Source organism: Kutzneria viridogrisea DSM 43870, assembly GCF_000525635.1.
Lineage (GTDB): Bacteria > Actinomycetota > Actinomycetes > Mycobacteriales > Pseudonocardiaceae > Kutzneria > Kutzneria viridogrisea.
In genome coordinates this window covers 8,016,994-8,478,366 of the sequence record NZ_CP007155.1, presented here as the reverse complement: position 1 = coordinate 8,478,366, position 461,373 = coordinate 8,016,994, and the positions used below count along the sequence as shown (strand labels likewise).

General features: G+C 71.0%; 428 protein-coding genes, 2 tRNA genes, 4 pseudogenes and 3 riboswitches (2 of these 437 cut by a window edge). Of the genes and pseudogenes, 299 read left to right on the top strand and 135 right to left on the bottom strand.

Annotated features, from left to right (window positions below; all coding sequences use genetic code 11):
* Both glgP and KALB_RS36860 read left to right on the top strand, forming a co-directional pair.
* A protein-coding gene (glgP, locus tag KALB_RS36865) for an alpha-glucan family phosphorylase (RefSeq protein WP_025360695.1) crosses the window boundary here: on the top strand, nt 1-316 show its 3' portion. It extends 2,234 nt beyond the left edge of the window; the window shows 316 of its 2,550 coding nt (coding positions 2,235-2,550); its start codon lies off the left edge, out of view; it ends in the stop codon at nt 314-316.
* 194 nt (nt 317-510) lie between these two features.
* The gene (locus KALB_RS36860; protein WP_025360694.1) at nt 511-1,056 is read left to right on the top strand and encodes a hypothetical protein; all 546 of its coding nucleotides are present in this window, start codon (nt 511-513) and stop codon (nt 1,054-1,056) included.
* 260 nt (nt 1,057-1,316) lie between these two features.
* On the opposite strand, the gene KALB_RS36855 is transcribed toward KALB_RS36860, so the two are convergent.
* Nucleotides 1,317-2,441, bottom strand: coding sequence for a hypothetical protein (locus KALB_RS36855; RefSeq protein ID WP_148309797.1), 1,125 nt, complete (start codon nt 2,439-2,441; stop codon nt 1,317-1,319).
* A gap of 329 nt (nt 2,442-2,770) precedes the next feature.
* Here KALB_RS36855 and KALB_RS47950 point away from each other — a divergent pair, with 329 nt between their 5' ends.
* The gene (locus tag KALB_RS47950; RefSeq protein WP_158510878.1) at nt 2,771-2,908 is read left to right on the top strand and encodes a hypothetical protein; all 138 of its coding nucleotides are present in this window, start codon (nt 2,771-2,773) and stop codon (nt 2,906-2,908) included.
* Between the two features lie 29 nt (nt 2,909-2,937).
* Here the strand turns inward: KALB_RS47950 and KALB_RS36850 are convergent, their stop codons facing one another.
* The 4 genes from KALB_RS36850 to KALB_RS36840 form a co-directional block, all read right to left on the bottom strand.
* Nucleotides 2,938-3,333, bottom strand: a complete 396-nt coding sequence (locus KALB_RS36850) for a rhodanese-like domain-containing protein (RefSeq protein ID WP_025360692.1) — start codon at nt 3,331-3,333, stop codon at nt 2,938-2,940.
* 73 nt (nt 3,334-3,406) lie between these two features.
* Nucleotides 3,407-3,907 (bottom strand): cysteine dioxygenase, encoded by a 501-nt coding sequence (locus KALB_RS36845; RefSeq protein WP_025360691.1) that lies wholly within the window; start codon nt 3,905-3,907, stop codon nt 3,407-3,409.
* A 90-nt stretch (nt 3,908-3,997) separates the two neighbouring features.
* The gene (locus tag KALB_RS47945) at nt 3,998-4,147 is read right to left on the bottom strand and encodes a hypothetical protein (RefSeq protein WP_158510877.1); all 150 of its coding nucleotides are present in this window, start codon (nt 4,145-4,147) and stop codon (nt 3,998-4,000) included.
* Nucleotides 4,148-4,184: 37 nt separating this feature from the next.
* Nucleotides 4,185-5,849, bottom strand: a complete 1,665-nt coding sequence (locus KALB_RS36840; protein WP_025360690.1) for a hypothetical protein — start codon at nt 5,847-5,849, stop codon at nt 4,185-4,187.
* 158 nt (nt 5,850-6,007) lie between these two features.
* On the opposite strand from KALB_RS36840, the gene KALB_RS36835 reads away from it, so the two are divergent.
* Nucleotides 6,008-6,535 (top strand): RNA polymerase sigma factor, encoded by a 528-nt coding sequence (locus KALB_RS36835; RefSeq protein WP_025360689.1) that lies wholly within the window; start codon nt 6,008-6,010, stop codon nt 6,533-6,535.
* Entirely contained in the window at nt 6,532-7,332 is an 801-nt protein-coding gene (locus tag KALB_RS36830) for a VOC family protein (RefSeq protein WP_025360688.1), read from the top strand. The genes KALB_RS36835 and KALB_RS36830 overlap by 4 nt, the downstream gene beginning before the upstream one ends.
* A gap of 195 nt (nt 7,333-7,527) precedes the next feature.
* On the opposite strand, the gene glgX is transcribed toward KALB_RS36830, so the two are convergent.
* Nucleotides 7,528-9,627, bottom strand: coding sequence for a glycogen debranching protein GlgX (glgX, locus tag KALB_RS36825; RefSeq protein ID WP_148310006.1), 2,100 nt, complete (start codon nt 9,625-9,627; stop codon nt 7,528-7,530).
* Nucleotides 9,628-9,715: 88 nt separating this feature from the next.
* Here glgX and KALB_RS36820 point away from each other — a divergent pair, with 88 nt between their 5' ends.
* Genes KALB_RS36820 through KALB_RS36795 form a run of 6 tightly spaced genes read left to right on the top strand, consistent with a single transcriptional unit; the run spans nt 9,716 to nt 14,954 of the window.
* Nucleotides 9,716-10,555, top strand: a complete 840-nt coding sequence (locus KALB_RS36820) for an ABC transporter ATP-binding protein (protein ID WP_025360686.1) — start codon at nt 9,716-9,718, stop codon at nt 10,553-10,555.
* A 34-nt stretch (nt 10,556-10,589) separates the two neighbouring features.
* A complete protein-coding gene (locus KALB_RS36815) occupies nt 10,590-11,369 on the top strand; it encodes an enoyl-CoA hydratase/isomerase family protein (RefSeq protein WP_025360685.1) in 780 nt (259 codons plus the stop codon).
* On the top strand, nt 11,359-12,318 hold the full coding sequence (locus KALB_RS36810) for a class I SAM-dependent methyltransferase (protein WP_025360684.1): 960 nt from the start codon (nt 11,359-11,361) through the stop codon (nt 12,316-12,318). The genes KALB_RS36815 and KALB_RS36810 overlap by 11 nt, the downstream gene beginning before the upstream one ends.
* Nucleotides 12,318-13,517, top strand: a complete 1,200-nt coding sequence (locus tag KALB_RS36805) for a THUMP-like domain-containing protein (protein ID WP_025360683.1) — start codon at nt 12,318-12,320, stop codon at nt 13,515-13,517. Before KALB_RS36810 ends, KALB_RS36805 begins: the two co-directional genes overlap by 1 nt.
* A 28-nt stretch (nt 13,518-13,545) precedes the next feature.
* Nucleotides 13,546-14,163 (top strand): DUF4232 domain-containing protein, encoded by a 618-nt coding sequence (locus KALB_RS36800; RefSeq protein ID WP_025360682.1) that lies wholly within the window; start codon nt 13,546-13,548, stop codon nt 14,161-14,163.
* Nucleotides 14,164-14,180: 17 nt separating this feature from the next.
* On the top strand, nt 14,181-14,954 hold the full coding sequence (locus KALB_RS36795) for an HAD family acid phosphatase (RefSeq protein WP_025360681.1): 774 nt from the start codon (nt 14,181-14,183) through the stop codon (nt 14,952-14,954).
* Nucleotides 14,955-15,122: 168 nt separating this feature from the next.
* On the opposite strand, the gene KALB_RS36790 is transcribed toward KALB_RS36795, so the two are convergent.
* Nucleotides 15,123-16,061: a nucleoside hydrolase gene (locus KALB_RS36790; RefSeq protein ID WP_025360680.1), complete on the bottom strand. Its 939-nt coding sequence runs from the start codon at nt 16,059-16,061 to the stop codon at nt 15,123-15,125.
* 11 nt (nt 16,062-16,072) lie between these two features.
* Between KALB_RS36790 and KALB_RS36785 the strand changes: the two genes are divergently transcribed.
* Complete coding sequence (locus KALB_RS36785; RefSeq protein ID WP_025360679.1) at nt 16,073-16,819, top strand: acyltransferase; 747 nt, start codon at nt 16,073-16,075, stop codon at nt 16,817-16,819.
* Between the two features lie 166 nt (nt 16,820-16,985).
* Here KALB_RS36785 and KALB_RS36780 read toward each other — a convergent pair whose 3' ends face one another.
* The 6 genes from KALB_RS36780 to KALB_RS36750 form a co-directional block, all read right to left on the bottom strand.
* Entirely contained in the window at nt 16,986-18,236 is a 1,251-nt protein-coding gene (locus KALB_RS36780) for a glycosyltransferase family 4 protein (protein ID WP_025360678.1), read from the bottom strand.
* Nucleotides 18,237-18,380: 144 nt separating this feature from the next.
* Nucleotides 18,381-19,889: a 1,4-alpha-glucan branching protein domain-containing protein gene (locus KALB_RS36775; protein WP_025360677.1), complete on the bottom strand. Its 1,509-nt coding sequence runs from the start codon at nt 19,887-19,889 to the stop codon at nt 18,381-18,383.
* Nucleotides 19,886-20,647 (bottom strand): class I SAM-dependent methyltransferase, encoded by a 762-nt coding sequence (locus KALB_RS36770; RefSeq protein ID WP_030111912.1) that lies wholly within the window; start codon nt 20,645-20,647, stop codon nt 19,886-19,888. The genes KALB_RS36775 and KALB_RS36770 overlap by 4 nt, the downstream gene beginning before the upstream one ends.
* Nucleotides 20,648-21,268: 621 nt before the next feature.
* The gene (locus KALB_RS36760; RefSeq protein ID WP_025360674.1) at nt 21,269-21,802 is read right to left on the bottom strand and encodes a hypothetical protein; all 534 of its coding nucleotides are present in this window, start codon (nt 21,800-21,802) and stop codon (nt 21,269-21,271) included.
* A 174-nt stretch (nt 21,803-21,976) separates the two neighbouring features.
* Entirely contained in the window at nt 21,977-22,870 is an 894-nt protein-coding gene (locus tag KALB_RS36755; RefSeq protein ID WP_025360673.1) for a helix-turn-helix domain-containing protein, read from the bottom strand.
* A 44-nt stretch (nt 22,871-22,914) separates the two neighbouring features.
* Nucleotides 22,915-23,511, bottom strand: a complete 597-nt coding sequence (locus tag KALB_RS36750) for a PASTA domain-containing protein (protein WP_025360672.1) — start codon at nt 23,509-23,511, stop codon at nt 22,915-22,917.
* Nucleotides 23,512-23,661: 150 nt separating this feature from the next.
* Between KALB_RS36750 and KALB_RS36745 the strand changes: the two genes are divergently transcribed.
* Nucleotides 23,662-24,615 carry a hypothetical protein gene (locus KALB_RS36745; RefSeq protein ID WP_148309796.1) on the top strand — a complete coding sequence of 318 codons (954 nt, stop codon included), beginning with the start codon at nt 23,662-23,664 and terminating at the stop codon, nt 24,613-24,615.
* A 5-nt stretch (nt 24,616-24,620) separates the two neighbouring features.
* Here the strand turns inward: KALB_RS36745 and KALB_RS44595 are convergent, their stop codons facing one another.
* Nucleotides 24,621-25,964 (bottom strand): AAA family ATPase, encoded by a 1,344-nt coding sequence (locus tag KALB_RS44595; RefSeq protein WP_025360670.1) that lies wholly within the window; start codon nt 25,962-25,964, stop codon nt 24,621-24,623.
* Between the two features lie 179 nt (nt 25,965-26,143).
* On the opposite strand from KALB_RS44595, the gene KALB_RS36735 reads away from it, so the two are divergent.
* Nucleotides 26,144-26,575 carry a thioredoxin family protein gene (locus tag KALB_RS36735; protein WP_025360669.1) on the top strand — a complete coding sequence of 144 codons (432 nt, stop codon included), beginning with the start codon at nt 26,144-26,146 and terminating at the stop codon, nt 26,573-26,575.
* Nucleotides 26,576-26,649: 74 nt separating this feature from the next.
* Nucleotides 26,650-27,816 (top strand): S8 family peptidase, encoded by a 1,167-nt coding sequence (locus KALB_RS36730; RefSeq protein WP_030108355.1) that lies wholly within the window; start codon nt 26,650-26,652, stop codon nt 27,814-27,816.
* Nucleotides 27,817-27,880: 64 nt separating this feature from the next.
* Here KALB_RS36730 and KALB_RS36725 read toward each other — a convergent pair whose 3' ends face one another.
* On the bottom strand, nt 27,881-28,228 hold the full coding sequence (locus KALB_RS36725; RefSeq protein ID WP_030108356.1) for a rhodanese-like domain-containing protein: 348 nt from the start codon (nt 28,226-28,228) through the stop codon (nt 27,881-27,883).
* Complete coding sequence (locus KALB_RS36720) at nt 28,203-29,477, bottom strand: purine-cytosine permease family protein (protein ID WP_025360667.1); 1,275 nt, start codon at nt 29,475-29,477, stop codon at nt 28,203-28,205. Before KALB_RS36720 ends, KALB_RS36725 begins: the two co-directional genes overlap by 26 nt.
* 135 nt (nt 29,478-29,612) lie before the next feature.
* Here KALB_RS36720 and KALB_RS36715 point away from each other — a divergent pair, with 135 nt between their 5' ends.
* Complete coding sequence (locus KALB_RS36715; RefSeq protein WP_025360666.1) at nt 29,613-30,305, top strand: tRNA-dependent cyclodipeptide synthase; 693 nt, start codon at nt 29,613-29,615, stop codon at nt 30,303-30,305.
* A gap of 52 nt (nt 30,306-30,357) precedes the next feature.
* On the opposite strand, the gene KALB_RS36710 is transcribed toward KALB_RS36715, so the two are convergent.
* Nucleotides 30,358-31,200 (bottom strand): DegV family protein, encoded by an 843-nt coding sequence (locus KALB_RS36710; RefSeq protein WP_025360665.1) that lies wholly within the window; start codon nt 31,198-31,200, stop codon nt 30,358-30,360.
* A gap of 251 nt (nt 31,201-31,451) precedes the next feature.
* On the opposite strand from KALB_RS36710, the gene KALB_RS36705 reads away from it, so the two are divergent.
* The 7 genes from KALB_RS36705 to mnmA all read left to right on the top strand — a co-directional run bounded on the left by KALB_RS36705 (nt 31,452) and on the right by mnmA (nt 38,775).
* Nucleotides 31,452-32,234, top strand: a complete 783-nt coding sequence (locus tag KALB_RS36705; RefSeq protein ID WP_025360664.1) for an electron transfer flavoprotein subunit beta/FixA family protein — start codon at nt 31,452-31,454, stop codon at nt 32,232-32,234.
* 28 nt (nt 32,235-32,262) lie between these two features.
* On the top strand, nt 32,263-33,222 hold the full coding sequence (locus tag KALB_RS36700) for an electron transfer flavoprotein subunit alpha/FixB family protein (protein WP_025360663.1): 960 nt from the start codon (nt 32,263-32,265) through the stop codon (nt 33,220-33,222).
* 177 nt (nt 33,223-33,399) lie between these two features.
* Nucleotides 33,400-34,161 carry a GNAT family N-acetyltransferase gene (locus KALB_RS36695; protein ID WP_025360662.1) on the top strand — a complete coding sequence of 254 codons (762 nt, stop codon included), beginning with the start codon at nt 33,400-33,402 and terminating at the stop codon, nt 34,159-34,161.
* The gene (locus tag KALB_RS36690) at nt 34,158-35,012 is read left to right on the top strand and encodes a lysophospholipid acyltransferase family protein (protein WP_236650099.1); all 855 of its coding nucleotides are present in this window, start codon (nt 34,158-34,160) and stop codon (nt 35,010-35,012) included. The genes KALB_RS36695 and KALB_RS36690 overlap by 4 nt, the downstream gene beginning before the upstream one ends.
* An 18-nt stretch (nt 35,013-35,030) precedes the next feature.
* Nucleotides 35,031-36,485, top strand: a complete 1,455-nt coding sequence (locus KALB_RS36685; protein ID WP_025360660.1) for an MFS transporter — start codon at nt 35,031-35,033, stop codon at nt 36,483-36,485.
* A 33-nt stretch (nt 36,486-36,518) separates the two neighbouring features.
* The gene (locus KALB_RS36680; protein WP_025360659.1) at nt 36,519-37,691 is read left to right on the top strand and encodes a cysteine desulfurase family protein; all 1,173 of its coding nucleotides are present in this window, start codon (nt 36,519-36,521) and stop codon (nt 37,689-37,691) included.
* A 1-nt stretch (nt 37,692) separates the two neighbouring features.
* The gene (mnmA, locus tag KALB_RS36675) at nt 37,693-38,775 is read left to right on the top strand and encodes a tRNA 2-thiouridine(34) synthase MnmA (protein ID WP_025360658.1); all 1,083 of its coding nucleotides are present in this window, start codon (nt 37,693-37,695) and stop codon (nt 38,773-38,775) included.
* Nucleotides 38,776-38,964: 189 nt separating this feature from the next.
* Here mnmA and KALB_RS44590 read toward each other — a convergent pair whose 3' ends face one another.
* Nucleotides 38,965-41,199 (bottom strand): GAF domain-containing sensor histidine kinase, encoded by a 2,235-nt coding sequence (locus tag KALB_RS44590; RefSeq protein ID WP_148309795.1) that lies wholly within the window; start codon nt 41,197-41,199, stop codon nt 38,965-38,967.
* A gap of 48 nt (nt 41,200-41,247) precedes the next feature.
* Nucleotides 41,248-42,276, bottom strand: a complete 1,029-nt coding sequence (locus KALB_RS36665; protein ID WP_025360656.1) for a hypothetical protein — start codon at nt 42,274-42,276, stop codon at nt 41,248-41,250.
* A 259-nt stretch (nt 42,277-42,535) separates the two neighbouring features.
* Between KALB_RS36665 and ngcE the strand changes: the two genes are divergently transcribed.
* From ngcE to KALB_RS36650, 3 genes are read left to right on the top strand one after another with little or no spacing between them, the layout of a single operon-like run.
* Nucleotides 42,536-43,957, top strand: a complete 1,422-nt coding sequence (gene ngcE, locus KALB_RS36660) for an N-acetylglucosamine/diacetylchitobiose ABC transporter substrate-binding protein (RefSeq protein WP_025360655.1) — start codon at nt 42,536-42,538, stop codon at nt 43,955-43,957.
* Nucleotides 43,958-43,965: 8 nt separating this feature from the next.
* Nucleotides 43,966-44,895 (top strand): carbohydrate ABC transporter permease, encoded by a 930-nt coding sequence (locus tag KALB_RS36655; protein ID WP_025360654.1) that lies wholly within the window; start codon nt 43,966-43,968, stop codon nt 44,893-44,895.
* Nucleotides 44,896-44,906: 11 nt separating this feature from the next.
* Nucleotides 44,907-45,803, top strand: coding sequence for a carbohydrate ABC transporter permease (locus tag KALB_RS36650; protein ID WP_025360653.1), 897 nt, complete (start codon nt 44,907-44,909; stop codon nt 45,801-45,803).
* 55 nt (nt 45,804-45,858) lie between these two features.
* Here KALB_RS36650 and KALB_RS36645 read toward each other — a convergent pair whose 3' ends face one another.
* Together KALB_RS36645 and KALB_RS36640 are read right to left on the bottom strand one after the other, a co-directional pair.
* A complete protein-coding gene (locus KALB_RS36645; protein WP_025360652.1) occupies nt 45,859-46,146 on the bottom strand; it encodes a hypothetical protein in 288 nt (95 codons plus the stop codon).
* Complete coding sequence (locus KALB_RS36640; protein WP_030111976.1) at nt 46,146-46,934, bottom strand: hypothetical protein; 789 nt, start codon at nt 46,932-46,934, stop codon at nt 46,146-46,148. The genes KALB_RS36645 and KALB_RS36640 overlap by 1 nt, the downstream gene beginning before the upstream one ends.
* A gap of 302 nt (nt 46,935-47,236) precedes the next feature.
* Here KALB_RS36640 and KALB_RS36635 point away from each other — a divergent pair, with 302 nt between their 5' ends.
* Nucleotides 47,237-48,463, top strand: a complete 1,227-nt coding sequence (locus tag KALB_RS36635; protein ID WP_025360650.1) for an SGNH/GDSL hydrolase family protein — start codon at nt 47,237-47,239, stop codon at nt 48,461-48,463.
* 1 nt (nt 48,464) lies between these two features.
* On the opposite strand, the gene KALB_RS36630 is transcribed toward KALB_RS36635, so the two are convergent.
* Nucleotides 48,465-48,644 carry a hypothetical protein gene (locus tag KALB_RS36630; RefSeq protein ID WP_025360649.1) on the bottom strand — a complete coding sequence of 60 codons (180 nt, stop codon included), beginning with the start codon at nt 48,642-48,644 and terminating at the stop codon, nt 48,465-48,467.
* 91 nt (nt 48,645-48,735) lie between these two features.
* On the opposite strand from KALB_RS36630, the gene KALB_RS36625 reads away from it, so the two are divergent.
* Nucleotides 48,736-49,923 (top strand): cytochrome P450 family protein, encoded by a 1,188-nt coding sequence (locus KALB_RS36625; protein ID WP_025360648.1) that lies wholly within the window; start codon nt 48,736-48,738, stop codon nt 49,921-49,923.
* Nucleotides 49,924-50,188: 265 nt separating this feature from the next.
* Here KALB_RS36625 and KALB_RS36620 read toward each other — a convergent pair whose 3' ends face one another.
* Nucleotides 50,189-51,091, bottom strand: coding sequence for a serine/threonine dehydratase (locus tag KALB_RS36620; RefSeq protein ID WP_042221189.1), 903 nt, complete (start codon nt 51,089-51,091; stop codon nt 50,189-50,191).
* Between the two features lie 69 nt (nt 51,092-51,160).
* Here KALB_RS36620 and KALB_RS36615 point away from each other — a divergent pair, with 69 nt between their 5' ends.
* Nucleotides 51,161-52,090: a LysR family transcriptional regulator gene (locus KALB_RS36615; protein WP_025360646.1), complete on the top strand. Its 930-nt coding sequence runs from the start codon at nt 51,161-51,163 to the stop codon at nt 52,088-52,090.
* 299 nt (nt 52,091-52,389) lie between these two features.
* Here KALB_RS36615 and KALB_RS36610 read toward each other — a convergent pair whose 3' ends face one another.
* On the bottom strand, nt 52,390-53,649 hold the full coding sequence (locus KALB_RS36610; protein ID WP_042221187.1) for a GGDEF domain-containing protein: 1,260 nt from the start codon (nt 53,647-53,649) through the stop codon (nt 52,390-52,392).
* Between the two features lie 146 nt (nt 53,650-53,795).
* A complete protein-coding gene (locus KALB_RS36605; protein WP_025360644.1) occupies nt 53,796-54,146 on the bottom strand; it encodes a DUF1304 domain-containing protein in 351 nt (116 codons plus the stop codon).
* A gap of 187 nt (nt 54,147-54,333) precedes the next feature.
* Here KALB_RS36605 and KALB_RS36600 point away from each other — a divergent pair, with 187 nt between their 5' ends.
* From KALB_RS36600 to KALB_RS36590, 3 genes are read left to right on the top strand one after another with little or no spacing between them, the layout of a single operon-like run.
* On the top strand, nt 54,334-55,125 hold the full coding sequence (locus tag KALB_RS36600) for a heavy metal-binding domain-containing protein (protein ID WP_025360643.1): 792 nt from the start codon (nt 54,334-54,336) through the stop codon (nt 55,123-55,125).
* Nucleotides 55,122-55,928 (top strand): heavy metal-binding domain-containing protein, encoded by an 807-nt coding sequence (locus KALB_RS36595; RefSeq protein ID WP_025360642.1) that lies wholly within the window; start codon nt 55,122-55,124, stop codon nt 55,926-55,928. The genes KALB_RS36600 and KALB_RS36595 overlap by 4 nt, the downstream gene beginning before the upstream one ends.
* A gap of 11 nt (nt 55,929-55,939) precedes the next feature.
* Nucleotides 55,940-56,320 (top strand): hypothetical protein, encoded by a 381-nt coding sequence (locus KALB_RS36590; RefSeq protein WP_025360641.1) that lies wholly within the window; start codon nt 55,940-55,942, stop codon nt 56,318-56,320.
* On the opposite strand, the gene KALB_RS36585 is transcribed toward KALB_RS36590, so the two are convergent.
* Nucleotides 56,310-57,644: a glycoside hydrolase family 18 protein gene (locus KALB_RS36585; protein ID WP_025360640.1), complete on the bottom strand. Its 1,335-nt coding sequence runs from the start codon at nt 57,642-57,644 to the stop codon at nt 56,310-56,312. The genes KALB_RS36590 and KALB_RS36585 overlap by 11 nt on opposite strands.
* Before the next feature lie 12 nt (nt 57,645-57,656).
* Nucleotides 57,657-58,400: a 3D domain-containing protein gene (locus KALB_RS36580; RefSeq protein WP_025360639.1), complete on the bottom strand. Its 744-nt coding sequence runs from the start codon at nt 58,398-58,400 to the stop codon at nt 57,657-57,659.
* Between the two features lie 239 nt (nt 58,401-58,639).
* On the opposite strand from KALB_RS36580, the gene KALB_RS36575 reads away from it, so the two are divergent.
* The 3 genes from KALB_RS36575 (at nt 58,640) to KALB_RS36565 (ending at nt 62,664) form a co-directional block, all read left to right on the top strand.
* Nucleotides 58,640-59,677 (top strand): methionine synthase, encoded by a 1,038-nt coding sequence (locus KALB_RS36575; RefSeq protein ID WP_025360638.1) that lies wholly within the window; start codon nt 58,640-58,642, stop codon nt 59,675-59,677.
* An 84-nt stretch (nt 59,678-59,761) separates the two neighbouring features.
* Nucleotides 59,762-61,615, top strand: a complete 1,854-nt coding sequence (locus KALB_RS36570) for a glycoside hydrolase family 9 protein (RefSeq protein WP_025360637.1) — start codon at nt 59,762-59,764, stop codon at nt 61,613-61,615.
* 155 nt (nt 61,616-61,770) lie between these two features.
* A complete protein-coding gene (locus KALB_RS36565) occupies nt 61,771-62,664 on the top strand; it encodes a serine hydrolase (protein WP_158510876.1) in 894 nt (297 codons plus the stop codon).
* 264 nt (nt 62,665-62,928) lie between these two features.
* Here the strand turns inward: KALB_RS36565 and KALB_RS36560 are convergent, their stop codons facing one another.
* Complete coding sequence (locus KALB_RS36560; protein WP_268872231.1) at nt 62,929-63,798, bottom strand: YeiH family protein; 870 nt, start codon at nt 63,796-63,798, stop codon at nt 62,929-62,931.
* A gap of 70 nt (nt 63,799-63,868) precedes the next feature.
* On the opposite strand from KALB_RS36560, the gene KALB_RS36555 reads away from it, so the two are divergent.
* The 3 genes from KALB_RS36555 to ligA all read left to right on the top strand — a co-directional run bounded on the left by KALB_RS36555 (nt 63,869) and on the right by ligA (nt 67,744).
* Nucleotides 63,869-64,762 carry a LysR family transcriptional regulator gene (locus tag KALB_RS36555; RefSeq protein ID WP_025360634.1) on the top strand — a complete coding sequence of 298 codons (894 nt, stop codon included), beginning with the start codon at nt 63,869-63,871 and terminating at the stop codon, nt 64,760-64,762.
* An 87-nt stretch (nt 64,763-64,849) separates the two neighbouring features.
* A complete protein-coding gene (locus KALB_RS36550) occupies nt 64,850-65,590 on the top strand; it encodes a hypothetical protein (RefSeq protein WP_025360633.1) in 741 nt (246 codons plus the stop codon).
* Between the two features lie 30 nt (nt 65,591-65,620).
* Nucleotides 65,621-67,744 (top strand): NAD-dependent DNA ligase LigA, encoded by a 2,124-nt coding sequence (ligA, locus tag KALB_RS36545; RefSeq protein ID WP_025360632.1) that lies wholly within the window; start codon nt 65,621-65,623, stop codon nt 67,742-67,744.
* Nucleotides 67,745-68,335: 591 nt separating this feature from the next.
* Here ligA and KALB_RS47940 read toward each other — a convergent pair.
* On the bottom strand, nt 68,336-68,773 hold the full coding sequence (locus KALB_RS47940; RefSeq protein WP_025360631.1) for a hypothetical protein: 438 nt from the start codon (nt 68,771-68,773) through the stop codon (nt 68,336-68,338).
* 229 nt (nt 68,774-69,002) lie between these two features.
* Here KALB_RS47940 and KALB_RS36535 point away from each other — a divergent pair, with 229 nt between their 5' ends.
* A complete protein-coding gene (locus KALB_RS36535; RefSeq protein ID WP_025360630.1) occupies nt 69,003-69,713 on the top strand; it encodes a 3-keto-5-aminohexanoate cleavage protein in 711 nt (236 codons plus the stop codon).
* 306 nt (nt 69,714-70,019) lie between these two features.
* Here KALB_RS36535 and KALB_RS36530 read toward each other — a convergent pair whose 3' ends face one another.
* Entirely contained in the window at nt 70,020-70,673 is a 654-nt protein-coding gene (locus tag KALB_RS36530; RefSeq protein WP_025360629.1) for an ACT domain-containing protein, read from the bottom strand.
* Nucleotides 70,674-70,906: 233 nt separating this feature from the next.
* Here KALB_RS36530 and gatC point away from each other — a divergent pair, with 233 nt between their 5' ends.
* From gatC to gatB, 4 genes are read left to right on the top strand one after another with little or no spacing between them, the layout of a single operon-like run.
* On the top strand, nt 70,907-71,206 hold the full coding sequence (gene gatC, locus KALB_RS36525) for an Asp-tRNA(Asn)/Glu-tRNA(Gln) amidotransferase subunit GatC (protein ID WP_025360628.1): 300 nt from the start codon (nt 70,907-70,909) through the stop codon (nt 71,204-71,206).
* Nucleotides 71,203-72,723, top strand: a complete 1,521-nt coding sequence (gatA, locus tag KALB_RS36520) for an Asp-tRNA(Asn)/Glu-tRNA(Gln) amidotransferase subunit GatA (protein WP_025360627.1) — start codon at nt 71,203-71,205, stop codon at nt 72,721-72,723. The genes gatC and gatA overlap by 4 nt, the downstream gene beginning before the upstream one ends.
* Complete coding sequence (locus tag KALB_RS36515; protein WP_025360626.1) at nt 72,720-72,923, top strand: hypothetical protein; 204 nt, start codon at nt 72,720-72,722, stop codon at nt 72,921-72,923. The genes gatA and KALB_RS36515 overlap by 4 nt, the downstream gene beginning before the upstream one ends.
* Nucleotides 72,920-74,425 (top strand): Asp-tRNA(Asn)/Glu-tRNA(Gln) amidotransferase subunit GatB, encoded by a 1,506-nt coding sequence (gatB, locus tag KALB_RS36510; protein WP_025360625.1) that lies wholly within the window; start codon nt 72,920-72,922, stop codon nt 74,423-74,425. The genes KALB_RS36515 and gatB overlap by 4 nt, the downstream gene beginning before the upstream one ends.
* 153 nt (nt 74,426-74,578) lie before the next feature.
* On the opposite strand, the gene KALB_RS36505 is transcribed toward gatB, so the two are convergent.
* Both KALB_RS36505 and KALB_RS36500 read right to left on the bottom strand, forming a co-directional pair.
* On the bottom strand, nt 74,579-75,751 hold the full coding sequence (locus KALB_RS36505) for a PQQ-dependent sugar dehydrogenase (RefSeq protein ID WP_025360624.1): 1,173 nt from the start codon (nt 75,749-75,751) through the stop codon (nt 74,579-74,581).
* Between the two features lie 11 nt (nt 75,752-75,762).
* Nucleotides 75,763-76,674, bottom strand: a complete 912-nt coding sequence (locus KALB_RS36500) for an alpha/beta fold hydrolase (protein ID WP_025360623.1) — start codon at nt 76,672-76,674, stop codon at nt 75,763-75,765.
* An 18-nt stretch (nt 76,675-76,692) separates the two neighbouring features.
* On the opposite strand from KALB_RS36500, the gene KALB_RS36495 reads away from it, so the two are divergent.
* Nucleotides 76,693-77,619, top strand: coding sequence for a 2-hydroxyacid dehydrogenase (locus tag KALB_RS36495; protein WP_042221179.1), 927 nt, complete (start codon nt 76,693-76,695; stop codon nt 77,617-77,619).
* Between the two features lie 54 nt (nt 77,620-77,673).
* Nucleotides 77,674-78,255, top strand: a complete 582-nt coding sequence (locus KALB_RS36490) for a DoxX family membrane protein (RefSeq protein ID WP_025360621.1) — start codon at nt 77,674-77,676, stop codon at nt 78,253-78,255.
* Here the strand turns inward: KALB_RS36490 and KALB_RS36485 are convergent.
* Nucleotides 78,218-78,853, bottom strand: coding sequence for an ABC transporter ATP-binding protein (locus tag KALB_RS36485; RefSeq protein ID WP_025360620.1), 636 nt, complete (start codon nt 78,851-78,853; stop codon nt 78,218-78,220). The genes KALB_RS36490 and KALB_RS36485 overlap by 38 nt on opposite strands.
* Before the next feature lie 38 nt (nt 78,854-78,891).
* Nucleotides 78,892-79,890 carry an ABC transporter permease gene (locus KALB_RS36480; RefSeq protein WP_025360619.1) on the bottom strand — a complete coding sequence of 333 codons (999 nt, stop codon included), beginning with the start codon at nt 79,888-79,890 and terminating at the stop codon, nt 78,892-78,894.
* Nucleotides 79,891-79,977: 87 nt separating this feature from the next.
* Here KALB_RS36480 and KALB_RS36475 point away from each other — a divergent pair, with 87 nt between their 5' ends.
* Both KALB_RS36475 and KALB_RS36470 read left to right on the top strand, forming a co-directional pair.
* Complete coding sequence (locus KALB_RS36475) at nt 79,978-81,027, top strand: sensor histidine kinase (protein WP_025360618.1); 1,050 nt, start codon at nt 79,978-79,980, stop codon at nt 81,025-81,027.
* Nucleotides 81,024-81,638 carry a response regulator gene (locus KALB_RS36470; protein ID WP_025360617.1) on the top strand — a complete coding sequence of 205 codons (615 nt, stop codon included), beginning with the start codon at nt 81,024-81,026 and terminating at the stop codon, nt 81,636-81,638. The genes KALB_RS36475 and KALB_RS36470 overlap by 4 nt, the downstream gene beginning before the upstream one ends.
* Here KALB_RS36470 and KALB_RS36465 read toward each other — a convergent pair.
* Nucleotides 81,628-82,038 (bottom strand): RidA family protein, encoded by a 411-nt coding sequence (locus tag KALB_RS36465; protein WP_025360616.1) that lies wholly within the window; start codon nt 82,036-82,038, stop codon nt 81,628-81,630. The genes KALB_RS36470 and KALB_RS36465 overlap by 11 nt on opposite strands.
* A 28-nt stretch (nt 82,039-82,066) precedes the next feature.
* Here KALB_RS36465 and KALB_RS36460 point away from each other — a divergent pair, with 28 nt between their 5' ends.
* Nucleotides 82,067-82,624 carry a GNAT family N-acetyltransferase gene (locus KALB_RS36460; protein ID WP_025360615.1) on the top strand — a complete coding sequence of 186 codons (558 nt, stop codon included), beginning with the start codon at nt 82,067-82,069 and terminating at the stop codon, nt 82,622-82,624.
* Between the two features lie 354 nt (nt 82,625-82,978).
* Here the strand turns inward: KALB_RS36460 and ilvD are convergent, their stop codons facing one another.
* Both ilvD and KALB_RS47935 read right to left on the bottom strand, forming a co-directional pair.
* Nucleotides 82,979-84,823 carry a dihydroxy-acid dehydratase gene (ilvD, locus tag KALB_RS36455; protein ID WP_025360614.1) on the bottom strand — a complete coding sequence of 615 codons (1,845 nt, stop codon included), beginning with the start codon at nt 84,821-84,823 and terminating at the stop codon, nt 82,979-82,981.
* Between the two features lie 87 nt (nt 84,824-84,910).
* Complete coding sequence (locus KALB_RS47935; RefSeq protein WP_025360613.1) at nt 84,911-85,288, bottom strand: PH domain-containing protein; 378 nt, start codon at nt 85,286-85,288, stop codon at nt 84,911-84,913.
* A 384-nt stretch (nt 85,289-85,672) separates the two neighbouring features.
* Here KALB_RS47935 and KALB_RS36445 point away from each other — a divergent pair, with 384 nt between their 5' ends.
* From KALB_RS36445 to KALB_RS36420, 6 genes are all read left to right on the top strand, one after another.
* Nucleotides 85,673-87,415, top strand: a complete 1,743-nt coding sequence (locus KALB_RS36445; RefSeq protein WP_025360612.1) for an acetolactate synthase large subunit — start codon at nt 85,673-85,675, stop codon at nt 87,413-87,415.
* 4 nt (nt 87,416-87,419) lie between these two features.
* On the top strand, nt 87,420-87,926 hold the full coding sequence (ilvN, locus tag KALB_RS36440) for an acetolactate synthase small subunit (protein WP_025360611.1): 507 nt from the start codon (nt 87,420-87,422) through the stop codon (nt 87,924-87,926).
* Nucleotides 87,927-87,957: 31 nt separating this feature from the next.
* Nucleotides 87,958-88,971, top strand: a complete 1,014-nt coding sequence (ilvC, locus tag KALB_RS36435) for a ketol-acid reductoisomerase (protein ID WP_025360610.1) — start codon at nt 87,958-87,960, stop codon at nt 88,969-88,971.
* Nucleotides 88,972-89,047: 76 nt separating this feature from the next.
* Nucleotides 89,048-89,317: a DUF397 domain-containing protein gene (locus KALB_RS36430; protein ID WP_025360609.1), complete on the top strand. Its 270-nt coding sequence runs from the start codon at nt 89,048-89,050 to the stop codon at nt 89,315-89,317.
* A gap of 160 nt (nt 89,318-89,477) precedes the next feature.
* Nucleotides 89,478-91,076, top strand: a complete 1,599-nt coding sequence (serA, locus tag KALB_RS36425; RefSeq protein ID WP_025360608.1) for a phosphoglycerate dehydrogenase — start codon at nt 89,478-89,480, stop codon at nt 91,074-91,076.
* A 205-nt stretch (nt 91,077-91,281) separates the two neighbouring features.
* Nucleotides 91,282-92,322 (top strand): 3-isopropylmalate dehydrogenase, encoded by a 1,041-nt coding sequence (locus KALB_RS36420; protein ID WP_025360607.1) that lies wholly within the window; start codon nt 91,282-91,284, stop codon nt 92,320-92,322.
* Nucleotides 92,323-92,390: 68 nt separating this feature from the next.
* On the opposite strand, the gene KALB_RS47930 is transcribed toward KALB_RS36420, so the two are convergent.
* A complete protein-coding gene (locus tag KALB_RS47930) occupies nt 92,391-92,849 on the bottom strand; it encodes an alpha/beta fold hydrolase (protein WP_158510875.1) in 459 nt (152 codons plus the stop codon).
* Between KALB_RS47930 and KALB_RS47925 the strand changes: the two genes are divergently transcribed.
* Nucleotides 92,761-93,345 carry a TetR/AcrR family transcriptional regulator gene (locus KALB_RS47925; protein WP_051913304.1) on the top strand — a complete coding sequence of 195 codons (585 nt, stop codon included), beginning with the start codon at nt 92,761-92,763 and terminating at the stop codon, nt 93,343-93,345. The two genes, KALB_RS47930 and KALB_RS47925, sit on opposite strands and share 89 nt — an antisense overlap.
* On the opposite strand, the gene KALB_RS36405 is transcribed toward KALB_RS47925, so the two are convergent.
* The gene (locus tag KALB_RS36405; RefSeq protein WP_025360604.1) at nt 93,272-94,147 is read right to left on the bottom strand and encodes a phosphoenolpyruvate hydrolase family protein; all 876 of its coding nucleotides are present in this window, start codon (nt 94,145-94,147) and stop codon (nt 93,272-93,274) included. The two genes, KALB_RS47925 and KALB_RS36405, sit on opposite strands and share 74 nt — an antisense overlap.
* Nucleotides 94,144-95,361 (bottom strand): Tm-1-like ATP-binding domain-containing protein, encoded by a 1,218-nt coding sequence (locus tag KALB_RS36400; RefSeq protein WP_025360603.1) that lies wholly within the window; start codon nt 95,359-95,361, stop codon nt 94,144-94,146. Before KALB_RS36400 ends, KALB_RS36405 begins: the two co-directional genes overlap by 4 nt.
* Before the next feature lie 321 nt (nt 95,362-95,682).
* On the opposite strand from KALB_RS36400, the gene cimA reads away from it, so the two are divergent.
* From cimA to KALB_RS36385, 3 genes are all read left to right on the top strand, one after another.
* Nucleotides 95,683-97,305: a citramalate synthase gene (gene cimA, locus KALB_RS36395; protein ID WP_025360602.1), complete on the top strand. Its 1,623-nt coding sequence runs from the start codon at nt 95,683-95,685 to the stop codon at nt 97,303-97,305.
* A gap of 9 nt (nt 97,306-97,314) precedes the next feature.
* Nucleotides 97,315-98,088 carry a fumarylacetoacetate hydrolase family protein gene (locus KALB_RS36390; RefSeq protein WP_025360601.1) on the top strand — a complete coding sequence of 258 codons (774 nt, stop codon included), beginning with the start codon at nt 97,315-97,317 and terminating at the stop codon, nt 98,086-98,088.
* A gap of 171 nt (nt 98,089-98,259) precedes the next feature.
* Nucleotides 98,260-98,907 carry a LuxR C-terminal-related transcriptional regulator gene (locus KALB_RS36385; protein ID WP_025360600.1) on the top strand — a complete coding sequence of 216 codons (648 nt, stop codon included), beginning with the start codon at nt 98,260-98,262 and terminating at the stop codon, nt 98,905-98,907.
* 189 nt (nt 98,908-99,096) lie between these two features.
* Here KALB_RS36385 and KALB_RS36380 read toward each other — a convergent pair whose 3' ends face one another.
* Nucleotides 99,097-100,323 (bottom strand): FAD-dependent oxidoreductase, encoded by a 1,227-nt coding sequence (locus KALB_RS36380; protein ID WP_025360599.1) that lies wholly within the window; start codon nt 100,321-100,323, stop codon nt 99,097-99,099.
* A gap of 205 nt (nt 100,324-100,528) precedes the next feature.
* Between KALB_RS36380 and KALB_RS36375 the strand changes: the two are divergent.
* The 4 genes and pseudogenes from KALB_RS36375 to KALB_RS36360 form a co-directional block, all read left to right on the top strand.
* Nucleotides 100,529-100,825 (top strand): annotated as a pseudogene (locus tag KALB_RS36375) (glutamate--tRNA ligase); the annotation flags it as partial.
* 70 nt (nt 100,826-100,895) lie between these two features.
* Nucleotides 100,896-101,630: an HAD family hydrolase gene (locus tag KALB_RS36370; protein ID WP_025360597.1), complete on the top strand. Its 735-nt coding sequence runs from the start codon at nt 100,896-100,898 to the stop codon at nt 101,628-101,630.
* 137 nt (nt 101,631-101,767) lie between these two features.
* Nucleotides 101,768-101,839, top strand: a tRNA-Gln gene (locus KALB_RS36365).
* Between the two features lie 69 nt (nt 101,840-101,908).
* Nucleotides 101,909-101,981 (top strand) — tRNA-Glu (locus KALB_RS36360).
* Nucleotides 101,982-102,649: 668 nt separating this feature from the next.
* Here KALB_RS36360 and KALB_RS36355 read toward each other — a convergent pair.
* The gene (locus KALB_RS36355) at nt 102,650-103,351 is read right to left on the bottom strand and encodes an IclR family transcriptional regulator (protein ID WP_081789697.1); all 702 of its coding nucleotides are present in this window, start codon (nt 103,349-103,351) and stop codon (nt 102,650-102,652) included.
* 71 nt (nt 103,352-103,422) lie between these two features.
* Between KALB_RS36355 and leuC the strand changes: the two genes are divergently transcribed.
* The 3 genes from leuC to KALB_RS36340 all read left to right on the top strand — a co-directional run bounded on the left by leuC (nt 103,423) and on the right by KALB_RS36340 (nt 106,281).
* Nucleotides 103,423-104,826 carry a 3-isopropylmalate dehydratase large subunit gene (gene leuC, locus KALB_RS36350; protein ID WP_025360595.1) on the top strand — a complete coding sequence of 468 codons (1,404 nt, stop codon included), beginning with the start codon at nt 103,423-103,425 and terminating at the stop codon, nt 104,824-104,826.
* A gap of 17 nt (nt 104,827-104,843) precedes the next feature.
* Nucleotides 104,844-105,446: a 3-isopropylmalate dehydratase small subunit gene (gene leuD / locus KALB_RS36345; protein ID WP_025360594.1), complete on the top strand. Its 603-nt coding sequence runs from the start codon at nt 104,844-104,846 to the stop codon at nt 105,444-105,446.
* A gap of 220 nt (nt 105,447-105,666) precedes the next feature.
* Nucleotides 105,667-106,281, top strand: a complete 615-nt coding sequence (locus KALB_RS36340) for an HU family DNA-binding protein (protein WP_025360593.1) — start codon at nt 105,667-105,669, stop codon at nt 106,279-106,281.
* Nucleotides 106,282-106,451: 170 nt separating this feature from the next.
* Here the strand turns inward: KALB_RS36340 and KALB_RS36335 are convergent, their stop codons facing one another.
* The 4 genes from KALB_RS36335 to cofC all read right to left on the bottom strand — a co-directional run bounded on the left by KALB_RS36335 (nt 106,452) and on the right by cofC (nt 110,744).
* Entirely contained in the window at nt 106,452-107,375 is a 924-nt protein-coding gene (locus tag KALB_RS36335) for an NUDIX hydrolase (RefSeq protein WP_030109319.1), read from the bottom strand.
* A gap of 2 nt (nt 107,376-107,377) precedes the next feature.
* Nucleotides 107,378-109,843, bottom strand: coding sequence for an RNA degradosome polyphosphate kinase (locus KALB_RS36330; RefSeq protein WP_025360591.1), 2,466 nt, complete (start codon nt 109,841-109,843; stop codon nt 107,378-107,380).
* 68 nt (nt 109,844-109,911) lie between these two features.
* A complete protein-coding gene (locus KALB_RS47210; RefSeq protein WP_148309792.1) occupies nt 109,912-110,100 on the bottom strand; it encodes a cold-shock protein in 189 nt (62 codons plus the stop codon).
* A 17-nt stretch (nt 110,101-110,117) separates the two neighbouring features.
* On the bottom strand, nt 110,118-110,744 hold the full coding sequence (gene cofC, locus KALB_RS36325; protein WP_236650098.1) for a 2-phospho-L-lactate guanylyltransferase: 627 nt from the start codon (nt 110,742-110,744) through the stop codon (nt 110,118-110,120).
* A gap of 94 nt (nt 110,745-110,838) precedes the next feature.
* Here cofC and KALB_RS36320 point away from each other — a divergent pair, with 94 nt between their 5' ends.
* The 5 genes from KALB_RS36320 (at nt 110,839) to KALB_RS36305 (ending at nt 114,320) form a co-directional block, all read left to right on the top strand.
* Nucleotides 110,839-111,558: a lysophospholipid acyltransferase family protein gene (locus tag KALB_RS36320; protein WP_025360589.1), complete on the top strand. Its 720-nt coding sequence runs from the start codon at nt 110,839-110,841 to the stop codon at nt 111,556-111,558.
* 9 nt (nt 111,559-111,567) lie between these two features.
* Nucleotides 111,568-112,572, top strand: a complete 1,005-nt coding sequence (locus KALB_RS36315) for an NAD(P)H-dependent glycerol-3-phosphate dehydrogenase (protein WP_025360588.1) — start codon at nt 111,568-111,570, stop codon at nt 112,570-112,572.
* The gene (locus KALB_RS36310; protein ID WP_025360587.1) at nt 112,569-113,681 is read left to right on the top strand and encodes a cystathionine gamma-lyase; all 1,113 of its coding nucleotides are present in this window, start codon (nt 112,569-112,571) and stop codon (nt 113,679-113,681) included. The genes KALB_RS36315 and KALB_RS36310 overlap by 4 nt, the downstream gene beginning before the upstream one ends.
* Before the next feature lie 39 nt (nt 113,682-113,720).
* Nucleotides 113,721-113,786 (top strand): putative leader peptide, encoded by a 66-nt coding sequence (locus tag KALB_RS50350; RefSeq protein ID WP_420811842.1) that lies wholly within the window; start codon nt 113,721-113,723, stop codon nt 113,784-113,786.
* 63 nt (nt 113,787-113,849) lie between these two features.
* Nucleotides 113,850-114,320: a cysteine dioxygenase gene (locus KALB_RS36305; RefSeq protein WP_025360586.1), complete on the top strand. Its 471-nt coding sequence runs from the start codon at nt 113,850-113,852 to the stop codon at nt 114,318-114,320.
* Nucleotides 114,321-114,564: 244 nt separating this feature from the next.
* On the opposite strand, the gene KALB_RS36300 is transcribed toward KALB_RS36305, so the two are convergent.
* Nucleotides 114,565-115,200 (bottom strand): pyridoxamine 5'-phosphate oxidase family protein, encoded by a 636-nt coding sequence (locus tag KALB_RS36300; protein WP_030109071.1) that lies wholly within the window; start codon nt 115,198-115,200, stop codon nt 114,565-114,567.
* 67 nt (nt 115,201-115,267) lie between these two features.
* Here KALB_RS36300 and pdxR point away from each other — a divergent pair, with 67 nt between their 5' ends.
* The gene (pdxR, locus tag KALB_RS36295; protein WP_025360584.1) at nt 115,268-116,656 is read left to right on the top strand and encodes a MocR-like pyridoxine biosynthesis transcription factor PdxR; all 1,389 of its coding nucleotides are present in this window, start codon (nt 115,268-115,270) and stop codon (nt 116,654-116,656) included.
* 29 nt (nt 116,657-116,685) lie between these two features.
* Here pdxR and KALB_RS36290 read toward each other — a convergent pair whose 3' ends face one another.
* Nucleotides 116,686-117,336, bottom strand: a complete 651-nt coding sequence (locus tag KALB_RS36290) for a hypothetical protein (RefSeq protein ID WP_025360583.1) — start codon at nt 117,334-117,336, stop codon at nt 116,686-116,688.
* 106 nt (nt 117,337-117,442) lie between these two features.
* Between KALB_RS36290 and KALB_RS36285 the strand changes: the two genes are divergently transcribed.
* Nucleotides 117,443-118,531: a D-alanine--D-alanine ligase family protein gene (locus KALB_RS36285; protein WP_025360582.1), complete on the top strand. Its 1,089-nt coding sequence runs from the start codon at nt 117,443-117,445 to the stop codon at nt 118,529-118,531.
* A 17-nt stretch (nt 118,532-118,548) separates the two neighbouring features.
* Here KALB_RS36285 and KALB_RS36280 read toward each other — a convergent pair whose 3' ends face one another.
* Nucleotides 118,549-119,121 (bottom strand): DUF3515 domain-containing protein, encoded by a 573-nt coding sequence (locus KALB_RS36280; RefSeq protein ID WP_025360581.1) that lies wholly within the window; start codon nt 119,119-119,121, stop codon nt 118,549-118,551.
* 12 nt (nt 119,122-119,133) lie between these two features.
* Nucleotides 119,134-119,367, bottom strand: coding sequence for an Lrp/AsnC family transcriptional regulator (locus KALB_RS36275; RefSeq protein ID WP_025360580.1), 234 nt, complete (start codon nt 119,365-119,367; stop codon nt 119,134-119,136).
* 97 nt (nt 119,368-119,464) lie between these two features.
* On the opposite strand from KALB_RS36275, the gene KALB_RS36270 reads away from it, so the two are divergent.
* The 8 genes from KALB_RS36270 (at nt 119,465) to KALB_RS36235 (ending at nt 126,437) form a co-directional block, all read left to right on the top strand.
* A complete protein-coding gene (locus tag KALB_RS36270) occupies nt 119,465-120,430 on the top strand; it encodes a thiamine-phosphate kinase (protein ID WP_025360579.1) in 966 nt (321 codons plus the stop codon).
* The gene (locus KALB_RS36265; RefSeq protein ID WP_025360578.1) at nt 120,427-120,876 is read left to right on the top strand and encodes a GNAT family N-acetyltransferase; all 450 of its coding nucleotides are present in this window, start codon (nt 120,427-120,429) and stop codon (nt 120,874-120,876) included. The genes KALB_RS36270 and KALB_RS36265 overlap by 4 nt, the downstream gene beginning before the upstream one ends.
* Before the next feature lie 10 nt (nt 120,877-120,886).
* The gene (locus KALB_RS36260; protein ID WP_025360577.1) at nt 120,887-121,408 is read left to right on the top strand and encodes a gamma carbonic anhydrase family protein; all 522 of its coding nucleotides are present in this window, start codon (nt 120,887-120,889) and stop codon (nt 121,406-121,408) included.
* 32 nt (nt 121,409-121,440) lie between these two features.
* A complete protein-coding gene (locus KALB_RS36255) occupies nt 121,441-122,361 on the top strand; it encodes a hypothetical protein (RefSeq protein ID WP_148309791.1) in 921 nt (306 codons plus the stop codon).
* Between the two features lie 459 nt (nt 122,362-122,820).
* Nucleotides 122,821-123,687: an isocitrate lyase/PEP mutase family protein gene (locus KALB_RS36250; protein ID WP_025360575.1), complete on the top strand. Its 867-nt coding sequence runs from the start codon at nt 122,821-122,823 to the stop codon at nt 123,685-123,687.
* A gap of 62 nt (nt 123,688-123,749) precedes the next feature.
* Nucleotides 123,750-124,754, top strand: coding sequence for a bile acid:sodium symporter family protein (locus KALB_RS36245; RefSeq protein ID WP_025360574.1), 1,005 nt, complete (start codon nt 123,750-123,752; stop codon nt 124,752-124,754).
* A 62-nt stretch (nt 124,755-124,816) separates the two neighbouring features.
* Nucleotides 124,817-125,494 (top strand): uracil-DNA glycosylase, encoded by a 678-nt coding sequence (locus KALB_RS36240; protein WP_025360573.1) that lies wholly within the window; start codon nt 124,817-124,819, stop codon nt 125,492-125,494.
* A 100-nt stretch (nt 125,495-125,594) separates the two neighbouring features.
* A complete protein-coding gene (locus KALB_RS36235; protein ID WP_035968448.1) occupies nt 125,595-126,437 on the top strand; it encodes an alpha/beta fold hydrolase in 843 nt (280 codons plus the stop codon).
* Here the strand turns inward: KALB_RS36235 and KALB_RS36230 are convergent.
* A complete protein-coding gene (locus KALB_RS36230; RefSeq protein ID WP_025360571.1) occupies nt 126,432-127,301 on the bottom strand; it encodes a LysR family transcriptional regulator in 870 nt (289 codons plus the stop codon). The genes KALB_RS36235 and KALB_RS36230 overlap by 6 nt on opposite strands.
* Nucleotides 127,302-127,384: 83 nt before the next feature.
* Between KALB_RS36230 and KALB_RS36225 the strand changes: the two genes are divergently transcribed.
* A complete protein-coding gene (locus KALB_RS36225; RefSeq protein WP_025360570.1) occupies nt 127,385-128,356 on the top strand; it encodes a bile acid:sodium symporter family protein in 972 nt (323 codons plus the stop codon).
* Between the two features lie 74 nt (nt 128,357-128,430).
* Here KALB_RS36225 and rpmB read toward each other — a convergent pair whose 3' ends face one another.
* Nucleotides 128,431-128,622 (bottom strand): 50S ribosomal protein L28, encoded by a 192-nt coding sequence (gene rpmB / locus KALB_RS36220; protein WP_025360569.1) that lies wholly within the window; start codon nt 128,620-128,622, stop codon nt 128,431-128,433.
* Between the two features lie 172 nt (nt 128,623-128,794).
* On the opposite strand from rpmB, the pseudogene KALB_RS36215 reads away from it, so the two are divergent.
* The 5 genes and pseudogenes from KALB_RS36215 (at nt 128,795) to KALB_RS36195 (ending at nt 137,470) form a co-directional block, all read left to right on the top strand.
* Nucleotides 128,795-130,368 (top strand): annotated as a pseudogene (locus KALB_RS36215) (DAK2 domain-containing protein).
* A gap of 169 nt (nt 130,369-130,537) precedes the next feature.
* Nucleotides 130,538-133,840, top strand: coding sequence for a M28 family peptidase (locus tag KALB_RS49645; protein WP_148309790.1), 3,303 nt, complete (start codon nt 130,538-130,540; stop codon nt 133,838-133,840).
* 127 nt (nt 133,841-133,967) lie between these two features.
* Nucleotides 133,968-134,765 carry a DUF4097 family beta strand repeat-containing protein gene (locus KALB_RS36205; protein WP_158510873.1) on the top strand — a complete coding sequence of 266 codons (798 nt, stop codon included), beginning with the start codon at nt 133,968-133,970 and terminating at the stop codon, nt 134,763-134,765.
* A 39-nt stretch (nt 134,766-134,804) separates the two neighbouring features.
* Nucleotides 134,805-136,997: an ATP-dependent DNA helicase RecG gene (gene recG, locus KALB_RS36200; RefSeq protein WP_025360566.1), complete on the top strand. Its 2,193-nt coding sequence runs from the start codon at nt 134,805-134,807 to the stop codon at nt 136,995-136,997.
* A 2-nt stretch (nt 136,998-136,999) separates the two neighbouring features.
* Complete coding sequence (locus tag KALB_RS36195) at nt 137,000-137,470, top strand: protein-tyrosine phosphatase family protein (protein WP_025360565.1); 471 nt, start codon at nt 137,000-137,002, stop codon at nt 137,468-137,470.
* Here KALB_RS36195 and KALB_RS36190 read toward each other — a convergent pair.
* A complete protein-coding gene (locus tag KALB_RS36190; RefSeq protein WP_025360564.1) occupies nt 137,440-138,012 on the bottom strand; it encodes a class I SAM-dependent methyltransferase in 573 nt (190 codons plus the stop codon). The two genes, KALB_RS36195 and KALB_RS36190, sit on opposite strands and share 31 nt — an antisense overlap.
* A gap of 35 nt (nt 138,013-138,047) precedes the next feature.
* On the opposite strand from KALB_RS36190, the gene sthA reads away from it, so the two are divergent.
* From sthA to KALB_RS36105, 17 genes are all read left to right on the top strand, one after another.
* Nucleotides 138,048-139,451 (top strand): Si-specific NAD(P)(+) transhydrogenase, encoded by a 1,404-nt coding sequence (gene sthA / locus KALB_RS36185; protein ID WP_025360563.1) that lies wholly within the window; start codon nt 138,048-138,050, stop codon nt 139,449-139,451.
* A 283-nt stretch (nt 139,452-139,734) separates the two neighbouring features.
* Nucleotides 139,735-143,112: a pyruvate carboxylase gene (locus tag KALB_RS36180; RefSeq protein ID WP_025360562.1), complete on the top strand. Its 3,378-nt coding sequence runs from the start codon at nt 139,735-139,737 to the stop codon at nt 143,110-143,112.
* A 177-nt stretch (nt 143,113-143,289) separates the two neighbouring features.
* Nucleotides 143,290-144,180 (top strand): arginase family protein, encoded by an 891-nt coding sequence (locus KALB_RS36175; protein WP_063750765.1) that lies wholly within the window; start codon nt 143,290-143,292, stop codon nt 144,178-144,180.
* A 47-nt stretch (nt 144,181-144,227) separates the two neighbouring features.
* Nucleotides 144,228-145,172, top strand: coding sequence for a hypothetical protein (locus KALB_RS36170; RefSeq protein WP_025360560.1), 945 nt, complete (start codon nt 144,228-144,230; stop codon nt 145,170-145,172).
* Complete coding sequence (locus KALB_RS36165; RefSeq protein ID WP_025360559.1) at nt 145,169-146,845, top strand: M16 family metallopeptidase; 1,677 nt, start codon at nt 145,169-145,171, stop codon at nt 146,843-146,845. Before KALB_RS36170 ends, KALB_RS36165 begins: the two co-directional genes overlap by 4 nt.
* 30 nt (nt 146,846-146,875) lie before the next feature.
* The gene (locus KALB_RS50015; protein ID WP_025360558.1) at nt 146,876-147,442 is read left to right on the top strand and encodes a TetR/AcrR family transcriptional regulator; all 567 of its coding nucleotides are present in this window, start codon (nt 146,876-146,878) and stop codon (nt 147,440-147,442) included.
* Nucleotides 147,443-147,605: 163 nt separating this feature from the next.
* Entirely contained in the window at nt 147,606-148,148 is a 543-nt protein-coding gene (locus KALB_RS36155) for an NAD(P)H-dependent oxidoreductase (protein ID WP_025360557.1), read from the top strand.
* On the top strand, nt 148,145-148,696 hold the full coding sequence (rsmD, locus tag KALB_RS36150) for a 16S rRNA (guanine(966)-N(2))-methyltransferase RsmD (RefSeq protein ID WP_025360556.1): 552 nt from the start codon (nt 148,145-148,147) through the stop codon (nt 148,694-148,696). Before KALB_RS36155 ends, rsmD begins: the two co-directional genes overlap by 4 nt.
* Nucleotides 148,697-148,747: 51 nt before the next feature.
* The gene (gene coaD / locus KALB_RS36145) at nt 148,748-149,230 is read left to right on the top strand and encodes a pantetheine-phosphate adenylyltransferase (protein ID WP_025360555.1); all 483 of its coding nucleotides are present in this window, start codon (nt 148,748-148,750) and stop codon (nt 149,228-149,230) included.
* A 74-nt stretch (nt 149,231-149,304) separates the two neighbouring features.
* Complete coding sequence (locus tag KALB_RS36140; protein ID WP_025360554.1) at nt 149,305-149,727, top strand: guanyl-specific ribonuclease; 423 nt, start codon at nt 149,305-149,307, stop codon at nt 149,725-149,727.
* A gap of 19 nt (nt 149,728-149,746) precedes the next feature.
* Nucleotides 149,747-150,187: a guanyl-specific ribonuclease gene (locus tag KALB_RS36135; protein ID WP_025360553.1), complete on the top strand. Its 441-nt coding sequence runs from the start codon at nt 149,747-149,749 to the stop codon at nt 150,185-150,187.
* A 111-nt stretch (nt 150,188-150,298) separates the two neighbouring features.
* On the top strand, nt 150,299-151,015 hold the full coding sequence (locus KALB_RS36130) for an SPFH domain-containing protein (protein ID WP_025360552.1): 717 nt from the start codon (nt 150,299-150,301) through the stop codon (nt 151,013-151,015).
* 600 nt (nt 151,016-151,615) lie between these two features.
* Nucleotides 151,616-152,203: a YceD family protein gene (locus KALB_RS36125; protein WP_035971172.1), complete on the top strand. Its 588-nt coding sequence runs from the start codon at nt 151,616-151,618 to the stop codon at nt 152,201-152,203.
* Between the two features lie 2 nt (nt 152,204-152,205).
* Entirely contained in the window at nt 152,206-152,388 is a 183-nt protein-coding gene (rpmF, locus tag KALB_RS36120; RefSeq protein WP_030109596.1) for a 50S ribosomal protein L32, read from the top strand.
* Between the two features lie 45 nt (nt 152,389-152,433).
* Entirely contained in the window at nt 152,434-153,186 is a 753-nt protein-coding gene (gene rnc / locus KALB_RS36115; RefSeq protein WP_025360550.1) for a ribonuclease III, read from the top strand.
* A 66-nt stretch (nt 153,187-153,252) separates the two neighbouring features.
* Nucleotides 153,253-154,119 (top strand): bifunctional DNA-formamidopyrimidine glycosylase/DNA-(apurinic or apyrimidinic site) lyase, encoded by an 867-nt coding sequence (gene mutM, locus KALB_RS36110; protein WP_025360549.1) that lies wholly within the window; start codon nt 153,253-153,255, stop codon nt 154,117-154,119.
* Between the two features lie 53 nt (nt 154,120-154,172).
* On the top strand, nt 154,173-154,946 hold the full coding sequence (locus tag KALB_RS36105) for a hypothetical protein (RefSeq protein WP_025360548.1): 774 nt from the start codon (nt 154,173-154,175) through the stop codon (nt 154,944-154,946).
* Here KALB_RS36105 and KALB_RS36100 read toward each other — a convergent pair.
* Both KALB_RS36100 and asnB read right to left on the bottom strand, forming a co-directional pair.
* Nucleotides 154,943-155,374, bottom strand: a complete 432-nt coding sequence (locus KALB_RS36100) for a MarR family winged helix-turn-helix transcriptional regulator (protein ID WP_025360547.1) — start codon at nt 155,372-155,374, stop codon at nt 154,943-154,945. The genes KALB_RS36105 and KALB_RS36100 overlap by 4 nt on opposite strands.
* 82 nt (nt 155,375-155,456) lie before the next feature.
* Nucleotides 155,457-157,298, bottom strand: coding sequence for an asparagine synthase (glutamine-hydrolyzing) (gene asnB / locus KALB_RS36095; RefSeq protein WP_025360546.1), 1,842 nt, complete (start codon nt 157,296-157,298; stop codon nt 155,457-155,459).
* Between the two features lie 285 nt (nt 157,299-157,583).
* Here asnB and KALB_RS50010 point away from each other — a divergent pair, with 285 nt between their 5' ends.
* From KALB_RS50010 to KALB_RS36055, 9 genes are all read left to right on the top strand, one after another.
* The gene (locus KALB_RS50010; protein ID WP_268872230.1) at nt 157,584-157,718 is read left to right on the top strand and encodes a hypothetical protein; all 135 of its coding nucleotides are present in this window, start codon (nt 157,584-157,586) and stop codon (nt 157,716-157,718) included.
* Nucleotides 157,715-157,816, top strand: a complete 102-nt coding sequence (kdpF, locus tag KALB_RS36090; protein WP_025360545.1) for a K(+)-transporting ATPase subunit F — start codon at nt 157,715-157,717, stop codon at nt 157,814-157,816. The genes KALB_RS50010 and kdpF overlap by 4 nt, the downstream gene beginning before the upstream one ends.
* On the top strand, nt 157,816-159,477 hold the full coding sequence (gene kdpA / locus KALB_RS36085) for a potassium-transporting ATPase subunit KdpA (protein WP_025360544.1): 1,662 nt from the start codon (nt 157,816-157,818) through the stop codon (nt 159,475-159,477). The genes kdpF and kdpA overlap by 1 nt, the downstream gene beginning before the upstream one ends.
* A complete protein-coding gene (gene kdpB / locus KALB_RS36080; RefSeq protein WP_025360543.1) occupies nt 159,474-161,579 on the top strand; it encodes a potassium-transporting ATPase subunit KdpB in 2,106 nt (701 codons plus the stop codon). The genes kdpA and kdpB overlap by 4 nt, the downstream gene beginning before the upstream one ends.
* Before the next feature lie 5 nt (nt 161,580-161,584).
* A complete protein-coding gene (gene kdpC / locus KALB_RS36075; protein WP_025360542.1) occupies nt 161,585-162,217 on the top strand; it encodes a potassium-transporting ATPase subunit KdpC in 633 nt (210 codons plus the stop codon).
* Between the two features lie 80 nt (nt 162,218-162,297).
* Nucleotides 162,298-164,883 carry a sensor histidine kinase gene (locus KALB_RS36070; protein ID WP_042221169.1) on the top strand — a complete coding sequence of 862 codons (2,586 nt, stop codon included), beginning with the start codon at nt 162,298-162,300 and terminating at the stop codon, nt 164,881-164,883.
* On the top strand, nt 164,880-165,563 hold the full coding sequence (locus KALB_RS36065) for a response regulator (protein WP_025360540.1): 684 nt from the start codon (nt 164,880-164,882) through the stop codon (nt 165,561-165,563). Before KALB_RS36070 ends, KALB_RS36065 begins: the two co-directional genes overlap by 4 nt.
* 471 nt (nt 165,564-166,034) lie before the next feature.
* On the top strand, nt 166,035-166,280 hold the full coding sequence (locus KALB_RS36060; RefSeq protein WP_148309789.1) for a hypothetical protein: 246 nt from the start codon (nt 166,035-166,037) through the stop codon (nt 166,278-166,280).
* Nucleotides 166,281-166,428: 148 nt separating this feature from the next.
* Nucleotides 166,429-167,067: a phosphate signaling complex PhoU family protein gene (locus tag KALB_RS36055; RefSeq protein WP_025360538.1), complete on the top strand. Its 639-nt coding sequence runs from the start codon at nt 166,429-166,431 to the stop codon at nt 167,065-167,067.
* 1 nt (nt 167,068) lies between these two features.
* On the opposite strand, the gene KALB_RS47205 is transcribed toward KALB_RS36055, so the two are convergent.
* Complete coding sequence (locus KALB_RS47205; protein WP_148309788.1) at nt 167,069-167,581, bottom strand: hypothetical protein; 513 nt, start codon at nt 167,579-167,581, stop codon at nt 167,069-167,071.
* A gap of 120 nt (nt 167,582-167,701) precedes the next feature.
* Between KALB_RS47205 and KALB_RS36045 the strand changes: the two genes are divergently transcribed.
* The gene (locus KALB_RS36045) at nt 167,702-168,178 is read left to right on the top strand and encodes a hypothetical protein (RefSeq protein WP_025360536.1); all 477 of its coding nucleotides are present in this window, start codon (nt 167,702-167,704) and stop codon (nt 168,176-168,178) included.
* 34 nt (nt 168,179-168,212) lie between these two features.
* On the opposite strand, the gene KALB_RS44935 is transcribed toward KALB_RS36045, so the two are convergent.
* Nucleotides 168,213-168,914: a CAP domain-containing protein gene (locus KALB_RS44935; protein ID WP_025360535.1), complete on the bottom strand. Its 702-nt coding sequence runs from the start codon at nt 168,912-168,914 to the stop codon at nt 168,213-168,215.
* Between the two features lie 121 nt (nt 168,915-169,035).
* Between KALB_RS44935 and KALB_RS36035 the strand changes: the two genes are divergently transcribed.
* From KALB_RS36035 to KALB_RS44580, 3 genes are read left to right on the top strand one after another with little or no spacing between them, the layout of a single operon-like run.
* On the top strand, nt 169,036-169,320 hold the full coding sequence (locus KALB_RS36035; protein WP_030109813.1) for an acylphosphatase: 285 nt from the start codon (nt 169,036-169,038) through the stop codon (nt 169,318-169,320).
* A gap of 33 nt (nt 169,321-169,353) precedes the next feature.
* The gene (locus KALB_RS36030; protein WP_081789695.1) at nt 169,354-169,872 is read left to right on the top strand and encodes a sigma-70 family RNA polymerase sigma factor; all 519 of its coding nucleotides are present in this window, start codon (nt 169,354-169,356) and stop codon (nt 169,870-169,872) included.
* Nucleotides 169,869-170,639 carry a zf-HC2 domain-containing protein gene (locus KALB_RS44580; protein WP_236650097.1) on the top strand — a complete coding sequence of 257 codons (771 nt, stop codon included), beginning with the start codon at nt 169,869-169,871 and terminating at the stop codon, nt 170,637-170,639. The genes KALB_RS36030 and KALB_RS44580 overlap by 4 nt, the downstream gene beginning before the upstream one ends.
* Before the next feature lie 55 nt (nt 170,640-170,694).
* Here the strand turns inward: KALB_RS44580 and KALB_RS36020 are convergent, their stop codons facing one another.
* Nucleotides 170,695-172,617 (bottom strand): N-acetylmuramoyl-L-alanine amidase, encoded by a 1,923-nt coding sequence (locus tag KALB_RS36020; protein WP_081789694.1) that lies wholly within the window; start codon nt 172,615-172,617, stop codon nt 170,695-170,697.
* Between the two features lie 188 nt (nt 172,618-172,805).
* Between KALB_RS36020 and smc the strand changes: the two genes are divergently transcribed.
* Entirely contained in the window at nt 172,806-176,702 is a 3,897-nt protein-coding gene (smc, locus tag KALB_RS36015) for a chromosome segregation protein SMC (RefSeq protein ID WP_025360530.1), read from the top strand.
* A gap of 275 nt (nt 176,703-176,977) precedes the next feature.
* Here smc and KALB_RS36010 read toward each other — a convergent pair whose 3' ends face one another.
* Entirely contained in the window at nt 176,978-177,697 is a 720-nt protein-coding gene (locus tag KALB_RS36010) for a hypothetical protein (RefSeq protein ID WP_148309787.1), read from the bottom strand.
* A gap of 298 nt (nt 177,698-177,995) precedes the next feature.
* On the opposite strand from KALB_RS36010, the gene KALB_RS36005 reads away from it, so the two are divergent.
* From KALB_RS36005 to KALB_RS35995, 3 genes are all read left to right on the top strand, one after another.
* Nucleotides 177,996-179,150, top strand: coding sequence for a GGDEF domain-containing protein (locus KALB_RS36005; RefSeq protein ID WP_236650096.1), 1,155 nt, complete (start codon nt 177,996-177,998; stop codon nt 179,148-179,150).
* A gap of 253 nt (nt 179,151-179,403) precedes the next feature.
* Nucleotides 179,404-180,510 (top strand): GGDEF domain-containing protein, encoded by a 1,107-nt coding sequence (locus KALB_RS36000; RefSeq protein WP_025360527.1) that lies wholly within the window; start codon nt 179,404-179,406, stop codon nt 180,508-180,510.
* A gap of 10 nt (nt 180,511-180,520) precedes the next feature.
* Nucleotides 180,521-181,675: an MFS transporter gene (locus KALB_RS35995; RefSeq protein ID WP_025360526.1), complete on the top strand. Its 1,155-nt coding sequence runs from the start codon at nt 180,521-180,523 to the stop codon at nt 181,673-181,675.
* A 13-nt stretch (nt 181,676-181,688) separates the two neighbouring features.
* On the opposite strand, the gene KALB_RS35990 is transcribed toward KALB_RS35995, so the two are convergent.
* Together KALB_RS35990 and KALB_RS35985 are read right to left on the bottom strand one after the other, a co-directional pair.
* Nucleotides 181,689-183,188, bottom strand: coding sequence for a sodium:solute symporter (locus tag KALB_RS35990; RefSeq protein ID WP_025360525.1), 1,500 nt, complete (start codon nt 183,186-183,188; stop codon nt 181,689-181,691).
* A gap of 2 nt (nt 183,189-183,190) precedes the next feature.
* Nucleotides 183,191-184,366 carry an anhydro-N-acetylmuramic acid kinase gene (locus tag KALB_RS35985; RefSeq protein WP_025360524.1) on the bottom strand — a complete coding sequence of 392 codons (1,176 nt, stop codon included), beginning with the start codon at nt 184,364-184,366 and terminating at the stop codon, nt 183,191-183,193.
* A 133-nt stretch (nt 184,367-184,499) separates the two neighbouring features.
* On the opposite strand from KALB_RS35985, the gene ftsY reads away from it, so the two are divergent.
* From ftsY to KALB_RS35860, 25 genes are all read left to right on the top strand, one after another.
* Nucleotides 184,500-185,879 carry a signal recognition particle-docking protein FtsY gene (gene ftsY / locus KALB_RS35980; protein ID WP_025360523.1) on the top strand — a complete coding sequence of 460 codons (1,380 nt, stop codon included), beginning with the start codon at nt 184,500-184,502 and terminating at the stop codon, nt 185,877-185,879.
* Between the two features lie 141 nt (nt 185,880-186,020).
* Nucleotides 186,021-186,218: a DUF3311 domain-containing protein gene (locus KALB_RS35975; RefSeq protein ID WP_025360522.1), complete on the top strand. Its 198-nt coding sequence runs from the start codon at nt 186,021-186,023 to the stop codon at nt 186,216-186,218.
* Nucleotides 186,215-187,696 carry a sodium:solute symporter family protein gene (locus KALB_RS35970; protein WP_025360521.1) on the top strand — a complete coding sequence of 494 codons (1,482 nt, stop codon included), beginning with the start codon at nt 186,215-186,217 and terminating at the stop codon, nt 187,694-187,696. Before KALB_RS35975 ends, KALB_RS35970 begins: the two co-directional genes overlap by 4 nt.
* 335 nt (nt 187,697-188,031) lie before the next feature.
* Nucleotides 188,032-189,324, top strand: coding sequence for an ammonium transporter (locus tag KALB_RS35965; RefSeq protein ID WP_042223010.1), 1,293 nt, complete (start codon nt 188,032-188,034; stop codon nt 189,322-189,324).
* Nucleotides 189,321-189,659: a P-II family nitrogen regulator gene (locus KALB_RS35960; protein WP_025360519.1), complete on the top strand. Its 339-nt coding sequence runs from the start codon at nt 189,321-189,323 to the stop codon at nt 189,657-189,659. Before KALB_RS35965 ends, KALB_RS35960 begins: the two co-directional genes overlap by 4 nt.
* A 10-nt stretch (nt 189,660-189,669) precedes the next feature.
* On the top strand, nt 189,670-192,036 hold the full coding sequence (locus KALB_RS35955; protein WP_025360518.1) for a [protein-PII] uridylyltransferase: 2,367 nt from the start codon (nt 189,670-189,672) through the stop codon (nt 192,034-192,036).
* Nucleotides 192,037-192,086: 50 nt separating this feature from the next.
* On the top strand, nt 192,087-192,671 hold the full coding sequence (locus tag KALB_RS35950; protein ID WP_025360517.1) for an AAA family ATPase: 585 nt from the start codon (nt 192,087-192,089) through the stop codon (nt 192,669-192,671).
* 24 nt (nt 192,672-192,695) lie between these two features.
* On the top strand, nt 192,696-194,276 hold the full coding sequence (gene ffh, locus KALB_RS35945; RefSeq protein ID WP_025360516.1) for a signal recognition particle protein: 1,581 nt from the start codon (nt 192,696-192,698) through the stop codon (nt 194,274-194,276).
* Nucleotides 194,273-195,346 (top strand): amidohydrolase family protein, encoded by a 1,074-nt coding sequence (locus KALB_RS35940; RefSeq protein ID WP_025360515.1) that lies wholly within the window; start codon nt 194,273-194,275, stop codon nt 195,344-195,346. The genes ffh and KALB_RS35940 overlap by 4 nt, the downstream gene beginning before the upstream one ends.
* 20 nt (nt 195,347-195,366) lie before the next feature.
* Nucleotides 195,367-196,047 carry a CPBP family intramembrane glutamic endopeptidase gene (locus KALB_RS35935; protein WP_025360514.1) on the top strand — a complete coding sequence of 227 codons (681 nt, stop codon included), beginning with the start codon at nt 195,367-195,369 and terminating at the stop codon, nt 196,045-196,047.
* 46 nt (nt 196,048-196,093) lie between these two features.
* Nucleotides 196,094-196,864 carry a CPBP family intramembrane glutamic endopeptidase gene (locus KALB_RS35930; RefSeq protein WP_025360513.1) on the top strand — a complete coding sequence of 257 codons (771 nt, stop codon included), beginning with the start codon at nt 196,094-196,096 and terminating at the stop codon, nt 196,862-196,864.
* Nucleotides 196,865-197,418: 554 nt separating this feature from the next.
* Nucleotides 197,419-197,886 (top strand): 30S ribosomal protein S16, encoded by a 468-nt coding sequence (rpsP, locus tag KALB_RS35925; protein ID WP_025360512.1) that lies wholly within the window; start codon nt 197,419-197,421, stop codon nt 197,884-197,886.
* Nucleotides 197,883-198,122 (top strand): RNA-binding protein, encoded by a 240-nt coding sequence (locus tag KALB_RS35920; protein WP_025360511.1) that lies wholly within the window; start codon nt 197,883-197,885, stop codon nt 198,120-198,122. Before rpsP ends, KALB_RS35920 begins: the two co-directional genes overlap by 4 nt.
* Nucleotides 198,119-198,661, top strand: a complete 543-nt coding sequence (gene rimM, locus KALB_RS35915; protein ID WP_030109242.1) for a ribosome maturation factor RimM — start codon at nt 198,119-198,121, stop codon at nt 198,659-198,661. Before KALB_RS35920 ends, rimM begins: the two co-directional genes overlap by 4 nt.
* Nucleotides 198,651-199,412 carry a tRNA (guanosine(37)-N1)-methyltransferase TrmD gene (gene trmD, locus KALB_RS35910; RefSeq protein ID WP_025360509.1) on the top strand — a complete coding sequence of 254 codons (762 nt, stop codon included), beginning with the start codon at nt 198,651-198,653 and terminating at the stop codon, nt 199,410-199,412. The genes rimM and trmD overlap by 11 nt, the downstream gene beginning before the upstream one ends.
* A 206-nt stretch (nt 199,413-199,618) precedes the next feature.
* Entirely contained in the window at nt 199,619-199,978 is a 360-nt protein-coding gene (rplS, locus tag KALB_RS35905) for a 50S ribosomal protein L19 (protein WP_025360508.1), read from the top strand.
* 30 nt (nt 199,979-200,008) lie between these two features.
* A complete protein-coding gene (gene lepB / locus KALB_RS35900; protein WP_025360507.1) occupies nt 200,009-200,911 on the top strand; it encodes a signal peptidase I in 903 nt (300 codons plus the stop codon).
* A 68-nt stretch (nt 200,912-200,979) separates the two neighbouring features.
* Complete coding sequence (gene lepB / locus KALB_RS35895) at nt 200,980-201,945, top strand: signal peptidase I (RefSeq protein ID WP_042221161.1); 966 nt, start codon at nt 200,980-200,982, stop codon at nt 201,943-201,945.
* Between the two features lie 17 nt (nt 201,946-201,962).
* The gene (locus KALB_RS35890) at nt 201,963-202,751 is read left to right on the top strand and encodes a ribonuclease HII (protein WP_236650095.1); all 789 of its coding nucleotides are present in this window, start codon (nt 201,963-201,965) and stop codon (nt 202,749-202,751) included.
* On the top strand, nt 202,748-203,089 hold the full coding sequence (locus tag KALB_RS35885; RefSeq protein WP_025360504.1) for a DUF2469 domain-containing protein: 342 nt from the start codon (nt 202,748-202,750) through the stop codon (nt 203,087-203,089). Before KALB_RS35890 ends, KALB_RS35885 begins: the two co-directional genes overlap by 4 nt.
* A 250-nt stretch (nt 203,090-203,339) precedes the next feature.
* A complete protein-coding gene (locus KALB_RS35880) occupies nt 203,340-203,702 on the top strand; it encodes a YraN family protein (protein ID WP_025360503.1) in 363 nt (120 codons plus the stop codon).
* Nucleotides 203,699-205,213: a YifB family Mg chelatase-like AAA ATPase gene (locus KALB_RS35875; RefSeq protein WP_025360502.1), complete on the top strand. Its 1,515-nt coding sequence runs from the start codon at nt 203,699-203,701 to the stop codon at nt 205,211-205,213. The genes KALB_RS35880 and KALB_RS35875 overlap by 4 nt, the downstream gene beginning before the upstream one ends.
* Nucleotides 205,210-206,370, top strand: coding sequence for a DNA-processing protein DprA (dprA, locus tag KALB_RS35870; RefSeq protein ID WP_025360501.1), 1,161 nt, complete (start codon nt 205,210-205,212; stop codon nt 206,368-206,370). Before KALB_RS35875 ends, dprA begins: the two co-directional genes overlap by 4 nt.
* 33 nt (nt 206,371-206,403) lie before the next feature.
* Entirely contained in the window at nt 206,404-207,393 is a 990-nt protein-coding gene (locus KALB_RS35865) for a tyrosine recombinase XerC (RefSeq protein WP_025360500.1), read from the top strand.
* Nucleotides 207,368-208,354, top strand: a complete 987-nt coding sequence (locus KALB_RS35860) for a FliA/WhiG family RNA polymerase sigma factor (RefSeq protein ID WP_025360499.1) — start codon at nt 207,368-207,370, stop codon at nt 208,352-208,354. Before KALB_RS35865 ends, KALB_RS35860 begins: the two co-directional genes overlap by 26 nt.
* 54 nt (nt 208,355-208,408) lie before the next feature.
* Here the strand turns inward: KALB_RS35860 and KALB_RS35855 are convergent, their stop codons facing one another.
* A complete protein-coding gene (locus tag KALB_RS35855) occupies nt 208,409-208,906 on the bottom strand; it encodes a M23 family metallopeptidase (protein WP_025360498.1) in 498 nt (165 codons plus the stop codon).
* A 355-nt stretch (nt 208,907-209,261) separates the two neighbouring features.
* Between KALB_RS35855 and rpsB the strand changes: the two genes are divergently transcribed.
* The 5 genes from rpsB (at nt 209,262) to KALB_RS35830 (ending at nt 213,496) form a co-directional block, all read left to right on the top strand.
* Entirely contained in the window at nt 209,262-210,095 is an 834-nt protein-coding gene (gene rpsB / locus KALB_RS35850) for a 30S ribosomal protein S2 (RefSeq protein ID WP_025360497.1), read from the top strand.
* A 133-nt stretch (nt 210,096-210,228) separates the two neighbouring features.
* Nucleotides 210,229-211,038: a translation elongation factor Ts gene (gene tsf, locus KALB_RS35845; protein WP_025360496.1), complete on the top strand. Its 810-nt coding sequence runs from the start codon at nt 210,229-210,231 to the stop codon at nt 211,036-211,038.
* A 102-nt stretch (nt 211,039-211,140) separates the two neighbouring features.
* Nucleotides 211,141-211,896, top strand: coding sequence for a UMP kinase (gene pyrH / locus KALB_RS35840; RefSeq protein ID WP_030107757.1), 756 nt, complete (start codon nt 211,141-211,143; stop codon nt 211,894-211,896).
* Between the two features lie 115 nt (nt 211,897-212,011).
* Nucleotides 212,012-212,569 (top strand): ribosome recycling factor, encoded by a 558-nt coding sequence (frr, locus tag KALB_RS35835; protein ID WP_025360494.1) that lies wholly within the window; start codon nt 212,012-212,014, stop codon nt 212,567-212,569.
* A 30-nt stretch (nt 212,570-212,599) separates the two neighbouring features.
* Entirely contained in the window at nt 212,600-213,496 is an 897-nt protein-coding gene (locus KALB_RS35830; RefSeq protein ID WP_025360493.1) for a phosphatidate cytidylyltransferase, read from the top strand.
* On the opposite strand, the gene KALB_RS35825 is transcribed toward KALB_RS35830, so the two are convergent.
* On the bottom strand, nt 213,497-214,288 hold the full coding sequence (locus tag KALB_RS35825) for a VOC family protein (RefSeq protein ID WP_025360492.1): 792 nt from the start codon (nt 214,286-214,288) through the stop codon (nt 213,497-213,499). It lies immediately after the preceding gene.
* 103 nt (nt 214,289-214,391) lie between these two features.
* On the opposite strand from KALB_RS35825, the gene KALB_RS35820 reads away from it, so the two are divergent.
* Nucleotides 214,392-215,147: a class I SAM-dependent methyltransferase gene (locus KALB_RS35820; protein WP_042221154.1), complete on the top strand. Its 756-nt coding sequence runs from the start codon at nt 214,392-214,394 to the stop codon at nt 215,145-215,147.
* 39 nt (nt 215,148-215,186) lie between these two features.
* On the opposite strand, the gene KALB_RS35815 is transcribed toward KALB_RS35820, so the two are convergent.
* Nucleotides 215,187-215,870 (bottom strand): PadR family transcriptional regulator, encoded by a 684-nt coding sequence (locus tag KALB_RS35815; RefSeq protein WP_081789692.1) that lies wholly within the window; start codon nt 215,868-215,870, stop codon nt 215,187-215,189.
* 125 nt (nt 215,871-215,995) lie between these two features.
* Between KALB_RS35815 and rlmN the strand changes: the two genes are divergently transcribed.
* The 3 genes from rlmN to KALB_RS35800 all read left to right on the top strand — a co-directional run bounded on the left by rlmN (nt 215,996) and on the right by KALB_RS35800 (nt 220,726).
* Complete coding sequence (gene rlmN / locus KALB_RS35810) at nt 215,996-217,102, top strand: dual-specificity RNA methyltransferase RlmN (RefSeq protein WP_025360489.1); 1,107 nt, start codon at nt 215,996-215,998, stop codon at nt 217,100-217,102.
* A gap of 4 nt (nt 217,103-217,106) precedes the next feature.
* On the top strand, nt 217,107-217,463 hold the full coding sequence (locus KALB_RS35805; RefSeq protein WP_025360488.1) for an ArsC/Spx/MgsR family protein: 357 nt from the start codon (nt 217,107-217,109) through the stop codon (nt 217,461-217,463).
* A 134-nt stretch (nt 217,464-217,597) separates the two neighbouring features.
* Complete coding sequence (locus tag KALB_RS35800) at nt 217,598-220,726, top strand: TIM-barrel domain-containing protein (protein WP_025360487.1); 3,129 nt, start codon at nt 217,598-217,600, stop codon at nt 220,724-220,726.
* Between the two features lie 58 nt (nt 220,727-220,784).
* Here KALB_RS35800 and KALB_RS35795 read toward each other — a convergent pair whose 3' ends face one another.
* Nucleotides 220,785-221,273 carry a beta-class carbonic anhydrase gene (locus KALB_RS35795; protein WP_025360486.1) on the bottom strand — a complete coding sequence of 163 codons (489 nt, stop codon included), beginning with the start codon at nt 221,271-221,273 and terminating at the stop codon, nt 220,785-220,787.
* 237 nt (nt 221,274-221,510) lie between these two features.
* Nucleotides 221,511-221,774: a DUF2631 domain-containing protein gene (locus KALB_RS35790; protein ID WP_025360485.1), complete on the bottom strand. Its 264-nt coding sequence runs from the start codon at nt 221,772-221,774 to the stop codon at nt 221,511-221,513.
* Nucleotides 221,775-221,983: 209 nt separating this feature from the next.
* Here KALB_RS35790 and KALB_RS35785 point away from each other — a divergent pair, with 209 nt between their 5' ends.
* From KALB_RS35785 to KALB_RS35765, 5 genes are all read left to right on the top strand, one after another.
* Nucleotides 221,984-223,147: an ABC transporter ATP-binding protein gene (locus KALB_RS35785; RefSeq protein ID WP_025360484.1), complete on the top strand. Its 1,164-nt coding sequence runs from the start codon at nt 221,984-221,986 to the stop codon at nt 223,145-223,147.
* Between the two features lies 1 nt (nt 223,148).
* Nucleotides 223,149-224,300, top strand: coding sequence for a polyamine ABC transporter substrate-binding protein (locus tag KALB_RS35780; RefSeq protein WP_025360483.1), 1,152 nt, complete (start codon nt 223,149-223,151; stop codon nt 224,298-224,300).
* Nucleotides 224,297-225,154: an ABC transporter permease gene (locus KALB_RS35775; protein WP_025360482.1), complete on the top strand. Its 858-nt coding sequence runs from the start codon at nt 224,297-224,299 to the stop codon at nt 225,152-225,154. The genes KALB_RS35780 and KALB_RS35775 overlap by 4 nt, the downstream gene beginning before the upstream one ends.
* On the top strand, nt 225,151-225,957 hold the full coding sequence (locus KALB_RS35770; RefSeq protein WP_025360481.1) for an ABC transporter permease: 807 nt from the start codon (nt 225,151-225,153) through the stop codon (nt 225,955-225,957). The genes KALB_RS35775 and KALB_RS35770 overlap by 4 nt, the downstream gene beginning before the upstream one ends.
* A 99-nt stretch (nt 225,958-226,056) precedes the next feature.
* Nucleotides 226,057-228,432 (top strand): immune inhibitor A domain-containing protein, encoded by a 2,376-nt coding sequence (locus KALB_RS35765; protein ID WP_030107749.1) that lies wholly within the window; start codon nt 226,057-226,059, stop codon nt 228,430-228,432.
* 62 nt (nt 228,433-228,494) lie between these two features.
* Here the strand turns inward: KALB_RS35765 and KALB_RS35760 are convergent, their stop codons facing one another.
* Nucleotides 228,495-228,761, bottom strand: coding sequence for a GlsB/YeaQ/YmgE family stress response membrane protein (locus KALB_RS35760; RefSeq protein WP_025360479.1), 267 nt, complete (start codon nt 228,759-228,761; stop codon nt 228,495-228,497).
* A 138-nt stretch (nt 228,762-228,899) separates the two neighbouring features.
* On the opposite strand from KALB_RS35760, the gene dxr reads away from it, so the two are divergent.
* From dxr to map, 6 genes are all read left to right on the top strand, one after another.
* Complete coding sequence (dxr, locus tag KALB_RS35755) at nt 228,900-230,141, top strand: 1-deoxy-D-xylulose-5-phosphate reductoisomerase (protein WP_025360478.1); 1,242 nt, start codon at nt 228,900-228,902, stop codon at nt 230,139-230,141.
* A 3-nt stretch (nt 230,142-230,144) separates the two neighbouring features.
* Nucleotides 230,145-231,368: a M50 family metallopeptidase gene (locus KALB_RS35750; protein WP_025360477.1), complete on the top strand. Its 1,224-nt coding sequence runs from the start codon at nt 230,145-230,147 to the stop codon at nt 231,366-231,368.
* Nucleotides 231,369-231,405: 37 nt separating this feature from the next.
* Nucleotides 231,406-232,557 (top strand): flavodoxin-dependent (E)-4-hydroxy-3-methylbut-2-enyl-diphosphate synthase, encoded by a 1,152-nt coding sequence (gene ispG, locus KALB_RS35745; RefSeq protein WP_025360476.1) that lies wholly within the window; start codon nt 231,406-231,408, stop codon nt 232,555-232,557.
* Between the two features lie 80 nt (nt 232,558-232,637).
* Nucleotides 232,638-233,492, top strand: coding sequence for a GNAT family N-acetyltransferase (locus tag KALB_RS35740; protein WP_025360475.1), 855 nt, complete (start codon nt 232,638-232,640; stop codon nt 233,490-233,492).
* Between the two features lie 70 nt (nt 233,493-233,562).
* Complete coding sequence (locus tag KALB_RS35735) at nt 233,563-235,386, top strand: penicillin-binding transpeptidase domain-containing protein (RefSeq protein WP_025360474.1); 1,824 nt, start codon at nt 233,563-233,565, stop codon at nt 235,384-235,386.
* A gap of 59 nt (nt 235,387-235,445) precedes the next feature.
* Nucleotides 235,446-236,303 carry a type I methionyl aminopeptidase gene (map, locus tag KALB_RS35730; RefSeq protein ID WP_025360473.1) on the top strand — a complete coding sequence of 286 codons (858 nt, stop codon included), beginning with the start codon at nt 235,446-235,448 and terminating at the stop codon, nt 236,301-236,303.
* On the opposite strand, the gene KALB_RS35725 is transcribed toward map, so the two are convergent.
* On the bottom strand, nt 236,290-236,994 hold the full coding sequence (locus tag KALB_RS35725; protein WP_025360472.1) for an alpha/beta fold hydrolase: 705 nt from the start codon (nt 236,992-236,994) through the stop codon (nt 236,290-236,292). The genes map and KALB_RS35725 overlap by 14 nt on opposite strands.
* Nucleotides 236,995-237,004: 10 nt before the next feature.
* Between KALB_RS35725 and KALB_RS35720 the strand changes: the two genes are divergently transcribed.
* Entirely contained in the window at nt 237,005-238,576 is a 1,572-nt protein-coding gene (locus KALB_RS35720; protein ID WP_148309786.1) for a cobyric acid synthase, read from the top strand.
* 56 nt (nt 238,577-238,632) lie between these two features.
* Here KALB_RS35720 and KALB_RS44575 read toward each other — a convergent pair whose 3' ends face one another.
* Nucleotides 238,633-239,088, bottom strand: coding sequence for a chorismate mutase (locus KALB_RS44575; protein ID WP_025360470.1), 456 nt, complete (start codon nt 239,086-239,088; stop codon nt 238,633-238,635).
* Between the two features lie 76 nt (nt 239,089-239,164).
* Nucleotides 239,165-239,848 carry a FadR/GntR family transcriptional regulator gene (locus KALB_RS35710; protein WP_025360469.1) on the bottom strand — a complete coding sequence of 228 codons (684 nt, stop codon included), beginning with the start codon at nt 239,846-239,848 and terminating at the stop codon, nt 239,165-239,167.
* Between the two features lie 48 nt (nt 239,849-239,896).
* On the opposite strand from KALB_RS35710, the gene KALB_RS35705 reads away from it, so the two are divergent.
* Nucleotides 239,897-241,243, top strand: a complete 1,347-nt coding sequence (locus KALB_RS35705) for an MFS transporter (RefSeq protein ID WP_236650094.1) — start codon at nt 239,897-239,899, stop codon at nt 241,241-241,243.
* A 5-nt stretch (nt 241,244-241,248) separates the two neighbouring features.
* On the opposite strand, the gene KALB_RS35700 is transcribed toward KALB_RS35705, so the two are convergent.
* The 3 genes from KALB_RS35700 to KALB_RS35690 all read right to left on the bottom strand — a co-directional run bounded on the left by KALB_RS35700 (nt 241,249) and on the right by KALB_RS35690 (nt 244,353).
* A complete protein-coding gene (locus tag KALB_RS35700) occupies nt 241,249-242,622 on the bottom strand; it encodes a mycothione reductase (RefSeq protein ID WP_025360467.1) in 1,374 nt (457 codons plus the stop codon).
* Nucleotides 242,623-242,689: 67 nt separating this feature from the next.
* Entirely contained in the window at nt 242,690-243,232 is a 543-nt protein-coding gene (locus KALB_RS35695) for a YbhB/YbcL family Raf kinase inhibitor-like protein (protein ID WP_025360466.1), read from the bottom strand.
* Nucleotides 243,229-244,353, bottom strand: a complete 1,125-nt coding sequence (locus KALB_RS35690; RefSeq protein WP_025360465.1) for a VanZ family protein — start codon at nt 244,351-244,353, stop codon at nt 243,229-243,231. The genes KALB_RS35695 and KALB_RS35690 overlap by 4 nt, the downstream gene beginning before the upstream one ends.
* Nucleotides 244,354-244,524: 171 nt before the next feature.
* Between KALB_RS35690 and KALB_RS35685 the strand changes: the two genes are divergently transcribed.
* On the top strand, nt 244,525-245,286 hold the full coding sequence (locus KALB_RS35685; protein ID WP_030107804.1) for a polysaccharide deacetylase family protein: 762 nt from the start codon (nt 244,525-244,527) through the stop codon (nt 245,284-245,286).
* Here the strand turns inward: KALB_RS35685 and KALB_RS35680 are convergent.
* Complete coding sequence (locus KALB_RS35680; protein ID WP_025360463.1) at nt 245,283-245,864, bottom strand: TetR family transcriptional regulator; 582 nt, start codon at nt 245,862-245,864, stop codon at nt 245,283-245,285. The genes KALB_RS35685 and KALB_RS35680 overlap by 4 nt on opposite strands.
* 92 nt (nt 245,865-245,956) lie before the next feature.
* Here KALB_RS35680 and KALB_RS35675 point away from each other — a divergent pair, with 92 nt between their 5' ends.
* The gene (locus tag KALB_RS35675) at nt 245,957-246,904 is read left to right on the top strand and encodes an oxidoreductase (protein WP_025360462.1); all 948 of its coding nucleotides are present in this window, start codon (nt 245,957-245,959) and stop codon (nt 246,902-246,904) included.
* Here the strand turns inward: KALB_RS35675 and KALB_RS35670 are convergent.
* Nucleotides 246,854-248,410 carry an FAD-dependent oxidoreductase gene (locus KALB_RS35670; RefSeq protein WP_025360461.1) on the bottom strand — a complete coding sequence of 519 codons (1,557 nt, stop codon included), beginning with the start codon at nt 248,408-248,410 and terminating at the stop codon, nt 246,854-246,856. The genes KALB_RS35675 and KALB_RS35670 overlap by 51 nt on opposite strands.
* 70 nt (nt 248,411-248,480) lie before the next feature.
* Here KALB_RS35670 and KALB_RS35665 point away from each other — a divergent pair, with 70 nt between their 5' ends.
* Complete coding sequence (locus KALB_RS35665) at nt 248,481-249,197, top strand: TetR/AcrR family transcriptional regulator C-terminal domain-containing protein (protein WP_030107807.1); 717 nt, start codon at nt 248,481-248,483, stop codon at nt 249,195-249,197.
* Nucleotides 249,198-249,240: 43 nt separating this feature from the next.
* On the opposite strand, the gene lon is transcribed toward KALB_RS35665, so the two are convergent.
* Nucleotides 249,241-251,604, bottom strand: a complete 2,364-nt coding sequence (gene lon / locus KALB_RS35660; protein ID WP_025360459.1) for an endopeptidase La — start codon at nt 251,602-251,604, stop codon at nt 249,241-249,243.
* A 188-nt stretch (nt 251,605-251,792) separates the two neighbouring features.
* On the opposite strand from lon, the gene KALB_RS35655 reads away from it, so the two are divergent.
* The 4 genes from KALB_RS35655 to KALB_RS35640 all read left to right on the top strand — a co-directional run bounded on the left by KALB_RS35655 (nt 251,793) and on the right by KALB_RS35640 (nt 258,536).
* Nucleotides 251,793-252,605: an SAM-dependent methyltransferase gene (locus tag KALB_RS35655; protein ID WP_025360458.1), complete on the top strand. Its 813-nt coding sequence runs from the start codon at nt 251,793-251,795 to the stop codon at nt 252,603-252,605.
* A gap of 127 nt (nt 252,606-252,732) precedes the next feature.
* A complete protein-coding gene (locus KALB_RS35650) occupies nt 252,733-254,238 on the top strand; it encodes an amino acid permease (RefSeq protein ID WP_025360457.1) in 1,506 nt (501 codons plus the stop codon).
* Between the two features lie 32 nt (nt 254,239-254,270).
* Nucleotides 254,271-254,342, top strand: a riboswitch (cobalamin riboswitch).
* Nucleotides 254,343-254,399: 57 nt separating this feature from the next.
* Nucleotides 254,400-258,065, top strand: coding sequence for a cobaltochelatase subunit CobN (gene cobN, locus KALB_RS35645; protein WP_025360456.1), 3,666 nt, complete (start codon nt 254,400-254,402; stop codon nt 258,063-258,065).
* A gap of 183 nt (nt 258,066-258,248) precedes the next feature.
* Nucleotides 258,249-258,536 (top strand): hypothetical protein, encoded by a 288-nt coding sequence (locus tag KALB_RS35640; protein WP_025360455.1) that lies wholly within the window; start codon nt 258,249-258,251, stop codon nt 258,534-258,536.
* Here KALB_RS35640 and KALB_RS35635 read toward each other — a convergent pair.
* Nucleotides 258,533-259,624, bottom strand: coding sequence for an IS630 family transposase (locus tag KALB_RS35635; protein ID WP_025353938.1), 1,092 nt, complete (start codon nt 259,622-259,624; stop codon nt 258,533-258,535). The two genes, KALB_RS35640 and KALB_RS35635, sit on opposite strands and share 4 nt — an antisense overlap.
* A 234-nt stretch (nt 259,625-259,858) precedes the next feature.
* Here KALB_RS35635 and KALB_RS50345 point away from each other — a divergent pair, with 234 nt between their 5' ends.
* The 3 genes and pseudogenes from KALB_RS50345 (at nt 259,859) to KALB_RS35625 (ending at nt 261,735) form a co-directional block, all read left to right on the top strand.
* Nucleotides 259,859-260,212 (top strand): helix-turn-helix domain-containing protein, encoded by a 354-nt coding sequence (locus KALB_RS50345; protein ID WP_420811814.1) that lies wholly within the window; start codon nt 259,859-259,861, stop codon nt 260,210-260,212.
* Nucleotides 260,191-260,658, top strand: a pseudogene (locus KALB_RS50340) (transposase); the annotation flags it as partial. The gene KALB_RS50345 and the pseudogene KALB_RS50340, both read left to right, overlap by 22 nt.
* A 252-nt stretch (nt 260,659-260,910) precedes the next feature.
* Entirely contained in the window at nt 260,911-261,735 is an 825-nt protein-coding gene (locus KALB_RS35625) for a DUF222 domain-containing protein (protein ID WP_081789690.1), read from the top strand.
* 80 nt (nt 261,736-261,815) lie between these two features.
* On the opposite strand, the gene KALB_RS35620 is transcribed toward KALB_RS35625, so the two are convergent.
* The 6 genes from KALB_RS35620 to KALB_RS35595 form a co-directional block, all read right to left on the bottom strand.
* The gene (locus KALB_RS35620) at nt 261,816-262,895 is read right to left on the bottom strand and encodes a glycoside hydrolase family 76 protein (protein WP_158510872.1); all 1,080 of its coding nucleotides are present in this window, start codon (nt 262,893-262,895) and stop codon (nt 261,816-261,818) included.
* A gap of 18 nt (nt 262,896-262,913) precedes the next feature.
* The gene (hisC, locus tag KALB_RS35615; protein WP_025360452.1) at nt 262,914-264,023 is read right to left on the bottom strand and encodes a histidinol-phosphate transaminase; all 1,110 of its coding nucleotides are present in this window, start codon (nt 264,021-264,023) and stop codon (nt 262,914-262,916) included.
* A 117-nt stretch (nt 264,024-264,140) separates the two neighbouring features.
* Nucleotides 264,141-264,974, bottom strand: coding sequence for a trypsin-like serine peptidase (locus KALB_RS35610; RefSeq protein ID WP_025360451.1), 834 nt, complete (start codon nt 264,972-264,974; stop codon nt 264,141-264,143).
* Between the two features lie 72 nt (nt 264,975-265,046).
* Complete coding sequence (locus tag KALB_RS35605; protein ID WP_148309784.1) at nt 265,047-266,009, bottom strand: alpha/beta hydrolase; 963 nt, start codon at nt 266,007-266,009, stop codon at nt 265,047-265,049.
* Between the two features lie 92 nt (nt 266,010-266,101).
* A complete protein-coding gene (locus KALB_RS35600; RefSeq protein WP_025360449.1) occupies nt 266,102-267,295 on the bottom strand; it encodes a cytochrome P450 in 1,194 nt (397 codons plus the stop codon).
* Nucleotides 267,296-267,301: 6 nt separating this feature from the next.
* The gene (locus KALB_RS35595) at nt 267,302-268,012 is read right to left on the bottom strand and encodes a TetR/AcrR family transcriptional regulator (RefSeq protein WP_025360448.1); all 711 of its coding nucleotides are present in this window, start codon (nt 268,010-268,012) and stop codon (nt 267,302-267,304) included.
* A 200-nt stretch (nt 268,013-268,212) separates the two neighbouring features.
* Here KALB_RS35595 and KALB_RS35590 point away from each other — a divergent pair, with 200 nt between their 5' ends.
* Nucleotides 268,213-268,938, top strand: coding sequence for a S1 family peptidase (locus KALB_RS35590; protein WP_236650093.1), 726 nt, complete (start codon nt 268,213-268,215; stop codon nt 268,936-268,938).
* 109 nt (nt 268,939-269,047) lie between these two features.
* Entirely contained in the window at nt 269,048-269,854 is an 807-nt protein-coding gene (locus tag KALB_RS35585) for a S1 family peptidase (protein WP_025360446.1), read from the top strand.
* A gap of 52 nt (nt 269,855-269,906) precedes the next feature.
* Here KALB_RS35585 and KALB_RS35580 read toward each other — a convergent pair whose 3' ends face one another.
* A complete protein-coding gene (locus KALB_RS35580; RefSeq protein ID WP_025360445.1) occupies nt 269,907-270,530 on the bottom strand; it encodes a LysE family translocator in 624 nt (207 codons plus the stop codon).
* A 206-nt stretch (nt 270,531-270,736) separates the two neighbouring features.
* Here KALB_RS35580 and KALB_RS35575 point away from each other — a divergent pair, with 206 nt between their 5' ends.
* Nucleotides 270,737-271,579 (top strand): S1 family peptidase, encoded by an 843-nt coding sequence (locus tag KALB_RS35575; protein WP_236650092.1) that lies wholly within the window; start codon nt 270,737-270,739, stop codon nt 271,577-271,579.
* Between the two features lie 12 nt (nt 271,580-271,591).
* Nucleotides 271,592-272,047 carry a GNAT family N-acetyltransferase gene (locus tag KALB_RS35570; protein WP_025360443.1) on the top strand — a complete coding sequence of 152 codons (456 nt, stop codon included), beginning with the start codon at nt 271,592-271,594 and terminating at the stop codon, nt 272,045-272,047.
* Here KALB_RS35570 and KALB_RS35565 read toward each other — a convergent pair.
* Nucleotides 272,037-272,678 carry a GntR family transcriptional regulator gene (locus tag KALB_RS35565; protein ID WP_201771860.1) on the bottom strand — a complete coding sequence of 214 codons (642 nt, stop codon included), beginning with the start codon at nt 272,676-272,678 and terminating at the stop codon, nt 272,037-272,039. The genes KALB_RS35570 and KALB_RS35565 overlap by 11 nt on opposite strands.
* Nucleotides 272,679-272,704: 26 nt before the next feature.
* Between KALB_RS35565 and KALB_RS35560 the strand changes: the two genes are divergently transcribed.
* Entirely contained in the window at nt 272,705-273,643 is a 939-nt protein-coding gene (locus KALB_RS35560; RefSeq protein ID WP_030107847.1) for a threonine ammonia-lyase, read from the top strand.
* Here the strand turns inward: KALB_RS35560 and KALB_RS35555 are convergent.
* Complete coding sequence (locus KALB_RS35555) at nt 273,640-274,827, bottom strand: 8-amino-7-oxononanoate synthase (protein ID WP_042221143.1); 1,188 nt, start codon at nt 274,825-274,827, stop codon at nt 273,640-273,642. The genes KALB_RS35560 and KALB_RS35555 overlap by 4 nt on opposite strands.
* 36 nt (nt 274,828-274,863) lie before the next feature.
* Here KALB_RS35555 and KALB_RS49635 point away from each other — a divergent pair, with 36 nt between their 5' ends.
* The 16 genes from KALB_RS49635 to cobA all read left to right on the top strand — a co-directional run bounded on the left by KALB_RS49635 (nt 274,864) and on the right by cobA (nt 290,462).
* Nucleotides 274,864-276,099: a cytochrome P450 gene (locus tag KALB_RS49635; RefSeq protein WP_025360441.1), complete on the top strand. Its 1,236-nt coding sequence runs from the start codon at nt 274,864-274,866 to the stop codon at nt 276,097-276,099.
* A 103-nt stretch (nt 276,100-276,202) separates the two neighbouring features.
* On the top strand, nt 276,203-277,216 hold the full coding sequence (locus KALB_RS35545) for an SGNH/GDSL hydrolase family protein (RefSeq protein WP_081789687.1): 1,014 nt from the start codon (nt 276,203-276,205) through the stop codon (nt 277,214-277,216).
* Nucleotides 277,217-277,340: 124 nt separating this feature from the next.
* A riboswitch (cobalamin riboswitch) is annotated at nt 277,341-277,411 on the top strand.
* 92 nt (nt 277,412-277,503) lie between these two features.
* Entirely contained in the window at nt 277,504-279,471 is a 1,968-nt protein-coding gene (locus tag KALB_RS35540; RefSeq protein ID WP_025360439.1) for a putative cobaltochelatase, read from the top strand.
* A 1-nt stretch (nt 279,472) separates the two neighbouring features.
* A complete protein-coding gene (gene cobO / locus KALB_RS35535; protein WP_025360438.1) occupies nt 279,473-280,087 on the top strand; it encodes a cob(I)yrinic acid a,c-diamide adenosyltransferase in 615 nt (204 codons plus the stop codon).
* Nucleotides 280,084-281,427, top strand: coding sequence for a cobyrinic acid a,c-diamide synthase CobB (locus tag KALB_RS35530; protein ID WP_420811813.1), 1,344 nt, complete (start codon nt 280,084-280,086; stop codon nt 281,425-281,427). The genes cobO and KALB_RS35530 overlap by 4 nt, the downstream gene beginning before the upstream one ends.
* The gene (gene cobI, locus KALB_RS35525; RefSeq protein ID WP_025360436.1) at nt 281,424-282,164 is read left to right on the top strand and encodes a precorrin-2 C(20)-methyltransferase; all 741 of its coding nucleotides are present in this window, start codon (nt 281,424-281,426) and stop codon (nt 282,162-282,164) included. Before KALB_RS35530 ends, cobI begins: the two co-directional genes overlap by 4 nt.
* Complete coding sequence (locus tag KALB_RS35520; RefSeq protein WP_236650091.1) at nt 282,161-283,438, top strand: cobalt-precorrin-4/precorrin-4 C(11)-methyltransferase; 1,278 nt, start codon at nt 282,161-282,163, stop codon at nt 283,436-283,438. The genes cobI and KALB_RS35520 overlap by 4 nt, the downstream gene beginning before the upstream one ends.
* Before the next feature lie 4 nt (nt 283,439-283,442).
* A complete protein-coding gene (gene cbiE / locus KALB_RS35515) occupies nt 283,443-284,639 on the top strand; it encodes a precorrin-6y C5,15-methyltransferase (decarboxylating) subunit CbiE (protein ID WP_025360434.1) in 1,197 nt (398 codons plus the stop codon).
* On the top strand, nt 284,636-285,646 hold the full coding sequence (locus tag KALB_RS35510) for a cobalamin biosynthesis protein (RefSeq protein WP_025360433.1): 1,011 nt from the start codon (nt 284,636-284,638) through the stop codon (nt 285,644-285,646). The genes cbiE and KALB_RS35510 overlap by 4 nt, the downstream gene beginning before the upstream one ends.
* Before the next feature lie 71 nt (nt 285,647-285,717).
* The gene (locus tag KALB_RS35505) at nt 285,718-286,659 is read left to right on the top strand and encodes a cation diffusion facilitator family transporter (RefSeq protein ID WP_025360432.1); all 942 of its coding nucleotides are present in this window, start codon (nt 285,718-285,720) and stop codon (nt 286,657-286,659) included.
* 57 nt (nt 286,660-286,716) lie between these two features.
* Nucleotides 286,717-287,364 carry a hypothetical protein gene (locus tag KALB_RS35500; RefSeq protein WP_148309782.1) on the top strand — a complete coding sequence of 216 codons (648 nt, stop codon included), beginning with the start codon at nt 286,717-286,719 and terminating at the stop codon, nt 287,362-287,364.
* Entirely contained in the window at nt 287,361-287,588 is a 228-nt protein-coding gene (locus KALB_RS35495) for a hypothetical protein (protein WP_025360430.1), read from the top strand. The genes KALB_RS35500 and KALB_RS35495 overlap by 4 nt, the downstream gene beginning before the upstream one ends.
* Nucleotides 287,589-287,596: 8 nt before the next feature.
* The gene (locus KALB_RS35490; RefSeq protein WP_025360429.1) at nt 287,597-287,878 is read left to right on the top strand and encodes a hypothetical protein; all 282 of its coding nucleotides are present in this window, start codon (nt 287,597-287,599) and stop codon (nt 287,876-287,878) included.
* 5 nt (nt 287,879-287,883) lie between these two features.
* Complete coding sequence (locus KALB_RS35485) at nt 287,884-288,597, top strand: PIG-L deacetylase family protein (RefSeq protein ID WP_025360428.1); 714 nt, start codon at nt 287,884-287,886, stop codon at nt 288,595-288,597.
* Between the two features lie 34 nt (nt 288,598-288,631).
* A complete protein-coding gene (locus tag KALB_RS35480) occupies nt 288,632-289,249 on the top strand; it encodes a precorrin-8X methylmutase (protein WP_025360427.1) in 618 nt (205 codons plus the stop codon).
* Entirely contained in the window at nt 289,239-290,462 is a 1,224-nt protein-coding gene (gene cobA / locus KALB_RS35475; RefSeq protein WP_025360426.1) for a uroporphyrinogen-III C-methyltransferase, read from the top strand. Before KALB_RS35480 ends, cobA begins: the two co-directional genes overlap by 11 nt.
* 91 nt (nt 290,463-290,553) lie before the next feature.
* On the opposite strand, the gene KALB_RS35470 is transcribed toward cobA, so the two are convergent.
* From KALB_RS35470 to KALB_RS35430, 9 genes are all read right to left on the bottom strand, one after another.
* Nucleotides 290,554-292,047 carry a DEAD/DEAH box helicase gene (locus KALB_RS35470; protein ID WP_030108714.1) on the bottom strand — a complete coding sequence of 498 codons (1,494 nt, stop codon included), beginning with the start codon at nt 292,045-292,047 and terminating at the stop codon, nt 290,554-290,556.
* A 381-nt stretch (nt 292,048-292,428) separates the two neighbouring features.
* On the bottom strand, nt 292,429-293,388 hold the full coding sequence (locus KALB_RS35465) for a serine protein kinase RIO (RefSeq protein WP_025360424.1): 960 nt from the start codon (nt 293,386-293,388) through the stop codon (nt 292,429-292,431).
* Nucleotides 293,389-293,592: 204 nt separating this feature from the next.
* Entirely contained in the window at nt 293,593-294,414 is an 822-nt protein-coding gene (locus KALB_RS35460) for an SAM-dependent methyltransferase (RefSeq protein ID WP_025360423.1), read from the bottom strand.
* A gap of 53 nt (nt 294,415-294,467) precedes the next feature.
* The gene (locus tag KALB_RS35455) at nt 294,468-296,633 is read right to left on the bottom strand and encodes a putative bifunctional diguanylate cyclase/phosphodiesterase (protein WP_025360422.1); all 2,166 of its coding nucleotides are present in this window, start codon (nt 296,631-296,633) and stop codon (nt 294,468-294,470) included.
* 47 nt (nt 296,634-296,680) lie between these two features.
* Nucleotides 296,681-297,424 (bottom strand): peroxide stress protein YaaA, encoded by a 744-nt coding sequence (yaaA, locus tag KALB_RS35450; RefSeq protein ID WP_025360421.1) that lies wholly within the window; start codon nt 297,422-297,424, stop codon nt 296,681-296,683.
* Nucleotides 297,425-297,610: 186 nt separating this feature from the next.
* Nucleotides 297,611-298,888: a condensation domain-containing protein gene (locus KALB_RS35445; RefSeq protein ID WP_025360420.1), complete on the bottom strand. Its 1,278-nt coding sequence runs from the start codon at nt 298,886-298,888 to the stop codon at nt 297,611-297,613.
* A 30-nt stretch (nt 298,889-298,918) separates the two neighbouring features.
* Complete coding sequence (locus tag KALB_RS35440) at nt 298,919-301,240, bottom strand: FAD-dependent oxidoreductase (protein WP_025360419.1); 2,322 nt, start codon at nt 301,238-301,240, stop codon at nt 298,919-298,921.
* A 4-nt stretch (nt 301,241-301,244) separates the two neighbouring features.
* Nucleotides 301,245-302,339 (bottom strand): alpha/beta fold hydrolase, encoded by a 1,095-nt coding sequence (locus tag KALB_RS35435; protein ID WP_025360418.1) that lies wholly within the window; start codon nt 302,337-302,339, stop codon nt 301,245-301,247.
* 86 nt (nt 302,340-302,425) lie between these two features.
* Nucleotides 302,426-305,350 carry an ATP-binding protein gene (locus KALB_RS35430; RefSeq protein ID WP_025360417.1) on the bottom strand — a complete coding sequence of 975 codons (2,925 nt, stop codon included), beginning with the start codon at nt 305,348-305,350 and terminating at the stop codon, nt 302,426-302,428.
* A 217-nt stretch (nt 305,351-305,567) separates the two neighbouring features.
* Between KALB_RS35430 and KALB_RS35425 the strand changes: the two genes are divergently transcribed.
* Nucleotides 305,568-306,437: an SAM-dependent methyltransferase gene (locus KALB_RS35425; protein WP_025360416.1), complete on the top strand. Its 870-nt coding sequence runs from the start codon at nt 305,568-305,570 to the stop codon at nt 306,435-306,437.
* On the opposite strand, the gene KALB_RS35420 is transcribed toward KALB_RS35425, so the two are convergent.
* Nucleotides 306,427-306,837, bottom strand: coding sequence for a YjbQ family protein (locus KALB_RS35420; protein ID WP_025360415.1), 411 nt, complete (start codon nt 306,835-306,837; stop codon nt 306,427-306,429). The genes KALB_RS35425 and KALB_RS35420 overlap by 11 nt on opposite strands.
* A 109-nt stretch (nt 306,838-306,946) precedes the next feature.
* Here KALB_RS35420 and KALB_RS35415 point away from each other — a divergent pair, with 109 nt between their 5' ends.
* Genes KALB_RS35415 through KALB_RS35405 form a run of 3 tightly spaced genes read left to right on the top strand, consistent with a single transcriptional unit; the run spans nt 306,947 to nt 309,330 of the window.
* Entirely contained in the window at nt 306,947-307,333 is a 387-nt protein-coding gene (locus tag KALB_RS35415; protein WP_025360414.1) for an SDR family oxidoreductase, read from the top strand.
* Nucleotides 307,334-307,354: 21 nt separating this feature from the next.
* Nucleotides 307,355-308,386, top strand: a complete 1,032-nt coding sequence (locus tag KALB_RS35410; protein WP_025360413.1) for an aminotransferase class V-fold PLP-dependent enzyme — start codon at nt 307,355-307,357, stop codon at nt 308,384-308,386.
* 59 nt (nt 308,387-308,445) lie between these two features.
* Nucleotides 308,446-309,330 (top strand): YML083C domain-containing protein, encoded by an 885-nt coding sequence (locus KALB_RS35405; RefSeq protein ID WP_148309781.1) that lies wholly within the window; start codon nt 308,446-308,448, stop codon nt 309,328-309,330.
* 39 nt (nt 309,331-309,369) lie between these two features.
* On the opposite strand, the gene KALB_RS49630 is transcribed toward KALB_RS35405, so the two are convergent.
* Together KALB_RS49630 and KALB_RS49625 are read right to left on the bottom strand one after the other, a co-directional pair.
* Nucleotides 309,370-309,834: a ferritin-like domain-containing protein gene (locus KALB_RS49630; protein WP_025360411.1), complete on the bottom strand. Its 465-nt coding sequence runs from the start codon at nt 309,832-309,834 to the stop codon at nt 309,370-309,372.
* A complete protein-coding gene (locus KALB_RS49625; RefSeq protein ID WP_042221139.1) occupies nt 309,831-310,319 on the bottom strand; it encodes a hypothetical protein in 489 nt (162 codons plus the stop codon). Before KALB_RS49625 ends, KALB_RS49630 begins: the two co-directional genes overlap by 4 nt.
* A gap of 168 nt (nt 310,320-310,487) precedes the next feature.
* Here KALB_RS49625 and rimP point away from each other — a divergent pair, with 168 nt between their 5' ends.
* From rimP to KALB_RS35295, 20 genes are all read left to right on the top strand, one after another.
* Nucleotides 310,488-311,009, top strand: a complete 522-nt coding sequence (rimP, locus tag KALB_RS35390) for a ribosome maturation factor RimP (protein WP_025360409.1) — start codon at nt 310,488-310,490, stop codon at nt 311,007-311,009.
* Nucleotides 311,006-312,031 (top strand): transcription termination factor NusA, encoded by a 1,026-nt coding sequence (nusA, locus tag KALB_RS35385; protein WP_025360408.1) that lies wholly within the window; start codon nt 311,006-311,008, stop codon nt 312,029-312,031. Before rimP ends, nusA begins: the two co-directional genes overlap by 4 nt.
* Entirely contained in the window at nt 312,006-312,416 is a 411-nt protein-coding gene (locus KALB_RS50145; protein ID WP_318296249.1) for a YlxR family protein, read from the top strand. The genes nusA and KALB_RS50145 overlap by 26 nt, the downstream gene beginning before the upstream one ends.
* 119 nt (nt 312,417-312,535) lie before the next feature.
* Nucleotides 312,536-315,658 (top strand): translation initiation factor IF-2, encoded by a 3,123-nt coding sequence (gene infB / locus KALB_RS35375; protein ID WP_042221135.1) that lies wholly within the window; start codon nt 312,536-312,538, stop codon nt 315,656-315,658.
* A gap of 83 nt (nt 315,659-315,741) precedes the next feature.
* Complete coding sequence (locus tag KALB_RS35370; RefSeq protein ID WP_025360406.1) at nt 315,742-316,038, top strand: DUF503 domain-containing protein; 297 nt, start codon at nt 315,742-315,744, stop codon at nt 316,036-316,038.
* Nucleotides 316,039-316,071: 33 nt separating this feature from the next.
* Complete coding sequence (rbfA, locus tag KALB_RS35365) at nt 316,072-316,530, top strand: 30S ribosome-binding factor RbfA (RefSeq protein WP_025360405.1); 459 nt, start codon at nt 316,072-316,074, stop codon at nt 316,528-316,530.
* 9 nt (nt 316,531-316,539) lie between these two features.
* Entirely contained in the window at nt 316,540-317,538 is a 999-nt protein-coding gene (locus KALB_RS35360) for a DHH family phosphoesterase (RefSeq protein WP_042222974.1), read from the top strand.
* Between the two features lie 102 nt (nt 317,539-317,640).
* Nucleotides 317,641-318,057 carry a YciI family protein gene (locus KALB_RS35355; RefSeq protein WP_236650089.1) on the top strand — a complete coding sequence of 139 codons (417 nt, stop codon included), beginning with the start codon at nt 317,641-317,643 and terminating at the stop codon, nt 318,055-318,057.
* 90 nt (nt 318,058-318,147) lie between these two features.
* Nucleotides 318,148-319,464, top strand: a complete 1,317-nt coding sequence (locus tag KALB_RS35350; protein ID WP_042221133.1) for an MATE family efflux transporter — start codon at nt 318,148-318,150, stop codon at nt 319,462-319,464.
* A gap of 113 nt (nt 319,465-319,577) precedes the next feature.
* Entirely contained in the window at nt 319,578-320,909 is a 1,332-nt protein-coding gene (locus tag KALB_RS35345) for an MFS transporter (RefSeq protein WP_025360401.1), read from the top strand.
* Between the two features lie 114 nt (nt 320,910-321,023).
* On the top strand, nt 321,024-321,884 hold the full coding sequence (truB, locus tag KALB_RS35340; protein ID WP_030109187.1) for a tRNA pseudouridine(55) synthase TruB: 861 nt from the start codon (nt 321,024-321,026) through the stop codon (nt 321,882-321,884).
* A 32-nt stretch (nt 321,885-321,916) separates the two neighbouring features.
* Complete coding sequence (locus tag KALB_RS35335; RefSeq protein ID WP_081789684.1) at nt 321,917-322,852, top strand: bifunctional riboflavin kinase/FAD synthetase; 936 nt, start codon at nt 321,917-321,919, stop codon at nt 322,850-322,852.
* Between the two features lie 146 nt (nt 322,853-322,998).
* Nucleotides 322,999-323,493, top strand: coding sequence for a helix-turn-helix domain-containing protein (locus KALB_RS35330; protein ID WP_025360398.1), 495 nt, complete (start codon nt 322,999-323,001; stop codon nt 323,491-323,493).
* Complete coding sequence (locus KALB_RS35325; RefSeq protein ID WP_025360397.1) at nt 323,490-323,996, top strand: 2'-5' RNA ligase family protein; 507 nt, start codon at nt 323,490-323,492, stop codon at nt 323,994-323,996. Before KALB_RS35330 ends, KALB_RS35325 begins: the two co-directional genes overlap by 4 nt.
* 142 nt (nt 323,997-324,138) lie before the next feature.
* Entirely contained in the window at nt 324,139-324,408 is a 270-nt protein-coding gene (rpsO, locus tag KALB_RS35320) for a 30S ribosomal protein S15 (protein WP_025360396.1), read from the top strand.
* A 209-nt stretch (nt 324,409-324,617) separates the two neighbouring features.
* Entirely contained in the window at nt 324,618-326,855 is a 2,238-nt protein-coding gene (locus tag KALB_RS35315) for a polyribonucleotide nucleotidyltransferase (protein WP_025360395.1), read from the top strand.
* Nucleotides 326,856-326,878: 23 nt separating this feature from the next.
* Nucleotides 326,879-328,237, top strand: coding sequence for a M16 family metallopeptidase (locus KALB_RS35310; RefSeq protein WP_042221129.1), 1,359 nt, complete (start codon nt 326,879-326,881; stop codon nt 328,235-328,237).
* Entirely contained in the window at nt 328,234-329,031 is a 798-nt protein-coding gene (gene dapB / locus KALB_RS35305; protein ID WP_025360393.1) for a 4-hydroxy-tetrahydrodipicolinate reductase, read from the top strand. The genes KALB_RS35310 and dapB overlap by 4 nt, the downstream gene beginning before the upstream one ends.
* Nucleotides 329,028-329,465: a tetratricopeptide repeat protein gene (locus tag KALB_RS35300; protein WP_025360392.1), complete on the top strand. Its 438-nt coding sequence runs from the start codon at nt 329,028-329,030 to the stop codon at nt 329,463-329,465. Before dapB ends, KALB_RS35300 begins: the two co-directional genes overlap by 4 nt.
* 29 nt (nt 329,466-329,494) lie before the next feature.
* Nucleotides 329,495-330,370 carry an SAM-dependent methyltransferase gene (locus KALB_RS35295; protein ID WP_338033825.1) on the top strand — a complete coding sequence of 292 codons (876 nt, stop codon included), beginning with the start codon at nt 329,495-329,497 and terminating at the stop codon, nt 330,368-330,370.
* Here KALB_RS35295 and KALB_RS35290 read toward each other — a convergent pair.
* The 3 genes from KALB_RS35290 to KALB_RS35280 form a co-directional block, all read right to left on the bottom strand.
* Nucleotides 330,329-330,853, bottom strand: coding sequence for a YqaA family protein (locus tag KALB_RS35290; protein ID WP_025360390.1), 525 nt, complete (start codon nt 330,851-330,853; stop codon nt 330,329-330,331). The genes KALB_RS35295 and KALB_RS35290 overlap by 42 nt on opposite strands.
* Nucleotides 330,854-330,965: 112 nt before the next feature.
* Nucleotides 330,966-332,639 (bottom strand): transglycosylase domain-containing protein, encoded by a 1,674-nt coding sequence (locus KALB_RS35285; RefSeq protein WP_025360389.1) that lies wholly within the window; start codon nt 332,637-332,639, stop codon nt 330,966-330,968.
* A 66-nt stretch (nt 332,640-332,705) separates the two neighbouring features.
* Nucleotides 332,706-333,266 (bottom strand): GNAT family N-acetyltransferase, encoded by a 561-nt coding sequence (locus KALB_RS35280; protein WP_025360388.1) that lies wholly within the window; start codon nt 333,264-333,266, stop codon nt 332,706-332,708.
* A 228-nt stretch (nt 333,267-333,494) separates the two neighbouring features.
* Between KALB_RS35280 and KALB_RS35275 the strand changes: the two genes are divergently transcribed.
* Together KALB_RS35275 and KALB_RS35270 are read left to right on the top strand one after the other, a co-directional pair.
* Nucleotides 333,495-334,463, top strand: a complete 969-nt coding sequence (locus KALB_RS35275; protein ID WP_025360387.1) for an ABC transporter substrate-binding protein — start codon at nt 333,495-333,497, stop codon at nt 334,461-334,463.
* Between the two features lie 83 nt (nt 334,464-334,546).
* A complete protein-coding gene (locus KALB_RS35270; protein WP_182837889.1) occupies nt 334,547-335,755 on the top strand; it encodes a winged helix-turn-helix domain-containing protein in 1,209 nt (402 codons plus the stop codon).
* A gap of 61 nt (nt 335,756-335,816) precedes the next feature.
* Here the strand turns inward: KALB_RS35270 and KALB_RS35265 are convergent, their stop codons facing one another.
* Both KALB_RS35265 and KALB_RS35260 read right to left on the bottom strand, forming a co-directional pair.
* Nucleotides 335,817-336,728, bottom strand: coding sequence for a DUF4097 family beta strand repeat-containing protein (locus tag KALB_RS35265; protein ID WP_025360385.1), 912 nt, complete (start codon nt 336,726-336,728; stop codon nt 335,817-335,819).
* Between the two features lie 33 nt (nt 336,729-336,761).
* Nucleotides 336,762-337,406 (bottom strand): toxin-antitoxin system HicB family antitoxin, encoded by a 645-nt coding sequence (locus KALB_RS35260; protein WP_025360384.1) that lies wholly within the window; start codon nt 337,404-337,406, stop codon nt 336,762-336,764.
* A gap of 130 nt (nt 337,407-337,536) precedes the next feature.
* On the opposite strand from KALB_RS35260, the gene thyX reads away from it, so the two are divergent.
* From thyX to KALB_RS35230, 7 genes are all read left to right on the top strand, one after another.
* Nucleotides 337,537-338,289, top strand: coding sequence for an FAD-dependent thymidylate synthase (gene thyX / locus KALB_RS35255; RefSeq protein ID WP_025360383.1), 753 nt, complete (start codon nt 337,537-337,539; stop codon nt 338,287-338,289).
* A gap of 131 nt (nt 338,290-338,420) precedes the next feature.
* Complete coding sequence (locus KALB_RS35250) at nt 338,421-339,047, top strand: TIGR03085 family metal-binding protein (protein WP_025360382.1); 627 nt, start codon at nt 338,421-338,423, stop codon at nt 339,045-339,047.
* Between the two features lie 30 nt (nt 339,048-339,077).
* Entirely contained in the window at nt 339,078-339,992 is a 915-nt protein-coding gene (dapA, locus tag KALB_RS35245; RefSeq protein ID WP_025360381.1) for a 4-hydroxy-tetrahydrodipicolinate synthase, read from the top strand.
* Nucleotides 339,989-341,686 (top strand): ribonuclease J, encoded by a 1,698-nt coding sequence (locus tag KALB_RS35240; protein WP_025360380.1) that lies wholly within the window; start codon nt 339,989-339,991, stop codon nt 341,684-341,686. Before dapA ends, KALB_RS35240 begins: the two co-directional genes overlap by 4 nt.
* Nucleotides 341,687-341,806: 120 nt before the next feature.
* Entirely contained in the window at nt 341,807-341,965 is a 159-nt protein-coding gene (locus KALB_RS48350) for a hypothetical protein (protein WP_169743545.1), read from the top strand.
* Between the two features lie 67 nt (nt 341,966-342,032).
* Nucleotides 342,033-344,993 (top strand): lantibiotic dehydratase, encoded by a 2,961-nt coding sequence (locus tag KALB_RS35235; RefSeq protein ID WP_030107859.1) that lies wholly within the window; start codon nt 342,033-342,035, stop codon nt 344,991-344,993.
* A complete protein-coding gene (locus KALB_RS35230) occupies nt 344,990-346,261 on the top strand; it encodes a lanthionine synthetase C family protein (protein WP_025360378.1) in 1,272 nt (423 codons plus the stop codon). Before KALB_RS35235 ends, KALB_RS35230 begins: the two co-directional genes overlap by 4 nt.
* Here the strand turns inward: KALB_RS35230 and KALB_RS35225 are convergent.
* Entirely contained in the window at nt 346,258-347,196 is a 939-nt protein-coding gene (locus KALB_RS35225; protein WP_025360377.1) for an EamA family transporter, read from the bottom strand. The genes KALB_RS35230 and KALB_RS35225 overlap by 4 nt on opposite strands.
* A gap of 104 nt (nt 347,197-347,300) precedes the next feature.
* Here KALB_RS35225 and KALB_RS35220 point away from each other — a divergent pair, with 104 nt between their 5' ends.
* Complete coding sequence (locus KALB_RS35220; protein WP_042221127.1) at nt 347,301-349,724, top strand: FtsK/SpoIIIE family DNA translocase; 2,424 nt, start codon at nt 347,301-347,303, stop codon at nt 349,722-349,724.
* Nucleotides 349,725-349,918: 194 nt separating this feature from the next.
* Nucleotides 349,919-350,566: a hypothetical protein gene (locus tag KALB_RS47200; protein WP_148309779.1), complete on the top strand. Its 648-nt coding sequence runs from the start codon at nt 349,919-349,921 to the stop codon at nt 350,564-350,566.
* On the opposite strand, the gene KALB_RS35210 is transcribed toward KALB_RS47200, so the two are convergent.
* Nucleotides 350,563-351,000, bottom strand: coding sequence for a phospholipase (locus KALB_RS35210; RefSeq protein ID WP_030107857.1), 438 nt, complete (start codon nt 350,998-351,000; stop codon nt 350,563-350,565). The two genes, KALB_RS47200 and KALB_RS35210, sit on opposite strands and share 4 nt — an antisense overlap.
* Nucleotides 351,001-351,166: 166 nt before the next feature.
* Here KALB_RS35210 and KALB_RS35205 point away from each other — a divergent pair, with 166 nt between their 5' ends.
* Complete coding sequence (locus KALB_RS35205) at nt 351,167-351,832, top strand: alpha/beta fold hydrolase (RefSeq protein ID WP_025360373.1); 666 nt, start codon at nt 351,167-351,169, stop codon at nt 351,830-351,832.
* A gap of 105 nt (nt 351,833-351,937) precedes the next feature.
* Nucleotides 351,938-353,284 carry a M1 family metallopeptidase gene (locus tag KALB_RS35200; RefSeq protein WP_025360372.1) on the top strand — a complete coding sequence of 449 codons (1,347 nt, stop codon included), beginning with the start codon at nt 351,938-351,940 and terminating at the stop codon, nt 353,282-353,284.
* On the opposite strand, the gene KALB_RS35195 is transcribed toward KALB_RS35200, so the two are convergent.
* The 6 genes from KALB_RS35195 to KALB_RS47190 form a co-directional block, all read right to left on the bottom strand.
* The gene (locus tag KALB_RS35195; RefSeq protein ID WP_025360371.1) at nt 353,247-353,987 is read right to left on the bottom strand and encodes a nitroreductase family protein; all 741 of its coding nucleotides are present in this window, start codon (nt 353,985-353,987) and stop codon (nt 353,247-353,249) included. The two genes, KALB_RS35200 and KALB_RS35195, sit on opposite strands and share 38 nt — an antisense overlap.
* Before the next feature lie 3 nt (nt 353,988-353,990).
* Nucleotides 353,991-355,112: a YcaO-like family protein gene (locus KALB_RS35190; protein ID WP_025360370.1), complete on the bottom strand. Its 1,122-nt coding sequence runs from the start codon at nt 355,110-355,112 to the stop codon at nt 353,991-353,993.
* Nucleotides 355,109-355,609 (bottom strand): hypothetical protein, encoded by a 501-nt coding sequence (locus KALB_RS47195; protein WP_025360369.1) that lies wholly within the window; start codon nt 355,607-355,609, stop codon nt 355,109-355,111. Before KALB_RS47195 ends, KALB_RS35190 begins: the two co-directional genes overlap by 4 nt.
* The gene (locus KALB_RS35180; RefSeq protein WP_025360368.1) at nt 355,606-356,367 is read right to left on the bottom strand and encodes a TOMM precursor leader peptide-binding protein; all 762 of its coding nucleotides are present in this window, start codon (nt 356,365-356,367) and stop codon (nt 355,606-355,608) included. The genes KALB_RS47195 and KALB_RS35180 overlap by 4 nt, the downstream gene beginning before the upstream one ends.
* Entirely contained in the window at nt 356,364-357,188 is an 825-nt protein-coding gene (locus KALB_RS35175) for a MerR family transcriptional regulator (RefSeq protein ID WP_025360367.1), read from the bottom strand. Before KALB_RS35175 ends, KALB_RS35180 begins: the two co-directional genes overlap by 4 nt.
* Nucleotides 357,189-357,249: 61 nt before the next feature.
* Complete coding sequence (locus KALB_RS47190) at nt 357,250-357,756, bottom strand: amino-acid N-acetyltransferase (RefSeq protein ID WP_236650088.1); 507 nt, start codon at nt 357,754-357,756, stop codon at nt 357,250-357,252.
* An 85-nt stretch (nt 357,757-357,841) separates the two neighbouring features.
* Here KALB_RS47190 and KALB_RS44570 point away from each other — a divergent pair, with 85 nt between their 5' ends.
* Both KALB_RS44570 and KALB_RS35160 read left to right on the top strand, forming a co-directional pair.
* Nucleotides 357,842-363,130 carry an AAA family ATPase gene (locus KALB_RS44570; protein ID WP_025360365.1) on the top strand — a complete coding sequence of 1,763 codons (5,289 nt, stop codon included), beginning with the start codon at nt 357,842-357,844 and terminating at the stop codon, nt 363,128-363,130.
* A 229-nt stretch (nt 363,131-363,359) separates the two neighbouring features.
* Complete coding sequence (locus tag KALB_RS35160; protein ID WP_025360364.1) at nt 363,360-366,548, top strand: S8 family serine peptidase; 3,189 nt, start codon at nt 363,360-363,362, stop codon at nt 366,546-366,548.
* Between the two features lie 231 nt (nt 366,549-366,779).
* Here KALB_RS35160 and KALB_RS35155 read toward each other — a convergent pair whose 3' ends face one another.
* Nucleotides 366,780-367,220, bottom strand: coding sequence for a hypothetical protein (locus KALB_RS35155; protein ID WP_025360363.1), 441 nt, complete (start codon nt 367,218-367,220; stop codon nt 366,780-366,782).
* A gap of 140 nt (nt 367,221-367,360) precedes the next feature.
* Between KALB_RS35155 and KALB_RS35150 the strand changes: the two genes are divergently transcribed.
* The 10 genes from KALB_RS35150 (at nt 367,361) to KALB_RS35105 (ending at nt 377,993) form a co-directional block, all read left to right on the top strand.
* Nucleotides 367,361-368,719 carry an AAA family ATPase gene (locus KALB_RS35150; protein ID WP_051913436.1) on the top strand — a complete coding sequence of 453 codons (1,359 nt, stop codon included), beginning with the start codon at nt 367,361-367,363 and terminating at the stop codon, nt 368,717-368,719.
* 46 nt (nt 368,720-368,765) lie between these two features.
* Entirely contained in the window at nt 368,766-369,257 is a 492-nt protein-coding gene (locus KALB_RS35145) for an RloB family protein (RefSeq protein ID WP_420811841.1), read from the top strand.
* A gap of 31 nt (nt 369,258-369,288) precedes the next feature.
* Nucleotides 369,289-370,722, top strand: coding sequence for a 30S ribosomal protein S12 methylthiotransferase RimO (gene rimO / locus KALB_RS35140; RefSeq protein ID WP_025360360.1), 1,434 nt, complete (start codon nt 369,289-369,291; stop codon nt 370,720-370,722).
* 73 nt (nt 370,723-370,795) lie between these two features.
* Nucleotides 370,796-371,452, top strand: coding sequence for a CDP-diacylglycerol--glycerol-3-phosphate 3-phosphatidyltransferase (gene pgsA / locus KALB_RS35135; protein ID WP_025360359.1), 657 nt, complete (start codon nt 370,796-370,798; stop codon nt 371,450-371,452).
* Entirely contained in the window at nt 371,449-371,943 is a 495-nt protein-coding gene (locus KALB_RS35130; RefSeq protein ID WP_025360358.1) for a CinA family protein, read from the top strand. Before pgsA ends, KALB_RS35130 begins: the two co-directional genes overlap by 4 nt.
* Nucleotides 371,944-372,109: 166 nt before the next feature.
* Nucleotides 372,110-372,523, top strand: a complete 414-nt coding sequence (locus KALB_RS35125) for a helix-turn-helix domain-containing protein (RefSeq protein ID WP_025360357.1) — start codon at nt 372,110-372,112, stop codon at nt 372,521-372,523.
* Nucleotides 372,524-372,756: 233 nt separating this feature from the next.
* Nucleotides 372,757-373,590: a PspA/IM30 family protein gene (locus KALB_RS35120; protein ID WP_025360356.1), complete on the top strand. Its 834-nt coding sequence runs from the start codon at nt 372,757-372,759 to the stop codon at nt 373,588-373,590.
* Nucleotides 373,591-373,619: 29 nt separating this feature from the next.
* The gene (gene pspM, locus KALB_RS35115; RefSeq protein WP_025360355.1) at nt 373,620-374,411 is read left to right on the top strand and encodes a phage shock envelope stress response protein PspM; all 792 of its coding nucleotides are present in this window, start codon (nt 373,620-373,622) and stop codon (nt 374,409-374,411) included.
* Between the two features lie 164 nt (nt 374,412-374,575).
* Nucleotides 374,576-375,832, top strand: coding sequence for a uracil-xanthine permease family protein (locus tag KALB_RS35110; RefSeq protein WP_025360354.1), 1,257 nt, complete (start codon nt 374,576-374,578; stop codon nt 375,830-375,832).
* Between the two features lie 172 nt (nt 375,833-376,004).
* The gene (locus KALB_RS35105; RefSeq protein ID WP_025360353.1) at nt 376,005-377,993 is read left to right on the top strand and encodes a S53 family peptidase; all 1,989 of its coding nucleotides are present in this window, start codon (nt 376,005-376,007) and stop codon (nt 377,991-377,993) included.
* Between the two features lie 135 nt (nt 377,994-378,128).
* Here KALB_RS35105 and KALB_RS35100 read toward each other — a convergent pair whose 3' ends face one another.
* A complete protein-coding gene (locus KALB_RS35100) occupies nt 378,129-379,157 on the bottom strand; it encodes a quinone-dependent dihydroorotate dehydrogenase (RefSeq protein WP_025360352.1) in 1,029 nt (342 codons plus the stop codon).
* Between the two features lie 175 nt (nt 379,158-379,332).
* Here KALB_RS35100 and KALB_RS35095 point away from each other — a divergent pair, with 175 nt between their 5' ends.
* Nucleotides 379,333-380,529: a tetratricopeptide repeat protein gene (locus KALB_RS35095; RefSeq protein ID WP_025360351.1), complete on the top strand. Its 1,197-nt coding sequence runs from the start codon at nt 379,333-379,335 to the stop codon at nt 380,527-380,529.
* Between the two features lie 20 nt (nt 380,530-380,549).
* Here the strand turns inward: KALB_RS35095 and KALB_RS35090 are convergent, their stop codons facing one another.
* From KALB_RS35090 to KALB_RS35080, 3 genes are all read right to left on the bottom strand, one after another.
* Nucleotides 380,550-380,930 carry a hypothetical protein gene (locus KALB_RS35090; protein WP_025360350.1) on the bottom strand — a complete coding sequence of 127 codons (381 nt, stop codon included), beginning with the start codon at nt 380,928-380,930 and terminating at the stop codon, nt 380,550-380,552.
* A gap of 12 nt (nt 380,931-380,942) precedes the next feature.
* Nucleotides 380,943-381,749 carry an Fpg/Nei family DNA glycosylase gene (locus KALB_RS35085; protein ID WP_025360349.1) on the bottom strand — a complete coding sequence of 269 codons (807 nt, stop codon included), beginning with the start codon at nt 381,747-381,749 and terminating at the stop codon, nt 380,943-380,945.
* 82 nt (nt 381,750-381,831) lie between these two features.
* Nucleotides 381,832-382,725, bottom strand: a complete 894-nt coding sequence (locus KALB_RS35080; protein WP_025360348.1) for a ParA family protein — start codon at nt 382,723-382,725, stop codon at nt 381,832-381,834.
* A 68-nt stretch (nt 382,726-382,793) separates the two neighbouring features.
* Between KALB_RS35080 and KALB_RS35075 the strand changes: the two genes are divergently transcribed.
* From KALB_RS35075 to KALB_RS35055, 5 genes are all read left to right on the top strand, one after another.
* Nucleotides 382,794-383,516: a class I SAM-dependent methyltransferase gene (locus KALB_RS35075; protein ID WP_025360347.1), complete on the top strand. Its 723-nt coding sequence runs from the start codon at nt 382,794-382,796 to the stop codon at nt 383,514-383,516.
* A 232-nt stretch (nt 383,517-383,748) separates the two neighbouring features.
* Nucleotides 383,749-385,035 carry a DNA polymerase IV gene (locus tag KALB_RS35070; RefSeq protein WP_025360346.1) on the top strand — a complete coding sequence of 429 codons (1,287 nt, stop codon included), beginning with the start codon at nt 383,749-383,751 and terminating at the stop codon, nt 385,033-385,035.
* Between the two features lie 442 nt (nt 385,036-385,477).
* Entirely contained in the window at nt 385,478-388,150 is a 2,673-nt protein-coding gene (locus tag KALB_RS50065; protein ID WP_275451574.1) for an ATP-binding protein, read from the top strand.
* Between the two features lie 44 nt (nt 388,151-388,194).
* On the top strand, nt 388,195-388,761 hold the full coding sequence (locus tag KALB_RS35060; protein ID WP_025360344.1) for a TetR/AcrR family transcriptional regulator: 567 nt from the start codon (nt 388,195-388,197) through the stop codon (nt 388,759-388,761).
* 15 nt (nt 388,762-388,776) lie between these two features.
* The gene (locus KALB_RS35055; protein ID WP_025360343.1) at nt 388,777-389,607 is read left to right on the top strand and encodes an MBL fold metallo-hydrolase; all 831 of its coding nucleotides are present in this window, start codon (nt 388,777-388,779) and stop codon (nt 389,605-389,607) included.
* Here KALB_RS35055 and KALB_RS35050 read toward each other — a convergent pair whose 3' ends face one another.
* Nucleotides 389,608-390,144, bottom strand: a complete 537-nt coding sequence (locus KALB_RS35050; RefSeq protein ID WP_025360342.1) for a DUF6328 family protein — start codon at nt 390,142-390,144, stop codon at nt 389,608-389,610.
* Between the two features lie 119 nt (nt 390,145-390,263).
* Here KALB_RS35050 and KALB_RS35045 point away from each other — a divergent pair, with 119 nt between their 5' ends.
* Entirely contained in the window at nt 390,264-391,019 is a 756-nt protein-coding gene (locus tag KALB_RS35045) for an enoyl-CoA hydratase/isomerase family protein (protein ID WP_025360341.1), read from the top strand.
* 54 nt (nt 391,020-391,073) lie between these two features.
* On the opposite strand, the gene KALB_RS35040 is transcribed toward KALB_RS35045, so the two are convergent.
* The gene (locus KALB_RS35040; RefSeq protein ID WP_025360340.1) at nt 391,074-391,826 is read right to left on the bottom strand and encodes a class I SAM-dependent methyltransferase; all 753 of its coding nucleotides are present in this window, start codon (nt 391,824-391,826) and stop codon (nt 391,074-391,076) included.
* A 21-nt stretch (nt 391,827-391,847) separates the two neighbouring features.
* Nucleotides 391,848-392,816: a helix-turn-helix domain-containing protein gene (locus tag KALB_RS35035; protein WP_025360339.1), complete on the bottom strand. Its 969-nt coding sequence runs from the start codon at nt 392,814-392,816 to the stop codon at nt 391,848-391,850.
* Nucleotides 392,817-393,116: 300 nt separating this feature from the next.
* On the opposite strand from KALB_RS35035, the gene KALB_RS35030 reads away from it, so the two are divergent.
* From KALB_RS35030 to KALB_RS35020, 3 genes are all read left to right on the top strand, one after another.
* Nucleotides 393,117-393,668, top strand: a complete 552-nt coding sequence (locus KALB_RS35030) for a papain-like cysteine protease family protein (protein ID WP_042222962.1) — start codon at nt 393,117-393,119, stop codon at nt 393,666-393,668.
* 5 nt (nt 393,669-393,673) lie between these two features.
* Entirely contained in the window at nt 393,674-394,441 is a 768-nt protein-coding gene (locus KALB_RS35025; protein ID WP_025360337.1) for a hypothetical protein, read from the top strand.
* Between the two features lie 209 nt (nt 394,442-394,650).
* Nucleotides 394,651-395,040 (top strand): SCO2097 family morphological protein, encoded by a 390-nt coding sequence (locus KALB_RS35020; protein WP_025360336.1) that lies wholly within the window; start codon nt 394,651-394,653, stop codon nt 395,038-395,040.
* A gap of 253 nt (nt 395,041-395,293) precedes the next feature.
* Here the strand turns inward: KALB_RS35020 and KALB_RS35015 are convergent, their stop codons facing one another.
* The 3 genes from KALB_RS35015 to KALB_RS35005 are packed head-to-tail and all read right to left on the bottom strand — an operon-like array spanning nt 395,294 to nt 400,166.
* Complete coding sequence (locus tag KALB_RS35015) at nt 395,294-397,846, bottom strand: transglutaminase TgpA family protein (RefSeq protein WP_025360335.1); 2,553 nt, start codon at nt 397,844-397,846, stop codon at nt 395,294-395,296.
* Nucleotides 397,846-399,066, bottom strand: a complete 1,221-nt coding sequence (locus KALB_RS35010) for a DUF58 domain-containing protein (protein ID WP_042222957.1) — start codon at nt 399,064-399,066, stop codon at nt 397,846-397,848. The genes KALB_RS35015 and KALB_RS35010 overlap by 1 nt, the downstream gene beginning before the upstream one ends.
* 44 nt (nt 399,067-399,110) lie before the next feature.
* Nucleotides 399,111-400,166: an AAA family ATPase gene (locus KALB_RS35005; protein ID WP_042222955.1), complete on the bottom strand. Its 1,056-nt coding sequence runs from the start codon at nt 400,164-400,166 to the stop codon at nt 399,111-399,113.
* Between the two features lie 470 nt (nt 400,167-400,636).
* Here KALB_RS35005 and mraZ point away from each other — a divergent pair, with 470 nt between their 5' ends.
* The 16 genes from mraZ to KALB_RS34925 all read left to right on the top strand — a co-directional run bounded on the left by mraZ (nt 400,637) and on the right by KALB_RS34925 (nt 421,464).
* The gene (gene mraZ, locus KALB_RS35000; RefSeq protein ID WP_025360332.1) at nt 400,637-401,068 is read left to right on the top strand and encodes a division/cell wall cluster transcriptional repressor MraZ; all 432 of its coding nucleotides are present in this window, start codon (nt 400,637-400,639) and stop codon (nt 401,066-401,068) included.
* Between the two features lie 200 nt (nt 401,069-401,268).
* A complete protein-coding gene (gene rsmH / locus KALB_RS34995; protein ID WP_025360331.1) occupies nt 401,269-402,243 on the top strand; it encodes a 16S rRNA (cytosine(1402)-N(4))-methyltransferase RsmH in 975 nt (324 codons plus the stop codon).
* Nucleotides 402,240-402,827: a cell division protein FtsL gene (ftsL, locus tag KALB_RS47920; protein ID WP_025360330.1), complete on the top strand. Its 588-nt coding sequence runs from the start codon at nt 402,240-402,242 to the stop codon at nt 402,825-402,827. Before rsmH ends, ftsL begins: the two co-directional genes overlap by 4 nt.
* Nucleotides 402,827-404,731, top strand: a complete 1,905-nt coding sequence (locus KALB_RS34985) for a peptidoglycan D,D-transpeptidase FtsI family protein (protein ID WP_025360329.1) — start codon at nt 402,827-402,829, stop codon at nt 404,729-404,731. The genes ftsL and KALB_RS34985 overlap by 1 nt, the downstream gene beginning before the upstream one ends.
* 188 nt (nt 404,732-404,919) lie before the next feature.
* Complete coding sequence (locus KALB_RS34980; protein WP_025360328.1) at nt 404,920-406,143, top strand: MFS transporter; 1,224 nt, start codon at nt 404,920-404,922, stop codon at nt 406,141-406,143.
* A 677-nt stretch (nt 406,144-406,820) separates the two neighbouring features.
* Nucleotides 406,821-408,017, top strand: a complete 1,197-nt coding sequence (locus KALB_RS34975) for an MFS transporter (protein WP_042221117.1) — start codon at nt 406,821-406,823, stop codon at nt 408,015-408,017.
* 236 nt (nt 408,018-408,253) lie between these two features.
* Nucleotides 408,254-409,555 (top strand): GGDEF domain-containing protein, encoded by a 1,302-nt coding sequence (locus KALB_RS34970; protein ID WP_052360512.1) that lies wholly within the window; start codon nt 408,254-408,256, stop codon nt 409,553-409,555.
* 165 nt (nt 409,556-409,720) lie between these two features.
* Nucleotides 409,721-411,025, top strand: coding sequence for an alpha/beta hydrolase (locus KALB_RS34965; RefSeq protein ID WP_148309773.1), 1,305 nt, complete (start codon nt 409,721-409,723; stop codon nt 411,023-411,025).
* Nucleotides 411,026-411,266: 241 nt separating this feature from the next.
* Nucleotides 411,267-412,814, top strand: a complete 1,548-nt coding sequence (locus tag KALB_RS34960) for a UDP-N-acetylmuramoyl-L-alanyl-D-glutamate--2,6-diaminopimelate ligase (RefSeq protein WP_411931054.1) — start codon at nt 411,267-411,269, stop codon at nt 412,812-412,814.
* A complete protein-coding gene (locus KALB_RS34955; RefSeq protein ID WP_025360325.1) occupies nt 412,811-414,259 on the top strand; it encodes a UDP-N-acetylmuramoyl-tripeptide--D-alanyl-D-alanine ligase in 1,449 nt (482 codons plus the stop codon). Before KALB_RS34960 ends, KALB_RS34955 begins: the two co-directional genes overlap by 4 nt.
* Nucleotides 414,259-415,356 (top strand): phospho-N-acetylmuramoyl-pentapeptide-transferase, encoded by a 1,098-nt coding sequence (mraY, locus tag KALB_RS34950; RefSeq protein WP_025360324.1) that lies wholly within the window; start codon nt 414,259-414,261, stop codon nt 415,354-415,356. The genes KALB_RS34955 and mraY overlap by 1 nt, the downstream gene beginning before the upstream one ends.
* Nucleotides 415,353-416,705, top strand: a complete 1,353-nt coding sequence (gene murD / locus KALB_RS34945) for a UDP-N-acetylmuramoyl-L-alanine--D-glutamate ligase (protein WP_025360323.1) — start codon at nt 415,353-415,355, stop codon at nt 416,703-416,705. The genes mraY and murD overlap by 4 nt, the downstream gene beginning before the upstream one ends.
* Nucleotides 416,702-418,189, top strand: a complete 1,488-nt coding sequence (gene ftsW / locus KALB_RS34940) for a putative lipid II flippase FtsW (protein WP_025360322.1) — start codon at nt 416,702-416,704, stop codon at nt 418,187-418,189. Before murD ends, ftsW begins: the two co-directional genes overlap by 4 nt.
* Nucleotides 418,186-419,286 (top strand): undecaprenyldiphospho-muramoylpentapeptide beta-N-acetylglucosaminyltransferase, encoded by a 1,101-nt coding sequence (murG, locus tag KALB_RS34935; RefSeq protein ID WP_030109907.1) that lies wholly within the window; start codon nt 418,186-418,188, stop codon nt 419,284-419,286. Before ftsW ends, murG begins: the two co-directional genes overlap by 4 nt.
* Nucleotides 419,283-420,659, top strand: a complete 1,377-nt coding sequence (gene murC / locus KALB_RS34930; RefSeq protein WP_042221114.1) for a UDP-N-acetylmuramate--L-alanine ligase — start codon at nt 419,283-419,285, stop codon at nt 420,657-420,659. Before murG ends, murC begins: the two co-directional genes overlap by 4 nt.
* A 19-nt stretch (nt 420,660-420,678) precedes the next feature.
* A complete protein-coding gene (locus KALB_RS34925; protein WP_025360320.1) occupies nt 420,679-421,464 on the top strand; it encodes a cell division protein FtsQ/DivIB in 786 nt (261 codons plus the stop codon).
* A gap of 301 nt (nt 421,465-421,765) precedes the next feature.
* Here KALB_RS34925 and KALB_RS50000 read toward each other — a convergent pair.
* Both KALB_RS50000 and KALB_RS49995 read right to left on the bottom strand, forming a co-directional pair.
* Nucleotides 421,766-422,203 (bottom strand): annotated as a pseudogene (locus KALB_RS50000) (pyridoxal-phosphate dependent enzyme); the annotation flags it as partial.
* A gap of 13 nt (nt 422,204-422,216) precedes the next feature.
* On the bottom strand, nt 422,217-422,528 hold the full coding sequence (locus tag KALB_RS49995) for a pyridoxal-phosphate dependent enzyme (protein ID WP_051913290.1): 312 nt from the start codon (nt 422,526-422,528) through the stop codon (nt 422,217-422,219).
* Nucleotides 422,529-423,026: 498 nt separating this feature from the next.
* Between KALB_RS49995 and ftsZ the strand changes: the two genes are divergently transcribed.
* From ftsZ to KALB_RS34865, 11 genes are all read left to right on the top strand, one after another.
* On the top strand, nt 423,027-424,382 hold the full coding sequence (gene ftsZ / locus KALB_RS34915) for a cell division protein FtsZ (RefSeq protein WP_025360317.1): 1,356 nt from the start codon (nt 423,027-423,029) through the stop codon (nt 424,380-424,382).
* Between the two features lie 76 nt (nt 424,383-424,458).
* On the top strand, nt 424,459-425,163 hold the full coding sequence (pgeF, locus tag KALB_RS34910; RefSeq protein WP_025360316.1) for a peptidoglycan editing factor PgeF: 705 nt from the start codon (nt 424,459-424,461) through the stop codon (nt 425,161-425,163).
* Nucleotides 425,160-425,888: a YggS family pyridoxal phosphate-dependent enzyme gene (locus KALB_RS34905; RefSeq protein WP_025360315.1), complete on the top strand. Its 729-nt coding sequence runs from the start codon at nt 425,160-425,162 to the stop codon at nt 425,886-425,888. Before pgeF ends, KALB_RS34905 begins: the two co-directional genes overlap by 4 nt.
* A 157-nt stretch (nt 425,889-426,045) precedes the next feature.
* Entirely contained in the window at nt 426,046-426,684 is a 639-nt protein-coding gene (locus KALB_RS34900) for a cell division protein SepF (RefSeq protein ID WP_025360314.1), read from the top strand.
* A gap of 19 nt (nt 426,685-426,703) precedes the next feature.
* The gene (locus KALB_RS34895; protein WP_025360313.1) at nt 426,704-426,988 is read left to right on the top strand and encodes a YggT family protein; all 285 of its coding nucleotides are present in this window, start codon (nt 426,704-426,706) and stop codon (nt 426,986-426,988) included.
* A 45-nt stretch (nt 426,989-427,033) separates the two neighbouring features.
* Complete coding sequence (gene wag31, locus KALB_RS34890; RefSeq protein WP_025360312.1) at nt 427,034-427,840, top strand: DivIVA-like cell division protein Wag31; 807 nt, start codon at nt 427,034-427,036, stop codon at nt 427,838-427,840.
* Nucleotides 427,841-427,888: 48 nt separating this feature from the next.
* Nucleotides 427,889-428,476, top strand: coding sequence for a hypothetical protein (locus tag KALB_RS34885; protein ID WP_236650086.1), 588 nt, complete (start codon nt 427,889-427,891; stop codon nt 428,474-428,476).
* 238 nt (nt 428,477-428,714) lie between these two features.
* A complete protein-coding gene (gene ileS, locus KALB_RS34880) occupies nt 428,715-431,837 on the top strand; it encodes an isoleucine--tRNA ligase (protein WP_025360310.1) in 3,123 nt (1,040 codons plus the stop codon).
* 139 nt (nt 431,838-431,976) lie between these two features.
* Complete coding sequence (locus KALB_RS34875; RefSeq protein WP_030111422.1) at nt 431,977-432,537, top strand: TetR/AcrR family transcriptional regulator; 561 nt, start codon at nt 431,977-431,979, stop codon at nt 432,535-432,537.
* Nucleotides 432,534-432,809 (top strand): DUF167 domain-containing protein, encoded by a 276-nt coding sequence (locus KALB_RS34870; protein ID WP_025360308.1) that lies wholly within the window; start codon nt 432,534-432,536, stop codon nt 432,807-432,809. The genes KALB_RS34875 and KALB_RS34870 overlap by 4 nt, the downstream gene beginning before the upstream one ends.
* Before the next feature lie 108 nt (nt 432,810-432,917).
* Nucleotides 432,918-434,396, top strand: a complete 1,479-nt coding sequence (locus tag KALB_RS34865; protein WP_025360307.1) for a potassium/proton antiporter — start codon at nt 432,918-432,920, stop codon at nt 434,394-434,396.
* A 227-nt stretch (nt 434,397-434,623) separates the two neighbouring features.
* Here the strand turns inward: KALB_RS34865 and KALB_RS34860 are convergent, their stop codons facing one another.
* A complete protein-coding gene (locus KALB_RS34860; RefSeq protein WP_025360306.1) occupies nt 434,624-434,899 on the bottom strand; it encodes a hypothetical protein in 276 nt (91 codons plus the stop codon).
* Between the two features lie 175 nt (nt 434,900-435,074).
* Nucleotides 435,075-435,190: riboswitch (SAM riboswitch) on the top strand.
* A gap of 30 nt (nt 435,191-435,220) precedes the next feature.
* On the opposite strand from KALB_RS34860, the gene KALB_RS34855 reads away from it, so the two are divergent.
* The 3 genes from KALB_RS34855 to KALB_RS34845 all read left to right on the top strand — a co-directional run bounded on the left by KALB_RS34855 (nt 435,221) and on the right by KALB_RS34845 (nt 438,156).
* Nucleotides 435,221-436,564 (top strand): aminotransferase class V-fold PLP-dependent enzyme, encoded by a 1,344-nt coding sequence (locus KALB_RS34855; RefSeq protein ID WP_025360305.1) that lies wholly within the window; start codon nt 435,221-435,223, stop codon nt 436,562-436,564.
* Nucleotides 436,565-436,589: 25 nt separating this feature from the next.
* Complete coding sequence (lspA, locus tag KALB_RS34850) at nt 436,590-437,153, top strand: signal peptidase II (protein WP_025360304.1); 564 nt, start codon at nt 436,590-436,592, stop codon at nt 437,151-437,153.
* A gap of 118 nt (nt 437,154-437,271) precedes the next feature.
* Nucleotides 437,272-438,156, top strand: a complete 885-nt coding sequence (locus tag KALB_RS34845) for an RluA family pseudouridine synthase (protein ID WP_042222948.1) — start codon at nt 437,272-437,274, stop codon at nt 438,154-438,156.
* On the opposite strand, the gene KALB_RS34840 is transcribed toward KALB_RS34845, so the two are convergent.
* From KALB_RS34840 to KALB_RS34815, 6 genes are all read right to left on the bottom strand, one after another.
* Complete coding sequence (locus tag KALB_RS34840; RefSeq protein WP_025360302.1) at nt 438,153-438,656, bottom strand: hypothetical protein; 504 nt, start codon at nt 438,654-438,656, stop codon at nt 438,153-438,155. The two genes, KALB_RS34845 and KALB_RS34840, sit on opposite strands and share 4 nt — an antisense overlap.
* The gene (locus KALB_RS34835; RefSeq protein WP_025360301.1) at nt 438,653-439,420 is read right to left on the bottom strand and encodes a hypothetical protein; all 768 of its coding nucleotides are present in this window, start codon (nt 439,418-439,420) and stop codon (nt 438,653-438,655) included. The genes KALB_RS34840 and KALB_RS34835 overlap by 4 nt, the downstream gene beginning before the upstream one ends.
* Nucleotides 439,420-439,746: a DUF2563 family protein gene (locus tag KALB_RS34830; RefSeq protein ID WP_025360300.1), complete on the bottom strand. Its 327-nt coding sequence runs from the start codon at nt 439,744-439,746 to the stop codon at nt 439,420-439,422. Before KALB_RS34830 ends, KALB_RS34835 begins: the two co-directional genes overlap by 1 nt.
* A gap of 19 nt (nt 439,747-439,765) precedes the next feature.
* The gene (locus tag KALB_RS34825) at nt 439,766-440,437 is read right to left on the bottom strand and encodes a YbaB/EbfC family nucleoid-associated protein (protein ID WP_025360299.1); all 672 of its coding nucleotides are present in this window, start codon (nt 440,435-440,437) and stop codon (nt 439,766-439,768) included.
* 84 nt (nt 440,438-440,521) lie between these two features.
* Complete coding sequence (locus tag KALB_RS34820) at nt 440,522-441,454, bottom strand: Lrp/AsnC family transcriptional regulator (protein WP_025360298.1); 933 nt, start codon at nt 441,452-441,454, stop codon at nt 440,522-440,524.
* Between the two features lie 112 nt (nt 441,455-441,566).
* A complete protein-coding gene (locus tag KALB_RS34815; protein WP_025360297.1) occupies nt 441,567-442,079 on the bottom strand; it encodes a methylated-DNA--[protein]-cysteine S-methyltransferase in 513 nt (170 codons plus the stop codon).
* A gap of 77 nt (nt 442,080-442,156) precedes the next feature.
* On the opposite strand from KALB_RS34815, the gene KALB_RS34810 reads away from it, so the two are divergent.
* Nucleotides 442,157-442,771, top strand: coding sequence for a TetR/AcrR family transcriptional regulator (locus tag KALB_RS34810; RefSeq protein ID WP_025360296.1), 615 nt, complete (start codon nt 442,157-442,159; stop codon nt 442,769-442,771).
* An 85-nt stretch (nt 442,772-442,856) separates the two neighbouring features.
* Nucleotides 442,857-444,530: a purine-cytosine permease family protein gene (locus KALB_RS34805; protein ID WP_025360295.1), complete on the top strand. Its 1,674-nt coding sequence runs from the start codon at nt 442,857-442,859 to the stop codon at nt 444,528-444,530.
* A 71-nt stretch (nt 444,531-444,601) separates the two neighbouring features.
* Here the strand turns inward: KALB_RS34805 and KALB_RS34800 are convergent, their stop codons facing one another.
* Entirely contained in the window at nt 444,602-445,471 is an 870-nt protein-coding gene (locus tag KALB_RS34800; protein ID WP_025360294.1) for a helix-turn-helix domain-containing protein, read from the bottom strand.
* Between the two features lie 266 nt (nt 445,472-445,737).
* On the opposite strand from KALB_RS34800, the gene KALB_RS46010 reads away from it, so the two are divergent.
* Complete coding sequence (locus KALB_RS46010; RefSeq protein ID WP_081790018.1) at nt 445,738-445,992, top strand: DUF397 domain-containing protein; 255 nt, start codon at nt 445,738-445,740, stop codon at nt 445,990-445,992.
* 381 nt (nt 445,993-446,373) lie between these two features.
* On the opposite strand, the gene dnaE is transcribed toward KALB_RS46010, so the two are convergent.
* Nucleotides 446,374-449,928 (bottom strand): DNA polymerase III subunit alpha, encoded by a 3,555-nt coding sequence (dnaE, locus tag KALB_RS34795; protein ID WP_025360293.1) that lies wholly within the window; start codon nt 449,926-449,928, stop codon nt 446,374-446,376.
* 446 nt (nt 449,929-450,374) lie between these two features.
* Between dnaE and KALB_RS34790 the strand changes: the two genes are divergently transcribed.
* A complete protein-coding gene (locus KALB_RS34790) occupies nt 450,375-450,806 on the top strand; it encodes a GNAT family N-acetyltransferase (protein ID WP_025360292.1) in 432 nt (143 codons plus the stop codon).
* Between the two features lie 243 nt (nt 450,807-451,049).
* On the opposite strand, the gene KALB_RS34785 is transcribed toward KALB_RS34790, so the two are convergent.
* A complete protein-coding gene (locus tag KALB_RS34785) occupies nt 451,050-452,264 on the bottom strand; it encodes a glycosyltransferase (RefSeq protein ID WP_025360291.1) in 1,215 nt (404 codons plus the stop codon).
* Between the two features lie 322 nt (nt 452,265-452,586).
* Here KALB_RS34785 and KALB_RS34780 point away from each other — a divergent pair, with 322 nt between their 5' ends.
* From KALB_RS34780 to KALB_RS34745, 8 genes are all read left to right on the top strand, one after another.
* Complete coding sequence (locus KALB_RS34780; RefSeq protein WP_025360290.1) at nt 452,587-453,798, top strand: cytochrome P450 family protein; 1,212 nt, start codon at nt 452,587-452,589, stop codon at nt 453,796-453,798.
* A gap of 79 nt (nt 453,799-453,877) precedes the next feature.
* Nucleotides 453,878-455,434 carry a S53 family peptidase gene (locus KALB_RS34775; protein ID WP_025360289.1) on the top strand — a complete coding sequence of 519 codons (1,557 nt, stop codon included), beginning with the start codon at nt 453,878-453,880 and terminating at the stop codon, nt 455,432-455,434.
* Nucleotides 455,431-456,699 carry an adenosylmethionine--8-amino-7-oxononanoate transaminase gene (locus tag KALB_RS34770; RefSeq protein ID WP_025360288.1) on the top strand — a complete coding sequence of 423 codons (1,269 nt, stop codon included), beginning with the start codon at nt 455,431-455,433 and terminating at the stop codon, nt 456,697-456,699. The genes KALB_RS34775 and KALB_RS34770 overlap by 4 nt, the downstream gene beginning before the upstream one ends.
* Before the next feature lie 56 nt (nt 456,700-456,755).
* Nucleotides 456,756-458,324, top strand: a complete 1,569-nt coding sequence (locus KALB_RS34765; RefSeq protein WP_025360287.1) for an alpha/beta hydrolase — start codon at nt 456,756-456,758, stop codon at nt 458,322-458,324.
* A gap of 182 nt (nt 458,325-458,506) precedes the next feature.
* A complete protein-coding gene (gene bioD, locus KALB_RS34760; protein WP_025360286.1) occupies nt 458,507-459,223 on the top strand; it encodes a dethiobiotin synthase in 717 nt (238 codons plus the stop codon).
* 80 nt (nt 459,224-459,303) lie between these two features.
* Complete coding sequence (bioB, locus tag KALB_RS34755; RefSeq protein WP_025360285.1) at nt 459,304-460,329, top strand: biotin synthase BioB; 1,026 nt, start codon at nt 459,304-459,306, stop codon at nt 460,327-460,329.
* Between the two features lie 2 nt (nt 460,330-460,331).
* Nucleotides 460,332-460,535: a biotin synthase auxiliary protein BsaP gene (bsaP, locus tag KALB_RS34750; RefSeq protein ID WP_025360284.1), complete on the top strand. Its 204-nt coding sequence runs from the start codon at nt 460,332-460,334 to the stop codon at nt 460,533-460,535.
* 88 nt (nt 460,536-460,623) lie between these two features.
* A complete protein-coding gene (locus tag KALB_RS34745; protein WP_081790017.1) occupies nt 460,624-461,163 on the top strand; it encodes a DUF2567 domain-containing protein in 540 nt (179 codons plus the stop codon).
* Nucleotides 461,164-461,368: 205 nt separating this feature from the next.
* On the opposite strand, the gene KALB_RS34740 is transcribed toward KALB_RS34745, so the two are convergent.
* Nucleotides 461,369-461,373, bottom strand: the 3' portion of a protein-coding gene (locus KALB_RS34740) for an LON peptidase substrate-binding domain-containing protein (protein ID WP_025360282.1). It continues 676 nt past the right edge of the window; 5 of the gene's 681 nt are visible here — the last part of the coding sequence; the start codon falls outside the window, past its right edge; the stop codon is at nt 461,369-461,371.

The window sequence follows — 461,373 nt, the reverse complement described above, 5'->3', positions numbered from 1 at the left end:
GGTGGACACCGACATGTCGGTCAACGGGGCACAGGCCCCGGTGGTCGGCCACCCGGTGACCGTGCGGGCGCGGGTGGACCTGAACGGGTTGACCCCGGCCGATGTCGATGTGCAGGCAGTGATCGGTCGTGTCGCTGATTCCGGTGAACTGTCCGAGGTGGTCACCGAATCCATGCGGGTGGACGGTGACGGTTCGTATGTGGCGGAAATGCCGCTGCCGCACGTCGGCTCGGTCGGCTACACGGTTCGCGTGCTGCCCAAGCACGAGCTCCTGGCCACCCCCGCCGAGCTCGGTCGCGTGATCCTGGCCGGATGACCAGGCGCGAGGGGCCCTCGTTCACGAGGGCTCCTCGCGTTCTAACAGGTGAATCGTAGATCTCGTCGCGCGGTGCCGTTCCGTACGTGCTTACCATCCGTCCGGGCCCAGCACAGAAGCGTTCTCGTACAACCCGGCTTCTCACTTCTCCTCACGAGTGTCCTGGTTGTAGCACTGACGAGAGGACACGATTCATGCTCAAGAAACTGCTGGTCTGCGTGCCGATAGTCGCGGTGCTCGCGGCGACCGGGCTGTCCGCCTCGGCCTCGGCGACCCCCGCGCCCGCAGCTGTCGCAGCGACCGCCAAGGCGGACTGCACCAAGGACACGCCCGAGGTCAAGGCCCTGCTCACCTCTTTGGACGGGCTCAAGGCCGCGCTGCTGCCCGAACCGAACGCGGACAAGGTCCGCGACGCGACGGGTGACGTCATCATGAAGGTCATGGCCCTGCAGAAGGCGGGCTGCCTGCCCCCGTTGCCCGGCACGGCGGTCAAGGCCGACCCGAGCGCCTGCCTCAACGCCGTGGTGAACGCCATGTCCAGCCTGTTCGGCGTGCTGGCCGCCGCGATCAAGACCCCGCCGGACCCGGCCGCCATCACCACCGCCATGGCCGCGCTGGGCAAGGCCATCACCGCGATCAACACCGCCAAGTGCCTGCCGTTCGACCTGCCGGTCCCCGGTGGCGGCACCCCGCCGATCCCGGCCCCGCCCGGCGGCCTGCCGCCGATCCCCGGCACCTGATCCCGCCCACTCGACTCGCTGACGCCGCGCGGCCACAGACCGCGCGGCGTCAGCGTGTGTTCGGGGTTTGTTGGGGCGTGTCGGGGCGCTTTGTTGGCTCGTCTCGGGTTAGCGCGCGTTCGTGTTTGCTGGTGCTTGGTTGGCTGCCGGTGTGTGTCCGGGCGTTTCGCTGTCTCGTCTCGGGTCTGCGCGTGTCCGTGTTCGCCGGTGCCTGGCTGCCCGCCGGTGCGTGTCCAGCAGCCTTGCTGTCCCGCCTCAAGTCAGCACACGTCCAGGCGCTCCCGGGTGCCCACGACCCTCGGCCACCACGGCGCCAACCGCTCCGCCTCCGCGAGCACGCTGCGCGCCTTGGCGTTGTCCCCGGCCACCATGTGCGCCCGCGCCAGCGTGGCCAGGTCATCGGCCCGGCCCACCACGTCCTCGCCCAGGTAGGCCGCCTTCGTGGCCAGGGTGATCGCCGACTCGGTGTCCTGCTCCAGCAACGCGAGCAAGGCCTTGGTGCCGTTCAACTTGTGGGCCGGGTACCCCAGCTGTTCCGCGTCGGCCATCGACTGCCGCGTGGTGTGCAGGCCCAGTTCGCGGTCCAGCTGCCCGGCCTCCACCGCTGCCGCCGCCAGCCCCGCCAGCCCCGCCATCATCAACGTGAAGTCGCGCTGCTCCACGCCTTCCGCGCGCATCATGCCCAGCACCAGTTGCATGGCCGGGCCGTACTCCCCGCGCGCCTCCATGATGATCACCCGGGCGAAGACCGCCGACTGCAGAGCCGGGTACCGCTCGCCCAACTCCCGCGCGACCTGTTCGGCCGCCGCCATGTCACCGGCCCGCACCGCCGCGCTGGCCTCGGACACCAGCGGGGCCGCGTCCAGCTCCGCCGCCTCCCTGCCCGCCAGCCGGAGGTAGTTGGCCAGGATCCAGCCCGTCGAGGTCATCGACACGGTCCGCCTGGGCCACAGGGACATGCCCACCGCCGCCGTGGCGCCGAGCGCCGCGCCGTGCCAGAACGGGCCGTCGCCCAGCACCGCCAGCAGCACGCAGGCGGCCAGCCCACACAGTGCCGACACCAGCGAGGTCGCCCACAGCCGGGGTCGCACCGGGGCGCGGCCCGGGCCGACCGTCACCGACAGCATCACCGGCAGGCGGCGCAGCGTGACCGTGCGCGCGCCCAGCTTCCAGTCGCGGACCCGGCCGCCGACCCCGACCACCACGCGCGACACCCGCGCGCCCAGGGCCAGGCCGCCCGCCAGCACACCCAGTTGCAGCACCGCGAAGCCGATCAACGCGCCCGCCACGGCCCCACCGGCCCCGACCAGCGCGCCGACCGGATCGCGCTCGACCAGCACCACGGCGAGCAGCACGGCAAGGGGCAGCAGCACGGAGGGACGCACGATCTGCAGACGCTAGCGGCGCCGCCCCGGTTCCAACCGGGCGAGTGCCCACATTGCGCCGCCCACCCCCGGCGAGTCCCGTTCTGGGGCGCGCGAGTCCCGGTCTGCGGCTTGCAGGTCCCGGCGACAGGCGCGTGAGTCCCGGCCTGCGGCGGGCGAGTCCCGGCGACAGGTTGGCGAGTCCCGTTCTGGGGTGGGTGAGTCCCGGTCACCGGCGTGTGAGCCCCGGTGACTGGCGCGTGAGTCCCGGTCTCGAACGGCCCTAGTCCCGGCCACCGGTCTGCGAGTTCCGGTCGCCCGGAACTCGACCTCGCCCGCCGCGTCGTGTCATGAAGGTGCCGTTCCGGGCGTTGGGCGTCGCGAAGGGCACCTTCATGACGCTGCCGGGCCGTGCTGCGAAAGTGCCGTTCGCTGCGTTGAGCGCAGTGAAAGCCACCTTCGCGGCGGTCGGGGCGGGCTCGCAATGACGCGATGGAGCGGCGCTCCGGACGCGCCGTTACGGCACTGCGGGGCGGCCGCCGGGGTGGACGGGTAGGCCGGCGGCGGCCCAGGCGCGGAAGCCGCCGATCAGGTCGGTGGCCAGCGGCAGGCCCACGCGCTGGAGGTCGCGCGCGGCGAGGCTGGAGGCGTAGCCCTCGTTGCAGACCACCACGACCCGGCTCCGCGCGGTGAACCCGGGCAGCCGGTGCTCGCCGTTCGGATCCAGCCGCCACTCCAGGTGGATCCGCTCCACGGGCACGGAGCCGGGGATCTCGCCCTCGGCGGCGCGGTTGGCGTGCGGCCTGATGTCGATCACGAGTCCACCGGAGCGGCGCAGTTCGTCGGCCTCGTGCGGAGTGACGCGGTTCAGTGAAGTCCTTGCCTCGGCGAGAAATTCCTCGACTCCGCTCATGCCCGCACCTCGCTGGCGCTCGGTGCACGCCTTCGCGCGCACGCCGTGCTCGATGATTCGCTCGCAAGCTCGCTCATCGCACGTCCTCCAGGCCGCGGTACTCGCGGGTGGGCAGCAGCGGCGGCGAGTAGGCGTGCACGGTGGCCGCAGGTGCCTGGTCCAGGTTGCGCACCTGGTGCGCCCGCCCGCCACCGAAGGCCACGCTGTGACCCACCGGCAGGCGGTTGGAGCGGATCGGGCCGCCGGGGTAGCGGTAGTCCTCGCTGACAATCCCGCGCAGCACGGTGAACGAGCCCGCGGCCCCGCCGTGGTCGTGCGGCGGCGTGCCCTGGCCGGGCAGCCAGGACAGCAGCCACAGCTCCACCCCGCCGGTCAGCGCGAGCCGCGCCCACCAGCGTTGGGGCTCGGTGTAGTCGAGCACGCCCAGCAGGGAGGTGGTCAGCTCACTGGCCACGGTCCTGGTGAGGTCACGCAGCTGTCGTGGAGTCCACAGTGGACGTTCGGGGAAGATCAGGTCGCGCAGCAGGGGCTGGTCGAGTTCGGGGTGGACGTCGAGTTGGATGGCCGTGGTCAAGGTATCGCCTCCTGGTGTCCTGTGCCGGAAGTCAGCCGTTTCGGGCGCGACACAGGGCCAGGGACCGGCCACCAGTGGTGCCGGGGGTGCTCAGCCGCCGCGTCGCGACCGGGTACAGGCGCACGAGGACACCAGGGCCAGGTCGATCACCCGGTCCCGCCAGGTGAGCAGCGGTCGGAGCACATCTTGATCGTGCCACAGCGCGGGCCCGCGCAGCAGGATCCGCTCGGGGCCTCTCACAGGGTGAGTTCGCCTCGGTGACCGAGGTTTTCGCGGCTCAGCCCCTCGCCTGCCAGCTGCGGTGCCGCGCCCCGAGCTCGCGCGCCGCCTTGGCCACCACCCGGTCCCGGTGGTGTGAGCTGACCGCCTCCAACACCTCCCCGGTCCTCGGGTGGTCGCTGCGCCACAGGCTCTCCAGGAAGGACAGCTGCTCGGCCCGCGACCGCTTCTGGGTGACGCTGGACAGCACCCCGGCCGGGCCCACCGAGTCCAGCAGGGCCGCCAGCACGTCCACGTACGCGCGGGCCAACCGGTCCCTGGGCACGTCGGAGGTGTCCAGCGCGTTGTGCTTGATCAGCCACAGCACCGCTGGCCCGTCGTGCGGCCCACCCAGCAGCAGCCGTACCGGCGCGACCACCGCGGGCGCGCCCAGCACGCCACCGGCCACGTCCAGGCCCACGATCACCATGCCGGAGGGCCGGGCGGGCTGGCCCAGCCTGCCGACCAGCTCCCTGGCCACCAGCCGCGGCTCGCGGTCGGCGGCCCAGCGGCGCACGTCCTCGCCCCACTCCTCGGGCGTGGCCGACACCAGGCCGTCGATCAACTCGTCGGCGGTGGCCTGCTCCGGGGCGGGCAGCCGCACCACGAACACGCCGGTGGCCTCGGCCAGCTGCACCGCGATCGGCACCCCGCAGTCGCTCAGCCGCAGCAGCGAGCCGTTGGCCACCACCAGCCCGCAGTCGGCCAGCCCACCCGCCAGCTCGGCGTGCGCCCCGCCGCCGTCCGGGAACAGGTCCAGGTCCACCTGCTGGCCGTGCAGGTACGCGGTGACCAGCGTGATCAGCAGCTCGCCCAGCCCGGCGGCGGCCGGCCCGGTCAGCCCCACGTAGGCGTCCAGCGCCCTGCCCACGGCCACCACGGGGTCGCGCGTGGTCCTGGTCCACGCCGCCACCGGCACCAGCCTGCCCTTGAACCGGCGCACGGCCCCCGCGGCCAGCGCCCACTCCACCAGCCAGCGCAGCCCCTCCGGGTCGGTGCCCAGCGGCTCGGCGTCCCCGGCGGGCAGCCAGCCCCGCGTGGTCAGCTCCCGGCCCCCAGCCCCGCAGAACTCGCGCAGCGCGGTGAACCGCCGCAGGGCGAGCGAGCGGCCCGCCGACTCGTGCTGGGCCCGCTCCCCGGGCATCCGGATCGGCCCGATCGTGCGCGCGGTGGCCTCGGCCACGATGCGCCGCACCACCTCGATCGGCAGCAGCCGCACGCGGTCCAGCAGCTCGTCGGGGCCCGCGGTCGAGCCGGGGCCACGCACGTGTGCCAGCAGGGCACGCACCCTCGGGTCGTCACGGGAGGTGGCCAGGGCCTCCTCGGCGATCACGCTCACCCGGTCGGTCAGCTCGGTGACCGTGGCGCTGTCCTCGGCCAGCAGCCGGTGCGCCCCGAGGAAGGCCATCATCGCCCCGGCCACCGCGATGGCGTCGCTGCACAGCAGCAGCGGCAGGGACAGCGCCACCGGCAGCCGGACGCGCAGGTACTCGTCCAGGTCCTCGACCGTCCACAGGAACAGGTTGGTGTCCCTGCGCCGCTTCCACTCCAGCAGCTCGACGGCGTCACCGGCGTGCTTCACCGGCAGGCCCTGCTCGGCGGCCCACGCGGTGAACCGTTCGACGAGCTGGTCGCGCAGGTCGAGGTAGGACCGCTCGTCGTCCGGACCCAGCTGCTGCTGCATGGCGTCAGGGTGTCACAGACCTCCGACAAAGTTCGCCGCGCGTGCTCGCCTGGTCGCTCGCTGTAGCATCTCAGCCTTCTTCGCGGAATTCCCCCATCGCGTGAAGGTTGTGGGGTTGTCAGGCGTCGGAGTACCGGCCCCCGGGACGATGAAGGGACATGGAGCAACGGCCGAGGGTGCGCCCGGACCCGGGTTTCGCGCTGCTCGATCTGTACGAGCAGGCGCTGCCCCAGGTCTACGGCTACCTGCTCGCCCGCTGCCGGGAGCAGGCGCTGGCCGAGGACCTGACCGCTGAGGTCTTCCTCGCGGCGGTGGACGCGTGCCGCCGCGAGCGGCCACCGGAGCTGACCACCGGCTGGCTGGTGACGGTGGCCCGCAACAAGCTGGTGGACCACTGGCGGCGGCTGGAGCGGGAGGCGCGCGGGCTGCGGGTGATCAGCGCGGAGCCCGCCGAGCCGGAGGACCCGTGGGACCGGCGGCTGGACGCGATGCTGGCCCGCGAGGTGCTCGACGAGCTCGGGGCGCACCACCGCGCCGCACTGACCCTGCGCTACCTCGACGGCTTGCCCGTGCCCGAGGTCGCCCACAACCTCGGCCGCACCGTGCACGCCACCGAGGCCCTGCTCGTCCGCGCGCGGACGGCTTTCCGCGCCGCGTACCAGAGCCGAGAGGAGGGCACCCGATGACCGATCCGCTCGACGCGCTGCGCGAACCGCTCGTGCCGGTCGACCCGGACCCGCGCTTCGCCGCGCGCCTGCGTGCCCTGCTCGAACAGGCCCTACTAGGAGGAGCCATGTCCACAACGACCGATTCCGTGCAGGGCGAGGTCGGTTACGCCTCGGTCTGGACCCCCGAGGTCGAACGCGCCGAGGCGTTCTACGGCGCCGTGCTCGGCTGGCGCGTGCAGTCCGGACACCACCAGGTGCTCGGCCTGCGCCAGCACCTCGGCCTCGCCGACGGCCAGAGCTACCACGGCACGTTCCTGAGCCACGGCGTCACCGATCTCGCCGACACCGTGCGCCGGATCCGTGAGGCTGGCGGCACCGCCGAGGAGCCCACCCGCCAGTCGTACGGGCTCAGCGCGCTGTGCGCCGACAGCGAGGGCCTGCCCTTCGCGCTGCACGAGATCGGCCCCAGGCCAGCCGCCGACTCCCAGCCGGGGGAGATCGCGTACCTGACCTACGAGGTGGTCGACTCGGCGCGAGCGCGGGCCTTCTACTCGGCGGTGTTCGGCTGGACGTTCAGCCCGGGGCGGCACGAGGACGGCTGGGGCGTGGACCAGGTGCGGCCGATGACCGGCATGCACGGCGGCCACGACCAGCCCCGCGTGGTGCCGATGTACCACGTGGCCGACATCGCCGAGGCCGTCGCGGCGGTGGACCGGGCGGGCGGGACCGCGGGCGAGGTGTCCCGGCAGCCGTACGGGCTCAGCGCGCTGTGCGCCGACGACCAGGGCACCCCGTTCTACCTCGGCCAGTTCTGAGGCCAGCGCGGGACTCGCGTTCGGCAGCGCGGGACTCGCGCACCTGTGGGCGGGACTCGCGCTCCGGAGAGCGGGACACACCGACGACCCGGCGTGTCCCGTTCGGCGAACCGGCGTGTCCCGTCCAGCCGCGCGCGAGTCCCGCCCAGCCGTGCGCGGAGCGGGGCACGCCGTGCCACCTGGGCAGGTGCCCGGCTAACCGTGGCGGGGGACCCGGAGCAGTAGCGTCGTCCTGCCGGGGACCTGGATGTGCGCGCCGGACGGCAACGGGGATGTGTCGCCGGGCGCGCCATCCGGGGTCCCGGTGTCCAGCACCGGCTCGAACACCGGCCCGTACTCGGCCGAGGGCAGGGTGAAGCCCACCGGGTCGGCGCCCGCGTGCAGCACCAGCAGCCAGGAGTGGTCGGAGACCAGCTCACCGGCCTTGGTGCGGGACAGGCAGTTCGAGCCGTCGATCCACACGCCCAGGGTGCGCCGCGCGTCGTCGAACCAGTCGGTCTCGGCCAGTTCCGTGCCGTCCGGCCGCAGCCACACCAGGTCCGGGTCCCCGCTCTGGGTGATCCGGCCGTCGAAGAACTGCGGCTGGCGCAGCGCGGGCGAGGCGGCGCGGATGCCCACGACCCGCTGGGTGAACGCCCGCAGGTCCCTGGCCGCCTCGGTCAGCGTCCAGTCGACCCAGGACACGGCGTTGTCCTGGCAGTAGGCGTTGTTGTTGCCGCCCTGGGTGCGCCAGGACTCGTCCCCGGCGGTCAGCATGGGCGTACCGGTGGACAGCAGCAGGGTCGCCAGCAGGTTGCGGGCCTGCCGCGCGCGTAAGGCCAGCACGCCCGCGTCCTGGGTCTCGCCCTCGGCCCCGCAGTTCCAGGACCGGTTGTCGTTGGTGCCGTCCCGGTTGTCCTCGCCGTTGTCCTCGTTGTGCTTGTCGTTGTACGACACCAGGTCGCGCAGGGTGAACCCGTCGTGCGCGGTGACGAAGTTGATCGAGGCCCAGGGCCGCCTGCCGTCGTCGGAGTACAGGTCGGAGGAGCCCGACAGCCGGTACGCCAGGTCGCGCACGCCCACCGCCCCGCGCCAGAAGTCCCGGACGGTGTCCCGGTACCGGCCGTTCCACTCCGCCCACTGCACGCCGAACGCGCCGACCCGGTAGCCCTCCCCGGTGGCGTCCCAGGGCTCGGCGATCAGCTTGGCCCGCGACAGCACCGGGTCGCAGGCGATGGCCGTCAGCAGGGCGGCGTTCGGGTCGAACGGGCCCGCGCCCGGCCTGCCCAGCACGCTGGCCAGGTCGAAGCGGAAGCCGTCCACGCCCAGCTCCTGCGACCAGTACCGCAGCGAGTCGGTGACCATCCGCACCACCGTGGGCGAGCCCGCGTCCAGGGTGTTGCCGCAGCCGGTGATGTCCAGGCCGTGCCCGTCCCCGTCCTGCGCGTAGTAGGCGGGCGCGTCCAGCCCGCGGAAGCTCAGCGTGGGCCCCTCGATCCCGGCCTCGCAGGTGTGGTTGAACACCACGTCCACGATCACCTCGATGCCCACCGCGTGCAGCGAGGACACCATGGTCCGGAACTCCTCCACCTCGCGGCCCGGTTCGCTGGCGTAGGCCGCGTGCGGGGCGAAGTAGCCCAGCGGGGAGTAGCCCCAGTAGTTGTGCCTGCCCGCGCGGACCAGCGAGGGCTCGTCCACGAAGGTGTGCACGGGGATCAGCTCCACGGCGGTCACGCCCAGCCGCGCCAGGTGCTCCAGCACGGCGGGGTGGGCCAGCCCCAGGTACGTGCCGCGCTGCCGTTCGGGCACGTCGGGGTGGTTGCGGGTGAAGCCCCGCACGTGCAGCTCGTAGATCACCGACTCCTCGAACGGCACCTCGGGCCGCACCCCGGTGTCGGGACCGCCCGGTGAGGTGACCACCGACAGCGGCACGCTGCCCAGCGAGTCGGTGACCGAGGGCGGGCCGGTCATCGGGTCGCCCTGGTAGCCCAGCGCCGCGTCCAGGTCGGTCAGCCCGCCCGTGATGCGGGTCGCGTACGGGTCCACCAGCAGCTTCGCCGGGTTGTGGCGAAGGCCACGCCCCGGGTCGTACGGGCCGTGCACCCGGTAGCCGTAGCGCTGGCCGGGCAGCACGCCGTGCACCACCCCGTGCCACACGCCGAACGTGCGCTCTGTCAGCTCCACGCGCCGCTCGTCGCCCTCCTGCCCGATCAGGCAGACCTGCACCGCCTCCGCGCCGGAGGAGGCCACCGCGAACCGCACACCTCCTGCCTCCGGGTGCGCTCCCAGCGGGAACGGCCTGCCTGCTAGGACCATGGGATCGGGGACGGGGTTCGTGGACACCCCCGTGATCTTCCAGGAGCCGTGGCCCCGGTGCCAGGCTCACCCAGGCGTGTTGTGAACAATGGGGCGCGTGACCGAGCAGATCAGTGAAGACAGCGATCTTGTCGTGCGGATGGCTGGTGTCACCGTCCGTCGTGGGCGCACCTCGCTGGTGCGGGGCATCGACTGGAGCGTGGAGCTGGACGAACGTTGGGTGGTGCTCGGTCCCAACGGCGCCGGCAAGACCACCCTGCTGCGGCTGGCCGGGGCCGAGCTGCACCCCACCACCGGCACGGTGCACGTGCTGGGGGAGAAGCTGGGGCGCACCGACGTGTTCGAGCTCAGGCCCAGGATCGGCCTGTGCTCCGCGGCGCTGGCCGCCCGCGTGCCGCCGGAGGAGAAGGTCAGCGACGTCGTGGTCAGCGCGGGCTACGGGGTGATCGGCCGCTGGCGCGAGCAGTACGACTCGATGGACATCGGCCGGGCCGAGGAGCTGCTCGCCGCGCTGGGCATCAAGCACCTGGCCGACCGGCTGTTCGGCACGCTCAGTGAGGGCGAGCGCAAGCGAACGCTGATCGCCAGGGCGCTGATGACCGATCCCGAGATGCTGCTGCTGGACGAGCCCGCGGCCGGGCTGGACCTGGGCGGACGCGAGGACCTGGTGGCCCGGCTCTCGGAGTTCGCGCTGGACCCGGACGCCCCGGCGATGGTGCTTGTCACCCACCACGTGGAGGAGATCCCGCCGGGCTTCACCCACGCCCTGCTGCTGCGCGAGGGCGGGGTCGTGGCCCAGGGCCTGATCAGCGACGTGATCACGGCGGAGAACCTGTCCGCCACCTTCGGCCAGGACCTGGAGCTGGACCGGTTCGGTGACCGGTTCTTCGCCAGGCGCCGCACTGGCGCGGTTGCTACTGAGGGGTAACGTTCGTCCTCCCGACCAGTGAAGGGACAGGGCCTTGGGAGAGTTCGTCCGGCTCGAAGTTGAGGGCGGAGTGGGCACCATCCGCTTGGAGCGCCCGCCGATGAACGCGCTGAACATGCAGCTCCAGGAGGAGATCCGGGCCGCGTCGGCGGAGGCGTCCAGCCGGGAGGACGTGCGGGCGGTGATCGTCTACGGCGGCCAGAAGGTGTTCGCGGCAGGCGCGGACATCAAGGAGATGGCCGAGCTGTCCTACACCGAGATCTCGGCGCGGGCCCAGCAGCTGTCCAGCGCGGTGGGCGCCGTGGCCGAGATCCCCAAGCCCACCGTGGCCGCGATCACCGGCTACGCGCTGGGTGGCGGTTTCGAGCTCGCCCTGTGCTGCGACCGGCGGATCGCCGGGGACAACGCCAAGGTGGGGCAGCCGGAGATCCTGCTCGGCATCATCCCCGGCATGGGCGGCACCCAGCGGCTGGCCCGGCTGGTCGGCCCGAGCCGGGCCAAGGACCTGATCTACACCGGCCGGTTCGTGGGCGCCGAGGAGGCGCTGCGCATCGGCATGGTCGACGAGGTGGTCGCCCCCGACGAGGTGTACGCGGCGGCGCGGCGCTGGGCCGAGCAGTTCGTCGGCGCGGCGGGCCGGGCGCTGGCCGCGGCCAAGGCCGCCATCGACGGCGGGCTGGACGGGGACCTGGCCAGCGGCCTCAAGCTGGAGAGCCACCTGTTCTCCGCGCTGTTCGCCACCGAGGACCAGAAGACCGGCATGCGGTCGTTCATCGAGAACGGACCGGGAAAGGCGAACTTCAGTGGCAGGTGACACCCAGGACCCGGCGCCCAACCCGCACGCCACCGCCGAGCAGGTGCAGGCCGCCTGGGACGACCCCAAGCTGGCCAACGTGCTCTACCACGACTGGGAGGCGGGCACCTACGACGAGAAGTGGTCGATCTCCTACGACCAGCGCTGCATCGACTACGCCACCGACCGGTTCCGGCTGGTGGCCGGTGACCGGGACTGGCCCTACGAGCACGCGCTGGAGCTGGGCAGCGGCACGGGCTTCTTCCTGCTGAACCTGATGCAGGGCGGCGTGATCAAGAAGGGCTCGGTCACCGACCTGTCGCCCGGCATGGTGCAGGTGGCCCTGCGCAACGCCGAGAACCTCGGCCTGGACGTGGACGGCCGGGTCGCCGACGCCGAGCGCATCCCGTACGAGGACAACACCTTCGACCTGGTCGTCGGGCACGCGGTGCTGCACCACATCCCCGACGTGGAGGCGGCCATGCGCGAGGTGCTGCGGGTGCTCAAGCCCGGCGGGCGTTTCGTGTTCGCCGGTGAGCCCACCAAGGTCGGCGACTTCTACGCGCGCAAGCTCGGGCAGGTCACGTGGTGGCTGACCACCAACCTGACCAAGGTGCCGCTGCTGAACTCCTGGCGGCGCCCGCAGGAGGAGCTGGACGAGTCCTCGCGTGCCGCGGCCCTGGAGGCCGTGGTGGACCTGCACACCTTCGACCCCGCGGCGCTGGAGGCCACGGCCCGTGCCGCAGGGGCGCAGCAGGTGCGGGCGGTGACCGAGGAGCTGTCGGCGGCCCTGTTCGGCTGGCCGGTGCGCACCTTCGAGGCCGCCGTGCCGAGGGAGAAGCTCGGGTTCGGCTGGGCCATGTTCGCGTACAAGACATGGCAGCGGCTGTCCTGGGTGGACGAGAAGCTGCTGACCGGGGTCATCCCGCGTGAGCTGTTCTACAACGTGCTGGTGACCGGCACCAAGTAGTGGGCTACGAGTTCTCCGCCGCCGACGTCGCGTTCCTGACCTCGGCGGCGGGGCGCGAGGCGCTGGCCGTCGCGGCCGGGTTCGAGCTGAGCCCGGCCTCGCGGCTGGCCGATGTCGCCGCCGCGCGCAAGCTGGTTCCCGAGTATGCCTCGGCTGTGCTGGAAACCGCTGTGCTGCGCCGGAAGTCGCTCGCCAAACTGTCCACTGCGGACGATTGGCTGTTCACCGACGCCGCTTTGCAACAGGCTACGCCCACGCCCGTGGCGCTGCATCGGGCCGAGCGGCTGCGTGACCGCGACGTGCACGACGTGACCTGTTCCATCGGTGCGGACCTGACCGTGCTCGGCCGGGTGGCCCGCCGCTGCATCGGCTCGGACCTGGACCCGATCCGGTTGGCCATGGCGCGGCACAACTGCGCCCGCGCCGGGGTCGACCCGCTGCTGGTCCGCGCCGACGCGCTGCGCCCCGTGTCCACGGCCGGGGTCGTGGTCGCCGACCCGGCCCGCCGGGACGCCTCGGGCAGGCGCAAGTGGCGGGCCGCCGACCTGGTGCCCTCGCTGGACGAGCTGGTCGCGGCGCACCGCGGTCGCGAGCTGGCGGTGAAGTGCGCGCCAGGACTGGACTTCGAGGCCGTGGACTGGGCGCGGGAGATCGAGCTGGTCTCACTGGACGGCCAGGTGCGGGAAGCCTGTCTGTGGACCGGCTCGCTGGCCACCACCCGCAGGCGGGCCACCGTGTTGCGGACCGGATCTCCACAGTGGACGATTACCGAGGAGGAACCCGACGACTGTCCGGTTCGGACGGTCGGTGAGTGGGTGGTGGACCCGGACGGTGCCGTCGTGCGGGCCGGTCTGGTGCGGCACTACGCGGCCAGGCACGGCCTGGGGCAGCTGGACCCGCACATCGCCTACCTCACCGGCGACCGGCCGCCGCCGGGCATCAGGGCATTCCGGGTCGTGGAGCACGGGCACTACACGGAGAAGGCGCTGCGGGCGGTGCTGCGCAGGCACGAGGTCGGGAGGCTGGAGATCCTGGTGCGCGGGCTGGACGTGGACCCGAACACGCTGCGGCCCAGGCTGAAACTGTCCGGTCCCACCGAGGCCACCGTGGTGCTGACCAGGATCGGCCGCACGCCGACCGCGATCCTGTGCCACGCAACCAGGACGGGTGTGGAACGTCCTGAGAACGGGTACTCCTGAGGCAGAGTACGTCTGGAGGCGATGACCAATGACCAGGTCGATCGGTGCTTCGCTGGCGGTGGGTGTGCTGGCGGTGGGTGTGCTGACCACGGCGTGCGGTGCGCGCACGACGAACACCAGCGCGGATTCCGCCGCCACCAGCGGTTCCACGAGTTCGCCGACCACCAGTGGGAGTTCGCCCGCGAGCAGCGCCTCCGGTGGCGGTGACACCAAGTCCAGTGGTCCAGCCAAGTGCACGACCGCCGACCTGAAGGTCACGCTCGGGCAGGGCGATGCCGGGGCCGGGCACGCCTTCACCCCGATCGTGTTCACCAACACCAGCGGCAAGGACTGCACCATCACGGGATATCCCGGCGTGTCCTTCGTGACCGGTGACAACGGCTCGCAGGTCGGCGACCCGGCCACCCGCGTGCAGTCCGGTGGCGCCACCGTGACCCTGGCCCCCGGCAAGCAGACCTCCGCCGACCTGAGCCGCACCAACGTGGGCCTGTACGACCCCGCGCAGTGCGCTCCGACCGAGGTGCGCGGGTTGCGCGTCTACCCGCCGGACAACACCGCTGCCGTTTTTGTCCCGCTGGACGGCCAGGCCTGTTCCAAGACGGTCCCGAACCAGACCCCGTTGACCATCAAGGCAGTGGGCCAGTAGTCGTCTAGGGTCTGGCGATGACCACACGCGCCAGATCCGTGAAGATCACCGCCATCGCCGTCCTCGCCGGCCTGCTCGCCGGCGGGGCCGTGGCGGTCGGGTCCCAGCAGACCCCTGACACCCCGGGCTTCGGGCGCCAGCCCGCGAACCTCGGTCAGGTCAAGAACGACGTCAAGGCCTACTACGGGGACAGCGTGGACGCCTCCGGCCACCACCACGCCGCCGACTCCAGCGAGTGGGCCCGGCAGGCCGCCCGCGCCGTCGCCGAGGGGCAGTCCTACCTGGCCAGGCGGCTGTCCCAGCGGGTGCACAACCCCGCCATCGTGCTCGACGTGGACGACACCTCCGAGCTGACCTACGGGTGGGAGGCCGACCACGACTTCGGCTACAACGCCGCTGCCGCCGAGCAGGCCATCGACAACGGCGAGTTCCCCGCGATCCAGCCCACCCTGAAGCTGGCCAACTGGGCCGCCCAGCACGGGGTGAAGGTCTACTTCCTCACCGGCCGCCCGGAGCACCAGCGCGCCGCCACGCTGAAGGACCTCGCCAACGAGGGCTACCCCGCCCCTGCCGGTGCCTTCCTCAAGCCCGAGGCCGGTGGGGCCGTGCCCGGGTACCTGACCTGCGCGCCGACCTGCACCACCACGCAGTACAAGTCGCTGACCCGGCAGCACATCGAGTCGCTCGGCGACACCGTGGTGCTCAACCTCGGAGACCAGTTCAGCGATCTTGACGGCGGCCACGCCGAGCGCCCGGTCAAGCTGCCCAACCCCATGTACTACCTGCCCTGAAATCTGCCCTTGACAGGTCTTGACCTGCGCAAACGCCTCCCGCCCCGACGAGTTGTCCACAGGCACCCCAGTTGTCCACAGGTGTGCCGTTCCGGGCAGTTCGCGGGGCGGGAGGCGGTAGACTTGAGTTGGGGACGCCCCCCGGAGAGGGTGGGGGGCTGACTGGGGTCAGAAGGCCAGCAACCGCTCCAGGATGAAGGTGCGCAGGGCGTCGAGCTCGGTGTCCACGGCCACGTCCACGGTGGGCGCCTCGGGATCGCGGGAGAGGCGCCGGTCGACCACGGTGGCGCCGCGCGAGGGGCCGAGCGAGCACTCCACGTCCAGCGGGTAGCCCTGGGTGTGCAGGATGCCGGGCCGGATGGCCTCGGCCAGGGCCACGGCGTCGTGCAGCACGAGCCCGTCCCAGCCGAGCGAACGCTGGTAGGACGCGCGATAGCTGGGGGTCAGCACGTTCAGCGCGCGGGCGACGGCCCCGCCGGTGTCGAGCCGGTCCAGCCAGGCCGCGTCCACGGCGCAGCGCCGGGTCAGGTCCACCGGCACGAGCGTGGCGGGCACGTCCTCCTCGACGAGCACGCGGCGGGCGGCCTCGGGGTCGCTCCAGATGTTGAACTCGGCGGCCGAGGTGGTGTTGCCCCCGTCCAGCCCGCCGCCCATGATCACCAGCCGGGCGATGCGGGGCTTGAGCTCGGGGTGGGTGGCCAGCAGCAGGGCGATGTTGGTCAGCGGGCCGATCGGGGCGATGACCACCGGCTCGGCGGCTGCCCGCAGCAGGTCGGCCATCAGCTCGACGGCGCCGAGTTCGTGCACGTCGCGGCTGGGTTCGGGCAGGGTGTGCGCCAGCCCGGACAGGCCGTCCTCGCCGTGCACCCGGAACGCGCTGTACGGCTGGGGGTGCACCAGCGGCCGGTCGGCGCCCGCGGCCACCGGCACCTCGCCGCGCCCGCACAACTCCAGCAGGCGCAGCGCGTTGGCGGTGGTGTGGGCCAGCGGGACGTTGCCGAACACCGTGGTCACCGCGAGCAGGTCGACCTCGGGGCTGGCCGCGGCGAGGGCGATCGCGAAGGCGTCGTCGATACCCGGATCGGTGTCGATGATCAGAGGGGCCATACGGTGACCCTATGACGAGCATGTGGGGCGCTTCGCTGGCTTCCCGTCGGAGGGCGCGGCGCCGGGACCCGCAACAGGTCAGGTTCCTGACACTGGCCTCGCTGCGCTGGGTGCTCCGGCACCGCGCCTACACGCCCTGGTACCTGGTCCGGTACTGGCGGCTGCTGCGCTTCCGGCTGGCCAACCCGCACGTGGTGCTGCGCGGCATGGTCTTCCTGGGGCGCAACGTGGAACTGCACTGCCGTCCCGGCTACGGGCGGCTGGAGGTCGGCCGCTGGGTGCACATCGGGGACGGCAACTCCATCCGCTGCCACGAGGGCTCGCTGCGCATCGGCGACAAGGCGGTGTTCGGCAAGGACAACACCGTCAACTGCTACCTGGACATCGAGCTGGGCGCGGCCACGCTGGTCGCCGACTGGGTCTACATCTGCGACTTCGACCACGTGGTGTCCGACATCACCCTGCCGATCAAGGACCAGGGCATCGTCAAGTCCCCGGTCCGCATCGGGCCGGACTGTTGGCTGGGCGCCAAGACCACGGTGCTGCGCGGTACGCGCATGGGCCGCGGCTGCGTGCTCGGTGCGCACGCGGTGGCCCGCGGCGAGATCCCGGACTACTCGATCGCGGTCGGCACCCCGGCCCGCGTCGTGCGCGACCGCCGCGCCGACTACGAGGCCGACGCCGAGCGCCGCGCCGCGGTCGCCGACATGGCCCGCAAGGCCGAGGAGGCGCTGAAGCAGTCCCTGACCGAGGGCTGAACGGCGCTACGGCGCACCCGGAGCGGAAATACGCCGTACGGGAAGCGCCGACACACCGCTCACGAAGCGCCGACACGCGGGGTTCCTGCGCGTGTCGGCGCTTCCGGTAGCGCGTGTCGGCGCCAGCGGTACGGCGTAATTCGGTTGCGGCAGCGGCGTGTCGCCGCTACTGGAAGGCGTTGCCGGTGGCGATCTTGGGGCGGCCCAGCGGAGCGTGCTCGCGCACCTCGGCGGCGGCGTAGACGGCCGCGGTGCCCTCGGCGATGCGGCCCCAGTCGAAGTCGGTGCCCAGCCTGGCCTTCGCGGCGCGGGCCCGGCGCTGCGCGGCGGCCGGGTCCGCCAGCACCCCGCGCACGGCGGCGGTCAGCCCGTCCACGTCCCCGGGCGCGAACGAGGACCCCGTCCTGCCGTCCACGACGACCTCGCCCAGACCGCCCGCAGTGGAGGCCACCAGTGGGGTGCCCGCGGCGGCGGCCTCCAGCGCGACGATGCCGAACGGCTCGTACCTGCTGGGCAGCACCACGGCGTCGGCGGCGGCCAGCGTGGCGGCCAGCTCGCGGTCGGACAGGTGACCCGCGAACTCCACGGCGCGCAGCACGCGATGCTTGCGGGCCTGGTCGGCCAGCCACTCGGCGTGACTGCCGGTACCGGCCACGACCAGCCGCGCGCCGGGGTGGCTGCGCCGGATCCTGGGCAGTGCGCCGATCAGGTCCTGGACGCCCTTCTCCCACTCCAGGCGCCCGAAGAACAGCAGCAGCGGCGCGTCGGGGCTGCCGTGCCGCTCACGGGCCTGCGCGACCTCGGCGGGGCGCACCCGCCAGCGCCGCGGCTCGATCCCGTTGTGCAGCACGGTGACGGTGTCCGGGTCCACGTCGAACAGGTGGGCCACCTCGGCGCGCATCGCCGCGGAGCAGGTGATCAGGTGGTCGGCGCGGTTGGCCAGCCACCACTCCACCGAGTGCACCTGCTGGTTGAGCGGCTGGGACAGCCAGCCGCTGTGCCTGCCCGCCTCGGTGGCGTGCACGGTGGCCACCAGCGGCACGCCCGCCGCCTCGGCCAGCGCCACGGCTGGATGGGTGACCAGCCAGTCGTGGGCGTGCACGACCTCGGGCCGCCAGTCCGCCACCAGTTCGCGCCCGGCGCGGATCATGGCGTGCCCCATGGCCAGGGTCCAGGCCACCAGGTCGCGCTCGAACACCAGGTGCGGCGGGTCCTCGGCGACGCGGATCACCCGCACCCCCTCCGACAGCACGTCGGTGGTGGGGTGCGTACTCGCGTCGCTGCCGGTGGGCTGGCGGCACAGCACGGCGACCTCGTGGCCCTGCTCCGCGAGCTTGCGGGCGAGCGCGTGCACGTGTCGGCCAAGCCCGCCGACCACGACCGGTGGGTACTCCCACGAGAGCATCAGGATGCGCATGACCGGACGATCCTCGCACGCCCGGCCGCGCGCCTACTCACCGGTAGCCTCCTCGGCCGGGCGGCCGGACCAGTGCAGGGGAGCGCCCACGCCGGTGGCCCAGGTCGTGCCGGATCGTCCGCGGCGAGGACGCGAGCGGCCAGCTCACCCGGTCAGCGGCACCCGTCGAGCGTCCAGAGCTCCGAACGGGCCGTCCTCCGACCGCAGGTCGCGGGCGATGTCGGCGGCCTTGGCCCGATCACCCGAATTGATCAGGTCGACCAGGTGGGAGAAGCGCGCGGTGTGCGTCGACGCCCGGTGCCTGGCGTAGTCGGCGGCCGAGTCCTTGGTGACCATGAACGCCCAGTCGCTGGACAGTGCCAGCAGCGCCTCGCGCACCAACTGGTCGGCCACCGGGTCGCGCACCTCGCTGGGCCGCAGCGTGGCCAGCAGGGTGCGCTGCAACTCGGTGTTGGACCGCACCAGGTCGGCGACCTGCTCCCCGTCCCAGACCCGCCAGTCCTTGCCGGAACCCCAGGAGGAGGCGGGCAGGTCGACCGGCTCGCCCACGTGACCGGCCTCCAGCGCGCCACGCAGCGTGGTGACCCGCACCCCGGCCTCGGGCAAGGCGGTCAGCACGGCGTCCAGCCACGCGGGGCCCTCGTGCCACCAGTGCCCGAACAACTCGGTGTCGTAGGCCGCGACGACCAGACCCGGCTTGCCGTCCCGCTCGCGCAGCGACCTCAGCCTCCGCACCACCGTGTCCACGAAGTCGGCGGCGTGGCGTCGCACCGCCTCGGCAGCCAACTCCGGTTCGTACGGCCGTTTCTGCTCCGGCGGCACGCTGCGTCCGGTCACCGCGGAGGGCTTGAGCCCGGACGGGTGGTCGAACGTGTGGAAGTCGCGGTACACGGCGTCACCGGGGTACCCGGCCTTCGGCGACCAGACCCGGTACGTCACTTCGAGATCGCGGCCGAAGCACAGCACCTCGCTGTCGCCGACCGGGCGGGCCGCCGCCGTGTCCCCGTGCAGCGCGGGACCGTCCACGAGGAAGCGCTGCACGCCCGCGGCCGCGTAATCCCGTTCCATGCCAGGGGAATAGCCGCACTCCGGGGCCCAGATGCCCGCGGGCCGCCGACCGATCCGCGAGGCCGTGTCCGCCAGGCCGGTGTCCAGGGCGAAGGCGCGGACCCGCTGGTCCAGCAGCGGCTGGAACGGGTGCGTCGCCGGGCCGCCGAGCAGTTCGATCACGCCCGAGTCCACCAGCGGGCGCAGTACCGGGGAGAAGCCGTGCCGCCAACGGGTTTCGAACTCGTGCAGTGCCCACGCCGACTGGCGGTGCTCGGCGGCGGCCAACTCGCGCAGCCGTGGATCCGAGCGCTGCCAACGGGTTGCCGCGTAGTGGGCGCGCAGCTGCCAGTTGCCGATCCAGTCGTGCACCCCGCGCAGGCAGTACGGGTCGTCCAGTTGCGCCGCGAGCACCGGGGTGACGCCCAGGGTCAGCACGTCCTCACGACCCTGTTCGGCGTAGCGGCGCAGCAGGTCGACCACCGGCAGGTAGGAGTGCGCCCACGCCTGGTACAGCCATTCCTCGCCGACCGGCCAGGAACCGTGGTGCGCCAGCCAGGGCAGGTGGCTGTGCACCACCAGGCAGAACGTGCCCTCCCGGGTCACGGCTTCACCGCCACGGCCACCAGGTCCAGGCTCGCGTCCACGTCCTGCTCGCTGATCTCGAAGTCCTCGCTGGTCACCGAGCTCACCGCCGCCAGCAGTTCGGCGCTCCACGGCGCGCCGGACACCGCCACCTCCACCTGGGCGTCGATGATCGAACCGCCCAGCCGCGCATCCAGTTCGCGCAGCGCCGGGCCGTGTCCGAGTCCGGCGAGCAGCTGCACGGTGAATCCCGCGTCCCGCAGCAGACCGTCCAATTCGGACCCGGACAACTCCCTGGTGTGGAACGGGTTCAGCGGGGTGTCCCGGCCGGGAGAGAAGGTGATCCGGTTCGGCGTGGTCACGATCAGCCTGCCGCCGGGGCGCAGCACGCGCAGGCACTCCAGCAGGAAGCCCTCCTGGTCCCATAGGTGCTCGATCACCTGGAGGTTGGCCACCACGTCCACCGAGGAGTCGGCCAGCGGCAGGCACGCCAGGTTGCCGCGCAGCACGTCCAGCCGCGGGTAGGCGCGGCCCACGTGCGCCGCCGTCAGCTCGTCGTAGTCCAGCGCGATGACCCGCGCCGCCACCCCCGCCAGCAGGTCCGCGCCGTACCCCTCGCCACAGCCCGCCTCCAGCACCACCGCGCCCGCGCAGTGCTCGGCCAGCGCTAGATATGCCGCCTCGTGTCGCCTGAACCAGTAGTTCTCGACCTCGATACCGGGCACCGTGCGCTCCCCGGTGAGCGGCAGCCCTGCCGTCTGACCTGCGTCAACCTGCAAGATGGTCCACTCCCTGCTGCTGCCGACACCACGACGCCCGCCACGCTACCGGTGCGTATTACGAGTCGAAACGGTATCGGAAGGGGGTGGGAGTCCCCAGCCCAGCGTCCCCGCGCGGTTGCCACCCGTCATGAAGGTGCCCTTCGCGGCATTGGGTGTCGCGAAGGGCACTTTCGGGGCATGGCCGGGGTGGGGTGGGGCGTCGGTGGGTGCTCGCCCGCCGCGAAGGTGCCTTTCGCGGCGTTGGGTGTCGCGAAGGGCACCTTCAGGGCATCGAGGCGAGGCAGGGTGGCGCCGTGGACCTCGCTGGCAACGCCACGAAGGTGCCCTTTGGGACGTTGAACGTCCTCAACGGCACCTTCATGACATGGCTGGGGTGGGGCGTCGGCGGGTGCTCGTCCGCCGTGAAGGTGGCCTTGGGGGCGTTCAACGCAGCGAACGGCACCTTCATGGCACCTGGTGCTGAGCCGCCACCCCACCTCAGCACGCCCCAAAGGTGCCCTTCACGACGGTGAACGTCCTAGAAGGCACCTTCGGGGCACTGCCGAGACCCGCTGCGAAAGGACCATTCGCTGCGTTGGGTGCAGTGAAAGGCACCTTCATGGCACCCCGGGCACGGCCTCACCGGGGCCGGTACGGGTCGTACGGATCGGATTCGCCGGAGATCGCGGCGTCGACCAGTCCTTCGACGAAGCCGGCGAGATCGTCGGCCACGGCGCGGAATCCCCGAGCCGGTGCCGTGTCGGCGAGGTAGACGCCGTTGTCGATCCGCGCCGAGGGCAGCACCAGGACCGGCGCCCCGCTGGGCAGCGGCACCACGTAGAGCACGCCACCCCCGTTGCACGCCACGGCCATCACCTCGAAGGTCTCCCCGCGCGAGCGCACGTAGCGCGGGTCGCCGACCCGGTGCACGTCGGCGATCCAGCTGGCCGGCCCGAGGAAGTAGCCGTTCCACAGGTCGGTCAGCACCACCTCGTGCACGGCGGCGAAGAAGTCGGCCACGTCGGCGGGCAGGTCCGCGCCGAACTGCGCCCGCAGTTCGCGGATACCCTCCCGGGCGCCCTCCAGCACCACGGAGTTCTCGCCGCCGCGATTCCGGGTGATTCCGCGCGGTATGGCCGAGCGCAGCAGGTCGATGCTCTCGTCCACGGTCACGCCAATTTCGTGGCCGCCGCTACCAGCTGGTACCCGCCCATCCTCGACACGAAGCGGTTCATCGCTGTTCTCCTCGGTCCGGGGAATCCTGGTGTTGTGACGATAACAACACGGGAAGTCGGGAAGAACAGTCGGAACTTAAGGCTGAACGGGACCTCATAACACTTAAGGGCGCTATTCCCATTCCCAGTGGATGCGGAAGACCCCGGCGGGCACGTCGGTGAGCACGGCGCGGGCCACCCCGTCCGGGCTGATCGCCACCGGCCGCGAGCTCAGCCGCACGCCCTCGATCGTCTCCGACACGGCCGCGCAGCGCGCGGGCAGCGCCTCCGGGTGGAACTCGACCTCCACCAGGTAGCTGCGCAGCAGCGAGGGGAAGCGCCGCTCGACCATCCGGGCGGGGGCGCCACCGGGCTGGTAGTGCAGCTCGTACTCGAAGATCGTGCGCTCGCCCTTGTCCAGCACGCTGTCCAGCCACAGCTCGACGACCATCACGCGGGTCGCCTCGTCCTGGCGCACCCGGCCCAGCCGCGCCCCGCTCACCGGGATCAGCTCGGGCAGCGCCGCGGTGCCGCTGTCGTCCCGGTAGACCAGCAGCGTGCGCTCCACGTTGTCGGTGATCGCCTCCACCGCGGTGATCACCCGGCAGTGCTGCTCGGCACCGGTGGCGTCCAGCCGGAACCGCTCGTGGAAGGCGAGCGTCCTTCGCCGGGTCGAGGGCTGCCCGACCTGCGCGATCACGTGGTCCACGTCCTCGCCGACATCGCCCCACAGCGCGTTGAACGGCACGTCCCGCTCCGGCTTGCCCCGGCCCTTGCGCACCCGCTCCACCAGCTGGGCGCGCAGCGAGTCCGGCGGCACCTCCAGGATCTGCTCCAGCGCCGTGAGCGCGGCGAGCGACTCGGGCCGCTCGGGCCTGCTGCGGCCGCGCGACCAGTAGCTCAGCGTGGCCGTGCTCAGCGTGAACCCGCGCTCGCCCAGCCGGTGCGCGAGGCGGTCCAGGGTGAGTCCCCTGGCGAGGATCGCCGCGTGCAGCGCGGCGGCGAAGTCGGCGTCCTGGGCTGTCATCAGCCGGGATTATCGCCCGAACGGCGCCGCCGCGCTGCTCCGCGTCACGGGTGCTTGGTGACCTTCAGCACCACCGCGTCGTTCACCGCGACCGAGCTGCCCGCGGCCGGTTCCATGCCCACCACGGTCCAGTTCGCCGGGGCCAGCACCACCTTGGCGCTGGGGTCCACCGACCCGAAGCTCACGTTCTTCAGCCCGAGCTTGTGCAGCTTGTCCATGCTGACCTCGGCGTTCTGCCGGTTCACATCCGGCAGCGTCACCTTGGCCGGTGCCTGCCCGGGGGTGGTCACGGCCCCGCTCTTGGTCACCTTCAGCACCACGGCGTCCTCCGTCGAGATGGAGCTGCCCACCGCGGGCTCCACCCCGGCCACGGTCCAGTTGACCGGGGCGATCACGACCTTGGCGTTGGGGTCCACCGACTCCAGCTTGACGTTCTTCAGCCCGAGGTTGCGCAGGGTGGTCTGGGCGATGTCGGCGTTCTTGCCCTTGACGTCCGGCACCGCGACCTTCGCGGCCGGTTGTGCCGATGTGCCTCCGGGCTGCCCCCCGGGCTGCTGCGTGTCCAGTGGCTTGCAGGCCGCCCCCAGGGCCAGCGGAAGTGCGATGACCAGGGCTGCGGCGATGAATCGGCTGCGGCTCATAAACCCAGTGTGACAGCTTCATCACGCTACGGGGTAGGAATTGCGGGGCACTACCTAGTGATACCCGGATTGTTTAGTACTCCCGGTCACCGCAGAGTCGCCCACAGCGAACCTCCGCCGAGGGTCGCACCATCGCCGAATGGGGGCGCGATGAGCTCCGCCTTTGTGCTGTCGCTACCGGTCAGCGACCGCGACAGGGTCTTCCTGGACCAGCGGCTCGCCGAGCGGGAGGAGCTCGCGGTCGCACTGGCCTACGGGCCGTTCCACCGCGCACTGGACCTGTCCGTGCGCGCCTCCGGACTGACCCTGGAGCGGCTGCACGCCAAGCTCTCCGACCAGGGCGTCGCGGTCAGCATCGCCACGCTGAGCTACTGGCGGCGCGGGCTGAGCAGGCCGCAGCGCTGGGTGTCCATGCGGGCCGTGCAGGCCCTGGAACGGGTGCTCGACCTGGAGCCGAACGCGCTGATCGGGCTGCTGCGCAGCGGTGCGGCGCCCGCACAGCAGGTGAGCGCGCTGGCCGGGGCCGGTGACCGCGCCGCACGGCGGCTGATCGGCCCGCTGGAGGGCCAGTTGCAGCCGATCAGCGTGCGCCAGCGGTGCACTGTGGACGCCTCGGGTGTGGTGCGCTCGGTGACCTCGACCACGGTGTGCCAGGCACAGCAGGCCGGGGTGGACCGCACGGCCGTGGTGCTGGCGCGGGGCGACGGGCTGCGCGCGGTGCGCTGGTCGAGCCCGACCCAGCGGATCGGCCGGGTGCTGCGCGACGACGCGACCGGTGCGCTGGCCGTGGAACTGCTGCTGGACCGGCCGCTGAGCCGGGGCCAGACCTGCATGGTCGACTACGAGGTCGGCTTCGACAGCACCGGTCCGACCGAGCCGAGCTGGGGCATCTCGCTGCGGGCGCACTGCCGCGAGTACTGCCTGTCCGTGCGGTTCACCGGTGAGACCCCGCCCGCGGTGGTGCGCAGGACCTGGCTGTCCGCCCCCGGCGGCTCCCCGGTGGACGTCACCGACCTGCCGGTGGACCGGGCCTCGGGCATCGCCCACTTCATCGACTTCGACCTGGCCCCCGGCGGCTACGGCATCCGCTGGGAGGTGGGCTGAGCCGCTCACCAGGTGGCGGTCAGCTGCTCGAACACCCGGCGGCCCAGCACCTCGCGCTGCGCCCCGCTCAGCCCCTGCACCAGCACCTCGCGCAGCAGCCCGGTGGCCAGCTCCACCCCGGCCGCCGTCTCGCGCGCGACCCGGGCGGCCAGCGCGGGGGTCAGCAGTCGCACGACCGTCTCGTCCCGCAGCCCGCTGACCGCGCTGAGCGGCTCCAGGGCCATCGGCCGGTCGGCCAGCGCCAGCAGCTCCAGCAGGCTGATCGTCCGCTTGGGCAGCTCGGCCAACTGCTGGCGCACGACCGCGCTCAGGCCCCACGGCAGCTCACCGCCCGCGGCGCCGAGCTGCACCAGGTGCAGCGGCACACCACCGGCCATGGCCAGCGCCCGCTCGCGCGCGAACGGCTGGCACTGCTCCAGCAACTGCTCGGCCTCGTGCTCGGCGAGCGGCCGGAGCTGCCTGCGCGCGAGCAGCCCCGCCCGGTGCAGCTCGGCCACGGTCGCCGCCAGCGCAGCGCCGTCGGGCGCCTCGGTGTCCCGGTAGGCCAGCACCACGCGCACGTGCCCCGGCGCCAGGTCGCGCAGCACGGAGTCGATCAGCACCACCCCGTCGGCCCCGGCCCACTGGAGGTCGTCCAGCAGCAGCACCACCCCGCGCGGCCCGGAGATGTTGAGCAGGAACCGGCGGGTCGCGGCGAACATCAGCCGCCTGCGCTGCTCACCCACCTCGCCCCAGCCCGCGGGCGCCAGCCCGACGATCTCCGGCAGCAGTTGGTCCAGCCGCTCGCAGCCGTTGAGCTGGCCCCGCAGCACCTGGGCCGGCGTGCGCCGGACGTAGTCGGCCAGCGCGCCGACCAGTGGCGCGTACGGGTCGCCGCCGAACTTCTGGCAGCCGCCCGCGAGCACCACGACCTCCTCCTCGGCGGCGATCGCCGCAGCCTCGGCCAGCAGCCGGGACTTGCCCAGCCCCACCTCGCCGACCAGTGCCAGCCCCGCTGACTCCGCGCCGAGCACGTGCCTGCGCAGCAGGGCCACTTCCTCCTCGCGGCCGACGAGCAGGTCGCGGCGGGCCACGGCGGTGGTCGGGCCCTCACCGGGGCCGGTGCGGCAGGACCGCCGCGCCGCCGCCGACAGCTCCTCGTAACCGGCGGCGTTGAGCACCAGCCCGGCGGCGAGCCGCTCCATGGTGAGCATTCTCGGGCGACCGGTGCCCCGTTCTAGGTTGCCGATGCCCCGCGCACTCAGGCCGCTGCGCTCGGCGAGTTCCTCCTGGGTCAGCCCGGCTGCCGCGCGCAACCGCGCCAGCACCGACCCGAAGTCCTGATCGTCGCTGTTCCCGACTCGTCCCACAGGGGCTATTGTTTAGTGAAGTCCCCGTTCCTGTCTAATTGCTGATACGTCAAGCGACGATAGTAGGGGTCTTTTTCAGAGTTAAGTTCACTTCCGGTCGTTTTTCCAGCGATCGTGCCTGGAAAACAGTGTTGAAAACCTGTGGACTCCTTTGCACGTTCCCTGCGAGAGGAGACCTCATGTTCGGTCGACGCAAGTTCGCCGCACTGGTTGTCACCGGCGCCGCTGCCGCAGCCCTGCTCGGTGGCTCGGTGGGCACCGCTGCCGCGGCGCCTGCCGACGACACCATCGTGGACGTCACCAGCGCGAACTACCAGCAGATCGTCGAGCTGTCCAAGTCCAAGCCGGTGGTGCTGGACTTCACCGCCTCCTGGTGCCACTGGTGCCAGGTGGAGAAGCCCTACCTGCAGAAGTTCCACGACGCCGACAAGGGCAAGTGGGTCTGGGCCAAGGTCGATGTGGACCAGAACAAGGAGCTGTCCAACAAGTACAACGTGGACGGCATCCCGGACCTGATCGAGCTCAAGGGCGGCCAGGAGGTCGGCAGCCGGTTCCAGGGCTTCGACAAGGACCAGGCGGACAACCTCCGCGACTGGCTCAACGGCCTGTAGTCCACACGTCGAACCGGGGTGCGGTCCCGCGTGGGACCGCACCCCGCCCCTCCGCCCAGAAAGTCGTTCCCACCATGACAAGCAGAAAACTCCTCGCCGCGGTGTGCGGCGCGCTCGCGGTGGCCCTGCTGGCGCCCTCGGCGCAGGCCACCACCGCCGAGGACACCGACGTGTACCTGGTCCGGCTCAGGGACCACACCGCCACCGAGCAGGCCGTCAGCACGGCCGCGAAGGCGCTGGTCGACAAGTACGGCGGCACCCTGCGCAAGCTGTACTACTCGGCGATCCAGGGCTTCTCCGTCTCGCTCACCCCCGCGCAGAAGTCCGCCGTGCTGCGTGACCCGGGCATCTCCTCGATAGCGCTCAACCGGACGTTCAAGGCCGCCGGCACGCAGCGCAACCCACCCTCGTGGGGCCTGGACCGCATCGACCAGCACGCGCAGCCGCTGGACCACAGCTACACGTACCCGAACAAGGCCGAGAACGTGCACGTGTACGTGTTCGACACCGGCATCCGCACCTCGCACAGCGAGTTCGGTGGCCGGGCGCACGCCGCGTTCGACGCCGTGGACGCGACCGACCACAGCGGCACCGACTGCAACGGGCACGGCACCGAGGTCGCCGGGGCCATCGGCGGCAGCGGGGTCGGCGTGGCCAAGGGCGTGCAGCTGGAGTCCGTGCGCGTGCTCGGCTGCGACGGCACCGGCAGCGCCGAGAACGTCATGACCGCCGTGGACTGGTTGGCGCGCAACGCCAAGAAGCCCGCCTTCGCCAACCTCAGCTTCTCCGGCGCCTCGCAGTCCATCATGGACCTGCAGCTGTACAACCTGAACGAGATGGGCATCGGCTACAGCGCCGCCGCGGGCAACGGCGACGACACCGGTGCCGCCCAGGACGCCTGCGATGTCAGCCCCGGTAGGCAGACCCACGCCGTCACCGTGGGCGCCACCGACAAGGCGGACAAGCGCCTCGCCTCGTCCAACGTGGGCAGCTGCGTGCACCTGTTCGCGCCCGGCAAGGACATCGTCACCGCCTCCGCCGGGTGCGACTACGGCAGGACCACGGTCAGCGGCACCTCCATCGCCGCCGCCGAGGCCGCTGGCGCCGCCGCCCTGTACCTGTCGGCCCACCCGCAGGCCACGGCCTTCGACGTGGAGAAGGCGTTGTCCGACGCGGCAACCCCCGACCTGGTCGGCGACCCCGGCACCGACAGCCCGAACAAGCTGTTGTACGTGGGCTAGAACGCCGTGAAGGTGGCTTTCACCGCGCTGGACGCGGTGAAAGCCACCTTCACGCTGTGCGGGGTCAGGCGCGGTCGGTGGGCAGGCCCGCGGCGACCCAGTCCTCGAGGCCCTCGCGGTACTTGCGCACGTTGGTGTAGCCGAGCTCGATCAGCCGGTTGCCGACGAACTCGCTGTTGCGGCACGGCACGTTGGTGCAGTACACGACGATCGCGGCGGACTTGTCGGGCACCACGGTCGGCGCGTGCTCGTCGGTGAACTCGGCGGCCTGCTCGTACGGGAAGCCGGGGATGTTCAGCGCGCCGGGCAGGTGCTCCTTCTCGTAGTAGGACACGGGCATGGTGTCCACGACGGTCAGCGAGCCGTCGGCGACACCGGCCTCCAACTCACTCCGGGAGATCAGTGGCAACACGGGGTTCCTCCAGTTTCTGCGTGCGGACTGCGGTCAGTGCCAGGTAGCCGAGGAAGGACACGAGCAGGGAGTTCAGCGGCGGGATGCCGAAGGGCAGCAGCCACCCGGCCGCCGAGCCCAGCGCCCAGCAGACCAGCGCGGCGGGCACCCACTCGGGTTCGGACTGCTCGGCGGAACGCCTGGGGCGCACCAGGAAGTACTCGGCGATCATGATCCCGGCCACCGGCGGGGTGAGTACCGCCATCGCGGTGAGGAAGGAGGTGAACTTGTCCAGGATGCCCACCGCGGACAGCACCGAACCGAGCACGCCCAGCGGAACGGTGATCCACGCCCGGCTGACCCGCCGCGAGAACAGCACGTCGATGGTGTTCACCAGGCCGAGCGAGGAGGAGTACAGGTTCCAGTCGTTGATCTTGACGATCGCGCTGACCAGCACCAGCGTGCCCAGGAACCCGCTGGAGGAGCTGATCATGCTGACCACGTCGGCGGTCCCCGCCGCGTGCGCCATGAGCACGCCGACCAGCCCGATGCCGTACTCGCCGAGCGTCACCGCGAGCACGGTCTGCTTCACCACGTCGGCGGGCGAGCGGTTGAACCGGGTCATGTCGGGGGTCATCACCGCACCGACGAAGAACGCGCCCGCGACCAGGGTCGTGCCCTCCACCAGGGACATGTGCGGTCCGGCTGGCTGCGCGAACAGCAGTTCCGACCAGCTGTGCGTGGACAGCCCGCCGGCGATGCTGATCGCGGCCAGCACCATGAAGGCGGGCACCATCACGTAGGCGATCCACGCCATGGCGCGGAACCCGTAGACCACCACGGCGGTGACGACCGCGCCGCCGACCAGGGACCACACCCACAGCGGCGGCCCGCCGAGCAGGTTGTGCAGGCCCTCGGCGAAGGCGCCGTTCTGCACCCCGAACCAGCCGACCAGGCTGATCGTGATCAGCAGGCCGACCAGTGCCGAGCCGCGTCTGCCGAACCCGCAGCGGGCGGCCACCCTGGACACCGACAGGCCCTCGCGCACCCCGATCACGCCGAGCAGGATGGTGACGACCTCCAGGATCACCGAGCCGATCGTGATGGCGATCAGCGCGTCGGTGAAGGTCATCGAGAAGCCGAGCGCGGAGCCCAGCAGGAACTGGTGGAAGGAGGAGACCTGACCGAAGCGTTGCAGGGCAACGGAGAACCAGGTTCTTCGCGCGGACGTGGGTACCGGCGTCAAAGCGTAGTCGTCGAGCTCAGCCATTGCGCAGACGGTAGGTGCGGGTCGCCGCGCGGACCCCACCCTTAGGTATCAACAGTTTTCAAGTGAGCTACCCACTGAAAACCAATAGTACCCACGACCGTCCCGAGCCAAAGGCCGTTCTTGGTTCCGTGGGGCGTGTTGACCACGAGCCCATTGGTACCCAGTTGCCCCCTGCCGACAGCCGTAGACCACGTGTGCCTCGGCGTCAGTCCCTTCAACAGCTACTTCACCGCGGAACGACTGCTCGAGCTCGTCACCTGGGCGAACCGATGTTTCCGCGAGTTCCACGTGTTCCTGCCCGACGAGCCCGCCGCGCACACCCTGGAAGCGTTGGGCTACCCGATCGAACGCGCCCGCCACAAGGCCCGGCGCCAGGCCAACTACATGCGCAACAAGATCTGCCGCGCATTGTCCGACGCGGGCGTGGACGATCCGCTCTCCCGCGTGCTGGATTCCGAGGCGCTGCGCGGCAACGAGGCTTACCAGTCCCTGCACGGCACCGCCGAGTTCCTGTTCCACGATGACGACCAGTTCCGCGCGGCCTGCCTGGAGGCCACGAACTGGGTGCTCGACCGCAAGCTGCCCGACGGGGCAAGGCCGACTCCCGATCAGCTGTTGTGCGCGGTCCGGTACTTCCTCGCCGAGTTGCCGCTGTTCGCGGGCACCACGCTGATCGTGGACCGGCCCAGCTCCGCGTTCGTCTACCACCAGCGGGTGTGGTTCCTGGAGCGCTTCTACCGCGGTGAACTGACCATGCGCCCGGAACCGGGCCAGGGCTTCCTGGTGGTCGAGGAGGCCGAGGAGGCCGAATCGCTGGCCGTGCGCTGACCAGTGCCGGCGCGGTGGACCGGGCGGCCTGCGGCCCGGTCCACCGCACCACTCAGTACGGGGAGATCGTGACGCCCAGCGCGCCCGGGCCCACGTGCGCTCCTATTATCGCGCTGACCTCGGTGAGGACCAGCTCGCGCGCCTGCGGGACGCGGGAGCGCAGCCGCTGCACGAGGTCGGTGGCCCGCTCGGGGGCGCCGAAGTGCTCCACGGCCAGGTCCACGGGGCCGCTGCCCGCGCGGCGCACCGCGGTGTCCACCATCTTGCGCAGGGCCCGGTCGGTGCCGAAGGCCTTGTCCAGCGGGGAGACCTGGCCCTGGTCCATGGTCAGCAGCGGCTTGAGCGACAGGGCGGTGCCGACCAGCGCCGCGGCGGCGCCGATCCGCCCGCCCCGCCGCAGGTACTCCAGGGTGTCGACGTAGATCAGCTCGGTGGAGCTGGCGAACCGGTGCTCGGCGGCGGCGATCACCCGGCCCGCGTCGGCGCCCCGGTCGGCGGCCTCGGCGGCGGCCAGCACCGCGTAGCCCAGGCTCATGCCGGTGGTGGCGGTGTCCACCACGTGCACGGGGACCCGCACCTGCGCGGCGGCCTGTCTGGCGATCTCGCAGGTCTGCGACTGGCGGGCGGAGATGTGCAGGGACACCACGGCGTCCACCCCGCGGGCGGCGGCGTCCTGGTAGGTCCAGAAGAAGGCACCCGGATCGGGTGGCGCGGTGGTCACCGACCGACCGCTGCGCATGGCGTCGACGATGTGCTCGGTGGACACCCGGGCTTCCTCGTCGAGCTGGTCTCCCACCTGCAGCTGTAACTGGACGACGGCCACTGACGATGTAGTGGCCAGTTGCGGCGGCAGGCAGGCAGTGGAGTCGGTCACGACGGCTACACGCCTGCTCATGGCAGCCCAGGTTAACGGTTTGTCACACCCACACGCACGGCAACGTGTTCTTGCGGACACCTTGCCGGTGCTGTCGTGCGCCCGCATCAGTGCGAAGATGCCGTGAGGACTGTCACGCCACCTGGCGGCACACGCGCGTTTGCGTCAGTGCTACTCGCCGGTAACATTCGGGTGGCCGACAGGCCAGCGAGCCGCACTCAGCCGATTGCACCACCAGTCGGCGCCACTTCTCAGGAGGTCGAAGAAGACCGATGAACATCGTCGTCCTGGTCAAGCAGGTGCCCGACACCTACTCCGAGCGCAAGCTCGCCGATGCCGACCACACCCTGGACCGCGACTCGGCCGACGCCGTGCTCGACGAGATCAACGAGCGCGCCGTCGAGGAGGCGCTGCAGTTGCAGGCGACCCACGGCGGTGAGGTCACCGTCGTGTGCGTGGGCCCCGACCGGGCCACCGACGCCATCCGCAAGGCGCTGTCCATGGGCGCCGACAAGGCGGTGCACGTCAGCGACGCCGCACTGCACGGTTCCGACGCGATCGCCACCGCCAAGGTGCTGGCCAAGGCCGTGGGCACCGTCGAGGGCGTGGACCTGGTGCTCGCGGGCAACGAGGCGACCGACGGCCGCGTCGGCGCCCTGCCCGCCATGGTCGCCGAGCTGCTGGGCCTGCCCGCGCTGACCCACGCGCGCAAGGTGGAGGTCGACGGCAGCACGGTCAAGGTGGAGCGGGAGACCGACGAGGGCGTGTTCTTCCTCGAGGCGAGCCTGCCCGCCGTGATCAGCGTGAACGAGAAGATCAACGAGCCGCGCTACCCGTCCTTCAAGGGCATCATGGCGGCCAAGAAGAAGCCGGTCAGCACCCTGGCCATCGGCGACCTCGGCGTGGACGCCGGTGAGGTCGGCCTCGGCGGGTCCTGGACCCAGGTCACCGAGGCGGCGCCGAAGCCCCCGCGCGCGGCGGGCCAGCGCGTCGAGGACGAGGGCGACGGCGGCGTGAAGGTCGCCGAGTACCTGGTCGGCCAGAAGCTGATCTGACGGATTCTTCGAGGAGGAGACACAAGTCATGGCAGAGGTCCTGGTCCTCGTCGATCACGTCGACGGCGAGGTCAAGAAGGTCACCTACGAGCTGCTGACCGCCGCGCGCGCCATCGGTGAGCCCTCGGCCGTCGTGGTCGGCGCCCCCGGCACCGCGGCCAAGGTCAACCAGGCGCTGGCCGGGTACGGCGCGGCCAAGGTCTACGTGGCCGAGTCCGAGAACGCGGCCAACCAGCTGGTCACCCCCGAGGTGGACGTGCTCGCCGCGCTGGTGGGCCAGGCGTCCCCGGCGGCCGTGCTGGTCGCCGCGACCCCCAAGGGCAAGGAGGTGGCCGGTCGGCTGGCCATCCGCACCGGCTCCGGCCTGCTGGTGGACGCGGTGGACGTGGCGGCCGACGCCTCGGTCACCCAGTCCATCTTCGGTGGCGCCTTCACCGTCAAGGCCAAGGCGGGCACCGGCGTACCGGTGATCAGCGTGCGCCCCGGCGGCGTGGAGGCCGTGGCGGCCGAGGGCGCGGCGACCGAGCAGGCCCTCGAGGTGCCCGCCACGGACGCGGCCAAGGTCGTCACGATCACCAGCCGTGAGCCACTCAAGGGCGGGGACCGCCCCGAACTGACCGAGGCCAGCATCGTGGTCTCCGGTGGCCGCGGCGTGGGCAGCGCGGAGAGCTTCGAGGTGGTGGAGAAGCTCGCGGACACCCTGGGTGCCGCCGTGGGTGCCTCCCGCGCCGCCGTGGACTCCGGCTACTACCCGCACCAGTTCCAGGTCGGCCAGACCGGCAAGACGGTGTCCCCGCAGCTGTACATCGCGCTGGGCATCTCCGGGGCGATCCAGCACCGGGCCGGTATGCAGACCTCGAAGACGATCATCGCGGTGAACAAGGACACCGAGGCGCCGATCTTCGAGATCGCCGACTTCGGCGTCGTGGGCGACCTGTTCAAGGTGGCCCCGCAGCTCACCGACGAGGTCGCCAAGCGCAAGGGCTGACCACACGATCGGCTGATCAGGGGCGGGTGCCGCGGAGATCCAATTTCCGCGCCACCCGCCCCTGATTCATTGTCAGGACACGTCGGATTCATTTCCGGCGATGATTCACCTGGGCGTCAAGAACGTGTAATCGACAATGCACTGCACTGGTCGTCCGACCGGCGGTACACCATCTTCATGACGAGGTCGCAACTGCTGGTCAGCACCCCGGAGACGAACGCCGGGGCCCCGCGCTACTCGCTGCTGGTCGCCAGGGACAACGCCGAGGTTCGGGCGGCCCAACAACTGCGCTACCAGGTCTTCGCCGAGGAGATGGGGGCCACCCTGCACTCCCCGGTGCCCGGCCTGGACGTGGACGAGTTCGACGAGCTGTGCGACCACCTGGTGGTCCGCGAGGACAACTCCGGGCAGATCGTGGGCACCTACCGCATGCTGCCCCCGGAGAACGCCTCGCGCGGCCTGTACTCGCAGACCGAGTTCGACCTGAGCGCGCTGGAGCCGCTGCGCGGTTCGCTGGTGGAGACCGGCCGCTCCTGCGTGCACCCCGACCACCGCTCCGGCGGCGTGGTCTCCCTGGTGTGGGCGGGCATCGCGCGCTACATGCTGCTGTCCGGGCACAAGTGGCTCGCGGGCTGCGCCTCGGTGCCGCTGGCCGACGGCGGGCAGTACGCCGCCGGGGTGTGGAGCCTGGTCAGCGCCAAGCACATGGCCCCGCCGGAGTACCGGGTCAGCCCGCTCAACCCCTGGGACGTGGACTCGGTGGCCCCGCAGCGCGCGGTGATCCCCCCGCTGCTGCGCGGATACCTCCGATTGGGTGCTTGGGTGTGCGGCCGTCCGGCCCATGATCCAGACTTCGGCGTCGCGGACCTGTTCGTGCTGCTCTCGCTCGACCGGGTCGACCAGCGATACCTCAAGTTCTTCCTCGGGGAGACGGCGTGAGCGGTAGTACCCATGCGTGGATGCCCAAGTCGCCCTGTGGGCCCAGCTGCGTGAGCGGTCCCGTGCCGCGCGTGTCCTGGCTGCGCGGCGCGTGGCGGGCGTGCACCGCGCTGACCGTGCTGCTGTGCGGGATCTCGTTGGTGCTGCTGGCCCCGGTGCTGCGCGGGCGGCTGCGCGGTGCCATCCGGTTCTGGTTCGCCACCTTCCTGCGGGCGATCGGCCTGCGCGTGCGGGTGCACGGGGACCGGCGGATCCAGTCCACCGAGGGCCGCGGGGTGCTGGTGGTGACCAACCACGTGTCCTGGCTGGACGCGCTGGTGGTCGACGCGGTGCAGCCGATGCCCATGGTGGCCAAGCGGGACATCGCCGACTGGCCGGTGCTTGGCCCGCTGGTCTCGGCGGCGGGCTCGGTGTTCCTCGACCGCGAGCGGCTGACCCGCTTGCCGGAGACGATCGCCGCGCTGACCACGGCCCTGCGCGACGGGGTGGCCATCGGCGCCAACCCGGAGGGCACCACCTGGTGCGGCATGGCCTCCGGACACTTCAAGCCCGCGCTGTTCCAGGCGGCGCTGGACGCCGGTGTGCCGGTCCGCCCGGTGGCCCTGCGCTACCGGCTGGCCGACGGCTCGCACACCCCGGCCGCGGCCTTCGTCGGTGACGAGGACCTGGTCACCTCGATCCGCCGCGTGCTGCGGATCCGGCACCTGGTGGTGGAGGTACACGTGCTGCCCGAGATCGCCCCGGGCCGCGCCGAGGACCGGCGGGCGCTGGCCGCGCTGGCCGAGTCCGCGGTGGCCGCCGCGCTGGAAGTGCCCATCCAGCGGGAACTGACTGGACATCTAGTGCACTAGAGGTAGCAGGCTGGGCCGGTGACACTGACCGGGCAGACGACGAAGTCCAGCACCCTGTGGGCGCCTGACCGCAGAGCGGCCACCACCGGCCTGCTGCTGCTGGTGACCTTGGCCGCGTTCGAGAACATGGGCGTCAGCACGGCACTGCCCACGCTGGTCGCCGACCTGAACGGCCACGAGCTCTACTCGTGGCCGTTCACGGCCTTCCTGGCGGCGCAGGTGGTCGGCACGGTGATCGGCGGTCGCGCCTGCGACCTGCGCGGCCCCAAGTCCGCCCTGCTGGTCGGCCCGCTGCTGTTCCTGGTCGGGCTGCTCGTCGCCGGTTCGGCGCACGACATGGGCCTGCTGCTGGCGGGCCGGGTGTTGCAGGGCCTCGGCGGCGGGGTGCAGGTCGTCGCCCTGTACGTGCTGATCGCCCTGGTGTTCCCCGAGTCCGACCGCCCGGTGGCCTTCGCCGCGCTGTCCGCGGCCTGGGTCGTGCCCTCGCTGATCGGCCCCACCATCGCCGGTCTGCTCACCCAGTACCTCAGCTGGCGCTGGGTCTTCCTCGGGCTCGCGCCGCTGGTGCTGCTCGGCTGGCTGCTGCTGTTCCCGGTGCTGCGCAGGCTGCCCGCGCAGCACAGCACCTCGCTGGCGCTCGGTGCGGCGCCGCGCGCTGCGCCTGTGCCTGATGGTTCGCTCGCAGGCTCGCTCACGAAGTCCGCGCACGAGTCGGCGCAGGCGGCCGTGCGGCGCGGGCTGCCGCTGGCCGCGCTGGCCGCCGCCGTGGGCCTGGCGGCGTTGACCTGGGCGGGGGAGCACCCCTCGGGCCTCGCGCTGGGCCTGGGCGTGCTCGGGTTGCTGGTCCTGGCCCCGTCGCTGCGCCTGCTCCTGCCGAAGGGCACCCTGCTGGCCCGCCCCGGCCTGCCCACCGTGATCCTGTCCCGCAGCCTGCTCGCCGGCACGTTCTTCGGCGTCCAGGCGTATCTGCCGCTGACCCTGTCGCAGGTGCACGGCCTCGACCCCGCGCTGGCCGGTCTGCCGCTGACGATCGGCTCGTTGGGCTGGTCCGGGGCCGCCATGTGGCAGGGCCGGCACCGCGAGTTGTCCCGGACCACGTTGGTGCGTCACGGCTTCGTGCTGCTCGCCGCGGGCCTGGCCCTGGTGACCCTGGTCGCACCGAGCTGGGGTTCGCCCTGGCTGGCGCTGCCCGCCTGGGTGTTCGCGGGCATCGGCATGGGCCTGGGCATCTCCAGCGTGGCGGTGCTCGTGCTGGAGCTGTCCGAACCCGGTGACCGGGGCTTCAACTCCGCCGCGCTCCAGCTGTCGGACATGATCGGCCAGTCGGTGTTCATCGGCCTGGGCGGAGTGCTGGTCGCCGCGCTGGGCTCGGCCACCAGCCCGACCGCCGCGGTGATCCCGCTGGACCTGGGCATGGCCGCGCTCGCCCTGCTCGGGGCCCTGCTGGTGCGCAGGTCAGCGCGCAATTCGTGAACTGCTCCCGGTACGGGCTACCCTTGACGGGCGATGGCATATCTCGACCACGCGGCGACCACCCCCATGCTCCCTGTAGCGGTCGCCGCGATGACCGAGGCTTTGTCCACCCTGGGCAACGCCTCGTCCCTGCACACCTCGGGCCGCCGGGCCCGGCGTGCGGTGGAGGAGGCCCGCGAGGACCTGGCCGACGCGCTGGGCGCCCGGCCCTCCGAGGTGATCTTCACCGCGGGCGGTACGGAGAGCGACAACCTCGCGGTCAAGGGCATCTACTGGGCGCGTGAGCGGCCCCGCGTGCTGTCCAGCACCGTGGAGCACCACGCCGTGCTGGACGCCGTGGAGTGGCTGGGCGGCACTGGGGCGCAGGTCGGCTGGCTGGATGCCGACGAGTCCGGGCGGATCACCCCGCAGCGCCTTGCCGAGGCGATCGGGTCCGCGCCCGAGGAGGTGGCGCTGGCCACGGTCATGTGGGCCAACAACGAGGTCGGCACGGTCAACGAGGTGCGCGAGCTGGCCGAGGTAGCCGCCGCGCACGGCGTGCCGCTGCACACCGACGCCGTGCAGGCCGTCGGCTCCGTGCCGGTCAGCTTCGCCGAGTCCGGGGCCGCCGCGCTCACGCTCAGCGCGCACAAGCTCGGTGGCCCGTACGGGGTCGGCGCGCTGCTGCTGCGCCGTGACGTCAAGTGCACCCCGCTGCTGCACGGCGGCGGCCAGGAGCGCGACGTCCGCTCCGGCACGCTCAACGTGCCCGCGGTGATCGGCATGGCCGCCGCGGTGCGGGCCAGCGTGAGCGAGGACAAGGCGCACATCGCCGCGCTGCGCGAGGACCTGGTCGCGGCGGTGCGGCACGCCGTGCCCGACGCGGTCTACAACGGGGACCCGGTGCACCGCCTGCCCGGCAACGCGCACTTCACCTTCCCCGGCTGCGAGGGCGACAGCCTGCTGATGTTGTTGGACGCCAAGGGGATCGAGTGCTCCACCGGCTCGGCGTGCACCGCCGGGGTCGCGCAGCCCAGCCACGTGCTGCTGGCGATGGGCGTGGACGCGGCGACCGCACGCGGCTCGCTGCGGTTCTCGCTGGGGCACAACTCCACGGCCCAGGACGTGGCGGAGCTGGCGGCGGCCATCGGTCCCGCCGTGGAACGCGCGCGCAACGCCGGACTGGCGGGGATGCGCAGGCGCACGAGCAGTTCAGTGAGGGTGTGAGATGCGGGTACTGGCGGCGATGAGCGGCGGTGTCGACTCCGCCGTTGCCGCGGCACGGGCCGTGGCGGCAGGGCACGAGGTGGTCGGTGTGCACCTGGCCCTGTCGGCCAAACCGGGCACCCTGCGCACGGGGGCCCGCGGCTGCTGCACCGTCGAGGACGCGCACGACGCCCGCCGTGCCGCCGACGTGCTCGGAATTCCCTTCTACGTATGGGACTTCGCCGAGCGGTTCACCGAAGAGGTGATCGAGGACTTCGTCGCCGAGTACGCGGCGGGGCGCACGCCCAACCCCTGCCTGCGCTGCAACGAGAAGATCAAGTTCGAGGCCCTGCTGGACAAGGCGGTGGCGCTGGGCTTCGACGCGGTCTGCACCGGCCACTACGCGCAACTGTCCGTTGTGGACGGTCGACCCGAGCTGCGACGGTCGGTGGACGAGGGCAAGGACCAGTCCTACGTGCTGGCCTCGCTCACCTCCGACCAGTTGCGGCACGCCATGTTCCCGCTCGGCGACACCGTCAAGGAGCAGGTGCGGGCCGAGGCCGAGCAGCGCGGCCTGTCCGTGGCCGACAAGCCCGACAGCCACGACATCTGCTTCATCCCCGACGGGGACACGCGAGGTTTCCTCAGCGACCGGCTCGGCGAGCGCGACGGCCTGCTCGTGGACGACGAGACCGGCGCGGTGCTGGGGCGGCACACCGGGGTGCACGGGTTCACCGTGGGCCAGCGCAAGGGGCTGGGCATCGACGCGCCCGCCGGGGACGGCCGTCCCCGCTACGTGCTCGCGCTGGAGCCGGTGTCCGGCACCGTGCGGGTCGGCGCGGCGGAGAAGCTGGCGGTCACCGGCATCACCGCGACGCACCCCGTGGTACCGGTCATGTGGCACGGTCCGGTCGAGTGCGTGGCCCAGGTCCGGGCGCACGGGGGCACGGCGCCCGCGGTGGCCGAGTTGATCGGTGACGAGGTGCTGGTGAGCCTGCGCGAACCCCTGCGCGGCGTGGCCCCCGGCCAGGCCGTGGTCCTGTACCGCCCCGACCAGGCCGGTGACCTGGTCCTCGGCAGCGCCACGATCGCCACCACCCGCTGAGTCCTCACGGGGCAACCGGCGCGTGTCGGCGCTTCCGGTGCCGCGCGTCGTACGTTCCTGTGCGGTGTGTTCGACGTTCCGGTGCGGAATCCCAGGTTGTGAGAAGTCCTACTGGAAGTGCCAACACACCGTCCCGGGAGCGCCGACACGCACCACGGGAAGCGCCGACACGCGCCGAACCCCCGCGGGTCAAGTCGTGAGGGGGAGGCGGGCCAGTACGCGGGTGCCGTGCGGGGTGAGTGGGGCCACGTGGAACTGGCCGCCGAGTTCGGCCGCGCGCTCGCCCATCGAGCTCAGGCCCACGCCGGTGCGCGGCCCGCCCACCAGGCCGGTGCCGTTGTCGGTGACCTCCAGGTGCAGGTCCCGGTCCACCCAGAGCCGCAGCAGGCAGCGGTCCGCGTGGGCGTGCCGGGTGACGTTGGTCAGCGCCTCGCAGGCGATCCGGTAGGCGGCGACCTCCACCGCGGCGGGCAGGGGCGGCAACCGCTCGGGGGTGTCGATCTCGATCGCCACGGTGAGCCGTTCCACCAGTGTGCCGACGTGCTCGTGCAGGGCGCTGACCAGCCCGAGCCGTTCCAGCGCGGTGGGCCGCAGGTCGGCGGCCACGCGGCGGATCTCCCCGATGGCGCCCTGCAACTCGGCGGCCAGCGTGCCCATCAGCGCCTTGGCCGAGTCGGCGTCGGAGTCCACGGCGCTCTCCGCCAGCGACAGGCCGAGCGCGACCGCGGCGAGCGTGGGGCCCACCCCGTCGTGCAGGTCGTGCAGCAGCCTGCGGCGTTCCTCCTCACGCGCGCGGACGAGCCGGTCCCGGCTGCGCTGGAGGTCCTCGGTGACCCGCGCCGAGTACACGGCGGCGCCGGCGTGCCGGGCGATCTCGGTGAGCGCCCTGCGGTCCCTGCGCCGCAGCGGCTCGCGGGGTGTGCGGCTGGCGGCGACCAGGGTGCCGACCAGTGAGCCCTGGTACACCAGCGGGAACCGGGCCAGCTCCCCGGCGGGCGTGCCGTAGCCGGCGGCGGGCTCGTGCTCCCCGCTGTGCTCGATGGCCACGTAGGGCAGGCGCAGCGCGGTGCCCACGGTCTCCACGACGGCGCCGAGCAGGGAGGCGGGCAGGTGGCTGGACTCCAGCGTGGCGGCGAGCGTGGACACCACGCGGTACGGGTCGTCGCGGTCCCCGAACAGCCACTGGTTGATCGCGCTCTGCAGGCGGGTGCGCAGCGGGTTGCCGAGCACGACGACCACCGTGGCGGCGGCGATCTGCCGCCACGGCTCGTCCAGCGGCTGGGCGAAGGCGTTGAGCAGGCCCACCACGCCCAGGTAGATGCCGATCACGCCCACGCTCAGCGCGGTGTAGAGCAGTGAGCGGCCCAGCACGATGTCGATGTCCAGCGCGTTGTAGCGCAGGATCGCCGCGGCCAGCGCGATCGGGATGGGGATGAACACCAGGTGCACCAGCGGCCAGCCCAGCGGGGTGCTGCCGGTCAGCTGGTGCGGCAGGATCCACAGCAGCAGGTACAGGCCCTGCCCGCCGCCCAGGGGCAGCGCCAGCCAGCGCAGCCGGTGGCGGGTCAGCTGGTCGGGGGCGACGCGGTAGGTGCGCACGAGCATGATCAGGATCAGCGGGGTGTAGACGTACTGCACCAGCCACAGCGGCTGGCCGAGCACCTCCAGCCGCTCCAGCGGGGTCCTGGCCAGCGGCAGCCGGGTGCCGACCGACACCAGGTACAGCAGGGTGGGCCCGGCGTAGACCAGCGCGGTCCAGCGCCGCAGCCGCCGGATCGTGTTCGGCTCGGGGAACACCAGCGTCAGGTGCAGCATGCCGCCGAGGATCGGACCGGCGGCAAGCTCCGCCAGCCACCAGCGCCAGAACTGGTCCCCGCCGACCAGGTCGATCGCCTGTAGGTCGACCACCCCGTTGGTGATCCCACTGGCCGCGGCGAACATGCTGGTGATCAGTGCGGCCACGGCCGCGGGGTTGCCCGGGCGCTGGCGGTAGACGAACACCGAGGTGCCGACCAGCATGGCCATCAGCAGCACCAGGCTCCAGTGCTTGAGCAGCGCCCCGCCCAGGTCGAACGGGTGCAGCAGCACGCTGGTGTGCACGGTGTGCCCGCCGCGCAGCACCTCGTAGTCCACCCGCTGGCCCATCGCGACCGGTTCGCCACCGATGCCGTGCGCCAGCCACTGGGCCAGCTCGTGACCGTCCACCGAGACCAGCACGTCCCCGGCGAGCAGCTCCCGGCCGGGCAGGTCCTCGCGGACCACCAGTGCGCCGTTGGACAGCAGCACGTCCGCGTTGTTGATCACCGTGCCGTCCGAGGGGCCGGTGGCCCGCACCCACACGCCCGCCGCCGACAGCACCGCCAGCAGGAGGGCGAGCAGTACCACCAAACGTGTGCTCGCGCCGCCCTCAGCTCTGTCGGACACGATCACAAGGACGTGCCGCCGCCCTCGAGATACAGCGCTGAGCGTGACTCAGCGGTTGGCCGCCCACTTCTGCCACTCGTCCAGCCAGCGCTGGGTCTGCTCGACCGCACCCTGCGGCCAGGTCAGCTCCCAGGCCAGCTGCGCCGCCTGGCTGGGCACCTGCCCGCCCTCGGTGGCGTACCGGATCGTCTCGTCCACGGCGGCCTGCCGCAGCGCCTCGTCCTGGCCGAACCACTCGGCCCGCTCGGCGAGCTTGGTCAGCTGGTTGACCATGGAGGTCACCGTGCGGTTGGCCGCCTCCTTGGTGACCCCCGTGCCGCGCTCCAGCGCCCGCACCGCCCGCTGCCACATCGGGCCGTACAGCCGCCCGTCGCCGACCCGCCGCCTCGGCAGCCGCCCGGCCAGCACCGCCTGCTGGGTGCGCGCCTGGAAGTCGATCAGCTCGGTGACCAGGATCCGGTACACCTCGACGCCCTGTGCGGGCGGCAGTTCCGGCACCGGCCGCCTGCTGTGCGCCTCCACCAGCCGGGCGATCCACTCGGCACGGCGGTCCAGGTACGGCCGCAGGTCCTGTACGGCTGTCAGCCGCAGTTCGCCGGGCTCCACCCCGCGGGCGATCACCGTGACCACCACCCCGGCCACCGCGAACCGGGCCGTCCACACCGGACCCTCGCGGTAGATCGGGCCGGAGAGCACCTCGCCGTCCACCGCGGTGTTGGTGCACGAGAGCACGGCGGGCTCGCCCGCGTCGGGGTCCTCGACCCCGGCGTGGTCCACGATCCGGTTGTGCTCCTCGTCCAGCATCCTGCGCAGCGGGCCGCTGGCGTCGCCCTGGCCGCCGGTGGGCAGCGCGGTGTTGATCGACACGTGCGGGCCGTCCTGGGCCAGCGGGTCGCCGTAGGCCAGCGTCACCTCATCCGAGGTGTCCTCACTGTGGCCGAGCGAGCTGAGCACACCCAGCCCCAGGTCGGGGGCGTCCAGGCCGTACACCGGGAAGGCGGGGCGGGGTGTGATGTCCTCGGCGTCCTCCAGTGCGGTGCGCCTCAGCCGGGCGATCCACTCCTCGTCGGACTCCATGGGCACATCCAACACGCCGTGCCCGGGGCCCGCTGGCGTAATGCCCGTTTTGCCGGAAAACTCAACCGAGTGGACCCACCCGGGCGCGTGCGCACGCGCGAGAGGAGTACTCGCAGCCCTGCGACCGTCACGATGTGTAGGACTTTTTCCGCCGGGTGCTCCACAAACCCGGTGCGGCCGACTACGGTCCCTGGTCTGGACCGGGAGGGGCCGGTTCTGTGACCTGAGCCACTTGCCAGCCGAATGCGGGGGAACAACGATGTCCTCGGAAATCTCACGTCGACACCTGCTGTCCAGGGCGGCGGCCCTCGCGGTGCTGGCCGGACCGGCCGCGGGCCTGCTCAGCGCCTGCGCGGGCGGCGGTGGCGGCCCGGCCACCGGCCCGGTCACCGGGGCCAAGAGCGCCACCAACCCGCTGGGGGTGGCCGCCGACGCCCCGCTGGACGTGGTGATCTTCAACGGCGGCCTCGGCGAGGACTACGCCAAGTACGACGAGTCGCTCTACAGCAAGGCCTTTCCCAACGCCAAGGTCAGCCACACGGCCACGCAGAAGATCTCCGACCTGTTGCAGCCCCGGTTCGCCAACGGCAACCCGCCGGACATGGTCAACGACTCCGGCGACGGCCAGATCAGCCCCGGCACGCTGGTCAACAACAACGCGCTGACCGACCTGGCCCCGCTGCTGGACGCCCCGAGCATCGACGACCCGAACACCAAGGTGCGCGACACCCTGCTGCCCGGCTCGCTGGACATCGGCACCTACAACGGCAAGGTGTTCATCCTCAACTACAACTACACCGTGTACGGGCTCTGGTACAACGCGAAGCTGTTCCGGGACAAGGGCTGGCAGCCGCCCAAGACCTGGGCCGAGTTCAAGGAGCTCGCGCCGAAGATCAAGGCGGCGGGCATCGCCCCGTTCGTGCACGCGGGCAAGTACCCGTACTACATCGGGGTGCCGATCACCGACTGGGTGGCCAAGCTCGGCGGGCAGAAGCTGTCGGTGGACATCGACAACCTGGTGCCCGGCGCCTGGCGCAACGACGCGGTGACCGCCGCCCTGGAGGCCACCCTGGAGCTGGTGCACAACGGCTGGGTGCTGGCCGGGTCCGAGGGCATGTCGCACACCGAGTCCCAGCAGGCGTTCCTGGACGGCAAGGCAGCCTTCATCCCGGTGGGCAGCTGGTTCGAGAACGAGATGCGCAAGACCATCCCGCCGGGCACCGAGCTGACCGTCATCCCGATGCCCTCGCTGACCGACCACGACGCGCTGCCCTACGGTGCCGTGCGCGCCGAGGCCAGCGAGCCCTTCGTCGTGCCATCGAAGGCGCACAACGTCAACGGGGGCCTGGAGTTCCTGCGCATCATGCTGAGCAAGGACGCCGCGAAGAAGTACGCCGAGCTGACCAGCTCGCTGTCCATCGTCAAGGGCTCGGCGGACAGCGTGACCACCTCCACCGCGCTCACCTCGGCCAACAAGATCGCCACCGCGGCCGGGGACAACATCATCCACTTCCGCTCGTTCATCGACTGGTACAAGCCGCTGCGCAGCGAGTGGGAGGCGGCCAACGGCGAGCTGATGGCCGGTCGCTTCACCGCGAAGCAGTGGATCGACAAGGTGCAGGCCGCCTCGGACAAGATCGCGGCCGACAAGTCGGTCGCCAAGTACCACCGCGACAAGTAGGCAGGCGCATGAACCACCGCCGACTGCCGTTCGTGGCCGGCTTCCTGCTGGTCCCGATCGTGCTCTACGCCATGTACGTGGTGTCCCCGTTCGTGCAGACGGTGTTCTACTCGTTCACCGACTGGGGCGGCTTCTCCAGCGAGCAGAACTTCCTCGGGCTGGGCAACTACGCCGCGCTGCTCGGTGACGAGGTGTTCCAGAAGGCCGTGCTGCACAACGCCTTCCTGCTCGTGCTGATGCCGTTGACCACGATCCTGATCGCGCTGTTCCTGGCGTTCCTGCTCAACGTTGGCGGGCGCTCGGACAGCGCGGGCGTGCGCGGGGTGCGCGGTTCGGGCACGTACAAAGTGGTGCTGTTCTTCCCGCAGGTGCTGTCCGTGGCGATCGTCGTGGTGCTGTTCCAGTCGGTGTTCCGCACAGACGGGCTCGGCCTGCTCAACGCCACGCTGATCAAGCTCGGGCTGGTTGACGCGGCGCGCCCCGTGCAGTGGTTCAGCAACCCGGACCTGGTCCTGTGGTGCCTGCTGTTCGTCATGGTGTGGAGCGGGGTCGGCTTCTACATGGTGCTGTTCTCGGCGGCCATGCGCTCGATCCCGCGGGAGATCTACGAGGCCGCGCTGCTGGACGGGGCCGGTCGCGCGCCGACCTTCTTCCGGATCACCCTGCCGCTGCTGCGCGACACCGTGTCGGTGGCCTGGGTGTACCTGGGCTTCATCGCGCTGGACGGTTTCGCGCTGGTCACCGGCCTCACCCCGGAGTCCGGCGGCGGTGGTCCGAACCACGCCAGCGAGCTGATCTCCAACGTGCTGTACCGGACCGCGTTCAGCCAGGGCAAGTTCGGCTACGCCTGCGCCATGGGCGTCGCGCTCGCGGTGTTCTCCCTGCTGCTGGCGGTCGTGCAGCTGCGGGTCACCCGGCGCGAGCGCATCGAGTACTGAGGGGAGCTGCCATGACCGAGACCGCCCGGCCCGCACGGGGCTCCTTCGGCGTTGTCAACCTGTTCTCGCAGGGCTTCCTGCTGCTGTGGGCGGCGATGGTGGTGCTGCCCTTGCTGTGGGCCCTGGTCTCCTCGCTCAAGAGCGACGCGGAGATCCTGTCCAGCCCCTGGGCGCTGCCCACCGAGCTGCACTGGGAGAACTTCGGCCGGGCCTGGACCGGCGGCCACATCGGCGAGTTCTTCGTCAACACGATCATCGTGCTGATCGGCGGGGTCAGCCTGACCATGCTGCTCGGTGCGATGGCCGCCTACGTGCTGGCCCGCTACCCCTTCCCCGGCAACAGGGTCGTCTACTACGCCTTCGTCGCCGGGCTCACCCTGCCGATCTTCCTGGCCCTGGTGCCGCTGTACCGGATCGTCGGCAACCTGGGCAACGTCCCGGTTGTCGGGCCGTACCTGGGGCTGAACTCCTACCTCGGACTGATCCTGGTGTACGTGGCGTACTCGCTGCCGTTCACCGTGTTCTTCCTGCACTCCTTCTTCCGCACCCTGCCCACCGAGGTTGCCGAGGCGGGTCTGCTCGACGGGGCCTCGCACTCGGGGCTGTTCCTGCGGGTGATGCTGCCGATGGCCAAGCCGGGGCTGCTGAGCATCGGCATCTTCAACGTCATCGGCCAGTGGAACCAGTACCTGCTGCCGCTGGTGCTCATGCAGCGCCAGTCCGGCACCGACACCGACCACTCCGTGCTGGCGCAGGGCCTGCTCAACCTGGCCGTCAGCCAGGGCTACAAGTCGGACTGGTCGGGGCTGTTCGCCGGCATGACCATCGCCATGCTGCCGATGCTGGCCGTCTACGTGCTCTTCCAGCGCCAGGTCCAGGCGGGACTGACCGCGGGCACGCTCAAGTAGTGGCGTGAAGGTGGCTTTCACTGCGCCCAGCGCAGTGAAAGCCACCTTCACGGCGTCAGAGCGTGCGCCAGGAGGCGTCCAGCAGCAGGTGGATCGTGCCGGGGACGCCGTGGCTGGGTAGGGGCCCGGTGGACGGTTCGGGGGTGATCCGGTCCTCGCTGAGCACGCCGACCACCTCCACCTCCCGGTCCGCCAGCTCGCCCCACTCGGCCAGCCCGGCGATGTAGACCGGGGGCTCCTGCTCACCGCGCACCAGGACGGCGCCCGCGTGTGCGTTGCGGGCAGTTCCGCGCAGGCTCACCACTCGTTCCGTGCTCATCGATTCGCTCGCGGGCTCGCTCATCAGTCCTTCTTCGCGAATGCCACCGTGAAGACCTGCTCGTCGAAATCCTGCAAAGGGCGCGAGTAGTGCCTCAGCGTGCTCTGGTAGACCACCATGCGCGGCTCCTCGTGATTGGCGTGCCACCAGGTGTTGGTGTCCTGATCGAACCAACCGTAGTCGAAGTTCACATATCCCGGGCGCGCGCGGTACCGGTAGGTGCTCATGTCTACCTGGTCGGTCTCGCGGTCCGGCCGGTAGGTGGTGTGGGCCCGCTCCTCGGACCAGTCGGGGTTCTGCCAGGAGTAGAAGCGCTTGGAGAAGATCGAGGCCTTGAGCTTGGCCGAGTCGATCCAGCTCGGCAGGGCCTTGACGACGTTCTTCAGCCGCTTGAGGATCGGGTCCTTGGCCACGGCCGCCTCGTACTGGGCCGGGCTCGGGTGGGTGTCGACGATCTTGTTCAGCGCGGCCTGCACCGCCTCTGCGGTCCGCAGGCTGCCGAAGGACAGGTTCAGCGGCGGGTTGCTCAGGTCCTCGCGGTTGAGGTTGACCACGGTCACCCCGATGCAGCCGCGCGCCAGGTTCTCCCGCTCGTCCTCGGTCATCTCGCGTCCGTGGTACCTCTCCCACGCTTCCACGTAGTCCTCGACCCGCCAGGTCCGGTAGGACCTGTCCTCTGCCAGCGGCGGGGCCAGCGGAGCCCGGGGCGTGGGGGCGGCAACGGCGGCGGCTTGAGCGGTCGTGGCGATGAGGGTCGGAAGCCCGAACCCGACCGCGGCCACCACAGCCGCGCGCAGAAACCACTTGTGCACAATTTCCTCTTTCGGTCGAAGCGGCGGTTTTGTGAACCGGGAAAAACGTTAGGAATGACCAGAAGGCTCAGCAAGAGGATTTAACGGCGGTGTGACCGCCCTCTCTCTCGCGTCCGGCTGAACGGAGTAACCGGTTGGGATGCGCGTGGTATTCAGTGCTCATTTCTGACAATTGCGGTCCGGTTCGCAGTTTTTCGTTGAAATTTCAATCTGATCGAAGTGTGGCCTGGGTCACGACCGGGAAGGATCGCGAGGGGTCGCGAGGTTCCACCGGAGGTCAACACCGAAGAGGGGGAGTTGTCGTGATCAGTACACGTCTCGGCGCCGCCGTGCTGGCCGCGGTCGCCGCGCTGGCCGCCGTGCCCGCCACCGCCGCACCGCAGCGCGAGCACTGGGTGGACACCTGGGCCGCCGCACCGCAGTCCGGGCACGGCGGGATCCCGTTCATCCCGGACGCCAAGCCGTTCGCGGACCAGACCCTGCGTGAGGTCGTGCACCCGGGGACCGACGGCACCCGTGCCCGCGTGCGGCTGGCCAACACCTTCGGCGAGCACCCGCTGGTGATCGGCGCGGCCCGCCTGGCCAAGCGCACCAGCGGCTCGGCCGTGGACACCGGCTCGGCGCGGGCGCTGACCTTCGGCGGGCGGCAGACCATCACGGTGCCGGTCGGCGCCGAGGTGCTCTCCGACCCGGTCGACCTGCGCGTGAGCGCCGGCGCCGACCTGGCCGTCGACCTGTACCTGCCGCAGGACACCGGCGTGCCCACCCAGCACTTCGACGCGCGCCAGACCTCGTACGTGGCCGCCGGCAACCAGGTCGGGGCGGCGAACCTGACCGCCGCGAGCACCACCACCAGCTGGTTCTTCCTCAGCGACGTGGAGGTGAGCACCCAGCGGCCCACCGAGGCGGTGGTGGCCTTCGGCGACTCGATCACCGACGGCACCGGGTCCACTGTGGACGCCAACCGCCGCTGGCCGAACTACCTGGCCGACCGGCTGGCGGGCAGGGGCCTGTCGGTGCTCGACGAGGGCATCGCGGGCAACCGGCTGCTGCACGACATCGTCGGGCCCAACGGCCTGGCCCGGTTCGACCGGGACGTGCTGACCAAGCCGGGCGCGCGGTACGCGGTGGTCCTGATCGGCATCAACGACATCGGGCTGCCCGGCACGGCGGACCGCCCGCAGGAGGGGATCACCGTCGACCAGTTGGTGCAGGGCTACCAGCAGTTGGTCGCGCGGGGCCACGAACACGGGCTGCGTGTCTACGGGGCCACGCTGACGGCGATCGCGGGCTCGGGCTACGACAAGCCCGCCAACGAGGCCAAGCGGCAGCAGGTCAACGCCTGGCTGCGGTCCACCGCTGGGCACCGTGACGGTTTCGACGGGGTGGTGGACTTCGACGCGGCCACCCGCGACGCCGCCCAGCCGAGCCGGATCAACCCGGCCTTCGACAGCGGAGACCACCTGCACCCCAACGACGCGGGCTATCGCGCGATGGCGCAGGCGATCGACACCCGCTGGTTCCGCTGAGCTACCTGAGCCCGGTCGGGGGCACGAAGGTGCGCTGAGTCAGCAGGGACGCGGCCAGCACCGCCAACCACTGGTTGCGGTGCTGGCCGCTGCACGTGGTGGTGTAGTGCTGGTCGGCGCGGGCCTGGTAGTCGGCTCCACCGGGAACCGGTGTCAAGTCGCCGAACGGCACCGCGTTCACCCCTCACACGGTCGAGTGGCGGAGCGCGAGATCGACGGCCGGTCGACCGTATATTCCGTGGTAGATCGAAAAATCCTCGTGGAAGGCAACCATGGTCGACGCACGTGTGCTGGCGGTGCCCGTGGTGCCAAGGCAGTTGTCCGCCCAGCGCGGGCGGGACCCCTACCCGTACTTCGGCTGGCTGCGCGCGAACGCGCCCGCCCTGCCCGAGTTGCGCGCGGGCGGTTACACGGTCTGGTACGTCTCGCGCTACGAGGACGTGCTGTCCCTGCTCGCCGACCAGCGGCTGAGCAAGAACCCCGACCTGGTCCCCGGCTACGTGTCGGGCCCGCTCGGCGCGAACCGGCACCTCGTGCACGCCGACCCGCCGGAGCACGCCAGGCTGCGCAAGCTGGTGGGCGCGGCCTTCCTGCCCCGGCGCATCGCCGCGCTGGAGCCGCTCATCGCCGGTACCGCGCGGCAACTGCTCGATCGCGCCGACCCGGCTCAGGGCATGGACCTGATCGAGGACTTCGCCCTGCCGCTGACGTTCACGCTGATCTGCACGATCCTCGGCGTGCCCGAGCAGCTGATCACCCCGGCCACCCGCCAACTGCTCGCCGACACCATGGTGCCCAGCCACGCCAGCGACACGCGTGAGCAGTTGCAGGTCTTCCTTCGGCAGTTGGTGGCGTGCAAGCGGTTGGGCGCTGCCACGGAGCTGGACCTGCTCGGTGCGCTGGCGCACGCCCGCGGTGACCGGCTCACCGAGGAGGAACTGGTCAGCACCGCCTACCTGCTGCTGCTCGTCGGGCACGACACGACCGTCAACCTGATCGGCAACGGCATGCTCGCGCTGCTGCGCAACCCCGAGCAGCTGCGGCGGCTGCGCGAGGAGCCCGAGCTGATGCGCACCGGGGTCGAGGAACTGCTGCGCTACGACTCGCCGGTCCGCAACGCCACGTTCCGCGTGGCCGCCGAGCCGATCTCCTTGCACGGCAACACGATCCAGTCCGGCGACATCGTGAGCCTGCTGATCGGCTCCGCCAACCGCGACGAGGCCAGGTTCCCCGAGCCTGACGTGCTCGACCTGGCCCGCGACCCCAACGAGCACCTCGCCTTCGGCCGCGGACCGCACTTCTGCGTCGGCGCCGCCCTGGCTCGGCTCGAAGGCGGCATCGCGTTCCGGCTGCTGCTCGACCGGCTCGGCGACCCGCGCCTTGCCGTGCCCGAGGACGCCCTGCGCTGGCACCCCTGCCGCGTGATGCGCGGACTGGTGAGCCTGCCCGTAACGGCCTGAAAGCGGCTCACACCCGGTCGGCGAGTCCCGCTTTGGTGCGCGTGAGTCCCGTTCACTCGGGCGTGAGTCCCGCTTTGGCGGCGGCGAGTCCCGCTCTGGTGTGGACGAGTCCCGTTCCGGCGCGCGTGAATCCCGCTTACCCGGGCGTGAGTCCCGTCAGCGGCATGGGCGGTGCCGCAGGGCGGGAGGCAGACCCGGAGTGGCGTGAAGGTGGCTTTCACTGCGTCCAGCGCAGTGAAAGCCACCTTCACGCCACCCGGCCCGCTCAGGCAGGCGTCCAGTCCGTGTTCGCCCCGCACAGCACGACACACGGCAGTTCGGCCGACACCCGGCCCGCCAGCCAGGCCGCGAACGGCACGGCTGCCGCAGGCTCGACGGCGAGCCGGAACTCCTCCCACAACCGGTCCCGGGCCGCGAGCAGTTCCGCGTCGCTGACCAGCACAGACCTGGTCCCCGGCGCGTTGAGCACCGCGAACGGCACGGCGCCCACCCGCGTCGCGCCCAGCGCCGAGGAGGCCACCGACTCCACCGCCACGTCCACCGGCTCACCGGCCGCCAGCGCCTGGTGCAGCGCGCTGCACCCCTCCGGCTCCACGGCGACCGTCTGCCGGGGACCGATCGCCAGCGCGGTGCCCGCGGCCAGCCCGCCGCCGCCGACCGCGACCAGTACGGCGTCCACCTCGGGTGCGTCGGCGACGATCTCGGCACCCATCGTGCCCTGGCCCGCCACCACCGCGGGGTCGTCGTAGGCGGGCAGGTACCTGGCGCCGCTCGCCGCCGCCTCGTCCACGGCAGCGGCCGCGGCCTCCGCGTAGTGCCGACCGTGTCGCACCAGCTTGGCGCCCGCGGCCTCGATCCGCCGCGCCTTGCCCGCCGGGGTGCCCTCCGGCACGTAGACCGTGGCCTGCACGCCGAGCAGCCCGGCCGCCGTGGCCACCGCCAGCCCGTGGTTGCCACCGGAGGCCGTCACCACCTGGTCCGGCCGCTCCCCGTGGCGCAGGGCGTTGACCGCGCCGCGCAGCTTGAAGGACCCGCTCAGTTGCAGGTGCTCCAGCTTCAGCACCAGCGGCCTGCCGTCCACTTCGGTGCGCAGCAACGGCGTGCGCCTGGTGTAGGGGCGGATCCGGTCGGTCGCCTCGGCGACATCGGCTGCGGTCGGCTTGTTCATGGCACCACTGTGAGCCGGAGCAGCCATAATCGCCAGTGAAGTCTAATGGCCCGACCTTAGGAGCACTTAATGCTCGACCTGGCCAGGCTGCGCGTGCTGGTCGAAGTCGCGCATGCCGGTTCCATCGCCGCGGCGGCACAGCGCATGTCGTTCACGCCCTCCGCGCTGTCCCAGCAGTTGGCCAAGCTCGAACGCGAGGTCGGCTGCCGACTCGTCGAGCGCGGCCCGACCGGGGTCCGCCTCACGGCCAACGGCCGGGTCCTGCTCGGTTACGGCGAACGCGTGCTCGGCGACCTGCGTGAGGCCGAACTGGCCGTGCGCGGCGCCGAACCGCAGCGCGTGGCCATCGGCACGTTCTCCTCCGCGGGCAAGGTGCTCGTGCCGGAAGCGCTGTCCGCCCTGCGCCGCAGGCACCCCACGGCGCAACTGTCCCTCGTGGACGTCGAGCCGCCCGAGGGCTACGGGCTGGTCACCTCGCGCGACCTGGACCTGCTCATCACCCACCGCTACCCGGGCGGCACCCTGCCCAGCGCCACAGGCCTGCACCGCAAGCGTTTGCTCACCGACCCGCTGCGGCTCGTGCTGCCCGCGGGCCACCCCAGGGCCACCGGCCACATCGGACTCGCCGACCTGGCCGACCAGGACTGGATCTCCGGCGGTCTGGGCATCCCCAACCGGATCTGCCTGGACCACCTGGCCGGCGCCGCGGGAGTGCGCCCGCACGTCGCCTACGAGACCCGTGACTACGAGGTGACGCTCGCGCTCATCGCCGCCGGGCTGGGCATCTCGTTGGTGCCGATCACCGTGCTCAGCCAGATCGACACCAGCAGGCTGGCGGTCCGCGAGCTGCGTGGGATCCGCCCGGCCCGCGAGATCTACGTCGTGCACCGCAAGCGCCCGCCCGCACTCGTCGCCGAACTCGTGGCGCTGCTCGGCGAGGTGCTGGAGCCCTCACCTGCGCGGGACTCGCCCGCGGCTGCCCGGGATTCGCCTGCCTGAGGCCGGGACTCGCGCTCCCCAGAGCGGGACTCGCGTGCCCCAAGGCGGGATTCGGCTGCGGCTGCGCGGGACTCGCGTGCCTGAGGCCGGGACTCGCGTGCCCCAGGGCGGGACTCGCCGTACCGAAAGCGCGGACTCACCGGGTGGGCCCCGCGTGTCGGCGCTTCGCGGACGGTGTGTTCGCACTCAGCGGGCGGTTTCCCAGCCCGTGAGACCGCGTACCGCAAGCGCCGACACGCGGTACCGGAACGTCCGACACGCGCTGCTGGGTCGCTGCGGGGTGGGCCGCTCGCCGAGGGTCAGGCGGATTCGCCGCGGTCGGCCAGGCTGACGACCCGGTTGCGGCCGGTGCGCTTGGCCACGTACAGGGCGTTGTCGGCGGCCATCAGCAGGCGGTCGATCACCAGCCCGTCGTGCGGGTAGACCGCCACGCCGATGGAGGCCGACAGGTCGGTCACGGTCGCTGCCTGGTCGCGGATCACCAGGTCGCCGATGGCGTTGCGCAGGCGCTCGGCCACGCTGATCACGTCGGCGTGCGGCGTCTCGGGCAGTAGCACCACGAACTCCTCACCGCCGAAGCGGCCCACCGAGTCGTAGTCGCGGACGTGCTGCTCCAGCGCCACCGCCACGTGCTTGAGCACCGTGTCGCCGACCAGGTGGCCGTGCGTGTCGTTGACCCGCTTGAAGTGGTCGATGTCGATCATCAGCACGCCGAAGCCGCCGAGCTGCCTGGTGGCGCGGTCCAGCTCCCTGGTGGCCACGTCGTGCCAGGCCACGGCGTTGAGTACCCCGGTCTTCTGGTCGCGGGTGGCCATCTCCTGGAACTGGCGCATCAGCATGCTGCGGTGCAGCATCACGATCGGCAGCAGGATCAGCGGCACCAGGTACGGCCGGGAGGCCAGCACCGCGGCGGTCATCGCGCCAAGGCACAGCGTGGCCAGTTCGAGCACGTTGTTGTCCCAGCCGCCGGTGAGCGTGCTCAGCGGGCTGTCCGGGTGCCGCAGCCGCAGGCCGACGAACACCAGCACGCTGTTGATCAGCGTGTAGGCGAGCATCGCGAGCGCCACGGCCACCAGCCCGCGCGGGCCCATGTCCAGTTCGGTGCCGCCCGCGACGGCGCGCAGGACCGGGCCGACGGCCAGGCAGGCGAGCACCACCGTGCTGGCGCTGAACACGATCCGGTTGGTCGGACGGCTGGACGGCGCGCGCCAGACCCGGCCGATCAGGTGCAGGTAGACGCCCACGGTCAACAGGGCGGCCAGCAGCGAGGGCAGCACCAGCGCGCCCGCGAAGGTCCACACCGAGGCCATGTCGGCGTTGACCGTGCCGACCAGGTAGCGGCGCAGCCGTTCGGTGCGCCGGGACAGCTCGGCCTGGGCCACGCCGAGCCCGAGCAGCACCGCGAAGTGCAGCCAGTCCAGCCCCGTGGGCGCCGGACTGGGCAGGGCGAACACCAGCACCAAGGCAAGCGCTTCCACGCTGAGGTAGAACACGAGCACGCTTCGTGGTGCGTGGCGCAGCGCCCACGTGGCAGGGCGGAGCGGGAACGGTCGGTTCATGACCCTCCCTCCACCCGGCCGCGTGGACGCAGTATCAGCCGAGTCGGGAACCGAGGACTAGCCCCGAAAGAGCTAGGCGTCGGCGGGAGTTCGTCGGAAGTTCACTCGCTGGGGTCGGTCCGGCGCCGATGGTAGCCGGGACGCGCTCAGCCGGAGACCAGAACGGCGATCAGCGCCAGCACGGCCGGCAGCGCCTGCACGTACAGGATGCGCCTGCTCGCGGTGGCCGCGCCGTACACTCCCGCGACGACCACGCAGACCAGGAAGAACACCTGGGCGGGCCAGCTACCGATCAGGCCCCAGATCAGCCCGGCGGCCAGGAAGCCGTTGTAGAGGCCCTGGTTGGCGGCCAGCGCCTTGGTCTGCTCGGCGAACTCCGGCTCCAGGCCGAACGCGGCCCGCCCGCGCGGTGTCGTCCACAGGAACATCTCCAGCACGAGGATGTAGACGTGGATCAGGGCGACCAGCCCGACCAGCACCTGGGCGACGACGTGCATGAGGTTCCTCCTCGTGGCGAACTGCTCCGCGCAGTCTGCACCGCCGCGACCGTCCCAGCAGGACCTGGGGCGTACCGGGTGATCGCCGGGGTCGTCCTGTCTGCCCGATTGCCTCGACACCCCGCGCCGCGCATCACGTTGCTGTCACGGCGAGCAGTGCCACGATGGACGGGGGAGAGGAGGCGCCGTGGCCGAATGGGACGGGCAGGGCCTGCCACCGGTCGCCGCCGAGCGCATCCGCAGGGCGGCCGCCTCGGGGCTGCGCACCTCGCTGCTGTCCACCCCGGCGGCCGCGGGCCTGCGCGGAGTGGACCTCACGCCGGTCGGCGAGGTGATGGGCTGCGTGGTGCAGGGCCAGCAGGTGCGCTACTACGACGCCGCTGGCTACGAGCGCGGCATCCGCCGCGGCTACCGGGTGGCCCTGGACCGGATGCGGGTGGAGGCGCGCGGCATCGGGGCGCACGGGGTGGTCGGCGTGCGGATCCAGACCAAGCCGGTGGGCGGGTTCGCGACCGAGTTCGTGGTGCTGGGCACGGCGGTGCACGCCCCGTGGCCGCCGACCGGGCACCTGTTCACGACCGAGTTGTCCGGTACCGACGTGGCCAAGCTGCTGCACGGCGGCTGGCGCCCGGTGGACGTGGCGGTCGCCGTGGCGGTGGACGCCGTGCAGGTGGACTACACGACCCGCTCGCGGATGACCCCGTTCGCGGGCAACAACGAGATCCCCGTGTTCACCAGGCTGATCACCCGCGTGCGGTCCAGGGCGCGGGCCGAACTGGACGCCGCCGTCCACAGCGGACACGCCGAGGGCGCGATCGTCGGCGCCCTCAGCGTGGACAGCTGGGCCTACCAGGAGGCGGTGGTCTTCGCGATGGCCACCGCGTTCGGCACCACCATCGTCCACGACCCGGGGGCGCGCAGGGCACCGACCGGTGCGCTGACCGTCATGCCGCTGACAGAGAACAGGAACCGCCGATGAGCACCCCACAAGGCATCCCGCAGGACGCGCTGAACCGGTTGTCGCACATGCGCCCCGGCCAGCAGGGCAGCCTGTTCACCTCGGACCTGAGCGTCAACGAGTTCCTGCTCGTGCGCGAGGCGGGGTTCCGGCCGCTGGGCCTGGTGCTCGGGTCGAGCATCTACCACGTGGGCTTCCAACTGGGCCGGTGGAACCGCAACCAGGAGCTGGAGGTGCTCTCCCAGGCGATGTACCACGCCAGGGAGCTGGCCATGACCCGCATGGAGGCCGAGGCCGAGGTGCTCGGCGCCGACGGCATCGTGGGCGTCCGCCTGGAGATCGACTTCAAGCAGTTCGGCAACGACCTGGCCGAGTTCATCGCGGTGGGCACGGCGGTCAAGGCGGACGAACCCGGCCAGTGGCGCAACAACACGGGCAAACCGTTCACCTCGGACCTGAGCGGGCAGGACTTCTGGACGCTGATCCAGTCCGGTTACGCCCCGCTGGGCATGGTGATGGGCACCTGCGTGTACCACGTGGCGCACCAGCGGTTCTGGCAGGCGATCGGCAACATCGGGCAGAACGTGGAGATCCCGCAGTTCACCGAGGCCCTCTACGACGCGCGGGAGCTGGCCATGAGCCGCATGCAGGCCGAGGCCGAGCAGCTGGCCGCCGAGGGCATCGTGGGCGTGCAACTGCTGTCCCTGCCGCACAACTGGGGCGGGCACACCACGGAGTTCTTCGCGATCGGCACGGCGATCCGGCCGCTGCGCGAGGACCACACCATCGCCAAGCCGCAGCTCGTGCTGCCGCTGACGGACTGAGGGGGACGCACATGTGGGACACCCACCTGGTGGTGGCCGCGCTGCGGGCCGACCGGGCCGATGTCGAGTCCTACGCGCGGGTGCTCTCCCACGTGCTCGGTGACGCCCTGCCGCCGGGAATGGTCGAGGTGGAACGCAGGCGCGGCCTGTTCGGCCGGGGCGGTGAGCCGGTGGCGGTGCGCGTGCACGGCCAGGACCGGCTGCTGGAGCTGCGCGCGGGCAAGCGCGGCGGGGTGGAGGCCGAGGCGCACCAGGTGGTCCGCGGGGTGGTGATCAGCCGCAGGGCCGTGACCGTGGAGCAGTGGCTGGAGCTGCTCGCGGCCGAGTTGACCGGGCTCGCCGAGCGCGACGCCGCTGCCAGCGCCGCGCTCGGCCGCCTGCTCAACCAGTGAAGGACTTGAACAGGTTGGTGAACTCGTACAGGCCCTGCTGGATGCCCGAGCAGGTCGGTGAGACGCCACCGCTGCACCCGCCGTTGTCCCGGCCAACCGACCAGAACGCGAGCCGTCCGATGTGGTTGCTCTGCGCGTAGCTGAGCACCTGCTGGGCCACGGCCTGCGTGGTGACCATGCCGCTGTCGTTCACGCCGATCATCGGGGTGAGCCCCAGCATGGACTTCAGATCGGCATCGGACTTGCCGGGCCAGATCGTCTTCAGCTGGCCCAGGGTGGCGTTGGCGGCGCTGATGATCGCGTCGCCCCAGCCCCCGGTGTAGCCGAAGTCCATCACCATCGGGTTGACCAGCACGTTCAGCCCGCGCGATGCCGCGTCCTGCAACACCGACACGGAGAACGGGTCGACCCCGTAGTCCTGGCCCTGCACCCGCAGCGTGTAGCTGATCGTGGTGCCGCGGGCCTTCTGCACGTTGAGCAGCGCCTGGTTGACCGTGGCCGTCGGGATGGAGGCCTCGATGTCCACGTCCAGGCTGTTGCTGCCCACGGCGTCCAGGGACTTCAGGTACGCGTTGGTGAGCGCGTCCACCGAGCCGCACACGTTCTCCAGGTACGGCCCGGCCGCCCCGCCGGTGGACACCGTGACGCTGCCGCCCAGCGCGCGCAGGTCGTTGACCTCGCCGAGGACCCGGCTGTCGGTGAGCGGGATCGTGCCGCCCCAGGACGGGTTGCAGCCGGTGCTGTCGCCCAGCGCGAAGGCCAGGTTGAAGTTCTTCTGGCCGGTGGCCCTGGCCACCTCGGCCAGGGTTGGGCTCGCGTAGGTGATGTCGATGTACGGGGAGAACCGCGCGCCCGTCCCGGTCGGCGGGGACGTTGTTGTCGTTGTCGTGGTCGTGCTGGGCGGGGTCGTCGTGGTGCTGGTCGGCGGGGCGCCGCCGCCGCAGGGCTGGCCGTTGAGCTTGCAGTTGGCGGGCTGGCCGGAACCGTTGACCAGGAAGCCGAACGAGGCGCTCGCCCCGGCCGCGACCCCGCCGTTGTACTCGCGGTTGGTGAACACGTGGTGGTTGCCGCTGGGGGAGTCCTGCGCGTCCCAGTAGGACCCCAGGCTGGTGCCGCTGGGCAGGTCGAACTCCACCTTCCAGCTGCTCAGCGCCGAGGAGCCCGCGCTGACGGTGTACCTGGCCTGGTAGCCGCTGCCCCAGGTGGAGTCGGTGCTGAAGGCGGCCGTCGGCGAGGTGTCCGCACCGGCCATCCCGGACAGGGTGAACAGCGCGGCCACCGGAACTGCGGCGAGACCGGCCACCAGCAAACGCTTGGCGGACATGGTGAAGCTCCTTTACTCGACCACGAGTGTCTGACGCTGGATGCCCCAGCTGTCGGCCTGCGTGCCGGGCAGCCACACGTCGACGATGTCGTCCTTGATCCAGCTGCCGATGTCGGCTGCGTAGCAGTTTCCGTAGCCGGGCACGAAGAACCTGGTGCCCCAGGGGATGTTGCGCACGTCCACCGCACAGAAGCCCGGACCGGCGTGGTAGCCCAGCGCGGTCTGGCCGCTGTCGTTGTACGAGGTGACCCGGTAGGTCAGGGTGCTGCCCTTGGCCAGCGCGTACGGCGCGAGTTGCCCGGAACCGCCCACCCGGTACGCGGTGGAGACCTGGCCGATCGAGGGCTCCGAGCCGCTGGCCTCGCTCATCGCGTACAGCTGGTAGTTGGCGTCCGCACAGGGATTGGCGTCGGTGACGGTCAGCGTGGGCTGGCCCCAGTCGCTGATCCACTGCAGGGCCTGCCCGTTGCGGAAGGCCCGGTAGGCCACCGCCCCGGGCACCCGGTTGAAGGTGAACACCACCGAGGAGCCGCTGACCCCGCCGGACACCCCGCCGGGCGCGGGCAGCCGGGTGTCGACCGAGACCGGGGGCGTGAGGCTGCCCGGTGCCGTGCCCCCGGTGACCGGCCTGTCCGGGATGGGGCCGGGGTAGAAGTGCTGGCAGGCGGGGAAGGTGGCCGCGTGCGCGGGCTGGGCGGTCACGGTCAGTCCGGTGACGGCCAGTGCACAGGCGAGCAGCACGGGTGCAGAACGCATGGGGTCGACCTCTCTGCGGCAGGGGGCACAGAGTTGCGGGGCAGTCTGTGGTGTGGGGGCGAGGGCGCGTCACGCCCCCACACCACGCTGCCGCCCGCATCGAGCGACGCTCCGCTCTACGCGGGGAAGTTCCCGTTGGGTTCACGCGTGCCCCCAAACGGTAAGTGGCCTAGACCACACAGTCAATGGGTCTAGACCTTTTTGGGTGCTGTGCACACCGGCAGGACACACTGTCCGACGTGCAGAACACACCCTGGACGGCCACCGCCGCGACCGGCATCGGCTCGCTGCCCGGCACCGACCCCGGCGAGGCGGCCCGCGTGGTCGTCGGCGAGCTCCCCGAGTTGCCGCACCTGCCCGAACTGCCCGCGCGCGGGGTCGGCGCCGACCTGATCGGGCGCACCGCGGGCCTGCTGGTGGAACTGGCCGTGGAGGTGGTGCCCTCGGGCTACCGGGTGAGCGCGCGGCCCGGCCGCGACCACCGGCGGGCGGTGGACCTGCTCAGGTTCGACCTGGACGCCTTCGAGGAGGCCGTGGAGCGCGCCGGGGTGCGGCCCGAGGTGGTCAAGGTGCAGGCCGCGGGGCCGTGGACCCTGGCCTCCCAGGTCGAGCTCGCCAGGGGCCACCGCGTGCTGACCGACCGTGGAGCCCTGCGCGAGTTCGCGGCCTCGCTGTCCGAGGGCCTGGCCGGGCACGCCGCCGAGGTCGCCAAGCGCACCGGCGCCCGCGTGGTCGTGCAACTGGACGAGCCCGCGCTGCCCGCGGTGCTCAGCGGGTTGCTGCCCACCCCGTCCAAGCTGGGCATGGTGCCCGCCGTGCCCGAGCCGGAGGCCCGCGACCTGCTCGGCTCGGTGATCGAGGCCGCGCGGACCGCCACCGGCCAGCCGGTGCTGGTGCACTGCTGCGCGAACCGCCCGCCGTTCTCGCTGATCCGCGGGGCCGGTGCGGAGGGCATCGCCTTCGACCTGACCGCGCTGCACGGGGCGCCCACCTCGGTGTGGGACGAGATCGGCGAGACCTGGGACTCCGGCGCCACCCTGCTGCTGGGCCTGGTCCCCGGTATCGCCCCGGAGACCCCGCTGGAGCTGCGGGCCGCGGCCCAGCCCGCGCTGGACCTGGTGGACCGGCTCGGGTTCGATCGCGCCCTGCTGGCCGCGCGCGCCGTGCCCACCCCGTCCTGCGGGCTGGCCGGGGCGAGCCACGCGTGGGTGCGCCGGTCCCTGGCCCTGGTGCGCGACCTGGGCAAGGCGTTCGTGGAGCCGCCGGAGGGCTGGTGAGCCGAGTCACAGGCTGCTAGGTTAAGGAAACAAACTTAACTAATTGGGCTCCAACCGCCGCCGGCCCCTGCACCGGAGGAACCCATGCGCCTCACACCCGTGCTCGTCGCCGTGCTGGCGACGACGGCGATCGGCGTGCCCGCCACGGCCGCCACGGCCACGCAGATCCGCGTGGACCAGGTCGGGTACGCCACCGACGAAGCCAAGACCGCTTACCTGATGGGCACCAGCTCCTCGGCCGGTGCCGCGTTCACCGTGGTCGACCAGTCCGGGAAGACGGCGCTGACCGGCAAGCTCGGCGCCAGCACCGGCAAGTGGAGCACCGCCTACTCGGCCGTCTACCCGATCGACCTCAGCGCGCTGCGCACCGCGGGCACGTACCAGGTCAAGGTCGGCGGCACGAGTTCGCCCGCGTTCCGCGTGGACAGCGCCACCGCCCTGTTCGGGCCGGTCGCCGACGCCGTGGTGCGGTTCTTCCAGGCGCAGCGCGACGGATCGGAGGTGATCCCCGGCGCGCTCGGCCGCAAGCCCAGCCACCTCGCCGACAAGAAGGCCGACGTCTACGACACGCCGACCTTCAACTCCGACGACGCGATCACCAGCAAGCTCAAGAAGTCCGGCGGCCCGGTCGACGTCTCCGGCGGCTGGTTCGACGCTGGCGACTACCTCAAGTTCACCGAGACCACCTCCTACGCGGTGACCAACCTGCTGCTGTCCCAGCGCAGCAACCCCAGCGCCGCGCTGGCCGCCGAGTCCCGCTACGGCCTGGACTGGCTCGAGAAGATGTGGGACGGGGACAAGGGCGTGCTCTACGCCCAGGTCGGCGTCGGCAACGGCGGCAGCAAGGGCGATTTCGTCGGGGACCACGACGTGTGGCGGCTGCCCGAGGCCGACGACGCGCTCAACGTCAAGCCGGGGGACAGCCAGTACTACGTGAAGTACCGCCCGGTGTTCCGCGCCAACAACCCCGGCCAGTCGATCAGCCCCAACCTGGCGGGCCGGGTGGCCGCGGCCTTCGCCGTCGCGGCGCAGAACCTGGCCGCCAGCGACCGTGCCACCGCCACGAGGTACCTGGCCACGGCCGCCGCGGTGTACGGCAAGGCCAACACCTCGGGCGGCTCGCTCGTCTCCGCGTACCCGCACAGCTACTACCCCGAGTCCTCCCACCTGGACGACCTGGAGCTGGGCGCCGCGGAGTTGGCGCTGGCCGGTCGCGCGCTCGGTGACAGCCGGGCCGCCGGGTGGACCCAGGACGCGGGCAAGTGGGCCAAGTCCTACCTCGGCGGCGGCGACAAGGGCACGCTCAACGTGTACGACACCAGCGCGCTGGCCCACGCGGACCTGGTCAGGCTCATCCGCGGTTCCGCTCAGGTGAAGATCGACGTCACCGAGGCGCAGCTGCTCGCCGACCTCAAGCGCCAGCTCCAGGACGGGGTCGCCGAGTCCGCGCGCAGCCCGTTCCGCACCGGGGCCTCGGTCACCGACTTCGACGTCGCCAGCCACAGCTTCGGTTACGTGGCAACGGCCCTGCTCTACCGTTCGCTGACCGGTTCGCACGACTACGACGCCTTCGCCACCCAGCAGCGCGACTTCACCCTGGGCTCCAACGCCTGGGGCACCTCGCTGGTCGTCGGCGTGGGCAGCACCTTCCCGCACTGCATGCAGCACCAGGTCGCCAACCTGGCGGGCAGCCTGGACGGCGGCGGCAAGGTGGTCGTCGGCGCCGTGGTCAACGGCCCCAACGGAGCCGGTTCGTTCAAGAAGATCGACGACCTGCCCGAGGGCGGCAAGTCCTGCGGGGTGTCCTCGTTCAAGCAGTACGACTCCAGCAGCTCGCGGTACATGGACGACGTCCGCACCTGGCAGAGTTCGGAGCCCGCGCTGGACTTCACCTCCACGGCCGCGCTGGCGATGAGCCTGACCGCGGGAAAGGCCTGATCACCGCCAACCTGGCAATCCGTACAGGGAAAACTTAGGAATCTCGCACCTCGACCTTCAGCTTCCCCGCAGGTGCGTGACCGAACCTGGTCGTCATGGCCTTGAGAGCTGGCGGAACCTGGACTCGGTCGCGCGTTGTCGGTGTGCTGTGCGCGATGTCGGTCGGCGCCGTGGTGGCAGGGCTCACCATCGGCGCCGGCTACACCGCGCAGGTGCACGGCCAACCGGTCGCCGTGTCCGCCACGCCCAGCGCGGTCAGCCGGGCCACCCGCACCACGACCACCACCGCCACGCCACCGCCCGCCACGTCCAGCGGCGGCCCGGCCAAGTCCCCGGACGACGCGCTCGCCGAGGCGCTGGCCCCCGTGCTGGCCAACCTCACCGGCCAGCTCTCGGTGGGCGTACTGGACGTGAGCACCGGCACCTCCGCCAGCTACAACGGCAAGCAGAGCTTCACCACGGCCAGCATCGTCAAGGCCGACATCCTCGCGGTGCTGCTGTTGCAGACCCAGCAGCAGGGCATCTCGCTGACCTCGGGCCAGCAGCAGGCCGCCCAGCAGATGATCGAGAACAGCGACAACGACTCGGCCACCGCGCTGTGGGACGAGGCGGGCAGCGAGGCGGGCATGCGGGCCGCCAACACCAGGTTCGGGCTCACCGCCACCGATCCCGGCGCCGACGACTACTGGGGGCTGACCACCACCACGGTCGGCGACCAGTTGCAGTTGCTGACCGCGCTGACGACCAGCCGCTCACCGTTGTCGCAGGCGGCCCGTTCCTACGCGATCGGCCTGATGAGCAACATCGAGCCGGACCAGGTGTGGGGCGTGTCCGCGGCGGCTGACCGCGGGACGACGCCGGTGCTGAAGAACGGCTGGCTGCCCGTGGACGCCGACAACGACCTGTGGGCCGTGAACAGCATCGGCCAGGTCGTCAGCGGGGGGCACACGTTCCTGATCGCCGTGCTGTCCGGCTCGCAACCCGACGAGGACACGGGCATAGCCCAGGTCTCCGCCGCCGCCAAAGCCGCCGTCAAGCCCTTCCTGTGACGCCGACGGCGAGTCCCGCTCACCGGCGCGCGAGTCCCGCGTGGTGACGCCTGAACCCCGCGTGTCGGCGCGTCCGGTACCGCGTGTCGGCGCCAGCGGTACGCCGTGTTCGCGCCCGCCGTGCGGCCTCCCACGAACTGGGAAACCGCCCGCGGAGCGCCGACACACCGCCCGCGAAGCGCGAACACACCGTGCAGGAAGCGCCGACACGCCGCCCGCGAAGCGCCGACACGCGCCGCCTGCACCCCACGCCGCACGCTGCGCTCAGCCCAGCACCGCCAGGCTCACCCACCCCGTGCCGACCACCAGCACCGTGGACGCCGCGCCGAGCAGCAGCGCCCGCAGCCCGGTCTTGGCCATCGCCCGCAGGCGGACCGCGCAACCGAGCCCGAACAACGCGCCCGCCAGCAGCCAGGTGCTGCCGTCCTTGGCCAGGTCCAGCGCCCACGCGGGCAGCACGTCCAGGCTGCGCAGCACCACCATGGCCAGGAACCCGAGGACGAACACCGGCACGAGCGGCGGCCGCTCACCGGTGGAGTTGGCGGCCCGCCGCCAGACGCCCATGCCCGCGACGACCGGAGCCAGGAGCACGACCCGGCTGAGCTTGATCGCCACGGCCGTGCCCACGGCGGCGGCCCCTGCCGGTGAGGCGGCGACCACGACCTGTGCGACCTCCTGCACGGTCAGCCCCGACCACCGGCCCAGCGCCAGCCCGTCGGCGAGCAGCGGCAGGGTCAGCATCGTGAGGCTGCCGAACACCGTGACCAGCGCGACCGCCGTGGCGACCTCGTCCTCCTCGGACTCGACCACGCCCTCGGCGGCGGCGATCGCGGACGCGCCGCAGATCGAGAACCCGGTGGCGACCAGCATGGACAGCCCGCGCGACACACCGAACAGGCGGCCCAGTGCGAGCGTGCCGAAGAAGGTCACCGCGACCGTGACGACGACCGCCAGCACGGTGCCCGCCCCCAGCGCGAGCACCTGTGGCACGGCCAGTTGCAGGCCGACGAGCACCACCCCGGCCCGCAGCAGGCGCTTGGTCCACAACGACAGCACAGGCCGTACCGAGGAGGGCAGGACCGGCAGGTTGCCGACCACCACGCCCACGAGCACCGCCACCATCAGGATTCCCACGCCGAGAGCCTGCGCCCGCGGCCCGCGTGGCGGTAGCGGTCAACCGGGCACCGGGTCATACCCTGGGGCTATGACTCCCGACCTGGACTCGTTGCGGCTGCTCGTGCTCGTGGCCGAACTGGGCAGCCTGGGCCGGGCCGCGGAGGAACTGGGCATCGCGCAGCCCTCGGCGAGCAAGCGGCTGGCGACCCTGGAGCGCAGGCTCGGCCTGGCGCTGGTGGACCGCACCCGGCGCGGGTCCACCCTCACCGAGCCGGGGCAGGTCGTCACCGACTGGGCCCGCCGGGTGCTGCACGAGGTGGACGGCCTGCTCACCGGGGCACAGGCCCTGCGCGAGCGCCAGGACGCACAGTTGCGGGTGGCGGCCAGCCTCACCGTGGCCGAGCACCTGGCGCCGGGCTGGCTGGGGGAGTTGCGCCGGTCGCGGCCGGAGCTGCACGTGGGGCTGCGGGTGGCCAACTCGGACGCGGTGCTCGACCTGCTGCGCCGCGGGGAGGTGGACCTGGGCTTCGTGGAGTCGCCGACCGTGCCGCGCGAGCTGGCCAGCCGGGTGGTGGCGGTGGACCGGCTGGTGGTCGTGGTGCTGCCCGAGCACCCGTGGGCACGGCGCCGACGCCCGGTGGACGCCGGGGAACTGGCCGCCACCCCGCTGGTGGTGCGCGAACCCGGCTCGGGCACCCGCGAGACCCTGGATCGCGCGCTGCGCAGGGTCACCGCGCGCGCCGAACCGTTGCTGGAACTGGGCTCCACCACCGCCGTGCGCGGTGCGGTGATCGCCGGGGCCGGACCGGCCGTGCTCAGCGAACTGGCCGTGGCCACCGACCTCGCCGAGGGCCGCCTGGTGCCGGTCGAGGTACCCGGCATCGACCTGCGCAGGCGCCTTCGTGCGGCCTGGCCCGGCGGTCGGCGGCTGGTCGGACCGGCCGCCGAGCTGCTCGCGGTGGCTACCAGACCGCGCCGATAGTCGTGGACAAGCGGCAAACGGCGGTATTAACTGCCCCGAACGCACCCACCCCCTCGCCAATCCCGCGCAGTGGCGGACAATGGAGGGATGAAGTGGTTCCCGTGGCGACGTCGCCGCGTCGAGCACGACAGGGCTGAGGCCGTCGAGCCGGATTCCGAGCAGGTCGCGGAGTGGCTCGAACCGGCATCGGCGGACCCCGTCGCGCTCGTGGAACGGTTCTGGCAGCGCTGGCAGGACCAGCTGCCGCAGATCAACTCGGCCCTGGGCGACAGCGAGCCCAAACGCATCGAGCACCTGCTCTGCGAGGAGGTCGCCGCGATCCACCCGGAGCTGCACTTCTCCGTGGAACGCGGGCAGCGCGCCGTGTACGCGCTGGTGGTCACCGGGCAGGAGCGCTCGGACCTGCGGCCCTACACCGACGCCTGGCGGGCCGCCGCCCCGCCCGAGGACCTGATCTGGGAGTACCACGACTCGGTACCGCCCGTGCCGGACCCGACCGAGGTCACCGTCAACATCGGGGAGCACCGCCTGCGCCTGGCCGACGTGCGCGTGGTCGCCCAGGTCGACGCCGACGCGGGCGTGGTGGACGTGGCCGTGCACCACCCCGGCCTGTCCCAGCTCACCGACGAGGCCCGTACCGCGATGACCTTCCTCCCCCTGGACGCCACCCTCGGCGAACGGCTCGCGGCCGAACGGCTGCGCCGGGTGGAGACCGCCGTCAGCGCGCCGGACGCAGCCATCACCTTGCTGGAGTTGCGCACCCTGGTCCGCGGCCTGGCGGGGCAGGACGCCGACGGCAACCCAATCGAGCACACCGACTCGGCCTGACTTGTCGGTGGTGGGCGTTAATCTGCCCCCGTGACCAGCAACGAAGACGTGCCCAACGAGGTCCGGGAGCGCCATGGGACGCTCGCGGAGGAGATCAGGGGCCACCAGTTCCGCTACTACGTGCTGGACTCGCCGACCATCACCGACGGCGAGTTCGACGTGCTGCTGCGCGAGTTGCAGGAGATGGAGGAGCGCTACCCCGAACTGGTCACGCCCGAGTCGCCCACGCAGCAGGTTGGCGGCACCTTCTCCACCGAGTTCACCGCGCACGACCACCTGGAGCGCCTGCTCAGCCTGGACAACGCCTTCGACCCGGACGAGTTCCGCGCGTGGGCGGAGCGGGTGGACAAGGAGATCGGCGACCAGGGCCACTTCCTGTGCGAGCTGAAGATCGACGGCCTCGCGCTGAACCTGCTCTACACCGACGGCAAGCTCACCAGGGCGCTGACCAGGGGCGACGGCCGCACCGGTGAGGACGTCACACTGAACGTGCGCACCCTGCGGGACATCCCGGAGCGGCTGACGGGCACCGAGGAGTTCCCGGTGCCCGCGCTGGTCGAGGTGCGCGGCGAGGTGTTCTTCCGGGTGGAGGACTTCGCCGAGCTCAACGCCGGGCTGGTCGAGGCGGGCAAGCCGCCCTTCGCCAACCCGCGCAACTCGGCCGCGGGCTCGCTGCGGCAGAAGGACCCCAAGGTGACGGCGAGCCGCCCGCTGCGGTTCATCAGCCACGGCCTGGGCAAGCGGGAGGGCTTCGAGCCGCAGCGGCAGTCCGAGGCGTACCGGGCGCTGGCCGCGTGGGGGCTGCCGGTGTCCGCGCACACCAAGCTGTTGTCCACTGTGGATGAGGTGCTCGCGCACATCGAGTACTGGGGCGAGCACCGGCACGACGCCGAGCACGAGATCGACGGCATCGTGGTCAAGGTGGACGAGGTGCCGTTGCAGCGCCGCCTCGGGTCCACCTCGCGGGCCCCGCGCTGGGCCATCGCGTACAAGTACCCGCCCGAAGAGGCCACGACCACCTTGCTGGACATCCAGGTGGGTGTCGGCCGCACCGGTCGGGTGACCCCCTTCGCGGTGACGGAGCCGGTCAAGGTGGCCGGGTCCACCGTGGCCAGGGCCACCCTGCACAACGCCTTCGAGGTCAAGCGCAAGGGCGTGCTGATCGGGGACCGCATCGTGCTGCGCAAGGCCGGTGACGTCATCCCCGAGGTGCTCGGTCCGGTGGTGGAGGCGCGCACCGGGCAGGAGCGCGAGTTCGTCATGCCGGTGGACTGCCCCGAGTGCGGCACCGAGCTGCGCTACGAGAAGGAGGGCGACGCCGACATCCGCTGCCCGAACACGCAGAGCTGTCCCGCGCAGCTGCGGGAGCGGCTGTTCCACCTGGCCAGCCGCAACGGGCTGGACATCGAGGTGCTCGGTTACGAGGCGGCCACCGCCCTGCTGGAGTCGCACGCCCTGGTGGACGAGGGCGACGTGTTCGACCTGGACGAGGACAAGCTGCTGGGTACCGAGCTGTTCCGCGCCCAGGACAAGAAGTCCGAGCGGGGCTACAAGCTCTCGGCCAACGGGGCCAAGCTGCTGGCGAACCTGGACACCGCCAAGCAGCGCCCGCTGTGGCGCGTGATCGTGGCCCTGTCCATCCGGCACGTCGGGCCGACCGCGGCCCAGGCCCTGGCCCGCGAGTTCGAGTCCTTGGACCGGGTCTTCGAGGCCAGCGAGGAGGAACTCGCCGCGGCCGAGGGGGTCGGCCCCACCATCGCGGCGGCCGTGCGCGAGTGGTTCGAGTGGGAGTGGCGCCGCGAGATCGTGGAGAAGTGGCGGGCCGCCGGGGTGCGGATGGCGGAGGAGCGCGACGATTCCACCCCGCGCACCCTGGAGGGCCTGTCCATCGTGGTGACCGGCACCCTGCCCAGCCTGTCCCGGGACGAGGCCAAGGAAGCGATCATGGTCCGCGGCGGCAAGGCGGTCGGCTCGGTGTCCAAGAAGACCTCGTTCGTGGTGGTCGGTGATGCGCCGGGGTCCAAGTACGACAAGGCCGTGCAGCTCAAGGTGCCCGTGCTCGACGAGGACGGCTTCCGTGTGCTGCTCGAACAGGGACCGGAGGCCGCGGCTGAGGTCGCCACCGTGGGGGAGGAGGCCGCCGCTGACGCGTAGCGGTTCCATCCGCCCTGGCCGGTGCCCTCCTCCTGCTGGTCTCGGCCTGCTGTGCGGTCGGGTTGGCGCCGGTGCAGGTGTTCACCAGCGCGCTCGCCGCGGCTGTGCCCAGCTTTCTGGCTGTGCTGGCGGCTGGGTGATCACCCGCTGCGCGGGTGCTCGCCCTGGCCGCCTGGCAGGCCGTGGGCGCGGTGCAGCTGCTAACCACACGGGTGCGCGCCTGGCGCGGTCCGCCAACGCCGTGGATCTGGTGCGCCACGCTGTTGGCGGTCACCGCGGCCCTGCTCGCCTCGGCCCTGGTCGGGCGCCTGCTCGTCTGCCTGCCGGACGGCTTGCCGCGCTGGCTGTGGCTCGTGCTGGTGCTGCCCGTGTTTCCTGTTGCCCGTCAACGGGGAGTGCTCCGTGTGCGGCACCACGGCCGCCTGCCCGCTGATCGCCCGCGCAGCGCGCCTGCCGCAGACCTCGGACTGGGTCATGCCCCTCGGTGTGTCCGCCGTGCAGTCACTGGGCCTAGCAGGGCAGCGCCCTGTTGTGGACCGTGTGTGTGGTGCCCTACGCGGTGCTCTGCCGTGCCGTCGCCGCAGTGGGCTCTCAGCGACCGGTGTAGGTGTCGAACACGTCACCGGCGAAGCTGGGCCACTGCTGCACGAACTCCGACATCTGCTGCATCTGCCGGGCCAGCGGTGACTTGGTGCCGGTGTTCTGCGGGGGCAGTTCCCTGGGCTGGACGGAGCGCGCGGAGGTGCTCGGCGGCGGGGTGACCTGCTGGGTGACCGTGACCTCCTTGGTGATCACCACGACCGGCGGGGTCGCGGCCTGCGGAGGCACGGTGGTGGTCGGCGGGGCCGTGGTCGTCGTCGACGGCTTGGGCGGTGCCGGGAGCGGGCCCGCGTTGCGGACCTGGGTCGCCTGGTCTGAGGCGTGCTGCACGGCCATCACCGCGACCACCGCGGCGAAGGTGATTCCGGTGATGCCCGCCGAGACGGCCAACGCGGCCTCGGGGTGCACCGACTTGCGGTGGCAGCGCATCCGGGTCTCCTCGTGGTCACCGCCGGGCGTCCCCAGCTGACTACGGAACGTACTGGACGTTCCGGGCGGTGGCCAAGCTCTGCGAACCGTTCCGTCGCAGATCACAGGGCGTTTAACTCGATCGAATGAATCGTTGTTACACGACTGAGCAATCGTGTTGCGCCGCGTGGCCGTGTTGCTCGACCCCCAGTGATCGGGCACGTTCAGTGATGAGGGTTGGAGGCCCACGATGCTGCAGGCTTGTCTGAACGGCGCCCGTGCCGCCGGATCACATCCCGCGCTGCCGATCACCCCGCAGCAACTCGCCGCCGACGCCGCCGCCGTGGCCGAACTCGGCGTGCTCGCGCTGCACATCCACCCGCGCGACGCCGCCGGGCTCCAGGTGCTCGCCGGCCCCGAGGTGGCCACCGCCGTGTCCGTCGTGCGCGCCGCCGTGCCCGGTGCCGAGATCGGCGTGACCACCGCGGCGTGGATCGCGCCCGACCCCATGCGCCGCGCCGAACTCGTCGCGGGCTGGAGCTGCCTCGCCGCCGGGCGGCCCGACATCGCCTCCGTCAACGTGCACGAGGCGGGCTGGTACGAGGTGTGCGAGTCCCTGCACACCGCCGGGATCGCCGTCGAACTCGGTGTGTTCCATTGCGCCGCGGCACAGGAACTCCGCCAGCGTGGACTGCCGCCAGCCGCCGTGCGTGTCCTCGCCGAGGTCCAGCCCGACGCCGCGGCACTCGACGAGGCCCACGCACTGCTCCAGGCCCTCGACTGGGTCGACTTGCCCGTACTGCTGCACGGTGAGGATGCCACCGCGTGGCCCGTGCTCGCCGCCGCCCGTCGGCTCGGCCTCGCCACGCGGATCGGCCTCGAGGACACGCTGCTGCTGCCCGACGGCCGCCCCGCCCCCGGCAACGCCACGCTCGTCGCCACCGCCCAGCGCATGTCCTGAAGGTGCCGTTCACGGCGCGGTGAGCGTGCCACGGCCGCCGCGAAGGTGGCTTTCACTGCGCTGAGCGCAGCGAATGGTCCTTTCGCAGCGCGTCTCGGTGGGGTCGTCATGAAGGTGCCGTTCGCGACGTTGAACGCCCTGAACGGCACCTTCGTGACACGTCACCCGTCTGTCCACACCCGCCGAGTTGTCCACATCCCGATCTTCAGCAAGATCAACTGTCGGGGTGGGGCGGTAGACTGGTACCGGGGTCGCCCCCCTGGGAGTGGCGGGGGATGTTCATGGGTAGGGGCGAGCGCCCCGGGCTCAGTCGGGCAGCACCACGGCCACGATTCCCGCCAGGTGGGCGAGCCGGGCCAGTTCGGCGGCGCGGAACATCGGGCCGCCCGGTCTGCCGACCAGCAGCACCCGCTCGGGCTTGCCCAGAGGGGTCGCGGCCAGTTCGGTGCCCAGCTCGCGCCAGGTCTCGGGTACCCAGCCCTCCTCGCCGTCGAGGATCGTCGCGCGCTGCAGCGGCAGCCACGGCGGGCTGTCCAAGCGGGTCTCCGGCGCGGCGGTGGAGGCGGCCAGCCGGTGCACCCCGTTGGCGTCCTGGGTCACCACGAGGGCCCAGCCGGCGCGGACGATGCGCGGCACGCCCTCGGTGAAGATCTGCAACCCGGCACGTGGCTGGGCGGCGACCTCCTCGACCAGCTCCAGCTCGCGGTGCGTGTTGAGCACCCCGGCATAGGGGCGCACGGCGTCCACCTCGACCCCGTCGATGGACTCGGCGGCGGTGATGAGCACGTCGGGCAGGCGGCCGGAGGGCAGTTCCACGACGAGGTCGTCGATGGCGACCCCCGGGGACCGCTCCACCACGTCCACGCTGAGGATGTCGGCCCCGATCTCGCCGAGCGCCGTTGCCACTGCGCCCAGGGTGCCGGGACGGTCCGGGAGCTGGACCCGGATCAGGAAGGACAAGGTGCGCGCCTCCTGCTTCGTGCGCGGAACCTCGCCGCCCGCGCGGTCGTGCCGGGCGCCGATTCTCGCAGACCCGGGTGACCATTCCGATCCTCCGTCCGCGTTGCGGGACGGTAAAATCACGGCCCCGCGCGCACGGCCCCGCCGATACCCGTTCGGACCTCGGCGTACGCGGGTCCTAGACTCGGTCGGTCCCCGCACATCCCATCCCATGCATGGAGAGACCCTCGCCGATGCCCAGCATCTCCCGAGACGAGGTCGCGCACCTCGCCCGGCTGGCCAGGTTGGCCGTGACCGAGGATGAACTGGACCTGTTCGCCGGCCAGCTCGACGTGATCCTGCAGTCGGTGGCCCGCGTCGGTGAGGTCGCCTCGCAGGACGTGCCGCCGACCTCGCACGCCGTGCCGTTGACCAACGTGTTCCGCGAAGACGTGGTCCGCCCCGGACTGACCCAGCAGCAGGCGCTGTCCGGCGCCCCGGCCGCCGAGGACGGGCGCTTCCGCGTGCCGCGCATCCTGGGGGAGGAACAGTGAGTGACCTGATCAGGCAGACGGCCGCCGAGCTGGCCGCGAAGATCGCCGCGCGGGAGGTGTCCTCGGTCGAGGTGACCCAGGCGCACCTGGACCGCATCACCGCGGTGGACCCGGCCGTGCACGCCTTCCTGCACGTGGACGCCGAGGGCGCGCTGGCCGCCGCCCGCAAGGTGGACGAGGACATCGCGCAGGGCCACGTGGCCTCCCCGCTCGCCGGGGTGCCGCTGGCGCTCAAGGATGTGCTCACCACGCAGGACATGCCCACCACCTGCGGCTCGAAGATGCTCGAGGGCTGGGTGCCGCCCTACGACGCGACCGTCACCCGGCGGCTGCGCGAGGCGGGCGTGATCATCCTGGGCAAGACCAACATGGACGAGTTCGCGATGGGCTCCTCCACCGAGAACTCCGCCTACGGCCCCACCCGCAACCCGTGGGACCTCAACCGGATCCCGGGTGGTTCCGGCGGCGGCTCCTCCGCGGCACTGGCCGCCTTCGAGGCCCCGCTGGCCATCGGCACCGACACCGGCGGCTCGATCCGCCAGCCCGGCGCGGTCACCGGCACGGTGGGCGTCAAGCCCACCTACGGCGGTGTCTCCCGGTACGGCCTGGTGGCGTTCTCCTCCTCGCTGGACCAGGCCGGTCCCTGCGCCCGCACGGTGCTGGACGCGGCCCTGCTGCACGAGGTGATCGCCGGGCACGACCCCCTGGACTCCACCTCCATCGACCAGCCGGTGCCCGCCGTGGTCGCCGCCGCGCGCGCCGGTGCCGCCGGTGACCTCAGCGGTGTGAAGGTCGGCGTGGTGCGCGAGTTCCGCGGCGAGGGCTACCAGCCGGGCGTGGTCGCCGCCTTCGACACCGCGGTGGACCAGCTGCGCAAGCTGGGCGCCGAGGTCGTCGAGGTGTCCTGCCCCAGCTTCACCCTGGCGCTGCCCGCGTACTACCTGATCGCGCCGAGCGAGTGCTCCTCGAACCTGGCCCGGTTCGACGCCATGCGCTACGGCCTGCGGGTCGGCGAGGGCGATGCCGCGCTGTCGGCGGAGCAGGTCATGTCGCTGACCCGCGAGGCGGGCTTCGGCCCCGAGGTCAAGCGGCGCGTCATCCTCGGCACCTACGCCCTGTCGGCGGGCTACTACGACGCCTACTACGGCTCGGCGCAGAAGGTGCGCACGCTGATCTCCCGCGACTTCGCCGCCGCCTACGAGCAGGTGGACGTGCTGGTCGCGCCGACGACCCCGACCACGGCCTTCCCCATCGGCGAGCGGGTCGGCGACCCGATGCAGATGTACCTGGCCGACCTGTGCACCATTCCGTCGAACCTGGCGGGCAACGCGGCCATGAGCGTCCCCTGTGGACTGTCCGAGGAGGACGGTCTTCCGGTCGGCTTCCAGATCATGGCCCCGGCACTGGCCGACGACCGGATGTACCGGGTCGCCGCGGCCTACGAGGTGGCCCGCGACGCGGCCGCCGGTGGCGCACTGATCCACCGCGTGCCCGAACTGGAGGCCAGCGCCCGATGAACAACTCCGCGAAGAACATCCGCACCGCCATCACGCTGATCGGCTCGCTGATCGGGGTGATCGCGGCCGGTGCGCAGGCGCGCAAGGCGTTGGAGAAGAAGGACAAGCTGTCCCTGGTGAACGCGGCGGCCAGCGTGCTGGTGGCGCTGACCGGCGGCGCGCTCGCCATCCGTGGCGCGCGGAAGGACGAGGAGCAGTGACCGCAGTGGCCGAGCTGATGGACTACGACGAGGTCCTGGAGCGGTTCGACCCGGTGCTCGGGCTCGAGGTGCACGTCGAGCTGAACACCAACACGAAGATGTTCTGCGGCTGCGCGAACGTCTTCGGCGGCGAGCCGAACACCAACGTCTGCCCGACTTGCCTGGGCATGCCCGGCGCGCTGCCGGTGGTCAACGGCACCGCGGTCGAGTCGGCGATCCGCATCGGGCTGGCGCTGAACTGCGAGATCGCGCAGTGGTGCCGGTTCGCGCGGAAGAACTACTTCTACCCGGACATGCCCAAGAACTTCCAGACCTCCCAGTACGACGAGCCGATCGCCTTCAACGGCCACCTCGACGTGCTGCTGGACGACGGCGAGGTCTTCCGGGTCGACATCGAGCGCGCGCACATGGAGGAGGACACCGGCAAGTCGCTGCACGTGGGCGGCGCCACCGGCCGCATCCACGGTGCCGAGCACTCGCTGCTGGACTACAACCGCGCTGGCGTGCCGCTGATCGAGATCGTGACCAAGCCGCTGGTCGGCACCGGGGCGCGGGCACCGGAGGTGGCCAGGGCGTACGTCTCCGCGCTGCGCGACCTGCTGCGCGCACTGGGCGTGTCCGACGTGCGCATGGACCAGGGCTCGCTGCGCTGCGACGCCAACGTCTCGCTGATGCCCAAGGGCACCGAGGTGTTCGGTACCCGCACGGAGACCAAGAACGTCAACTCCCTGCGCAGCGTCGAGCGCGCCGTGCGCTACGAGATGACCCGGCACGCCGCGGTGCTCGCGGGCGGCGGCACCATCCGCCAGGAGACCCGGCACTTCGACGAGTCCACCGGCAGCACCTCCTCGGGGCGCGCCAAGGAGACCGCCGAGGACTACCGGTACTTCCCGGAGCCCGACCTGGTGCCGATCGCGCCCGCGCGCGAGTGGGTCGAGCAGTTGGCGGCCACCCTGCCGGAGCTGCCCTGGCAGCGTCGCCAGCGCATCCAGGCCGAGTGGAACCTCACCGACCTGGAGCTGCGGGACCTGGTCAACGCCGACGCGCTGGACATCGTCGCGGCCACGGTCGACGCGGGCGCACCGCCCGCCGAGGCGCGGTCCTGGTGGGTGTCGTACCTGTCGCAGAAGGCCAACGCCACGGGCACCGAGCTCACCGCGTTGCCGATCACCCCGGCCCAGGTGGCCAAGGTGATCGCGCTGGTGGCCGAGGGCAGCCTGACCAACAAGCTGGCCCGCGAGGTCGTGGACGGCGTGCTGGCCGGTGAGGGCGAGCCCGAGCAGGTCGTGGAGCAGCGCGGGCTCAAGGTCGTCTCGGACGACTCGGCCCTGCTGGCGGCGATCGACGAGGCGCTGGCCGCGCAGCCGGACGTGGCGGAGAAGATCCGCGGCGGCAAGGTGGCGGCGGCGGGCGCGATCGTGGGTGCGGTCATGAAGGCCACCAAGGGCCAGGCCGACGCCAAGCGCGTCCGCGAGCTGATCATCTCCCGCTGCGAGAGCTGACCGCGCGCCACCAACCGACCGCGAGTCCCGCTCTGGGGACGACGAGTCCCGCTCAGCAGCAACCGAGTCCCGCCCAGCGGTGGTCCGCAGGGCGGGACTCGTGCGTTGGAGAGCGGGACTCGCGTGCGGGAGAGCGGGACTCGCCGGGGGCGGTCAGTCGGTGGGGCTGCCCTGGGGACGGATGATCAGCACGACCCGGTCGTCGCTGGAGACGGGCTTGCCGCCGTCCTTGTTCACGGTGCCGATCAGCGCGTGCTGCTCGTCCACGATGTCCACCGCGGCGATCTGCCCGTAGCCGTGGCTGTCGTCCAGGGCCTGCACGGGCTTGCCGCTGAACGAGCCGTTCTTGTTCAGCGCGAGGTTCTGCACCCCGGGGCGGTGCGTGGTGGCCACCATGATCATGGAGCTGAACGCGGCGCAGCCCGCCACACCGGGCTTGTCCGGCCAGGTCCACGCGGGCGCGCCCACCGGCTTGCCGGGACTGACCTTGTACAGCTGGTCGCCGGTGCCGGTCTGGTCAGTGACCCAGGTGGTGCCGCCGTCCAGGGTGGTGCACACCCCGCCGGGCGCGCTCAGCCCGGAGGCGATCACCGCCGAGTCCGGGTTCGGGTTGCCCGCGGCGGGCTTGCCCGCACCGTCGATGCGCAGCAGCTTGCCCGCGAGCGAGTTCGGGTCGGCGGCGGCACCCGGGTCACCGGCGTCCCCGGTGGCCACGAGCAGCGCCCCCTTGTGGTCCACGGCCAGCGAGCCGCGGTTGTCGCGGGCGCCCTTGGGGATGCCGGTGAGCACGGGCTTGGGGCTGTCGCCGGGCGCGAACCGCACCACGCGGTTGTCGCTGGCGGTGGTGATGTACGCGTAGACGAGCTGGTCCTCGCGGTAGGTCGGGGACAGCACCAGGCCGGTCAGCCCGCCGTCCCCGCTGGCGTCCACGTCCAGCTTGGCGATCTGCTTGGGATCCACGTCGCGCTGGAGGGTCAGCACCCGGCCCGTGCTGCGCTCGGCGCCCAGCCCGGTCGCGCCGCCGGGCAGCGCGGCCACGGCGGAGACCGGGGACAGGCAGGTGCCGATCACGGCGGTGTCGAAGTCCTTGCAGCCCTGGGGCGGCGGAATGGAGGTGGGCGGGCCGGAGCGGCCGTTGGGGCCGCCGCCACTGCCGCCCGCGTCGGTGCCGCCGGGCAGGTTGGGCTGGGGGCCTGCCTGCTCGGTGAGCCTGGACTGCGGTTGCCAGGTGGGCGCGGGCCCGGACTGCTCGGGGAAACTCGCGCAGGCGGTCAGCACCAGGCCGAGCGCCACCGAGGGCAGGACCACTCGGCTCGCACGTCGCATGATGACCCAGCCTAGGTGCGCTGCCGTGAATCCGGGGTGAGCGGGTGCCAACGGCGCACGGTGGCGACCCGGTCCAGCAGCAGGCTCAGCTCCTCCCGCACCACCTCGGGGGCCTCCAGCGGCAGGAAGTGCGTGGTGGGCAGCACACGCATCCGGGCCTGCGGCAGCGCGGCCAGCGCACTGGCCGAGGTGGCCGCGTCGGCGAGCACGTCGTAGCGGCCGGACAGCAGCGTGACCGGGCAGCGCAGGCCGGACAGGTCCTGCGCGGGCTCGGCGGCCAGGGCGGCGGCCAGCGTGAAGTACCAGCGCCAGTCGTGCGCGCGGAACCGGCGCATCATCGCGACGACCGCCCCCGAGGTGCTGCCCGGCAGCATGAACCCGCTGTGCCGGAGCAGGGTCATGGTCAGCCCGTTGACCGGGAACCGGTGCGTGACCAGGTCCAGCAGCGGCCCGGCCAGCCGCAGGGCCTGGGTGCCGCCCCGGGCCAGTTCGCGGCGCAGCCCGGTGGGCAGGCCGAACGGGCCGCCGACCCCTGCGTAGAAGTCGCCGGGGGTGCCCGCGGCCAGCATCAGGCCGGTGACCCGGTCCGGGTGGCGCAGCGCCAGTTCGGCGCCGACCATCACGCCCACCGACCAGCCCAGCACCACGCAGCGCTCCACCCCGGTGGCGTCCAGCACGGCCAGGGCGTCGGCCACGTGGTCGTCCAGGGTGACGCGGGCGGGATCGGCGGGCCGCGCGGAGCCCATGGTGCCGCGGTGGTACCAGCTGTGCACGCGCACACCGCAGTCCGGCAGCAGCAGACCGGGCCAGCTCTCCGGGACCGTGCCCAGGCCGGGGCACAGCAGCACCGGGGGACCGGCCGACTCGGTGGACCAGGTCCGGATCCTGGTGCCGTCGGTCGACAGGACTTCGTCTTCCCGCATCGGCAGTAGTGTGCCACTGTGCCCGAGGCAACCCCTATCACCGTGCTGGTACCGGACGACCACGCCCTGTCCGCCCTCGCCGCAGTGCCCGGGGTGCGCCCGCTGCGCTACGAGGTGGGGCAGGACCTGCCCGCCGACGCCGCCGAGGCCGAGGTGCTGATCCCGCCGTTCCTGGCCGGACGCAAGGCCGTGCCCCTGGTGGCGCGGCTGCCCAAGCTGCGGCTGGTGCAGCTGCTCAGCGCCGGTGCCGAGGTGTGGCTCGGCCAGTTGCCCGAGGGTGTGGCCCTGTCGACCTGCCGTGGCGCGCACGGTGGCAGCACCGCGGAGTGGGTGCTCGCCGCTCTGTTGTCCTTCTACCGCCACCTCCCCTCGTTCGATCGGGCCCAGCGGGCGGGCCGCTGGGACTTCCAGGTCACCGACACCTTGCAGGACAAGCGGGTGCTCGTCGTCGGGGCCGGTGACCTCGGGCGCGAGCTCAAGCGCCGTCTGGACCCGTTCGACGTGACGGTCACCCTGGTGGGCAGGACCGCGCGCGACGGGGTGCACGGCGAGCACGAACTGCCCGGACTGCTGGCCGCCCAGGACGCGGTTGTCATCGTTGTACCGCAGACCACCGACACTCTTGGCATGGTCGACAGCAAGTTCCTCGCGGCCATGGACGACGGGGCGATCCTGGTCAACGCCGCGCGGGGCCCGGTCGTGGACACCGAGGCGCTGCTGGCGGAGCTGCGCACCGGGCGGCTGCGCGCGGCGCTGGACGTGACCGACCCGGAGCCGCTACCGGAGGGACATCCCTTGTGGGAGATGGACAACGTGCTGATCACCCCGCACGTGGCTGGCAGCACGACAGGCCGGGAGAAGCGCGCCTACCGGATCGCCGCGGCCGAGGTGGCGCGCTTCGTCCAGGGCCTGGAACCGCGCAACCTGGTCCGAGGCGAGTACTAGCGGTGCTCTGTTCGGCGGTCCCGTACGGGCCCGCCTTGCCCTAGTTTGCGCCCGGTGAGCACCTTCGACGCCACTGAGTTCACCGCAGGGGGCACGCACCACTTCGAGGAGGACGAGGAGTACGGCGAGCCGGGGCCACCTGCCAAGGAGCCGCTGCGCTGGCACGCCGGGGCCGACCTCGGCCTGCTCGCGCTGCGCCTGATGCTCGCGGGCATCGTCGGCGTGCACGGGGCGCAGCGCCTGTTCGGCGTGCTCGGCGGCAAGGGCATCGAGGACTTCGCGAAGTCCTTGCAGACGGCCGGGTTCAAGCAGTCCGGCACCCTGGCGTACGCCCTGGCGGGCACCGAACTCGGCGGCGCCGCGCTGCTGGTGCTGGGCCTGCTCACCCCGCTCGCGGCGGCCGCCGTGCTCGCGGTGGTCGGCAACACCGTCGTGCTGGACTGGAACGGCGGCCTGTCCGCCTACGAGTTGGCCGCCATGCTGGGCGCCAGCGCCTTCGCCCTGCTGTTCGCCGGACCGGGCCGCATGGCGCTGGACCGGCCGTTGCCCTGGTTCCGCCGACCCCTCGGTTTCGGCACGGTCTTCCTCCTGCTGGCCGTCAGTGCCGTGGCAGCGCTGCACTTCCTGCTGCGCTGAGCCTGCCGTCCAGCATCGTCACGGTGCGGTCCACCAGGTCCAGGTGAGCCAGGTCGTGGGTGACCACGAGGGTCGCGACCTGGTGCGTGTCGGTGACGCGGCGCAGCAGTTCCACCACGGCCCGGCCGCGTTCGTGGTCCAGGGCCGAGGTCGGCTCGTCCACGAGCAGTACCGAGGGCTCGCCCATGAGCGCCCGCGCCACGCCAACCCGTTGCCGCTGACCGCCGGAGAGCTGGTGCGGTCGGCGGTTCACCTGCTCGGTGAGGCCGACCTCGGCGAGCAGGCGCTGTGCCCGCGCGCGGTCCTGGCGGCCTCCGATGTGGCCGACCAGCAGCAGTTGGTCCAGCGCGGTCAACGCGGGCAGCAGGTTCGCCTGCTGGAAGACGAATCCCACGGTGCCGGTGACCCGCACCGAACCGGCTTCCGGGGCGATCAGCTTGCCCGCCACGGCGAGCAGGCTCGACTTGCCCGAGCCGGACGGCCCGGTGACGGCGACGAACTCGCCCGGGGCCACGTGCAGGCTCACCCGGTCCAGTGCGGTCACCCGGCGGTCGCCGTCGGGGTAGGTCAGCAGGACTTCGTCCAGGTGCAGGCTCATCGCCGGCCCTGTGCTTGATGATTCGTTCGCAAGCTCACTCATCGTGCGGCTCCCAGTGCGGTCAACGGGTCGACGGTGGTCACGCGGCGTACCGCGAAGGTGGCGCCGACGAGCCCGACCAGGACCATCAACGCCATCGGAACGAGCACAGTGGACGGTGCGAGCACGAACGGCACGGCGGTGCTGGCGGCCAGTCCCAGGCCGGTGGCCAGCGCGGTGCCCAGGCCCGCGCCGATCACCAGCACCAGGGCGGCTTGCCCCAGTGCGTCGCGCAGCAGGTAGGAACGGCTGGCGCCGATCGCCCGCACCACGGCGAGGTCGTGGCCGCGCTGCATGGTCCACACGGTGAAGAACGCGCCGACCACCAGCGCCGAGATGCCCAGCAGCAGCCCGGTCATCAGGTTCAGCGAGCCCTGTTCCGAGGAGTAGCTGCCGACGGCCGAGTACGCCTCGGTCCTGCTCAACGTGGTCAGACCTGCCGAGGACAGGTCGGCGCCGGGCTCGGCGTCCACGAGGATCGCCGTGGCGCCGGAGGTGTGCGCGACGCGGCGCCACGTGTCCAGTGAGACGTACACCGCGGGCAGGTGGTTCAACGAGTGCTCCGAGGTGCTGCCGGTGACGACCAGGTCCTGGTCGTTGACCCGCACATGGCTGCCGGTGGCCAGCCCGAGCGAGGGTGGCACGAGCACGCCACCGGCGGTGGGGGAGCTGCCGGGGACTCCGCCGAGTACGGCGACGGCCCCCGTCAACTTGGCGGTAGAGACGCCGATGGGCGTGGCGGAGTGGACGCCCGCCTTGGCGGCGAGCGCGCGCTGGTCCTGCTCGCTGACCGAGCTGGTCGCGAAAGAGACCTTGGGCTCGGCGGAGAAGGCCAGCGCCGTGCCGGGCAGTGCGTCCACAGCGGACACACTGGCCGCGCCGAGACCGGCGGTGAGCCCGGTCAGCAGCACGACCATCAGTGTCATCAGGGCGATGACACCGCAGAACAGGCTGAAGCGGCCGCGGGCGAACCGCAGCTCGCGCAGTGCGAGGAACATGCCACCAGCCTGCTGCGGCACGGCCCGCGGCACATCAATCGAAGGTTGGAGGCGCGCCCGCGCGAAGCGGGTTAGCGTTGCGGTGCCATGAGAACCAGTTCCTTCGCCCTCGTCCTGCTGCGCAGGTCGCTGCACGTGCTGTTCTTCGTGCTGCTCGCGGTCGGTGTGCGCTCGGTGCCGACCGCGGTCTGCGCCGCCGTGTTGCTGGCCTGGTACCTGGTCGGGGTGTTGCTGGCGCGGCGGACGCGGCAGCGGGCCGTGGCCGTGTGGTGGCTGCTCGTGCTCACCGCGGGCTGGGTCGGGCTTGTGCTGCTGTCGGCCGACTTCGTGTGGGTGGCCTTCGCATTGATGCTGCTGCACCTGCAAATGCTGCCGATGCGACTGGCCGTCACGGCGATGGTCGGGCTGACGGCCGTTGCCGCGTTCGTGGGCGGTCAGCGGGGGTTCGCGGGCGTGCTCGGACCGGTGATCGGCGCGGGCATCGCCACCGTGATGACGATCGTCTACAAGGGACTGCGCGACGAGAGCGAGGCCAACGCCGCGCTCACCGCCGAACTCGCCGTGGCCGCCGAGCGCGAGCGCATGGCGCGCGAGATCCACGACACGGTGGCGCAGGGGCTGTCCAGCATCGTGCTGCTCCTGCAGTCGGCCAACGCGGGCGAGCACCTCGACACCGCGCTGGGCACGGCGCGGGACAGCCTGGAGCAGGCACGCCGGGTCGTGCGGGCCATGACTCCGGCCGAACTGGACGGTCGCCCGCTGGCCGACGCGCTGCGCAGGCTCGCCACCGCGCAGCGGGCGGAGTTCCTCGTGGACGGGGATCCCGTGCCGCTGGCGACCCAGGTGGAGGTGACCCTGTTGCGGGTGGCCCAGGGCGGGCTGGCCAACGTGCGGGCACACGCCGCCGCCGACCGGGTGCGGGTCACGCTGACGTACCAGCCCGGGGCGGTGAGCCTGGACGTGGTCGACGACGGACGGGGCTTCGACCCGGCCCGGCCACCGGGCAGCGCCCCGACCTCCGGCACCGGCGTGGGCCTGTCGGCGATGCGTGCCCGGCTCGCGGAGGTCGGTGGGCAGCTGGTGGTGGAGTCGGCGCCGGGTGGCGGCACGGCCCTCGGCGCGAGGATCCCGACGTGATCAGGGTGCTGCTGGTGGACGACCACCCCGTGGTGCGGGCGGGGCTGCGCGCGCTGCTCGCCGAGGCGCCCGACGTCGAGCTGGTCGGTGAGGCGGGCGACGGGCAGCGCGCCGTGGAGTTGGCGGCCCAGGCCGATGTCGTGCTGATGGACCTGCAACTGGGGCAGGGCATCGACGGGGCGGAGGCGACGCGGCGGATCTGCGCTGGCGACAGCGGGGCGCGGGTGCTCGTGCTGACCACGTACGACAGCGACGCCGACATCCTGCGCGCGATCGAGGCCGGTGCGACAGGGTACCTGCTCAAGGACACCCAGCCCGCCGAGCTGCTGCGTGCGATTCGCGGCGCGGCGAGCGGGCAGACCGTGCTGGCGCCGCTGGTGGCCTCCCGGTTGGGCGCCCGCAAACGCATGCCCGGCACGGCTTTGACCGCCCGTGAGACCGAGATCCTGCAACTGGCCGCCGAGGGCGCGAGCAACCGCGCCATCGCACGGCAGTTGTTCATCACCGAGGCGACCGTGAAGTCCCACCTGGTGCAGGTGTTCGGCAAGCTCGGCGTGGACAACCGCACGGCGGCGACCGCGGAGGGCCGCCGCCGGGGCGTCATTCGCTGAGCGCCACCACGGCCTCGACCTCCACCAGGAACTCGGGCCGGAACAGGGAAGCGACCTGCACCAGGGAACTGGCCGGGTTGGGCAGCTCGCCCAGCGAGGGCCTGATCAGTTCGTCGCGCACCGCGCGCAGTGCTGGCAGGTCGCTGACATCGGTCACGAACCAGGTGAGCTTGACGACCTCGGGCCAGTCGGCGCCCAGTTCACGCAGCACGTTGTGCAGGTTGGTCAGTGCCTGCCTGGTCTGCGCCCCGAGGTCGCCCGCGCCGACCAGCGCCCCGTCGGCGTCCACGGCGATCTGCCCGGACACGAAGGCAAGTCGGCCGGAGGCGGTAATCGCGTGTGCGTAGCCGTTACCAGGAGCTACGTTCGGTACCGAGGTGAACCGGTCGTGGATGGGCATGATCGGACCCTACCGAGGAGGTCGCCCGGTGTTGAGCCGTTTTCTGCGTGACGGTGCCGAACTGGTGCCGTTGGAGCCGTGGCAGGCCGAGGAGTTCGCCGACCACATCGAGGGCATCCGCGAGCACCTCGCGCCGTGGGTCGGGCTGGCCTGGGTCGTCATCGACGTGGACAGCGCCCGCGAGTACCTCCAGCGCTACGCCGACTCGCAGGCCGTCGACGGGGCGCGGATCTACGGCATCCGGCAGGACGGGCAACTGGTGGGCGGGGCGGTGTTCCGGGTGTTCGACGTGCGCTCGGGCAACTGCGAACTGGGTGTGTGGCTGGCGCCTTCCGCGCAGGGCCGCGGCCTGGTCACGCTGGCCGCCCAGCACATGATCGACTGGGCCTTCGACGTGCGGGGCATGGCGCGGGTGGAGTGGCGCACCGCGGTGGGCAACGACGCGAGCGCAGCCGTGGCCAAGCGGCTGGGCATGACCCTGGAGGGCGTGCTGCGCAAGGAGTACCCGATCAACGAGGAGCGCCAGGACGGGGAGTTGTGGACCCTGGTCAGCGGGGACCGGCGCCCCTGGCTGTCGGCGGCCTGACCGGGATTCGCGGGCGGCTGGGCGGGACTCGCGTGCGGCCGGGCGGGACTCGCGCGTGGCCGGGCGGGACTCGCCCGCTGGTGACCGGGATTCGCGAGCGGCCGGGCGGGACTCGCGTGCACCAGAGCGGGACTCGCGGGGTGGGGCGGCGCGTGTCGGCGCTTGCGGTACCGCGTGTCGGCGGTTCCGGTACGGCGTGTTGACAGTTCCGGTACGAAATCCCAAGCGCTGGGAGCACGTGCTCGAAGCGCCGACGCACCGTACGTGAGGCGCCGACACGCGGTGCTCGAAGCGCCGACACGCGCGGCTGGCTGGCTGGCGTGTCGGCGCCTCGGGGGGGGGGTGAGTCCCCGGCTACAGGCCTGGGTCGCGGACGGCACCCGTGGCGGCCGAGGTCGTCAGCTTGGCGTAGGCCCGCAGGGCCAGGCTCACCTTGCGCTGGCGGTCACGGGGCTGCCAGGGCCGTTCTCTGGAGTCCATCTTGGCCCGGCGCTCGGCCAGCACCTCGGGCTCCACCAGCAGTTCCAGCTTGCGCTCGTGCACGTCGATCAGCACCTGGTCCCCGTCCTCGACCAGGCCGATCGCCCCGCCGTGCGCCGCCTCGGGGGAGATGTGGCCCACCGAGATGCCCGAGGAGCCGCCGGAGAAGCGTCCGTCGGTGATCAGTGCGCACTTCTTGCCAAGGCCCGCGCCCTTGAGGAACGCCGTGGGGTGCAGCATCTCCTGCATGCCGGGGCCACCCGCCGGGCCCTCGTAGCGCACCACGAGCACCTCCCCGGGCTGGATCTGCTTGTTCAGGATGGCCGAGACGGCCTCCTCCTGGCTCTCCACCACGCGCGCCGGGCCCTGGAAGCGCCACAGCGACTCCTCGATGCCCGCGGTCTTGATCACGGCACCGGCCTCGGACAGGTTGCCGCGCAGCACGGCCAGGCCGCCGTCCTTGGTGTAGGCGTGCGCCACGTCGCGCACACACCCCCCGGCGGCGTCGGTGTCCACACTGGACCACCGGTTGCTGGTGGAGAACGCCTCCGTGGTGCGCACCCCGCCCGGCGCGGCGTGGAACAGCTCCACGGCCTGCGCCGAGGGGTTCTCGGCGCGGATGTCCCAGGTGGACAGCCACTGCTCCATGCTGGGGCTGTGCACGGTGGCCACGCCGGTGTTGAGCAGCCCGCCGCGCCACAGCTCGCCCAGGATGGCGGGGATGCCGCCGGCCCGGTGCACGTCCTCCATGTGGTAGTCGGAGTTCGGCGCCACCTTGGACAGGCAGGGCACCCGGCGGCTGATCGCCTCGATGTCGGCGAGGGTGAAGTCCACCTCACCCTCCTGGGCGGCGGCCAGGATGTGCAGCACGGTGTTGGTGGACCCGCCCATGGCCATGTCCAGCGCCATGGCGTTCTCGAAGGCCTCGCGGTTGGCGATCGAGCGCGGCAGGGCCGACTCGTCGTCCTCGCCGTACCAGCGGCGGCACAGCTCCACCACGGTCGTGCCCGCGCGCTCGAACAGTTCGCGCCGCGCCGAGTGCGTGGCCAGCGTGGACCCGTTGCCGGGCAGGGCCAGGCCGAGGGCCTCGGTGAGGCAGTTCATCGAGTTGGCGGTGAACATGCCCGAGCAGGAGCCGCAGGTCGGGCAGGCCGAGCGCTCCACGATCGACAGGCCGTCCTCGTCCACGGCGGCGTTGGCCGACGCGGAGATCGCGGTGATCAGGTCGGTGGGCGCGTGCGCGACCCCGTCCACCACCACCGCCTTGCCCGCCTCCATGGGCCCGCCGGAGACGAACACCACCGGGATGTTGATCCGCATCGCGGCGTTGAGCATGCCGGGCGTGATCTTGTCGCAGTTGGAGATGCACACCAGCGCGTCGGCCTGGTGCGCGTTGACCATGTACTCCACCGAGTCGGCGATGATCTCGCGGGAGGGCAGCGAGTAGAGCATTCCGCTGTGGCCCATGGCGATGCCGTCGTCCACCGCGATGGTGTGGAACTCCCTGGGCACCCCGCCCGCGGCGCGGATCGCCCCGGCCACGATGTCGCCGAGGTCGCGCAGGTGCACGTGACCGGGCACGAACTGGGTGTAGGAGTTGGCGATGGCCACGATCGGCTTGCCGAAGTCGCTGTCGGTCATGCCGGTCGCCCGCCACAGCGCGCGGGCACCCGCTGCGTTGCGGCCGTGGGTCGTGGTGCGGGAGCGCAGCTGAGGCACTGCCCCTCCAAAGTCCTTCAGGAACGCGAAACTGGCAGGACGCGACGGTGGGCGCGCCCGTGGTCGAACTCGGCGGTGCCCACCAGGTTACTCCGCCGCGGGCCGTTCGGCGGTCGGGTCGTCCAGGCGGCCCCCGCTGAGGGCGGCCAGCATCGGCAGGTGGCGCAGCCGCACCCCGGGCAGCGGCACCTCGCCGCCGTCGGCGCGCACGGCCGTGACCCAGCCTCGCTTGGGCAGCTTCAGCGAGGCGATCTCGGTCCAGGCCAGGGTGGTGGCCCCGAAGAGCCGGCGCGGCACCAGCCGGTTGGCGTCCACCACGGTGCGCGAGCGGATCACCCAGGCGGCCAGCGCGACCGGGATCACGTACAGCACGGCCAGGCCGGGCACGGTGGTCGCCAGTGGCGTGGCGCACAGCGCCAGGAAACCCACCGCGATCAGGCCGCTCGTGGGCACCCGGAAGATCACTCGTTGGATTGAAGGGGCTGCGGGTTCGCTCACGCCTTGATGGTCGCACTGCACTTTTCGCGTCCACCATTCGGGACAACTTTCCCGCAGAGTTGACGCCGTTCGGATCGCCGCAGTACCGTCCACTCCATGCTGCGCAACACCGGCCTCGTACTTCCGAGGCGCACCGACGCCTAGGACTGATCCGAGTCCGCGTCGGTGCGCGACCCTCGTACGACCACAGCTCGTGGTTGGCGGGGGTTTTTTCATGTCTTGACTCCACAAAACCGACCCCCCGAGGCAGCCCCGATGACCAGCGCAACCTCGCGACAGGCCCCGGTCCCAGGAGCACACACCCCGCGCCCTGGCCCACCCCCGAAACCCGCGCCGCCCAGTGGCACGCCCGTGCGCGTCTCCGGCGCCGCCTCCCTCGTCCGCTCCCTCGAGGCGGTCGGCTGCGAGGTCGTGTTCGGCATTCCCGGCGGCACGATCATGCCCGCCTACGACTCGCTGCTGGACTCCACCAAGCTGCGCCACGTGCTGGTCCGCCACGAGCAGGGGGCCGGTCACGCGGCCACCGGCTACGCGCAGGCCACCGGCCGGGTCGGCGTGTGCATGGCCACCTCGGGCCCCGGCGCCACCAACCTGGTCACCCCGCTGGCCGACGCGTACATGGACTCGGTTCCCGTGGTGGCCATCACCGGCCAGCAGACCAGGGCGCTGATCGGCACCGACGCGTTCCAGGAAGCCGACATCTGCGGCATCACCATGCCGATCACCAAGCACAACGTGCTCGTCACCGATCCCGCGGAGATCCCGCGCGCGATCGCCGAGGCGTTCCACATCGCGAGCACCGGCCGACCCGGCCCCGTGCTGGTGGACATCCCCAAGGACGTGCTCCAGGAGACCACCTCCTTCTCCTGGCCGCCCGAGCTGCGGCTGCCCGGCTACCGGCCGACCACCCGCCCGCACGGCAAGCAGGTGCGCGAGGCGGCCAAGCTGATCACCAGCGCGCACCGGCCCGTGCTGTACGTGGGCGGCGGCGTGCTCAAGGCGGGCGCCACCGAGCAGCTGCGCGAGCTGGCCGAGCTGACCGGCATCCCGGTGGTCACCACGCTGATGGCCCGCGGCGCGTTCCCCGACTCGCACCCGCAGCACCTGGGCATGCCCGGCATGCACGGCACGGTGTCCGCGGTCGCCGCCATGCAGAAGTCGGACCTGCTGATCGCGCTGGGCACCCGGTTCGACGACCGGGTCACCGGCCAGCTGTCCTCCTTCGCGCCCGAGGCCCAGGTCGTGCACGCCGACATCGACCCGGCCGAGATCTCCAAGAACCGCCGCGCCGACGTGCCGATCGTGGGTGACTGCAAGGAGATCCTGGTCGAGCTGATCGCCGCGGTGCGGGCCGAGCGGGAGCACGGCGGCACCGCCGACCTGGCCCCCTGGACCGCGCAGACCTCCGGCTGGCGGGAGAGTTTCCCGCTGGGCTACGACTGGCCCGCCGACGGGGCGCTGTCCCCGCAGTACGTCATCGAGCGGATCGGCTCCATCGCGGGCCCCGAGGCGATCTACACCGCGGGGGTCGGCCAGCACCAGATGTGGGCGGCCCAGTTCGTCAAGTACGAACGGCCCGGCACCTGGATCAACTCCGGCGGCCTTGGCACGATGGGCTTCGCGGTGCCCGCCGCGATGGGCGCCAAGTTCGGCCAGCCGGACAAGGTGGTCTGGGCCATCGACGGGGACGGCTGCTTCCAGATGACCAACCAGGAGCTGGCCACCTGCGCGATCGAGGGTGCGCCGATCAAGGTCGCCGTGATCAACAACGGCAACCTGGGCATGGTCCGCCAGTGGCAGAACCTGTTCTACAGCGAGCGCTACTCGCAGACCGACCTCGGCACGCACAAGCACCGCATCCCGGACTTCAAGCTGCTGGCCGAGGCGCTGGGCTGCGTGGGGCTGCGCTGCGAGACCCGCGAGGAGGTCGACGCCACCATCGCCAGGGCCATGGAGATCAACGACCGGCCGGTCGTGGTGGACTTCGTGGTCGGCAAGGACGCCCAGGTGTGGCCGATGGTCGCGGCGGGCACCGGCAACGACCAGATCATGGCCGCGCGTGGCATCCGCCCGCTGTTCGACGAGGACGCGTAAACCCATGAGCAAGCACACGCTGAGCGTTTTGGTGGAGAACAAGCCCGGTGTCCTGGCCAGGGTCGCCGGCCTGTTCTCCCGGCGCGGCTTCAACATCGAGTCCCTCGCCGTCGGCCCGACCGAGCACCCGGACATCTCCCGCATGACGATCGTGGTCAGCGTGGACGAGCTGCCGCTGGAGCAGGTCACCAAGCAGCTCAACAAACTGATCAACGTCATCAAGATCGTTGAGCTGGAGCCGACCGTGGCCGTGCAGCGCGAGCTGCTCCTGGTCAAGGTCCGTGCGGACGCCACGGTGCGCAGCCAGGTGCTCGAGACGGTGCAGCTGTTCCGGGCGAAGGTGGTCGACGTCTCCCCGGAGGCGCTGACCATCGAGGCGACCGGCACCGCCGACAAGCTCGACGCGCTGCTGCGGATGCTGGAGCCCTACGGCCTGCGTGAGATGGTGCAGTCCGGCATGGTCGCCATCGGACGTGGCGCCCGGTCCATCACCGCCACCGCGGCCCGCTAGTTCCCCCTCAGGAAGGAAGAACAGGAAAGACATGAGTGTCGAGACCTTCTACGACGACGACGCGGACCTCAGCATCATCCAGGGCCGCAAGGTGGCCGTCATCGGCTACGGCAGCCAGGGCCACGCGCACGCGCTGAGCCTGCGCGACTCCGGCGTCGACGTGCGTATCGGCCTGCCCGAGGGCTCCAAGTCGCGCCCCAAGGCCGAGGAGGAGGGCCTGCGCGTGCTCACCCCGGCGCAGGCCGCCGCCGAGGCCGACCTGATCATGATCCTGGCTCCGGACACCAAGCAGGCCAAGATCTACGCCGAGGACATCGCCCCGAACCTCAACGACGGGGACGCGATCTTCTTCGGGCACGGCTTCAACATCCGCTACGACCTGATCACCCCGCCGTCCACTGTGGACGTCGCGATGGTCGCGCCGAAGGGGCCGGGCCACCTGGTGCGCCGCCAGTTCGTGGACGGCAAGGGCGTGCCCTGCCTGATCGCGGTGCACCAGGACGCCACCGGCGGGGCCCAGGCGCTGGCCCTCGCCTACGCCAAGGGCATCGGCGGCAGCCGCGCCGGGGTCATCAAGACCACCTTCAAGGAGGAGACCGAGACCGACCTGTTCGGTGAGCAGGCGGTGCTCTGCGGTGGCGCCAGCGCGCTGGTGCAGACCGGTTTCGAGGTGCTCACCGAGGCGGGCTACGCCCCGGAGATCGCCTACTTCGAGGTGCTGCACGAGCTCAAGCTGATCGTGGACCTGATGTACGAGGGCGGCATCGCCAAGATGCGCTACTCCATCTCCGACACCGCCGAGTACGGGGACCTCACCCGCGGCCCGCGCGTCATCACCGCCTCGGTCAAGGAGGAGATGCGCAAGATCCTGGGCGAGATCCAGGACGGCACCTTCGCCCGCGAGTGGGTCGGTGAGGACCAGGCCGGTCGCACCACCTTCACCAAGTTGCAGAACGAGGGCGCCCAGCACCCGATCGAGGAGGTCGGCAAGAAGCTGCGCGGCCTGATGTCCTGGGTGGATCGGCCCATCACCGAAACCGCCTGAGTGACGGGATTAGGCCGTTGCGGGCGGCGAGCACCCGAGGGTGTTCGCCGCCCGTAGTCATCTACTGTCGGGGTTCATGACGGAGGAAACGGCGCCGATCTACGACGACAAGTCGCAGGTCAGGGGTGCACTGGACCTGACAGGTGCGCAGTGGCGGGTCAGCCGGTTCGCGGTGCCGGAGGACGCCAACGTGGAGATCGCCGAGATCGAGCACACCGACGGCGTGACCTACACCGTGATGCGCAACGCCGCGCACCCGGACGGGCCGGTGCTGGTGTTCACCCCGGGGGAGTGGACCGCCTTCATCGGGGGTGCCCGACTCGGTGAGTTCGAGTGGGGACGGTGAGTTACGTCCGCTTTGCGACCGAGTTAACACCGGTGCCCCGCGATGGCCGTGGACCTCGTAAAATGCGTCGTGGTCCCAGCACAGCGCCGTGCGGATGGGCCCCAGCCTGCTGCTACAGCGCTGCCTTGTCGGGCGATGCCAACCACCTTGGAGCTGTGCCGTGACCAATGCCAGTCGTCCAGTCGTCCTGATCGCCGAGAAGCTCGCCCCCTCGGTCATCGAGGTGTTCGGTGACGAGGTCGAGATCCGCCACGTGGACGGGACAGACCGCCCGGCCCTGCTCTCCGCCGTGGCCGAGGCCGACGCGCTGCTGGTGCGCTCGGCGACCAAGGTCGACGCCGAGGTGCTCGGCGCGAGCAACCGGCTCAAGGTCGTCGCCAGGGCCGGTGTTGGCCTGGACAACGTGGAGGTGCCCGCGGCCACCCAGCGCGGGGTCATGGTCGTGAACGCGCCCACCTCCAACATCACCTCGGCCGCCGAGCACGCCGTTGGCCTGCTGCTCGCGGTGGCCCGGCGCATCCCCGAGGCCAGCGCCAGCCTGCGCGCGGGCGAGTGGAAGCGCAGCGCCTACTCGGGCGTGGAGCTCAACGGCAAGACCGTCGGCGTGGTGGGCCTCGGCAAGATCGGCCAGCTGTTCGCGGCCCGGCTCGCCGCCTTCGGCACCAACCTGATCGCCTACGACCCCTACGTGGCACCGGCCCGCGCCGCCCAGCTGGGCATCGAGCTGGTCACCCTGGACGAGCTGCTGGAGCGCGCGGACGCGATCTCCATCCACCTGCCCAAGACCCCGGAGACCAAGGGGCTCATCGGCAAGGAGCAGCTGGCCCGCACCAAGAAGGGCGTCATCATCGTCAACGCCGCGCGCGGTGGCCTGATCGACGAGGCCGCGCTCGCGGAGTCCATTCGGGACGGTCACGTCGGCGGTGCCGGTGTGGACGTGTTCGAGACCGAGCCGACCACCGCCAGCCCGCTGTTCGAGCTGCCCAACGTGGTCGTCACCCCGCACCTGGGCGCCTCCACCGCCGAGGCCCAGGACCGGGCGGGCACCGACGTGGCCCGTTCGGTGCGGCTGGCCCTGCGCGGGGACTTCGTGCCCGACGCGGTGAACGTGCAGAGCGGCGGCGTGGTCGGCGAGGAGGTGCGGCCCTACCTCGGGCTGACCCAGAAGCTGGGCGTGCTGCTCTCGGCGCTGGCGGGCAAGGCGCCCTCCTCGGTGACCGTGCTGGTGCGCGGCGAACTGTCCAACGAGGACGTCACGGTGCTGCCCCTGGCGGCACTGCGCGGTGTCTTCTCGGGCATCGTCGAGGAGCAGGTCACCTTCGTGAACGCCCCCGCGCTGGCGGCGACCCTCGGCGTGGCCGTGGACCTGGTCAAGGAGCCGGAGAGCGCCAACCACCGCAGCCTGGTCACGGTGCGGGCGGGCATGGCCGACGGCACCTCGCTCAGCGTCTCCGGCACGATCAGCGGGTTGCAGGCCGTCGAGAAGCTGGTCGAGGTCAACGGCAGGCACTTCGACCTGCGCGCCGAGGGCAACGTGCTGCTGCTGGAGTACCCGGACCGCCCCGGCGTGATGGGCACCGTGGGCACCCTGCTCGGCGAGGCGGGCGTGAACGTGGAGGCCGCGCAGATCAGCCAGACCAAGGACGGGGCCGACGCCGTCATGCTGCTGCGGGTGGACCGTCCGGTGGACGCGGGCGTGGTCGGCCCGATCGGTGCCGCCGTGGGCGCGCACACCGTGCGCGCGGTCACGTTCGGCTGATCCTGGCCTGCGGGGCCGTGTTCCGGCCGGTCACGGCCCCGCACTCACCTGATCGAGTGGGTCTTACGCCAACCGGGTGTCCCGCACTTCGGGAGAGATCACCCCAGAAGCGTGTCCGAACTCCGATCAGTGGGCGAAGTACGGGTAGCCTTCGCGAATGATGGACAAGGTCCCGGCGTGGGACCTCAGCCTGGGAGGTGTGTGAATGCGGCTCGCGGTGATCCCGGGTGACGGGATCGGGCCCGAGGTGGTCGCCGAGGCACTCAAGGTGCTCGGCGAGGTGGTTCCCACTGCGGAGATCACCCGGTACGACCTCGGGGCGGCGCGGTGGCACGCCACCGGCGAGCTGCTGCCGGAGTCGGTGCTCGGTGAACTGCGCCAGCACGACGCGATCCTGCTCGGCGCGGTCGGCGATCCCTCGGTGCCCAGCGGCATCCTGGAGCGCGGGCTGCTGCTGCGCCTGCGCTTCGAACTCGACCACCACGTGAACCTGAGGCCTGCTCGCCTCTACCCCGGCGTCCGCAGCCCCATCGCGGACCCGCCGGACATCGACATGGTCGTCGTGCGCGAGGGCACCGAGGGCCTGTACGCGGGCAACGGTGGCCTGCTGCGCAAGGACACCCCCAACGAGATCGCCACCGAGGTCAGCATCAACACCTCGTTCGGCGTGGACCGGGTGGTGCGCGACGCGTTCGCCAGGGCGGCCAAGCGGCCCCGCCAGCACCTGACCCTGGTGCACAAGACCAACGTGCTGACCCACGCCGGTTCGCTGTGGTCCCGGGTCGTGGAGGAGGTGTCGCTGCAGTACCCGGACGTGACGGTCTCCTACCAGCACGTGGACTCGGCCACCATCCACATGGTGACCGACCCCGGGCGGTTCGACGTGATCGTCACCGACAACCTGTTCGGCGACATCCTCACCGACCTGGCCGCCGCGGTGACCGGCGGCATCGGGCTGGCCGCCAGCGGCAACCTCGACGTGACCCGGCGCAACCCGAGCATGTTCGAGCCGGTGCACGGCAGCGCCCCGGACATCGCCGGGCAGGGCATCGCCGACCCGACCGCCGCCGTGCTCTCGGTGGCCCTGATGCTCGACCACCTCGGTGAGTCCGAGGCGGCCCGGCGCATCGAGGCCTCGGTGGCCTTCGACCTGGCCACCCGCGACCACGCCTCGCCCGGCGCCACCTACGCGGTGGGCGACCGGCTGGCCGCACTGGTGTCCTCCAACGCCCGCGCGGGCGCCTGAGCTCGTCAATGCCATGAAAGTGCCGTTCGAGACATCTAGTGTCTCGAACGGCACTTTCATGACGACCCTCAGCGGGCCCGGTCGGCCAGTGCCCGGACCTCCGCGACGATCGCGGGCCACAGTGCGCGCGGCAGGTCCCAACCCCGCTCCCGCTTGATCCGGAGCGTGTTCTCCAGGAACTCCTCGTCCGCGGGGAACCCGGGCGAGCGCATCGCCGCCACGGCCGCGCGCATGGACGCCGCCAGGTCCGGCACCATGATCCCCTCGGGCCAGGACCGGTTGCCGATTTCCAGCGAGGAGAAGCTCATCACCGAGGTCGGGGTGCGGACCCGAGCGGGGTGTCGCACCGCGAGGAACTGCGCCACCACCCCGCCCTTCGAGATGCCCAGGACGTGCGCGTCCGCCCAGTCCAGCGCGTCGAGCATCGCCGCCGCGGCCGTGGCCCTGGCCGACGCGGAGGGCCTGGCGGCGGTGAGCATCCGCCGGGTGGCCGCGGAGGTGGGGCTGGCCCCGATGTCGCTGTACAACTACGTGCGGTGCAAGGAGGACCTGCACGAGTTGATGATCGACGCGGTGATGGGCGCCGCGGACTACCAGCGCGAGCCGGGCGGGGACTGGCGCCAGGACCTCTACGAACTGGCGAAGGTCATGCGCGAGTGGCTCTTCCGGCACCCGTGGTGGGCGGACCTTGCCGTCGGGCGGGTGTTCATCACGCCCACCGTGCTGCGGCACGCCGAACACGTGCTGCGCCTCCTGCAACCGGCGGGGTTGCCCGCGCACACCCAGTTCGAGGCCATGGTGCTGTTCGGCCGGGTGATCGTCATGCACGTGCGGGGCGAGCTCAACCCCGCGTGGACGCAGCCCGAGGAGCGCGCGCTCACCGCGATCAAGGAGGCCATGGGCAGCGGGGACTACCCGCTGTTCACCCGTTCACTGTCCTCAATGGACCTCACTGAGGACGCGGAAGACCGGTTCCGTCGGGCGCTGTACCGCCTGTTCGACGGCCTGGTTCCAGTCGCTTGAACTGCCGCACGCGCTCGGTCAGCGCCACCTCCGTGGGCAGTCGCTCCACAGAGGACGCACCGAAGAAGCCGACCACCCCGGTGGTCCGCGACAGCACGTACTCCGCGTGCTCCGGCTCGGCGATCGGGCCGCCGTGGCAGAGCACGAGCACGTCCGGGTTCACCCGTACGGCGGCGTCGCGCATCGCCTGCACCCGGTCCACCGCCTCGTCCAGGCCCAGCGCGGTGCGCGCGCCGATCGTGCCGCTGGTGGTCAGGCCCATGTGCGGAACCAGCACGTCCGCGCCCGCCTCGGCCATGCGCGCCGCCTGCTCCGGGTCGAACACGTACGGGGCGGTGAGCAGGTCCCGTTCCCTGGCGAGGCGGATCAGCTCCACCTCCAGCGCGTAGCCCATCCCGGTCTCCTCCAGGTTGGCCCGGAACGTGCCGTCGATCAGGCCCACCGTGGGGAAGTTCTGCACCCCGCAGTAGCCCATGGCTGCCAACTGGTCCAGGAACACCGGCATCAGCCGGAACGGGTCGGTGCCGCACACCCCGGCCAGCACGGGCGTGTCCCGCACCACCGGCAGCACCTCGGCCGCCATCTCCACCACGATTCCGTTGGCGTCCCCGTAGGGCATCAGCCCGGCCAGCGACCCGCGCCCGGCCATCCGGAACCTGCCCGAGTTGTAGACGATGATCAGATCCACCCCGCCCAGCTCCGCGCACTTCGCGGACAGGCCGGTGCCCGCACCCGCGCCGATCACGGAGCCCCCTCCGTCCACAGTGGAGACAAGTCGGGCGAGTGCGGTGCTGCGGTTCACGGCGACTCCCTGATCAACTCGTGCAGCCGCTCGGCCGCGGCCACGGCGAACTCGGCGTCGTTGACGTGCTGGTCCAGTTCGTGCAGCTCCACCGTGCTGGTGGCCAGCCCGGACCGCAACTGCTCGGCGAACTCGGCGTTGGCCGCCGGGTCGTGGAAGGGCCCGCCCGGCGCGTCGAGCGCGGAGAACCCCCGCTTCGGCAGGAAGAACGCGGTGGGCCCGGTGCTCGCCGAGAGCTTCGCGGCGATCCGCCTGCCCAGCTCGGCCAGCTCCGGCCCGGTGGTGCGGACCAGTGTCACGCTCGGGTTGTGCACGTGCGTGGTGCGGCCGGTGAAGCGCGCGGGCACGCTGTCCAGCGGCCCGAAGTTGACCATGTCCAGCGCGCCCGCGCTGACCACCTGCGGCACCCCGTTGCGGGCGGCCGCGGTGAGCCGCCGCGGCCCCGCGGTGAGCACCCCGCCCACCAGGTCGTCGGCCAGCTCGGTGGTGGTCAGGTCCAGGACCCCGGCCAGGAAGCCGCCGTCGGCCAGCGACTCCAGCGAGCGCCCGCCCGCGCCGGTGGCGTGGAACACCAGCACCTCGTAGCCCAGCTCCTCCAGCCGCCCACGCGCCGCGTCCACCGCCGGGGTGGTCACGCCGAACATGCTCGCCGCGACCAGCGGCCGGTCGTGCCTGCTCGGGTAGCGCTCGGACTCGTGGTAGGCCAGCGCCATGCCCGCTATCGCGGCGGCGGCGTTGCCCAGCACCCGTTCGGACACCTGGTTGATGCCCGCGATGTCCACCACCGAGTACATCATCGTGATGTCGCTGCCGCCCACGTACGGTGAGCAGTCGCCCGCGGCCATCGTGGACACCAGCAGCTTGGGCACGCCGACCGGCAGCGCCCGCATCGCGTGCGCGGCCAGCGCCGACCCGCTGGACCCGCCCACCGCGAGCACCCCGTGCAACTGCCCCTGCCGGTGCAGGTCGACCACCAGCTCCGCGGCGCCCTCGGCCATCGCGGCGATCGCCGCCCCGCGGTCCTTGTCGATGCGCAGACGGCCCAGCTGCTCGCTCACCCGTTCGCGCGGCACGTCGGCCAGCGCCCCCGGTTCGCCGAGCACCCCGGTGTCCACCAGCACCGTCTCGCAGCCCGCCACCCGCACGCGGTCGACCAGCCAGGCGTACTCCGGTCCCTTGGTGTCCAGAGTGCCCAGCAGCACCACCGTGGTCACGAGTCGTTCTCCTCCCGTTCGCAGGCAGCCCTCGTAAGCGTTCTCCGAGTGCGGTCAGAGGACCAGACCAATTCCGCCGAGGTGGACCAGATGGGCGCCGAACGGCGCAGTCATCCCAACGGGTGGGAGTTTTGGCCCGAGGCTTGGTACGGGCGGCGTGTGTGTGCGAGCATGAAAACGTGGCCCTCCACGGCATGATCATTATTCCCCCGCGCACCGGGTAGTGCTGTAGTCCAGCACCCGGTGCGCAGACCTCTTGCCTTCGCAGGGGGTCTTTTTGCTTTTCAGGGCCCGACCCCACCACCGCGAGGAGCGCGACAAGTGACCCGCACCAGTCCCGCCGCAACGCCGCTCGGCGACGGCTTCCACGTCTACGACACGACGCTGCGCGACGGGGCACAGCGCGAGGGCATCACCTACTCGGCCACCGACAAGCTGGCCGTGGCCAGACTGCTCGACGGCCTCGGGGTGGGCTTCATCGAGGGCGGCTGGCCGGGCGCGCTGCCCAAGGACACCGAGTTCTTCGCCAGGGCCGCGGCGGGGGAGCTGGAGCTGCGGCACGCCGTGCTGGTGGCCTTCGGCGCGACCCGCAAGGCGGGCGTGGCCGTGCAGGAGGACCAGCAGGTGCGCGCACTGCTGGACTCCCAGGCCCCGGTGGTCACGCTGGTGGCCAAGTCCGACCGCAGGCACATCGAGCGCGCGCTGCGCACCGACCTCGCCGAGAACTGCGCGATGGTCCGCGACACCGTGCGGTACCTGGTGTCCGAGGGCCGCCGGGTCTTCCTCGACGCCGAGCACTTCTTCGACGGCTACGCCCACGACCCGGACTGCGCGCTGCGCGTGCTGGAGTCCGCTGTGGACGGCGGCGCGGACGTGGTCGTGCTCTGCGACACCAATGGCGGGCAGCTGCCGTTGAAACTGGCGGAAACCGTCACGGAGGTCATGGCGCGTACCGGCTTCCGCGTCGGCATCCACTGTCAGGACGACACTTCCTGCGCGGTGGCCAACACGATCGCCGCGGTGCAGGCGGGCGCCAGCCACGTCCAGTGCACCGCGAACGGGTACGGGGAACGGGCGGGCAACGCCGACCTGTTCGCCGTCATCGGGAACCTCGTGACCAAGCTCGGCATGCCGGTGCTACCCACCGACTCCACCGCCGAGCTGACCCGCGTCTCCCATGCCCTCGCGGAGATCGCGAACCTCGCCCCCGACACCCACCAGGCCTACGTCGGGGCCTCGGCCTTCGCCCACAAGGCGGGGCTGCACGCGAGCGCGATCAAGGTGGATCCGGAGCTGTACAACCACATCGATCCGGTCACCGTCGGCAACGGCATGCGGGTCCTGGTCACCGAGATGGCCGGTCGGGCGAGCCTGGAGCTCAAGGGACGTGAGCTCGGGCTCGACCTGACCGGTCAGGAGGCGGCGGTCGGCTCCGCCGTGCGCAGGGTCAAGGAGCTGGAGGCCAAGGGCTGGTCCTTCGAGGCGGCCGACGCCTCGCTGGAGCTGCTGCTGCGCGCCGAGCTGTCCGAAGTGGACGAACCGCCGTTCACCCTGGAGTCCTACCGGGTGCTGCTGGACCACCGCCCGGACGGGGAGGTCGTGTCCGAGGCCACGGTCAAGGTGCACGTCGGTGGGGAGCGGGTGATCGCCACCGCCGAGGGCAACGGCCCGGTGCACGCCCTGGACGCCGCGCTGCGCAAGGCACTGCTGCCGCACCTGTCCTGGATGGACACCGTGGAGCTGGCCGATTACAAGGTGCGCATACTGACAGACCACGCCGGGACCGACGCGGTGACCAGGGTCCTGGTCGAGTCCACCGACGGGGAACGCGAGTGGGTCACCGTGGGTGTGCACGGCAACATCGTCGAGGCCAGCTGGCTCGCGCTGTGTGACGCTCTCGCGCACAAGGCGCTGCGGGTCCGCCAGGTGGCCGCGGGCGGCTAAGTTGGTCAGGTGCGCTTCGCTCGTATCTCTCACTCGGAAGGGGCGTCCTTCGTCGCCATCGGTGGCGAGCCGGACAGCCTGATCGCTGCCGAACTCGCCACCTCGGTGTTCGAGGACCCCAAGTTCACCGGCCGCACCTGGCCGCTGGCCTCCGTCCAGCTGCTGGCCCCGATCCGCCCGTCCAAGGTGGTGTGCGTTGGCAAGAACTACGCCGACCACGCCAGGGAGATGGGCGGTGAGGCGCCCGCCGACCCGGTCATCTTCATGAAACCGTCCACCTCGGTGATCGGCCCGGACGCCACCATCGTGCTGCCCCGCGAGTCCTCGCGGGTGGACTTCGAGGGCGAGCTGGCCGTGGTCATCGGTGGGCTGCCCTGCAAGGACGTCAAGGCGGAGGACGCCGCCTCGGTGATCCTGGGCTACACCATCGCCAACGACGTCACCGCCCGCGACCAGCAGAAGCAGGACGGGCAGTGGACCAGGGCCAAGGGGCACGACACGTTCTGCCCGCTCGGCCCGTGGATCGAGACCAGCCTCGACCCCTCCGACCTGGAGATCCGCACCGAGCTGGACGGTGAGCTCAAGCAGGACTCGCGGACCTCCGAGCTGCTGCACGGGGTGGGCGAGCTGATCGAGTGGATCACCCGCTCGATGACCCTGCTGCCCGGGGACGTCATCCTCACCGGCACGCCCGCCGGGGTCGGTCCGCTGGCCGAGGGCCAGTCCGTCTCGGTCAGCGTGGAGGGCATCGGCACCCTGACCAACAAGGTCGCGCTGGCCTAACCGGACTGGGCGGCCCGGCGGGTGCCACCGTCGGCCGGTCGGCCCAACTTCGCGGGTACCGGCCCTCCGGCGGCTTCCGGAGGTGAACCGCGGCGTGCTATCCCGCGTTGACGCGGATTGCGAAACCGTCCAGGTCAGCAATCTGCGTCAACGCCGCCGCGGAGGTGATCGATGGAGATCGGCGATCCGGCAAGGGTCCTTCTGGTCGACGCGTCGCAGCTGATCACCGAGGGACTGCGGATCAGCTTGCAGCGCACGCGGCGCTTCCGGGTGGTCGGTGTGGCGCACACCTCCGCCGAGGCGCTGCGCTGCCTGCGCGGGCTGCTCGTCGACCTCGTGATCACCGACCTGTGCGTGCCGGGAGGCGGGCCGCTGCGCACCGTGCGCGACGTGCGCGAACACCGGCCCACGGCGCGCACGGCGGTGGTCAGCGAGATGGACAGCCCCGAATGGGCCAAGGCGGCACTGGAGGAGGGGGCCTCCGCTTACCTGCTCAAGACCACCCCGCTGCGCGAGCTGCTGCCCGCGTTCGCCGAGGTGCTCACCGGCACCGACACCCTGCCCGACCCGAGGCTGGGCGGGTTGGTGAGCCCGCCAGCGGAGCTGCCGCCGCACACGGGGCTTCCCCAGCTGTCCGCCCGTGAGTTCGACGTGCTGGCCGAGATGCTCAAGGGGCTGGACAACACCAGCATCGGCCGCCACCTGTTCATCAGCACCGACACCGTGAAGACCCACGTGAAGGCGATCCTGCGCAAACTCGGCGCACGGGACCGGGCCCAGGTCGTCGCCATGGTCCTCAGCGGCCGCGTCCCGCACTGACTCCCGCTCTGGGGCCCGCGAGTCCCGTCCACCGGCGCGCGAGTCCCGTTCTGCCGCGGGCGAGTCCCGCGCAGGGCACCGCGTGTCGGCGTTTCCCGTGCGGTGTGTCGGCGCAACACGCCGTCCCGGAACGTCCGACACGCGGTACCGGAAGCGCCGACACGCGCTGGGGCCGCACCCGGTGAGTCCTCAGCGGCGGGCGAACCCGGGGGCGTGCTCGGGGCGGACGCCGATCGCCATCAGGTAGGCGGGCAGGATGCCCAGCGCCGGGAACTTCGCCAGCACCCGCAGCGGCAACGGCGCCCGCTGGCCACCAGCGATGTCCATCCGCCCCTGCAAGGCGGGCCTGATGGCCTTGTCGTGCAGCAGGCGCTGCATGCCCTGGGTGATCACGGTGGCCGGCTTGCGACGGCGCTGCACCTTGGCCAGGTCGGCGGTCGTCACCGTGCCCCGGCGCAGCGGTCCGGCCAGCAGTCGTGCCGTGGCAACGGCGTCCTGCACCGCCAGGTTGATGCCGACCCCGCCGACCGGTGACATGGCGTGCGCCGCGTCGCCGATGCACAGCAGGCCCTCGTCGAACCACTTGTCCAGCCGGTCCAGCTTGACGTCCAGCAGCTTGACCTCGTCCAGCGACTCGACGGCGTCCAGCCGGTCGGCCAGCCACGGCGCGATTCCCGCGATGCTGTCCCGCAGCGACCGCACGCCCTCCTCGCGCCAGCGCGCGTCGCTGCCCTTCTCGATCAGGAACGCGATCTGGAAGTAGTCGCCGCGGTCGATGTAGATCAGCATCCGGTTGGCGCCGATGACCCCGCCGAGGCCCCGCCGGTCGGCCTCGGTGCGTGGCAGCCGGAACCACCAGCAGTCCATCGGCACCTGCCACGAGTGGATGCCCAGGCCCTTGGCCGCGCGCAGCAGCGAGCCGCGCCCGTCGCAGGCCACCGTGAGGTCGGCGGCGATCTCGCCGGTCTGGCCGTCCCTGGTGCGGTAGGCGACCCCGGTGACCCGGCCCCCGTCGGTGATCAGGCCGGTGGCCTCGGTGTTCATCCGCAGGTGGAAGCCCGGCTCGGCGTTGGCCGCCTCGGCGAGCATGTCCAGGAAGTCCCACTGCGGCACCATCGCGATGTGCTTGTGCTTGCCTGGCAACCTCGTCAGGTCCACCGGCAGGGTCGTGTCGGTGCCCACCGGCAGTCCCAGTTCCGTCACCTTCTGGTGCGGCACCTTCGCGAACGCCTCACCCAGCCCCAGTTCGTCCAGCAGGTTCAGCGTCGAGGCGTGCACCGTGTCGCCGCGGAAGTCGCGCAGGAAGTCGCCGTGCTTCTCCAGCACCGTCACGTCAACGCCCGCCCGCGCCAGCAGCAGCCCCAGCACCATGCCCGCAGGGCCGCCACCCACCACACAACACGTCGTCCTGTCCATCTCGACCCCTCTTTTCAACACTCGTTGAATAAGCTCAGGATGCTCCTGAGACAGGTCGAGGTCAAGCCGGTTCACCCGGTCCGCGTCGAGGGCGCCGACGCCGCCCGCGGAGCGGACCTGCTCTCCGTCACGCTCGGCAGATCCCGCTGCGCACGGTGCTCTCCGCGGCGCGGTCGATCATTGCTTTTCTGTCACCCGTGAGGAGGAATTCACCCCGAAGGTGGGTTCGGCTGCGAAGGCGCTTGGTGCCGACGCCCGGGCGGTGCTGGCGGCCTCCATCCAGGCGCTGACGGCCCTGCCGGAGGGGACCGCCGCGGGTGTCGAGGGGGTCCTCGTCGACGGCGTGGGGCTCAAGCGGTGCAAGGCATTCGCCCCGGTCAGGGTGGCTGTGGCCGGTCGCACTGTGTCACCGCTGCTCTACGAGTCGATGGTCCTGCTGGGGCGCGAACGTTCGCTGGACCGGCCCAACCGCGTACTGGAATCGAACATCGGCGGAGAGTGACCGCAACTCGGCCGCAGGATCACCTTGTTAGCCGAATCGCCGACCTGCTTCGCACACCTAGCCTCACCTGGTGACATCCGTTCTCCCCGCTGTTCCCGCACAGAAGACCGCCGAAATCCGAGCAGTTTGCCTGGACATCGACGACACGCTGATTGACTACGGCGGTTCGGTGAGATCGGTGTTGAGCGCGATGATCGGCCGCGATGACGCTTGGCTGGCCTGGCAGCGCACGACCGACGAGCACGTGGCGCGGGTCATCTCGGGCGAGTGCGACTACGACACCATGCGCCGCGAGCGCACCAGGGCCTTCTTCGCCGACCTCGGGGAGTGCCTGGACGACGCGGAGGTCGACCGCAGGGAGCAGTACCGGCTGGACGCGATGGAGCAGTCCTGGCGGGTGTTCGAGGACACACTCCCCTGCCTGGACTGGCTGCGCGCCACCGGCATCAAGGTGGCCGCCGTGACCAACGCCTCGGGGCCCCATCAGCGCGCGAAGATCGCCGCGGTGGGGCTTTCCGAGTTCTTCGACGAGGTCGTCATCGCAGGTGAGCTCGGGGTTGCCAAACCCGATCCCGCCATCTTCCGCACCGCCTGTCTCGACCTGGGCGTGGACCTGGCCGAGACCGTGCACGTGGGTGACCGGCTCGATCTGGATGCCATCGGCGCCCGCGACGCGGGAATGCACGGGGTGTGGCTGAACCGGACGGGCGAGTCGGGTCCTGCGCCTTCGGGCGTATCGACCATCAGCAGTCTGGCGGAGCTGCCCGAGCTGATCGTGTGCGAGCTGTCCGGCGGCGTCTGCTGAGCCTCTGACCAGCGCAGTCGGCCCACGTGGGGGGTCGATTTCGTGTTCTGGCCACTCATGGTCTAGTATTCATTCCGGCAGCACGGAGAGGCCACGGGCAAGAGAGCTGGACAGCCCAAAGCTGATCAGAATGCCATTGGGGTATGGTGTAATTGGCAGCACGACTGATTCTGGTTCAGTTAGTCTAGGTTCGAGTCCTGGTACCCCAGCACTGGACAACCCCCGGTGCAAGGTCCTCCCGAGGATCTGCTAAGGTAAGTCCAGTAAGAGAAAGTCCTGGCCCCGTCGTCTAGCGGCCTAGGACGCCGCCCTCTCAAGGCGGTAGCGCGGGTTCGAATCCCGTCGGGGCTACAGAGTGTGAGAGCTCTGGGTGGCATTGCTACCCAGAGCTCTTTCGCTTTTTGGGTCTGTCAGGCCCTTGTCCGGGGCGTGGGGTCATGAAGGTGCCCTTTGGGACGGTCAGTGTCATGAACGGCACTTTCATGACCGTGGTCGACGGCAGAGCGGGACTGGTGCTCCCCTGATCGCTGTTACTTGCCCGCGCCAGGGTGGGGTTCGTTGTCCCCGGAGCCGGGCTTGCGCGCCACTACTGGCGCGTCGCGCATCGTTGACCTGGTATCCGGTCCGAGCCGAGGCTGCGGTGTCTTGAAAGTGCCGTTCAGGGCATCCAGTGTCCTGAACGGCACTTTCAGGACATGGCCCGCGTCGGCGAGCGTGGCTGGGTGGTCGTCGGCGAGACACGGTCAAGGTTCCGCGCCGAGCTACTGGCCGGGACTCGCGCGTGGTAGGGCGGGGTTCGCCGTCACTGGGCCGGGACTCGCCGTCCCTGAAGCGGGACTTGCGCGCTACTAGCCGGGACTCGCCCGCCTCAAGCCGGGACTCGTCGTCCCCAGAGCGGGACTCGCGTGCGGCTGGGCGGGACTCGTGTGCCTCAGGCCGGGACTCGCCCGCCTCAGGCCGGGGCTCGTCGTCGCCGGGCTGGGGCGAGTGCGGCCCCAGCCCGGGGTTTGGCGGTGGGGTCAGAGGCGGTTCTGGAGGGCCTCGGCGGCGGCGAGCAGGTCGGCGGCCCAGCGGCCACCGGGTCGGCGGCCCATGCGGTCCACGGGGCCGGAAACGGAGACGGCGGCGATGACCACACCGCTGGAGTCGCGCACGGGTGCGGACACGCTGGCGACACCGGGCTCGCGCTCGCCGACGCTCTGCGCCCAGCCGCGCCGGCGCACCTCCAACAGGGTGCGCTCGCCGAACAGCGCCTCGGTCAGCAGTGAGCGCTGGGTCGCGGGGTCCGCCCACGCGGCGAGCACCTTGGCCCCGGACCCGGCGGTCATCGGCAACCGCGCGCCGACCGGCACGGTGTCCCGCAGGCCGCTCGGCGGTTCCGCCGCGGCCACGCAGATCCGCTGCATCCCGTCGCGCCGGTAGAGCTGCACGCTCTCCCCGGTGATGTCGCGCAGCCTCGGCAGCACGGCGGAGGCCGCGTCGAGCAACGGATCGGTGGCGCCACCGGCGAGTTCGGCCAGCGCCGCGCCGGGACGCCACCGGCCGTCGGATCCGCGGCGCAGCAAGCGGTGCACCTCAAGGCCGACGGCGAGCCGGTGCGCGGTGGCGCGCGGCAGACCGGTTCGCGTGCAGAGCTCGGCGAGCCCGCACGGATCCTTCGCCACCGCGCTGAGCACGGCCACGGCCTTGTCCAGAACTCCGATCCCGCTATGCTGTCCCACGTCGCGATACTAGCTTCCCGACATGTGGGAAGTCCAGATCCGCGAAATCCTGGGCAGCACTCGGAGGAGCAATGGGCCGCACGCTGGCGGAGAAAGTGTGGGACGCGCACCTGGTGCGCAAGGGCGACGGAGCAGAGCCCGATCTCATCTACATCGACCTGCACCTGGTGCACGAGGTCACCAGCCCACAGGCGTTCGACGGGCTCCGGCTCGCGGGGCGGCCGGTGCGCAGGCCGGACCTGACCATCGCCACCGAGGACCACAACGTGCCCACGGTCGGCATCGACCTGCCGATCGCCGACCCGGTGTCGCGCACCCAGGTGGAGACGCTTCGCCGCAACTGCGCGGAGTTCGGCGTGCGGCTGCACCCGATGGGCGATGTGGAGCAGGGCATCGTGCACGTGGTCGGTCCGCAGCTGGGCCTGACCCAGCCCGGCATGACGGTGGTGTGCGGGGACAGCCACACCTCCACGCACGGCGCGTTCGGCTCGATCGCCTTCGGCATCGGCACCTCCGAGGTGGAGCACGTGCTGGCCACGCAGACCCTGCCGCTGCGCCCCTTCAAGACGATGGCGATCAACGTCGAGGGGGAGCTGCGGCCCGGGGTCACCGCCAAGGACGTGATCCTCGCGGTGATCGCGAAGATCGGCACCGGCGGCGGCCAGGGCTACATCCTGGAGTACCGGGGCAGCGCGATCCGCGCGCTGTCCATGGAGGCCCGGATGACCGTGTGCAACATGTCGATCGAGGCGGGCGCACGGGCCGGCATGATCGCGCCGGACGAGACGACCTTCGAGTACCTCAAGGGCCGCCCGCACGCCCCGCGTGGCGCGGACTGGGACACCGCGGTGGAGTACTGGCGCTCGCTGGGCACCGATGCCGACGCGGAGTTCGACACCGAGGTGCACATCGACGCGGACAGCCTCACCCCGTTCGTCACCTGGGGCACCAACCCGGGGCAGGGCCTGCCGCTGGGCGAGCGGGTGCCCGACCCGGAGCAGTTCGGTGACGACAACGCGAAGGTGGCCGCGGAGAAGGCCCTGGCCTACATGGGCCTGACCCCGGGTACCCCGCTGCGCGAGATCCACGTGGACACGGTCTTCCTGGGCTCCTGCACCAACGGGCGCATCGAGGACCTGCGGGCCGCCGCGGAGGTGTTGCGCGGCAGGCAGGTGGCCCAGCAGGTGCGCATGCTCGTCGTGCCGGGCTCGATGCGCGTGCGCGCACAGGCCGAAGCCGAAGGGCTGCACGAGGTGTTCACGCAGGCCGGGGCCGAGTGGCGGTCGGCGGGCTGCTCGATGTGCCTGGGTATGAACCCCGACCAGCTCGCGCCCGGTGAGCGCAGCGCGTCGACCTCCAACCGCAACTTCGAGGGCAGGCAGGGCAAAGGCGGGCGGACCCATCTGGTCTCCCCGCTGGTGGCCGCGGCGACTGCCGTGCGCGGAACCCTGTCCTCGCCCGAGGACCTGGACTGAAAGGCGCCTGAGCAGACATGGAACCCTTCACCAGCCACACCGGGGTCGGCGTGCCGCTGCGCCGGTCCAACGTGGACACCGACCAGATCATCCCGGCCGTCTACCTCAAGCGGGTCACCCGCACCGGGTTCGAGGACGGGCTGTTCGCCGCCTGGCGCGCCGACGAGCACTTCGTGCTCAACGCCGAGCCCTACCGCGCGGGCAGCGTTCTGGTCGCGGGCCCGGACTTCGGCACCGGCTCCTCGCGGGAGCACGCCGTGTGGGCGCTGATGGACTACGGCTTCCGGGTGGTCATCTCCGCCCGGTTCGCCGACATCTTCCGGGGTAACGCGGGCAAGCAGGGCCTGGTGGCCGCTCAGTGTGAGCAGGCCGACATCGAGTTGTTGTGGAAGCTGCTGGAGAACGAGCCGGGCACCGAGGTCACGGTCGATCTGGCGGCGAAGGTGGTCCGCGCCAAGGACTTCTCCGCGCCCTTCTTCATCGACGACTACACCCGTTGGCGGCTGCTGGAAGGACTGGACGACATCGGCCTGACCTTGCGAAACGTCGCCGAGATCGACGGTTTCGAAGCCGCACGGCCAAGTTGGCTGCCGACAACGAACCCCGTCGTGACCGGCTGATCGAGGGCCGCCGGATTCCTGCTGCGGCAGGCATTCCGGCGGCCTCTCAGACTCTCCCTCGCCGCTGCCGAATCGGGGTTTGTGTCCCCCAGAGGAGCGGATCCGGCGCATCGCCAAGAGAAAAATGGGCGTGGCGCGTGGAAATTCTTGGCGTTAGGGCTTACCGTGTGCCAGAAGTGGCCCAACATCAGGGCCGAAAGTGTCCTGGGAGGGACTGAAGGTGAACAAGGCCCAACTGATTGAGGCTCTTGCGGAGCGTCTCGGCGACAAGAAGGCCGCCAGCACCGCGGTCGACGGTCTGGTCGACATCGTCGTCCGCACCGTCCACAAGGGCGAGAAGGTCAACGTCACGGGCTTCGGCGTCTTCGAGAAGCGGGCGCGTGCCGCCCGCACCGCGCGCAACCCGCGCACTGGCGAGACCGTGAAGGTGAAGAAGACCAACGTTCCCGCCTTCCGCGCTGGTACGACGTTCAAGGACGTCATCAGCGGTGCCAAGAAGCTGCCGAAGGTGTCCGCCGCCAAGCCGGCCGCGCGCACCACGACCGCTGCCGCCAAGCCCGCCGCTGCCGCGAAGCCGGCCGCGACCCGCACCAGGGCCGCCGCCGCCACCGCTGCCAAGCCGGCCACCACGCGTCGGACCACGGCTGCCGCCAAGCCCGCCGCGAAGCCGGCCGCCGCCAAGGCGACCGCCACCAAGGCCGCCCCGAAGCGCGCCGCTGCCGCGAAGCCGGCCGCCGCCGCCAAGGCGACCACCACCGCGAAGGCCGCGCCGAAGAAGGCGACCGCCACCGCGAAGAAGGCCGCGCCGAAGAAGGCCGCTGCCGCCAAGAAGTGAATGCCGTGACCGGAGCAGCCACCCACTGAGCCGGTCGCGCTACGTCCCGACACACGACCCGCGCGTGCCGGGCGAGTACCAGGGCGAGGGACCTGCCGATACGCCAATCGGCAGGTCCCTCGCCCTATTCGCGCTCTCGTTGCCCGGCAACGGCAATTCGCGACGAACTGTCAGTATTTCCCGCTGGGGCGTGGGGCGGGCAGCGGACTGGGGTAGTAGTCCGCGGCGACCAGTCGCGGTGCCGCACCGGATCGGCCGTTGTCCGCGGGGGTCAGCGACAGCACCCAGAGGCTGCCTTTCTTGGCCTGCACGGCAGGCAATTCCACCCCGCCCAGATCGGCCAACCGGGTCACCAGGTCGGGAATGACCCCGCCCTGGCTGGAAACGACCGGGGTGCCACCGGCAGCGGCGATCTCCAACAGACGGGCCACCCCCGCGGAAGGGCTGTCCCAGTAGTGCCGCTCGGACAGCAGCGGTTCCGCAATCGGCTGAGTGTCCAGGTCCTCGGCCACCCCGCGCACCGTGTCCGCACAGCGCACCAGCGGGGCGGAATGCACCCGGTCGGCGCCGAACAACGGCAGCAGGCGGCGTAGTCCCGCCGCCTGGCGCAGTCCTGCCGGGCTCAACGGGCGCAGGTCGTCCTCCCCGGGCCACTCGTCCCGCTTGCCCGCCTTGGCGTGCCGCACGAGCAGCACGGTGGTCAGGTCCACGGGCACCGCGGTCAGCTCGGCCAGCACCGCGCGGTCGTGCCGGTGGGTGACCGCCTTGGCCGCCTTGGCAGGGCTGAGCCAGCGCAGCCGGTCCACTTCCTCGTTGGCAAGGAAGGAGCCCCCGGCCACCCGCGCGGAGAAGTAGTCCACCACCTTGGCCCTGCCCTCGACGCTGTAGTGCGCCGAGGGCAGCCTGCGACCCAGCACGGGCCGGTAACCGGTCTCCTCGACCGTTTCCCGGTACGCCGTCTCCGGGACCGTCTCCCCGTTGTCCGACTTGCCCTTGGGCAGCGACCAGTCGTCGTAGCGCGGCCGGTGCACCACGGCCACCTCGAGCTCACCGGCCGGGGTCCGGCGCCACAGGGCGACACCGGCAGCGTGGATCGTCACACCTGTTCCTTCGCACTGTGCTGGCGCATCAGCTCGGCCTGGTGGTCGCGCACCTGCGAACCGTCCGAGGGCGAGGGGTCCCAGGTGCCGCTGGTGCCCAGCACCCAGCAGCGGGTCGCCGGGTCCAGCGCGGAGTCCAGCACCGAGGACAGCTGCGCGATCAGCTTGGGATCGGTCACCCGCAGCATCACCTCGACGCGGCGGTCCAGGTTGCGGTGCATCATGTCCGCGCTGCCGATCCACAGCTCCTGGCTGCCGTGGAACTGCGCGATCCTGGAGTGCTCCAGGAAGCGGCCCAGGATCGAGCGCACCTGGATGTTCTCGCTCAGACCGGGCACGCCGGGCTTGAGCGCGCAGATGCCGCGCACCACGACCTGGACCCGCACGCCCGCCTGGGAAGCCCGGTACAGCGCGTCGATGACCTGCTCGTCCACCAAGGAGTTCATCTTCAGCCGCACCCCGGACGCACGTCCCGCGCGGGCGTGCTCGATCTCCCGCTCGATGCGCTGCACGATGCCGCGCCGCACCCCGTAGGGCGCGACCAGCAGGCTGCGGTAGGTGTCCTGGCGCGCGTAGCCGGTCAGCACGTTGAACAGGTCGGTCAGGTCGGCGCCGATGGTCGGCTCCGCGGTGAGGATGCCCACGTCCTCGTACAGCCGAGCCGTCTTCGGGTTGTAGTTGCCGGTGCCGATGTGGCAGTAGCGCCGGATGGTGGAGCCCTCCTGGCGGATCACCAGCGAGGTCTTGCAGTGTGTCTTGAGGCCCACCAGCCCGTACACCACGTGCACGCCCGCCCGCTCCAGCGCGCGGGCCCACTTGATGTTGGCCTCCTCGTCGAAGCGCGCCTTGAGCTCCACCAGCGCCACGACCTGCTTGCCCGCCTCGGCCGCGTCCATCAGCGCGTCCACGATCGGCGAGTCACCGGAGGTCCGGTACAGGGTCTGCTTGATGGCCAGCACGTTCTCGTCCGCGGCGGCCTGCTCGATGAAGCGCTGCACGCTGGTGGAGAAGGAGTCGTACGGGTGGTGCACCAGGACGTCGCCCTCGCGCAGGGTGGCGAACACGCTCTTGGGCGTCTCGCGGTCGGCGAAGGCAGGGTGCGTGGCCGGCACGAACGGCGGGTCCTTGAGCTCCTTGCGGTCCACGCCGTAGACCTGCCACAGGCAGGACAGGTCCAGTAAACCGGGCACCTCGACGACCTCGTCGGGCTCCACGTCCATCTCGCGCAGCAGCAGTTCGAGCACGTGCTCGCTCATGTCGTCGCCGACCTCCAGGCGCACCGGCGGGCCGAAGCGCCTACGCGCCAGTTCCCGCTCCAGGGCCTTGAGCAGGTCCTCGTCCTGGTCCTCCTCGACCTCCAGGTCGGCGTTGCGGGTGATGCGGAAGACGTGGCACTCGCTGACGTCCATGCCCGCGAACAGCTCGCCCAGGTGCGCGGCGATCAGTTCCTCCAGCGGCAGGAAGGTCGCGGTGCCGCTGCGCCGGTCGGCCTCGACCCGCACCAGGCGCGGCACGTTGTCGGGCACCTTGACCCTCGCGAACTGCTCGCGCCCGGTCTCCGGGTCGCGCACCGTCACCGCGAGGTTGAGCGAAAGCCCGGAGATGTACGGGAACGGGTGCGCCGGGTCCACCGCGAGCGGGGTCAGCACCGGGAAGACCTGCTCGCTGAAGTAGTTGGACAACCGCAACTGGTCGTGGCTGCCCAGGTCCTGCCAGGACACGATGCGGATGCCGTGCTGCTCCAGGCCGGGCCTGATCTCGTTGAGGAACGCCTTGGCGTGCTGGCCGACCAGTTCCTGGCTGCGCGCGGCCAGCCGGCTCAGCTGCTCGGTCGGGGTCAGCCCGTCGGCGCTGCGCACGGACAGGCCGGTCTCCTCGCGGCGCTTGAGGCCCGCGACGCGCACCATGTAGAACTCGTCCAGGTTGGACGCGAAGATCGCCAGGAACTTGGCCCGCTCCAGCAGCGGCTGGGAGGAGTCCTCGGCCAGCGCCAGCACCCGGGCGTTGAAGTCCAGCCAGGACAGTTCCCGGTTGAAGTAGCGGTCGTCGGGCAGATCGGTCTCGGCGATCGGTGCCGTCACCGCGGGCGGTGCCGAGGGGGATCGGTGCTGCTCGGGCTCGGCCGCTCTGCCCGCGGCCGCTACCGGTTCCGCCTTCGTCAACCCGGTGCTGCGCCGGGGCGTCCGGGTGGCCGCGGGTTTGGCCGCCGCTGCCTTGGGCTGTGCTGCCTGAGGTTGGGCCGCCTTGGGTTGGGTGCTCTTGGCCCGGGTCGTCCTGGCGGGGGCCGCCTTCGGTTCGGCAGCCTTCGGCGCCGGTTCGGCCTTGGCCTTGCGCGCGGTGGTCGTACGAGGCGTGGCGGCGGCTCGCCGGGTGGTCGCCCGAGGCTGCCTGCTCTTGGCGGGCGCGGGCTTGGTCGGCTCTGTCGAGGGCTTTGCCTGCTCGTCGTCGTTGTCCGTACGCACGCGGCCATTGTTGCTCAGACTCGCCGAAAACGCGCTGCCCAGGACGTACGACACGGTGAACGTGCGGTTTATGCGGGGAGATCAACCCGCGTTACGAGACCTGCGGCACGGTGCAGGGCGACCCGTTGTCCCGCACGGGGTGCCCGCCAGCCCCCGGCCCGCACTGCCTCGGCCGACGCGTCGAGGAGCACCCCGTCGTCACGCAGCAGCGTCAGCGAACCGTCGGGGTGCGCGGTGTGCACCGTGGCCTGTTCCACACGGTGACCATAAGCCATTACGCCGAAAGCACGAATTGCGCCGCGGTGCGCGGACCGAAACCGATTCGCGCCGCGACCGCCAAGTCCTCGGCGGTGTCCACGTCACAGCGCAGCGAGGGCCAGTCACCGGTCAGTGGCACCGCGCCGGACTCGGTGTGCGCGGTGGCCGAGCCGACACCGAAGCGCGGGTCCAGCGGCTCGCCGGGGGCGGCCAGCAACAGGGTGGTGCCGGTGCCCTGGCGGTCGGCGCAGAACGCCCGCCTGTCCCCGGCCTCGGCCAGCGCGGCGGACAACTCGGCAGGGCGCAGCGCGGGCAGATCGGCCTGTAGCGCGCCCACCGAGGGGCCCAGTGCGGCGGCGCCGTGGCGCAGCGCGGAGTTGAGCCCCGGCTCGGGCCCGTCGGCCAGCACCTCGACGCCGATCCGGTGCAGTGCGGAGGTCAGCTCCGGGTCGGAGGTGACGACCAGCACCCTGCCCACGCCCTGCGCCGAGGCGGCGGCCGTCACCGTGTCCAGGGCCACGGCCAGCACCAGCGCGGCGTGTGCCGCCGGGTCGCCGACCCCGCGGTCAGCGGCCCCGACCAGGCGCGACTTGGCCCGGTCCAGGGTCTTCACCGGGATGACGAGGTCCACAGTTCTACGCACGTCGTACATCCTGCACGACCCACCCGCGCTGGACCCGGCACAGCCCGCCATGCAGACTCGGGGCCGTTGTGGACGGGCAGCGCGAGGAGCACGGATGGCCAGGGAACGTGGCGGGTTCTGGATCGGGTTGTGCGCGGTGGTGTTCTACCCACTGACCGGACTGCTGGCGCGCAGGCCGACCAGCGGCCCCCGACTGCCCGGTGAGGGCGGTGTGCTGCTGGTGATGAACCACGTCTCGCACCTGGACCCGATCTTCGACGCGGTGATGGTGCACCGCAACTACCGGGTGCCCCGCTTCCTGGCCAAGGCCAGCCTGTGGAAGATCCCGGTGGTGGGCAAGGTGCTGGTCGGTGCGGGCCAGGTGCCGGTGTACCGGGGCACGGCCGACGCCAAGGAGAGCCTGCGCGCGGCCAACGAGGGGCTGGCCCAGGGCAAGCTGCTGCTGATCTACCCCGAGGGCACGATCACCAAGGACCCGGACGGCTGGCCGATGAACTCCCGCACCGGCGTGGCCCGGCTGGCGCTGGCCAACGACGTGCCGGTGATCCCGGCCGCGCGCTGGGGCACGCGCGCGATCTACGACGGCTACAACAAGAAGTTCCGGCCCTTCCCGCGCAAGACCGTCACCACGGTGTTCGGCGAACCGGTCGACCTGTCGGCCTACCGGGAGCAGCCGCTGACCAACCAGGTGCTGCGCGAGGTCACCGACCTGCTGATGAACCGGGTCAAGGAACTGTTGGAGCAGGCCCGAGGGGAGCAGGGGCCGACGGGCTTCTACTCCCCGGCCAGGGCGAGCCAGCAGGGCGAGGACTGAGGCGTGGTGGTGCAGCGGATCGCGGTGCTGGGCGCGGGCTCCTGGGGCACGGCCTACGCCAAGGTCCTGGTCGACGCGGGCCGGGACGTGGTGGTGTGGGCCAGACGGCCGGAGATCGCCGAGACGATCACCGAGCAGCGGCTCAACCCGGACTACCTGCCGGGGATCCGGTTGCCGGAGGGGCTGCGCGCCACCGCCGACGCCGAACTGGCCCTGGACGGGGCGCAGGCCGTGGTGCTCGCGGTGCCCAGCCAGACCCTGCGCGCGAACCTGGCCGTGTGGCGCGGGGTGCTGCCCGAGGGCGTCACGCTGGTGAGCCTGGCCAAGGGCGTGGAACTGGGCACGCTCAAGCGGATGAGCGAGGTCGTCGCCGAGGTGGCGCAGGTGCCCGCGGACCAGGTCGCCGTGGTGTCCGGGCCGAACCTGGCCAAGGAGATCGCGGCCCGCCAGCCCACCGCGACGGTGATCGCCTGCACCGACCACGAGCGGGCGGTGGCCCTCCAGACGGCCAGCGCCAACGAGTACTTCCGGCCGTACACCAACACCGACGTGGTGGGCTGCGAGCTCGGCGGCGCCTGTAAGAACGTGGTCGCGCTCGCCTGTGGCATGGCCGCGGGGCTGGGTTTCGGCGACAACACCATGGCGAGCCTGATCACCCGCGGCCTGGCCGAGACGGCCCGGCTGGGCGCCGCGCTGGGGGCCGACCCGCTGACCTTCGCCGGGCTGGCCGGGCTGGGCGACCTGGTGGCCACCTGTGCGTCCCCGTTGTCCCGCAACCGGTCCTTCGGCGAGCGGCTGGGCCGCGGCGAGACGCTGGCGCAGGCACAGGAGGCCACGCACGGCCAGGTGGCCGAGGGCGTGAAGTCCTGCTCCTCGATCCGTGAGCTGGCGCAGCGCTACGGGGTGGACATGCCGATCACCGATGGCGTGCACCGGGTCTGCCACGACGGGCTCGACCCGCGCAAGATGGCGGCCGAACTGTTGGGCAGGGCGCAGAAGGCGGAGCGCTCGTGAAGAGGGCGGACGGTTACTGGGGGGACGGCACTGCCTGCGTGCACGCGGGGTCCGCGCGACCCGTTGCCGGACAGCCCTTCCTGGCCGGTCCCGTGTTCGCCGCGCCGTACCACCTTGGCGCGGAGGACTTCTACGGCAGGCAGGGCAACCCGACCTGGCGCGCGCTGGAGCAGGCCATCGGCGCGCTGGACCGGGGCCACTGCACGGTGTTCCCCTCCGGCATGGCGGCGATCGGCGCCCTGTGCCGGGTGCTGCTCGGTGCCGGGGACGTGCTCGTGCTGCCCTCGGACGGTTACTTCCTCGCGCGCAGGTTCGTGCGCGAGCAGCTTGCCCCGCTGGGCCTTGAGGTCCGCGAGGTGCCCACGACTGGTCCGTGGACGGCGGAGGTCGTGCGCGGGGCCAGGCTGGTGCTGCTGGAGACCCCGTCCAACCCCGGGCTGGACGTGTGCGACCTGCCCGCGGTGGCGGAGTTGGCGCACGCGGCGGGCGCGCTGGTGGCCGTGGACAACACGACGGCCACCCCGCTGGGGCAGCGGCCGTTGGAGCTGGGCGCCGACATCTCGGTGGCCAGCGACACCAAGGCACTGGCCGGGCACAGCGATGTCGTGTACGGGCACGTGTCCACGGCGGACGAGGACCTGGCGCGGCGGCTGCGCGAGGAGCGCACGCTCAGCGGGGCCATCCCGGGTCCGTTCGAGACGTGGATGGTGCACCGTGGTCTGGGCACGCTGGACCTGAGGCTTGCTCGCCAGGCGGAGAACGCGGCGGCGCTGGTGTCCGCGCTGCGCGGTCACCCCGCGGTGACCAACCTGCGCTGGCCCGGGTCGCCGGAGGACCCCGCGCACGAGGTGGCGGCCAGGCAGATGCGCCGGTTCGGCGGGGTGCTGAGCTTCGAACTGCCCTCGGTGGCCGCGGTGGAACGCTTCCTCGCGGCGAGCGGGCTGGTGCTGCCGGCGACCAGCTTCGGCGGCCTGCACAGCACCCTGGACCGGCGCGCGCAGTTCGGCGACCCGGTACCGGAGGGGCTGGTCCGGTTCTCCGCGGGCTGCGAGGATTCCCACGATCTGGTCACCGACGTGCTCTCCGCTCTGGCCACCTTGACCGGTTGAGCCGGGGCCGCTTCAATTGGTGACGTGTTGTTGCGCGCCATGACCGGTAGGCGGGGTCACATCGACCTCCGCCGGGTCGCCAGCGCGCTGTGTCCTTTGAGCTGATCCTCTCCGACCGCCCGTCGCGGCGGCGATTTGTTCGCGCTCGAAAATCCACTGAGGACACACATGTTCGCCGTTCCCGAGAACACCGTCATCTCCGCTGTGCGCACCGCCCCGCAGCAGCCAACCAAGATCGTCCGCGAGGTCGCGGCGGACCGCTCCCGCTGGGCGCACCTGCTGCGCTACGACCCGGTGGAGCGCTGGGCCGCGCTGGTGGAGCGGACCGCCACCTACGAGGTGTGGCTGATGGGCTGGCTGCCGGGGCAGCACACCGACCTGCACGACCACGGCGGCGCCGAGGGGGCGTTCACCGTGGTGTCCGGCGCGCTCAGCGAGCGGGTCGCCCGCCGAGGGCAGCCCGGTGAGGTGCTGCACGTGGTGCGGACCGGCCAGTCGCGGGTGTTCGGCCCCGACTACGTGCACCAGGTCGCCAACGAGGGCACCGATCCGGCGGTGAGCATCCACGTGTTCGGCCCCACCCGCGCCCCGATGGTCCCGTACCGCCTCGACCCCGTGGACGGCCCAGTCCAGTCCTGACCGCGAGTCCCGCTCTGGAGCACGCGAGTCCCGGCCACAGGAGCGCGAGTCCCGGCACACGGGGCCGGCGAATCGGCGCGTGTCGGCGCTTCGCGTGCGGTGTGTCGGCGCTCGGCGTTCGGTGTGTCTGCACTTGGCGTGCATGTTCCCAGCGCGCGGGACCGCGCACCGGAACGTCCAACACTCCGTACCGGTAGCGCCGACACGCGGCACCGGAACGTCCGACACGCGCTGGGGCTTGGGCCTAGCGGTTCGTGACGTGGGCTGGGATGGGCAGGTCGCTGGCGGGGACCGGGGCGCCCCAGGTCGTGACGATGGGCAGGACCCCGGCCCAGGCGAGGTTGGCGGTCACGTCCTCCTCGTCGTCGCCGGGGGCGCCGGAGCGCATCTTCACCGAGGACTCGGTCAGGTCCAGTGCGAGCACGGCGGTGGCGGCGAGTTCGCGCTTGCTGGGCTGGCGGGCGTGGTCCCAGGACCCCGGCGACAGGTGCTCGGTCAGCACGCGCAGGCCGTGCAGCTTCTCCGCGGGCTCCTCGACCCTGCGGACCTGACCGTGCACCACGGCGCTGCGGTAGTTCATCGAGTGGTTGAACACCGACCGGGCGTAGACCACGCCGTCGACCAGGGTCACCGTGACGCAGACCTGGTCGGCGCCACGCAGGCTGCGCGCGCCGCTGGAACCGTGCAGGTAGAGCGTGTCCCCGTCGCGGCCGTACCCTGTGGGCAGCACCACGGGCGCGCCGTCCAGCACCACGCCGAGGTGGCAGATCAGTCCGCCGTCCAGCACCGCGTCCAGCTCGGACCGGTCGTAGACGGCCCGCTGCTTCTCGCGGTTGAGGGTGCTGCGCGGGGTCGGGGAGAGTGGTGGGCGAGTCACCAGTCCAGCCTGGCGCGGCAAGTGGCATCATAAAAGAGCCACTTTTCAACGAATTCGGAAGGCCAATTCAGTGCCGGACGACAGCTCGGACGCCTTGCTGATCACGCTGGACCGCACCGCGGCCACCCCGCTGGCGGTGCAGCTGGCCGACGCGCTGCGGGCCGCGGCCTCGGCGGGCCAGCTGCGCAGCGGGGACCGGCTGCCCTCCACCCGGACCCTGGCGACCCACCTGCGGGTCAGCCGCACGGTCACGGCGGCGGCCTACGACCAGTTGCACGCCGAGGGCTGGATCGTCGGTAGGCACGGCTCGGGCACGTACGTGACGACCACCCCGCCGGGGGCCATGCCGGTGGACACCGCCCGGCCAAGGCCCGCGCCGCCCGAGCGCGAGGTGATCGATCTGCAACTGGGCATCCCGTGGGTCGGCGGCCTGGACCGTGCCGCGTGGCGCCGGGCCTGGCGCTGCGCCGCCGACTCGGACCCGCTGATCCGCCACCACCTCGCGGGACTGCCCGAGTACCGCGAGGTGGTGGCGGAACACCTGTTGCGCCACCGGGGTCTGACCATCCGCGGCGGGCTGGCCACCGAGGCGGTGCTGGCCACGGCGGGCACCAGCGCGGCCGTGGCGGAGCTGGCCGCCGCCGTGCTGCGCCCCGGTGACGCCGTGGCCGTGGAGGAACCGGGCTACCAGCGGGCGGTCGGCGCCTTCGAGGCGGCCGGGATCCGTGTGCTGCCAGCGCCTCTGGACCGGCACGGCCTGCTCGTGGACGAGGTGCCAACGGGGGTGCGCGCGGTCTACTGCTCGCCCGCGCACCAGTACCCGCTGGGCAGCCGCCTGCCCGCCGCGCGCCGGGTCGCACTGGTGCAGCGGGCCCGCGCCGAGGGCTGGTGGGTCATCGAGGACGACTACGACGGGGAGCTGCGCTACGACGTGGCCCCGCTGCCGTTGCTGGCGGCGCTGGCCCCGGACGTGGTGGTGCACCTGGGCACGACGAGCAAGATCCTCACGCCGACCCTGGGCGCGGGCTGGATGGTGGCGCCCCCGCCGGTGGCCAGCGCCATCACCGCCTACCGGGAGCGCACCGGCACGAAGCCCGCGGCGGCGGGGCAGCGCGTGGTGGTGGAACTGGCCCGCAACGGGGACCTGGGGCGGCACCTGCGCCGACTGCGCCGCGAGCTGTCCGAGCGGCGGGTGCTCGTGGTGGATGCCTTGCGGGCGGCGGGAATCCCGGTGCTCGGCGATGACGCTGGCGCGCACGTGGTGGTGCTGCTGCCCTCCGCGCAGCGCGAGCGCGAGGTGCTGGACGCGGCCGAGCGGCACGGTTTCCGGCTGGACTCGCTCAGCCGCCACCACGCCGGGCACTCCCGCTGGTACGGCGTGGCGATCGGCTACACGGCCTGTTCCCGCGACCAGCTCACCGGGGTGCTGCCCGTGCTGGTGGACCTGCTGGTGAGCTGAGGCGGCTACTCCGCGTGGGCGAGCACGGCTCACGCTCGCAGGGCCGCGGGCACCTTGCGTGGTGAGTCCTTCGCCAGCGAGCGGTGCACCAGGACCGTGGCCAGCACGAGCACCTCGGCTGCGGGCAGCGGGTAGCCCAGCGCGGTGCCCGCGGTCAGGTCCAGCACCGGGGCCGCCACCGCGAGCACGAACACCCAGCGCGGGGCGGTCGGCAGCTTGCCCGCGCCCGCCCACGGGGTCTTCGCCCAGGGTTTGGCCACCGAGACCCAGGCCTGGAACGCGATCGCGGCGGCCATCAGCCCAGCGCCCACCGCCAGCCACACCGAGGGCGCACCGGTGCGCGCGGCCTCCCGCAGGGCGCCTGCCAGCACGAAGATGCCAAGGTAGAGCTGCACCACGGTGATCACGAACTTGACCAGCACCCACCAGTGCCGGAAGAAGCCCCATGCGGTGGCGGCGGCCAGCACGAACCCGGTGAAGGCCGAGACGTTGGCCAGTTCGGCCAGCAGCGCCATGTCCAGGTGCTTGGCCATGGTCAGCGCGCTGCCGCGCACCGCGGCATCGGCCGTGCCCAGGGCGAGGCTGGTCAGGACGAGCAGCGCCAGCGCCTGGGACAGCCAGCCAACCGAACAGACCACGTGCAGCCACAGCGTCAGCTGGCGCCATCGTTTTCCCGACATGGCAACGAGAATCGCCCAGAACTCCGCCCGGCACATCGGTGATGGCCCCTAGGTGGGAGCACTGTGTCACCCGGGCGGTACCGCCGGACGGGTAGGGTCGGGTCCCATGACAGAGCGCAGGATCCGCGTCGCCGTCGTGTTCGGGGGCCGCAGCAGCGAGCACGGCGTGTCGTGCGTCTCAGCGGGCAGTGTGCTCGCCCACCTGGACCCGGAGCGGTTCGAGGCCGTCCCGGTGGGCATCACCCGCGAGGGCACGTGGGTGCTGGGCAGCGGCACGGCCGAGCAGTTGGCGGTGACCGGGCGCGCCATGCCGGAGGTCACCGGCGGGGCCGAGCTGACCCTGGTCGGCAGCGGGCTGGTGCCGCTGGACCGCGCGGCCCAGGGCGAGCTGATCGGCAAGGTCGACGTGGTGTTCCCGGTGCTGCACGGGGCGTACGGCGAGGACGGCACCATCCAGGGCCTGCTGGAACTGGCCGACGTGCCCTACGCGGGGCCCGGGGTGCTGGCCAGCGCGGTGGCCATGGACAAGGAGTACACCAAGAAGCTGCTGGCGGCCGAGGGCCTGCCGGTCGGCGACTACGCGGTGCTGCGCAGGGACCGGGCCACGCTCTCGCAGCAGGAGAAGGACCGCCTCGGGCTGCCGGTGTTCGTCAAGCCCGCACGCGCCGGGTCCTCCACTGGGATCAGCAAGGTCAGTGACTGGGCCGACCTGGACGCGGCCATCGCCTTCGCTCGCGAGATCGACCCGAAGGTGCTCGTGGAGGCCGCGATCGTGGGCCGCGAGGTCGAGTGCGGGGTGCTGGAGTTCCCCGACGGCCGGGTCGAGGCCTCGCTGCCCGCCGAGATCCGCATGGTGAGCAAGACCGTGGACTGGTACGACTTCGACTCGAAGTACCTGGACACCGACGAGGCCTGCGAGTTCGACATCCCGGCCAAGCTGGACGACGAGGTCACCGAGCGGCTGCGCGAGATGGCGGTGCGGGCCTTCACCGCCCTGGACTGCCAGGGCCTGGCCCGGGTGGACTTCTTCGTCACCGAGCAGAACGAGCTGATCATCAACGAGCTCAACACCATGCCGGGCTTCACGCACGTGTCGATGTACCCGAAGATGTGGGGCGTCACCGGCATCGACTACCCGAGCCTGATCAGCACGCTGATCGACACGGCCATCGCGCGCGGCACCGGCCTGCGCTGAGCCCGTTCGGGTCGGCCTCAGCCCGGGTTCGGCGAGACGGGGCGTTCCGGCAGCGCGCCGCGCAGTGCGTCGGAGACGGCCTGCAACGGTCCGCTCCCGGTGCCCTCCGGGGTGGTCAGCGCCACGTACACCGGCCGGTCCACCGCGTACCAGGTGACCGACCCGCTGTCCCCGGTCACCTGGAGCCAGCGCACGCCGGAGGTCTGCACGAGTTGCGAGGTCTGCACGAGTTCTGGTGGCTTGCCCAGCCCACAGCGCAGCACCACCGGTTCGTGCTGGGCGTCGCCCCAAGCCACCGTGGCGGGCGGGGCGGGGTCTTTCAGCGCGCGGCGCGGCACGGTCGCCCCGCCGTTGAGCACCTGCTGGGGCAGGGCCTTGACCAGGGTGGCACAGTCGGCCGAGCCGGACTCGGGTGCGTCGACGGGCACCAGCGGCAGCGGACCGGTACGGTCCGCTGCCGCGGTGGGGGTCGCGGTCTGGGGAGGGGGCGGGGCTCCCTGGACCAGGCCGAGCACGGCCACGCCCACGGCCAGCAGCGCGGGCAGCCCGATCACGGCGGCCAGCGCGGGTTTGGACAGGGTGGTTGGCACGGGCTCAGTTCATCACAGGTGCACGACCGGACAGGTCAGCGTCCTGGTGATGCCCTCCACGTTCTGGATCTTGGCGACCACCAGCTGGCCGAGCTGGTCCACGGTGTCCGCGTCGGCGCGCACGATCACGTCGTAGGGGCCGGTGACGTCCTCGGCGGTGGACACGCCGGGTATGCCGGAGATCTCAGCTGCGACCGCAGCCGCCTTTCCGACCTCGGTTTGGATGAGTATGTAAGCGTGGACCACGGCGTGCCCCTTCGTCTCGATCTGCCCGCACGGGGTAGGAACGTGGCCAGCAACCTACCCCGGTTGGGGTTCCGAATGCTCATGATCGGAGGCAACCTTGCGCCCGGAGCCGCCGCGAGACGCGGACACGGTCGCCGAAGTGGGTGAGTTCGGTCTCATCAGGCGCGTCACCAGCGGACGCCCGCAGCCCGCGACCACCCTGCTCGGCCCCGGGGACGACGCGGCGCTGGTCGCCGCCCCCGACGGGCGTGTGGTCGCCAGCACCGACGTGCTGGTGGAGGGCGTGCACTTCCGGTTGGACTGGTCCACTCCCGAGCAGGTCGGGCGCAAGGCCGCCGCGGCCAACCTGGCCGACGTGGCCGCCATGGGCGCGGTGCCCACGGCCCTGCTGGTCGGCTTCGCCCTGCCCAGGGACACCCCCACCGAACTGGTGGACGGGCTCAGCGGCGGGCTGTGGAAGGAGGCGTCCAGGGCGGGCGCGGGCGTGGTCGGCGGGGACATGGTGAGCTGCCCGACACTGGTGATCTCCGTGACAGCCCTTGGCGACCTGCGCGGACTGGCCCCGGTGACCCGTTCCGGCGCGGCGCCCGGTGACGTGCTCGCGGTCTGCGGGCGGCTGGGCTGGGCCGCGGCGGGCCTGGCCGTGCTCGGCAGGGGCTTCCGCTCGCCGGTGGCCATCGTCGGCGCGCAGCAGGCCCCGGAGCCCCCGTACGCGGCGGGCCCGCAGGCCGCGGAGGCCGGTGCCTCGGCGATGCTGGACGTCTCCGACGGGTTGCTGGCCGACGTGGGCCACATCGCGGAGGCCTCGGGCGTGGCCATCGACGTGCGCACCGACCTGCTGCCGGTGCACCAGCGGCTGATCGACGTGGGCTCCGCGCTGGGCGCCAACCCGAGGCACTGGGTGCTGACCGGCGGCGAGGACCACGCGTTGGCGGCCACCTTCCCGGAACCGGCCGACGTGCCCGAGAACTGGGTGACGATCGGTACCGTGCGGCGGGGCAGCGGGGTCACCGTGGACGGTCGGCCTTACGAGGCGGACGGCGGCTGGGAGCACTGGAGATGACCTTCACCGAGGTGGGCATCGACCACCCGGACGCCGTGGTGCTGACCGAACAGGTGCAGCAGGAGTACGTGCGCCGGTACGGCTCGGCCGACAGCACCCCGATGGACGCGGCTCAGTTCCGCGCGCCGCACGGGGTCTTCCTCGTCGGCTACCTGGACCTGCTGCCGGTGGTCTGCGGCGGCTGGCGGGTGCACGGCGAGCACGAGGCCGAGGTGAAGCGGATGTACGTGGCGCCATCGGCGCGCGGACGCGGCCTGGCCAGGGCGCTGCTCGCCGAGTTGGAGCGCACCGCGCGCGCCGCGGGCAGGCGCAGGCTGGTGCTGGAGACCGGCATCGCCCAGCCCGAGGCGATCGGGCTCTACACCTCCTCCGGCTACACCGCCGTGCCCGGTTTCGGCGTGTACAAGGACTACCCGGAGAGCCGGTACTTCGGCAAAACCCTGTAGGAGGCAAGACGTGCCGATCTACGCACTCGGCGACCGCGAGCCGACCATTCACCCGGACGCGTACGTGCACCCGGACGCGACCCTGATCGGTGCGGTCACGATCGGGGCGCACACCTCCGTGTGGCCGCGGGCGGTGCTGCGCGGGGACTACGGGTCGATCACCGTGGGGGAGCGCACCAGCGTGCAGGACGGCACGGTGCTGCACTGCACCCAGTTCCACCCGACCGTGATCGGCTCGGACTGCGTGCTCGGGCACAACACGCACGTGGAGGGCGCGACGGTGGGGGACCGCTGCCTGATCGCCTCCGGCTCGGTGGTGCTCAACGGGGCGGTGATCGAGTCGGGTGCGGTGGTCGGTGCGGGGGCGGTGGTGTCCTTCAACGGGCACGTGCCCGCGCGGCGCATGGCGCTGGGGGTGCCCGCCAGGGTCCGCGAGGGCCACGAGGTGCCCGAGGACATGGTGTCCGGCATCGTGCGGCTGTACGTGGAGAACGCCAAGGTGTACCGCCAGCAGTTGCGTCGTCTGGACTGAGTACCCTTTCGGTTGACACCGAAGGGGGTTTTGTGGCTGCCGCGGACGACAACGCGTTACCAGATGCGTTGGTACTGCCCGATCGGTTCGACGCGCCCCCACCGATCACACACTCCCGGCTGCCCCGGTGGGCACAGATCGTGGGCGCGGTCGCGCTGGTCCTGGTGTCCGCCTGGCTGCCGCTGTGGCTGGTGCTGATCCTGTCCGCGGTGGCCATCGCCGTGGTCGGCTTCGCGCTGCTGCGCGAGGACAGCGCCCAGCCCCCGCGCCGGGCCGAGCTGGTCCGGCTGGTGGCCACCCGCGAGCCCAGCCGCCCGGTGTACGCCCAGCTGCGCTGGTACAGCCCCGGCGGCCCGGCGCTGCCGGAGATCTCCGTGGCCACCGAGCGGGGCGGCGAGGTGGAGCAGTTGTTCGGCGTGCCCGAGGGCGTGCCGCTGGGCGGTCTCCGGGTGGACGGCGAGCCCGCGCGGGCCACCCTGCTCGGCGACGGCGAGGCCGCGGTGCTGGTGCTCGCGGACAGCGACCAGGTCGTGCCGCTGTCCCTGCCGTACCAACCGAAGGGCCGCAAGTACCTGCGCCCCAGGCAGTTCGGGCACGTGCACGGCGCGCCGGGGGCGAACACCCGCGTGCTGGCGACGCTGCTCAACCGCCGCCGCACGGCCAAGGCCGCCGCCTGGCTGGCGGACGGTCCTGAGTGGACTGACGTGCGGCTGCTGCCGGTGCGCGGGCGGTGGACCAGGGCGGTGGTCGCCGACGAGAACGGGGCGCTGCTGGCCCACGTGAGCCTGCCCTGGCAGGGCCGCAGGCTGGTGACCCGGCCGCTGGCGGGCCTGCTCGCGGTGCGTCCGCAGTGGCAGGTGGACCCCGAGGGGCCGACCCAGGTCGAGGTGTTGATCTACGGCGCGGACTGGCCGGTGGTGCTGGTCACCACGCTCGACGGACACCTACGCTGAGTGATCCACTGACTCACCCGATCGGACTCTGGCCGCGACTCGGCCAGTAGTCCTACGTTTGTTCGGGGAAAGACTTCGCAAAGACTTCGGCAACGCCAGTCTGTCGCGAGGTGCCCGGCCGCAGCTGCCCTGTCGGTCCAGGATGACAGTTCCAGGGCGCGCGATGCCAATTCATTTTACCTCTATTTTACATGCCGATTTCTGGCTACTCGTCAGTAGCCATACTTGGCGGTCGTGACTACTCACGGTAGTTGTGAGGCATGGTCGATTTGCCCGATTGGATGCTGGTTATCCTGGTCATCCGCTCATACCATGTACCGTGAAAGCGTTGGCAAAATTTCCTTGACCTTCTGGGGTGGTCGAGTGTGTGAAAGCGCGTACCGAGGTGCGCGCGTCTGAGTTGTGCGCAATTCACTGTGGGGCAATGGGTCGTTTTCGCTCATTCAAAGGGGTTTACTCATGCAGTACGGCAGCGCTCTCCGCAACGACATCCGGAGCGAGTCCATCACGCCGCTGATCGGTGTGTTCGACATGTTCTCGGCCTCGCTGGCCGCCCAGCACTACGGCGGGATGTTCATCTCCGGGTTCGGCTTCGCGGCCTCCTACTACGGCCTGCCCGACATCGGGTTCATCGCCTGGCCGGACATGGTCAACTTCGTGCAGCGCCTGCGGCTGGCCTTCCCCGAGCAGCACCTGCTCGTGGACATCGACGACGGCTACGTGGACCCCGAGGTGGCCTGCCACGTGGTGGAGCACCTGGAGCGGATCGGCGCCTCCGGCGTGATCCTGGAGGACCAGAAGCGGCCGCGCCGCTGCGGGCACGTGGACGGCAAGCAGATCCTGCCGCTCGAGGAGTACCTGGAGAAGCTGAACCTGGTGCTGGAGACCCGCAAGGACCTGCTGGTCGTGGCCCGCACCGACGCCACGGAGGAGTCGGAGATCCTGCGCCGCGCCGAGGCGCTGGCCGCCACCGACGCCGACGTGCTGCTGGTCGACGGCGTGCGCAGCGTGGACTGGATCCGCAAGGTGCGCGGGGTGATCGGGGACAAGCCCCTGCTGTTCAACCAGATCGCGGGCGGCAAGTCGCCCCGCCTGTCGCTGACCGAGCTGGAGGACCTCGGCGTCAACGTGGCGATCTACAGCACCCCCTGCCTGTTCGCGGCGCAGACCGCCATCGACAACGCGCTGCTGGAGCTGCGCGCCAACGACGGCAGGCTGCCCGAGGTCAAGGAGGGCGACGTGGGCGTGGCGGCCTCGATCGCGCTGATGGAGCGCAACATCAGCCGCCACCACAAGAACAAGAGCCTGGACGCGGTGCGGGTCTGATCTGATACCGGTCGGGGGCCCGACGGGCCCCCGACCGTGCCCGCTGTGAGAGAAGGGGTCTGATGTCCCGCGTTCCGCTGTTGTCCAAGCTGCGGATCGATCCGTACATCCTCGCGCTGCTGGCCACGGTCGGCATCGCCTCGCTGCTGCCCGCGCGGGGTGTGGTCGCCACCGGCTTCGACTACGCGACCACGTTCGCGATCGGCCTGCTGTTCTTCCTGTACGGGGCGAGGTTGTCCACCAGGGAGGCCATCGACGGACTCAAGCACTGGCGGCTGCACGGGGTGGTGTTCGCCAGCACCTTCGTGCTGTTCCCGGTGCTGGGCCTGGCGGCCAAGCTGCTCGTGCCCGGTGTGCTCACCCCGGAGCTGTGGGCCGGGCTGATGTTCCTGTGCTGCCTGCCTTCCACGGTGCAGTCCTCGATCGCGTTCACCTCGATCGCCCGCGGCAACGTGGCCGCGGCCATCTGCAGCGCCTCGTTCTCCAACCTCATCGGCATCGTGCTCACCCCGCTGCTGGTGGCCCTGTTCGTCATCACCGGCAACGGCGGCGGTGGTGTGTCGCTGGAATCGGTGCGCGACATCATGCTCCAGCTGCTGGCGCCCTTCGTCGCGGGCCAGCTGCTGCGGCGCTGGGTGGGCGGGTTCATCACCAAGCACAAGAAGGTCCTCGGATACGTGGACCGCGGCTCCATCCTGCTCGTGGTGTACGTGGCGTTCAGCGAAGGCGTGGTGGCCGGCATCTGGGGACGGCTCACCCCGCTCTCGCTGGTGCTGCTGCTGGTCGTCAACATGGTCCTGCTGGCGATCGTCATGACGGTCACGACGGTGGCCGCCCGCAGGTTGCCGTTCTCCCGCGAGGACGAGATCGCCATCGTGTTCTGCGGCTCCAAGAAGTCACTGGCCAGTGGGGTTCCCATGGCGACCGTGCTGTTCCCGGCGGCCACCGTGGGCATCGCCGTGCTGCCACTGATGCTGTTCCACCAGATCCAGCTCATGGTGTGCGCCTGGCTCGCCCGGCGTTACGCCGCCAAGCAGGTCCAGCCCGAGGCTGAACTCGTGTCCTGACCGGTGGCGTGGCGGCGCCGTTGGCCGCAGGCGCCGCCACGCCACCAGCTAGGGTTTGCCGCATGGTTTCTCGTCCGCTGAAGGAAATCGTCGAGTCCGGCTGGGCCGAGGCGCTGGAGCCGGTAGCCGACCGGATCGCGGCCATGGGGGAGTTCCTGCGCGCCGAGGTCGCCGCCAAACGCACCTACCTGCCCGCGGGCGACAACGTGTTGCGTGCGTTCAAACAGCCCTTCGCGGACGTGCGCGTGCTCATCGTCGGTCAGGACCCGTACCCCACGCCGGGGCACGCCGTCGGGCTGAGCTTCTCCGTGGCACCCGAGGTGCGGCCGATCCCGCGCAGCCTGGCCAACATCTACACCGAACTGGAGTCCGACCTCGGCCTGCCGCGTCCGTCCAACGGGGACCTCTCGCCCTGGGCCGAGCAGGGTGTGCTGCTGCTCAACAGGTCGCTGACCGTGCAGCCCGGACGACCCAACTCGCACAAGGGCAAGGGCTGGGAGCAGGTCACCGAGCAGGCCATCAAGGCGCTGGCCGCGCGGCGCACCCCGCTGGTCGCGATCCTGTGGGGCAGCAACGCCCGCAGCCTTGCCCCGCTGCTCAGCGGCGTGCCCTGCATCGAGTCCGCGCACCCCAGCCCCATGTCGGCCGACCGGGGCTTCTTCGGCTCCAAGCCGTTCAGCCGCGCCAACGACCTGCTCCGCCGCCAGGGCTCCGAGCCGATCAACTGGAAGCTGCCGTAGCCCGAACGTCATGAAGGTGCCGTTCAGGACGTTCAACGTCCTGAACGGCACCTTCATGACGTCGTCAGCACTTGTCAGACCCCGGCGGTAGCGTGGCCGCGTGATCGTGTCGCGGGATGTGCGGTTGGGTGACGGTCGAGTGGTTCGGGCCCACGACAGCGGGCTCGATCGACCCGAGGCGGTCGTGGTGTGGCACCACGGCTCGCCGCAGACCGGTGCGCTGCTGGAGCCGTTACTGCTCGCGGCGGCGGAGCGGGGGATTCGGCTGCTGTCCTACGGGCGCCCCGGGTACGGGGGTTCCAGTCGGTTGGTCGGGCGGGACGTCGTCTCGGCAGCACGGGATGTCGAGCAGGTCGCCGACGCGTTCGGGGTAGGCCGGTTCGCGGTGATGGGGGCGTCCGGGGGTGGGCCGCATGCGCTCGCCTGCGCCGCGGTGCTGCCCGAGCGGGTCAGCGGGGTGGTGTGCCTGGCCGGGATGGCGCCGTTCACCGAGGAGTTCGACTGGTACGCGGGCATGGCGGCGCCGGGTGGGTTGCGGGCGGCGGAGCAGGGGCTCGCGGCCAGGGAGCGGTTCACCGAGGAGTTCGACCCGAGCAGTTTCACCCCGGCCGACTGGGCGGCGCTGTCCGGGCAGTGGACGAGTCTGGGGGCGGACGCCCAGCGGGCCGAGCAGGCCGGGGGCGAAGGACTGGTCGACGACGACCTCGCCTTCGTCAGGCCGTGGGGGTTCGACCTCGCCGAGGTCACGGCACCGGTGCTGTTGGTGCAGGGCGGGCAGGACCGGGTGGCGCCGCCCTCGCATGCGGACTGGCTGCGCGGTCTGCTGCCGCGGGCGGAACTCTGGTCCCGGCCCGAGGACGGGCACATCTCCGTGCTGTACGCGTGCGCGGAGGCGATGGGCTGGCTGCGGGCAGGCCCCATGTCTCGAACGGCACTTTCATGACACCGCGGGTACGGCTTGGAAGCGGTCGCCCGCGGCGAGGATCGTGCTGGCGAGCTCGGCGGCGGGACCCCGCAGGGCGCGGCGTCCACTGGAGAGCACGAACTCCACGTGGCCGAGGTCGGGCAGCCGGTGGCGTTCGGGCACCTGGACCAGGCCGCCGGGGATCAGGCTCTGCGCGTGGGCGACCACGCCGAGACCGGCCAGCGCGGCGGCCCGCAACCCGTTGAGGCTGCCGCTGGTGCAGGTGACCCGCCAGGACCGGTTCGTGCGCTCCAGGGTCTCGATCGCCTGCGCCCTGGTGATGCTGGGCGCGGGGTAGACGATCAGCGGCACCGGTTGCGCGGGGTCGACCACCAGCGAATCCCCGCTGATCCACACGAGTTTGTCGCGCCACACCAGGGTTCCGTGCGCCTCACCGGTGCGCCGCTTGCCGAAGACCAGGTCGAGTTCGCCCGCGTGCAGCGCCTCGTGCAGTACCCCGCTCAGGCCCACGGTCAGCTCCAGGTCCACCAGTGGGTGGCTGCGCCGGAATTCCCGCAGAATACGCGGCAACTGGGTCAGCACGAGGTCCTCGGAGGCGCCGAACCTGAGCCGTCCGCGCACCTGGGACCCGGCGAAATAGCGCATGGCCCGCTCATTGGTGGCCAGAATTCCCCTGGCGAACTCCAGCATCGCCTCACCGTCGGCGGTGAGCGTGACGGTGTGCGTGTCGCGCAGGAACAGCTGCCGTTCGGTGACGGCCTCCAGTTTCCTGATGTGCTGGCTCACCGTGGACTGGCGCAGGCCGAGCCGGTCGGCGGCCTGAGTGAAGCTCAGGGTCTGCGCCACGGCCACGAAGGACCTCAGGTGAGCGGGGTCGAACATCCGGCCAGGCTATCGCATTCCGTGATGGCAGTCATTCTGGTGAGCGTGTTTCGGAATTGACCGGCTTGTCCGAGCATGGGGACATGACCGCCTTGCGCCGACTCGACCCGTACATCATGGCGATCCTGTGCACGGTCGGCATCGCGTCCCTGCTGCCCGCCCGCGGCGGCTGGGCCACCGCCTTCGAGCACCTCACCACGATCGTCATCGCCCTGCTGTTCTTCCTCTACGGCGCGCGGCTGTCCGCCCGCGAGGCGCTGGACGGCCTCAGGCACTGGCGCCTGCACGGGCTGGTGTTCGCGAGCACCTTCGTGCTGTTCCCGCTGCTGGGGCTGGCCGCCCGGCTGCTGGTGCCCACGGTGCTCAGCCCGCAGCTCTACCTCGGCGTGCTGTTCCTGTGCTGCCTGCCGTCCACGGTGCAGTCCTCGATCGCCTTCACCTCGATCGCCCGCGGCAACGTGCCCGCGGCGATCTGCGCGGCCTCGTTCTCCAACCTGGCGGGCATCGTGCTCACCCCGCTGCTGGTCGGCCTGCTGATCACGACCAGGGGCGGCGGCTTCTCCGCGCAGTCCTTCCTGGACATCGTGCTGCAACTGCTGCTGCCGTTCCTGCTCGGGCAGGTCGCGCGGCGGTGGATCGCGGGCTGGCTGGACCGGCACCGCCCCGTGCTGGGGCTGGTCGACCGCGGTTCGGTGCTGCTGGTGGTCTACACCGCGTTCAGCCAGGGTGTGGTCGCGGGCATCTGGGGTCAGCTCTCGGTGGGCTACCTGGTGGCCCTGGTCCTGGTCGACCTGGTGCTGCTCGCTCTGGTGCTGGCCGTGACGGGCCTGCTGCCGCGCCTGCTCGGCTTCGACGGGGCGGACCGGATCACGATCATGTTCTGCGGCTCGAAGAAGAGCCTGGCCAGCGGCCTGCCCATGGCCAGCGTGCTGTTCGCCGGGCAGGGTGTGGGCCTGGTCGTGCTGCCGCTGATGCTGTTCCACCAGGTGCAGTTGATGGTCTGCGCCTGGCTGGCTCAGCGCTACGCCCGCAGGGCCGAACTGGTCACCGCCTAGGGACACGCCCCCGCACAGAGGAAGGGCCGGAGGCGATGCCTCCGGCCCTTCCGGTAAGTCTGCTGCGCCGAAGCTCAGCCGCGCACGACCTTGCCGGCCTTCAGGCAGGAGGTGCACACGTTGATGCGTGCACGCTGACCCGGGGCGACCTTGGCGCGAACGGACTGGATGTTCGGGTTCCACCTGCGCTTGGTGCGCCGGTGGGAGTGGGACACTGCCATGCCGAAGCCCGGCCCCTTGTCGCAGACGTCGCAAACGGCAGCCACGTCGCACACTCCTTCGATGATTGGTCGAGACTCGTTCCGCTCCATCCAGGCACGAACAAGCCACGGACCAGAGCAACCTCCACAGGGTAACCGGTGATCTGCCGGGCATCCAAACCGGCCCCGCTACCCTCGCGCGGACACCGCCCCGACCGCCGAGGAGGCCATCGCCGTGTTGCAGGTCCTGGACGCCGCCGCCCTGCGCCGCTGGGCCACCGCGGGGGTGCGCGCCCTGGACGCCAACCGCGAGGCGATCGACTCGATCAACGTCTACCCGGTCGCCGACGGGGACACCGGCACGAACCTGCTGGTCACGATGCGCAGCGCCGAGCAGGCCCTGCTGGCGGCCGAGGCGGAGCAGGGCGCTGGCCCCGCGGCCTCGGCGCTGGCCAGGGGGGCGCTGGCCGGGGCGCGCGGCAACTCCGGGGTGATCCTGTCCCAGGTGCTGCGCGGGCTCGCCGAGACCTGGGACGGGGCGCTGGCGGTGAGCGGCTCCGCGCTGCGGGCGGCGCTGCGCAGAGCCGACGAGCTGGCCACCGCCGCCGTGTCCGAGCCGGTGGCGGGCACCGTGCTGTCGGTGCTGCACGCCGCCGCGCTGGCGGCCCAGGACTGCGGGTCCGATGCGCTGGACGAGGTGGCCGGGGCCGCGGTGCGGGCGGCTGCGCAAGCGCTTGCGGACACCCCGCGCCAGCTCGCGGTGCTGGCCGAGCGCGGGGTGGTGGACGCGGGTGGGCGCGGGCTCGTGGTGTTGCTGGACGAGCTGGTCGGCGTGGTCACGGGCCGTGTCGCGGATCACGTGGTGCCGGAGCGCGCGGCGGCTGTGCCCGCGGTCAGGGAGACCGGCTCGGACCAGTACGAGTACGAGGTCATGTACCTGCTCGACGGGCTGGCGGACGAGGACGAGCTGCGCGCGCGGCTGACCGGGCTGGGCGACAGCGTGGTGGTGGCCGGGGACGGCGCGGGCCTGTTCAGCGTGCACGTGCACTGCAACGACGTGGGTGCGGCGATCGAGCTGGGCGTCGAGCGGGGCCGTCCGCACCGGATCAGGGTGACCCGGTTCGCCGACCAGCGGGCGGCGCGCTCGGGGCGGGCCGTGGTGGCCGTCGTGGCGGGGAGCAGGCCGCCGAGCTGTTCCGCGCGGAGGGCGCCGTGGTGCTCGCGGGCGAGCCCACCGCGGCCGAGCTGCTCGCGGTGCTGGAGCGCACCGGGGCGGCCCAGGTGGCGGTGCTGCCCAACAGTGCGGAGCTGGCCCAGGTGGCCGCGCGGGCGGCCGAGCAGGCGGAGCGCTCGGGGCAGGACGTGGTCGTGGTGCCGACGGCCTCGCCGGTGCAGGGGCTGGCGGCGCTGGCCGTGCACGACCCGTCCCGCAGGCCGGGGGACGACGTGGTGGCGATGGCCGAGGCGGCGGCGGCCACCCGGCGCGGTGAGGTGCTGGTGGCCCAGCGCGAGGCGATGACCTGGGTGGGGCGCTGCCAGCCGGGGGACGTGCTCGGGCTGGTGGACGGCGAGGTGGTGCTCATCGAGCCGGGGCCGGCCGAGGGGCCCGGGCTGCTCGCGGCGGCCTGCCAGCTGGTGGACCGCATGGTCGGGGTCGGCGGCGAGCTGGTGACGGTCCTGCTGGGCCACGGGGCGGGCGCGGAGCTGGGCGAGGGGCTCGCCGCCCACCTGCGGCACAGCCACCCCGAGGTGGAGATAACTGTTTACGGGGGCGGCCAGCCCGATTCCGCGTTGTTGATCGGTGTTGAATAAGGCCGCAAGAATTAACGAGTGCGCATGTCTTGACTCTTTGGTATCCAAGGCTTTAACTAGCGCTACCTGGGTAAAGACCTTCGTTAAGTGTTAAGTACCACCAAATCCTTCACCCCTGTGCTGTGGCACGCGCGGTACTGGCGCGCGCCCTTCGGAAGGAGCAATCCCCGTGAGACGCAGAACTGTGCGGACCGGCCTCGTGCTGGCCCTCGCGGCGGCGGTGGCCGTGGCCACGCCGTGGGCGGTGGCCGAGACGAGTTCGTCCGCAGCCCCCCAGCAGCAGGACCCGGCCGCCACCGCGCTGGCCGCCGCCAACAAGGCCGTGGCCGCCGGCGCGGACAACCTCCGCAAGGGGCCAGACGACAGCTACGCCGTGCAGGCCAGCGTGCCCGGCGGCAACGGCGTGTACTACACCAGCTACCAGCGCACCTACAAGGGAATCCCCGTGGTGGGCGGGGACGCCGTGGTCGTCACCGACGGCACCGGCCGGGTGCGCGACACCAGTTCGGCCACCACCGCCGCGATCGAGGCGCCCACCCAGGCCAGGGTGCCCGCCGCCGACGCGCTGCGCACGGCGCGGGCCAAGGTGTCCAGTGTGGACGGTGCGACCGAGCCGCGACTGGTCGTGCTGGTGCGGGACAACGCCTCCAGGCTGGCCTGGGAGACCACCGTCACCGGGCACGAGGGCAAGGTGCCCAGCGTGCTCACGGTGTGGGTGGACGCGCTGACCGGTGCCGTGGCCGACACCGCGCAGGCGGTCAAGGCCGACACCGTCAAGGGCGCCTTCAACGGCGACCAGACCATCGACACCAGCGCCTCGGGCAGCTCCCGTTCGCTGACCGACCCGAACCGCCCCGGCCTGCGCTGCGGCAAGTACATCAGCGACAACCAGGCGCCCGCCGCGCTGACAAACCCCAGCACCACCTGGGGCAACGGCTCCTACACCGACACCACCACGAACTGCGCCGAGGCGTACTTCGCGGTGGAGAAGGAGTGGGACATGCTGAAGAACTGGCTCGGCCGCAACGGGATCGACGGCAACGGCAAGGCCTTCCCGGTGGCCGTGGGCCTCAACGACGTCAACGCCTACTGGAACGGCAGCTTCGGCGAGTTCGGGCACAACCAGGCGGGCAACCGCAACCTGGTGAACATCGACGTGGTCGGCCACGAGATGGGCCACGCGATCTTCCAGTACACCGGCTCGGGCAACCCCGGCAGCTCCGAGGCCAACGGCATGAACGAGTCAACCGGGGACATCTTCGGCGCGCTGACCGAGTTCTACGCTGCGGAGTCCGCGCCCTACGACACCCCGGACTACGAGGTCGGCGAGCTGGTCGACCTCGTGGGCAAGGGGCCGATCCGCTACATGTACGAGCCCTCGAAGATCAGCGGCAACCCGAACTGCTACTCCAGCAGCCTGCCCAGCGAGGAGCACGCCGCCGCGGGGCCGCAGAACCACTGGTTCTACCTGCTCGCCGAGGGCTCGAACCCGACCAGCGGCCAGCCCAAGAGCCCGACCTGCAACAACTCCACGGTCACCGGCATCGGCATCGAGAAGGCGGGCAAGGTCTTCATGGGCGGCCTGGCCCGCAAGACCTCCTCCTGGAACCACAAGGCCGCCCGGGTGGCCACCCTGCAGTCGGCCAAGGACGCGTTCCCCAACTCCTGCACCGAGTTCAACGCCGTCAAGTCCGCATGGGACGCGATCAGCGTGCCCGCGCAGTCCGGCGAGCCGACCTGCACCACCAACACCACCAACGACTTCTCGCTGGCGCTGGACCCCTCCTCGGGCAGCGTCGACCCCGGTAAGTCGGTCGCGGTGAAGGTCAGCGCGAAGACCACCGCGGGCAGCGCGCAGACCGTGCAGCTGTCCGCCTCGGGCCAGCCCACCGGCGTCACGGTGAGCTTCGACCCGGCCTCGATCTCCTCCGACGGCACGGCCACGGCCACCGTCTCCGCCTCGTCCAGCGCCGCCGCGGGCAAGTCCACCATCACGATCACCGGCGACGGGGCGGACGCCGACCACACCGCGCAGTACGTGCTGACCGTCAACGGTTCCACCCCGCCGAACCCCGGCGTGCCGGACATCGACGTCAACAACGTCAAGGCACACCTGAGCCAGTTGCAGACCGCCGCCACGAACAACGGCGGCAACCGGCGGGCCGGTTCGGCCGGGCACACCGCCTCCGTGTCCTACATCGAGCAGCAGCTCAAGGACGCCGGCTACACCGTGGCGCACCAGCGCTGCACCTCCGGCTGCGCCTACACCTCGGACAACCTGATCGCCGACTACCCCGGTGGGGACGAGAACCAGGTGATCATGCTGGGGGCACACCTGGACAGCGTCAGCGCCGGTCCGGGCATCAACGACAACGGCTCGGGTTCCGCGGCGATCCTGGAGGTCGCCCTGCAACTGGCCAAGTCCAAGCCGCAGCTGGCCAAGCACGTGCGCTTCGGCTGGTGGACCGACGAGGAGCAGGGCCTCAACGGCTCCAAGTTCTACGTCAACTCCCTGTCCAGCACGGAGAAGTCGAAGATCAAGGGCTACCTGAACTTCGACATGGTGGCCTCCACCAACGCGGGCTACTTCGTCAACAACATCACCACCGAGATCGCCAAGCCGCTCAAGGAGTTCTTCGGCTCGCTGAACCTGGCGCCCGAGGAGAACACCGAGGGCGCGGGCCGCTCCGACGACTACTCCTTCAAGAACGCGGGCATCGCCACCAGCGGCACGGCGGCGGGCGCCAGCGCCAGGAAGACCTCGGCGCAGGCGCAGAAGTGGGGCGGCACGGCCAACCAGGCCTACGACTCCTGCTACCACTCGGCCTGCGACAAGTTCCCCAGCAACATCAACGACACGGTGCTGGACCGCAACGCCGACGCCATCGCCTACGCCGTGTGGCGGCTGGCCGTGGGCGACAACCCCCAGCCGGGTAACCCGAGCGTGACCAACCCGGGCAACCAGTCCACCGCGCTCAACCAGTCGGTCTCGCTCCAGGTCAAGGCCACCGACCCGGGCGGCAAGGCGCTGACCTACAGCGCTTCCGGCCTGCCCACCGGTCTGTCCATCGGCTCCGGCACCGGGCTGATCTCGGGCACCGCCAGCGCCGCGGGCAGCTACAACGTCACCGTCACGGCGACCAACCCGGACGGCAAGTCCGGCACGGCCAGGTTCACCTGGACCGTGACCGACGGCGGTGGCGGCGGCACGGTGACGGTCACCAGGCCGCAGGACCAGTTCAGCTTCACCGGCTGGTCGATCTACCCGGTGCAGGTGCGGGCCACCGACAGCAAGGGCCTGCCGCTGACCTTCACCGCCACCGGCCTGCCGACCGGGCTGTCGATCAGCGCGGCCGGGCTCATCTCGGGCACGCCGACCGAGGGCGGCACCTACTCGGTGACGGTCACCGCGACCGACTCCGGCGGCGGCACGGGCAGCGCCACCTTCGGCTGGACCGTCTACCAGTTCTGACCACCTGAGACGGGGCGGCACCCACCCTGACCGGGATGGGTGCCGCCCCTGGGGGATCACCCGGATGTGCCAGGCCACGCCACCCTCTAGCGTTGACCCGGTCAACCAAGGGGGAGGAACGACGGTCATGGCTGATCGCCGAGTGGTGCTCGTGACGACGGTGGCGCTGGCCGGGCTGGCGCTCGCCGGGTGCGGGAACATGCTCAAGACGCAGACCTCGGCGGACGACGGCACGGTGAAGGACTCGATCACCACCGTGCTCGTCGACGAGGACGCCGGGGACGTGGACATCCGCGTCGGCCAGGTCAGTTCGGCCACCGTGCACCGCGAGGTCCACTACGGCACGCAGAAGCCGGAGGCCGCCACCTTCAGCTCCGACAACGGCACGCTGAGCCTGCGCGGCTGTGGCCAGCGGCCGGTCGACGACCCCTGCTCGGTCAACTACACGGTGGTGCTGCCCACCCCGGCCAAGGTCAGCGGGCGCTCCGGCTCCGGCAAGGCCGTGTTCGACCACATGGGCGCGGTGGACTTCCAGAGCGGTTCGGGCAGCGTCCGGCTCAGCTCGATCGCCGGGGACGTGCGCGTCAAGACCGGTTCCGGCGCGGTGGAGCTGTCCGAGGTGCACGGCTCGGTGGTGGCCGAGTCGGGCAGCGGCCGCATCATCGGCGACAAGCTGGCCGGGGAGTCCACCGCCGCCAAGACCGGTTCCGGCGAGGTGCGGTTGACCACCAGCACCGCCCAGGACGTGCGGGCCGACACCGGCAGCGGGGACGTGGAGCTGATCGTGCCCGGCAGCACCGGCTACCGGCTCGACCTGGGCCGCATGGCCAAGCGGCGGGAGGTGACGGTCCGCGAGGACCCGGCCGCCCAGCACGAGCTGCACGTGTCCACCGGCTCCGGGGACGTGACGGTGCGGGCGGCCTGATCCGCCACTTGTCGGTGGCGCGCGGTTGAATAGGACGCGATGACCACGACGACACTGGAGACGGCGCTCGAACCGCTGCTGGGCCGCAAGAGCGCGAGCGCGCTGGAGTCCGCCTTCGGCCTGCGCACGGCCGGGGACCTGCTGCGCCACTACCCGCGCCGGTACGCCCAGCGCGGTGAGCTGACCAACATCGCCAGCCTGGAACTGGACGAGCACGCCACGGTGCTCGCCGAGATCCAGAAGGTCAGCCAGCGGGGCATGCGCAACCGGCCCGGTCGCAAGATGACCGAGATCGTGGTGACCGACGGCTCGCGCCCGCTGAGCCTGGTGTTCTTCACGGTGGTCCGCGACCTGAACAAGCTGGTGGTTGGCAAGCGCGGGCTGTTCGCGGGCAAGGTCGGCCGGTTCAACAAGACCCTCCAGCTGGCCCACCCCGAGTTCATCCTGATCGACGAGGAGAACGAGGCGGAGCTGACCGCCAGCTTCGCCAGGGCGCTGATCCCGGTCTACCCGGCCGCCAGCGGCCTGCCCACCTGGTCCATCGCGCGCTGCGTCGAGCAGGTGCTGACGATGCTGGACGAGGTCGATGACCCGCTGCCCCAGGGCCTGGTGGACCGCTACCAGCTGGCCGACCTGCGCTCCGCGCTGACCCTGGTGCACCAGCCCACCAACCAGGCCGCCGTGGAGGAGGCGCAGCGCAGGCTGAAATGGGACGAGGCCCTGTCGGTGCAGCTGGTGCTCGCCCAGCGCCGCCAGTCCGCGGCCGCCCGGCCCGCCCCGGCCTGCCCGCGCCGCGAGGGCGGCATCCTGGACGCCTTCGACCAGCGGCTGCCCTTCCAGCTCACGGCCGGTCAGCGCGAGGTCGGCGAGGTCGTTGCCGAGGAGTTGGCGGGCACCCGGCCGATGAACCGCCTGCTGCAGGGCGAGGTCGGCTCCGGCAAGACCATCGTGGCCCTGCGCGGCATGCTCCAGGCCGTGGACGCGGGCAAGCAGGCCGCCCTGCTGGCGCCCACCGAGGTGCTGGCCGCCCAGCACGCCCGCTCCCTGCGCGAGATGCTCGGCGAGCTGGGCACCGCCGGTGAGCTGGGCGCCGCCGAGCAGGCCACCCGCGTGGTGCTGCTGACCGGCTCCATGTCCACCGCACAGCGGCGTCAGGCGCTGCTGGACGTGGTCTCGGGCGAGGCGGGCATCGTGGTCGGCACGCACGCGATCATCCAGGACTCGGTGAGCTTCGCCGAGCTGGGCTTCGTCGTCGTGGACGAGCAGCACCGGTTCGGCGTGGAGCAGCGCGACGCCCTGCGCGGCCGCGCGAGTGAGGGCACCAGCCCGCACGTGCTGGTGATGACCGCGACCCCGATCCCGCGCACGGTGGCCATGACCGTCTACGGGGACCTGGAGGTCTCCGCGCTGCGCGAGCTGCCGCAGGGCCGGTCCCCGATCAAGAGCTCCGTGGTGCCGGTGGCCGAGAAGCCCGCGTGGCTGGACCGGGCCTGGCAGCGCATCCGCGAGGAGGTGGCCGCCGGGCACCAGGCGTACGTGGTGTGCCCGCGCATCGGCGAGGAGGAGAAGGAGGACGGGGAGCCCCCGGAGGAGGACGGCAAGGGCGAGTCGGGGCAGCGGCCCCCGCTGGCCGTGGCCGAGGTGCTGCCCCAGTTGCAGGCGGGCCCGTTGCAGGGGCTGCGCATCGCCGCACTGCACGGCAAGCTGGCCGCCGAGGAGAAGGACGCCGTGATGCGGGCCTTCGCCGCGGGCCAGCTGGACGTGCTGGTGGCCACCACCGTGGTCGAGGTGGGTGTGAACGTGCCCAACGCCACCGTCATGGTGATCATGGACGCGGACCGGTTCGGGGTCAGCCAGCTGCACCAGCTGCGCGGACGGGTCGGCCGGGGCAGCGCGCCGGGGCTGTGCCTGCTGGTGTCCGAGGTGCCAGCGGGCACCGCGACCCGCGCCAGGCTGGAGGCCGTCGCGTCCACTGTGGACGGTTTCGAGCTCGCCCAGATGGACCTGGAACTGCGCAGGGAGGGCGATATCCTCGGAGCGGCCCAGTCCGGCAGCAGGTCGGGGCTGAGGATGCTCTCGCTGCTGCGCGACGTGGACCTGATCGCCGAGGCCCGGGAGGAGGCGCAGCAGGTGGTCGGTACGGACCCCGAGCTGACCGGGCACCACGGCCTGGCCAGCATGGCCGCCGCTGTGATCGACCGGGGCAAGGCGGAGTACCTGGAGAAGAGCTGAGGATGCCGGAGCCCGGACCCGAGAAGCCGTTCAGCCTGATCCGGACCGACCTGTGGATGGGCGGGCACGAGCGCTACGACGAGTCCGGTGAGCTGGTGCCGGTCCGCGTCGAGCGCGAGTTCGACCTGGTGGTCAGCCTGTGGGCGGGCGAGGGCTTCGGCCCTGCGCCCGGGGTGGAGCACTGGGTGTTGCGCATCCCGGACGGTGAGCTGACCGCCGAGGAGGTCACGCGGGTCGGCGAGCTGTCAGCGGCCACCGCCGAGGCGCTGCGCGCGGGGCGGCGCACCTTCGTGCGCTGCCACTTCGGCTACAACCGCTCCGGTCTCGTGGCGGCACAGGCCCTGGTGCTGCTCGGCCACGGCGTCGACGAGGCGATCGACCTGGTCCGCCTCGGCCGGTCCAGGCACGCGCTGAACAACCAGCACTTCCTCGGCTACCTGCGTCACGACCTGGCTCGCCACACCAACAGGTAGCGCCAGAACAGCAGGTGGCGCAGGGTGCTGCCGGGCAGCAGCTCGGCGGACCGCGCGCGGACCTCGTCGTAGGTCATCTCCGGCTGGCGCACCGGGGCCCGCTCGCCGCGCTCGGGCCGCCAGGACAGGGCGAGCCGCACCACCGCGTTGACCGGCACGGCGGCGTGGCTGATCGCCCAGTCCCGCGGGCTGCCCGGCCGGTAGCAGCCGAGGACCGCCAGCACCCCGCCAGGGGCCAGGGCGTCACGCAGCCTCGTCACGGTGTCGAACGGCACGTGGTGCAGGCTCGCCAGGCAGGTGATCGCGTCGTAGTGCGCCCGCGGCAGGTCCATCCTGGTGATGTCGCCCTGCCGGAACCGCACGCCCGGTGTGTCCGGGATGGACTCGAACGCGGGGTCCACGGCCTCCACGATGTAGCCGTGGGCGGCCAGCCTGCGCGCGAACCGGCCGGTGCCACAGCCCACGTCCAGTGCCGTGCCGCTTCGGGCAGGAAGCCGCCGCAGCACGGTGCGGTGGTAGTGGTCATTGTGGTTGAACGCCATGGCCCGACCATGCCAGGTCCGGCAGACTGGCCCGCGTGTACGACTTCGACGTGCTGGTGCTGGGGTCCGGCCCCGGTGGGCAGAAGGCCGCGATAGCCACGGCCAAACTGGGTAAGCGGGCCGCGGTCGTGGAGCGGCGGGACATGATCGGCGGGGTCTGCATCAACACGGGCACGATCCCGTCCAAGACCCTGCGCGAGGCGGTGCTCTACCTGACCGGCCTCAACCAGCGGGAGATGTACGGCGCGAGCTACCAGGTCAAGGAGGACATCACCGTCGCCGACCTGCTCACCCGCACCCAGCACGTCATCGGCCGCGAGGTCGAGGTGATCCGCAGCCAGCTGGCCCGCAACCACGTCACGGTGCTGCCGGGCCTGGGCCGGTTCGTGGACGAGCACACCATCGAGGTGTTCGACGGCACCGGCAGGGAGACCACCGTCAGCGCGGACCGGATCGTGATCGCCACCGGCACCGTGCCCGCGCGACCGTCCACCGTGGAGTTCGACGGCAGGACGATCATCGACTCGGACGGCATCCTCCAGTTGGAGCGCGTGCCGCAGTCGATGATCGTGGTCGGTGCCGGGGTGATCGGCATCGAGTACGCCTCCATGTTCGCCGCGCTGGGCACCAAGGTCACCGTGGTGGAGTCGCGGGAGCGCATGCTGGAGTTCTGCGACGCCGAGGTCGTGGAGGCGCTCAAGTACCACTTGCGCGACCTCGCGGTGACCTTCCGGTTCCGGGAGACCGTGTCCTCGGTGGTGGCGCACCCGCGCGGGGCCATCGCGGTGCTGGAGAGCGGCAAGAAGATCCCGGCCGAGGTGGTCATGTACTCGGCGGGCCGCCAGGGCATGACCGACGGGCTCGGGCTGGAGCGCGCGGGGCTGTCCGCCGACAGGCGTGGGCGCATCGCCGTGGACGAGTACTTCCGCACCGAGGTACCGCACATCTACGCCGTGGGCGACGTGATCGGCTTCCCCGCGCTGGCCGCGACCTCCATGGAACAGGGCAGGCTGGCCGCCTACCACGCCTGCGGGGAGCCCGTGCAGGCCCTGTCCAGCCAGCAGCCGATCGGGATCTACACCATCCCGGAGATCAGCTTCATCGGCCGCACCGAGGACGAGCTCACCGAGCAGCGCATCCCGTTCGAGGTCGGCGTCTCGCGCTACCGGGAGCTGGCCCGCGGCCAGATCATCGGCGACTCCTACGGGGTGCTGAAGCTGCTCGTCTCGCCGGAGGACCACTCGCTGCTGGGGGTGCACGTGTTCGGCACCGGTGCGACCGAGCTGGTGCACATCGGGCAGGCCGTCATGGGCTGCGGCGGCACCGTGGACTACCTGGTGGACGCCGTGTTCAACTACCCGACCCTGGCCGAGTCCTACAAGGTGGCCGCCCTGGACGCCATGAACAAGATCCGGCTCATCGAGCGCCTGTCCGACTGAGGCCGGGACTCGCCCACCCCAGAGCGGGACTCGCCGCTTCCACCGCGAGTCCCGTTCTCAGGACCGCGAGTCCCGGCCAGGGGACCGTGAGTCCCGGGCCGCCAAACGTGATGTGAACTTGTTACTGATCGGTACCTTGCGTCCGAACGGGTCTCACCAGGTCAAATGCGTCACATTGATCGATCAGCATGATGTCCATCACCCGGGATGGTTCTCCCGCCAGCTTGGACAACCCCGGTACCGTGCGGGCACGACCCGCTCTGCTGCAAACGGGAGGAATCGGATGTTCCGAAAGGTCCTCGTCGCCAACCGGGGCGAGATCGCCATCCGCGCTTTCCGCGCTGCCTACGAACTGGGCGCCGGAACAGTCGCGGTCTTCCCGTACGAGGACCGGAACTCGCTGCACCGGCTCAAAGCCGACGAGGCGTACGAGATCGGCGAGGCTGGCCACCCGGTGCGGGCCTACCTGTCCGTGGAGGAGATCGTCGAGGCGGCGCGCAAGGCGGGCGCCGACGCGATCTACCCAGGCTACGGCTTCCTCTCGGAGAACCCGGAGCTGGCCAGCGCCTGCCAGCGCGCGGGCATCACCTTCGTCGGGCCGCCCGCCGAGGTGCTGGAGCTGACCGGCAACAAGGCGCGGGCCATCGCCGCGGCCAAGGCGGCCGGGCTGCCCGTGCTCCAGTCCAGCGAGCCCTCCACCGACGTGGACGCGCTGCTCGCCGCCGCGGGGCAGATCGGGTTCCCGATCTTCGTCAAGGCCGTGGCCGGTGGTGGCGGGCGCGGCATGCGCCGGGTGCTGGACGAGAGCACGCTGCGCGAGTCCATCGAGGCCGCGATGCGCGAGGCCGAGTCGGCCTTCGGCGACGCCACGGTCTTCCTGGAGCAGGCCGTGGTGCAGCCCAGGCACATCGAGGTGCAGATCCTCGCCGACGCCGAGGGCAACGTGATCCACCTGTACGAGCGGGACTGCTCGGTGCAGCGGCGGCACCAGAAGGTCATCGAGCTGGCCCCGGCACCCAACCTGGACCCGCTGGTCCGGGACAAGATCTGCGCCGACGCGGTGGCCTTCGCCAAGCAGATCGGCTACCGCAACGCGGGCACCGTGGAGTTCCTGGTGGACCGCGAGGGCAGGCACGTGTTCATCGAGATGAACCCGCGCATCCAGGTGGAGCACACGGTCACCGAGGAGGTCACCGACGTCGACCTGGTGCAGTCCCAGCTGCGCATCGCCAGCGGGCAGACCCTGTCCGACCTGGGGCTGAGCCAGGACGCGGTGTACCTGCGCGGTGCGGCGTTGCAGTGCCGGATCACCACCGAGGACCCGGTCAACGGCTTCCGCCCGGACACCGGCGTGATCAGCGCGTACCGCTCGCCGGGCGGTTCGGGCATCCGCCTGGACGGCGGCGCGATCGGTGCGGGCAGCGCGGTGGGCGCCCACTTCGACTCGATGCTGGTCAAGCTGACCTGCCGCGGCCGCAACTTCGAGACGGCCGTGGCCAGGGCCCGCCGTGCCGTGGCGGAGTTCCGCATCCGCGGCGTGTCCACGAACATCCCGTTCCTGCAGGCCGTGCTGGACGACGCGGACTTCCGCGGCGGCCGGGTCACCACGGCGTTCATCGAGGAGCGCCCGCACCTGCTGACCGCGCGGCAGTCCGCCGACCGCGGCACCAGGCTGCTGACCTACCTCGCCGACGTCACGGTGAACAAGCCCAACGGCCCGCGCCCGACCTCGGTGGACCCGAGGGAGAAGCTGCCCGCCGTCGACCTGTCCGCCGAGGCCCCCGCTGGCTCCAAGCAGAAGCTGACCGAGCTGGGCCCGGAGGGCTTCGCGAGCTGGATGCGCGACAGCGCGGGCGTGCTCGTCACCGACACGACCTTCCGCGACGCGCACCAGTCGCTGCTGGCCACCCGCGTGCGGACCAAGGACCTGGTGCAGGTCGCCCCGCACGTGGCGCGGCTGACCCCGCAGCTGCTGTCCCTGGAGTGCTGGGGCGGCGCGACCTACGACGTGGCCCTGCGCTTCCTGGCCGAGGACCCGTGGGAGCGGCTCGCGGCGCTGCGCGAGGCGGCGCCCAACCTGTGCCTGCAGATGCTGCTGCGCGGGCGCAACACCGTGGGCTACACCCCGTACCCGGAGTCGGTGACCAGGGCCTTCGTTGAGGAGGCCACGGAGACCGGCATCGACATCTTCCGCATCTTCGACGCCCTCAACGACATCGAGCAGATGCGCCCGGCGATCGAGGCCGTGCGGGAGACCGGCAAGGCCGTGGCCGAGGTGTCGCTCTGCTACACCGCCGACCTGTCCGACCCGGCCGAGCAGCTCTACACCCTGGACTACTACCTCAAGCTGGCCGAGCAGATCGTCGGCGCGGGCGCCCACGTGCTGGCCATCAAGGACATGGCCGGGCTGCTGCGCCCGCCCGCCGCCAGCAGGCTGGTCACCGCGCTGCGCAAGGAGTTCGACCTGCCGGTGCACCTGCACACCCACGACACCGCGGGCGGGCAGTTGGCCACCTACCTGGCCGCCATCCAGGCGGGCGTGGACGCCATCGACGGGGCCACCGCCTCGATCGCGGGCACCACCTCGCAGCCCTCGCTGTCGGCGATCGTGGCCGCCACCGACCACTCCGCCCGCACCACCGGGCTGGACCTGCAGGCGGTGTGCGACCTGGAGCCGTACTGGGAGGCCGTGCGCAAGGTGTACGCCCCCTTCGAGTCGGGGCTGCCCGCGCCGACCGGCCGCGTGTACCACCACGAGATCCCCGGCGGGCAGCTGTCCAACCTGCGCCAGCAGGCCATCGCACTGGGCCTTGGCGACCGGTTCGAGGCCATCGAGGCGATGTACGCCGCCGCGGACCGCATGCTGGGCCGCCTGGTCAAGGTCACGCCCTCCTCCAAGGTCGTCGGCGACCTGGCCCTGCACCTGGTCGGCGCCGGGGTGGCGCCCGCCGACTTCGAGGCCGACCCGGGCCGGTTCGACATCCCGGACTCGGTGGTCGGCTTCCTGCACGGCGAGCTGGGCGACCCGCCCGGTGGCTGGCCCGAGCCCTTCCGCAGCAAGGCGCTGCGCGGGCGGTCCGCGCCGAAGAAGGTCACCGAGCTGTCCGAGGAGGACAACCGCGGGCTGGAGACCGACCGGCGCGGCACGCTGAACCGGCTGATGTTCCCGGCGCCCACCAAGGAGTTCCGCACCCACCGGGACGCCTACGGGGACACCAGCGTGCTGCGTAGCAAGGACTTCTTCTACGGGCTGCGGCCCGGCGAGGAGTACCAGGTCGACCTGGAGCGCGGCGTGCGGCTGCTGATCACGCTGGAGGCCATCGGCGAGGCCGACGAGCGCGGCATGCGCACCGTCATGGCGGTGCTGAACGGGCAGCTGCGGCCGATCCAGGTGCGCGACCGCTCGGTGGCGGCCGACGTGCCGGTGGCCGAGAAGGCCGACCGCGGGAACAGCAACCACGTGGCGGCCCCGTTCGCGGGCGTCGTGACCATGGCGGTGGCCGAGGGCGACACCGTGGAGGCCGGGCAGACCGTGGCGACCATCGAGGCGATGAAGATGGAAGCGGGCATCACCGCGCCGAAGGCGGGCACGGTGCAGCGGCTGGCCATCGGCTCGCAGCAGCAGGTGGAGGGCGGCGACCTGCTCGTCGTGCTGGCGTAGCCAACGGGGCGGACTCGCGACGCAATCGCCCGCGAGTCCCGCCCTCCGGCACGCGAGTCCCGCCCACTCGGGGCAGATCCTGTTCACACGGGGGACATGCATCACTCGGTAGGGTGATGTCATGTTCCCCGTGTTGCCGTCTGGCGGCGGGTGTCCCGTCGCTGACAGGGTTGTGTAGTGCTGGAGTTGCAGGCTGTCGCCCAGCGTCAGGGCGCCGTGGTCGGGAAGTCCCCGTGGCTGCCCACCGCCTGTCATGCCCTTGCCGACCTGGCTGGCGTGGTGCTCGGCCTCGACGTGCGCAGAGTGCCTGTGCGGGCGGGGATCTCGCCCGCGGTGAGCGGCATCGCCAACCGCGAGGTGCTGGTCGCGAACCGGAAGTCGCAGACCGCCGCGCTGGCGCAGGCGCGGGGTCCCGTGCTCACCATCGGCGGGGACTGCGGGGTGGAAACCGTGCCGCTCGCCTTGGCACGCAAGCGGTTCGGCCCCGGGCTCGGCGCGCTGTGGTTCGACGCGCACGGCGACCTGAACACCCCGGCGACCTCCCCGTCCGGGGCCTACCACGGCATGGCGCTGCGGCACGCCTTCGGCGAGGGCGACCGCGACTTCGTGGCCGAGGTGCCGGTCTCCGCGCGACGAGTCGTGCTGGTGGGCGCGCGCAACCTGGACCCCGGCGAGCAGGCGCTGATCGACCGCGGGCTGGTCCGGCACGTGCCCGTGGAACAGGGCTGGCAGACCTCCTGGGTCACCGACGCCGTGGTCGCCTCCCGCTCGCCGCAGTTCTACCTGCACATCGACCTGGACGTGCTGGATCCCAGCGAGTTCGGCGAGGTGACCTGCCCCGAGCCGGGCGGGTTGACCATCGCGGAACTGGTGGCCGCGATCCGCGCGGTGGCCGCGCTGCGCCCGATCGTCGGGGCGGGCATCACCGAGTGCGCCACCGACAACCCCGAGCGACTGCGCGTGCTCGTGCCGGTGCTGCGCGCGGTGGGCGCCGCACTGCACGCGCACTCCACGGTGCTGCCCGCGCAGGCCGACCTGAGCAACCGGCCGGTGCGCCACCCGCTCTGATGTGAAAACGCCTCGCATGTGGCGGTGCTTGACCTAGCATTCGGGCGGTGAGCAGCAGACCGGCCCCGGGGCCGCCCAATTTCGACCGCTTGGCCGCGTTCCCGGAACTGGCAGCGCTCAGGGACGCCGTGTCCGCGCGGGACTGGACCTCCGTCGAACTGTTCTTCGCCGGGCTGCCCGACGCCGCCGCGGTCGGCTACGTGGTGGGCTACGCCAGCGACCTGCCCGGCTCCGAACAGTTCTACGACCGCGCCCCGGACTCCTCGTTGAGCAGCCTGCTGCGCGCGGCCCGCTACGTCGCCCTGGCCTGGGAGGTGCGTTCCGGTGCGCGGGCCGAGTACGTCAGCGAGGACCAGTTCCGTGGCATGCACGACTGGCTGCGCAGGGCCGAGCCGATCCTGATCGACCTGACCGCCCGCGAGCCGGACAACGCGCCCGCGTGGAGCGTGCGGCTGACCACCGCCCTCGGCCTGCAACTGGGACAGCACGAGGCGAAGCGCCGCTACGACCGGCTCGCCAGGCACGCGCCGCACCACTTCCAGGCACAGTCCAGGCTGTTGCAGCAGTTCTGCCCGAAGTGGGGCGGCACCTGGGACAAGGCCTTCGGCTTCGCGCGGGAGTGCGCCGCGAACGCGCCCGCGGGTTCGACCTCGCCCACGCTGATCCCCGAGGTCCACCTGGAGCAGTACATCGACCTCGACACGGCCCGGGAGCGCGCCGACTACCTGCGGCGGCCCGAGGTGCGTGCGGAGGTGCTGGACGCGGCCCGGCGATCCGTCCTGCACCCGGACTTCGGCAGGGGCTACGGCTGGGTCGGCGCCGCCAGCACCTTCGCGCTGGTGCTGGGCATCACGGGGAGCGAGGAGGCCGCGGCGCGCTGCTTCGACATGCTCGGCGACCTCGCGAACGAGCACCCGTGGCACTACTTCGAGGACGCGGCGGCCAAGTACCGCAAGGTGCGTGCGTCGGTGCAGGGGAGACCGCAGTCATGATCAAGCAGACCGAGGTCGACGGGGTGCCCACCCTGGTCGCGCCGATGTCCGGGCCGCTGAGAGCCGGGCTGGTGTTCCGGGTCGGTGTCGCCGACGAGCCGCTGTCCCGCGCGGGCATCACACACCTGCTGGAGCACCTCGCCCTGTTCCGGCACGGACTGGCCGACCACGAGGCCAACGCCGCGACCGGCCTGATCACCACGCAGTTCTTCACCCAGGGCGCCGAGTCCGAGGTGATCACCTACCTGCGCAGCGTCTGCCAGTCCCTCGGCGACCTGCCGCTGGACCGGCTGGAGACCGAGAAGTCGATCCTGCGCACCGAGCGGGCCGGTCGCGGTGACCGCCTGGTGGACGCGATGGGCCTGTGGCGCTACGGCTCGCGCGGGCACGGCATCGCGGGCTACCCCGAGTTGGGCCTGCCCCGGCTCACCGCCGAGGACCTGGGCTCCTGGGCCGCCACCTGGTTCACCAGGGACAACGCGGTGCTGTGGATCGCGGGCGAGGGCGTGCCCGCCGGGCTGTCCCTGCCGCTGCCACAGGGGGAGCGGCGGCCGCTGCCGCCGATCACCTCCGCGCTGCCCGCCACGCCCGCGTACTTCGCCAGCGAGGACGGCCAGGTCATGTTCGACGCCGTGGTGCGGCGCAGCACCGCCGCCTCGCTGTACGGGGCGGTGCTGGAGCGCGAACTGTTCCGCGCACTGCGCCAGGAGGACGGCAACTCCTACCGGGCCGGTGCCTCGTACCACCCGCGCGGTGACCAGTTCGCGACGCTGGTGGCGGTGGCCGACTCCTTGCCGGAGAAGCAGGACGCCGTGCTCGGCGGCTTCGTGGACGTGCTGGCCAAGCTGAAGGTGGGCCGGATCGAACAGTCCGATGTGGACAGTGCGCGGGACAAGGCGCTCACCGCGCTGACCGACCCCGACGTGGACGCCATGCGCCTGCCCGGCATGGCGGTGAACCTGCTCACCGGCTACCCGAGCCAGAGCACCGAGCAACTCCGCGCCGAGCTGCGTGCCGTGTCGGCTCAGGACGTGCACGCCGTCGCGGTGGAGGCGATGTCCACCGGCCTGCTGCTCGTTCCCGCCGGGCACACCGCCGACTGGGCGGGCTTCGTCCCCGCCCCGACCAGGTCCGACACGGCCGTCGGCGGCACCGTGCACCCCGGCCTGCGCGAGGACGGCACCGGCATCGCCGTCACCGCGGAGGGCATCACGATGACCACGCCCTCCGGCCCGCTCACCGTGCTGTTCGCGGCGTGCTCCGTGATGCTGACCTGGCCGGACGGCGCGCGCAGGCTGATCGGCCACGACGCCATCACCGTGCACGTGGAACCGACCCTGCACACCGTGCCGCCACAGGAGCTCGCGCTGATCGACGCCGGGGTGGACCCCGAGGTCGTGGTGCCGATGCCCGCGCGCGACCCGGAGGACATCCCGGCGTTCGTGCCGCGCGCCCCGCGGCCCGCCTCGTCCGGGACCTCGCGCTGGTCGGCGATGACCGTGATCTACGCGCTGATCGCCACCGCCTCGCTGGTGTTCGGCCTGGTGCTGCTGGTCAAACTCATCGGCCAGGCCGCGTCCAGCGTCTCGGAGTGGCGCGCGGTGGTCGTGCTCTGGATCGCGGGCGCCTACTGCGCCGTGCAGTTCGTCAAGCGCTACCGCAGGTCCGGGTGATCAGACAGATCGGTCTGTACACTTTCGGTCATGGGTAGGCCATCGGCGGCCCGCGAGCGGATCCTGGAGACCGCCGCGCAGCTGTTCTACGAGCACGGCTTCCGCGCGGTCGGCGTGGACCGGATCATCGCCGAGTCCGGCGTGGCCAAGGCGACCCTGTACGCGCACTTCCCGTCCAAGGACGACCTGGTGCTCAGCTACGTGCAGCGCGCCGACGTGCGGTGGACCGCCCACCTGCGCCGCGCCGCCGAGGCCGCCGGGCCCGACCCGCGCGCGCAGATGATCGGTGCCTTCGACGCGCTGCGCGAGATCGCCGAGGCCGCCACCTTCCGGGGCTGCGCCTTCATCAACACCGCCAGCGAGGCCATCCCCGGCACCCCCGTGCACGAGGCCACCGTCAGGCACAAGCAGGCCGTCCGCGCCTGGCTGCGCGAGCTGGCCGCTGCCGCGGGTGCCGCCGACCCCGACCTGCTCGCGCTGCAACTCACCCTGCTCATCGACGGCGGGCTCGCCGCCGGGGCCGTGGAACCCTCGCCCGAGGTCGGCCTCGCCGCCCAGCAGGCCGCCCGCGTGGTGATCGCCGCCAGCTGCGGCTGAGCCCGCCCCGCCTCCATGTCACGAAGGTGCCGTTCAAGACACCGGGTGTCTCGAACGGCACCTTCATGACATAGGCGCCCGCCCCTTGTAACCAGACAGACCTGTCTGTTAGCGTGAGCTCGAAATCAGACAGACCTGTCTGTTCAGTTCTGAGGGGATGATCATGGCGCACACACTGGTGGTGCTGGCCCACCCGCAGCTGGGCGAGTCGCGGATCAACGCGGCGCTGGCGGCGGAGATCCGCGGGGTTGAGGGCGTCACGGTGCACGACCTGTACGCGGCCTACCCGGACCACGTGATCGACGTGCGGCGCGAGCAGCGGCTGCTCACCGAGCACGACCGGGTCGTCCTGCAGTTCCCGTTCTTCTGGTACTCGGTGCCCGGCCTGCTCAAGCAGTGGATCGACGAGGTGTTCCTGCGCGGCTGGGCCTACGCCACCGGCGGCACGGCCCTGCACGGCAAGACCCTGCAGGTGGTCACGTCCACCGGCGGCAGCGACGAGGACTACACGCCTGAGGGGCGGCACGGGGTCACGATGGACGCGCTGTGGCAGCCCTTGCGTGCCACGGCGAAGCTCACCGGTCTGCACTTCGCCGAGCCGCTGGTGCTGCACGCGGTGCGCACGGTGGACGACGAGCAGCTCGCGCTGCACGCGAAGACCTACCGCGCACTGCTCGAACGGCCGTACGCCACGATGGTGGCGTGACCAGGATCGTGGCCGGAACGGCCGGCGGACGCCGCATCGACGTGCCGCCCAAGGGCACCCGGCCCACCTCGGACCGGGTGCGGGAGGCGTTGTTCAGCGCGCTGGAGTCGGCGATGGAGCTGGACGGGGCGCGGGTGCTGGACCTGTACGCGGGCTCCGGCGCGCTGGGCTTCGAGGCGCTGTCCAGGGGGGCCGCGCTGGCGACCTTCGTCGAGTCCGAGCACCGGGCGGTGGAGGTGTTGCGCCGCAACGCCAAGGCGCTCGGCCTGTCCGGGGTGGACGTCCGGCACGGCACCGCGCGCTCGGTGCTGGCCGGTGCGCCCGCCGGGGCGTACGACCTGGTGCTGGCGGACCCGCCCTACGCGGTCACCAACGAGGAGCTGGCGCTGGTGCTCGCCGGGGTCGTGACCTGGACCGCGCCGGGCGGCCTGGTGCTGGTGGAGCGGGCCGCCCGCAGCGGGGAGCCGAGTTGGCCGGAGGGCCTGGAACCCTTCCGCAGCAAGAAGTACGGGGACACCGCGGTGCACTGGGCCGAACGCCCTGAGTGATCGCCACCACGCGAACAGGTGCGGTGGCCCCATGTTTGTTACGGTCCGGCCATGAGGCGTGCGGTCTACCCCGGCTCCTACGACCCGGTCACCAACGGCCACCTGGACATCATCGGCCGGACCGCCCTGGTGGCCGACGAGCTGGTCGTCGCCGTGATGATCAACAAGAACAAGAAGACCCTGTTCTCCGTGGAGGAGCGGGTCGAGATGCTCCGGGACGTCACCAGCCACCTGCCCAACGTGCGGGTGGACACCTGGCACGGCCTGCTCGTGGACTACTGCAAGGCCAACGACATCAAGGTGATCGTCAAGGGCCTGCGCGCGGTCAGCGACTTCGACTACGAGTTGCAGATGGCGCAGATGAACCACCAGCTCACCTCGGTGGAGACCCTGTTCATGCCCACCAACCCGCTCTACAGCTTCCTGTCCAGCTCGCTGGTCAAAGAGGTCGCCACCTACCACGGAGATGTGGCGCACCTGCTGCCGGAGACGATTCACGCGCGGTTGACCGAGCGGCTGGCCGAACGGGCCTGAAATTCGCGCCCTGCCATGGCAGGTTAATGCAGAGGTCTTTTGGTGATCACCTTGAGGCGTTAGCGTCAGGGCCTATGAGCTACCTCACGTCACGAGCCGTGAAGGCCCTGCTTGCTCTGCTGCTCGCGTTCGCGGGCACCGCCGGTCTGGCCGTCACGGCCAGCGCCGCGCCGGTCGGGGTGCTGCAGGCCAGCTGCGGCGACACCTCGGAGTTCCAGCAGGTCGCGCTGTCCAGCCTGCCCGCACAGGCCACCGACACCGTGGACCTGATCAAGCAGGGTGGCCCCTTCCCGTACCCGAAGAACGACGGTGTCGTTTTCGGCAACCGGGAGGGCATTCTGCCCGCCTGCGCCTCGGGTTATTACCACGAGTACACGGTGATCACGCCGGGTTCGTCCAACCGTGGGACGCGGCGAATCATCACCGGTAGCGCCGGTGAGTACTTCTACACGGCTGACCACTACGAGAGCTTTGTCCTGGTCGACATCAACAGCTGAATTCGGGGGCTTGTGAAGAATGGTCACCACGTCTAACAGGATCACCAAATTCCTGCTCGTCGCCGCCTTCACCGTGCTCGGCGCGATCGGGCTGGCCGGACCCTCGGTCGCCGCACCGCAGGCAGTCGGGCACGCCACCGTCGCGCAGGCCGGCTGCGGGGACACCTCCGGCTACCGCAAGGTCGCGCTGTCCAGCCTGCCCAAGCAGGCAACCGACACCGTGAAGCTGATCAAGCAGGGCGGCCCGTTCCCGTACCCGGGCAAGGACGGCTCGGTGTTCACCAACGTGGAGAAGGTGCTGCCGGTGTGCAGCTCCAGCAGCTACTACCACGAGTACACCGTGATCACGCCCGGTGCGCCGACCAGGGGCACCCGCCGGATCGTCACCGGCAGCGCCGGTGAGTACTTCTACACCGGTGACCACTACAAGACGTTCCAGCTGGTCAACATCAACGCCTGACCGATCGCGGCCCGGACACCCGGACACGCCAGGCTCGTCCTGCGCGGCTCACGGCCCCGGAACCGGCAGACTGGACACTGCCAGCCGTGTAGCCGAAGGGGAGTGTGACGCGTGTACCGGGTGTTCGAGGCCCTCGACGAACTCGTCACGATCGTCGAAGAAGCGCGTGGGGTGCCGATGACCTCGGGCTGCGTGGTCCCCCGTGGCGATCTCCTCGAACTGCTCGACGACATCCGGGACGCGATCCCCAGGGAACTCGACGACGCGCAGGACGTGCTCGACCACCGGGACAGCATCGTCAACAAGGCGCAGCACGAGACCGAGCAGGCCATCGGCGGCGCCCGCAGCGAGGCCGAGCAGACCCTCGCCGAGGCACGGGCCGAGGCCGAGCAGATGGTGGCCGAGGCCCGAGCCCACGCCGAGCGCATGGTCGCCGACGCGCGGGCCGAGGCCGAGCGCACGGTCAACGCGGGCAGGCACGAGTACGAGGACCTGGTCGGCAGGGCGCAGGGCGAGTCCGAGCGCATGATCCAGGCCGGTCGCGCCGGCTACGAGCGGGCCGTGGAGGACGGCCGCGCCGAGCAGGCACGGCTGGTCAACCAGACCGAGGTGGTGCAGGCCGCGCACGCCGAGTCCGCGCGCATCCTGGACGCCGCCAGTGGCGAGGCCAACCGCCTGCGCGGGGAGTGCGACGCCTACGTGGACGCCAAGCTCGCCGACTTCGAGGACCTGCTCGCGCACACCCTGCGCACCGTGGGCAAGGGCCGCGCGAGCCTGCGCGCCGCCGTGCCCGCCCCGTCCTCAGCCCCGTTCGACTACCGGGACTGAGAGCGCTTCCCGCTGCCCCGCTGCCCAGGTTCGGCCGCTGGACTGATGCGGCCTCACCTGAGCGGACTTGGGTGTCGGTTGGGGGTGGGTGTTCCCGCTTCGCTCTCTGCGATCCTCCGGATCGCGGCGTCTTCGCTCTGACCCGGTCTCTTCCCTTGGCTCAGGATGATCACTGGAAAGATGTGATCATCCTGAGCCTGCGGTCCAGAGACCGGCGCGAAGACGCGGCCCGCTTCGCTCTTGGCGCTCCTCCGGAGCGCGGCGTCTTCGCTGAGGTCCGGTCTCTTCCCTTGTCCCGAGATGATCACTGGACAGATGTGATCATCTCGGGCCTGCGGTCCAGAGACCGGCGCGAAGACGCGGGCCCCGTGGCTGGCGGTCCTGGCGGGGCGCGGGTTGTGGTGAACGGGACTCGCCGGCCTCAGAGCGGGACTCGCCGACCAGTCCGCGAGTCCCGCCCGCACGTCCGCGAGTCCCGGCCACGGGTGTGCGAGTCCCGCCCAGCAGGGCTCTGACCTGGCGATTTCCGTTCGGAGGGCTGGGTTGAGTACCCTTGTCGGGCTGGACACGGTAAGTCACCCCACCAGCGACACAACCACCATGCCCAAGAACCAGACGAACGCGCGTACCGCGAAGCCATCGACGACCGGACCCTGGGTGATCGACACCAGGGACATCGGGCGTCGGCCGGGCTTGAGCCGCGGCTACCAGCGCACCGCGCCCGCTCCGGTCGGCTTCGGCCTGCCGGAGGTGGTCGGCGTGCTGCCCGGTGTGGACGTCGAGCTGGACCTGTTGGTCGAGTCGGTAGTGGAGGGCGTCCTCGTCTCCGGGACCGCGACAGCGGACACCGTCGGCGAGTGCTCGCGGTGCCTCGAGCCGCTGTCCGGCACGGTCGAGGTGGACCTGACCGAGCTGTTCGCCTACCCGGACAGCGCGACCGAGGCCACCACGGACGAAGACGAGGTTTCCAGGCTCGTCGACGACCTGATCGACCTGGAACCGGCGGTGCGCGATGCCGTGGTGCTCGCGCTGCCGCAGGTCCCGCTGTGCACCCCGGACTGCAGGGGCCTGTGCCCCGGCTGCGGGGCCAGGTGGGTCGAGCTGGAGCCCGACCACACGCATGAGACGATTGATCCTCGCTGGGCCGCGTTGAAAGAGCGGTTCGGCGGGACCGAGGAGGAGAGCTAGTCGTGGCCGTCCCCAAGCGGAAGATGTCCCGCTCCAACACCCGTACGCGCCGGGCGCAGTGGAAGGCCGTTGCACCGAGCCTCGTCGCCTGCTCCAACCGCGCCTGCCGCAAGCCGCGCCTGTCGCACGTCGCGTGCCCGAGCTGCGGCCAGTACGACGGCCGCCAGGTCGTCCAGCCGGCTTGATCCCCACCTCCCGGCGAACGCACTTTGCAGGAGGAGGCGGGGTCTGTGGGAGGTAAGGGTTCCCGCGGTCCGGTTCCGGATCGCGGTCTGCTTCTCGAGGCGCTCGGTATCCAGCTGGATGCCGAGTCTCTCGTGTTGGCACTCACCCACCGGTCCTACGCGTACGAGAACGGCGGTCTGCCGCCGAACGAGCGTCTGGAGTTCCTCGGGGACGCCGTTCTCTCACTCGTGGTGACCGACCACCTGTACAGCACGCACCCCGATCTCCCCGAGGGGCAGCTGGCCAAGCTGCGCGCGAGCGTCGTCAACATGCACGCACTGGCCGGAGTCGCCCGCACCCTGGGCGAGGGCGGGCTGGGTGCGCACCTGCTGCTGGGCAGGGGCGAGGAGCTGACCGGCGGCAGGGACAAGGCGAGCATCCTCGCCGACGGTCTCGAGGCCATGATCGGCGCCGTCTACCTGGCGCACGGGATCGACATCGCCCGCGAGGTCGTGCACCGGCTGTTCGACCCGTTGCTGATCGAGGCCCCGCTGCGGGGCGCCGGTCTGGACTGGAAGACCAGCCTGCAGGAGCTCACCGCGTCCGAGCAGCTCGGCGTGCCCGAGTACCGCGTGGACGACGAGGGGCCGGACCACCGCAAGGAGTTCACGGCCACCGTGTTCGTCGGCGGGCGCCCGTACGGCTCCGGCGACGGTCGCACCAAGAAGGAAGCCGAGCAGAAGGCCGCCGAGGCCGCCTACCGGACCCTGTCCGAGCAGGTGCGCCCCCAGGAGTCCGCCTCCGGCGACCAGAGCTGACACACCACGCAACCGTGAGAGCGTCGTCCCACCGGGGCGGCGCTCTCACGCTGTCAGGAGGTACCGGTGCCGGAGCTGCCCGAGGTCGAGGTCGTGCGGCGCGGGTTGGACGCCCACGTCACGGGGCGGCGCATCGCGGCCGTGCAGGTGCTGCACCCCAGGGCGATCCGCCGCCACCTGCCGGGGCCCGAGGACTTCAGCGGGCGGCTGGCCGGGCGCGAGGTGCTGGCGGCGCGCAGGCGCGGCAAGTACCTGTGGCTGGACCTGGACGGCAGTGAGGCCGTGCTGGCCCACCTGGGCATGAGCGGGCAGATGCTGGTGCAGCCCGAGGGCGCGCCCGACGAGAAGCACCTGCGGGTGCGGGTCCGCTTCGACGATGACGGGCCCGAGCTGCGCTTCGTGGACCAGCGCACCTTCGGCGGGCTGGCCACGGCCGACCAGGTGCTGGTGGACGGCGAACTGCTGCCGACCCCGGTGGCGCATATCGCGCGCGACCCGATGGACCCGGCCTTCGACCTGGGCGCGGCGGTGGACGCCATGCGGCGCAGGCGCACCTGGGTCAAGCGCGCGCTGCTGGACCAGACCCTGGTGTCCGGGGTGGGCAACATCTACGCCGACGAGTCGCTGTGGCGGACGAAGCTGCACTGGGCGCGGCCCACCGAGAAGCTGACCAGGGCTCAGGCCGGGGAACTGCTGACCGCGGCCACCGAGGTCATGGGGGAGGCCCTGCTCGCGGGCGGCACCTCCTTCGACGCGCTCTACGTCAACGTCAACGGCCAGTCCGGCTACTTCGACCGGGCGCTGGCCGTGTACGGGCAGGAGGGCAGGGCGTGCCGCCGCTGCGGCGGGGTGATCCGCAGGGACCCGTTCATGAACCGGTCCGCGTTCTCCTGTCCGGTTTGTCAGCCCAGGCCCAGGTCCATGCGGGACTAGGCCGGTCCGACGGCGTATAAGTGGTGGTGCCGCACTCATCGTGAGGACCGCGCATGACCACCGACTTCCTGGCCCGGATGCGGACCGCCCTCGGCGACCTGCCCAGTGAGCAGTGCGCGAGCCTGCTCGCGGAGGCCAACGCCGAGGTGGCGCAGGTGGCCGCCGAGGTGGGGCTGGCCAGGCTGGTGGACCGCCTTGGCACGCCGGAGTCCTACGCGCGGAAGCTGCGGGCGAGCCTGGGCTACACCGAGCCGCCGCCGAAACTGGCGGCGGAGACCGAGGTCATCGGGCAGCGGCGAGGTCCAGCCGGGCCCCGGGCCCCGAGCACCGGTGCGGCCCGCCTGCTGCTGGTGGGGCTGACGGCAGCCACCCTGGGCGGGGTGCTGCTCGGACTTGTGTTCCGCACCAACGCCATCGGCCTCACGGTGCCGCTGCTGGCGCTCACCGTGCTGGGCGTGGCGGCGTGCGTGCCCGCCGTTGTGCGGGGCAGCGAGGAGGTGCGGGCCGCCGCGCGGTTGCCCGAGCTGAGCGGGCTGCTGCCCTACCTGGAGCCGGACGAGTCGAACTGGTTCGGCCTGGTCCTCGGCTACGTCTACAGCCTGCAACCGGCGTGGTGGCTGGTGCGCGCGGTCGTGCCCATGGCGGTGCTGGCGGAGTTCACCGGGCACGGCGGACTGCTCGCCCTGCTGGCGGGCATCCCCGCCTCGGTGGTGTCGATCGCGCTGGGCCGCGGCGCGAAGTCCGACCGCAGGCTGCTGCCGCCGGTGGTGGCGTTCAACGCCTTCGCGGCGGGGCTGGTGCTCAGCCTGATCCGGGTGGCGGGCTAGCGGGGCTCGGCCATGCGCCTGAGCAGCGGGCCCGCGCGCAACACCAGGTCCTGCTCCTCCTCGCTGAGCTCGGCCAGTCGCTCGCTGAGCAGTTCCGCCTCGCCGTGCACCACGGAGATGACCGTCTCCCGGCCCTGCTCGGTCAGGGTCACCCGGATCGCCCTGCCGTCGGCGGGGTCCGGTTCGCGGCGCACCAGGCCCAGCGCCTCCAGGCTGCTGACGATGGTCGTGGCGGTGGGCTGCGAGCAGGGCACCTGGGCGGCCAGTTCGCCCACCCGGGTGGGGCCGCCGCCCGCCAGCAGGGACAGCACGATCAGCTGGGTCGGATACAGCCCCGCGGCGGGCGCGGCGTGCCGCAGGCAGCGCACCATGCGGTGCAGGGACAGCACCAGTTGCAACGCTTCCTGGCTGTTGGCCTGGGTAGTCACTCATCGCCTCCGAAAAACCGCGGGCCGGCCGTCAGGATACTGACGGCCGGCCCTATCTGTCCGGATTGCACCCGAGCGTGGGTCAGCCGACCTTGATCTCCGGCCGGTACGCCTGCAGCCAGTACGAGTAGTCCAGGGTCTTCTCCAGGCCGTTGCGGCTCTGGGTGTCCACGCTGGCCGGGTCGGCGGCGACCAGGTCGGTCAGCCAGGCCCGGTTCACCAGGTCGAAGACCGGGTTGTCGTTGTCCGCCAGGACTTCCTTGACCTGCTGCTGCAAGGCCGCGGCGTAGTTCGGGTCCTGGGTGGACGGGTACGGGCTCTTGACCCGCTCCACGACCGAGCGCGGCAGCACGTCCTGGGTGGCCGCGCGCAGCAGGCTCTTCTCCCTGCCGTCGAAGGTCTTCATGCCCCACGGCGTGTTGTAGACGTACTCGACCAGCCGGTGGTCGCAGAACGGCACGCGGACCTCCAGGCCCACCGCCATGCTCATCCGGTCCTTGCGGTCCAGCAGGATGCGCACGAACCGGGTCAGGTGCAGGTAGCTGATCACGCGCATGCGGTGCTCGTGCTCGGTCTCACCGGGCACCTTCTCCACCTCGGCCACCGCGCTGGCGTAGCCGTCCTGGAGGTAGCCGCCCAGGTCCAGGGACCCGGCCAGCTCGGGGTTGAGCACGTTGACCGCGCCGCCACCCATCTGCCTGCTGGCCGCCAGCCACGGGAAGATGTCGGCCTTCTGCACCTCGGGGTCGTGGAACCACTTGTAGCCACCGAAGACCTCGTCCGCCGACTCACCGGACAGCGCGACCGTGGAGTGCTCGCGGATCGCCTTGAACAGCAGGTAGAGCGAGCCGTCCATGTCGCCGAGGCCGAACGGGATGTCGCGGGCGGTCACCACGGCGCGGCGCACGTCCGGGTCGGACAACGCGGTGGGGTCCAGCACGATGTCCTGGTGCACCGAGCCCACGTGCTTCTGCACGTCGTGCACGAAGGGCGTGTCCGGGGTGGCGCGGAACTCGTCGGGCTTGAAGTTCTCGGTCTGGCCGGTGAAGTCCACCGCGAAGCTGCGGACCTTCTCGCCGACCCTGCCCAGCTGCTGGGCGGACAGCGCGGTGATGGCGCTGGAGTCCAGGCCGCCGGACAGCAGCACGCAGCGCGGCACGTCGGCCACCAGCTGGCGGGCCACGATGTCGTCGAGCAGTTCGCGGACGTGCGCGACGCTGGTCTCGGTGTCGTCGGTGTGCTTGCGGCTGTCCAGCTTCCAGTACACGGCGGTGCGCAGGCCGTTGCGGTCCACGGTCACCACGGTGCCGGGCTGCACCTCGCGCATGCCCTGCCACACGGCCACGCCCGGGGTCTTGCTGAAGGTGAACAGCTCGCGCAGGCCGTCCGCGTCGATGACGCGCTTGGCCAGCGGGTTGGCCAGGATCGCCTTGGGCTCGGAGCCGAAGAGCACGCCGTCGGCGGTCTCGTAGTAGTAGAAGGGCTTGATGCCCATGCGGTCGCGGACCATCACCAGCTGCTGGCTGCGCGAGTCCCAGATCGCGAAGGCCACCATGCCGTTGAGCCGCTCGGCGACCCCGGCACCCCACTCCAGGTAGCCGTGCAGCACGACCTCGGTGTCGCTGTCGGTGCGGAACTTGTGGCCGCGGGCGGCCAGTTCCCTGCGCAGTTCGGTGAAGTTGTACGCCTCACCGCTGTAGGTCATGGCCACGGGACCCTCCGGGGTCTCCACGACCATGGGCTGGCGCCCACCCTCGAGATCGATGATGGACAGTCGGCGGTGGCCCAACGCGGCGTGCCGGTCGATCCAGACGCCCTCGGCGTCCGGGCCCCGGCAGGTCATCGTCTCGGTCATCGCATCGACGGTTGCTCGCTCGGCGGCCAGGTCACGCTCGAAGGACACCCACCCCGCGATACCGCACATGTCGACGCGCTCCTCCCAGTGTTGCCAACGCATGTCGGCGGTGTAACTACATTCATCAACTATGAAACTACTTACGCCGGGTCGTGGCTAGACGCAGTGGCGTAAACACGGAAAGTGCTGATCTTGGGCTGGGTTTAACACCTGGTCGGAACGGTTTTTCACCCGACTGTGGTCTGCGACACAGGGAGCTGGCTCACTCTGGGCGTCAAGATCCCGTCAACGCGCTCCCGGCCGCCGTCAAGAGGCCGTCAGGCGCGGCGGCACCCCCAGTTCGCGGATGCACGCTTGCGCCGGTCGTGGCCGCCGACGGGGCGGTCCGGGTTGAGGGGAGCGGTGATGGCCGATCTGGCCTACGCCGTGCTGCTGATCGGCGTCTTCGGTCTGCTGGCACTGATGTTGAGGGGATTGGAGCGGCTGTGAACGGCGCCGGATTGCTGGCGAACGTCATCGGTGGCGTGCTCGCCCTGTTGTTGCTGGTCTACCTGTTCATCGCCCTGATCAAGCCGGAGAAGTTCTGATGAACGACACTTGGGCTGGCTTGCTCCAGCTCGCCCTCCTGCTCGCCGCGCTGGCCGTGGTGTACCGGCCCCTCGGTGACTACATGGCCAGGGCCTTCACCAGCAAGGGGCACTGGAAGCTGGAACGCGCGCTGTACAAGGTGGTCCGGGTCAACCCGGACTCCGAGCAGCGCTGGTCCACCTACGCCTACGGGGTGCTGGGCTTCTCCTTCGTGTCAGTGCTGTTCCTGTACCTGTTGCAGCGCCTGCAAACCGTGCTGCCGCTGGGACTGGGCCGCCCGGAGATCTCGCCCTCGGTGGCGTTCAACACCGCCGTCAGCTTCGTGACGAACACGAACTGGCAGTCCTACGTGCCCGAGCAGGCCTTCGGCCACCTGGTGCAGATGGCCGGGCTGACCGTGCAGAACTTCGTCTCGGGGGCCGTGGGCATCGCCGTGGCCGTCGCGCTGATCCGCGGCTTCACCCGGGCCAACACCGACCGGCTCGGCAACGTGTGGGTGGACATCACCCGTGCCGTGGTCCGCGTGCTGCTGCCGATCGCCGTGCTCTTCGCCGTGGTGCTGATGGGCCTGGGCGTGGTGCAGAGCCTGTCCGGTGGCGTGGACGTCACCGGGATCGACGGCGCCCAGCACACCGTCGCGCTGGCCCCGGTGGCCAGCCAGGAGGTCATCAAGGAACTGGGCACCAACGGCGGCGGGGTGCTCAACGCCAACTCGGCGCACCCCTTCGAGAACCCCAACGGCTGGACCAACCTGATCGAGATCTTCCTGATCCTGGTCATCCCGGTCAGCCTCACGAGGACCTTCGGCACCATGATCGGTGACCGCAAGCAGGGCTACACCCTGCTGTCGGTGATGACCTTCCTGTGGGGCGGCATGCTGGCCGTCATCTGGTGGGCCGAGGCGCACCCGAACGGGCCCGCCGCGCTGCTGGCCGGATCGGCCATGGAGGGCAAGGAGACCCGGTTCGGCATCCCGTCCTCGGCGCTGTTCGCGGACAGCACCACCGGCACCTCCACCGGCGCGGTCAACGCCGCGCACGACAGCCTCACCGGGCTGGGCGGCGGCGGGGCCCTGCTGAACATGCTGTTCAGCGAGATCTCCCCGGGCGGTGTCGGCACCGGCATCTACAGCATCCTGGTGTTCGCGATCATCGCGGTGTTCCTGGCCGGGCTGATGGTCGGCCGCACCCCGGAGTACCTGGGCAAGAAGCTGGGGCGCAAGGAGATCACCATGGCCTCCATCGCGATCCTGGCCATGCCCACGCTGGTGCTGGTCTTCGCGGGCATCGCCGTGGTGCTGCCCGCCACCGGGGACGCCCTGACCAACTCCGGGGCGCACGGCCTGTCCGAGGTGCTCTACGCCTACGCCTCGGCCTCCAACAACAACGGCAGCGCCTTCGGCGGCCTGACCGTCACCAACGACTGGTTCCAGTCCACCCTCGGTGTGTGCATGGCCTTCGGCCGGTTCATCCCGATCCTGGCGGTGCTGTGCCTGGCCGGTGGCCTGGCCGCGCAGCGGAAGGTGCCGCCCTCGGCGGGCACCCTGCCCACCAGCGGGCCGCTGTTCGCCTCCATGGTGGCCGGTTCCGTCCTGCTCGTCGCCGCGCTGACCTTCGTGCCCGCGCTCGCCCTCGGTCCCATCGCGGAGGCCTTGTCATGACCACCAACACCGACACCAGGAACCGTTCCGTGGAGGAGGTGCAGCAGCACCACGCGGAGAACGCCGGCCGCAAGCTCCAGGCGGGCGCGTTCAACCCGAGGCAGCTCCTCAGCTCGCTGCCCGAGGCGCTGCGCAAGCTCAACCCGCGCCACCAGATGCGCAACCCGGTCATGTTCGTGGTCTGGGTCGGGTCGGCGCTGTCCACCGTGTTCGCCGTCAGCCAGCCCACCGTGTTCACGATCGTGGCAACGGTCTGGCTGTGGTTCACCGTGCTGTTCGCGAACCTGGCCGAGGCCGTCGCCGAGGGGCGCGGCAAGGCCCAGGCGGAGTCCTTGCGCCGCACCAAGAAGGAGTCGATCGCGCGCAGGCTGCGCGAGGACGGCACCGAGGAGCGAGTGCCGGGCACCGAGCTGACCATCGGCGACCTGGTGGTCGTCGAGGCCGGCGAGGTCATCCCCGGCGACGGCGACGTGGTCGAGGGCATCGCCACCGTGGACGAGTCGGCCATCACCGGCGAGTCCGCGCCGGTGATCCGCGAGTCCGGCGGCGACCGGTGCGCGGTCACCGGCGGCACCACCGTGCTCTCCGACCGGATCGTCGTGCAGATCACGACCAAGCCCGGTGAGTCCTTCGTGGACAGGATGATCGCCCTGGTGGAGGGCGCGTCCCGGCAGAAGACGCCCAACGAGATCGCGCTGACCATCCTGCTCGCGGTGCTGACGATCATCTTCCTGCTCGCGGTGGTCGCGTTGCAGCCGATGGCGATCTACTCCGGCAACGGGCAGTCGGTGATCGTGCTGACCGCGCTGCTGGTCTGCCTCATCCCGACCACGATCGGCGCCCTGCTCTCGGCGATCGGCATCGCGGGCATGGACCGCTTGGTGCAGCGCAACGTGCTGGCCATGTCCGGGCGTGCCGTGGAGGCCGCCGGTGACGTGGACACCCTGCTGCTGGACAAGACCGGAACGATCACCTTCGGCAACCGCCGTGCCACCGAGCTGATCCCGGTCGGGACGTCCACTGTGGACGACCTGGCCCGTGCGGCGCGGCTGTCCAGCCTGGCCGACGGCACGCCCGAGGGCCGCAGCATCGTGGAGCTGTGCGTCACCGCGCACGGCCTGGCCGCCGAGGCCAGCGACGCGGAGAAGGCGGGCGAGTTCGTGCCGTTCGCGGCGCAGACCCGCATGTCCGGCATCGACATCGACGGCCGCATGGTGCGCAAGGGCGCGACCAGTTCGGTGCGCGCCTGGGTGATCGAGCACGGCGGGCAGGTGCCCGACGAGGTGCACGAGGTGGTCGACGGCATCAGCCAGGACGGCGGCACCCCACTGGTCTGCGCCGAGTACGCGAACGGCATCGCACTGGTGCGCGGCGTGATCCGGCTGTCCGACGTGGTCAAGCCCGGCATGAAGGAGCGGTTCGACGAGCTGCGCTCCATGGGCATCAAGACCGTCATGATCACCGGCGACAACCCGCTGACCGCGCGGGCCATCGCCGCCGAGGCCGGGGTGGACGACTTCCTGGCCGAGGCCAAGCCCGAGGACAAGATGGCCCTGATCCGCAAGGAGCAGGAGGGCGGCAAGCTGGTCGCGATGACCGGTGACGGCACCAACGACGCGCCCGCGCTGGCCCAGGCCGACGTCGGCGTGGCGATGAACACCGGCACCTCGGCGGCCAAGGAAGCCGGGAACATGGTGGACCTGGACTCCGATCCGACCAAGCTGATCGAGATCGTGGAGATCGGCAAGCAGTTGCTGATCACCCGCGGCGCGCTGACCACCTTCAGCATCGCCAACGACCTGGCGAAGTACTTCGCGATCCTGCCCGCCATGTTCGCCGCGATCTACCCGGGCCTCGGGCGGCTCAACATCATGCACCTGGCCACGCCCGCCTCGGCGATCATCTCCGCGGTGATCTTCAACGCGCTGATCATCGTGCTGCTGATCCCGCTGGCGCTGCGCGGGGTGCGCTACCGACCGGCCAGCGCCTCCTCGCTGCTGCGCCGCAACCTGCTGATCTACGGGGTCGGTGGCGTGATCACGCCGTTCCTCGGCATCTGGCTGATCGACCTCCTGGTCCGTCTCATCCCCGGGATTGGGTGACTGTCATGCGCTGGTTCTCCGCTGTGCTCAAGCAGACCGCGGCCGGACTTCGGCTGCTGCTGGTGATGACCGTGCTGCTGGGCCTGGTCTACCCGCTGGCCATCTGGGGCATCGGGCAGATCCCGGGGCTGCGGGCCAACGCCAACGGGTCGATCGTGACCGTGGACGGGCAGGCCGTGGGCTCCTCGCTGATCGGCGTGGACCCGGTCGACCCCAACGCCAAGGACGACCCCGCCAACGACCGGTACTTCCACAACCGGCCCTCGGCGGGCGCCCAGGACGTGCTGGGCCCCGGCGACCCGTCCAGCTCCGGCCCGTCCAACCTGGCCGCCGACAACCCGAAGCTGGTCGAGGCCGTGAAGAAGCGGCAGGAGGCCATCGCCCAGCGTGAGGGCGTGCCGGTGGCCCAGGTGCCCGCCGACGCCGTGACGGCCTCGGGCTCGGGACTGGACCCGGACATCAGCCCGGCCTACGCCCAGTTGCAGCTCAAGCGGGTGGCCAAGGTCAACCACCTGACCGAGTCCCAGGTGGCGCAGATCGTCGCCGAGAACACGAAGGGCCGGGGCGCTGGCTTCGTCGGGCAGCCGACGGTCAACGTGCTCGCGCTCAACCTCGCGGTGAAGGCCGCCAGGCACTAGTGAGTGGCCGAGGTCCGGCACGCCTGGGGGTGTGCCGGACCTCGCGGGCGATGGGGTGATTTGTGGAGCAGACTGTGCCCATGCTCGATCCTGCAAGCAGATCTTCGGCCCGGGTGCGACCGGACAGGCGCCGACGTGGCGAGTTGAGGATCTACCTCGGCGCCGCGCCGGGTGTGGGCAAGACCTTCGCCATGCTCGGCGAGGCGCGCAGGCGGGCCGAACGCGGCACCGACGTGGTCGTCGGCCTGGTGGAGACGCACGACCGGGCGAAGACCGCCGAGCTGCTCGACGGCCTGGAAGTGCTGCCGCGCAAGCACATCAGCCACCGGGGCCTGGACTTCCAGGAGATGGACCTGGACGCGGTGCTGGCCCGTGCGCCCGAGGTGGTGCTGGTCGACGAGCTGGCGCACACCAACGTGCCGGGCTCGCGCAACGACAAGCGCTGGCAGGACATCGAGGAACTGCTGGATGCGGGCATCGAGGTGCTGTCCACGGTCAACGTGCAGCACCTGGAGAGCCTCAACGACGTGGTGGAGCGGATCACCGGGGTCACCCAGCGGGAGACCGTGCCCGACCAGGTGGTGCGCAACGCCGAGCAGATCGAGCTGGTGGACATCACCCCGGAGGCGCTGCGCAGGCGGCTGGCACACGGCAACGTGTACCCGGCCCGCAAGATCGACGCGGCCCTGGGCAACTACTTCCGGGTCGGCAACCTGACCGCCCTGCGCGAGCTGGCCCTGCTGTGGGTGGCCGACCAGGTGGACGTGGCGTTGCAGCGCTACCGCAGCGAGCAGCAGATCACCGAGACCTGGGAGACCCGCGAGCGCGTGGTCGTGTCGGTCACCGGTGGCCCGGAGAGCGAGACGCTCGTCCGCCGCGCCCGGCGCATCGCCACCAGGGCGGGCGCGGAACTGCTCGTGCTGCACGTGCTGCGCGGGGACGGGCTGGCCGGGGTGCCCGCGGACACCGTGGCCCGCTACCGGCGGCTGGCCGAGGACGTCGGCGCGACCTTCCACACCGTGGTCGGCGACGACGTGCCGACCGCGCTGCTGGACTTCGCCCGCGGGGTGAACGCCACCCAGCTCGTGCTGGGCACCTCGCGGCGTTCGCGGGTGGCGCGGCTGTTCGAGGAGGGCATCGGCGCCACCGTCGTGCAGGAGTCGGGCCCGATCGACGTGCACATGGTCACCCACGGCGAGGCGCGGCGCGCCCTGCGCTGGCGCCTGTCCCGCAGCCCGCTCACCCCGTCCCGGCAGGTGCTCGGCTGGCTGCTCGCGCTGCTGGTGCCCTCGCTGGCGACCCTGCTGGGCGTGCTGCTGCGCGGGACCGTCACGGTGTCCACCGACCTCGTCGACTACTTCCTGGCCACGGTGGTCGTGGCGCTGATCGGTGGGGTCGGCCCGGCCGTGGCCGCCGCCGTGCTCTCCGCGGGGCTGCTCAACTTCTTCTTCACCCCGCCGCTGTACTCGTTGACCGTGGCCGAGGGCGAGAACATCGTCACCCTGGTGGCGATGGTCGTGGTGGCCGTCATGGTCGCGCTGGTGGTGGACCGGGCGGCCCGTCGCGCCGAGCAGGCCGCCAGGGCACGCACCGAGGCCGCCCTGCTCGCCTCCTACGCGCGCACCGTGCTCACCAGCCCGTACCCGCTGGTGCGCCTGCTGGAGAAGGTGCGCGAGAACTTCGGCCTGACCTCGGTGGCACTGCTGGAGAAGCGGCACGGCACCTGGGACCGGGTGGCCTGCGTGGGGCCGCGGCCCTGTGACGAGCCCGACGAGGCCGACATCGACGTGCCGGTGACCCCGGAGGTGCACCTCGCGCTGCGCGGCAGGGCGCTGGCCGCCGCCGACCAGCGCGCGCTGGAGGCCGCCGCGGGGCAGGCGCTGCTCGCACTGCGCCAGCAGCGCATGGCCGCGCAGACCGCCGACGCGCAACGCCGTGCCGAGACCACCGAGCTGCGCACGGCCCTGCTCTCCGCGGTCGGCCACGACCTGCGTACCCCGCTGACCTCGATCAAGGCGGCGGCGAGCAGCCTGCGCGATCCGGAGTTGCGGCTGTCCACCGAGGACACCGGTGAGCTGCTGGCCACCGTGGAGGAGTCGGCGGACCGCCTGGCCGGGCTGGTGGACAACCTGCTGGACTCCTCGCGACTGGCCACCGGCGCGGTGCAACCGCTGCTGCGGCCGGTGGGCTACTACGAGGTGGTGGCCAAGGCCCTGTCCGGGATCGACGACCGGCGCAGCGTGCAGGTGGACGTGGATGAGAGGCTTCCTCAGGTGCTCGCCGACGTCGGGCTCCTGGAACGGGTGGTGGCCAACGTGATCGACAACGCCTTGCGGCACGGCCGGGCCGGGACGAGGGTGAACGGGGACGAGCCGCCCGTCGCGGTGCGCGCCAGTGCGCACGCCGCGCAGGTGGAGCTGCGGGTGGTCGACCACGGCCGAGGGTTGCCCAAGGGGGCGGGGGAGGCGCTGTTCGCCCCGTTCCAGCGGCTGGGTGACCGGGACGCGACCAGCGGGGTCGGGCTCGGCCTCAGCGTGGCGAAGGGCTTCACCGAGGCGATGGGCGGCAGCATCAGCGCCGAGGACACTCCCGGCGGCGGGCTCACCCTGGTGATCTCGCTGCCAGTCAGCACGGGGGCAGTGCCGGAGGAGGCGCAGGGATCATGACCAAGGTGCTCGTGGTCGACGACGAACCGCAGATCGTGCGGGCGTTGCGGATCAACCTCTCCGCCCGCGGCTACCAGGTGCTCACCGCGCATGACGGCGCCAGTGCGCTCAAGGCCGCCGCCGAGGCCAAACCGGACGTGGTGGTGCTCGACCTCGGGCTGCCCGACCTGGACGGCACCGACGTGATCGCCGGGCTGCGTGGCTGGAGCTCCGTGCCGATCCTCGTGCTGTCCGCCCGCACCGACTCCTCCGACAAGGTGGAGGCCCTCGACGCGGGCGCCGACGACTACGTGACCAAGCCGTTCGGCATGGACGAGCTGCTGGCCAGGCTGCGCGCCGCCGTGCGCCGCTCCGCCAGCTCCGCCGCCGACGGGGAGGAGGCCGTGGTCGAGACCGCCTCGTTCACCGTGGACCTGGTCGCGAAGAAGGTGCGCCGGGCCGGTGCGGAGGTGCACCTGACGCCCACCGAGTGGGGCGTGCTGGAGGTGCTGGTCCGCAACCGGGGGCGTCTGGTCGCCCAGAAGCAGCTGCTCCAGGACGTGTGGGGCCCGCAGTACGCCACCGAGTCGCACTACCTGCGCGTCTACCTCGCCCAGTTGCGCCGCAAGCTGGAGCCCGAACCCTCACGCCCGCGCCACCTGCTGACCGAACCCGGCATGGGCTACCGGTTCGAGTGCTGAGCCGCCCGGTCCGAACGCCGTGACCCAAGCGTCATGAAGGTGCCCTTTGGGGCGTTGAGTGTCGTGAGGGGCACCTTTGGGACGCGGGCGACTGATGGGGCGGGGCGCTGGATCCGTGACTGGTCCGCCGTGACCCAAGCGTCATGAAGGTGCCCTTTGCGACGTTGAACGTCCTGAACGGCACCTTCATGGCACGCCGCTGCCCCGTCCGAGGGGCCGTCTGGGCTCGGCGTCAGCCGCCAGATGGGTGATCGACAGGCCGTCAACTGTTAGTTGAGTGCGCTACTAGCTTTACGAATCGTGAGGACTTTGATCGCTCGGTGACCATCCATCACTCGAATGGACGCAAACTTCCTCGTTAGAGTGCGTAACAACTGCGGTGTGTACACCTATGTTCTACGTGATCGTGCGAGAGACGCGGCTACCCCCAGGATCCGGCCGCGACTCGACTCTCGCTGGGAGGAGTTGGCCATGAGTTCACCCCAGATCAGTCCAGCAGAGGGCCACGAAGTGTCCTGCCTCGGATTCGGCAAGAAGCGCCGGTCGATGCGCGTCTGGTCGGCCGGGGACAAGGTGGTGCTCCAGGCACCGCCCGGCGAGGTCGCCTTCCTCTCCGAGGAGGAGGTCGACCTGGTCATCTCCGCCCTGCTGGAGGCCCGCAAGCAGGCCAGGCAGACCGGCTCCCAGTGGATCGCCTCCAGCGGCGGGGCCGCCTGAGACCACGCCGTCGCCCGCGCGGCGGCGCGAGGGACGGGTCGGCCGTCCGCCAGCGGCCGACCCGCCCCTCGGCTTGGCGCGTTCGGGTCGCGTCAGGGTTTGCCGCTGCTGGGAGCCTGATCCCGGCATCGCTCCTACTCTCAGGTAGGTGCGCAAGGTCCACCACCGGCACCTGCGGAGGCTCGGCGACGAGCTGGCCGCGATGTGCGGACTCGTCGGCGAAGCCATGCAGCGCGCCAGTCAGGCGCTGCTCGACGCCGACCTCGTGATCGCCGAGAAGGTCATCGCCGACGACGCGAAGATCGTCAGAGCGCGTGCCGAGTGCGAGGAGCACGCCCACGAACTGCTCAGCGCGCACACCGACCTGCGCGCGGTGTTCACGGTGCTGCACGCCGCCGACCGCCTGGAGCAGATGGGCGACCTCGCGCTGCACATCGCCCGCACCACCCGCCGCAGGCACCCCGCCCCGGTGTTGCCCGAGCTGCTGCGCGACACCTTCGCGGACCTGGGGCAGCTCGCGGTGACCCTGGCCAACACCACCGAGCAGGTCCTGCGCACCAGGGACCCGGAGCTGACCGACTTCCTGGACTCCTGCGACGACATCATGGACGACCTGTACCGGGCCGTGTCCACCGCCGTGACCGCCGCGGACTGGCCGCACGGGGTGGCCGCCGCCGTGGACGTGGCCCTGCTCGGGCAGTGCTACGAGCGGTTCGCCGACCACGCCGTGTCGCTGGCCCGGCGGACCAGCGTGCTCTCCGGCGGCAAGCTCGCCGCCAGCGCCTGAGTCAGCTCTTCGGCGGGGTCGCCGTGGTCGTCGTCGGCGGCGGAGTGGTCGTCGTCGTGGTCGGCGGCGTGGTGGTGGTCGTCGTCGGGTTCGGTGAGTTGTCCGTGGGCGGGTTCGGGATCGGGTTGCCGCCGTCGCTGGGCGGGTCGCTGGGCTGGTGCGGCTTGGACGAGGTGGTCGTGGTGGAGCTCGGCTTGCTGGTGGAGGTCTTCGAACTGGACGTGCTCGTCGCGCTCGCACTCGTGGTGCCGTTGGCCGAGGTCTCGCCGTCCGGGGTCTGCGTGCTGCCGTCGGGCAGGTAGTGCTGCGAGGCCGGGTCCACGTTGGACCTGGGCTGCGCGTCACCGGTGCCGCCCTGGGTGGCCGCCATCGTGGCGACCGAGGCGAACACGGTGGCGACCAGCACGCCGACCGCGGCCATGACCACCTTCGCCGACTGGCGAGGTGTGGCGCCGCCGGTCGGTGGCGGGCTGAGCACCTCCCGCGCGGCTGTCGGCTGATCTGGTGAACTCACGTGACCTCCTCGTGACCGCCCCGGCGCTGAAGGATACGGGGCGTGCCCGGCGGTTCGTAAAGGGCTGCTGTCGGGGGTCATGCCATCCGGTGATGGTGCCTTCAGCCACACCAGCCGTGCATGGCCTTGCAGAAGGCCGTGCCGCTGTCCGACCACTGCGTGAAGAAGTCCTTGCTGGTGGTGGTCGGAGCCGGTGCGGGTGGCGGCGCCGGTGCCGGTACGGGCCGGTTCGGGCCGGTCGGGCGGCCGGGCTGCCCCGGACGGTCCGCGGCCGGGGGCGGTGCCGCGACCGTGCCGCCGCCGGGCGTGGGCTGCCCGGCACTGGTGGGCGTCGGGGCCTGGCTGTCCACCGGGCTGGTGGTCACCACCGTGGGCCAGGGGCTGTCCGGGATCGCGATCGCGGTAGGCACGCCGGGAGCGGGCAGGGGCGCCTGCTGGGGCTGCTGGGGCATCAGCGCGCTGACGATCACCGTGAACACGCTGACCCCCAGCGCGCAGGACACGCCGAACACCGCGAGCGGCGACATCCGGAAGGGCGCGCGCGATCTGCGGGCGGGCCTGACCGTGCGGTACACGAAGTCCCGATGCCTCCCGTAACCCATGGCAGACTCCCGCGCTGTCGGGCCGGTGCTTACCGGCCGAAGTCCTGCGTCCAGTAGAAGCCGTCGCTGTCCATGCCGATGCCGATGCTCGCGTAGCCGCAGTCCAGGATGTTGCGCCGGTGGCCCTCGGAGTGCATCCAGCCGTCCATCACCGCGTCCGCGGTCCGGTAGCCCTGCGCGATGTTCTCCCCACCGGGGCTGGGGTACCCGGCCTGCCGCTCGCGGTCGGCGAAGGTCCTGCCGTCCTGCGAGGTGTGCGAGAAGTAGTCGTGGTCGGACATGTCGCTGCTGTGGTTCTGCGCCGCCGTGTCCAGACGGCTGTCCTCGCGCAGCGCCTTGCAGCCCGCGTTCGCCCTGGCCTGGTTGACCAGTTCGAGCACCCTGGCCGAGCCGGACGCCGTGGCCTTCGTGCTCGGCGCCCGCACCGTCGTGCTGACCGGTTGGGTCGTCGTCGTGGTGGTCGGCGCCGCAGTGGTGGTGCTGGTCGCGGTGGGGGGCGTCGTCGCTGTCGGTGTACTCGCGCTCGGGCTTGGCCCCCCGTTCGTGGGACGCTCGGTCGGGCGGTCGGTAGTCGCCGTGCTGGGCGCCCCCATGGCCACGCCGACCTGCTGCCCGGTGCTCGGCGCCGGTGCCGCGACACCGCCGAGCAGGACGGAGGCCAGCGCCGTTGGGCCAACTGCCAGGGACGCGACCGCGGTGCCCACCGCGCCCAGGGTCAGTCCGACCAGCATTCCGCTGACGGTCGAGGATGGTGTGCGTCGGGGACTCACGGCGCCGGACCGTACCACTAACGGGTGAGTCTGTGGTGGGGTCGTACGACCCGAATACGGGCTCGTGCGGGACTATTGGCACGTGCATGACAACAGTGCTGTCCGGCTGACCGCGTGGGTCCACGGCCAGGTGCAGGGAGTGGGCTTCCGCTGGTGGACGCGGGCACGCGCACTGGAACTCGGCCTGACCGGCAGCGCGGGCAACCTGCCCGACGGCCGCGTCGAGGTGGTCGCCGAGGGCACCGAGCAGGACTGTCAACGGCTGCTGGCCGCGCTGCGCTCGGGACAGACCCCCGGCAGGGTGGACGCGGTGGTCGAGCTGTGGGGCGAGGCGAAGGGGTCCGCCACGGGTTTCGTGGAGCGTTGAACCGCGCCGAGCCCGGCCCCGTAGTAGCGGGACGTGGGTCAAAGCGCGAAGCGTAGCGACGAACTGGCACGACAGCTCTACGGCCGCTATCGGCGGCCGTTGCTGGGGTACGTGCTCAGGGCGGTGCGCGGCGACTACCAGTACGCCGAGGACATCGTCCAGGAGACGCTGCTGCGCGCGTGGCGGCACTCCGACTCACTGGAACCCGAACAGGCTGGCCCGTGGCTGTACACGGTCGCGCGCAACCTCATCATCTCCGGCCACCGCCGCAAGGAGGCCAGAGCCCCGGAGGTTCCGTTGGAGACCGATGAGCTCCCGTCGGGCTCCGACGAACTGGATCACGTATTGCAGGCGTGGCAGGTAGCCGAGGCGATGCGTTCGCTCAGTCACGACCATCGCCAGGTCATCGTGGAGCTGTATTACTGCCGTCGGACGGTGTCCGAGGCCGCCACCGTGCTCGGGGTCCCCGCGGGCACGGTCAAGTCGCGTTGCTTCTACGCGCTGCGGGCACTGCGGGGCGCATTGGAGGAGCGGGGGGTGACCGAGCTGTGAGCTGCCAACATTCAGTGTCCCTTGGCGTCTACGTGCTGGGCGCCCTGGAACCCGGTGAGCGGTCCGCGATGGAGCGCCACCTCACCGGGTGCCCGTTCTGCCAACAGGAACTGGTCCGCTTCGCCCCGCTGCCGGGGCTGCTCGGCCGGATCTCCCTGGACGACCTGGCGACCTTGGAACACGACCCGACCGCGTCGGGACCGCCGGGCCGCGGGGCGAGAGCAGCCCGCGAGACCACGCTGTCCGTGCCCCGCCACATGGTGCCCGAGCAGCAGCGCAGCAGCCCGGTGCGACCGCAGGTCCCCCCGTCATCCTCGCCCCCCGCCTCCCCGCAGACCCCGCGCAGGCACCGCAGGACCAGCCGCAGGCAGTTCGCCTTCACCGCGGCGGGCATCATCGCGGCGGTGGCGGTGAGCGCGGTGCTGGTGGAGCGGTCGCTGGCCGGGCCGTCCGGGCCGCAGCAGCCCTCCGCGACCTGGCAGGCCACCGACTCGACGACCAAGGTCGTGGCCAGTGCCGACCTGACCAACCAGTTGTGGGGCACCGAGGTCCGGCTGTCCATGCGCAACCTGCCCAAGGACCAGGTATGCCAGTTGGTGGTGCACAACAGGAACGGGCAGACCCAGAGCGCGGGGTGGTGGCGCAACGGGCAGGAGACCGAGGGCGACGTGCCCGCGAGCACCTCGTTCGCGCTCAAGGACATCGACCGGATGGACGTGGTCACCGCGGACAACAAGCTGCTGGTCGACCTGAGCCCGAAGGCCTGACAACGCGGAGCGGGACCCGCCGAGAACCGGCGAGTCCCGCTCTGTGGCGCGTGAACTACACGAACGAGGGCACCAGTTGGACGTCGTCGGCGTTGACGAACGCCACGCGGTGCCCGAACTGGATCTCGTAGTAGCGGGTCCTGCCGCGCACCGGGGTGTTCTTGGTGCCGCTGGGATCCCACACGGTCGGCAGGTACTCGGCGGCGGCCTGCCCGCCGTACACGTAGCGCTGACCGGCCGGGAGGCTGTACTGCAACGGCACGATCGCCTGCGGGGTCTGCCCCGGCGGGTAGGCCGCGGCCTCCGGGTAGGCCCGCCCGTACACCGGCACGCTGGCCCTGCCGTCCTTGGGCGTCACCACGAATCCCGTTGCCCACAAGGCGTCCCCGCTGTGGAACCAGCCCTTCTGGCCCAGGTACCAGATCGCCGTCCAGTCCCCGCGCCGCTCGGCCACGGCGTACTGCTGGCCGGTCTCGGCACGGCTGCCCACGTCGTTGACGTCCAGGGTCTGCGGCTCACCGCCGGGGTGCAGGCCGATGTCGGTCAGCAGCGGGGAGTCGTCACTGGGCTGGCTGTGCAGGATCACCGAGGTGGAACTGCGCGGGTCGCAGGGCACGCCCTTGGCGGTGCAGCCGGTGAACACCAGCTTGTTCTCCGCGAAGTCCGGCTTGATCGTCACCATGCCGGTGAACGGCAGCCCCGTCGGGAACAACGGTGCGCCGATCAGCGCGAAGTAGTGCGCCCAGTCCCAGTGCGGGCCGGGGTCGGTGTGCATACCGGCCACTGTGGACGGTGTGGTGCCGGGAACGTTGTCGTGGCCGAGGATGTGCTGGCGGTCCAGGGGGATCTGGTAGCGCTGGGCCAGGTAGCGCACCAGCTTCGCCGAGGACCGGTACATCGCCTCGGTGTACCAGCCGCCCTGCGCGAGGAAACCCTCGTGCTCGATCCCGACCGACTTCGCGTTGAAGTACCAGTTGCCCGCGTGCCAGGCCACGTCCTTGCCCAGCACGTGCTGCGCCACGTGCCCGTCGTTGGAGCGGATCGTGTAGTTCCAGCTCACGTACTTCGGGTCGTTGATCAGCTTGAGTGTGGTGTCCCAGCTCGCCTCGGTGTCGTGGATGACGATGTAGTCCACCTTGCCGGCGGCCGGACGGTCCGCCGTGTCGTGGTTGCCGTAGTCCTCGGCGGTGGGCCCGAACTGGGTGTAGGGCGCGGGCACCGACTCGCAGGACAGCCCGTGCGGGCACTCCACCCCGTTGCTGGTCGGCCTGGCCAGCCCCAGCCGGTCCAGCTGCGCCGTGTCCGGCTTGAGCCCGGGCTCGGCGGCCAGCGCCACATGCTGCCCGTCGTCGGTCACCCGGTCCGCACCCTGCTGGATGGTGCTGAACACCTCGGTGGCGAAGTCGCCCGCGGCCCCGGAGTCGGTGGCCCCGCTGTACCGCGCGACCGCCCCGTACCACCCGGCACTGCCCTGGCCGGTCAGCCCCAGTTGGCGCTGGTGGTCCGCCAGCAGGGCCGCGCCGCCGCGGATGTTCTGCGCGGGGTCGCTGCGCAGCCTGGCCGGGTCGATGCCCAGCAGGGCCGCCGCCCGCGTCAGGGTCTGCAACTGCGCCGCCGGGACCTGCGGCGGGGGCGCCGCCGGGTGCAGTGCGCGCCGGGACTCGTCGCCGCGGGGGTCGCCGGGGCCCTCGTCGAACTCGGTGCCGCCGCGCGAGGCGGTGGCGAAGTCGGTCAGGTGCATCGGCCCGTAACCGGCAGCTACGCTGGGTGCGCCGGAGTTGCCGTTCCACTCGGATTCCAGGTACGACACGCCGAGCAGCACGTCGACCGGGACGCCGAACTCGGCCGCCGCCGCGGTGAACGCGCGCTGGCGGTCCTGCACGTAGGAGGGGGACGCTGCTGCTGGTGCCGTACCGGCCGCCGACAGGGCCAGCACCAGGCTGGTCGCACCGGCCGCGACGGCGTGCAATCTTGGCATGGGCACAACGATCAGGCCCGTTCCGCGACTCGTCAACAGGTACCGGCCAATCGGGCTAACGTGTTGGTTTCCCACGAGAGCGGCAAGATCGCCTGGTCGGGGCGGTCGGCCTCCGACGACCTGACCGGACCTCCGGGTATCCTCCCCCGGATAAGCCCCGCACCTCCCTATCGACAAGGCAGCGCACCGTGCACCTGAAGAGCCTGACGCTGAAGGGCTTCAAGTCCTTCGCCTCGGCCACCACGCTGCGCTTCGAGCCGGGCATCACCTGCGTGGTGGGGCCGAACGGCTCGGGCAAGTCCAACGTGCTGGACGCGCTGCGCTGGGTGATGGGCACGCAGGGCGCCAAGGACCTGCGCGGCGGCAAGATGGAGGACGTCATCTTCGCCGGTACGGCGGGCCGCGCCCCGCTGGGCCGCGCCGAGGTGACGCTGACCATCGACAACTCCGACGGCGCGCTGCCCATCGACTACACCGAGGTCTCGATCACCCGTCGGATGTTCCGCGAGGGCGCCAACGAGTACGAGATCAACGGCAACTCCTGCCGCCTGCTGGACATCCAGGAACTGCTGTCGGACTCCGGCATCGGCCGCGAGATGCACGTGATCGTCGGGCAGGGCCAGCTCTCGGCCATCCTGGAGTCCAAGCCCGAGGAGCGCAGGGCCTTCATCGAGGAGGCCGCTGGCGTCCTCAAGCACCGCAAGCGCAAGGAGAAGGCGCTCCGCAAGCTGGACGCCATGCAGGCCAACCTGACCCGGTTGACCGACCTGACCGCCGAACTGCGCCGCCAGCTCAAGCCGCTGGGCAAGCAGGCGGAGATCGCGCGCAAGGCCCAGGCCGTGCAGGCCGACCTGCGCGACGCCAAGCTGCGCCTGTTCGCCGACGACCTGGTGTCCCAGCGCGGCGAGCTGGAGCGTGACGAGGCCGACGAGGCCAAGGCCCGCGCCCGCCGCGCCGAGGTCGAGCAGGCCCTGCAGATCGGCACCGCCAAGCAGACCGAGCTGGAGCAGCTGGTCGCCGAGGACGCTCCGGTGCTGGCCCGCGCCCAGGAGACCTGGTACCGGCTGTCGGCGCTGGAGGAGCGGCTGCGCGGCACGGTGCGGCTGGCCGCCGAGCGGGCCCGGCACCTGTCCGCGCCGCCCGAGGCGCACCGGGGCGGCCGGGACCCCGAGGAGCTGGAGGCCGAGGCCGAGGCGACCGCCGAGCGCGAGGCCGAGCTGACCGAGGCGGTCACCGAGGCCCGGATCGCGCTGGCGGAGACCACCGAGCAGCGCTCCGAGCTGGAGCGGGCGGTCACCGCCGCGGAGAAGGCGCACCTGGCCGCCGTGCGGATGATCGCCGACCGGCGCGAGGGCCTGGCCAGGCTGACCGGCCAGGTGGAGGCGCTGCGCAGCAAGAACAACGCCACCGCCGAGGAGATCGAGCGGCTGTCCACCTCGCTGGCCGAGGCCGAGGAGCGGGCCGAACTCGCCCGCATCGAGCTGGCCGAGCAGCAGGAGGTCACCGGCACCGAGGACGAGGGCGACGTCGGCCTGGACGAGCGGCACCGGCTGGCCGTGGAGTCCGAGCGGGCCGCCAAGGTCCGGGTCGAGGAACTGGTCAAGGCGGAGCGGGCCGCGGACAAGGAGATCTCCTCCTGGAAGGCCAGGGTGGACGCGCTGTCCCTCGGCCTGACCCGCAAGGACGGGGCGGGCGCCCTGCTCGCCGCCGCCGACCGGCTGCCGGGGCTGCTCGGCTCGGTCGCCGCACTGCTCACCGTCGAACCGGGCGCCGAGGTGGCGCTGGCCGCCGCGCTGGGCCCGGTGGCCGACGCCATCGCCGTCTCAGGTGGCACGGGCGCCGTGGCCGCGCTGAACCTGTTGCGCAGCACCGATTCCGGAAGAGCCGGTGTGCTCGTCGGCGGTGCGGGCGGCACGCTGGACCGCTCGGGCTGGCCCGCGCTGCCGCCGGGTGCGCGCTGGGCCGTGGACCTGGTGCGGGCCCCTGAGCCGCTGCGCCCCGCCGTGGAACGCGCCCTGGACCGGGTCGCCGTGGTGGCGGACCTCACGGCCGCGCAGGCCCTGGTCGCCGCCGACGATCGGCTGCGCGCGGCCACCCGCGAGGGCGATGTGCTGGGCGCCGACTGGGCGATCGGCGGCTCGGGGCGTGCGCAGAGCACCATCGAGGTGCAGGCCGCCGTGGACGAGGCCCAGGACAAGCTCGGTGCCGCCGAGCGCGCGCTGGAGCACGCCAGCGCGACCCTGGCCGGTGCCCGTGCCGAGCAGGAGGCTCGCCGCGCCGAGGTGGGCGAGCTCAAGGAGCAGCTCAACGAGGCCAAGGTGCGCCGCGCGCGCTCCGGTGAGCGGCTGAACCGGCTCAACCAGGCCGTGCGCTCCGCCGAGGCCGAGGTGCAGCGCATCGGCGCGCAGCGCGGCAAGCTGGAGCAGGCCAGGGAGGAGGCCGTCGGCAAGCTGGCCGAACTGGAGGAGCGGCTGCTCGCCGTCCAGGAGACCAGCGTCGACGAGGAGCCCGACACCAGCGAGCGGGACGAGATCAACGCCCAGCTCGGCACCGCGCGGCAGGCCGAGATGGACGCGCGCCTGTCCCTGCGCACCGCCGAGGAGCGGGCGCGTGCCCTACAGGGCAAGGCCGAGCAGCTGCGCAGGGCCGCGCGGGCCGAGCGGGACGCCCGCGAACGCGCCGAGCGGGCACTGGCCGCGCGGACCCGCGCCGCGGCCGTGGCCAACGCCGTGGTCGCCGGGGGTGAGACCGCGCTGGTGCGCATCGAGGTCTCGCTGCGCCGTGCCGCCAGCGAGCGGGACGCCGCGCAGGCCCGGCGTGCCGAGCGTGAGACCGTGCTGGCCCAGGTGCGCGGCCAGGTCCGCGAGCTGGCCGGTGAGCTGGAGAAGCTCACCGACGCCGTGCACCGCGACGAGGTGCTGCGCGCCGAGCAGCGGCTGCGGCTGGAGCAGCTGGAGACCAGGATCGGCGAGGAGTTCGGCATCGGTCTGGAGGACCTGGTCGCCGAGTACGGCCCCGAGGTCCCCGTGCCGCCGACCCCCGCCGAGCTCGCCGAGTACGAGGCCGCCAAGGAGAACGGCGAGGCCGTCACCGAGCCGCAGCCGATGCCCTACGTGCGCGACGTGCAGGCCCGGCGGCTCAAGCGGGCCGAGCGCGACCTCACCCAGCTCGGCAAGGTCAACCCCCTCGCGCTGGAGGAGTTCGCCGCGCTGGAGGAGCGCTACAAGTTCCTGTCCACCCAGCTGGAGGACATCAAGACCACCCGCCGCGACCTGCTCACCGTGGTCAAGGAGGTGGACGACAAGATCCTCGAGGTGTTCACCGAGGCCTACCACGACGTGGCCCGGGAGTTCGAGGTCGTGTTCGCCACCCTGTTCCCCGGCGGCGAGGGCAAGCTCGCGCTGACCGACCCCGAGGACATGCTGACCACCGGCATCGAGCTGGAGGCCCGCCCACCCGGCAAGAAGGTCAAGCGGCTGTCCCTGCTCTCCGGTGGCGAGAAGTCCCTGGCCGCCGTCGCCATGCTGGTGGCGATCTTCCGCGCCCGCCCCTCACCGTTCTACGTCATGGACGAGGTCGAGGCCGCGCTGGACGACACCAACCTGCGGCGGCTGATCAGCCTGTTCGAGCAGCTGCGCGAGCGGTCCCAGCTGCTGATCATCACCCACCAGAAGCCGACGATGGAGATCGCCGACGCGCTGTACGGGGTGAGCATGCGCGGGGACGGCATCAGCAACGTCATCTCCCAACGCCTGCGCGGTGCCAAGCCCCCCAAGCCCGCGCCGCCCGCTGCCGTGGCCCCGGCTGGCGGGTCGCCCGCTGGTGAGTCGCCCGCTGCCGACCCGGTTGCCGCGTCGCCCGCGGACCCGTCGCCCGCTGGCGTGGCCCCGGCTGACGGGCTGCCTGCTGGTGAGTCGCCCGCTGACCCGGTTGGCGCCGACCCGGTTGCCGCGTCGCCCGCGGACCCGTCGCCCGCTGGCGTGGCCCCGGCTGACGCGCCAGTGGCGGACGCGCCGCCCGCCGCCGACGAGCCGGTGGCGAACACGGAGGCCGAGGACCCGACCGCTGGGCCGATCGAGTCCTGACCAACCGGCGAGTCCCGCTCTCCCGCGCGCGAGTCCCGCCCACCGGCATGTGAGTCCCGTCCAGCTGCGGCCGAGTCTCGCTCAGCCGCAGCTGAGTCCCGTTCTCCCCCAGCCGAGTCCCGCCCACCGGCACGCGAATCCCGCTCTCCGGCGCGTGACCTCCGCTCACCGCCCCTGCTCCCTCACCCGCGCAGGGCTCAGCCCACCGGGTGGGCGGGACTCAGCGTCCGCAGAACGGGATTCGCGCTCCCCAGAGCGGGACTCGGCGTCGGCTGTCAGTCCCTGCGCAGGCGCTCCCAGGTGCGGTGTGCGGACTCGCCGTGCGCTCCCAGGTCCAACCAGGCAGTGTGTGCCGGATCGTCCAGTTCGGCCAGGAACTCGAAGCGCTCCGCCGAGCGGCTGGCGCCCAACTCGTCCAGCACCTTCGCCGGGTCCTCGGTCAGCGACACCAGGTACGCCACGTCGGCCACCCGGTGTGGCTCGTGGTCCACCAGGTAGCCGCGGGCGGTGGCGAACAGTGCCCTGGCCAGGTCGGGCAGGAACAGTTGCGCGGCGCGCGGGCCGTACTCCGCCCGCACGGCAACGGGATCGGCCAGCACGGTCGTGCCGCCCGGCACGGTGGCCACCGGCACCGGCGGCGCCTTGCGCGCCGGGGGCTTGGGCTTGACCCGCTCCAGCGCGCGCACGGTCACCGGGATGCCGTCCCCGCGCGAGTAGCGGCCCGGCCGCACCTCGTCGGGCTCGTAGCCCAGCGCGCCGAGCACGGCGGGCAGGTCGGCGCTCGCGGAACGCAGGTCCGCGAGCACCTCGATCTCACGGTCCGGCCGCGGCCTCGCCCTGCCCGCCACGGCACCGTGCAGGTACACCATGAGCCCGCCGACGAGCACGTGCGGCACCGTCAGTGCCTCGGTGAGGTCGAGCAGTCGTGGCCACAGCACCTGGTCCCGGCCATCGGGCAGTTCGGGCAGCCGCACTGAGCCGATCACGCGCGTCATGGCGCACAGGTTAGACCGTCCGGAGGTGGCGGTCGGACACAACGGCCGACCGCCCACTGCTCTTGTTCAGCCCTCGCGGGTAGCCACGATCACTCGCCTCCTCGGTGTGCGGCCGGGGTCGGCCAACTACTGTTGTCGCTGACACGTCGTGAACCAGTGACTACGTCCAGTGGAACAGTGGGAGATGATGTCGGCCTCATTATGGAGGAAAGCCGGCGCCGCTCGTTGGGATGTGTGGGCGCAGCCACGGGGCTGGTTGGTCTACGCGGCGTTCTGTGAGTTCACCGCTGTCGCACTCGTGTTTTTCGACCTGGTTCACCAACCACCGGCTGCCAAGGACTTCGGCTGGTTCGCAGTGCTCGCAGTGCTCGGCCTCGTGCAGGCGGAGTTGTCCCGCCGCATCGAGCGGATGCGCCGCTGGATGGCCGGGGAGATGCACGTCAACCTGACCTCCGTCTGGTGCCTGGCAGGGACGGTGCTGCTCACCCCGGCCATGGTATCTCTGCTGGTGGTGGTGCTCTACGTGCACCTGTGGCTGCGCGTGTGGCGGCACGTGCGCAGCCGCCCGCTGCACCGGGTCGCGGTCAGCACGGCATGGGCGCTGCTGTCCTGCTTCGCCGCAGCCCTCGTGCTCCGGCTCACCGGGCTCGGCGGTCTCGACGAGGGTTCGCCCTCGGCGGCGCGCGCCGTCGGCATCGTGCTCTCCTCGGCCGCCGCATTCGAATTGGTCAGTGCGGTGCTGGTGTGTGCGGGAATATTCCTGTATACCGCCAAACGGTCGCCGCGCGAATTGTTGGGCACGGCCAGTGACAATGCACTGGAAATTGTCACGCTCTGTCTCGGTGGATTGACCGCGCTCGCGCTGGTGTACCAGCCGCCACTGGTGCTGCTGGTCCTGCCGCCGTTGCTGATGCTGCACCGCAGCGTGCTGGTCAAGCAGTTGGAGGTGGCCGCGACCACCGATGACAAGACCGGGCTGGCCAACGCCGTCGCCTGGCACGACGCCGCGCAGCGGGTCGGCGAGCAGGCGGGCCGTCAGGGGCGGCCCTTCGCGGTGCTGATGGTGGACCTGGACCACTTCAAGCGGGTCAACGACACCTACGGTCACGTCGCGGGCGACGCGGTGCTGCGCGCGGTGGCCGAGGCGCTGCAGGCCGAGGTCCGCGCCGAGGACGTGGTGGGCCGGTTCGGCGGCGAGGAGTTCGCGGTGCTGCTGCCCGAGGTGGCCGAGCCCGCCGCGCTGGAGATCGCCGAGCGGCTGCGCAAGACCGTGTCGGCGCTCGCGGTGCCGGTGCCGGGGGAGCAGGAGCGGCAGGTGCGCGGGCTGTCGGTGTCGATCGGGGTGGCGGTGTACCCGAGGTCGGCGGAGAGCCTGGAGCGGCTGCTGTTGGCCGCGGACGCCGCGCTGTACCGGGCGAAGAACGCGGGCCGGGACCGTGTGGTGAGCATCTGAATGCGCACTCAATCCCCTCGGTTAGTGTGTGCCGGTCGGCGGCGGAGGGGGTTGTCACAAAATGATTTCCGGGGAGCGGGCAGCCGCAGGGAAGTCTATTTTGTCAACCCTACGAACGGATGGTTGGGCCATCTGGGGCACGTCCAGGACGGTGGTCGCCACGTTCTTCGGAGTCACCTCGCTGACGGTGGCCCTATCGGTTCCTGTTCTTGCCCATGCCGTCGCCACGGGTAGCGAACTGGTCGCATTCGGTGTGTTGTTGACACTGGCCCTCGTGCAGGCGGAGTTGTCCCGCAGAGTGGAACGGGTCCGCCGCTGGATCGGCGATGTGCCGCATGTCAACGTCACTTCGGTGTGGACGTTCGCGGGCGCCCTGTTGTTGCCCGCCTGGTTGGCGGCGGCGCTGGCCGTCACCGTTTACACGCATTTGTGGCTGCGAATCTGGTCGGGCATGGCGCACCGGCCGCTGCACCGCGTCGTGTTCAGCGCCTCGATGATCGTGCTGTCCTGCTACGCGGCCTCGGCCGTGCTGAGCGCCACGGGCGCGGGGCGGTTGAGCCACGACTGGGCCGAGCGGTCGGGCAACGGTGCTGCCCTCGCCGGTGCCGCGCTGGCCTTCGCGCTGGTCAACGCAGGTCTGGCGCTGCTGGGCAGTTGGGCGGTGACCGGCCGGTCCACGGCCTCGGTCCTGTTCGCGGTCGACGGGGACTACGGCCTGGAACTGGCCACGCTGTGCCTGGGCGGGCTGGTGGCCGCGGCCTACGTGTTCCAGCCGTGCCTGGTCGCCTTCGTGTTCATGCCGCTGTTCGCGATGCACCGGGCCGTGTTGGCCAGGGGCCTGGAACTGGCCGCCGCGACCGACCAGAAGACCGGTCTGCTCAACGCGGCGGCCTGGCACAACATGGCAGCCGCCGAATTGGGACGTGCCCGCCGTGACAACTCCGCCTTCGGCCTGCTGATGGTGGACCTGGACCATTTCAAGCGGGTCAACGACACCTACGGGCACCTCGCGGGCGACGCCGTGCTGATCGCGGTGGCCACGGCGATCCGCGCCGAGGTGCGCGATTACGACTCGGTGGGCCGATTCGGCGGTGAGGAGTTCTCCGTGCTGCTTCCCGGAATCAGCGAAACCGACGTGGTGGCCACCGCGGAACGGATTCGGCACCGGGTCACCACCCTGTCCGTCGAAGCACCGACCGAGCTCGGCCGCGCCACCATCGAATCGCTCTCCGCATCGATCGGGGTCGCGGTGTACCCACACGGCGGCGGGGATCTGGAAAAGCTGTTGCTGACCGCCGACACCGCGCTGTACAAGGCGAAGAACACCGGGCGGAACAAGGTCGTGAGCCTCGCGGCCTGACAGGGGGACCGTGCGCGCCTACTTCCTCGCAGCGACCCTGGCCAGACTCGGCGACGAGATGGTGGCCACGGCGGTCGTGCTGTTCGTGCTGACCAGGACGGGGGACCCGACCCTGGCCGGGATCACGCTGGCCGCCTACGCGTTCCCCTCGGTGGCCAGCGGGCCGCTGCTGGGCGCCTGGCTGGACCGGTCCCGGCACCGCAGGGCCGCGCTGGCCAGCAACCAGGTGGCGCTGGGCGCGACCATGCTCGGCCTGCTCGCCGTGGTCGGCACCGCACCCGGCTGGCTCGCCCCGCTGGTGGCCGCCGTCGCGGGCGTGACCGTGCCGCTGACCAGCGGTGGCTTCACCGGGCTGATGACCCTGCTGGTCGCCCCGGACCGGTTGGCGCGGGCCAACTCCACCGAGTCGATCAGCTTCAGCGTGGCCGCGCTCGGCGGCCCGGCGCTGGCCAGCGCCCTCGCGCTGGTCCTCTCCCCGGCCGCCGCCGTGCTGGGCATCGCCGTGTCCGCGGCGCTGAGCCTGCTCGCGCTGGCCGCCGTGCCGTCGGTGCCCGCCCGCGGGGCCGTCGGCCGGCTGGACGTGCGGGCCGGGCTGCGGCACATGGTCGCCACCCCGCGGCTGCGCGCCGTCACCCTGACCAGCACCCTGTCCTTCGGCGCGGTGGGCATGCTGCTCGTGGCCCTGCCGGTCCGCACCGCCGAACTCGGCGCGGGCGGCACGGCCTCCGGCTTCGTGCTCGCCGCCTTCGAGATCGGCTGCATGGCCACCAACCTGGCGCTGATCCGCCTCCAGTCGCACTGGCAGACCGTGCTCGTGTGCACGGGCCTGTACGGGCTCGCCCTCACCGGATGGGCCCTGGCCGGTTCGCTGCCCGTGCTGCTGGTGCTCGCCCTGGTCGCCGGCTTCACCCTGGGCCCCGAACTGCCCGCCCTGCTCGGCGCCCGCCAGCGGTACACCCCCGAGCACCTGCTCAGCCAGGTCGGCACCACCGGCGCCAGCCTCAAGATCGGCTTCTCCGCGCTCGGCGCCGCGGCGGGCGGCCTGCTGCTGCCGGTGTGCGGGCCCTCAGCCGTGATCGGCCTGGTCGCCGCTGTGCAGGGCGCCGCCGTGCTGCTCGGCTGGCTGGCGAGCCGGGGCCGGGTGCCCGTGTCGCGTGCCGTATGAGACGTCAGGTGTCTCAGGCACGCGACACCTCGGCGAGCACCGGCTCGGCCGGGGTCCGGTGGCGCAGTGAGAGCAGGCCGCCGACCACCAGGGTGATCAGCACGCCGAGCAGGGTGAACCAGGGGAACGCCAGACCGACCTGCTTGCCGCCCACGGTGAACTTCAGCGACACGACCACCGCCATGACGGCGACCGTCACCAGGAAGGCGATCACCGCGTCGGCCTGGCTCGCCCTGCGCACGAGCAGGCCCAGCGCGAAGGCGCCGAGCAGCGCGCCGTAGGTGTAGCCCGTGATGCCGAGCCCGAGTTCGATCACGGGCCCGGTGGTGCTGGAGAACATCGAGGCGAACACCACGAACACGGCGGCCCACACCAGGGTCCAGAGCCGGCCCGACCGCAGCGCGGCGCCCTCGTCCAGCGGCTTGAGCCGGAACATCCGGTACAGGTCGGTGACGGTGGAGGTGGACAGCGCGTTGAGCGCGGAGGCCAGCGCGCCCATGGTGGAGGCGAGGATGCCCGCGATGAGCAGACCGGCCACGCCAACGGGCAGGTCCTCCACGACGAACTTGGCGAAGAACCCGTCGGTGTTGGTCAGGCCCAGGGACTTCGGGGCGGCGCCGTGGTAGAGCACCCACAGCCCGGAGCCGACGAGCAGGAACAGTCCAAATTGGACGAACACGAGGATTCCGCTGCCGATCAACGCCTTCTGCCCGTCCCGCAAGGACTTCGTGGCCAGCACCCGCTGCACGATCACCTGGTCCGAGCCGTGTGAGGCCATGGCGAACACCGCGCCGCCGACGATCGCGGTGACGAAGGCGTACTGGCTGGTGACGATGTTGGAGGCGAAGTCGAAGAACTGGTACCGGCCACCGGCGGCCGCGGTGGACATCCAGCCCTCGGGCAGCATGCTGTTGAGCACGAACACGGCCACGATCGCGCCGCCGAGGTAGAGCGCGAGCTGCACCACGTCCACCCACACCACCGAGCGCACCCCGCCGACGTAGGTGTAGATCACGGTGAGCACGGTCAGCCCGAGCACGATGTGCCAGTACTCGGTGTGCAGGCCGTAGGAGGACAGGATCGCCTGGATCGGGATCGCGCCCGCGAACAGCCGCACGCCCTCGGCGAGCAACCGGGTGACCACGAAGGCCAGCGAGGCCACGCCCTGCGAGGCGGTGCCGAACCTGTTGCCCAGGAAGGTGTAGGCGGTGACGAAGTTGCCCTTGAAGTACCGGGGCAGCAGTACCAGCGACACCACGATGCGGCCGATGATGTAGCCCAGCGCAAGCTGGAGGTACGTGAAGCCGCTGCCCCACACCAGACCCGGCGTGCTGATCACGGTCAGCGTGGAGGTCTCGGTGGCCACCACGGACAGGCACACCGCCCACCAGGGCAGGCTGCGGCCGCCGACGAAGAAGTCGGCGCCGGTGCGCTGCTTGCCGCGCAGCAGCAGGCCGATGACGGGCATCGCGAGCAGGTACAGCACGATGATGGCGATGTCAGCCGGGTGCACGGCTACCTCCCTTGACCGAGAACACGCAGGCGGGTGACCGGCCGGGTGCGCGGCGGCGGGAGCCGCAGCGACAACAGGCCGGGGGTGATGCTGCCAAGCAGCCGGGGGCCACTGGCCCCGGTGGCGCTCGGCGCGTTGGCAGGGATCCCGCACCAGGTCAGGAAACCCAGTAGTGCGCTGAGGTAGGCCTCCTTGCCGTCCGAGGGCAGCCCGAGCTTGTCGCTGGTGGTCAGTTCGGCGGGCGCCAGGTGACGGCTCAGCGCGGCCATCAGCACCGGGTTGCGCACCCCGCCGCCGGAGGCGACCACGCGGTGCGCCCCGTGCGCGCGGCAGGCCTGCGCCACGGTGATCGCGGTCAGCTCCACCAGCGTGGCGAGCAGGTCCGGCACGGACACCGACTCGGTACCGGCCAGGTAGTCGCCGTGGAAGTGCTCCTTGCCGGTGGACTTGGGCGGTGGCGCCGCGTAGTACGGATCGGCCAGCAGCCGGTCCAGCAGGGCGATGTCGATCGTGCCGGTGACGGCCAGCTCGCCGTTGTCGTCGCGGTGCAGCCCGACCCGGCGGGCGGCCAGGTCCAGCAGGGCGTTGGCCGGGCCGGTGTCGTAGGCCAGCGGCGGGCAACCGGGCGCCACCACCGTGATGTTGGCGATGCCGCCGAGGTTGAGCGCGATCCACGGGTGCCCGTCGCGGTGGGCCTGCTCGCTGAGCCACATCGCGTCCAGGGCGCCGACCAGCGGTGCTCCGTGCCCGCCAGCGGCCACGTCGCGGGCGCGTAGGTCGGCGACCACGGGTCGGCCGGTGGCCTCGGCGATCCAGGCGGGCTGGCCCAGTTGCAGCGTGCCAAGGCAGCGGCCCGCCTCCACCCAGTGGTAGATCGTCTGACCGAGCGAGCAGATCAGGTCGGCGCGGCCACCGGCCAGCTGGGCGATGCCGTGCACGGCCGCCTCGGCGAACGCCTGGCCGACCCCGGTGTCCAGCTCGCACAGCTCGGCGGCCGTGCACTGCCTCGGTGGCAGCGCCGCCAGCAGGCGGTCGCGCAGCCCCTGCGGCAGCGGCAGCTCGGTGGAGCCCAGCGGGACCAGTTCCACCGCGTCGTCCCCGCTCACCCGCAGGTCGGCGGCGGCCACGTCGATGCCGTCCATCGAGGTGCCGGAGATCAGACCCAGTACGCGTGTCACGGCATGTGGTCTATGCCACTGGCAGGGCTGCCGCAAGATGTGATGTGGAACTTTTACCGAATCGCCGACTTTCGCGTTTGTTGTCGACGGTGCTCGGCGTGAGCCCCGGGTGGCCAGATGCGAGGATGACCGGGTGCTTGAGTCCACTGCCTTGATCTGGATCGGCGTCGCCGTCCTCCTCGTGTTGGCCGTCGCGCTGGTGGTCGGGCTGGTGCTCGCCCGCAAGCGGCGGATCAGCCTGACCGAGCGCGAGGAGCAGCAGCGGCCCAAGGACGGCGGCTACCAGGCCGCCAAGGGCTTCGACCTGGCCGCGGGGGGCGGCACGGCCGTGGCGCCACCGCCGGTCGAGCACCCGGTGGCCGAGCGCACCGAGGTCGACGGCCAGCCCGGGGTCGGTGACGACGCCTCGGTGCCGCGCGACTCCGAGCGGCGCACGATCGTGGACGTCGACCTGCCCGAGCGGGTCGAGCCGCCGACCACCCCGGTGCCCGCGCAGCCGGTGGAGCCGCCGACGACCCCCGTGCCCGCCCAGCCGGTGCCGGTGGAGCCGCCGACCACCCCGGTCCCGGCCCAGCCCGTCGAGCCGGAGATCGAGCCCACCGAGGGGCGCCTGGAGCGGCTGCGCGGCAAGCTGTCCCGCTCGCAGTCCACCCTGGGCAAGGGCCTGCTCGGGCTGCTCGGCGCGGGCAACCTGGACGAGGACTCCTGGACCGACATCGAGGACACGCTGCTGATGGCCGACATCGGCGCGGCCACCACCACCGAGATCGTGGACAAGCTGCGCGAGCGGCTGGTCTCCCGCGGTGTGCGCAGCGCCGCCGAGGTCCGCGCCCTGCTGCGCGAGGTGCTGATCGAGTCCCTGCACCCGGAGATGACCCGGTCGGTGCGGGCCCTGCCCAACAACGGCAACCCGGCCGTGCTGCTGGTGGTCGGCGTGAACGGCACCGGCAAGACCACCACCACCGGCAAGCTGGCCCGCGTGCTGGTGGCCGACGGGCGCACCGTGCTGCTGGGTGCCGCCGACACGTTCCGCGCCGCCGCGGCCGACCAGTTGGCCACCTGGGCTGAGCGGGTCGGCGCCGAGGTCGTGCGTGGCAAGGAGGGCGCCGACCCGGCCGCGGTCGCGTTCGACGCCGTCAAGCGGGGTGTGGAGGCCAAGGTGGACGCCGTGCTGGTGGACACCGCGGGGCGGCTGCACACCAAGACCGGCCTGATGGACGAGCTGGGCAAGGTCAAGCGGGTGGTGGAGAAGCAGGCCGAGGTGGACGAGGTGCTGCTGGTGCTCGACGCCACCACCGGCCAGAACGGGCTGACCCAGGCCAGGGTGTTCGGCGAGGTGGTGGACGTGACCGGCATCGTGCTCACCAAGCTGGACGGCACGGCCAAGGGCGGCATCGTCTTCCAGGTGCAGCGCGAACTGGGCGTGCCGGTCAAGCTGGTTGGCCTTGGCGAGGGCGCCGACGACCTGGCGCCCTTCGAGCCCGGCGCCTTCGTGGACGCGCTGCTGGGCTGAGCCGGTTTCCCGATGGTGAACAGCGGGCACTGGTGGTGTGACAGGTCTTGACACGTATCAGCCAGGGCCGTTGACTTTCGCAGAACTCGGTATCCGGATTCCACGATGTGGAATTTCGGGGGTTGTGCGAGAGGCGGGCGGATGAGACTGCGCTACCTGGCCGGGGCCATTCCCGCGGTGGGAATGCTCGGCGGGATCTTCTTCGCCAACCGGTCCGAGCCGGAGGTGCTCGGCCTGCCGTTCATCCTGTTCTGGCTGGTCACCTGGGTGGTGCTCACCACGGTGGTGATGGCGGTGACCTACTGGTCCGATCCGGCCAACCGCGAGGAGAACCAGTGACCGCGCTACTGGTCATCCTCGGCTTCGTGCTGATCGCCCTGGTGCTCGGTATCCGCGCCAGGCGGGGCCGGGACATGGACCTGGAACAGTGGACCGTCGCCGGGCGCGGATTCGGCAGCGCATTCGTGTTCCTGCTCATGGCGGGCGAGATCTACACGACGTTCACCTTCCTGGGCGGATCCGGCTGGGCCTACGGCAAGGGCGGCCCCGCCTTCTACATCCTCTGCTACGGCTCGATCGCCTTCACCGCCTCGTACTGGCTGCTGCCCGCGATCTGGCGCTTCGCCAAACGCCGCGGGCTGCACTCCCAGTCCGACTTCTTCGCCGCCAAGTTCGACAGCCCGCTGCTGGGCGCACTGGTCGCGCTGGTCGGGGTCGCGGCGCTGGTGCCGTACCTGGTGCTCCAGCTCAAGGGCCTGGGCATCATCGTGTCCGAGGTGTCCGGGCAGGCCATCCCGTACGCGTGGGCGATCATCCTCGGCACGCTCGTGCTCGCCGTGTACGTGACGGTCTCCGGGGTGCACGGTTCGGCCTGGACCTCGGTGCTCAAGGACGGGCTGATCCTGGTTGTCGTGCTGGCACTGGGCATCTACCTGCCCTGGCACTACTTCGGCGGCATCGCACCGATGTTCCGCGCGGTCGAGGCCGCCAAGCCCGGTTTCCTCACGCTGCCCGACAGCGGCATGAGCCCGACCTGGTTCGTCTCCACCGTGCTGCTGTCGGCGATGGGCTTCTACATGTGGCCGCACTCCTTCACGGCCACCTACACCGCCCGCGACGAGCGGGTCTTCCGCCGCAACGCGATCGTGCTGCCGCTGTACCAGTTGATCCTGCTCTTCGTGTTCTTCGTCGGCTTCACCGCCGTGCTCGTCGTGCCCGGGCTCAAGGGCAGCGACGGGGACCTGTCCCTGCTGCGCATCACCACCAAGACCTTCGACCCGTGGTTCGTCGGCGTGGTCGGCGGTGCCGGGGTGCTCACCGCGCTGGTGCCCGGCTCGCTGATCCTGATGAGCTCCGCCACGATGCTCGCCAAGAACCTGTACCGGGTGGTGCGCCCGGCCACCAGCGAGGCCCGGACCGGGCTGCTGGCCAAGGCGCTCGTGCCGGTCGTCGCCCTGATCGCCCTGTACTTCACGTTCAACGGCGGCGACACGATCGTGTCCCTGCTGCTGATGGGCTACTCGCTGGTGACCCAGTTGTTCCCCGCGCTGCTGCTCAGCCTCGCCAAGCGCCGACTCGTCACCACCTCCGGCGCCGCCTGCGGCATCCTCGCCGGGGTCGCCGTCGTCGCCGTGCTGACCCTCACCGGGGTCACCGTGGGCGGCTTGGCCCCCGGCCTGCCCCAGCCCGTCAAGGACCTCAACGTGGGCGTGGTCGCGCTGCTGGTGAACCTGCTCGTGCTGGGCGCGGTGACCCTGGCCACCCGCCGCAAGGAAGCCGTCCGCGGCCTGCCCCCCGAACCGGTCGCCGCCCGCTGACCCCGCGAGTCCCGTCCTGGTGCCCGCGAGTCCCGCTCGGCCGCCGCACCTCGTTCCCGCCAGAGCGGGACTGGCGCGCCTGTGAACGGGATTCGCGGGGGTGTGCACTCGCTCGGGCGAGTTGGTCGGCGACGCTGGGTGAGCGGCCCAGTTCGACTGGCGGGCGGGAAACTCGCTCGTAACACTCGGGGCGGCACAGTTCACGCGGGCGAAACCTCGCACGCGGGCCGGTGAAACAGCGGGTGGCCACTCTTCCCTGCAACGCCGTACCCGCACGGGAGGACGATGTGAACACAGGAGACACGGCCTGGGTGCTGGTCAGCGCCGCCCTGGTCATGTTGATGACACCGGGACTCGCCTTCTTCTACGGCGGCATGGTCCGCGCCAAGAGCGTGCTCAACATGCTCATGATGAACTTCATCGCGCTGGGCGTCGTCACGGTGCTGTGGCTGCTGTACGGCTACAGCATCGCGTTCGGCAACGACGCCTTCGCCGGGTTGTTCGGCAACTTCGACAGCGCGGGCTTCGCCGGGACCATCGCCCAGTTGACCGGCCCCAAGGACCACCAGATCCCGGTCCTGGCCTTCGCCATGTTCCAGCTGATGTTCGCCGTCATCACCCCGGCGCTGATCTCCGGCGCGATCGCGGACCGCACCAAGTTCTGGGGCTGGGTCACGTTCCTGGTCGTCTGGGTGAGCATCGTGTACTTCCCGGTCGCGCACTGGGTGTTCGCCTTCGACGCCGCGGACGGCTCGACCCTGGGCGGGTGGTTGGCCAACAAGGTCAAGGCACTGGACTTCGCGGGTGGCACGGCGGTGCACATCAACGCCGGCGCCGCGGGGCTCGCGCTGGCCCTGGTGCTGGGCCGCCGCAAGGGCTGGCCCAAGGAGCCGATGCGCCCGCACAACGTGCCCTTCGTGCTGCTGGGCGCGAGCCTGCTGTGGTTCGGCTGGTACGGGTTCAACGCGGGCTCGGCGCTGGCCGCCAACGACACGGCGGCGGTCGCCTTCACCACGACCACCGTGGCCACCGCGGCGGCCGTGCTGGGCTGGCTGGTCACCGAGCAGGTCCGTGACGGCAAGCCGACCACGCTGGGCGCGGCCTCCGGTGCCGTGGCCGGTCTGGTCGCGATCACCCCGGCCTGCGCCTTCGTCAGCCCGCTGGGCGGCGCGGCCATCGGCCTGATCGCCGGTGTGCTGTGCGCGCTGGCGGTGGGCCTGAAGTTCCGGTTCGGCTTCGACGACTCGCTCGACGTGGTGGGCGTGCACCTGGTCGGCGGCATCGTGGGCACCCTGCTGATCGGCTTGTTCGGCACCACCTCGGTCAACTCCGCGGGCGCCGACGGCCTGTTCTACGGCGGCGGTCTCACCCAGTTGGGCAGGCAGGCCATCGGCGCGTTCTCCGTGCTGGCCTACTCCTTCGTGGTGAGCTTCGTGCTGGGCTGGATCATCAAGAAGACGATCGGCTTCCGGGTGGACACCGAGGCCGAGGTCACCGGTATCGACGAGAGCGAGCACGCCGAGACCGCCTACGAGTTCGGCGGCTTCGGCGGAGGTGCCCGCGGCACGGGCAAACTGACCGGCGTCAACGCGGGCGCGCAGACGGTGCTGGAGGGAAGCAAGCCATGAAGCTGGTGACAGCGATCATCAAGCCGTTCGTGCTGGACGACGTGAAGGCCGCACTGGAACGGCTGGGCGTGCTCGGCATGACCGTCAGCGAGGTGCAGGGCTTCGGCAGGCAGAAGGGCCACACCGAGGTCTACCGGGGCGCCGAGTACGCGGTGGACTTCGTGCCCAAGCTGCGGGTCGAGGTGGTGACCGACGACGAGACCGCGGACAAGGTGCTCGACGCGGTGCTCGAGGCGGCCCGCACCGGCAAGATCGGCGACGGCAAGGTCTGGGTCACCCCGGTGGACACCGTGGTGCGGGTCCGCACCGGGGAACGCGGCAACGACGCGCTGTAGAGGAGTCGCGATGACGGATCTGGGGGCCGTCACTGCGGACGACCTGGTGCGGGCCAGGGACTTGTTGCTCAAGCCCGCACCGGGTCACCGCAGGCTGCCGGCGGAAGCACTGCGTGAGGCCCTGGTGGACCTGCACGAGTTCTGGCTCGCCGCGCACGCGGGCAACTCGGGGGTCGGCGGGCCGGGCAGCGGGGTCGCACTGCTGGCGGTCGGCGCGCTGGGCCGCCGCGAACTCGTGCCCGCCTCGGACCTGGACCTGGTCCTGGTGCACAACGGGCGCAAGGACATCGACGCCGTCGCCGAACGGCTCTGGTACCCGCTGTGGAACTCCGGAATCGGGCTGGACCACTCGGTGCGCACGGTGGGTGAGGCCCTGCGGGTGGCGGGCAGCGACCTGCGGGTGGCACTGGGACTGCTGGAGGCCAGGCAGCTCGCCGGTGACCCGGAGGTCGCCGAGCGGCTGATCAGCTCGGCGCGACAGGCGTGGCGCTCGGGCATCCGGGACCGCCTTGAGGAGCTCACCGACTCGGCCAAGCGCCGGTGGATGATGTCGGGCGAGGTGGCCCACCGGGTGGAGCCCGACCTCAAGCACGGCCGTGGCGGCCTGCGCGACCTGCAACTGCTCGACGCGCTGGCGGTCGCGCAGGTGATCGACCGTCCGGGCGGGGACGTGGCCGAGGCGCACGCCCTGCTGCTGGACGTGCGCACCGAACTGCGCAGGGCCAGTGGTCGCGGCCGGGACGTGTTGCAGGCCCAGGAGGGCGACGAGGTGGCCACCGCGCTGGCGATGGGCGACCGGTTCGGCCTGGCCAGGGCGCTGTCCTCGGCGGGCCGCACCGTGGTGTACGCCGTGGACGTGGCGCTGCGCTCGGCGCGGGCCGCGGCACCGCGGCGCGGGCTGACCTCCTTCGGCCGTGCCGCGCTGCGCAGGGGACCGGCCCGCCGCCCGCTGGACGACGGGGTTGTGTTGCACGGCAACGAGGTCGCCCTCGCGCGGGAGGCGATCCCCAGCCGGGACCCGGGTCTGCTGCTGCGTGTCGCGGGCGCCGCGGCCCGCACGAACAGCCCCATCGCCGCGGGCACGCTGACCCGGCTCGCCGACGCCGCACCGGAACTGCGCAAGCCGTGGCCGAGACAGGCCCGCGAGGAACTGCTCGGCATGCTCGGCACCGGGCCTGGTCTGGTCGACGTCGTGGAAGCGTTGGACCGCACCGGGTTGTGGGGCAGGCTCTTCCCGGAGTGGGGCGCCGTGCGCGACCTGCCCCCGCGCGACCTCGCGCACACCTGGACGGTGGACCGGCACCTGGTGCAGGCCACCGCGCAGGCGGCACGGTTGACCACCACCGTGTCGCGGCCGGACCTGTTGCTGCTGGCGGCTTTGCTGCACGACATCGGCAAGGGCCGGGACGCCGACCACTCCGAGGTCGGGGCCGCGCTGGCCACCCAGATCGGCGAGCGCATCGGCCTGTGGCCCAACGACGTCGAGCTGCTCACCGCGGCCGTGCGGCACCACTTGTTGTTGCCGCACACCGCGACCCGTCGCGACGTGGAGGACCCGGCCACCGTGGGCCGGGTCGTGGAGACGCTCGGCGGCGACCCGGTGCTGCTGGAACTGCTGCACGCCCTGGCGGAGGCCGACTCGCTGGCCACCGGCCCCGGGGTGTGGACGGACTGGAAGGCCGGGCTGATCGCCGACCTGGTCCGCCGCTGCCGCAAGGCGATGGCGGGGGAGCCGCCGCCGCGTCCCGAGCCGCTGGACGTGGAGCAGCAGTCCCGTGCGCACGCCGTGGCGAACTCGGGCCGTCCCGACGTGCTGATCACCGAGGAGGGGCAGAGCGCCACCGTCACGGTGATCGCCCCCGACCGGCCCGGTCTGCTCTCCCGCGCGGCGGGCGTGCTCGCGCTGAACTCGCTGGAGGTGCACTCCGCCGCGCTGCGCAGCCACTCCGAGGTGGCGGTCGACGTGTTCAGCGTGTCGCCGCGGTTCGGTTCGCTGCCCGACGCCGGGCTCATCCGCGAGCAGCTGACCCGCGCCATCGACGGCGGGCTCGCCCTGGGCGAGAAGCTGACCGCCAAGGAGCGGGACTACGGCGGACCGCCCACCGACGCGCCGCCGCCGCGCGTGCTGTGGTTCGACGACGAGGCCTCCGGCGCGGTCGTGCTGGAGTTGCGTGCCGCGGACCGGATCGGGCTGCTGCACCGGGTCGCCGCCGCGCTGGAGGGCAGCGGGCTGGACGTGCGCTGGGCCAAGGTAGCCACGCTGGGCAGCACGGTGGTCGACTCGTTCTGCCTGTCCACCACCGAGGGCGACACCTTCGACCTGGGCCGCAGGCGGTTGATCGAACGCGCCGTGCTGGCCGCCGCCCGCGGAACCTGAGAAGTTCCGGTTAAAGGAACGTTTACCGGTGGGTTGCTCGTTGACCCCGCATGACCACCACGATCCGGCTCGGCCACCGCGATCTGCTCGTGGTGTGCGGCCTGCCCGGCGCGGGCAAGACCACCCTGTTGCGCCGCGTCCACGTCGATCCCGTGCCGGTGCTGGACTCCGATCAGGTCCGGCACCGGCTGGGTGCCCTGCTGCCCGCGCGCACCCCGTACCGCTGGTACCGGCCCCTGGTGCACGCGTGGCACCGCGCCAGGATCCTGCGCCACGCGGTCCTGATCCGTGGCCCGGTCGTGGTGCACGAGCCCTCCACCCGTGCCACGACCCGGGCGCTGCTGGCCCTCGTCGGCCTCCTGACCGGGCGGCCGGTGCGCATGCTCTGGCTGGACGTCAGCCCCGAGCAGGCGCTGGCCGGTCAGCACCAGCGCGGCCGCACGGTCCGCCCGCGCTCCTTCGCCCGCCACGTGCGCAGGGCCCAACGGGTGCGCGCCGCCCTGCTGGCCGACCGGGTGCCCAGGGGTTGGCGCAGCGCCCGCCTGCTGTCCCGGCAGGGCGCCGACCGGCTGCACTTGGCACCACCCGCAGACGTGGCCGTGCCAGCACAGCTACCCTCGTGGGTAACCCACTGACTAGTTGCGAGGTCTGGCGGCACCGTGTTCGACACCCTTTCCGACCGGCTCTCGTCGGTACTGGCCAATCTGCGCGGCAAGGGCCGGCTGTCCGACACGGACATCGACTCGACCTGCCGCGAGATCCGCATCGCCCTGCTGGAAGCCGACGTCGCCCTGCCCGTGGTGCGCACCTTCATCGCGGGCATCAAGGAGCGCGCCAAGGGGGCCGAGGTCTCCGGGGCGCTGAACCCTGCCCAGCAGGTCGTCAAGATCGTCAACGAGGAGCTCATCGGCATCCTCGGCGGCGAGACGCGACGGCTCAACCTGGCCAAGACCCCGCCCACGGTGATCATGCTCGCCGGCCTGCAGGGTGCCGGTAAGACCACTCTCGCGGGCAAGCTGTCCGGCTGGCTCAAGAAGCAGGGCCACACGCCCATGCTGGTGGCCTGCGACCTGCAGCGCCCCAACGCGGTGACCCAGCTGCAGGTGGTCGGCGAGCGGGTGTCCGTGCCGGTGTTCGCGCCCGAGCCCGGCAACGGGGTCGGCGACCCGGTGGCCGTGGCCAAGGCCGCCATCGAGGAGGCCAAGCGGGCCCAGCACGACGTGGTCGTGGTGGACACCGCGGGCCGCCTGGGCATCGACGAGGAGCTGATGCGGCAGGCCGCGGACATCCGCGACGCCGTGCGGCCCGACGAGGTCCTGTTCGTGGTCGACGCCATGATCGGTCAGGACGCGGTGACCACCGCCGAGGCCTTCCGCGACGGCGTTGGCTTCACCGGTGTGGTGCTGACCAAGCTCGACGGCGACGCCCGCGGTGGTGCCGCGCTGAGCGTGCGCGAGGTCACCGGCCAGCCCATCCTGTTCGCCTCCAACGGGGAGAAGCTGGAGGACTTCGACGTCTTCCACCCCGACCGGATGGCCAGCCGCATCCTGGGCATGGGTGACCTGCTCACCCTGATCGAGCAGGCCGAGCAGCACTTCGACCAGGAGAAGGCCCAGCAGACCGCGGCCAAGCTGGGCACCGGGGAGCTGACGCTCGAGGACTTCCTGGAGCAGATGCTCGCGGTGCGCAAGATGGGCCCGATCGCGAACCTGATCGGCATGCTGCCCGGCGCGGGCCAGATGAAGGACCAGCTGGCCAACTTCGACGAGAAGCGCCTGGACCGGCTGCAGGCCATCATCCGGGGCATGACCCCGGCGGAGCGGGCCGACCCGAAGATCATCAACGGCTCGCGGCGGCTGCGCATCGCCAACGGCTCGGGTGTGGCCGTCAGCGAGGTCAACGACCTGGTCACCAAGTTCTTCGACGCCCGCAAGATGATGAAGCAGATGGCCGGTCGCTTCGGCCTGCCCGGCATGGGCGGTGGCGGCAGCCGCAAGGGCAAGAAGGGCAAGAAGGGCAAGGGCGGACGCGGCCCGACCCCGCCGAAGATGCGCGGGGGCTTCCCCGGGCTGCCCGGCGGCCTGGGCGGCATGCCCGGTGGCATGCCCGACATCTCGCACCTGCCTGGCGGCCTCGGTGAGCTGCCGCCCGGACTGGCCGGCCTGGACCAGCTGCCGCCCGGCTTCGACCCGTCGAAGCTGAACTTCGGCAAGAACGACAAGAACAAGAAGAAGAAGTGACCGGCCTGCACCTGCGCGGCGTCGTCCTGCCCGAGGGCGTGCAGCGCGACCTGTGGGTGGTCAATGGGCGCATCCGCGAGGTGCCGGTGCCCGGGGCGCGGACCGTCGTGGACGGCGGCTACCTGGTGCCCGGGCTGGTCGACGCGCACTGCCACGTGGGCATCGGCCCGGAGGGCCCCGTCGAGCTGGACGTGGCCGTGGAGCAGGCGATCACCGACCGGGACGCGGGCACGCTGCTGATCCGCGACTGCGGCTCGCCGATCGACACCCGGCCGCTGCAGGAACGCCTCGACCTGCCCAGGATCGTGCGCGCGGGCCGTCACCTGGTGCGGCCCAAGCGGTACATCCGCGGGCTCGGCGTGGACGTGGCGGACCCGGCCCAGCTGCCCGCGATGGTCGCCGAGCAGGCCGCCTACGGGGACGGCTGGGTCAAGCTGGTCGGGGACTGGATCGACAGGGAGACCGGGGACCTGTCCCCGCTGTGGCCGGACGAGGTGCTGGTCGAGGCGATCCGGGTGGCGCACGAGGCGGGGGCCAAGGTCACCGCGCACGTGTTCAGCGAGGAGGCGCTGCCCGGCCTGCTGGGAGCGGGCATCGACTGCATCGAGCACGGCACCGGGCTGACCGAGGACACCATCGCCGAGATGGCCCGCCGGGGCACCGCGCTGGTGCCCACGCTGATCAACATCGAGAACTTCCCGTCCATCGCGGACTCGGCGAGCAAGTTCCCGCGCTACGCCACGCACATGCGCGAGCTGCACGCCCGCGTGCGGCAGACCGTGGGCATGGCCATCGAGGCGGGCATCCCGGTCTACGCGGGCACCGACGCGGGCGGCGGCATCCGGCATGGCAGGCTGATCGACGAGATCATCGCCCTGCACGAGGCGGGCATGACCCGTGAGCAGGCGCTGGGCGCGGGCAGCTGGGCCGCCCGCGAGTGGCTGGGCTGGTCCGGACTCGGCGAAGGATCACCCGCTGACCTGCTGGTCTTCCAGGCCGACCCACGGAAGGATCTTGACGTGCTGCGGGGTCCGTCGATGATCATGCTGAGGGGCCGGGTGGTCGGCTGAGGACGTGGAGGGAGCGACCAGTGGACGGTGAACAGCTGGTCACGCCCACGCGTCCCGACCCGCGGTGGGGACTGCCGGTCTTCCTGGTGGGCTTCGGCAGCTACTACCTCGTCTCGCTGGTGATCGCCGCGCTGGTGCCCGCTGGCGACACGCACTCCGGCCCGCTGCTGCTGCTCCCGCTGTCGGCCAACCTGCTGCTCGGTGCCGCGCCGGTGATCGGCTCGCTGCTGCGCGGCCGCGGGCTGCGCGCCGACTTCGGCCTGTTGCCCACCGCCAGGGGCGTGGGCGTCGGCGTGGTCTGCGGCGCCGTGTCGGTGGTGGTCGGCGTGGTGCTCTCCCTTGCGGTGACCCACGTGCTGCACCCCGTGCCGCCGCAGGTGCCCACGGGGGGCTTGTCCGCGTGGACCCTGTCCTACGGGGTCTTCCTCGTCGTGGGCGCCCCGATCACCGAGGAGCTGTTGGTGCGCGGGGCACTGTGGGGTGCGCTGGAGGGCTACGGTGTACCGCGCGGGATCGTGCTCGTGTTCACCGCGCTGGTGTTCGCCTTCCTGCACCTGGACCCTCCCCGCCTGCTCTCGCTGTTCGCCCAGGGGCTGGCCATCGGGGCGGCCAGGCTGCTCACCGGTGGCATCGGCGCCAGCATCGTCGCGCACGCCGCCAACAACTTGCTGCCAGCGCTCGCTTTGCTGCTCGTCGCCTGAGCCAGCCCACTACAGTCGTGAGGTCTACCGACACGCGGAGGCGCCTGTGAACCCGCCCGACCCACCTGGCACACCCAGCCAGGAGGAGGTCGTCGACCTGTCGAGCCAGGCGCCCGCCGTGCGGACCCACCGCTGGGGGTTCGGCGCCTTCGTGCTCGCCCAGGTCGTACTGGTGCTCACCGCGGTGTTCATCTCCGCTGCCGCGGGCCCCATCGCCGCCACCGAACCCATCCCGCAACTGGTCGTCGTCCTGGCCACCGTGCTGCCCGTGCTGCTGGCCACCGGCGTCGCCGTGCTCGCCACCGTGCTGCGCGGCAACGGGCCGGTGCTCGACCTGGGCCTGCGCTGGAGCTGGCAGGACGTGCGGGTCGGTTTCAAGCTGGGGTTCGCCGGGCTCGCCGTGACCTGCGTGGCCGTGGTCATCTGGGCCAAGCTGGTCGGCCAGGACAACGCCTCCTCGGCGCTGAGCTCGGTGGTCGGCGCCCAGCGGCTGCCCGTGTCGGTGGCCGTGGTGATGTTCCTCTACACCTGGCTGCTCGGCCCGGTCTGTGAGGAACTGCTCTACCGCGGCCTGCTGTGGGGCGCCATCGAGCGGCTGCGCTGGAGCCGCTGGGCCGCGCTCGTGCTCAGCACCGCGATCTTCGCCGTGGGCCACCTGGAGCCCCAGCGCACCCTGTTGCTGCTGGTCATCGCCATACCGATCGGCTGGGCCCGGCTGGTCACCGGCAGGCTGCCCGCCAGCATCATCGCCCACCAGATCAACAACTTCGTGCCCGGCGTGGGAATCCTCCTCATGTCGCTGGGCATCTGGACCTGAACGGACGAGTCCCGTTCACAGGGGCGTGAGTCCCGCTCTGGGGAGCGCGAGTCCCGGGTTGGCTGCGCGTGTCGGACGTTCCGGGGCTGCGTGTCGGCGCTTCGTGCGCCGCGTGTTGGACGTTCGGGTTCGGTGTGTCGGCGCTTGCGGTGTGGTGTGTTGGCGGGGTGCTCGCGTCGCCCGCTGGACTGATGCGGGCGACGCGAGCGGGTTTGGGCGTCGGCTGGGGACGGCTGTGCCCGCTTCGCTCTTGGCGCTCCTCCGGAGCGCGGCGTCTTCGCTTAAGGTCCGGTCTCTTCCCTTGTCCCGAGATGATCACTGGACAGATGTGATCATCTCGGGCCGGCGGTCCAGAGACCGGCGCGAAGACGCGGGGGCGGGGTGGGTGATTGGCCGTGGGTGGGGCGCGTCTGGCACAATTGTCGGCTGTCCGCCATTGCCGGTCCCTCTCGCTGTGCCGTGGCGTCCTGAAACCAGAGCTTCGGCCCGGTGTGTCCCCACTCGGGTTCGGCCAGCTCACCCGGAGCACGAGAGCCTGAGGAGTACCACGACCAGTGGCCGTCAAGATCAAGCTGCAGCGTCTCGGCAAGATCCGCCAGCCGCAGTACCGGATCATCGTCGCCGACTCGCGCGTCCGTCGCAGTGGCAAGGCGATCGAGACGATCGGCAAGTACCACCCGCTCGAGGAGCCCAGCTTCATCGAGGTCGACACCGAGCGCGCCCAGTACTGGCTGGGTGTCGGCGCGCAGCCGACCGAGCCGGTGCAGCGCCTGCTGGAGATCACCGGTGACTGGCAGAAGTTCAAGGGCCTGCCGGGCGCCGAGGGCACGCTGAAGCACCGCGAGCCCAAGCCCGACAAGCAGGCTCTGTTCAACGCGGCGCTGGCCGCGGCGGGCGAGGAGCCCACCGTGGACGCCACCACCCCGAAGAAGAAGTCCGCCAAGAAGGCCGACGCCAAGGACGAGGCTCCGGCCAAGGACGAGGCCAAGGCCGAGGAGAAGGCTGAGGGCGAGTCGGCGTGAGCCTGCTTGCGGACGCACTTGAGCACCTCGTCCGCGGCATCGTCGACCACCCGGACGACGTCCGTGTCACCCTCGTCACCACTCGCCGGGGACGCACCCTCGAGGTGCACGTCCACCCCGACGACCTGGGCAAGGTGATCGGACGTGGTGGCCGCACCGCGACCGCGCTGCGCACCGTGATGGCCGGAATCGGCGGTCGCGGCGTGCGGGTCGACGTGGTGGACACCGACCGTTGACACCCGGTCCTGACGTCCGCGTGGTCGGACGTGTGGTCAAGCCGCACGGCATCCGCGGCGAACTCGTCGTGGACGTGCGGACCGACTCCCCCGAGGAGCGGTTCGCACCGGGCGCCGTCCTGCTGACCAGGTCGCGCGAGGGCGTGACCGGCACCGTCACCATCGCAGCCGCCCGGCCGCACGCCGGGCGGCTGCTGGTGGTCTTCGACGGGGTGGTCGGCAGGGACGCCGCGGAGGCCCAGCGTGGCCTGCTGCTGCTGGTCGACGCCGCCGAGTTGGCGCCGACGGAGGACCCGGACGAGTTCTACGACCACGAGCTCGAAGGGCTCGCGGTGCTCACCGCCGACGGGGACCGGGTCGGCGAGGTCATCGAGGTCCTGCACGGGCCCGGTGGCGAGCTGCTGGCGGTGCGCCGCGAGGGCGGCGGCGAGCTGCTGGTGCCCTTCGTGCGCGAGATCGTGCCGACGGTGGACGTGGCGGGCGGCCGGGTCGTGATCGACCCGCCGGAGGGTCTGCTGGACGAGGCCCATGCGGATTGACGTCCTGACCATCTTCCCGGAGTACCTGGAGCCGCTGCGCGCCGCGCTGCTGGGCAAGGCCGTGGACAAGGGCCTGATCAGCGTGGACGTGCACGACCTGCGTGAGTTCGCGCACGACGTGCACCGCGCCGTGGACGACAGCCCGTACGGCGGCGGCCCCGGCATGGTGATGAAGCCGCAGGTCTGGGGCGAGGCCCTGGACGCCGTGTGCGCGCCCGACGCCGAGGGCAGGCTGCCCAGGCTGGTGGTGCCCACCCCGGCCGGGCGGCCGTTCACGCAGGCCGTGGCCAGGGAACTGGCCGCCGAGCCGTGGCTGGCCTTCGCCTGCGGGCGGTACGAGGGCATCGACCAGCGCGTGGTGGACGACGCCGCGACCCGCATGGTGGTCGACGAGGTGTCCATCGGGGACTACGTGCTGGTTGGCGGCGAGGTCGCCGTGCTGGTCGTGGTCGAGGCCGTGGCCCGGCTGCTGCCCGGCGTGCTGGGCAACCCGGCCTCCGCCGAGCAGGACTCGTTCTCCGACGGCCTGCTGGAAGGCCCCAGCTACACCCGGCCGGAGCTGTGGCGCGGACTGGCCGTGCCGGACGTGCTGCGCTCGGGCAACCACGCCGCGATCGCGCGCTGGCGCCGTGACCAGGCGCTGGAGCGCACCTTCGCGCGGCGTCCCGACCTGCTCGCGGCGCTGCCCGCCGAACAGTTCGACAAGCGGGACCGCGCGGTGCTCGAGGCACTGCGCGCGGACCAGTCCTGAGCACACCCGATTTGGGTCGGCAACGGCCCGTCTGGCACACTGGACAGGTTGCTGCAGTCGGCCACAGTGGTCGACGCGCGCCGGACCGTCACCCGTGGAGGTCTGGCAAACCCCAGGACGGCTTCGCCCTCGCACCCCACTGCGCGGTGGAGAGGGTAGCCGCGGGGAAGTACCGAAGACACTCGAAGGACGAGGACGGACCACCGATGAACACCCTGGACGCTCTGGACGCCCAGTCGCTGCGTTCCGACATCCCGGACTTCCGTCCGGGCGACACCCTGAAGGTCCACGTCCGCGTCATCGAGGGCTCCCGCGAGCGGGTCCAGGTGTTCCAGGGCGTCGTGATCCGTCGCCACGGCGGCGGCGTGCGCGAGACCTTCACCGTGCGCAAGGTCTCCTTCGGCGTCGGCGTGGAGCGCACCTTCCCGGTGCACACGCCGAACATCGCCAAGATCGAGCGCGTGACCCGCGGTGACGTGCGCCGCGCCAAGCTGTACTACCTGCGCGACCTGCGCGGCAAGGCCGCCAAGATCAAGGAGAAGCGCGACGCCGTCACCCCGGCCTGACGCACTTTCCCCAGATCGCGGTCCTGCCCCGTGACCTCCCAGGAGTCCGGGGACAACCAGGACGAGCAGACACGTCGGCCCTTCGAGGTGCCCAAGGGCGCCAAGAAGGGCCGACATGCGCATCGGAAGAAGCCCAAGGGCTCCTTCTTCCGCGAGCTCGTCGTGCTGGTCGTCACGGCCCTCGTCCTCACCGTTCTGATCCAGTCCTTCCTGGCCAGGGTGTACGTCATCCCCTCGGGATCGATGGAGCAGACCCTGCACGGCTGTGACGGCTGCCAGAACGACCGGATCCTGGTCGACAAGCTGACCTACCGCTTCACCAACCCGGCGCCCGGCGACGTCGTGGTCTTCCGCGGCCCGCCCGCCTGGACGCACAACGACTTCAGCTCGCAGCGCTCGGACAACCCGGTGGTCAACGCCGTGCAGAGCGTGGCCTCCATGTTCGGCCTCGCCCCGCCGGACGAGCGCGACTTCGTCAAGCGGGTCATCGCCGTCGGCGGGCAGACCGTGCAGTGCTGCGACAACAACCGGGTCGTGGTGGACGGCAAGCCGCTCACCGAGCCGTACATCTACTGGTTCCCCGGTCGCGGCGAGCAGCAGCGCTCCTTCGCCCCGGTGAAGGTGCCCGAGGGGCGCCTGTGGGTGATGGGCGACAGCCGCAACAACTCCGAGGACTCGCGCTTCCAGGGCGGTGGCGGGGTCAACGGCACCATCGGCGTGGACGACGTGATCGGCAAGGCCCGGGTGATCGTGCTGCCGCCCAGCCGCTGGGGCGTCGTGCACGCCCAGGACCCGCAGGTGGTCGCCATGGGCGCCCCGGCCTGGCAGCAGGGCCTGCCGCTGACCGGCGGCGTGGCGCTGGCGGTGCCCGTGGTCTGGGCGGTCCGGCGGACCCGTTCCGCCCTGTTGGACCAGCGTCAACAGCGGCCCTGACTACCCGTGCAGGGGACTGTGCGGATTGCTGTGCGTCACCCCTGAGCTTGCTAGCGTAATCTGGCGCCGTGACTGACGTCGTGCCTTCGCAGACACCCTCGAACAGCCCCGATCCTGAGGAGCCAACGCCCAGTTCCGGTGCTGAGCAGGGTGGTTCGGGCACCCGACCCCTGGACGAGGCCAAGACCGCGCACACGAGCAGGCGGCGCAAGCCGGAGAAGAAACGGTCGTTCTGGAAGGAACTTCCGATTCTCATCGTGACCGCGCTGGTGCTGACCTTCCTCATCCAGACGTTCCTCGCGCGCGTGTACGTCATTCCCTCGGAGTCGATGGAGCAGACGCTCATCGGCTGCGACGGGTGCACCGACGACCGCGTGCTGGTGGACAAGCTCAGCTACAACTTCACCAAGCCCGCGCCCGGCGACGTCATCGTCTTCAAGGCCCCCGACAACTGGGACCGCAGCGAGTTCCAGGTGGCGCGCTCGGACAACCCGGTCCTGCACACCATCCAGGACGGCCTCTCGGTGATCGGGCTCGCCGCCCCGGACGAGTACGACCTGATCAAGCGCGTGGTCGCCGTCGGCGGGCAGACCGTGCAGTGCTGCGACAACAACCGGGTCGTGGTGGACGGCAAGCCACTCAACGAGCCGTACATCTTCTGGCGGCCGGACATGCCCCCGACGCAGATGCCCTTCGGACCGGTCAAGGTGCCCGACGGCAAGCTCTGGGTGATGGGGGACAACCGCAACAACTCCGACGACTCTCGCCTGCAGGGCAAGGGCGATCTGCTCGCGGGCGCGGTGCCGGTGAACAACGTGATCGGCAAGGCGCGGTTCATCGTGCTGCCGCCCACCCGCTGGGGCCTGGTCCGCACCGAGGACCCGCAGGCCCAGGCCGCCGCGCTGGGCGCACCCGCCTGGCAGGCCGGGCTGCCGCTTGGCGGCGGGATCGTCGCGGCCTTCCCCGTGCTGTGGATCGGCCGACGGGTGCGCAGGGGGATCCGCAACGCGTTCACGACCGGGGAGAAGCCCTGAGCAGGTCAGGGACCGCGGTGGCATTGCGCCCGCCGAGGGCGGTGATCCGGGGCAGTAGCGGCAACTGGGCGCTGCAGTCCGCGCTGGACCGGCGCGGGCTCGGCCCGGTCGCCGGGGTCGACGAGGCCGGGCGCGGGGCCTGCGCCGGGCCCCTGGTGGTGGCCTCCTGCGTGCTGCGGCCCGGCGACGCCCGCCGGTTCGACGGGCTGACCGACTCCAAGCTGCTCACCGAGGCGGCCAGGGAGCGCATGTACGAGCTGTTACTCGCCCGCGCGCAGGACCACGCCGTGGTCGTCGTGCCCGCCGCCGAGGTCGACGAGATCGGCGTGCACGTGGCCAACATCGAGGGCATGCGCCGCGCGGTCGCCCTGCTCGCGAGCAATCCCGGCTACGTGCTGGTCGACGGCTTCCCGGTACCCGGGCTGACCGCGCCGAGCGTGCCCGTGATCAAGGGCGACCAGGCCGTGGCCTGCGTGGCCGCGGCCTCCGTGCTGGCCAAGGTCACCAGGGACCGGATCATGAAACAACTGCACGCCGACCTGCCTTGTTACGGCTTCGACGTGCACAAGGGCTACTCCACGGCCGACCACACGGCGGCGCTGCGCGAGCACGGTCCGAGCGCCGACCACCGCTGGTCCTACAGCAACGTGGTGGCCGCGGCGAGGCTGCACGGCATGGTGCCGCCGAGGCCGGTTGGCCGCAGGGGGGTGGCTCGTGCCAGTGCCCCCGCGGCGGTAGTCCAGAATGGGGCATCCCCCGAGGTGGGGGCAGTGGGCACACGACGGGGAGGGACGCGGATCCGATGAGCGCGGAAGATCTCGAGAAGTACGAGACCGAGATGGAGCTGCAGCTCTACAAGGAGTACCGCGACATCGTCGGCCAGTTCTCCTTCGTGGTCGAGACCGAGCGCCGGTTCTACCTGGCCAACGCGGTCGACGTGCAGGTGCGCAACGCCGAGGGCGAGGTCTACTTCGAGGTGCGCATGTCCGACGCCTGGGTGTGGGACATGTACCGCCCCGCGCGGTTCGTCAAGAACGTCAGGGTGATCACGTTCAAGGACGTCAACGTGGAGGAGCTGGACAAGCCCGACCTGCGGCTGCCCGAGGACGGTCCGTTCGGCGCGGGCGGTGGCCCGGCGACCTGAGCGGAGGCTCGTGCACGAGTGCAGGCCCGGCGGAGCTCCGCCGGGCCTGAGTCGTTCCCGGGCCACGAACGGCGGCCGGACAAGCTAGCACCGCCCACCGACAACCGGGCCTCGCACGAGCCCGCCAAGCCCGACTTGTCCACAGCCCCACCACTTGTCCACAGTTCCCGATCCCGGGCTTCCCGCCCAGCCCCGCCCGTCGCACGGTGGATGCACAGCGACGTGCGCCACCGAGGGAGGGGAGTCCGCAGTGAGCCAGTGCGCAACGGCAGAACTGGGCAGGCTGGGCGAGGACCTGGCCGCGATGTTCCTGGAGGGCCAGGGCCTGGTCCTGCTCTCCCGCAACTGGCGCTGTCGTGACGGTGAGCTGGACATCGTTGCCACCGACGGCACCCGCCTGGTGGTGTGCGAGGTCAAGACCCGCTCCAGCGATTCGCACGGCTCGCCACCGGAGGCGGTGACCCCGGCCAAACAGGCCAGGATCCGGCGACTGACCAACCTGTGGCTGTGCGAGCACAAGGTCGGCTGGTGCGAGACCCGGTACGACGTCATCTCCGTCCGCTGGCCGGGGCATGGCCCGGCCAGGCTCGAGCACCTGCGGGGTGCGTTCTGATGCTGGCCAGGTCCTGGGCGGTCGCCCTGTCCGGTGTGGATGGCATGGCGGTGGAGGTGGAGGCCGACGTCGGCACCGGCAAGCCCAAAGTGCAGCTGGTCGGCCTGCCCGACGCGGCCCTGCTGGAGGCCAAGGACCGGGTGCGTGCCGCCGTGCGCAACAGCGGGGTCACCTGGCCCGACCAGCAGGTCACCCTGGCCATGTCGCCCGCCGACCTGCCCAAGGGCGGTTCCGGTTACGACCTGAGCCTGGCCTGCGCCGTGCTCGCCGGGGCAGGTGAGGTGCCGCAGGCCGAGCTCGGCGGCACCGTGTTGATCGGTGAACTCGCGCTGGACGGCCGGCTGCGGCCGGTGCGCGGCGTGCTGCCCGGCCTGCTCGCCGCACGCAGGGCCGGGCTCACCAGGGCAGTGGTCCCGATCGAGGCCCTGCCCGAAGCGGCGCTCGTGGACGGCATGCGGTCCCGAGGCGCCGGCAGGCTGGCCGACGTGCTGGCCTGGTTGAGGGGAGACGAGACGGCACTGGTGGACCCCGAACCAGCCAGTGCCGTCCCGTCCCCTGACGTGCCCGACCTCGCCGACGTGATCGGACAGCCGGAGGCCCGGTGGGCGCTGGAGGTCGCCGCCGCCGGTGGCCACCACCTCCTGCTGGTCGGCCCGCCGGGCACCGGCAAGACGATGCTCGCCGAGCGGCTGGTCGGCCTGCTGCCCGCACTGTCCACTCGGGAGGCGCTGGAGGTCACCGCCATCCACTCCATCGCGGGCCTGCTCGCCCCGGAGGCCCCACTGGTCACCGTGCCGCCGTTCGTCGCCCCACACCACTCCGCTTCCGTGGCGGCGCTGGTCGGCGGCGGGTCCGGCACTGCCCGGCCAGGCGCCATCAGCAAGGCACACCGCGGCGTGCTGTTCCTCGACGAGGCTTGTGAGTATCGCGCCCACCACCTCGAAGCCCTGCGGACCGCCATCGAGGAGGGGGAGATCCGGCTCGCCCGTCGGGACGGCGTGGCCCGCTACCCGGCCCGGTTCCAACTCGTCCTGGCCACCAACCCGTGTCCCTGCGCACCACCCAGGGACGTGGACTGCACCTGCTCACCCGTGGAACGGCGGCGCTACTTCGGCAGGCTGTCCGGTCCACTGCTGGACCGCATCGACCTGCGCGCCAGGATGCGCCCGATCACCGCCATGTCCGCCGCCGACGCGACCCCGCCGGAGAGCACGGACGTGGTCAGCCAGCGCGTGGCCGCGGCCCGTGGCCGTGCCGCCGAGCGCTGGTCCGAGCGGGGCTGGCGTACCAACGCCGAAGCGCCAGGTCCGGTGCTGCGCAGGGACTTCCGGCTACCGCGCAAGGTGACAGCGGTGCTCGACCGCGGCCTGTCCACCGGCATCCTCAGCGCCCGCGGCGCGGACCGTTGCCTGCGGGTCGCCTGGACCCTCGCCGATCTCGACGGCGACGACCGGCCGACTGCCGAGCACGTCGCCGCCGCCCTCGAATTCCGCGACCGGAGGGCCGCATGAAGACCGACCCGGTTCGCCTGGCACGCGCCTACCTGCTGCGAGTTGCCGAACCACCCGCACCGTCCCTGGTCGCCCTGATCAACGAGGAGGGGCCGGTCCGGGCCGCGGAGCTGGTCCGGCGCGGCGCCGTTGCCGAGGAGACCGCTGCCCGGTGCCACCTCGACCTCGCGGAGCAGGACCTGGCCCGCGCGGATGCCCGGGGAGCACGGCTGCTGACCCCGGAGGACCCCGACTGGCCCGGCTGGCAACTGCTGTCGCTGCGGGCCGCCCGCACTCGCGGAGTACCCGGCATGGTGGAGCCGATTGCCTTGTGGTTCAAGGGATCCATGCCGCTGAACGAACTCGTCGACCGAGCGGTGGCCGTGGTCGGGGCGCGAGCGGCCACCGGCTATGGGGACCACGTCGCCAACGAGTTCGGCTTCGGTCTGGCGGAGCGGCAGGTGGCTGTCGTGTCCGGCGCCGCGTACGGGGTGGACGGTGCCGCGCACCGCGGGGCGCTCGCAGCTGGGTGGACCACCTTGGCCGTGCTCGGGTGCGGTGTGGACGTGGGTTACCCGGTGCGCCACACGGACCTGCTGCAACGGATCGCCGAACACGGCGCGGTGGTCAGCGAGTACCCGCCGGGAACGCCCCCGGCCCGGCACCGGTTCCTGGTCCGCAACCGGCTGATCGCGGCCCTCGGCGCGGGCACCGTGGTGGTGGAGGCCGGTCGGCGCAGCGGCGCGCGCAACACGGCGTCCACTGCGCACTCCCTCGGCAAGCCGGTGATGGCCGTGCCCGGGCCGATCACCTCGGCGATGTCCGTCGGGTGCCACGACCTGCTCCGCAGCGGGGTGGCCGCGCCGGTCTGCTCGGTGGACGAGGTCGTGGAGGCGATCGGCCGCATTGGCACGGACCTGGCCCCACGTGAGCCGGGACCGCAGCGACCCACCGACGGCCTGGACCCTGTCGTGCTGAGGGTGCACGAGGCGCTGAACACGGGGCTTGGGCTGAGCCCCGACCAGGTCTCCGTCGAGTCGGGAGTGCCCCTGGACCGGGTCCGCGCCGCATTGCCCCAGCTCGAACTGGCCGGGCTCGCGGTCCGCAAGGACACGGGGTGGTGCGCGGCACTGGGACGAATGGGCACAAGCTCCAGCTCGCGGTGTGGCGGAGCTTGACCATGAACCGGGAGGGGCGCACCGTGTGTCCCTATGCCGCCGCCCGGAAGACCGCGCGGGCGGGAACTGCTCCGGCTCAGGGAGCGGCTGCCCGCCCCGGTCACCGCCGCGCTCGCCGAGTACGAGCGTCACCTCAGCCTTGAGCGTGACCTGTCGGCGCACACCGTCCGCGCCTACCTGTCGGACGTATTGTCCCTGCTCGCACACATGGCCGAGCCCGTGGCCGAGGACGATGACCAGCCGCTCCAGGTGGAGCTGACGGCACTGGACCTCACGGCGCTGCGCTCGTGGCTCGCCCAGTTGCGGACCGCCGGTGCGAGCCGGACCACGCTGGCGCGCAGGGCTGCGGCCGCCAGGACTTTCACCGCGTGGGCCACCCGGCGCGGCTACCTGCCCGCCGACCCGGGGCCCATGCTGATGGCGCCCCGCCCACACCGCGTGCTGCCCGGGGTGCTCCGCCAGGACCAGGCCGACACGCTGATGCGCGCCGCGGAGTCGGGGGCCGCCGAGGGCGATCCGATCGCTCTGCGTGATCAGGCGCTGGTGGAGTTGTTGTACGCGACAGGGATTCGCGTGTCGGAGTTGTGTGCGCTCGACCTACCGGACATCGACTACTCCGCCCGAGTGATTCGTGTGCTCGGAAAAGGGGGCAGGCAGCGCACTGTTCCCTTCGGCGTACCGGCCGAGAAGGCCCTGTCCCGCTGGCTCGACGAAGGCCGGTCTGCGCTGGTCAGGCCCGGTTCCCCGGAAGCGGTGCTGCTCGGCGCACGCGGCGGCCGACTTGATCAGCGCACCGCTCGGCGGGTGGTGCACGAGGCTGTTGGTGCGGTGCCTGGAGCAGTAGACATGGGACCGCACGGACTAAGGCATTCCGCCGCCACCCACCTACTCGAAGGAGGAGCGGATCTGCGGACCGTCCAAGAGCTGCTCGGTCACGCTACGCTCGCCACCACGCAGCTCTACACACACGTCACCGTCGAACGGCTTAAGGCGATCCATGACCGAACCCACCCCCGTTCCTGATGCTGCCGGGGGAGGTTCCCGTACGGCGACCGTGCCCGCTGTGCCCTCTCCGGAGACGCGTGCCGCGCGTGTCGACGGCGACCGGGCCGCCACCCAGGACGCGGGCAACGGTGCAGGCCCCACCGCGGCACCGGTCAACGGTGCGTACGGCGTGGGCCAGCCCAACGGGGTCCTCCCAGGTGATCAGCGCACGGCCGACGACGTCGAAGCCGGCATCGTCGCGCTGTGGCGTGGCTACGGGCAGAGCCGTGACCACGCGGTGCGCGACCGGCTCGTGCTGCACTACGCCCCGCTGGTCAAGTACGTGGCCGGTCGGGTGGGTACCGGCCTGCCCGCGCACGTCGACGTCGCGGACCTGATCCAGTCCGGCATCTTCGGGCTGGTTGACGCCATCGAGAAGTTCGAGCCCGAGCGCGGTCTGAAGTTCGAGACCTACGCGATGCAGCGCATCCGTGGCGCCATCCTGGACGACCTGCGTTCCCAGGACTGGGTGCCGAGGTCGGTGCGGAGCAGAGCGCGCGACGTGGAGCGGGCCCTCGAGCGGCTGGGCGCACGCCTGCAGCGCACCCCGACCGACACCGAACTGGCCTCCGAGCTGTCCATCGGGCTCGGCGAACTGCGCGACCTGTACGCGCAGCTCCAGCTGACCAGTGTGGTCGCGCTGGACGAGCTGATCGCCGCTGGCCGGGGCACCGCCTCGTTGGCCGAGACGCTGCCCGACGACTACGCCGAGGACCCGGTCGCCAGCCTGGTCGACCAGGACAGCCGCCGCCAGCTCGCCGACGCGATCGCCCAGCTCGCGGAGCGGGACCGCATCGTGGTGACCCTGTACTACTTCGAGAACCTCACCCTGGCCGAGATCGGCAAGGTCCTCGGGGTCACCGAGTCCCGCGTCTGCCAGCTGCACACCCGGGCCGTGCTGCGGCTGCGCACGAAGCTGGCCGAGCAGTCCGAACTCTGAGCTGACCGGCACCCAGTGCCGCGGCGGCGCCCTGCCGCTCTCCGTCGCCGAGGCTCAGCGGTCCTGCCAGGGCAGCAGTCGCACGCCACCGGTCGCCACCAGGCGCAGTGGGTCGAGGTACTCCTCGCCGCGCCGCACACCCCAGTGCAGGCAAGCCGTGGCACAGCCCCCGTGCCCAGGCCGTAATCGGCCCACCAGTTGGCCCCTGCCGACCCGTTCACCCGCGTTGACCAGCGGACTCACCGGTTCGTACGTGGTGCGCAGCCCACCGAGGTGCACGATCGACACCACCGGCCGGTCGGCGACCAGCCCCGCGTAGAGCACCACCCCGTCCCCGGCTGCCAGTACGGCCTCGTCCTCGGTGCCGCCCAGGTCCACACCGCGGTGGCCGGGGCCGAACGGGCCTCGGGGCGGTTCGAACCGGCGCAGCACCGGGTGCGGGGCCGCCAACGGCCAGCCGAACCGGGCCGGGGCCGCCGCACTGGCGAGGGGTGTTGCCAGGTGCGGGGCCAGTGCCAGGAGGACGGCCAGCAGGGCGAGGAGACGAGTCACGACCCCAGCCTCGCCGGATGGAGTCGGCGGGGCCATGGGCAGTGATCGACATGTGGACAACTGGCCGCCTGTGGACAACTGGGGGCCGGTGGGGTCCCGATTCGGGAATTGCCGGGGGTCGGGCGTACACTTGACCCGCGGCCCGTGTGTTCGCGGGGCGACTTCGCGTGCCACAGCAGACCCCTCCTCGGAGGGACGCCGCCTGGCGGTCTCACCAGGCCCGACCCGTTCACTCGGTCGGTGCCGGCGAGTTCGGGCGGTGGCTGGGCACCAGGGCATCGGGTCACCCGACTCGTGCGTCAACCGAAACCGCGCGCCACCCCGGCGCGCACGACACCAAGAGGTGCAACCGGCCATGGCCGTCGTCACCATGAAGCAGCTGCTCGACAGCGGCGTGCACTTCGGGCACCAGACCCGGCGCTGGAACCCGAAGATGAAGCGCTTCATCTTCACCGAGCGCAACGGCATCTACATCATCGACCTGCAGCAGACCCTGACCTACATCGACAGGGCCTACGAGTTCGTGCGGGAGACCGTCGCGCACGGCGGTTCCATCCTGTTCGTGGGCACCAAGAAGCAGGCTCAGGAGGCGATCGCCCAGGAGGCGCTTCGCGTCGGGATGCCCTTCGTCAACCAGCGCTGGCTGGGCGGCATGCTCACCAACTTCACCACCGTGCACAAGCGCCTCCAGCGCCTCAAGGAGCTGGAGTCGATGGAGCAGACCGGTGGCTTCCAGGGTCTCACCAAGAAGGAGATCCTGATGCTCACCCGTGAGAAGGACAAGCTCGAGAAGACCCTCGGCGGTATTCGCGACATGTCCAAGGTGCCCAGTGCCGTGTGGATCGTGGACACCAAGAAGGAGCACATCGCCGTCGGCGAGGCTCGCAAGCTGAACATCCCGGTCGTGGCCATCCTGGACACCAACTGCGACCCGGACGAGGTCGACTACCCGATCCCGGGCAACGACGACGCCATCCGCTCCGCCGCGCTGCTGACCAAGGTCGTGGCCGAGGCCGCCGCCGCCGGTCTGATCGCCCGCTCCGGCGCCCGCGGCAAGGACGGCGCCGCCGAGGACAAGGCCGTCGCCGCCGAGGAGCCGCTGGCCGAGTGGGAGCAGGAGCTGCTGGTCGGCGCCGCCGCCGCGCCTGCCGCCACCGAGGGTGGCTCGGCCGAGCCGACCCAGGCGTGATCCGCCCGCGTTCCGCGTCCGGCGCCGACTGACGGTGCCGGACGCGGAACGCGGCCGAGTACTACCCCGCGAGTACTGACGTAGACCTGCTCACTGGGTCGAGCATCGATCCGAAGGAAACGGAAAAGGCACGATGGCGAACTACACCACCGCCGACGTCAAGAGGCTCCGCGAGCTCACCGGCTCCGGCATGATGGACTGCAAGAAGGCCCTGGACGAGTCCGACGGCGACTTCGACAAGGCCGTCGAGATCCTGCGCATCAAGGGCGCCAAGGACGTCGGCAAGCGTGCCGACCGCGCCACTGCCAACGGCCTGGTCGCCGCGGATGGTGGCGTCATGATCGAGCTCCAGTGCGAGACCGACTTCGTGGCCAAGAACGAGGAGTTCCAGGAGCTGGCCAACAAGATCGTTGTCGCCGCCAAGGAGTCCGGCGCCACCGACGTCGAGGCGCTGGCCGCGGCCAAGTTGACCGACGGCACCGTGGCCGACGCCGTGCAGGCCCTCTCCGCCAAGATCGGTGAGAAGCTGGAGCTGGCCAAGATCGCCGCCTTCGACGGTCAGACCAACGTCTACCTGCACCGCCGCTCCGCCGACCTGCCGCCGGCCGTGGGCGTGCTGGTCGAGTACACCGGCGACGACGCCGACGCCGCCCGCGCCGTGGGCATGCAGGTCGCCGCGCTCAAGGCGAGCTACCTGACCCGCGAGGACGTGCCCGCCGACCTGGTGGCCAACGAGCGCCGCATCGCCGAGGAGACCGCGCGCACCGAGGGCAAGCCCGAGGCCGCCCTGCCCAAGATCGTCGAGGGCCGGGTCAACGGCTTCTTCAAGGACGTCGTGCTGCTGGAGCAGGCCTCCGTGCAGGACTCCAAGAAGACCGTCAAGGCCCTGCTCGAAGCGGCCGGTGTCACCGTCACCCGTTTCGTCCGGTTCGAGGTCGGCTGAGGCTGATCCTGGTGTGGGCGGGGTCGCCGGTGCGGACAACCCGCACGGCGGGCGACCCCGCTTTCGCACGTTCGGATCGGTTCGTGACGAGGAGGTTCACACATGTCGGTGGTTGAGGACAAAGCCGTCCGCGTCGGGTACCGCAGGGTGCTGCTCAAGCTCGGCGGTGAGATGTTCGGCGGCGGCAGGGTCGGGCTGGACCCCGACGTGGTGCACGCGGTCGCCAGGCAGATCGCCGACGTGGTCCGCTCGGGCGCCCAGATCGCGGTGGTCATCGGCGGCGGCAACTACTTCCGCGGCGCCGAGCTCAGCCAGCGCGGCATGGATCGCGACCGCGCCGACTACATGGCCATGCTTGGCACCGTCATGAACTGCCTCGCGCTCCAGGACTTCCTGGAGAAGCAGGGCATCAACACCCGCGTGCAGTCCGCGATCACGATGGGCCAGGTCGCCGAGCCGTACATCCCGCGCCGCGCCGAGCGCCACCTGGAGAAGGGCCGCGTGGTGATCTTCGCGGCCGGGGTGGGCATGCCCTACTTCTCCACCGACACCGCGGCCGCGCAGCGCGCGCTGGAGATCGGCTGCGACGTGGTGCTGATGGCCAAGGCCGTGGACGGGGTCTACGACGCGGACCCGCGCCGTGAGCCCAACGCCACGATGTTCGACAACATCAGCCACCGCGAGGTGCTGGAGCGCGGGCTCGAGGTCGCCGACTCGACGGCGTTCAGCCTCTGCATGGACAACAACATGCCGATCATCGTGTTCAACCTGCTGACCGAGGGCAACATCGCCCGTGCGGTGCGCGGTGAGAAGATCGGCACCGTGGTGAGCACCCCTGACGACAGGCCGTCGGCCTGACACTGGGATGGTGGACATCCTCAGGGAGCACTGCCCGGCAGGACGCAGCAGATCTGCTCGCGCCGTGCTTGTGCGGGACATCCGCACCCGAGCGAAGCATCGATAAGGAGCAGCCGTGATCGACGAGACCCTCCTCGACGCCGAGGAAAAGATGGAATCCGCGGTGTCGGTGGCCAAGGACCACCTCGCCTCGGTGCGTACTGGCCGGGCGAACGCCACCATGTTCCAGGGCATCAATGTCGACTACTACGGCTCCCCGACGCCGATCAACCAGCTGGCGGGCATCACCATTCCGGAGGCCCGGATGGTGATCATCAAGCCGTACGACACCAGCCAGCTCAAGGAGATCGAGAAGGCCATCCGCGAGTCGGACCTGGGCCTGAACCCGAGCAACGACGGCACGATCATCCGAGTGGTGATCCCCGCGCTGTCCGAGGAGCGCCGCCGCGACATGGTCAAGGTGGCCAAGGGCAAGGGCGAGGACGCCAAGGTCTCGGTGCGCAACATCCGCCGCAAGGCCAAGGACGAGCTCGACCGCATCGCCAAGGACGGCGAGGCAGGCGAGGACGACGTGGCCCGCGCGGAGAAGGAGCTGCAGGCGCTGACAGACAAGTACGTCGGCCAGGTCGAGGCTCTGGTCAAGCACAAGGAAGCCGAGTTGCTCGAGGTCTGAGCCCCGTCCTGCGAGGGAAGTTCGACAGTCGTGACCACCACCGGCGGGCGGCAGGACGCGCCCGGTTCCTCTTCGGACGGACCGGGTGCGGACACCGCACCCCCGCCCAGCTCCCGGGCGGGGCGCAACCTCTGGGCCGCCATCGCGGTCGGTGTCGCTCTCGGCGCGGTGATCCTGACCTGCCTGCTCACCGTGCCGAAGCTGTTCGTCGCCATCGTGGCCATCGCCGTCGCGGTGTCCACGGTGGAGCTGACCGGGGCGCTGCGCAGGGGTGCGGGCATCCAGGTCGCGCTGGTCCCGGTGCTCGTTGGCGGCCAGGCCATGGTGTGGCTGTCCTGGCCTTTCGAACGGGTCGGCCTGATGGCGGCCTTCGTGGTGACCATCCTCGCCTGCCTGGTCTGGCGGTTCGGCGGTGGCGTCTCCGGCTACGTGCGCGACGTCACCAGTTCGATCTTCGTGGCGGCCTACGTGCCGCTGTTCGCCTCGTTCGCCTCCATGCTGGTCGTGCCGGAGGACGGCATGTACCGGGTGCTGTGCTTCCTGATCGGCGTGGTCTGCTCGGACACCGGCGGCTATGCGGCCGGTGTGCTCTTCGGCAAGCACCCGATGGCCCCGGTCATCAGCCCGAAGAAGTCCTGGGAGGGCTTCGCCGGTTCGATGCTCACCGGCATGGTCGGCGGCGCGCTCTCGGTGACCCTGCTGCTGCACGGCCAGTGGTGGCAGGGCGTGCTGTTCGGCGGCGCGCTGGTGATCACCTCCACGGTCGGTGACCTGGTCGAGTCGTTGATCAAGCGGGACCTGGGCATCAAGGACATGGGCAACCTGCTGCCCGGGCATGGCGGCCTGATGGACCGCATGGACTCGCTGCTGCCCTCCGCCGTGGTCGCCTGGCTGTTGCTGCGCCTGTTCGTGCCCGTCGCCGGCTGATCAGTCGTCGTACGGGTCGTCGTTGGCGGCGCCGTAGTCGTCCTCGTCGTCCTGCGCGGGAGCGATCACCGAGAAGCTCGCGCCCATCGGGTCCTCCAGCACCGCGACCCGCCCGTACGCCGAGTCGAACGGGTCCACAGTCACCGCCCCGCCCCACTGCACGGCGCGCTCCGCGGTCTGGTCGGTGCTCAACTCGTCGAGCACGCGGAAGAACACCATCCAGTGCGGCGGGGTCGATGCTGGGAAGTCCGAGTCCATCCGGTACCGCCCGAGCACTGCCGTGCCGTGTTGCCACCAGATCGTGTAGTCCAACTCCACCCCGTCGCCGACCTGGCCCTGCTCGTAGTGGAACAGGCCGTGGAAGAACTTGTCGGCGACCTGCCCGTCGCGCGTGTTGAGATCGGCCCATTCGAATGAGCCCGGAATTCCCGTGGTGAACCGCCGACCCGGTGACGGGATGCTCAACGCGATCCTCGCCCCGCTCGGGTCGGCGGCCACCACCTGCTGCCCGCCGATCGGCCCGCGCAGCACTTTCCCGCCGTGCTGACCGACTCGTTCCACCGCGATCCACGGGTTGCGAATTGCAAGGTGCAGCATCCAGGCCGCTTCGCGTCCGGGACCGATTCCGGCCACCGGGTTCGCGCCCGCCAGCGCGACCCCGTACCCGTTGCGGTCCACCTCGTAGTGCCAGCCGAACAGGTTCGCGTAGAACTCACGGCTCGCATTCGGATCGGGACTGGTCAGGTCGACCCAGCACGGACTTCCTGGCAGGAGACCTGGGGTAAAAGTCATGGGCGTCTCCTCACCGTGACCTGCGCCCTACTCACTGTTACCAATGGTCCGCTCACCATCACCCCCAATACAAGCGGCCACGTGGTTGTCTTGACGAATGGGAATGGGGTGGGTGCCCGCGTTGGCCGCTCGGGTGAGGACGAGACTGACCGGTGTGCACGTGCTTCCCAGTCCGAACATCTGGCAGTGGCCCGAGCTCTACGAGGTGGAGAACCGGGCGCAGGACAGCACTGGCGAGTTGTGGCGCGTGTTGCGCGCGAAGTGCGATTGGTCCGGGCTCGACGTACTCGACGTCGGCTGTGGTGATGGATTTCACCTGCCGGTGTTCGCATCCGATGCCGCGAGCGTGACCGGGGTCGAACCGCACCCACCGCTGGTGGCCCGGGCCAAGGTCCGGGTCCGCGGCACTTCGAACGTGCGCGTCCTGGAAGGCCCGGCGCAGCGGTTGCCACTACCCGATGCCAGTGTGGACCTGGTTCATGCGAGGACTGCTTACTTCTTCGGACCCGGGTGCGAGCCGGGACTCGTCGAGGCGGATCGCGTGCTGCGGCCCGGTGGCACGCTGGCGATCATCGACCTGGACGGGGCGAGGCCGCCGTACGGGCCTTGGCTGTGCGCTGACGTCCCCGGCTACGAACCTGCCGCCGTGGAACGGTTCTTCGCCGATCAGGGCTTCAGCCGCACCTCGGTCGACACCGTGTGGCGCTTCCAGCAGCGGGCCGATCTGGAATCGGTGCTGCGCATCGAGTTCTCCCAAGCCGTCGCTGATCGCGCCATCGCGCAGACCTCCGGCACGGAGTTCCCAGTCGCCTACCGGCTGCACCTGCGGCGCAAGCCAACCGGCCTGATCCTGCCGTGAGTGCTGCCCTCCGCGTGGAAGGGCAGCACTCACTTCGGGTCACTCCTCCTCGTCGTCGACATCGGAGGTGTCCTCGGCGAGCAGGCCGTAGATCTTGCGCTTGGCCTCGTTGACCGCCTCGACCGCGCGGGCCTTCTGGTCTTCGGTGCCCGCCTGCGTGATCTGGTCCACCGCCATGAACAGCTGGGTGAGCGCGGAGTGCAGCTGGAGGGCGTCCTGGTCGGGCTCGCCCGCCATGTCCTCCCAGGGCTTGGCGGCGGCCTGCTTGGTCGCCTCCTCGGTGCCCAGTTCGGTGAGCGTGAACAGGCGCTTGCCGCCGTCCTCGCTCGCGGTGATCAGGCCCTCGTCGGCGAGCAACTGCAGGGTCGGGTAGACCGAGCCGGGGCTGGGCTTCCACAACCCGCCGGTGCGCTCCGCGAGTTCCTGGATCATCTCGTAGCCGTGCATCGGGCGCTCGGCCAGCAGGGCCAGCACCGCCGCGCGGACGTTGCCGCGCCGCTGCCGCCGCATGCCGCCGCGACGACCGCCGCGCATGCCCCGGCCGAACCCGGCCATCGCGCCGAGCGCACCCGGCCATGGGCCGCCTGCGGCGAAGGGCATGCCGGGCATTTGCGGCCTCGGGAACTCCGGCGGTTGGGGAACGTGGTGCGGGAACTGGCCTTCGAAGCCGCCTGCGCGGTCGAACCTGGCGTGCCCGTGCCTGTGATGAGTGTGGTGACGCATGTGTCTGTCCTCCATGGTTGTTCGTTCGGTACGAGCTAACGATATATCGCTGATGTATCGCGATACAACGGCCGATGTAGTGACGTGAGTCACAGTGCGTTTGGTGTGGGACACTGGTCGGCGCTATGAAATCTCTCCCCCTGGTGTTCGAAGCCCCCCGTCGCGGCATGCCGCCCCGGCACCTCGCCGACCTGTCCGCGCAGGAGCGCGCGCAGGCCGTCGTCGAACTGGGGGAGAAGTCGTTCCGTGCGAAGCAGCTGTCCAACCACTACTTCGCCCGGCTGACCGCCGACCCGAGCGCGATGACCGACATCCCGGCCGCCGCGCGGGACCGGCTCGTCGGTGAACTGCTGCCGGACCTGCTCACGCCGGTGCGTCAGCTGGAGTGCGACGAGGGCACAACCCGCAAGACCCTGTGGCGCGCGCACGACGGCACGCTGCTGGAGAGTGTGCTGATGCGCTACCCGGACCGGGCGACGCTGTGCATCTCCAGTCAGGCTGGGTGCGGCATGGCCTGCCCGTTCTGCGCCACCGGCCAGGGCGGGTTGCAGCGCAACCTGTCCACGGCGGAGATCGTCGACCAGGTCCGCTCCGCGGCCGCCGCCATGCGTGACGGCGAGTTGCCCGGTGGGCCGGGGCGGCTGTCCAACATCGTGTTCATGGGCATGGGGGAACCGCTCGCCAACTACAAGCGGGTGCTCGCCGCGGTGCACCGCATCTGCGATCCGTCACCGGACGGCCTGGGCATCTCCCAGCGCTCCGTCACCGTGTCCACGGTCGGCCTGGTGCCCGCGATCCGCAAGCTGACCGAGGAGAACCTCCAGGTCCGGCTCGCGGTGTCGCTGCACACCCCGGACGACGAACTGCGCGACACCCTGGTGCCGGTCAACACCCGGTGGAAGGTCTCCGAGGTGCTCGACGCCGCGCGTGGTTACGCCGACAAGACCGGTCGGCGCGTGTCGATCGAGTACGCACTGATCCGCGACGTGAACGACCAGCCTTGGCGAGCCGACCTGCTTGGCAAGCTACTGCGCAAGCACCTGGGCCAGTTCGCGCACGTCAACGTGATCCCGCTGAACCCGACCCCGGGCAGCAAGTGGGACGCCAGTCCCAAGCCGGTGGAGCGCGAGTTCGTGCGCCGGGTCAACGAGCAGGGCGTGGCGTGCACCGTGCGCGACACCCGTGGCCAGGAGATCGCCGCTGCCTGCGGGCAGCTCGCAGCTGAGGGCTGAGTCGATGGAGATCTGGGTCAACCCCGCGTGTTCCAAGTGCGGGTCCGCACTGTCCATGTTGGACGAGGCTGGCGTCAGCTACACGGTGCGGCGCTACCTGGAGGATCCGCCCACGGTGCGGGAGCTCGACGAGGTGCTGGACCGGTTGGAACTCCAGCCGTGGGACATCACCCGCCTCGGCGAGCCGATCGCCGCGGAACTCGGGCTGGAGTCCTGGTCGCGCACTGCCGCCGACCGTGCTCGGTGGGTCGCGGTGCTGGCGGCCAATCCGGTGCTGATCCAGCGCCCGATCATCACCGCCGATGACGGCCGGACGGTCGTGGGACGGTCCGCGGAGTCGGTGCGCACCGTACTGCCCTAACAGGATCGCACATCGTATACGTGCAGATCGTATGCGATGCACTGAACGGCTCCCGACGAACGAGGGGTGGCCGGTGCTTGAAGTCTGCGTTATACAGAGCCGTCGTGTTCATTCATGCACGAAGGGCGCATCAAATGAGCAGACTTGCGCAGTCCCTGCTCGGAGTTCTCACGCTCGGCTTAGTCGGGCTGAACCCGGTAGCAGCGCATGCGGCCGCCCCCGGCCACCTCACCGACCTCGGCTCCGTCAGCACTGACGGCGCCACGACCACGCTCAGCTCGGGCTCGGCGCAGGTCAGGATCAGCTTCCCGAACTCCTCGGCGGTGCGGGTCTGGCTCGCCCCCGAGGGCAAGTTCGAGGACCCCGCCGGCAACAAGATCATCGTCAACCCCGGTGCGCCGGTCACCCCGAAGCGGGTGGACAAGGGCGCCTACTGGGCCTTCTCCATCGCGAAGGCGACGCTGCGCGCGTACAAGCACCCGCTCACCTTCGCCCTCTACGACGGGGCCGACAACAAGCGCATCTGGGCGGAGAACCAGCCGCTGTCCTGGACGTCCGATGCCACCACGCAGACCCTGGCACGGGGTGCCACCGAGCAGTTCTTCGGTGCCGGTGAGCAGAACGGCCGGCTCAACCTGCGCGACCAGACCGTGCGGGTCTTCAACGACGACAACTGGAACGACGGCGGCGCACCCAACTCGCAGCCGTTCTACGCCTCCACCGCGGGCTACGGCGTGCTGCGCAACACCTTCGCGCCGGGCAACTACTCGTTCACCGACCCGGTGCGCACCACCGAGTCGGAGCGCCGGTTCGACGCGGTCTACGTGGTGGGCGACGGGCTGAAGGACGTCGTGTCGCGCTACACCGACCTGGTCGGCAAGCCGTTCATGCCGCCGATCTACGGTCTGGAGACCGGCGACTCGGACTGCTACCTGCACAACGCCAACAGGGGTGAGCGGCACACCACCGACGCGCTGAAGGTCGCTGACGGCTACGTGGCCAACAACATGCCCAACGGCTGGATGTTGGTCAACGACGGATATGGCTGCGGCTACGAGAACCTCCAGCAGGTCGGTGACGGTCTGCGCAAGGACGGCATGCAGCTGGGGCTGTGGACCGAGAACGGTCTGCCGAACCAGGACGCCGAGGTCAAGGCCGGGGTCCGGGTCCGCAAGCTGGACGTCGCCTGGGTCGGTGATGGCTACCAGCACGCGCTGGACGCCTGCGACACCGCGCACCAGGGCATCGAGAAGAACAGTGACGCACGCGGTTTCGTCTGGCAGCCGGTGAGCTGGGCCGGTGCACAGCGCTGTGCGGTGTTGTGGAGCGGAGACCAGTCCGGTTCCTACGACTACATCAAGTGGCAGATCCCGACCTACGCCGCGTCCACGCTGTCCGGTATCGCCTACAACACCGGCGACATCGACGGGATCTTCGGCGGCAGCGCGCAGACCTACGTGCGCGACCTGCAGTGGAAGACCTTCCTGCCCGCCGCGATGACCATGGACGGCTGGGCGTCCAGCGACAAGCAGCCGTGGCGCTACGGGGACCCGTACACCTCGATCAACCGCAAGTACCTGGACCTCAAGGAGCGGTTGCTGCCCTACACCTACAGCTACTCGGCGCAGGCCCACCAGACCGGTGTCGGCCAGGTGCGCCCGCTGGTGCTGGAGTACCCGAACGACCCGAACACGTGGGGCGACAAGGCGAAGTACGAATTCCTCTCGGGTACTGACTTCCTCGTCGCGCCGGTCTACTCCGACACCACCGTGCGCAACGGCATCTACCTGCCCGAGGGCACCTGGACCGACTACTGGACCGGCCGCACCTACACCGGTCCGACCACAGTGGACGGCTACCGGGCTCCGCTGGACACCCTGCCGCTGTTCGTACGTGGCGGTGCTGTGGTGCCGATGTGGGCTGAGGGCACCAAGTCCTGGCAGACCAGGGACAAGAGCGTGCTGGACCTGGACGTGTACCCGCAGCGCCACGGCAGCTTCACGCTCACCGAGGACGACGGGGTGACGCGCGCGTTCCAGAACGGCGCGCAGGCAACCCAGACGTTCACCGTGGACGCACCGAAGTCCGGCCCCGGTTCGGTGTCCGTGCACATCGGACAGAGCAAGGGCGACTACGCCGGCAAGCCCACCGAACGCCGGTACGAGCTGACCGTGCACACCGGGTCCAACCCCGCCGTGGTGCGCGCTGGCGACTCGCTACTCACCAGGTACACGAGCAAGGCCGCGTACGAGGCCGCGGCGACCGGTTGGTGGTACGACGCCGCCGATCGAGGTGGCGTGGTGCACGTGAAGACCGCGTCGCTGGCCGCGAACAAGCAGCTCGACCTCGTGCTGGACGGCACCAGTGCGGTGGGCGGCTGGCTGCCGCAGGACCAGAACGTGTCCGTGGCGGTGGACGCCCCGCAGATGCTCACGCCGGGCAACGCGGCCGTTGCCACGGTGAGCTTCACCAACAACACCGGCATTCCCGTGCGCGATCTCGCGGTGCAGTTGAACGCCCCGCAGGGGTTCCAGGTCGCGCGCACCTCGGCGGCGACGCCCTGGCTGCTCATGCCCGGACAGACCACCAAGGTGAGCTTCTCGCTCAGCTCGAACGGGGCCACACCGGGCAATGCCGAACTGGACGCCGCGGTGACCTACTCGGCGCGTGCCAGGGGGCTCACCGCGTCGGCTGCGGCACAGGTGACGCTGCCGTACGCCAACCTCGCGGCCGCGTTCGGCAACGTTGGGACGACAGATGCCGCCCACATGGACGCCGGTGACCTGGACGGAGGCGGCAGCAGTTTCAGCGCGGAAGCGCTGGCCAAGGCGGGTCTCGTACCGGGCAAGCAGTTCGTGGCACTGGGTGCCACGTTGACCTGGCCCGCTTCGGCCGCAGGGCGACCGGACAACGCGGTCGCCAGCAGGCAAACGATTGCGCTCAGCGGCGGCGGCTCAGCTCTCGTGCTGGTCGGCACCGGTGCGCCAGCGGGCAAGGGAACGGTCCTCGTGCACTACGCGGACGGCAGTACGAGTCAGGCCGACCTGGGCTTCCCGAACTGGTGTTGCGCCGATCCCACCAAGTACGGCGCGACCACGGTGGCCACCACGTTGGGCAAGAACACGCACTCCGGCGCGGCCTATCCGACCGTGGAGTACCGGGTGTTCGCCAACCAGGTGCCGCTCACCGCGGGCAAGCAGGTCACCGCGGTCACGCTGCCCGACACAGCCGGCATGCACGTGTTCGCAGCCGCGCTGAAGTAAGACCCGGTCCGGGTGCCGTGCACACCGTGGGGCGCGGCACCCGGACCGTTCCAACAGCTCAGACGACCTCGTTGAGCTTGCCGGTGGCCACGTCGAACACGAAGCCGCGGATCTGGTCCTTGTGCACCACGAACGGGTTCGCCTTGATCCGCTCGATCGACTGGCGTACATCGGCGTCCAGGTCGCTGAACGCCTCGGCGGACCAGGTCGGCTTGATACCGACCTCCTCCTGGATCCCCGCCTTGAACTGGTCATCGGTGAAGGTGAGCATGCCGCAGTCGGTGTGGTGGATGAGGATGATCTCCTTGGTACCCAGCAGCCGCTGGCTGATCGCCAGTGAGCGGATCTCGTCCTCGGTGACCACGCCGCCCGCGTTGCGGATGACGTGCGCCTCGCCCTCGTTCAGACCGAGGATGCCGTAGACGTTGAGCCGCGCGTCCATGCACGCCACGACGGCCACGTGCTTGGCGGGCGGCAGGGGCAGCGGGCCGGAGAAGTTCTCGGCGTAGGCGGCGTTGTTGGCCAGCAGTTCATCGGTGACGGACATGCCTGTTTCCTTCTCGAGGAGGGGAGACCCACCCGGGAGACCGCGCGAACCGGGTGGGTTCGGACGCGGGAAGGCCACGCGCACGCCAAAGGCGCGTGTGCGTGGCCTAGTGACAGGCTTCGTCGAACAGGCGGACGCGCCGGGTCGGCCAGAAGGCCTCAAGCGACGTCACGCCCATGGACCACAGTGAACTGACCCATGCGCACATGCGCAAGAGCAGTCCAACGGATGGGCGAGTCAGCGCCGCCAGGAGGTGCGGCTGCGGATCCGGTCCCAGATCAGCGCGATCACGATGACCGCGGCGGTCGCGACGAGGTAGATGTCCTCGATGTGGCCGCGGTGGTTGCCGATCAGCATGCCGAGCAGCGCCAACGCGGTCAGCAGCCCGGCGATCCGGGTGGCCTTGGGGAACTGGCCGTGCCAGCCCCACTCGGCGGACGGCTCGTCGTGCGGGTCGACGCCGTGTGCCGGACGCTTCTCCAACTCCGAGGACGACGCCACGACTTCTCCTGGTCCGTGCGGGGGCAACTGCTCGGATCATCGTCGCACACCGGTCCCGGTCCCGGGTGCCCAGGGCGGGCGTGACGTGCACCGCTCCAGGTGTTTCGGCTATCGCCGCGAGCAGTCGCTCGTCTACCCTGACCCACCGCCCCCGCCCGTCGCAGGTGGCCGAGCCGTGCCCGCGCCGCACCGCCCCGGAGGAACCCCGATTGTCCGAACCTCTGCCCAGGGGGTTCACCCCCGCTGAGGCGAACACCCCTGACCTGTACGCACCCGTCGAGGTCGGGCTGCACGGGGTCACCAAGAGCTTCTCCGACCAGGTCGCGGTGGCCGGGGTCGACCTGAACGTGCACGAGGGGGAGTTCTTCTCGGTGCTCGGGCCTTCCGGCTGCGGCAAGACCACGCTGCTGAGGATGATCGCCGGGTTCGCCGACCCGGACAGCGGTCGTATCGAGCTGGACGGCGTGGACATGGTGGGTGTGCCGCCGCACCGGCGGGACGTCAACACGGTGTTCCAGTCCTATGCCCTGTTCCCGCACATGACGGTCTGGGACAACGTCGCCTACGGGCTGCGTCGCAAGCGTGTGCGCGGGGCCGAGCTGCGCAAGCGGGTCGGCGAGCACCTGGAACTGGTGCAGCTCTCGCAGTTCGCCAAGCGCCGACCCACCCAGCTCTCCGGCGGCCAGCAGCAGCGCGTGGCGATCGCCCGCGCGCTGGCGGCCCAGCCCCGGCTGTTGCTGCTGGACGAACCGCTGGGCGCGCTGGACGCGAAGCTGCGCAAGCAGATGCAGATCGAGCTGATGCGCATCCAGCGCGAGGTCGGCACGACCTTCCTCTACGTCACGCACGACCAGGAGGAGGCCCTGGTCCTGTCACACCGGATCGCGGTGATGAATGCGGGACGCGTGGAGCAGTTCGGCTACCCCGAGGAGGTCTACGAGCGCCCGGCGACCCGGTTCGTGGCGGGTTTCATCGGTACCTCCAACATCCTGGACGCCACCGTGTCCGGTGTGGACGGCAGCTGGGTCGACCTGGACGGCGCCGGTGCCCAGCGGCTGCGTGCGGCGCTGCCCGAGGGGCGTGCCGTGCGGCACGGCGAGGCGGTCTCGGTGACCGTGCGCCCCGAGAAGATCCACCTCTACGACGAGGCGACGCAGCCGCCCACCGGGTGGTGCTCGGTGCACGGCACGGTCGCCGACGTGGTCTACACGGGCGTCTCCACCCAGTACGTGGTGGACGTGCCCGGAGGGGACACGCTCGTCGCCTTCGTGCAGAACGCGGTCCGCGTGGACGACGCGGGCGCACCCGGTCAGGCCGTGCGGATGGCCTGGGACCCGGCTTTCACGGTTGTCTTCGAGAAGGAGGTGCTCTGAGGTGGCACGGCGTGAGGTGCGGATCGCCCGGTTGTGGGACGTCGACAGCCCGCGGGTGACCCGGCGCAGCATGATGCGCTCGATGGTCTTCTTCGCCGCGGCCGCGGGCAGCCTCTCGGCCTGCGGCATCGGGCCCGCCTCCTCGGGGCAGGGCGGCGGCGCGGCGGCGAAGGCCGTCAACAAGGTCGACGAGAAGAAGCTGAACTTCTACAACTGGACCGACTACATCGCCCCGGACACCATCCCGGGTTTCGAGCAGTCCACCGGGATCAAGGTCACCTACGACAACTTCTCCTCGAACGACGAGATGGCGGCCAAGGTCTCCTCCGGCGCCGCCGGCTACGACCTGGTGGTGCCCAGCGACAACTTCCTGCGCAAGTTCACCAAGGCCGGTCTGGTGCAGCCGCTGGACCACGAGCTGATCCCGAACCTGCGCAACCTGGACCCGCGCTTCGCCAACGGGGACTACGACCCGGGCAACAAGTACTCGGTGCCGTGGGCCTGGGGCACCACCGGGCTGGCCTACTCGCGCAAGCAGCTGGGGGACTCGGTCACCGGCTTCTCCGCGTTCGACCTGGCCGCGGCGCGCGGTCGCAGCACGATCCTGGACGAGGCCCGCGACGCGCTGGGCCTGGGCCTGATCGCGCTGGGGCACGACCCGAACACCACCGACGCCAAGCAGATCAGCGACGCTGCCGCGTACCTGGTCGCGTTGAAGAAGAAGATCGGTCAGATCACCTCGGACGTGATCGAGCCGCTGACCTCTGGGCAGGTGCCGCTGGCCCAGGCGTACTCCGGGGACGCGTTCCAGGCGCGACAGTCCAGCGCGGACATTGCATATTGTATACCTTCTGAGGGGGGCATGACCTACGTGGACCTGCTGGTCGTGCCCAAGGACGCGCCGCACGCCGCCAACGCGCACAGGTTCATCGACTACATCCTGCAGCCCGAGGTCGGCGCCAAGCTGTCCAACGCGGTCCGCTACGGCAGCCCCAACGCCGCGGCCAAGCCCATGATCGACAAGGCGCTGCTGGACGACCCGCTGGTGTACCCGCCCGCCCCGGTGCTGGCCAAGCTGCCGTTCACCAAGGACCTGGGCCCGGAGGTCGAGGCCCGCTACGCCGACGCCTGGACCAAGGTGAAGACCGGGTGAGCGGTCCTCGTCGACGGGCGCCGAGGTGGCTGGTCGCCACCGGGCTGCTCACCCCGACGGCAGCCTGGCTGGGACTGTTCTTCCTGGCGCCGGTGGCCCTGGTGGTGGAGTACAGCTTCGCCACCCGCGACACCGGGCTGGACAAGGTGGTGCTGCCGTGGACCGCGCAGGCCTACCTCACCGCGCTCAACCCGGACTTCCTGCCGATCTTCGTGCGGACAATATCGTATGCGATATGCACTACGCTGGCGTGTCTGGTGCTCGGCCTGCCGCTGGCCTGGTTCATCGCACGGCACGGCGGGCGCTACCGCAACGCCCTGCTCGCCGCGGTCATGGTGCCGTTCTGGTCCAGCTACCTCGCGCGGATCTACGCCTGGAAGACCCTGCTGGACGACGACGGCCTGGTGAACAAGCTGCTCGGGGGGATCGGGCTCGGCCGTGAGGGCGGGTTCCTGCTGACCGACGGCGCAGTGGTGCTCGGCCTGACCTACGGCTTCCTGCCGTTCATGATCCTGCCGCTCTACGTGGCCTGCGAGCGCTTCGACCACCGCCTGGTGGAGGCGTCCTACGACCTGGGGCACGGCCCGGTGTCCACGCTGCGCCGCGTGGTGCTGCCCGGCATCGCGCCCGGGGTGCTGGCGGGCTCACTGCTGGTGCTGGTGCCCTCGGCCGGTGACTTCGTGACGCCCAAGCTGCTCGGCGGGGTGGACCAGTCCACCTTCGGCAGCGTCATCGACGACCAGTTCCGCGGTGGCAACAACTGGCCGCTGGGCTCGGCCATGGCCGTGGTGCTGCTGGTGCTGGTGATCGTCGTGGTGGTGCTGCGCGGGCGCCGTGGGGAGGACGTGCTGTGAAGCGTCGGCCGTGGGGACTCGGCGTGGTGACCGCGCTGGTCTTCGCCTTCCTGTACGCCCCGATCGCCTGGCTGGCGGTCGCCTCGTTCAACGACTCGCGCTCGCTGAGCCGGATCACCGGGTTCTCCACCCGGTGGTACGCCGAACTGGCCGCCGACGACCAGGTCGGTGGGGCGCTGGAGCTCACGCTGCGACTCGCCGCGGCCAGCGCCGTGGTCAGCGCGCTGATCGGCACCTTGGCGGCGTTCGGCCTGCGCCGTGCGTTCCCCGGGCGTTCGGCGTGGACAGTGCTGCTGAGCCTGCCGCTGGTGGTGCCCGAGGTCGTGATGGGCGTGAGCATGCTGGCGTTCTGCGTGAAACTCGTGGGCATCCCGCTCGGCTTCGGCGCGCTGCTCGCGGCACACGTGGCCTTCTCGCTGAGCTTCGTCGTGGTCGTGGTGCGCGCCCGGCTCGCCGGGATGGACAGCAGGCTGGAGGAGGCCGCCGCCGATCTCGGTGCCGGTGCGTTCACCGCCTTCCGCACGGTGACCCTGCCGCTGGTCTCGCCCGCGGTGGTCGCCGGGCTGGCCTTCGCGTTCCTGCTGTCCTTCGACGACGTGGTCATCTCCAGCTACCTGACCGGCGTCGGTTCGACCACCTTGCCGGTGTTCGTCTACGGCCAGGCCAGCAAGCGCGGGGTGTCGCCGGAGATCGTGGCGCTGTCCACCTGTCTGGTGGCTGCCAGTGCGCTGCTCCTGGTGGTCGGTGTGGTCGCGGCCAGTTGGCGGGCGCGCAGGTCAGGACGCTCCGTCGACCTGGTGTGAACCGTGTGAGTTCCCGACTTTCGTCGTATTCCTATCTTTGAATGCGTTACGTAACCTCCGCCCCAATCGAGTGACACTCGTTGGTGGTGGAGGACACACGTGCATCGAAGACTTCTCGTCGGGCTGACCTGCCTGGCCATGGCCGGGACCGCCCTGGTTCCCCTGGGCGTGACGGCGTCGGCGACCCCGGCTCCCGGTGCGGGCCCGTCCAGCGTGGCGGTGGACGACATGCCCAGCGCGCCGGAGAGCAAGCGGCGTGCGCTGCGCCAGGAGGCACTGTCCGACGTGCTCAGTGGCAAGGCCACCACGGAGAAGCGTGACGGCAGCACCGTGGTCAAGGTCGGGCAGAAGCCCGCGGCCAAGGGCTCCGCGCAGAAGGCCAGCCACGTCGACCAGTACGTCGAGCTCAACCGCGAGCGGACGGACAAGATCTTCGTGGTGCTCGCCGAGTTCGGCGACCAGCGCGACCCGAACTACCCGGACAAGGACACCGACCCGAAGACGGCCGGCCCGGTCCGCTTCGACGGCCCGCTGCACAACCAGATCCCCAAGCCGGACCCCGGCAAGGACAACTCCACGATCTGGCAGGCCAACTACGACCAGCAGCACTTCCAGGACCTGTACTTCTCCACCAAGCCCGGTGCGAACTCGCTGGCGAACTACTACAGCAAGCAGTCATCGGGCCGGTACACCGTGGACGGCACGGTGACCACCTGGGTCAAGGTCAAGTACAACGAGGCGCGCTACGGCCGGTCCAACGGCTACCCGTGTGCGGGCAACGTCTGCAACAACTCGTACGACCTGGTGCGCGACGCGGTCAACCAGTGGTACGCCGACCAGAAGGCGGCGGGCCGGTCCACTGAGGACATCAAGGCCGAGCTGGCCAGCTTCGACCAGTGGGACCGCAACGACTACAACGGCAACGGCAACTTCAACGAGCCCGACGGCTACATCGACCACTTCCAGATCGTGCACGCGGGCGGCGACCAGGCCGACGGTGACCCGATCTACGGAGAGGACGCCGTCTGGAGCCACCGCGGCTTCGCGTACAGCAACACCACCAGCGGCCCCGGCGACAACAAGCAGGGCGGCACGCAGATCGGTGACACCGGCATCTGGGTCGGCGACTACACCATGCAGCCGGAGAACGGCGGCGTCGGCGTGTTCTGCCACGAGTACGGCCACGACCTGGGCCTGCCCGACGAGTACGACACCTCCGGCGGCGGCGCCAACGGCGTGAACTGGTGGTCGCTGATGGCCCAGCAGCGGGTGTCCGCGCCGGGCGAGCCGATCGGCGCGCGGCCCAACGACATGGATGCCTGGGACAAGCTGCAGTTGGGCTGGCTGGACTACGAGACCGTGGTCGCGGGCCAGGACAAGACGCTGGAGCTCGGCCCGCACGAGTACAACAGCGCCAAGGCGCAGGGCGTGGTCGTGGTGCTGCCCGACAAGGTCAAGACCTACCAGTACGGGGCGCCGTTCGCCGGGGCCAACCAGTGGTGGTCCACCAAGGGCGACAACCTCGACACCACGATGATCCGTGAGCTGGACCTGACCGGCAAGACCAGCGCCAAGGTGAGCCTGAAGGCCCGCTACGACATCGAAGAGGACTTCGACTACCTCTACGCGCAGGTCTCCACCGACGGCGGCGCCAACTGGGCCACCCTGGACGGCACCGTCGGCGGCAAGCCGCTGGGCAAGGACTCCTCCGGCGCACCCGCGCTGACCGGGGCCAGCGCCACCTGGGTGGACATGGCCCTGCCGCTGGACGCCTACGCGGGCAAGAAGGTGCAGTTCCGGTTCCGCTACCGCACCGACGGCGGCCTGGCGCTCAACGGCTTCTTCGCCGACGACATCACGGTGACCGCCGACGGCGCCCCCCTGTTGACCGACGGCGCGGAGAACGGCGCCAACGGCTGGGCGCTGAAGGGCTTCAAGACCACCACCGGCACGGAGACCCAGTCCTTCGACAACTTCTACCTGGCCAGCAACCGCACGTACCAGTCCTACGACCAGTACATGCAGACCGGTCCGTACAACTTCGGATTCCCGGACCGGCCGCGCTGGGTGGAGCACTTCCCGTACGAGACGGGCCTGCTGGTGTCCTACTGGGACACCTCGCAGCCGGACAACAACACCAGCGCGCACCCCGGTGAGGGCCTGATCCTGCCGATCGACGCGCACCCGGAGCCGATCTACAACCTGGAGGGCAAGCCGTGGCCGACCCGCATCTCCGGCTACGACGCGCCCTTCTCGCTGCAGAAGGCTGACTCGTTCACCCTGCACGTCAACGGCAAGGCCAGCTACGTGCGCGGCCAGAACGCCAACCCGCTGTTCGACGACACCAAGACCTACTGGTACGCCGAGCAGCCCACCGCCGGGGTGAAGCTGCCCGCCACGGGCACCGGCATCAAGGTGGTGTCCCAGGACGGGACCTCGATGAAGATCAGGGTTGCGCCGGTCAAGAAGAACTGACCCTTCCCTGAACTGAGTGACGCCCGGAAGAATCATTCTTCCGGGCGTCACTCATGTGAGGGTCAGGCGTGGGACTTGCGTCCCGTCACCAGCCGGTAGATACCCAGGACGATCACCGCACCGAGGATGGCCAGCAGCCAGGTGCGGATCTCGAAGAAGCCGCCGATGTCCACGCCGAACAGCGCCTTGCCGATGATGCCACCGACGAAGCCACCGACGACGCCGAGCAGCATCGTGATGATGAGGCCGCCACCGTCCTTGCCAGGCATGATGGCCTTGGCGATGGCGCCGACGATCAATCCGAGAACGATCCACGCGATGATGCCCACCGGTGTCGCTCCTTCCGAGTCGTGATGTTGCTCTACGACAGAGTTTCCCGCAGCTCTGGTCGTCACGCTCGCTTTACCAAGTCGTTATCAACCCCCGTGGTCCCGGCCACACCCCGGCATCGGGGACAATGGGAGGCGATGGACCACTCCCACTCGCCTTCGGGCACGTCAGCCAGGCTCCTGGTGCTCGGCTCGACCGGCTCGATCGGCACCCAGGCGCTCGACGTCGTCACCGCCAACCCGGACCGCTTCCAGGTCGCGGGCATCGCGGCGGGCGGCGCGGATCCCGCCCAGCTCGCCGCGCAGGCCCTGGAGCACCAGGTCGAGGTGGTCGCCGTCACCAGGGCGACCGCCGTGGAGGACCTGCAGCTGGCGCTGTACGCCGAGGCGCAGCGCCGCGGCTACCACCGGGGCGAGTTCGCGCTGCCCAAGATCCTCGCCGGGCCGCGGTCCGTGCTGGAGCTGATCGAGTCGACCCCGGCCGACGTGGTGCTCAACGCCCTGCCCGGCTCGCAGGGCCTCGCGCCGACGCTGCGCGCGCTGGCCACCGGCTCGCGCCTGGCCCTGGCCAACAAGGAGTCCCTGGTCGCGGGCGGGGCGCTGGTGCTCAAGGCGGCCAAGCCCGGCCAGCTGGTGCCGGTGGACTCCGAGCACTCGGCGATGGCCCAGTGCCTGCGCGGCGGACGGGCCGAGGAGGTCGACCGGCTGGTGCTGACCGCTTCGGGCGGTCCGTTCCGCGGCAGGCGCATCGAGGAACTGTCCGAGGTCACGGTCGCGCAGGCCATGGCACACCCGACCTGGGCGATGGGCAACGTCATCACGATCAACTCGGCCACCCTGGTGAACAAGGGCCTGGAGCTGATCGAGGCGCACCTGCTGTTCGGTGTGCCGTACGACCGGATCGACGTGGTGGTTCACCCCCAGTCCGTCATTCACTCGATGGTGACGTTCACCGACGGCTCCACCCTGGCCCAGGCCAGCCCGCCGGACATGCGGCTGCCCATCGCGCTGGCGCTGGGCTGGCCGGACCGGATCCCCGCCGCCACGGCACCGTGCACCTGGGCCAGCCCCGTGACCTGGACCTTCGAGCCGCAGGACAGCGTGAACTTCCCCGCTGTGGAGCTGGCCAGGCACGCCGGTTCGGTGGGCGGTTGCCTGCCCGCCATCTACAACGCGGCCAACGAGGAGGCCGTGGACGCCTTCCTGAAGGGCAACACGGCCTTCACCCGGATAGTGGACACTGTGCAGCAGGTGCTCACCGAGGCCGATGACTGGCGTGGGGAGCCCTCCGATGTGGCTGAGGTGCTGGCCGCTGAGGACTGGGCCCGCGTGCGCGCGCGGGAACTGGTCTCCGCCGCGGTCGGTTCGGGAAGGGACTAGCACGTGGTCTTCGTCTTGGGCTTCCTCCTGTTCGCGCTGGGGATCGCCATCTCCATCGCCCTGCACGAGTTCGGCCACCTGCTGACCGCCAAGGCGTTCGGCATGAAGGTCACCCGCTACTTCATCGGGTTCGGGCCGAAGATCTGGTCCTTCCGCAAGGGGGAGACCGAGTACGGCCTCAAGGCCATCCCGGCGGGCGGTTTCTGCGAGATCACCGGCATGACCGCCATGGAGGAGGTGGACCCGGCCGACGCCCCGCGCGCCTTCTACAAGCAGAAGACCTGGAAGCGCGTGGTCGTGCTGTCCGCGGGTTCGATCACCCACTTCATGGTCGGCTTCCTGGTGCTCTACCTGTCCGCGATCACCCTCGGGCTGCCCAACAGCACCGGTTCGCCGATCGTGCAGGCGGTCAACGACTGCGCCCAGTCGCAGAACGCCAAGACCCTCCAGTACGACCCGTGCGCCCCCGGCGCCCCGGCCCCGGCCAAGGCCGCGGGCGTGCAGGCCGGTGACGTGATCCTGTCCGTGGACGGCACCGCGGTGGCCAACTACGCCGCCGCGACGAAGCTGATCCAGGACAGGCAGGGCCCGGTGCCGCTCGTGGTCGAGCGCGACGGCCGCCAGGTCTCGCTGACCGTGGACGTGGTCAAGCAGGCCAGGGTCGTGGACCCGAAGGCCAAGGTGGGCGCGGACAACAAGACCCAGCAGGTCGGCGTGCTCGGCCTGTCCTTCGCCAACATGATCCACTACGGGCCGGTGGCGGCCGTGGGTGCCGCGAGCGGGTTCACCGGCCAGATGTTCGTCTCGGTCTGGGAGGGCCTCAAGCGCTTCCCGGAGAAGGTGCCCGCGCTGATCAAGGCCATCGGCGGTGCCCCCCGTGACGCGGACGCCCCGGTCAGCGTGGTCGGCGCCAGCATCATCGGCGGCCAGGCGGCCGAGCTGGGCCTGTGGTGGTTCTTCCTGCTGCTGCTGGCCAACCTGAACTTCTTCGTCGGGGTGTTCAACCTGCTGCCGCTGCTGCCGCTGGACGGCGGGCACATCGCGGTGAACCTGTACGAGCGGGCCCGGGACGCGGTCCGCAAGTGGCGTGGCAAGCCCGCCGGTGCGCCGGTGGACTACATGAAGCTGCTGCCGCTGACCTACGTGTTGGTGTTCGTCGGTGGCGCGATCACGTTGCTGACCATCACTGCCGACATCGTCAACCCGATCCAACTGAGCGGTCAGTAGCCGCTCGGGTGAGCACGTGCGAGGAGATGCAGTTCTGATGACCGACGGCGTCATGTTGGGGATGCCCGCGTTGCCGCCCCCCGTCCTGGGTGAGCGGCGCAAGACCCGTCAGTTGCAGGTCGGCGCCGTGGGCGTCGGCAGCGACTTCCCGATCTCGGTGCAGTCGATGACCACCACGCTGACCTCGGACGTGAACGCGACCCTGCAGCAGATCGCCGAGCTGACCGCCTCGGGCTGCGACATCGTGCGGGTGGCCTGCCCCTCGCAGGACGACGCGGACGCGTTGCCCGCGATCGCGCGCAAGTCGCAGATCCCGGTGATCGCCGACATCCACTTCCAGCCGAAGTACGTGTTCGCCGCGATCGAGGCCGGGTGCGCCGCGGTGCGGGTGAACCCGGGCAACATCAAGAAGTTCGACGACAAGGTCAAGGAGATCGCGCGCGCGGCCAAGGACCACGGCACGCCGATCCGGATCGGGGTCAACGCCGGTTCGCTGGACCCGAGGCTGCTGGCCAAGTACGGCAAGGCGACGCCGGAGGCGCTGGTGGAGTCGGCGCTGTGGGAGGCCTCGCTGTTCGCCGAGCACGACTTCCACGACATCAAGATCTCCGTCAAGCACAACGACCCGGTGGTCATGGTCCGCGCCTACGAGCTGCTGGCCGAGTCCTGTGACTACCCGCTGCACCTGGGGGTGACCGAGGCCGGTCCGGCGTTCCAGGGCACGATCAAGTCCGCGGTGGCCTTCGGCGCGCTGCTGCGGCAGGGCATCGGGGACACGATCCGGGTCTCCCTGTCGGCCCCGCCGGTGGAGGAGATCAAGGTCGGCACGCAGATCCTGCAGTCGCTGAACCTGCGCCCGCGCAAGCTGGAGATCGTGTCCTGCCCGTCCTGCGGCCGGGCCCAGGTGGACGTCTACCGGCTGGCCGAGGAGGTCACCGCAGGCCTGGAGGGCATGGAGGTGCCGCTGCGGGTCGCGGTCATGGGCTGCGTGGTCAACGGGCCTGGTGAGGCGCGTGAGGCGGATCTGGGCGTGGCCTCGGGCAACGGCAAGGGGCAGATCTTCGTCAAGGGCAAGGTCATCAAGACGGTGCCCGAGCACCAGATCGTGGAGACCCTGATCGAAGAGGCCATGCGTATCGCCGAGGACATGGAACCCGTCGAGGGCGCCCCGGTGGTCACCGTCTCCTAGGTCGGTATGACGGAGATCAAATACGCCGAGTGGGTAGTCATCTGCGCAGGTTGGTGCTCTGATCTGGCACGCTTGACCCCGTGTTGAGGCTCGCCGGCGCCAGGGTGCTGGACGAACGGGACCTGGCCGCGGTTCAGTCCGTGCTGCAGGGTGACCCCGTCGCGTCCTGCATGGTCGCCGCCAGGGTGGAGATCGCGGGCACTGACCCGTGGCGCCTTGGCGGCGAACTGTGGGGAACGGAAGGCCGCCCGGTCCGCAGCGGCAGGCTGGGCGGGCTGTGCTTCGCGGGACCGAACCTGATCCCGCTCAGCGGTGGGCGCTCCGCGTTGCGCAGCTTCGCCGACCGCGCGCTGCGCAGGCACCGCATGTGCTCCTCCCTGGTCGGTCCCGCCGACCTGGTGATGGGCCTGTGGCAGGAGTTGGAGCCCGTGTGGGGTCCCGCCCGCGAGGTGCGCTCCCACCAGCCGCTGCTGGCCATGGGCGGCTCCCCGGGCATCTCCCCGGACCCGCTGGTGCGCCCGGTACGCCCGGAGGAACTGGACCGCTACCTGCCCGCCGCGATCGCCATGTTCACCGAGGAGGTCGGCATCGACCCCCGGCTGGACGACGGCGGGGCCGGGTACCGCGCGCGGGTCGCCGAGTTGATCGCGGGCGGCCGCGCCTTCGCCCGGTTCGAGGGCGGGGACGTGGTGTTCAAGGCCGAGATCGGCGCGCTGTCGGCCCAGGTTGGCCAGATCCAGGGCGTGTGGGTGCACCCGGAGCGCCGCGGCCACGGCTTGGGCGCCACCGGGACGGCTGCCGTGGCCGACCGGCTCGTCCGCGGGCTGGGCCGCACCGCCAGCCTCTACGTCAACGGGTACAACGCACCGGCGCGCGCCGCCTACCGCAGGATCGGGTTCGCCGAGGTGGGCCGGTACGCCACCGTGCTGTTCTGAGCTGTTCCCAAGACGCGCCGATCCCGATGATCACACCACTTCGGCCCTGCAGGCGGGCATACTGCGGGCCGTGCGCCGTGCCGTCTCCACACCCTGCAAGCGATCCGTCCCGCTGGGGTTCGCGCTCCTGCTCGCCCTGCCGCTGACCGGCTGTGGCCTGTTCACGGCCACACCGGGGCCCGAGGACATCGCCAAGGTGTTCCTGACCGGGTTCGGCGGTGGCGACACCGCGGGGGCAGCCGGGGTCACCGATGACCCGAACGGGGCCAAGGCCCTGCTGGACAGCGTGCGTACCGCGCTCAAGCCGGCCGGGGCCTCGCTCAAGCCCGAGCCGGGCGGTGCCACCAACGGGGACAACGCCACCGTGCAGTTCAGCGCGAACTGGGACCTCGGGTCCGGCCGCAACTGGTCCTACCAGGGCACGCTCCAGTTGAAGAACACCGAGCAGGGCTGGCGGGTGCACTGGCAGCCCTCCGACGTGCACCCGAAGCTGGCCGCCCAGCAGACCATCGCGCTCAAGGTCCAGCAGCCCGACCCCGCGCCGGTGCTGGACCGGGACGGGACCCCACTGCTGGCGCCGACCACGGTGATCAGCGTGGTGCTGGACCGCAAGCAGGCCGGTGACCTGAACTCCGTGGCGGGCACGCTGGCCGGGGCGCTCAACCGGTTCGACAACACCCTCACCCAGCAGGCCGTCGTGGACGGGGCGAGCAAGCTGCCCGACGGCCAGGGCTACCAGGTCATCAACCTGCGCGACTCGGACTACCAGCAGGTCAAGACGCAGATCCACGACCTGCCCGGGGTCAGCTTCACCAGTCAGGTCCAGCTGCTGGCCCAGGACCGCTCGCTCGGGCCGCAGATCCTGTCGACGATCAAGGCCGCGGTCAACTCCCAGGTCGCCGGGCAGGCGGGCTACCGGGTCGTCACCCAGGACGCGGGCGGCAACGAGATCGCCGAGCTGGTCGCCAAGAGCGCGCAGCCCGCCAAGTCGATCACCGCCACCCTGTCCACCGGCACGCAGGCCGCCGCGCAGGCCGCGATCGCCGGGGTGCCGCAGGCCGCCGCCGTCGTGGCCATGCAGCCCTCGACCGGTGAACTGCTCGCCGTGGCGCAGAACGCCCCCGCGGACGCGCAGGGCCTGATCGCGCTGACCGGCCAGTTCCCGCCCGGCTCCACGTTCAAGATCATCACGGGTGCCGCCGCGCTGGCCTCGGGCAAGGTGAGCATCGACACCCCGCAGCCCTGCCCCGCCACGGTGACCTTCGATGGCCGCGAGATCCCCAACGAGAACAAGTTCGACCTGGGCACCGTGCCGCTGCGCACCGCGTTCGCGCAGTCCTGCAACACCACGTTCGCGCAGCTCGCGGTGAACATGCCCAACGAGGCGCTGACCACCACGGCCAAGCAACTCGGCCTCGGCGCCGACTTCACCGTGCCCGGCGTGACCACCGTCACCGGATCGGTCCCGGTGGCCACCAGCACCGTGCAGCGCGCCGAGGACGGCTTCGGCCAGGGCAAGGACCAGGCCAGCCCGTTCGGCATGGCCCTGGTGGTGTCCAGCGTGGTGAAGGGCTCCATCCCCACGCCTAGCCTGCTGCGCGGTACCGAGACCAAGGTCAACACCCCGGCGCAGCAGCCGGTGCCCGGACCGGTGCTGGACTCGGTGCGGCAGATGATGCGCGCGGTGGTCACCGACGGCACCGCCCGCGCCATCAAGGACATCCCCGACGTGGCGGGCAAGACGGGCACGGCCCAGTTCGGCGACGGCACCCAGTCGCACGGCTGGTTCGTCGGCTACCGGGGTGACCTGGCCTTCGCGGTGCTGCTGGTCGGCGCGGGAAGCTCGGGACCGGCCGTCACGGTCGCCGGCAACTTCCTGCGCGCACTGCACTGACGCGCCTGCCAGTCGGTGGTCGGCGGCGGGACGTGCGGCCGGCGTCGTAGGGTGGGCTCATGCCCGTGCGTGCCGCTCTCCAGCCCGGTGTGACCTCACCGCGGCGTCCGGTCCCCCAGTACATCCCGCGTCCGGAGTACGTGGACAAGCCGGCGCCCGCGCGCAACACCGACCCGTGGGTGCAGCCGCCGGAGATCATCGAGGCGATGCGGGTCGCCGGGCGGATCGCCGCGCAGGCCCTGCAAGAGGGCGGCAAGGCGGTGGCACCCGGTGTCACCACCGACCAGGTGGACGCGGTGGTGCACGAGTTCCTGTGCGACCACGACGCCTACCCGTCGACCCTGGGCTACCGGAACTTCCCGAAGTCCTGCTGCACCTCGCTCAACGAGGTGATCTGCCACGGCATCCCGGACTCGACCGTGATCGAGGACGGGGACATCGTCAACATCGACGTCACGGCCTTCATCGGCGGTGTGCACGGGGACACCAACGCGACCTTCTTCGCCGGTGAGGTCAGCGAGGAGGCTCGACTGCTGGTCGAGCGCACCCACGAGGCCACGATGCGCGCCATCAAGGCGGTCCGGCCGGGGCGGCAGCTCAACGTGGTCGGCCGGGTGATCCAGTCCTACGCCAACCGCTTCGGCTACGGGGTGGTCCGCGACTTCACCGGGCACGGCATCGGCAGGTCCTTCCACAGCGGGCTGGTCGTGCTGCACTACGACGAGCCCAGCGTGACCACCGAGCTCGAGGTGGGCATGACCTTCACGATCGAGCCGATGATCAACCTCGGCACGATCGACTACGACATCTGGGACGACGGCTGGACGGTCACCACCAAGGACCGCAAGTGGACCGCCCAGTTCGAGCACACCATCCTGGTCACCCCGGACGGCGCGGAGATCCTCACCCTGCCGTGACCTCGGTCAGCACCTCGACCAGGGCCTCGGCGACCAGTTCGGGATCGGTGGCCGCCGCGAGGTGGTGCGCGTCCAGTCGGCGCACCGGCCGACCGGAGGCCGCCATCTCGTCCCTGTACTTCGTATACGATGTGCTGAGCTGGAGGTAGCCGCTCGGGCCGGACCAGTCCACGCTGGGGCGCTGCTCCTTGAGGAAGGCCAGCGCCACCTCGGGCGATTCCTCGGCGATCTCCGCGCGCAGCTCGGCGTCCGCGATCAACTCGGCCAGCGGGTCCACGTCGAACCACTGCTGCCAGCGGGGCAGTCGGCCCTCCCTGGACCGGCCCCGCAGGTGTGCGAACAGTTCGGGCGCCAGGTCGCGGAAGCTCCGACCAGGTGTGGGCAGGCCCGCGTCCAGGTAGACCAGGCCGACCACCGCCTCGTCCAGCTCCTCGGCGAACGCGGGCAGCAGCGGACCCGCTCCGCTGTGCCCCACCAGCACGGCCGGACCTGCGGCCCCCGCCTCGTCCATCGCGTCGGCGAACGAGCCGATCAGGCGCTGGTGCACGGGTGGATCGCTGACCGTCACGCGGAGGTCCACCAGCAGCGAGGCCAATCCCCGGTGGGCGAGCGCGTCCGCGAGAGGCCGCAGGCTCGCCGGGCCTAGGAACGGGCTGTGCACCAGGACGGCGTTGGCCAACTGCGTGGGCATGACGGGGATGATGGCACCTCGCCGGTGCCGTGAGGGGAGTTTCACCGTGGGCGGAGCGCTGTTGGTGGCCGGTACCACCTCGGACGCGGGCAAGAGCGTGCTCGTCGCGGGCATCTGCCGGTGGCTCGCCCGCCAGGGCCTGCGGGTGGCCCCGTTCAAGGCGCAGAACATGTCCAACAACTCGGCGGTCACCGTCGAGGGCGGGGAGATCGGCCGCGCGCAGGCGCTCCAGGCCGCCGCTGCCGGCCTGGAGCCCAGCGTCCGGTTCAACCCCGTGCTGCTCAAGCCGGGCGGCGACCGCAGCTCCCAGGTCGTCCTGCTGGGCAAGGCGGTCGGCGAGGTGAGCGCCCTGTCCTACCGGGAGCGCAAGGCCGAGCTGTTCCGGACCGTCGTGTCCACGCTCGCCGACCTGCGCGCCGAGTTCGACGCGGTGGTGTGCGAGGGCGCGGGCTCGCCCACTGAGATCAACCTGCGCGCCACCGACATCGCCAACCTCGGCCTCGCACGCGCCGCGAACCTGCCCGTGCTCGTGGTCGGCGACATCGACCGGGGCGGGGTGTTCGCGCACCTGTTCGGCACGCTGGCCCTGCTCGACCCGGCGGACCAGGCGCTCATATCCGGATTCGTGATCAACAAGTTCCGCGGTGACCCGGCCCTGCTCGAGCCGGGCCTGCGCCAGCTGCACGCCGTCACGGGACGACCCGTGCACGGCGTGCTGCCCTGGCGCGAGGACCTGTGGCTGGACGCCGAGGACTCGCTGTCCTACGCCGCCGACGGGGTCATCGGCCGCCCCGCCGCCCCGATCGGCGAGCACTGGCTGCGCGTGGCAGTTGTGCGCCTGCCGCGCATCTCCAACGCGACCGACGTCGAGGCGCTGGCCAGCGAACCCGGTGTGGCCGTGCGCTTCGTCACCGAGCCCTCACGGCTCACCGACGCCGATCTCGTGGTGCTGCCGGGGTCGAAGGCGACCGTTGCCGACCTGCACTGGCTGCGCACGACCGGCCTGGCAGACGCGATCGCCACCCACACCCGGCGGGGACTGCCCCTGCTGGGCATCTGCGGCGGCTACCAGATGCTCGGCAGGACCATCACCGACGAGGTGGAGTCGGCAGCGGGCGAGGTGAGGGGCCTCGGCCTGCTGGACCTCAGCATACGATTCGCCCCCGACAAGACCCTGCACCGTCCAACCGGGACCGCCTGGGGCCAGCCGGTGAGTGGCTACGAGATCCACCACGGCAGGGTCGCGCAGCGCGCCGAGGACCTGGCGTCGCTGATCGAGCTGCCTGACGGTTCCTCCGAGGGAGCGGTCAGCGGCTCAGTGCTCGGCACGCACTGGCACGGCCTGCTGGAGAACAACGCCTTCCGCCGGGAGTTCCTGCGCTGGGCGGCCGCTCGCGCCGGACGTGACGGCTTCACCGCTGCCGCCGACCACTCCTTCGCCGCGGCCAGGGCGGCGCAACTCGACCTGCTCGGTGACCTCGTCGCCGAACACCTGGACACCGGTGCCCTGCTCAGGCTGCTCGAACAGGGAGCTCCCGCTGGCCTGCCAGTGCTGCCACCCGGCGCGCCGCCCATGCCGTGAACGACGAGGGGCCGTCGACGGCTGCCCGTCGACGGCCCCTCGGCCGAACGTACTGCTCAGTGACCGCTGGAGGTCGGGGTCGCCGCGGTGGTCGTGGTGGTGCTCGTCGCGCCCGCGGCCTGAGTGCCCCGGTCGACATCGAGGATCGCCTTGGCCACGTTGCTCCCGTTGGCGCCCAGCCCCTCCTGGTAGCGGGAGATGATCTCCTGCTCGCGGCTCGGGTCGGTCTTCGCACCGCCGGAGGCCGTGCGCACCCGCTGCACCGTCGCGGACGCCTCACCGCGCTGCTTGAGCAGCTCGATGATCTTCTGGTCCAGCTCGTCGATGTGCTTGCGCTGCTCGGCGATCGAGGCGTTCGGGTCCGGGGTCGGCACCGCGGCGGGTGCGTTGACCGGCTTGTCCGAGGGCTTCTCCATGCTGGGGGAGCAGGCCGCCGCGGCGAGCAGGGCCACCCCACCGAAGCCGGTCAGTGCGGCCCGGCGCGACAGGCTGCTGGTACTGCGGACGTCCATCTGCACCTCACTGCTACGCGACCCGCACGGGGTCTGCCACGATCTTGTCCTCGCGTGCGATCGTACGGGCCGCGTTTCACCCTCTCTCGGCCGAGTACCGTTCCAGCAGTTCCTCCAGGAACGTGCCCGCCTCGTGCGCGGCCCGCTCCGGGTCACCGTCGCGGATCGCGTCCAGCAGACCGTCGTGCGAGATCTGCGAGGTGTCGCTGGGTGTGGTGTTGACCGTGGCCGCGACACTCGCCTTGACCACCTCGGTGAGCCCCTTGTAGAGCTCGGCGAGCAGCGCGTTGTGCGAGGTCTGCACGACCGCCAGGTGGAACGCCGCGTCCCGGTCGATCATGTGTTCCCAGTTCTGCTTGGCCGCGGCGGCGTTCCGCTCGGTCAGCAACGCCTCCAGTTCGCGTACTTGATCACCTGTTCGATGTAGTGCGGCAAGTCTGGCTCCCTCGACCTCCAACGTCCTGCGGACCTCCAGCACCTCGCGCAGCTCGTCGCCGACGAGCCGGCGTACCGCCCCGGACAGCTCACTGGTCGCGCGCACGAACGTGCCGTCTCCCTGGCGGACTTCGAGCAGGCCCGCGTGTGCGAGCGCCCGAACTGCCTCCCGGACGGTGTTGCGCCCGACGCCCAGCGCCGTGACGAGCTCGGGCTCGGCCGGTATCCGCTGGCCGACCGGCCATTCTCCGGACGAGATCGCCTGTCGCATCTGCTCGATCACCTGGTCGACGAGGCCAGTGCGGCGAGTAGTGGCCAACGGCACAGCGTCATCCTCTCATCCGAACATCCCACGTTTGACATAGTGTGACAGGTGACGATCCAGCCGCTTCCGCCAGACCGCACGCCGTCGACCGTTCAGAGTGCCATCCAGGGCAAGTCTTCCGAAGAACTGCTTGCGGAATCAATGAGTTCGACTGTGGTGCGCGATGTAGCTGAATCGGGTGCGCTTCAGAACGAAGGGGCAATCGAAACGCGTTTCCGGAGCCGTCATGTGGCACTCGTCGGCAGTGGGCTGCTGGCGGTGGCCGTGGCGCTCGCCGCGACAAATCTTCGTATTTCGGTCACCAGCACTTCCTCGGTGCTCGCCGACATCAGCCATGGACTGGCCGCCTCCCCGGCGTGGACCAGCGCCATCACCGCAGCTCCTTCGGTGTGCTTCGGGCTCGCGGCCGTGCTCGCGCCCTGGTTGGCGCGCAGATTGGGCAGCGGCTCCGCGATCGCCGTCTCCCTCGCGGTGCTGTTGGTCGGCTTGCTGGTGCGGGTCGCGGGTGGGTCGACCGTGCTTCTGGTCGGTACTTTTGCCGCGAGTTCAGGCATCGCGGTGTGCAATGTTCTCATTCCGGTAGTCGTTAAGGAGTCGTTTCCGAAACGCCTCGGACTTGTCACCGGGATTTACAGCGCAGCCCTGGCCGCGGGCAGCGCCTCCGCTGCCGCGCTGACCCCGCCGCTGAGCACCGCACTGGGCGGCTGGCGGCTCGGGTTGGCCGTCTGGGCCGCGCCGGTGCTGCTCGCGCTGGTCGTGTGGCTGATCGGTGCACGCCGCACCGTCGTGGTCGCTGGCTCCGGCTCCACGTCGGCGCAGGAGCGCCGAAGGTCGATGTTCCGCTCCCCGTTGGCCTGGGTGGCCACCCTGTTGTTCGCCGCGCAGTCCACCTACGCCTACGTGATCATGGGCTGGCTGCCGCAGATCCTGCGCGACTCCGGCATCGACAGGGACACCGCGGGCATGCTGCTCGGCGTCACGATGGTCGTCGCCGTCCCGCTCAACCTGTTCGTGCCCGCTCTGGCCGCCCGTCTCAAGTCGCAGTCTGCCCTGGTCGTGCTGATGACCGTGGTGCCGGCGATCGGGGTGGTCGGCCTGCTCAGCGCGCCGACCGCGGCCCCGTTGCTGTGGACCCTGCTGCTTGGGCTGGGCACCGGCATCTTCCCGGTTGTGCTGACGATGATGGCGCTGCGCACCCGTACCTCGGCCGAGACCGCGCAGCTCTCGGCCATGGCACAGGGTGTCGGCTACCTCATCTCCTCGGTCGGGCCGTTCGCGACCGGCCTGGTGCACGGCGCGCTCGGCAGCTGGACCGTCCCGCTGCTGCTCGTGCTCGCCGTGCTGCTCGTGCAGGCCGTGCTGGGTGCGGTCTTCGGCCGCCCCCGGTTCGTCTGAGCAGATCAGTCCAGCGGCAGCTTGAGCAGTGCGTTTTCCAGCAGTTCGGGCATGGCCGGGTGGATCCAGTACTGGCCCCTGGCCATGGATCGCACGTCCAGGCCGAAGCTCATCGACTGGATCGCCAGCTGTACCAGCGTGGGCGCCTGCGGGCCGATGATGTGCGCGCCGAGCAACTGACCGGTCGCCGGATCGGCGATCAGCTTGGCGAACCCGGTGGTGTCCTCCATCGCCCAGCCGTACGCGATGTCGGCGTAGTCCTGGCTCGCCGTCACGTACCGGATGCCCCGCTCGCGGGCCTGCTGCTCGGTCAGCCCGACCGAGCCGATCTGCGGTGAGGAGAACACCCCGTGCGGCACGAACCTGTGGTCGGACTCGATCGGCGACTCCGGGTTGAGCAGGTTGTGCTGCACGACTCGCGCCTCGTGGTTGGCCACGTGCTTGAGCTGGTGCTCCGAGCTGACGTCGCCGAGTGCCCAGATACCTTCGACCGCGGTCCGCTGCTGGGAGTCGACCACCACCCGGCCGTCGGCGTGCGTGGTCACCCCGGTAGCGGCCACGTCGAGCAGGTCCGAGTTCGGCGTGCGCCCCACCGCGACCAGCAACTCCTCGGCCTCGATGACCTCAGGGCCCTGCTCGGTCTCCAGGTGCAGCCGCACCACGCCGTCCACGCGCTCGGCGCGCACGGTCTTCGAGTTCAGCTTCACGTTCCAGCGAGCCTGGGCCAGCTCCGTGAACCGCGCGGAGACGTCCTCGTCCTCTGCCCGCAGCAGTGCGCCGGAGCGGGCGACGAGGGTCACCTCCACGCCGAAGGAGGAGAAGACGTGCGCGAACTCGGTGGCGACGAAACCGCTGCCGAGGATGATCATCCGGGCGGGCAGCTTCTCCAGGCGCATGACGTCGTTGTTGGTGTGGAAGCCGACCTCGTCCAGGCCCGGCACGTCCGGGATGACCGGCCGGGAGCCCGCGGCGATCACGAAGCGGTCGGCGGTGATGACCTCTCCGGTGCCGGTGTCGAGCGTCTTCGGGCCGACGAACCTCGCCTGTCCTTCGTATACGACCACGTTCTTGTTGCCCTCGACCCGCCACTGCCTGCCGCCCGCGGCGATCGGGTCGATCCGGCCGAACACCCGGTCGCGGATCTCGGGCCAGCGCACGCCGAGCAGTTCGGCGTCCACGCCCAGCTTCGCACCCGCCGCTGGCGTGCCCGCCACGTCCGCGGTGTGCACGAACATCTTCGTGGGGATGCACCCCACGTTCAGGCAGGTGCCGCCGAACACACCCTTCTCGACGAGCGCCACGTCCCAGTCTGAGAAGCGCTCGTCCACGATCGAGTTGCCGGAGCCGGTGCCGATGACCACCAAGTCGAAGTGCCGCACGTACCCATCAAACAGCAGGAGCGGCCGGGGGATTCCCCCAGCCGCTCCCGCCGCGCTCCCAACCGGCTCAGTGCGAGTAGACCGGGGTGATGATCGCCCTGGCCAGGGTGTGGAAGGCCAGGTTGAAGCTGACCACCGCCGGGCTCACCGAGCCGTCCACGTCCAGCTTCTCCACGTCGACCGCGTGCACCACGAAGTAGTAGCGGTGCACCTGGTCGCCCTGCGGCGGGGCGGCGCCCCCGTAGTTGGCGGTGCCGAAGTCGCTGCGCACGTGGAAGGCGCCACCGGGCAGCGAGTCGTCATCCGCTCCGGCGCCGGCGGCCAGTTCGGTGACCGACGCGGGGATGTTCACCGCCACCCAGTGCCAGAACCCCGAGGGGGTCGGGGCGTCCGGGTCGTAGCAGGTCACCGCGAAGCTCTTGGTGCCCTCTGGAAAACCGCTCCAGCTCAGCTGCGGGGAGGTGTTGTCCCCGCTGACGCCCATGCCGTTGAACACCTGGGCGTTGGGCAACTGCTCGCCGTCGGCCACGTCGGTCGAGGTGACCGTGAACGAGCCGACCGAGGGCAGCAGCGAGTAGGGATCCGGGGCAACCGGACGATCAAGGCTCATTGCCGTTCCTCCACGGAAACCTTGCCTGTTGGATCACCGGCAACCCTAGTCCTGGCGTCGGCCAGCCGTAGTCCCGCGATGGCGCCGGACAGTCCGCGGTGCCCCTTGCTGAACCAGGCCGCCAGACCGCTGACCACCAGGAGCCCGGCCGCCAGCAGCTCACCCCACTCGTTGACCAGGCCCCAGCCGAGCAGTCCGAAGTAGCCGCCCGACCCGGCCAGGAAGCGGATCAGCATCCGCCACACGGGCGGCTTGCCCCCACCGCGTCCCGCCGGCCGCAGCAGCACGATGCGCTGCCCGATCGTGCCACCGTCCCCGAGCAGCGGGATCACCAGCAGCAACAGCACCGCGGGCGCCCACGCGCTGGCCAGGGCGAGCATCAACGGGTGCTGGTCGATGTTGTAGCGGCCCTCGGCGAGCACGGCGACCACCACCACGATCGTCGCACCGAGCAGTGACACCGCCGCCACGTCCAGCGCCATGCCCAGCCAGCGGCGTCGTACCGTGACCTTGCGCGGCTGGTCCGGCGGTGCCGACACACGCTGACCAGGTACGAGGTGCAGCACAGGCGCCAGCGCGACGCCGATCACCGCGCCGAGCGTGTTGGACAACAGGTCGTCCACGTCGAACAGGCGGTACGAGCAGGGGAACAGGAACCAGTTGCCGGTCAGCTGGGTGCACTCGATGAGCAGCGAGGTCAGGAAGCCGATGATGACGGTGGGCAGCACCCCGCGGTGGAAGACGTGTCTTGCGAACATGCCCAGCGGTACGAACAGGGCTATGTTGAATAGGAAGCCCTGGATCTCCGGGTTGCGCAGCAGCGCCGCCACGCTGTCGTGCGGGTACTTCTGGGCCTCGGCCACGAACCGCAGCGGGTGCAGTTGTAGCGTTGTGGCGAACTTGGCGCACCACTGTGCGTCCAGGTCCGCGGGCAGCGGCAGGAGCGTGTAGGTCCACAGGGCGACCGCGTAGACGAGGACACCGAGTCCGAGCACCGCGTGCCCGAGCCCGATCTCGCCGCGGCGCCGGTAGCTCCAGATGATGTAGGGGACGAGCAGCAGGGTCGCCAGCAGGAAGCCGATGGCGACCGCGATGATCCCGGGGATGACACGGATCTCCACGGAGAAGAACGTACGGGGTCGGTCACGTATCGTCCCAGCAACGCAACCTCAAAGGCGCTCACACATCCTCTTGTCGAGTGGTACTCATGTGCCGCCCAGAACGTCAGCGGAAGGTCGGGTCAGGTGCGCGCTCCTGTAGTTCGGTCGGTACTCACCGCTATCGCCGCAGCCATGTCGCTGCTGGTAGTCGCCTGTACCGGCGAGGCCGACACACTGGCGGCCGGGACGAGCGTGGTGCCCCAGCCGGAGGGCACGACTCCGGCCGCCCCCACCACGACCTCGGCGGGCACTGTGACCGGTGCCACGCAGCCTTACCCGTTCGGTCAGGCACAGGCGAAGGTGCCGCCCATCGCCGGCGGCAAGGCGCCGGTGATCCGGCACATCGCCACCGACAAGCCCTACGTGTTCATCACCATGGACGACGGCGCGGTGCGCGATCCGCAGGCCTTACAGCTGATCCGAGACTCCGGGGCGCGGCCGACGCTGTTCCTCAACGACCGGTACGTCAAGGGGCACGAGGACTACTTCAAGCAGCTCCAGGACACCGACCAGTTGGTGATCGGCAACCACACGGTGAACCACCCCGACCTGAAGAAGCTGTCCTACGCCGCGCAGAAGAAGGAGATCTGCGACAACTCGGACGCCTTCCAGAAGGCGTTCGGGCAGCGCCCCACCCTGTTCCGCCCCCCGTTCGGCAACTACAACGACGACACTCTGCGCGCGGTCGCCGACTGCGGGCTCAAGGCGGTCGTGTTGTGGACCGCCGCGGTCAACGACGGGGTCGTCCAGTTCCAGGCCAACGGCAAGCTCAAGCCGGGGGACATCGTGCTGATGCACTTCCGGAAGACCTTCGTGCAGGACTACACGGCCTTCCTCAACCGCGCCAAGCAGGACGGCCTCACGCCTGTGCCGCTGTCGGACTTCCTCGCCTAGCGTGGGGCCAGTACCGCGAACGCACGCTCCAGCAGTACCTGCGGCTTCTCCTTCGCGCCTTGCTCCAGCCACTGCCTGCACGCCACGTCGAACACCGCCAACGCCGAGCTGACCAGCACGTCCGCCTCCAGCGGCGTGCTGGTCCGCGTGCGCAGTGCCTCGGTGAGCAGTTTGCGCCAGTGGTCCTGCTTGTCCTGGTGCCGTGCACGCAGCGTGGGAGTGCTGAAGATCAGGTTCAGCAGCTCGGTGGCTGTCTCTGAGCGCATCTCGAAGCCTTTGCACAACACCGCGAACGACTTGCGCAGTGCGGTCCAGGGCGGCTCTCCGGTTGGGCGTGCGCTCACCATGTCCGCGAGCTGCTGGCCCATGTCGTAGAGGTACCCGAAGACCGTGTCCTCCTTGGTCGGGAAGTACCTGAAGAAGCTTCGCCTGGACATGCCGACGGCCTCGGCGATCTCCTCGACGGTGGTCTGCTCGAAGCCCTGGCGCACGAACAGCGCGAAAGCCGCCTCGGCGATCTCCTCACGCACCACCTTGCGGGTGCGCTCCCGCAACTCCGTCCGGTCGACCGTGCCCATGACACTCAGTGTAATCGACGACATCAAATGACTGTTGTGGCACTCAGTGCCATAATGGTGCGGAAGTCGCCGACTCCCTCAGGAGACACGTCATGGCCAAGCACTGGACAGAAGCCGACATCCCCGACCTCGCCGGCAAGACCGCGCTGGTGACCGGGGCCAACACCGGCCTCGGGTTCCACGAGGCGTTGCAACTGGCCAAACACGGCGCACACGTGCTGGTCGCCGCGCGCAACCAGGAGAAGGGCCAGGCGGCCGTCGAGCGGATGCGGACCCAGGTCCCAGCCGATCGGGTCGAACTGGTCGGCCTGGATCTTGCCGACCTCGATTCGGTGCACGCGCTCGCCACGGAGCTCACCGGCCGGCTGGCCGGCCTGGATCTTCTGATCAACAACGCCGGTGTGATGGCCGTGCCGCAACGGCGTACCACCAAGCAGGGCTTCGAGCTCCAGTTCGGCACGAACCACCTTGGGCACTTCGCGCTGACCGGCTTGCTGCTGCCACTGCTGTTGGCGAGGCCCGGCAGCCGTGTGGTGACGCTGAGCAGCGCCATGCACCGGATGGGGCGGCTCGACATCGATGACCTGCAGAGTGAACGGAAGTACGGCGCCAACTCCACGTACGCGGCGTCCAAGCTCGCCAACGCCGTGTTCACCGTGGAGTTGAACCGCCGCTTCGAGGCCGCTGGATCCGGTGTGCTCAGTGTCGGCGCGCACCCGGGGTACAGCAGCACTGATCTCCAGTACAGCGGACCTCGTCTCGGTGGTGGTGGCCTCTCTGCCTGGTTGCTGGGGGTAGCCACGCCGATCCTGGGACAGCCTGCGGCCCAGGGAGCGCTGCCCGCTCTGCGCGCCGCGGTGGACCCGCAGGTGACGGGCGCGGACTACTACGGCCCGCACGCGCTGAGGGAGTGGCGTGGCTACCCGGTCAAGGTCTCCTACATCAAGCCTGCCTACAGTGCTCGGCTCGGCACGGAACTGTGGGACGCGTCAGTGCGACTCACCTCGGTGGACTACGCCGCGCTGTCCACGGTCTCGTGACTGGGTTGGCGCAGTTCGGGTAGTGCGCGCGAGGATCTGGTCCAGCGCCGCGGTGAGTTCCTCGACGGCACGTGTGCTTCCTCGTTGAGCGCGCCAGCCGACGAATCCGTCCGGACGGACGAGAAGCGCGCCTTCATCGCCGATCCTCGCAGCGGTCGCCAGCTGAGGTACGTCGAATGCGCGCAGTCCTACCTCTTCCGCGGCCGACTCCCAGGAACCGCCGCGTCCACCGGTCAACACCGCGAACTCGCCGTCAACCAGGTCCAGCGTGGAGGTCTTGTCGTCGATCCACACGTGCGGCAGACGGCTGCCCGGAGAGCCGTCCAGGCACACTTCCTCCAAGGAGGTCGGCCACGGAGCGGGGGCGACGACCGCTGCCGATCCGTACCGGTAGCCGATCATTGGGACGAGCACGTTCGCCATGCCCACCCGAGCCCGATCTGCCGCACGGGCCGGGCTCATGTCCCAGTGCAGTTCGCGGTTCTCGCCGCGGATGAGGCTCTGCTCCATCGTGAACAGCGCTACTGGCCTGCGCTCCTGCTCATAGGTGTCGAGCAGGTCCTCGCCTGCCTCGCCGGAGATGACCTTGGCCAGCTTCCATGCCAGGTTGTGCGCGTCGGCCAGCCCGGTGTTCAGGCCGAAACCGCCGGTCGGTGGCACCACGTGTGCTGCGTCACCGACGAGGAAGGTGTTGCCCACGCGGAACCGGTTCGCCGTGCGCGCGGTCGAGGACCAGGTCCGGCAGCTGATCACGTCCACGTCGAGATCGGGGATCCCCGTCGCGGTCCGGATCAGATCGGTGTAGCGCTGTGCGGGTGCGTCCGGATCGCCCATCGGGATGTGGAAGATCCACCTGCCCGTGTCATCCACCGGGATCAGGATGCCGGAGGACTCCGGGTTGGTGAGCACGCACATCGAGAACTGTGCGGTGGGCAGGTTGCTGCGGAACAGCACGTTGAGCATGTGCCCGTGGTTGAGCACTCCTGGTCCGGTGGAGTCGACGCCCAGCAACGCACGCACCTTGCTGTTGGCGCCGTCTGCTGCGATCACGTAGTCGGCGGCGATCGTGCTCGTGGCACCCGATGCCACGTCGCGAACCGTTGCCTCCGTCCCAGTCAGACCGATCAATTCGGCGCCGAACCGCGGCTCGCACCCGAGCCGCAGCGCACGATCGTATACAATCGGATCCAGTTGATCTTGCGGTCGCGAGACGCCCTGTGCTGGGCTGAGTCGCCTCATCGGCTCGTCGAGCGTCGTGAGTTGTAGTTTTGTCTCCAACTCGTTGAGGTTCGGTCCGGTCGCCAGGCCCCTGACCTTCGTGGCTGTCTCGAAGTCGACGCCCACTTCCCGGAAGAGCTCGATCGACCTGCTGTTGATGCCGAACGCCCTCGGATGCGTGGACAGCCCGTTCCGGCGCTCGACGAGCACCACTTCCACCCCGCGTCGAGCCAGGAACAGTGCCGTGCTGAGACCGACCGTGCCTGCTCCGACGATGAGTACTCGCATGTCGTCCCCCCGATATGGGTACATCGTTCCCTTGATGGGAACAATGTACCCACTAGGTACTGTGTGCGCCATGTCCGAGGAGTTCACGCTGGTCTGGAGGCGACTTGCCGATCAGCGCAGGCGTCAGCGGCCCGCGCTCAGCATCGATCAGATCGTTCGAACGGCGATTCAGATCGCGGACGCTGAGGGCGTGCAGGCCCTGACCATGCGGCGGGTCGCGACCGACCTCGGATCCGGAACAACCTCGCTGTACCGGTACGTCACCGGCAAGGACGAGTTGCTCGAGCTGATGGTCGATGCCGTGCACGGCGAGTTGGAGGTGCCCGAGCAGCCGTCCGAGGACTGGCGTGTGGACCTCGCGCTGATCGCGCACCGGCAGCGGGCGATGGCCCTGAGGCATCCGTGGTTCGCAACCGAAGTGGGCAGCAGACCGCCGATCGGGCCGCAAGCCCTGCGGTGGATCGAGTTCGCGCTCACCGCTGCCGGCGGGGTCAGCCGGGACATCACTGTGGCTTCGGCTCTGCTGGGTGCTGTGAACAACTACGTGCTCGGCGCGGCCGTCAACGAGTTGTCCGAGCAGGAGGCGCAGCGCCGGACTGGGCTCACCGAGGACCAGTGGCGTGCTGTGGTCGCTCCCTACATCCGCGAGGTGGTCATCGAGAGCGGTGACTTCCCCGAGGCCACGCGTCGGATCATCGACGCGGTCGACCTCAACCACGATGAGCAGTTCGAGATCGGTCTCCAGTGCCTGCTCGACGGGATCGCTGCTCGCGTCACCGGAGCATGACGGAGTGCCCGGTCTCGTGGACCGGGCACTCCACCACGGTTGGTCAGGCGGCGACCGAGGCGTTGGCCACCGCGGGCTCCAGCGCCAGGTCGAGGGCCTCGCGGACGTCACTCACCAGGTGAACGGTGAGCTGCTCGCGCACTGACTCGGGCACGTCGTCGAGATCGGGCTCGTTCCGCTTGGGCAGCAGGACCGTCGTGATGCCCGCGCGGTGCGCGGCGAGCAGCTTCTGCTTGACCCCACCGATCGGCAGCACGCGCCCGGTCAGCGACACCTCACCGGTCATCGCGACATCCGACCGCACCGGGCGGCCCGACAGCAGGGAGGCCAACGCGGTCGTCATCGTGACGCCAGCGCTGGGCCCGTCCTTGGGCACGGCGCCCGCAGGCACGTGGACGTGGACGCCACGCTCCTTGAGGTCGCCGACCGGCAGTTCGAGTTCGGCACCGTGCGAGCGCAGGTAGGACAGCGCGATGTGCGCGGATTCCTTCATCACGTCACCGAGCTGACCTGTCAACGCCACCCCGTTCGCACCCGTCTCGGGGTCGGCCAGCGAAGCCTCCACGAACAGCACGTCGCCACCCGCACCGGTGACCGCCAACCCGGTGGCCACTCCTGGCACGCTCGTCCGCTCCGCCGACTCAGGCGTGTGCCTGGGCCTGCCAAGGTAGTTGGTCAGATCAGCTTCGGAGATCGACACGGGCAGCGCCGTGTCATCCAGTGCCACCTTCGCGGTGACCTTGCGCAGCACCCGGGCGATCGAACGCTCCAGATCGCGCACCCCGGCCTCACGGGTGTACTCGCCGGCGATCCTGCGCAGTGCTTCCTCGTTGACCAAGACCTCGTCACTGGACAGTCCTGCCCGCTCCAGCTGGCGCGGCAACAGGTGATCACGAGCGATGGTGACCTTCTCGTCCTCGGTGTAGCCGTCCAGCCGCACCAGTTCCATGCGGTCCAGCAGCGGTCCGGGGATCGACTCCAGCACGTTGGCCGTCGCCAGGAACAACACGTCCGACAGGTCGAGCTCGACCTCCAGGTAGTGGTCGCGGAACGTGTGGTTCTGCGCCGGGTCGAGCACCTCCAGCAGGGCGGCGGTCGGGTCTCCCCGGTAGTCCGAGCCGACCTTGTCCACCTCGTCGAGCAGGACCACCGGGTTCATCGAGCCGGCTTCCTTGATCGCCCGCACGATCCGGCCCGGCAGCGCGCCCACGTAGGTGCGCCGGTGGCCGCGGATCTCGGCCTCGTCCCGCACGCCGCCGAGAGCGACCCGGACGAAGTCCCTGCCCATCGCCCTGGCGACCGACTCGCCCAGCGATGTCTTGCCCACACCAGGCGGGCCGACCAGCGCGAGCACCGCACCGCTGCGACGCCCGCCGACCACGCCCAGGCCCTTGTCGGCCCGGCGACGGCGCACCGCCAAGTACTCGATGATCCGGTCCTTGACGTCAACCAGCCCCGCGTGGTCGGCGTCGAGCACCGCACGTGCCCCAGCGATGTCGTAGGAGTCCTCGGTGCGGACGTTCCACGGGATCTCCAGCACCGTGTCGAGCCACGTCCTGATCCAGCTCACCTCGGGTGACTGCTCGGACGTGCGCTCCAGCTTGTCCACCTCGGTCAGCGCGGCAGTCCTGACGTGCTCCGGCAGGTCCGCTGCCTCGACCCGAGCCCGGTAGTCCTGCTCCTCGGAGGCCGGCTTGCCGTCCAGCTCCGCGAGCTCCTTGCGGATCGCCGACAACTGCTGGCGCAGCAGGAACTCCCGCTGCTGCTTCTCCATGCCTTCCTGGACGTCCTTGCGGATCGTCTCGGCCACGTCCAACTCGGCCAGGTGCTCGCGGCCCCAGGTCAGCAGCTTCTCCAGCCGGGCGGCTACGTCGACCGTCTCCAGCAGCCAGAGCTTCTGCTCGTCGCTGAGGTACGAGGCGTAACCGGCCAGGTCGGCCAGCGCCGACGGTTCGGTCACTCCCTGCACCGAATCGACGACCTGCCACGCTCCGCGCTGTTGCAGGATCGTCGTCACCAGGGAGCGGTACTCCTTGGCCAGCTCGCGGGTCCGCTCGTCGAGCGCGGGCTCGTCCTGGACCTCTGCCTGCACCCACAGCGCCGCACCAGGTCCGGTGGTACCGGTACCGATGCGCACCCGGGCGGTTCCACGCACGACCGCAGCGCGTTCACCACCGGGAAGCCTGCCGATCTGGGTGATCACCCCGAGGGTGCCCACCGCGCCGTACTTGCCCTCCAGCCGGGGAACCAGGAGCACCCGTGGCTGGTTCGCTCCGGTCTCCGATGCCTGAGCGGCCTCGACCGCCGCGCGGACCTCGGCGTCCGCGAGCTTGACCGGCACGACCATGCCGGGCAGCACGACGACGTCGTCCAGCGGGAGCACCGGAAGCGCCAGTGTTTCGCTCACGTCTTCCACCCTTCACAAAGGTTGAGTCACTACGGCTCAACCATCTGGAGCGGGCTTGTGTTCCCGTGCCCTGTTCGCCCACAGCGAGCACGCCTTCGTGACCTTCTCGGTGTGGACACCACGGCTGCCGACCAGGAGGATTAACACGATCGGGTGAATTCTTTGGTGAGGGCTGAGGGGGCGATCGCATGCACCGCCCCAGGTGGGTACCTGCTGATGTCGACCTGGACCGGCCCAACGCGGCGCGGATCTTCGACTACTTCCTGGGTGGGGCACACAACTTCGCGGTGGACCGACGGGCGGCCAAGGATGCGCTGAGTGGGATGCCGGAGGTCGCTGCCGCGATGCGGGCCAGCCGGTCGTTCCTACGCCGTGCGGTGACGCACCTCGCGGACGCGGGCGTCGACCAATTCCTCGACCTGGGCTCCGGCATTCCGACCGTCGGCAACGTCCACGAGATCGTGCACCGGATCAACCCCGGCGCACGGGTCGTGTACGTGGACAACGACCCGGTCGCGGTGGCGCACAGTCGCACGATCCTGGGAGACAACCCGCTGGCTTGTGCCATCCGTGCTGACGTGCGGCAAGTCGACACGATCCTGGGCAGTCCAGAGGTTGAGCGCATGCTCGACCTGGAACGTCCGATTGGGTTGATCATGGTCGGGGTGCTGCACTTCCTGCCCGACGAGGACGACCCGGTTGCGCTTGTCGACCGCTACCGCCGTGCGTTGGCGCAGGGCAGTTACCTGGCGCTGTCCCACGCTACTGCCGACTTCGTCGCTGACCACGACGCAGCGCAGCTGCGCGCGCTTGGCGAGCTCTACCGTCAAACGCTCACGCCGGTCCACCCGCGGACGGTCGAGGAGATCGCCAAGCTCTTCGCGGGGTTTGACCTGGTCGAGCCTGGAATCGTGCCGGTGAGGCAGTGGCATTCCGAGTGGGTGGAGCGCAACGAGGGGACGATCCACCTCGCCTACGGCGGCGTCGCTCGACGACCGTGACCGCTCCTCACGGGGGTGGGGCTTCGCCTTGGCGATCTTGAACAAGTCTTGACGTGAGCGCCTGTGGATGACTCAATGGTGCGCCAATGGACTGGTTCTGATCCATTTGGAGGCGCCGATGTCCGGCATGTCCGACGACGAGAAGCGGCTGCACGAGCTCGGGTACACCCAGGAACTGCAGCGCTCGATGTCGGCGTTCTCGAACTTCGCCCTGTCGTTTACGATCATCTCGGTGCTCTCCGGCTGCCTCACGCTGTACGGCAACGGCATGAACACCGGCGGCCCGATGCTGATCACGCTTGGCTGGCCGCTCGTTGGGGCGATGACGTTGTTCGTCGGACTCGCGATGGCCGAGGTCTGCTCCAGCTACCCGACCGCTGGCGGCCTGTACTACTGGGCCGCCAAGCTTGCGCCGAGCCGCCCAGCTGCCTGGTCGTGGTTCACGGGTTGGTTCAACTTCCTCGGCCAGGTGGCTGTCACCGCGTCGGTCGACTTCGGTGCGGCCTCGTTCATCAACGCCCTGCTCGACCTGCAGTTCGGCTTTGCCGCATCGCCTCCGCACACCATCTTGATCTTCGGATGCGTGCTGCTCCTGCACGGCCTGCTCAACACGATCGGCGTCAAGTTGGTCGCCCTGCTGAACTCGGTCAGCGTCTGGTGGCACATCCTCGGCGTGCTCGTCATCGTCGGTGCCCTGGCGCTGCTCCCCGAGCACCACCAGTCGGCAGGGTTCGTTTTCGGGCACTTCGTGAACAACACCGGCTGGTCCTCGTCCCTCTACGTGGGACTGCTCGGGCTCCTGATGGCCCAGTACACGTTCACCGGCTATGACGCCTCCGCGCACATGACCGAGGAGACGCACGACGCCGCCAGGTCCGGCCCGAAGGGGATCGTGATGGCCATCCTGGTCTCGCTGGTGGCCGGTTGGGTGCTGCTGATCGGAATCACCTTCGCGATCCAGGACTACTCCGGTGAGGTGGGGACGGCCACCGGAGTGCCGCCTGCGCAGATCTTCATCGATGCCATCGGTCTGACCGGCGGGAAGCTGCTCCTGCTCGTGGCCATTGGTGCGCAGCTGTTCTGTGGCATGTCCTCGGTGACCGCGAACTCCCGCATGATCTACGCGTTCTCGCGTGACGGCGCGCTGCCGGGGGCACGGATCTGGCATCGGATCAATCCCAGGACCAAGACGCCGACCAACGCCGTCTGGCTGGCGGCCGGTGGTGCGTTCGTGCTTGGGCTGCCGTACCTGTGGAACAACACGGCCTACGGCGCGGTCACCTCGATCGCGGTCATCGGATTGTACATCGCATACGTTGTGCCGACCTTCCTGCGGCTTCGGCAGGGCAAGCGATTCGAACGCGGTCCATGGCACCTCGGGCGCTTCAGCGTCCTGGTCGGCAGCGTCGCTGTGGCGTGGGTGGTGTTCATCTCGATCCTGTTCATGCTCCCGACCGTGAGTCCGATCACTGTGCAGAGCTTCAACTACACGCCGATCGCCGTGCTGGTGGTGCTCGGGTTCGCGGGAATCTGGTGGTTGGTGTCCGCGCGCAAGTGGTTCACCGGGCCGAAGGTGCAGGGCAGTCCGGAGGAGTTGGCCGCAATCGAGCGCGAACTCGACTCCCTGGCCTGACTACGATGAGCCGACCAGACGGCGGTGGACGCGAGGAACCCGGTGCGAGTCCGGGGCGGTCGCGCCACTGTGATCGACCCACGCGGGTCGGCAGCCAGAGACTCGACCACCGGCCGTGACGTCTCTACCCGGGGCGCGGGACCCCGAGGAGGGTACGGCTGATGACTTCGCGCGTCCTGCTGCTGTCCACCGCCGACACTGATCTGCTTGCCGCCAAGGCGTCCGGAGCCAACTACCAGGTGGCCAATCCAGCTCGGCTGGAACTGGACGAGTTGCCGCCGCTGCTCGAAGGCGCTGATCTCGTGGTCGTGCGGCTGCTCGGTGGTCTCCGAGCCTGGGAGGAGGGGGTGGGCGTCCTGCTCGCCTCGAACCTGCCCGTGGTCTGCCTCGGCGGCGAGGCGACACCCGATGCTGAGCTGATGGCCCTGTCCACTGTGCCGGCCGGAGTCGCGACGCAAGCGCTTGCGTACCTCGTGGAGGGCGGCCCTTCCAACCTTCGTGAGCTGGCGGGGTTCCTGTCTGACACCGTTCTGCTGACCGGTGAAGGGTTCGAAGCACCGACCGCGATGCCGGTGTACGGCGTGCACGGCGAACGGAAGACCGAAGCCGGTCGGCCGACCGTCGCTGTCGTGTTCTACCGAGCGCACGCGCTCGCGGGGAACACCGCGTTCATTGACACCTTGGCCGATGCCATCGAGGCAGCGGGTGCGAACGCCCTGCCGGTGTTCTGCGGTTCGCTTCGTGGGCTGAGTGACACCGAGTCCGCTGGCCTGCTGGCAGTGCTGGGACGGTGCGATGCGATCGTGGCAACGGTTCTCGCCGCAGGCGGGGCGGTAGCGGCGGACGCGGCCGCAGGCGGGGACGAGGATGCCTGGGATGCGGGCGCGCTGGCCTCGCTGGACGTTCCCGTGCTTCAGGGGCTGTGCTTGACCTCCTCGCGTGCGGCGTGGGCGTCGTCGGATGCGGCACTGTCGCCGATGGACGCTGCGATGCAGGTGGCGATCCCGGAGTTCGACGGCAGGCTGATCGGAGTTCCCTTCTCGTTCAAAGAGAATGGTCCCGACGGCATTCCGGTCTATGTCGCCGACCCGGAGCGTGCTGCCCGCGTGGCAGGTTCCGCGGCGGCCATGGCCAGGCTGCGGCACGTGCCCAATGCGGACAAGCGCGTGTCGATCGTGCTGTCCTCCTACCCGACCAAGCACTCGCGCGTTGGTAACGCGGTCGGCCTCGACACCCCGGCGTCTGCGGTGATCCTGTTGCGGCAGATGGCCGAACACGGCTACGACCTGGGCGGACTCGATGTGTCCGAACTGGACGGCGACACGCTGATCCACCAGTTGATCGCAGCTGGTGGACATGATGTCGACTGGCTGACCGAGGAACAGATGGCCACGGCGGCGATCCGCGTCCCGGCCAGCACCTATGCGGCGTGGTTCGGTGCACTTCCGGAGTCGATCCGCGAGTCTGTTGCCGAGCACTGGGGCGAGGCACCCGGGCAGCTGTACGTGACCGACGACGAGATCTACGCAGCTTCGCTGCGATTCGGCAACGTGATCCTGATGATCCAGCCGCCCCGTGGCTTCGGCGAGAACCCGGTCGCGATCTACCACGATCCTGATCTGCCGCCTTCGCACCAGTACCTCGCGGCTTACCGCTGGCTCGAGCACGAGTTCGGTGCGCACGCTGTGGTCCACCTCGGCAAGCACGGGACGCTTGAGTGGCTCCCAGGCAAGGGGCTTGGGCTTTCCGCGGAGTGCGCTCCGGATGCCGTGCTCGGCAACCTTCCTCTGGTCTACCCGTTCATCGTGAACGATCCCGGTGAGGGCACGCAGGCCAAGCGCAGGGCACACGCCACAGTGGTGGACCACATGATCCCACCCATGGCTCGCGCCGACACCTACGGCGACATGGCCAAGCTTGAACAGTTGCTCGACGAGTACGCCACCGTGCAGGCGCTGGACCCGTCCAAACTGAGCACGGTCCGGGGGCAGATCTGGGAACTGGTCACCAGCGCGAAGCTCCACCACGACCTGCACACTGAGGACCAGCCCGACGAAGACGCGTTCGACGACTTCGTCATGCACATCGACGGCTATCTGTGCGAGATCAAGGACGTACAGATCCGGGATGGGCTGCACCTGCTCGGCCGAGCGCCGCAGGGCGAGGAACTCGTCAACGACGTGCTCGCCATCCTGCGTGCCCGCCAGGTCTTCGGCGGAACGGTCGGTGCAGTTGCCGGACTGCGTGCGGCGTTGGCCGGCCACTTCGGCCTTGACGAGGACGTGTTGCTCGCTGACCCAGGCCTGCGGGTCGATGACTCTGGTCGACTGACAGAGCTCGTCGAAGGCCCTTCCAGCACTGGCGCCGATGTCATCGATCTGCTCGAACAGCTCGCGCGCACGCTGGTTAGTGCTGTACACGCACGAGACTGGGATCGGTCGCAGGTACAGGCGGTCGTCGCCGAGGTTCTCGGCGCGGAGGTCACGGGCGTCGTCGATGTCCTCGCCTTCGCCTGTGACGAACTCGTGCCCAGGCTGGCGAGGACCACCGACGAGGTTCGCAATGTCCTGCGTGCCCTGGACGGTCGGTTCATCGAACCGGGTCCTTCGGGCGCCCCAACTCGCGGCCTGGTGTCGGTTCTGCCGACGGGCAGGAACTTCTACTCCGTCGACCCGAAGGCGATCCCGTCGCGCAACGCCTTCGACGTTGGTGCGGCATTGGCGGATTCGCTGCTGGCAAAGCACTTTGCTGACACTGGGGAGTGGCCTCGCAGCGTGGGGCTCACCGTGTGGGGCACCTCCGCGATGCGGACTCAGGGGGATGACATCGCCGAGTTGCTGTGGCTGCTCGGCTGCCGGCCGATCTGGGATGCCGCCTCCCGTAGGGTGACCGGCTTCGAGGTCGTACCGGTCGGAGAACTCGGTCGGCCGCGTATCGACGTGGTCGTGCGCATCTCGGGCTTCTTCCGCGATGCCTTCCCGCACGTGGTGGCCGTCCTGGACGACGCAATCGAGGCCGTCGCGCATCTCGACGAGTCGGATGAGGACAACTACGTCGCAGCTCACTATCGCCGGGATCTCGCTGAGCACGGCGACTCTCGTCGTGCCACCACCCGGATCTTCGGGTCGCGTCCGGGCGCGTACGGGGCAGGTCTACTGCCCCTGATCGACTCGCGGAATTGGCGCGACGACGCCGACCTTGCCGAGGTCTACGCCACTTGGGGCGGTTACGCCTACGGTCGGGACCTGAACGGGGTCGAAGCCCGCGCTGACATGGAATCGGCGTACCGCAGGATCCAGGTCGCGGCGAAGAACGTCGACACTCGCGAACACGACATCGCGGATTCGGACGACTACTTCCAGTACCACGGTGGCATGGTTGCCATGGTCCGGGCGCTGACGGGGGACAACCCAGCCGCCTACGTCGGTGACTCGGCCGTGCCGCACGCGGTGCGGACCAGGACGCTCAGCGAGGAGACCCGCCGCGTCTTCAGAGCCAGGGTGGTCAATCCGAAGTGGATTTCCGCGATGCGCAGGCACGGCTACAAGGGTGCCTTCGAACTGGCAGCCACTGTGGACTACCTGTTCGGCTTCGATGCCACGGCAGGCGTGGTCGACGACTGGATGTACGCCCAGCTGGCCGAGTCCTACGTGTTCGACAAGGAAGTCCAGGACTTCATGCGCAAGTCGAACCCATGGGCATTGCGCGGAGTGACCGAACGCCTGCTCGAGGCCGCCGATCGGGGCCTTTGGGGTGAACCTGACGCGAACACCCTTGACCAACTGCGAGCTGTCTACCTCGAACTGGAAGGCCAGTTGGAGGATTGACCCCAGTACGGTGAACTAGCGGGCGTTCCGGCGCTGATCGTCCTTTAATGACAGGTAGTGGGTTCGGGTTCATCCGCAGGGTGAACCCGAACCGGCTCGGCGCCGTACTTGTGGTCGTCGTGGAAGGGATCCACCTGCGTGGTGCCCGCCAGAACAGGCGGTCGTCAAGGGGGGAGACAGGCCATGCGGATCGAGATGGTGGTGCTGACCACCGTTGCGGTCGCTGCCCTGTCGCTTGCCTGGTGGCTCACCTCGCCGAGGTTCATCGGCTGGCTCGTCGCTCGTCGTCTCCGCAAGTTGCGCACAGCCGCTCGATCGCTCTACCCGATGCTGACCGTGGTCGTCGACCCGTCCGAGGGCATTGTGGTGGTCAACAGGGCGGAGCCCTCGCCGCTGCCGACTCAGCGGTGCGCCGAGAGCCCGCCGGGTGAGGCGGTCGCACCGCCGGTGGCGCCCCTTCCTCGGGACTAGTGTCCTGCGCCGGAAATCCGCCTACAAAATCGGGCGAGTGACTCGAGGATCTCTTCGGCGGTCTTGGTCCAGATGAACGGCCGTGGATGGGTGTTCCAGTCAGCGATCCAGACGCGGATGTCCTTCTCCAGCGCTTGGACGCTGCGGTGGGTACCTCGGGTGATCTTCTGGTCGCTGAGAAAGCCGAACCAGCGTTCGACCTGGTTGATCCACGATGATCCGGTCGGGGTGAAGTGCATGCGGAACCTGGGGTGCTTGGCCAGCCAGGCCTTGATCGCCGGGGTCTTGTGAGTGCCGTAGTTGTCACAGACCAGGTGGACGGCCAGCTCCGCCGGGACCGTCTTGTCGATCGTGATGAGGAACTTCTTGAACTCGGCGGCCCGGTGCTGACGATGCAACTCGGCGATCACCGTGCCATCGGCGACGTCGAACGCGGCGAACAGGCTGGTGATGCCATTGCGGGCGTAGTCATGTGTGCGCCGCTCAGGCATACCCGGCATCATCGGCAGCACCGGCTGGGAGCGGTCCAGTGCCTGGATCTGACTCTTCTCGTCCACGCACAGCACCACCGCCCGCTCGGGCGGATTGTGGTACAGGCCAACGACATCGACGACCTTCTCCACGAACAATGGATCGGTCGAGAGCTTGAAGGTCTCGGCACGGTGGGGTTTGAGCCCGAAATCGCGCCAGATCCGGCCGATGGTCGACTTGCTCAGCCCGGACTTCTCCGCCATCGACGCCCGAGACCAGTGTGTGGCGTTGCGCGGGGTCTCCTCCAGAGTCGCCACGATCACCTCTTCGACCTGGTCCACCGTGATCGACGGCGGACGGCCCGGCCGTTCCTCATCGACCAGGCCCTCCAGCCGATGCTGGAGAAATCGCCTGCGCCACTTGGTCACCGTCGACGGGTGAACCCGAAGATCCTCGGCGATCTGCTTGCCTGGCAGGCCGTCCGCGCACGCCAGCACAATCCTGCACCGCTGTGCCAGCACCTGCGACGACTTCGCCCGCCGCGCCCACCGTTCCAGCGTTACCCGCTCCTGCTCGGTCAACGTCACCTCAGCAGGAGGACGTCCAATCCGCGCCATCAACCCAGACTAGACTTATGTGGCGGATTTCCGGCGCACGACACTAGTGTGCTGAGTCGTTAGTCGTTAGTTCGCCGGTAGGCGCAGGGCGCGGTATGCCGAGCCTGAAGCTGGAACCGGTGGTCCTGGCCGCTGAGGAACGCCGGGTGCTGGCGGCCTGGAGTCGCCGCCGCACACGGTGCAGGCGTAGGTGATGCGGGCGCGGATCGTGTTGCGCTGCGTCGAGGGGGCACGATGGGACAGGCCGCCGCAGATCTGGGCGTGTCGCGGGAGATGGTCTGCAAGTGGCTGCCCCGGTTCCTGACCGGCCGGCTGGAGGGCCTGTCGGACGAGCCTCGCCCGGGGCGGCTGCGGCTGATCACCAAAACCTTGGAGGAGACTTCAGGGGCAGGACACGCACTGGCCGCCCCGGGTGATGGCGCAGTCGGCGGGCCTGTCGCAGTCGGCGGTATCGCGGATCTGGCGGGCGTTCGGGCTCACGCCGCACGCGGTCAAGACCTGGAAGCTGTTAACCGATCCCCAGTTCGTGGGCAAGGGGTCCATCCAGATGCGGGCGATCGATGCCGACCGCGCCGATCCTGCCGCTGATGCCGACCACGCTGGCGCGGATGACCCACGACTACGCCCGGCACGGCACCACCAGCCTGTTCGCCGCCGTCGACATCTCCAGCGGGTCGGTGATCGACGCCGCGGTCCCGAGAGATCTGGACCTGCGCCTGCTGCTGGACAACCACGCCACGCACAAGACGCCCACGGTCACGCGGTGGCGCATCCGCCATCCACGGTTCCACCCGCACTCCACCCCGACCAGCAGTTCCTGGCTCAACCTGGTCGAGCGCTGGTTCGCCGAGTTGACTGCCCGCACGCTGCGCCGCTCTGCCCACTGCGTCGCCACCGTGCTCGAAGCCGGCGTCCGACGCTGGATCAACGAATGGAATACGGACCCCAGGCCGTTCGTGTGGACCACGACCACAGACCAGATTCTCGACACCCTCACCGCATACTGCGGCCGAATTAATGACTCACGACACTAGCTGAGGGAGTTTCACTTCTAGGACCGTGTCGTGACGGTCTACTTCCCCGGATAATCAATTCGAGTGACACGTACTTAACTCTTTCGGGGTAGTCGCCTTGTGTGGTTGATCTTCGGGTGTGTGCGAGGTGATCGACTGGAACCGGCTCAAACCTCGCTGGCCAGGCAGTTTCCTTGATCATGGCGGAATTTGTGACACCTTGTTGAAGTTTGCCTGCTCTTTTGTGACTATGGACCGGAGGAGTGATGAGTCATGAAAAAACTGAAAGATCTTGTGAGTGCAGTCGACGTGCTCGCGATGCAAGCAGCAGCGTCCCGGTCTGATGCGGACCTGGAGGAAATGATTCAGGTCTGCGCTCGGCAGTCGACCAGGCTGCAAGCGCTCGTTGCCGAACATGTTGCGGTCATGGCGGACAGACAGGCGGGCGATGCCTCTGGGAGTCGTGAACCGGCCGAGTTTCTCAAGAAGAAGTGCCACTACTCGGGACGGGAGGCGGCGGCGCTGTCCCGCGACGCGCAGGTGCTGAAGCAGTCCCTCCCAGTGACCAGGGAAGCGCTGAAGCGGGGTGAGGTCACCTGGTCTCATGCCAGGGCTGTAGTGCGTGCTGTTGATCAACTCGGCGTCGAGGAAGTTGCTGATCGCGAAGCACACTGGATCGGTGAGGTTGCCGCGCAACGCGGGCCGGAGCGACTTCAGCGCCTGATCCGGGCGAGGGTCTACGAGTCCGCGCCGGGGGCGACTGTTGATTGTGCTGACCGGCGCCGACGTACTCGTGAGTTGAAGTTGATTTTGCGAGACAACGCGGGCTACGACGTGAGGGGCTACCTGTCGCTGGAGGAGGGCGTGCTGATCAAACAGATCACCGCAGTCTCTGGCGCCACGGAGTTGGACGCTGTCATGTCGGTGCTCGGCCATTGGCTGCACGGTGACCAAGGCCCGATTCGAGCTCCCGGCGGACCGAGATTGAGGCTTGCCGCAGATGAAGTGGCGGCAGTGCCGCAAGAAGAGGGAGGCCGAAGAGGGCAGGCTGCCGGCGCCGAGTACAGCCGTCGGCCCCAGCCAGCTGCCTGTGTGTGATGGCTCTTGTTGCGGGAGGAGGTCAAGGTCGTCGATGGACGTTACCTGCTCACTCAGCACGTGAGGAGACGGTGAACGATCTATCCGTCCAACTTCGAGCCGAGCCGCATTGCGCTGTTTAAACAATCAAGAGCAGAGCCTTGGCGACTCGCGTCGACCGTGTCGACAGAGCCGTTCCAACGCAGGCCGAACTGGTGGTGCAAGTTGCTGTTCGCGTACCAGATCGCGTTGGCGTTGCGCGTGGCGAACTGGAGATAATCTGATGAGGGGGCGATCTGGTTCAGGCTGACCAGACTGCGGACGAAGATTCCCTTGAACTGAGTCTGATCGACATTGCACATCGGTTCGCACGGCTCGTGCAAGATGCCGCTCTTGTCGGTGAGGGACGACATGGCAGACTTGGCGATTCTGGTTGCGGAATCGATGTAGTCGTGTTGTCCGGTAAGCTTGTACAGGTCTGTGAGGCCGTCGACGATCACGCCCTGGTTGTAGCTCCAGATCGTGCCGGCGTTGTTGCGGCAGTTCGAGCTCAAGCCGTCGTTCACGAGGTTGCGGTCGTTGATCATCCCGCTGGAGTGGAACCAGTTCCAGTCGAGTTCCGCCCAGGTGCGGTAGTTGGCCGAAGCTGCGCCCTGCGTGCGCAAGGCCAGTTTGGCCGCGAGCGAGATGAACAGCTCGTTCGGGATCGCGTTCTTGTAATCGCGGGACTTCGACCACCAGATTCCGCCACCGCAGGTGCGGTCCCATCCGCTGGCGATGTCGGTGAACAGCGATTCAGCGAGCACTAGATAGCGGTGTTCGTGGGTGATGTCATACGCCTGAACCCAGGTGAGTGCCCACCATCCCTCATCGTCGTAGAAGTCGTTCTGGAAGGAGGTGTCGATCTTTGCGTCGTAGGTTGTGGCTGCGTGCTCCATGCCCCGTGTGTCCCCAAGCAGTTTCGAGGACACCAACTGGGCTTGTAGTTCGTTCGCGGCGTTCCACCAGTTTGTCGTCTCGTAGACGCCTGTTTTGGGGACGTACCACGCATCGAGTGCGGCAGCTCCAGCCGAGATCCAGCTGCGGAGCGGCCCGCGGTCAGGTGCTGCGCCAGTGGTTGCTGTCGTCGATGCGACGACAGCAACCACACAGCAGAAGATCAGTGCCAGGCGCGAGACCACGTGGTCGATACTCCCAGATCAAGATCGGAAGCTGGCGGCCACCTTGAGGAAGCTGTCGTTGCCCTCGGTTTCACCGATCGAGATTCGGGCGCCTTCGCCAGGGAACGGTCGAACCATCACCCCAGCCTGCTGCGCAGCGGCGGCGAACTCGTCCGTACGGTCGCCGAGCCGCAGCCACACGAAGTTGCCCTCTGAGGCAGGCACATTCCAGCCCTGGTCGCGGAGCGCGTCCAGGACCCTGCCGCGCTCCTTGGTCAGCGCCTCGACTCGTTCGAGCAATTCGTGCTCGGCACGCAGGGAGGCAATGGCAGCGTCCTGAGCGATCTGGCTGACACCGAACGGAACAGCGGTCTTGCGTAGGGCGGCAGCCACGGGCGCAGGAGCCACGGCGAAGCCGACTCGCAGTCCGGCCAGTCCGTATGCCTTGGAGAAGGTACGCAAGATCGCTACATTCGATCGGTGGCGATAGATGTCCAGCCCATCGGGCACTTCGGCGTCACGTACGAATTCTCGGTACGCCTCATCGATCAGTACGAGGACTCGGGAGGGTACCTGGTCCAGGAATCGTTCCAACTCGGCGCGCTGGATCTGGGTGCCGGTCGGGTTGTTCGGGTTGCACAGGATCACCAGCTTGGTCCGCTCGGTGATGGCTGCGGCCATGGCGTCCAAGTCGTGGTGCTCGTCGGCGGTCAGCGGAACCTGGACCGACCTGGCGCCAACGGCCTTGACGATGATCGGGTACGCCTCGAATGACCGCCAGGCGTAGACGACCTCGTCCCCGTCGTCGCAGGTGGCCTGAACCACCTGCTGGATGACGCCGACACCGCCGGTACCAGTGGCGATGTGTTCGGCGGGCACACCGAAGCGTTCGCCGATGGCAGCGATGAGCTGAGTGCACGCCATGTCGGGGTACCGGTTGAATCCGCTTGCCGCGTTCGACAGGGCTGCCAGCACGCTGGGCAGCGGGGGGTTGGGGTTCTCGTTGGAGGACAGCTTGAACGCAGGTGCTCCGTCCGCGCCAACGGCGGGCTTGCCGGGTTTGTACGCGGGGAGGTCCGCCAACGCGGATCGGAGCCTCGGTCCAGCGTCAGTGCTCGCCTCAACGGGCTGGTTCCCGGCCGCGGTCATCGCATCCTCCTCAAGAAGTCCCGAACGCGGTCACTCTACGAGCCTGTCCGGTGAAGCTGGCCGAAAGCGGGACAAATGAACCTCCGACCAGGGGCAGGCCCGAACAACGTCCCGTGGTCATGCGGTGGCCAGCTCGTACAGCCTCGCGATGTCCTCGTCGAAGTACGTGCTGTAGGACACATCAGCGGTGTCGCCGCCGCCGTCGTGACCGCCGATCACCCCGATGACAGTGCCCAGCCCGCTTGTGGCATCACGGTTGGTGACCCAAGGGCTGCCGCTGGTGCCGTCTGTGTAGCCGGGGCAACTGAACCGCATCTGGTAGCTGCTGAACCTCACGGCACTCTCACGACAGCTGAGCTGCCTGTCCGACTCGTCCGGATAGCCGCTGACCTGCACGTCTGTGGGCAGTTGGTGGTTGGCGCCGAACAGGTTGGCCCCGGTGACGTCTTCCACCTGGCGACTGCCACCCACCTCCCGGACGGTCATGAAGCCGACATCGAGGTCTGGATCCGAGGAGTTGAGCCAGCCCTGCGCGACGACCATCCGCACGGGCTCCCACACTCCGAATGGCGCCTGCCCGTCGTGGTAACCGGGCACGAACGTGATCTTCGTGTTGTAGCGGCCGCCAGCCCCGTCGTGCAGGCAGTGCGCGGCCGTCACAACGAGGTTGCCCGCCGGGCTGTGCACCACGCTGCCGCTACAGAAGTGGCTGTTGTCCCCGTTGGCGTCCACGGAGAACAACGCGCCGACCACGGGGTTCAGGCCGTTCGGAACAGCAGCCGGCACGGAGGTGGGGGACACAGTGCGGGAGGCGTCCCACTGGTCGGCGGACTCGTTCGCCTCAGCCTCGGACACCTGGTGCACGCCCTGACTCGGATCGGTACCGCCAGCGGCGTCGGAGACCAGGAAGAAGCTGCCAGCAAGCACAGTCACAGCGGTCACAGCGGACATGGCAGTCCGTCGACTCGTGCTCACCACGACCCCACACCACCACATCGGACCTGGCCGCGCATCAGCGGGCCATCACCTCTCGACAGTGTCCAGCCAGTTGTCGATCTCGGTGAGGGCCCGGCTGCGAACCGGTTCCGAGGACAGGAACAGGTCGTGCATGCCGTCCTCGACGCCCACCACGGTGACCTGGCTGCCGATGCTGGGCGCCCACCGAACCATGTGCTCGACGTCCAGCACGGTGTCGGCCAGCATCGCGCCGGGCGACCACTGCTTCGACTTGAGTAGGCTCTTGGCAGCGTGCAGCACAAGCACCGGCACGCGCACGTCGAGACCACGGTGCAGTTTGGCGTGCTGGCGTCGAACTGTGCGCAGCCACCCAGCACGCACGGGAAAGCCTTCCACCGGCTTCCAGTTCGTGTTGAAGTCCCACTCCCCGTGGTGCTCGTGGTGCAGGCTCACGCCGTAGACGTGGTCCATCTCGTGCTGGACCACCGCTGACGGCCGAAGGCCACCGAGCAGGTCGACCGCCTTCGTGCCGACCGTGCGGAGGAACCAGTTCTCGGCGAGGTCCAGCCACGGGCTGTTGAGCACGAGGGCGTCCAGCACACCATCGGCGCGACGCTCATGCGCCCACATGACGCCGATCAGACCGCCCGTGGAATGCCCCAGCAGGGTGAGCCGGTCATGCCCGTGCTCCTCGCGGATGATCCGGACCGCGGCGTCGATCTCCTCGAAGTGGTAGCTCAGGTCGGTGACGAAGTTCGGCACCTGGCCATCACGCAGCGAACGGCCGTAGCCGCGCAGGTCGACGGCGTAGAAGTCGTAGCCAAGGGCGGCAAAGTGTTCCGCGACGTGGCGCTGGAAGAAGTAGTCGGTGAATCCGTGCACGTAGAGCACTGCGCCCCGGGCGGCTTGCGCGCAGCGGTGCACCACGAGGGTCGCGACGTTCTCACCGCCAGGGCCCGCGCCAACGGGAAGGGCGCCGAGTGGCAGGGGCAGCGAGTCGAAACCATCACCGAGCACGTCACGTTCCACGCCGCACAGTATCAACGCCGACCAGGTGGGAAGCGTGTGTGACGTGCCGGACGGGGCGACGCACGCGTGGTGCGCGCGTCGCCCGCAGCCGGTCAGGCTGCCCGCACCTCAAGCGGCAGCTTGTTCACGCCGACCATCGTCCAAGGACTGCGGTACTCGACCGGGACGTCGTCAGCGATCGAGATGTCCTTGTACCGGTCCAGCAGGATCTGCAGCGCGATCTTCGCCTCCAGCCTGGCTAGCGGCGCACCCAGACAGAAGTGCACGCCGTGCCCGAAGGTCAGATGGGGGTTCGGCTTGCGGTGCATGTCGAACCGGTTCGGTTCGGCGAAGACACGCTCATCCCGGTTGGCGGCCGTCAGCCACGGGATGACCACCTGGCCAGCTGGGATCACCGCGCCGCCGATCTCGACCTCGGACTTGGTGATGCGGGCCAGGCGGGGGAACGGGGTGCGCAGCCGCAGCACTTCCTCGATCGCCGCGGGTAGCGCAGCCCCGTCCGTACGTAGCTCCGCCACGACTTCGGGCTGCTCGTCGAAGCAGACCACGCTGTTGCCGAGCGTCGCGGTCGTGGTGATGTGCCCGGCCAGCAGGAGCAGCCCGACGAAGCCGACGATCTCCTCGTCCTCCAGTCGCTCGCCGTCCACCTCCGCCTGGACCAGCTTGCTGGTGAGGTCCTCGCCGGGCCTGGCTCGGCGAGACCGGATGTAGTCGAGGAAGTAGCTGTTCATCTCGCGCATCGTCGGCGCGATCGTGTCGAGTGCTTCCTCGTTGACCCGGATCACCGACTGCTCCGGATCGACCTGCCTGCTCAACAGGGTGTCCGCCCAGGTGCGGAACATCGCCTGATCGGAGGTGGGCACACCGAGCAGATCCGCGATCACGATCACCGGCAGCGGGTAGGCGAGTTCGTCGATCAGGTCGAACCGGCCGCCGTCCCGCACGCCGTCCAGCAGTTGCTCAGTCAGCTCGGTGATCCTCGGCGCCAGTCCGGCGACGACCTTCGGCGTGAACGCCTGGCTCACCAGCGTGCGCAGCTTCCGGTGCTGCGGGGCATCCATGCCCACGAAGTTGCCACGCTGGAACAGCTTGAAGTCCTCCTGCTGCGGTTGCAGTGCGGACAGGTCCGAGGAGAACGTCGCGGGGTCCGAAAGCACCCTGCTGACCTCGGGGTGCCCGAGCACCTGCCAGCACTCCTGTTTCTCGTTGTAGGTGACCTGCCCCCGCGCGCGCTCCGCTTCCAACCAGGTGAGTAGGTCGTTGAGGTTGTCGTGCGCCATGGCCATGTCAGATCAGTCCCCCTTGGGTGGTGTGCCGTGCATACCGGCGACCATGACCAGGCGCAGTTGTTCGAACAGCGCGATGATCTTGGATGCCAGTGCGCGCAGCAGGTCAGGATCGGGTGTGCCCGCAACCTCGACGCAGTTGCGGATCACTGTCGCGAGGGCGTCGGCCCTGCTCTCCAGGTCCAGTTCGTGCTTGCCCGCCATCATGGGATCGACCAGGTAGAACCCGGTCTGGATGGCACCGAGGGCGTACTGCTGCGCGGGGATGTCCAGATCGGTGCGCACGAGTCCGTGCTCGCGCAGCAGCCCATAGAGCTCACCGGTCAGGTCCAGCTTCATCTCCGTCAGCCGGGCGATCGAGGTCTCGTGGGCAAGTGCGCCCAGCACATCGGAGTCCCGGCTGAACATCGCGCGCAGCAGCGGTCGTCCCATCACACCGAGATAGACCCGGCGGGCCTGGCGGTGTGGCAGCAACTCGGCGGGATCCGCCTGTATCGCGGCGATCATCTGGTCGAACAGGCCGAGTGAGTCGCGGATCAGGACTGCGAGGAACAACGCCTCGCGAGTCTTGAAGTGCAGGTAGACCGTGCCCTTGCCGATTCCGGCGAGTTTGGCCACCTCGTCGATGGTGACCCGGCGGTAGCCCCAGCGCAGCACCAGTTCCGCTGCCGCGTCCAGGATCCGCTCACCGCGTTCCAGGTACCTCGACTCGCTCATGCCCGACGCTCTCCCAACTTCGACTCGTGACCATATTTGATAATTGGTCATCGGTCATGAGTCAAGGTAGACCTGGGGTGCGGGTGCGTCAACGGACTTTCGGGTGTCACACGCGTGTGTGGCTCTGCTTGTGCGTGCGAGCCAGGTTCAGTTGCGTTGACGCCATGGTGATGGGAGCCGCAGTTCGGCTTGGACTGTTCGTGACGGCGTTGGTCGTGGCCACTGCGGGGATCGCCGCCGCTCAGCCGAGCGTCGTGGGCGGTGAGCGCGTGAGCCTCGCTGAACGGCCCTGGGTCGTCTACCTGACCGACTCGTCCGGTTTCCAGTACTGCGGTGGCGCGCTCGTTGCGTCGGACAAGGTCGTCACGGCTGGGCACTGCGCGGTCGACCGCCTGCCGGAGGACGTCCGGGTGGTCGTGGGCAGGGAGGACAAACTCAGCGCCTCAGGGCAGAGCGTGCCGGTCGACCAGATCTGGTTGCACCCGGGCTACCGGCGTGATCCCGCTGCCGGTGCCGATGTCGCGGTGCTCACGCTCACGCGCCCGGTTCGCGCCAGGCCGGTTCCGATCAGCGCCGACAGGGACAGGGGTGCGCCGGGCAGGGTTGCCACCGTGCTCGGATGGGGCCGGACCAGTGAGACCGGGCCGGTGTCCGAGTTCCTGATGGGCGCTCAGGTGCCGATCGCCTCGGACGACCAGTGCCGGCGTGCTTATGCCGAGTACGACTCGAGGGTGATGCTGTGCGCCGGCTACAAGGCGGGCGGGGTGGACACGTGCCAAGGCGACTCGGGTGGCCCGTTGGTGGTCGACGGCGAACTCGTCGGCATCACCTCGTTCGGCGAGGGCTGCGCTCGTGCGGGCAAGTACGGCGTTTACACCCGGGTGGCGAGCTATGCGCCGCTGATCCAGGCTCAGTTGGGGCCATGACCGGAACGGTCTACACCGATCGACCCTTGTGCGCTGAGTGACCATTCTGTTGCTCTGTGTTTGCCCTAGTTGGGTATACCCCGTTTGGGGTTTATGAGAGGAGATCGCCATGGCGGTATCCCTGCCCCGCCTGCGTTCGCTCATCGGAGCGCTCGCGGTCGCCGCGCTGGTCCCGATGGCTGGCGTCAGCGTCGCGGCAGCCGACCAGCCCAGCCCCTCCGGCGTCCTGCACCCGAACATCGTCGGCGGTACGAAGGCCAGTACCTCGACCTACCCGTTCGTGGTCTTCCTGACTGACAGCACCGGTTTCCAGTTCTGCGGTGGCACGCTGGTCAAGCCGAACAAGGTGGTCACGGCGGCGCACTGCACCGTCGGTGAGTCCGCGGCCAACATCCGCGTTGTCGCCGGTCGCGACGACAAGCAGAGCACCGCCGGCACTGTCTCGAAGGTCAGCAAGATCTGGATCCACCCGAGTTACCAGGACGCCACCAAGGGCAGCGACGTGTCGGTGCTGACCCTGTCGACCAGCCTGACCCAGTTCACGCCGTTGCCGCTGGCTGCCACCACTGACACCGCGCTGTACAAGGAGGGCACCGCCGCGACCATCCTCGGCTGGGGTGACACCACCGAGGGCGGGTCGGCCTCTCGGTACCTGCTCAAGGCGACAGTGCCGCTGACCAGCGACGCCACCTGCAAGAAGGCGTACGGCGAGTACAGTTCCACCGCGATGGTCTGTGCCGGATACCCGCAGGGTGGCACGGACACCTGCCAGGGCGACTCCGGCGGTCCGCTCGTCGCCGGCAACAAGCTGATCGGCATCACCTCGTGGGGCCAGGGCTGCGCCGAGGCCGGTTATCCAGGCGTCTACACCCGGGTCGCCACCTACAGTTCGCTGATCACCCAGCAGCTCGGCTAGTCATGTCCAGTGCTCGTCCGCCGCTCCTGGTTCCCGGCGGACGAGCACCTGTTCAGCTCAGCACCAGGCCGATCGAGATCGACAGGAAGGCCGCTGCCGAGACGGCGTCCAGGGTGTTGCTCACGGCGGGGCGCTTGAGCTTGCCGGACACGCGTGCGGCGGCGAGCACGATCATGCCCTCCCAGCACAGCGCCATCACCATGAAGCAGGCGGCGAGCAGACCGAGCTGCGCGACCTTGTCACCCGATCCGATGAACTGCGGCAGGAACGCCAGCGAGAACAGAAGCATCTTCGGGTTGGCGATGCTGGACAGGAAGCCCTGTCGGAACGGGTGCTTCACCACGGGCCGGTCGGTGGGCTCACCCTGCTGGCGGGCCGGTTGCCGCACCAGGTCGCGGACGATCGTCAGAGCGAGGAACGCCAGGTAGGCGGCACCGAGCCAGCGCAGCACGGTCAGTGCAGGTGGGAAGCTCGCCAGGGTGACGCCCAGCCCGAGCACCACTGCTCCGAGTTGGACCGCGCTCGCCGTCTGGACTCCCGCTAGCGCGAGCACTCCGGCCTTGGTCCCGGCCCGCACCGAGGTGCGTAGCAGCAGGAACACGTCCATGCCCGGGGTCAGGATGACCACGGCGCTTGCGAGCAGGAAGGCAGGGAGGATCGAGAAGTCGAAGATCATGAGGTGCTCCGATCCAACCGGGGCGTCGCCGAATAAACGCCCGCTTCTCGCCGGTCAGGCGAGCTTTCTTTCGCTTTGATGCGATCCTAACGGGAAGATCTTCGGTTTTGACACGATCGGGTGTGTGATCTGTGCGCCAGCGGACACGGTGCTGTCGATCGGTTACGGTTCGTGGTCTCCACCGTTGTCCCTCAGGAGAGCTGGCTGTGCCTTCCTCGACTTCTTCTGCCGCGCGCAGGTCCTCGGTCGTTGTCCGACGCTCCGTGCTGGCGCTGGGGGCACTGCTGCTCTGCGCGGGCGGCGTGGTCGCGGGTGTGTCGCAGTCCGCTGACGCGCAGCCGCGGATCGTCGGCGGCAACGAGGCCAGTACGACCACGAGCCCGTGGGTCGTCGCGCTCACCACCGACTCAGGCGAGTTTTTCTGCGGCGGCACCCTGGTGCAGTCGAACAAGGTGGTCACGGCGGCGCACTGCGTCACGCAGCAGAGCGCGACCGGGGGCCTCATGAAGAAGCGCCCTGGCTCGCTGCGCGTGGTTGCCGGTCGCACCGACCTCCGCGGGGCGGACGGTGTCGACGCGCGTGTCAGTTCGGTCTGGTACGACCCGGCGTTCCGCGATGTGAGCAGCGGCGCCGACGTCGCCGTGCTCACGCTGACCCGTCCGCTGCTGTACCGCACGCTGCCCCTCGTCGCGGCCGGTGACCAGCGGCCCTACGCCGCGGGCACCAAGGCGACCGTGCTGGGGTGGGGCCGCACCGGTGAGAACGAGCCAGCCTCGCCCACGCTGCAGTCCGTGGTCGTGCCGGTGATGGCCGACGCCGAGTGCTCGCGCGACGCGGCCGAGTTCGCAGCCGGGTCGATGGTGTGCGCCGGGTATCCTGAGGGCGGTCGCGATGCGTGCGCCGGTGACTCCGGTGGACCGATGGTGGTCGACGGGCGGCTGGTCGGCATCGTGTCTTGGGGTGATGGGTGCGCCCGCGCGGGCAAGCCCGGGTTCTACACGCGGTTGAGCCAGTACAGCGCCGAAGTCGTCGCCCAGTTGCGGTCGTGATATTCAGGCGTGGTGACCTTCCACGCCACCTTGCGCCGTGAGTGGGCTGCTGACCTGACCGCCAGCCAGCTCTACGACCTGTTGCGACTCCGGGTCGATGTGTTCGTCGTCGAGCAGACGTGCCCCTACCCGGAGCTCGACGGGCACGATCTTGAACCGGCCACCAGGCACTTCTGGCTGGAGGTCGAGGGTCGGGTCCTGGCCACCCTGCGACTGCTCGAGGACGCCGAGAACTCGTTCCGGATCGGCAGGGTCTGCACAGCTGCGGATGCGCGCGGCAACGGATTGTCAGGGCGCCTGCTGGAAGCGGCCCTGGCCGAGGTCGGCTCGGCCCAGTGCGTGCTGGATGCGCAGACCCAGGTGGCGGGCTTCTACGCCTCGCACGGGTTCGTGCCCGAAGGCGACGAGTTCCTGGAGGACGGCATCCCGCACATCACCATGCGCCGCGCTGCTGTGCTCAGTCCTTGAGCCAGGCGAGGACGGTCCCCATGCCGACCTGCCAGTGCCGCACGAGCGAGTGAGCCGCCCTGGCCATGTCTCCGTCCTCGATCGCGTCCAGGACCTCGCGGTGCTGCTGGTCGGCGTCCTCGCGACTGCCGACGCGGCGCATGTACTCCAGCTCGTAGCGCGACAGGTTCGTGCGCAGCTTGGCGACAAGCTCGATCAGGCTGGTGTTGCCCGAGCTGGCGACGAGCTGCTCATGGAACCGGGTATCGGCCTGCCAGCGGTGTACCGGTTCCTGTTCCTCGGTGATCTGGTCTGCCAGTTCGCGCAGCTGGACGAGGTCGAACTGGCCCGGTGAGGAGGTGGTCAGCGCGAGCCCCTCGAGAGTCGCGAGGATCGGGTAGAGCTCGGCGGCCTCCCGGTGCAGCAACGGCTTGACGACGAATCCCTTGGCCAGCGCCGACCTGAGCACACCGTCCGCCTCCAGGCGCAACAGCGCTTCGCGGACCGGCGTGCGCGACACGGCGAGTTCCTTGGCCAGGGACGCCTCGGTCACGGCCTTGCCAGGGGCGAGCTCGCCGCCGGCGATCAACGCGACGATCCGGCTGTAGACCGCCTCACGCAGGGGCTCTGGCCGAGTGATGGGACCCGTCATGGTGTTCATCGTATACGATAGACATTATGGCGGAGATCGCGGTGTCCCGTATCGAACGAGCTGTTGACGTGATCGACCCGGTGTTCCTGCGCAGCCCGCTGGTCAGTGACGACCAGCTCTCCGCCGCGCTGGGGCGCGAGGTGCTGGTCAAGGTCGAGACGGTGAACCCGATCCGCTCGTTCAAGGGACGCGGCGCCGACTACTTCGTCAGCGGGTTGGCGGCCGGGCAGCGCGTGGTGTGCGCCTCCGCGGGCAACTTCGGTCAGGCGATGGCTTACGCCGGTCGGCGCCGCAGTGTGCAGGTACGGGTGTACACGGCACTGAGTGCCAACCCGGCGAAGGTCGCCAGGATGCAGACCTTGGGCGCTGAGATCGTGCAGGTCGGCGCGGACTTCGACGTGGCCAAGGATGCCGCGCGCGAGCTGTCCCGGCAGGATCCGAGCTGGGTCTTCGTCGAGGACGGCCACGAACCGGCCGTCGCGGAGGGGGCGGGCACGATCGGGCTCGAACTGCTGGCGGCCACGGACCTGGACGCTGTTGTCCTGCCGGTGGGCAACGGGGCGCTGATCACGGGCGTCGGCCGGTTGCTCAAGGAGCGCTCCCCGTCGACCAAGGTCGTGGGGGTGTGTGCCAGGGGTGCCGTGGCGATGCTGGAGGCGTGGCGCACCGGCCGCGTCGAGCCCACAACGAGTGTCGACACGATCGCGGACGGCATCGCGGTCCGGGTACCTGTGCCCAACGCGGTGCGGTGGATGCGCGAGGTCGTCGACGAGGTGGTCGCCGTACCCGATTCAGCTCTGGTCGACGCGATGCGGTTGGCAGCCGACACGCTCGGGTTGGTGCTCGAACCTTCGGGGGCGGCCGGGCTGGCCGCGATCGCCGAGCACGACTTGCCGGCGGGACGGATCGCGACCGTCCTCACCGGCAGCAACGTGAGTCCAGGTCTGGTGCGCTTGGCGGCCTAACGCGGTGCGGTGCGCGTGATGACCTCGACGGCACGGTCCAGGTCGGACTCGGTGAGGTCTGCGCGTGCGGTCAACCGGAGCCGGGAGATCTGGTCCGGGGTCGACGGCGGGCGGAAGCAGCCCACCAGGACCCCTTCCTTGCGGCAGTCGCTCGACCACGCGACGGCCGCGTCCGGCGAGGGTGCGCGGACGGACACGACGGCGGCGGTCGGCTCGCTGGCGGTGAGCCCGGCGGCACGCAGTCGGTTGGCCAGTTCGAGGGCGTTGTTCCTGGCACGTTCCGGGAGGCTCGGTTCCTCCTTGATGACACGCAGTGCTGTCAAGGCCGCGGCGGCACTGCCGGGCGCCAGACCCGTGTCGAAGATGAAGCTCCGCGCGGTGTCCACCAGGTGCTTGATGACCCGTCGAGGTCCGAGGATCGCGCCGCCCTGGGCGCCGAGCGACTTCGACAGCGTGATGGTGGTGACGACGTTGGGCGCCCCGGCCAGCCCGGCCTCGTGCACCGCACCGCGGCCGCCCTCGCCCACGACGCCGAGTCCGTGGGCGTCGTCGACGACCAAGGCGGCGCCGTGTTTGCCGCAGGCTTCGGCGTAGGCGGCGAGCGGGGCGAGATCGCCGTCGACGGAGAACACCGAGTCGGTGACGACCAGCGCGCGCTGCTTCTTGCGAGTCGCGAGCGCGTGCCGCACCGCCTCGGGATCGCAGTGCGCCACGACGGCGACGTCGGCCTTGGACAACCGGGTGCCGTCGATGAGCGAGGCGTGGATCAGTTGGTCGGCCACGATCGCGGTGCCGGGTCCGGTGAGTGCGGCCACGGCGGCGAGGTTGGCCATGTACCCGGAGGAGAACACCAGCGCGGCCTGCGCACCGCAGAACGAGGCGAGCTCCAGCTCGAGTTCGGTGTGCAGTTCGGTGGAGCCGGTGACCAGGCGCGAGCCGGTGGAACCCGCTCCCCACCTCAACGACGCAGCCGCGGCAGCCCCGGCCACGCGCTTGTCCCGGGTCAGGCCGAGGTAGTCGTTGCTGGCCAGGTCGAGCGCGTCGGAGCCGGCCGGTCGCGGGCGCACCTGGCGGGTGAGTCCGGCGCGGCCCCGGGCTTGTGCCCGTACGTCGATCCAGTCGAAGACCTGCTCGGGGGATTCCGCCTGGACAGCTGTTCCACTCGGTAGCGTGCTGGAGGTCACGCCGCCCAGTCTCGCATCGCTACTAACGTCACCCTGGTGCCGGTCACCGAAGGACTGAGAGCTGCGACAACGGTCGCGGGGCTCGACCTGTTCGCGCCCGAGTTCGTCGCCGATCCGCACCCGGTGCTGCGTGCGTTGCGCGAGGACAGTCCGGTTCACCACGACGCGCGGACCGGGCTCTGGTTGGTGAGCCGGTACGCGGACGTCCGGGCCGCGCTGCTGGACACCGAGTCGTTCCACCCCGACAACGCGCTCACCGCGATCACCCCGCTCTCCGGCGAGGCCAAGCGGGTGCTGGCCAGGGCCAGGTTCGGGTTGCCCCCCACGCTGGCCAACAACGGCACGGACTCGCACGCCGGTCTGCGCAGGTTGGTCGGGCAGTACTTCACGCAGGCCCGGGTCGAGGCCGCGGTGCCCTTGGTGCGCGAGCTGGTGGCGGACCGGCTCAGGCAGGTGAGCGGACGGTGCGACCTGGCATTGCACATTGCATACGATGTGCCAGCTCTGGTGCTGCTGCACATGCTCGGCGTCGGCCAGGTGGACATGCCCGTGTTCAAGGCGTGGTGCCACTCCTCGCTGGAGCTGTTCTGGGGCAATCCCGACCATGACCGCCAACTGCGGATCGCGGCCGACGCGGGCGCCTTCCACCAGTGGCTCGGTGATCGGTTGGCCGTCGCGGGCGAGGGTGAGGACCTGTTCTCGGCACTGGTCAGGCACCGGGCGCCTGGTGACCGCCCGCTCACCAGGAAGGAAGCGGTGGCGGTCTGCTACTTCCTGCTGATCGCGGGCCAGGAGACGACGACTCAGCTCCTGGCGACGATGCTGCGCCGCGCGGCGGGTGAGCCGCAGTTGTGGCGGCGGATGCACGAGGGCGAGCCGGGACTGGTGGAGCACTTCGTCGAGGAGGTGCTCAGGCGCGAGCCGCCCGTGGTGACCTGGCGCCGGATCACCAGCAAGCCCGTGACACTCGGTGCCACCGAACTGCCAGCGGGTGCGCACGTGCTGCTGATGCTGGCCGGTACGGGGTCCGATCCCGAGGTCGTAGACGAGCCTGAGAGCTTCTGCCCGGGCAGGGCGCAGGCGCGGCGCCACCTCGCGTTCGGGTACGGCCGCCACTTCTGCCTCGGGGCGGGCCTGGCGCGGATGGAGGCCGCCGAGGTGTTGCGTGCCGTGACGGCTCGACTGCCCGAGGTGGAGCTACTCGACGAGGAGCCGCCCATGTTGGGGCTGCTGTCGTTCCGCGCACCGCTTGAGGTGCGGGTCAGGGCCTGAAGCCGTCCCCAATTAGGTGAAAGTTATTCACAACTGTCTTGCCTCCGTGGGGTGGTGCTGACCACACTGGCTCGCTGGTATCGCCTCAGCGTGGAGGAATCCGATGACCCATGGGGTGGGCGCGCGCCGCGCGCTGGTCTCCGCAGTCCTCGCCGTCGTCTCACTGCTCTCGATGGGTGTTGGCACCGCTTCGGCGGCAGCACCACCTCGCTACGACCACTACGTGGCACTGGGTGACTCGTACACCTCGGGGCCGTTCATCCCGTGGATGCGGCTCAGCCCGATCGGCTGCGCGCGGTCGACCAACAACTACCCGTCCTGGGTGGCCTCCCGCCTGGGCATCGGGGACTTCACCGACGTCAGCTGTGGTGGGGCGGACACCACCAACATGACCAAGTCGCAGAGCGTGCCGCTGTTCGGCACCAACTCGCCGCAGTTCGCCGCGTTGAACAAGGACACCGACCTGGTGACGATCGGCATCGGCGGCAACGACTACGGCGTGTTCGGCAGCGTGGTGAACACCTGCCCCACCCTGCGTGACTCCGACCCGGTGGGCGCACCCTGCCAGCGCCACTTCACCGTCAACGGGGTGGACACCCTGCTGGCCAGCATCGCCAAGACCGAGCAGAACATCACCGAGGTGGTCAGGCAGACCCGCAAGCTCGCGCCGAAGGCGAAGGTTCTTCTCATCGGCTACCCGCGCATCGTGCCGCCGACCGGCTACTGCCCGGACATCCTGCCCATGGCCGACGGCGACTACCGCTACCTCGACTCGATCGAGCGCGCGCTGAACACGGCGGTGGCCAACGCGGCCAAGGCTGGTGGCGGGACGTACGTCGACACCTACGGGCCCTCGCTGGGGCACGACGCCTGTGCGGGCGACGGCGCCGCGTGGGTCCAGGGCAAGTCGTTCAACCTGTTCGCGGCCTTCCCGTACCACCCGCTCAAGGCGGGCATGGTGGCCGAGGCCGCGATCATCGCCGACCTGCTCACCGGTCAGCAGCCGAGCAGGGCACGCGCGGAGCAGGCGGTGCGCGCGGCGGCGGGGCAGCGCCAGCCGCAGGTCAACGATGTGAACACGCTCACGCAGCTGGCCAGGTCGCTCGGCCAGGGCTGAGCGCTCCAGCGCACGTGCAGGGGGCGTACCCGGTGTTCGGCGCCGGGTACGCCCCCTGCGCACGCTTGGTCGGTGCGCCTGCCGGATGCGACGATGCCGCCTGATCAGACAGCGAGGTGCGTGCGAGGAACCCGGTGCGAGTCCGGGACGGTCCCGCCACTGTGACCGGGTTACCCACCCGGGAGTCAGGAACTCGGCCCCTCGGCCCCCGACCTGGGCGTGGACACCCGAGGAAGGAACCCAGTGCGCATCACCGGCGACCAATCGACCGCCGCGGAGGTGGGGGCATGACGGCCCGCTTCCCGTTCTCCGCAGTGGTCGGGCACGAGGACCTGCGGCTCGCGCTGCTGCTCAACGCCGTGCACCCCGCGATCGGCGGTGTGCTGGTCCGAGGTGAGAAGGGCACCGCGAAGTCGACGATCGTGCGCGCGCTCGCGGCGCTGCTGCCGGAGCTGGAGGTCGTCGCGGACTGCCGCTTCGCCTGCGACCCGGCCGCACAGGACCCGGCCTGTCCGGACGCACCCCACGGGGTTGCGACGCGGCGCAGGCCCGCGAGCCTGGTGGAGTTGCCGGTCGGCGCGACCGAGGACCGGCTCGTCGGTTCGCTGGACCTGGAGCGCGCGCTCACCGAGGGCGTGCGCGCCTACCAGCCGGGCCTGCTCGCGGCGGCGCACCGTGGAGTGCTCTACGTGGACGAGGTCAACCTGCTGCACGACCACCTGGTGGACCTCCTGCTCGACGCCGCCGCCATGGGACGCGCCCACGTGGAACGTGAAGGCGTCTCCGTTTCGCACGCTGCCTCCTTCCTGCTCGTCGGCACGATGAACCCCGAGGAGGGCGAGCTCCGGCCGCAGCTGCTCGACCGCTTCGGGCTGACCGTGCAGGTCGCGGCAGCCCGGGACGTGTCGACCAGAACCGAGGTGATCCGCCGCAGGCTGGCCTACGAGGCCGACCAGGACGGGTTCGCGGCGAACTGGGCGGACGCCGACGCCGAGCTGGCCGTACGCATCGAGAAGGCGCGCGCCGCGCTGGCCGGGGTCACGCTGCCGGACACGGAACTGCGCCGCATCGCCGCGATCTGTGCCGCCTTCGAGGTGGACGGGATGCGCGCCGACCTGGTCGTCGCGCGCACAGCGGTGGCCAACGCGGCGTGGCGCGGCGGGGACACGGTGACCGAGCAGGACGTGGAGGTCGCGGTCCGGCTCGCGTTGCCGCACCGGCGCCGACGTGACCCGTTCGACGAGCCGGGGATCGAGGAGGAGCAGCTCCAGGAGGCGATGCAGCAGGCCGCGGAGCAGCTCGAGCCGGACCCGGAGGACGGACCCGACGACGACGGGGACGGCGGCGGCAGCCCACCGCCGGAGCGCGAGGAGCAGGGCGAGGGCGAGCAGCCCACCCAGCAGCCGCAACAGGGCAAGGCGCCGAGCGAGCAGCCGCCCGCCGCACCGGCACCGGGCTTCAAGGCGCGGCTGCTCCAGGTACCGGGAGTCGGTGAGGGCGCACCGGGTCGGCGCTCGCGGTCGAGGTCCAACAGCGGGCGAGTCGTGCGCTCCTCGACGGTGGACGGCTCGGGTCTGCACCTGGTTGGCACCGTGGCGGCGGCAGCACCGCACCAGATCGCGCGCGGGCGGACCGGCCCCGGTTTGGCCATCCGCGGTGAGGACGTGCGCCTGGCGGTCCGCGAGGGCAAGGAGGGCAACCTCGTGCTGTTCGCGGTCGACGCGTCCGGCTCGATGGCGGCCAGGCAGCGCATGTCGGCGGTGAGCGGAGCGGTGCTCTCCCTGCTGCGTGACGCCTACCAGCGCCGCGACAAGGTCGGTGTCGTGACCTTCCGCGGCGCGTCGGCGGAAGTGGCGCTGCCGCCGACCTCTTCGGTGGACGCGGCGGTGGCCCGTCTGCGCAGGCTCCGCACGGGCGGGCGGACCCCGCTGGCAGACGGCTTGCTGCGAGCGCGCAAGGTGCTCGAGGTGGAACGGCTGCGTGACCCGCGGCGCCGTCCACTGCTCGTGGTGGTGACCGACGGCAGGGCGACGGCCGCGGCCCCAGGGCACGACCCGGTGCACGACGCGATGCGTGCGGCGGCGCTGCTGGCCGCCGACGGGGTGGCGGCAGTGGTCGTGGACTGCGAGCAGGGCCCGGTCCGGCTGGGGCTGGCCAACCGGTTGGCGACCGCGCTGGGCGGGGTCGGCCTGCGGCTGGAGGAGTTGTCCGCCGACCAGGTGGCGGGTGTGGTTCGAGCGACGAGGGCGGCCTGAGGTGCCACAGGGACAACCGAACGTCGTGCCCGAGGACGGCATGACGACCAGGCAGCGCCGCAACCGGCCGCTGCTGGTGGTGCACACCGGTGAGATGAAGGGCAAGTCGACCGCCGCGTTCGGACTGGCACTGCGCGGCTGGAACCAGGGCTGGTCGGTCGGCGTATTCCAGTTCGTGAAGTCGGCGAAGTGGAAGGTCGGCGAGGAGGCCGCGTTCCGGGCGCTCGGCCGGGTGCACGAGCAGACCGGTGAGGGCGGCCCGGTGGAGTGGCACAAGATGGGCGAGGGCTGGTCCTGGGCTCGCAAGCAGGGCAGCGAGCAGGACCACGCCGCCGCCGCGCTGGAGGGCTGGCGGGAGATCGCCCGCCGCATCGCCGACCAGCGGCACGGCATCTACGTGCTCGACGAGTTCACCTACCCGATGCACTGGGGCTGGGTGGACGTGGACGAGGTGGTGTCGGTGCTGGCGGCTCGCGAGGGCTTCCAGCACGTGGTGATCACCGGCCGCAACGCCCCGCAGGCGCTGGTCGACGCCGCCGACCTGGTGGTGCAGATGACCAAGGTCAAGCACCCGATGGACGCCGGGCAGAAGGGCCAGCGGGGGATCGAGTGGTGAACCGGCTCGTGGTGGCCGCACCCGCCTCGGGCAGCGGCAAGACCACGGTCGCCACCGGGCTCATGCGCGCGTTGCGGCGCAGGGGAACGGCGGTCGCCCCGTTCAAGGTCGGCCCGGACTACATCGATCCGGGCTACCACTGCCTGGCGACGGGCAAGCCCGGCCGCAACCTCGACCCGGTGCTGGTGGGCGCCGAGCGGATCGTGCCGCTGTTCGCGCACGGTGCGCTCGGCGCGGACCTCGCCGTGGTCGAAGGCGTGATGGGCCTGTTCGACGGACGGCTCGGCACTGACGGCGAGGGCTCGACCGCACAGGTCGCCGCCCAGCTCGGTGCGCCGGTGCTGCTCGTAGTCGACGCTCGGGGTCAGGGCCGCAGCCTCGCCGCGCTGCTGCACGGGTTCCGCAGCTACGACCCGGCGGTCCGGCTTGCCGGAGTGGTGCTCAACCAGGTCGGTTCGCCGCGGCACGAGGAGGTGCTGCGCGCGGCGTGCGATGAGGTCGGGCTGGAGGTGTTCGGTGTGCTGCACCGAGAAACCGGCTTGGCCGTGCCCTCGCGGCACCTCGGGCTGGTGACCGCCGCCGAGCACGGGGCCGAGGCGGAGGCCGCGGTCGAGCAGATGGCCGAGGCCGTGGCACGGGGTGTTGACCTGGACGCCGTGCTGCGCCTGGCCGCGAGCGCGCCGCCGATCGCGGTGCCGCCCTGGGACCCGGCCGAGGAGGTGGCGCCGGTCGCGGGCGAGCCGGTGGTCGCGGTGGCGGGCGGTTCGGCGTTCACCTTCGGCTATGCCGAACACGCCGAGCTGCTCACTGCGGCGGGTGCGCGTGTTGTCGTCGTGGATCCGTTGCGGGATGAGGAACTGCCGCCGGGGACGCGCGGGCTCGTGCTGCCAGGTGGCTTTCCCGAACAGCACGCGGAACAGTTGTCGGCCAACGCTGGACTGCGCAAGGCGGTTGGCGAGTTCGCCAGGGCGGGCCGACCGGTGCACGCCGAGTGCGGCGGATTGCTCTATCTGGTCGAGGAGTTGGACGGACTGCCCATGTGCGGCGCGCTGCCCGCGACCGGTTCGATGACCGGACGGCTCACCCTGGGCTACCGGGACGCGCTAGCCCCGGTCGAGTCTTCTTTGTACCTGATCGGGGATCGGGTGACGGGGCACGAGTTCCACCGCACGGTGGTCACGCCCGCGCACAGCGCCGATCCGGCGTGGCGCTGGCGCGGCGCGGACGGTGCTGTGGCCGAGGGATTTGTCATCGGCGGTGTGCACGCCTCCTACCTGCACACACACCCGGCGGGCAGCCCGGCCGCCGTGCGCCGATTCGTGGAGAGGTGCGGGACATGAGACTGGTCGGGATCGGTGTCGGGCCGGGCGACCCGGAACTGCTGACCCTGGCGGGCCTGCGCGAGCTGACCGGGGCGAGCCGGATCTTCGTGCCGGTGATGTCCGAGGAGGAGCAGGGGCACGCCGAGGTGATCATTCGGCATCACCTGCCCGGGGACGCCCCGGTGCGACGCCTGGTGTTCGCGCTCAACCACGACGTGCGCGGCCCGCAGCGGCACCGCAGGCAGCGCTGGGACGAGGCCGCCGCCGAGGTCGTCGCGCACCTGCGCGAACACGGTGGCACCGCGGCCTTCGCCACGATCGGCGACCCGATGATCTACTCCACCTTCACCTACCTCGCGGCCACGGTGCGCGAGCTGCTGCCCGAGGTGGAAGTGGCCACGGTGCCCGGGATCACCGCGATGCAGGCCGCCGCGAGCGCCGCCGGACTGCACCTGGTGGAGGGCACGGAGTCACTCACCGTGGTCCCGGTGACCCGAGAGGTGACCGGGCTGCGGGCGGCACTGCGGGGTGGCGGTACGGTCGTCGCCTACAAGGGCGGTCGACGGCTCGACGAGCTGCGTGCCGAGATCGAGGCCGCCGGAGCGCTGGACCGCTCGGTGTACACCGAGCACCTCGGCACCCCTCGGGCACGGGTCCTCCCACTGTCCGAAGTGGAGCCAGGGGCGGACGGTGCGCCGTACTTGTCCACCGTGGTGATACTCCCGCCTCGACGCGGGAGAGGGGAGCAGTTGTGAGCGAGCTTGCGAGCTCACCAGTGAAGACCGGCCTGGTCTCCTTCGTCGGCGCGGGACCCGGCGCTGCTGACCTGATCACGCTGCGCGGCGCCCGCCGCATCGCCGCGGCCGACGTCGTCGTCTGGGCGCCCAGCGTGGTCGACGCCGAGTGCGTCCGCGAGCACGCCCGTGCCGATGCCGAACTCGTTGACTGCTCAAGGGTTTCCGGCGAGGAGATCGTGGAGCTCTACCGGCGGGCGGCCCGTGACCGGCTCCGCGTGGTACGGCTGTGCTCGGGCGACCCGGTGCTGTGGGGCGCCGTGCGTGAGCAGGTCGAGTCCTGTCGGCGGATCGGCGTGGACGCCGAGGTCGTGCCCGGCGTGTCCCCGGTGTCGGCCGCCGCGTCCGCGGTGGGTCGCGAGCTGACCGACACCGACCAGTCGCTGATCCTGACCAGGGTGGATGCCACCGCCCTGCCCAACGCCACGCAGATCCGCCAGTTCGCGGCGCACGGCGCGACGCTGGGCGTGTTCGTGGCCGCCGCCCGCACCGGCCAGCTCGTCGAGGAGCTGGCCGAGGGCGGTTACGGCGAGGACACGCCGGTTGTGGTGTCCTACAAGGCGACCTGGCCGGACGAGCTGTTGATCAACACCACCCTCGGTGAGCTGGAGTCGGTGGTCAAGCAGCGCAAGTTGTGGCGCCACACGCTGTTCCTGGTCGGCAGGGCGATGAGCTCGAACGGCAAGCCCCGCTACCGCAGGCTGGAGGCGGCCGAGCCGATCGCCGAGGCCGAGTCGGTGGACGTGCCCACCGCCCGCACCCCGAAGCGCTCGGCCTGGTCGGCCCGTGCCGGGCGGACCAGCCGCATCGCGGCGGCCCGCGCCGAGCAGGACGGCGAGGGTCAGCCCGCCTCGCAAGCCGCATGGCGGGCCGTGCACGGCTGGCAGGCCTCGGCCCGTTCGGCGCCCCGTTCCAGCAGCACCACGACGAGGACCCGCAAGCTCGACGTCGACCAGCAGCCGCTGGACATCGAGTCGGCACCGGTCGAGAAGGCCGTCGAGCCCGCACGGCCCGTGGTGTCCGCCGCTGCCATCGCGACCCCGGTGCGCGCGTCCGCGACCGTGCCCGAGCCGGTCGAGACCGAGCCGACTGAGACCAAGCCCGCGCCGACCGAGACCAAGCCCGCGCCGCGCGCCGCCGCGGCGAGGAAGAAGCCCGCGGCCAAGCAGAGCGGCGCGAAGCAACCCGCCAAGCCGCGTGCCACCCAGGCGCGCGGCACTCGCAAGAACGGGTGATCACATGACCATCACCGTGGTCGGGGTCGACGGCAGTACGCTCCCACCGGGTGGGGCGGAACTGCTGGAGAAGGCGACGCTGGTGGTCGGTGCCCGACGGCACTTGGCGGCGCACGCCACCAACGGGGCCACCACCCTCGAACTGGGTGCGTTGGACGCCGCGTTGGCCGCGTTGGCCGCGCACACCCCCGAGCACGGGCAGGCCGTGGTGCTGGCCTCCGGCGACCCCGGCTACTTCGGTGTGCTCAGGGCGTTGCGGGACAAGGGGATCCGGCCCCAGGTGCTGCCCGCGCCGTCCAGCGTGCAACGGCTGGCCGCCTCGCTGGGCAGGCCTTGGGACGACCTCACCGTGGTCAGCGCGCACGGCAGGGGACTGCGCCAGGCGCTCAACGTGTGCCGCGCGCGCCCGGCCGTCGCGGTGCTGACCGCGCCCGGTGCGGGGCCTGCCGAACTCGGTGCGGGGCTGGCCGGGTGGCGCAGGACCTTCATCGTGGCCGAGGACCTCGGCGGTGACGAGGCAGTGTCCACTGTGGACGCTTCGGTTGCCGCGAGCAGGACGTGGCGCGAACCGAACGTGGTGCTGTGCCTGGCCGAACCGGAGACCGTGCCGGAACGGGGCTGGCTGGCCGGTGGCGAGGTCATGCCAGAGGGTGGCAGCTGGGCCCTGTCCGAGGACGCGTTCGCGCACCGGGACGGCATGGTGACCAAGGCCGAGGTGCGGGCCGTGGCCCTGGCGAGGTTGGCGCCGCGACCGGGAACCCTGGTGTGGGACGTGGGCGCCGGGTCCGGCGCGGTCGCGGTGGAGTGCGCCCGGTTCGGGGCCGCGGCCATCGCCATCGAGCGCGATCCCGTGCAGTGCGTGCGGATCATCGCCAACGCCACCACGCACGGGGTGGACGTCCGCATCGTGGAGGCGGAGTTCCTGGCCGCGATCACCGGACTGCCCCAGCCCGACTCGATCTTCGTCGGCGGCGGCGGAACCCAGGTGGTGCGCGCCGCGACAACCGTTGGCGCACAACGGGTTGTCGTCTCGCTGGCGGCACTGGACCGGATCGCCCCCGCCCGCGACGCGCTGCGCGAGGCCGGGTACGCGGTGGAGGGCGTGCAGCTCTCGGCGGCGCGGATCTCCGAACTGCCCGACGGGGCCAGCAGGCTCGCCGCGGTCAACCCGGTGACGTTGCTCTGGGGCGTCAAGTCGTGATCGGGATCTTCGCCGTGGACGCCGAGCTGCGCAAGGCCGCCGTGGACCTGGGCGCCCGGCTCGGGCCGGAGACGGTGATCGGGGACGGCCCGATCGGCCAGGCCCTGCAACGCCTGTGGGGACGGCTTGGCGCCGTCGTGCTGTTCATGCCCACCGGGGCCGCGGTCCGGGTGATCGCGCCACTGCTGGGCAGCGCCGAGTCGACCCCGGCGATCGTGTGCGTGAACGAGTTCGTGGTGGTGCTCGCGGGCGGGAGTTCGGGCGGTGGCAACGCCTTGGCCGACCGCATCGCAGAGGTGCTCGACCGCACCGCCGTGCCCTCGGTCGGCCACGACACCACCGGCGACACCGCCCTGGAGCGATTGGTGGCCGGGCTGGAGGCCTCCGTGGACGGAGACCTGGCCGGGTGCGCCGCGGCGCTGCTGGAGGGCGAGCCGATCCGGCTGCTCAACCCGCTGGAGCTCCCGCTCGGGCCGCTGCCGGACAACCTGGGGCCGACGCAGGTCGCGCGCTGGACGGTGCAGATCGACGACCGGGTCGGCGACCAGGGCGTCGGCGAGGTCCTGCGGGTCGTGCCGAGGACGCTGGTGGTCGGGCTGGGCGCTTCTCGCGGGGTGAGCGGGGACGAGGTGTCCTCGGCGCTGTCCAAGCTGGAGTGGGACTTCGGGCTGGACCTGCGCGCCGTGCGGGCCTTCGCCAGCATCGACCTCAAGGCCGAGGAACGCGGTGTGTTGCAGGCGATCGACGACTGGAGCTTCTGGCACGGCGACGGCGGTGCCGGTGAGGCCCCACCTCGGCTGCTGACCTACCCGGCGGCCACCCTGGCGCAGGTCCCGGTGCCCAACCCCAGCGATGTCGTGCTGGCCGAGACGGGCACGCCGAGCGTGGCGGAGGCCGCCGCACTGCACGCGGCCACCCTGCTCGCGGGCGGGCAGCGCGTGGAGCTCGTCGTACCCAAGATCAAGGGCGAGAACGTGACCGTTGCGGCAGCACGGATCCGTCCTTAACCGCAAGGGTTTTGCTACTGCGTAAGCCCTGCATTAGTCCACAGTGGACTGTTCTGGGGTAGTTTTGCCGCATGGGAACCGGACACGGCCACGGACACGTCGTGGACGCGCACCTCGCCAGCAGCCGCAGCGGCATGCGCGCGCTGTGGGGTTCGTTCGCGGTGCTGATCCTCACCTCGCTCGTGCAGGGCCTCGTCGTGCTCAGCAGCGGTTCGGTCGCGCTGCTCTCCGACACCCTGCACAACCTCGCCGACGCGTTCTCCGCACTGCCACTGGCGGTCGCCTTCACGCTGGGGCGCAGGGTGGCGACCAGGCGGTTCACCTATGGCTTCGGCCGTGCCGAGGACCTGGCGGGGCTGGCGGTCCTCGCGCTGATCGCCGTGTCCGCCGTGCTGGCGGTCACCGAGTCGGTGCAGCGGCTCGTGCAGCCGCAGGCCGTGACGCAACTGCCCGTGGTCGCGGCCGCCGCCGTGCTCGGGTTCGTGGGCAACGAGGCCGTCGCGCGCTGGCGGATCCGGGTCGGTCGGCGCATCGGCTCCGCGGCGCTGGTCGCCGACGGCATGCACGCCCGCGTGGACGGGTTCACCTCGCTGGCCGTGCTGGTCGCCGCTGGTGGCTCCGCGCTGGGCTGGGGCTGGGTGGACCCGCTCGTGGGGCTCGGCGTCGCCGTGCTGATCGTCCTGGTGCTGGTCGGCGCCGGGCGGGAGGTGCTGGCCCGGTTGATGGACGCCGCCGACCCGACCGTGGTGGACCTGGCCGAGCGCCTGGCCGGTGAGGTGCCGGGCGTGCTCGCGGTGGAGGACGTGCGGCTGCGCTGGTCCGGGCACGGGCAGTTGGCCGAGCTGACCGTGGTCGTGGACCGCGAACTGAGTCTGGTCGACGCGCACTGCGTCGCGCACGAGGTGGAGCACCACCTGTTGCACGGCGTGCACCGGCTCGTCCGCGCGCACGTGCACCCACATCCGGGAGTGCGCGCCGACGAGGAGTTGGTCGCGCACCAACGGGTGAACTGACTGCGGGTCGTGCCGCTGGTGTGCGGGCCGGTGCATCGCAGCAGGTAGAACCGGTGCGTGCACCCGTGGACGGCTCGTTGGCTCACCGGCGCCGTGGCGGTCCCCGCGGTGCTCGCTGTGGTTGGCGTCGCGGCCCAAGGCGCGGGCATCGAGGAGCAGGTGCTCGCCACGACCCGGGGTGTGCTGGCCAGCGGCGGCCAAGCCGGGGCCACCGCCGTCGTCAGCGGACGTGACGTCACGTTGAGTGGTGTGCCGTACGAGCGGATCGCCGACACGGTGAAGGCCGTCGGCGCTGTGGACCGGGTCGGCTCGGTGGTGGCCCGCGAGCCGAGGCTGAGCCCGCTCAAGATCGACGTGACGGACCAGCACGTCGTGGTGACCGGCACGACCCAGCAGGAGGCGTGGCGCCAGCGCTTCGTGCGGGCCGTCGCCGAGTACTCGCACGGCCGTGAGCTGGTCGACCACACCTCGACCGCGCAGGGCGCCGACTTCGCCATGACGACCACGGCCGCCGCCGCGCTGGTGTCGGTGCTGACCGTGCAGCCGGGGGTCGAGGTCAGCGTGTCGGCCGCCGAGGGGCGTGTGCAGTTGGACGGCGTGATGCCCGACGACGCCCGCCGAGCCAACACCGTCGACCTGCTCACTCGGCTGTTCGGTGCCGGGGTGGTCGTCGACAAGACCCACGTGCAGGGGAGTCCCCGATGATGTGGCTGTTCACCCAGGTGTTCCTGTTGTGCCTGGTGTCCTTCCTGGCCGGATCCGCGCTTACTGCGGTCGCGCTGCTCGTGCCGGTGCGGCGGGCGAGGTCGGCGGCCCAGGAACGTGAGGAATCTTCTGTTCCGAAGGTGCCGGTGGTGGTCGGTCCCGATGGGGTCGAGGTGGAACCCACCAAGTCGGCGGACACCAAGCCCGAGCCGGTTGAAGCCTGAGGAGTTCGATGCGCACCGCGTCCGCAGCACTGGCCGCAGCCGTACTCGCCACCGGCCTGGGCGCGGGCACCGCCCTCGCCGCCGAGGGGTTGCACGACTGCGACACCCGCGTCGAGGGCAATTCCGGTACCGGGTGGTGTCACGGCACCGGCAGCTTCCAGCTCGCGCTGCGCTGCGTTGACGGCACCGAGCAGTATAGCGGGATCGTATACATTCAGCAGGGCTACGGACTGGTGAGCACGAGCTGCTTCGGCAAGGCTCTTTCCGCGCGCATCCTCATGCGATCCTGAGCCCCGTGCAGGACTACGAACCGGTACCCGAGGACTGGCAGCGCGCGCTCGCGGTGGTCGCGCACCCCGACGACCTGGAGTACGGCGGATCCGGTGCGATCGCGCGCTGGACCCGCCAGGGCAAGGAGATCGCCTACCTGCTGGTGAGCAGGGGCGAGGCGGGCATCGACGGTGTCGAGCCCGAGCGTGCCGGTCCGTTGCGGGTCGGTGAGCAGGTAGCCAGCGCGGCCGTGGTGGGCGTGGACCAGGTGGAGTTCCTCGACCACCCGGACGGCGTGATCGAGTACGGGGTGCCGCTGCGCAGGGACATCGCCGCCGCGATCCGCCGGTTCCGGCCTGAGCTGGTCATCACCGGCAACCACCGCGAGTACTGGCCGGGCGGGTGGCTGAACATGGCCGACCACCGCAACGTCGGCGCTGCGGTGCTCGACGCCGTGCGCGACGCGGCCAACCGCTGGATCTTCCGCGAGCTGGACCTGGACCCGTGGGGCGGGGTGCGCTGGGTGGCCGTGGCCTCCTCGCCGCAGTCCACGCACGCCGTGGACATCAGCGACACGTTCGACCTCGCCGTCGCCTCGCTCAAGGAGCACCGCGCCTACCTCGCCGCGCTCGGCGGGGACATGGCCGAGCCGGATCAGTTCCTGCGCCGAGCTGCCGAGGCGGAGGGCAAGCGGTTCGGCGGGGTGCTCGCGACCTCGTTCGAGCTGATCCCGGTTTGACCCGGCCAGGTGCGCGCGGCGAGGATTCCCCGCCGTGACCTCCCCGTACGAGGCGGAGTCCCACCGGATCCTCAGGTCCAGGGTGGACACCGCGCACCTGCCGCCACTGACCCGAGCCGTCGTCGAGCACATCGTATGCAATCTCGCGGACACCACCTGGGTCGGCGACGTGGTCGCGGACGAGGCGGCGCTGCTCGCGGGCCGGAACGCGCTGCTCGCGGGCGCACCGCTCGTGGTGGACGTGCGCATGCTCGCCGCGGCGGTGGCCCCGCACCCCGCCGTCGTGGGGTTGGACCAACCCGGTGTGGCCGAGCTGGCGAAATCGGAAGAGACCACGCGTTCCGCGGCGGGCATCCGGCTCGCCGCGCGGGCACACCCCGTGGGCGCGGTGTGGGCCGTGGGCAACGCGCCCACCGCGTTGATGGAGCTCATCCGCCTGGCCGAGACCGGTGAGCTGCGGCCCGCCCTCGTGGTCGGCGTGCCGGTGGGCTTCGTCGGCTCCGTGGACGCCAAGGCCGCGCTGCGCCGGTCCGGGCTGCCCTCGCTGAGCACCGTGACGGAGCGTGGTGGCGCGGCCATCGCCGGTTCCGTGATCAACGCCCTGATGCGGGAGCGGTCGGCTCCGGGGGAGGCTTGCGCGCATGTCAGTTGAGCAGCACTACCTGGTCGGCCTCGACCTCGTCGGCCGACGGGTCGTCGTGGTCGGCGGCGGCACCGTGGCCCAGCGCCGGCTTCCCCGGCTCGTCGCCTCCGGTGCGGCCGTAGAGGTGATCGCACCGCACGTGACGCCTGCCGTGCAGGCCATGGCCGATGCCGGTGAGCTCACCTGGCACGCGCGTCCCTACGAGGACGGTGACCTGGACGGCGCCTGGTACGCCATCACCTGCACCCAGCTCACCGAGGTCAACGCCGCGGTGGCCGCCGAGGCCGAGCGGCACCGCATCTTCTGCGTGCGGTCCGACGCGGGCACCGAGGGCAGCGCCGTCACACCCGCGGTCGGCGAGCACGACGGGCTGCTGGTGGGCGTGCTCTCCGGCGGGCAGCCGAGGCGGTCGGCCGCGGTGCGTGACGGCGTGCTCAGCGCGCTGCGCACCGGCGGTGTGCTGGACCGGCCCGAACTGGGCCGCCTGGCTGGCGTCGCCCTGGTCGGCGGCGGACCCGGTGACCCCGAGCTGATCACCGTGCGCGGGCGCAGGCTGCTGGCCAGCGCCGACGTGGTGGTCACCGACCGGCTCGGGCCGCGTGAGCTGCTCGACGAGTTGCCGCCGCACGTCGAGGTCGTGGACGCGACGAAGATCCCCTACGGCCGAGCGGCCAGCCAGGACGTGATCAACTCCACGCTGATCGAGCACGCCAAGGCGGGCAAGTTCGTGGTCCGGCTCAAGGGCGGCGACTCCTACCTGTTCGGGCGCGGGTTCGAGGAGCTGATCGCCTGCGCCGAGGCGGGCGTGCCGGTGACGGTCGTACCCGGTGTGACAAGCGCCTTCGGGGTGCCCGCGATGGCGGGCGTGCCGGTCACGCACCGCGGGGTCGCGCACGAGGTGGTCGTCGTGTCGGGTCACGTCGCGCCGGACGACGAGCGCTCGCTGGTGGACTGGCCCGCGCTGGGCAGGCTCACCGGCACGATCGTGCTGATGATGGCGGTGGAGCGGATCCGCGCGTTCGCCGAGGTGCTGTGCGCCAACGGCCGACCTGGGGACACCCCGGTGGCGGTCATCCAGGAGGGCACGATGCGCACCGAGCGGGTGCTGCGCACGAGCCTGGCGCGGGTCGCCGAGGACGTGACCGCCCACGAGATCCGCCCGCCAGCGATCATCGTGATCGGACCGGTCGCGGCACTGAGCGACGAGCTCATCACGGAGTGATGGTTATGTCACCGGGTGTCATGTCTGACTTCCGGTGACACAGCAGGGCGGGGGCCGCTCGGAAGCGACCCCCGCCCTGTCAGTGCCCAGCTCAGTGGTTGTGCTCGAAGGTGCGGCGCCGCTCCGGACGGCCGCCACCGAACTCACCACGGCCGCCTGCGCGCTCGCCACCGCGGTAACCGCCACGCTCGCCGCCACCGCTACGGCCACTGCCGCCCCGGTAACCGCCGCGCTCGCCGCGAGGACCGTGCTCACCACGGGGGCCGTGCTCCCGGTCCCCGTAGCTGCGCTCGCCGTAGCCACGGCCACCGTGCTCGGATCGGCCGCGCTCACCGAAGCCACGACGCCCACCACCGGCACCGGCCGGACGCGGCGTGCGCTTCTTCGGCACGAACTCGGCCACCGGCTCACCGCTGGGGATACGGGCGCCGGTGATGCGAACCAGCTCCTCGTCGCCGGGGCGCACCTGGGTGCTGGTCGGCTTGATGCCCGCGCGGGCGGTCAGCCCGTGCACGGCGCGGCGCTGGTCGTGGGTCACCAGGGTGACCACGGTGCCGGACTGCCCGGCGCGCGCGGTGCGACCGGCGCGGTGCAGGTAGTCCTTGGGGTCGGCCGGCGGGTCCACGTGCACGACGAGGCTCACGTCGTCGACGTGGATGCCACGGGCCGCCACGTCGGTGGCCACCAGCACGGGGGTGCTGCCCTCGCGGAACTCGTTGAGCACGCGGGTGCGGGCGCTCTGTGCCTTGCCGCCGTGCAGCGCACCGGCGTGCACGCCGATCGAGCGCAGCTTCTTGGCCAGCCGGTCCACGTGGTGCTTGGTGCGCACGAACATGATCGTGCGGCCCTCGCGGGCGGCCACCTCGTTGATGACGTCGGGCTTGTCGTCCGAGGAGACCATCAGCAGGTGGTGCTCCATGGTGGTGACGCTGCCGGTGGGCGGCGCGACCGAGTGCACGACCGGGTTGGTCAGGTACTCGCGGACCAGCTTGTCCACGTCCCGGTCCAGGGTCGCGGAGAACAGCAGCCGCTGGCCGCCGGGGGCGGTCAGGTCCAGGATGGCCCGCACCTGGGGCATGAAGCCCATGTCGGCCATCTGGTCGGCCTCGTCCAGCGCGGTGAACTCCACGTCGGAGAGCACGCAGGTGCCCTGCCGCACGTGGTCGGACAGCCGCCCGGGGGTGGCGATGAGCAGGTCGACACCGCGACGCAGCTGGTCGGCCTGCCGGGTGAAGGAGGTGCCGCCGACGACCGTGCGGCACCACAGGCCCAGCGCGCGGGCGTACGGGGTCAGCGCGTCGCTGACCTGCATGGCCAGTTCACGGGTGGGCACCAGCACGACGCCGCGCGGGTGCAGCGGCTTGGCCCGGCCGTCGGCCAGCCGGGACAGCAGCGCCAGCCCGAAGGCCAGCGTCTTGCCCGAGCCAGTCTGCCCGCGACCCAGCACGTCGCGCCCGGCGAGTGTGTCGGGCAGCGTGGCGGCCTGGATCGGGAAGGGCTCGGTGATGCCGTTGGCGGTCAGGGCGTCCAGCAGCGGCTGGGCGAGACCGAGCTCGGCGAAGGTGGGCAGCGGCCCCTCGGGCATGGTCGATTCGACGTGGTCGGACACGATCGACTGGTACGCCTCGACAGGCTTGGGACCACGCCGGTTCGGCTGGCGCCTGCGGTTGTTGCGCGGGGCGTTGCCGTAGCGGCGGTCGGACGAAGGAACGGGCACAGACAGACCTTCCGGAACGTGGCACGTCTCGGGGAGGCCCCGCGCCTGGCGCTGAGCAGCGCTGATGCGGTTGATCACAAGGACGAGCCCGGCATTCGATGACGCCGATGGTGGGTGGATGCACCGCGTCGTTACCCCTGTGGGCATGGCGGGGAAGCTCTCGTTCCGCGCGCCAGCTCGGTGCGAGTTCAACCATACCTGATCAGCCGGTTCGCCATGTCCACAGGGGCCGACAAGGTGAGCAAGGACTCAGGCCATGCCCGCCTCCGCGCGCAGCTCGCTGACCAGCTCCTCGGCGTCGGCCAACCCGGTGGGCAGCCCGCGCGAAGTGAACCAGGTGGTGATGTTGCGCACATCGCGTACCAGGTAGTCCATGCCCCGCGGGTTGGCCACCAGGTCCACCACCTGCGGCAGGTCGATCAGCACGAGCCGGTCCCGATGCACCAGCAGGTTGTACGCGGACAGGTCGCCGTGCGTCAGCCCGAGCGAGGCCAGCACGTGCAGCGCGTCCACCAGTTCGAACCACAGCCTGCGCAGCTGCGCACCCTCGGGGCGCAACTGGGACAGCCGGGGCGCCGCCGAGCCGTCCTGCTCGCCGAGGAACTCCAGCAGCAGCTCGGTCCCGTTGCGCTGCACCGGGTACGGGACCGGGGCGCCGACCGTCCACAAGCGACTCAACGCGGCGAACTCGGCCACCGCCCACTGCTCGGCGATCAGGTTGCGGCCGAAGGAGCTGCGCGTCGCCACCGCGCGCATCTCGCGCGACTTACGCATGCGGCGGCCCTCCAGGTACCCCGCGTCGCGGTGGAACATGCGGTGGTCGTTGCTGCGGTACCGCTTGGCGGCCAGCAGGCTGACCCGGTCGGTGCCCGGCAGGGACCGCCGCACGAGCTGCACGTCGGCCTCCTTGCCGGTCTTCACGGTGCCTAGCTCGTGGTCGACAGCGCCCAGCTCGGTGATCACCCAGTCGGGCCTGGGCAGTGGCCCCTGGTCGCCGTCACCCCAGGTCGACCAGCGGTCGGCGGCCTCGGGCAGCTCCTCGGCGTCGAGGGCGTCGGCGCGCGCGGCGGCCAGCCGGACCCGCGCCTCCTCGGTGAGCCGCCCACGCCGCTCCGGGGCGGGTTCGTCGTCGAAGCGCCCGCGACGACGGCGCTTGGCGCGTGCGGGCAGGTCGGAATCACGGTCGTACTCGAAGTCGTGCTCGCGCACTGGAGAGTTCTCCTCGGTGGGAAGTGTCACCCCACCGGCGGGTCGGCGCGATCTAGTGATCCAGCGCCGCGGCCAGCGGGGCGGTGGGACGGAGCTCGGCCACGTCCCGGACGGCAGTCGTCGACATGGGGCACCTCCTCGAAGAGAACCGATCCGCTGAACGATGAGCACGATGCCGGTGCGGGGCGGCCGTGCGCAACCGGATTAACCGAGGGCCGACTTGCGCCCGACCCCGGCGTACACCCCGGCGTGCTCCGGGTGCTCGTCCAGGTCCTCCGGGGACTCGGGCCGCCACTGCGGGGTGAAGACCAGGCCGGGCTGCACCAGCTCGAACCCCTCGAACAGGGTCGCGACCTCGGCCTTGGACCGCACCGTCACCGGGTGCGTGCTCTCCCGGTACAGCTCGACCAGCGCACTGACCTGCTCGGCCACCGCGTCGCTGGTGATGTGCGACAGCGCGAGGTAGCTGCCCAGCGGCAGGACCTCGCGATAGCGCGCCATCAGCCGTTCGGGCTCGTCGGCGGGCGGCAGGAAGTGGTGCACGGCCACCATCAGCAGCCCGATCGGCTCGCTGAAGTCCAGCAGCCGCGCCGTGCCGGGGTCGTTGAGCAGCGCCCCGGGATCGCGCATGTCGGCCTGCACGGCCACCACGTGCGGGTTGCCCGCTAACAGCACCTCGCTGTGCGCCACCGCGACCGGGTCGTTGTCCACGTAGACGACCCGGCAGCCGGGCCGCACGCGCTGGGCGACCTCGTGCACGTTGCCCGCGGTGGGGATGCCGGAGCCGATGTCCAGGAACTGGGTGACGCCCTGGCTGACCAGGAAGCGCACGGCCCTGCGCAGGAAGGCCCGGTTCAACCGTGCGAAGTCGAACACGGCCGGGGCCACGGTGGCGACCCTCCTGCCCAGCTCGCGGTCGACCTCGAAGTTGAAGCTGCCGCCGAGGAAGAAGTCGTAGAGCCGGGCAGCGCTGGCCCGGTCCATGTCGACGTCCCTCGGCGCCCAGTCAGGACGATTCACCCGCATCGCACCTCCGTGACTCGCGGGCAGCCTAGTGATCATCTCGATTCGCGGACCACTCACCACTCGGGGTCGACCGTCCCCGAGGTGATCATCGGCTCGACCTCGAACGGCAGCGCCGGAGGCCCGAAGTGCTGGCCTTGGCCCACGTCCACGCCCAGCTCGCGCAACGTGGCCGCGTGCTGCTCGCGGTCGACACCCGCGGCGTGCACGGTCAGCTCGGCCAGGTGCGCCAGCGAGACCGCGGTACCGATCGCCCGCTCGGCCGTCGGATCCGGCTTGTCCCCGTCACCGAGGGTGGCCACGAAACCGGACGCCAGCTTGATGCCGTGCACCGGCAGCCCCGCCAGCGCCAGCGGACCGGAACCGCCTGCGCCGACCCCGCTCACGACCACCCGGAACCCGTTGTCGACCATGACTGACAACGCTTCCAGCGGCTCGCCGTCCCGGTCGCGCACCACGCTCTGGTCCACCTCCAGTTGCAGCAGCTCGGGTCGCACCCCGGTCTGGTCCACCACGGACATCAACTGGCGGATCAGGTCCTGGTCGCAGCTCTGCCGGTTGGGCAGGCCGATGCACACCACCGGGGCCTGTTCGCCGAACTCCTCAGCCCACGCCGCGGCCTGCTCGGCCGCCTCGCGCACCACCCAGCGACCCAGCACGCCGACCTGGCCGGTCCGCTCGGCCGCGGCCAGGAACTCCTCTGGGCCCAGCACGCCGAGTTCCGGGTGCTCCCAGGTCAGGCGCGCCTCGACCCCGGCAAGCGTGCGGTCGGACAGCTTGCCCAGCGGCTCGTACTCCAGTGAGAGCTGGCCGTCCACCAGTGCTTGCGGCAGTTGGGTCGCCAGCTCGAGCGCACGCCGCTCCGGCCCGCCCCGGTCCTCCTCGTACAGCGCCCACTGCGCCTTGCCCTCCAGCTTGGCCCAGCCCAGCGCCATCTCGGCGTCGCGAAGCAGCTCGGTCGGCTCCGCCCGGTCCGCCGGACGCTCCACGATGCCCACGCTGGCGGTCAGCGACAGCTGCCTGCCCTCCGCGGCGATCGGCTCGCTGATCCGCTTGAGCGCCCGCTCGGCCACCTCGACCACGCCCCGCGCCGAGGAGCGCAGTACGAGCATGCCGAAGCGGTCGCCGTTGATCCGCGCCAGCAGACCGGTGTCCTCGTCCACCGTCCCGCGCAGCCGGTCGGCGATGGTCTTGAGCACGCGGTTGCCCACCTCGTCGGACAGGGCCCCGTTCACCACGCCGAAGCCGTCCACGCCGAACACCGCGAGGCCGACCCGCTCACCGGGGGCCAGCCCGCCGATGGCCGTCTCGGTCTTGGACAGGAACAGCGCGCGGTTGAGCAGACCGGTCAGCGGGTCGTGCAGGGTCTGGTGCCGCCAGCGCTCCTGGAGCAGGTGCAGGTCGGTGATGTCCTCGATCATGACGACCGGGTAGTCGGCCAGCCCGTTCTCGTCGCGGATCAGGGTGACCGCGATGTGCACCCAGATGGGCTCGCCGTCTCCGCGGATCATGCGCTGCTCGGAGCGCAGCGAGGTGTAGGTGCCGTTGATGAGCTTGCGGTACGCCTTGGCCATGTCCTCGGCGTCCTGCGCGGGCATCAGGTCGTAGGCGGTGCGCTGGCGCAGTTCGTCTGCGCTGTAGCCGAGCATCTCCTGCAGCGCCAGGTTCGAGCTGACGATGTGGCCCTGGATGTCCCCGATCGCGATGCCCACCACGGACTCGCTGAACAGCGTGCGGAACCTCCGCTCGCTGGCGCGCAGGGCGCGCTCGGCGGCGTCGCGGGCCCGGAACACCGCCTTCTTCATCGTCTCCTGCTGCCCGAAGATGTGCTCGCGCAACGCGTCCATGTACCCGGCGGACAGCGCGCCGAGCAGGTCGATCACCTGGTTGGTGGTCTCCGGGCACTGGGGCAGGCCGGCCGCGGCGGGCAGCGACCTGCCGACCACCCGCAGCGTGGCGTCCAGTGCGTGCGGCCCGACCAGTTGCGCGGCCACCAACCCACGGCCGATCTCGGTGACCGCCTCGGGGTCCGCCCGGCGCAGGGACTCGGCCAGCACCTCGGCGAAGCCGGTCAGGATGCCGCGGAGCTCCTTGCGCGACAGCGGCACGTTGCTCGTGGTGATGACCGCGCCGGTCCACAGGCGCGCGAACTCCGCAAGGCCCGGGTCCAGTGCCCCACCCTGCTCGTGGTCTCTCGCCGACGGCTCTTGCTCGTCAGCCATGACCCCTCTCATGCCTGTGCGCGGTGTTCGGATGACCTTAGCCCGATTCAGGCCGGCACGACGAGATCGAGGCACTGTTGCCCGGTGTGTTCCACCACGAGCCCGGCACGGCGTGCCACGGTGACGACCCCGGCCGCGGACTTTGGCTCGGACCTGGTGGCCGCGAGCGCGCGGGCCAGCCTGCCCTTGTGCGCCTTGTTGTGGTGGCTCACGGCCTTGCGCCGCCCCGCACCGTCCTCGCTGAGCACCCGCACCGTGATCGCGTGCGGCACCTTCGCCAGCGCCGCGTAAGCCCCCGAGCGCAGGTCCACCACCAGGTCGTCGGCCGTGGCCAGCACGGGTTCCAGCTCGGAGCGCCACAGTCCGCGCAGCCCGCCGATGCCCGGCAGCACGCTGCCGCCGGACAGTCGGTACGCCGGGATCGGGTCCCCCGCGGCCACCAGCCCGAACAGCGCCGAGGCCACGGCGAGCCGCTGGTGCGCCCTGGCCAGTTCGGCCTTGGTCAGCCCGGGTACGTCCAGCGCGTCGTAGAGCACCCCCGTGTACCTGGACAGCGCGGGCATCGTCGGCGAGTCGAACAGCTCGGCATTGCGCTGGACCTCGGCCGCCTGGCGGGGAGACAACTCCAGCGCCGCCAGGCTCCCGGGCAGGTCGGCGGCCAGTTCGACCAGTGCTGCGCTGAGTTTTCTCCTGGCCGGTCCGAGCTCGGGGTAGGACAGCGCGTCGAGGTCGAGCGGCGACCCGAGGCCACCGTCGGCCTTCGTCTCGGAGGGAGGGAGCAGCACCAGCACAGTGCCCAAGGCTAGTCAGCCACTCGCGGGCACCTCGTCCCAGTACCGCCCGTGTCGCGCCTGCCGTGTGCGAGCGCGGCTCGGATTGTCAGGGGTGCGGCGTAGCTTCGGTCGCACAACAGGGAGGCAGGTGGTGCTGATTGCTCGACCCCACAACTGAACAGGCGACAGGGCCGGAACTGCCCCTCAGCAGTCGGCGGCCGTGTCGAGCAGGTCCAGCAGTGCCCTCATGTGCACGGTCAGGTCATCGGCCGAGTACAGCGCGGGGTTCGCTTCGAGGTCGACGCGGGGACCCGTGCCGATGTCACCGCCCTGCACCGTGATGGACAGGTCGTCCACCGCTCCGCGGGACAGCGGACGTGCCGTGCCCCGGTGACCGCCGAAGGACAGCTCGTACCCGATCGGGTTGACGCTGACCACTGGCCCGTGGAGTCTTCGCGTGGGCGTGTCCGGGTGCAGCTCGGCACGCAGCCACTCCGACCGGTACCGCTCGTGCGGCCACACCGCGAGCACCTCGTCGGCCACCGCGCGGGACAGCTCGTGCAGACCCGCTCCGGGTGGTGTGCGCACCCGCAGCGGCACCACGTTGGCCGCCGAGCACGGCACGTTCAGCGACAGTGATCGCCTGCGGCACAGCCGGGGCAGGCCGAGCACGACCTCGCCCGCGCCGGTGATGTGCCTCAGGTACGTCGCGACGGTGGCGGTCACCACGGTGGCCCAACTGGTGCCGCAGCGCTGCGCCGCGTCGGTCCAGCCGTCCATCACCGAGGGGGACAGCGCGGTGGACCGCCGCAGCGGGAGCGCGCCGGCCGGGGCGCCGCGACCGGCCAGCGTCACCGGGATCGGTGCGTCGGCGAAGCGCTGCGTCCAGAACCGCTGGTCCCGCTCGTGCCCGCGGGAGCCCAGGTAGGCGGAGTCCTGCTCGAACACGGGGCGCAAGGGGTCGAACGGCTCGCCCCCGGTGCCGGTACCGCTGACCAGCGCCGAGTACAGCTCGGACACCCTGCGGTTGAGCAGGAACAGGCCGAAGCCGTCCAGCGCGAGGTGGTGTGCGCGGTGGTACCAGAGGAACCGGTTCGGGGACAGGGCGAACAGCGCCTGCCCGAACAGCGGCCCGCGCGTCAGGTCCACCGGACGGGCCAGGTCGGTGCGCATCCAGTCCAGGGCCGCGCCGACCGGGTCCCCGTGCCCGCTGACGTCGATCAGCCCCAGCCGCCAGGACTCGGCAGGCAGCAGCTGCTGCCACACCTGGCCGCCGTCCTCGACGAAGCGGGTGTGCAGGGTCTCTGCCTCTGCGACGGCCTGGTACGCCGCCGCCTCGAACTCGGGCAGCCGCAGCGGTCCGCTGATGTCCACGTACTCGGCGACGGTGTGTGCCGGGCTGTCCGGCTCCAGCTGCTGCGCCGACCAGATGCCCTGTTGTGCGGCCGACAGCGGCCAGCGTGTGGCGGAAAAGGTGGTCACCTCGAGAATCCCCCGTCGAAACCTGGAGTGCTAGGCCGAGATCCGTGGCCGGTAGACCCGCCACAACGAGCACAGGAAGAACGCGCCGAACCGCTCCAGGGTCCGAAGTGGACTCGGGCCACTGGCGCGCAGCGTGCCCAGCTGCCGGAGGAAGCTCCGGGTGCTCAGCCGGACCACGCCGGTGCCGAGGGTGAGTTCGCCGTCGAGCAGACGTACGTGCAGGGTGGTGGTGTCCGGCCAGATCGCGGTCAGCGGTCCGGCCCGCAGGTCCTTGTGCCCCTCCAGCACCAGTCGCCGCCCCGTGTTGTCGGTCAGCGGCAGCCGGTACAGCATCCGGCTCAGGTTCTGGCCCTCCCCGTCCACCATCAGGTTCACCACCCCGTCGGTGACCCGGTGGCGCCCGCCGAGTTCGGCGCACTCCACCCAGCCGGTGGCGCGCGCCTCGTGCCGGGTGGAGTCCAGGAACCGGTCCACGTCGATGGCGGTGACGGTCAGGTCCAGCGTCAGGACCCCCTGTCGTTCACCGAGGTCGAGCTCCCCGGTCATCTCCTCGGTGAACGACAGGGCGGCGGTGCCGGCCCGACCCCCGAATTGGCGGGCCGGCACCTGGCGACCGGTCGGCGCCGTTCCCCCTGAACGGCGCCGACCGGGGGGCGCGCAGGTCCTCCCCGGCCTGCCGCGCTCCAGTAGCTGATCGCACAGGCGGTCGGCCAGTGCGGCGATCGTGAGCGAGGGGTTGGCGCCGACCGGGCCGGGCATGGCCGCGCCATCGGCCACGTACAGGCCCGGGTGGCCGAACACCTGCCCGTAGGGGTCGCACACCCCCTCGCCGGGGTGGTGGCCGATCGGGGCGCCGCCCAGCGGGTGCGCCACCGCGGTCCGCTTGCGCAGCCAGAGCGGGTTGTCCAGGTACTCCCCGTCCAGCTCCTGCGCGATGGCCCGCATCGTGGCCCGCACCCGGTCGATGTACTCCCGGCTGGTCGCGGTGGTCCACGAGACGTCCAGTTCCCCGTCGCGCAGGCGCATCACCCCGTCCGGCACGTCCCGGCCCATGCCCAGCAGCGGCAGCGAGCTCACCGAGAGCGTGCCGTCGCCCAGCAGCGCACCGATGCCGTGCTCCAGGTCGTCGGGCGAGTTCCGGCCGAGCAGCGAGCCGACCAGTGCGCCGACCCGGTTGGCCGCGAACGCGGCCATCCTGGCCACCTCGCCGGGCAGGTCCGCGCTCTGCACCAGCCAGTCCAGGAACAGCGGGTAGCCGGCGTCCTGAAGGTAGAAGCCGCGGCCGGTGCCCGGGTGGCCGTCCAGGCCGTCGGGGACCCGCAGCGTGCTGGTGATCACCGGTCCGCGACTGGCGTGCAGCGGCCGGGGCACGCCGTCCTTGTGGGCGCGCAGCAGGAACGCGATGACGTCCCCGTTGCCGGAGAAGCGCGTGCCCAGCGCGTCGCTCAGACCGGGCAGGCGCGCCCGGTTGCCCAGCAGCAGCCGGGTCGTGCCGAACGTGCCCGCCGCCAGCACGAGCCGGTCGCAGTCGATGCGCTGCGAGACCGCCTCACCGGTGAGCGGGTCGTGGCGCAGGTACCGCAGTTGGTAGCCGCCGCGCGGCCCGGGCCGCAGCGCCTGCACCTCGCACAGCGTGCGCAGGTCCGCGCCCGCGGCGGCCGCCGCCGACAGGTAGGTGTGGTCCAGGCTGTTCTTCGCGCCGTCGTTGCAGCCCACGTCGCACTCCCCGCACAACCGGCAGGTCCGGCGCAGCGCGTCGTGCAGGTTCCCGTACGGCGCGGGGATGATCGGCAGCCCGATACCCGGTTCCGCGCCGGGGCGGGGCGCGAAGCTCACCCCGAGCGGGGGCAGTTGCCAGTCCAGCCCGAGCCCGGCCGCTGCCTCGCGCATCGCGTGCGTCTTGGGCGTGTCCGCGTAGACGGGGTGCTCGAACGGGTAGCGCACGGGGCTGAGCATCCGCTCCACGGCGTCGTAGTGCGGGTCCAGGTCGGCCCGGCTGACCGGCCAGGTCTCGTAGCCGCCGCCGGGCACCGGCTCGTCCCGGACGAACCAGTGCTCGTCCTTGCGCAGCAGCACGTTGGCGTAGATCAGTGAGCCGCCGCCGAGCCCGGCCGAGACCAGCGAGTCGAAGCCGCGGAACTCCAGCACGTCGAACAGGCCGTAGGTACGGCGCTGCGGGTCCCAGAAGTTGCGGCGCATCTCCGCGGGAGTGCGGGCGAAGCTGCCCGGCGGGTAAGCGCGTCCCCGCTCGAGCAGCACCACGGACAGTCCCGCCGCGGCCAGCCGGTAGGCGCTGACCGAGCCGCCGAAGCCCGAGCCCACGACCACCACGTCGGCGTGTTCGGTGTTCACGGCCTCACACCGCCTGCCGCTTCAGGAAGTCCAGCACGTGCGGGAACACCTCGAGGTCGGCGTGCTTGCCGATGAACGGGTCGAGGTGGCCGTAGCCGGGCAGCACCCGCAGCTCGTGCCTGCCCGGCGCCACCTTCTCCAGCTTGCGGTGGAACACCTGCTGGGAGTCGGCGAACACCCGGTTGTGCCGGCCCGTCATCAGCAGCAGCGGGGTGCTCACCTCGTCGATCCCGCTCAGGTAGTCGGCGGGCAGGTTCAGGTAGCGCGGGTCGGTGGCGTCGTACTTCACCGCCCGCCCGGCCAGCACCATCTTGCGCACGTGGCGGTCGTAGTTCATGCCGGAGCCCTGGCACAGGTCGCCGACGCGGGCGTGCGTCACCGGCAGCAGGTTGGCGTGCTCGTACATGGCGGGCCAGCCGGAGCCCCACATCGTGCTGAGCATGTGGCACGCGGGCACGGCGCACTCGGGGTGCGTCAGCGACACGAACTTGGCGGCCAGCCAGCCGCGGGTGAACCGGGGCGCGCTGCCCCACTGCGGGTCCAGGTACGGCAGGCCCAGCCCGTACTCGACCACGTCCGGACCGGCCAGCAGGCGCAGCGCGGACCAGACCGGCACGCGTGGAGTGAGCGACACACTGTTGGCCACCACGCTGGCGATGTCCCGGATGGCGCCGCCGAACAGGCTCATCAGGAACGACACCGAACCGAGGCAGTGCGCGATGACGTGCACCCGCCGGTCGCCCACGTGCGCGCGCAACTCGGCCAGCGCCGCCGGGTAGTCGTAGCGGGCGAGGTCGTCGAGGGTGAACCGGTGCGCGGCCAGGTTGTACGGCAGCCGGTTGCTCATCCGGGAGTCCAGCGTCCACACCTCGCCGAACCCGTTGTCCAACAGGTAGCTGACCAGGTTGCGGTGCTCGGGCATGACGAACATGTCCGTGGAGGAGGTCAGGCCGTGCACCAGGAGCACGACGTCTTCGCCCGGTTCGCGCAGGAACCGGACCAGGTTCAGGCCGAGTCCGTCCTCGGTGGTGACAGGGTGCGAGGAGACGTCAGCGTCACGCACACCATCCAGCGTGAACAACGGGATCTGGCGTTCCATGGCCATCACCCTGTCGGACGAGTCCACGGATTTCCATCGTGGTAACCCACGACATTGCGTGGTCGCCTTCGTCCGTCAGGGCAGGATCAGGGCTGATCGAGGTACGGCGCGAGCAGCCTGCCGAGTCCTCCGCGTGACGGAATGCCCAGCTTGCCGAACACGTGGGACAGGTGCGTCTCCACCGTGCGCAGGCTCAGCGAGAGGCGTTCGGCGATCTGCGCGTTGGTGCGGCCCTCCACGACCAGCCGGGCCACGTCCATCTCCCTCGGGGACAGCCCGAACGGCAGTTCCGGCCTGCGCCCGCGCGGGACCGGGACCCGCTGGCCCAGTTTGCGCTGTGCGCTGGCGGCCTGCGCCTGCAAGCCGCGCGCCCCGCAGCGCGCGAACAACTCGGCCGCGGTGGCCAGCTCGGCCAGCCCCCGCTCGCGCTCGCCCGCGGTGACCAGGCTCAGGCCCGCGCGCAGCCGCGCCCGGCCCTCCTCCAGCCGCAGGCCCGTCGCGGCGAAGGCCTCGGCGGCGCGGGCCGCGAGCGCGGCTGACCCGGCCGGGTCACTACCGCCGGTGGCATGCGCCCGCACCAGCCAGGCCACCGCTGTGTTCACCGGGTTGTCCCGGTGGCCTGCCCGCTCCGCGCGGTCGGCCAGCGGCTTCGCGGCGTCCGGTGTGTCGCTGGTGGCCTCGGCGTGCGCCATCGCCTCCAGACAGACCAGCAGCAGGGTCTCGTCCCGCGCGCCGGACTCGAACTCCTCGCACGCCGCCTCCACGGCCGCGCGCCCGGCGGCCACGTCCCGGGAGTAGATCAACACCAGGCTGCGCGCGCAGCGGGCCATCACCGACCACCAGACCCGGCTCGGCCCGCAGACCTCGCCCGCCTCGGTACCCGCCCGCAGCGCGGCGTGGTAGTCGCCCGCCCAGCTCAGCACGAGGGTCTGCGCGGTCAGCGCCATCGTCAGGGTCTCGCCCGAGTCGACCAGCCGCGCCATGTCGGTGGCCTCCTCGGCCAGCGCGATGGCCTCGGTCAGCCGCCCCAACCGGCCCAGCGCGAACGCCTTGCTGGCGTACAGGTAGGACACCACGTAGTTCTGCCCGGAGGAACGCGCGATCTCGATGGTGCGCTCCAGCCGCTCCAGCGCGCTGTCGTGCCTGCCCACCATGATCTCCGCCCAGCAGAGCCAGGCGGTGATGTCCAGCCACGGCGCGATCTCCGCGGGCTCCAGCTGGGCCATCAGCCGACCCGCCTCGTCCAGGTAGGCCAGCGCGGCGGTCGTGTCGCCCGCGGTGTAGGCGGGCATCGGCCGCAGCGCCGCCGCCGCGTACGTGGTGGAGGGGTCGAGCTCCATGGCCGCCAACTCGTGCAGCAGCCGCATGGCCTCCGGGTTGTCGCCGGTGCCCATGTTCTCCACGGTCAGCCGCAGGTACAGCGGGGCGGCCTCGGCCATGTGCGGATCGGGCAGCCTGCGCAGCTCCGACATCAGCACCGACTTGGCCGCCTCCGGGGAGCCCAGCATGCGCTCGGTGGTGGCGCACATCCTGGCGGCGCCCGCCCGCCGCGCCCAGTCCTCGGGCGGCAACAGGGCGAGGACCTCACGGGCGGCGTCCCGGCCTGCCCGCAACTGGCCGCTGATCGAGTGCGCCATGCACAGGAACACCAGCAGGTTCAGCCGGGTGGCCAGGGTCTGCGGGGTCGCGGGCAGCAGCCGCAGCGCGGTGCTCAGCCAGTGCGCGGCCGTGGCCGGTGCCCGGGAGCCGACTGCGGCCGCGGCGTCGGCGAGCACTGCCACCGCCGCCATGTCGCCGAAGGACGCCGAGCGCACCACATGGTGCGCCAGCGCCTGAGCCTGCGCGCCGCGCGTGCGCAGGAAGTCGGCGGCCCGCGCGTGCGTGGCCACCCGCCACCCGGCCAGCGCCGAGGCGTAGGCCGCGTGCCGCACGAGCGGGTGGCGGAACCGGAAGCGCGCGCCGGACTCCGGTCGCACCACGTCCCTGGCGACCAGCTCGTCGAGCGCCTTGAGGGCCTCGTCCTCCTCGATGACGGCCGCCGCCGCGATCGAGGCCGGTTCGAACTCGTCGCCGACCACGGCGGCGGCCCTGGCCACCAGTTGGGCGGTGTCCGGCAGCCGGGTCAGTTCCAGCAGCAGCGCGGCGCGCACCGTGTCGGGCACCTCGGTGAGGATGTCCATGTCGTCACCGGTGGCCTCGCGCGGGGCGGGCACCTTGCCGCTGCCCATGCGGGACAGCGCCTCCAGGTAGAAGGGGTTGCCGCCGCTGGCCTCGTACAGCCAGTTGCGGTGGCTGCGGTTGACCTCGCTGCCGAGGAACTCCTCGGCCTCCTCGCGGGAGAGCGGTCCGACGTCGACGCGGACCCCGCGCACCCCCTCAGCCAGCCCCAGCGCGGCGGCCAGCCGGGGTGAGGCCTGCGAGGGCCGGTACGCCACCGCGATGAGCACCTTTCCCCGAGGCGGGTGGCGCAACAGGTGGTCCAGCAGTTCCACCGAACTCTCGTCGGCCCAGTGCACGTCGTCCAGTACGAGTACGAGCCCGCCGGACTCGGCCAGCAATTCCACCAGGGTGCGCACCGCGCGGAACAGTCGATATCGCAGCGCACCGATTTCCACTGGTTCGGAGTGGCTCTCGGTGGCCAGCCCGGCGAACACCCCGCCGAGGAGCCTGCGCTCGGACTCGTCGAGCCGGTCCGCCAGTTTGCTGCCCAGGTGCTCCAGGTGGTCGTCCAGGGCCTCGGCCACCGCGGCCAACGGGGCGTCCTGCTCGAACTCCGAAGCCCGGCCGAGCAGGGTCACCATGCCGCGTTTGCGCCCAGCCTCGGCGACTTCGACCAGCAGGCGAGTTTTTCCCACCCCTGGTTCGCCGACCAGTTGAGTGAACTGGAAGGTGCCCCGCACACACCGGTCCAGCGCCCGGTCCAGTGTTCGCAGCGGGTCCTTGCGGCCCACCAGGGGTTGCCGCCCGGAGTTGTCCTTGGTCGGGTGCCCTGGCATGCGACGGCCGGTCACGGCGACACTCCTGCTGCGGGCGGAACTGTGGTGGACATCGCGCCAAGAATGCCAGCCTTTTCCGCACCGGGCAAGTGGGCGTGTTTGCGGCAAACGCAATCACGGAATCCCGTTGGACGGAAAACGAGAATCTTTTGTCGACTTTCCGGTCCTGTGACTGTGCTTACCCCCGTGTGGGTTATGGACAGTGTGGTCACACCCTGATTGATTGGCGGATATGACCGAGTTGACCGACGTCGGCTCGACCGCGCTCTGGGTCGCGCTCGGGCGGGCCAGGGAGAGCGTTCGTGCGGACCGGCTGTTCAGCGACCCGCTGGCCCGGTTCTTCGTGGAAGCCGCGGGAATGGACCGGCTGCCCGAGTCCGAGCTGGCGGAACCGGCCGCCCTGGTGGGTGACTACTTCGCGATTCGTACGCGCTTTTTCGACGACTGCACCGAACACGCCTGTGCCGAGGGCTGCGACCAGGTGGTGGTGCTCGGCGCCGGGTTGGACGCGCGCGCGTTCCGGTTGGACCTGCCCACGGGGGCGCGCCTGTTCGAGCTCGACCTGCCCGAGGTGCTGGCCTTCAAGGAGCGGGTGATCCAGGCCTCGGGGCTGGTGCCGAGCTGCGAGCGGCTCGTGGTCCCGGCCGACCTGCGCGAGGACTGGCTGGGTCCGTTGCTGACGGCGGGCTTCGCCCCGGACCGGCGCACGGTGTGGATTGCCGAGGGGCTGCTGCCCTACCTCACCGGGGCCGATGCGAGAGCACTGCTCACGGATGTGCACTCGGTGTCAGCGATCGGCAGCCGGATCGCCCTGGAACACGACGACCCCGCGGTGTTCGAGGCCCCGCTGATGCGCCGCATGACCGAGCTGTCCGGGGTCGACCTGGTCAACCTGGTCGGCGACGGGGTTCGGGACGACCCGCTGCCCTGGCTCGCGCAGCGCGGCTGGCGGACCTCGGCCACCAACCCGGCGGAGCGCGCGGTCGCCTACCAGCGGCCCGTGCCGCCGGTGTTCGACCCCGAGGTAGAGGGCAGCGCCGCACGGGCCGGGGTGGGGCAGCAGTTCGTCGAGGGACTGCTGGTGCGCGCGGTCAACCCCTGAGCAGACTCAGCCGAACGGTGCGCACCGGGTTGTCCACGTTCGTGTCGACCAGGCACACCGACTGCCAGGTGCCCGGCGCGAGGCGGCCGTCGATCACCGGGATCGTGGCGTAGGGCGGCAACAGCGCGGGCAGCACGTGGTCGCGACCGTGGCCGGGCGTGCCGTGCCGGTGCCGCCACCTGTCGTCGCGGGGCAGCAGCCGGTCCAGGGCGCTGAGCAGGTCCTCGTCACTGCCCGCCCCGGTCTCCAGCACCGCCAGGCCCGCCGTGGCGTGGGGTACCCACACGTGCAGCAGGCCCTCGGCGCCCGGCTCCCCTGCGAGGAATCGGGCGCACTCCTCCGTCAGATCGTATACAACCTCGGTCGAGCCGGTCCGGATCCGAATCTCCTCACTGCGCACGCGGTCCACCGTAGGCTGCCCGGCCGTTGAGCACATCGCACTGGTCACCGGCGCCAACCGGGGCATCGGCGCGGCGATCGCGCGGGAACTGGCCGCGCAGGACGTCGCCGTGCTCGTGGCCTACCTGGGCGAGCCCGGTCCGGACGAGGTGGTCGACTACCTGGCACGGGGTGCCACGTGGGGCTGGATCATCGGTCTGACCTCGGGTGGGGAGCTCGGCTTTCCCGGCGAGGTGTCCTACGGTGCCGCGAAGGCCGCGCTTGAGCACTTCACCCTGTCGGCGGCGGCCGAGCTGGGGCCGCACGGGGTCACCGCGAACCTGGTGCACCCGCCCGTCACCGACACGGGCTGGGGCACCGACGAGGTGCGCGCACACGTCGCCGCGAGTTCGGCGCTGTTCACCGTGGCGCAGCCCGAGGAAGTCGCCCGTGTGGTCGCGTTCCTCGCTTCGACCGCTGCCCGCTCGGTCACCGGGAACACCGTCCGGATGAGGTGAGTTCGCCCGTAGGTTGATCTCATGCGAACCGCGTTCGGCGAAACCTTCGACGTCCCGCTCGGTTACCTCAACACCGCGAGCATCGGTGTGCCGCCCACGTTCGTCGCCGATGCCGTGCAGGGGGCCCTGCACCGCTGGCGCACCGGCTCGGACAGCGCTTCCGCGTTCGACGCCCCGGTTGCCGCCGCCCGCGCCGCTTTCGCCGACCTGGTCGGCGTCGACCCGTCCGGGGTGGCGACCGGGGCCAGCGTCTCGCAGCTGGTGGCCCTGGTCGCGGCGAGCGTGCCGGACGGCACGAGGGTGCTCACCGCTGCGGCGGAGTTCACCAGCGTGAGCTTCCCGTTCGCCGCGCAGGCGCACCGCGGGGTTGTCGTGACAGAGGAGAGCCTGGATCGCATACCGCATACGATGTGCGATCACGACCTGCTCGCCGTGAGCGTCGTGCAGTCCGCCGACGGGTCCGTGCTCGACCTGGCCGCGGTGCGCGAGGTCGCCGAGGCCACTGGCACGCGTGTGCTGCTCGACGTCACGCAGGCCGCGGGCTGGATGCCGCTCGACCTCGGCTGGGCGGACTGGGCGGTCGGCGCCGCCTACAAGTGGCTGCTCTCCCCGAGGGGCGCGGCCTGGCTCTGGCTCAGCCCGAGCGCGCGCGAGTTCACCAGGCCGCTTGCCGCCAACTGGTACGCGGGGGAGTCCCGGTGGGACACCGTCTACGGGCTGCCGCTCCGGTTGGCCGAGGACGCGCGGCGCTTCGACCTCTCGCCCACCTGGATCGCGCAGGTCGGCGCGGCGGCGGCACTGCCGTGGCTCGCCGCCCTGGACCTGTCCGAGGTGCGCGCGCACTGCGTCGGCCTGGCCAACTCGCTGCTGGCGGGGCTCGGGCTGCCACCGGGCGAGTCGGCGATCATCTCCCTGGACGCCGCGCACGCACAGGACCGGCTCACCGCGGCCGGGGTCCGCTTCGCGCTGCGGGACGGCCGGGTGCGGTTGGCGTGTTCGCTGTCGAGCACCGCCGAGGACGTGAACGTGGCGTTGAACGCACTCGCCCAATAGCAGTGCGTGACCGCTACTCCGGTCGTCACTCTTTGGCGCACCCGTTACGGTGGTCAGTTGTGTCGGATCCGTACCAACCACAGGAACAGGCGAAGTGGCGGACCAGCCCGGTCGGGCTCAGCCCGTCCGACACAGCGCCGCTTCCGCCGATGAGCTTCGGCACGCCCCCGCAGGGTGCCCCTCAGCCGGGCACTCCTCCGCAGGGCACGCCCCAGTTCGGCGTACCCGGCCACGGCACGCCCCCGCAGGGCATGCCGCAGCCGGGGCCGTCGCGCTCGGGCACGACCCAACAGGGCATGCCGCCCGTGGGCACGCCGCCCTACGGCATACCTCCCGCGCAGTACCTCCCGCCAACCGAGCAGCCCGCCCGCGGCAAGGGCGTGATCCGCTTGTACCAAGGGCTCGGTCTGGTCGGCGTGGCGCTGGTCTCCGGTCTGGTCTGGTGGGCGTTCCAGCCGGGCCACGAGAGCGGCACGGCGGCTCCGCAGGGCACGGCCACGACCCAGGGCAAGTACACCTTCACCAGGGTCGCCGGTCCGGCCACGGACACCGACTGCGCCGCGCACTCCTTCGGCAAGACCCAGCAGTTTTTCCAACAGCACCCGTGCCAGCAGTTGCTGCGCGCGGTCTACAGCACCACCCTGCCCGACGGGTTGCAGGCCATGACCTCGGTCGCCGTGGTGCGCATGGCCGACGAAGCCTCGGCCGGGCAGTTGCGAGCCCTGACCAACGGGGACCAGACCGGCAACGTCGCCGACCTGATCCGCGAGGGCGTGCAGGTGCCCAGCGCGCCGACCTCCGGCCAGTTGCAGGAGGGCGGCTACGCCTCGGGCGCCAGCGGCAGCACCGTCACCATCGCGCTGTCCGCGTTCGTCGGCGGCCACCAGGACAACGCCCTGCTCAAGGACATCAGCAACGACGCGCTGCGCACGCAGGCGAAGTAGTGCTGGCACGGGGTGTCGGACTCGGCACCCCGTGCCACATCACTGCGGCTGGCCGGGCAGCGGCACCGCTGAGGGCGTCTGACCGCCCGCCTTCCGCCACTTCGTGGCCCGCACCGCGCAATCGGTCAGTGCTGCCACCGCCGTGCCCCGCACGGCGCTGTCGGCGGTGAACTCCAGCACCGAACGCCACGCCGCGCCCGCGTCCGACTCGGCCACGGCCAGAGCCGCCTGCGCCGAGGACTGGTTGGTCACCGGCTGCGGGGTGACGTAAGCCGCCTCCGAGGACTTGGGCGTGGCGCCCGCACCGGTCAACTGCTTGGCGGTGGCGTCGCGACGCTTGGTGTGCGCGAGCCGCCCCTGTTCCATGGCAGCGGTCTGCGCCCCGGGCAGGAACGCGGTGACCAGGCCGTACACCCAGATCGCGGCGTGCTCGGCGGCCAGCGCTCGTTGCAGGGCCTCCACCGTCGCGGCGGGCAGCACCCCGGACTGGCTGGGTGTGGTCACGCCAGCACCTCCTTCAGGCTCGCGCAGCCCGCGGCCACCGAGCCGACCAGCCCCGCGCGGTAGCTGGGCACGGTCAACGCGGCCTCGGCGGCCTGCTTCTGGGCGGCGGTCAGGGCGCTGACCAGCGCGGCCACCGCCGACTCCTGGTCGCCGGGCACGGTGGGCGCGGAGTTGGCGGTGGGCGCCGGGGTGCTGCTGGTCGGCGGTGCCACGCGGTCGATCTCCTTGCGCAGGGCGGTGGCCTGCGCGGAGCGGTTGGTGGCGACCAACCCCGCCTGTGCGGCCACGCCGGGGAACCGGGCGGCCACCTCGCGGGCGGTCGCGGCATCGGTCTCGGCGGCACGGGCCAGGTCCGCGAGGGGGTCGGGGGCCGGGGGAGCGGCCGGCTGCCCGGTGCACGCGGCGGCGAGCGGCAGCGCGGCGGCCGCGAGCAGGCCGAGGCGCAGCAGGCCGCGGCGGCTCACCGGCGGAGGAACGGGGGTCACGGTGAGTCATCTTGCCAGGAGTGCGATGGCGTCCTGAGCTGGCGTGTGCGCCCTGATGGTCCACAAAGGGGATACTCTTGGCGACCACGACCGGTGAGTGCAGCGCCGGTCGGTTCAGTCGCGTCCGCAGAGCGACACCGCCTGCACCGAGACTTCGGGAGTGAGTACGTGTCCAGCGCGCCGCGCGGGGAGATATCCGCGCAGCTCGAACCGGTCGTCAGGGACGCCGTGTCCACGATCGGGTTCGACCTTGAGCTGCTCGACGTGCAGCAGGCTGGACGTCGCCGCCTGGTGAAAGTGGTGGTCGACGGTGAGCAGGGCGTCGGCCTCGACGAGATCGCGGAGGCCAGCCGGGTCGTCTCGGCCGCGCTCGACGCGCACGACCACGTGCTGGGCGGGCCGTACACCCTGGAGGTGACCTCGCCGGGCATCGATCGGCCGCTGACCGCGCCCAGGCACTGGCGCCGGGCCAAGTTCCGCCTGGTCAAGGTGCGCCTGACCGAGGGCGGCGAGCTCACCGGGCGGGTCGGCAAGGTCGGCGAGGAGGCGGTCCAGTTGCTGGTCGACGGCCAGTTGCGGGAGCTGCCCCTGGCCGGGGTGGAGCGGGCCGTGGTGGAAGTGGAGTTCCGGCAGCCGCCGGTCGAGGAATTGGCGCTTCTGGAGCGCGGTTGTCAGGAGGAGTCCCAGTGAACGTCGACATCGCCGCCCTCAGGGCGATCGAGCGGGACAAGGACATCCCCTTCGAGACCGTGCTGGAGGCCATCGAGAGCGCACTGCTCACCGCGTACAAGCACACCGAGGGCCACAAGGCGCACGCCAAGGTCGACATCGACCGCAAGACCGGGCTGGTCCGGGTGATCGCCCAGACCCTGGCCAGCGACGGCACCGTGGCCGAGGAGTGGGACGACACCCCGGAGGGCTTCGGGCGCATCGCCGCGACCACCGCCCGCCAGGTCATCCTGCAGCGGCTGCGCGACGCCGAGCACGAGCGCACCTTCGGCGAGTTCGCCGCCAAGGAGGGCGAGATCATCGCCGGGGTGGTGCAGCGCGACGCGCGGGCCAACTCCCGGGGCATGGTCGTGGTCCAGATCGGCGACACCGAGGGCGTGCTGCCGCCCGCCGAGCAGGTGCCCGGCGAGCGCTACGAGCACGGCGCCCGGATCAAGTGCTACGTGGTGGGCGTCTCCCGCGGTTCGCGCGGGCCGCAGATCACCCTGTCGCGCACGCACCCGAACCTGGTGCGCAGGCTGTTCGCGCTGGAGGTGCCCGAGATCGCCGACGGCACCGTGGAGATCCCGGCGGTGGCCAGGGAGGCCGGTCACCGGTCCAAGATCGCCGTGCGGTCCACGGTGGCCGGGGTCAACGCCAAGGGCGCGTGCATCGGGCCGATGGGCGCGCGGGTGCGCAACGTCATGAGCGAGCTGGCCGGTGAGAAGATCGACATCATCGACTTCTCCGAGGACTCCGCGACCTTCGTGGGCAACGCGCTGTCCCCGGCGAAGGTGGTCTCGGTGCGCGTGCTCGACGAACGGGCCAAGACCGCACGGGTTGTCGTGCCGGACTTCCAGCTGTCGCTGGCCATCGGCAAGGAGGGCCAGAACGCCCGCCTGGCAGCCCGTCTGACCGGCTGGCGGATCGACATCCGCAGCGACGCCGAGGTGGGCGCTGGCAGCGCTCCGCAGGGCGGTGCGGTATCCGGTTCGGCAGAGTGAGTCAGAGGAGATAGAATCACTGGTGGTTCGTCGTCAGGAACCGGTACCCCAGCACGTCAGCCCTGCTCCACGGGGCCCGGTGCGGACGTGTGTCGGGTGTCGTACCGCAACGTCGGACTCCGAGCTGTTGCGCGCGGTGGTCGTGGGGGGCGCCGTCCTCCCCGATCCCCGGCGCAGGCTGCCCGGTCGAGGTGCCTGGGTGCACCCCGACCCGGACTGCCTGCGCACCGCCGAGCGGCGTCGGGCGTTCCCCAGGGCCTTCCGCCTGACCGGAGCGCTGGACCTCGCCGCACTGGCCGCCCACATCGGGGCGGTCAGCGGCTCGACAGGCTCGGACCCCGGCGTGCCGGGGCACGACACCGCGGGACACACCCGCGGTGGCTGAGGAAGAGGAAGCAGGTCGACCCGTCATGAGTCAGCCGTGAAGCTGAAGACATGATCGCGCGACGATAGGACGAGGTCGAGCGGGACTTGCCGCCCGGCCTCATCTAGACGAGGAGAGCAGTGGCAGGCAAGGCCCGCGTGCACGAGCTGGCGAAAGAGCTCGGTGTCACGAGCAAGGAAGTTCTCAACAAGCTCGCCGAGCAGGGCGAGTACGTGAAGTCCGCGTCCTCCACGGTGGAGGCCCCGGTGGCCCGCCGTCTGCGGGACGCCTACGAGGGCAAGCCGGCCCGCTCCGGCGCCCCCAAGCCCGGCCCCCGGCCCGGCCCCAAGCCGAGCGCTCCGGCGGCCGCGGCCCCGGCAGCCCCGGCTGCCCAGTCCAGCGCGGCCCCGGCCGCCCCGAAGGCGGTGCCCAGTCCTGGGCAGCGTCCGCCGATGCCCGGCCCGCGTCCTGGCCCCCGGCCCGGTCCGAAGCCGGTCCAGGAGGCTCCGGCCGCCGCGAAGGCCCCGGCCGCACCCGCGGCTCCGGCGCCCGCGCCGCAGCCCACTGCCACGCAGCGGCCCGCCGCACCGCAGCCGGCCGCTCAGCAGCGCCCGGCCGCCCCGGCCCCGGCTGCCGCCTCGGCGGCTCCCACCGCTCCGCAGGCCCCCAGGTCGACTCCCGGCGCCAAGCCGGGTCCGCGACCCGGTCCGCGTCCCGCGCCGGAGTCGCAGGCCGTGGTGCCGCCCAGGCAGCAGGGTCCCAAGCCCGGTCCGCGCGCGCCGCGTCCCGGCAACAACCCCTTCGGCGTTGGCGCCAACGCGCCCGCGCCGCGTCCCTCGGCCCCGCGTCCCGGCCCGGCTGCCGGTGGCGGCGACCGTCCGGCGCGTCCCGCAGACGGCCGTCCCGACCGTCCGCCGCGCGGTGACCGTCCGGCGGCAGCGGACCGCGGTCCCCGGCCCTCGCCGGGCAACATGCCGCCCAGGCCGAACCCGGGCATGATGCCGCCCCGGCCGGCGCGTCCCGCCGGTGGCGGTCGCGGCGGCCCCGGTGGCGGCGGTGGCCGTCCGGGTGGTCCCGGCGGTGGCGGTGGCTTCCGTGGCGGTCCTGGTGGCGGCGGCGGTGGCGGTGGCTTCCGTGGCGGTCCTGGTGGCGGCGGCGGTGGCGGCGGTTTCCGTGGCGGTCCTGGTGGCGGCGGCGGTGGCGGCGGTTTCCGTGGCGGTCCCGGTGGCGGCGGCGGTGGCGGTGGCTTCCGCGGTGGCCCCGGTGGCGGCACGGGTGCGCCCGCCGGTGGCGGCGGTTTCCGCGGCGGTGGCCGTCCGGGTGGTCCCGGTGGTCGCGGCGGTGCCGCGGGTGCCTTCGGCCGTCCCGGTGGTCCGGCTCGCCGTGGCCGCAAGTCCAAGCGCCAGAAGCGTCAAGAGTTCGACAACATGCAGGCGCCCAGCGTCGGCGGCGTCCGCCTGCCCAAGGGCAGCGGCGAGGTCGTCCGGCTGCCGCGCGGTGCCTCGCTGACCGACTTCGCCGAGAAGATCGGTGCGAACCCGGCCGCGTTGGTGCAGGTGCTGTTCCACCTCGGTGAGATGGTCACCGCGACCCAGTCGGTCTCCGACGAGATCCTGGAGCTGCTCGGCTCCGAGATGAACTACCGGGTCAACGTGGTCAGCCCCGAGGAGGAGGACCGCGAGCTGCTCGAGGCCTTCGACATCACCTACGGCGAGGACGCGGGCGACGAGGACGACCTCGTCGTGCGGCCTCCGGTGGTGACCGTCATGGGTCACGTCGACCACGGTAAGACCCGACTGCTGGACACGATCCGCAAGTCCAACGTGCACGAGGGCGAAGCGGGCGGCATCACCCAGCACATCGGTGCCTACCAGGTCACGGCCCAGCTCGAGGGCAACGACCGGCTGATCACCTTCATCGACACCCCCGGTCACGAGGCGTTCACCGCCATGCGTGCCCGCGGTGCGAACTCCACCGACATCGCGGTGATCGTGGTCGCCGCCGACGACGGTGTGATGCCGCAGACGGTGGAGGCGATCAACCACGCGCAGGCCGCGGGTGCGCCGATCGTGGTGGCGGTGAACAAGATCGACAAGGAGGGTGCGAACCCCCAGAAGATCCGCCAGCAGCTCACCGAGTACAACCTGGTCGCCGAGGAGTACGGCGGCGACACGATGTTCGTGGACATCTCGGCCCGGCAGAACATCAACATCGATGGGCTGCTGGAGGCGATCCTGCTCACCGCGGACGCCGCGCTGGACCTGCGGGCCAACCCGGCCATGGAGGCACAGGGCGTCGCGATCGAGGCGCACCTGGACCGCGGTCGCGGCCCGGTGGCCACGGTGCTGGTGCAGCGCGGAACGCTGCGGGTCGGCGACTCGATCGTCGCCGGTGACGCCTACGGCCGTGTCCGTCGCATGGTCGACGAGCACAACGAGGACGTCATCGAGGCGTACCCGTCGCGTCCGGTCCAGGTCATCGGTCTGACCTCGGTGCCGGGTGCCGGTGACACCTTCCTGGTGGTGGACGAGGACCGGGTGGCACGGCAGATCGCCGAGCGCCGCCAGGCCCGGACCCGCAACGCGCTCAACGCCTCGCGGCGCAAGCGCGTCAGCCTGGAGGACCTGGACGAGGCGCTGAAGGAGACTAGCCAGCTCAACCTGATCATCAAGGGTGACAACTCGGGTACCGTCGAGGCGCTCGAAGCGGCACTGTTGAAGATCGACGTGGGCGACGACGTGCAGCTGCACGTGGTGCACCGCGGCGTCGGTGGTGTCACGGAGAGCGACATCAACCTGGCCACCGCGGAGAACACCATCGTGCTGGGCTTCAACGTCCGTGCGGAGGGCCGGGCCACCGAGCTGGCCAACCGCGAGGGCGTCGAGGTCCGCTACTACACGGTCATCTACCAGGCGATCGACGAGATCGAGCAGGCCCTGAAGGGCATGCTCAAGCCGGAGTACGAGGAGGTGCAGCTCGGCAGGGCCGAGGTGCGCGATGTCTTCAAGTCCTCCAAGGTCGGCACGATCGCTGGTTGCCTGGTGATGTCGGGCGAGCTCAAGCGCAACTCCAAGGCCCGCCTGATCCGCGACAACGTCGTGGTCCAGGAGAGCCTGACGCTGACCTCGCTGCGTCGCTTCAAGGACGACGTGACCGAGGTCCGCGAGGGCTTCGAGTGCGGTCTCACCCTCGGCAACTACGGCGACCTGCGGGTCGACGACGTGATCGAGACCTACGAGATGCGCGAGAAGCCGCGTAACTGATCGACAGCCGGGGTCCGGGACCGTGAGGTCCCGGACCCCGGTCCTAGTCGGCGTGCCAGGTCGCCGTACCCAACCTGAGTGCCATGTTCGTTGGTGCGCTTGAACTGGACGTCCTGCTCGGGGACGTCCACTCGCTCAAGCAGAAGCGCTCCGCCGTGCGGCCCGTACTGGCCGAGCTCCGACGGCGCTTCGAAGTCTCCGTGTCCGAGGCGGGTCATCTCGACCTGCACCGCCGTGCCCTGATCGGGGTCGCGGTGGTGGCCGCCGAAGCCGGGCACGTCCGTGAGGTGCTCGACGCCTGCGAGCGGTTGATCGCCTCACGTCCCGAGTTGCAGCTCCTCTCCGCCCGGCACAGGCTGCTGGGTCCCGAGGACGACTAGTTCTAGTTCGGTTCAACCCAGAGGAGGAGCGCCGTGGCCGACCAGGCCCGCGCCCGCAGGCTTGCCAAGCGCATCGCCCAGATCGTCGCGTCCGCGCTGGAGCACGAGGTCAAGGACCCCCGGCTGGCCCGGGTGACGATCACCGACGCCAGGGTCACCCCCGACCTGCACGACGCGACCGTGTTCTACACCGTGCTCGGTGACAACCTGGACTCCGCGCCCGACTTCGCCGGGGTCACCGCCGCGCTGGCCAGCGCCACGGGCGTGCTGCGCACCAAGGTCGGTCAGCAGACCGGCGTGCGGTTCACGCCCACGCTGAGCTTCGTGGCCGACACCGTGCCCACCGACGCGGCACGCATCAACGAGCTGCTGGCCAAGGCCCGCGCCTCGGATGCCGAGGTCGCCGAGCTCGCCTCCACCGCGCAGCCCGCGGGCGATGCGGACCCGTACCGGGTGCCCCGCGAGGACGACACCGAGGACGACGACGCGTAGTTTGCGGTGGTGAGCGTCTCCGTTGATGATCAGATCGCCGCTGCCGTCCCGCTGCTCGCCACCGCCGAGGACGTGACGCTGCTGGCGCACGTCAACCCGGACGCCGACGCACTGGGCAGCGCGCTGGCGCTGGGCCTGGCCCTGCACCGGCGCGGTGCCCGGGTCCGGGTGTCCTTCGGCGGCCCCGAGCAGACCCCGGAGTCCTTGCGCGGCTTGGACTCCGCGGGGCTGATCGTGCCCGCTGAGGCCGTGCCCGCGGCCCCGCCGCTGCTGGTCGCCCTGGACACCGGCAGCGTGGACCGGCTCGGCGCGCTCGCCGACCGGGTGGCCGCCACCACCGAGGCCGGTGGGACGGTGCTCGTGGTGGACCACCACGTGTCCAACACCAGGTACGGCACCCACCACGTGGTGGACGACCGCGCCGAGGCCACCGCGGTGCTCGTGCTGCGGCTGTTGGACGCGCTCGACGTGCCGCTGGACGAGCCGATCGCGCGCTGCCTGTACGCGGGGCTGGCTACTGACACCGTGTCGTTCCGCTTCGCCGGCCCTGCCGCGCACCGGTCAGCGGCCCGCCTGCTGGAGTCCGGTGTGGACGCCCCGGCCATGCTGCGCCAGCTCATGGACAGCCACCCCTTCGGCTGGCTGCACATGTTGTCCACCGTGCTGGGCCGCGCGCAGCTGGAACCCGAGGCGGCGCAGGGTGTTGGCCTGGTGCACACGCACATCCGGCTCGCCGACCACGAGGGGCTGCGGGCCGAGGAGGTGGAGAGCGTGGTCGACGTGGTGCGCACCACCGCCGAGGCCGGGGTCGCCGCGGTGTTCAAGGAGTTCGCGCAGGGGGAGTGGACCGTGTCCCTGCGCTCGACCGGAGCGCTGGACGTGCGCTCGGCGGCGCAGCGGCTCGGCGGCGGCGGGCACCGGATGGCCGCCGGTTTCACCGCGTACGGCGAACCTGGACAGGTGCTCGCCGAGCTGCGCGCTGCCCTGGACCAGGCCACCCTGCTCTAGTCACGATGGCTGCTTTCGGGGCGTTCGCTGCCCCGAAGGGCGCATTCGCGGCGGCCTGTCCGCGAAGGTGTAGAGAATCGCGGACCGGCTCCGACGTCCCTGGTGAGCAACCGAACCGAGGAGCAGACCGTGAAGTACATGCTGATGATCCACGCGAACGTCGAGGCCATGTCCGAGGGGCTGGGCTGGGAGCTCGCCGACATCCGGGCGATGGTCAACTACATGCACCAGCTCAACAAGGAGCTCGCCGACTCCGGGGAGCTCCTGGACGCGCAGGGCCTGGGCAACCCCGAGCAGTCCAAGAAGGTGCAGGCGCGGCCGGACGGCGAGCCGGTGATCACCGACGGGCCGTTCCCGGAGGCCAAGGAGGTGCTGGCCGGGTACTGGCTGGTGGACGTGGCCGACGAGCGCCGCGTGGTCGAGATCGCCACCCGCATCTCCGTCACGCCCGGCCCCGGCGGCGCCCCGGTGAACCAGCCCGTACAGATCCACCCGATCGGCGAGGCGCCCGAGGTGTGAGCCCCCGCTGACCGGCCCACCCGGAATTGTCGGTGCCCTGTCGTAGCTTGAGCTGGACATGGCACACGGCTGGTTCGGAGGGTGACGGGCATGGGGGATCGAGTGGGGTCGGCGCGCGAGGTGTTCTCGCTCGCCGTGCCCGCGCTGGGTGTGCTCGCCGCTGAGCCGCTGTACGTGCTCGTGGACACGGCGGTGGTCGGTCACCTCGGCGCGTTGCCGCTGGCCGGGCTCGCCCTGGGCGGGCTGGTGTTCTCCCAGGTCTCCAGCGCGCTGACCTTCCTCTCCTACGGCACCACCTCGCGGGCCGCCCGGCTGCACGGGGCGGGTCGGCGGGCCGATGCCGTGGCCGAGGGGGTGCAGGCGACCTGGCTGGCGGCCGCCGTCGGGCTGGTGGTGCTCGTGCTGGGCCAGCTGCTGGCCGAGCCGGTGGCCACCGTGCTCGCGGGCAACGCCGAGGTGGCCGCCGCCGGGGTGAGCTGGCTGCGGATCGCCCTGTTCGGCGCGCCGATGGTGCTGATCACGATGGCGGGCAACGGCTGGATGCGCGGAGTGCAGGACACCCGTAGACCGCTGTACTTCGTGTTGCTGGGCAACGGTTTGTCCGCGCTGGCCGTGCCGTGGCTGGTGCACGGGCTAGGGGACTTCGGCGGCTGGGGGCTGGTCGGCTCCGCGGTGGCCAACGTTGGCGCGCAGGCCGTGTCCGCAGGGCTGTTCCTGCGCGCGCTGGTGACCGAGGGGGTGCCGCTGCGACCGCTGTACCCGGTGATCCGGGCACAGCTCGGGCTCGGCCGCGACCTGGTGGTGCGGACCGCGGCGTTCCAGGCCTGCTTCGTGTCCGCGCTGGCGGTGGCCGCCCGCACCTCGACCGAGGCCGTCGGGGCGCACCAGGTGGTGTTGCAGCTGTGGACCTTCCTCGCGCTGCTGCTGGATTCCCTGGCGATCGCGGCGCAGTCCCTGGTCGGCGCCGCACTCGGCGCGGGCCGTGATCGCCAGGCGAAGGAGCTGGCGTGGCGGGTGTGCTGGTACGGGTTGGTGTTCGGCACCGGGCTGGGGGTGGTCTTCGCCGCGCTGTCCGGCGCCTTACCCCAGGTCTTCACCTCCGCGCCCGGGGTGCTGGCGGAGATCCCGCACGCGTGGTGGCTGTTCGTGGCCATGCAGCCGGCAGCTGGGGTGGTGTTCGCCCTGGACGGTGTGTTGCTCGGCGCCGGGGACGCGGCCTATCTGCGCACTGCCACGGTGATCGGTGCCGTGCTGGGCTTCCTGCCGCTGGTGTGGCTCTCGCTGGCGTTCGGCTGGGGACTGCTCGGCATCTGGTCGGGGCTGGCGCTCTTCCTGCTGGTGAGGCTGTTCGCGGTGGTGCACCGGACCCGGTCCGGGCGGTGGGCGGTGGTCGGCGCGCCGGTGTGACGCACTCCACGAACTGAAGCGGTTAACAGAGGTTTAGCGCACGCGATGGACGAGTTGTGCACCTCGGCGGCAGCCGGGGGCGCTCCCCTCGTTCCTGCTCCGGAAGGACAGCCGTGCCCGTCGCGCGCGCCACCCGTCATGCCTGGGTGGTCTGGGCCACTGCCGTAGTCGTCTACTTGTTCGCGGTGTTCCACCGGTCCTCGCTCGGCGTCGCCGGGTTGGCGGCCGGGGAGCGGTTCGGGGTGGGCCCCGCCGCGCTGAGCACCTTCACCGTGTTGCAGGTCGCCGTGTACGCGGCCATGCAGGTGCCCACCGGCCTGCTGGTGGACCGGTTCGGGCCGCGCCGGGTGCTGACCGTGGCCGCGCTACTGATGGGCCTGGGCCAGACCCTGTTCGCGGTGGCCGAGTCCTACCCGCTGGGCCTGCTGGCCCGAGCGGTGCTCGGACTGGGCGACGCGATGACCTGGGTCAGCGTGCTGCGCCTGATCGCCGCGCACTTCCCGGCCCGCCGCTACGCCGTGGTGATGTCCCTGTCCGCGATGCTTGGCGCCGCGGGCAACCTCGCCGCGACCGTGCCGCTGACCGCCGCACTGCACGAACCGGGCTGGACGGTGACCTTCCTCGCAGTGGGGCTGGCCACCGCCGTCTACGGCTTGGTGGTCGCGGTTCGGCTGCGCGACGTGCCCGCGGGCAGCCCGGCTCCGGTCGCGGAGAGCACGCAGCCCACGGCCGTGCTGCGCAAGGTGGTTGGCGCGTGGCAGGTTCCCGGTACCCGGCTGGGTTTCTGGGTGCACTTCAGCACGATGGTCGCGCCCACCACGCTGGGTCTGCTGTGGGGTGTGCCGTACCTGGTGCAGGCACAGGGCCTGTCGGCTGAGGCCGCGGGCAGTGTGCTGAGCCTGCTGGTGCTTGGCGCACTGGTCGGCAGCCCACTGCTGGGTGCCGCGATCGGCCGTCGCCCGGAGCTGCGCATGCCGCTGGTCGCGGCGTACCTGGTGACCTCGGCGGTGGTGTGGGCGCTGCTGCTGGCGCTGCCCGGTGGGCAGGCCCCGCTGTGGCTGCTGGTGCTGGCCTTCGCGCTGTTCGCCTTCGGCGGCCCGGCCTCCTCGGTGGCCTTCGCGCTGGCCAAGGACTACAACCCGGTGCGCACCGTGAGCACGGCCACCGGCGTGGTCAACGTCGGCGGCTTCGTGGCCACCACGATCGCGGCGTTGGCTGTCGGTGTGCTGCTCGGCCTGGCCGAACCGCTGGGCTCGGGGCCCGCGTTCCAGATCGCGTTCCTCGCCGTGGTGGCGGTGCAGCTGGTGGGCACCTGGCGCACCGCGACCTGGTGGCGGCGGGCCAGGGCCGTGGTGCTGCTCGCGGCCGAACGGGGCGAGCAGGTGCCGGTGCAGTTGCGCAGGCGCCGCTGGGACGACCCGGTGCCGCAGCCCGCGGTGGCCTGAGGCGGCTCGGCCCGGCGAGCGCATGAGGCAGAATGGTTTCCCGTGTCACAACCGCTTCGTTCCCGTCGGTTCCAGGGAAAGCAACGAACACCAGGTAGCACCACCGGCGCGGGTCTGGTCGTGGTGGACAAGCCCGCCGGGCTGACCTCGCACGACGTGGTCGCCCGGCTGCGCAGGATCCTCGGCACCCGCAAGGTGGGCCACGCGGGCACGCTCGACCCGATGGCCACCGGCGTGCTGGTGCTCGGCGTCGAGCGGGCCACCAAGCTGCTGGGCCACCTGGCGATGGACAGCAAGGCCTACCTGGCCACGATCCGGCTCGGCGCCGCCACCACCACCGACGACGCGCAGGGCGAGGTCCTCTCCGAGGCCGACGCCTCGGCCGTGCCGGAGGAGGCGATCCGCGCGGGCATCGCCGAGCTGACCGGCCCGATCCAGCAGGTGCCCAGCTCGGTCAGCGCGGTCAAGGTGGACGGCAAGCGCGCCTACGCCAGGGTGCGCGCGGGCGAGGAGGTCGAGCTGCCCGCCCGGCCGGTGGTCGTGCACCGGTTCGACCTGCTGGTGCTGCGCCGCGAGGAGAACGCGACCGAGCTGGACGTCATCGTGGAGTGCTCCTCCGGCACCTACGTCCGCGCTCTGGCCCGGGACCTGGGCAGCGCGCTGGGGGTCGGCGGGCACCTCAGCGCCCTGCGCCGCACCAGGGTCGGCCCGTTCGACCTGCGCGCGGCCCGCACCCTGGAGCAGTTGGAGGACAACTCCGAGCTGTCGATGGACCTGGGCCAGGCCGTGGACGCCGCCTTCCCGCGCCACGAGATCGACCTGCCCTCGGCGGCGGCCCTGTCGCACGGCAGGCGTATCCCGGCCGCGGGCATCACCGGTCCCTACGGGGTGTTCGGCCCGGACGGCAGGGTGCTGGCCCTGGCGGTGGACGAGTCCGGCGCGGCCAAGCCGCTCGTGGTGCTGGCCATCGACTGAGCCGGTGATCGCCGCGAGATAGGCTCGGGCTCGTGCAACGCTGGCGTGGGCTGGACCATCTTCCGAGTGGCTGGGGCCGGTGCGTGGTCACCATCGGCGTGTTCGACGGGGTGCACCGGGGGCACCGCGCGCTCATCGGCAGGGCGGTGGAGCTAGCCGCGGAGCGCGGTCTGCCCTCGGTGCTGATGACCTTCGACCCGCACCCGGCCGAGGTGGTGCGACCGGGCAGCCACCCGGCGCAGCTCACCACGCTGCAGCGCCGTGCGGAGCTGGTGGAGCAGCTGGGGGTGGACGTGTTCTGCGTGCTGCCCTTCACCCTGGAGACCTCGCGGGTGCCCGCCGACGAGTTCGTGCACGAGTTCCTGGTGGAGCGGCTGCACGCGGCGGCGGTCGTGGTCGGCGAGAACTTCACGTTCGGCCACCACGCCGCCGGGGACGTGGCGCTGCTGCGCACCCTGGGTGAGCGCTTCGGCTTCAACACCGAGGGCGCGTGCCTGGTCACCGAGGAGCAGGTGACCTTCTCCTCCACCTACATCCGCTCCTGCATCGACGCGGGCGACGTGGTGGCCGCCGAGCGGGCGCTGGGTCGGCCGCACCGGCTGGAGGGCATCGTGGTCCGCGGCGACGGGCGTGGCAAGGACCTGGGTTTCCCGACCGCCAACCTGTCGGTGACCCGGTTCGCCGCGGTGCCCGCAGACGGGGTGTACGCCTGCCGTTTCGTGCTGCGCGGCGCTGGCGGCGAACGGGTGCTGCCCGCCGCGGTCTCGGTCGGCACCAACCCGACCTACTCGGGCCGGGAGCGCCGGGTGGAGGCGTTCGTGCTGGACGTCAGCGAGGACTTCTACGGCAAGCGGGTGGCCCTGGACTTCGTGGACCGGCTGCGCGGCCAGGTGAAGTACGACACCAGCGAGGCCCTGATCGAGCAGATGCACCTGGATGTGGCGCGGACGAGGGAACTGCTGGCCTGAACGCGGTGCGCGGGCAGGCGTGCCGGGGTACTCTCGGCCCTCAGTGCGAATGCAAACGGTCGGTCTGATCGGCCGGAACGCAGCGCGCGGCGTGGCAGGATGCCCGCCAGGACCGCGCCGGCGGACCGGCACAGGGGAGAGCCAGGGTGGAGGACCACAAGATCGTCCAGCGCAACCTCGCGTTGCAGCGGGAGTGGTACGGGGAGCCGCTGGGGGATCGGGTGCGCAGGCTGGTGGTGGCCTTCGACATCTCCCAGGCGTACCTGGCCGATGTGCTGGGCATCAGCGCGCCGATGCTGAGCCAGGTGATGAGCGGGCGCCGCGCCAAGATCGGCAACCCGGCCGTGCTGGCACGCCTGATCATGCTTGAGCGCAGGATCCTGACACCTGGTGTGGCCAGCGGGGACCGGGTTGCCATGCAGCAGGCCCTCGACGACGTGCGCGAGTCCCGGCCCACGGTGGACCGCGACGCGCTGCCGGTGCACGACGCCCGCGCCGACGTGGCCGCGGTGACCGCCCTGCGCCGGGTCGCCCGCGGCGAGGACCTGCTGGCCGCCGCGGAGACCCTCGGCAACCGGCACGCCTGGCTGGGGGACCTGCTGCGGCGTGCCTCGTTCCCGCCCGCCCAGCAGGACCGATGACCCGGCTGTTCACCGCGCTGGTGCCGGACGCGCCGGTGCTCGACCACCTGGTCCGGGCCGTGACGGCCGTGCGCGGGGACCGGCACACCTCGATCGACAAGTGGCACGTCACGCTCTGCTTCCACGGGGACGGCGACGACCCCGTGGCGCGAACCGGATGGGTGCGCGAGCGGCTCGCCGGGCTGGCGGCGCCCCGGATCAGGCTGCGCTCCGCCGCCGCCTTCCCCGGGGTGCTGTGGATCGGCGTGCAGGACCCGGACGGCACGCTGGCGGCGGCGGCCGAGGCGGTGCGCTGGCACGCCGAGGGCCACGTGGAGCACCGCGCGTTCACCCCGCACCTGACGATCGCCCGCGAGCGGCACGGCGAGCTGGACCCCGCCCCGCTGATCGACTACGAGGGACCGTGGTGGACCGCGGGCGAGGCGGTGCTGTTCGCCAGCGAGCGGGTCGGGGGCGGCTACCGGTACGAGCCACTCGACCGTGTTCGCTTCACCGCCCGCTGAGCAACCTCGCGCGCACACCTGCTAACCTCGGTATTTGGGTCCAGCTGCGGTCCGTGGCGGCTGGTACCGACTCTGGCTCCGCCCCCTCGGGCGGGGTTGCACGGGACACACGAGGTCAGACGAGAAATCCAGGAGTGAACGAGTGGCTCTGTCCACCGAGCAGAAGAAGACCATCCTCGCCGAGTACGGGCTGAAGGAAGGCGACACCGGGTCCCCCGAGGCGCAGATCGCCCTGATGAGCAAGCGCATCAGCGACCTGACCGAGCACCTGCGGACCCACAAGCACGACCACCACTCGCGTCGTGGTCTGCTGCTGATGGTCGGCCGCCGCCGCCGTCTGCTGAACTACCTCACCAAGACCGACGTCGAGCGCTACCGTTCGCTGATCCAGCGGCTCGGCCTGCGTCGATGAGCTAGGGAGGGGGTGGGTCCGGTGTCCAGGTGGGCGCCGGACCCACCCCCTCGGCACAACACAACCAGAGAACACGCGAGCCAGGCACCGCGAGCGGCGGAACGGGCCGCCGGTCCTCGGTAGTGGTTCCCGGGTCATCCCGGGGGCTTCGATCGAAGACCGGCCTCGTCGCCGAGCGTGCCAGGCGCGCGCACGACGAGGAGAACTACATGACCGATATCGAGATCCACGAGACGACCGCCACCATCGACAACGGCAGGTTCGGCTCGCGCACCGTCCGCTTCGAGACCGGGCGCTTCGCCCGCCAGGCCGCGGGCAGCGTCGTCGCCTACCTGGACGACGAGACCATGCTGCTGTCGGCGACGACGGCCTCCAAGCACCCCAAGGACCACTTCGACTTCTTCCCGCTGACGGTGGACGTCGAGGAGCGGATGTACGCCGTCGGCCGCATCCCGGGCGCCTTCTTCCGTCGCGAGGGCCGTCCCTCCACCGACGCGATCCTGACCTGCCGCCTGATCGACCGCCCGCTGCGCCCCGCCTTCGTGGACGGCCTGCGCAACGAGATCCAGGTCGTGGTCACCGTGCAGAGCCTCAACCCGCAGGACCTGTACGACGTGGTGGCCATCAACGCCGCCTCCGCCTCCACCCAGCTCGCCGGGCTGCCCTTCTCCGGGCCCATCGGCGGCGTGCGGGTCGCCCTGATCGAGGGCCAGTGGGTCGCCTTCCCGACCTACGAGCAGCTGGAGAAGGCCGTGTTCGACATGGTCGTCGCCGGTCGCATCGTGGGCGATGACGTGGCCATCATGATGGTCGAGGCCGAGGCCACCGAGCAGGTCATCGACCTGGTGGGCTCCGGCGCGCAGGCCCCGACCGAGCAGGTCGTCGCCGCCGGCCTGGAGGCCGCCAAGCCGTTCATCCGCTCGCTGTGCGTGGCCCAGCAGCAGCTGGCCGAGCTGGCCGCCAAGCCCACCGGCGAGTTCCCGCTGTACCCGGCCTACGAGGCCGACGCCTTCGAGGCCGTCAGCAACGCGGTGTCCGAGGAGCTGGCCCAGGCGCTGACCATCGCGGGCAAGCAGGAGCGCGAGTCGCGGCTGGACGAGGTCAAGAAGATCGCCCTGGAGAAGGTCGGTCTGGGCGAGGGCGAGGCCTTCGAGGGCCGCGAGAAGGAGATCGGCGCGGCGTTCCGCTCGCTGACCAAGAAGCTGGTCCGCCAGCGCGTGCTGCGCGACAAGGTGCGCATCGACGGCCGGGGGCTGACCGACATCCGGCAGCTGTCCGCCGAGGTCGCGCTGATCCCGAGGGCGCACGGCTCGGCGCTGTTCGAGCGCGGCGAGACCCAGATCCTGGGCGTCACCACGCTGAACATGCTGCGCATGGAGCAGCAGATCGACTCGCTGTCCCCCGAGACGCACAAGCGCTACCTGCACCACTACAACTTCCCGCCCTTCTCCACCGGTGAGACCGGTCGGGTGGGCTCGCCCAAGCGCCGCGAGATCGGCCACGGCGCGCTGGCCGAGCGCGCGCTGGTGCCGGTGCTGCCCAAGCGGGACGAGTTCCCCTACGCGATCCGCCAGGTCTCCGAGGCCCTGGGCTCCAACGGGTCCACCTCGATGGGCTCGGTCTGCGCCTCCACCATGTCGCTGCTCAACGCCGGTGTGCCGCTGAAGGCCCCGGTCGCGGGCATCGCCATGGGCCTGGTCTCCGACGAGGTCGACGGTGAGACCCGCTACGTGGCGCTGACCGACATCCTCGGTGCCGAGGACGCCTTCGGCGACATGGACTTCAAGGTGGCGGGCACCAAGGAGTTCGTGACCGCGCTGCAGCTGGACACCAAGCTGGACGGCATCCCCTCCGAGGTGCTGGCCCAGGCGCTCGGCCAGGCGCGCGACGCCCGGCTGACCATCCTCGAGGTCATCGAGGAGGCCATCGACCGCCCGGACGAGATGAGCCCGTTCGCCCCGCGCGTGACGGCCATCAACATCCCGGTCGACAAGATCGGCGAGGTGATCGGGCCCAAGGGCAAGATGATCAACTCGATCACCGAGCAGACCGGCGCGGACATCTCGATCGAGGACGACGGCACGATCTACGTCGGTGCCGCCGACGGCCCCTCGGCCGAGGCCGCCATCGGCCTGATCAACGCGATCGCCAACCCGCAGCTGCCCAAGGTCGGCGAGCGGTTCCTGGGCACGGTCGTCAAGACCGCCGCCTTCGGTGCCTTCGTCTCCCTGCTGCCCGGCCGCGACGGCCTGGTGCACATCTCCAAGCTGGGCAACGGCAAGCGCATCGCCAAGGTCGAGGACGTGGTCAAGGTCGGCGACAAGCTCCGCGTGGAGATCGCCGACATCGACAACCGCGGCAAGATCAGCCTGGTGGTGGTCAGCGAGGACGAGGCTGCCGAGGCCAAGACCGAGGCCGAGGCCACCCCGGAGCCCGCTGCCCAGTGAGTCTTCGGAACTCGGGGACGGCCGTGGGGGTTTCCCGCGGCCGTCCCGGCTATCTGCAGCCCCCCGGCAGCACGCGCACCCTGGAGCGCACCGCCGGGGGCGGGGCCGTGCGGCGCAGCGTGCTGCCCGGCGGTCTGCGCGTGGTCACCGAGCAGATCCCCGGCGTGCGCTCCGCCTCGGTGGGCATCTGGGTCAACGTGGGCTCCCGCGACGAGCAGCCCGCCGTGGCCGGTGCCGCGCACTACCTGGAGCACCTGCTGTTCAAGGGCACCGCGCGGCGCAGTTCCGCGGGCATCTCCGAGGAGATCGACGCGGTCGGCGGTGAGCTCAACGCGTTCACCGCCAAGGAGCACACCTGCTTCTACGCGCACGTGCTGGACGAGGACCTGCCGCTGGCCCTGGACCTGGTCAGCGACGTGGTGTTCAACGCGGTCTGCGCCGAGCGCGACATGGAGACCGAGCGCAGCGTGGTGCTCGAGGAGATCGCCATGCGCGACGACGACCCCGAGGACCTGCTGCACGAGGCGTTCTGCGAGGCGCTCATGGGCGACCACCCGCTGGGCCGCCCCGTGCTGGGCACCGAGCAGTCGATCAGCGACATGACCCGCACCGCGCTGTACGGCTTCTACCGGCGCCGCTACACGCTGCCCCGCATGGTGCTCGCCGTGGCGGGCAACGTGGAGCACGCCACCGTGCTGCGGCTGACCCGCAAGGCCCTGGGCGACCGGTTGGTCGGCGACCGGGTGCCGACGGTGCCGCGCACCGGGCGGGCCCGCTTCCCGACCGCGCCGCGCCTGGTGCTCAACACCGACGACACCGAGCAGGCACACCTGATGCTGGGGGTGCGCGCGCTGGACCGGCACGACGAGCGCCGGTGGACCCTGGGCGTGCTCAACGCGGCGCTGGGCGGCGGCATGAGCTCCCGGCTGTTCCAGGAGGTCCGCGAGCGGCGCGGGCTGGCCTACCAGGTCTACTCCTCGGTGGCCTCCTACGCCGACACCGGCAACCTGTGCGTGTACGCGGGCTGCCAGCCGGATCGGCTCGGAGAGGTCGCGGGCGTGGTGCGCGACGTGCTCGCCCAGGTGGCCGCGGAGGGCCTGAGCCCGGCCGAGGTGGCCAGGGGCAAGGGGCAGCTGCGCGGTGGCCTGGTGCTGGGGCTGGAGGACACGAGTTCGCGCATGTCGCGCATTGGCAAGGGCGAGCTGAACTACGGCGACCACCTGACCGTGGAGCAGACCCTGGAGCGCATTGAGGCGGTGACCGAGCAGGACGTGGCCGTGCTGGCCAAGGAGCTGCTCCGACGCCCCGTCGCAGGCTCGGTGGTCGGACCCTACGATCACCGTGACGACCTGCCGGAAGAAGTGCATGAGGTGATCTCTTGACTGAGCAGGCGGGCACCGCCAGCGTCGTCGACCGCGACTACGAGGACGAGCCGTTGCGGGTCGCCGTGGTCGGGGCCAGGGGCAAGATGGGCGCCACGGTCTGCGCCGCCGTCGAGGCCGCCGACGACCTGGAGGTCGTGGCGATGGTCGACGCGGGGGACTGGCTGTTCAACGTCTCCGACGCCGGGGCCGAGGTCGTCGTGGACTTCACCCACCCCGACGTGGTCATGGACAACCTGCGGTTCTGCGTGGACCAGGGCATCCACTGCGTGGTCGGCACCACGGGCTTCACCCAGGAGCGGCTGGACACGTTGAGCGGCTGGCTGGAGCACAAGCCGGGGCTGGGCGTGCTGGTCGCGCCGAACTTCGCGCTGGGCGCCGTGCTGTCCATGAAGTTCGCGCAGCTGGCGGCGAAGTACTACGAGTCGGTCGAGGTCATCGAGTTGCACCACGCGCGCAAGGCGGACGCCCCCTCGGGCACGGCCTCGCGTACCGCGCAGCTGATCGCCCAGGCCAGGGCAGCCGCGGGCATGGCACCGAGCCCGGACGCGACCACCCAGGAGCTGGACGGGGCGCGCGGCGCCTCCGTGGACGGGGTGCGCGTGCACTCGGTGCGGCTGTCCGGGCTGGTGGCGCACGAGGAGATCCTGTTCGGCGCCGAGGGCGAGACGCTGACCATCCGGCACGACTCGCTGGACCGCAAGTCCTTCATGCCGGGCGTGCTGCTCGCGGTGCGCGAGGTGCCGAAGCGGCCGGGGCTGACCGTCGGGCTCGAGGACCTGCTGGGCCTGTGAAGGCGTTCACCGCTGCCCTGTTGATGACCGCCGCGCTGGTGGTCTACTTCGTGCTGCTCACCGAGCGCGCCGTGGTGCTGATCCAGACCGGGGAACCGGTGGCCACCGCGCTCGGTGCGGCCGTGCTCGCTCTGCCGGTGATCGGTGTCTGGTTCGTCCTCGCCCAGTGGCGCAACGGGTTGCGCATCAACAGGCTGGCGCGGCGGCTGGATGAGGAGGGCGGCCTGCCCGACACCTCCGACCTGCCGCGCCGCCCCTCGGGGCGGGTCGACCGGGAGGCCGCCGACGCCTGGTTCGAGCAGCGCAAGGCAGAGGTCGAGGCCTCGCCGGAGGACTGGCGGGGCTGGTTCCGACTGGCGCACGCCTACGACATCGCAGGGGACCGGGGCAGGGCCAGGCAGGCAATGCGGCGCGCGGTCGAACTGGGTGGTTGATCCGTTTTGCTCACCTGGCTCACTCAGTCGTGTACTCTCCGTACGGGGCGGAAAGCGTAGGGACGACAGTGGTCGAACGGGGTTGGATTCCGAACGGGATTGACCTGACCAGGCCCAGTGCGGCGCGGGTGTACGACGCGTTCCTGGGCGGTGGTCACAACTTCGCGGTGGACCGCGAGTTCGCCCGCCGCGCTGAGCAGGTGTTCCCCGGGGTCTCCCGGGCGTGCCGCGCCAACCGCGCCTTCCTGCGGCGGGCCGTGGAGTTCGGTGTCTCCCAAGGCGTTCGCCAGTTCCTGGACATCGGCTCGGGCATCCCGACCCGGGGCAACGTGCACGAGATCGCCCAGCAGCACAGCCCGGACTGCCGGGTCGTCTACGTGGACAACGAGGCTGTCGCCGTGGCGCACAGCGAGATGATGCTGCAAGGGGTCCGGAACACCGGGGTCGTCGACGCCGACCTGTGCCGGCCCGAGGAACTGCTCACCCACCCGGTGATCCGCTCACTGATCGACTTCGATCAGCCGGTGATGCTGCTGATGCTGGCGGTGCTGCACTTCGTCCCCGATGACGAGGATCCTGCGCAGCTGGTGTCCCGCTACATGCGGCGCCTGGCCCCCGGCAGCCTGCTCGCGGTCACGCACGCCACGGCAGCGGCGCGCCCCGAGGAGATGTCCGCGCTGGAACGCCTCTACGCGGGGAGCACGAACCCGGCCAAGGCACGCACCCCGGAGTGGATCGCGGGACTGTTCAGGGACTGTGAATCCGTGCCGCCCGGTCTCTGTTACGTCCCGGACTGGCGACCCGACGGGGCGCTGCGCCCGCACCCCGAGCACTACATCTTCTACGGCGGGGTGGGGCGGCGGTCAGCTCAGGTGCGGCAGCATTCCGGCGAGCAGACCGGGTGAGGCCGCGATCGCGGTGAACCGCACGAAGCGGCCGGTGAGCGTGGTGAGCAGGAAGGCGAGCACGGACATGCGCGCCACCCCGGCCAGGATGGTGGTGGCCGCGAAGGGCGGCATGCCGGTGAGCGCGCTGATCCCGGTGGTGCCGATCAGCCAGCCCGGATGCCGTTCGCACTTGTCCCGCAACTGGGTGAACAGCTGCCCGCAGCGGCGGGTGAACCTCCGCCACCTGGTGACCGGTTCGGGCCCGGTCCGCTCCTTGGGGCGGAGGAAGTTCGGCAGCGGCACGTCCCCGCGCGCGGCGTAGAAGTAGAGCAGCTTGCCGACCACCTGGCCGATCGCGATGACCGCGCCGAGCATCCAGCAGGACATCAGCGGGTGGTGCCCGTTGGTGGCGACCAGCCCGACCAGGAACACCTCCACACTGATCAGGGGGCAGATCGCCGAGCCGAGCGCCACACCGAGTGTGATCGCCAACCAGGTCACCACCACCGCTGCCCGCCTCCCAGTCCGTCAGCTCCCGACGCTACCGGAGCGGGCACGGCGGGTCAGTCGTCCTGAGGTCCCACGCGGGGTAGACAAAAGTCCACCCCTGGGACTATCCGGTCCCGGCGCTCCTGACCACGCCGCTGAGCACGTTCCAGGTGCGGATGGCCGGGTCCGGGTCGGTCATGCCCAGCATCGCGCGGTTGCCCTTGCCGTCCGGCGGGGTGGCGAACATGGTGACCGCCACCGACATGTGGCCGTTGTCGAACAGGGACCAGGCCCACTGCTTGGGGATGTCGGTGCCCAGTGCGGCCGGGGCGAACCCGATGTCGGAGGACCGCTCCATCAGTGGTTCGGACCCGCGCAGGTGCGTGGTACGCGTGTCGGCCTGCCAGACCACCTGGCCGTCGCGGATCACCTTCGCCACCGAGTGCGGCTCGTGGTAGTCGCCCAGGTTGCGCAGGGAGCTGAGCGCCGCAGCCGCGCGCAGCGGGGTGGTCGCGAGCACCTCCCCGTCGAGTTTCATGCGGTGCGTGCTGTCGATGTTGTCGATGCCCAGGTCCGCCAGGTGGTCCGGTGGCACGGCCTTGAGGAGCAGGTCGCCCACCTTGCCCAGTGGGCCGCTGCCCTGCAGCGCGTCGTTGAACCCCTGCTTGAGGTAGTCCGGTCCGCCGTAGAAGCCCAGCACCTCACCGGTCGCGTCGTCCACCGCGGCCACCCCGATGTGCACGTTCTTGTCCGCGGCCTTGTTTGGATCCAAAGTGGACAGTGAGTCCCCGGCGGCCTTCTGTGCCGCCCGCATCACCTCGGGCCGGAACGTGGTCACCACGGTGTAGCCGCCCTGCGCCACGGTGGTCGAGTCGGGCACGCTCGGGTCCTCCTTGTGCAGCCGGTCCAGGTTGCCCATGGCGGCGTCGACCATGTAGCCGTTCATGCCGCCCATGTCGTCCGCCTGGTACTGCACGGGGTTCGGGTACACCAGTTGCGCGCGCTGCTGTGCGGTGAGCTGTCCCTGCTCCACCATGCCGTCCACGACGTAGTCCCAGCGCTTGTGCAGTGCCTGTGCCGCCTCGGGGTCCTTGTCGGCCGTGGCGTAGTAGTACGGGGACTGGATGACCGCCGCGAGGTAGGCGGCCTTGGCCGGTTCGTTCGCGAGCTGGTTCACACCCACGCCGAAGTAGGCCCGCGCCGCCGCCTCGATGCCGTAGGCCCCGCGCGCGAAGAAGATCGTGTTGAGGTAGTTCTGCAGGATCGTGTCCTTGGGCAGCTCGTTGCTGATCTTGATCGAGACGAGCAGTTCCTCGAACTTGCGGCTGAGCGTCTGCTGCTGGCTCAGGTAGTAGTTCTTCACGTACTGCTGGGTGATCGTGGACCCGCCCTGCAACGAGCCGCCGCTGCCGGTGAGGTTGTTCTTCAGCGCCCTGATCAGCCCGAGCGGGGACACGCCGGGCTCGGAGTAGAAGCCCCGGTCCTCGGCGGCGAGCACCGCGTTGCGCACGACCTGCGGGATGTCGGTGATCGGCACCGAGCGCCGGTTCATGCCCACGTGGCTGATCTGGGTGCGCCCGTCGGCGTACTCGAAGATCGTCGCCTGTTGCACGGCGAGTTCGTTGGGCTGTGGGATCTTCACCACCGACAGCGCGACGAAGAACGCGGTCACCAGCAGGCCCGTGCCCAGCAGGGTCAGCCCGAGCAGCAGCTTCCACGAGGGCAGCCAGCGCCGCAGGCCCTGTCTGCCGCGCCTCGGGTAGTCGATGCGGCGGCTGGTGCGGTGACGTGCGGCCACGCTCGGGTCCCTTCCCGCTCCGGATCCTTCCGGCGGGTATGACTCCGAACGGGTGATAAGGGTTGTCTACTGCTTCAGGTGCAGGTCCAGGCCGCCGGTCACCCGGATCTCGCGCAGCGGCCTGCCCCCTGCGTCCAGGGTGCGCACCGTGCCGTCGGTCTGCCAGCCGATGGCCCGGTAGAAGCCCAGCGAGGCGCGGTCGGCCTCAGGCACCCAGCTGATGCCCTTGTACAGCCCCGCTTCGCGCAGGTCGGCGGCTGCCGCGGCGAGCAGTCGGCCGCCGTGCCCGCGCCGTCCCCAGCGCGGTTCCACCAGCAACAGCGCGATCAGCCCGGTGCTCGCCGCGTCGGCGGGCTGCGTGCCGTCCGCCTCCGCCGTCTCGGTCTCCGGCGCCGCGCCCGCCACGCAGAAGCCCACCGTCCACTCGCCCTCGTGGGCCACGTGCACCCGCGCGCTCCCGCTCGTCACCACCTCGCGCCAGGACTGCTCGGCCTCGGCCAGGTCCAGGTCGGCGAGCACCTGTTCGGGCAGCAGCTCCGCGTAGGCGGTGCGCCAGGTGTCGTGCTGGATGCGGGCGATCTCGGGGGCGTCGCCCGCGACTGCGGGGCGCACGGTGGCATCGGCCATGCGCAGAACCTAGCGGGTGCGGCAGGGTACTCCTCGACCCGCTCGGGACGGCTGCTCGGGGACGAGTTGTCCACAGGTGCGGAGCTGTCCACACGTGGATCTCCAGCAAGATCAACAAGGGGGTGGGGGCGGTAGGCTGGAGTCGGGGTCGCCCCCCAGGGAGTGGCGGGGGACGCTCAGTGGTGGGTGGCCTTGTTGGTTAGGCTAGCCTAAGTCCTTGTGACTGCAATGAACAGACGAGGCTTCCTGGCGGGGGTGGCCGCGGTGGGGCTGCTGACCGCCTGCGGCCGGACCGACTCGCCCGCCGCGGGCTCGGGCGGTGCCTGGAGCTTCACCGACGACCGCGACCGCAAGGTCTCCCTCGGGCAGCGGCCCACCCGGATCGTGGCGCAGGTCAGCGCCGCGGCGGCGCTGTGGGACCTCGGGGTGCACCCGGTGGGCGTGTTCGGCCCGCAGAAGCTCAAGGACGGCTCCAACGACCCGCAGGTCGGGGTCGTGGACCTGAGCAAGGTCGGCTCGGTGGGTGCGGAGTACGGCGAGTTCAGCATGGAGAAGCTCGCGGCGCTGCGGCCCGACCTGCTGGTCAGCGGCATGTACAAGCCGCCGGACCTCTGGTACGTCACCGATGACGTGAAGACCAAGGTCGAGGCCCTGGTGCCGACCCTGGGCATCAGCCAGCGCAGCCGGAACGTGCTGCAGGTCATCGAGCGGTTCAACGAGCTGGGCAAGTCGCTGGGCGCTCAGCAGTCCGTGATCGACGCGGCGAAGGCCGACTTCGACAAGGCCTCGGACGAGTTGCGCCAGGCGCTGGCGGCCAAGCCGGGGCTGCGCGTGCTGGCGGTCTCCGCCAAGGCCGAGAACTTCTACGTGGGCATGCCCTCCGACCAGCCCGACCTGTCCTACTACAAGACCCTGGGCATGGACGTGGGCGGCGCGACCGGGGACGGTGTCACCTACTTCGAGGCGCTGAGCTGGGAGAACACCACCAAGTACCCGGCCGACCTGGTGCTCTACGACGACCGCACGCAGGCCGGTGGCCTCGCGGAGCTCAGGACGCACCCGACCTGGAACTCGCTGCCCGCGGTGCAGGCCGGGCAGGTCGCCCCCTGGCGCTCGGAGACCCCGTTCAGCTACGCCAGGTTCGCGCCTGTCCTGCGCGAGCTGGCCGCGGCGGTGGGCAAGGCCCGCAAGCTTTAGTTGTGATGTCCTGCACCCGACCCGAGGCTTGGACGCCGCGCTAGTTGTCAGGGGTGGGTGGCAGCATCCGGGTTGTGCAGACGATGACCCCCGCGGCGGCCCGCCGCACAGCCCTGGCGGCGCAGGGCTTCGCCGACTCGCGACCCACCGGCGTGCCCACCCGGCGACACCTGCAACGCGCGCTGTCCAGGACCCAGCTGCTGCAACTGGACTCGGTCAACGTGGCGGTGCGGGCGCACTACGCCCCACTGTTCTCCCGGCTCGGGCCCTACCCGCAGGAGCTGCTGGAGGAGGCCGCCTGGTCGCACAGCGCGCGCAGGCCCAGGTTGCTGGTGGAGTACTGGGCGCACGAGGCCAGCCTGGTGCCGGTCGAGGACTGGCCGCTGCTGCGCTGGCGGATGCGCCAGTACCGGGACGCGCCGGGGCGCTACTGGCAGGCGGCGGCCTGTTCCCCGGAGCTGGCCGCGGACGTGCTCGCGGCGGTCAAGGAGTTCGGGCCGATCAGCGCGGGCGCCTTGGAGCGCGAGCTGGGGCTTCAGGTGCAGCGCGCGCGGGGCAGCTGGTGGAACCGCTCGGACGTGAAGAAGGTCTGCGAGTGGCTGTTCGCGATCGGCGAGCTGACCACCGGGGCCCGGCGCGGGTTCGAGCGGCTCTACGAGCTGACCGAGCGGGCGCTGCCGCCCGAGGTGCACGGGGCGCCCGAACTGGACGAGGACGAGGCGGCACGCAGGCTGATCACCAAGTCGGCGATCGCGCTGGGCGTGGGCACCGAACCCGACCTGCGCGACTACTACCGGCTGGGGCCCGAGCGCAGCAGGCGCGCGGTGGCCGAACTGGTGGAGGAGGGCGTGCTGGAGCCGGTCTCGGTCGCCGGCTGGCGGCACCAGGGCTATCGGCACGTCGCGGCCCGCACGCCGAGGCAGGTCAGCGGGCGTGCCCTGCTCTGCCCGTTCGACCCGCTGATCTTCTTCCGGGAGCGCACGGAGCGGATCTTCGACTTCCACTACCGGATCGAGATCTACGTGCCCGAGCCGAAGCGGGTGCACGGCTACTACGTGTTCCCGTTCCTGCTCGACGGGGAACTGGTCGCCAGGGTGGACCTCAAGGCGGACCGGGCGGTCGGCGCACTGCGGGTGCCCGGCGCGTTCGCCGAGCCGGGGGCCGACCGCGGCCGGGTGGTCACCGAGCTTGCCGCCGAGCTGCGGTCCATGGCCGACTGGCTGGGCCTGGACACCGTGGTCGTGGGGGAGCGAGGTGATCTCGCGGCTCCGTTGCGTGCCAGGACGAGGTAAACAGGGGTGAGGCGGGCCCAGCCCCCCGGCCCAGGCCCGCCAGTCCCCCGGTGTGTGGTCCTCAGCCCACCGCGGTGGTGATCACGGCTGTGCCTGAGCCGGTGCGGCCCCGGACGAACAGGCTCGGCTCTCCGGGCGGCGGGGTGTCGGACAGCGCCAGCTCGCTGTAGGCCCGGCCCGAGTAGGACACGAGGTCGACCTGGGCCTTGACCCCGGAGCGGACGGCCACCCGCAGCTCCCCCGAGCCGGTGACCACCTCGATGCGGCCGCAGGCGGCGTCGGCCACGGTGACGTCACCGCTGCCGGTGCGCACGGTCACATCGGACTGCACCGCGCCCAGCCAGATGTCCCCGGTGCCGGTGAACAGCAGGCTCGGGCCGCCCACCGAGGAGACCTCCAGGTCCCCGCTGCCGGTCTTGACCCGCACCCCGCCCAGCATCGGCCCGAGCCGGACGCTGGCGGAGGCGCTCTGCACCGAGGCCGCCCCGTCAGCCCGGTCCACCGAGATGTCCCCGGTGCCGCTGGTCACGTTCACCCGGCCCGCCGAGCCGGTGACGGCAAGGGAGGCCGAGCCGCTCTTGGTCTCCACGTGGGAGCCGCTGGGTGCCTTGACCACAACCGACAGCGGCATGCCGCGCATCGGCAGCGGCTTGGGCGTGCGCACCACCAGCCGGTTGCCGGTCAGGTCGATCCGGGTCTGCCGGACCGTCTCCTCCGGCGAGTTGTCCTGGGGGCCGCCGCCGAACTGCCCGCTGACCCAGTTGAGCAGCCCGGACAACCCCGGCACCCACTGGTCGTCGGACTCCGGGGCGTGCCGCACCTCGACCCGCACCCCCGGCTCGTCCACCAGCTGGATCTCGATCCGGCCGGTGCCGATCGCGATGTCGATCTCGATCGGGCCGTTGGCCTCGAAGTCCTCCCGCCGCGCGGGCGGTGCGTCCTCGGTACCGAGGTCCACGTCTTCCTCACTCATCGTCTTCACCCTGTCCCCTCCCCGGAACCCGTGTCAGCCCTCGACCCAGCCGGTGACCCGCGAGCCGCCCCTGCCCCCGCCACGGCCCCCGCGCTGCCCCTCGCCCTGCTGGTCGTTCCAGCCGGACCAGCCCGGACCGCCCTGCTGCCAGGCGCCGGGGTTGTTCCACCACTGGCCCTGCCACGGACCGTGGCCGTGTTGGCCCCGACCGCGCCCCCGGCCCCCGTGCTGCTGCTGGTTGAAGGCGCCCTGCACCGCGCCCTGCACGGCCTGGGCCACGAAGGAGTTCAGCGACTGGCCCTGGGCGGACGCCGCCTGCTCGGCCTTGGCCTTGAGCTCCTCCATGAGCCGCACGGTGATCCGGCTGATGTCCCCGGTCGGGTCACCGGTGAAGGCGGGCTCCGGCTCGGGCTGCGGCCCGGGGTCCTCGGGGCCTGCCGTGGCGGTGACCACCACCTGCACGTCGCGGCCGTCCAGGCGGACGTCGACCACGTGCTCCTCGAGCGAGGCGGTGACCTCGGCGGCCAGGTCCGACAACGCGTTCATGATGGCCAGTCGGACAGCGGGTTCGAGCGCGGCGGACAGCACGGCTGCCGTGCGCCGGGTCTGCTCATCCCCAGCAGCGGCGGCGGTCGTGAGGTCCTCGCGCAGTGTCACGATGTACGGCGTGAGATCCATGACGTCACTGTGACATCACTCGTGATGTCAGTCAAGGGATCTGACGTCATTGATGGTGTCGCCATGATGTCATGGCTGCTGTCGTCTAGTCTCGGCTCAGATGTTTGACCAGTTGAAGGAGATCGCGGCCGTGACCGAGATGGTTCCGCCGAAGGTGCAGCTCATCGCCAAGACGGAGTTCTTCCCTCCGGCCGACGTGCCCTGGACCACCGACGCCGAGGGCGGTGAGGCCCTGGCTGAGTTCGCGGGCCGCGCCTGCTACCAGTCCTGGACCAAGCCGAACCCGGCCACGGCCACCAACGCCGGCTACATCAAGCACATCATCGAGATCGGCCACCTGTCGGTGCTCGAGCACGGCTCGGTCAGCTTCTACTTCAGCGGCGTGTCCCGCTCGCTGACCCACGAGCTGATCCGGCACCGGCACTTCTCCTACTCGCAGCTGTCCCAGCGCTACGTGCCCGAGCGGGACGCGGCCATGGTCGAGCCCGAGGTCATCGCGAACGACCCCGAGCTGCACGCCAAGTTCGTGGCCGCCGCCGAGGCGAGCGTGCAGGCGTACACCGAACTGCTCGAGGGCCTGGAGAAGAAGTTCGCCGACGTGCCCAGCGGCACGCTGCGCCGCAAGCAGGCCAGGCAGGCCGCCCGAGCGGTGCTGCCCAACGCCACCGAGACCCGCATCGTGGTCACCGGCAACTACCGCGCCTGGCGGCACTTCATCGCCATGCGCGCCACCGAGGCCGCCGACGTGGAGATCCGCGAGCTGGCCGTGGAGTGCCTGCGCCAGCTGCAGAAGGCCGCTGCCAACGCGTTCGACGACTTCGTGATCTCCAAGCTGGCCGACGGCTCGGAGGTCGCATCCAGCCCGTACGTCACCGAGGGCTGATCCGGACGCAAAAGCGGCATTCCTTGCATCAAGTGCAAGGAATGCCGCTTTTGTTGTGTTTCCGGTCGAATGTGACCGATACCGCCACCTGCGATGCGGTGGCGATGACCGCGTTGTCGTACCGTCGGTATATGGGTGTGGCTTCTGAGGAACGCAGGCTGATCTGCGAGGTGTTCGAGGACCTCGGTCCCGATGCACCGACGCTGTGCGAGGGCTGGTCCGCCCGCGATCTCGCCGCCCACCTGGTGGTCCGCGAGCGCAGGCTGGACGCCGCGCCCGGCATCCTGATCCCCGCGCTGGCCGCGCACACCCAGCGCGTGCAGGACGAGTTCGCCACCAAGCCCTGGCCCAAGCTGGTGGACCTGATCCGCAGCGGCCCGCCCACCCTGTCCGTCTTCGGCATCCCCGGCGTGGACGAACTGGCCAACGCCACCGAGTACTTCGTGCACCACGAGGACCTGCGCCGCGCCCAGCCCGGCTGGACCGCCCGCGAACCCGAGCCGCGCAGGGAGGCCGCACTGTGGGGCGCGCTGTCCAGGACCGCGCGGATGAGTTTCCGGAACAGCCCGGTCGGCATCGTGCTGCGCCGCCCCAACGGGGAGCACATCGTGGCCAAGAAGGCGCCGACTCCCGTCACCCTCACCGGCGAGCCCAGCGAGCTGCTGCTGCTCGCGTTCGGCCGTGATCAGGCCACTGTGGACTATGCGGGCGACGCCACTGCCGTCAACCGGGTACGAGGCCTGGACCTGGGGCTCTGAGTCAGGTGACTACCGGGTAGCGTCATCGCCATGACCGGAAGTCCCACCACAGCACCGGACAGGCCGTTCGGCCGGGTGCTCACCGCGATGGTTACGCCCTTCGACCCGGACGGTGCCCTGGACCTGGCCAAAGCCCAGGAGCTGGCGGCTCGCCTGGTCGAGCAGGGGCATGACGGTCTCGTGGTGAACGGGACGACAGGGGAGAGCCCCACCACCACGGAGCCGGAGAAGATCGAACTGGTGCGCGCCGTGGTGGACGCGGTCGGTGACCGGGCCACGGTGGTGTCCGGCGCGGGCAGCTACGACACCGCGCACTCGGTGCGCCAGGCCCGCGCCGTGGAGAAGGCCGGTGCCCAGGGCCTGCTTGTGGTGACCCCCTACTACTCGAGGCCCCCGCAGTCCGGGCTGCACGCGCACTTCACCGCTGTGGCCGACGCCACCGGCCTGCCCGTGATGCTCTACGACATCCCGCCGCGCTCGGTCGTGCCCATCGAGGTCGACACGCTGCGGCGGCTGGCCGAGCACCCCAGGATCGTGGCCGTCAAGGACGCCAAGGCGGACCTGCGCGCGGGCAGCGAGGTCATCGCGAGCACCGGCCTGGCCTACTACTCCGGCGACGACCCGCTGAACCTGCCCTGGCTGTCCGTTGGCGCCGTGGGGTTCGTCAGCGTGATCGGCCACGTGGTGGGGCCGCAGCTGCGCCAGCTGATCGATGCCTACGAGGCTGGGGACGTGGCTGCCGCGCGCGCGGTGCACACCCGGCTGCTGCCGCTGCACCGGGCGATGACCGCCGTGGGCGGCGGCGTGATCTTCGCGAAGACCGCGTTGCGGCTGCTGGGCTTCGAGGCCGGCGACCCGCGCCTGCCGCTGCCCGCGGCCACTGACGAGCAGACCCGAGAACTGGCCGGCGCCCTGCGGGCGACCGGCCTGGAGGTGCAGGCGTGACCGACGTGATCATCCCGACCCGCCCGAGCACGCCCCCGCCGCCGCTGGCCGAGGGCGGGCTGCGCATCGTCGCGCTGGGCGGCATCGGCGAGGTCGGCCGGAACATGACCGTGTTCGAACACCAGGGCAAGCTGCTGGTGGTGGACTGCGGGGTGCTGTTCCCCGAGGACAACCAGCCCGGTGTCGACCTGATCCTGCCGGACTTCCGCGCCATCGAGAACCGCCTCGACGACATCGAGGCGATCGTGCTCACGCACGGCCACGAGGACCACATCGGTGCCGTGCCGTTCCTGCTGCGCAACCGCCCCGACCTGCCGGTGGTCGGCTCCCGGTTCACCCTGGCGCTGCTGGCGGCCAAGTGCCGCGAGCACCGGCTCACCCCGGTGCTGGTGGAGGTCAGCGAGGGGCAGCACACCCAGCACGGGCCGTTCGACTGCGAGTACTTCGCGGTCAACCACTCCATCCCGGACGCCATCGCGGTGGCCATCCGCACCTCCGCGGGCCTGGTGCTGCACACCGGGGACATCAAGCTGGACCAGTTGCCGCTGGACGGTCGGCTGACCGACCTCGCAGGCTTCCACCGGCTCGGCGACGAGGGCGTGGACCTGTTCCTGGTCGACTCCACCAACGCCGAGGTGCCCGGGTTCGTCACCCCGGAGCGCGAGATCGGTCCCGTGCTGGACCAGGTGATCCGGCGGGCGACCCAGCGCGTGATCGTCGCCTGCTTCGCCAGCCACGTGCACCGGGTGCAGCAGATCCTGGACGTGGCGGTCAAGCACGGCCGCCGGGTCGCGCTGATCGGCCGGTCCATGGTGCGCAACATGGGCATCGCCGCCGACCTGGGCCTGCTCCAGGTGCCCGCGGGGTTGTTCGTGGACATCGACGAGGCCATGCAGCTGCCCGAGGACGAGGTGCTGTTCGTCTCCACCGGGTCGCAGGGCGAGCCGCTGTCCGCGCTGTCCCGCATGGCGCGCGGCGAGCACCGGCAGATCTCCATCCGCTCCGGGGATACCGTGGTGCTGGCCAGTTCGATGATCCCGGGCAACGAGACCGCGGTGTTCGGCGTGGTCAACGGCCTGGTCCGGCTGGGCGCCCACGTGGTGCACAAGGGCAACGCCAAGGTGCACGTCTCCGGCCACGCCGCGGCGGGTGAGCTGCTGTTCCTGTACAACGCGGTGCGGCCGAGCAACGTGATGCCGGTGCACGGGGAGTGGAAGCACCTGCGCGCCAACGCCGAGCTGGCCATCAGCACCGGGGTCAACGCGCAGCAGGTGGTCATCGCCGAGGACGGGGTCGTGGTGGACCTGGTCGACGGCAAGGCGCGCATCAGCGGCCGGGTCGAGGTCGGCCACGTCTACGTGGACGGGCTGTCCGTGGGTGACGTGGGCGAGTCCACCCTGTCCGACCGGCTGGTGCTCGGCGAGGGCGGGTTCATCTCGATCACCGTGGCGGTGGAGTCCAGCACCGGACGGGCGGTGACCCCGCCGACCATCTCCGGCCGCGGTTTCTCCGACGACCCCAAGGCGCTGGACCAGGTCGTGCCGCTGGTGGAGATGGAGCTGTCCCGCACCGAGGCCGAGGGCATCACCGACACGCACCGCATCGCGCAGGCCGTGCGGCGGGTGGTCGGGCGCTGGGTGGCCGAGACCTACCGGCGCCGTCCGATGATCATTCCGACGGTGATCCCGGTCTGACCTGGCCCGTTGCGTGCTCTGCAGGATGCTGAAGTCACTCTTGTGACGACATGCCCGCATCACACAGCGTTGCCGGTCCGGGGGTTCTACTGGGGAATCCCGCAGCGAGAGGTGACGAGGATGAGCACCGCTGTGTTCGAGCTCGACGTCGACGTCGTGCCCGCGTCCGCGCCGTCCACCGAGACCACCGTGCGTGAGCTCGAGGAGAACGCCGCCCTGACGCGTACCACGGTCAACACCTACGGGCTCGGCATCGCCATGTGCGTGCCCTGCTGTTGATCTGATCCCGCTGGTGGGTCGGCCGCGCCACGTCGCGGCCGACCCACCTCGGCATCCAGGGGGAACGATGTTCCAAGCGGCTGATCACGCGGTGGTCCGGCTCGCGGCGCTGCCCGGCACGCGCGCCGATCTCACGCGGGTCGACCTGGCGCCCGAGCAGGAGGGCTACGAGCAGCGGCTCGCCGACTACCTGCGCGACCTCACCAAGGACCCGCTCGTGCACGAGGCGATCGAGGTGTCCAGCGCCTCGCTCGCCGCGACCCTGGCCAAGGTGCACGAGGGGCGGCCGGTGGACCGCGCGAAGCTGGAACGTGCCGCGTTCGCCGCGACCCGGTACGTGCTGCGCATGGCCAGTCGCCCCACCCCGTTCGGACTGCTCGCCGGGGTCTGCCCGAGCTCATCGGGGCCAGATGCCCGGTTCTCGTGGGGCGCGGACCACGTCAAGGGGGTGCGCCCGGACGCGGAGTGGCTCGCCAGCGTGCTGACCGAGCTGCGCCGCAGGCCCTCGGTGCGCGATGCGATGCGTGTTGTCGTGAACAACCTGTGCCTCGTGCGCGGGCCTCGGCTCGTGCTGCCCTACGTGCGCAACGGCGATCGTGAACTGTCCATCGGCTGCTCGCCCGCGGTCAGCGCCGTGCTCCGCCTCGCCCGATCGCCTATTGCATACGATGTGCTGCGCGGCCGACTCCGTGACGAGTTCGCCGGTTCCGCCGACGAGGTCATCGACCGCATGCTCGGTGAGCTGGTGGAGCGCGAGGTCCTGCTCACCGACGTCACCGCCGTGCTCGACGAGCCGGACCGCTTGGGCCACGTCCTGACGCGGCTCGCCGAGGTGGACGACCCGGCCGTTGCCGAGCTGCGACACGTCCAGCGCCTGTTGGGCGACTACGCACGACGGCCGCTCGGCGAGGGGCAAGACGCGTGGCGCCGTGCTGTGTCGGCGATGGGCGAACTGGCCAGCACCGACAAGGCGCCGATCCAGGTCGACCTGCGCGTGGACGCCGACGTGGTGCTGCCAGCTGAGGTGCTCCGCGAAACCGAGCGGGTCGCGTCGGTGCTGTGGCGGCTCGCCCCGGCTGTGGACGGCGTGTCCTACCTGCGCGAGTACCACGCCGCCTTCCTGGAGCGCTACGGAGTGGACCGCACGGTGAGCGTGCTCGACCTGCTCGATCCGCACGTGGGGCTCGGGCCGCCGGCGGGGTATCAGGTGCCCGGTGGGGACCGCGTCGCACCCGACGAGCCCTCGTACCCCGTGAGCCGCGACGAGATCGTGGCGCGGTTGGCGCTGCTGGACGAGGTCGTGCTCGACGAGGAACTGGTCGATTCGCTCGCGCACGACGGCGCCCTGTCGCCGACGAGGTCGCTCGACCTCTGCGTGCAGGTCTTCGCGCGCTCACCCGAGGCGCTCACCCGAGGTGAGTTCCAGCTCGCCGTGGCCAGCGCTGGCGGGTCGGTCACCGCTGGCGCCATGTCGGGCCGGTTCACGGAGTTGCTGGACGGCGAGGAGCGGTTGCGCCAGCTGCTCGGAGATCGCGTGCAGCTGGTGTTCCAGCCCGCTCAGGCCCGGTCCGAGAACGTGGTGCTCGCGCCCGTGGTCAGTGACCGCATGGTGCCGATCGGTACGTTCGCCGACCCGGATGACGACCGAGTGCTCGACGTCCGCGATCTCGCGGTCGGCGCCACCTCCGAGCGGTTCTACCTGGTGGACCGGTCCACGTGGCACGAGGTGTCAGTTGTGGCACCGCACATGCTGAACCTGCAGAAGTCGGCGCCGAACGTGGCGAGGTTCGTGAACGCCGTGGCTGTGAGCGGTACCCGTCCGTGGACCCCGTGGCAGTGGGGCCGCGCGGACGTGCTGCCCCGCTTGCCACGTGTCCGATGCGGGCGGACCGTGCTCGCGCCTGCTCGGTGGCGGCCCGACCCGGTGCTGTGCGAGGAGCGGACCCCGTGGGAGGTGTGGCTGCGCGCCCTCGCTCAGTGGCGACACCACTGGTCGGTGCCTGACCTGGTGCGGGTGAGCGTGTTCGACCACCACGTGGACCTGGACCTGACCGTGCCGCTGCACCAGCGGCTGCTGCGCACCCAGCTGATCAAGAGGCAATCACACATCGTATACGAAGTACCGGACGGTGAGCTGGGCTGGACGGGCGGTCACGCCAACGAGGTGGTGGTCTCGCTGCTTTCGCAGGCGGAGCGCCCGGAGGTCACGCCCGCCGATTGCACATCGAATGTCGTATACCATCCGGGGAGCGGGTGGCTGCACGCCAAGCTGTACCTCCTCGCCGACCTGCAGGACAGCCTGCTGAGCAGGGAGTTCGCCAGGCTGGTCGAGCACGACTGCGTGGACCGCTGGTTCTTCGTGCGCTACCGGGACCCCGACGCGCACCTGCGCCTGCGGCTGCACGGCCCGGCTGATCTGCTCAACGCCGAGGTGCTGCCCGAGCTGCGCGACTGGGCCGCCGGCGCTGTCGAACGCGGTGCGATCCGCAAGTTCGTGCTCGACAGCTACGAGCCCGAGGTGCAGCGCTACGGCGGTCCCGGAGCGATGCGGGCCGCCGAGGAGTTGTTCCACGCCGACAGCCTCGCGGTCCTGGAGCAGCTCCGCTTGCGCGATCGAGGTGCGCTCCCGATCCCGGTCGAGGTGCTCGCCGCGATGAACCACGCCGACCTGCTCGGCAGCGTCGGCGGTGCGGACTGGATGCGCTGGGTCGTGGACGCCTTCCCGGTCGAGTTGCAGAACTCGTTCCGCACGCACCGCGACGTGGCGTTGCGCTTCGTGGACCCGAGCCTGCGCTGGGACGAGTTGCGCCAACTCGACGGCGGACCGGCGCTGCTCGACACGTGGCAGCGCCGAGCCGAAGCCGCCGCCAAGTGGCGTGCCCTGGCCGGGGCGACCGACGCGAGCAGCATCCTGCACATGCACGCGAACCGACTGCTCGGTGCGGACCGACAGGCCGAGCAGCGGTCCTTCGGGGTGCTGCGCGGTGTGGTCCGCGCCTACCTGGGAAAGCTGCGGCACCGCGGATGACCTCGTCGGCAGCGGAAGTGGTGGCGGAACTCGCGGCGCGGTTGAGCGATCCGGACGCGGTGCACGCCGCGACGACCGCACACGGCACGCACGTGGACGTGGCGGGCAGCCCATCGCCGGTCTGGGAACCGACTTCGTTGTCGAGGGGGCACGCGGCGCCCGCACTGCTGCACGCCGAACTCGGCGACAAGGAGAAGGCCCACCGCTTCCTCGCGCGTGCGGCCGAGGACACCAAGACCCAGCAACCACGTGGGGCGTTCGAGGGCCTTGGCGCGCTGGCCAGTGCTGTGCGGGTGGCGGCACGACAGCCTGAGGACTACGCCGCGATGCTCACCCGGCTCGACGAGCACATGGCGGTGCACGCGCGCTGGCTCGTCGGGGTGCAGCGCGCGAACCGGCCCACGGCGCCCTCGGTGATCGACGTCGTGCAGGGGCTCAGCGGGGTCGGCCGGTACCTGCTGCACCGCGGGCACGAGGCGGCACGGGAGGTGCTGTCCTGCCTGACCGAGCTGGCCGGGGACTTCACCTGGCGCGGGGTCGAGGTGCCGGGCTGGTGGTACGACTGCACGCCCACCACGATGATCCGCCCCGGCTACGAGGACGGGCAGGTCAACTTCGGCCTGGCGCACGGGTTTCCAGGCCCGCTCGCGTTGTTGGCGGTCGCGTGGCGTCTCGGCGTGCGGGTTCCGGGCCAGGACGAGGCGATCCAGCGCATGGCGGAGTGGCTCGTGCTGTGGCGCGAGCAGGACACCGCTGGCTCCTACTGGACCGCGCACATCCCGCTCAGCTACTACCTGGACCGCGACTCGCTTGTGCCACCACCGGCCCGTGCCGCCTGGTGCTACGGCACGCCGGGAACGGCTCGCGCGCTACTGCTCGCGGGCCGAGCGCTGGACCGGACCGACCTGGTCGAGTCGGCCGCGGAAGCGATGCGCGCGATGCTCGCCCGTCCCGAGCGGCAGTGGGGCATCACCGACCACAGCCTGTGCCACGGCTGGGCCGGCCTGTTGCACACCGTGTGCCGATTCGCCTGGGACACCTCCGATCCCGAGCTGGCGAAGGCCGCCGACGACCTCGCACAGCGCCTCGTGCGCGACTTCACCCCAGAGGTGCCGTTCGGCTACCGCTACTGGCAGGCGGCGGCCGAGGTGCACCTGGACATGCCGGGGCTGCTGGAAGGCGGTGTGGGCATCGCGCTCGCACTCAACGCCTACGCGAACGGTCGGCCGCCGACCACCGAGTGGGACACGATCCTGCTGTTGGACTAGGGCAACGGCTCGGGCTCCAGCCTGCGTCCGCTGGCGAACTGCACCAGCGCGGCACCGGCCAGCAGCACCGCGGCGCCGATCACCTGCGGCACGGTCAGCGCCTGGCCAAGCAGCAGCCAGGCCCCGGCCGCGGCGACGACCGGCTCGATCAGCCCGAGCACGGCGGCCACCGCGGAGGGCAGGTGCCGCAACGCCAGGATGCCGGTGACGTAGGCGAAGGCGGTGGCCAGCCCGGCCAGCAGGACGAGCAGCAGCCACACCGGTACGCCGATCTTGGTGGGTGCGGACAACGTGGACAGCGGAATGCTCCACGGCGGGCTCACCACGCTGACCACAACACCGCCGATGACCATCGCCGCCGCGGTCAGCGCCAACGGATCGCCCTTGCTCGCCGCGTGCTCACCGAGCAGGTAGTACGCGGCTGTGCAGATCGCGGTGCCCAGCCCGGCCAGCAGGCCGAGGCCGTCCAGGCGCAGCCCCTCCCAGACCTGCGCCACCATGGCCAGGCCCAGCACGGCGAACGCGGTGCCCACCCACATCAGGTGGGGTAATCGGGTGCGGCGCACGAACCGGATCCACAGCGCCACCAGCACCGGCGCGAGGAACTCCAGCAGCATCGCCACCCCGACCGGGATCCGCGACACCGCCACGAAGAACAGCAGCTGCACCCCGGCGACACCGAGCAGCGCGTAGCCCAGCAGCACCTGCCACTGGTCACGCCGGAACCGGGGCAGGCCGCGCAGCGGCAGGTAGCCCGCGAGCAGGATGAGCGCGGCCAGCAGGATGCGGGCGGTGGTCACCTGCGGGGCGCTCAGCCCGGCGTCCATCGCGGCCCTGGCAAGCGGGCCCGAGGCGCCGAAGGCCACGGCCGACAGCACGGTCAGCGCGGTGGCGCCCGCACGTCGGCCGACCGGTGTGGACAGCTGAGTGGTCACGGTTGCGAGTCTGCCCGACACCTCTGACAATCCCGGGTCAGTTTCGGCACCCTCCTCAGCGCGTGACCAATGGGACTGGTGTGTCTGGGGCTACCGTATGGGGCATGGCTGGCCGGACGACGACGAAACGGAGCACGAGCCGCGGGAGGACCACCAAGCCCCGTGGCAAGGCACCCGCGCGCAAACCGGCCTCCGGCGGCACAGCTGTCCGCAAGACCTGGGGCGTGCTGGCCAGGGGAGTCGGCGGCATCGCGCGCGCGGTGGGGCGTACCAAGGAACTGGACCCCGCGCACCGCAGGGACGGCGTGGCCCTGGTGCTGATCGCGCTGGCCGTCGTGGTGGCGGCCGGGGTGTGGTGGCACGCGGGCGGGCCGGTCGGCGGCTGGCTGGACAGCGCGGTGCGCGCCTGCATCGGCAGTGCCGCGTTCGTGCTGCCCGCGGTCCTGCTCGGCTTCGGCATCGTGCTGATGCGCACCGACCCGACCCCGGAGACCCGCCCGCGGCTCGTCGTCGGGGCGACGCTGTTCGTGCTCGCCGTGCTGGGGCTGCTGCACCTGCTGCTGGGCGCGCCGCCCACGCCCACGGAGGGCGACCACGCCGGGGGCGCCATCGGCTGGATGGCGGGCAACTTCCTGGCCCAGGGCCTCACCGCGTGGGTGGCCGTGCCGCTGCTCGCGCTGGTCGCCGTGTACGGCCTGCTGCTGCTGACCGGCACGCCGGTCCGCGAGGTGCCCAACCGGCTGCGGGACCTGGTGACCGGTCACCGGGCCGAGGAACCGGCCGAGGAGACCGGCAACAAGAAGAGGAGCGGCAGGGGCAAGGCGGCCGACGAGGACATCACGGAGAAGGACCCGTCCTCGGTGCGGCTGCGCAGGCCCTCCCGCCGGCGCCAGGCCAGCATGGACGAGGAGCCCTCCGCCGCCGAACAGCTCGAACTGCCGGTGGACGAGCCGGCGCCGCCGGTGCGTGCCGCCAAGCCCACGCCGGAGAAGAGCAAGCCCAAGCCACCGCCCGCCCCGACGCGCACCGTGGAGGGCGACTACCAGTTGCCCTCGCTGGACGTGCTGCAGGACGGCGACCCGCCCAAGACCCGCAGCCGCGCCAACGAATCCATGATCGAGGCGATCACGGGCGTGCTGGAGCAGTTCTCCATCGACGCCCAGGTGACCGGCTTCACCCGTGGCCCGACGGTGACCCGCTACGAGGTGGAGCTCGGGCCCGGCGTGAAGGTCGAGAAGATCACCGCGCTGACGAAGAACATCGCCTATGCGGCGGCCACGGACAACGTGCGCCTGCTCGCGCCGATCCCGGGCAAGTCCGCGGTGGGCATCGAGGTGCCCAACAGCGACCGCGAGATGGTGCGGCTGGGCGACGTGCTGCGCGCGCCGGAGACGGTCAAGGACACCCACCCGCTGGTGGTGGGGCTGGGCAAGGACATCGAGGGCGCGTTCGTCACGGCGAACCTGGCGAAGATGCCGCACCTGCTGGTGGCCGGTTCCACCGGTTCCGGTAAGTCCAGCTTCGTCAACTCCATGCTGGTGTCCCTGCTGGCCAGGGCCACGCCCGACGAGTGCAGGATGATCCTGATCGACCCGAAGATGGTCGAGCTCACCCCGTACGAGGGCATCCCGCACCTGATCACGCCCATCATCACCCAGCCGAAGAAGGCCGCAGCGGCGCTGGCCTGGCTGGTGGAGGAGATGGAGCAGCGCTACCAGGACATGCAGGTCAACCGGGTGCGGCACATCGACGACTTCAACCGCAAGGTGCGCTCCGGGGAGATCACCGCCCCGCCGGGCAGCGAGCGGGAGTACCGGCCCAGGCCGTACATCCTCGCCATCGTGGACGAGCTGGCCGACCTGATGATGACGGCCCCGCGCGACGTCGAGGACGCCATCGTGCGGATCACGCAGAAGGCCCGTGCCGCGGGCATCCACCTGGTGCTGGCCACGCAGCGGCCCTCGGTGGACGTGGTCACCGGTCTGATCAAGACCAACGTGCCCTCGCGGCTGGCCTTCGCCACCTCCTCGCTGACCGACTCGCGGGTCATCCTGGACCAGCCCGGCGCCGAGAAGCTGATCGGCATGGGCGACGGGCTGTACCTGCCGATGGGCGCGGGCAAGCCGGTCCGCATCCAGGGCGCCTACGTCGGTGACGACGAGATCAACAAGATCGTGGCGTTCACCAGGGACCAGGCGCAGCCGGACTACACCGACGGCGTCACCTCGGCCAAGGCGGGCGAGAAGAAGGAGATCGACGCCGACATCGGCGACGACCTGGACCTGCTGCTGCAGGCCACCGAGCTGATCGTGACCAGCCAGTTCGGCTCCACCTCGATGCTGCAGCGCAAGCTGCGCGTGGGCTTCGCCAAGGCGGGCCGCCTGATGGACCTGCTGGAGACCCGGGGCGTCGTCGGGCCCTCCGAGGGGTCGAAGGCCCGCGAGGTGCTGATCAAGCCGGACGAGTTGGAGAACGTGCTCTACACGATCCGCGGCGGCGACGGGGGCGGTTCCGGGGACGAGGAGTAGGGCACCGGCGCCAAACGCGGTGCGCACGGTCCTGGCGAGAGCGGCGCTCTGCCCGTAACGGGATCAGCACGAGCAGTGCTGCCTCGGCGGGGCCGAGCGCCAGTGCGTCGTCACTGCTCATTCGGCTGAGCCTGGCTAACAACTCGGTGACCCTGTCCGAAGTTCAGCGCGTCACAGCGAGGACGGGAGCCGGGATGAGCCGACTGGGCACAGCACTGGTGGGATGCCTGGTGCTGCTGGGCGGCTGCGGGGTGGGCGGGGTCGCCCAGAGCGCGTTGACGGCCTCGGTGACCGCCAACCCCGAAAGTCACAGCCCCGAAAGCCCAAGCCCCACAAGGGAGAGCACTACCACGGTGTTCGGGACGAAGACCACCAGCAGCAGCAGGAGCACGAGCTCGGCCAAGGCGAGCGGGTCGCGCACGGTGAGCTGCCAGGGCCACAGCGGGGACACCACCTACAGCCACCCGCTGGAGCTGGGGGTGATCACCGCCAAGGTCGTGCTGAGCGGCTGCGACCCGCTCACGCCGGGGTCTCCGTTCCACGCCCTGTACGTCTCGTTCACGCTCACCGGGAAGCCGGGCTCCTCGGCATACGCGGGGGCGCGGTTCACACTCACCAGCGCGAAGCCCTCCGCGGTGCACCCGAGGGTGGTGGACCCGGCCGGGCGCATCGTCAAGAACAACGGAGCCGGGTACTGGACCGGTACCGGCCCGAACTACACGGGCCGGTACCAGCGGATCGGTGACCTGCCGTCCGGGCGCTACGTGCTCGGCCTGGAGAAGGTCGACGCCCCGCAGCGGCCCAGCACGCCGAGCTTCGACGTGGTCGTGGACCCGGACTAGCTGCCAAGCTTGCGCACGCCCCAGTAGTACACGTCGGCGGTGCCGCGGCACAGCTTGCTGCTGCCGCACACCGAGTACATGTCGTTGCGGAAGTTGTCGTCGATGGACTTCTTCGTGGTGGCGTTGAACCGGCCCTGCTTCTTGTAGTTGCGGTAGCCGAAGTCGTGCCGGATGCACGGGTTGGAGAAGTCGTAGCCCAGGGGACGGTCGGGCACGTGCGAGCACACGTCGGTGGACCAGTCGAGCTGGTCGGCGTAGGGGTGCCCGGAACGGATGGACATGAAGGAGCTGAGCGAGTTCTGGAACAGGTAGCTGTCCGTGGTGGCCTGCAATTGCGACGGGCTCAGCGATGCCTGTGCGAAACCGGCGCCGACCAGCAGCGAGGCGGAGACGAGGGCGGCGCCGAGCAGGCCGCGGACAGTCCGGTGACTCATGGTGTTCCCCCTGGGAAGAATTGGTGTGAACGCCGTTATATCCACCGGTTCGCGGCGCTGAACACCCCTATCGCGATGACTTTTCACCCCTGTTCCGCGGCGGAACGGGACTTGTCAGGGGTCGTTGCTACGGTCCGAAGTGCAGTGGGAACTGGGAGGAACCGGGATGGCGACGTTCGTGCTCGTGCCAGGAGGCTGGCACGGCGGGTGGTATTTCGAACCGATCGCGCGGGGGCTGCGCGAGCAGGGCCACCAGGCGTACTCGGTGACGTTGAGCGGAATCGGCGAGCGCGGGCACCTCGCCGCGGGGGCAAACCTGGACATGCACATCCAGGACGTGGTGAGCCTGCTGGAGCACGAGCGGATCGAGAACGCCGTGCTCTGCGGGCACAGTTACGGCGGAATGGTGATCACCGGTGCGGCGGACCGGTTACCGGAGCGAGTGGACGCCCTGGTCTACAGCGATGCCTACGTGCCGAGGGACGGCGAGTCCTGCTGGGAACTGGCCACGGACGGCTTCCGGCAGCTGTTCGTGGCGGGCACGGCGGCGACCGGGCACTCGGTCGATCCACCGCCGACGCTGGACCCGAGGGCCTCCCCGCACCCGGTGGCCTCGTTCCTGCAACTGATCCGGCTCACCGGCTCGCTGGACCGCTTCCGGCGCAAGGACTTCATCTACCTGTCCGATTGGCGGGGCACGCCGTTCACCGAGCTGTACGAGCGGCTGCGCCGGGAACCCACGTGGAACGTGCACACCCTGCCGGTGGGGCACGACATCGTGGGTGAGGCGCCGCAGGCCCTGCTCGAGATCCTGATGGAGGCCGCCGAGTAGCACTCCCTCCTTTCGGCCGGGGTCACGGGGCCCCGCGGCTGCCTATCCTGTGCCGACCTGCGGCGCCCACCCTGCGGGCACCGCGCATGGGAGAAGGGACGCCGCATGCCACGGCGAACGTTCTTCGGCGCGCTCACCGCGCTGACCCTGCTCGTGACCACCGGCCCGGTCACCGCCTCGGCGGCCACCGACCCGGTCCGCACCCCGTACCAGGCGGCCTACTCGGTGAGTCTGAGCAGCGACTCCACCGGGGCGACCTGGACCGGCAAGGAGTCGGTGACCTTCAGCAACGCCTCGGGTCAGGCGTTGACCGAGGTGTACCTGCGGCTGTGGGACAACTACCACGGCAGTTGCCCGTCGAACACGCCGATCACGGTCAGCAACCTCACCGGCGGCACGGCGGGCGCGCTGGAGGTGGCCTGCACCGCGCTGAAGGTGACCCTGCCCGCGCCGCTGGCCCAGGGCGCGCAGGCCACCGTGGGTTTCGACCTGTCCATCAAGGTGCCCGGCACCAGCGACCGGTTCGGCCGTGACGGGGCCTACAGCTTCGTGGGCAACGCGCTGCCGGTGCTCGCCGTGCGCGACGGCGCGGGCTGGCACCTGGACCCGTACACCAACAACGGGGAGGCCTTCTACCAACTCGCCAGCGACTACACGGTGGTGCTGGACCACCCCAGCTCGCTGCTGATCCCGGCCACCGGCAGCTCCACCGACAAGCCGGGCACCAGCGGGCGCACGATCACCACGGCCACCGCGAGCAAGGTGCGCGAATTCGCCTGGGGCGCCGGGCCCTTCGCCAAGCAGACGACCACCTCGGCCAGCGGGGTGAAGGTCAACACCTACGCGGTCAGCGGGGTCAGCACCAGCACCGCCGCGTCTATGTTGAGCACGGCGGCCAAGGCGATGGACTCGCACGGCGCGAGGTACGGGGCCTACCCGTACGGTGAGGTGGACGTGGTGCTGGACAACAACTTCTGGTTCGGCGGCATGGAGTACCCGGGCTTCATCCTGGAGACGATCAACAGCACGGCGCTGGTGCACGAGCTGGCGCACCAGTGGTGGTACGGCATCGTCGGCGACGACGAGTACAACACCCCGTGGCTGGACGAGGCGTTCGCCGACTACGCCACCGACATGTACTTCAACCGCACCGGGTCCGGTTGCTGGAACAGCGTGTCCTGGTCCTCCTCGGCGGAGAACATCACCAACCCGATGGCCTACTGGGACCAGCACTCCGGCCGGTACCCGACCGTGGTGTACGGCTACGGCAAGTGCGCGCTGCACGACCTGGACCGGCTGCTGGGCTCGACCACCATGGCGCAGCTGCTCAAGGAGTACGCGCAGTCGCACTGGTACGGCATCTCCACCACCGCCGAGTTCAAGGCGGCGGCCCAGGCCAAGACCTCGACCAACCTCAGCTCGTTCTGGTCGCAGCACCGGATCCTCGGCTAGCCCGGCCGCAGACCAGCACCCCGCCGACGCGCAACTGCCTGCCCGACAGTCCCAGCAGGGCGAGCAGTTCCGCGTCGGCGGCGCCGCCGAGCAGGCAGCCCGCCAGGCCGCGCGAGGCCAGCCGCAGCCCCACGCTCTGCGCGGCGGCGCCGACCTCGACCAGGCCGAACCGCCCGCCGCGAACCCCGTACTTCGCCAGCAGGTCGGCGTCGTCGAGCACGAACGCCAGCACCGCGCCGGGGGCCTGCTCCCCGGGCACGGCCCCCAGCAGCGCGGCGAGCTCGGTCCAGGACGGGCAGGGCGCCACGTCCTGCACGGCGTGCGCCACCGGCTCGTAGCGGGTGACCCGCCCCGCGAGCGGGTGCGCCACGTTGAGCAGCAGCGGGTAGCACCGCACCGGGTACAGCCCGCCCGCCGAGGGGTAGCCGCGGCGGCCGTCCGGGCCTGCCGCCAGCACACCCAGTACCGCACCGAGGTCGCGCGCGGACATGGGCCGTGCGCCGAAGCCCTGCTCGCTGCGGCGGCGCAAGTGCAGGCGCCGCAACCAGTCCCGCGACTGGGGCAGCCGCAGTGGTGCGCCGCCCACGGACAGCCGGTCGACCAGCGCGGGCCTGGGGCGGTATTCGGCGAGCTGCTCCACCAGCCGCCGCTGGGTGAGCCTGGTCAACCGGCTCGCGGCCCAGAACTCCTCGTACGCGTTCACGCCTCAGCCCAGCGGGTGCGGGTTGGGGTTCGGGTACGCCCTCGCCGTGCGCGCCCACGGGTAGCGCCACATCAGGTCGCCGGTCCGCCCGCCGAGCCAGGGCCTGCGGTGGTCGGAGTGCAGCGGGGTGAGGTCCGGGCTGAGTACGCGGACCGCGCGCAGCCCCAGGGCCGACAGCTCCGGCGTGGTCAGCTCCCGGTATGCCGCGCGCACCCCGTTCGCGTCCAAAGTGGACACGAGTGTGGTGAGGTCGTCGCGACATGAAGGGCTTGGTGTCACGAGCGGCCCGCCCCACAGCGGCAGTCGGCGCCACTGGTCCAGGTGGCTCCAGTAGTACCCGGCGTGTCGCTCGAAGTCGGTGACCTGCTCGGGGCTCAGCGCCAGCTCGGCGTGCTCGGCGCTCCACACCGACACGAAAACCGTGCCCTGGCACCACTCCAGCCACGCCTTGCGCACCGCCTCGCCCCAGTCGCCGCGGCACGCCAGCCCCAGGGTCGGCCGCGGTCGACCGGCGATGGGCAGGGTGCCCGCCACGGCCGCGACCGGGTGCGGGCTGTAGGCCGGGGTCAGGTCGAACACGGTGATCTCGCCGCCCAGCTCGGCAACCGGGCGGGCCAGCTCCTCGGGCGTCTCGACCCGCCGCGCCGCCACGCCGTGCAGCCAGGTCACGGTGAAGGCGTCCCGTTCCACGAGTTCCTGCAACGCGCGCAACAGGGCGTGTTCGGTGGACGGTGCGGCGGCCAACCCGGAGGAGGTCGCCTGCATGCCGAACTCGGGGCTCAGTCCGACCAGCCCGGTGGGCACCCAGACCGGCTCGTTGCCCGGCAGCGTCCACACCTGCGTGTAGTCCTTGGTGCGCAAGGAGAAGTCCCAGACCTCGGCGCCCGCGGGCGGGGTCTGCGACTCCAGTGGGCAGCTCGCCGCCGCGTGCCGTTCCAACGCCTCGGCCAGCGCCGCGAGCCGTCCGCCCGAGCCCGCGCCGCCCGAGGTGCCGTAGTCGCTGATCGCCGCCCAGTTGCCGACCGGCACGTCAGCGGGTGTGGTCGGCACCTCGTGCAGTTGGCGGACCACACCCTGCCGCCAGCCGACGGCACGCTCCAGCAGTGTGGCGGAGGCGGTCCTCACGACTTGTCCAAGCCGTAGAAGGCGATCACAGCGATGATCATCAGTGGGGCGAGCAGGAACCCGGCCCACAGGATCCCGGCGGAGAAGACGACCATCATCTCCAGCACCGCCAAAGGCGCCAGCATCGACAGCCGCAGCACTGACCGCCACGGCCTGGGCGACCCGACCGCGCGGCTCACCCCGTAGACGAAGATCCCCGCCAGCGCGAAGGCCAGTACCTGCCACGCCCAGAACCCGGGGATCGCGCGGCTGCCGGAGATCATCGCGAGGAGCGGGGCCAGTGCGATGCCCAGGCCGCCCAACGGGACCATGGCGATCACTGGGCTGATCCGCTCTCCCGTGGTCCGTACGTCCTGTGCCAGCCCGGCGGGCAGCGCGGTGGCGACGGCGGCCACGGAAGCCACGCAACAGCAGCAGCAACAGGTCGGTGTGGCGGCGGTTTCCACGGCGACCCCGCCGGGGGTGAACTGGTCGGGCAACCGGACGAGCGTGGTCATGGCTTCTCCCAGGGCAGTCTTGTCCGGCCGACGGGCTGGTGCGGGCACACCGGGCAGTTGGCCGAGGGCAGCACCTGCTCGGCGGTGCTGGTGAGCTCGTCCAGGTCGTAGCTGACGATCCGCTCCAGCAGCGCGAGCGAGCCCTCGCCGATGCGGCGCACGGCGTGCCGCACGAGCGCGGCGGGAAAGGTCAGGTCCTCGGTGGCGCGGGGACGGGCGGGCGGCTGCTCGTCGCCCCAGCGCCAGCCGACCCGCACGGCGAGGCAGGCCAGGCAGGCGCTGGCCCCCGGCACGACGAGCGGGCCGATCGAGGCGCGGTGGTGGTAGGACAGGTCCAGCAGCAGGTGCGGGACGGTCAGCTCGTCGGCGATCCGTGCGACCTGGCGCCAGGTCCCGGTGGTGCGCACCACGACAACCAGGTCGGGGTCTTCGTCCACAGTGGACGGGAACTCCGGCAGTTCCACACCGGCCCAGCGCAGCCCGGTGCGCAACCGGGGCCCGGTGGGCAGGTCGGCCGGACGCAGTGCGCCCAGGGTCCGCAGTTGCGGCAACACCTGGCGCACCGCGTCCGGCACGCGCCGCGGGTCGATCTTCCGGGTCGTCCCCCCTGGTGACGGCTCGAAGAAATCGGCCAGCAGTGCGGCTTCGGCGGCGGTCAGCTCGGGCAGCAGGTAGGACAGGTCGGCACCGGCCGACAGCACGGCCCCCTCTGGTGCGGACCGCACCCGCCACCGCTGATCGGCCACCAGCGTGGTCATTGGTGCTCCTCCTCGGCGAGGAACCGCTCGATGTCCGGGTCCTCCTCGGCGGAGTCGGTGAGGTGCTCGCGCAGCACCGGCACCGGCTGGCTCAGCCACGCCGGGCCCTCGCCCTGCGCCGGCACCAGTTCGTGCCGCCGGGCGAACTCCTCGGCGGCCTCGCGCACCGACTGCCGCAGCGCGCCGACCACCACGCCCTCGGCGATGCCGGTCAGCTCCTCCAGCAGGGCGCGGACCCGGCCGAGCTGGTCGGCCTGGTTGCTGCCCGCGGCCACCTGGGGCCACAGCCTGCGCTCGAACACGGCCACGAAGTCGGCGGCGATCTGGTCGGTGCCCGCGCGCAGCCGCACGAACTGGTCCAGCACCTCCTCCGGTGGCATGTCCAGCTCGCACAGGCGCAGCCCGCTCTCCAGGGCCCAGCGCCGGGTCTGCGGGCGGCCCGCCCGCCAGCGGATCAGCCCGAGCTTGCTGGCCCGGCGCAACAGCTTGGGCCGCAGGTCGCGGGCCTTGACCAGTCGGCGCAGTTCGCGCAGGCCCAGCGGCACCCAGTCCTCGGGGCCGCCGCTGAGGCCGAGCACCTCGGCCACGGTGGCGCCCTGCTCGCGGGCGGCGATCAGCTCGGCGATCGAGGGCAGCGAGAAGCCGCGCTCCTGGAGGCGTTGCACGAGCACCATGCGTTGCAGGTGCGAGCTGTCGTAACGCGCGGTGCGGCCGACCTTGCGCGGCGGGTGCAGCAGCCCCTTGGTCTGGTACATGCGCACGGTGCTGGTCGGCACGCCCACGCGGCCGGCCAGCTCCTCGACGCTCAGTTCGACGGACACAGGCCGATACTGCTCGCCTCGACTAGGCGAGTCAAGACTCTTCTAGTATTTACTCGAAGAGTTACGGCTTGAGCTCCAGCAGCATGCGCGTGTTGCCCAGGGTGTTCGGCTTGACGTAGGGCAGGTCCAGGAACTCCGCGACGCCCTCGTCGAAGGACCGGCGCATCTCCTCGTACACCTCGGTGGACACCGGGGTCCCGTCGATCTCCACGAACCCGTGCCCGCGGAAGAAGGAGGTCTCGAAGGTCAGCACGAAGATGCGAGCCAGCCCCAGTTCCCTGGCTTCCTCGATCAGCTTGCCCACGATCGCGCCGCCCACGCCCCTGCCCAGTGCCAGCGGGTCCACCGCGACCGTGCGGATCTCCGCCAGGTCCTCCCACAGCACGTGCAGCGCGCCGCAGCCCAGCAGCACCCCGTCCGACTCGGCGACCCAGAACTCCTGCACCGACTCGTACAACGTCACCAGCTGCTTGGTCAGCAGCACCTTGCCCGCGTACTGGTCGACCAGTGCCTTGATCTCCCGCACGTCGGCGATGCGCGCCCGGCGCACCGACACACCCGCTCCCACGGGGACCAACTTAGACCGCCCACGGCCTCGCGGCGGGGGCCGTATCCTGCGAAGTGGATCTGAGCCAGCAGCAGGAGGGGGATCCATGACCGGCCCGGGGTGGGATCCGTTCGCCGAGGCCGAGCGCCAGGCCGCGCTGGGCAGAGAGACGATGCTCACCACCCCTGACGGCGCCTGGTGGGCCCTGCGCCCAGGTCAGCCCTGGTTGTGGTGGCGGGGCAGCGGCCAGTGGCAGCCCCTCGCGCCGCCCGCCGACCCCGCGTTCCGCGCCTCGGCCCGCCCCGCGCAGCCGCAGCAACCGGTGCAGCCCCAACAGCCCGTGCAGCAGCAGCCCGTGTCGCAACCCACACCTGTGATCCCGGCCGGGCAGGCCGTGGTGGAGGCGCTGGCCGACGGCCGCCGCTTCGTGGCCACCAGCGAACCCGTCTCGGCCTTCCTCCAGCGGGCCTCGCGGGTGATCTCCTGGGCGGACGGGGTGCGGCACTCCGGCAGCGGCAACGGCCAGGCCAACCCGCTGGTGCTGCTGATCGGCCCGCAGCACACCGGGCAGAACCGGCTGGCCAAGGGGCTGCACGACGCCCTGCTGCCGAGCAAGGTGCTCTCCAACGACACGCACTGGTCCGAGACCGCGACCGAGGTCATGGCCGACGCCAAGCAGAACGACCGCACGGTGGACGCGCAGATGCGGGTGAACGTGCGCGAGGCGGACGACTGCCAGCCCATGGTCTACCTGATCGAGGACATGGACTCGCTGGTCGGCGACGTGTCCAGCGCGGGTGCCCTGTTCGACCTGTTCGTGGAGGTCGCGCACAACCAGACCAAGTGCTGGGTGCTCGCCCTGGCCGGGACCGAGGCGTTCTACCAGGCGCTGAGCAAGGCCGCGCCCGCCGTGGTGCAGCGCGCGCTGGTGTACCGCCTGCCCGACCTGACCCGGCCCGCCGCGGTGGAGGCCCTGGTGGACGTGCTGGCCGCCGAGCGGCGGGCCACCGTCAGCCCGCAGGCCCGGTTCGGACTGGTCGACCTGGTGCTCAAGGGCAGGGCGCACCGCTCCACCGCGGGGGCACGGCGGGTCGAGGCGCTGGTCGAGACGGCCTGCCAGGGCGCCATCATGCGCGGCGGTGCCCCGCACGCCCTGTACGTGGACATGCCGGACCTGGCCGCGCTGCACCAGGCCGCCGCGGCGGACGCGGGCCGCAAGTCCCCGGCCCAGCTGCTGGCCGAACTGGACGCGATGGTCGGCCTGGACTCGGTCAAGCAGCAGGTGCGCAACCTGGTCGCCGAGCTGGAGGTGGACTCCCGGCGCAAGGCCGCGGGGCTGCCGATCCCGCAGCGCAGCAGGCACCTGTTGTTCACCGGCAACCCCGGTACGGCCAAGACCACGGTGGCCCGGCTGCTCGCGGAGATCTACCGGGAGCTGGGCGTGCTGGAGGGCGGGCAACTCGTCGAGTGCGGTCGCGCCGACCTGGTGGGGGAGTACATCGGCGAGACCTCCACCAAGACCCGCAAACTGGTGCAACAGGCGCACGGAGGGGTGCTGTTCGTGGACGAGGCGTACAACCTCGTGCAGGAGCAGAGCGAGGGCGACTTCGGCCAGGAGGCGGTGGCCGAGGTCCTGGTGCAGATGGAGAACCACCGGGACGACCTGATCGTGATCATGGCGGGCTACCCGAGGGAGATGAGCACCTTCCTGGACTCCAACCCCGGCCTGCGCTCGCGGTTCCAGACCAGGATCGAGTTCCCGGACTACAGCAACGAGGAACTGGCCCGCATCTTCGCGCTGATGGCCAAGTCCCAGGGCTACACGCTCGCGCCGGAGCTGGTCGCCGCGCTGCCCAGGCGCATCTCGCGGATCAGCCGGGGCAAGGGTTTCGCCAACGGCCGCTCGGCCCGCCAGCTGCTGGAGGCCAGCATCGGCCGCCAGTCCGCCCGGCTGGCCGCCACGCCCAACTCCAGCCCGGCCCAGCTGAACACGCTGCTCGCCGAGGACCTGCCCGCGCCCGCCGACACCGGTGTGCGCATGGGCGAGGGTGGCCGCCAGCGCGAACTGCCCGAGCTGCTGGCCGAACTGGACGCCATGATCGGCCTGGAGCCGGTCAAGCGCCGGGTGCGGGCGATGGTCGCCGAGATGGACGTGGACCGCAAGCGCCGCGAGTCCGGGCTCAAGCTGTCCGCGCGCAGCAGGCACCTGGTGTTCACGGGCAATCCCGGTACGGCCAAGACCACCGTGGCCCGGCTGATCGGCGAGATCTACCGGGAACTGGGTGTGGTCACCTCCGGGCACGTGGTCGAGGTGCAGCGTTCGGACCTGGTCGCCGGGTATCTCGGGCAGACCCCGATCAAGACCAGGAAGGTCTGCGAGGACGCGCTGGGCGGCATCCTGTTCATCGACGAGGCGTACAACCTCGTGCAGGACTACAGCGAGAGCGCCGACTTCGGCACCGAGGCGGTCGCGGAACTGCTGGTGCAGATGGAGAACCACCGCGAGGACCTGGTCGTCATCGTGGCGGGCTACCCGAAGTTGATGGACGAGTTCATGGAGGCCAATCCCGGCCTGCGGTCCCGGTTCGCGAACCGGGTGGAGTTCCCGGACTACTCCAACGAGGAGCTGTCCCGGATCTTCCAGGTGATCGCCAAGTCCCAGGGCTACACCCTGGACCAGGAGCTGGTTTCCCAACTGCCGCACCGGGTTCGGCTCATCCCACGGGGCCGGGGTTTTGCCAACGGGCGTTCGGCGCGGCAGCTGCTGGAAGGCACGATCTCGCGCCAGTCCGAGCGGCTCGCCACGCTCGCGGACGTGAACGCGGCCCAGTTGAGCCAACTCCTCGTCGCCGACCTGCCCGAGCCGGAGGACATCGGCGTGGGGCAAGGGGATGGTGGCAAGCGCAAGGACCTGCCGACCCTGCTTGCCGAGTTGGACGGCATGATCGGTCTGGCGCCGGTCAAGCAGCGGGTGCGGGCGATGGCCGCCGAGATGGAGGTGGACTCGCAGCGCCGGTCGGCGGGCATGAAGGTGCCCGAACGCACCAGGCACCTGGTGTTCACGGGCAATCCCGGTACGGCCAAGACGACGGTGGCCCGGTTGATCGCGCAGATCTACCGTGAGCTGGGTGTGCTGTCCTCCGGCCATTTGGTCGAGTCCAGCCGCACGGACTTCGTCGGCCAGTACGCGGGTTCGACCGCGCCGAAGACCCGCGAACTGCTGGACCGCGCGTACGGTGGGGTGCTGTTCATCGATGAGGCGTACAACCTCGTGCAGGGGCCTGAGGACAGTTCCGGCCAGGAGGCCGTCACGGAACTGTTGGTGCAGATGGAGAACCGGCGCGACGACCTGCTCGTGATCGTCGCCGGGTACCCGAAGTTGATGGACGAGTTCATGGAGGCCAACCCCGGCCTGCGCTCCCGGTTCGCCAACCGCGTCGAGTTCCCGGACTACAGCAACGATGAGCTGTCCCGGATCTTCCAGATCATGGCCACCGGTCAGGGCTACACCCTGGATCAGGAGCTGGTTTCCCAACTGGCACACCGGGTTCGGCTGATCCCACGGGGCCGGGGTTTCGCCAACGGGCGTTCGGCCAGGCAGCTGCTGGAGGCCACGATCAACCTCCAGTCGCAGCGGCTGGCGGGCACGCCGGACCTGGATCCGGCCGCGCTCAACGAGTTGGTGGCCGCCGACCTGCCCGCGCCGGAGGAAAGCGGTGTGGCGCAAGGGGATGGTGGCAAGCGCAAGGACCTGCCGACCCTGCTGGCGGAGCTGGACGGCATGATCGGCCTGGAGCCGGTCAAGCAGCGGGTGCGGGCGATGACCGCGGAGATGGAGATCGACGCCCAACGCCGTGCCGCCGGGATGCGGATCCCGGAGCGCAGCAGGCACCTCGTCTTCACCGGAAATCCAGGCACCGCGAAGACAACCGTGGCCCGGTTGATCGCGCAGATCTACCAGGAGCTGGGTGTGCTGTCCTCCGGCCACCTGGTCGAGACCGGGCGCACCGATTTCATCGGCCAGTACGCGGGTTCGACCGCGCCGAAGACCCGCGAACTGGTCGACCGGGCCTTCGGTGGGGTGCTGTTCATCGATGAGGCGTACAACCTCGTGCAGGGGTCTGAGGACAGTTCCGGCCAGGAGGCCGTCACGGAACTGTTGGTGCAGATGGAGAACCGGCGCGGGGACCTGCTGGTCATCGTGGCGGGCTACCCGAAGTTGATGGACGAGTTCATGGAGGCGAACCCGGGTCTGCGCTCGCGGTTCGCGAACCGGGTGGAGTTTCCGGACTACTCCAACGATGAGCTGTCCCGGATCTTCCAGGTCATGGCCACCGGTCAGGGCTACTCGCTGGCGCCCGACCTGCTCGCCGAGCTGCCCAACCGGGTCACCCGCATCCCACGGGGCCGGGGTTTCGCCAACGGGCGTTCGGCGCGGCAGTTGCTGGAGGCCACGATCAACGTGCAGTCGCAGCGGTTGGCGGGTACGCCGGACCTGGATCCGGCCGCGCTCAACGAGTTGGTGGCCGCCGACCTGCCCTCGCCGCAGGACAGCGGGGTCGCGCAGGGCGACGGGGGCAAGGCCCGTGGACTGGCCGAGCTACTCGCCGAGCTGGAGGCGATGGTCGGTCTGGAGCCGGTCAAGGAGCAGGTCCGCACGCTGGTGGCCGAGACGCGGGTGGACGCGCGCCGCCGCAGCGCCGGGCTGAAGGTCTCCGCGCGCAGCAGGCACCTGGTCTTCACGGGCAATCCCGGTACGGCCAAGACGACGGTGGCCCGGCTGATCGCGCAGATCTACCGGGAACTGGGCGTGCTGTCCTCCGGCCACCTGGTCGAGACCGGGCGGCCAGACCTGGTGGGGGAGTACATCGGGCAGACCGCGCCGAAGACCCGGGCAGTTGCCGAGCAGGCGCTCGGCGGGGTGCTGTTCATCGACGAGGCGTACAACCTGGTGCAGGAGTACGGCAACGACTTCGGCGCCGAGGCGGTGGCGGAGTTGTTGGTGCAGATGGAGAACCACCGCGATGACCTGATGGTGATCGCGGCGGGCTACCCGGCGGACATGGACCGCTTCCTGGACGCCAACTCGGGTCTGCGGTCCCGGTTCGGGGCCACCGTGCACTTCCCGGACTACTCCGACGAGGAGCTGTCCCGGATCTTCCAGGTGATGGCCACCGGCCAGGGCTACCTGCTCGCCGAGGACCTGGTGGCCGCGCTGCCCGCCGCCGTCGCCGCGATCGACCGGGGCACCGGCTTCGCCAACGGGCGCTCCGCACGCGGTCTGCTGGAGCGCGCCATCGCCCGCCAGGCCGTGCGGCTGGCCGGTCCCGAGGTGGACCTGGACGCACTGCCCGATGAGGAGTTGCAGACCCTGCACGCCTCCGACCTGCCGTGATGGCGCTATAGCGCGCCGCGGCCCCGTTCCGTTACGGGTGGAACGGGGCCTGGGTCCGAATTCGGCCGAACAGTTCACGACGATCGGCGCCGACTAGTCCTACTGTCCGATTGCGACGGTCGTGTCCGAAGGGTGTGCTTCCTTCCATCCTCCCCAGGAAGGGATCCCCATCGTGACCGATCGTCACCCGAACCCGCGCCGCAGATCCGGCGCCGTGCTCCTGGCAGCGATGCTGGGAGTCGGCACCCTGGGTCTGGCCGCGCCCGCCGCGGCGGCCGTTGAGCCGCCCTCGGCCACCGCCAAGGCCCCCAAGCAGTTGGACAAGCACGACCGCGAGCTGGTCGCCGAGGCCGAGCGCGCGGGCAAGCCGAACGTGACCCTGCTGGTGGCCGCCGAGAAGGGCCGCTCCGACTCCGCCGCCGCGCAACTGCGCTCGCTGGGCGGGGTCGTCGAGTCGACGGCCAAGGACGTGGACTACCTCAAGGTGTCCGTGCCCAGGGACAAGGCCGAGCAGGCCGCCAAGCTGGACGCCGTCAAGGTCGTGGACGTGGACGGGCTGGTCCAGCTGGACAACCCGCGCCCAGAGGGCTCCTCGGCCCCGGCGCCGCAGAAGGCCCCGGACAAGACCACGCCCAGGGTCAACCCGTACATGCCCACCGGGGACACCGGTGCCGCCCAGTTCAGCGAGGCCAACCCGCGCTACGACGGCCGCGGCACCACGGTGGCGATCCTGGACTCCGGCATCGACCTGGACACGCCCTCGCTGGCCAAGACCAGCACCGGGGAGAACAAGATCGTCGACTGGTACGACGCCAACGCCACCAACTCCGGTGACGGGCTCTGGGTGCCGATGTCGAAGTCGCGCTACACCGGCAAGTTCACCGCCAGTGGCAGGGAGTGGACCGCTCCGGCCAAGGGCGGCCCGTACAGCTTCGGCCTGCTCTCCGAGACCGCCCAGGACCTCGGCCAGGCCAGCAGCGAGGTCGGCGGCGACCTCAACCGCGACGGTGACCGCACCGACTCCTTCGGCGTGCTCCAGGACGTCACCACCAAGGAGGTGCGGGTCGACACCAACGGGGACGGGGACTTCACCAACGACGCCCCGATGATCGACTTCAAGGTGAAGCGGGACGTCGGTCACTTCGGCACCGACAACCCGGCCACCCCGGTGCACGAGCAGGTCGCCTTCGTCGTGCAGACCGACAAGTCCGTCTACGACAACGGGGGCACGGCCTACGTCAACATCGGCGTGGCCGGTGCCGCGCACGGCACCCACGTGTCCGGCATCGTCGCGGGCAACTCGCTGTTCGGAGGCGGCCTGTCCGGTGCCGCGCCCGGCGCGAAGCTGATGGCGGTCAAGGTCTGCCTGACCTCCTCCTCGTGCACCGCCAGCGGCCTGATCGACGGCCTGCTCTACGCGGCCCGCAACGGGGCCGACGCGATCAACATCTCCATCGGCGGCCTGCCCGCCCTCAACGACGGCAACAACACCCGCGCCGAGCTCTACAACCGCGTGATCGCCGAGTACAACGTGCCGGTGTTCATCTCCGCGGGCAACAGCGGCGCGGGCGCCAACACCGTCGGCGACCCCTCGGTGGCCACCGACGCGATCAGCGTGGGCTCCTCCATCACCAAGCAGACCTGGCTGAGCAACTACGGCTCCGAGTCGGCCGCCAAGCAGGCCCTGCACCCGTTCTCCTCGCGCGGCCCGCGTGAGGACGGCGGCTTCAAGCCGGACATCATCGCCCCCGGCTCGGCCATCTCCACCATCCCGCCGTGGCAGCCCGGTGGTCCCGTGGCGGGCACCTACGAGCTGGCCCCCGGCTTCGCCATGTTCAACGGCACCTCGATGGCCTCCCCGCAGGCCACCGGCGCCGCCGCACTGCTGATCAGCGGCTACAAGGCCACGCACAACGGCCAGCGGCCCAACGTCGCCGCCCTGCGCAACGCGATCAAGTCCACGGCGGACTTCATCCCGTCCCTGGGCGCCTACGAGCAGGGCGCGGGTCTGTTCAACGTGCGCAAGGCCTTCCGCGCGCTGCAGGACGGCCCGAACCCGGAGACGGTCACCGCCTCCGTGCCGGTCAACACCGTGCTGTCCGGGCTGCTGGCCACCCCGGGCGTCGGCACCGGCATCCACGACCGTGAGGGCGTCACCGTGGGCAAGGCGTACACCAGGACGTACACCCTGACCCGCAAGACCGGTGCGGACAAGCCGGTGCGCTACGAGATCGACTGGGTCGGCAACGACGGCACCTTCGACTCCGACGGCCACGTCATGCTGCCGCTGAACAAGCCGACCACGTTCACCGTGCAGGTCAGGCCGCGCACCGCGGGCGCGCACTCGGCGCTGATGCTGATCGACAACCCGGACACCGAGGGCATCGACCTGGAGACGATGAACGCCGTGTTCGCCGCCCAGGACTTCACCGCGGCCAACGGCTACTCGGTCAGCAGCAAGGGCGAGGTCGCCCGCAACCAGACCAGGAGCCTGTTCGTGCGGGTGCCCGCGGGCGCCAGCGCGCTGAAGGTCGACCTGGTCGGCGGCGGTGACCCCGGCAAGGGCCAGCTGCGCTTCATCCGCAACGACCCGACCGGTGTGCCGCTGGACTCCAACACGTCCACCAACTGCTACAACCCCGACGCGGGCGCCGGATGTGCCGGTGGCACGCCGACCAGCCGCACGGTGGTCAACCCGCAGCCGGGCGTGTGGGAGATCGTGGTGGAGGCGCGGCGCACCTCCGACGTGGCCTCGGCCCCGTACACGCTGACCGCCTCCGTGCTGGGCACCAGCGTCAGCCCCAACCCGGACACCATCGCCTCGGCCCCGCTGGGTCAGCCGGTGAACCGCGGCTACACCGTCGCCAACACCCTCGGCGGCTTCTCCGGCCGACTGGTCGGCGGCCCGCTGGGCAGCGCCAAGTCCGCGCGGCCCAGCATCGCCGCCGGGGCCTCGCAGACCTTCGACCTGACCGTGCCCGCCGGGGCCAGCTCGCTCACGGCCAAGATCGGCAACCCGGCCGACACCGGTGCCGACCTGGACCTGACCGTGCTGAACTGCACCAGCGGCACCTGCGTTGCGGTCGGCCAGAGCGCCGGGTCCACCGCCGAGGAGCAGGTGACGATCGCCAACCCGGCGGCCGGGCTGTGGCGGGTGCAGGTCGACGGCTACGCCGTGCCGACCGGCAGCACCGCCTACGACTACCTCGACACCTACGTGTCCAGCGCCCTGGGCAAGGTCGAGGTCACCGACGCCAACGCGAACCGGCTCTCGGGCAGCTCGTGGACGGTGCCCGGGGTGGTCACGGCCAACGCCAACCCCGGCGAGGGCCGCGTGCTGCGCGGTGAACTGACCGTGCTGACCGCCGACGACTCGGCCGTCGGCCGGGGCACCGTCGTGGTGCAGTCCGTCAGCTGATCAACCCCGAAACGGGACTCGCGGGCGTCCGGCCCGCGAGTCCCGCTCCGGTGCGGGCGGGTCCCGTTCTGTGGTGCGTGAGTCCCGCCCACCGGGGCGCGAGTCCCGTCGTGGTGCGCGCGAGTCCCGGCCAGGGATCCGTGAGTCCCGCTCCGGTCCGCCCCGCGCCATGTCATGAAGGTGCCGTTCACGACGTCCAACGTCGTGAACGGCACCTTCATGACATCTCCCTCAGGGCGTGGGGTCGGCGTTGCCCAGCTCCTCGTCCACGTCCAGCTTCTGCACGCCCGCCATGGCCGCCACCTGCGGCACCACGTCCAGCGGCGCCGTCGCACGCACGTAGCTCACGCTCGCGTCCGCCGCGTGCACCGTCACGCCGAGCTTCGGCAGCGCGTCGGCCACCTCCTGGGTGTGCCCGGGCTCCGCGGCGATCAGCAGCACCACCGTCTTGCGCCCCTGCTGGCGGGCCTTGTCCACCAGCTCCTTGGCGTGGCCGGTCAGCTCGTGTGCTGCCGTGCCGGTGGTCGTCGACGGCCCCGTGGTCGTCCCGGTCGGCTGGGTCGTCTCGGTGGTCGTGGTCTGCGCGACCGGCCGGGCCGTCTCCCCGCCGCACCCGGTCAGCACCCCGGCCACGACCAGCCCGCACAGCACCGCCGCGGCCCTGCCTGTCACAACCCTGTCCATGGTGGTGAGACGTCCCTCGTAACCTGTTTGGTTGCATCTGGATGCTTGACGGGGGATTTCGCGATTTACTTGCAAGTGGAAGGCTGTAGCTGTCCTCAGGGAGGTGTCAGGTGCTACGAAGCTTCCGGGTGTCGAACCACAGATCAATCCGGCGCGAGCAGGAGTTGGTTCTGCTACCCGCCTACCATGACGAGGAACCAGCGGTCACAGTCGCAGCGGTCTACGGTGCGAACGCGTCGGGCAAGTCGAACCTGCTGGACGCGCTGCGGTTCATGGCGCTCGCGGTGCGCGACTCGTTCGGTCGTTGGGCGCCGGACGGCGGCGTGCCGCGCAAGCCGTTCAAGCTTGATCCGGCCGCCGCTGACGAGCCATCCCTGTTCGTGGTCGAGTTGCTGACCGAGGGAGTCCGCTACACCTACGGCTTCGCCGTCGATGACGATCGGGTGCTGGAGGAGTGGCTGTACAGCTACCCGGAGAAGCGCAAACGGATCTTGTTCGAGCGTGAGAACGACGAGATCAAGGTCGGCACCACGGTGCCGGAGTTGGCGACGAGGCTGGAGCTGTTGCGTGGGCTCATGCGCCCCAACGCGCTGTTTCTCAGCCTGGCTGCGCAGTCCAACATTGATCAGTTGATGCCGGTTTACCGTTGTTTCGCTGATGCGTTGGGATTCCGAACTCGTCCGTCGTCGTACGACCTTCGAAGGGTGGTGGACTTCCTGCGGTCGTCGCCCGCGGGAAGTGCTCGATTTATTGAGCTGGTTCGTGTCGCTGACGTGGGAATCTCCGATGTTCTGGTTGAGGATGATTCTGGGCTGAGGCAAGAGATGGCTGAGCTGGAAACTATCAGGGCTCGCATGAAGAGTGAAAGAGAAAATCTGCTTTCGCAGCTTGCCGATAAAGGAATTGGGCGACAGGGAAGAGGGAAATCTCGGCTCGAGGCCCTGGAGACTGAGCTTCTTCATGTGACCCGTCGACTTCGGCTTGCCGCGGACCGTGCACGAGACTGTCCGGCGCAAATCAGGTTCATGCACAACAGTGGCGGCGAGCTGTTCGATTTCGATGACGAGTCCGACGGCACGCGGTCCTGGCTGCGCCTGCTACCGGTGGTCCTCACCGCGCTGGACACGGCTCGAACCCTGGTTGTGGATGAGATCGACACCAGCCTGCACCCAAAGCTGACCGCCCAGCTCGTGCGGCTGTTCCGCGATCCGGAGACAAATCCCCGGCGCGCGCAGCTGATCTTCAGCACGCACGACACCTCACTGCTGGGCACCATGCTCGGTGAGGAGGTGCTCGCCAGGGATCAGGTCTGGTTCATGGAAAAGGGCCAGAACGGGGCCAGTAACCTGTTCCCGCTCACCGACTTCCATCCGCGCAAGGGTGAGAACACCGAACGGCGTTATCTCGGCGGCAGCTACGGGGCCGTTCCGGTGCTGTCCGACCGGGAATTCGCGGATGCCGTGCTGGGGCGCAATGTCGCGTCGTGAGAACTCGTCTGCCAGAAGGGCGCCGTTCCGCGAACCTGCCAGTCGAATACTGATTGTCTGCGGCGCGGTGGGCACGGAACCGGCCTACTTCGATGGCCTCAAGCAGGCGCGGCGCAATCCGGCCGTCAAAGTGAAGGTGCTCGGCAAGGGGGTTGCTCCGGACCAGTTGGTGCGCTACACGTGCAAGGTCGGCGATGGCTACGACGAGATCTGGTGTGTCGTCGACACTGACGAGTACGATATCCCCGCCGCGGTGCGGGCCGCGCGAGGTACCCGTGTCCAGCTCTCCGTGTCCGACCCGTGCTTCGAGTACTGGTTGATCTTGCACTTCCAGGACTGCCACCGGCCCGCCCGCTGCTACGACGAGGTCCTGCCGATCTTGCGCAGGCACGTTCCCGGTTACGACAAGACCCGGCTCACCTTCGCGCAGTTCGACGCTGGCGTGGAGCGGGCGATCGAGCGGGCGCGGGCTCGCGATGGCGGTGGCAACCCCGCCACGGGAGTGTGGAAACTGGCCCTCAACGTGCTCCCGGACTGAACCTGTCGGTCCGGCGGATATCCTGAGGTACGTGTCTTCCCCCGCAACGTCCCGCCGTGTCGCCCTGCTCACCCTCGGTTGCGCCCGCAACGAGGTCGACTCGGAGGAGATGGCCGGCCGCCTGACCGCCGACGGCTGGCAGCTGGTCGACGCCGACCAGGGCGAGGCCGACGTGGTGCTGGTCAACACCTGTGGCTTCGTGGAGTCGGCGAAGAAGGACTCGGTGGACACCCTGCTGGCCGCCGCCGACACCGGGGCGAAGGTGGTGGCGGTGGGCTGCCTGGCCGAGCGCTACGGCGCCGAGCTGGCGGAGAGCCTGCCGGAGGCCGACGCGGTGCTGGGCTTCGACCACTACGCCGCGCTGGGCGAGCGGCTGGACGACGTGCTGGCCGGTCGCGCCCCGCAGTCGCACACCCCGGTGGACCGGCGCACGCTGCTGCCGATCACCCCGGTGCACCGCCCGGCCGCCGCCCAGGAGGTGGCGCTGCCCGGCCACGGCACGGCCTGGGGCCCGCAGGTGCTGCGCACCCGGCTGGACAACGCCCCGGTGGCCCCGCTCAAGATCGCCTCCGGCTGCGACCGGCGCTGCTCGTTCTGCGCGATCCCGTCCTTCCGCGGCTCCTTCGTCTCGCGCAAGCCGGAGGAGGTGCTGGCCGAGGCCGCGTGGCTGGCCACCCAGGGCGTGCGTGAGCTGTTCCTGGTCAGCGAGAACTCCACCTCGTACGGCAAGGACCTCGGCGACGTGCGCGCGCTGGAGAAGCTGGTGCCGCAGCTGGCCCAGGTGCCGGGCATCGACCGGGTGCGGGTGTCCTACCTACAGCCCGCGGAGACCCGGCCGGGCCTGGTCAGGGCGATCGCGACCACGCCGGGTGTCGCCGACTACTTCGACCTGTCCTTCCAGCACTCCAGCGAGGCCGTGCTGCGCAGGATGCGCCGGTTCGGCTCCACCGACTCCTTCCTGGCGCTGATCGCCCAGATCCGCGAGCTCAGTCCCGAGGCGGGGGTGCGCACCAACGTCATCGTGGGCTTCCCCGGCGAGACCGAGCAGGACCTGGCCGAGCTGGAGCGCTTCCTCACCGAGGGCCGCCTGGACGCGGTCGGCGTGTTCGGCTACTCCGACGAGGACGGCACCGAGGCGCTGGGCCTGGACGGCAAGCTGGACGCCGAGGAGATCGCGGCGCGGGTGGCCAGGGTCTCCGCGCTGGTCGAGCAGCTCACCGCGCAGCGCGCCGAGGACCGGATCGGCACCGAGGTCACCGTGCTGATCGAGAGCGCCGAGGACGAGGACTTCGACTGCACCGGCCGCGCGGCCCACCAGGCGCCCGAGGTGGACGGCGAGTGCGTGGTGCTGGCGGCCGAGGGCCTGGCCGTCGGCGACCTGGTGCGCTGCGAGGTCACCGACAGCGAGGGCGTGGACCTGGTGGTCCGCCCGATCGAGGTGCTGCCCAGGAGCCTCCCGCAATGAGCGAGCGCGCGAGCGAGTCATCAGGCACAGGGCCCGCGCGAAGCGCTGCGCCGAGCGCCAGCGAGGCGCGGCGATGAGTACCGCGGCCAGCGCGGGGGACACAGGCCCGCCCGAGGAGGACCGGACGCCACCGTTGCGGCCGGTGCCCGAGCCGACCCCGGTGCCGGTGCTCAACATCGCCAACGCGCTGACCGTGAGCCGCCTGGTGATCGTGCCGTTCTTCCTGCTGGCCCTGTTCGCGGGCGGTGGCACCGACCTGTTCTGGCGGTTCGTGGCCTTCGCCCTGTTCGCGCTGGCCTCGATCACCGACCGCATCGACGGGGACCTGGCCCGGCGGCACGGGCTGGTCACCGACTTCGGCAAGATCGCCGACCCGATCGCGGACAAGGCGCTGACCGGGGCCGCCCTGGTCGGCCTGTCCATGCTGGGCGAGCTGGGCTGGTGGGTCACGATCGTGATCGCGGCCCGCGAGATCGCTGTCACACTGCTGCGCTTCTGGGTGATCCGGCACGGGGTCATCCCGGCCAGTCGCGGCGGCAAGGCCAAGACCCTGCTGCAGATCCTGGCCATCGGCTTCTATCTGCTGCCGCTGCCGCCCCAGCTGTACTTCATCCGCTGGGTGACGATGGGCGCCGCGTTGCTGCTCACCGTGGTCACCGGCGTGGACTACGCGGTGCGGGCGATCCGGCTGCGGGCTCGCGGCCGACGTGCCGTCGCGGGCTCGCCGTGACCTCGCTCACCGCCCGGCTGGTGGCCGAGTTGCGGGCGCGGCACCAGACGGTGGCCACGGCCGAGTCGCTGACGGCGGGCCTGCTCAGCGCCGAGCTGGCCGCGGTGCCGGGGGCCAGCGCCGTGCTGCGCGGTGGGCTGGTCGTGTACGCCACGGAGCTGAAGGCCACGCTCGCCGGGGTGGACCCGGGCCTGCTCGCCGCGCACGGGGCGGTGCACCCGCAGGTGGCCGTCCAACTGGCGATCGGGGCGCGGGACCGCTGCGGTGCGACCTGGGGCCTGGGCCTGACCGGGGTCGCCGGGCCCGATCCGCAGGACGGGGTGTCCCCCGGAACGGTCTACTTGGGACTGGCCGGGCCAGGTGTCGCCGAGGTGACCGAACTGGGGCTGACCGGTGACCGGCAGGCCGTGCGAGCAGCCAGTGTGCGAGCCGCGCTTGAATCGTTGCTCAACGCTGTCACCAGCGGTGATCTTCACTCCGGCGTGCCGTGATGCGCCCGCAGGAGACCTGGTCGATCATTGACGGTGACCGGGTGAACGGGAACAAGCCTGGTGATTCACTCGTTCGCCTTGGGCGTACGAGGCGTGAACTCGATGCCAGTCCGGGGGCTGGCTGGGTAACGTGGTCGGTACGGGCCCGGCCGGAAGGAGGCGCGCGATGACCGTGCTGCTGCGCGAGGCGATCGGCGATCGGCTTCGTCACACCCGCACCACCCAACACCGCACGCTGCGTGAGGTCTCCCGCGCCGCACGGGTCAGCCTGGGCTATCTGTCCGAGGTGGAACGCGGGCGCAAGGAGGCATCCAGCGAGCTGCTGGCCGCCATCTGCGAGGCGCTGGAGCTGCCACTCGCGGACCTGCTGCACACCGTGGCCTCCGACATGAGCGCGGTGGACGCCGTCACCAGGGACAAGACCGGCGTGGACGCCGAGGCCCGAGGGGTCGAGGGCGGACGCCTGCTCCCGGGCCTGGTGGGCGACCAGCTCAGCGACATCCGGCTGCAACCGGTGCTCACCACCAGGCTGTCCAGTTCCATCGCGCCGCCGCACGGCGAGGTGGTCGTCGCGGCCTGAGGCCGCCCGGAGAACTGCGAGTGAGACCCCGGACACGATCGGTATCCGATCGGATCCGGGGTTCTCCTGTAGCGGGGTCGGGGTGTCCCTGACATTCGTGGGGTTCGGTGGAACGGCGCGCGGCCACCTGACACGATGGAACCCGCACCGGTACCGGCTCGTTTCCTGGGCGCGGCGTTCTCGTGAGTGCGGGAGTGCGGTAGTCCGGAGTAGGCAGAAGGCAGGCGGAGGAGATGGCCAACCCTTTCGTGAAGGCTTGGAAGTACCTGATGGCGGCGTTCTCCGCCAAGATTGACGAGAACGCGGACCCGAAGGTGCAGATCCAACAGGCCATCGAAGAGGCCCAGCGGCAGCACCAGGCACTGTCCCAGCAGGCGGCGGCCGTCATCGGCAACCAGCGCCAGCTGGAGATGAAGCTCAACCGGCAGCTCGGCGAGGTGGAGAAGCTGCAGGCATCGGCCCGTCAGGCGCTGGTGCTGGCCGACGAGTCCCGCGCCAAGGGGGACGAGGCCAAGGCAGCGCAGTACGAGCAGGCCGCGCAGTCCTTCGCCACCCAGCTGGTGACCGCCGAGCAGAACATCGAGGACCTCAAGACCCTGCACGACCAGGCCCTGCAGGCAGCTGCCCAGGCCAAGCAGGCCGTCGAGCGCAACTCGATGATGCTGCAGCAGAAGCTGGCCGAGCGCACCAAGCTGCTCAGCCAGCTGGAGCAGGCCAAGATGCAGGAGCAGGTGTCCAAGTCGCTCAACCAGATGAGTGAGCTGGCCGCCCCCGGCAACACTCCCTCCCTGGAGGAGGTCCGGGACAAGATCGAGAAGCGGTACACCACGGCGCTGGGTTCGGCCGAGCTGGCCTCCAACTCGGTGCAGGGCCGCATGATGGAGGTGCAGGCCTCCACCACGGAGCTGGCGGGCAGCAGCCGGCTGGAGCAGATCCGCGCCTCGATGCGCGGTGGCTCGGTGGCCGGGGAGGTCACCAGCGGGTCCGCGGCGGCGACGCCCGCGGTCACCCCGGCGAGCATCCAGCAGGAGATCGCCCAGCGCGTTCAGCAGGAGAAGCAGTCCTGATCCGGCTCTGACCGGCGACGGGGGTGGTCATGGGTTCGCGCAAGCGGCAGCTGACCGAGCTGATCCAGTTCGGACAGGCGGTCAGTGAGCAGGTGCGCGGGCCGGTGGCCGACACCATCCGCGCCAAGGTGGCCAACTGGCGCGACCCGCGCGCCAGGCTGCTGCGCAAGCGGCGGCGCGCGGGCCGGGTCACGGCCGTCTGGGGCGGCATGACCGCCATCGGCGGCGGGCTGGTCATCGGCCAGGCCGCGGACCTGTCGGGGCCCGGTGGCATCGCCGCCATCTGCGCCACCGCCCTGTTCGGTTGGTTCGCCACCAGCTCGGGGGTTAAGACGATCAAGCTGTACCGCACCCCGCTGCCCGAACCGCCCGTGCCGCTGGCCTCGCTGCCGCCGAACGGGTCGGCGGCCAGGGAGCCGATGCGGGCCCTCGCCGAGGCCGAGGCCGGGCTGGCGGAGCTGTTGCGCCAGCTCGGCACGCCCTCGGCGGTCGGGGTCGCGCCGCTGCCCGCGGAGTCCGTCGCGCACGCCAGGGTCGCCGCCGCGGAGGCCGCCGCGGCCATCCGGGCGGTGGCCGAACAGCTCGTCGCGGTGGAGCGGGCCAGGGACATCGTGCCGATCGCCCAGCGCGCCGAGCTCAGTGCGGGCGTGCGCAAGCTGCGCGAGCAGGTGGACGAGGGCGTGGAGGGCTACCGCGCGCTGGTGGCCGCCGCGGGACAGGCCGTGCTGACCAGCAACACGGCGACGGCTCCCAACCAGGCACTGCTCGAGGCCAGCGACCACCTGACCGGGCTTGCCTCCGCGCTGCGTGAGCTCTCCTGACCCGGTGTGACATCACTCCAGGTAGCAGCACTGCCCCGATCCGGCGGGATACCCGAAAAATCTTCAGGCAGAAGTGTGATTATCGAACTGTGATGTAGCGGTATCGGCTACCCCGCGTGGCAGGATCTCCTTGCTGAGTCGGCTACCCGCGGGGAGGGTTGCACGTGGCGTTGTGGACCGTGCACGGCGACGGGCGCCGTGTGACGGACGGGGAGGTGGTCGGCCCCCAGGAGCGGCTGAGCTGGCCGCTCACCGTCGGGTTCGGCCTCCAGCACATCGCGGCCATGTTCGGCGCCACCGTGCTGGTACCGGCCTACACCGGCTTCCCGGTCACCAGCACGCTGCTGTTCTCCGGACTCGGCACCCTGCTGTTCCTGTTCCTGACGCGCAACCGCGTGCCCAGCTACCTGGGATCCTCCTTCGCGTTCGTGGCCCCGCTGGCCGCCGCGCGGGAGAACGGCACCGCCGCGCAGCTGGGCGGGGTGCTGGCCGCCGGGCTGATGCTCGTCGTGGTCGGTGTGGCGGTCAAGGCCCTGGGCGTGCGGCTGCTGGAGTCGCTGATGCCGCCCGCGGTCACCGGCGCGGTGGTCATGCTGATCGGGCTGAACCTGGCCCCGTCCGCGGTCAGGTCCGTGACCCCGCAGCCCGGGATCGCCGCGGTCACCGTGGGCGTGGTGCTGGTGTGCGGGGTGCTGGGCAGGGGGCTGCTGTCCCGGGCCTCGGTGCTGGTGGGCGTGATCGCGGGCTGGCTGGTCGCGGCCTGCACGGTCGGGCTGGAGAAGGCCCGGCTGGACGCGGTCGCCGAGGCGGACTGGATCGGGCTGCCCCAACTGCTGTCCCCCGAGCTGCGGCCCTCGGTGGTGCTGACCGTGCTGCCGGTGGTCATCGTGCTGGTCGCGGAGAACGTGGGCCACGTGAAGGCCGTCGCGGCGGTCACCGGCCGCAACCTGGACGGCAGCGTGGGCGACGCGCTGATCGCCAACGGACTGGCCACGGTGCTGGCCGGGTCGGGCGGCGGATCGGGCACCACCACGTACGCGGAGAACATCGGTGTCATGACGGCCACCAAGGTCTATTCCACGGCCGCCTATGTCGTTGCCGCGTGCGGCGCGGTTCTGCTGTCCTTTTCGCCCAAATTCGGCGCGCTGCTCAGTACGATGCCCGCCGGAGTGATGGGCGGGGCGAGCCTGCTGTTGTACGGATTGATCGTCCTGGTCGGGGTGCGCATCTGGACCACCAACGGGGTGGACCTGCTCAACCCGGTCAACCTGATGGTGGGCGGGGCCGCGCTGATCGCCGGGGCCGGGGACCTCAGCCTGCGGTTCGGCGAGGTGGAGCTGGGTGGCATCGCCTGGGGATCGATGTTCGTGGTGCTCGTGCACCCACTGCTGCGGGCCATGTACGCAGCGCGCAGGAACTGAGTCGACAAATCGGTCATAGGTGATTCCGTTAGCCGTGACCAATGGGTGTTAATAAATTCGCATCGCACTGAAAATTTACTTGTTTGCCCCGGGTGAGGTGCGAGTTAGCCTCATTCCCAGGTGCGGGAGCCCGTGTTCGTTAGGGGCTCAGAACTGCAGAAGGGGCGTTTTCGTGCGAAGAACTCCAGCGTTCCTGCTCGCGGTGGCGATGGCCGGGGCGGGCGTGACCAGCCTCGCGACCTCGGCCAGCGCGGCGGGCATGTCGGCCATTCCGGACTCGCAGCCGGTGTGGGCCAAGCCGAACGCGAAGGTGGCCGAGGTCAGCGGCTCGGACCGGCTGACCTTCCGGGTGTACCTCAAGGCCAAGGACCAGGCCGGTCTGGAGGCCGCAGCGACCGCGGTGTCCGACCCGTCCAGCCCGTCCTACCGCAGGTTCCTGTCCACCGACGAGGTGCGGACCCGGTTCGCGCCCAGCGCGGGCACGGTCGAGGCGGTGCGCACCTGGCTGAGCTCCAGCGGGTTCGGCATCGGCGAGATCCCCTCGAACAACCAGTACGTCGAGGCGACCGGCTCGGCCGCCCAGGTGCAGCACGCCTTCGGCGTGAACCTGGGCCTGTACAAGGTCAAGGACCGCACGCTGCGCTCCGCCGACCGCCCGCTGTCGGTGCCCGCGGCACTGGCCGGCGCGGTGTCCGGCGTGGTCAACGTGGACCAGGCCCTCTCGCTGGTCAAGCCCTCGCACGTGGGCGCCAACGGGGACGCCAACGCCGACACGGTGGCGCAGACCAAGACCGCGGGGCCGGGCGTCGCCCCGCCGCCTGCGGGCTTCGTCAACGCGCAGCCCTGCTCTGACTACTTCGGGCAGAAGGTGGACACCACCGACCCGGCCTACGGCGGCAAGCAGCTGCCCTACGCGGTCTGCGGCTACACCCCGCAGCAGCTGCGCGCGGCCAGCGACCTGGACAACATCGGCAAGGTCGGCCTGGACGGGCGCGGGGTCACCGTGGCCATCGTGGACGCCTTCGCCTCGCCCACCCTGTACGCCGACGCCGCCGAGTACGCCAAGCGGCACGACCCGGCGCACCCGCTGACCCAGGGCCAGTACTCGCAGATCGTCTTCCCGCCCACCCCGGGCACCGAGGACCCCAGCCAGTGCGACGCCTCCGGCTGGTACGGCGAGCAGAGCCTGGACGTGGAGGCCGTGCACGCCATGGCCCCCGGCGCCAAGATCCTCTACGTGGGCGGCGCGGACTGCACCGACCTGGGCCTGGACAAGGCCCTGAACACGATCGTCGCGGGCAACAAGGCACAGATCGTGTCCAACTCCTACGGCGACACCGGTGAGGACATCCCCGCCGACGAGGTCAACGCCTTCCAGTCGATCGCCATCCAGGCGGCGGCCGAGGGCATCGGCGTGTACTTCTCCTCGGGCGACAACGGGGACGAGAGCCACCGGCTGCCCAAGCCCTCGGCCGACTTCTCCGCCTCCAGCCAGTGGGTCACCGCGGTCGGCGGCACCAGCCTGGGCATCGGCAAGGACGGCAGCAAGGTGCTGGAGACCGGCTGGTCCACCGGCAAGTCCACGCTGACCAACGGCGCGTGGGGCCCCGCGGCCCCCGGCACCTGGCTGTACGGCGCGGGCGGCGGCACCAGCGTGCTGTTCCCGGAGCCCGCGTACCAGAAGGGCGTCGTGCCCGAGGCGCTGGCCAAGCAGAACCAGACCGGCGACAAGCGCGGTCGGGTGGTGCCGGACATCTCGATGGACGCCGACCCCACCACCGGCATGCTGATCGGCCTGACCCAGACCTACCCCGACGGGGTGCACTACGGCGAGTACCGCATCGGCGGCACCAGCCTCGCCTCCCCGCTGATGGCCGGTCTGATGGCCGTGGCCGACCAGTTCGGCGGCCGCCACGGGTTCATCAACCCGTGGATGTACAAGGCCCTCTCGCACACCCCGGCGATCAGCGACGTCAAGCCGGTCACCGGTGCCGGTGAGGTGCGCGTGGACTACGTCAACGGCTTCAACGACGCCGACGGCTACGTCCGGACGGTCCGGTCCTTCAACAACCCCGACCAGACCATCCAGACCACCCGCGGCTACGACAACGTGACCGGCCTCGGCACGCCCAACGGGCTGCTGTTCCTCGGCCTGATCTGAGTCGACCCGAGACAGGCGCCGCCTGGCACCGCGAACCGGTGCCAGGCGGCTGCTGCACTCCCGCGAGTCCCGCCCTGGGGCGTACGAGTCCCGTCGCCAGGGCGGGACTCGCGTGCCTGCGAGCGGGACTCGCGGTCAGGCCAGGCTGCGGGTGATCCTGCGGACCAGGCCGGGGCCCTCGTAGATGAAACCGGTGTAGAGCTGCACCAGGCTGGCGCCCGCGTCGAACATGCGCGCGGCGTCCTCGGCGCCGAAGATGCCGCCCACGCCGATGATCGGCAGGCGGCCACCGGTCTCGGCGTGCACGAAGGCCACGACCTCACGGGCCCGCGCCGCCAGCGGGCGACCGCTCAGGCCCCCCGCCTCGGCCGCCTTGGCGGAGTCGGCCGCGGCCAGACCCTCCCGGCCCAGCGTGGTGTTCGTGGCGATGACCCCGGCCACCTCGTGCTCCCCGCAGACCTCCAGCAGCTCGGCGATCGCGCTGTCGGTCAGGTCGGGGGCGATCTTCACCAGCAGCGGCTTGACCGCGCCCAGCGAGCGGTTCTCCTCCTGCAGGCCCGCCAGCAGCTCGGTCAGCGCGGCCCGGTCCTGCAGGCTGCGCAGGCCGGGGGTGTTCGGCGAGCTGATGTTGACCGCGAAGTAGTCCCCGTGCCGGTGCAGGGCGCGCAGCGAGTGCCGGTAGTCCTGCACCGCCTGCTCCACCGGGGTGATCTTCGACTTGCCCAGGCTGATGCCCAGCGGCACGGGCAGTCCGCCGAGCCGGTCCAGCCGGTCGGCCAGCGCCTGCGCCCCCTCGTTGTTGAAGCCCATCCGGTTGACGATCGCCTCGCTGTCGGGCAGCCGGAACAGCCTGGGCCGGTCGTTGCCGGGCTGGGCGTGCCGGGTGACCGTGCCGACCTCGACGTAGCCGAAGCCCAGCGCGGGCCAGGCGGGCAGCGCCACCCCGTTCTTGTCCATGCCCGCGGCCAGCCCCACCGGGTTCGGGAAGCGCACGCCGAACACCGTGCGCGGGGCCTGCACCGCGTAGCGGGCCCGCAGCGCGGCCAGTGCCGGTGGCAGCGAGCTCACCCTGCGCAGTGCCCCGAGCGTGCGCTCGTGCGCCACCTCGGGGTCGCCCCCGCCGAACCGGAACAGCGTCGCGCGCACCACCTGCTTGTAGACCACGGCCCTATCGTGCCTCCTCACACCGGGGTGACGGCGCACACCCACCCCGTGCGTCCAGCCACCCGTGTGAAGGGCATAACGCCACCGGTCACGACTGGGTATCGTCGGTGATCGTGGACGGGGGGACGCACGCGGGTTGAGGCTGTCCCATGCCCAGGGCGAAAGGATCCACACCATGTCCTACGAGCACCTGTCGCCCAGGGCCTCGCATGTGTTCCTGATGCTGGCGTCCTACCCAGGGGCCGACTTCCCCGGTGCGCTGGCCAACGCCGTGCAGCCGGGCGGGGAGGCCGTGCTGGGCGAGTTGGTACGCGAGGGCCTGCTGCGCGCGGTGCCCGGCGGGCGGTACCGCTACTCCTCACTGGCCAGGGCGCACGCGTTGCAGCACGCCGAGGGCACCGCGCTGGAGCGGATCGTCGCCTGGTACCTGGACTACGCGGTGGCCGCGGACAAGGCGGTGTCGCGGTTCCGCTGGCGGCTGAGCCCGCGCTACGAACAGGTGGCGGCTTTCCCCGGCACCGACGTGGAGGCGCTGGACCTGCTGGAGGCCGATCGGGCCAGCTTCGTGTCACTGGTGCGGGCCGCGCACGAGTCCGGGATGGACGAACTGGTCGTGGGGCTCTGCGAGGCGTTGTGGGGGCTGCACTTCCACCGCAAGCACTACACGGACTGGAAGACCGTCAACGAGCTGGGTGTGGTGTCGGCCCAACGGCTGGGCGACCGCCGTGCCGAGGGGCGGATCCGCTGCCAGCTGGGGTTCCACCACCTCGAACTGGACGAGGTCGAGCGGGCCGTCGAGCAGTTCGACCTGGCTCTGCGGGCGGATCGGTCGGTGCAGCACCACCAGGGCATGGCGACCGACCTGGAGTCGCTGGCGTTGGCCCACTACGGGGTGGGCCGCTACCAGGACGCGCTGGACTGCCTGCTGGCGGCCGAGCCGCTGGCGGTGCGGGCGGGCCAGGAGCAGCAGATCGCGTTGCGCGGGCACCACTACTACCGGGTGCTGTCGGCGTTGGGCCGTGCGGAGGAGGCGCTCGCGGGGCTCACCGGGACCCTGCACGCGATGCGCGAGCGCGGGGACCGGTACAACGAGGGCAGGGTGCTGACCAGTCTGGGCGAGGCGCAGCTGCGCGTGGGGGCGAACCGGGCGGCGATCGAGGCGCTCACCCCGGCGCTGGCGATCATGCAGGAGCTGCGCAGGTTGTTCCAGGAGGCGGTGGTGCGCGAGGTGCTGTGCGCCGCGCTGCTGGCGGCCGGGGACCGCGGCGGCGCCGTGGCGCACGCCGAACACGCGCTGGCGATCTACCAGGTGCTGGACCACCCGCGCGCGAACTCCGCCGCGCAACGGCTGGAACGGCTCAACCAGCGCTGACCTGCTTTGTCCACAGTGGACTAGTGGAAGGTGATGCCGCCGGTGATGTCGCGGGCCTGGACCACCTTGCCGTGCACGGTGCCCGTGATCGAGTTGTTCACCCCGCCGGAGCTGGCGACCTGCGTGTTCTGCGCGAGGGTGATCTCGACCTTGGCGGTCTCCCAGAGCTCGCGCAGCTCACCGCCGAACTCGGGGTCGGACCGCTCGGCCTCGGCGAGCCGGTTGGCCAGCCGCTGCACGGCCTTCTCGTTGTCCGGGGACTCCAGCGCCGCCTCGAGCACGTCCTCCTCGGCGGTGCCCTTGCCGAACTTCGCCCGGACGCGCTTGACCAGCGCGGCCACCGCCGGCTTGACGGCCTCCTTGACCAGCGCACCTGCGATCGTGACGAGGATCGGGTCCATACCCCAACGGTATCAGGACGAACCCGGCACCGGACCCCGTTGGCACCGAGGGCAGTACCAGGTGTTGCGCTGCTGGACCCCGCTGCCCTGCACGGCCCTGCGCACCGCGCTGCCGCAGCGCAGGCACCGCCGCCCGCCGCGCTCGTACACCCAGTGCTGGCGGCCCCTGGCCAGCTCCCCGGTGGTGCTCTGCTCGGGCCGCCACGCGTTGCGCGCCAGCAGGTCGTGGCAGAGCCGGACCACCTCGGCCGGGTCCACAGTGGACACCGGCGACCACGGGGTGACCCCGAGCAGGAAGCACACCTCGGCCCGGTACAGGTTGCCGATCCCAGCCATTACACGCTGGTCCAGCAGGGCGAGCCCGAGCTCGCGGTCCGGCTCGGCGGCCAGCCTGTCCGCCGCCTGCCCGGCCAGCGCCGGACCCCAGTCGGGGTCGAGCAGGTCCGGGCCCAGGTGCCCGACCAGCCCGTGCTCCTGCGCCGTGGGCAGCAACTTCAGGTCGTGCAGCCGGAAGCCCACGGCCACCCGGTCGGCGGTGGACAGCACGGCCCGCACCTGGTGGTCGGGGCGCCGCCAGCGCTCGCCGGGCCGGTACAGGTGCCAGGAGCCGTCCATGCGCAGGTGGCTGTGCAGGCTCAGGTCGCGGTCGAAGCGGGTGAACAGGTGCTTGCCCACCGAGCGGACCCCGAGCACGGTGCGCCCGGTCAGGTCCGCCGTGGACAGCTCGGGGTGGCGCAGCTCACCGCGCGTGAGCTCGGCACCGGCCAGCGCCTCGTCCAACCGGTGCGCGGTCAGGAACACCGTGTCGCCCTCAGGCATCAGCCCGCCCCGCCCCATGCCATGAAAGTGCCGTTCCTGGCGTCATGTGCCAGGAACGGCACTTTCATGGCACTGCGGTTCGTCACGAGGGCAGGTGGGGTTCCATGAACTGCGGGCTGCCCACGCCGTCCTGGGGCTCGGGCTCCGGCTCGACCTCGGGCTCCTCGTACACCGGGCGCTGCCTGCGGCGGGTGGCGCGCAGCACCCTGGCGAGCAACAGGTTGAAGGCCAGCGCGACCTCGCGGGCACCTGGGGTGTTCCACAGGTGGATCGGCATGCAGGCGCCCTGGGCCTGCTGCACGGCCAGCCGGTCGGGCAGCGCCACCGGCATCACCAGCGGGCCGAAGATCTCGCGCAGTTCGTCGATGCGGAACTGGTGCTCGTGCGAGCGTGGGCGCACCCGGTTGACCACCACGCCCAGCGGTTGCAGGTCCGGGTTGTGCTCGGCGCGCTCGGACTGCACCGCCTCGAAGGCCCGCTGCACCCCGGACACCGCGAACATGGTCGGCTCGGTGACCAGCAGCGCGCGGTCCGCCGCGACCAGCGCGGAACGGGTCAGCTGCCCCAGCGAGGGCGGGCAGTCCAGCAGCACCAGCTGGTAGGGCGGCTCGTCATCGGCGGTCCGCACCTCGTGCACCACCTCCAGCGCACGGCCCAGCCTGCCCAGCTTGGACAGGCTCGGGTCGGGGTGGTTGAGGCCCTCCACCTCCTCGGCGCCCACCAGCACGTCCACGCCCTCACCCCAGCCGCTGGGCGAGATCGCCGCGCGCACCGTGTCGGGCTTGGGGCTCTGTAGCACGTGGAACAGGGTGGCCGCTGTCTCCTGTGGCTCCAGCGTCGCCGTGGAGTTGCACTGCGGGTCCAGGTCCACCACGAGTGTGCGGACGCCCCTGCGCAGCGCCGCGGAGGCCAGACCGAGGGCCACCGTGGTCTTGCCGACACCGCCCTTGAGGCTCAATACCGCGACCGTATGCACACCGGCAGCCTACGGTCTGGGACAAGCCCGCAGATCGACGACATCCGCTCGGACCTAGACTCGCCGCCATGCGACCGGACGCCGTGCACCGCGTGCTCGACCAGGAGCTGGCCGCCGTGCGCCAGCGTCGCGGCGGCGAGCAGCCGCGCGTGCTGGACGTGGGCGGGGGCAGCGGAGTGTGGGCCGTGCCACTGGCCGCTGCGGGCTGCGCCGTGACCGTGGTGGAGCCCAGCCCCAACGCGCTGGCGACCCTGCAACGCCGTGCCGTGGACGCCGGGGTGAACGAGCTGATCACGGCCGTGCAGGGCGACACCGAGGCGCTGTCCGAACTGGTGCCCGCGGGGCAGGCCGACCTGGTCCTCGGGCACGGCGTGCTGGAGGTCGTGGACGACCTGGCCGCCGCGCTGGCCCAGCTCAGCCTGGCCGCCGCCCCGGGAGCGGCGATCTCGGTGCTGGTGGCCAACCGGTACGCGGCCATCCTCAACCGGGTGATCGCCGGGCGACTGGTGGACGCCCGTCAGCTGTTGGACGACCCGGACGGGCAGTTGGTCGGGGAGTCGCTGCTGCGCCGGTTCGACACCGAGAGCCTGCCGCGCGCACTGGAGCTGGCCGGTCTGCGGGTCGAGCTGTTGCAGGGCCACGGGGTGGTCGCCGACCTGGTGCCGGGCGCCGTGCTGGAGTCCAACCCGGGCGCCGCGGAAGCGCTTGCCCAGCTGGAGTTCGCGGCGGCGACCCGCCCGCCCCTGCGCGACATGGCCGCCCGCCTGCACGCCCTCGCCCGGCGGCCCTGACCCGTCGCGGGCGGCGAACCCCGCAGCGGCAAACCCCGCGTGTCGGCGCTTGGCGTGCGGTGTGTCGGCGCTTGGCGCGCGTTTTCCCAGCTCGTGGGAGTTCGTACCGGAAGCGCCGACACGCGGCACCGGAACGTCCGACACGCGCGGGCCGGTTGGTTGTCAGGGGTCCGCACTACACTCCGATTCGAGGTCGAACAGACGTTCGGTCCAGGGGAGTGTGGAGGCAGCAGTGGGGCGCAGCGCGAACCTGCCGCGTGGCCTGGTGGACCACTTCCGCGCGGGTGCGGACAGCTGGCCTGACGACACGGGCTGCCCGATCCTGCACGTGGACATGGACGCCTTCTATGCCTCGGTGGAGATCCGGGAACGCCCCGAGCTGCGCAACCGCCCGGTCGTGGTGGGCGGTACCGGCCCGCGCGGAGTGGTGTCCTCGGCCAACTACCTGGCCCGCGAGTACGGGGTGCGCTCGGCCATGCCCACCTCGCGGGCCCGCCGGCTCTGCCCGCAGGCGGTGTACGTGCCGCCCACCTTCCCGCTCTACACCGAGGCCTCCTCGAAGGTCATGGAGATCTTCCGCGAGGTCACCCCGCTGGTCGAACCGCTCAGCCTGGACGAGGCCTTCCTGGACGTCTCCGGTGCGCTGCGCAGGCTGAGGGCCACCCCGGCGCAGGTCGGCGCCCAGCTGCGCCGGAGTGTGGCAGAGCAGGTGGGCGTCACCTGTTCGGTGGGAGTGGCCTCCACCAAGTTCATCGCCAAACTGGCCTCGGGCATGTCCAAACCGGACGGCATGGTGGTCGTGCCGCACGCGCAGACCCTGGAGTTCCTGCACCCGTTGCCGGTCGGCGCGCTGTGGGGCGTCGGCGGGCGCACCGCGGAGTCGCTGGACCGGGTCGGCATGGAGACCGTCGGCGACGTGGCCGCCGCCCCGCTGGCCCGGCTGCGCAGGGTGGTCGGCAACGCCGCGGCTGAGCACCTGTACGCCCTGGCCAACGGGCACGACAGCCGTGCGGTGGTGCCGGAGTCGGCGGAGAAGTCGATCGGTGCCGAGGAGACCTTCGACGTGGACCACCACGACCGTGAGTTGCTGCGGCGTGAGTTGCTGCGGCTGTCCGAGCGCACCGCGGCCTCGCTGCGTTCGCGGGGCCTGCGCGGGCGCACGGTGTCGATCAAGGTGCGGTTCCACGACTTCACCACGATCACCCGCTCGCGCACGCTCCCGGTGGCCACCGACGTGTCCCGCGAGGTGTTCCAGGCGGCGAGCAAGCTGCTGGACGAATCGGTGCCGCACGGCGCGGTGCGGTTGATCGGCGTGCGGGTGGAACAGCTCGTGCAGGCCGCCGAGGTGGGGGAGCAGCTGTTCCTGGACGCGCCGGAGCGGGGCTGGCGCGAAGCCGATCACGCGGCCGACTCGGCCAGGTCCCGGTTCGGCGGTGCGGCGGTGCGGCCCGCCTCACTGCTCGGACAGGGCCCTCGGCGCTCCGGGCTCACCGAACCGAAACCGGACAGGGGGAAATGAAATGAAAAAAAGGGTGGCCACGACGCTGTGGCCACCCGGTGGTGCAGGAGGTTCGCTCAGGTCATCCAGACCCCGCCGTCCGGGCTGTCCGCGAAGTGCGCTGCGGACGCGGGAGCGGCAGTGGCCTGGGACACGGAGGAGAGACCAAGGCTGGCGGCTGCGGCGAGCGCGAAAACGACTGCGATGAAACGAAATCGCACGACCCCTCCAGGGCGCTGATCGTCGGCTGGTGGTGCGCGAGCGGCACCAGGTTGGCAGCAGGTCAGCAGCGCCCAAGCCGCCGTGAAGTGAATTCTTGACGGCTGATTCCTTGCGAATTGGCGTGATACGAGGAATCGTTGAATTGTGTGGGTACGGCACGGTAACGAGCGGTGAAGAACCCGGCGATTCTCCTGCGGTAAATGTGTTGTTCACCACAAGTTTCTGTACTATTATCCGATCTGTGGTCAGTGCTGTGCCAGCCGTGGTCGGCCGGGACCGCGAACTGTCGCGGCTGCTGAGCCGGGTGGCCGACCTGGCCACCGGGCGGGGTGCCGCTGTGCTGGTCGAGGGTGAACCCGGCATCGGCAAGACCACCCTGGTCCGTGCGGCGCGGGCCGCGGCCAGGTCCAAGGGGCTGCGGGTGTTGTCCGGGTCCGGGGACGAACTCGGCCAACTGCTTCCCCTGTTGCCCCTGTTGGAAGCCCTGCCGGTGGACGAGGAAACGCTGCGGCTGCTGCGCGGCGAGACCTCCCTGGGTGGCGACCCCACGGCTGCCGCCGCCGAACGCCTGCTCGCGCTGGTGGACCAGTTGTGCGCCCGCGGACCGGTGCTGCTGACCCTGGACGACCTCCAGTGGGCTGACAGCGGCACCGTCATGGTGTGGCGGCAGTTGACCAAGCTGGTGGACCAGTTGCCGCTGCTGCTGATCGCCACCATGCGGCCGGTGCCCGCGCGGGAGGACCTGCTGGTGCTGAGCAGGCAGCGCGGCCTCACGCGGATGCCCGTCGGACCGCTGCCCGACACGGCCGTCGGTGAGCTCGTGCGCGCGCTGGTCGGCGCCGAACCCGGGGCCGAGCTGCTCGGCCTCGCGGAAGGCGCGGCGGGCAACCCCTTGTACGTCAAGGAACTCGTCGAGGCGCTGGGGCGTGGCGCCACGCTGCCGGGTTCCCTGTTCGCGGCGATCGAGAACCGGCTCGGCTTCCTGTCCGAGCACGCCAGGCACGTGCTGCGGGCCGCGGCGCTGCTCGGCGTGGAGTTCACCGCCAACGACCTGAGCACGGTCCTCGGTCAGCGCGTCGCCGACCTGGTGCCGGTGCTGGACGAGGCGCGGTCGGCGGGCGTGGTCGAGGAGAGCGGAGACGGCCTGTCCTTCCGCCACCCCATGGTGCGCACCGCCCTGTACGAGGGCATGTCCGCCACGGTGCGCGCGGCCTGGCACGCCGACGTGGCCAAGGCCCTGGCCGCGGTCGGTGCTCCGGTCGAGCGCATCGCGCGCCAGTTGCTGGTGGCCGCCGAGGACGGTTGGACCGTGGACTGGCTGGTGGCCAACGCCGACGCGCTGATCGGGCACGCGCCCTCGGCCGCGGCCGACCTGCTGCGCCGGGTCATGTCCCGCCCGGGTGAACGGCCCGCCGTGCTCGCACACCAGTTGGCCGACGCGCTCTACCGGGTCGGCGAGGCGGCCGAGGCGGAGCAGGTCGCCGAGGCGGCGCTGGACACCGCGGTGGACGCCGAGCACCTGGTCCGCCTGCACGCCACGCTGGCCCAGTGCCGGGTGATCACCGGCAACTCGGCCCGTTCACTGGACGAGCTGGCGCGGGCACTGCGCAGGCCCGGGCTGACCGGCCGGGTGCGGGCCAGGCTGCTCGCGCTGACCGCGCGCACCCAGTGGGACCTCGGGGAGTCGTGCGAAGCCGAGCGCGCGGCCTCGGCGGTGCTCGACGAGCCCGAGCCCGACCTTTGGGCCACGGGCTGGGCCCTGCACGTGAGGTCGCTGGCCCTGTTGCACCGCGGGCAGCTCGACGCCGCGCTGCCGCTGCTGGACCGGGCGCTGCGCACCGCGCGCTCGGACACCTCGCTGGCGGACCTCCGGCTGCTGTTGCAGATCAACTACGCCATCACCCTGGCCGAGCTGGACCGCACCGCGCAGGCGCACGCCGCCGTGCTGGAGCTGGTCGCCCAGGCCGACGAGGTCGGCAACCTGGTGCGCCTGGCGCAGGCCCAGTGCGCGCTGGGCCAGCTGCTGCACGACACCGGCCGCTGGGACGAGGCGCTGGTGGCGGTGGACCTGCTCGCCGAGGACCTGAAGAACCCGATCGTCTCCTGCTGCGACCACGGCATCGCAGCGCTGATCCACCTGCACCGCGGACACACCGCCGCGGCGCAGGAGCACCTCGACGCGGTCCAGGCACACGCCGACCACCCCGTGCACCTGGTGTCGCTGGCGCAGAGCCTGGCGCACGAGCAGGCCGGGCGGCTGGACGAGGCGCTGGCGGTGCTGGCCGCGGGCACCGCGGACGACGTGCTGCCGGAGATCGTGCGGCTGGCGGTGGCGGTCGGTGACAACGCCACGGCCGCGCGGACCACCGGGCTGGTGGCCGAGCTGGCGGCGGATTCCGTTGTGCCGCACCGGGTTGCGGCGCACGCGTACTGCGCGGGCCTGGTCGCGGGGGACGGCGAGCGGCTGCTGCTCGCGGCGCAGGGCTACCGCGAGGCGGGCAGGCCGCTGCCCAGGGCCAAGGCGCTGGAGGCCGCCGCGATCGCGTTCGTCCACAGTGGACAGAGCAGCTCGGCGCGGGCCGCCGCGACCCGCTGCCTGGACCTGTACGCCGAACTCGGCGCCGACCGGCAGTTGGCCAGGGCGCAGTCGGGCTTGCGGGCGCTGGGGATCCGGCGCGGGCCGCACGTGAAGCACCGGCGGGCCAAGGTGGGCTGGGAGAGCCTCACCCCGGCCGAGGCCACGATCGCCGCACTGGTGGTCAAGGGCCTGTCCAACCCGCAGATCGCCGAGCAACTGTTCGTCTCGCGGCGGACCGTCACCACGCACGTCTCGCACATCCTGGCCAAGCTCGGCGTGCGCACCCGCACCGACATCGCCCGCGAGGCGAGTCTGCGCAGGCTCGCCTCTGGGTGAGCCCGCCCTTGTGCTCACTAGACCAGTCTGTATATTTTGAGCCGGTGGTCAACCGCAACGACACCAGGCAGCGCGTGGTCCGTACCGCGGCCGCGCTGTTCCGCACCCAGGGCTACCAGGCGACCGGCCTGAACCAGGTGCTCGCCGAGGCGGGTGCGCCCAAGGGATCGCTGTACTTCCACTTCCCCGGCGGCAAGGAACAGCTCGCGGCCGAGTCCGTCGCCATGGCGGGCACCGAGTTCGCCGACGGCCTGCGCGCGGTGCTGGCCGCCGCGCCGAATCCCGCGCAGGCACTGGAAAACGTGATCTCACTGCTCGCCGAACAGTTGCGCGCCACCGACTTCCGCGAGGGCTGCCCGGTGGCGACCGTGGCGCTGGACGTGGCCTCGGACAGCGAGCCGATCCGGGCCGCCTGCGTACAGGTGTACGAGGGCTGGCTGGAGCTGATCGCGGAACACCTGCGGGCGCACGGGTTCGCGGCGGACCGCGCGACCGCGCTGGCCACCGTTGCCCTGTCGGCGATCGAGGGCGCGCTGCTGCTCGCCAGGACCCGACACGACCTGACCCCGCTGCACACCGTCGCCGCCCAGCTGCGTGAGCTGGTGGGCTGAGAACTAGGAGCGCCCATGCGCGTGCACCACCTGAACTGCGGCACGATGCGCCCGCCCGGCGGCAGGCTGATCAGCGGCACCGGCTCGGTGTTCGCCGCCGCCGAGATGGTCTGCCACTGCCTGCTGGTCGAGACCGAACAGGGCCTCGTGCTGATCGACACCGGCCTCGGCCTGGACGACGTGCGCCACCCGGCGGGCTCGCTGCCCCGGCCGTTCACCCAGCTCACCCGTCCGGTGCTCGCCGAATCGGAAACCGCTGTGCGCCAAGTGGTTCAGCTCGGCTACTCGCCCGAGGACGTGCGGCACATCGTGCTCACCCACCTGGACCTGGACCACGCCGGTGGGCTGCGTGACTTCCCGCACGCCAAGGTGCACGTCCACGAGACCGAGCTGCGGGCCGCCCGCGCGCAGGCCAGCGCCGCCGACCGCAGCCGCTACCGGACCGCCCAGTGGGCGCACAACCCGGACTGGGAGGTCTACCCCGAACCGGATGGCGAGCACTGGTTCGGCTTCGCCGCGGTGCGCGACCTGCGCGGGCTGCCGCCGGAGATCCTGCTCGTGCCGCTGGCCGGGCACACCGTGGGCCACGCGGGCATCGCGGTGGACACCGGCCAGGGCTGGCTGCTGCACGCCGGGGACTCGTACTTCTTCCACGAGGAGGTCAACCCGGTGTCGCCGAGGTGCACACCGGGCCTGCGGGCGTTCCAGAACATGGTGCAGTTCTCCCGCAGGACCCGGCTGGACAACCAGGCGCGGCTGCGCGCCCTCGTGGGTGAGCAGGCGGGCAAGGTGGCGGTCTTCTCCGCGCACGACCCGGTGGAACTGGCCCGCCACCGCCGCCCGTGATCAGTGCCGGGAACCGCGGCGCCGCAGGCGGAACCACAGCGGCACGACGTACCAGAGCAGGCTGAACCAGCCCACGATCCCGCCGGTGATCCACACCGCCAGGTGGGTGCCCAGCACCACGTCCAGGATCAGCAGCAGCGCCGCGGCCAGCGAGAGCATCAGCAGCACCAGCCCGCACAGGGCGAACGCGCTGGACACCTGGACCAGTTGCCGCTTCAGCCTGCGCTGGAACACCAGGCGGTGGAACGGGGCCGGGGCGATCAGCAGGGCGGTGGCCGTGGCACCGAGCACCAGGCTGGCCACGAAGGCGTCCCGTTGCAGGTCGGTCAACGTGGCGAAGCGGGGCGTGAAGGCCAGTGACAGCAGGAAGGCCAGCAGCAGCTGTACACCGGTCTGTGCGACCCGGACCTCCTGCAACAGTTCCGCGAAGTTGCGGTCCACCCGCTGCGTGGGGGTCTCGCCTCTGGCGATGAAGTTCCACCTGTCCTGCGGATCAACGGCTTCGTGTGCCCCTTGGGGCGGCAAGGTGGTGGTCATCGCTGGGTCCGTTCTTCGGGCAACTGGGGGAGGAGATCAACTTTCCCGCGTGGCGGCCGCCGAGACATCGGAAGGCTGACGTATGTTGCACGGCGTACCCGTGGTGGCACGCTGGGCTCATGATCTCTGTGGAGCGGGACGAGCGGGTGGCCGTGCTGCGGCTGGCGCACGGCAAGGTCAACGCCCTGGACCTGGAGTTGTTGCGGGCCATCACCTCCGCGATGGCCGAGCTGCGCGCCGAGGACGGGGTGGACGCCGTGGTGCTGACCGGCAGTGGGCGCGCGTTCTCCGCTGGGGTCGACCTGCGGCGCGTCCTCGACGGCGGCCCGGCGTACGTACGCCAGTACCTGCCCGCGCTCACCGAGGCGATCCTCGCCGTGTTCGACTGGCCCAGGCCGGTGGTCGCCGCGATCAACGGGCACGCCATCGCGGGCGGCTGCGTGTTCGCCGCCGCCTGCGACCTGCGGCTGATGAGCCAGGGCACGATCGGGGTCACCGAACTGCTCGTCGGCGTGCCGTTCCCCGCCGCCGCGCTGGAGGTGTTCCGGCACGCGGCCGGGATCGCGGGCAGCGAGCTGGTCCTGAGCGGGCGCACCGTGGACCCGGCGACCGCGCGGGCCGCCGGTCTGCTGCACGCCGTGGTCGAGCCGGAGCGGCTGCTGCCCGAGGCCGTGTCCCGGGCGCGGCAGCTCGCCGCGATCCCGCGCGCGGCCTACGAGATCACCAAGCGCCAGCTGCACCGGCCCGCCGCCGAGCTGATCGCCACCGGGCGGCGCCTCGACGACCCCGCGGTCGAGGACCACTGGTGCCGCCCCGAGATCATCGCGGGCATCGGCGCCTACCTGGACCGGATCACCGCGCGCCGACCGTCATGAAAGTGCCGTTCGAGACACCAGATGTCTCGAACGGCACTTTCATGACACGACCGGTCAGGCCTTGTGGGCCTCGATCAGGTAGCGGGCCGAGTGCGCCACGAACGGGCCGTGCCGCTGGATGTGCTCGTGCAGCGCGAGCAGGCGCTCGCGGTGACCGTCCACAGTGAACCCCGGCACCATCCAGATCACCTTGCGCAGGAAGTAGACCACCGCGCCGATGTCGTGGAACTCCATGCGCAACCGTTCCGCGCGCAGGTCCACCACCGTCAGCCCGGCCTGCTCCGCACCGGCCCGCCCCCGGTCGGGGTGCCGTGCGTCGCGCACCTCGGCGGGCTGCTCACCGAGGAACCACTCCACCAGCTCGAAGGCGCTGGACGGGCCGACCTGCTGGGACAGGTAGCTGCCGCCGGGGCGCAGCACGCGGGCGATCTCCGCCCACCAGGTGGTCACCGGGTGGCGGCTGGTCACGAGGTCGAAGGTGTTGTCGGCAAAGGGAAGTGGCGGTTCGTCGGGGTCGGCGACCACGGCCACGCCCCGCGGGCGGAGCAGCTCGGTGGCCTTGGCCACGTTGGGCGGCCAGGACTCGGTGGCCACGGTCAGCCGTGCCAGGCGCGGCACACCCGCGAGCACCTCACCGCCGCCGGTCTGCACGTCGAGCACGGCCTCCGCCAGCGGCACGCGCTGGGCGAGCAGCCCCGCGTAGCCCCAGGACGGGCGCTGTTCGGTGGCACGGCCGTCCAGCCAGGAGAAGTCCCAGCCGTCCACGCTCACCGACTCGGCCTCGGCCACCAACTCCTCGAAGGTCATGGATCAATCCTGACTGGACGGTCAGTCCCAGTCCACCGCAATGCCGGCCAGTCCCCGGCCGACCCGGGAGAAGTACGCGCTGACCACGCCGCCGATCCCGCACACCAGGTCCTCGGCCTGGGTCGGCTCCGCGTCTTCGCGCACCCGGAAGTACTGCGTGCAGCGCGCGGGCATCGCCCTGCGGTGGAAGGACAGCTGCAACAGGTAGTCGGCGCCGGGCTCGCGGAACGTGCGGTTGCTGCCCGGGGTGGCCGTGCTGCCCTGGTCGTGCAGGCTGAAGCTGAACACGTGCCGTTCGCCCTCGGTCAGCCGCCGATCGAACAGCAGCTCGGTGAGCATCGTCCCGGTCTCGGCGTGCCTGCGCACCCGCCCGGTCCGGCAGCCCTCCCCGGTACGCACCTCGCTGGCGCCGATCGCACCGTTGTCGTCGGCGTGGTACATCGCCAGGTACCGGTCGGGTCCGGCGCGCATGGCCCGCACCACGATGCGGGTGGTCACCGCGCGCTGCACCCGGTACTGGTCGATCACCACGAAGTCGTGCACCGACAGCACTTCCAGCTCCGCGTTGCAGCGGGTGATCTCCGGCATCGCGTCCAGCTCGCTCAGCAGTGCCGCCGATCCCGACCAGAGCCGTCCGAAGTCGAGGAACGCCGCCGCGGTCGCCCGCTCCGAGGCGGGTCTGGCCCGGGGGCCGACCAGTACGACCAGTGAGTCCGGCGGCAGGGCCAGCACCTTCTCCAGCGCGCGCAGGGCACCCAGCGCCCTGGGCACCTCGGGGTGGCGCAGCCCGCGCTGCCAGTAGCTGAGGGTGGACTGCCCGACGTGCACGCCGAGTCGGTCCAGGTGCACGCCGAGGCGGGCGAGCGAAAGCCCGCGGTGGGCGATGGCCGCCCGCAGCGCGCGGGGGAAGGGGCCGTAGCGCAGCGCCTCGGCGAGTCGGGCGTCGAGGTCGTCCGCCGACGGCGGCAGGGGTGTCGGCTCGGTCGTCATCCGGATCGTTCGCAGGGTGTGAACAGGGTGTGAACGTTCACCGTAGGTTGCCGTCGGCCGGGAGGGAAGCCCCAGGTGACGGCGGCCAGGTAAGCGGAACGCTCCTGTCGGTGGGCGGCCACCCTTGTCCGGTTGCCGAACAGGGCCGGACAGTGTGCGCACCGTCGGCCGCGGCGCCCTGCACGCCCGCGGCCGGCGTGTCGTAAGCCCTGCCACACGACAACAACTCCAGGAGGTCCAACCGTGCGAAGCGGTTACCCGCCACCCCTGCGAGTGCTCGCGGCGGCGGCCGTCGTGCTGATGTCCTGGCTCATCGCCCAGGCACCAGCAGGCGCGTCGACCCTCCCCGCCTCGACCTCGGCGGTCCCTTCCTCGTACTACGACAACATCAGCATGCAGTCCCAGCAGCAGAACCAGTGGTGCTGGGCCGCCTCGGGCACCACCATCGCGTCCTACTTCAACTACTCGGTGAACCAGAACACCTTCTGCAACCTGGCCAAGGGACGGGACACCAGCTACTCCTGCCCGAACTGGCAGGGCACCCTCGGTGACGTCCAGAACGCGTTCTACCAGCTCGGGTTCTCCTACACCGGGGACTACCTCAACGGCACGATCAGCTTCTCCTCCCTGCAGCAGCAGATCTCGGCCAACCAGCCGCTGGAGACCCGGATCGGCTGGACCTCGGGCGGCGGCCACATGCACGTGCTCTACGGCTACGACTCCGCCAAGGGGACGGTCTCCTACGGCGACCCGTGGCCATCCAACCAGCGCTACCAGACCATGTCCTACAACTACTACGTGAGCAACTCGTCCTTCGCCTGGACGCACACGCTCACCGGGATCAGGGGGTGAGGGCGATGATCAGGACCGTGCTCTGCGCGGCGGCGGTCACCGCGGCCACCCTGCTCGGCGCCGGACTCGCGGCGGCCGACCCGGCACCGCAGCTGTCGGCGCAGGACCTGGCGGCGGCCAGGGCGGCCACCGCCACCGCCTCGGTGCACGACCAGCTCGTGCACTTCACCTACCCGGGGGCGGCCAGAGCGCCGCTGGCGGCGGGCCCGTCGGCCACGATCGGCGGGCAGGCCATCCCGGTGTACGAGCTGTCGGCGCGCTTCGTCACCGGCGCACCCGGTGCGGCGCCCGGCACCCTGGCCTACGTCGCGGTGCCCGCCACCGACGGCGCGGGCCGGGCGGCCACCCTGTGGTCGGCCAGGACCGGCGCGGACTGGCAGGTCGTGAACGTGGCCTCGGGCAACCGCGAGGCCGCGTTGGCCGCCGCGCTGCCCGCCGGGGCGTACCTGCTGCACGAGCCGCAGGTCGACGCCTGGTACGCGGTCAGCGGGGACAGCCTGCGCTCGTTGGACGGCGAGACGGCGGGCAAGGTGTACTCCACGGCCGACTACCAACGCACAGTAGCCGCGCGGTACGCCGACAAGCTGTCCGGTTCCCGGTACGCGAGTGAGGGCAGGGCGGGCGGCTTCGCCGCGCTGTCCGGCCGTGAGGACACCGGGACGGCTGCCGGTCCGGGCGGGGTCTCGCCGGGGCTGGTGGCCCTGGTCGGCGGGTTCGCCCTGGTCGGAGCCGGTGTGATCGGTTCGGTGCGGCGCGTGCGGCGCAACCGCTGAGCGGGTGGGACCGGGCGTCGGCCGCGTCCGGTCCCTACCCCTTGTGGATGATCGTGGGGGCATCGCCCGGTTCCGGTGGCCGGACCGGCTAGTCGCCAGCGCTCGCGGATCGTATCCTGAACAGTGACACCCCCTGGGCGGGGCGTCCGCCGGGTCCGGCGGCAACCGAGACACCCGGCGCCCGCGACCGTTGTGCCGGAGGAGGAGTCATGCCACTCTCCGAGCACGAGCAGCGACTGCTCGACCAGATCGAGCGCGCGCTCTACGCTGAGGACCCGAAGTTCGCCTCCACCGTGCGTGGTGCCCGACTGCGCAGGCCGTCACGTCGACGCCGAGTACAGGGCATCGTGCTGTTCGTCGTGGGTGTGGCTTTGCTCGTGTTCGGTGTGATCGTGCCGGTTCAGTTGTTCGGCATCCCGATCGTGAGCGTGCTCGGCTTCCTGGTCATGTTCGTTGGTGCTCTGCTGACCCTGACCACACTGACGAAGGGGGCCGCCTCGGCTGGCGACAGCCCCGGCTCCGCGGGTGGTGTGCCACACCGCAGCTCCCTGACTCAACGTATGGAGGAACGCTTCCGCAAGCGTTTCGAAGAAGAGTAGTTCCCGAGGACTCCTCCACCAGGGTCGGCCGGTTCCACACCGGCCGACCTTTTGCATCCGCGGACACCGGCTGACCGGGACTCGGCCGCAGCAGGACGGGACCCAGCCGCGCCCGCGCGGGACTCACCATCGGCTCAGCGGGACTCGGCGTCGGCTGGGCGGGACTCGCCGGGTTGGGCGCGAGTCCCGCCCACCAGCACGCGAGTCCCGCTCTGGGGCGCGCGAGTCCCGCCCACCGGCACGCGAGTCCCGGTCAGCGGCCGCCGAGCACGGAGCGGGGCAGCAGCTTGGCGCGCAACGCCAGCGGGGCCCGCTCGTTCATCGTGGCGCGCAACTGGGCCAGGGCCGGTACCAGCCCGGGGTCGGCCGTGCGCTGCTGGCCGTACCAGGACGCCTCGACCGAGGTGATCACCAGCCGGAGCGCCTGGCGGCCCGTCTCGTCCAGGTCGTGGTCGCGGGCCAGCCGCCGGGCGGTGGCCCGTACGGTCTCGGCGGGCTGCACGGCCGCACCGCGGTCCACCGACTCGGCGAGCAGCTCGTCCCAGGCGGCACCGGCCGCGTCGGGGCCCAGCCCGGAGACCTTGGCCAGCCGGGCCCGCCTGCGCAGCTCGCGGATCGTGATCGGCGTGACGGCCAGCATGGCCACCAGCAGCAGGGCGGACAGCCACCAGCTCAGCAGGTACCCGACCACGAGCAGCAGCACGGCCGCCCAGGAGGCCACCGCGACCAGCGGCACACGGCGTGCCACCGAAGTAGGCAGCCGCTCGGCGAGGTCGGCGAGCCAGCGCGGTGCCCCGGACCACGAACCGCCCAGCACCCGGGCCAGCACCGTGCACAGCACGGCGAGCAGCAGGGCCGGGACCAGCAACAGCAACCAGACGACCAGTGCGAGCTGGTCCCGTAGTGGCATGCCCTGCTGACCCGTCGCGGGAGCGGGCGCGCTGGTGCTCGGCGCCGCGCTGCTGGAGGGAGCCGGCGACCCGCTCGGGTTGTTCTCCTTGGTGCCGTCCGGCAGACCACCCGGACCGCCCTGCGGCTGGTTGGACTGAAGGTACGGCGGGGTGACCGCGCGCCCGCCGGACAGCGGGGTCGGGTCGAAGGTGACCCAGCCGTGGTTGGGGAAGTACACCTCGACCCAGGCGTGCGCGTCGGAGGCCAGGATCGTGCGCGAGTTGTCCGCCTGGGACACCACCCCCGGGGTGAAGCCGATCGCCACCCTGGCGGCCACGCCGAGGTCGCGCAGCATCACGGCCATCGCCGAGGCGTACTGCTCGCAGAACCCGGCGCGGGTGTTGAACAGGAAGTCCTCCAGCTGGTCGATGGAGGTGTCCTTGGGCGTGGCGGACAGCTCGTAGCGGAAGCCGTTGGCCCCGCCGTTGAAGTACTTGGTCAGCGCCGCGGCCTTGTCGAAGGTCGTGCGCTCCTGGCTGGTGATCGACTCGGCCAGCTGGCGCACCCGCTGGGTGACCGCCACCGGCCGGGTGTAACGGGCGTCCACCGGCTGTCCGGAGCGGCCGTCGTCGGCGCGGAGCTGGTCCGCGCTGGGCTGTTGCAGCCAGGCCGTCTCGGAGTAGGTGCCCGCCGAGTGGGCCGAGGGCGTGTTCACCGTGCCGGCGGTCTGGTCGTAGAACCACTGCGGTCCCAGCCGGGACAGCGCGGCGGGCGTGCCGTACACCGGCGCCCAGCGGTCCTCCCAGTTCACCGTCTCGATCTCGATGCTGCTGGGCTGCCCGCTGTGCGCGCCCGCCCGGCCGGGCAGCCGGTCGCTGTCCAGCTTCACCCCGCCGTTGATGTCCTGGCCGATGCGCCAGCCGTCGTTGGCCGAGTAGTCGTCCAGGGTCAGCGCGCGCAGGTACGAGGCGGTGTCCAGGCCGCGCACCCGGAACAGCTCGCGGTTGCCCTGCGACTGCTGCAACAGCCCGCTGAGCTTGGTGAACGGCTTGATACCCAGCGCGCTGGCCGAGCCGCCGCCACTCGAGCCGCCACCGGGCAGCCGACCCACCGTGCCGATCATGGTGAACGTGCCGCCGACCACCAGTGCGGCGATCACCGCGAGCGCGGCGACCCCGGTGGCCTCGCGCCGGGAGCCCTCACCGACCCCGGCCCCGCTCACCCCGGCCCGCCTGCCCCGCCACGCCAGGTGCCGCTGGCGGCCGTCCACCGCCAGCAGCAGCGCGAACGAGCCCGCGCCGACCACGAAGCTCCACCAGGGCAGCATCTCGTCGGCCAGTGAGGCGGGCACGGCGTACACGCAGAGCAGCACCAGCCCGGAGGCCGCGGGCGCCTCGGCGGCCACCGCGAGGGTGTCGACCAGCACCGCGACCAGGCCGATCGCCACCAGCACCAGGCACACCATGGGCTCGTCGGCGGTCACCGGTGGGGCCTTGGTCTGCACCTCGACCACGGCCTGGTGCAACACGTCGAGCAGGTCCCCGAGCGCGGTCGGACTCGGCAGGACCACGAGCAGCCCGCTCCTGGTGAACGACATCACCAGCAGGCACAGCAGGGCGAACACCTGGCCGAGACCGACCAGTGGCACGGGGGTGCGCATCGCGCGCAGCAGGATGCCGGTGCCCACGACCAGCCCGATCGTGATCGCCAGGTACAGCAGCCAGGTCACGCCCTGGAGCACGCCGGACAGGGCGCTGGCGGCGCACACCACGGAGAAGCCCGCCGCGATCGGCACCATGGCGGTGGCCGACAGCGGCGGGGTGTTGTCGCGCACCGGGGGCGGGGGCAGCCGGTGCCTGGGCTGCTGGCCACCGGCGAACCGGGTGTCCGGGCGCAGTTGCTGTCCGGTGCTCATCAGGAGTTGCCCTCCCGCAGCAGGGCAACCCCGCGGACCGCGCCCGCGTGGCACAGCCGCGACCAGGCCGCGTCCATCGAGGTGTCCGCACCCGCGACCACCACGCCCCAGCCCGCCTCGCGCAGCAGCCTGGCCGTGGCGGCCGTGTCCTCGGCGCTGTCCCCGGCGGATTCCCAGGCCGAGACGTCCAGCAGCACGGCGAGGCTGCGGCTGGTGCGCGGCCGGTGCTTGCACAGTTCGGTGGCCGCGGCCACGTTGGTCGCGCCCAGCACCGCGACCATCTCCTGGCCGCCCGCCGGATCGCTGGTGCACACCAGGTCGCGCTGATGCGAGGGGTTCAGCGCGGCCAGTGCGTCGAGCACCTCCAGGTCGCTGTGCCCGGTCTCCCGCCCGCCACCCGCCAGCACCCGGCCGTCCTCGGTGACCAGCCGCACGTGCTGGCCGTTGCGGTGCAGGTGCAGGCACACGCTGGCGGCGAAGGAGATCACCCACTCCAGGCTGGAGGTCGGCCCGGTGCCCCGGTGCGCCGAGGCCCGGTGGTCCAGCAGCACCGTGGTGCCGCCCCGCCACGGGGTCTCCTCCACGCGGACCATCAGCTCGTCACGTCGCGCCGTGGACCGCCAGTGCACCTTGCGCATGTCGTCGCCGTGCCGGTAGTTGCGCACCACGGCGTCGTCCTCGCCCTGGCCGGAGCGCAGCCGCACCATGCCGTCCTCGCCCGCGCCCATGCCCGCGCCGCCGGGCAGCCCGGACAGCGGGTAGACCCTGGGCACCACGATCAGCTTGCTGTGCCCCAGCAGCTGGCGGTCGTACTCGGCCAGCCCGAACGGATCGGTCACCCGGGCCATCAGCGGGCCCACCTGCTGGATACCGCGCAGCACCGGCCGCAACTGGTAGCGCAGCGGGGTGACGTGGTGCCGGGAGAGCCGCTCCACGATGAACCTCGGCCGGGCGCCCAGCGCGTAGGGCACCCCGTCCTCCAGCAGCAGCCCCCCGCTGGGCAGACGCCCGGTGTTGCGCATCTCGATGCGGACCTCGGCGCTGGAGCCGACCGGGACCCGCTCGGGGTGCACGTACCGGTTGGAGGCCAGCCCCACCCGTGAGCGGGCGGCCATCAGCGCGGCCAGCAGCGGGAGCAGCACCACGAAGGCCGCGATGCGCAGCAGGTCCCGTTCGTTGAGCAGCGCCGAGCACACGGCGGCCGCGATGCCCGCCGCCATCAGACAGCGGCCCCGCGTGGTGAGCCCCGACAGCACGTTCACGCCTAGTACCCGGCCTGCCCGCCGGGCCACTGGATGCGCTGCTGCGAGCCGTTGGTCGCCGGCGCGTGCGGCACGGGCACGCGCTGCACCAGGCCGCGGATCAGGTCGTTGGGGGAGCGGCGGCCCGCGGCGGCCTCCGAGGTGAGCACCAGGCGGTGCGCCAGCACGGGCACGGCCACGGCCTGCACGTCGTCGGGCACCACGAACTGGCGGCCGGCCAGCGCGGCCTGGGCGCGCGCGGCCCGCACCAGGTGCAGGGTGGCCCTCGGCGAGGCGCCCAGCCGCAGTTCGGGCAGCCTGCGGGTGGCCGAGACCAGCTCCACCGCGTACCGCTTGACCTCGGGGGTCAGGTGCACGTGCCGGACCGTGTCGATCAGCGCGCTGAGCCGGGTCGCGTCGGACACCGGGCGCAGCTCCGCCAGCGGGTCGCGGCCCGCGTGCTCGTCCACCATGGCCAGCTCCGCCTGCGGGTCGGGGTAGCCGACCGAGACGCGCGCGGTGAACCGGTCGCGCTGGGCCTCCGGCAGGGCGTAGGTGCCCTCCATCTCCACCGGGTTCTGGGTGGCGATGACCATGAACGGGCTGCTCAGCTGGTAGGTGTGCGCGTCGACGGTGACCTGGTGCTCCTCCATGCACTCCAGCAGGGCCGACTGGGTCTTCGGTGAGGCGCGGTTGATCTCGTCGCCGACCACGATGTTGGCGAACACCGGTCCGGGCCGGAACTCGAAGTCACCGGTGTTGCGGTTGTAGATGGACACGCCGGTGATGTCGCTGGGCAGCAGGTCCGGGGTGAACTGCACCCGGCTGACCGTGCAGTCGATGGAGCGGGCCAGCGCCTTGGCCAGCGAGGTCTTGCCCACCCCCGGCACGTCCTCGACCAGCAGGTGCCCCTCGGCCAGCAGAGTGACCAGCGCGATGCGCACCACGTCGGGCTTGCCGACGAGCACGTGCTCCACGTTGGCCGCGATGCGCTGCACCGTGTCGTGCAGTTCCTCCAGCGTGGGTGTCCCCGCCCCGCCGCCGTGCTCGGCCCCAGCTGTCTGTTCCGTGGAGGCCAGCTCGTGGCTGGCCGATGCGGCCGGCTGGGTGCTTGACGTCAACTCGCCCTCCAAAAGCCGACTCGGCCCTCTTCGGCCGCGTGGCATCAGCGTTCCAAGCAGTGTGTCAAACCCGGGCGAACCGGCCCAGGAGTTCGGTGCAATCGGCGGACGCGCGGGTCCGCCCTGCGTTGCCCACCGGTTCCCCACCTTGCCCCACCCCGGCCTGCTCCCGGCGCCCAGGGGGCCATCCCGGGGTCGCCCGGCGGGGTAGCACGAGCTGACCCCAGTGGGTGGGCTCCGCACGCCCCCCACTTCACCCCCACCGCGTCTACCTGCGGAAATCGGCAAATATTCGGCGCGGCGACGGGCCTGTCGCCGTTGACTGTGGCAGAAAGTGGGGTAGTGTGGCGGCCGGTGGGGCGAACGGGGGCTCCACCGCCGGTCCGGTCCCTGCCCGGGGATCTGGTTCGGGTTGGAGGTGGGCGTACGTGTTCCTGGGTACGCACACCCCCAAGCTGGACGACAAGGGTCGGCTCACGCTGCCGGCGAAGTATCGGGACGCGCTCGCAGGGGGTCTCATGGTCACCAAGGGCCAGGACCACTGCCTCTACGTCTTCCCACGGGCTGAGTTCGAGCAGATGGCACGCAAGGTCGCGGAGGCACCGCTGACCAACGAGGCCGTCCGCGCCTACCAGCGCTACCTGTTCGCGGGCACCGATGAGCAACGCCCCGACGGCCAGGGCCGGGTGACCATCGTCCCCGAACTGCGCCGCTACGCGGGGCTGTCCAAGGACTGCGTGGTGATCGGTGCGATCACCCGTCTGGAGATCTGGGACGCGCAGTCGTGGCAGCGCTACCTGGACGACCACGAGGAGGACTACGCGCAGGCTCGCGAGGAGGTGCTGCCGGGGCTGTTCTGACCAGCCCGTGCTCGTGACCACACCGATCACGACCGACCCGGGTGCTGTTTGGCCTCGGTCCGCTCGGCTATCGGCCCTGGCGCACCTTCCCCGGCGCCAGGTCCGACGGGCGGGCGGGGACCTGACCGCACCCGACAGGGAACGATCACCACGACAGAGGGGAGTGCGCGGCCAGCAAGCGTGAAAGGGGGTTGGCCACCATGGGTTCTCCACCCGGGGACCAGCCTCGTGCCCGGCATGTGCCGGTGCTGCTGGACCGCATCGTCGAGCTGTTCGAGCCCGCGCTGGGCAACCGCCCCGCCGTGCTGCTCGACGCCACCCTCGGCCTCGGCGGCCACTCGCACGCCCTGCTCTCCGCGTACCCGAAGCTGCGGCTGATCGGCGTGGACCGCGACCCCGAGGCGTTGGCCATGGCCGGACGCCGGTTGGCCGAGTTCGGCGACCGGGTGAGCTACGCGCACGCCGTGTACGACGAACTCCCGGACGTGTTGGTTCAGCAGGGCGTGCCCGCGCTGGACGGGGTCCTGTTCGACCTGGGCGTGTCCTCGCTGCAACTGGACGTGGCCGAACGCGGCTTCGCCTACTCCCAGGACGCCCCGCTGGACATGCGGATGAACCCGACCACCGGCAAGACCGCCGCCGACGTGCTCAACGGCTACGAGTTCGGCGAGCTGGCCAGGATCCTGCGCGAGTACGGGGAGGAGCGGTTCGCGGGCAAGATCGCCAAGGCGATCGTCAAGGCCCGCGAGGTGGAGCCGTTCACCACCAGCCCGCGTCTGGTGCAGCTGTTGCAGGACACCGTGCCCGCGGCCAGCAAGCGCACCGGTGGGCACCCCGCCAAGCGCACGTTCCAGGCCCTGCGCATCGAGGTCAACGGCGAGCTGGAGGTGCTGCGCAGGGCGCTGCCCGCGGCGCTGGACTCGCTCGCGCTGGGCGGCCGGATCGTCGTGGAGTCCTACCACTCGCTGGAGGACCGGATGGTCAAGCAGGCGTTCGCGGCCCGTGCGGGCTCGCGCACCCCGCTGGACCTGCCGGTGGAGCTGCCGGGGCACGGACCCGAGCTGAAGCTGGTGACCAGGGGAGCCGAGCAGGCGGGCGACCAGGAGATCGCCGAGAACCCGAGGTCGGCATCGGTCCGGCTGCGGGCGGCCGAACGGATCGGGGAGCACGGATGACGGCACCCGCACGGGCGGGCTCCGCGTCCACCCGCACCGCCGCGCAGCGTCCCGCGCGTGGCGAACGCAACCTCGAGCGCGTTCCCGAGCGCAGTGGCTCGCGCGGGCGCACCAGCGCCGCCGAGCGCGCCTACGCACGCCGGGCCAGCCGCAAGCAGCGGCTGCTCGGCGTGATGCCGGTGCGCCTGCCGAAGCTTGGCACCAAGACCCCGTTCGTGCTGATGGTGATGGGCCTGCTCGCGGCGGGCGTGCTGGTCACCCTGTTCCTGTCGCTGTCCGCGGTGGCCGACTCCTACAAGCTGGAGGAAGCCAAGAACCAGGTGACGGAGCTGTCCAGCAAGGTGGAGCAGCTGCGGTCCGAGGTGGCCAAGCAGGAGTCGCCGGAGGTGCTGTCCAGCAAGGCCAAGCAGCTGGGCATGGTGCCCGCGCCCGATCCCGCGCGGATCAGGCAGAACCCGGACGGCTCGGTGAGCGTGGTCGGCTCGGCCGCGCCCGCGACCACTCCGCCGCCCCCGCCGTCGAGCTCCACCCCGCCGCCCACCACGACCACCGCGGCCCCGCCGTCCCCCGGTGGTGACCACTGATGGCCAAGCGGCCCGTGGTCCGCGGCCGTCCCGCCGTGCGCAGACCGCGCCGCGGCGCGCCCGCCGGTGTCGGCACGCACAGCACCCGGATCGTGGTGAGCCGGGTGGTGCTGGTGCTCGCCCTGGTCATCGCGGGCGCCCGGCTGGTGCAGGTGCAGGGCGTGGAGGCCGCCACCTGGTCGGAGAAGGCCGAGCAGCAGCGCACGACGGTGATCAACGTGCAGGCCCTGCGCGGAGCGATCACCGACCGGAACAACACCCAGCTGGCCTTCAGCGCGGAGACCCGGCAGCTGACGATCAACCCGGACTGGCTGCGCGAGGACTGGAAGAAGAGCCCCAAGGACTACCAGGCGCTGGACCTGGGCAAGGACTACGACGAGTACACCCAGCGCATGGCCGCCTACATCCGGCAGCTGCTCGGCTCGGGGTTGAACGAGACCGACCTGCTGAACAGGATCCGCGCCTCCGGCAAGTACCAGGTCCTGGTGCGCAACGCCGACCCCAGCAAGTCCGCGCAGATCGTCAAGCGCTACCGGTCCATCACCCAGGAGGCCCGCCAGCAGCGGATCTACCCGGACGGCACGGTGGCATCGAACCTGATCGGCTTCGCCAACTGGCGTGACGACCAGAAGCCGCCGGGGGTGCATGGCCTGGTCGGGCTGGAGAACGCCTGGGACGACCAGCTCAAGGGCACCGACGGCAGCCGGGTGGTGGACACCGCCAGCGGCAACGACGGGCTGGAGTTGCCCGGTACGACCCGGGACATCGAGACCGCGGTGCCCGGCTCCGGGCTGCAACTGACCATCGACGCCGACGTGCAGTACCAGGCCCAGCAGATGCTGGACAACTACAAGAACGTCAGCGGGGCGCAGGACGGCAGCATGGTGGTGATGGACAAGGCCACCGGCGAGATCTACGCCCTGGCCGTCACCAACAGCTTCGACCCGAACAACACTGAGAACGTGCCGCTGAGCGCGATGGGCAACCCGGCGGTGAGCAACCCGTTCGAGCCCGGCTCGGTGAACAAGATCGTCACCGCGGCGGGGGCCGTGGAGTACGGCATCGCACAGCCCGACACCGTGGTCGACGTGAAGTCCCAGTTCAAGATGGCCGACCGGACCGTCACCGACGCCTGGTCGCACGGGGACGTGCAGATGACGCTCGCGGGCATCATCGGCAAGTCCTCCAACATCGGCACGCTGGAGATGGCGCAGAAGATCGGCCCCGACCGGTTCGTGGACCTGCTCACCAAGTTCGGCCTCGGCCAGAAGACCGGGGTCGGCCTGCCCGGGGAGAGCGCGGGCGTCGTGCCCCCGCGCAGCCAGTGGTCCGGGTCCACCTTCGCCAACCTGCCCATCGGCCAGGGCCTGACGATGACCCTGCTCCAGATGACCGGCATGTACCAGGCCATCGCCAACGACGGGCTGCGCGTGCCGCCCCGGATCGTCAAGGCCGAGCGGCGGCCCGACGGCAGCGTCGTGACCCCGCCCAAGCCCGACCCGGTGCGGGTGGTCAGCCCGCAGACCGCGAAGACCGTGCGCGACATGATGCGCGCCGTCATGCAGAAGGACCCCGAGGACATCAACCAGAACGGCACCGGCTACCCCGGCGCGCTGGCGGGTTACCAGGTGTCCGGCAAGACCGGCACCGCCCAGCAGATCGATCCGAACTCCGGGGCGTACAGCAACTCGCTGTACTGGATCACCTTCGCCGGGGTGCTGCCCGCCGACAACCCGAGGCTGGTCGTCGGCATCATGCTGGACAAGCCGAAGTACACCAGCGGGCCCGCCGAGTCGCGTTCCGCCGCCCCGCTGTTCCACCAGATGGCCAGCTACCTGGTGCAGCACTTCTCGATCCCGATGTCGGCGACCGACGCCCCCATCCAGAAGCTGCAACTGCCCTAGCTCTGAGGCGATGCCATGAAAGTGCCGTTCACTGCGTTGAGCGCAGTGAACGGCACTTTCATGGCGTCAGTGGGGTGTGACGAACCCGCCGGATTTGGGCTGATCGAGTGATAACGACCGGTCGGCGGTCGGATCCCGGCGGTGCGTGAGGTAGCAAGGAACAACCTCATGCCTCTCAGGAGTCCCGCATGGTGTGTGGACAGCGGGCGGCCCGCTACCGGGACGTGTTCGCGATCGGGGAGTTCCGCGCGCTGTTCGCGGCCCAGTTGCTGTCGGTGGTCGGCGACCAGCTGGCCAGGGTGGCGCTGTCCCTGCTCGTGTTCGACCGCACGGGGTCGCCGGGCCTCACGGCACTGGCTTACGCGCTGACCTACCTGCCGGAGCTGGCGGCGGGCCCGCTGCTGTCGGGCATCGCGGACCGCAGGCCCCGGCGCATGGTGATGGTGGTGACGGACCTGGCGCGGGCCGCGTTGGTGGCGCTGATGGCCTGGCCGGGGCTGCCGCTGGCGGTCGTGTGCGTGCTGCTGGTGGCGGTCAACGCGCTGGGCGCGCCGTTCAACGCCGCGCGGGCGGCGACCCTGGCCAGGGTGCTGCGGGGTGAGGCGTACCTGCTGGGGACCGGCGCGGCGGACATGGTCGACCAGTTGGCGCAGGCGGCGGGCTTCGTGGGTGGCGGGGTGCTGGTGCTGGCCATCGGACCGGGCCAGGGCCTGCAGATCGACTCGGCGACCTTCCTGGTCTCCGCGATCCTGGTACAACTCGGCGTGCGGGAGCGCCCGGTGCCGAGTTATCCGACGGTGCGCGATCCGGTACCGGCCTGGTGGCCCGCGCTGAAGGCCGGGGCGGTGCTGGTGCTCACCAACCGGACGTTGCGCTCACTGGTGCTGCTGGCCTGCGTGGCCGGGTTCTACGTGACGATCGAGGCGCTGGCCGTGCCGTACGCGCTGGACAGCGGCGGTGGCCCGGTGGCGATCGGTGTGCTGCTGGCGGCCGGTCCGGCGGGCACGGTGCTGGGCATGGCCGTGGTGAGCCGGTTGGGCGCGGAGCTGCGGCTGCGGCTGCTCGGCCCGTTGGCGGTGGCGGCCTGCCTGCCGCTGGCCGCCTGCGCGTTCCGGCCGGGCATACCGGTGACGGCGGGTCTGCTGCTGATCTCGGGCTTCGCCTCGGCCTACCACCTGGTAGCGCGCTCGGCGTTCGTGCTGGCCGTGCCCGACCACGAGCGGGGGCAAGCGTTTGGCCTGGCCGTGACGGCGTTGCGGACCGCACAGGGTTGCGGGCTGCTGGTGGCCGGGCTGCTCGCGGAGTACCTCGGCGCCGCCGTCGTGCTGACCGCGGCCGGCGTGGCCGGGTCCATGGTGGCCGCGGCGGCCGGTCTGGCCTGGAGCCAGGCCCGGGCCGCACCGGGTGGTTGAGGCCGCGGGGCTGGGGTTCGCCCGCGGCGAAGCGGGGCTCGCGCGACGCAGGGCGGGGTTCGCCTGCGCCAGGACGGGATTCGCGGTCGGGAGAGCGGGACTCGCCCGCACCGGGCCGGGACTCGCGGTTGAGAGAGCGGGGTTCGCCCGCGCCAGGCCGGGGCTCGCCGTTCGGTGAGCGGGGCTTGCCTGCACCGGGCTGGGGCTCGCTCGCAGCGAAGCGGGGTTCGCCTACATCAGGCCGGGACTCGCGGTTGAGAGAGCGGGACTTGCCCGCGCCAGGCCGGGGCTCGCCGTTGGGAGAGCGGGGTTCGCCCGCGCCAGGACGGGATTCGCCTGTGGCGAAGCGGGACTCGCCTGCGCCAGCGGGACTCGCCCGCACCGGGCCGGAACTCGCGGTGGGGTGAGCGGGATTCGCGCGCCAGGACGGGACTCGCGGTCGGGTGAGCGGGACCCGCCTGCGCCAGAGCGGGACTCGCGGTCGGGTGAGCGGGGTTCGCCTGCGCCAGGACGGGGTTCGCGGTCGGGAGAGCGGGACTCGCGGCTGGGGGTCCGCGAGTCCGCGCTCTCCGGCTCACCAGTTGTTCGCGTCGGCACGCACGGCCTTCTCCTTCACATGGTGGGACAGTGCTCTCTGGTGAGAGCTACGCCACCTACCTACTGGAAGGTTCAACGAAGTGGACCCCACGCGGGCGGGCTACCGCGAGGTCTTCGCGGTCGGCGAGTTCCGCGCGGTGTTCGCCGCCCTGCTGCTCTCCGTGGTCGGCGACCAGTTCGCCAGGGTCGCCCTGTCGGTGCTGGTGTTCGAGCGCACCTCCTCGGCCGGGCTCACGGCCCTGACCTATGCCCTGACCTTCCTGCCCGACCTGGTGTCCGGCCCGCTGCTGTCGGGGATCGCCGACCGCTGGCCCAGGCGGGCGGTCATGATCGTGTCGGATCTGGGCCGCGCCGGGCTGGTCGCGGTGATGGCGATCCCCGGCCTGCCGCTGCCCGTGCTGTGCGTGCTGCTCGTCGCGGTGCAGGCACTGGGCTCGCCGTTCAACGCGGCGCGGGCGGCCACCCTCGCGGCGGCGCTGGACGGGGACCGCTACGTGCTGGGCACCGGCGCCACGGACATGGTCGACCAGTTGGCGCAGGTGGTCGGGTTCGGCGGCGGTGGGGCGCTGGTCGCCGGGCTGGGCGCGACCAACGGGCTGGCGCTGGACGCGGCGACCTTCACCGGCTCCGCCCTGCTGGTGGCGTTCGGGGTGCGCTCGCGCCCGGCCCCCGTCGCGCCGGACGGATCGGGGCCCTCGTGGTGGCGTTCGCTGGTGGCGGGCACGGTGCTGGTCGTCACGGACCGCCGGTTGCGCGCGCTGGTCGCGCTGGCGTGTGTCGCGGGCTTCTACGTCTCGGTGGAGGGCGTGGCCGTGCCCTACGCGACCGAACTCGGCGGTACTGCCACCGAGGCCGGTCTGCTGCTGGCGGCGAACCCCGCGGGCACCCTGGTCGGGGTCTGGCTGATCAGCAGGCTGCCGCCATGGACGAGGCTGCGGCTGCTCGGGCCGCTGGCGGTGGCGGCCTGCCTGCCGCTGGTGGCCTGCGCGCTGCGGCCCGGCATCCCGGTCACGGCCGTGCTGTGGGCGCTGTCCGGGCTGGCCTCGGCCTACCACATGCCCGCGCGCTCGGCCTTCGTGCAGGCGGTGCCCGACCACGGCCGCGGCCAGGCGTTCGGCCTGGCCGTGACCGCGTTGCGCACCGCGCAGGGCGCTGGCGTGCTGCTCGTCGGCGTGGCCGCCGACCATTTCGCGCCCAGCGCGGTGCTGGCGGTCGCCGGGCTGTGCGGTGCCGCCGTCGCGGCGAGTGCGGCACTGGCCTGGCGGCGCGCCCGGTGACTACCCGCGGTCACCAGTTGTTGCTGCGCCGCCAGTTGTTGCTCTCCTGAAAGGCCCAGTTGTTGCTCTCGCGCCAGTTGTTGCTGTCCTCGCGGGCGCTGATCTGCATGATCATTTTATTTCCCCGTTCCGCTGCACAGGTGATGTGGGCCAAAGAATCGGCCGCACGGCTGACATCTGCTGGTCGGTCAATTAGGGTGTACTGGTTCGCGCGGTACCACGATAAGGGGCGTCCGGTGAGCGTTATCTCATTGTGTCGCCGACTGTCCCCTCGGCGCTGGTCGATCTGGTCACTGCCCCGGCACGTGCTCGCCTTCGTGCTGGTCACGGACCTGCTCGCGATCGCGCTCACGGTCAGCTGCACGGTGCTGATCCCGGTGAACGGCACCGATTGGCTGCGGTTCGCGGCACTGGTCGTGGGTGTTGTCGCACACCTGGAGGCCGCCCGCGGAATCGAACGCACGCGCGAAGTCTCGGTCGAGGGCTCGCCGTACACGAATCTGAATTCGCTGTGGATGTTCGCCGGGTTGCTGGTGCTGCCGTTCCCGTTGGTGGTCGCACTGGTGGTGATCAATTACCTGCATCTGTGCACCCGCATCTGGAGCGGTGTGATCGTTTACCGCAAGGTGTTCACCGTGGCCACCATGGTGCTCGCCGGTGGCGCCGCGCTGGCCGTGCTGATCGCCTGCGGGCTGACCGGGACGCCCAGGGTGCCCACGGGGTTCTGGTCCCTGCTCGCGGTGATCGCGGCGGCGGCATGCTGGTGGCTGGTCAACTACGCGCTGGTGGTCGGCGCGATCCTGCTGTCCAACCCGGAGCTGGCCGCGCGCAAGGCGCTGGGCGAGCCCGCCGACCAGATCGTGGTGCTCGCCGGGCTCGGGCTGGGCCTGGTGGTGGCCTGCCTGCTCATCTCGTTCCCGTGGGTGGTGCCGGTGGTGATGCTGACCATCGTGGCGCTGCACCGGGAGTTCCTGCTGCCGCAGTTCCAGCGGGCCGCCCGCACCGACGCCAAGACCGGGCTGGCCAGCCCCACGTTCTGGGCCCAGCTGGTCTCCGCCGAGCTGACCAGGGCCCGGCTGACCAACTCCAGCGTGGGCCTGCTGATGCTGGACATCGACCACTTCGCGGAGGTCAACAACACCTACGGGCACCTGGCCGGGGACGCGGCGCTGGAGGCCGTGGTGCGGGCGGTCCGGCACGAGGTCCGGCACGACGACCTGGTGGCCCGCTGGGGCGGGGACGAACTGGCCGTGATGATGCCGGGGGCGCACGCCGAGGAACTGCTCAAGGCCGCGGAGCGGATCCGGTTGCGGCTGGCCCAGACCGAGGTCTCGGCGGCCGACGCGACCTCCGGCCGGGTGGTGGAGATCAAGGCGCTGACCGTGTCGGTGGGCGCGGCGGTGTACCCCGAGTCCGGCACGGACGTGGACGGGCTGGTGGTGGCGGCCGACGGCGCGCTGCTCGCGGCGAAGGCGGCGGGCCGCAACCAGGTCCGGCTGGCCATGCCCGGCGGGCCCGGAATACCGATCTCGAACTGATCCGCAACCGACTTTCGCCGTTTCCTGGAATTGAAATCCTGTACCGAGGTTGTCTCGTTTTTGTACCTATGACGTGCATCTCACTCGCTTGGGCAATGCTTGCCGAGCTCTTGTGATGTTTCATCAAAGGTGCTGTTCAGGGTGGTCCTGTGTGGGAGGGAAGCCGTGCGTGCACTGCTGGTTCGCCTTGTCGTGACCATGATCGGGTTAGGGGTTCTCGTCGCCGGGGCGCCCATTGTCGCCGCGGCTCCGGCTGTTTCCTGGACGAGGTGTCCAGAGGCTCCGGGAACGCCGGGAATCGAACTCAGCTGCCGGACGATCACCGTTCCGCGGGACCACGCCAACCCGGGCAACGGCAGGACCTTCCCGCTGGCGCTCAAGCGGGCGCACCGCACCGACCAGCCCGAGGGCGGGCGCATCGGCACCCTGGTCTACGACCTGGGTGGTCCTGGCGCCGCGGGCTACCCAGCGGTGGAGGCCATGGCCAAGCGGCTGCCGAAGGAGATCACCGACCGGTTCGACGTGGTGGGCTTCGACCCGCGCGGCGTGGGCCGGTCCTCGCCGGTGACCTGCATGACCGACCGGGAGAAGGACGCCGCCTTCGAGCGGGACAACGGGCCCGAGCTGCTGCTCCAGGCGTGCCAGCGGAAGTACCGGGACGAGATCGACCTGTACTCGACCGAGCAGGCGTCCCAGGACCTGGACAAGATCCGCGAGGCCGTGGGCGACACGAAGCTGACCTACCTCGGCTACTCGTACGGCACGCGGCTGGGTGCGGTCTACGCGCACAAGTTCCCCGGCAAGCTGCGGGCCGCCGTGCTCGACGGGGCCGACGTGCCCGAGCAGTTGCACCCCAAGCCCCAGGCGGATGGCTTCGCCCGCGCCCTGGACAACTTCGCCGCGTGGTGCGCGAAGACCACCAGCTGCGGGCTGGCCGACGCCAAGCGGACCATCGCGGACCTGAAGGCGGTGGCGAAGACCGACCCGGCGGAGCTGGGCGCCCGGCACGCCACGCCCGCGATCATCGAGATCGCGGTGAACACCGCGCTCTACAGCGACCGCCGGTGGCCCGCACTGGGCGCCGCACTCACCAGCCTGGGCAACGGCGAGGCCAAGGGCGTGTTCGCGCTGGCCGACCAGAACCGCCAGCGGGACGCCAGCGGGCACTACAGCAACATGTGGGACTCGTTCCTGCTCATCTCGCAGGCCGACGAGAAGCACGACTACTCGGACATGGCCGTCACCGGTGGTCCGCGGATCGTGGTGATCGGCACGAAGGGTGACCCAGCGACCCCGTACGAGAACACGAAGTTGATGGCCGACGCGCTGGGCACCGGGGTGGTGCTCACCTACGAGGGCGAGGGGCACACCGCGTACCCGAAGCAGGACTCCTGCCTGGACCCGGCGGTCAACGGGTACCTGCTCGCGCTGCGGCCTCCTGCTGTGGGGACCAGTTGCCGGAAGGTCTGAGGAACATGGGGAAAACCACAGGGGTGCGCACGCAACCCGCTGTGTGACCAGGGACCCCGCCAGCGTGACCGTGGAGCGCTCGCGGGGCCCTTCGGGGTGCTGGGATAGGGTGGGCGGCGATCACGGGGAATAACCGAATCGGCCGGGTCCGGCCATTTGTGTTCGTTGTCGTCGTCCCAGTTCATCAAGGAGGTGTAGGGCACCGGTGGTTGCACACCGTGCGCCGGTAGCCTTCCGCGACGTGCCTGCCGTTCCACCTCTGGGCAAGGTCGCGTTCGCCCCGCCCCGCCCGACCCTGATCGAGCCCGTCGCGCCCGAGCGACTGGCCGAGTCGGTGGGTGCGCGGCTGCTATCGCCCACTCCCACGCCCCGCCCCGTCACCGGGGTCACCCTGCGCGCCCAGCACGTGCGCCCCGGCGACCTGTTCGCCGCGCTGCCCGGTGCCCGCGCGCACGGCGCCGACTTCGCCGGTGACGCCATCGCCGCCGGTGCCGTCGCCGTGCTCACCGACCAGGCCGGTGCCGAGCGCCCGGCCGTGCGGGACAGCGGGGTGGCCGTGCTGGTGCACCCCGACCCGCGTGCCGTGCTCGGCGTGCTGGCCGCCACCGTCTACGGAGCGCCGTCCAGCAAGCTCAAGGTGCTCGGCGTGACCGGCACCTCCGGCAAGACCACCACCACGTACATGGTCGAGGCGGGCCTGGCCGCGGCCGGGCTGACCACCGGCCTGATCGGCACCGTGGAGACCCGGCTGGCCGGTGAGCGGCTGGCCAGCTCGCTCACCACACCGGAGGCCCCCGACCTGCAGGCCCTGTTCGCGGTGATGCTGGAGCAGGGCGTCAGCCACGTGGCCATGGAGGTCTCCAGCCACTCCCTGGCCATGGGCCGGGTCGCGGGCACCGGCTACGCGGTCGGCGCCTTCACCAACCTCTCCCAGGACCACCTGGACTTCCACCCGGACATGGAGGACTACTTCGCCACCAAGGCCCGGCTGTTCGACGGCCGGTCCGAGGTCGAGGTGGTCTGCACCGACACCGACTGGGGCCAGCGGCTGGTCCGACCGGGAACGATCACGGTCGCCGCCACGCACGAGGCGGCCTGGACCGCCAGCGACGTGCGGGTCTCGGCCACCGGGGCGCAGTCCTTCACCGCGCACGGCCCGAACGGGCGGGCGCTGCCCGTGCAGATCCAGCTGGCCGGGTCGTTCAACGTGGCCAACGCGCTGCTGGCGATCGGCGTGCTGGACGCGGTCGGCATCGACGAGAAGGCCATCCTGCAAGGGCTCGCCGCCGTGCAGGTGCCCGGGCGCATGGAGCGGGTCACGCTGGGCCAGTCGTTCACGGCCGTCGTGGACTACTCGCACAAGCCCGAGGCCGTGGCGCTGGCGCTGGACGCCGTGCGCGCCCGCACCGAGGGCCGGGTGCTCGTGGTGTTGGGCTGCGGCGGGGACCGGGACCGGGGCAAGCGCCCGCTGATGGGCGAGGCCGCCGCGCGCCGGGCCGACCTGACCGTGGTCACCGACGACAACCCGCGCAGCGAGGACCCGGCGGCCATCCGCGCCGCCATGCTCGACGGGGCGCGGGCCGTGCCCGACGGGCAGCGCGGTGAGGTGGTGGAGATCGGCGACCGCCGCGAGGCGATCCGGCACGCCGTGGCGCAGGCCCGGCCCGGGGACGTGCTCGTGGTCGCGGGCAAGGGGCACGAGACCGGCCAGGAGGTGGCAGGCGTGGTGCACCCGTTCTCCGACCGCGACGAACTGACCGCCGCGATACTCGAGGTGGTGCAGCAGTGATCAGGTTGACGCTGGCGCAGGTGGCCGAGGCCACCGGTGGCAGACTGCACAACGCCACCGGCGAGGAGCAGGTCACCGGCTCGGTGGAGTTCGACTCGCGCCAGCTCACCGCGGGCGGGCTGTTCGTGGCCATGCCGGGGGAGCGGGTCGACGGGCACGACTTCGCCGCGCGGGCCGTGGCCGCGGGTGCCGTCGGGGTGCTGGCCGCCCGCGAGGTGGACGCGCCCGCGGTGATCGTGCCGCCGGTGACCAGCGCGCACAGCCGCTCCGTGGCCCTGACCGGGGACAGGGACGGGTCCGGGGCCGCCGTGCTCGCCGGGCTGGCGGCGCTGGCCCGCTACGTCACCGACCGGCTGCCGCGGCTGACCGTGGTCGGCGTGACCGGCTCCTCCGGCAAGACCTCCACCAAGGACCTGATCGCGCAGGTGCTGGCGCCGATGGGGCCGACCGTGGCCCCGCCCGGCTCGTTCAACAACGAACTGGGCCACCCGTGGACCGCGCTGCGCGCCGAGGAGTCGACCCGGCACCTGGTGCTGGAGCTGTCCGCGCGCGGGCCCGGCCACATCGCCGCGCTCTGCCAGACCGTGCCGCCGCGCATCGGCGTGGTGCTCAACGTGGGAAGCGCTCACCTGGGCGAGTTCGGCTCCCGCGAGGGCATCGCGCAGACCAAGGGCGAACTGGTCGAGGCGCTGGACGCCGAGGGGCTGGCGGTGCTCAACGCCGACGACCCGCTGGTGGCCGCGATGGCCGAGCGGACCAAGGCGCGGGTCGTGCTGGTCGGCGAGGACGCCAAGGCCCAGATCAGGGCCGTGGACGTGGTGCTCGACGAGCAGGCGCGGGCCAGCTTCCGCATGGTGACCCCGCAGGGCGAGGCCCAGGTGCGGCTGGCGGTGCACGGGGCGCACCAGGTGGGCAACGCGCTGTCGGCCGCGGCCGTCGCGCTGGAACTGGGCGCGAGCGTGGACGAGGTCGCGCAGCGGCTGGGCCAGGCGCAGCGGGTGTCCGCGCGCCGCATGGAGGTCACCACCCGCCCGGACGGGGTCGTGGTGGTCAACGACTCGTACAACGCCAACCCCGAGTCCGTGCGGGCCGCGCTCAAGAGCCTGGCCTCGATGGCGCGCGGCGGGGACACCCCGCGTCGCTCCTGGGCGGTGCTCGGCATGATGGGTGAACTCGGGGACACGCACGTGACCGCGCACGACGAGATCGGGCGACTGGCCGTGCGACTGGACATCAGCCGGCTCGTCGTGGTCGGCGAGGCGGCACGGGCCATGCACCAGGGCGCACACCTGGAGGGCTCGTGGGGAGAGGAGTCGGTGCTCGTGCCGGACGTGGACGCGGCGGTGACCCTGCTGCGCGAGGAACTGCGGCCGGGTGACGTCGTACTGGTCAAGGCGTCGAAGTCCGAGGCGCTCTGGCGTGTGGCCGAGGAGCTGCTCGCGTAATGAAGAACATCCTTGTCGCGGCAGCCATCGCGCTGGTCGTGTCCATCCTGCTCACGCCCTACCTGATCCGCGTGTTCTCCAGGCAGGGCTTCGGCCAGGAGATCCGTGAGGAGGGGCCGGACAGCCACAAGGCCAAGCGCGGCACGCCCACCATGGGCGGTGTGGCCATCCTGGTGGCCATGTGGGCCGGGTACCTGGTGGCCCACCTCTACAGCTACCTGACCAAGGGCCCCGGCGTGCAGGACCTGCCGTTCAGCGCCTCGGGTCTGCTGATCCTGATGCTGACCACGGCCCTGGGCATCGTCGGCTTCCTCGACGACTTCATCAAGATCCGCAAGCAGCGCAACCTGGGCCTGAACAAGACGGCCAAGCTGGTCGGCCAGTTCGTGGCCACCATCGCCTTCGCCCTGCTGGCGGTCCAGTTCGCGAACAAGGACGGGCTCACCCCCGCCTCGGTGAACCTCTCGTTCATCCGGGACATCGCGGTGATCTCGTTCGGCGTGGTCGGGTTCGTGGTGTTCTGCTACGGCGTGGTCAGCGCCTGGTCGAACGCGGTGAACCTGACCGACGGCCTGGACGGCCTCGCGGGCGGCAGCTCGGCGATGGTGCTGGCCACGTACGTGATCATCTCCTTCTGGCAGTACCGCTACAACTGCTCCACGGTGTCCACCGCGGGCTGTTACCTGGTGCGCGACCCGCTGGACGTGGCACTGGTCGCGGCCGCGGCGATGGCGGGCTGCGTGGGCTTCCTGTGGTGGAACGCGGCCCCCGCCAAGATCTTCATGGGGGACACCGGCTCGCTGGCGCTCGGCGGCCTGGTCGCCGGTCTGTCCATGGTCACCCGCACCGAGCTGCTGATGATCATCATCGGCGGGCTGTTCGTGGTCGAGGTGGTCTCGGTGGGCACGCAGATCGCGGTCTTCCGCACCACCCGAAGGCGACTGTTCAGAATGGCCCCGTTCCACCACCACTTCGAACTGGCCGGGTGGGCGGAAACCACGGTCATCATCCGGTTCTGGCTGCTGGCGGGCATCTGCTGCATGTTCGGGCTGGGCCTGTTCTACAGCGACTGGCTCGGGGCGGCGAGCGGTCAGTGACCGAGCTGGAGGGCAGGCACGTCCTGGTCGCCGGTGCCGGGGTCACCGGCCGCGCGGTCGTGTCCACCTTGCTGGCCGCGGGCGCGAAGGTCACCGTCACCGACGGGGCGGCCGACCGGCTGACCCCGTTGGCCGGGACCGGGGCCGAGCTGGTGGCCGGGCTGACCGAGCCGCCCGCCGACGTGAGCCTGGTGGTGACCAGCCCCGGCTGGCGGCCCACCGCCCCGCTGCTGGCCGCGGCCTCGGCCGGCGGCATCGAGGTCATCGGCGAGGTGGAACTGGCCTGGCGCCTGTCCGGCGCGAACCGGCCCGCCTGGCTGGTGGTCACCGGCACCAACGGCAAGACCACCACGGTCACCATGCTGGAGTCGATCCTGCGCGCCGCCGGGCTGGACGCGGTGGCCTGCGGCAACGTCGGGCTGCCCGTGGTGGAGGCGATGCGCCGCGAGGTGCTGGCCGTGGAGCTGTCCAGCTTCCAGCTGCACTGGTCGCCCTCGGTGCGCCCGGACGCCGGTGTGCTGCTCAACATCGCCGAGGACCACCTGGACTGGCACGGGTCCCTGGCGGCCTACGCCCAGGCCAAGGCCCAGGTGCTGACCGGCCCGATCGCCGTCGGCGGGGTGGACGACCCGTACGTGGCGCGGCTGCTCGCCGAGTCCCCCGCCCCGCGCAAGATCGGCATCACGCTGGGCGAGCCCGCACCGGGACAGCTCGGCGTGCGCGGGGACTGGCTGGTGGACCGCGCCTTCGCGCCGGACGAGCCGCTGGCCGAGACCGCGGTGGTCCGCCCGGCGGGCCCGCCCGGGCTCACCGACGCGCTGGCCGCCGCCGCGCTGGCCAGGGCACACGGCGTGCCCGCTTCGGCTGTGGCACAAGGGCTCCGTGACTTCCAGCCGGGCGCGCACCGGGCCGTGACCGTGGCCGAGTCCGGCGGGGTCACCTGGATCAACGACTCCAAGGCCACCAACCCGCACGCCGCCGCCGCCTCGCTGCGCGCCCACGAGCGGGTGGTGTGGCTGGCCGGTGGCCTGCTCAAGGGCGCCAGCGTGGAGGAGCTGGTCGCCGAGGCCGCCGACCGGCTGGCCGGGGTCGTGCTGTTCGGCGCCGACCGCGAGGTGATCGCCGCCGCCCTGGCACGACACGCGCCCGATGTCCCCGTGCGACACGTGGTCGCGGGGGACGATGGGGCCATGACTACGGTGGTCGGGGTGGCCAGCGCAATGGCTCGTCCGGGTGATGTCGTGCTGCTGGCGCCCGCGGCGGCCTCCATGGACATGTTCACCGACTACGGGCACCGAGGACGTGCCTTCGCCGAGGCGGTGCACGCTCACCTGGGGCTGACACCATGACGGTCACCCAGCGCCCCGCGCGCACCCGCACCAGGCAGACCGGCCGGGGCGCCGCCGTGCGCAGCGCGCTGACCGCCTGGCTGAGCCGCCCGCTGGCCTCCTTCCACCTGCTGCTGGCCGTGTTCGGCCTGCTCACCGTCATCGGCCTGGTGATGGTGCTGTCCGCCTCCGCGGTGGTGGACATCGAGAAGGGCTCGTTCAGCGCGGTGGGCAAGCCACTGCTGTTCGCCGCGATCGGCATCGGCGCCTTCTACCTGGGCCTGCGGCTGCCCCTGCGCCAGTTGCGCCAGCTCAGCCCGGCCTTCCTGCTGATCTCCATCGCCCTGCTGGCCCTGGTGCTCACCCCGCTGGGCCGCGGTGTGCCCGGCCGCGAGCACAGCTGGTTCATCATCGGCCCGATGTCCTTCCAGCCCGTCGAGGTGGCCAAGGTCGCGCTGGCCCTGTGGGGCGCGCACGTGCTGGTCACCAAGCGGGCGCTGGTCAGCCAGTACCGGCACCTGCTCGTGCCCGTGGTGCCCGTGTCGCTGGTGCTGTTCGCGCTGGTCATGTTGCAGCCCGACCTCGGCAGCACGGTCAGCATGGGCCTGGTGCTGGTGGCACTGCTGTGGTTCGTCGGCGCCCCGATGCGGCTGTTCGCGGCCTTCATGACCGCCGCGCTGGCCGCCGTGGCCATGCTGTCCATCAGCGCCGACTACCGGCTCAAGCGGGTGCTGGCCTTCATCAACCCCAGCGCCGACCCGACCGGCGCCAACCACCAGCTCAACCAGGCCCTGTACGCGCTGGCCGACGGCGGCCTGTTCGGCAAGGGCCTTGGCCAGGGGCCCTCGAAGTTCAACTACCTGCCCAACGTGCAGAACGACTTCATCTTCGCGCTGATCGGCGAGGAACTGGGCTTCGTCGGCGCGATGGTGGTGCTGGGCCTGTACGCCATGCTCGCCGTGGTGGGCCTGCGCATCGCCGCGCGCAACACCGACCCGTGGATCCGGCTGGTCGCCGCCACGCTGACGGTCTGGCTGGTCGGTCAGGCCGCGATCAACGTGGGCTACGTGATCGGCCTGCTGCCGGTCACCGGCATCACCCTGCCGCTGATCTCGGCGGGCGGCACCTCGACCGTGGTAACCATGTTGGTGTTCGGTGTGCTGGCCAACTGTGCCCGCAACGAGCCCGACTCGGTGGCCGCGCTGCGTTCGCTGGGCCCGGGCCGGGTCGGTGGCCTGCTGCGGCTGCCCGCGCCCGAGCCGTACCGGCCCGCCGTCAAGCGCAGGCCGGGCCGCCCGTCCACCCCGCCGAGGGGGGCGGGTCGCGGTGGCGCGGGTCGCGGCGGCGGTGGCGCCACGGCACCGGCACCGGAGGAGCGGCGCAGGGCGCACCGCTCGGCACCACCCACGGAGTACCGCCGCCGCAGCGCGTGGCGCTCCGGCCAGGACCGCACCGTCCGGGGCCCAGGGGGGCACGGACGCACCGCAGAAGGAGGACGGCGTTGAACGCCCCCGTTTCGTCAGGGCCCTGCGTGGTTGTCGCGGGAGGTGGAACCGCGGGGCACATCGAGCCCGCGCTCGCGCTGGCCGACGCCGTCATGCGGTTGCGGCCGGACGCGCGCGTGGTGGCGCTGGGCACCGAGCGCGGCCTGGAGTCCAAGCTGGTGCCCGCCAGGGGCTACCCGCTGGAGATGATCCCGCCGGTGCCGATGCCCCGCAAGCCGAGTCCGGACCTGCTCAAGCTGCCGCTGAAGGTGCGCGACGCGATCCGCCAGACCCGCGCGGTGTTCGACCGGGTCGGCGCCGACGTGGTGGTCGGCTTCGGCGGCTACGTCTCGCTGCCCGCCTACCTCGCCGCGCGCGGGCGGCTGCCGATCGTGGTACACGAGGCCAACGCCCGCGCCGGGCTGGCCAACAAGGTCGGTGCCAAGTTCGCCACCAAGGTGGCCGCCGCCGTGCCCGACTCGGGTCTGCCCGACGCCCAGGTCATCGGCATCCCGCTGCGCGAGTCGATCACCAGCATGGACCGGGCCGCGCTGCGCGCGCAGGCACGCCAGTTCTTCGGCCTGCACCCCACCGCCCCCACCCTGTTCGTCTCCGGCGGCTCGCAGGGCGCCCGCACCCTGAACACCGCCGTGTCCGGTGCCGCCCGCGCGCTTGCCGACGCCGGGATCGGTGTGCTGCACGCGCACGGCCCGCGCAACAGCCTGGTCGTACAGGAGATCAACGGGGCCCCGCCGTACGTGGCGCTGCCGTACGTGGAGCGCATGGACCTGGCCTACGCCGCGGCCGACCTGTTCCTGTGCCGGTCCGGGGCGATGACCGTGGCCGAGGTGTCCGCGGTGGGCCTGCCCGCGGTGTTCGTGCCGCTGCCGCACGGCAACGGCGAGCAGTCCCTCAACGCCAAGCCGGTGGTCGAGGCGGGTGGCGGGCTGATGATCAGCGACGAGGAGCTCACCTCGCAGCGGGTGGTCGACGAGGTGCTGCCGCTGGTGCAGGACCGCTCGCGGCTGGCCGTGATGAGCAACGCGACCCGCAACAGCGGTCACCGGGTCGCCGCAGACGTGTTGGCGCGCATGGTCCTCGAGGTGGTCAAGAAGTGAAAGCCACGCACCTGGTCGGCATCGGTGGTGCCGGCATGAGCGGGATCGCCCGCATCCTGCTCGCGCGCGGGGAGCAGGTCTCCGGCTCGGACGCCAAGGACTCCCGCGGCGTGCTCGCGCTCAAGGCACAGGGCGCGCGGATCGCGCTCGGCCACGCCGCGGAGAACCTGGACCTGCTCGACGGCGGGGCGCAGACCCTCGTGGTCTCCAGCGCCATCAAGGAGACCAACCCGGAGCTGGTCGAGGCGCGGCGGCGCGGCATCACCGTGCTGCACCGCTCGCAGGCGCTGGCCGAGCTGATGGTGAACAGGCGGGCCGCCTGCATCGCGGGCACGCACGGCAAGACCTCGACCACCTCGATGCTCACGGTGGCGCTCCAGCACTGCAACCTGGACCCGTCCTTCGCGATCGGCGGGGACCTCAACGAGTCCGGGGCCAACGCGCACCACGGCAGCGGTTCGGTCTTCGTGGCCGAGGCCGACGAGAGCGACGGCTCGTTCCTGGTGTTCACGCCCTCGGTCGCCGTGGTGACCAACGTGGAGGCCGACCACCTGGACCACCACGGCACCGTCGAGGCGTACGTGAAGGTGTTCGACTCCTTCGTGGAGCGCATCGAGCCGGGCGGGGTGCTGATCGCCTGTGCCGACGACCCGGGCGCCGCCGCGCTGGCCGACCGCGCGCAGGCGCTGGGCGTGCGCGTGCTGCGCTACGGGCACGAGGTCACCGGCGCCGAGGACGCGAAACTGCTGTCGTACCAGCCGGTCGACACCGGTGGACTGTCCACTGTGGAGGTCGCCGGCCAGACCGTCCAGGTGCGGGTGGCCGTGCCCGGTGAGCACATGGCGGCCAACGCCGTGGCCGCACTGCTGGCCGGTCTCCAGCTGGGCGCCCCGCTGGAGGGCATGCTCGCCGGGCTGGCCGCGTTCGGCGGGGTGCGCAGGCGGTTCGAGTTCAAGGGCACCAGCAACGGGATCCGCGTCTACGACGACTACGCGCACCACCCGACCGAGGTGGCCGCCGCGCTCGGTGGCGCCCGGCCGGTGGCCGGTGGCGGTCGGCTCATCGTGGTGTTCCAGCCGCACCTGTACTCGCGCACCCAGGAGTTCGCCACCCAGTTCGGCAAGGCCCTCGCCCTGGCCGACGAGGTGGTCGTGCTCGACGTCTACGGTGCCCGCGAGGACCCGGTGCCCGGGGTGACCGGCGCATTGGTCGCCGAGGCGGTGGCCCTGCCGCGCGAGCAGGTGCACCACGAGCCCTCCTTCGACCGGGTGCCCGCGCTGGTCTCCGGACTGGCCAAGCCCGGTGACCTGGTCATGACCATGGGCGCCGGTGACGTCACCATGCTCGGTCCGGAGATCCTGGCCGCGCTATGAGCCCCGCACAGGAGGGACCGTGAGCGCGGCCCCGCCGCCGACCCGCAGCCGCCGGCCGGTCGACCGGGCGGCGACCCGCGAGCGCCTGCGCCAGCGGCGTGCCCGGTCCACCGCGGTGCGCCGCCCCACCCGCGCGCAGACCATCCGCCGCCGGATCGTCGCGCTCGGTGTGGTGCTCGGGCTGGTCGGGTTGGCGTACGGGCTGTTCTTCACCGGCCTGCTCGGCGTGCGCTCCGTGGAGGTCGAGGGCACCAAGGACCTCAGCAAGCAGCAGGTGCTCGAGGTCGCGGCGGTGTCCACCGGCAGCCCCATGCTGACCGTGGACCTCGCCGCGATCCGCGACCGGGTGGCCGCGCTGCCCAGGGTCGCGGCCGTCGGGGTGTCCCGGGCCTGGCCGGCCACGCTGCGCATCGCCGTCACCGAGCGCACGCCGGTCGGTGTGGTCAAGGCGCCCGGCGCGGTGCACCTGGTCGACGGCACCGGCCGCGACTACGCCGTGCTGCCCGCGGCGCCGCCCGGCGTGCCCGACCTCCAGCTGACCAAGGCCTCCCCGGACGACCCGCTGACCAAGGCGGTGGTCCAGGTGCTGGCCGCCGTGCCCGAGAAGATCCGCGCCGAGGTGCTGTCGGTCTCCGCGAAGACCCCGAACGCCGTGGTCCTCGCGCTTTCCGCCGGGCGGCAGATCCGCTGGGGCAGCGCCGAGAACTCCCCGCGCAAGGCCGCGGTGCTGACCGCGCTGATCACCCAGCCCGGCAAGGTCTACGACGTGTCCAGCCCCCAGTTGCCGACCATCTCCAACCCCTGACCCACCCCGCTGGCGCACGGAGCAGCGCGTGTCGGCGCTTCCGGTGCGGTGTGTCGGCGCTAGCGGCGTGTGCTCCCACGAGCTGGGAAACCGCCCGCCGACAGCGAACACGCACTGCGCGAAGCGCCGACACGCGCCGTCCTGAGACGCGCGAGTCCCGCCCACCGGCCCGCGAGTCCCGCTCTGGGGCGGCTGAGTCCCGCTCAGGCAAACGCGAGTCCCGCTGTCCCGCTCACTGTGGGCGTCCCGCGAGTCCTGCCCGCGCGCGGATCGCACCGCGATCTCGTCGTTCGTGGCGCCGCTAGGCGGGACTCGCCCGCGCCAGAGCGGGATTCGCGTGCCCCAGAGCGGGACTCGCGGTCAGGGCTCGGTGGGGGTCCAGCCGGTTTTCAGGCCGGCGCCGGACAGGAGCAGCACCACTGAGCCGTCCACAGTGGACTGTTTTGTGGCGGCCCAGCACGAGTGTGCCGTTGCCAACGGGCAGCACGAACGTGTCGGGCAGCCGTCCGCCGAGTTGCTCCCACACCTCGAACGCGAACGTGGCGGTGCCGATGTGGAAGAGCGGGTTGTACACGTGCGTGGCGTAGAAGTCACCTGTCCTGGTGACCTCCTCGACGGCCGCCGCGGCGGTGGCCTCCCGGTTGCCGGGCACCAGGTTCAGCTTCGCGCCGTGGGCGCGGATCTGCGCCAGCTTCTTCGGCGAGGTGCTCTCGGGTACGAATATCTCCGCGGGCAGTCCCGCGCGGGCGGCGTTAGGCGGCGACGGCGGTCCCGGCGTTACCGCTGGAGTCGGCGATCACCCGGCGGGCACCGGCGGCCAGCGCGGCGCACAGCAGCACCACGGCGCCGCGGTCCTTGAACGACAGGGTCGGGCTGGCGTACTCCACCTTGACCGAGACCTGTTCCGCGGCGGGCAGCAGCGGGGTGAGGCCCTCGCCCAGTGTCGCCGAACGCCACAGCTTCTCGGGCACACCAAGGGCTTCCGCGTAACGCCACGTGCTCAGCGGGCGCCCGGCCAGTTCGGCCAGCGGCACCGGCGCGGCGGGCGGTCCGGCGAGTTCCATGGGCACCCCGCAGCACCGCCACGCGGGATCGCCGAACTCGAACGTCCGCTCGCACTGCGGACAACGCCGCCGCGGCCCGATCACTCCGTGCCGCCCCCTCGTCGGTCACCTCCCGAGCCGTGCACGTTACGCGGCGCGTCGGGGCGGCCCCGGCCTTGCCCGCACGTCCTGGACTTCGAGTCAAGTCGGGTGAGTTCCGGCATCGCCCGGCCGATGCAGATCTTGGGCGACTACGCTCTGCAGTGCGCGGTCCTCGGGTCCGCCCCGGGTGCCACGGCAGGTGTGGAGTGAGCAAGTCCTGCCGGGTGCCTACGGCGTGGCTACTGGACCGACGCGGCTGCGGTGCCTACCGTCCACCCCAATGTCGGGGTTGACATAACTCAAAGCCTCTGGTTGAGGTTGAGGGTTTGACCGAAGTCTGGCCGGGGGCGGTCAGAACGGGAAGGTGACCACCGCAGGGACGAAAGAGCACGGGCCACGACCAGGAAGGCGGATCCGATGACGCCCCCGCACAACTACCTCGCGGTGATCAAGGTCGTCGGCATCGGCGGCGGCGGTGTCAACGCCGTCAACCGCATGATCGAGGTCGGGCTCAAGGGCGTCGAGTTCATCGCGGTGAACACCGACGCACAGGCGCTGCTGATGTCGGACGCCGACGTCAAGCTGGACATCGGCCGGGAGCTGACAAGGGGACTGGGCGCAGGCGCCAACCCCGAGGTCGGCCACAAGGCCGCCGAGGACCACCGGGAGGAGATCGAGGAGGTCCTCAAGGGGGCCGACATGGTCTTCGTCACCGCGGGTGAGGGCGGCGGTACCGGTACCGGCGGCGCACCCGTGGTGGCCTCCATCGCGCGCAAGCTGGGCGCGCTGACCATCGGTGTGGTGACCCGCCCGTTCAGCTTCGAGGGCAAGCGCCGCGCGAAGCAGGCCGAGGACGGCATCACCGCACTGCGCAACGAGTGCGACACGCTCATCGTGATCCCCAACGACCGGCTGCTACAGCTCGGCGACATCGGGGTGAGCCTGATGGACGCGTTCCGCTCGGCCGACGAGGTGCTGCTTTCCGGTGTGCAGGGCATCACCGACCTGATCACCACCCCGGGTCTGATCAACCTGGACTTCGCCGACGTGAAGAGCGTCATGTCCGGCGCGGGCAGCGCACTGATGGGCATCGGCTCCGCCCGCGGCGAGGGCCGCGCGGTGCAGGCCGCCCAGAAGGCGATCAACTCGCCGCTGCTGGAGGCGTCCATGGACGGTGCGCACGGCGTGCTGCTGGCCATCGCGGGCGGCTCCGACCTGGGGCTGTTCGAGATCAACGAGTCGGCCTCGCTGGTGCAGGAGGCGGCCCACCCGGACGCCAACATCATCTTCGGTACGGTCATCGACGACTCGCTCGGCGACGAGGTGCGGGTCACCGTGATCGCGGCGGGCTTCGACAGCGGCGGTCCCACGCACAAGAAGCTGGAGCCCACCGCGCTGACCTCGCCCGCGCGCGGCACCGGCACGGTCGCACCGGCCCAGGCTGGCCAGGTCAGCGCGCCGCCCAGCCCGCAGCCGCAGCCCGCCCAGCAGGTACAGCAGCCCCAGTCCGAGGTGCCCGCGCAGCCGGTGAACCCGAACCCGAACGGCTACACCGCCAACCCGGCGAGCGGTTACCCGGCCGCTCCCACCGCGCCGAGCACCGGTGGCCTGCCCCCGGTGAGCAGGCCGGGCGGCTCGCTGCCGCAGCCCGGCACCCAGCCGGGCAGCTCCTATGGCGGTTCGGCCGCGGCGGGCTCGCTGCCCAGCAGGGCCGTGCCGCTGAGCGAGGATCCCGACGACGACGTGGACGTGCCGCCCTTCATGCGGCGCTGAGCGCACTCCTGGACTGTGGGCGGTACCCGTGCGGGTGCCGCCCACAGTGCTGTCCGGGAGCTGGAACAATGACGGGGTGCGCGTTCGTCGAGTCGTGACCACCCGTGCCGGTGGCCGGTCCCAACCGCCCTACGAGTCGTTCAACCTGGGCGACCACGTGGGCGACGACCCCGGGGCGGTGGCCGCGAACCGGCTGCGGCTCGCCGAGGGCGTCGGCCTGCCCGAGGACCGCCTGGTCTGGATGGAGCAGGTGCACGGCCGCACCGCCACCGTCGTGAGCGGACCGGTCGCCGGGCCGGTGGAGGCCACCGACGCGCTGGTCACCGCCGAGCCGGGGCTGGCCCTGGTCGCGCTGGTGGCCGACTGCGTGCCGGTGCTGCTGGCCGACCCGCAGGCCGGGGTCGTGGCCGCGGTGCACGCGGGCCGGGTCGGTGCCCGGGTCGGCGTGGTGCCCGCGGCGCTGGCCGCCATGGAGCAGGCCGGTGCCGCCGTGGACCGGGTCGAGGTGCTGCTCGGGCCCTCGGTCTGCGGGGACTGCTACGAGGTGCCCGCCGCGATGCGCGAGGACGTGGCGGCGCACCTGCCGGGCAGCGCCGCGAAGACCCGGGGCGGCAAGCCCTCGCTGGACCTGCGCGCGGGCCTGTGGAACCAGCTCGCCGCCGCCGGAGTCGCGAAGGTGGGCGTGGACCCGCGGTGCACCGTGGAGGACCGCACCCTGTTCAGCCACCGCCGTGAGGGGCGCACCGGTCGGCTGGCCGCGGTCACCTGGATCGAGCCATGACCGATCGCTGTGCGGAGCTTGCCGCCGGGCTGGCCGAGATCCAGGCGCGCATCCAGTCCGCCTGCGCCTACGCCGGGCGGGACCCGGGCGAGGTCCGGCTGCTCGCGGTGACCAAGACCTGGCCCGCCGCCGATGTCGCCCACCTGGTCGACCTGGGGCTGACCGAGTTCGCCGAGAACCGGGACCAGGAGGCCGCGCCGAAGGCCGTCGAGCTGGCCGCGGCCCGGCCGGGTGCGGCGGTGCGCTGGCACATGGTGGGCCACGTGCAGCGGAACAAGACTCGCTCGATCGTGGGATGGGCGGACGAGGTGCAGTCCGTGGACTCGCCCAGGCTCGCCGTGGCGCTCGCGAAGGCCGTGGCGGCCGCCCGCACCAGGGGGGAGCGCACCGAGCCGCTCAGCGTGCTGCTGCAGGCCAGTCTGGACGGGGATCCGGAGCGTGGTGGCGCTGTGTTGTCGGATCTGCCCGAGCTCGCCGACGCAGTAGTCCAATCGGGTGAACTGATCTTGCGGGGGGTGATGACGGTGGCTCCACGCGCCATGCTTCCCCCGGCAGCCTTCGAACTCCTCGCGACGGCCGTGGATCGCCTGCGCAAGGACCATCCGGAGGCAATCGAGGTCTCCGCCGGGATGAGCGGGGACCTCGAGGCCGCGATCGCGCACGGCTCGACCTGCGTGCGTGTCGGAACTGCGCTGTTGGGGTACAGGGGGCTAGCCTCGCCGTGAGGCGTGGGGCTGGTGTGACTGGTGAGAGAGGAACATCGCGCCCTTCACCGGTCGGGGAGTCTCGGAGGAAGGGCAGGCGGATGAGCGAGCTTGCGAGCGGATCATCAAGCCCGGTGCCTGCGCGCAGCGCCGCACCGAGCGTCAGTGAGGTGCGGCGATGAGCGCACTGCAGAAGCTGAAGGCCTACTTCGGGATGGTCCCCGCCGAGGACATGGACGGCTACGAGGAGGACCGCGGCCGGTACGCCGCGGACTACCGCGACGAGTACGCCGGCACCTCCGAGGACTACGACCGCTACCCGTCCTCGACCCGTCGCCGCGGCTCGGCACCCACCTCGCTGTCCTCCCGGTCCTCGTACCGGGACTACGACGAGGACGGCTACGAGGTGCCCGAGGAGCGCCCGCGCAGCCGTCGCAGCTGGGCGACCGAGGCGCCAACGCACGGGGCGCTGGCCGTGGAGCCCAAGCCCGAGCCGGTCGCCCGGATCCGGCCCGCCCAGGAGACCAGCTCCCACCCGCTCGCCAAGATCATTACGCTGCACCCGCGAAGCTACACCGAGGCGCGCACGATCGGTGAGCACTACCGCGACGGCACGCCGGTGATCATCAACCTGACCGAGATGGACAACGCGGACGCCAAGCGGCTCGTGGACTTCGCGGCCGGGCTCGCCTTCGCGCTGCGCGGCTCGATGGACAAGGTCACCAACAAGGTGTTCCTTCTCTCACCCCCCAATATCGACGTGACCGCCGAGGACCGCAGGCGGCTGGCCGAGGGTGGGTTCTTCACCCAGTCCTGACAGGTGGCACAGTGGTGGGGTGCAACCGGTCCTGGTCGTGGTCTACTACGTGCTGTTCTTCTTCTGGCTGCTGCTCTCTGCGCGCCTGGTCGTCGAGTACGTCCGGGCGTTCGCCAGGGACTGGCGGCCGGCCGGCGGGGTTGCGGTCACGCTGGAGACCATCTACACAGTGACAGACCCCCCGGTCCGCTTGGCCCGTCGCGTGATACCGATGGTACGAATCGGGGGCGTAGGGCTGGACCTATCGATTATGGTGCTGCTGCTGGTCGTGTTCATACTGATGCGTCTGGCGGATGTCGGGTGACGGGGAACCTGACTCCAGACAGCCGTGAGTGCGTGAGGTGATCTGATGCCGTTGACCCCCGCTGACGTGCACAACGTCGCGTTCAGCAAGCCTCCTATCGGGAAGCGGGGCTACAACGAGGACGAGGTGGACGCGTTCCTCGACCTGGTTGAGGGCGAGCTTGCCCGCCTGATCGAGGAGAACAACGATCTGCGCGCGCAGGTCGAGCAGCTGGACTCCCAGTTGGAGGCCACGCGTGCCGACCTGGACGACGCCAGGAGCAAGGTGGGCTCTGGCCCGGTGCGCGAGGAGCCCCGTCGCCTCGCCTCGGTGCCGCCGCCCTCCGTCATGGAGCAGACCACGCCGGGTGGTGACCACCACGTGCAGGCGGCCAAGGTCCTGGGCCTCGCCCAGGAGATGGCCGACCGGCTGACCGGCGAGGCCAAGGCCGAGGCGGACGGCATGCTCGCGGAGGCCCGGACCAAGTCCGAGCAGCTGCTCTCCGAGGCACGTGCCAAGGCCGACACCATGGTCAACGAGGCGCGTACCCGTGCGGAGACCATGCTCAACGACGCCAGGACCCGGTCGGAGACCCTGGAGCGCAACGCCAGGGAGAAGGCCGCGGCGCTGGACCGCGACGCGCAGCGCAAGCACGCCGAGGTGATGGGCAACATCACCCAGGAGAAGAACGCGCTGGAGAAGAAGATCGACATGCTCCGCACGATGGAGCGCGAGTACCGGACCCGGTTGAAGAGCCTGCTGGAGTCGCAGCTGGCCGAGCTGAACGACCGGACCTCGGCAGCGCCCTCGGACGGCAGGGTCGGTCAGCAGAGCGGTGGCTACTCCTTCGGACCGCGCGCCGAGACCGCCTGATCCGGCGCGTCCGGCCCGGCCGTTAGCCGGGTGACGTAGGGTCGGCCTGTGCTGAGGAGTTCTGGGCTGCTCTACGTCGTCCTGCTGCTGGTCGTGGCTGCCTTCGGGCTGCTCGTGGTCGCGCTGACCACGACCCAGACCCTGTGGGCCTGGGGTTCGGTGCTGCTCAGCGTCGCGGCGGCCGCCGTGCTGCTCGTGGACCGGCAGCGCAGGCGAGCCCAGCTCGTGACCGCGTCGGGCACACGCGCGTCCTCGACCGCTGAGGCGGTGCGGGAGGGCGGTGGCGCGGATGCGGACCCCCAGGGCGGCTCGACGGGCGGACCGGGTGGACAGCAGGCTACAGGTGATCTTGATGAGGCTCCCACCGGGGGTACCCAAGAGGTCACCGCGAGTGATACGCAGGCGGAGCCCGAGGAGGAGGACACCGACGCGGCCGACGCGTTGGTGGTCTCCGACCTCACCGACGAGGTGCGCGTGGTCGACGAGCGGCCGCGCTACCACCTCGCCTCCTGCGGGTGGCTCGCCGAGCGCCCGACCCTCGTGCTGCCGATCAACGAGGCCCGCCAGCTCGGGTTCACGCCCTGCGCGGTGTGCACGCCGGACGCCACCCTGGCGGCCCGGACCCGCGGCAACTGACTTGCCGTCACCGGCTACGCTGGTCGGTGCACAGGTGTTGATCCGGCCATCACCGGGGAGCCTCCGGAAGAACGGGCCGAGCAGGCCTCAGTAGAACCGGACGGGTCGGCCCGTCACAGCCGAGAACGAGCGGCCTCCCTCTCCTGGGGGGCAAGCGGGGTGGTACCGCGGTGTGCCCGGCAACGGGTTCGTCGTCCCCGTCTGGACAGACGAGACGGCGCCGCGAGGAGCAGTACCCATGGCCTACCCCAAGGCTCATTTCAGCAGCGAAGACGTGCCCGCCCAGCCCTCCTTCCCGGCGCTGGAGCGCGAGGCCCTGGACTACTGGTCGGCCGACGGCACCTTCGAGGCCAGCGTCACCAACCGGGACGCGGGCGAGAACGGGGCCAACGAGTTCGTCTTCTACGACGGCCCGCCCTTCGCCAACGGCCTGCCGCACTACGGTCACCTGCTGACCGGGTACGCCAAGGACGTGGTGCCGCGCTACCAGACGATGCGCGGCAAGCGGGTGGAGCGCCGGTTCGGCTGGGACTGCCACGGCCTGCCCGCCGAGGTGCGCGCCGAGAAGGAGCTGGGCATCTCCTCCAAGGCCGAGATCGAGCAGCTCGGCGTGGAGAAGTTCAACGAGGTCTGCCGCACCTCGGTGCTGCGCTACACCAGCGAGTGGCGCGAGTACGTGACCCGGCAGGCCCGCTGGGTGGACTTCGACAACGACTACAAGACCCTCGACCTGGACTACATGGAATCGGTCATGTGGGCCTTCAAGACCCTGTGGGACAAGGGTCTGGTCTACGAGGGCTTCCGGGTGCTCTGGTACTGCTGGCGCTGCGAGACCCCGCTGTCCAACTCCGAGACGAAGATGGACGACACCTACCGGGACCGCCAGGACCCGGCGGTGACCGTGGGCTTCCAGTTGGAGACCGGTGAGCGGGCCCTGATCTGGACCACCACCCCGTGGACCCTGCCGTCCAACCTGGCCGTGGCCGTGCACCCCGAGGTGGATTACGTCACCGTCGAGCACGAGGGCGAGCGCTACCTGCTGGCCGAGGCCCGGCTGGCCGCCTACGCCCGTGAGCTGGGCGAGGACGCCGCGGACCGCGTTGTCGCGCGCTGCAAGGGCGCCGACCTGCTCGGCCGCCGCTACACCCCGCCGTTCGACTTCTTCGCGGGCCGCCCCAACGCCCACCAGGTGCTGGCCGCCGACTACGTCACCACCGAGGACGGCACCGGGCTCGTGCACATCGCGCCCGCCTTCGGTGAGGAGGACAAGGCCGTCACCGACGCCGCCGACATCGCGGTCGTCGTGCCGGTGGACTCGCGCGGGCGGTTCACCGCCGAGGTCGCGCCCTACGAGGGCGTGCACGTGTTCGAGGCGAACAAGACGATCATCCGCGACCTGCGGGCCGCGGGCGCGCTGCTGCGCCACGAGACCTACGACCACCCGTACCCGCACTGCTGGCGCTGCGACAGCCCGCTGATCCAGCGCGCGGTGTCCTCCTGGTTCGTGGCCGTCACCAAGTTCCGCGACCGCATGGTGGAGCTCAACCAGGAGATCAACTGGGTGCCCGACCACGTGCGGGACGGCCAGATGGGCAAGTGGCTGGAGAACGCCCGCGACTGGAACATCTCGCGCAACCGGTTCTGGGGCTCCCCGATCCCGGTGTGGACCTCCGACGACCCGGCCTACCCCCGGGTGGACGTCTACGGCTCGCTGGACGAGCTGGAGCGGGACTTCGGCGTGCGCCCGACCGACCTGCACCGCCCGGTCATCGACGAGCTGACCAGGCCGAACCCGGACGACCCGACCGGCAAGTCGACCATGCGTCGGGTGCCCGAGGTGCTGGACTGCTGGTTCGAGTCCGGCTCGATGCCCTTCGCCCAGGTGCACTACCCGTTTGAGAACTCCGACTGGTTCGAGCACCACTACCCCGGCGACTTCATCGTCGAGTACAGCGCGCAGACCCGCGGCTGGTTCTACAACATGCACGTGCTGGCCACGGCGCTGTTCGACCGGCCCGCGTTCAAGAACTGCATCGCGCACGGCATCGTGCTCGGCGACGACGGGCAGAAGATGTCCAAGACGCTGAACAACTACCCGGACGTCAACGAGGTGTTCGACCGCGACGGCTCCGACGCCATGCGGTGGTTCCTGATGTCCAGCCCGATCCTGCGCGGGGGCAACCTGATCGTCACCGAGCGCGGCATCCGCGAGTCGGTGCGTCAGGCCCTGCTGCCGCTGTGGAACTCCTGGTACTTCCTGGCCCTGTACGCCAACGCGGCCGGTACCCAGGGGACCTGGCGCACCGACAGCCAGCACGTGCTCGACCGCTACGTGCTGGCCAAGACGCACGACCTGGTCGCCGAGGTGTCCGGCGCGCTGGACACCTACGACCTGTCCGGGGCGTGCTTCGCGGTGCGCGACTTCCTGGAGGTGCTGACCAACTGGTACGTGCGCCGTTCCAGGGACCGGTTCTGGGCGGGCGAGCAGGACGCCGTGGACACCCTGCACACCGTGCTGGAGGTGGTCAGCCGGGTCGCCGCCCCGCTGTTGCCGCTGACCACCGAGGTGGTGTGGCGCGGGCTGACCGGTGAGCGCTCGGTGCACCTGGCCGACTACCCGGCCGCCGCCGACCTGCCCGCCGACAGCGCACTGGTCACCGCCATGGACGAGGTGCGGCGGGTCTGCTCGGCGGCGCTGTCGCTGCGCAAGGCGAACAAGCTGCGCGTGCGGCTGCCGCTGGCCAGGTTGACCGTGGCCACCGCCGAGGCCGCGGCTCTGGCGCCGTTCGCGGACCTGATCCGGGACGAGGTGAACGTCAAGGAGGTCGAGCTGACCACCGACCTCGCCGCGCACGGCCACTTCGAGCTGACCGTGAACGCGCGGGCCTGCGGACCCAGGCTCGGCAAGGACGTGCAGAAGGTGATCAAGGCCGTGAAGGCGGGGGAGTGGACCGCCGACGAGAACGGCGTGGTCAGCGCGGCGGGCATCGCCCTGCTGGCGGGTGAGTACGAGCAGAAGCTGGTGGCCACCGACCCGGCGGCCACCGCGGCCCTGCCCGGTGGGGCCGGTCTGGTGGTGCTGGACACGAAGGTGACCGCCGAGCTGGCCGCCGAGGGCGTGGCCCGCGACGTGGTGCGGGTGGTGCAGCAGGCCCGGCGCGAGGCGGGGCTGGACGTGTCCGACCGGATCGCGCTGACCGTGTCGGCGGCCGAGGAGGTGCTGTCCTCGGTGCGGGCGCACCAGGAGTTCCTCGCCGCGGAGACGCTGGCCGAGTCGGTGGGCTACGGAGCGGTCGAGGGCTTCAGCGGCGCGGTCGGTGACGGCGAGCAGGTCACCGTGGCGGTGACGCGAGTCGGCTGAGAGAGTAGCTACAGCGGCGGCGGCCCCGGTCACCCCCACAGCACACCGGGGTCGCCGCCGAGGTCTCCGTACTCTCCCCTCTGAGCGGCAGACCATACGCTGCCGTACGGAACCTGACCATACGGTAGCGTATGGATTCGTGGTGGGGAAGCGTCGCACGCGCGAGGACTGGATAGTCGCGGCGTTGGCGATGATCGCGGAGCGGGGAGTGGCTGCGCTGGCCGTGGAGCCGCTGGCCCAACGGGTCGGCGCGACCAAGGGCAGCGCGTACTGGCACTTCCCCAGCCGGGAGGCCCTGCTGACGGCGGCGTTGCGGCGCTGGTCCGAGCAGGGCACGGCCTGGGTCATCGAGGCCACCTCGCAGAAGGGCGACCCCGCCGAGCAGCTCTGGCTGATGTTCGAGCGGGTCATGATCAACGAGCCGTCCACGGCCATCGAGTACGCCATCATGTCCGCCGCGGGCGATCCGGTGGTCGCCCCGATGTTCCACGAGGCGACCCGGCAGCGGGTGGACTACCTGTCGGGCCTGTTCGAGGGCATCGGCTTCGAGCCGGAGGCGGCCCGCTGGCGCGGGCGCCACCTGTACGGCTTCTTCCTCGGGCACATCCAGCTCGTCAGCAACGACCCCAGCGCGGTGCCCTCCGGGGACCGGCGGCGCGAGTACGTCGAGGCCGCCTACCGCATGATGACCGCCCGGTGAGATTCCCCGTTCGGGTGAAACCCGGGGCGAAGCGCGACTCCGTGGGCGGCATCTGGGCTGGTCCCGGCGGTCCCGCGCTGGTCGTCGCCGTGTCGGCGCCCGCGGTGGAGGGCAAGGCCAACGAGGCCGTGCGCCGCGCGCTGGCCGCGGCCTTCGGTGTCCGCCGCAAGGACGTGTTGATCATCGCTGGTGAGCGCGGCAGGGACAAGGTCGTCGAGCTCTGCTCGGCCCCCGAGGGCACGGCGGACCTGCTTGCCCGCCTGTTGGGCTGAAGCGGCACACTTGTTTGTCCACAATGGACATCCACTGTGGTCGATTAGTACTTTTCTGGCAACTTAACGCACAATAGACACCGGAACGGGTGACAACCGGGAGGTGGGGTGGCCGACCTTTCCATCGCGTTGGGTATCGGAGCAGTGGTTCTCTTGCTCTCCGTGTTCGCCGTACGGGTGTCAGTGCGGGTCGGTCTGCCCTCACTGTTGCTCTACCTCGGGTTCGGCCTGCTGATCGGTGAGGCCGGGCTCGGCATCAAGTTCGACAATGCCGGTCTCACCCAGGCGCTGGGCATCGCCGCTCTGGTCCTCATCCTCGCCGAAGGTGGCCTCACCACCCGATGGTCCGGGGTGAAGTCCGCGCTGGGACTGGGAATCTCACTGTCCACAGTGGCCGTTGCCGTGAGCGTCGCGGTCACCGGGGCCTGCCTGCACCTGATACTCGGCCTGGACTGGCGGATGGCCCTGCTGTGGGGCGCCGTGCTGTCCTCCACCGACGCCGCGGCCGTGTTCAGCGTGCTGCGCGGGGTGGGCGTTGGCAAGCGCCTGGCGGGCGCGCTGGAGCTGGAGTCCGGCCTCAACGACGCGCCGGTGTTCATCGCCGTGGTGCTGCTCGTCTCCGGGGACCCGGTGCGGTGGACCACCCCGCTGCTGGTCGTCTACGAACTCGGCGCGGGCGCGCTGATCGGTGCCGCCGTCGGCTGGCTGGGCGCCTTCGCCCTGCGCCGCGCCGCCCTGCCCGCCACCGGCCTGTACCCGATCGCCGCCGTGGCCATGTGCGTGCTCGCCTACGCGGCCGGGGACCTGTCGCACGCCTCGGGTCTGCTCGCCACCTACGTGGCCGGGCTCGTCCTGGGCAACTCCCGGCTCCCGCACCGCTCGGACACCCTGTCCTTCGCCGAGGGCCTGGGTTGGCTCGCGCAGATCGGACTGTTCGTGCTGCTCGGCCTGTTCGCCTCCCCGGCGCGGCTGCTCAGCGCGCTGGTGCCCGCACTGGTCGCCGGCGCCGTGCTCGTGCTGCTGGCCCGCCCGCTGTCGGTGCTGCTCGCCGCCACGCCGTTCCGGGTGAAGTGGCGCGAGCAGGTGTTCCTGTCCTGGTCGGGCCTGCGCGGGGCCGTGCCCATCGTGCTCGCGCTGATCCCGCTCACCCAGGGCGTGCCCGGGGCGGAACAGCTCGTCGACGCCGTGTTCGTGCTCGTCGTGGTGCTGACCCTGGTGCAGGGCGCCACCCTGCCGGTGGTCGCGCGCTGGCTCGGGCTCGTCCGTTCCGGTCAACCCCGTGAGATCGAGGTGGACGCCGCACCGCTGGACCAGCTCGGCGCCGAGCTGTTGCAGGTGCGCATCCAGCGCGGATCGCGCCTGCACGGCGTGTACCTGTCCGAGCTGCGCCTGCCGGTCGGCGCCACGGTGAGCCTGATCGTGCGCGAGGACGCCGGGTTCACACCCAAGTCCACGACCCGGTTGCAGGAGGAGGACCAGCTCCTGGTCATCGCGACCGAGACCGCCCGCGAAGGGGCCGAACGGCGGATCCGCGCCGTGGACCGCGCGGGCCGCTACGCCCGCTGGAAAGGCGACCCCGGCGACTGACCCCGTACGCCCCCGCCGCGTGTCGGCGCTTCCGGTATCGCGTGTCGGACGTTCCCGTACGGTGTGTTGCGCGCTGCGGGAAGGCGAGAGTCGCTCATGTCTTGCGGATCCTGTACGGGAAGCGCCGACACGCCGTACCGGGACGTCCGACACGCGGTGCTGGGGCGTCCGACACGCGGTGTGGGAAGCGCCGACACGCGGTGCCGGAACGTGCGACACGCGGGTGGTCAGCCCAGGGTGCCGGCGAACAGGGCGCGGTGTACGGCGAGGTAGGCCGCGCACGGGAAGGTCGGGCGGGGCTGCCACCAGTGGTCGGGGCGGCAGGTGGCGCAGCGGCCACGTGAGTCGGGGGAGTGCTCGCCCAGCAGCGTGGACACGGCCTTGGCCACGCCGGGCAGTTCCGCGCGGGCGACCCGGGCCGCCCGCGCGGGATCGGCCTCGGTGCTGAGTCTGGCCAGCTTCGCCAGGTGCCTGTTCAGCTCGTCGTCGAGCTCCCGGAACATCGTGCCGCCTCCCGCTCTCGAAGGCAGCAGTCTGCGCTGTCGAGGTGGCCGACAGACCCGTCCATCACCCGTCTGGACCGGAAATCACTCATTCGGGCCGGTCGGTGAGCTGGCTCTCAGCATGTGGGCGGGGGCTCGACCCGGGCCCGAGGCATCGGCTAGCTTCGAACACGAAGGTCATGAGTGCCAGCGACAAGCCCCGGCTAGCTGGCCGGCAACCCTCCTACCGCGGTGGGGTGCCCCGGGTGAGGACCAGGTCCGTGGCGAGAACGCGACGGGCAAGCGCGGGCCCCTCGTCGGGTCCATGACCCGGAGGCTGACATGACGTCCACGATCCCGCAGGCCCGCACCGGCTACACCGTTCCCGCCGTGGTCGGCGCCCAGCTCTGCGTGCCGCTGGTGACCGGCGACCGCATCGGTTACGCCAACCTCGACCACGCGGCGAGCGCGCCCTGTCTGGAGCGGGTCCGCGACGCCGTCAACGAACTGCTGCCCTGGTACGCGAGCGTGCACCGCGGCGCGGGCCTGGCCTCCCAGGTCAGCACCCGCGTGTACGAGCAGGCCCGCGACACGCTGCGCCGCTTCGTGGGCGCCCGGTCCTCCGACACCGTCGTGTTCACCCGCAACACCACCGACTCGCTCAACCTGTTGGCGCGCAGCCTGCCCAGGCGCACCGCCGTGGTGCTGTTCGACACCGAGCACCACGCGGCGCTGCTGCCCTGGCGCGGGCCGAACGTCCGCCGGGTGCGCACCCCCGACTCGGCCGGTGCCGCCGTGCCCGCGCTGGAGGCCGCGCTGCGCGAGTGCCCGCAGGGCCCACGGCTGGTGGTCGTCACCGGCGCGTCCAACGTCACCGGCGAGCTGTGGCCGGTGGCCGAGCTGGCCCAGGTGGCACGCCGTCACGGCGCGCGCATCGTGCTGGACGCCGCGCAGCTGGCCCCGCACCGCCCGGTGGACATCAAGGCCCTGGACGTGGACTACGTGGTGCTGTCCGGGCACAAGCTCTACGCCCCGTTCGGCGCGGGCGCGCTGATCGGGCGGGCCGACTGGTTGCAGGCCGCGGACCCGTACCTGGTCGGCGGAGGTGCCACGAAGAACGTCGTGGACTGGGGCGACCACCTGGGTGTGGCCTGGTCCGCGGTGCCGGAGCGGCACGAGGCCGGTTCGCCCAACGTGGCCGGCGTGCACGCGCTGGCCGCCGCCTGCGACACGTTCATCCAGCACGGCTGGGACCAGGTCGAGGCGCACGAGCGCACGCTGCTGGCGCGGCTGCGCGAGGGGCTGGCCACCGTGCCGGGGCTGCACGAGCTGAGCCTGTTCGACGCCGAGCACGACCGGGTTGGCGTGGTCAGCTTCACCATCGACGGCCTGGACGCGGGTCTGGTCGCCGCGGCGCTGTCCGCCGAGTACGGCATCGGCGTCCGCGACGGCGCGTTCTGCGCGCACATCGCGACCCGCAGGCTGCTGGGCCGAGCCGGGTCCACCGAGCAGCGCGCGCTGCGCGCCAGCCTGGGCCTGGGCAGCACCGCCGAGCACGTGGACCGGCTGGTCGGCGCGCTGCGCAGGCTGGTCGCCGAGGGGCCGCGCGCCGCCTACCACCAGGTGGACGGCCGGTGGGTGCCGGTGGACGACCAGCGCCCGTTGCCGCCCTTCGTCGCGGGCTGAGCGGGGCTCGGGGGACAATGGCCGGGTGAGTACCGAGCCCAACACCGAACCGGCTGCCGGGCAGGCCATCCTGCCGCGCCGGATCGGGCTGCTGGCCGCCGCCGCGGTCGTCGCACTGCTGCTCGACGTCGTGACCAAGACGGTCGTGGTGTCCAACCTGGAGGGCAAGCCGCCGATCGAGGCACTGGGCGGGCTGGTCTACTTCCAGGTGATCCGAAACCCCTACGCCGCGTTCTCGCTCGGTGTCACCGGCATGACCTGGGTGTTCAGCCTGGTCTGCGTCGGCGTGCTGGCCGCGATCATCTGGGTGGCGCCCAAGCTGCGCTCGCGCGGCTGGGCACTGGGCCTGGGCCTGGTGTTCGGCGGTGCGCTGGGTAACCTGCTGGACCGGCTGTTCCGCGCGCCGGGGGCGTTGCAGGGCCACGTGGTGGACTTCATCTCCGTGTTCGCGCCCAACGCCCAGGTGTTCCCGATCTTCAACCTGGCTGACTCCGCCATCTGCGTCGGCGGCGCGCTGATCGTGCTGATGGCGCTGCTCGGCCGCGACTACGACGGTCGTTCGACCAAGGAGAAGGCAGGGGACAAGTGAGCGAGCTCGCGAGCTCACCATTGAGCACTGGGAGCCCGCTCGCGGGCCGACGAGCGTCAGCGAGGAGTGTCCCGTGAGTGACCTGCGTACCCTGCCGGTGCCCGACGGCCTGGACGGCATGCGCGTGGACGCGGGCCTGTCCAAGCTGCTCGGCCTGTCCCGCACCGCCGTCGCCGCGCTGACCGACTCCGGGGACGTGCTGGTGGACGGCCAGCCCGCGGGCAAGTCGGACCGGCTGGTCGCGGGCAGTTGGCTGGAGATCAGCCTGCCCGCCCCGGCCCAGCCGGTGACCGTGCAGGCCGTGCCCGTGCCGGGCCTTGTCGTGCTGCACGAGGACGAGGACATCGTGGTGGTGGACAAGCCGGTCGGGGTCGCCGTGCACCCCAGCCCCGGCTGGAACGGCCCGACCGTGGTCGGCGGGCTGGCCGCGGCCGGGTTGCGGATCTCCACCTCCGGGGCCGCCGAGCGGCAGGGCGTGGTGCACCGGCTGGACGCGGGCACCACCGGGGTCATGGTGGTGGCCAAGAGCGAGCACGCCTACACCGTGCTCAAGCGGGCGTTCAAGGAGCGTACCGTGGAGAAGGTCTACCACGCGCTGGTGCAGGGCCACCCGGACCCCTCGCGCGGCACCATCGACGCGCCGATCGACCGGCACCCCAAGCACGACTACAAGTTCGCGGTGGTCGCGGGCGGCCGCCCCAGCGTCACGCACTACGAGGTCACCGAGGCGTTCCGCGCCGCCTCACTGCTGGACGTGCACCTGGAGACCGGGCGCACGCACCAGATCCGCGTGCACTTCTCCGCGCTGCGGCACCCCTGCGTCGGCGACCTCACCTACGGCGCCGACCCCGCGCTGGCCAAGCGCCTCGGCCTGAGCCGCCAGTGGTTGCAGGCCAAGACCCTCGCGTTCCACCACCCCGCCGACGGCCAGTGGGTGAGCTTCAGCAGCACCTACCCCGAGGACCTGGCGAACGCGCTGGAGACCCTGCGCGCGGAGAACTAGCGCAGCCGCAACAGGTTCCGCGAGACGAAGTAGCCGATCCCGCCCAGTACGAACGGAAGCACCGCCAGCGCGACGAAAACCCCTGCGCTGGCGGTGAATTCGTACTGGGGGCGGGTGGCGAACACGGTCCGGAGCAGGAACAGCCCCAGCGCCGTGACCGGGATCGTGCCCAGCCACACCACGAGCAGAGCGCGCAGGCCGACCGTGGCCCCGGCGAGGTTCAGGTACTCGCCCCGCGCGTAGTTGCGGGCCGCGAGCAGGCCGCCGCCCATGATCAGCAGCATTAGCGAGGCGCACAGCACCAGCACCACGGCGAAGTTGCCGAACACGTCGTGCGCGGCGGGCAGGCCGAAGCCGACCGCGGCCTGCGCCCCGCCCAGCACGAGCGAGGACAGCAGCAACAGCACGCCGGTCACCGTGGTGCCGGAGGCGATGCGCCGGGCTCGGTGGGCGGACACCCAGTGGTACTCCGGGACCGGCTCCTGCGGGATGTAGGTCATGCGGTGACGTGCCAGTTCATGCCGCTGGGGTCGTTGACGCTGGCGTGGCCGAGCACCTCGGTGTTCGTCCTGGCCCAGCTGCCCAGGTCGTCGTGGATCTTCTGCTTGAGGTTGCCCTGCTCCACGGCGATCGTCTGGGTGAGCGACTGCATCGAGGTGACCGCGGTGACCACCAGCCCGACCGAGACGCCCACGGCGGTGGCGATGGCGGCGATGGCGGCGGGCAGTCCCACCACCGTGCAGGCCGTGGCGATGGCGGCGACGGCGCCGACCGCGAACACCACCAGCGCGGCCTTGATCGCCAGCCAGAAGTTGTCGATGGCGTTGGCCAGGTTCACCAGCGAGGACTTCATCTGGTTGGCCAGGTCCTTGATGCCGCCCAGACCGGACACCTGCGCGGGCACGCTCGCCTTGTACGCCTCGGCGGCCCGGCCGCTCCAGTCCACAGTGGTCCTGAGCTTGTCCAGGGACAGGCTGCCCGCGAGGTCCCCGGCCGGGTTGCCCACCTGGTCGACCCACGCGTCCCCGGCCTGCTTGAGCCGGTCGGAGTCCCCGCGCTGGGTGAGCATCTGGTTGATCCGGTCCCAGAACTCGCGCAGCTTCTGGTTGAGCCCCTCGATGCCGCGGCGGATCGGCTCGATCAGGTCGGACAGGAAGTCCGGCACCCAGCTGAGCACCTCGTTGACCGCGTCGAAGAAGCGCTGCACGTCCCGCTCGATCTCGCGCAGCTTCTCGTCGACCTCGGCGATGATCGCGTTCGACATCAGTAGACCCCCTTGAGGCGGTGCAGGTTCTGCTGCTCCTCCTGCTCGTAGATCGTGGCGGCGGTGCGCAGGGCGGCGGCCACGGCGTGGAAGTTCTCCGCCGCCTGCGCGATCACCGAGGCGAGCTGTTCACGGGCCTCGTTGTAGGTGCGGTCCAGCCCGGCGTCGGCGGCCCACATCGAGACCTGTTCCGGGCCCAGCGCCAGCCCACCCAGCGTCGAGGTGGGACCGTCCAGGCCGTCACCCGCGGCATCCCAGGTGCTCGCGTCCGAACGCAGGGCGTCCAGCGCGACCGAGACCTGGTCGGCGGTCGGCGTGCCGCTCATGCGAGTGCCCCCTCCGTGTTCACGGCACCAGGCCGAGTCCGCGCAGCAGCCGCTGCGGATCGCTCACCAGCGCGGTGAGTTCGGTGATCGCCGGGCTGGTCGGGGTCTGCGCGGACTCGCCAGGCACGCTCAGCCCGCGCAGCAGCCGCAGCACCTCGACCAGTTCGCTCTCGATCTCCGAGTCGCGGGCCACCGCGGCCCAGTCGGCGTCCAGCTCCAGGCTGAGCACCCGGCCACGCTGAGCGCTGCCCCGCACGTGCCCGCCGCCGCTGTGCGCGGGCACGGGGTGGTCCACGACGGCCGACAGCTGGCGGGTGAACCCGTCCAGGTCCGCGGCGGCCGCGTCGATCAACCGCGCCAGGTCCTCGGGGGAGGTGAGCGGCGGTGGCGGTGCCGGGTTGTACTGGGGTGGCGGCGGTTCCTGCTCGGCCTGGGCGGCCAGGGCGCGGATGCTCGCGGTGTTGGCCGCCGCGAGCACGGCGGAGTGCAGGGATCGCGGGTCCACGGTGCCGCGCCAGCCCGGGGTGAGCCGGACGGAGCGGACCTCGGCCGTGGGGGAGACGGTGACGGTCACGACCCCCGCCGGGTCGGCACCGGTCAGGGGCTGTTCGGCGGAAGGCTCGGCGGCACGACCGCTGTCGTACTCCCAGTCCTCGGCATCCTCGAACCCCCAACGACGGTCGTCGCTCATCGGCTCACCACCCCAGGTGCTACCCCCGGTGCCGAACCTACGCGGGGCGGACCGCCGGGCGACATCGCACGACCGGCTGAAGCCTCAGGCGTCCACGGTCCAGGTCAGGCTGCGCTGCGGGTCGTCGGGGCGCGGGCTCCAGCGCACGGCGGTGATCCGCGTGTCCTCCGGCAGCACGTACACGGTGTGCCCGCCCGCGGTCTCGCCCGGCTGCACGCCGATCCGGTGCGGCGGCCGTGAGGACAGCGAGACCGGCGCCTTGGACACGGCGGTGCCGTCCTCGGCGAGCAGCACCAGGTAGAGATCGGGCAGCGAGGAGAACGGCACCCCGCCACGGTTGGTCAGCTCGGTGTGCACCACCACCGCGCGTTCCCCGGCCTGCAAGCGGTAACCCGCCGCGGTGAACAGGAAGTCCGCCGGGTCCACCACTTCCACGAGCTGGATCGACAGCAGCTCGCCCTCCAGGCCCTCGGCCGTCTGCGAGGTACCGACCGTGTGGTTCACCGGCTGCGCCGGTGCCGCCGAGGGCGGGGGCTGGTCGCCGCGGGCCCATGCCGCGCTCTGCGGCGGCCCCCAGGTCCCCGCCTCGGCGGGCGGCGGGACCGGTTGCTGGGTGGGGAACGGGACGCTCGTCGGTGGCTGGGCGTACTGCGGGGGCGGCGGCGCGTACTGGGGCTGGGGCTGCACGTACTGCGGTTGGGCGTGCTGCACCGGCTGGACGTACTGGGGCTGCGGCTGGGCGTACTGCGGCGGAACCGGTTGCTGCATCGGGTATCCGCCGGTCTGCGGCTGCTGGCCGCCCCAGGCCCGCGCGGCGGCGAGGGCGGCGCGGATGCCGTTCGGGTCGCACTCCACGCCCACCACCAGCGGCATGCCGGTGGCCGACAGCGCCACCAGCCGGGCCGCCGCCTCCCGGGGATCCATGCCCAGCCTGGCGGCCACGTCGTGCACGGCGGCGCGTCCCAGCTCGGCGATCATCGCGAGTAGGCGCAGGTCGACTGGATCGGGCGCTGCCACGGATCGCACGCTACCGGTTCGCGTCCCGCGCGTGTTCGCGGCGCCCGGTAAGAGGTTCGGCCGTTCCCCCGGTCGGCGGGTGGGGTGCCCGTTGGCGGCGGGGCGGGCGTTGTCAGAACAACCTGTTGCCCGCCTCGGCGGACGGCTCCTCCAGCTCCAGCAGGAACCGCTTCCGGTCGACCCCGCCCGCGTAGCCGGTCAGCGCCCCGCGCGCGCCGACCACGCGGTGGCACGGCACGAGGATGCTGATCGGGTTCCAGCCGTTGGCGTTGCCGACCGCCTGCGCGGCGCGGGGATCGCCCAGCTCGGCCGCGAGTTGCCCGTACGTGCGCGTCTGTCCGTACGGGATCGTGGTGAGCAGCTGCCACACCTTCTGCTCGAACTCCGAACCTCGGGGCGCGAGCTCCAGTTCGAACGTGGTGCGCTCGCCGGCGAAGTACTCGCGGAGCTGCCGTGCCGCCTCGGCGAGGACCGGGTCGGCCCCGTCGGGGACCCGCGGCCCCAGGTCGGTCAGCCGCGGTGTCCTCCCGTGGCCCGCGAAGTAGAGGCCGATCAGCGCCTGGCCGTCGGCGACGAGCGTCAGCTCGCCCACCGGTGAGTCCACGACCGCGTGTCGAACGCCCATGGTCGCCCCCTTCATTTCTGGGCTGCGCAGCCCACTATTAATGGGTTGTCAAGCCCATTCTGCGCTAGGGTGCGGTCATGACGAAGCCGGCGCCCAAGCTCACGCCGAAGGGGCTGGCCACTCGCGCGCGCATCGTCGAGGCGACCGCGCGGCTCATCTACGAGCACGGCGTGCACGGCACGAACAACGAACTGATCCGCAGGACGACCGGCGTGAGCGGATCACAGCTCAACCACTACTTCCCGGACAAGGAGGGACTGGTCCGGGCGGTGATCCAGTGGCGGGCCGAGGAGGTCATCGCCGCCCACCGCGCGAACTTCGGCGCGCTGGACAGCATCGACTCGCTGCGGCGCTGGGCGGACTGGTACGGCGCCGACGAACTCGCCGCCGAGCGCGGGTGCGGCTACGGCTCGCTCGCCGCCGAGATCATCAAGAAGGATCTGGACCTGCACGAGGAGTTGGCGGCCGGGTTCGCACGCTGGCAGGAACTGTTCCGGGATGGCCTGCGCGCGATGCGCGATCGCGGCGACCTCCGGCCGGACGCCGACCCCGGCCACCTCACCCGCGTGCTGATGGCCGCGCTCCAGGGCGGCATGCTGCTGGCCCAGGCCGCACGCGACCTGGCACCCCTGCGCGAGGCGCTCGAGGGCGCGATCGCCTACCTCACCACGTTCGCGCCCGGACCCCGGTAACCCCATCGCAACACCGCCAGCCACCAACGGCAAAAACCGCTGCCTACGGTTGCCCGCGATCCGGCCGTGCCACCGGGAGGCAACCGTGACCGAACTCGCCGAGAGAACCAGCACCGGCCCCAAGCGCCGCTACGCAAAGCTCGCCGCGGACGAGGACAGCGAGGACTACTCCCTGCGCTACGCGGCCTCCTCGTTCCGCAGGTGGTCCCCGTTCGCGGTGGCCACGACGGCGCTGGGCGGCATCGCCTACCTCGCGGACTTCGCGATCGGCGCCAGCATCGTGCTGGTGCACGGCTTCTCCTCGGCGGTGCTGGCCATCGGCATCGCCGCGCTGGTGATCTTCCTGACCGGCATCCCGATCGCGGCGGCCTGCGCGCGCTACGGGGTGGACATGGACCTGCTCACCCGGGGCGCCGGTTTCGGCTACTTCGGGTCGACGCTCACCTCGCTGATCTACGCCAGCTTCACGGTGATCTTCTTCGCCCTGGAGGGCTCGATCATGGCCCAGGCGTTCCAGTTGGCGTTCGGGCTGCCGCTGGCGCTGGGCTACCTGCTGACGACCCTGATCGTGTTGCCGTTCGTGCTGTACGGGATGCGGGCGCTGGCCAAGGTGCAGCTGTGGACCCAGCCGGTGTGGCTGGTGGGCCTGGTGCTGCCCTTCGTGGTCGTGCTGGCCACGCACCCGGAGCGCTTCGCGGAGTTCGCCTCCTTCGGCGGCACGCAGGGCGCGGGCTCCGGCCTGTCGCTGACCGGGGTGGGCCTGGGGGCGGGCGTGGCCCTGTCGCTGATCGGGCAGATCGGCGAGCAGGCGGACTACCTGCGCTTCATGCCGGAGAAGACCGCTGCCAACCGCAGATCCTGGTGGGCCGCGGTGATCGCGGCCGGTCCCGGCTGGGTGGTGCTGGGTGCGCTCAAGCAGATCGGCGGCGCGTTCCTGGCCTTCTGCGCGCTGGGCGTGATCGGACACGCCGCCGCACTGGAACCGATCGCGCCCTACGTGGCGGCGGTGCGCCCGGTGTTCGGCGGCCTTGCCCTGCCGATCGCGGCGCTGTTCGTCGTGATCTCCCAGATCAAGATCAACACGACGAATGCCTACTCCGGGTCGCTGTCCTTCGCCAACTTCTTCTCCCGCGTGCTGCACCGCCACCCGGGCCGGGCCTGGTACGTGCTGGTCAACTGCGGCATCGCGTTGGTGCTGATGGAGTTGGGCGCCTTCGCCTTCCTCAACGACATCCTGGGCTTCTACTCCAACGTGGCCATCGCCTGGATCGGCGCGGTCGTCGCGGACCTGGTGATCTGCAAGCCGCTGGGCCTGAGCCCGCCGTACGTGGAGTTCAAGCGCGCCTACCTGTACGCGGTCAACCCGGTCGGCTTCGGCTCCATGGTGGTGGCCTCGGTGGTGTCGGTGGTGGCCTACTTCGGCGCGTTCGGGCCGGTCCTGGCCGCGTGGAGCCCGTTCCTCGCGCTGTTGCTGGCGGTGGTCCTGGTGCCGCTGACCGCCAAGCTCACCGGCGGGCGCTACTACCTGGCGCGCCCCAACCTGGTGTCCGGGCCGGACTCCGGGGCCACCGACCTGACCGCCACGCACACCTGCACCGTGTGCGAGGTGGACTACGAACTGCCCGACCTCGTGGACTGCGCACACCACGGCGGCGCGGCCTGTTCCCTGTGCTGCACCTTGGAAACCGCCTGTGGGCAGGCCTGCCAGCGGCCGGGCGCCGGGCCCGTGTCGCTGACCCTGCGCCCCCGACCGGAGTGAGTCGTTTTACGCGGGCCGTTCGAGGACCTCGCCAGTCCTCGAACGGCCCGCATCACCCCCGCCAGCTGGTCTCATCCGGTGCTCGGCAACTCCGCGAGCACCCGCTCGATCACCTCGGTCAGGCCGCTGCCCGGCGGGTGGGCCAGCGCCTCCAGTTCCGCGAAGGTCTCCACGTACGTGCTGGTCTCCTCGGGGTTCTCCCGGATCAGCACGTCCCCGCCGGGCTGTTCGAGCAGCACCGCGAAGTCCTGCTCCTCGTCGGGGAACTCCATGATCGTGAAGGAGCCGCGCAGCCCGGGGTGCGCGCCGAGGCTGAACGGCAACACCCGCAGGCTGACGTTGTCCCGCGCGTCCAGCTCCAGCAGCCGGTACAACTGGGCCCTGGTCACCTCGGGGCCGCCGACCCAGCGCCGCAGCACCGCCTCGTCCAGGGCGAACACCGTCTCGGGTGGCGTGGCCCGCTCCCACAGTTGCTGGCGGCGCATCCGCACCTGGACGCCCAGCTCCACCAGTTCGGGGTCCGAGGTGTACAGCCGGATGACGGCCCGCGCGTAGTCCTCGGTCTGGAGCAGCCCGGGCAGTTGCAGACCCTGGCAGACCCGGATGCGCGAGGCGGCGTCCTCGTAGCCGAGGTAGGTCAGGAACTGCTGGTCCAGCACGCCCCGGTAGGCGCTCCACCACTCCTGGCGCTGGCTGGCCTTGGCGGCGCCGACCAGTTCCCGCACCCGCTCGGCGTCGGTGACGCCCAGCTGGCCCAGCAGGGCCTTCAGGTCGGTGGTGGAGATGCCCACGGCCCCGGTCTCGATGCGGATGACCTTGGACAGTGACCAGTCCAGCGCCTCGGCGACCTCCTTGAGGGTCTGCCCGGCCTGCTGGCGGGACCGCCGCAGCTCGGTGCGCAGCCTGCGTTGCAGGACGACCGGGGACACGTCCTTGGTCATCGCGCACCTCCCCCCTGCGACGGCGATCTGCTATATGGCAGATCGAACAGTGTCACCATGCTACCTGGCGCACGGGGGTGCTCGTGGCGGTTCGGGCCAAGCGAACGGGCACGGGGTGCTGCTCTGTTCGAGGCCAGGTATTCCGGGGCGAACCCGTTCGGGCCTTCTGTTATTGACGTTGACGGTTTTTGACTACGGTCGGGTGCAGATGTGCTCCCTCACTCGGCGGTAGAACATCGCGGGGAACCGTGGATAGTGTGGTTTCCGTGGTTGATGTCCCCGAAAACGTTGTCCAGGCCTGTTCTGCCGCGAGCGCTGAACTCGACGCGGCCGGACCCGCCTGGCGCAAGAGTTCGCTGAGCAGCACGAACCCCAACTCCTGTGTGGAAGTCGCCCGGCGTGACTCCTGCGTGCACGTGCGCGATTCCAAACACCGCGAAGGCGGCCTGCTGGCGTTCGAGCCCCGTGCCTGGAAAGCCTTTGTTGACGGTTTGTGTTCGGGCAGAATGCTCGATTTCTGAGCGGTTCGCGCTACTTCCCGCGCGCGGCGTGACAGGCCGTGAGGAACGCGGCCACCGGCCAGCCGGCGATCTCCTCCGCGAGCACGTCCAGCGCGAGGTCTTCCAGTCCTCGCCAAGCGCACGCGGCTGCGACCCATGTCCAGCTTCGTGCCGGTGGCCGCCCAGCGCTGTCGGAACTGCTCCTCGCGGCCCGCGTAGCCGCCCATCAGGTAGAGCGAGACGTGGTTCTTCTGAGACTCGAGGCTCACGTACGGCTGCGGCTGCTCGTCATCCGGTGTGGGAGGGGGAGGGCGAGCGCGGAGCTCTCCCGCCCTCCCACACCAAGTCAGCGATGACGCAGGAGTTCCGGCGACCTGGCGAGGTCGGCTTCCCGTGGGCCGATCACGACGCGTCCACGGCGATTCCGTTGAGCGCCTTGATCTCCCCGAAGAAGGCGGGGGACGGGGAGACCTGGATGGTGGACGGCACTTCCATGATCGTCTGGCGTCGGCCCATGACGACCTTGAGGTGCACCGGGGTGTTGCCGGTGTGCCCCTTCAGCGCGGCCTTGAGGTCGTCCACCACGTCCGAGGTGACCCGTTCCGCGTTGAGAACCAGGACCAGCGGAAGCGGGGCGCCGGTGTCGTGCTCGATGTCGGTGAGGTCGAGCGGGGCGACGTCGCCGCCGAAGATGGCCATCTTGTCCTCGCGGAAGTTGATCCGGCCCTTGACCAGGATGGCCGCGTCCTCGATCAGTTCGTGCGAGAACACCTGGTAGGACTTCGGGAAGAACAGGACCTCGACCGAGGCGTCAAGGTCCTCCAGGGTGACGATGGCCCAGGACTCACCCTTCTTGTTCACCCGCCGCTCCATCGAGGCGATCATCCCGGCGAGGATGACCTCCCCCTCCTTCGGCGGCGAGTCGATCAGCTCGGCGATGGACTGCGGCGCGTTCTTGCGCAGGATGCGTTCCGCGCCGTCGAGCGGGTGCGCGGAGACGTACAGCCCGAGCATCTCCCGCTCGAAGCTGAGCAGTTGCTTGCGGGGCCACTCGTCCTCGGTGAGCTTCAGGTGCGCCAGCGGCGAGGTGCTGTCGTCGGCGGCGCCTTCGTCATCACTGCCGAACAGGTCGAACTGCCCCATGGCCTCGTGCCGCTTGAGCGGAACCACCGCGTCCACGGCTTCCTCGTGGATCTGGACCAGCGAGAGCCGCGTGTGGTTGAGGGAGTCGAAGGCCCCCGCCTTGACCAGCGACTCGATGACTCGCTTGTTGCAGGCCGTCAGGTCCGACTTGTCCAGGAAGTCGTTGAAGGAAGCGTAGTTCCCCTTGTCCTGACGGGTCTTGATGATCGACTCGACCACGTTGGCGCCCACGTTGCGGATGGCGCCCAGACCGAAGCGGACGTCCTCGCCGACTGCGCTGAAACGCTGCACGGACTCGTTGACGTCCGGCGGCAGCACCTTGACACCCAGCCGTCGGCACTCGGACAGGTAGACGGCCGACTTGTCCTTGTTGTCACCGACCGAGGTGAGCAGTGCGGCCATGTACTCGGGGCGGTAGTTGGCCTTGAGGTAGGCCGTCCAGTACGAGATCAACCCGTACGCCGCCGCGTGCGACTTGTTGAACGCGTAGCCGGCGAACGGCAGGATCGTGTCCCAGAGCGCCTGGATCGCCTCGTCGGAGAAGCCGTTGCCCTTCATCCCGGCGTGGAAGCCCTCGAACTCCTTCTCCAGGACTTCCTGCTTCTTCTTGCCCATCGCCTTGCGCAGGACGTCCGCGCGTCCCATGGAGTAGCTGGCGACCTTCCGGGCGATGAACATGATCTGCTCTTGGTAGACGATCAGGCCGTAGGTCTCGGCCAGGATCTCCTTGAGCGGTTCCTCGAGCTCGGGGTGGATCGGCTTGATCTTCTGCCGCCCGTTCTTGCGGTCGGCGTAGTCGTTGTGGGCGTTCATGCCCATCGGGCCGGGCCGGTACAGCGCACCGACGGCGACGATGTCCTCGAAGCTGGTGGGCTGCATCCTGCGGAGCAGGTCGCGCATCGGGCCACCATCGAGCTGGAACACGCCGAGGGTGTCGCCGCGGGAGAGGAGTTCGTAGGTGGCCTTGTCGTCGAGCTGGAGCTTGTCCAGATCGATGTCCCGGTCGCGGTTGGCCTTGACGTTGTCGATGGCGTCACCCATGACCGTCAGGTTGCGCAGCCCGAGGAAGTCCATCTTCAGCAGGCCGAGCGCTTCACAGGACGGGTAGTCCCAGCCGGTGATGATCGAGCCGTCCTGGGGCCGCTTCCACAGCGGGATCGCTTCCTGCAACGGGTCGCGGGACATGATGACCGCGCAGGCGTGCACGCCCGCGTTGCGGATCAGGCCCTCCAGGCCACGCGCGGTCTCGTAGATCGTGCCGACCTCGTTGTCGGTCTCGATCAGGGCGCGGACCTCGGCGGCTTCGCCGTAACGCTCGTGCTGCGGGTCCTTGATGCCCGACAGCGGGATGTCCTTGGCCATGATCGGCGGGGGCAGCGCCTTGGAGATCCGGTCCGCGATGGCGAATCCCGGCTGCCCGTACAACACGCGCGCGGCGTCCTTGATGGCGGCCTTGGTCTTGATTGTGCCGAAGGTGATGACCTGGGCGACCCGGTCGTGACCGTACTTCTCGGTGGCGTAGCGGATCATCTCGCCGCGCCTGCGGTCGTCGAAGTCGATGTCGATGTCGGGCATGGCGGTGCGCTCGGGGTTGAGGAACCGCTCGAACAGCAGGCCGTGCGGGATCGGGTCGATGTTGGTGATCCCCAGGGAGTAGGCGACCAGCGCGCCTGCCGCGGAGCCACGGCCGGGGCCCACCCGGATGCCGACCTCCTTGGCGTAGCGGATCAGGTCACCGACGACGAGGAAGTAGGCGGGAAAGCCCTTCTGGAGGATGACGTCCATCTCGAACTCGGCCCGCTCGACGTACCCGTCCGGAATACCGTCGGGGAACCGCCGGTGCAGCCCGGTCATGACCTCCTTGCGGAACCAGGTCTCCTGCGTCTCGCCCTCGGGCACGGGGAAGATCGGCATGCGGTCGTGGTGCGCCCACACGTCATCGTAGGACTCGACCCGTTCGGCGATCAGGAGCGAGGAGTCGCACGCCTCGGGGATTTCCTTCCACAGCTCACGCATCTCCGCGGCGGACTTCAGGTAGTAGCCGTCGCCGTCGAACTTGAAGCGCGTCGGGTCGCTGAGGGTCTTGCCGGTCTGGATGCACAGCAGGGCTTCGTGGTTCTGCGACTGGTCCTTGGTGACGTAGTGGGAGTCGTTGGTCGCCAGCGGCGGAATGCCGAGCTTGCGGCTGATGTCGAGCAAGCCCTCGCGCACCCGGGTCTCGATGCTCAGGCCGTGGTCCATCAACTCGAGGAAGAAGTTCTCCTTGCCGAAGATGTCCTGCCAGGCGGCAGCGGCCTCCAGCGCCTCCTTCTCGTGCCCCAGCCGGAGGCGGGTCTGCACCTCACCGGAGGGGCAGCCGGTGGTGGCGATGATTCCCTCGGCGTGCTCGGCGATGAGTTCCCGGTCCATTCGCGGCCACTTGCCCAACTGGCCCTCGATGGAGGCGCGGCTGGACAGCGCGAAAAGGTTGCGCAGGCCCGTCGCGCTGGCGGCGAGCATGGTCATGTGGGTGTACGAGCCGGAACCCGACACGTCATCCGATTTCTGGTGCGGTTCGCCCCAGAAGATTTTCTTCTTTTCGTAGCGCGAGGCCGGTGCGATATACGCCTCGATGCCGATGATCGGCTTGATCCCGGCCTTCTTCGCTTCCTGGTAGAACTGGTCGGCCCCGTACATGTTGCCGTGGTCGGTCATGCCGACAGCCGTCATGCCGAGCCTGTCCGCTTCCTTGAACAGGGGGGCGATCTTCGCCGCACCGTCGAGCATCGAGTACTCGGTGTGCACGTGCAGGTGGACGAAGGACGGATCGGACACGGAGTGACCTCCCAAGGGTGCGGCGAGCAGCCGCTCGTGCGTGCTGGGGCGACGGGGCTGGGGGCAAGCCTAGCCCTGTTGGAAACCCCCGACTGGCAGGCTCACCGAGGCGACCGGCTCCGCTGGAACGGGCACCGCCGACCCGGCTGGGGTCCGGACATGTCGGGCCGCGTCGCCGTGGCCGCACGACCTGAGGTCCGGGCTGCCGTTCGTCGCTGGTGTGGCGGCGTTGACGAGCCCGGCGAGCCGCACGCCTGCCCCGGACACGAGCCCCTCGGTGTCACCGAGGTCACCTGGGGCCAGGGCGGCTGGCCCTGTTGATCCGGTGGCGCCGCTGAACCGCGGCAATGCGGGATCTGGTCCACCTCATATCTTTTTTGTCGGCGCGAATCCGTCGAATTCTGCGATTTCGCTGCCCATTTTGTGCGGGGTGCGAGGATGGCCGGGTGACTGGCGAACTGGCATCGCGGTACCGGTTGGTGGCCGAGGCGCCCGGTGTGCGGGACTACCTCGCACTGCGGGAACGCTCCGGGCTGACACCCCGTACCGAGGAGCAGGCCACCGCGGCGCTGCCGGGCAGTTGGGCGGCGTGTCACGTGGTGGACGGGGAAACCGGCGCGACCGTCGCGATGGGGCGGGTGCTCGGTGACGGCGGCTGGTACTTCCACGTCGTCGACATGGCGGTGCTGCCCGACCACCAGCGTCGGGGACTGGGCGATGCGGTGCTCAAGTTCCTGCTGGCGACAATTCGCGAGAAGGCGCCCGCGGGGGCGTACGTCAACCTCCTCGCCGACCCGCCGGGCAGGCGCCTGTACGGCAGGCACGGCTTCGCCGAGACCGCCCCCGGATCGATCGGCATGGCCCTGGTGCTGGACTGAACCTGCCCGCGTGGCGTGTTCAGGGCTGGACCACGCCGGGGCAGGTGGTGCGCGCAGTGCCAGCAGGTTGTGCACGACTTCCTGTTGTGTGGAAACGAAGTGGTGCATTCTGTCCTTTGTGGACAGACGTTGGGCGCACGGGAAGAAGTGCGCCTGCACGGTGGCATCACGGAGTTGAGTGCCATGCGGCCCACGTGCTGAGTGTGGCGCACTTCTGCCCGCTGCCAGGGGCAAACGCGAGATCTACGAGTCTGCGGCGATCAGCAACTGAGCGGCGAGGTCCGCGCCATCGGGGCGCACTTCTCCGGCGAGGAGTTCGGCCTTGGCCGCCACGTCCGGCCGCAGGGCGTGGCTGAGCGCCTCGGTCAGTGAGTCGGCGGTCGGCGCGCCGGGCGCGTGCGCGGTACCGATCCCGAGTTCGTGGACTCGTCGCGCCCAGTAGGGCTGGTCGACGTGCTGGGGGATGACCACCTGGGGCGCTCCGGCCCGCGCGGCCGCGGTCGTGGTGCCCGCGCCGCCGTGGTGCACGACGGCCGCGACCCGCTGGAACAGCGCCTGCTGGTTGACCTCCCCGATGGACAGGCAGTCGGGCTGGTCGTCCAGCAGCGCCAGTTCGGCCCACCCGCGCAACACGATCGCGCGGCGGCCGAGCGCGCGGGCCGCCTGGATCATGTTCCTGCTGAGGTCCTGCGGCGCGCGGATGCTGCCGAAGCCGAAGTAGACGGGTGGTTCGCCCGCATCGAGGAAGGCCTCCAGTTCCGGGGACAGCGGACGCTCGTCCGGCAGGATCCAGGCGCCCGTCTGGACGACGTCCTGGGCCTCGGGCTCGGGCCAGGGCCCCAGCGTGGGGTCGGCGGCCAGCCAGGGCTTGTCGGTGAACAGGTAGCTCCGCACGTCGGTGACCGGTGCCAGGCCCGCGGCGGACCGGTGCGAATTGAGCAGGGCGCCCCAGGTGTTGTTCCAGCGTTGTGCGTCCCGAGCCCAGAGCGTGCGGTTGTCGATCGACCCGTCCGCCGGTTTTTCTCCCAGCATCGGATATACGGGCGGCGCATGGTGCGGAGAAGGCAGCGCTGTCGGGCAGTAGCTGGCCATGACATAGCGAATTCCCATTTGCTCGGCCACCGTGCGAGCGGCGATCATCAGGTATCCGCCCGCCACGATGACGTCACAGCCCGCTGCTGCCTCGGTGACCGCCTCGAACTGGGCGGCGACCGAGGCCGCCACCAGCTGACCTCGCTGTTCGGGCGTGGGCGGGACGGCTGACGGGCTGGTTTTCCCGGTCGAGGACAGCTCGGGTCCGACGGGCGTGAACGGGATGCCCAGGCCCTCGACCCAGTCGCGGAAGTCAGGGGGCGCGCACACGCGGACTTCCTGTCCCAGGGCCGTCAACCGCACCGCCAGCGCCACCACCGGCTGGACATCGCCACGCGACCCGATTGTCGACAGCAACGCACGCATCGAAATTCTCCTCCGCAATTGCCCCGGTAACGCCCGGAATTCTGGGCCAGTACCGGGGCCTTGCCGCAAGCCCCCCACTCCGCTATAAGTTGAAGTGGGAGGAAGGCTCGGTGCTTCCGGGTTGGTCGTTCGCGGCGGTGTCGATTCCCGGACCGCGTGCCCACAAGATCGGTGCCGGTCCCTTCGGGCAGCGGTTTTGTGTGCTGCGTCACAAGTCGGCACGCTCGGCGGGGTAGCGGCGTTGGCTGAACAGGGCGGGGTAAACGGGGTTTACCCACGATGCGATGATCCCGTTCACGCCAGACGAGGAGGGGTACCCACCATGCAGAGCACAGACTCCCACCAGGAGCTCTTCACCCCCGAGTTCATGCAGGACCCGCACACCCTGCAGGCCCGGCTGCGCCAGGACGCGCCCGCGCACGAGGTCATCTCGCCGAACAACCTGCGCATGTGGGTGGTCAGCCGGTACGAGGACGCGCGGGCGATGCTCGCCGACCCGACCGTGCTCAAGGACTCGGCCAAGCTGCGGGAGGTGATGGAGGCCAACCTGGTCGACCAGGAGAACCGCCGCGAGTTCGCGGTCGAGCTCTCCCAGCACATGCTCAACAGCGACGGCGCCGACCACTCCCGGCTGCGCAGGCTGGTGACCAAGGCGTTCACCGCCCGGCGCATCGAGCAGATGCGGCCCCGGGTGGAGACCATCACCAACGAGCTGCTGGACGCGGTGTCCCCGGGCCAGCGCGTGGACCTGTTGGACGCCTTCGCCTTCCCGCTGCCGATCACCGTGATCAGCGAGCTGCTTGGCGTGCCCGACGACGAGCGCGAGGACTTCCGCCAGTGGTCGAACTCGCTGGTCGGCAACGGCACGCCCGAGGAGGTCCAGCACGCCGGTGAGGCCATGGTCGCCTACCTGGGCAGGCTCATCGCCGACAAGCGGGCCAACCCCGCCGACGACATGCTCACCGCCCTGGTACAGGCCACCGACGACAGCGACCGGCTCAGCCCGGTCGAGTTGGTGTCCATGGCCTTCCTGCTGCTGGTGGCCGGGCACGAGACCACCGTGAACCTGATCGGCAACGGCACCCTCGCCCTGCTGAACAACCCCGAGCAGTTGGCCGCGCTGCGGGCCGACCGCTCGCTGATGCCCACCGCCGTGGACGAGTTCCTGCGCTTCGACAGCCCGGTGAACATGTCCACCTTCCGGTTCACCACCGAGCCGGTGGAGCTGGACGGGGTGACCATTCCCGCCGGACAGGTCGTGCTGGTCGGCCTGGGGTCGGCCAACCGCGACGGTGACCGGTTCGAGCATGCCGACCAGCTGGACATCACCCGGCCCGTCGGCGGGCACCTCGGCTTCGGCCACGGCATCCACTACTGCCTGGGCGCCCCGCTGGCCAGGCTGGAGGCCGAGATCGCCTTCACCGGGCTGCTCGACCGCTTCCCGGACATGAAGCTCGCGGTGCCCGTGCCGGAACTGCGCTGGCGCAACAGCATCCTCATGCACGGCTTGGAGGAGCTGCCCGTCGTGCTCTGACCCGGATGGCCCACACCCGGCATCGTCCACCTGGGCGGTGTCGGGTGACCCGGTCGGTCTTGCGGGGGATCATCGAGGTATGACCGAGCCAACGAGGGTGGCCCTGCCCGGCAGTGTGCGAGCGGCCGTCACCGACCTGACCCCGGCCGGCGAGCTGGACCCGACGACCGAGGTGGCGGCCACAGTCGTGCTGCGGCGCAGGGCGCAGTTGCCGACCGAGTTGGTGCTGGGCCCGCGAGTGATCGACCAGTCCGAGCTGACCGAGCGCTACGGCGCGGATCCGTCCGATGTGGACCTGGTACGCGGGGTGCTGTCCCGGTACGGGATCGAGGTCACCGAGGTGCACCTGGGATCCCGCCGGGTCGAGGTGCGCGGCCCGGTGTCGGCCGTGCAGGCGGTGTTCGGCGTGCGGCTGGACCTGGTCAGCAGCGGCGGGGTGCGGCACCGGCACCGCGAGGGCGAACTCGGGGTGCCCGCCGAGCTGGACGGCGTGGTGCAGGCCGTGATCGGCTTGGACGACCGCCCGCAGGCCAGCGTGCCGCGCGCCGCGGACACCGCCACCGCCACGAAGCCCAAGGCGTACACCGTGCCGCAACTGGGCAAGATCTACGGTTTTCCCGGGGGCTCCGACGGCACGGGCCAGACCGTGGCGATCCTCGAACTCGGTGGCGGCTACTCCGACCAGGACCTGACCCAGTACTTCAGCTCGCTCGGCGTGCGGGCGCCCTCGGTCACGGCCGTCGGCGTGGACGGCGCGAGCAACGCCCCGTCCCCGACCGCCAGCGGCGAGGACATGGAGGTGGCGCTGGACATCGAGGTCATCGGCGGCCTCGCGCCCGGCGCGGCCGTGGTCGTCTACTTCGCGCCCAACACGGACAAGGGCTTCCTGGACGCGGTCAGCGCCGCCGTGCACGCCACGCCCACCCCGGCCGCGCTGAGCATCAGCTGGGGTTCCTCGGAGGACAACTGGACCCAGCAGTCCCGTGCCGCCATGGACGCGGTGTTCGCCGACGCCGCGGCGCTGGGCGTGACGGTCTGCGCGGCCAGCGGGGACTACGGCGCGGGCGACGGTGAGCGGGATGGCAAGCGGCACTGCGACTTCCCGGCGTCCAGCCCGCACGTGCTCGCCTGCGGCGGCACGACCCTGGTCGCCGACCCGGACAGCGGGGTGATCAGCTCCGAGACGACCTGGAACAACGGCACCGGCAAGACGGCCACCGGCGGCGGGGTCAGCACCGCGTTCGGCCTGCCGGACTACCAGAAGGCCGCGGGCGTGGCGCTGTCCGGGCGCGGGGTGCCCGACGTGTGCGCCGTGGCCGATCCCGCCACCGGCTACCAGATCCTGGTCAACGGCAAGCGGTACGCCTCCGGCGGCACGAGCGCGGTGGCCCCGCTCTGGGCGGCGCTGGTGGCCAGGATCGCGCAGCTGCTGGGCCGCGGGCTCGGCCTGGTGCAGCCGATCCTGTACGCGGGCGCCAAACCGGGTTCGGCCGCGCCCGGGTTCCGCGACGTCACCAGCGGGGACAACCAGGGCTTCCCGGCCGCGCCCGGCTGGGACCCGTGCACCGGGCTCGGCTCGCCGGACGGCGCCGCCCTGCTGGAGGTGATCCGCCAGCGGCTAGCCTCCCAGCCGTGACACCGGAGGAACTGCTCGCCCTGGACCGCGCGCACGTCTGGCACCCGTACGGCCCGATGCCCGGCCGGATCGACCCGCTGGTGGTCGAGTCGGCGCGGGGGGTGCGGCTGCGGCTGGCCGACGGCCGCGAACTGGTCGACGGCATGTCCTCGTGGTGGTCGGCCATCCACGGCTACCGGCACCCGGTGCTCGACGCCGCCGCGCACGCCCAGGTGGACCGGATGAGCCACGTGATGTTCGGCGGGCTGACCCACGAGCCCGCGGTCCGGCTGGCGGCCCGCCTGGTGGAGATCACCCCGGAACCGCTCAAGCACGTGTTCCTGGCCGACTCCGGCTCGGTCTCGGTCGAGGTCGCGATCAAGATGTGCCTGCAGTACTGGCAGTCCCTCGGCCGCACCGGCAAGCGCCGCCTGATGACCTGGCGCGGCGGCTACCACGGGGACACCTTCCACCCGATGAGCGTGTGCGACCCGGACGGCGGCATGCACTCGCTGTGGCGCGGGGTGCTGCCGGAGCAGGTCTTCGCCGACGCCCCGCCCGCGGAGCTGGACGCGCGCTACGTGCAGCACCTGGTGGACACCGTGGAGCAGCACGCCGAGGAACTCGCCGCGGTGATCGTCGAGCCGGTGGTGCAGAACGCGGGCGGCATGCGCTTCCACGACCCGCGCTACCTGCACGTGCTGCGCGAGGTCACGCTCGCCAACGACGTGCTGCTGGTCTTCGACGAGATCGCCACCGGGTTCGGCCGCACGGGCGAGCTGTTCGCCGCCGACCACGCGGGCATCAGCCCCGACGTCATGTGCGTTGGCAAGGCGATCACCGGTGGCTACCTGACCATGGCCGCCGCCCTGTGTACCGAACGCGTCGCCGAGGGCATCTCGCGCGGGCAGGTCCCGGTGCTGGCGCACGGCCCCACGTTCATGGGCAACCCGTTGGCCGCCGCGGTGGCCAACGCCTCGCTGGACGTGCTGCTGGGCCAGGACTGGCGTGCGGAGGTCAAGCGGATCGAGGCCGGTCTGTCCGCGGGGCTGGCCCCGGCCCGCGAACTGTCCGGTGTGGCCGATGTGCGGGTGCTCGGCGCGATCGGTGTCGTGCAACTGGACCATCCGGTGGACATGGCCGCCGCCACCCGCGCCGCGGTCGCCGAGGGCGTGTGGCTGCGGCCGTTCAACGACCTGATCTACACCATGCCCGCCTACGTCACCGGGGATGACGACCTGGCTACCGTGTGCGCCGCAATCGTTTCAGCAGCGCGAAATTCCTAGGCAAACGGTCCGAAAGTCGTGTTGTCAGGCGAAGTTCGCTCGCTTACGTTCCCCGCATGAAGGGGAGACCTGTGAGAAGCCTCGTCGTGGCGGCCGTGTCCGCCGCGACCGTGGTCGTCGCGGCACCGTCCGCACTGGCCGCACCGGCGCCCGCGCCGAGCACGATCAGCTGGGCCGCGTGCACCGACCCGACACTGGCCGCGGCCGGTGCGGAGTGCGGCATGTTGTCCGTTCCCGTGGACTACTCGCACCCGAACGGCAAACAGATCCAGCTGGCCGTCAGCCGGGTCAAGCACAAGACGACCGAGGACAAGTACCAGGGCGTCATGCTGACCAACCCCGGCGGTCCCGGTGGTTCCGGTCTGCTGCTTGCCGCGCGCGGCAACCGGGTGCCCAACCACGCCGGTGACGCCTACGACTGGATCGGCTTCGACCCGCGCGGTGTCGGCGCCAGCGTGCCCGCGCTGACCTGCGACGCCAACTACATGGACTACAACCGGCCCAACTACCTGCCGCTGACCCACCAGATCGAGCAGACCTGGCTGGACCGGTCGAAGAAGTACGCGCAGGACTGCGCCGCGAAGAACCCGGCCGACCTGCTGAACAACATGAAGACCACCGACACCGTCAAGGACATGGACAGCATCCGGCGCGCGCTGGGTGCCAAGCAGCTCAACTTCTACGGGTACTCCTACGGCACCTACCTGGGCCAGGTGTACGGCACCCTGTTCCCGCAGAACGTGCGGCGCATGGTGCTCGACTCCACTGTGGACCCGCGCAACGTGTGGTACCAGGCCAACCTGAACCAGGACATCGCCTTCGACAAGAACCTCAACACCTGGTTCGGCTGGGTCGCGCAGCACGACGACGTGTACCACCTGGGCAGGACCCAGGCCGCGGTCAAGCACGTCTTCGACGAGCAGTTGCTCAAGCTGTCCTTCCAGCCCGCGGGCGGCTACGTCGGCCCGGACGAGTTCATCGACGTGTTCCAGCAGGCCTCCTACTACCAGCTGCGCTGGCTGACCCTGGGCGACGCGTTCTCGAAGTTCGTCAACAAGGGGGACTGGCAGACCCTGAAGACCCTGTTCGAGGCCTTCGGCGGGCGCGGGGACGACAACGGCTACGCCGTGTACCTGGCCGTGCAGTGCACCGACGTGCAGTGGCCCACCAGCTGGAACCAGTGGCGGCTCGACAACTGGCGGACCTTCCTACAGGGCCCGTACTTCACCTGGCAGAACGCCTGGTACAACGCGCCCTGCGTGTACTGGCCCGCCAAGCCGGGCAAGCCGGTCCAGGTCGATGGCGGCAAGGTCGCCAACGTGCTGATGATCGACGAGACCCTGGACGCCGCCACCCCGTACGAGGGCAGCCTCGAGGTGCGCAGCCGGTTCCCCGGCGCCGTGCTGATCGCCGAGCCGGGTGGCACCAGCCACGCCATCACCCCGCGCGGCAACGCCTGCGTGGACAACCGGATCGCCGACTACCTGGCCACCGGTGCGCTGCCCGCCCGCAAGCACGGGCGGACCGCCGACCTGGAGTGCGCGCCGCTGCCGCAGCCCGTGCCCCCGGCCCCGACCCCGCCCGCCGCCTCGCTGACGGCCAAGACCTCAGCGGTACCGAGCTAGCCCCACTGTCATGAAAGTGCCGTTCGAGACATCTAGTGTCTCGAACGGCACTTTCATGACACGACCGTTGGGCCGTGTGGGTGAGGCCGCCCACCAGAACGGATGACCCGGTGGTCCCGTTGTCATCACATGGGCATCGTTGCGGGCCACCGGCGGGTGCGCCTGTCGTAACCTGACTGGTCGTGAACATCCTCGTGATCACCGGCACGGGCACCGGGGTCGGCAAGACCATGGTCACCGCTGCCGCGGCGGCACTGGCGGTGGACAGCGGCCAGCGCGTCGCCGTGGTCAAGCCCGCGCAGACCGGGGTCGGCCCGCAGGAGCCCGGTGACCTGGACGAGGTGGCCCGGCTGGCAGGCAAGATCACCACCCGTGAGCTGCGCCGCTACCCGGACCCGCTGGCCCCGGACACGGCCGCGACCAGAGCGGGACTGCCCCAGCTGCACCCCGCGGAGATCGCGGCCGAGGTGGCGGCGCTGGCCGAGGACCACGACCTGGTGCTGGTCGAGGGCGCGGGCGGACTGCTGGTGCGCTTCGACGACGCGGGCGCCACGCTGGCCGACGTGGCCTGGGCGCTCAACGCGCTGGTGCTGATCGTGGCCGACGCGGGCCTGGGCACGCTGAACACGACCGCGCTGACCGCCGAGGTGCTGCTGCGCCGCGGCGTGGAGTGCGCGGGCGTGGTGATCGGCAGCTGGCCGGGCGAGCCGGACCTGGCGTGCCGCTGCAACCTGGTCGACCTGCCGGAGGTCGCGGGCGGCCCACTGCTGGGCGCCCTGCCCGAGGGAGCGGGCCTGCTGGACCCCAGCGAGTTCCTGGAGGTCGCGCGCACGGCGATGTCCCCGTGGCTGGGCGGAACCTTCGACCCCGACCTGTTCGCCGAGCAGTACACGGCGTGACCTGGGCCTCGTGACGCAGCACTCAGCGTTGCGGTGAGGCAGACTTGCCCGCACGTAGCACCGAGTGAGGAGTGGCTCGTATGACCGCAGTGCCCGACCAGGCCGTGGACACCGACGTACTGGCCGTTGCCCGCGAGCAGGTCCTGGAGCGTGGTGAGGGGCTGTCCGAGGAGCAGGTGCTCCAGGTGCTGCGGTTGCCCGACGACCGGATCCCGGAGATGCTGGAGCTGGCCCACCAGGTGCGCATGCGCTGGTGCGGGCCCGAGGTCGAGGTCGAGGGCATCGTCAGCCTGAAGACCGGCGGCTGCCCGGAGGACTGCCACTTCTGCTCGCAGTCCGGCCGCTTCCCCTCCCCGGTGCGCTCGGCCTGGCTGGACATCCCCGGCCTGGTGCGCGCCGCGCGGCAGACCGCCGAGACCGGAGCCACCGAGTTCTGCATCGTGGCCGCCGTGCGCGGCCCGGACGCCCGGCTGCTGTCCCAGGTCCGCGACGGCATCAAGGCCATCCGCGAGGACGGCAACGACATCCAGATCGCCTGCTCGCTGGGCATGCTCACGCAGGAGCAGGTCGACGAGCTGACCGCGATGGGCGTGCACCGGTACAACCACAACCTGGAGACCGCCCGCTCGCACTTCCCGAACGTGGTCACCACGCACTCCTGGGAGGAGCGCTGGGACACCCTGCGCATGGTGCGCGAGGCGGGCATGGAGGTCTGCTGCGGCGGCATCATCGGCATGGGCGAGTCCCTGGAGCAGCGCGCGGAGTTCGCCGTGCAGCTGGCCGCGCTGGAGCCCGACGAGGTTCCGCTGAACTTCCTGATCCCCAACCCGGGTACCCCGTACGAGAACTTCCCCGTGGTGGAGGGCACCGAGGCCCTGCGCACGGTCGCCGCGTTCCGGCTGGCCCTGCCGCGCACGATCCTGCGCTTCGCGGGCGGCCGCGAGCTGACCTTCGGCGACCTGGGCGCCAAGCAGGGCATGCTGGGCGGCATCAACGCGATCATCGTCGGCAACTACCTGACCAACCTGGGCCGGCCCGCGGCGCAGGACCTGGAGATGCTCGACGAGTTGCAGATGCCGATCAAGGCGCTGAACGAGACCCTGTAGCCGTGGACACCGAATTCTGCTGCTGGTGCGGCAAACCGGGCGCCGAGGGCGATCACGGGTACTGCGCGGGCCGGCTCGCGATGATCGACCCGCCGCGGCACTGCGGGGCCTGCGGGCGGCGCATGGTCGTGCAGGTGACTCCGAGCGGGTGGTCCGCGCGGTGCAGCAGGCACGGGGAGCACACCTCGGCACCGGCCGTGGGCTAGGGTCTGGCAGGTGGCTGAACCCAGCGGGGACCGCGCGACACCGGTCCGGATCCCGCCTGCCGTCGAGCAGGACGTGCCGCCCGCGATCATGGCGTTGCTGCCCCCGCTCACCCCGCCCCGGCCCCGCGTGGTCGTGCGCAGGGACCTGCTGCCCGCGCTGAGCGTGCTGTCCTTCGTGGCGCTGGTCGGGTTGCCGGTGGGCTGGCTGTGGTCGGTGCTCGCGCCCGGCCAGCGCGTGCTGGTCAGCGGCACCGATCAGCTCCCGCTGCTGGACGAGAGCTACCACCGGTTCGACGACCTGGTCATCTTCGTGCTGCTCGGGCTCGGGGCCGGCTTGGTCGTCGGCGGCGCCGTGTGGCTGTTGCGCGAGCGGCGTGGGCCGGTGGTGCTGTTCGCCGCGGTGCTGGGTTCGGCGCTGGCCGCCTGGCTGGCGATGCGCGTGGGCGTGTCCTGGGCGGGCGCCCGCTTCGCGCTGACCGGGGCCCCGGCGAACGGCTCGGTGATCGACCTCGCGCCGGTGCTCGAGTCGGGCTGGGTGGTGCTGGCCCAGCCGCTGGCCGTGGCCCTGGCCTACGGCACGCTGGCCGCCTGGAACGGCATGGACGACCTGGGCCGCCGCCTCGGCTGACCGGGTCCGGAAACCCGCGCGTGTCGGCGCTTCGCGTGCGGTGTGTCGGCGCTTGCCGTGCGGTGTGTTGGGGGTTTGCGCGCGATTTCCCAGCAGGTGGGACTGCATACCGGAAGCGCGAACACACCGTACCGGAACGTCCGACACGCGGTTCCGGAAGCGCCGACACGCGGTGCCTGAGTGTCCGACACGCGCGGGTTCGAGCTCAGT

Bases quoted from the DNA above. Each gene is read 5' to 3' on its own strand.
- KALB_RS36860 (WP_025360694.1), top strand. From the start codon at position 511: ATGCTCAAGAAACTGCTGGTCTGCGTGCCGATAGTCGCGGTGCTCGCG.
- KALB_RS47950 (WP_158510878.1), top strand. From the start codon at position 2,771: ATGAAGGTGCCGTTCCGGGCGTTGGGCGTCGCGAAGGGCACCTTCATG.
- KALB_RS36850 (WP_025360692.1), bottom strand. From the start codon at position 3,333: ATGAGCGGAGTCGAGGAATTTCTCGCCGAGGCAAGGACTTCACTGAAC.
- KALB_RS36840 (WP_025360690.1), bottom strand. From the start codon at position 5,849: ATGCAGCAGCAGCTGGGTCCGGACGACGAGCGGTCCTACCTCGACCTG.
- KALB_RS36835 (WP_025360689.1), top strand. From the start codon at position 6,008: ATGGAGCAACGGCCGAGGGTGCGCCCGGACCCGGGTTTCGCGCTGCTC.
- KALB_RS36830 (WP_025360688.1), top strand. From the start codon at position 6,532: ATGACCGATCCGCTCGACGCGCTGCGCGAACCGCTCGTGCCGGTCGAC.
- glgX (WP_148310006.1), bottom strand. From the start codon at position 9,627: ATGGTCCTAGCAGGCAGGCCGTTCCCGCTGGGAGCGCACCCGGAGGCA.
- KALB_RS36820 (WP_025360686.1), top strand. From the start codon at position 9,716: ATGGGGCGCGTGACCGAGCAGATCAGTGAAGACAGCGATCTTGTCGTG.
- KALB_RS36800 (WP_025360682.1), top strand. From the start codon at position 13,546: ATGACCAGGTCGATCGGTGCTTCGCTGGCGGTGGGTGTGCTGGCGGTG.
- KALB_RS36795 (WP_025360681.1), top strand. From the start codon at position 14,181: ATGACCACACGCGCCAGATCCGTGAAGATCACCGCCATCGCCGTCCTC.
- KALB_RS36790 (WP_025360680.1), bottom strand. From the start codon at position 16,061: ATGGCCCCTCTGATCATCGACACCGATCCGGGTATCGACGACGCCTTC.
- KALB_RS36785 (WP_025360679.1), top strand. From the start codon at position 16,073: ATGACGAGCATGTGGGGCGCTTCGCTGGCTTCCCGTCGGAGGGCGCGG.
- KALB_RS36780 (WP_025360678.1), bottom strand. From the start codon at position 18,236: ATGCGCATCCTGATGCTCTCGTGGGAGTACCCACCGGTCGTGGTCGGC.
- KALB_RS36755 (WP_025360673.1), bottom strand. From the start codon at position 22,870: ATGACAGCCCAGGACGCCGACTTCGCCGCCGCGCTGCACGCGGCGATC.
- KALB_RS36750 (WP_025360672.1), bottom strand. From the start codon at position 23,511: ATGAGCCGCAGCCGATTCATCGCCGCAGCCCTGGTCATCGCACTTCCG.
- KALB_RS36745 (WP_148309796.1), top strand. From the start codon at position 23,662: ATGAGCTCCGCCTTTGTGCTGTCGCTACCGGTCAGCGACCGCGACAGG.
- KALB_RS36735 (WP_025360669.1), top strand. From the start codon at position 26,144: ATGTTCGGTCGACGCAAGTTCGCCGCACTGGTTGTCACCGGCGCCGCT.
- KALB_RS36730 (WP_030108355.1), top strand. From the start codon at position 26,650: ATGACAAGCAGAAAACTCCTCGCCGCGGTGTGCGGCGCGCTCGCGGTG.
- KALB_RS36720 (WP_025360667.1), bottom strand. From the start codon at position 29,477: ATGGCTGAGCTCGACGACTACGCTTTGACGCCGGTACCCACGTCCGCG.
- KALB_RS36710 (WP_025360665.1), bottom strand. From the start codon at position 31,200: ATGAGCAGGCGTGTAGCCGTCGTGACCGACTCCACTGCCTGCCTGCCG.
- KALB_RS36705 (WP_025360664.1), top strand. From the start codon at position 31,452: ATGAACATCGTCGTCCTGGTCAAGCAGGTGCCCGACACCTACTCCGAG.
- KALB_RS36700 (WP_025360663.1), top strand. From the start codon at position 32,263: ATGGCAGAGGTCCTGGTCCTCGTCGATCACGTCGACGGCGAGGTCAAG.
- KALB_RS36695 (WP_025360662.1), top strand. From the start codon at position 33,400: ATGACGAGGTCGCAACTGCTGGTCAGCACCCCGGAGACGAACGCCGGG.
- KALB_RS36680 (WP_025360659.1), top strand. From the start codon at position 36,519: ATGGCATATCTCGACCACGCGGCGACCACCCCCATGCTCCCTGTAGCG.
- mnmA (WP_025360658.1), top strand. From the start codon at position 37,693: ATGCGGGTACTGGCGGCGATGAGCGGCGGTGTCGACTCCGCCGTTGCC.
- KALB_RS36665 (WP_025360656.1), bottom strand. From the start codon at position 42,276: ATGGAGTCCGACGAGGAGTGGATCGCCCGGCTGAGGCGCACCGCACTG.
- ngcE (WP_025360655.1), top strand. From the start codon at position 42,536: ATGTCCTCGGAAATCTCACGTCGACACCTGCTGTCCAGGGCGGCGGCC.
- KALB_RS36655 (WP_025360654.1), top strand. From the start codon at position 43,966: ATGAACCACCGCCGACTGCCGTTCGTGGCCGGCTTCCTGCTGGTCCCG.
- KALB_RS36650 (WP_025360653.1), top strand. From the start codon at position 44,907: ATGACCGAGACCGCCCGGCCCGCACGGGGCTCCTTCGGCGTTGTCAAC.
- KALB_RS36645 (WP_025360652.1), bottom strand. From the start codon at position 46,146: ATGAGCGAGCCCGCGAGCGAATCGATGAGCACGGAACGAGTGGTGAGC.
- KALB_RS36625 (WP_025360648.1), top strand. From the start codon at position 48,736: ATGGTCGACGCACGTGTGCTGGCGGTGCCCGTGGTGCCAAGGCAGTTG.
- KALB_RS36620 (WP_042221189.1), bottom strand. From the start codon at position 51,091: ATGAACAAGCCGACCGCAGCCGATGTCGCCGAGGCGACCGACCGGATC.
- KALB_RS36615 (WP_025360646.1), top strand. From the start codon at position 51,161: ATGCTCGACCTGGCCAGGCTGCGCGTGCTGGTCGAAGTCGCGCATGCC.
- KALB_RS36610 (WP_042221187.1), bottom strand. From the start codon at position 53,649: ATGAACCGACCGTTCCCGCTCCGCCCTGCCACGTGGGCGCTGCGCCAC.
- KALB_RS36605 (WP_025360644.1), bottom strand. From the start codon at position 54,146: ATGCACGTCGTCGCCCAGGTGCTGGTCGGGCTGGTCGCCCTGATCCAC.
- KALB_RS36595 (WP_025360642.1), top strand. From the start codon at position 55,122: ATGAGCACCCCACAAGGCATCCCGCAGGACGCGCTGAACCGGTTGTCG.
- KALB_RS36590 (WP_025360641.1), top strand. From the start codon at position 55,940: ATGTGGGACACCCACCTGGTGGTGGCCGCGCTGCGGGCCGACCGGGCC.
- KALB_RS36585 (WP_025360640.1), bottom strand. From the start codon at position 57,644: ATGTCCGCCAAGCGTTTGCTGGTGGCCGGTCTCGCCGCAGTTCCGGTG.
- KALB_RS36580 (WP_025360639.1), bottom strand. From the start codon at position 58,400: ATGCGTTCTGCACCCGTGCTGCTCGCCTGTGCACTGGCCGTCACCGGA.
- KALB_RS36570 (WP_025360637.1), top strand. From the start codon at position 59,762: ATGCGCCTCACACCCGTGCTCGTCGCCGTGCTGGCGACGACGGCGATC.
- KALB_RS36565 (WP_158510876.1), top strand. From the start codon at position 61,771: ATGTCGGTCGGCGCCGTGGTGGCAGGGCTCACCATCGGCGCCGGCTAC.
- KALB_RS36555 (WP_025360634.1), top strand. From the start codon at position 63,869: ATGACTCCCGACCTGGACTCGTTGCGGCTGCTCGTGCTCGTGGCCGAA.
- KALB_RS36550 (WP_025360633.1), top strand. From the start codon at position 64,850: ATGAAGTGGTTCCCGTGGCGACGTCGCCGCGTCGAGCACGACAGGGCT.
- KALB_RS47940 (WP_025360631.1), bottom strand. From the start codon at position 68,773: ATGCGCTGCCACCGCAAGTCGGTGCACCCCGAGGCCGCGTTGGCCGTC.
- KALB_RS36535 (WP_025360630.1), top strand. From the start codon at position 69,003: ATGCTGCAGGCTTGTCTGAACGGCGCCCGTGCCGCCGGATCACATCCC.
- gatC (WP_025360628.1), top strand. From the start codon at position 70,907: ATGCCCAGCATCTCCCGAGACGAGGTCGCGCACCTCGCCCGGCTGGCC.
- KALB_RS36515 (WP_025360626.1), top strand. From the start codon at position 72,720: ATGAACAACTCCGCGAAGAACATCCGCACCGCCATCACGCTGATCGGC.
- KALB_RS36505 (WP_025360624.1), bottom strand. From the start codon at position 75,751: ATGCGACGTGCGAGCCGAGTGGTCCTGCCCTCGGTGGCGCTCGGCCTG.
- KALB_RS36500 (WP_025360623.1), bottom strand. From the start codon at position 76,674: ATGCGGGAAGACGAAGTCCTGTCGACCGACGGCACCAGGATCCGGACC.
- KALB_RS36485 (WP_025360620.1), bottom strand. From the start codon at position 78,853: ATGAGCCTGCACCTGGACGAAGTCCTGCTGACCTACCCCGACGGCGAC.
- KALB_RS36480 (WP_025360619.1), bottom strand. From the start codon at position 79,890: ATGTTCCTCGCACTGCGCGAGCTGCGGTTCGCCCGCGGCCGCTTCAGC.
- KALB_RS36475 (WP_025360618.1), top strand. From the start codon at position 79,978: ATGAGAACCAGTTCCTTCGCCCTCGTCCTGCTGCGCAGGTCGCTGCAC.
- KALB_RS36465 (WP_025360616.1), bottom strand. From the start codon at position 82,038: ATGCCCATCCACGACCGGTTCACCTCGGTACCGAACGTAGCTCCTGGT.
- ilvN (WP_025360611.1), top strand. From the start codon at position 87,420: ATGAGCAAGCACACGCTGAGCGTTTTGGTGGAGAACAAGCCCGGTGTC.
- ilvC (WP_025360610.1), top strand. From the start codon at position 87,958: ATGAGTGTCGAGACCTTCTACGACGACGACGCGGACCTCAGCATCATC.
- KALB_RS36430 (WP_025360609.1), top strand. From the start codon at position 89,048: ATGACGGAGGAAACGGCGCCGATCTACGACGACAAGTCGCAGGTCAGG.
- KALB_RS36420 (WP_025360607.1), top strand. From the start codon at position 91,282: ATGCGGCTCGCGGTGATCCCGGGTGACGGGATCGGGCCCGAGGTGGTC.
- KALB_RS36385 (WP_025360600.1), top strand. From the start codon at position 98,260: ATGGAGATCGGCGATCCGGCAAGGGTCCTTCTGGTCGACGCGTCGCAG.
- KALB_RS36380 (WP_025360599.1), bottom strand. From the start codon at position 100,323: ATGGACAGGACGACGTGTTGTGTGGTGGGTGGCGGCCCTGCGGGCATG.
- leuC (WP_025360595.1), top strand. From the start codon at position 103,423: ATGGGCCGCACGCTGGCGGAGAAAGTGTGGGACGCGCACCTGGTGCGC.
- leuD (WP_025360594.1), top strand. From the start codon at position 104,844: ATGGAACCCTTCACCAGCCACACCGGGGTCGGCGTGCCGCTGCGCCGG.
- KALB_RS36320 (WP_025360589.1), top strand. From the start codon at position 110,839: ATGGCCAGGGAACGTGGCGGGTTCTGGATCGGGTTGTGCGCGGTGGTG.
- KALB_RS36305 (WP_025360586.1), top strand. From the start codon at position 113,850: ATGTTCGCCGTTCCCGAGAACACCGTCATCTCCGCTGTGCGCACCGCC.
- KALB_RS36290 (WP_025360583.1), bottom strand. From the start codon at position 117,336: ATGTCGGGAAAACGATGGCGCCAGCTGACGCTGTGGCTGCACGTGGTC.
- KALB_RS36285 (WP_025360582.1), top strand. From the start codon at position 117,443: ATGACAGAGCGCAGGATCCGCGTCGCCGTCGTGTTCGGGGGCCGCAGC.
- KALB_RS36265 (WP_025360578.1), top strand. From the start codon at position 120,427: ATGACCTTCACCGAGGTGGGCATCGACCACCCGGACGCCGTGGTGCTG.
- KALB_RS36250 (WP_025360575.1), top strand. From the start codon at position 122,821: ATGCAGTACGGCAGCGCTCTCCGCAACGACATCCGGAGCGAGTCCATC.
- KALB_RS36245 (WP_025360574.1), top strand. From the start codon at position 123,750: ATGTCCCGCGTTCCGCTGTTGTCCAAGCTGCGGATCGATCCGTACATC.
- KALB_RS36240 (WP_025360573.1), top strand. From the start codon at position 124,817: ATGGTTTCTCGTCCGCTGAAGGAAATCGTCGAGTCCGGCTGGGCCGAG.
- KALB_RS36230 (WP_025360571.1), bottom strand. From the start codon at position 127,301: ATGTTCGACCCCGCTCACCTGAGGTCCTTCGTGGCCGTGGCGCAGACC.
- KALB_RS36225 (WP_025360570.1), top strand. From the start codon at position 127,385: ATGACCGCCTTGCGCCGACTCGACCCGTACATCATGGCGATCCTGTGC.
- KALB_RS36205 (WP_158510873.1), top strand. From the start codon at position 133,968: ATGGCTGATCGCCGAGTGGTGCTCGTGACGACGGTGGCGCTGGCCGGG.
- recG (WP_025360566.1), top strand. From the start codon at position 134,805: ATGACCACGACGACACTGGAGACGGCGCTCGAACCGCTGCTGGGCCGC.
- KALB_RS36195 (WP_025360565.1), top strand. From the start codon at position 137,000: ATGCCGGAGCCCGGACCCGAGAAGCCGTTCAGCCTGATCCGGACCGAC.
- KALB_RS36190 (WP_025360564.1), bottom strand. From the start codon at position 138,012: ATGGCGTTCAACCACAATGACCACTACCACCGCACCGTGCTGCGGCGG.
- KALB_RS36180 (WP_025360562.1), top strand. From the start codon at position 139,735: ATGTTCCGAAAGGTCCTCGTCGCCAACCGGGGCGAGATCGCCATCCGC.
- KALB_RS36165 (WP_025360559.1), top strand. From the start codon at position 145,169: ATGATCAAGCAGACCGAGGTCGACGGGGTGCCCACCCTGGTCGCGCCG.
- KALB_RS50015 (WP_025360558.1), top strand. From the start codon at position 146,876: ATGGGTAGGCCATCGGCGGCCCGCGAGCGGATCCTGGAGACCGCCGCG.
- KALB_RS36155 (WP_025360557.1), top strand. From the start codon at position 147,606: ATGGCGCACACACTGGTGGTGCTGGCCCACCCGCAGCTGGGCGAGTCG.
- coaD (WP_025360555.1), top strand. From the start codon at position 148,748: ATGAGGCGTGCGGTCTACCCCGGCTCCTACGACCCGGTCACCAACGGC.
- KALB_RS36140 (WP_025360554.1), top strand. From the start codon at position 149,305: ATGAGCTACCTCACGTCACGAGCCGTGAAGGCCCTGCTTGCTCTGCTG.
- KALB_RS36135 (WP_025360553.1), top strand. From the start codon at position 149,747: ATGGTCACCACGTCTAACAGGATCACCAAATTCCTGCTCGTCGCCGCC.
- KALB_RS36125 (WP_035971172.1), top strand. From the start codon at position 151,616: ATGCCCAAGAACCAGACGAACGCGCGTACCGCGAAGCCATCGACGACC.
- KALB_RS36105 (WP_025360548.1), top strand. From the start codon at position 154,173: ATGACCACCGACTTCCTGGCCCGGATGCGGACCGCCCTCGGCGACCTG.
- asnB (WP_025360546.1), bottom strand. From the start codon at position 157,298: ATGTGCGGTATCGCGGGGTGGGTGTCCTTCGAGCGTGACCTGGCCGCC.
- kdpA (WP_025360544.1), top strand. From the start codon at position 157,816: ATGAACGACACTTGGGCTGGCTTGCTCCAGCTCGCCCTCCTGCTCGCC.
- kdpB (WP_025360543.1), top strand. From the start codon at position 159,474: ATGACCACCAACACCGACACCAGGAACCGTTCCGTGGAGGAGGTGCAG.
- kdpC (WP_025360542.1), top strand. From the start codon at position 161,585: ATGCGCTGGTTCTCCGCTGTGCTCAAGCAGACCGCGGCCGGACTTCGG.
- KALB_RS36070 (WP_042221169.1), top strand. From the start codon at position 162,298: ATGCTCGATCCTGCAAGCAGATCTTCGGCCCGGGTGCGACCGGACAGG.
- KALB_RS36065 (WP_025360540.1), top strand. From the start codon at position 164,880: ATGACCAAGGTGCTCGTGGTCGACGACGAACCGCAGATCGTGCGGGCG.
- KALB_RS36060 (WP_148309789.1), top strand. From the start codon at position 166,035: ATGAGTTCACCCCAGATCAGTCCAGCAGAGGGCCACGAAGTGTCCTGC.
- KALB_RS36045 (WP_025360536.1), top strand. From the start codon at position 167,702: ATGGCCTTGCAGAAGGCCGTGCCGCTGTCCGACCACTGCGTGAAGAAG.
- KALB_RS44935 (WP_025360535.1), bottom strand. From the start codon at position 168,914: ATGCTGGTCGGACTGACCCTGGGCGCGGTGGGCACCGCGGTCGCGTCC.
- KALB_RS36020 (WP_081789694.1), bottom strand. From the start codon at position 172,617: ATGCCAAGATTGCACGCCGTCGCGGCCGGTGCGACCAGCCTGGTGCTG.
- KALB_RS36010 (WP_148309787.1), bottom strand. From the start codon at position 177,697: ATGACGCGCGTGATCGGCTCAGTGCGGCTGCCCGAACTGCCCGATGGC.
- KALB_RS35975 (WP_025360522.1), top strand. From the start codon at position 186,021: ATGAGACTGCGCTACCTGGCCGGGGCCATTCCCGCGGTGGGAATGCTC.
- KALB_RS35965 (WP_042223010.1), top strand. From the start codon at position 188,032: ATGTTGATGACACCGGGACTCGCCTTCTTCTACGGCGGCATGGTCCGC.
- KALB_RS35960 (WP_025360519.1), top strand. From the start codon at position 189,321: ATGAAGCTGGTGACAGCGATCATCAAGCCGTTCGTGCTGGACGACGTG.
- KALB_RS35955 (WP_025360518.1), top strand. From the start codon at position 189,670: ATGACGGATCTGGGGGCCGTCACTGCGGACGACCTGGTGCGGGCCAGG.
- KALB_RS35950 (WP_025360517.1), top strand. From the start codon at position 192,087: ATGACCACCACGATCCGGCTCGGCCACCGCGATCTGCTCGTGGTGTGC.
- trmD (WP_025360509.1), top strand. From the start codon at position 198,651: ATGCGGATTGACGTCCTGACCATCTTCCCGGAGTACCTGGAGCCGCTG.
- rplS (WP_025360508.1), top strand. From the start codon at position 199,619: ATGAACACCCTGGACGCTCTGGACGCCCAGTCGCTGCGTTCCGACATC.
- KALB_RS35885 (WP_025360504.1), top strand. From the start codon at position 202,748: ATGAGCGCGGAAGATCTCGAGAAGTACGAGACCGAGATGGAGCTGCAG.
- dprA (WP_025360501.1), top strand. From the start codon at position 205,210: ATGAAGACCGACCCGGTTCGCCTGGCACGCGCCTACCTGCTGCGAGTT.
- KALB_RS35865 (WP_025360500.1), top strand. From the start codon at position 206,404: ATGCCGCCGCCCGGAAGACCGCGCGGGCGGGAACTGCTCCGGCTCAGG.
- KALB_RS35860 (WP_025360499.1), top strand. From the start codon at position 207,368: ATGACCGAACCCACCCCCGTTCCTGATGCTGCCGGGGGAGGTTCCCGT.
- rpsB (WP_025360497.1), top strand. From the start codon at position 209,262: ATGGCCGTCGTCACCATGAAGCAGCTGCTCGACAGCGGCGTGCACTTC.
- tsf (WP_025360496.1), top strand. From the start codon at position 210,229: ATGGCGAACTACACCACCGCCGACGTCAAGAGGCTCCGCGAGCTCACC.
- pyrH (WP_030107757.1), top strand. From the start codon at position 211,141: ATGTCGGTGGTTGAGGACAAAGCCGTCCGCGTCGGGTACCGCAGGGTG.
- KALB_RS35825 (WP_025360492.1), bottom strand. From the start codon at position 214,288: ATGACTTTTACCCCAGGTCTCCTGCCAGGAAGTCCGTGCTGGGTCGAC.
- KALB_RS35820 (WP_042221154.1), top strand. From the start codon at position 214,392: ATGGGGTGGGTGCCCGCGTTGGCCGCTCGGGTGAGGACGAGACTGACC.
- KALB_RS35815 (WP_081789692.1), bottom strand. From the start codon at position 215,870: ATGCGTCACCACACTCATCACAGGCACGGGCACGCCAGGTTCGACCGC.
- rlmN (WP_025360489.1), top strand. From the start codon at position 215,996: ATGAAATCTCTCCCCCTGGTGTTCGAAGCCCCCCGTCGCGGCATGCCG.
- KALB_RS35805 (WP_025360488.1), top strand. From the start codon at position 217,107: ATGGAGATCTGGGTCAACCCCGCGTGTTCCAAGTGCGGGTCCGCACTG.
- KALB_RS35800 (WP_025360487.1), top strand. From the start codon at position 217,598: ATGAGCAGACTTGCGCAGTCCCTGCTCGGAGTTCTCACGCTCGGCTTA.
- KALB_RS35795 (WP_025360486.1), bottom strand. From the start codon at position 221,273: ATGTCCGTCACCGATGAACTGCTGGCCAACAACGCCGCCTACGCCGAG.
- dxr (WP_025360478.1), top strand. From the start codon at position 228,900: ATGGACCACTCCCACTCGCCTTCGGGCACGTCAGCCAGGCTCCTGGTG.
- ispG (WP_025360476.1), top strand. From the start codon at position 231,406: ATGACCGACGGCGTCATGTTGGGGATGCCCGCGTTGCCGCCCCCCGTC.
- map (WP_025360473.1), top strand. From the start codon at position 235,446: ATGCCCGTGCGTGCCGCTCTCCAGCCCGGTGTGACCTCACCGCGGCGT.
- KALB_RS35725 (WP_025360472.1), bottom strand. From the start codon at position 236,994: ATGCCCACGCAGTTGGCCAACGCCGTCCTGGTGCACAGCCCGTTCCTA.
- KALB_RS35720 (WP_148309786.1), top strand. From the start codon at position 237,005: ATGGCACCTCGCCGGTGCCGTGAGGGGAGTTTCACCGTGGGCGGAGCG.
- KALB_RS44575 (WP_025360470.1), bottom strand. From the start codon at position 239,088: ATGGACGTCCGCAGTACCAGCAGCCTGTCGCGCCGGGCCGCACTGACC.
- KALB_RS35695 (WP_025360466.1), bottom strand. From the start codon at position 243,232: ATGAGCCTTGATCGTCCGGTTGCCCCGGATCCCTACTCGCTGCTGCCC.
- KALB_RS35685 (WP_030107804.1), top strand. From the start codon at position 244,525: ATGTCGCTGCTGGTAGTCGCCTGTACCGGCGAGGCCGACACACTGGCG.
- KALB_RS35680 (WP_025360463.1), bottom strand. From the start codon at position 245,864: ATGGGCACGGTCGACCGGACGGAGTTGCGGGAGCGCACCCGCAAGGTG.
- KALB_RS35675 (WP_025360462.1), top strand. From the start codon at position 245,957: ATGGCCAAGCACTGGACAGAAGCCGACATCCCCGACCTCGCCGGCAAG.
- KALB_RS35670 (WP_025360461.1), bottom strand. From the start codon at position 248,410: ATGCGAGTACTCATCGTCGGAGCAGGCACGGTCGGTCTCAGCACGGCA.
- KALB_RS35665 (WP_030107807.1), top strand. From the start codon at position 248,481: ATGTCCGAGGAGTTCACGCTGGTCTGGAGGCGACTTGCCGATCAGCGC.
- KALB_RS35655 (WP_025360458.1), top strand. From the start codon at position 251,793: ATGCACCGCCCCAGGTGGGTACCTGCTGATGTCGACCTGGACCGGCCC.
- KALB_RS35650 (WP_025360457.1), top strand. From the start codon at position 252,733: ATGTCCGACGACGAGAAGCGGCTGCACGAGCTCGGGTACACCCAGGAA.
- cobN (WP_025360456.1), top strand. From the start codon at position 254,400: ATGACTTCGCGCGTCCTGCTGCTGTCCACCGCCGACACTGATCTGCTT.
- KALB_RS35640 (WP_025360455.1), top strand. From the start codon at position 258,249: ATGCGGATCGAGATGGTGGTGCTGACCACCGTTGCGGTCGCTGCCCTG.
- KALB_RS35635 (WP_025353938.1), bottom strand. From the start codon at position 259,624: ATGGCGCGGATTGGACGTCCTCCTGCTGAGGTGACGTTGACCGAGCAG.
- KALB_RS50345 (WP_420811814.1), top strand. From the start codon at position 259,859: ATGGGACAGGCCGCCGCAGATCTGGGCGTGTCGCGGGAGATGGTCTGC.
- KALB_RS35625 (WP_081789690.1), top strand. From the start codon at position 260,911: ATGAAAAAACTGAAAGATCTTGTGAGTGCAGTCGACGTGCTCGCGATG.
- hisC (WP_025360452.1), bottom strand. From the start codon at position 264,023: ATGACCGCGGCCGGGAACCAGCCCGTTGAGGCGAGCACTGACGCTGGA.
- KALB_RS35610 (WP_025360451.1), bottom strand. From the start codon at position 264,974: ATGTCCGCTGTGACCGCTGTGACTGTGCTTGCTGGCAGCTTCTTCCTG.
- KALB_RS35600 (WP_025360449.1), bottom strand. From the start codon at position 267,295: ATGGCCATGGCGCACGACAACCTCAACGACCTACTCACCTGGTTGGAA.
- KALB_RS35595 (WP_025360448.1), bottom strand. From the start codon at position 268,012: ATGAGCGAGTCGAGGTACCTGGAACGCGGTGAGCGGATCCTGGACGCG.
- KALB_RS35585 (WP_025360446.1), top strand. From the start codon at position 269,048: ATGGCGGTATCCCTGCCCCGCCTGCGTTCGCTCATCGGAGCGCTCGCG.
- KALB_RS35580 (WP_025360445.1), bottom strand. From the start codon at position 270,530: ATGATCTTCGACTTCTCGATCCTCCCTGCCTTCCTGCTCGCAAGCGCC.
- KALB_RS35565 (WP_201771860.1), bottom strand. From the start codon at position 272,678: ATGACGGGTCCCATCACTCGGCCAGAGCCCCTGCGTGAGGCGGTCTAC.
- KALB_RS35560 (WP_030107847.1), top strand. From the start codon at position 272,705: ATGGCGGAGATCGCGGTGTCCCGTATCGAACGAGCTGTTGACGTGATC.
- KALB_RS35545 (WP_081789687.1), top strand. From the start codon at position 276,203: ATGACCCATGGGGTGGGCGCGCGCCGCGCGCTGGTCTCCGCAGTCCTC.
- KALB_RS35540 (WP_025360439.1), top strand. From the start codon at position 277,504: ATGACGGCCCGCTTCCCGTTCTCCGCAGTGGTCGGGCACGAGGACCTG.
- cobI (WP_025360436.1), top strand. From the start codon at position 281,424: ATGAGACTGGTCGGGATCGGTGTCGGGCCGGGCGACCCGGAACTGCTG.
- cbiE (WP_025360434.1), top strand. From the start codon at position 283,443: ATGACCATCACCGTGGTCGGGGTCGACGGCAGTACGCTCCCACCGGGT.
- KALB_RS35505 (WP_025360432.1), top strand. From the start codon at position 285,718: ATGGGAACCGGACACGGCCACGGACACGTCGTGGACGCGCACCTCGCC.
- KALB_RS35495 (WP_025360430.1), top strand. From the start codon at position 287,361: ATGATGTGGCTGTTCACCCAGGTGTTCCTGTTGTGCCTGGTGTCCTTC.
- KALB_RS35490 (WP_025360429.1), top strand. From the start codon at position 287,597: ATGCGCACCGCGTCCGCAGCACTGGCCGCAGCCGTACTCGCCACCGGC.
- cobA (WP_025360426.1), top strand. From the start codon at position 289,239: ATGTCAGTTGAGCAGCACTACCTGGTCGGCCTCGACCTCGTCGGCCGA.
- KALB_RS35470 (WP_030108714.1), bottom strand. From the start codon at position 292,047: ATGCCCGAGGGGCCGCTGCCCACCTTCGCCGAGCTCGGTCTCGCCCAG.
- KALB_RS35460 (WP_025360423.1), bottom strand. From the start codon at position 294,414: ATGCGGGTGAATCGTCCTGACTGGGCGCCGAGGGACGTCGACATGGAC.
- KALB_RS35455 (WP_025360422.1), bottom strand. From the start codon at position 296,633: ATGGCTGACGAGCAAGAGCCGTCGGCGAGAGACCACGAGCAGGGTGGG.
- KALB_RS35435 (WP_025360418.1), bottom strand. From the start codon at position 302,339: ATGGAACGCCAGATCCCGTTGTTCACGCTGGATGGTGTGCGTGACGCT.
- KALB_RS35425 (WP_025360416.1), top strand. From the start codon at position 305,568: ATGACCGAGTTGACCGACGTCGGCTCGACCGCGCTCTGGGTCGCGCTC.
- KALB_RS35410 (WP_025360413.1), top strand. From the start codon at position 307,355: ATGCGAACCGCGTTCGGCGAAACCTTCGACGTCCCGCTCGGTTACCTC.
- KALB_RS35370 (WP_025360406.1), top strand. From the start codon at position 315,742: ATGTTCGTTGGTGCGCTTGAACTGGACGTCCTGCTCGGGGACGTCCAC.
- KALB_RS35350 (WP_042221133.1), top strand. From the start codon at position 318,148: ATGGGGGATCGAGTGGGGTCGGCGCGCGAGGTGTTCTCGCTCGCCGTG.
- KALB_RS35325 (WP_025360397.1), top strand. From the start codon at position 323,490: ATGACCCGGCTGTTCACCGCGCTGGTGCCGGACGCGCCGGTGCTCGAC.
- KALB_RS35315 (WP_025360395.1), top strand. From the start codon at position 324,618: ATGACCGATATCGAGATCCACGAGACGACCGCCACCATCGACAACGGC.
- KALB_RS35280 (WP_025360388.1), bottom strand. From the start codon at position 333,266: ATGGCCGATGCCACCGTGCGCCCCGCAGTCGCGGGCGACGCCCCCGAG.
- KALB_RS35275 (WP_025360387.1), top strand. From the start codon at position 333,495: ATGAACAGACGAGGCTTCCTGGCGGGGGTGGCCGCGGTGGGGCTGCTG.
- KALB_RS35270 (WP_182837889.1), top strand. From the start codon at position 334,547: ATGACCCCCGCGGCGGCCCGCCGCACAGCCCTGGCGGCGCAGGGCTTC.
- KALB_RS35265 (WP_025360385.1), bottom strand. From the start codon at position 336,728: ATGAGTGAGGAAGACGTGGACCTCGGTACCGAGGACGCACCGCCCGCG.
- KALB_RS35260 (WP_025360384.1), bottom strand. From the start codon at position 337,406: ATGGATCTCACGCCGTACATCGTGACACTGCGCGAGGACCTCACGACC.
- KALB_RS35250 (WP_025360382.1), top strand. From the start codon at position 338,421: ATGGGTGTGGCTTCTGAGGAACGCAGGCTGATCTGCGAGGTGTTCGAG.
- dapA (WP_025360381.1), top strand. From the start codon at position 339,078: ATGACCGGAAGTCCCACCACAGCACCGGACAGGCCGTTCGGCCGGGTG.
- KALB_RS48350 (WP_169743545.1), top strand. From the start codon at position 341,807: ATGAGCACCGCTGTGTTCGAGCTCGACGTCGACGTCGTGCCCGCGTCC.
- KALB_RS35235 (WP_030107859.1), top strand. From the start codon at position 342,033: ATGTTCCAAGCGGCTGATCACGCGGTGGTCCGGCTCGCGGCGCTGCCC.
- KALB_RS35230 (WP_025360378.1), top strand. From the start codon at position 344,990: ATGACCTCGTCGGCAGCGGAAGTGGTGGCGGAACTCGCGGCGCGGTTG.
- KALB_RS35220 (WP_042221127.1), top strand. From the start codon at position 347,301: ATGGCTGGCCGGACGACGACGAAACGGAGCACGAGCCGCGGGAGGACC.
- KALB_RS47200 (WP_148309779.1), top strand. From the start codon at position 349,919: ATGAGCCGACTGGGCACAGCACTGGTGGGATGCCTGGTGCTGCTGGGC.
- KALB_RS35210 (WP_030107857.1), bottom strand. From the start codon at position 351,000: ATGAGTCACCGGACTGTCCGCGGCCTGCTCGGCGCCGCCCTCGTCTCC.
- KALB_RS35205 (WP_025360373.1), top strand. From the start codon at position 351,167: ATGGCGACGTTCGTGCTCGTGCCAGGAGGCTGGCACGGCGGGTGGTAT.
- KALB_RS35200 (WP_025360372.1), top strand. From the start codon at position 351,938: ATGCCACGGCGAACGTTCTTCGGCGCGCTCACCGCGCTGACCCTGCTC.
- KALB_RS47195 (WP_025360369.1), bottom strand. From the start codon at position 355,609: ATGACCACGCTCGTCCGGTTGCCCGACCAGTTCACCCCCGGCGGGGTC.
- KALB_RS35180 (WP_025360368.1), bottom strand. From the start codon at position 356,367: ATGACCACGCTGGTGGCCGATCAGCGGTGGCGGGTGCGGTCCGCACCA.
- KALB_RS44570 (WP_025360365.1), top strand. From the start codon at position 357,842: ATGACCGGCCCGGGGTGGGATCCGTTCGCCGAGGCCGAGCGCCAGGCC.
- KALB_RS35160 (WP_025360364.1), top strand. From the start codon at position 363,360: ATGCTGGGAGTCGGCACCCTGGGTCTGGCCGCGCCCGCCGCGGCGGCC.
- pgsA (WP_025360359.1), top strand. From the start codon at position 370,796: ATGAGTACCGCGGCCAGCGCGGGGGACACAGGCCCGCCCGAGGAGGAC.
- KALB_RS35125 (WP_025360357.1), top strand. From the start codon at position 372,110: ATGACCGTGCTGCTGCGCGAGGCGATCGGCGATCGGCTTCGTCACACC.
- KALB_RS35120 (WP_025360356.1), top strand. From the start codon at position 372,757: ATGGCCAACCCTTTCGTGAAGGCTTGGAAGTACCTGATGGCGGCGTTC.
- pspM (WP_025360355.1), top strand. From the start codon at position 373,620: ATGGGTTCGCGCAAGCGGCAGCTGACCGAGCTGATCCAGTTCGGACAG.
- KALB_RS35095 (WP_025360351.1), top strand. From the start codon at position 379,333: ATGTCCTACGAGCACCTGTCGCCCAGGGCCTCGCATGTGTTCCTGATG.
- KALB_RS35090 (WP_025360350.1), bottom strand. From the start codon at position 380,930: ATGGACCCGATCCTCGTCACGATCGCAGGTGCGCTGGTCAAGGAGGCC.
- KALB_RS35085 (WP_025360349.1), bottom strand. From the start codon at position 381,749: ATGCCTGAGGGCGACACGGTGTTCCTGACCGCGCACCGGTTGGACGAG.
- KALB_RS35075 (WP_025360347.1), top strand. From the start codon at position 382,794: ATGCGACCGGACGCCGTGCACCGCGTGCTCGACCAGGAGCTGGCCGCC.
- KALB_RS35055 (WP_025360343.1), top strand. From the start codon at position 388,777: ATGCGCGTGCACCACCTGAACTGCGGCACGATGCGCCCGCCCGGCGGC.
- KALB_RS35050 (WP_025360342.1), bottom strand. From the start codon at position 390,144: ATGACCACCACCTTGCCGCCCCAAGGGGCACACGAAGCCGTTGATCCG.
- KALB_RS35045 (WP_025360341.1), top strand. From the start codon at position 390,264: ATGATCTCTGTGGAGCGGGACGAGCGGGTGGCCGTGCTGCGGCTGGCG.
- KALB_RS35040 (WP_025360340.1), bottom strand. From the start codon at position 391,826: ATGACCTTCGAGGAGTTGGTGGCCGAGGCCGAGTCGGTGAGCGTGGAC.
- KALB_RS35035 (WP_025360339.1), bottom strand. From the start codon at position 392,816: ATGACGACCGAGCCGACACCCCTGCCGCCGTCGGCGGACGACCTCGAC.
- KALB_RS35030 (WP_042222962.1), top strand. From the start codon at position 393,117: ATGTCCTGGCTCATCGCCCAGGCACCAGCAGGCGCGTCGACCCTCCCC.
- KALB_RS35025 (WP_025360337.1), top strand. From the start codon at position 393,674: ATGATCAGGACCGTGCTCTGCGCGGCGGCGGTCACCGCGGCCACCCTG.
- KALB_RS35020 (WP_025360336.1), top strand. From the start codon at position 394,651: ATGCCACTCTCCGAGCACGAGCAGCGACTGCTCGACCAGATCGAGCGC.
- KALB_RS35015 (WP_025360335.1), bottom strand. From the start codon at position 397,846: ATGAGCACCGGACAGCAACTGCGCCCGGACACCCGGTTCGCCGGTGGC.
- KALB_RS35010 (WP_042222957.1), bottom strand. From the start codon at position 399,066: ATGGCGGCGGGCATCGCGGCCGCCGTGTGCTCGGCGCTGCTCAACGAA.
- rsmH (WP_025360331.1), top strand. From the start codon at position 401,269: ATGGGTTCTCCACCCGGGGACCAGCCTCGTGCCCGGCATGTGCCGGTG.
- ftsL (WP_025360330.1), top strand. From the start codon at position 402,240: ATGACGGCACCCGCACGGGCGGGCTCCGCGTCCACCCGCACCGCCGCG.
- KALB_RS34985 (WP_025360329.1), top strand. From the start codon at position 402,827: ATGGCCAAGCGGCCCGTGGTCCGCGGCCGTCCCGCCGTGCGCAGACCG.
- KALB_RS34980 (WP_025360328.1), top strand. From the start codon at position 404,920: ATGGTGTGTGGACAGCGGGCGGCCCGCTACCGGGACGTGTTCGCGATC.
- mraY (WP_025360324.1), top strand. From the start codon at position 414,259: ATGAAGAACATCCTTGTCGCGGCAGCCATCGCGCTGGTCGTGTCCATC.
- ftsW (WP_025360322.1), top strand. From the start codon at position 416,702: ATGACGGTCACCCAGCGCCCCGCGCGCACCCGCACCAGGCAGACCGGC.
- KALB_RS49995 (WP_051913290.1), bottom strand. From the start codon at position 422,528: ATGGAACTCGCCGGACCGCCCGCCGCGCCGGTGCCGCTGGCCGAACTG.
- ftsZ (WP_025360317.1), top strand. From the start codon at position 423,027: ATGACGCCCCCGCACAACTACCTCGCGGTGATCAAGGTCGTCGGCATC.
- KALB_RS34905 (WP_025360315.1), top strand. From the start codon at position 425,160: ATGACCGATCGCTGTGCGGAGCTTGCCGCCGGGCTGGCCGAGATCCAG.
- KALB_RS34900 (WP_025360314.1), top strand. From the start codon at position 426,046: ATGAGCGCACTGCAGAAGCTGAAGGCCTACTTCGGGATGGTCCCCGCC.
- wag31 (WP_025360312.1), top strand. From the start codon at position 427,034: ATGCCGTTGACCCCCGCTGACGTGCACAACGTCGCGTTCAGCAAGCCT.
- ileS (WP_025360310.1), top strand. From the start codon at position 428,715: ATGGCCTACCCCAAGGCTCATTTCAGCAGCGAAGACGTGCCCGCCCAG.
- KALB_RS34860 (WP_025360306.1), bottom strand. From the start codon at position 434,899: ATGTTCCGGGAGCTCGACGACGAGCTGAACAGGCACCTGGCGAAGCTG.
- KALB_RS34855 (WP_025360305.1), top strand. From the start codon at position 435,221: ATGACGTCCACGATCCCGCAGGCCCGCACCGGCTACACCGTTCCCGCC.
- KALB_RS34845 (WP_042222948.1), top strand. From the start codon at position 437,272: ATGCGCGTGGACGCGGGCCTGTCCAAGCTGCTCGGCCTGTCCCGCACC.
- KALB_RS34840 (WP_025360302.1), bottom strand. From the start codon at position 438,656: ATGACCTACATCCCGCAGGAGCCGGTCCCGGAGTACCACTGGGTGTCC.
- KALB_RS34835 (WP_025360301.1), bottom strand. From the start codon at position 439,420: ATGTCGAACGCGATCATCGCCGAGGTCGACGAGAAGCTGCGCGAGATC.
- KALB_RS34830 (WP_025360300.1), bottom strand. From the start codon at position 439,746: ATGAGCGGCACGCCGACCGCCGACCAGGTCTCGGTCGCGCTGGACGCC.
- KALB_RS34825 (WP_025360299.1), bottom strand. From the start codon at position 440,437: ATGAGCGACGACCGTCGTTGGGGGTTCGAGGATGCCGAGGACTGGGAG.
- KALB_RS34815 (WP_025360297.1), bottom strand. From the start codon at position 442,079: ATGGGCGTTCGACACGCGGTCGTGGACTCACCGGTGGGCGAGCTGACG.
- KALB_RS34810 (WP_025360296.1), top strand. From the start codon at position 442,157: ATGACGAAGCCGGCGCCCAAGCTCACGCCGAAGGGGCTGGCCACTCGC.
- KALB_RS34800 (WP_025360294.1), bottom strand. From the start codon at position 445,471: ATGACCAAGGACGTGTCCCCGGTCGTCCTGCAACGCAGGCTGCGCACC.
- KALB_RS34785 (WP_025360291.1), bottom strand. From the start codon at position 452,264: ATGCGTGCGTTGCTGTCGACAATCGGGTCGCGTGGCGATGTCCAGCCG.
- KALB_RS34780 (WP_025360290.1), top strand. From the start codon at position 452,587: ATGCAGAGCACAGACTCCCACCAGGAGCTCTTCACCCCCGAGTTCATG.
- KALB_RS34775 (WP_025360289.1), top strand. From the start codon at position 453,878: ATGACCGAGCCAACGAGGGTGGCCCTGCCCGGCAGTGTGCGAGCGGCC.
- KALB_RS34765 (WP_025360287.1), top strand. From the start codon at position 456,756: ATGAAGGGGAGACCTGTGAGAAGCCTCGTCGTGGCGGCCGTGTCCGCC.
- bioB (WP_025360285.1), top strand. From the start codon at position 459,304: ATGACCGCAGTGCCCGACCAGGCCGTGGACACCGACGTACTGGCCGTT.
- KALB_RS34745 (WP_081790017.1), top strand. From the start codon at position 460,624: ATGGCGTTGCTGCCCCCGCTCACCCCGCCCCGGCCCCGCGTGGTCGTG.